General features: G+C 36.4%; 303 protein-coding genes, 2 tRNA genes, 1 other RNA gene, 1 pseudogene and 1 riboswitch (1 of these 308 cut by a window edge). Of the genes and pseudogenes, 139 read left to right on the top strand and 168 right to left on the bottom strand.

Annotated features, from left to right (window positions below; translation table 11 throughout):
- From ABS768_RS02065 to ABS768_RS02010, 12 genes are all read right to left on the bottom strand, one after another.
- Positions 1-2582, bottom strand: a 2582-nt coding sequence (locus tag ABS768_RS02065; RefSeq protein ID WP_408073292.1) for a beta strand repeat-containing protein, incomplete at its 3' end; no start/stop codon positions are given.
- Between the two features lie 36 nt (positions 2583-2618).
- The gene (locus tag ABS768_RS02060) at positions 2619-3560 is read right to left on the bottom strand and encodes a methionyl-tRNA formyltransferase (RefSeq protein WP_408073291.1); all 942 of its coding nucleotides are present in this window, start codon (positions 3558-3560) and stop codon (positions 2619-2621) included.
- Positions 3557-4687 carry an ABC transporter substrate-binding protein gene (locus ABS768_RS02055; RefSeq protein WP_408073290.1) on the bottom strand — a complete coding sequence of 377 codons (1131 nt, stop codon included), beginning with the start codon at positions 4685-4687 and terminating at the stop codon, positions 3557-3559. Before ABS768_RS02055 ends, ABS768_RS02060 begins: the two co-directional genes overlap by 4 nt.
- 53 nt (positions 4688-4740) lie before the next feature.
- Positions 4741-5283 (bottom strand): phage tail protein, encoded by a 543-nt coding sequence (locus ABS768_RS02050; RefSeq protein WP_408073289.1) that lies wholly within the window; start codon positions 5281-5283, stop codon positions 4741-4743.
- Positions 5284-5311: 28 nt separating this feature from the next.
- Positions 5312-5854, bottom strand: a complete 543-nt coding sequence (locus ABS768_RS02045; RefSeq protein WP_408073287.1) for a phage tail protein — start codon at positions 5852-5854, stop codon at positions 5312-5314.
- A 44-nt stretch (positions 5855-5898) separates the two neighbouring features.
- Positions 5899-6438: a phage tail protein gene (locus ABS768_RS02040; protein ID WP_408073286.1), complete on the bottom strand. Its 540-nt coding sequence runs from the start codon at positions 6436-6438 to the stop codon at positions 5899-5901.
- A 47-nt stretch (positions 6439-6485) separates the two neighbouring features.
- Positions 6486-7163 (bottom strand): Fe2+-dependent dioxygenase, encoded by a 678-nt coding sequence (locus ABS768_RS02035; protein ID WP_408073285.1) that lies wholly within the window; start codon positions 7161-7163, stop codon positions 6486-6488.
- A 199-nt stretch (positions 7164-7362) separates the two neighbouring features.
- Complete coding sequence (locus ABS768_RS02030; RefSeq protein ID WP_408073284.1) at positions 7363-11136, bottom strand: FAD-dependent oxidoreductase; 3774 nt, start codon at positions 11134-11136, stop codon at positions 7363-7365.
- Between the two features lie 117 nt (positions 11137-11253).
- Positions 11254-11925, bottom strand: coding sequence for a response regulator (locus ABS768_RS02025; RefSeq protein WP_408073283.1), 672 nt, complete (start codon positions 11923-11925; stop codon positions 11254-11256).
- Complete coding sequence (locus ABS768_RS02020; protein WP_408073282.1) at positions 11918-12688, bottom strand: sensor histidine kinase; 771 nt, start codon at positions 12686-12688, stop codon at positions 11918-11920. The genes ABS768_RS02025 and ABS768_RS02020 overlap by 8 nt, the downstream gene beginning before the upstream one ends.
- Positions 12643-13308: a hypothetical protein gene (locus tag ABS768_RS02015; protein ID WP_408073281.1), complete on the bottom strand. Its 666-nt coding sequence runs from the start codon at positions 13306-13308 to the stop codon at positions 12643-12645. The genes ABS768_RS02020 and ABS768_RS02015 overlap by 46 nt, the downstream gene beginning before the upstream one ends.
- Before the next feature lie 15 nt (positions 13309-13323).
- Positions 13324-13932, bottom strand: coding sequence for a hypothetical protein (locus tag ABS768_RS02010; protein ID WP_408073280.1), 609 nt, complete (start codon positions 13930-13932; stop codon positions 13324-13326).
- A gap of 262 nt (positions 13933-14194) precedes the next feature.
- Between ABS768_RS02010 and ABS768_RS02005 the strand changes: the two genes are divergently transcribed.
- The 15 genes from ABS768_RS02005 (at position 14195) to ABS768_RS01935 (ending at position 30945) form a co-directional block, all read left to right on the top strand.
- Positions 14195-15283 carry a formylglycine-generating enzyme family protein gene (locus tag ABS768_RS02005; protein ID WP_408073279.1) on the top strand — a complete coding sequence of 363 codons (1089 nt, stop codon included), beginning with the start codon at positions 14195-14197 and terminating at the stop codon, positions 15281-15283.
- A gap of 56 nt (positions 15284-15339) precedes the next feature.
- Positions 15340-16104: an alpha/beta fold hydrolase gene (locus ABS768_RS02000; RefSeq protein WP_408073278.1), complete on the top strand. Its 765-nt coding sequence runs from the start codon at positions 15340-15342 to the stop codon at positions 16102-16104.
- A gap of 112 nt (positions 16105-16216) precedes the next feature.
- On the top strand, positions 16217-16543 hold the full coding sequence (locus ABS768_RS01995; RefSeq protein ID WP_408073277.1) for a DUF6660 family protein: 327 nt from the start codon (positions 16217-16219) through the stop codon (positions 16541-16543).
- Between the two features lie 91 nt (positions 16544-16634).
- Positions 16635-20975, top strand: coding sequence for a CusA/CzcA family heavy metal efflux RND transporter (locus ABS768_RS01990; RefSeq protein WP_408073276.1), 4341 nt, complete (start codon positions 16635-16637; stop codon positions 20973-20975).
- 6 nt (positions 20976-20981) lie between these two features.
- Positions 20982-22301 carry an efflux RND transporter periplasmic adaptor subunit gene (locus ABS768_RS01985; RefSeq protein WP_408073275.1) on the top strand — a complete coding sequence of 440 codons (1320 nt, stop codon included), beginning with the start codon at positions 20982-20984 and terminating at the stop codon, positions 22299-22301.
- Between the two features lie 101 nt (positions 22302-22402).
- Positions 22403-22500: riboswitch (TPP riboswitch) on the top strand.
- 70 nt (positions 22501-22570) lie between these two features.
- The gene (gene thiS / locus ABS768_RS01980; RefSeq protein ID WP_408073274.1) at positions 22571-22777 is read left to right on the top strand and encodes a sulfur carrier protein ThiS; all 207 of its coding nucleotides are present in this window, start codon (positions 22571-22573) and stop codon (positions 22775-22777) included.
- A 31-nt stretch (positions 22778-22808) separates the two neighbouring features.
- On the top strand, positions 22809-24629 hold the full coding sequence (gene thiC / locus ABS768_RS01975; RefSeq protein ID WP_408073273.1) for a phosphomethylpyrimidine synthase ThiC: 1821 nt from the start codon (positions 22809-22811) through the stop codon (positions 24627-24629).
- Positions 24630-24633: 4 nt separating this feature from the next.
- Positions 24634-25239 carry a thiamine phosphate synthase gene (locus ABS768_RS01970; protein WP_408073272.1) on the top strand — a complete coding sequence of 202 codons (606 nt, stop codon included), beginning with the start codon at positions 24634-24636 and terminating at the stop codon, positions 25237-25239.
- Entirely contained in the window at positions 25229-25855 is a 627-nt protein-coding gene (locus ABS768_RS01965; RefSeq protein WP_408073270.1) for a thiamine phosphate synthase, read from the top strand. The genes ABS768_RS01970 and ABS768_RS01965 overlap by 11 nt, the downstream gene beginning before the upstream one ends.
- On the top strand, positions 25843-26613 hold the full coding sequence (locus ABS768_RS01960; RefSeq protein WP_408073269.1) for a thiazole synthase: 771 nt from the start codon (positions 25843-25845) through the stop codon (positions 26611-26613). The genes ABS768_RS01965 and ABS768_RS01960 overlap by 13 nt, the downstream gene beginning before the upstream one ends.
- A gap of 8 nt (positions 26614-26621) precedes the next feature.
- On the top strand, positions 26622-27740 hold the full coding sequence (gene thiH / locus ABS768_RS01955) for a 2-iminoacetate synthase ThiH (protein WP_408073268.1): 1119 nt from the start codon (positions 26622-26624) through the stop codon (positions 27738-27740).
- Between the two features lie 9 nt (positions 27741-27749).
- Positions 27750-28460, top strand: coding sequence for a HesA/MoeB/ThiF family protein (locus ABS768_RS01950; protein WP_408073267.1), 711 nt, complete (start codon positions 27750-27752; stop codon positions 28458-28460).
- Between the two features lie 80 nt (positions 28461-28540).
- The gene (locus ABS768_RS01945) at positions 28541-29446 is read left to right on the top strand and encodes a hypothetical protein (protein ID WP_408073266.1); all 906 of its coding nucleotides are present in this window, start codon (positions 28541-28543) and stop codon (positions 29444-29446) included.
- Between the two features lie 103 nt (positions 29447-29549).
- Positions 29550-30131, top strand: coding sequence for a PhnA domain-containing protein (locus tag ABS768_RS01940; protein ID WP_408073265.1), 582 nt, complete (start codon positions 29550-29552; stop codon positions 30129-30131).
- A 121-nt stretch (positions 30132-30252) separates the two neighbouring features.
- Positions 30253-30945, top strand: a complete 693-nt coding sequence (locus tag ABS768_RS01935) for an aspartyl/asparaginyl beta-hydroxylase domain-containing protein (protein ID WP_408073264.1) — start codon at positions 30253-30255, stop codon at positions 30943-30945.
- A 5-nt stretch (positions 30946-30950) separates the two neighbouring features.
- On the opposite strand, the gene ABS768_RS01930 is transcribed toward ABS768_RS01935, so the two are convergent.
- Both ABS768_RS01930 and ABS768_RS01925 read right to left on the bottom strand, forming a co-directional pair.
- Positions 30951-32642, bottom strand: coding sequence for a carbamoyltransferase family protein (locus tag ABS768_RS01930; protein ID WP_408073262.1), 1692 nt, complete (start codon positions 32640-32642; stop codon positions 30951-30953).
- Between the two features lie 227 nt (positions 32643-32869).
- Complete coding sequence (locus tag ABS768_RS01925; protein ID WP_408073261.1) at positions 32870-34141, bottom strand: MATE family efflux transporter; 1272 nt, start codon at positions 34139-34141, stop codon at positions 32870-32872.
- Positions 34142-34384: 243 nt separating this feature from the next.
- On the opposite strand from ABS768_RS01925, the gene ABS768_RS01920 reads away from it, so the two are divergent.
- Complete coding sequence (locus tag ABS768_RS01920; protein WP_408073260.1) at positions 34385-37471, top strand: LodA/GoxA family CTQ-dependent oxidase; 3087 nt, start codon at positions 34385-34387, stop codon at positions 37469-37471.
- Positions 37471-38577, top strand: a complete 1107-nt coding sequence (locus tag ABS768_RS01915; RefSeq protein WP_408073259.1) for an NAD(P)/FAD-dependent oxidoreductase — start codon at positions 37471-37473, stop codon at positions 38575-38577. The genes ABS768_RS01920 and ABS768_RS01915 overlap by 1 nt, the downstream gene beginning before the upstream one ends.
- Here the strand turns inward: ABS768_RS01915 and ABS768_RS01910 are convergent.
- From ABS768_RS01910 to ABS768_RS01895, 4 genes are read right to left on the bottom strand one after another with little or no spacing between them, the layout of a single operon-like run.
- Positions 38574-39965, bottom strand: a complete 1392-nt coding sequence (locus tag ABS768_RS01910) for a TolC family protein (protein ID WP_408073258.1) — start codon at positions 39963-39965, stop codon at positions 38574-38576. The two genes, ABS768_RS01915 and ABS768_RS01910, sit on opposite strands and share 4 nt — an antisense overlap.
- 2 nt (positions 39966-39967) lie before the next feature.
- Positions 39968-41335 carry an HlyD family secretion protein gene (locus tag ABS768_RS01905; protein WP_408073257.1) on the bottom strand — a complete coding sequence of 456 codons (1368 nt, stop codon included), beginning with the start codon at positions 41333-41335 and terminating at the stop codon, positions 39968-39970.
- Positions 41328-43001 carry a peptidase domain-containing ABC transporter gene (locus ABS768_RS01900; RefSeq protein WP_408073256.1) on the bottom strand — a complete coding sequence of 558 codons (1674 nt, stop codon included), beginning with the start codon at positions 42999-43001 and terminating at the stop codon, positions 41328-41330. Before ABS768_RS01900 ends, ABS768_RS01905 begins: the two co-directional genes overlap by 8 nt.
- Before the next feature lie 7 nt (positions 43002-43008).
- Entirely contained in the window at positions 43009-43680 is a 672-nt protein-coding gene (locus ABS768_RS01895) for a TetR/AcrR family transcriptional regulator (protein ID WP_408073255.1), read from the bottom strand.
- A 228-nt stretch (positions 43681-43908) separates the two neighbouring features.
- Between ABS768_RS01895 and ABS768_RS01890 the strand changes: the two genes are divergently transcribed.
- Positions 43909-44775, top strand: coding sequence for a DUF808 family protein (locus ABS768_RS01890; protein WP_408073254.1), 867 nt, complete (start codon positions 43909-43911; stop codon positions 44773-44775).
- Between the two features lie 94 nt (positions 44776-44869).
- Here the strand turns inward: ABS768_RS01890 and ABS768_RS01885 are convergent, their stop codons facing one another.
- From ABS768_RS01885 to ABS768_RS01845, 9 genes are all read right to left on the bottom strand, one after another.
- Positions 44870-45868 carry a bifunctional 3-deoxy-7-phosphoheptulonate synthase/chorismate mutase gene (locus tag ABS768_RS01885; protein WP_408073253.1) on the bottom strand — a complete coding sequence of 333 codons (999 nt, stop codon included), beginning with the start codon at positions 45866-45868 and terminating at the stop codon, positions 44870-44872.
- Complete coding sequence (gene trpA, locus ABS768_RS01880) at positions 45846-46637, bottom strand: tryptophan synthase subunit alpha (RefSeq protein WP_408073252.1); 792 nt, start codon at positions 46635-46637, stop codon at positions 45846-45848. The genes ABS768_RS01885 and trpA overlap by 23 nt, the downstream gene beginning before the upstream one ends.
- The gene (trpB, locus tag ABS768_RS01875; RefSeq protein ID WP_408073251.1) at positions 46621-47820 is read right to left on the bottom strand and encodes a tryptophan synthase subunit beta; all 1200 of its coding nucleotides are present in this window, start codon (positions 47818-47820) and stop codon (positions 46621-46623) included. The genes trpA and trpB overlap by 17 nt, the downstream gene beginning before the upstream one ends.
- Positions 47817-48434, bottom strand: coding sequence for a phosphoribosylanthranilate isomerase (locus ABS768_RS01870; RefSeq protein ID WP_408073250.1), 618 nt, complete (start codon positions 48432-48434; stop codon positions 47817-47819). Before ABS768_RS01870 ends, trpB begins: the two co-directional genes overlap by 4 nt.
- Positions 48424-49242 (bottom strand): indole-3-glycerol phosphate synthase TrpC, encoded by an 819-nt coding sequence (gene trpC, locus ABS768_RS01865; protein ID WP_408073249.1) that lies wholly within the window; start codon positions 49240-49242, stop codon positions 48424-48426. Before trpC ends, ABS768_RS01870 begins: the two co-directional genes overlap by 11 nt.
- A gap of 1 nt (position 49243) precedes the next feature.
- A complete protein-coding gene (gene trpD, locus ABS768_RS01860; RefSeq protein ID WP_408073248.1) occupies positions 49244-50230 on the bottom strand; it encodes an anthranilate phosphoribosyltransferase in 987 nt (328 codons plus the stop codon).
- A gap of 95 nt (positions 50231-50325) precedes the next feature.
- A complete protein-coding gene (locus ABS768_RS01855) occupies positions 50326-50895 on the bottom strand; it encodes an anthranilate synthase component II (protein WP_408073246.1) in 570 nt (189 codons plus the stop codon).
- Positions 50870-52306, bottom strand: coding sequence for an anthranilate synthase component I family protein (locus ABS768_RS01850; protein ID WP_408073244.1), 1437 nt, complete (start codon positions 52304-52306; stop codon positions 50870-50872). Before ABS768_RS01850 ends, ABS768_RS01855 begins: the two co-directional genes overlap by 26 nt.
- Positions 52307-52572: 266 nt before the next feature.
- Positions 52573-52824, bottom strand: a complete 252-nt coding sequence (locus tag ABS768_RS01845) for a hypothetical protein (RefSeq protein WP_408073243.1) — start codon at positions 52822-52824, stop codon at positions 52573-52575.
- 182 nt (positions 52825-53006) lie between these two features.
- On the opposite strand from ABS768_RS01845, the gene ABS768_RS01840 reads away from it, so the two are divergent.
- From ABS768_RS01840 to ABS768_RS01810, 7 genes are all read left to right on the top strand, one after another.
- A complete protein-coding gene (locus tag ABS768_RS01840; RefSeq protein WP_408073242.1) occupies positions 53007-53780 on the top strand; it encodes a M90 family metallopeptidase in 774 nt (257 codons plus the stop codon).
- A 389-nt stretch (positions 53781-54169) separates the two neighbouring features.
- The gene (locus ABS768_RS01835; protein WP_408073241.1) at positions 54170-55792 is read left to right on the top strand and encodes a DUF6377 domain-containing protein; all 1623 of its coding nucleotides are present in this window, start codon (positions 54170-54172) and stop codon (positions 55790-55792) included.
- 259 nt (positions 55793-56051) lie between these two features.
- Positions 56052-58331, top strand: coding sequence for a beta-glucosidase BglX (gene bglX / locus ABS768_RS01830; protein ID WP_408073240.1), 2280 nt, complete (start codon positions 56052-56054; stop codon positions 58329-58331).
- A 14-nt stretch (positions 58332-58345) separates the two neighbouring features.
- A complete protein-coding gene (locus ABS768_RS01825) occupies positions 58346-60556 on the top strand; it encodes a glycoside hydrolase family 3 C-terminal domain-containing protein (RefSeq protein ID WP_408073238.1) in 2211 nt (736 codons plus the stop codon).
- A gap of 663 nt (positions 60557-61219) precedes the next feature.
- Positions 61220-73609, top strand: coding sequence for a PKD domain-containing protein (locus ABS768_RS01820; protein WP_408073236.1), 12390 nt, complete (start codon positions 61220-61222; stop codon positions 73607-73609).
- Positions 73610-73646: 37 nt separating this feature from the next.
- Positions 73647-74567 carry a PorP/SprF family type IX secretion system membrane protein gene (locus ABS768_RS01815; protein ID WP_408073235.1) on the top strand — a complete coding sequence of 307 codons (921 nt, stop codon included), beginning with the start codon at positions 73647-73649 and terminating at the stop codon, positions 74565-74567.
- A 12-nt stretch (positions 74568-74579) separates the two neighbouring features.
- Complete coding sequence (locus ABS768_RS01810) at positions 74580-76511, top strand: OmpA family protein (RefSeq protein ID WP_408073234.1); 1932 nt, start codon at positions 74580-74582, stop codon at positions 76509-76511.
- A 311-nt stretch (positions 76512-76822) separates the two neighbouring features.
- Here the strand turns inward: ABS768_RS01810 and ABS768_RS01805 are convergent, their stop codons facing one another.
- Positions 76823-77038: a hypothetical protein gene (locus ABS768_RS01805; protein ID WP_408073233.1), complete on the bottom strand. Its 216-nt coding sequence runs from the start codon at positions 77036-77038 to the stop codon at positions 76823-76825.
- 41 nt (positions 77039-77079) lie between these two features.
- Here ABS768_RS01805 and ABS768_RS01800 point away from each other — a divergent pair.
- The 11 genes and pseudogenes from ABS768_RS01800 to ABS768_RS01750 all read left to right on the top strand — a co-directional run bounded on the left by ABS768_RS01800 (position 77080) and on the right by ABS768_RS01750 (position 83622).
- Positions 77080-77745, top strand: a pseudogene (locus ABS768_RS01800) (IS6 family transposase).
- A 384-nt stretch (positions 77746-78129) separates the two neighbouring features.
- The gene (locus ABS768_RS01795) at positions 78130-78489 is read left to right on the top strand and encodes a hypothetical protein (RefSeq protein WP_408073232.1); all 360 of its coding nucleotides are present in this window, start codon (positions 78130-78132) and stop codon (positions 78487-78489) included.
- An 86-nt stretch (positions 78490-78575) separates the two neighbouring features.
- Positions 78576-78929: a hypothetical protein gene (locus tag ABS768_RS01790; RefSeq protein ID WP_408073231.1), complete on the top strand. Its 354-nt coding sequence runs from the start codon at positions 78576-78578 to the stop codon at positions 78927-78929.
- Positions 78930-79052: 123 nt separating this feature from the next.
- Positions 79053-79439, top strand: a complete 387-nt coding sequence (locus ABS768_RS01785; RefSeq protein ID WP_408073230.1) for a hypothetical protein — start codon at positions 79053-79055, stop codon at positions 79437-79439.
- A 101-nt stretch (positions 79440-79540) separates the two neighbouring features.
- Positions 79541-79720 (top strand): hypothetical protein, encoded by a 180-nt coding sequence (locus ABS768_RS01780; RefSeq protein WP_408073229.1) that lies wholly within the window; start codon positions 79541-79543, stop codon positions 79718-79720.
- Positions 79721-80060: 340 nt separating this feature from the next.
- Positions 80061-80282: a hypothetical protein gene (locus ABS768_RS01775; protein WP_408073227.1), complete on the top strand. Its 222-nt coding sequence runs from the start codon at positions 80061-80063 to the stop codon at positions 80280-80282.
- A complete protein-coding gene (locus ABS768_RS01770) occupies positions 80239-81165 on the top strand; it encodes a hypothetical protein (protein WP_408073226.1) in 927 nt (308 codons plus the stop codon). Before ABS768_RS01775 ends, ABS768_RS01770 begins: the two co-directional genes overlap by 44 nt.
- A gap of 37 nt (positions 81166-81202) precedes the next feature.
- Entirely contained in the window at positions 81203-81574 is a 372-nt protein-coding gene (locus ABS768_RS01765; protein WP_408073224.1) for a DCC1-like thiol-disulfide oxidoreductase family protein, read from the top strand.
- A gap of 200 nt (positions 81575-81774) precedes the next feature.
- Positions 81775-82401 carry a serine hydrolase domain-containing protein gene (locus ABS768_RS01760; RefSeq protein ID WP_408073223.1) on the top strand — a complete coding sequence of 209 codons (627 nt, stop codon included), beginning with the start codon at positions 81775-81777 and terminating at the stop codon, positions 82399-82401.
- 65 nt (positions 82402-82466) lie between these two features.
- Positions 82467-83123 carry a hypothetical protein gene (locus ABS768_RS01755; protein WP_408073222.1) on the top strand — a complete coding sequence of 219 codons (657 nt, stop codon included), beginning with the start codon at positions 82467-82469 and terminating at the stop codon, positions 83121-83123.
- Positions 83124-83265: 142 nt separating this feature from the next.
- Complete coding sequence (locus tag ABS768_RS01750; RefSeq protein WP_408073221.1) at positions 83266-83622, top strand: hypothetical protein; 357 nt, start codon at positions 83266-83268, stop codon at positions 83620-83622.
- Positions 83623-83789: 167 nt separating this feature from the next.
- Here ABS768_RS01750 and ABS768_RS01745 read toward each other — a convergent pair whose 3' ends face one another.
- Together ABS768_RS01745 and ABS768_RS01740 are read right to left on the bottom strand one after the other, a co-directional pair.
- A complete protein-coding gene (locus ABS768_RS01745) occupies positions 83790-86534 on the bottom strand; it encodes an outer membrane beta-barrel protein (protein WP_408073220.1) in 2745 nt (914 codons plus the stop codon).
- Between the two features lie 758 nt (positions 86535-87292).
- Positions 87293-88579, bottom strand: coding sequence for a YWFCY domain-containing protein (locus ABS768_RS01740; protein ID WP_408073218.1), 1287 nt, complete (start codon positions 88577-88579; stop codon positions 87293-87295).
- A gap of 177 nt (positions 88580-88756) precedes the next feature.
- Here ABS768_RS01740 and ABS768_RS01735 point away from each other — a divergent pair, with 177 nt between their 5' ends.
- Positions 88757-89974: a hypothetical protein gene (locus ABS768_RS01735; protein ID WP_408073217.1), complete on the top strand. Its 1218-nt coding sequence runs from the start codon at positions 88757-88759 to the stop codon at positions 89972-89974.
- A gap of 258 nt (positions 89975-90232) precedes the next feature.
- Positions 90233-90631, top strand: coding sequence for a hypothetical protein (locus tag ABS768_RS01730; RefSeq protein ID WP_408073216.1), 399 nt, complete (start codon positions 90233-90235; stop codon positions 90629-90631).
- 238 nt (positions 90632-90869) lie between these two features.
- On the opposite strand, the gene ABS768_RS01725 is transcribed toward ABS768_RS01730, so the two are convergent.
- From ABS768_RS01725 to ABS768_RS01695, 7 genes are all read right to left on the bottom strand, one after another.
- Complete coding sequence (locus ABS768_RS01725) at positions 90870-91310, bottom strand: hypothetical protein (RefSeq protein WP_408073215.1); 441 nt, start codon at positions 91308-91310, stop codon at positions 90870-90872.
- 11 nt (positions 91311-91321) lie between these two features.
- Positions 91322-92200 carry a diacylglycerol/lipid kinase family protein gene (locus tag ABS768_RS01720; protein ID WP_408073214.1) on the bottom strand — a complete coding sequence of 293 codons (879 nt, stop codon included), beginning with the start codon at positions 92198-92200 and terminating at the stop codon, positions 91322-91324.
- Positions 92201-92203: 3 nt separating this feature from the next.
- The gene (locus ABS768_RS01715; protein ID WP_408073212.1) at positions 92204-94162 is read right to left on the bottom strand and encodes an LTA synthase family protein; all 1959 of its coding nucleotides are present in this window, start codon (positions 94160-94162) and stop codon (positions 92204-92206) included.
- A 68-nt stretch (positions 94163-94230) separates the two neighbouring features.
- Positions 94231-96654: a TonB-dependent receptor domain-containing protein gene (locus tag ABS768_RS01710; RefSeq protein WP_408073211.1), complete on the bottom strand. Its 2424-nt coding sequence runs from the start codon at positions 96652-96654 to the stop codon at positions 94231-94233.
- 59 nt (positions 96655-96713) lie between these two features.
- Positions 96714-97985, bottom strand: coding sequence for a sensor histidine kinase (locus ABS768_RS01705; RefSeq protein WP_408073210.1), 1272 nt, complete (start codon positions 97983-97985; stop codon positions 96714-96716).
- Positions 97978-98655, bottom strand: coding sequence for a response regulator (locus tag ABS768_RS01700; RefSeq protein WP_408073209.1), 678 nt, complete (start codon positions 98653-98655; stop codon positions 97978-97980). The genes ABS768_RS01705 and ABS768_RS01700 overlap by 8 nt, the downstream gene beginning before the upstream one ends.
- A gap of 82 nt (positions 98656-98737) precedes the next feature.
- The gene (locus tag ABS768_RS01695) at positions 98738-98962 is read right to left on the bottom strand and encodes an IS3 family transposase (protein WP_408073208.1); all 225 of its coding nucleotides are present in this window, start codon (positions 98960-98962) and stop codon (positions 98738-98740) included.
- Positions 98963-99444: 482 nt separating this feature from the next.
- Between ABS768_RS01695 and ABS768_RS01690 the strand changes: the two genes are divergently transcribed.
- The 15 genes from ABS768_RS01690 (at position 99445) to ABS768_RS01620 (ending at position 116408) form a co-directional block, all read left to right on the top strand.
- Positions 99445-100008: an RNA polymerase sigma factor gene (locus ABS768_RS01690; RefSeq protein WP_408073207.1), complete on the top strand. Its 564-nt coding sequence runs from the start codon at positions 99445-99447 to the stop codon at positions 100006-100008.
- A gap of 214 nt (positions 100009-100222) precedes the next feature.
- Positions 100223-101065 (top strand): FecR family protein, encoded by an 843-nt coding sequence (locus ABS768_RS01685; protein ID WP_408073206.1) that lies wholly within the window; start codon positions 100223-100225, stop codon positions 101063-101065.
- Positions 101066-101111: 46 nt separating this feature from the next.
- Positions 101112-104375: a TonB-dependent receptor gene (locus ABS768_RS01680; RefSeq protein WP_408073205.1), complete on the top strand. Its 3264-nt coding sequence runs from the start codon at positions 101112-101114 to the stop codon at positions 104373-104375.
- 411 nt (positions 104376-104786) lie between these two features.
- Entirely contained in the window at positions 104787-106079 is a 1293-nt protein-coding gene (locus tag ABS768_RS01675; protein ID WP_408073204.1) for a hypothetical protein, read from the top strand.
- An 85-nt stretch (positions 106080-106164) separates the two neighbouring features.
- Positions 106165-107013, top strand: a complete 849-nt coding sequence (locus tag ABS768_RS01670; RefSeq protein WP_408073203.1) for a T9SS type A sorting domain-containing protein — start codon at positions 106165-106167, stop codon at positions 107011-107013.
- Positions 107014-107107: 94 nt separating this feature from the next.
- The gene (locus tag ABS768_RS01665) at positions 107108-107872 is read left to right on the top strand and encodes a hypothetical protein (protein ID WP_408073202.1); all 765 of its coding nucleotides are present in this window, start codon (positions 107108-107110) and stop codon (positions 107870-107872) included.
- Positions 107873-107893: 21 nt separating this feature from the next.
- Positions 107894-109246, top strand: a complete 1353-nt coding sequence (locus tag ABS768_RS01660; protein ID WP_408073201.1) for a S41 family peptidase — start codon at positions 107894-107896, stop codon at positions 109244-109246.
- Positions 109247-109283: 37 nt separating this feature from the next.
- Positions 109284-109580 (top strand): hypothetical protein, encoded by a 297-nt coding sequence (locus ABS768_RS01655; protein WP_408073200.1) that lies wholly within the window; start codon positions 109284-109286, stop codon positions 109578-109580.
- An 800-nt stretch (positions 109581-110380) separates the two neighbouring features.
- Positions 110381-111355 carry a sterol desaturase family protein gene (locus ABS768_RS01650; protein ID WP_408073199.1) on the top strand — a complete coding sequence of 325 codons (975 nt, stop codon included), beginning with the start codon at positions 110381-110383 and terminating at the stop codon, positions 111353-111355.
- A 430-nt stretch (positions 111356-111785) separates the two neighbouring features.
- Complete coding sequence (locus ABS768_RS01645; protein WP_408073198.1) at positions 111786-112625, top strand: alpha/beta fold hydrolase; 840 nt, start codon at positions 111786-111788, stop codon at positions 112623-112625.
- On the top strand, positions 112618-113097 hold the full coding sequence (locus ABS768_RS01640; protein WP_408073197.1) for an RNA polymerase sigma factor: 480 nt from the start codon (positions 112618-112620) through the stop codon (positions 113095-113097). The genes ABS768_RS01645 and ABS768_RS01640 overlap by 8 nt, the downstream gene beginning before the upstream one ends.
- On the top strand, positions 113090-113644 hold the full coding sequence (locus ABS768_RS01635; RefSeq protein WP_408073196.1) for a hypothetical protein: 555 nt from the start codon (positions 113090-113092) through the stop codon (positions 113642-113644). Before ABS768_RS01640 ends, ABS768_RS01635 begins: the two co-directional genes overlap by 8 nt.
- Positions 113641-114132, top strand: a complete 492-nt coding sequence (locus ABS768_RS01630; RefSeq protein ID WP_408073195.1) for a hypothetical protein — start codon at positions 113641-113643, stop codon at positions 114130-114132. Before ABS768_RS01635 ends, ABS768_RS01630 begins: the two co-directional genes overlap by 4 nt.
- A complete protein-coding gene (locus tag ABS768_RS01625; protein WP_408073194.1) occupies positions 114047-115108 on the top strand; it encodes a WD40 repeat domain-containing protein in 1062 nt (353 codons plus the stop codon). Before ABS768_RS01630 ends, ABS768_RS01625 begins: the two co-directional genes overlap by 86 nt.
- A 127-nt stretch (positions 115109-115235) precedes the next feature.
- Positions 115236-116408, top strand: a complete 1173-nt coding sequence (locus tag ABS768_RS01620; protein WP_408073193.1) for a thioredoxin family protein — start codon at positions 115236-115238, stop codon at positions 116406-116408.
- A 187-nt stretch (positions 116409-116595) separates the two neighbouring features.
- Here the strand turns inward: ABS768_RS01620 and ABS768_RS01615 are convergent, their stop codons facing one another.
- The 24 genes from ABS768_RS01615 to ABS768_RS01500 all read right to left on the bottom strand — a co-directional run bounded on the left by ABS768_RS01615 (position 116596) and on the right by ABS768_RS01500 (position 144025).
- The gene (locus tag ABS768_RS01615) at positions 116596-118314 is read right to left on the bottom strand and encodes an ATP-binding protein (RefSeq protein WP_408073192.1); all 1719 of its coding nucleotides are present in this window, start codon (positions 118312-118314) and stop codon (positions 116596-116598) included.
- 3 nt (positions 118315-118317) lie between these two features.
- Positions 118318-119439, bottom strand: a complete 1122-nt coding sequence (locus tag ABS768_RS01610) for a sensor protein KdpD (protein WP_408073191.1) — start codon at positions 119437-119439, stop codon at positions 118318-118320.
- The gene (locus ABS768_RS01605; protein ID WP_408073190.1) at positions 119439-120542 is read right to left on the bottom strand and encodes a porin; all 1104 of its coding nucleotides are present in this window, start codon (positions 120540-120542) and stop codon (positions 119439-119441) included. The genes ABS768_RS01610 and ABS768_RS01605 overlap by 1 nt, the downstream gene beginning before the upstream one ends.
- Positions 120542-121099: a K(+)-transporting ATPase subunit C gene (locus tag ABS768_RS01600; RefSeq protein ID WP_408073189.1), complete on the bottom strand. Its 558-nt coding sequence runs from the start codon at positions 121097-121099 to the stop codon at positions 120542-120544. Before ABS768_RS01600 ends, ABS768_RS01605 begins: the two co-directional genes overlap by 1 nt.
- Positions 121100-121112: 13 nt before the next feature.
- The gene (kdpB, locus tag ABS768_RS01595; protein WP_408073188.1) at positions 121113-123152 is read right to left on the bottom strand and encodes a potassium-transporting ATPase subunit KdpB; all 2040 of its coding nucleotides are present in this window, start codon (positions 123150-123152) and stop codon (positions 121113-121115) included.
- Positions 123153-123170: 18 nt separating this feature from the next.
- Positions 123171-124868: a potassium-transporting ATPase subunit KdpA gene (gene kdpA / locus ABS768_RS01590; RefSeq protein WP_408073187.1), complete on the bottom strand. Its 1698-nt coding sequence runs from the start codon at positions 124866-124868 to the stop codon at positions 123171-123173.
- A gap of 3 nt (positions 124869-124871) precedes the next feature.
- Positions 124872-124949: a potassium-transporting ATPase subunit F gene (locus ABS768_RS01585; protein ID WP_408073297.1), complete on the bottom strand. Its 78-nt coding sequence runs from the start codon at positions 124947-124949 to the stop codon at positions 124872-124874.
- 1 nt (position 124950) lies between these two features.
- Positions 124951-125286 carry a DUF7674 family protein gene (locus tag ABS768_RS01580; protein WP_408073186.1) on the bottom strand — a complete coding sequence of 112 codons (336 nt, stop codon included), beginning with the start codon at positions 125284-125286 and terminating at the stop codon, positions 124951-124953.
- Positions 125287-125450: 164 nt separating this feature from the next.
- The gene (locus ABS768_RS01575; RefSeq protein WP_408073185.1) at positions 125451-126803 is read right to left on the bottom strand and encodes a sigma-54-dependent transcriptional regulator; all 1353 of its coding nucleotides are present in this window, start codon (positions 126801-126803) and stop codon (positions 125451-125453) included.
- 807 nt (positions 126804-127610) lie between these two features.
- Positions 127611-128687, bottom strand: coding sequence for an alpha/beta hydrolase (locus ABS768_RS01570; RefSeq protein WP_408073184.1), 1077 nt, complete (start codon positions 128685-128687; stop codon positions 127611-127613).
- A 35-nt stretch (positions 128688-128722) separates the two neighbouring features.
- Positions 128723-130078, bottom strand: a complete 1356-nt coding sequence (locus ABS768_RS01565) for an alginate export family protein (protein ID WP_408073183.1) — start codon at positions 130076-130078, stop codon at positions 128723-128725.
- An 11-nt stretch (positions 130079-130089) separates the two neighbouring features.
- A complete protein-coding gene (locus tag ABS768_RS01560; protein ID WP_408073182.1) occupies positions 130090-130515 on the bottom strand; it encodes a DoxX family protein in 426 nt (141 codons plus the stop codon).
- Between the two features lie 2 nt (positions 130516-130517).
- The gene (locus ABS768_RS01555) at positions 130518-132317 is read right to left on the bottom strand and encodes an amidohydrolase (protein WP_408073181.1); all 1800 of its coding nucleotides are present in this window, start codon (positions 132315-132317) and stop codon (positions 130518-130520) included.
- A 109-nt stretch (positions 132318-132426) separates the two neighbouring features.
- Positions 132427-133116, bottom strand: coding sequence for a hydrolase (locus tag ABS768_RS01550; protein ID WP_408073180.1), 690 nt, complete (start codon positions 133114-133116; stop codon positions 132427-132429).
- 536 nt (positions 133117-133652) lie between these two features.
- Positions 133653-134822 carry an MFS transporter gene (locus ABS768_RS01545; protein WP_408073179.1) on the bottom strand — a complete coding sequence of 390 codons (1170 nt, stop codon included), beginning with the start codon at positions 134820-134822 and terminating at the stop codon, positions 133653-133655.
- A gap of 36 nt (positions 134823-134858) precedes the next feature.
- Positions 134859-135173: a phosphoribosylpyrophosphate synthetase gene (locus ABS768_RS01540; protein WP_408073177.1), complete on the bottom strand. Its 315-nt coding sequence runs from the start codon at positions 135171-135173 to the stop codon at positions 134859-134861.
- A 56-nt stretch (positions 135174-135229) separates the two neighbouring features.
- Positions 135230-136153 carry an alpha/beta fold hydrolase gene (locus ABS768_RS01535; protein ID WP_408073176.1) on the bottom strand — a complete coding sequence of 308 codons (924 nt, stop codon included), beginning with the start codon at positions 136151-136153 and terminating at the stop codon, positions 135230-135232.
- A gap of 21 nt (positions 136154-136174) precedes the next feature.
- Complete coding sequence (locus ABS768_RS01530; protein ID WP_408073174.1) at positions 136175-137170, bottom strand: alpha/beta hydrolase; 996 nt, start codon at positions 137168-137170, stop codon at positions 136175-136177.
- Between the two features lie 171 nt (positions 137171-137341).
- Complete coding sequence (locus ABS768_RS01525; RefSeq protein WP_408073173.1) at positions 137342-138901, bottom strand: sigma-54 interaction domain-containing protein; 1560 nt, start codon at positions 138899-138901, stop codon at positions 137342-137344.
- A gap of 52 nt (positions 138902-138953) precedes the next feature.
- Entirely contained in the window at positions 138954-139253 is a 300-nt protein-coding gene (locus ABS768_RS01520) for a GNAT family N-acetyltransferase (RefSeq protein ID WP_408073171.1), read from the bottom strand.
- Between the two features lie 19 nt (positions 139254-139272).
- Positions 139273-140643 carry a sigma-54-dependent transcriptional regulator gene (locus ABS768_RS01515; RefSeq protein ID WP_408073169.1) on the bottom strand — a complete coding sequence of 457 codons (1371 nt, stop codon included), beginning with the start codon at positions 140641-140643 and terminating at the stop codon, positions 139273-139275.
- 8 nt (positions 140644-140651) lie between these two features.
- Complete coding sequence (locus tag ABS768_RS01510; protein ID WP_408073167.1) at positions 140652-142871, bottom strand: tetratricopeptide repeat-containing sensor histidine kinase; 2220 nt, start codon at positions 142869-142871, stop codon at positions 140652-140654.
- 13 nt (positions 142872-142884) lie between these two features.
- Positions 142885-143547, bottom strand: a complete 663-nt coding sequence (locus tag ABS768_RS01505; protein ID WP_408073165.1) for a YoaK family protein — start codon at positions 143545-143547, stop codon at positions 142885-142887.
- A 4-nt stretch (positions 143548-143551) separates the two neighbouring features.
- Complete coding sequence (locus ABS768_RS01500) at positions 143552-144025, bottom strand: Dps family protein (protein ID WP_408073163.1); 474 nt, start codon at positions 144023-144025, stop codon at positions 143552-143554.
- A 399-nt stretch (positions 144026-144424) separates the two neighbouring features.
- Here ABS768_RS01500 and ABS768_RS01495 point away from each other — a divergent pair, with 399 nt between their 5' ends.
- Positions 144425-144625 carry a hypothetical protein gene (locus tag ABS768_RS01495; RefSeq protein ID WP_408073161.1) on the top strand — a complete coding sequence of 67 codons (201 nt, stop codon included), beginning with the start codon at positions 144425-144427 and terminating at the stop codon, positions 144623-144625.
- Positions 144626-144634: 9 nt separating this feature from the next.
- Positions 144635-144949 carry a T9SS type A sorting domain-containing protein gene (locus ABS768_RS01490; protein ID WP_408073296.1) on the top strand — a complete coding sequence of 105 codons (315 nt, stop codon included), beginning with the start codon at positions 144635-144637 and terminating at the stop codon, positions 144947-144949.
- Positions 144950-145263: 314 nt separating this feature from the next.
- On the opposite strand, the gene ABS768_RS01485 is transcribed toward ABS768_RS01490, so the two are convergent.
- Both ABS768_RS01485 and mnmE read right to left on the bottom strand, forming a co-directional pair.
- Positions 145264-146259 carry an IS3 family transposase gene (locus ABS768_RS01485; protein ID WP_408073159.1) on the bottom strand — a complete coding sequence of 332 codons (996 nt, stop codon included), beginning with the start codon at positions 146257-146259 and terminating at the stop codon, positions 145264-145266.
- 259 nt (positions 146260-146518) lie between these two features.
- Complete coding sequence (gene mnmE / locus ABS768_RS01480) at positions 146519-147916, bottom strand: tRNA uridine-5-carboxymethylaminomethyl(34) synthesis GTPase MnmE (RefSeq protein ID WP_408073157.1); 1398 nt, start codon at positions 147914-147916, stop codon at positions 146519-146521.
- Between the two features lie 204 nt (positions 147917-148120).
- On the opposite strand from mnmE, the gene ABS768_RS01475 reads away from it, so the two are divergent.
- From ABS768_RS01475 to ABS768_RS01460, 4 genes are all read left to right on the top strand, one after another.
- Positions 148121-149764, top strand: a complete 1644-nt coding sequence (locus ABS768_RS01475) for an LVIVD repeat-containing protein (protein WP_408073155.1) — start codon at positions 148121-148123, stop codon at positions 149762-149764.
- Positions 149765-149912: 148 nt separating this feature from the next.
- Positions 149913-150752, top strand: coding sequence for a universal stress protein (locus ABS768_RS01470; protein ID WP_408073153.1), 840 nt, complete (start codon positions 149913-149915; stop codon positions 150750-150752).
- 74 nt (positions 150753-150826) lie between these two features.
- Positions 150827-152599 (top strand): MutS-related protein, encoded by a 1773-nt coding sequence (locus ABS768_RS01465; RefSeq protein WP_408073151.1) that lies wholly within the window; start codon positions 150827-150829, stop codon positions 152597-152599.
- Between the two features lie 109 nt (positions 152600-152708).
- Positions 152709-153557, top strand: coding sequence for an alpha/beta fold hydrolase (locus ABS768_RS01460; protein WP_408073149.1), 849 nt, complete (start codon positions 152709-152711; stop codon positions 153555-153557).
- 161 nt (positions 153558-153718) lie between these two features.
- On the opposite strand, the gene dnaN is transcribed toward ABS768_RS01460, so the two are convergent.
- The 5 genes from dnaN to ABS768_RS01435 all read right to left on the bottom strand — a co-directional run bounded on the left by dnaN (position 153719) and on the right by ABS768_RS01435 (position 158559).
- Positions 153719-154837: a DNA polymerase III subunit beta gene (dnaN, locus tag ABS768_RS01455; RefSeq protein ID WP_035130739.1), complete on the bottom strand. Its 1119-nt coding sequence runs from the start codon at positions 154835-154837 to the stop codon at positions 153719-153721.
- Between the two features lie 83 nt (positions 154838-154920).
- The gene (gene gldG / locus ABS768_RS01450) at positions 154921-156606 is read right to left on the bottom strand and encodes a gliding motility-associated ABC transporter substrate-binding protein GldG (RefSeq protein WP_408073147.1); all 1686 of its coding nucleotides are present in this window, start codon (positions 156604-156606) and stop codon (positions 154921-154923) included.
- The gene (gene gldF / locus ABS768_RS01445) at positions 156606-157331 is read right to left on the bottom strand and encodes a gliding motility-associated ABC transporter permease subunit GldF (protein ID WP_408073146.1); all 726 of its coding nucleotides are present in this window, start codon (positions 157329-157331) and stop codon (positions 156606-156608) included. The genes gldG and gldF overlap by 1 nt, the downstream gene beginning before the upstream one ends.
- A 46-nt stretch (positions 157332-157377) precedes the next feature.
- The gene (locus ABS768_RS01440) at positions 157378-157674 is read right to left on the bottom strand and encodes a putative quinol monooxygenase (protein ID WP_408073144.1); all 297 of its coding nucleotides are present in this window, start codon (positions 157672-157674) and stop codon (positions 157378-157380) included.
- A 57-nt stretch (positions 157675-157731) separates the two neighbouring features.
- Positions 157732-158559 carry an SAM hydrolase/SAM-dependent halogenase family protein gene (locus ABS768_RS01435; RefSeq protein WP_408073143.1) on the bottom strand — a complete coding sequence of 276 codons (828 nt, stop codon included), beginning with the start codon at positions 158557-158559 and terminating at the stop codon, positions 157732-157734.
- Between the two features lie 104 nt (positions 158560-158663).
- Between ABS768_RS01435 and ABS768_RS01430 the strand changes: the two genes are divergently transcribed.
- From ABS768_RS01430 to ABS768_RS01405, 6 genes are all read left to right on the top strand, one after another.
- Positions 158664-159611 (top strand): PhoH family protein, encoded by a 948-nt coding sequence (locus ABS768_RS01430; protein WP_330441534.1) that lies wholly within the window; start codon positions 158664-158666, stop codon positions 159609-159611.
- 12 nt (positions 159612-159623) lie between these two features.
- A complete protein-coding gene (locus tag ABS768_RS01425) occupies positions 159624-160139 on the top strand; it encodes a hypothetical protein (protein ID WP_408073141.1) in 516 nt (171 codons plus the stop codon).
- 2 nt (positions 160140-160141) lie between these two features.
- Positions 160142-160573 carry a hypothetical protein gene (locus tag ABS768_RS01420; RefSeq protein ID WP_408073139.1) on the top strand — a complete coding sequence of 144 codons (432 nt, stop codon included), beginning with the start codon at positions 160142-160144 and terminating at the stop codon, positions 160571-160573.
- Between the two features lie 47 nt (positions 160574-160620).
- Positions 160621-161019 (top strand): hypothetical protein, encoded by a 399-nt coding sequence (locus tag ABS768_RS01415; protein WP_408073137.1) that lies wholly within the window; start codon positions 160621-160623, stop codon positions 161017-161019.
- A 51-nt stretch (positions 161020-161070) separates the two neighbouring features.
- Positions 161071-162018, top strand: a complete 948-nt coding sequence (locus tag ABS768_RS01410) for a phosphoribosylaminoimidazolesuccinocarboxamide synthase (protein WP_408073135.1) — start codon at positions 161071-161073, stop codon at positions 162016-162018.
- A 182-nt stretch (positions 162019-162200) separates the two neighbouring features.
- Complete coding sequence (locus ABS768_RS01405; protein WP_408073133.1) at positions 162201-162584, top strand: ankyrin repeat domain-containing protein; 384 nt, start codon at positions 162201-162203, stop codon at positions 162582-162584.
- A 52-nt stretch (positions 162585-162636) separates the two neighbouring features.
- Here ABS768_RS01405 and ABS768_RS01400 read toward each other — a convergent pair whose 3' ends face one another.
- Complete coding sequence (locus ABS768_RS01400; RefSeq protein WP_408073131.1) at positions 162637-163725, bottom strand: M42 family metallopeptidase; 1089 nt, start codon at positions 163723-163725, stop codon at positions 162637-162639.
- A 79-nt stretch (positions 163726-163804) separates the two neighbouring features.
- Here ABS768_RS01400 and ABS768_RS01395 point away from each other — a divergent pair, with 79 nt between their 5' ends.
- Positions 163805-164485: a DUF4294 domain-containing protein gene (locus ABS768_RS01395; RefSeq protein WP_408073129.1), complete on the top strand. Its 681-nt coding sequence runs from the start codon at positions 163805-163807 to the stop codon at positions 164483-164485.
- Between the two features lie 310 nt (positions 164486-164795).
- Here ABS768_RS01395 and ABS768_RS01390 read toward each other — a convergent pair whose 3' ends face one another.
- Positions 164796-165191: a hypothetical protein gene (locus ABS768_RS01390; RefSeq protein WP_408073127.1), complete on the bottom strand. Its 396-nt coding sequence runs from the start codon at positions 165189-165191 to the stop codon at positions 164796-164798.
- A gap of 70 nt (positions 165192-165261) precedes the next feature.
- On the opposite strand from ABS768_RS01390, the gene ABS768_RS01385 reads away from it, so the two are divergent.
- A complete protein-coding gene (locus ABS768_RS01385) occupies positions 165262-165396 on the top strand; it encodes a hypothetical protein (protein WP_408073126.1) in 135 nt (44 codons plus the stop codon).
- Between the two features lie 82 nt (positions 165397-165478).
- Here the strand turns inward: ABS768_RS01385 and dnaX are convergent, their stop codons facing one another.
- From dnaX to ABS768_RS01370, 3 genes are all read right to left on the bottom strand, one after another.
- Positions 165479-166564 (bottom strand): DNA polymerase III subunit gamma/tau, encoded by a 1086-nt coding sequence (dnaX, locus tag ABS768_RS01380; RefSeq protein WP_408073124.1) that lies wholly within the window; start codon positions 166562-166564, stop codon positions 165479-165481.
- An 84-nt stretch (positions 166565-166648) separates the two neighbouring features.
- A complete protein-coding gene (locus tag ABS768_RS01375; RefSeq protein ID WP_408073123.1) occupies positions 166649-167743 on the bottom strand; it encodes a DNA topoisomerase IB in 1095 nt (364 codons plus the stop codon).
- Positions 167709-168038 (bottom strand): hypothetical protein, encoded by a 330-nt coding sequence (locus ABS768_RS01370; protein ID WP_408073122.1) that lies wholly within the window; start codon positions 168036-168038, stop codon positions 167709-167711. Before ABS768_RS01370 ends, ABS768_RS01375 begins: the two co-directional genes overlap by 35 nt.
- Before the next feature lie 175 nt (positions 168039-168213).
- Here ABS768_RS01370 and rnpB point away from each other — a divergent pair.
- Positions 168214-168523: RNase P RNA component class A (rnpB, locus tag ABS768_RS01365), an RNA gene on the top strand.
- Between the two features lie 3 nt (positions 168524-168526).
- Here the strand turns inward: rnpB and ABS768_RS01360 are convergent.
- Genes ABS768_RS01360 through ABS768_RS01350 form a run of 3 tightly spaced genes read right to left on the bottom strand, consistent with a single transcriptional unit; the run spans position 168527 to position 170518 of the window.
- Positions 168527-169075 (bottom strand): DUF3575 domain-containing protein, encoded by a 549-nt coding sequence (locus ABS768_RS01360; protein ID WP_408073120.1) that lies wholly within the window; start codon positions 169073-169075, stop codon positions 168527-168529.
- Between the two features lie 55 nt (positions 169076-169130).
- Entirely contained in the window at positions 169131-169718 is a 588-nt protein-coding gene (rsmD, locus tag ABS768_RS01355) for a 16S rRNA (guanine(966)-N(2))-methyltransferase RsmD (RefSeq protein WP_408073119.1), read from the bottom strand.
- Complete coding sequence (locus ABS768_RS01350) at positions 169715-170518, bottom strand: DUF3822 family protein (RefSeq protein WP_408073118.1); 804 nt, start codon at positions 170516-170518, stop codon at positions 169715-169717. The genes rsmD and ABS768_RS01350 overlap by 4 nt, the downstream gene beginning before the upstream one ends.
- 114 nt (positions 170519-170632) lie before the next feature.
- On the opposite strand from ABS768_RS01350, the gene ABS768_RS01345 reads away from it, so the two are divergent.
- Positions 170633-172054: an ATP-dependent DNA helicase gene (locus ABS768_RS01345; RefSeq protein WP_408073117.1), complete on the top strand. Its 1422-nt coding sequence runs from the start codon at positions 170633-170635 to the stop codon at positions 172052-172054.
- Positions 172055-172074: 20 nt separating this feature from the next.
- Positions 172075-172803, top strand: a complete 729-nt coding sequence (kdsB, locus tag ABS768_RS01340) for a 3-deoxy-manno-octulosonate cytidylyltransferase (RefSeq protein ID WP_408073116.1) — start codon at positions 172075-172077, stop codon at positions 172801-172803.
- Here kdsB and ABS768_RS01335 read toward each other — a convergent pair.
- Together ABS768_RS01335 and ABS768_RS01330 are read right to left on the bottom strand one after the other, a co-directional pair.
- A complete protein-coding gene (locus ABS768_RS01335) occupies positions 172800-173519 on the bottom strand; it encodes a phytanoyl-CoA dioxygenase family protein (protein ID WP_408073115.1) in 720 nt (239 codons plus the stop codon). The two genes, kdsB and ABS768_RS01335, sit on opposite strands and share 4 nt — an antisense overlap.
- A 1-nt stretch (position 173520) precedes the next feature.
- On the bottom strand, positions 173521-174186 hold the full coding sequence (locus tag ABS768_RS01330; protein WP_408073114.1) for a spermidine synthase: 666 nt from the start codon (positions 174184-174186) through the stop codon (positions 173521-173523).
- Between the two features lie 60 nt (positions 174187-174246).
- On the opposite strand from ABS768_RS01330, the gene ABS768_RS01325 reads away from it, so the two are divergent.
- On the top strand, positions 174247-174798 hold the full coding sequence (locus ABS768_RS01325) for a 1-acyl-sn-glycerol-3-phosphate acyltransferase (protein ID WP_408073113.1): 552 nt from the start codon (positions 174247-174249) through the stop codon (positions 174796-174798).
- Positions 174799-174982: 184 nt separating this feature from the next.
- Here ABS768_RS01325 and ABS768_RS01320 read toward each other — a convergent pair whose 3' ends face one another.
- On the bottom strand, positions 174983-175528 hold the full coding sequence (locus ABS768_RS01320) for a helix-turn-helix domain-containing protein (RefSeq protein WP_408073112.1): 546 nt from the start codon (positions 175526-175528) through the stop codon (positions 174983-174985).
- Between the two features lie 277 nt (positions 175529-175805).
- On the opposite strand from ABS768_RS01320, the gene ABS768_RS01315 reads away from it, so the two are divergent.
- The 4 genes from ABS768_RS01315 to ABS768_RS01300 all read left to right on the top strand — a co-directional run bounded on the left by ABS768_RS01315 (position 175806) and on the right by ABS768_RS01300 (position 180737).
- On the top strand, positions 175806-176972 hold the full coding sequence (locus tag ABS768_RS01315; RefSeq protein ID WP_408073110.1) for a M14 family metallopeptidase: 1167 nt from the start codon (positions 175806-175808) through the stop codon (positions 176970-176972).
- A 91-nt stretch (positions 176973-177063) separates the two neighbouring features.
- A complete protein-coding gene (locus ABS768_RS01310; protein ID WP_035130789.1) occupies positions 177064-177543 on the top strand; it encodes an Lrp/AsnC family transcriptional regulator in 480 nt (159 codons plus the stop codon).
- An 80-nt stretch (positions 177544-177623) separates the two neighbouring features.
- Positions 177624-180206 carry a phosphoenolpyruvate carboxylase gene (locus ABS768_RS01305; protein ID WP_408073109.1) on the top strand — a complete coding sequence of 861 codons (2583 nt, stop codon included), beginning with the start codon at positions 177624-177626 and terminating at the stop codon, positions 180204-180206.
- Between the two features lie 9 nt (positions 180207-180215).
- The gene (locus ABS768_RS01300; protein ID WP_408073108.1) at positions 180216-180737 is read left to right on the top strand and encodes a DinB family protein; all 522 of its coding nucleotides are present in this window, start codon (positions 180216-180218) and stop codon (positions 180735-180737) included.
- 22 nt (positions 180738-180759) lie between these two features.
- Here ABS768_RS01300 and ABS768_RS01295 read toward each other — a convergent pair whose 3' ends face one another.
- The 5 genes from ABS768_RS01295 to aroB form a co-directional block, all read right to left on the bottom strand.
- The gene (locus ABS768_RS01295; RefSeq protein ID WP_408073106.1) at positions 180760-181260 is read right to left on the bottom strand and encodes a hypothetical protein; all 501 of its coding nucleotides are present in this window, start codon (positions 181258-181260) and stop codon (positions 180760-180762) included.
- Between the two features lie 91 nt (positions 181261-181351).
- Positions 181352-181702: a DNA primase gene (locus tag ABS768_RS01290; protein ID WP_408073104.1), complete on the bottom strand. Its 351-nt coding sequence runs from the start codon at positions 181700-181702 to the stop codon at positions 181352-181354.
- A 9-nt stretch (positions 181703-181711) separates the two neighbouring features.
- Positions 181712-182683 (bottom strand): deoxyhypusine synthase family protein, encoded by a 972-nt coding sequence (locus ABS768_RS01285; protein WP_408073102.1) that lies wholly within the window; start codon positions 182681-182683, stop codon positions 181712-181714.
- 44 nt (positions 182684-182727) lie between these two features.
- Positions 182728-184128 (bottom strand): arginine decarboxylase, encoded by a 1401-nt coding sequence (locus ABS768_RS01280; protein WP_408073100.1) that lies wholly within the window; start codon positions 184126-184128, stop codon positions 182728-182730.
- Positions 184129-184417: 289 nt separating this feature from the next.
- Positions 184418-185485 (bottom strand): 3-dehydroquinate synthase, encoded by a 1068-nt coding sequence (gene aroB / locus ABS768_RS01275; protein WP_408073098.1) that lies wholly within the window; start codon positions 185483-185485, stop codon positions 184418-184420.
- A 94-nt stretch (positions 185486-185579) separates the two neighbouring features.
- On the opposite strand from aroB, the gene ABS768_RS01270 reads away from it, so the two are divergent.
- The 4 genes from ABS768_RS01270 to ABS768_RS01255 all read left to right on the top strand — a co-directional run bounded on the left by ABS768_RS01270 (position 185580) and on the right by ABS768_RS01255 (position 188671).
- Positions 185580-186755 carry a proline dehydrogenase family protein gene (locus tag ABS768_RS01270; RefSeq protein ID WP_408073097.1) on the top strand — a complete coding sequence of 392 codons (1176 nt, stop codon included), beginning with the start codon at positions 185580-185582 and terminating at the stop codon, positions 186753-186755.
- A 37-nt stretch (positions 186756-186792) separates the two neighbouring features.
- Positions 186793-187167: a DUF4258 domain-containing protein gene (locus tag ABS768_RS01265; protein ID WP_408073095.1), complete on the top strand. Its 375-nt coding sequence runs from the start codon at positions 186793-186795 to the stop codon at positions 187165-187167.
- Between the two features lie 93 nt (positions 187168-187260).
- Positions 187261-187335 (top strand) — tRNA-Val (locus tag ABS768_RS01260).
- Positions 187336-187525: 190 nt separating this feature from the next.
- The gene (locus tag ABS768_RS01255; RefSeq protein ID WP_408073094.1) at positions 187526-188671 is read left to right on the top strand and encodes a PDDEXK-like family protein; all 1146 of its coding nucleotides are present in this window, start codon (positions 187526-187528) and stop codon (positions 188669-188671) included.
- Between the two features lie 109 nt (positions 188672-188780).
- Here ABS768_RS01255 and ABS768_RS01250 read toward each other — a convergent pair whose 3' ends face one another.
- Positions 188781-190469, bottom strand: coding sequence for an RluA family pseudouridine synthase (locus ABS768_RS01250; protein ID WP_408073092.1), 1689 nt, complete (start codon positions 190467-190469; stop codon positions 188781-188783).
- Between the two features lie 157 nt (positions 190470-190626).
- On the opposite strand from ABS768_RS01250, the gene ABS768_RS01245 reads away from it, so the two are divergent.
- Both ABS768_RS01245 and ABS768_RS01240 read left to right on the top strand, forming a co-directional pair.
- Positions 190627-191184, top strand: coding sequence for a DUF6642 family protein (locus ABS768_RS01245; RefSeq protein WP_408073091.1), 558 nt, complete (start codon positions 190627-190629; stop codon positions 191182-191184).
- Between the two features lie 141 nt (positions 191185-191325).
- Positions 191326-192870, top strand: a complete 1545-nt coding sequence (locus tag ABS768_RS01240) for a hypothetical protein (protein WP_408073090.1) — start codon at positions 191326-191328, stop codon at positions 192868-192870.
- Between the two features lie 47 nt (positions 192871-192917).
- Here ABS768_RS01240 and ABS768_RS01235 read toward each other — a convergent pair whose 3' ends face one another.
- From ABS768_RS01235 to rlmD, 7 genes are all read right to left on the bottom strand, one after another.
- A complete protein-coding gene (locus ABS768_RS01235) occupies positions 192918-193739 on the bottom strand; it encodes a sulfite exporter TauE/SafE family protein (protein WP_408073089.1) in 822 nt (273 codons plus the stop codon).
- 35 nt (positions 193740-193774) lie between these two features.
- Entirely contained in the window at positions 193775-194968 is a 1194-nt protein-coding gene (locus tag ABS768_RS01230; protein ID WP_408073087.1) for an alanine dehydrogenase, read from the bottom strand.
- 57 nt (positions 194969-195025) lie between these two features.
- On the bottom strand, positions 195026-195433 hold the full coding sequence (gene tsaE / locus ABS768_RS01225; protein WP_408073086.1) for a tRNA (adenosine(37)-N6)-threonylcarbamoyltransferase complex ATPase subunit type 1 TsaE: 408 nt from the start codon (positions 195431-195433) through the stop codon (positions 195026-195028).
- Between the two features lie 11 nt (positions 195434-195444).
- Positions 195445-196998, bottom strand: a complete 1554-nt coding sequence (gene porX, locus ABS768_RS01220) for a T9SS response regulator signal transducer PorX (protein WP_408073085.1) — start codon at positions 196996-196998, stop codon at positions 195445-195447.
- A 150-nt stretch (positions 196999-197148) separates the two neighbouring features.
- Positions 197149-197802, bottom strand: coding sequence for a DUF6048 family protein (locus ABS768_RS01215; protein WP_408073084.1), 654 nt, complete (start codon positions 197800-197802; stop codon positions 197149-197151).
- Between the two features lie 22 nt (positions 197803-197824).
- Positions 197825-198355 (bottom strand): DUF6452 family protein, encoded by a 531-nt coding sequence (locus ABS768_RS01210; protein WP_408073083.1) that lies wholly within the window; start codon positions 198353-198355, stop codon positions 197825-197827.
- 21 nt (positions 198356-198376) lie between these two features.
- Entirely contained in the window at positions 198377-199789 is a 1413-nt protein-coding gene (rlmD, locus tag ABS768_RS01205) for a 23S rRNA (uracil(1939)-C(5))-methyltransferase RlmD (RefSeq protein ID WP_408073081.1), read from the bottom strand.
- A gap of 68 nt (positions 199790-199857) precedes the next feature.
- Between rlmD and ABS768_RS01200 the strand changes: the two genes are divergently transcribed.
- From ABS768_RS01200 to ABS768_RS01165, 8 genes are all read left to right on the top strand, one after another.
- The gene (locus ABS768_RS01200) at positions 199858-200415 is read left to right on the top strand and encodes a DUF1697 domain-containing protein (RefSeq protein ID WP_408073079.1); all 558 of its coding nucleotides are present in this window, start codon (positions 199858-199860) and stop codon (positions 200413-200415) included.
- 102 nt (positions 200416-200517) lie between these two features.
- Complete coding sequence (locus tag ABS768_RS01195; RefSeq protein WP_408073078.1) at positions 200518-200934, top strand: OsmC family protein; 417 nt, start codon at positions 200518-200520, stop codon at positions 200932-200934.
- An 85-nt stretch (positions 200935-201019) separates the two neighbouring features.
- Positions 201020-201973: a helix-turn-helix transcriptional regulator gene (locus tag ABS768_RS01190; RefSeq protein ID WP_408073077.1), complete on the top strand. Its 954-nt coding sequence runs from the start codon at positions 201020-201022 to the stop codon at positions 201971-201973.
- A 72-nt stretch (positions 201974-202045) separates the two neighbouring features.
- Positions 202046-202543 carry a DinB family protein gene (locus ABS768_RS01185; protein WP_408073076.1) on the top strand — a complete coding sequence of 166 codons (498 nt, stop codon included), beginning with the start codon at positions 202046-202048 and terminating at the stop codon, positions 202541-202543.
- 176 nt (positions 202544-202719) lie between these two features.
- Positions 202720-203964: an ornithine--oxo-acid transaminase gene (gene rocD / locus ABS768_RS01180; RefSeq protein ID WP_408073075.1), complete on the top strand. Its 1245-nt coding sequence runs from the start codon at positions 202720-202722 to the stop codon at positions 203962-203964.
- A 47-nt stretch (positions 203965-204011) separates the two neighbouring features.
- A complete protein-coding gene (locus ABS768_RS01175) occupies positions 204012-204473 on the top strand; it encodes a DUF5362 family protein (protein ID WP_408073074.1) in 462 nt (153 codons plus the stop codon).
- A gap of 96 nt (positions 204474-204569) precedes the next feature.
- Complete coding sequence (locus tag ABS768_RS01170) at positions 204570-204764, top strand: hypothetical protein (RefSeq protein WP_157484258.1); 195 nt, start codon at positions 204570-204572, stop codon at positions 204762-204764.
- Complete coding sequence (locus ABS768_RS01165; protein ID WP_408073073.1) at positions 204751-205311, top strand: Smr/MutS family protein; 561 nt, start codon at positions 204751-204753, stop codon at positions 205309-205311. The genes ABS768_RS01170 and ABS768_RS01165 overlap by 14 nt, the downstream gene beginning before the upstream one ends.
- 31 nt (positions 205312-205342) lie before the next feature.
- Here ABS768_RS01165 and ABS768_RS01160 read toward each other — a convergent pair whose 3' ends face one another.
- Positions 205343-206326 carry a hypothetical protein gene (locus tag ABS768_RS01160; RefSeq protein WP_408073072.1) on the bottom strand — a complete coding sequence of 328 codons (984 nt, stop codon included), beginning with the start codon at positions 206324-206326 and terminating at the stop codon, positions 205343-205345.
- Between the two features lie 111 nt (positions 206327-206437).
- On the opposite strand from ABS768_RS01160, the gene ABS768_RS01155 reads away from it, so the two are divergent.
- Positions 206438-207565, top strand: coding sequence for a cysteine desulfurase family protein (locus ABS768_RS01155; RefSeq protein ID WP_408073071.1), 1128 nt, complete (start codon positions 206438-206440; stop codon positions 207563-207565).
- A 129-nt stretch (positions 207566-207694) separates the two neighbouring features.
- On the opposite strand, the gene ABS768_RS01150 is transcribed toward ABS768_RS01155, so the two are convergent.
- From ABS768_RS01150 to ABS768_RS01130, 5 genes are all read right to left on the bottom strand, one after another.
- On the bottom strand, positions 207695-207871 hold the full coding sequence (locus ABS768_RS01150; RefSeq protein ID WP_408073070.1) for a hypothetical protein: 177 nt from the start codon (positions 207869-207871) through the stop codon (positions 207695-207697).
- 107 nt (positions 207872-207978) lie between these two features.
- Positions 207979-208407, bottom strand: coding sequence for a hypothetical protein (locus ABS768_RS01145; RefSeq protein WP_408073069.1), 429 nt, complete (start codon positions 208405-208407; stop codon positions 207979-207981).
- On the bottom strand, positions 208404-208742 hold the full coding sequence (locus ABS768_RS01140; protein ID WP_408073068.1) for a PadR family transcriptional regulator: 339 nt from the start codon (positions 208740-208742) through the stop codon (positions 208404-208406). The genes ABS768_RS01145 and ABS768_RS01140 overlap by 4 nt, the downstream gene beginning before the upstream one ends.
- A 99-nt stretch (positions 208743-208841) precedes the next feature.
- Positions 208842-211016 (bottom strand): S9 family peptidase, encoded by a 2175-nt coding sequence (locus tag ABS768_RS01135; RefSeq protein WP_408073067.1) that lies wholly within the window; start codon positions 211014-211016, stop codon positions 208842-208844.
- Positions 211017-211205: 189 nt separating this feature from the next.
- Positions 211206-212405: an aminotransferase class I/II-fold pyridoxal phosphate-dependent enzyme gene (locus ABS768_RS01130; protein WP_408073066.1), complete on the bottom strand. Its 1200-nt coding sequence runs from the start codon at positions 212403-212405 to the stop codon at positions 211206-211208.
- Between the two features lie 165 nt (positions 212406-212570).
- On the opposite strand from ABS768_RS01130, the gene ABS768_RS01125 reads away from it, so the two are divergent.
- Both ABS768_RS01125 and ABS768_RS01120 read left to right on the top strand, forming a co-directional pair.
- Positions 212571-213029 (top strand): Lrp/AsnC family transcriptional regulator, encoded by a 459-nt coding sequence (locus tag ABS768_RS01125; protein ID WP_408073065.1) that lies wholly within the window; start codon positions 212571-212573, stop codon positions 213027-213029.
- Positions 213030-213060: 31 nt separating this feature from the next.
- Positions 213061-214695 carry a carboxylesterase/lipase family protein gene (locus ABS768_RS01120; protein WP_408073064.1) on the top strand — a complete coding sequence of 545 codons (1635 nt, stop codon included), beginning with the start codon at positions 213061-213063 and terminating at the stop codon, positions 214693-214695.
- 77 nt (positions 214696-214772) lie between these two features.
- On the opposite strand, the gene ABS768_RS01115 is transcribed toward ABS768_RS01120, so the two are convergent.
- A complete protein-coding gene (locus ABS768_RS01115; RefSeq protein ID WP_408073063.1) occupies positions 214773-215459 on the bottom strand; it encodes an OmpW/AlkL family protein in 687 nt (228 codons plus the stop codon).
- Between the two features lie 315 nt (positions 215460-215774).
- On the opposite strand from ABS768_RS01115, the gene lpdA (ABS768_RS01110) reads away from it, so the two are divergent.
- On the top strand, positions 215775-217181 hold the full coding sequence (lpdA, locus tag ABS768_RS01110) for a dihydrolipoyl dehydrogenase (RefSeq protein ID WP_408073062.1): 1407 nt from the start codon (positions 215775-215777) through the stop codon (positions 217179-217181).
- Positions 217182-217402: 221 nt separating this feature from the next.
- Here lpdA (ABS768_RS01110) and ABS768_RS01105 read toward each other — a convergent pair whose 3' ends face one another.
- Complete coding sequence (locus ABS768_RS01105) at positions 217403-217825, bottom strand: DUF4293 domain-containing protein (RefSeq protein WP_408073061.1); 423 nt, start codon at positions 217823-217825, stop codon at positions 217403-217405.
- A gap of 200 nt (positions 217826-218025) precedes the next feature.
- Here ABS768_RS01105 and rho point away from each other — a divergent pair, with 200 nt between their 5' ends.
- On the top strand, positions 218026-219807 hold the full coding sequence (gene rho / locus ABS768_RS01100) for a transcription termination factor Rho (RefSeq protein ID WP_408073060.1): 1782 nt from the start codon (positions 218026-218028) through the stop codon (positions 219805-219807).
- A gap of 50 nt (positions 219808-219857) precedes the next feature.
- On the opposite strand, the gene ABS768_RS01095 is transcribed toward rho, so the two are convergent.
- The gene (locus ABS768_RS01095; protein WP_408073059.1) at positions 219858-220025 is read right to left on the bottom strand and encodes a hypothetical protein; all 168 of its coding nucleotides are present in this window, start codon (positions 220023-220025) and stop codon (positions 219858-219860) included.
- 172 nt (positions 220026-220197) lie between these two features.
- On the opposite strand from ABS768_RS01095, the gene pyrR reads away from it, so the two are divergent.
- The 9 genes from pyrR (at position 220198) to ABS768_RS01050 (ending at position 227966) form a co-directional block, all read left to right on the top strand.
- Positions 220198-220731, top strand: coding sequence for a bifunctional pyr operon transcriptional regulator/uracil phosphoribosyltransferase PyrR (pyrR, locus tag ABS768_RS01090; RefSeq protein WP_408073058.1), 534 nt, complete (start codon positions 220198-220200; stop codon positions 220729-220731).
- A 21-nt stretch (positions 220732-220752) separates the two neighbouring features.
- Positions 220753-221682 (top strand): aspartate carbamoyltransferase catalytic subunit, encoded by a 930-nt coding sequence (locus ABS768_RS01085; protein WP_408073057.1) that lies wholly within the window; start codon positions 220753-220755, stop codon positions 221680-221682.
- Between the two features lie 72 nt (positions 221683-221754).
- Complete coding sequence (locus tag ABS768_RS01080; RefSeq protein WP_408073056.1) at positions 221755-222087, top strand: ribonuclease Z; 333 nt, start codon at positions 221755-221757, stop codon at positions 222085-222087.
- Between the two features lie 90 nt (positions 222088-222177).
- Entirely contained in the window at positions 222178-223083 is a 906-nt protein-coding gene (locus tag ABS768_RS01075) for a ribonuclease Z (protein WP_408073055.1), read from the top strand.
- A gap of 79 nt (positions 223084-223162) precedes the next feature.
- Positions 223163-223807 carry a pyridoxamine 5'-phosphate oxidase gene (gene pdxH, locus ABS768_RS01070; RefSeq protein ID WP_408073054.1) on the top strand — a complete coding sequence of 215 codons (645 nt, stop codon included), beginning with the start codon at positions 223163-223165 and terminating at the stop codon, positions 223805-223807.
- Between the two features lie 82 nt (positions 223808-223889).
- Positions 223890-224414 (top strand): SixA phosphatase family protein, encoded by a 525-nt coding sequence (locus ABS768_RS01065; RefSeq protein ID WP_408073053.1) that lies wholly within the window; start codon positions 223890-223892, stop codon positions 224412-224414.
- Positions 224377-226512: a polyphosphate kinase 1 gene (ppk1, locus tag ABS768_RS01060; RefSeq protein WP_408073052.1), complete on the top strand. Its 2136-nt coding sequence runs from the start codon at positions 224377-224379 to the stop codon at positions 226510-226512. Before ABS768_RS01065 ends, ppk1 begins: the two co-directional genes overlap by 38 nt.
- Positions 226513-226552: 40 nt before the next feature.
- Positions 226553-227443 (top strand): Ppx/GppA phosphatase family protein, encoded by an 891-nt coding sequence (locus tag ABS768_RS01055; RefSeq protein ID WP_408073051.1) that lies wholly within the window; start codon positions 226553-226555, stop codon positions 227441-227443.
- Between the two features lie 82 nt (positions 227444-227525).
- On the top strand, positions 227526-227966 hold the full coding sequence (locus ABS768_RS01050; protein WP_408073050.1) for a macro domain-containing protein: 441 nt from the start codon (positions 227526-227528) through the stop codon (positions 227964-227966).
- Positions 227967-228189: 223 nt separating this feature from the next.
- Here the strand turns inward: ABS768_RS01050 and ABS768_RS01045 are convergent, their stop codons facing one another.
- The 3 genes from ABS768_RS01045 to ABS768_RS01035 are packed head-to-tail and all read right to left on the bottom strand — an operon-like array spanning position 228190 to position 230231.
- The gene (locus ABS768_RS01045; protein WP_408073049.1) at positions 228190-228732 is read right to left on the bottom strand and encodes a hypothetical protein; all 543 of its coding nucleotides are present in this window, start codon (positions 228730-228732) and stop codon (positions 228190-228192) included.
- Positions 228733-228767: 35 nt separating this feature from the next.
- Positions 228768-229532 (bottom strand): TIGR02757 family protein, encoded by a 765-nt coding sequence (locus tag ABS768_RS01040; protein ID WP_408073295.1) that lies wholly within the window; start codon positions 229530-229532, stop codon positions 228768-228770.
- Positions 229533-229562: 30 nt separating this feature from the next.
- Complete coding sequence (locus ABS768_RS01035; RefSeq protein WP_408073048.1) at positions 229563-230231, bottom strand: ABC transporter ATP-binding protein; 669 nt, start codon at positions 230229-230231, stop codon at positions 229563-229565.
- 142 nt (positions 230232-230373) lie between these two features.
- On the opposite strand from ABS768_RS01035, the gene msrA reads away from it, so the two are divergent.
- Entirely contained in the window at positions 230374-231036 is a 663-nt protein-coding gene (msrA, locus tag ABS768_RS01030) for a peptide-methionine (S)-S-oxide reductase MsrA (protein WP_408073047.1), read from the top strand.
- Positions 231037-231067: 31 nt separating this feature from the next.
- Here msrA and ABS768_RS01025 read toward each other — a convergent pair whose 3' ends face one another.
- The 5 genes from ABS768_RS01025 to ABS768_RS01005 all read right to left on the bottom strand — a co-directional run bounded on the left by ABS768_RS01025 (position 231068) and on the right by ABS768_RS01005 (position 235173).
- On the bottom strand, positions 231068-231385 hold the full coding sequence (locus tag ABS768_RS01025) for a DUF6787 family protein (protein WP_408073046.1): 318 nt from the start codon (positions 231383-231385) through the stop codon (positions 231068-231070).
- A 30-nt stretch (positions 231386-231415) separates the two neighbouring features.
- Positions 231416-231862, bottom strand: a complete 447-nt coding sequence (locus ABS768_RS01020; RefSeq protein ID WP_408073044.1) for a DUF6146 family protein — start codon at positions 231860-231862, stop codon at positions 231416-231418.
- 89 nt (positions 231863-231951) lie between these two features.
- Positions 231952-232914, bottom strand: a complete 963-nt coding sequence (locus ABS768_RS01015) for a D-2-hydroxyacid dehydrogenase (RefSeq protein ID WP_408073043.1) — start codon at positions 232912-232914, stop codon at positions 231952-231954.
- A gap of 29 nt (positions 232915-232943) precedes the next feature.
- The gene (gene serC / locus ABS768_RS01010; RefSeq protein ID WP_408073041.1) at positions 232944-234014 is read right to left on the bottom strand and encodes a 3-phosphoserine/phosphohydroxythreonine transaminase; all 1071 of its coding nucleotides are present in this window, start codon (positions 234012-234014) and stop codon (positions 232944-232946) included.
- Between the two features lie 97 nt (positions 234015-234111).
- The gene (locus ABS768_RS01005) at positions 234112-235173 is read right to left on the bottom strand and encodes an acyl-CoA reductase (protein ID WP_408073040.1); all 1062 of its coding nucleotides are present in this window, start codon (positions 235171-235173) and stop codon (positions 234112-234114) included.
- Positions 235174-235243: 70 nt separating this feature from the next.
- Between ABS768_RS01005 and ABS768_RS01000 the strand changes: the two genes are divergently transcribed.
- Positions 235244-235597 (top strand): 4Fe-4S dicluster domain-containing protein, encoded by a 354-nt coding sequence (locus ABS768_RS01000; RefSeq protein WP_035130898.1) that lies wholly within the window; start codon positions 235244-235246, stop codon positions 235595-235597.
- A gap of 48 nt (positions 235598-235645) precedes the next feature.
- Here ABS768_RS01000 and ABS768_RS00995 read toward each other — a convergent pair whose 3' ends face one another.
- A complete protein-coding gene (locus tag ABS768_RS00995; RefSeq protein ID WP_408073037.1) occupies positions 235646-236380 on the bottom strand; it encodes a DUF434 domain-containing protein in 735 nt (244 codons plus the stop codon).
- Between the two features lie 118 nt (positions 236381-236498).
- Between ABS768_RS00995 and ABS768_RS00990 the strand changes: the two genes are divergently transcribed.
- Positions 236499-237239 carry a hypothetical protein gene (locus tag ABS768_RS00990; RefSeq protein WP_408073035.1) on the top strand — a complete coding sequence of 247 codons (741 nt, stop codon included), beginning with the start codon at positions 236499-236501 and terminating at the stop codon, positions 237237-237239.
- 126 nt (positions 237240-237365) lie between these two features.
- The gene (locus tag ABS768_RS00985; protein WP_408073293.1) at positions 237366-237572 is read left to right on the top strand and encodes a (4Fe-4S)-binding protein; all 207 of its coding nucleotides are present in this window, start codon (positions 237366-237368) and stop codon (positions 237570-237572) included.
- 48 nt (positions 237573-237620) lie between these two features.
- Here the strand turns inward: ABS768_RS00985 and ABS768_RS00980 are convergent, their stop codons facing one another.
- The 3 genes from ABS768_RS00980 to ABS768_RS00970 all read right to left on the bottom strand — a co-directional run bounded on the left by ABS768_RS00980 (position 237621) and on the right by ABS768_RS00970 (position 241427).
- Complete coding sequence (locus ABS768_RS00980; protein ID WP_330441613.1) at positions 237621-238403, bottom strand: glucose 1-dehydrogenase; 783 nt, start codon at positions 238401-238403, stop codon at positions 237621-237623.
- A gap of 88 nt (positions 238404-238491) precedes the next feature.
- Positions 238492-240072: a phage tail sheath family protein gene (locus ABS768_RS00975; protein WP_408073033.1), complete on the bottom strand. Its 1581-nt coding sequence runs from the start codon at positions 240070-240072 to the stop codon at positions 238492-238494.
- Positions 240073-240176: 104 nt separating this feature from the next.
- The gene (locus ABS768_RS00970; RefSeq protein ID WP_408073032.1) at positions 240177-241427 is read right to left on the bottom strand and encodes a pyridoxal phosphate-dependent decarboxylase family protein; all 1251 of its coding nucleotides are present in this window, start codon (positions 241425-241427) and stop codon (positions 240177-240179) included.
- Positions 241428-241646: 219 nt separating this feature from the next.
- On the opposite strand from ABS768_RS00970, the gene ABS768_RS00965 reads away from it, so the two are divergent.
- On the top strand, positions 241647-242297 hold the full coding sequence (locus ABS768_RS00965) for a hypothetical protein (RefSeq protein ID WP_408073030.1): 651 nt from the start codon (positions 241647-241649) through the stop codon (positions 242295-242297).
- Positions 242298-242323: 26 nt separating this feature from the next.
- The gene (locus tag ABS768_RS00960) at positions 242324-242830 is read left to right on the top strand and encodes a hypothetical protein (RefSeq protein WP_408073029.1); all 507 of its coding nucleotides are present in this window, start codon (positions 242324-242326) and stop codon (positions 242828-242830) included.
- Positions 242831-243030: 200 nt separating this feature from the next.
- On the opposite strand, the gene ABS768_RS00955 is transcribed toward ABS768_RS00960, so the two are convergent.
- From ABS768_RS00955 to lpdA (ABS768_RS00870), 18 genes are all read right to left on the bottom strand, one after another.
- Positions 243031-243912 (bottom strand): aldo/keto reductase, encoded by an 882-nt coding sequence (locus ABS768_RS00955; RefSeq protein WP_408073027.1) that lies wholly within the window; start codon positions 243910-243912, stop codon positions 243031-243033.
- Positions 243913-243988: 76 nt separating this feature from the next.
- Positions 243989-244549, bottom strand: a complete 561-nt coding sequence (locus ABS768_RS00950) for a Crp/Fnr family transcriptional regulator (RefSeq protein ID WP_408073026.1) — start codon at positions 244547-244549, stop codon at positions 243989-243991.
- Between the two features lie 175 nt (positions 244550-244724).
- Positions 244725-246740, bottom strand: a complete 2016-nt coding sequence (locus ABS768_RS00945) for a BCCT family transporter (protein WP_408073025.1) — start codon at positions 246738-246740, stop codon at positions 244725-244727.
- A gap of 184 nt (positions 246741-246924) precedes the next feature.
- A tRNA-Ser gene (locus tag ABS768_RS00940) sits at positions 246925-247012 on the bottom strand.
- A gap of 146 nt (positions 247013-247158) precedes the next feature.
- The gene (gene ribB / locus ABS768_RS00935; RefSeq protein WP_035130921.1) at positions 247159-248292 is read right to left on the bottom strand and encodes a 3,4-dihydroxy-2-butanone-4-phosphate synthase; all 1134 of its coding nucleotides are present in this window, start codon (positions 248290-248292) and stop codon (positions 247159-247161) included.
- 1 nt (position 248293) lies between these two features.
- Entirely contained in the window at positions 248294-249769 is a 1476-nt protein-coding gene (locus tag ABS768_RS00930) for an LptF/LptG family permease (protein ID WP_408073023.1), read from the bottom strand.
- Between the two features lie 8 nt (positions 249770-249777).
- Positions 249778-250422 (bottom strand): LolA family protein, encoded by a 645-nt coding sequence (locus ABS768_RS00925; RefSeq protein ID WP_408073022.1) that lies wholly within the window; start codon positions 250420-250422, stop codon positions 249778-249780.
- A gap of 1 nt (position 250423) precedes the next feature.
- Positions 250424-252925, bottom strand: coding sequence for a DNA translocase FtsK (locus ABS768_RS00920; protein WP_408073020.1), 2502 nt, complete (start codon positions 252923-252925; stop codon positions 250424-250426).
- A 43-nt stretch (positions 252926-252968) separates the two neighbouring features.
- On the bottom strand, positions 252969-253337 hold the full coding sequence (locus tag ABS768_RS00915; protein ID WP_408073018.1) for a diacylglycerol kinase family protein: 369 nt from the start codon (positions 253335-253337) through the stop codon (positions 252969-252971).
- Between the two features lie 12 nt (positions 253338-253349).
- Positions 253350-253847 carry a thiol peroxidase gene (gene tpx, locus ABS768_RS00910; RefSeq protein WP_408073016.1) on the bottom strand — a complete coding sequence of 166 codons (498 nt, stop codon included), beginning with the start codon at positions 253845-253847 and terminating at the stop codon, positions 253350-253352.
- Between the two features lie 121 nt (positions 253848-253968).
- Positions 253969-254487 (bottom strand): helix-turn-helix domain-containing protein, encoded by a 519-nt coding sequence (locus ABS768_RS00905; RefSeq protein ID WP_408073014.1) that lies wholly within the window; start codon positions 254485-254487, stop codon positions 253969-253971.
- A gap of 126 nt (positions 254488-254613) precedes the next feature.
- Positions 254614-254874, bottom strand: coding sequence for a DUF6952 family protein (locus ABS768_RS00900; protein ID WP_330123191.1), 261 nt, complete (start codon positions 254872-254874; stop codon positions 254614-254616).
- Entirely contained in the window at positions 254855-255169 is a 315-nt protein-coding gene (locus tag ABS768_RS00895; protein WP_408073012.1) for a thioredoxin family protein, read from the bottom strand. The genes ABS768_RS00900 and ABS768_RS00895 overlap by 20 nt, the downstream gene beginning before the upstream one ends.
- Positions 255170-255187: 18 nt before the next feature.
- Positions 255188-255826: a peroxiredoxin gene (locus tag ABS768_RS00890; protein ID WP_035130936.1), complete on the bottom strand. Its 639-nt coding sequence runs from the start codon at positions 255824-255826 to the stop codon at positions 255188-255190.
- Positions 255827-255939: 113 nt separating this feature from the next.
- Entirely contained in the window at positions 255940-257406 is a 1467-nt protein-coding gene (gene nhaC / locus ABS768_RS00885) for a Na+/H+ antiporter NhaC (protein ID WP_408073010.1), read from the bottom strand.
- An 88-nt stretch (positions 257407-257494) separates the two neighbouring features.
- Complete coding sequence (locus tag ABS768_RS00880) at positions 257495-257959, bottom strand: DUF305 domain-containing protein (protein ID WP_408073008.1); 465 nt, start codon at positions 257957-257959, stop codon at positions 257495-257497.
- 90 nt (positions 257960-258049) lie between these two features.
- On the bottom strand, positions 258050-258544 hold the full coding sequence (locus tag ABS768_RS00875) for a TPM domain-containing protein (protein ID WP_408073007.1): 495 nt from the start codon (positions 258542-258544) through the stop codon (positions 258050-258052).
- Between the two features lie 83 nt (positions 258545-258627).
- A complete protein-coding gene (gene lpdA, locus ABS768_RS00870) occupies positions 258628-260016 on the bottom strand; it encodes a dihydrolipoyl dehydrogenase (RefSeq protein WP_408073005.1) in 1389 nt (462 codons plus the stop codon).
- Positions 260017-260315: 299 nt separating this feature from the next.
- Between lpdA (ABS768_RS00870) and ABS768_RS00865 the strand changes: the two genes are divergently transcribed.
- Complete coding sequence (locus ABS768_RS00865) at positions 260316-260573, top strand: hypothetical protein (protein ID WP_408073003.1); 258 nt, start codon at positions 260316-260318, stop codon at positions 260571-260573.
- Between the two features lie 74 nt (positions 260574-260647).
- Here ABS768_RS00865 and ABS768_RS00860 read toward each other — a convergent pair whose 3' ends face one another.
- The 3 genes from ABS768_RS00860 to ABS768_RS00850 form a co-directional block, all read right to left on the bottom strand.
- Positions 260648-261469 (bottom strand): OmpA/MotB family protein, encoded by an 822-nt coding sequence (locus tag ABS768_RS00860; protein ID WP_408073002.1) that lies wholly within the window; start codon positions 261467-261469, stop codon positions 260648-260650.
- A gap of 65 nt (positions 261470-261534) precedes the next feature.
- Entirely contained in the window at positions 261535-262530 is a 996-nt protein-coding gene (locus ABS768_RS00855) for a glycosyltransferase family 2 protein (protein WP_408073000.1), read from the bottom strand.
- Positions 262527-262979, bottom strand: coding sequence for a type I restriction enzyme HsdR N-terminal domain-containing protein (locus ABS768_RS00850; protein WP_408072998.1), 453 nt, complete (start codon positions 262977-262979; stop codon positions 262527-262529). Before ABS768_RS00850 ends, ABS768_RS00855 begins: the two co-directional genes overlap by 4 nt.
- A 50-nt stretch (positions 262980-263029) precedes the next feature.
- Here ABS768_RS00850 and holA point away from each other — a divergent pair, with 50 nt between their 5' ends.
- The 4 genes from holA to ettA all read left to right on the top strand — a co-directional run bounded on the left by holA (position 263030) and on the right by ettA (position 268264).
- Positions 263030-264034, top strand: a complete 1005-nt coding sequence (gene holA / locus ABS768_RS00845) for a DNA polymerase III subunit delta (RefSeq protein WP_408072997.1) — start codon at positions 263030-263032, stop codon at positions 264032-264034.
- 51 nt (positions 264035-264085) lie between these two features.
- Complete coding sequence (locus ABS768_RS00840; protein WP_035130957.1) at positions 264086-264265, top strand: CAL67264 family membrane protein; 180 nt, start codon at positions 264086-264088, stop codon at positions 264263-264265.
- A 133-nt stretch (positions 264266-264398) separates the two neighbouring features.
- The gene (locus ABS768_RS00835) at positions 264399-266474 is read left to right on the top strand and encodes an ATP-binding protein (protein WP_408072995.1); all 2076 of its coding nucleotides are present in this window, start codon (positions 264399-264401) and stop codon (positions 266472-266474) included.
- A 98-nt stretch (positions 266475-266572) separates the two neighbouring features.
- Positions 266573-268264, top strand: a complete 1692-nt coding sequence (ettA, locus tag ABS768_RS00830) for an energy-dependent translational throttle protein EttA (protein WP_408072994.1) — start codon at positions 266573-266575, stop codon at positions 268262-268264.
- A gap of 33 nt (positions 268265-268297) precedes the next feature.
- Here the strand turns inward: ettA and ABS768_RS00825 are convergent, their stop codons facing one another.
- From ABS768_RS00825 to ABS768_RS00810, 4 genes are all read right to left on the bottom strand, one after another.
- On the bottom strand, positions 268298-269014 hold the full coding sequence (locus tag ABS768_RS00825) for a hypothetical protein (protein ID WP_408072993.1): 717 nt from the start codon (positions 269012-269014) through the stop codon (positions 268298-268300).
- Positions 269015-269115: 101 nt separating this feature from the next.
- Positions 269116-269616: a hypothetical protein gene (locus tag ABS768_RS00820; RefSeq protein ID WP_408072991.1), complete on the bottom strand. Its 501-nt coding sequence runs from the start codon at positions 269614-269616 to the stop codon at positions 269116-269118.
- Between the two features lie 102 nt (positions 269617-269718).
- Positions 269719-270501 (bottom strand): hypothetical protein, encoded by a 783-nt coding sequence (locus ABS768_RS00815; protein ID WP_408072990.1) that lies wholly within the window; start codon positions 270499-270501, stop codon positions 269719-269721.
- A 54-nt stretch (positions 270502-270555) separates the two neighbouring features.
- Positions 270556-271386 (bottom strand): UDP-2,3-diacylglucosamine diphosphatase, encoded by an 831-nt coding sequence (locus ABS768_RS00810; RefSeq protein WP_408072989.1) that lies wholly within the window; start codon positions 271384-271386, stop codon positions 270556-270558.
- 139 nt (positions 271387-271525) lie between these two features.
- On the opposite strand from ABS768_RS00810, the gene aroC reads away from it, so the two are divergent.
- Both aroC and ABS768_RS00800 read left to right on the top strand, forming a co-directional pair.
- Positions 271526-272587, top strand: coding sequence for a chorismate synthase (gene aroC / locus ABS768_RS00805; RefSeq protein WP_408072988.1), 1062 nt, complete (start codon positions 271526-271528; stop codon positions 272585-272587).
- A 128-nt stretch (positions 272588-272715) separates the two neighbouring features.
- Positions 272716-274251 carry a T9SS type A sorting domain-containing protein gene (locus ABS768_RS00800; RefSeq protein ID WP_408072987.1) on the top strand — a complete coding sequence of 512 codons (1536 nt, stop codon included), beginning with the start codon at positions 272716-272718 and terminating at the stop codon, positions 274249-274251.
- Positions 274252-274343: 92 nt separating this feature from the next.
- Here the strand turns inward: ABS768_RS00800 and ABS768_RS00795 are convergent, their stop codons facing one another.
- Positions 274344-274757: a thiol-disulfide oxidoreductase DCC family protein gene (locus ABS768_RS00795; protein WP_408072986.1), complete on the bottom strand. Its 414-nt coding sequence runs from the start codon at positions 274755-274757 to the stop codon at positions 274344-274346.
- 1 nt (position 274758) lies between these two features.
- On the bottom strand, positions 274759-276930 hold the full coding sequence (locus ABS768_RS00790) for an endonuclease MutS2 (RefSeq protein ID WP_408072985.1): 2172 nt from the start codon (positions 276928-276930) through the stop codon (positions 274759-274761).
- A gap of 125 nt (positions 276931-277055) precedes the next feature.
- On the opposite strand from ABS768_RS00790, the gene ung reads away from it, so the two are divergent.
- Complete coding sequence (gene ung / locus ABS768_RS00785; RefSeq protein WP_408072983.1) at positions 277056-277721, top strand: uracil-DNA glycosylase; 666 nt, start codon at positions 277056-277058, stop codon at positions 277719-277721.
- Here ung and ABS768_RS00780 read toward each other — a convergent pair whose 3' ends face one another.
- The 3 genes from ABS768_RS00780 to ABS768_RS00770 form a co-directional block, all read right to left on the bottom strand.
- Positions 277722-278654: a transglutaminase domain-containing protein gene (locus ABS768_RS00780; RefSeq protein ID WP_408072981.1), complete on the bottom strand. Its 933-nt coding sequence runs from the start codon at positions 278652-278654 to the stop codon at positions 277722-277724.
- Positions 278655-278679: 25 nt separating this feature from the next.
- Positions 278680-279525: a substrate-binding domain-containing protein gene (locus ABS768_RS00775; protein WP_408072980.1), complete on the bottom strand. Its 846-nt coding sequence runs from the start codon at positions 279523-279525 to the stop codon at positions 278680-278682.
- A gap of 128 nt (positions 279526-279653) precedes the next feature.
- On the bottom strand, positions 279654-281168 hold the full coding sequence (locus tag ABS768_RS00770; protein ID WP_408072978.1) for a succinate CoA transferase: 1515 nt from the start codon (positions 281166-281168) through the stop codon (positions 279654-279656).
- A 155-nt stretch (positions 281169-281323) separates the two neighbouring features.
- On the opposite strand from ABS768_RS00770, the gene ABS768_RS00765 reads away from it, so the two are divergent.
- Complete coding sequence (locus tag ABS768_RS00765; protein WP_408072976.1) at positions 281324-282124, top strand: helix-turn-helix domain-containing protein; 801 nt, start codon at positions 281324-281326, stop codon at positions 282122-282124.
- A gap of 24 nt (positions 282125-282148) precedes the next feature.
- Here ABS768_RS00765 and ABS768_RS00760 read toward each other — a convergent pair whose 3' ends face one another.
- Positions 282149-282496: a translation initiation factor gene (locus tag ABS768_RS00760; RefSeq protein ID WP_408072974.1), complete on the bottom strand. Its 348-nt coding sequence runs from the start codon at positions 282494-282496 to the stop codon at positions 282149-282151.
- Positions 282497-282506: 10 nt separating this feature from the next.
- Positions 282507-283454, bottom strand: a complete 948-nt coding sequence (locus ABS768_RS00755; protein WP_408072972.1) for an isopenicillin N synthase family dioxygenase — start codon at positions 283452-283454, stop codon at positions 282507-282509.
- Between the two features lie 152 nt (positions 283455-283606).
- Here ABS768_RS00755 and ABS768_RS00750 point away from each other — a divergent pair, with 152 nt between their 5' ends.
- Positions 283607-285220 carry a Na+/H+ antiporter gene (locus tag ABS768_RS00750; protein ID WP_408072970.1) on the top strand — a complete coding sequence of 538 codons (1614 nt, stop codon included), beginning with the start codon at positions 283607-283609 and terminating at the stop codon, positions 285218-285220.
- Positions 285221-285312: 92 nt separating this feature from the next.
- Complete coding sequence (locus tag ABS768_RS00745) at positions 285313-287304, top strand: alpha-ketoacid dehydrogenase subunit alpha/beta (protein ID WP_408072969.1); 1992 nt, start codon at positions 285313-285315, stop codon at positions 287302-287304.
- A 336-nt stretch (positions 287305-287640) separates the two neighbouring features.
- On the opposite strand, the gene ABS768_RS00740 is transcribed toward ABS768_RS00745, so the two are convergent.
- The gene (locus tag ABS768_RS00740) at positions 287641-288147 is read right to left on the bottom strand and encodes a DUF2911 domain-containing protein (RefSeq protein WP_330123214.1); all 507 of its coding nucleotides are present in this window, start codon (positions 288145-288147) and stop codon (positions 287641-287643) included.
- Positions 288148-288328: 181 nt separating this feature from the next.
- Between ABS768_RS00740 and ABS768_RS00735 the strand changes: the two genes are divergently transcribed.
- Together ABS768_RS00735 and ABS768_RS00730 are read left to right on the top strand one after the other, a co-directional pair.
- Positions 288329-290248, top strand: coding sequence for a DUF294 nucleotidyltransferase-like domain-containing protein (locus ABS768_RS00735; protein WP_408072967.1), 1920 nt, complete (start codon positions 288329-288331; stop codon positions 290246-290248).
- 6 nt (positions 290249-290254) lie between these two features.
- Positions 290255-290860 (top strand): 3'-5' exonuclease, encoded by a 606-nt coding sequence (locus ABS768_RS00730; RefSeq protein ID WP_408072965.1) that lies wholly within the window; start codon positions 290255-290257, stop codon positions 290858-290860.
- On the opposite strand, the gene ABS768_RS00725 is transcribed toward ABS768_RS00730, so the two are convergent.
- From ABS768_RS00725 to acs, 5 genes are all read right to left on the bottom strand, one after another.
- The gene (locus ABS768_RS00725; protein ID WP_408072964.1) at positions 290861-291304 is read right to left on the bottom strand and encodes a DinB family protein; all 444 of its coding nucleotides are present in this window, start codon (positions 291302-291304) and stop codon (positions 290861-290863) included. It abuts the gene before it with no gap.
- 2 nt (positions 291305-291306) lie between these two features.
- Positions 291307-292554, bottom strand: a complete 1248-nt coding sequence (locus tag ABS768_RS00720) for a tetratricopeptide repeat protein (protein WP_408072962.1) — start codon at positions 292552-292554, stop codon at positions 291307-291309.
- Positions 292551-293864 carry an AAA family ATPase gene (locus tag ABS768_RS00715; protein WP_408072960.1) on the bottom strand — a complete coding sequence of 438 codons (1314 nt, stop codon included), beginning with the start codon at positions 293862-293864 and terminating at the stop codon, positions 292551-292553. Before ABS768_RS00715 ends, ABS768_RS00720 begins: the two co-directional genes overlap by 4 nt.
- Before the next feature lie 82 nt (positions 293865-293946).
- A complete protein-coding gene (locus ABS768_RS00710; protein WP_408072958.1) occupies positions 293947-294603 on the bottom strand; it encodes a hypothetical protein in 657 nt (218 codons plus the stop codon).
- 47 nt (positions 294604-294650) lie between these two features.
- On the bottom strand, positions 294651-296558 hold the full coding sequence (acs, locus tag ABS768_RS00705; RefSeq protein ID WP_408072956.1) for an acetate--CoA ligase: 1908 nt from the start codon (positions 296556-296558) through the stop codon (positions 294651-294653).
- A gap of 331 nt (positions 296559-296889) precedes the next feature.
- On the opposite strand from acs, the gene ABS768_RS00700 reads away from it, so the two are divergent.
- The 10 genes from ABS768_RS00700 (at position 296890) to ABS768_RS00655 (ending at position 307659) form a co-directional block, all read left to right on the top strand.
- The gene (locus ABS768_RS00700) at positions 296890-297498 is read left to right on the top strand and encodes a flavin reductase family protein (RefSeq protein WP_408072954.1); all 609 of its coding nucleotides are present in this window, start codon (positions 296890-296892) and stop codon (positions 297496-297498) included.
- Positions 297498-299810 carry an oxidoreductase gene (locus tag ABS768_RS00695; protein WP_408072952.1) on the top strand — a complete coding sequence of 771 codons (2313 nt, stop codon included), beginning with the start codon at positions 297498-297500 and terminating at the stop codon, positions 299808-299810. The genes ABS768_RS00700 and ABS768_RS00695 overlap by 1 nt, the downstream gene beginning before the upstream one ends.
- A 15-nt stretch (positions 299811-299825) precedes the next feature.
- Positions 299826-301442 carry an AMP-binding protein gene (locus ABS768_RS00690; RefSeq protein WP_408072951.1) on the top strand — a complete coding sequence of 539 codons (1617 nt, stop codon included), beginning with the start codon at positions 299826-299828 and terminating at the stop codon, positions 301440-301442.
- Positions 301443-301871, top strand: coding sequence for an acyl-CoA thioesterase (locus ABS768_RS00685; protein WP_408072949.1), 429 nt, complete (start codon positions 301443-301445; stop codon positions 301869-301871).
- A 14-nt stretch (positions 301872-301885) separates the two neighbouring features.
- The gene (locus ABS768_RS00680; RefSeq protein WP_408072947.1) at positions 301886-302857 is read left to right on the top strand and encodes a carbon-nitrogen hydrolase family protein; all 972 of its coding nucleotides are present in this window, start codon (positions 301886-301888) and stop codon (positions 302855-302857) included.
- A 26-nt stretch (positions 302858-302883) separates the two neighbouring features.
- Complete coding sequence (locus ABS768_RS00675; RefSeq protein WP_408072946.1) at positions 302884-303987, top strand: cupin domain-containing protein; 1104 nt, start codon at positions 302884-302886, stop codon at positions 303985-303987.
- 21 nt (positions 303988-304008) lie between these two features.
- Positions 304009-304926 carry a fumarylacetoacetate hydrolase family protein gene (locus ABS768_RS00670; protein ID WP_408072945.1) on the top strand — a complete coding sequence of 306 codons (918 nt, stop codon included), beginning with the start codon at positions 304009-304011 and terminating at the stop codon, positions 304924-304926.
- Positions 304927-304953: 27 nt separating this feature from the next.
- Entirely contained in the window at positions 304954-305709 is a 756-nt protein-coding gene (locus tag ABS768_RS00665) for a maleate cis-trans isomerase family protein (RefSeq protein ID WP_408072943.1), read from the top strand.
- A gap of 63 nt (positions 305710-305772) precedes the next feature.
- Positions 305773-306354: a GDP-mannose pyrophosphatase NudK gene (nudK, locus tag ABS768_RS00660; RefSeq protein WP_408072941.1), complete on the top strand. Its 582-nt coding sequence runs from the start codon at positions 305773-305775 to the stop codon at positions 306352-306354.
- 84 nt (positions 306355-306438) lie between these two features.
- Positions 306439-307659, top strand: a complete 1221-nt coding sequence (locus ABS768_RS00655; protein WP_408072940.1) for a DUF763 domain-containing protein — start codon at positions 306439-306441, stop codon at positions 307657-307659.
- On the opposite strand, the gene ABS768_RS00650 is transcribed toward ABS768_RS00655, so the two are convergent.
- Entirely contained in the window at positions 307656-309182 is a 1527-nt protein-coding gene (locus ABS768_RS00650) for a DEAD/DEAH box helicase (RefSeq protein ID WP_408072938.1), read from the bottom strand. The two genes, ABS768_RS00655 and ABS768_RS00650, sit on opposite strands and share 4 nt — an antisense overlap.
- A gap of 162 nt (positions 309183-309344) precedes the next feature.
- On the opposite strand from ABS768_RS00650, the gene nfi reads away from it, so the two are divergent.
- Positions 309345-310055: a deoxyribonuclease V gene (nfi, locus tag ABS768_RS00645; RefSeq protein ID WP_408072936.1), complete on the top strand. Its 711-nt coding sequence runs from the start codon at positions 309345-309347 to the stop codon at positions 310053-310055.
- Here the strand turns inward: nfi and ABS768_RS00640 are convergent, their stop codons facing one another.
- Positions 310056-310568, bottom strand: coding sequence for a DUF6155 family protein (locus ABS768_RS00640; protein ID WP_408072934.1), 513 nt, complete (start codon positions 310566-310568; stop codon positions 310056-310058).
- Between the two features lie 135 nt (positions 310569-310703).
- Between ABS768_RS00640 and ABS768_RS00635 the strand changes: the two genes are divergently transcribed.
- From ABS768_RS00635 to ABS768_RS00625, 3 genes are all read left to right on the top strand, one after another.
- Complete coding sequence (locus tag ABS768_RS00635; protein WP_408072932.1) at positions 310704-311078, top strand: hypothetical protein; 375 nt, start codon at positions 310704-310706, stop codon at positions 311076-311078.
- Between the two features lie 128 nt (positions 311079-311206).
- Complete coding sequence (locus ABS768_RS00630; protein ID WP_035131018.1) at positions 311207-311494, top strand: DUF3817 domain-containing protein; 288 nt, start codon at positions 311207-311209, stop codon at positions 311492-311494.
- Positions 311495-312757, top strand: a complete 1263-nt coding sequence (locus ABS768_RS00625; protein WP_408072929.1) for a mechanosensitive ion channel family protein — start codon at positions 311495-311497, stop codon at positions 312755-312757. It abuts the gene before it with no gap.
- Here the strand turns inward: ABS768_RS00625 and ABS768_RS00620 are convergent.
- The 4 genes from ABS768_RS00620 to ABS768_RS00605 all read right to left on the bottom strand — a co-directional run bounded on the left by ABS768_RS00620 (position 312754) and on the right by ABS768_RS00605 (position 315060).
- Positions 312754-313146 (bottom strand): acyl-CoA thioesterase, encoded by a 393-nt coding sequence (locus tag ABS768_RS00620; RefSeq protein ID WP_035131030.1) that lies wholly within the window; start codon positions 313144-313146, stop codon positions 312754-312756. The two genes, ABS768_RS00625 and ABS768_RS00620, sit on opposite strands and share 4 nt — an antisense overlap.
- Positions 313147-313483: 337 nt before the next feature.
- Positions 313484-314425: a cation diffusion facilitator family transporter gene (locus tag ABS768_RS00615; RefSeq protein ID WP_408072927.1), complete on the bottom strand. Its 942-nt coding sequence runs from the start codon at positions 314423-314425 to the stop codon at positions 313484-313486.
- Between the two features lie 81 nt (positions 314426-314506).
- Complete coding sequence (locus ABS768_RS00610; RefSeq protein ID WP_408072925.1) at positions 314507-314851, bottom strand: hypothetical protein; 345 nt, start codon at positions 314849-314851, stop codon at positions 314507-314509.
- Between the two features lie 11 nt (positions 314852-314862).
- Complete coding sequence (locus ABS768_RS00605) at positions 314863-315060, bottom strand: hypothetical protein (protein WP_157481461.1); 198 nt, start codon at positions 315058-315060, stop codon at positions 314863-314865.
- 291 nt (positions 315061-315351) lie between these two features.
- Between ABS768_RS00605 and ABS768_RS00600 the strand changes: the two genes are divergently transcribed.
- Positions 315352-317652, top strand: a complete 2301-nt coding sequence (locus tag ABS768_RS00600) for an acyl-CoA dehydrogenase family protein (protein WP_408072923.1) — start codon at positions 315352-315354, stop codon at positions 317650-317652.
- Positions 317653-317677: 25 nt separating this feature from the next.
- On the opposite strand, the gene ABS768_RS00595 is transcribed toward ABS768_RS00600, so the two are convergent.
- The 6 genes from ABS768_RS00595 to ABS768_RS00570 are packed head-to-tail and all read right to left on the bottom strand — an operon-like array spanning position 317678 to position 323230.
- Positions 317678-318712: an o-succinylbenzoate synthase gene (locus ABS768_RS00595; RefSeq protein WP_408072921.1), complete on the bottom strand. Its 1035-nt coding sequence runs from the start codon at positions 318710-318712 to the stop codon at positions 317678-317680.
- Positions 318712-319389 (bottom strand): metal-dependent hydrolase, encoded by a 678-nt coding sequence (locus tag ABS768_RS00590; RefSeq protein ID WP_408072919.1) that lies wholly within the window; start codon positions 319387-319389, stop codon positions 318712-318714. The genes ABS768_RS00595 and ABS768_RS00590 overlap by 1 nt, the downstream gene beginning before the upstream one ends.
- A 27-nt stretch (positions 319390-319416) precedes the next feature.
- Positions 319417-320319 (bottom strand): 1,4-dihydroxy-2-naphthoate polyprenyltransferase, encoded by a 903-nt coding sequence (locus ABS768_RS00585; RefSeq protein ID WP_408072917.1) that lies wholly within the window; start codon positions 320317-320319, stop codon positions 319417-319419.
- Positions 320320-320350: 31 nt separating this feature from the next.
- Entirely contained in the window at positions 320351-321868 is a 1518-nt protein-coding gene (locus ABS768_RS00580; protein WP_408072915.1) for a PH domain-containing protein, read from the bottom strand.
- On the bottom strand, positions 321858-322400 hold the full coding sequence (locus tag ABS768_RS00575; RefSeq protein ID WP_408072913.1) for a PH domain-containing protein: 543 nt from the start codon (positions 322398-322400) through the stop codon (positions 321858-321860). The genes ABS768_RS00580 and ABS768_RS00575 overlap by 11 nt, the downstream gene beginning before the upstream one ends.
- Positions 322388-323230, bottom strand: coding sequence for a 1,4-dihydroxy-2-naphthoyl-CoA synthase (locus ABS768_RS00570; protein ID WP_408072911.1), 843 nt, complete (start codon positions 323228-323230; stop codon positions 322388-322390). Before ABS768_RS00570 ends, ABS768_RS00575 begins: the two co-directional genes overlap by 13 nt.
- A gap of 249 nt (positions 323231-323479) precedes the next feature.
- Here ABS768_RS00570 and ABS768_RS00565 point away from each other — a divergent pair, with 249 nt between their 5' ends.
- Positions 323480-324676, top strand: a complete 1197-nt coding sequence (locus tag ABS768_RS00565) for a serine hydrolase domain-containing protein (RefSeq protein ID WP_408072909.1) — start codon at positions 323480-323482, stop codon at positions 324674-324676.
- A gap of 4 nt (positions 324677-324680) precedes the next feature.
- Here ABS768_RS00565 and ygiD read toward each other — a convergent pair whose 3' ends face one another.
- Genes ygiD through ABS768_RS00545 form a run of 4 tightly spaced genes read right to left on the bottom strand, consistent with a single transcriptional unit; the run spans position 324681 to position 328708 of the window.
- Positions 324681-325511: a 4,5-DOPA-extradiol-dioxygenase gene (gene ygiD, locus ABS768_RS00560; protein WP_408072907.1), complete on the bottom strand. Its 831-nt coding sequence runs from the start codon at positions 325509-325511 to the stop codon at positions 324681-324683.
- A 12-nt stretch (positions 325512-325523) separates the two neighbouring features.
- Positions 325524-326357, bottom strand: a complete 834-nt coding sequence (locus ABS768_RS00555) for a CvfB family protein (RefSeq protein ID WP_408072905.1) — start codon at positions 326355-326357, stop codon at positions 325524-325526.
- A 38-nt stretch (positions 326358-326395) separates the two neighbouring features.
- Positions 326396-328051 (bottom strand): 2-succinyl-5-enolpyruvyl-6-hydroxy-3-cyclohexene-1-carboxylic-acid synthase, encoded by a 1656-nt coding sequence (menD, locus tag ABS768_RS00550; RefSeq protein ID WP_408072903.1) that lies wholly within the window; start codon positions 328049-328051, stop codon positions 326396-326398.
- Between the two features lie 51 nt (positions 328052-328102).
- Entirely contained in the window at positions 328103-328708 is a 606-nt protein-coding gene (locus ABS768_RS00545; RefSeq protein ID WP_408072901.1) for a glutathione peroxidase, read from the bottom strand.
- A gap of 87 nt (positions 328709-328795) precedes the next feature.
- On the opposite strand from ABS768_RS00545, the gene ABS768_RS00540 reads away from it, so the two are divergent.
- A complete protein-coding gene (locus tag ABS768_RS00540; RefSeq protein ID WP_408072899.1) occupies positions 328796-329119 on the top strand; it encodes a potassium channel family protein in 324 nt (107 codons plus the stop codon).
- Between the two features lie 36 nt (positions 329120-329155).
- On the opposite strand, the gene ccsA is transcribed toward ABS768_RS00540, so the two are convergent.
- Positions 329156-330792 carry the 3' portion of a cytochrome c biogenesis protein CcsA gene (ccsA, locus tag ABS768_RS00535; RefSeq protein WP_408072897.1) on the bottom strand. The gene runs 1585 nt beyond the window's last position, so only the last 1637 of its 3222 coding nucleotides appear in the window; the start codon falls outside the window, past its right edge; its stop codon occupies positions 329156-329158.

Below are 330792 nucleotides of genomic sequence, written 5' to 3'. Positions count from 1 at the left end.
GTAATTGTTCCTGCAGTTACCTCACATTGTGCTGTTATAGTTGGAAGTGTTGCTACATCAGCCACAGGAGCAGTAGTGTCATCTACTATTACATTTTGTGTTTGCGTAGTTGTGTTACCGTTACCGTCATCATACGTCCATGTTATAGTATAGCCATTCTGAGCAGAATAGGTAAGCGGATCAGTAGTTGTCGCGGTTATTGTTCCTGCACAGTTATCAGTAGCAGTAGGCGCTGTAATTGTTCCTGCAGTTACCTCACATTGTGCTGTTATAGTTGGAAGTGTTGCTACATCAGCCACAGGAGCAGTAGTGTCATCTACTATTACATTTTGTGTTTGCGTAGTTGTGTTACCGTTACCGTCATCATACGTCCATGTTATAGTATAGCCATTCTGAGCAGAATAGGTAAGCGGATCAGTAGTTGTCGCGGTTATTGTTCCTGCACAGTTATCAGTAGCAGTAGGCGCTGTAATTGTTCCTGCAGTTACCTCACATTGTGCTGTTATAGTTGGAAGTGTTGCTACATCAGCCACAGGCGCAGTAGTATCATCTATTATTACATTTTGTGTTTGCGTAGTTGTGTTACCGTTATCGTCATCATAGGTCCATGTTATAGTATGAGTACCCTGAGTGGAGTAAGTAAGCGGATCAGTAGTTGTAGCAGTTACCGTTCCTGCACAGTTATCTGTAGCTGTCGGCGCAGTAATTGTACCTGCAGTAACCTCGCATTGTGCTGTTATAGTTGGAAGTGTTGCTACATCAGCCACAGGCGCAGTAGTATCATCTACTATTACTGTTTGTGTTTGTGTAGTTGTGTTACCGTTACCGTCATCATAGGTCCATGTTATAGTATACGTACCCTGAGTGGAGTAAGTAAGCGGATCAGTAGTTGTAGCAGTTACCGTTCCTGCACAGTTATCAGTAGCTGTAGGCGCAGTAATTGTTCCTGCAGTTACCTCACATTGTGCTGTTATAGTAGGTAGTGTTGCTACATTAGCCACAGGAGCAGTAGTGTCATTAGCTGTTATGGTAACAGTATCAGTAAATGAACAATTGTTGCTGTCGTATACAATTACAGTATGAGTACCTGCCGGAAGGGAGTAATTTATGGCACCAGTACCTCCGTCAGACCATTCATAATGATAGGGAGGGTTACCTCCTGTTGGTGTTGTAGTTGCCTGTCCGTTATATGAACCACAGGTTGCGTTTGAATTTACAACTGTAGTAGTTGAAACGGCTGTAGTAGGCTGTGTAAGTGTTGTCGAAGCAGTAGCAGTACAACCATTACCATCTGTTATTGTAACAGAATATGTCCCTGCAGGAAGCCCGCCTAATGTATTTGAATTGGAATAAGAATTAATTGTTGTAGGACCAGTACTCCATACAAAAGTGTATGGTGGAACACCACTACTTCCATATACTTGGATACCTCCGTCTGAACCACCATAACAGGAAACATCACTTTGATGAGTAATATTAGCGGTGAATACACTAACTGTTGTAAATGATGAGGTGGCTGTCCCTGAAGTATTACTCACAACACAACGATAAAAATATTGATTTACAGAACTAGTGAGCCCGGTTAGGTTTAGTGTAGCGGTAGTAGCACCTGAGTAAATACCACCGTTTGATATATCTGAAAAAGTTGTAGCGTTAGTAGATATCTGCCACTGGTATGTATCGGCATCTGTGGCGGTAACAGAAAGAGAAGTATTACCATTAAGACAACCATATACGTTAACAGGATTAGTAACTGTTGGAGGTGGGGGTGGTGGTGTTCCGCCAAAAGTACATGTATTTGGTAATGTTACTGTAGTTGCGCTAAGAACCCAGTTTGCAGGATTCATAACAGCGGTTCTTATCTGGCTAGCTGTACTAAGTGATCCTCCGGTACAACTAAAATACGCTGCATCTGGAGTATCATTGCCTGATATAGCTCCTGTAAAATAAGCATCAAAACCTCCGGTAAGTCCGGGAGGCATTTGTGAAGCGTTTACAAAGCCATCACAACCAATATTCCAAACGGCAGTAGAGTTTGTTCCTCCTACACAATAATAATAATTAATACCGGCTATAATTGTAACACCACTACCGGTAACCGATCCGCTACCTCCCTGATAAGCGATAATCTCATCACCAACAGCTGAAAGATTTAAACCGTTAGAAGATGTGCCGTTAGTTAATAAAACTGTACCGTTTGGGGTATATGTTCCCCCTGAAGGGTCAAACACACTTGCTGTTAATCCTTTTATATAAATTTGGGTTCCCAAACTTAGTGCACTACTTGAAGTCCAGGTTATGTCTGATTCAGAGCTGATTGTACTTACGCTTTGCCAGCTACTACCTCCAAAATATCCCCTGTCAGTAAAACTTATCACTGTGCCGGATGTAATATCTTTAAGTAATACAAATGAGAATGCATCCCCATTAGAAGGGGAATAGGTTGCATCAAAACCGGTGAACAATATGTCCCCGGGGCTAAGGGTGGTTTGCGAATTAGCCTTTTCTCCCGCTAATAAAAACAACCCTATCATAAAAAATCCTGTTAAGCAGAATTTTAATTTAGAGTAAAAATACTTCATATAATATTTATTTATAAATGAACTGGTTAGATTTGATTATAAACTGACAAAATGTTCGCCTTTTTTCACACCAAAAGCAAGCAAACGATGCCCGCTCATGTATCCTTCGTCTGTATAAATAATATCAGCCCTTAGCTGGGTGTTATTATTACATTGTATAATGAGTCCGTCATTTTCATCAATACTTAGTATTGTTCCCGGATTATTTTCTGTTTCTGTAGGTAAATCAATAGCAGAAGCCTCTATTATCCTTATATTCCATCCTTTCCATTGTGTATAAGCCCCTTTATTCCAGGGGTTGCATGCTCTTATTAACGATTGTGCCGATTTTGCATCCTGATTATGCCAGTTAAGGCATACATCTTTTATACCCGGCCTTTTGTAATAGTTTACCTTATTGCTATCCTGTGGAATACCGTTAACACCTGATTGTAGTAGAGAAATTACTTCCGGCAGTATATGTGCTCCCAGATAAGAAAGACTGGTACATAAAAAGCCATGAGTTGTAGTCGCCTCTACAGGAATTTGTTTTTTGAGTAGTATAGACCCTGTATCTATATCTTTTTCAATTTTATGAATGGTGATTCCGGTTTCCTTTACGCCCTGTCTTAAACACTCAAACACAGGATCGGCTCCCCTCATTTCAGGAAGTAGTCCGTAATGAAAGTTGTAAAATGTATTAGGGAAATCAGCAATCATTTTTTGGGATATTTTCCAGGGGAATGTCATCGTAAAAACATAATTGGCTTTTGTATTGCCAATAAGTTCACTTAAGCTTTTATCTAAAATATCTTTACTTAAAAGCAGAAGAGGTATTTTTAATGCTGTTGCAATAGCAGAGCATATTTCAATAACCTCCTGATTATTTTTTGGAACACCAATAGCACATAACATATTAAGGCTACCCAAGCTTTGCAGTGCCGGTATAGCCATACGGTTGTTACATAATACTATTATTTTTGGAGCTGTTGCTATCATGAATCTAAGCAGGCATAAGAGTTAAGCCATGAATTGGAGATGTTATTTTTTATATACTCAATATCTTTTAATAAGCCATTACGATCTTCGGTAAGGTCGCTTACTTCAGTAATATTGGTTAGAACACAGGTATTAGTATCACTTTTTTTAGTAACTGTGGCATAATACACAGGTGCTTCAGAGTGTTTTGTTGATGGGTTCATGAATACACTTCCTCTCGGTGAATCTATAATAAGTCCGTCAAAATTAAAGTTGTTTGATTTACTTATATACAATGCAGCTTCCCAACCCAGTAGTGAAAAAACGTTTATTTTTTCGGGACGGATGCTCCCCATTATATTTTTGAATTCGTTATTTGCAGGAGTATCTATATTCTTTGACCACGGCACAGCACTATACCAGTCATACCCCGGATAGGTAATTTTATCAAGCCAGTTTTCTTCTGCAGTAAAGCTACTTGCGTAAGTATTATTTTTTGAAAGACTTTCAAGTTTCGCACTTTCATTTAAGTAATCTTCGGTCATGTCACCACAAAAAGAGACAAAAATGGCTGTGTCTTTATTTTCGTTCAAGTAGTTAATAAGGGGATCAAGTGTAAAGTCTGCTTTTCGTAAAGGGGTTACATAATTAAATGTTACGGCTCCGCCTTTTTCTTCACTGGCAGCAGAATATATGTATGGTGAACGATATCCGGCATCAAAGAAAGAGCATGCTACCGCAAAATTTTTATTACCATCACTAAAAGCTTTATTAACAATTGCTCTTGAACATAAATTACCCTGAAGTGAAATGAAGTAAGTATTTGGTAATACAGATTCATAAACTGGCAAATGGTAACCACTGTCTAATACCAGTAATGTTTTACCGGAATTCTCAAATAGGGGAGAGATAGCCTCTGCCGCGTGCGGGTTTATATAGCCAATAACAATATCAGCCCCTTCCAGTAGCAATTGCTCTGCACACGAATATATTTCATCGTTATTACCTCCTACACCAATATTTTTTGATAGTATTTGATATTCACTTTCACAGCCCTGATTTTTTAGGGAAGCTTTAAGTCCGTCAACAATATCAAAGCCAATTGAAGGGTATATTACTGATTTTGTGAGTAGTAAACCTAATTTCATAGTAGGGTTTTTATAACCCCCGGATTTATAACCGGGGGAGTTATTATTAAAATTTAGTTTCTGCTAGGGAATATCCCCTGAACACAAATAATGTAGTTTATACTTAGATAAGGTTGCATAATACTAAAAGGTGCGCCTCCACCTTTATTTCCAATTGTTATGTGTGCATCAGCCGGGTGTAAAGAAGTATTAGGTGGATTTGTAGAGAAAAGCCCACTTGCAGACGCTAAGCCGGCTCCTGTAGGTATTGCGGTATCTCCCTCATCTGAATATGCCGGCAGGGCATAATTTAGCATGCCAGAGTGAATATGTGCCGGTAAGTTTGCAACAGTTGCTGTTACCGTAGCTGTACCACTAACTTCGCCCATAGTGTATGCAGTAATCCCTGTATTTGAGGGGCCTGCTCCTACAGGTACCCTACTTCTAAAATCAGGTAGTTTAAATGTGGTTCTTCCATCACCGCCATAAATGGTGCCAATAAGACTAAAAAGAGCGGTATTACTTGATATTGCTAATGTTTGACCTTCACAAAACGACCAAAATTTTGGAGCAAAGTTTGGGGCAAACAAACGTATTTCTGCCATGGTTCCTTCCATAATTCTAATTTTATAAATTAATTAAAAGTTAGTTTCTGCTTGGATAAATTCCTTCCAGGCAAATAATATAGTTTAAACAGGTATAAGGCTGAATAATTTGAAAAGGAACTGATAATCCTGAATTACCAACCTGAGCAGCAGCACTAGTTGCTGTAATTGTCGTATCCTGAGGTTCGGACGAATAGGTACCTGCTAGTGAAGCAAGAACATGTCCTGTAGGTGTAGCTGTATTACCCGGGGCTGTATTTGCAGGTATTATAGCTGTTCCTGTAGCAGTATGTGTATGTGAAGGCATTTCGCCAACAATCATAGTATGTGTTTCTGCACCTCCTTTTTGTCCTAGTACAGTATTTATGGTATTGCCATCTGCCTGTCCCGGATTTATAGCGACCCTTCCCTGTAAATCAGGTAGTTGAAATGTAGTTCTCCCATCACCTCCATAAATAGTACCTATAAGGCTAAAAAGAGCATCATATGTTGAAATTGATAAAGTTTGTCCTTGGCAAAAAGCCCAGCCTCTTGGGGCAAAATTTCCTCCAAATAAGCGAACCTCTCCTATATATCCTTCCATAATTTTAAATTTTAAAAGTTTTACTTTATTAAGTTTTTAATCCTTTAGTTACGAGACGGAAAAATTCCATACATACAAATAATATAATTTGTAGCCTGTAATGGTTGGGTAATGTTTATGGGATAATTTGATCCTGTAACATTAGTCATAAATGTATTTTGGTATGAACTTAGACTTGTATCAGGGGCTTCAGTACTATACATACCTGATTTTGCGGCAAGAACATGATTTGTAGGAGAATCGGTATCTCCTTCATCCGAATAAGCAGGAGCAGCTACTGTAGCAGTAGCATCATGTGAGTGTACCGGTAAATTATTACTTAATAATGTTCTGGTATTTGTACCTGCCATTTCTCCTGCGTCGTAATAGCTAAGTCCTGCTCCATGACCGGCACCTATTGCAGTTCTTCCTATAAGGTTTGGTAGTGCAAAAGTCTGTATTCCGTTACCACCATAAGTAGTGCCTAATATTGCAAATAAAGCAGTATTGCTACTTATCGCTATAAGGCCTCCGTTGCAATAAGCCCAATTTCTTGGTGAAAAATTGGCAGCAAAGAGTCTTATTTCTCCAATGTAACCTTCCATAATTTTAAAGTTTTTAAGTGAAACATATATTTGATTTTAAGATTTGGTTATTCACTCCATTTTCGCAGCAGGTTACTGTGACTTTGTTGTAAAACAAGATGTTCCCTGCTGTTTGAAGCCGATTTTTTTAGAGTGTTTAAAACCTGTTGCATATCATACAATATGCCTCTCTCTTCATTTTCTTTTACCAGGCTTTGTATCCAGGTAACTGCAACATGTCTTTCGCCCGATGTTAATTGTTTTACCCTGTGTAAATACATACACGGATAACATATAGCATCTCCCTTTTTAAGCTTATAAAGCAGTGTGCCGGTTGGGGTTTCCAGTTCCAGTTCACCACCCTCATACTCCTCTGGGTCGTTTAAAAATATTGTCATTGCAACATCTGTACGCATCATGTTACCCATTAAAGGATTGTCAACATGCCAGCCGTATTCGTTTCCGGCGGTATATTTACTGATAAGAAATGGGTATATGTTTTTGGGGTAAAGAGCGTTTCTAAAGGTTTCGCTTTGGTTTAAAGCACCAAGTAAAATTTGCTGTATCATTCCGTATTGCTGACTTTGCATATTTATTTGGAGATTGCTTTTTACTTCACGGGCAGAATCAGTAGCTGTATTTTTTCCGTCATCATAAGGAGCAGAAGCTAATAGATTTTTTATATTACTTAACTGATCATTGTTTAGTAATTCTTTAATATGTATAAATGTTGACGAAATGCTCATTCCCAATAGTGTTTTATATTACTTTGTGTATAAGCATGATAGGTTTATATATCATGGTTTGTAACGAAATCTAATAAACTGGATTTCATTATATAAAGGTCTGTATATATACTAAATTACAACAGGTAGGAATTACCCGTTTTAAGAAAACAGGTAATTCTACGTGTTGTACATATTTATCTGCGAAATGCAGCTATTTTTAATTCTTAGTATTGATATTGCCTTGTATTGACCATGCAAAATCTACCTGAACCTCATTTTTATAAAGACTCATATCATCCATGCTAATGTACTGATCTGCAGTATATCCTACATCTCCTTTAACTGTTGCCAAGGCATGGCAGCTCATACAGTTTGTTTGAACTCCATACTCTAAACCAAGTTTATTAGGATATGTTGAGTTATTATTTTGAAAAGTATTAGGTGCAAAACCAGCTTCCAGATATGGGTTAAAGGCTATAATAGGAGTAACATTTTTATTTGTACCACCGTTTATAGGCTGGTTAGGCCATACCATTGCATAAGCTGTTGCAACAGCATAGTGCGCAGCCGCACCTTTTATTTGTGAAGGGCGTGCGTTTGCTTCTGCAGTTGAGCTTGGTAACGCAGGGCTGTCCGGCTGGTAGCTCCAGTAAAATGTTTGCCATGTCCAGTTACTGATTTCTTTTGTTCCTACGTGCATAGCCACAAGTAAAATAAGATCACCGGCTTTAAAGTTTGAGTTACCATCTATATCTTCAGTTTTGTTAAGATAAGCTGCAGCCTCTTCATCAAGTTTGTAGTTTATAAAATCGCTAACATTACAGGTAGCGGCTTTAATTTCGTCAGCAGTAGGATTTTCTGATGTTACAGGAACCAGTTTTTTATTAGCTGGCTGGCTATTGCTTAAATCAGCATATACATATGTATTCCATGCGTCAGGACCAAAGGTTTTTGCAGGGTTTGGCGTGCCAGGCCATGCAGGTACACGTATAAGTCCGTTTTCATCAGGGATACCGGCATAATAAGTTGGTTTTAGGGTGATACCATTATTTGGGAATTGAGGTATTCTTCCAATACCATCCTTTACTTCGTACTTATTTAAAACCGATTGATTGAAAATTTTGTGATCTAAAGCATATTTAGCCGCACCCGGATTATAAGAAACAGTTTCAAAAATTTGGAAACTGGTATCTATTACAGCCTGTTTAGCAAATATCTGTGCGTGTACAAACTGTCTAGGTACACTAAGTGCAGTACGGCCTTTTTTAACCTGTTGTGCTTCTTTACCTTTTGTTAAAGGAGTTCTGCAAATAGCAGCCAGTTCTTTAACTCCCATCCATGTTTCAAATACACACAGAGAGTCACCTTTGTAAATTTGGTTTGATTTTTTAGTAAGTCCTGCCCAAATACCCCATGCGTGTTCTGTAATACTGTTAGTATCCTGATTGTTTAACCATGTGTAGATTTTAGTTGAATCTTCAGGGAAGCTAAAGTTTGCTATTCCTAAGTCATTAGGGAATTCCTGAGGTATAATAATACCTTTTTCAATATTTTCTGCTTCAGGTTTGTTTTCCTCTTCATGTTTTTCTTTACAAGAAGACATTGAAAGTACCATTCCGCCTGCTATCAATACTGATAGTGCCGATTTTTTAAGAGCCGAAGCTACATTTTGCAAAGAGCGCTTTGCAGATAATTGCGGATGTACTATCTCTTCAAAAGAGAAGCCTATCCTGTCGATTGCGTCGCCGTGTAATCCCATAATTTGTGTGATTTTAGAAGGGTTATCTAAAGGCAAACTGTATTTCATATCATCGGTATGAGGTACAGCGCCATAAGTTGTTCCATTAATTTTAAAGCATCTTACTACAGTAGCCCTGTAATAATCAGAATAGCCGGCATAAATTTCAAACTGGTCTATTGGTTCGTTAAGATTAACTACTTTTGGGGTAGAATCAGGAGAACCATATGTTTTACCGTTTACAGTAATAGCACTTATGCAGTCGCCACCTCTTGTATATATGGCAAATGAAGAACCCGACTGGATTTGCTCCTGATAGTAAATGGTTTTTACTGAAGCTCCGCCATAAGGTCCAAAAGACATAACAGTACCTATTGAACTTGGGTTATTGTAAACAATAGATTTTGTATTATGATGTTCAAGAGGATTTAATGAAGGGCTTGTAAAGGTTCCGTTCAGGTTTTTCACGATAGATGAAAATGCATTAAGACCTGTTTGAAGAGCACCTTCTACCCATCCGCCAACCCATGAGTAACTGTCGCCGGCAAAGTAAATTTTTGCTACATTATTATTAAGATTGGTGAAGTTGTAGTATAGCTGACTCAAATAGTCTTCCTGAGTAGGCTGAGTTAAGGCAAAAGCACCATTGTAGTATTTTTGCAGTTGCCAGTCTATCATTACGGCATTTGTTTCGTCTACATTTTTAGGCATGGCTTCCAGTATATAATCTATACCTTCAATTTTACCTAAGTCTCTCAAAAAGCGCTGGTATCTTTCATCCAGTTCGCCCAGTGCTTCTGCTTTTTCCGAAAGATCTTCCCAAACGTAATTCATAAGGCAAACAGCCTCTGTATCGTTAGGGTTGTAATCAAGAGTGTAAAAGTTTGCCATAGCCGTATCAGTAGTGATACATCTTACCTTATCTTTATTTGCATCGCCTATCCACCATGGTTTTACCTTTAGGAAAAACTTACTTGACTGTGCCACATGAACATTTGTTACCGCTTCGCGCTTGTTCATATCAATAAGATCATTAGCCACAGCTTTTTGATTAGCCTGCCACAGTGAATCAATACCTAGTTCTATTTCGGCAGCACGTGTAGTAGTACAAACCACCAGGTGGTTTATGTCGCTTTCAATTATACTACCTTTATTATCGGTAAGGCTTATATTACCACCGTTATTTTCTGGGTTTATAACTTTTACCGGAGTATTGGTAACAATAAAATCTCTTACTTTTTTATCGTCAATATCAAAATCAGCCAATGCATTTGCTACAGAGTCGGTTCCGGTAACGATTAGTGCATGGTTTTCTTCCAGTTTGTTAAGGGTAAAACGCATCATGCATACAAAACTGATTGGGAATAGGGGAGACTGCCCGCCTATACCTGTACCTACTGTTCCGAATTTCTCTATGTCGTCAGGATATTGCCACTGGTAGCGGTCACCCCATTGTTTAGTAATGGCATTGTATTTTTTTGGAGCATTAGGCTGACAGAAAATTTCTATGATTCCCTCTATAAACGACTTATCTTTAAAGTAGTTTATATAACCCTGCCATGCGTTTTGTGCCTTTGCCGGATTGTAGGTTTGAGGATTAGAAATGTCTAACCATTCCATAATTTGTGCAGGAGCATCAAGTTGTACACCATTAGGTAGTAAAATAGGCTCCATAGTGGTAACAAATCCTGCCCAGCTTTCATTTATATCCCTAAAAATTTCAGGTACAGGCTGGTTTGGCATTATGTTGTACTGTTCCCCTTTGTAGCAAACAAGTGTAGGTACCAGTCCCGGATCCGGGAAATCACCATTAAGTTCAATGTTGTGTTTGTTTCTTTCAGGATTGTCCTGCATGTATTTTATATACCAATACAAGCAGTTTTCTGAAGGAGGGAACCTCATGGCTCCCAGTTCTGCAAAGTTGGTCTCATCATTTGGAAACTCATAAGAGTAAAAGCGTCCGCCCACTCTATCTGTAGCTTCATAAATTTTAAAATTGGTGAAACCTGCTCTTAGCAGTTCGAAACCTGTAATAAGCCCACTCATACCGGCACCAATAATTGCTATTTTAGCATTTTTTGGCGCATTGGATAAATCGGCAAGCCTGTTGTTAGAAGCCTCAAGCCATTTTTGGTAGTCCATCGCTGGTGTGTCTACCATTGCAGTTGGAATGAGCTCCTTAATTTTACCGTTTACAATGCCGTTTTGGCTTTGCTCATCGGTAGTTCTCAAGACTTTAAGAAAAGGATGCATATGTAAAATATTTAGTTGGTTAAGCTGCTTATTTTCAGCTACCAAAGTACTTTACATATACTTGTTAAGTTAGGATGATTTTACCTGTTTTAACAAAACAGGTATTTTTACCTATATTTATAAAACCAGGTTGTTTACGTCGATAACATTATGTTTTATGGCAAAAATTACCAGTCCCGCAATATTTTTTGCACCGGTTTTGGTAAACAGGTTATTTCGGTGTCCTTCAACTGTTCTGGTGGTGATAAAAAGTGTTTCACCTATTTCTTTTGCTGTTTTTTGCATGCAAATAAGTTTAAGTACTTCCATTTCACGTTCAGAAAGATCGGTATCGTCACCAAGTTCCGGTTTAGGTGCTTTTGAAGAGATTTGTTCCCTAACACTTTCAATCTGGTCTTCCATAAAGTATACACCAGAATCATATACCTTATCTATTACCTGTTTTAATACTACAGGAGAAATACCTTTAGGTACAAATGCCGAAGCACCTGTTTTAAACATAAATCCTAAAAATGAGCTTTGATAGTGTGAGGATATTATAATGATTTTTATGGTTGGGAAATGATTTTTAAGATATTCTGTAGTTTCCACACCATCCATTTCTTTCATTTTAAGATCAAGAAGCAAAATGTCGGGAAGTATGTCTGATGCATTAAGTTTTTCAATAAGATCAAGACCGTTAGAAGCTGTAAGGAGTACTTTATAGTTTTCTATGCTGTCTAAATAGTCTTTAAGAAGAGTAGTGATAAGGTTATCGTCGTCGGTAATGGCAATCAGTTTTTTACTCATTGGATATAAAGTTTGTAAGGTTTAGAGCAATAATGGTTGTTGTTCCTTTATTTCCCGATTTGATTTTATATTTTCCTTTAAGGTAAAGCATGCGCAATTCGATATTTTTAAGGCCAATACCTTTTTTACCTTCATTAATATCAAACCCTTTACCATTGTCTCTTACTAATACTGCAAGATGTTTTTTTGAAACCCTTAAATTAATAAATATATCTGTGGCTTCGGCATGCTTATGGGTGTTGATTATTATTTCCTGTACAATACGTATTATCTGTATCTTTAAATCAACGTGAACTTCTGTTTCCTGATTAATGCTTTTATGGAAATGAACCTTAAACTGTTCTTTCCATGGTGCAATGGTGTTTTTTAAAAGTTCGTATAATGTGGCATGATCCAGCATTGGCGGACTCAAATCGTGCGATATTCTTCTTGCTTCAGCTATACTTTCTCCCAGTAAGTGGTCTATATCCTGAATATCACATTGGGTTTGGTTCTTTAAGCGTAGTACGGTTAACTTACCTATAAGTGAATCATGCAAATCGGCAGCAATGCGGGTTCTTTCCTGTTCCTGTGCTACCACACTGGTTTCAAGTAACTGTTTTTGATGTTCTAACTGCATGCGTGATTCTTTCAGGCGTTGTTCTACCATACGCCTAAAATTAATTCTTACAAGTCTGATAAATGAAACTGCCAAAAGGGATATAACTGCAAGAACAATTATAATCCAGAGTGCAATCGTTTTTGGGTCAAGCCATTTCTCCATATCTCTCTGCCTAAATATACATAAAATGTTAGTGTTAACAATAAGTTAGCTAACCAGAAATAATATTTTATTGATGAAGGAACATTAATTAAAAAGTTGATTGGCAGAAAAAATATAAGGTGTAGTGAGTAAAAAATAATAAAAGCATAATTTAATTTAATTAAAGTGCTTTGTTTTTGTTTTTCCTCAATTTTTTCAAAAAGGTAATTAATTGCTATTGCTATTATAAAAAATCCACTAATTACCCTGGAATAGGATTGAAACTCGCTTGGTGGTACATTCCAAAGATTTACTATTTCCCAGGCAATAAACATAAGGGCTATAGAGCTTATTATAGTGTATACCCAAATTCTCCGTTTAAAAAAAGCAAGCTGATAGTATATTGAGAAAAACAACAATTCAAGAAAACTAAAAATAACAATAAATATTAGATTGTTACCATAAATTACTCCTAGTATACGGCTTATAATATCTGTAATAAGACAAATGCCTAAATATAGTAGGAGTAATTGATATTCTCTTTTTATGAACTTGTAATAATATATCCCTATCCCTAATCCAAATATTAAAATAATTGGTACACTAAAGGTTATATTAGCTAATAAGGTGGAAATGTTCATAAAATATGTATGAGTTTACTGTAAAAAATAGAAACCGCCAGGAGTAAGTGGTGGAACAGGCATTGAAGTATCATAATATACATTAGCATACTTTGTATCTGTAGTAATAAGATCAGCAGTTAAGCCAGTAGCTGCGCTTGCATCTGTTTGTAAACCTAAGTAAGTTATGTATCTGTCTCCCTGAATCATGTATGAAGCCGGCATACGGAAAGCCTGGAACATACCTCCTGTAAGAGATTTTTTCTCAATTTGATTTTTTGTCCAGGTACTATAATCTTTTTTCCAAGTATCAATTCTTAAAATAGCCTCTTGTGCAGGTATTTGGTTAGAGTCACCAAGGTTAGGTTGTACGTGGCATACTGTGAAAGAGCTAAATGCGACACTGCTTGTGTTTGGCACATCAAGCGCAGCCGGTAGTAAAAACATGTAAAATGTTCCGTCAGTATCTACACCAGGATATACGTGTATATTAGTATTTCCAAGTTGTGCTAAGTTGTACTGGTTTTCGTAAATAATAGCATTTCCCTGACTGAAACAGTTCATTACCTGTGTTTCATCTGTTAAAATTGATTGCCAGTTTTTGATGCATCTTTGTACATCACCTAATGAGCTAATTGTTGCCATAATGTGGTTTTGGTTGTGGTTATACAATGGACCAAAATTACTTTTTTGTTGTATAGGAACCAAGTCCAGTACTAAAGTAATTAAAAATATTTTTAACAATCTCTTTCTTAAAAAAAGTAAGTTGTGAAATAAAATGCTGTTAAGCTCTCATGAAAGTAAAAAAATAATCTTAACTTTAGTTGAAATAGGTAATTAATATTATTCAAATACAATTAAATAATATTTGCTTTACTTCTTGTAAACCAACCAAATCACCAAATAAATGAAAACAAAGTATTTAATAGTGGCTTTAAGTTTAGTACTGTTTTCCTGTAAGGAAACCGTAAAACAGAGCGAAGATTTATCTGAAGTCAGTACTACAGCAAATAGTAGTGATAATTTAACTGAAACCGTACCTACAGAAAATCCTACAGGTATGGTGTGGATAAAAGGAGGCCGTTTTATGTTAGGAAACAACAATACAGATTCCCGACAGACTGAAGGGCCCGCAGTACTTACTGAGGTTAAAGGCTTTTGGATTGATGAAACCGAAGTTACCAATGCCCAGTTTGAAGCTTTTGTAAAAGCTACCGGATATAAAACAATTGCCGAGAGGGAAATTGACTGGGAAGACTTTAAAAAGCAATTACCACCGGGAACACCAAAACCGCACGATTCGTTACTCGTACCCGGTTCACTGGTTTTTACACCGCCATCTAAGCCGGTATCATTACATGATTATTCTGCATGGTGGTCGTGGGTACCGGGAGCAAGCTGGAGGCATCCTGAAGGGCCTGACACCAATATTGAGGGAAAAGGTAATTATCCGGTTGTGCAGATAGCTTACAGCGATGCTGTGGCTTATGCTGAATGGGCGGGTAAAAGACTACCTACCGAAGCTGAGTGGGAATATGCAGCACAGGCAGGTAATAACGATGCTGATTATGCGTGGGGTAGTGAACTTAACCCAGGAGGTGTATATATGGCTAATTTCTTTCAGGGAGATTTTCCTTATAATAACACTAATGCCGATGGTTTTAATAGTCTGGCTCCGGTAAAGAGTTTCCCTGCTAATGCTTACGGATTGTATGATATGATTGGTAACGTATGGGAATTGACCAGTGACTGGTATAGGCCTGATACTTATTCGGCATACAAAAAAGGAGATGACAGCTGTTGCCGAAACCCTACGGGCCCAAAAGACAGTTACGATCCTAATGAGCCTTATACTCCGAAAAGGGTTATTAAAGGAGGATCGTTTTTGTGTAGTGAACAATATTGCTCCAGCTATAGGCCCGATGCCCGTATGGCAAACTCTGAAGACAGCGGGCAGGAGCATGTAGGGTTCCGTTGTGTAAAAGACAGGAAATAAATAAAGAAATATAACTATTTTTAGGCCTGTAGTACTATTACAGGCTTTTTTATTATATGTATAGAGATATAACTGTTAACAGTCAGGAATTAAAAATTTATCATACTCAGCACCGGGAAGGCAGGCCTACTATTATTTTCCTTCATGATTCATTGGGGTGTATTAAGCTTTGGAGGGATTTTCCTGAAAAGTTGGGTGAACTTACCAATTGCAATATACTGGTTTATGACAGGCTGGGATATGGTGAGTCAGCCCCTTTTATAATGATAGAAAGGGATAATAACTATTTGGAAAAGGAAGCCGATATTCTAAACGGATTGATTACAACACTGCAATTAAAAGAGGTTATATTTTTCGGGAATAGTGACGGAGCCTCCATTTCATTGATTTCTGCAGCTAAACATCCTGAATTTATTAAAGGAGTAATAGTAGAAGGTGCCCATATTTTTGTGGAAGATATCACCCTTAAAGGTATTAGGGAAGCAGCAATAGCTTATAAAAAAGCTGATTTGAAAGAACGCTTACAAAAATACCATGGTAATAAAACCGATGCTGTTTTTATGGTCTGGAATAACGTTTGGTTAAGTGATGCCTTCCATGAGTGGAATATTGAGCATTTTTTGTCAAAAATAACTTGCCCTGTAATGGTTATACAGGGAGAGAACGATGAGTTTGGAAGTATGGCGCAGCTTGAAGGGATTGTAAATCAGGTGTCGGGCAAGGCAGAAAAACTTATTATCCCTAATATAGGGCATACACCTCATAAAGAAGCTCCTGATGAGGTGCTGGAAAAATCAATGTTTTTTATAAACAAACTATAGAACCAGCTAAATCATTACTTTTAATTGGCTCCTGCGCAGTAAGAATTTTTATTAATCGACTCTTAAGAATAATTAATTCAGTCGAAAAAAAATATTTATTACTTTTACGCCAATGCAACATACAAGGCACATAGCAACAAAAGTTTTGTCGGTATATCTTCTTATACTGATGTTCATACCGTGTAGTGATGAGCATGCCAGCCTATACAATAAACAGAGTACAGAGATTACTCAGGCTACAGATGATTACCATGTGGGTATAGAAGTTTGTACTCCTTTTTGTATCTGCGGGAGTTGTGTTGCTGCTGTAATCATACATCAGGTTACAGAATTTTCCTTTTTTATCCCTAAGCAGGGAAATAAACCTATTTCTAATTTCTACCAGTCACTTAAACACGATTTTTATGGCTCCATATGGCAGCCGCCCCAATTAGTATAATGATGTGCCGGTGATGAACCGGCTATAACAGCATGGCCTTATCCCAACCTTTAAGGCTGTTTTATGATCATTATAGTAATAAAGTAAATCGATGTTAGATAAGATTATTCATTTTAGCATCAACAATAAGTTTATTGTTGGTCTCTTTACATTGGTATTGATAGTGGTAGGTGTTTTTTCGCTTAAAAACCTTTCTATTGATGCCCTGCCTGATATTACCAATAATCAGGTACAAATAATAACCACTTCGCCATCACTTGCCACGCAGGATGTAGAGCAGTTTATAACCTATCCTATAGAACTTTCGGTAAAAACCATTCCTAACATAGTGGAGTTACGTTCAATAAGCCGTTTCGGTTTAAGTGTTGTAACTGTTGTATTTGAGGAAGATGTGGATTTATACTGGGCACGTGCACAAATCTCCGAAAGGATACGCGAGGCAGAGGATGTTATCCCTAAAAGCCTTGGTACCCCAAGCATGGCTCCCATAAGTACGGGACTTGGTGAGATATATCAATATGTGGTGTTTCCTGAAAAAGGATATGAAGATAAATATGATGCTACCGAACTCCGTACCATACAGGACTGGATCATCAAACCACAATTAACCGGAACGGCTGGTGTAGCAGAGGTTAATACACTTGGAGGCTTTTTAAAGCAGTATGAAATTGCTGTAGAGCCCGACAGATTAAAAAGTATGGATGTTACCCTTTCGGAAATTTTTGCTGCATTGGAGTCCAATAATGAAAATACGGGAGGAGCCTATATCGATAAAAAGCCTTATGCCTATTTTATTAGGGGTATAGGTATGGTTAGCGGTATAGAGGACATCAAAAAAATAGTTATAAAAAACAAGAACGGTATTCCTATACTGGTACGTGATGTTGCCGAAGTGAAAATTGGAAGCAGTATTCGCTATGGTGCTGTTACCAAAGACGGTAACGGGGAAGAGGTAAGCGGTATGGTAATGATGCTTAAAGGTGAGAACAGCGGAGAAGTAGTTACCCGCGTGAAGGAGAAGATGGAGCAGATTAAAAAATCGCTTCCTGAAGGTGTAGCTGTCGAAGCTTTTTTAGACAGGGCGAAACTGGTAGACAATGCCATAGGTACTGTGCGTACCAACCTTATAGAAGGGGCATTGATTGTAATTTTTGTACTGGTTTTACTTTTAGGTAACTGGCGTGCAGGACTTGTAGTAGCATCGGTTATACCGTTGTCATTACTTTTTGCCATAACCATGATGCGTATTTTCGGGGTAAGTGGTAACCTGATGAGTTTAGGGGCTATAGACTTTGGTATCATAGTAGACGGAGCCGTAATTATAGTAGAAGCTATTATCCACAGGCTGGAAGCCAGGAAAAAAGCAGTACTTACTGCAGATGAGATGAATGCAGAGGTGTATGAGGCTTCCTCAAAAATAAGAAGCAGTGCCGCTTTCGGTGAGATTATTATCCTTATTGTATACCTGCCTATACTTGCTCTTGTGGGGACAGAAGGGAAAATGTTCGGGCCAATGGCACAAACCGTATCATTTGCCATATTAGGAGCATTTTTACTGTCGCTAACCTATGTGCCAATGATGAGTTCGCTGGTGCTTAAAAAAGTAACGGGGCATACTCCTAACTTTAGTGATAAAATTGTAAATGCCATATACAGTTTTTACTGTCCTGTTTTAAATAAGGCATTGAAAATAAAAGGAATTATAATAGGTGCAGCAGTTGCCCTGTTTGCAGTTACACTGTTTATTTTCAATTCTCTTGGAGGGGAGTTTATCCCTACGCTGGACGAAGGAGATATAGCCACCCACCTTATAATAGCTTCAGGTAGTTCACTATCACAGGAAGTGGAAGCAACTACTAAAGCAGAGAAACTGCTTAAAGCAAATTTCCCCGAGATTAAAATGATTGTCACCAAAATTGGTAGTGCCGAAATCCCTACCGACCCAATGCCTATTGAAGCGGGTGATATGATGATAATACTTAAAGATAGGGACGAATGGACTTCGGCAGATACCAAAGAGGAACTGATGGAAAAAATGGAAAAAGTTCTTGAAAATTTACCGGGAGCCATTACCGAGTTTTCCCAACCGGTTCAAATGCGTATGAACGAACTTATGACAGGGGTTAGAAGCGATGTTGCCATCAAAATATTTGGTGAGGATATCGATATGCTTGTCAGCAAGGGAGAAGATGTAATGCAGCTTATACAGGGAGTTGAAGGTGTTACCGATGCCAGGGCTGAAAGAGTTGCAGGACTGCCTCAAATAACCGTTAGGTACAACAAAGACAGACTTGCACTATACGGACTAAACATAGGAGACCTAAACAGGGCTATTAGAATGGGATTTGCCGGAGAAGCCGCAGGCAGAGTGTATGAAGGAGAGAAACGTTTTGATCTTGTAGTTCGTCTTTCTGAAGAGAGCAGACAGGATATAGACAATATCAAATCACTGTATATTCCGCTACCGTCAGGTAACCAGATACCTTTAGGACAGGTGGCAGAAATTAAATATGAGGAAGGACCAATGCAGATAAGCCGTGAAGACGGCAGGAGACGTATTGTGGTTGGATTTAATGTTCGCGGTGCCGATGTGGAATCTGTTGTTAACCGAATTCAGGAGAAACTGGATGCTAACCTACAACTTCCGGCAGGGTATTATGTTACTTATGGCGGACAGTTTGAAAACCTTGTTGAGGCTAATAAACGTCTTATGGTAGCTGTGCCAATAGCATTGGGACTAATATTTATTTTACTGTATTTCACTTTTAGGTCCGTTAAACAGTCGGTATTAATATTTACTGCCATACCGCTTTCGGCAATAGGTGGAGTGTTTGCACTTTGGCTTCGTGATATGCCTTTCAGTATATCGGCAGGTGTTGGATTTATAGCCTTATTTGGTGTAGCGGTATTAAACGGAATTGTATTGATCGCTTACTTTAACCAGTTAAAAGAACAGGGTATGGATGATATTTACGAACGAATTAAAGAAGGTACTAAAGTAAGATTACGCCCGGTAATACTTACGGCTTCGGTAGCTTCAATGGGATTCCTTCCTATGGCTTTAAGTACGGGAGCCGGTGCCGAAGTACAAAAACCACTGGCAACCGTTGTTATTGGCGGACTTATAACCGCTACTTTACTTACGCTTATAGTGCTGCCAATATTATATTACTACTTTGAGAAAGGTTTTACATCAAAGTATAAAGGTACTGCTATAACGGTTTTAGTAGTATTACTTTCGGTTACGGGTGCTAATGCACAAACCCAGCCAATGGACCTGAACAAGGCTATAGCAATAGGATTGGAAAACAATAAGGGAATACAGGCTTCGGCTTTGGATAGTGAAATGCAGGTACAGTTAAGAGGTACGGCTTACGACCTGCCTAAAACACAGGTTACAGGTACATTCGGGCAGGTAAATACCAATGAAAAAGACAAGTATTTTAGCATCTCTCAAACGTTTAGTCCGTTTCAGTATGGTGCTAAGCGTAAGCTGTTAAATGAAAATGCTACAGCAGGAGAGATGAGGCTTGGTATAACTAAACAGGAAGTGATATATAATATCCGTCAGTCCTGGAATGCCCTGTTGTGTTATAACGAGCTGAATAAGGTATTACAGGAGCATAACAAGTACATGCAGCGTTTTGTAAAGGCATCTGATTTAAAGTTCAGGGTGGGTGAAACCGGTTCGCTTGAAAGTACTACTGCATTAGCCAAACAGCAGGAGCTTGAACAACAGATACTGCAATATGAGGCGATGTTTAAAGTAGAGAAGTCCAAGCTAAAGGTATTGCTTAACCTTAAAGAAGATTTTATGATAGCTGATACTACATTCACTGCTTTACCTGCCTTTAAGGTGACCGACTCGGCACGTATAAAAGATAATGCCAATATCAAACTGGCACTGCAACAGGTAGAGATTGCTAAAGCCAATAAGCGTGTGGAGAGTTCGGTATTATGGCCTGATTTTACAGCAGGTTATTTTATCCAATCCATGAGAGGAGTGCAGGATGTAAACGGTACTGAGGTTAATTATGACGGAGCCCTTAGGTTTCAGGGATTCTCTGTAGGTGTGGGTATCCCTATTTTTGCGGGTAATAATATCTCTAAGATAAAAGCGGCAAAAACAAATGCCGAAATGCAGCAACTGCAGGCCGATTACCTGCAGGAACAAATAAGTAGCCAGTATGCCCAGCAAATGGATCAGTTGGAAACATTCCAATCACTTGTAAATTATTATATTACTACGGCATTGCCTAATGCAGAGGTGATTTCTAACAATTCATCTAAGGCATACCTTAACGGAGATATTTCTTATGTAGAATATGTACAGGGACTGGAAACGGCCCTTAACATCAGGATAAACTACATTAATGCCATTAATAACCACAACAACGCAGTAATTAACCTGCAATACCTATTAAATCAGTAACATAAGATGAAAAAGATACAACTTAATATAGCCCTTTATACTCTTACGGCCGCTTTTTTGTTTACAGGCTGTGGTAAGAAAACAAATGATGAGCATACTAACGAAGCTCAGACAGAAGAGGCACACAATCATGACGAGGAAGCAGCAGGTGTTAAGGAAGTAGAACTTAATGAGGCGCAGTTTAAGGCTGCCGACATAGAGTTAGGGACTTACTCGATGAAAAACCTAAGTGAAGTAATAAACGCTAACGGATATACAAAATTACCACCACAAAATCAGGCCGATGTATCGGTACACATGACGGGAATTGTTACGGCAATCAAAGTGATAGAAGGCGAGGAGGTTAAAAAGGGTCAGGTACTGGCAGTGCTGGAAAGTCCGGAGTTTGCCCGTTTGCAGGAGGCCTACCTTACGTCAAAAAATAATCTGCAGTTCCTGGAACTGGAATACGAAAGACAAAAAATATTAAGCGAAGAGAATGTAAATTCCAAAAAGGTATTTCAGCGTACCAAATCGGATTACGAAATCGAAAAGGCAAAATTCAATTCGCTTGATAAGCAGCTTAGTATGCTTAACCTGAGTAAAAGCTCTGTAAATTCCATCATGGCAATCACGGCACCTATTTCGGGGCACGTTACCGAAATCAACATTACACTTGGTGCTAATGCCGAAGTAGGTAAGCCATTACTTACCATAGTAGATAATTCAAAACTGCATGTCGATCTTTTGGTTTATGAAAAAGATTTGTATAAAATTAAACCGGGACAAAATGTTCGTTTTGTACTTACTAACCAGAGCAATACCGAGATTACGGGTAAAATATTCAATATAGGAAAATCATTTGAAAACGATACTAAGTCAGTTGCAGTTCATGCCGATATTGTAAATAAGGAAGAGAAACTGATTGCGGGTATGTATGTAAATGCACTAATAGATGTTGGAGAAATAGAAGTACAGGCCTTACCTAATGATGCTATTATAAAAGCAGACGGAAGGGAGTACATTTTTGTTTTGGAAGAAGAACACCATCATGATGAGCAGGGAGGTCATTCACATGACGACGGGCATAATCACGATGATAAGGATATACATAATCATGACGCTGCCGAAGGGCATTCTCACGATGATGGTCATGAGCATGATGAAGAGGGAGAAATGTACCATTTTCAGCGTATAGAGGTAAAAACAGGTACATCTCAGTTGGGGTATACACAGGTTACCGTACTTCAAAAAATAGACGACCATGCCAAAATAGTGCTTAAAGGTGCTTATTATATTCAGAGTCATCTTATTAAGAGTGATGGCGGCGGTGGTCATCACCATTAAAATAAAATACTATGTAGTTAAAATAAGGCCTCCTGTTTAGGGAGGCTTTATTTTTTTAACAGGGCTAACTGTAGGTTTTAATAAAAAAACTATAGATTTGTAATCTACTTTAGGGGTGTCTGCACATATGCAGGCTGAGATTTTACCCTCTGAACCTGATACAGTTCATACTGGCGTAGGGAAAAGTAAGATGACTTCTTATAGTGCTGTTATGCACTTTTTGCAGCCATTCCTAAAGTATATTATTTAACCTAATATACTGTTAGCGAATGGAATTACTCATTAACAATCAAAAAAAACAGTTTGCACAGGAAACGCTTACTATTCAGGCATTGCTTGATATTGAGTCGCCACAAAAGCAAAAAGGTATTGCTGTTGCCATAAACAATACCGTAATCCCTAAAACCAACTGGGATTCCTTTCTGTTAAACCCCTCACATCAAATCCTAATTATTTCTGCCACTCAGGGCGGCTAATCTTTTATACCCAATTCTTAAAACTATCATTATGGAAAACAAAGAGCATCAAATATCAAGAACCCCGTTTCCCAATTCAAAAAAAATATATGTAGACGGGCAAATTCACCCTATAAAAGTAGCCATGAGGGAAATTACCCTTAACGATACCAGAATGGCAAATGGTGGTTTGGAAAAAAATCCTCCGGTTACGGTATACGATACATCAGGGCCTTATACAGATGAAAATGTAGCAATTGATGTAAGGAAAGGACTGCCACGAATAAGAGAACAGTGGATAATGGAAAGGGGAGACGTGGAGGAACTTACCGATATTTCTTCAGACTATGGTAAAGAACGCCTTAATGACTCCGGTTTAGATCACCTGCGTTTTGAGTACCTGCACAAACCATTAAAAGCAAAACAGGGAGCAAATGTTTCTCAGTTATATTATGCCAAAAAAGGTATAATAACACCAGAAATGGAATATATAGCAATAAGGGAAAACCAAAAACTGGAAGCTTTTGAACAGGAAAATAAGAACCTGTGCCAGCAGCATCCCGGTAATAGTTTTGGTGCCAATACCCCAAAAAATAAAATAACCCCCGAATTTATTCGTAGTGAAGTAGCTGCCGGACGAGCCGTAATTCCAAATAATATTAACCACCCTGAAAGTGAGCCTATGATTATAGGACGTAACTTTCTTGTAAAAATCAATGCCAATATAGGTAACAGTGCTGTTACATCGAGCATTGAAGAAGAGGTAGAAAAAGCCGTATGGGCCTGCCGCTGGGGTGCCGATACTATAATGGATCTTTCTACAGGGAAAAACATTCATGAAACTAGAGAATGGATTATACGTAACTCCCCTGTGCCTATCGGTACGGTGCCTATTTATCAGGCGTTAGAGAAAGTAAAAGGAAAGGCTGAAGACCTTACCTGGGAAATTTTCAGGGATACCCTTATCGAACAGGCAGAACAGGGAGTATCTTACTTTACTATCCATGCGGGAGTACTTTTACGCTATATACACCTAACAGCAAGTCGTGTTACGGGTATAGTATCAAGGGGAGGTTCCATAATGGCTAAGTGGTGTTTATTCCATCATAAGGAAAACTTTTTATATACCCACTTTGAGGAAATTTGTGAGATTATGAAAGCGTATGATGTGGCTTTCTCTCTTGGTGACGGATTACGCCCGGGATCTCTTGCCGATGCTAACGATGCTGCCCAGTTTGCCGAACTGGAAACACTGGGAGAACTTACCAAAATAGCATGGAAACACGATGTGCAGGTATTTATAGAAGGACCAGGGCACGTACCAATGCACATGATTAAAGAGAATATGGACAAGCAGTTGGCTCATTGTGGTGAGGCTCCGTTTTACACGCTTGGACCATTAACTACAGATATTGCTCCGGGGTATGACCATATTACATCTGCCATTGGTGCAGCTATGATAGGGTGGTACGGTACGGCTATGTTATGCTATGTTACACCAAAAGAACACTTAGGATTACCTAACAAAAAAGATGTTAAGGACGGAGTGATTACTTATAAAATTGCTGCCCATGCTGCCGATTTAGCCAAAGGGCACCCCGGGGCACAATACAGGGATAATGCTTTGAGTAAGGCACGTTTTGAATTTAGATGGGAAGATCAGTTTAACCTAGCTCTTGACCCTGATACTGCTCGTGAGTTCCACGATGAGACCCTGCCTGCAGATGGTGCTAAGGTGGCACACTTTTGCTCTATGTGCGGACCTAAATTCTGCTCCATGAAAATATCTCAGGAGATAAGGGAAGTAGCAGAAAAAGGGATGAAAGAGAAGTCAGACGAGTTTGTGGAAACAGGCAAGGAAATTTATCTGTAAAACCATGATTATAATCACACCTCCACATAGTATAGCCAATGAGGGCGAAACCATTAATAACCTGTTTGAAGAAGGATTACCGCTTTTACACATCAGAAAGCCGGAAATATATACTTCAAGACTAAGAAGGCTTATTGAAAGTGTAGACAGTAAATTTCATTCCAAACTGGTATTACACCATAACTATGAAATTGCAGCAGATTACAATATAAACAGGCTGCATTTCACAGAAAGGAATAGGGAAGGTTTTGATAGTATTTTGAAAGAATTAAAAACCGGTGTCGAATATATTATTTCGGCATCGGTACATACTATGCCTGATTTTAATCAATTATCATCACGATTTGATTATGCCTTTTTCAGTCCGGTGTATAACAGTATATCCAAGCCGGGACATAAGTCTAAAAATGATTTAGTAGAAGAGTTAAATCAACGTATTTTTTTTGATACAAAACTGATAGCATTGGGCGGAATTACAGCTAACAACTGTGCTTCCCTGCTTACTAAAGGGTTTGATGATTTTGCTTTGCTGGGAGGTTTTTGGCAGGCAGAAAATCCAATGGAGGAGTTTAGAAAATGTTTAAAAATAAGTAATGATCATGTACGATAAAATTCAGTATATATCTCAGGGAAATTCGATAACAGAACAGCTTACCAATATAAAGCAGGTTCTTGATGCGGGCTGTACCTGGTTACAGTTACGCTATAAAAACGGTACACAGGCAGAAACGAGTGAATTGGCAATTGCCACCAAAAGCCTTATCGAAAGCTACAACTGTACTTTTATAATAAACGATTATCCTGAACTTGTAGTAGCAACAGGAGCCGACGGAGTGCATTTAGGCTTAGCCGATATGCCAATTGAAAAGGCAAGAACAATTGTTGGAGACGATAAGATAATAGGTGGTACAGCCAATACTCTGGAAGATGTTTTGCAAAGGCATAGGGAACAATGTGACTATGTAGGACTGGGGCCATTTCGTTTTACCCAAACCAAGGAGAAACTAAGTCCGGTACTGGGGCTGTCGGGGTATAAAAGTATAATGACCCAACTACAGGAGAGGGATATAAATATTCCGGTTTTTGCCATTGGCGGAATACAGCGGGAAGATGTTCAATCCATACTCGATACCGGAATTTATGGGGTAGCCCTATCAGGGTATATTACCCAACATGAAAATAAAAAACAACTATTAAATCAACTATACACACTATGCAGCCACTAACCATAGCAGATAAAACCTTTACGTCAAGACTGTTTTTAGGAACGGGGAAATTCGGTTCCAATATTCAGATGGAGGAAGCTGTACTGGCATCTCAAAGTGAACTGGTAACTGTTGCACTAAAACGTATTGACAGGGAAACCGATACCGATGCTTTATTATCCTGCCTAAACCATGACAGCATTAATTTACTGCCTAACACATCGGGTGCCAGAAATGCCAAGGAAGCGGTATTTGCAGCTCAGCTGGCAAGGGAAGCCCTCGAAACCAACTGGCTGAAACTGGAAATACATCCGGATCCCAAATATTTATTACCCGATCCTATTGAAACCCTAAAAGCTACTGAAGAACTGGCTAAATTGGGGTTTGTGATACTTCCTTACATTCATGCCGACCCCGTTTTATGTAAGCGCCTGGAAGATGCAGGGACATCGGCTTTAATGCCGTTAGGAGCGCCTATTGGTACCAATAAAGGACTAAAAACACTCGATTTTCTGGAAATAATACTGGAACAAAGTAATGTCCCGGTTATTGTAGATGCCGGTATAGGTACGCCTTCACATGCCGCACAGGCTATGGAAATGGGAGCCGATGCCGTTTTGGTAAATACAGCCATAGCAGTAGCGGGAAATCCTAAACAGATGGCAGAGGCTTTTAAGGAGGCTGTAAGTGCAGGAAGAAAGGCTTATGAAGCCCAACTGGCAGGCACTTTACAAAATGCACAGGCTTCGAGCCCGCTAACTTCATTTTTATACGAATAACATTGCTGATGACAACATTTAAGGAAGTTTTTGAAAACTACGACTGGAATATCATAAGCAGTAGGCTAAATCAGGTCATGGCAAGAGATGTTGAGCGGGTATTGGCAAAATCCAAAAAGGATATTAATGATTTTTTGGTTATGATTTCTCCGGCTGCCACTCCATATCTGGAGCAAATGGCACAATTAAGCAGGCAGCTAACCCAAAAACGTTTCGGAAAAACCATACAGATGTATGCCCCAATGTACCTGAGTAACGAGTGCCAGAATATATGTACCTATTGCGGGTTTAGTTTTGATAACAGGCTAAAAAGAAAAACACTTACCGATAAGGAGATATTAATTGAAGCAGAAGCTCTTAAAAAACAGGGATTTGAGCATGTTTTACTGGTAACCGGGGAGGCCAACTATACCGTAAACATAAACTATTTTTTAAATGCTGTAAATCTGCTCAAAAATGAGTTTGCCAATATCTCGGTTGAGGTACAGCCACTGAGTACTGAAGAGTATAAAGCTCTGCATGAAAGCGGAGTGCATACGGTATTGGTATATCAGGAAACCTATCATAAGGAGGTATATAAACAATACCATCCAAAAGGTAAGAAATCCAATTTTGATTTCAGGCTGGAAACGCCCGACAGGGTTGGTACAGCAGGTATCCATAAAATAGGACTTGGTGTGTTACTGGGGCTGGAAGACTGGCGCATTGACAGTTTTTTCACGGCACTGCATTTGGATTATCTTCAAAAAAAATACTGGCAAAGCAAGTATTCGGTTTCTTTCCCGAGATTACGTCCGGCTGAGGGTATTATAGAACCTAATTTCATTATGGATGACAGGGATATGGTTCAGCTTATTTGTGCCTATAGGCTTTGGAATGAAGATCTTGAAATATCAGTGTCTACAAGGGAGAATGAAAAGTTTAGGGATAATATAATCGCTTTGGGCGCTACGAGCATGAGCGCGGGTTCTAAAACCAATCCGGGTGGGTATGTTGTAGACCAGCAGTCGTTAGAGCAGTTTGAAACCAGTGATGAGCGAACACCTGCACAAATTGCAGCCATAATAAAGTCGGTAGGTTATGAACCTGTTTGGAAAGACTGGGACAGGGTTTACACATCTGTTTAAAAAATAGGGATGATATCAATACAAAATATTTTACGTTACGGCAGGCAAATGCAGTTGCCGGAAATAGGGGAGGCAGGTCAGGAAAAACTACTTAACGCCAAAGTACTGGTTATTGGTGCCGGCGGACTGGGTTGTCCTGTATTACAATATTTGTGTGCGGCAGGAGTAGGAACTCTTGGGATTGTTGATTTTGACAGAGTAGAGTTACACAATCTGCACAGGCAGATTTTATATAACGAAAGCCATGTGGGTGGTTTTAAGTCGGAAACTGCTAAAGCTGTTTTGCAGCAGTTGAATCCTGCAACAAACCTGATTGTTCATAATGAAAAACTTACTGGTGAAAACTGTGAAAGCTTATTAGCTGATTTTGATGTGATTGTTGACGGATGTGATAATTTTACTACCCGCTATATAGTGAATGATACCTGTGTTAAAATGGATAAGCCGCTGGTATATGGCAGTATTTTTAAAAATGAAGGTCAACTGGCTTTGTTTAACCATAAGGGCAGTAAAAATCTAAGAGATATTTTCCCTGAACCTCCTAACCCTGAAGACGTGCCAAATTGTAGTTTGAATGGGGTTATTGGTACGTTACCGGGGATAATCGGTACTATGATGGGGCATGAAACCATTAAGGTAATTGCCGGATTACCTACTCTTAATAATGAACTTGTACTTTTTAATACCCTGCACTGGAATTTCACTAAGCTTACTTTTTAAGAATATATTTTTGTTTTTTAACCTGTTGGTTTACTGTTTTTTATGTAACTTTAATAGTACTAACCAACACGATTGTAAAAATGAAAAGAACTTTATTATTTTTTATGTGCTGTGTTTGGTTTTCTTTATCAGCGCAGATTGACAGTGAAATTTCCCTTGACACTATAGCAGTACAAACAGAGAAAGAACTGCCTCAGTTCTATCAGGATGGCTTACCCATATGGTATGCACGCCGTTTCAGGCTTAATCTGGGAGTTTTTTTTCCTTTAAATAATACTCAGGTGAGGGTTGGTAATAATAAAGGAAATTTGGGTACTACTATAGATTTGGAGGACGATTTGGGCTTTACTAAAACGAGTACTTCATTTATGGGAGACTTTCAATGGCGTATTTCCCGAAGATCAAGACTGGTACTGGAATATTTTTATTTGAGAAGGGAGTCGACTTATGTTCTGGACAGGGAAATAGAGTTTGGCGATAACACCTATCCTGTTGATGCTGCTGTTACGGCTTATTTTGATACTAATATTGCCCGTTTGGCATATAGTTATGCTATTTTAAGCAAGCCTAAATATGAAGCAGGGTTACTTATTGGTGCTCACGTTGTACTTGGAGATATGGGGCTTCAGTTGGATACCAACATAGGATCGGTAGGAGTTGAAGATGATTTCAGTTTCACAGCTCCGCTGCCTGATATTGGTGCATGGGGGGAATTTGTACTTTCTCCTAAATTCGGATTATATACCAACATAAATTATCTGGCACTGAAAATAGATAATATCAGGGGGCGTATTATAAGTTATAACCTTTCGGTACTTTACAATGTATATCGCAATTTGAGCCTTACAGCCGGATATACCGGATTAAACATACGTGTGGATGTAGAAAGGGAAAGGCTCAACGGCTTTTTTAAATGGGGTTACAATGGACCTTCATTAACAGCGACTTACACCTTTGGCAACCAAATTCGTTTTTCTAAAAAGTAGTTTAGGTATTCATAACAAATTTTTAAACTTTTAATAATTAATCTTTCAAAAACTTCAAAATCGTTTAGAATTTCTATTTTTGCAGTCCTAAACAATAAGAATAATGAAAATAGAAGAACAGCTTCAGCAACGAAGCGGCAATCAATGTGAATTAAGTGGTGCTACAAACGACCTTGTAACGTATGAGGTTCAGTCTATACATAAAAAAGGAATTGAGAATACGATTTTAATTACTCAAAAATGCCTTGACCAGATTGAAAGAAGGGAAGAACCGGATGGATCTTTCTGGGAAAATATACTTCCTACCTCAATGTGGAGCGAAGTACCAGCTGTACAGGTTATGTCGTGGAGAATGCTTAATCGTTTTAGAAATGAAAGCTGGGCTGCCGATGCTCTTGATATGATTTATCTTGAGGACGATAATCTTGAATGGGCTAAAGAAACCGGAGATCATTTAAGTGATGTTAATGCGCAACTTCATAAGGACAGTAACGGAAACATTCTACAAAATGGTGATACGGTAACTCTTATTAAGGATCTTGATGTTAAGGGATCATCCTTAAACGCTAAAATTGGTACTGCTGTTAGAAATATTAGGCTTGTACACGATAATCATGAACAGATTGAAGGTAAGGTAGAAGGACAAATGATTGTGATACTTACCAAATACGTAAAAAAACAATAATACATTTTAAAGAGTCGGTTTATCCGGCTCTTTTTTTGTTTATTAAGACTATAGTGTAAGTATATAACAGGTATAATTTGATTATCTTAGCAGTGATAACCAACCTAACCTTACGTATACCATGGATAAACTGGTACGCCATATAAAATTCCCACTTACTTTTGATTCAAAACGACTGAAGGAAGACCTTGAAAAGGTTTTGTCTAAGAAATGGATAGCTCATTATAATACGGGTAATTATTCGGGAAACTGGACATCGGTTGCATTGATGTCACAAAACGGAAAGTCAGATTCCATTTATGCAGTTCCGTCAGATGACGGTAAGCTCATAGCTACTGATGCTCTTGAAATATGTGATTATTTTAAAGAAGTCTTAGATGGTTTTACTTTTGAGAAAACTGCTGTACGCCTTTTACAACTTGAAGCCGGAGCAGCAATAAAACCACATACCGATAATGATCTTGGCTATGAGGACGGTAGTTTCAGACTGCATATACCTATTGTTACCAATAGTGAGGTTGAGTTTATTTTAGACGGAGAAAGGCTTGAAATGAAAGAAGGTGAATGTTGGTATATCAATGCTAATTTTACTCATTCTGTAGCGAACAGAGGGGCTGTAAGCCGTGTACATTTGGTTATTGACGGACTTAAAAATGAATGGACCGATAATATGTTTTACAAAGAGGCTCCTAAAGAAAGCTTTGATAAGCCAAAACCGATTATGAGTGACGAACAGAAACAACTTATGATAGCCGAACTGAAAAGAATGAACTCTCCTGCTGCAGAGCAGCTACTTAAGGAATTGGAGCAATAATAAAGCTATTTTTCTATCACATAATTTTCCATTACCATAATATCAAGGGCGGTAATGTCAAATAGGTTAAGGGCTTCCTGTGGAGTTTCTACTATTGGCATACCTCTCTTATTAAGGCTGGTATTAAGCAGTACTGCAATTCCGCTTTGTTTGTAGAATTCTTCCAGTAATGCACCAAATACCGGGTTCCAGCTTTCTTCTACAGTTTGTACCCTTGCCGAGCCGTTTTTATGAGTAACGTTTTTCAGCAACTCCATATATTTCGGTTTGGTCTGGTCTACCAAAATCATATAGGGACTGTATCTTCCTTTAGTGAAATACTCATTTACCTTGTCTTTGAGTACGGCAGGGGCAAAGGGGCGAAAATCTTCCCTGAATTTTATATTTCTGTTAATATGATTTTTCATACCGTTTATACCCGGATGTGCAAGTATGCTTCGTCTTCCCAGTGAACGTGGCCCAAACTCTGAACCCGACTGAAACCAGCCTACGGTTTTACCTTCGTTAAGTTTACCTGCTACATAGCTAATCATCTTATTATGGTTACTAAACTTTTTATAAGGATACCGAGTATAACCTTCTAAAGTTGATTCTATTTCAGTATCAGTATACCGTTTTCCAAAACAGGTACTACCGTTGTGTTTTTGTTTTGGCATTTTGAGGTACTCAAGCCAGCCGTAAAAAGCACAACCCAATGCTAGTCCGTTATCAGCAGCAGCCGGTTCAAAATAGATGTTTTCGGTAATAGCACTATCCTCCAGTTTTGCATTAGCTACAGCATTAAGAGCTACTCCGCCACTATAGCACAGGTTTTTGTGAGGAAACTTCTCTAGCCTGTTTGTAATACATTGTACTACTGCTTTTTCAACCTGTTGTTGTGCCCATAGTGCCACATTGGCATAATAGTCAAAATTCTGTTTAAAATAGTTGTATCCCTGTGACGGATTGGTAAACCTGTTTTTCCAATCGTCTCTTACATATAATCTTCCCGACTTAAATTCAAAAGCTTTAAAATCAAAAACTCCACTTTCTCCAAAAGGCGCTAACCCCATTAATTTGCCTACATCGTCCATATCGCCAAAAACATATTCACTTATTGCCGAATAAAATCCGCCTATAGAGTGTTGTGTTGTTGGTAATGTAAAAGCAGTTTCCTGTTGTTGCGACATAGGGCTAAAGTCCTTTACCAAAGGGATGAGTTTGGTACCATTGTAGTGATAAAAGCTGTCCTTTTCACAAAACATTTCCATTGAATTAAATATTTCTTCAGGAATATGTTTTCGCTGTTCAGGGTGCAGTTCCAGGAATTGATTCAGCGGACTGCCACAGCCATCAATGACCATAACGGCACATTCATCAAAAGGCGAAGTGCCAACAGCGCTGTAAGCATGTGCCAAATGATGGGATATATTTACTATTTTGGGTTTATCGGTTTCGGCAAATACTCTTTTTCCTTTATAAGTATCTCTTTCAGGAATCTCGAAGTTAGCACATTGTACTACAAGCGTAATATCTTTAAGAGTTATGCCTTCGGCATCAAGACAGTACTGAATAGCCTCAGTATCATTGCCACCATCATGTTTTATACGGGTTAACCTTTCCTTTTCTATAGCGACACATATATGTCCGTCTTTTAATAAAACTGCCGATCCGTTGTGCGAAAGTCCGGTGCCTAAAACATAAACAGGTGTATTCATTAGTAAGCGTGTATTAATGGGAGATTATCTGGTTGTAAATATACCCGGAACGTAAGTTTTTTTTGCAGGTATAATTACCTGAAAAGTAAAAACAGGTGTTTCCTACCAGTGTGAAAATCCCATTAAATAAACGAAAAACACCCATAATTCTACATTATGGGTGTTATCATAAAAACCAAATCAACATTATGAAAAAATTTACTGCTATTTTGTTTAGTGTGTTAGAATTAAGCTTTTAGTGATCTGTTTTTTAGCTTATGATAAGAAAAGTAAACTAGCTGGAAACTAAACAGACATAACATGGCAATTATCTGTACATTAACAACCTGCTCTAAAGAATTATGGTATAATACAATTAGTAATATTTGTGTACAGCCTAATAAGGCAGATATGGCAACCGGAAGATACTTACCTATCGAAAGAAAATAGTAAGCAAAAATATTTGCTATGGCAAATATGGAGGTAGCAATAGCATATTTCCATAATAACGGAGCCACACTAATGTACTCATTGCCAAAAAGTAGCTTAACTGCTGTTACAGGGAATAGGAAGGTAGCAAAAACGATTAGAGCCGAAAGAGATGTTACATAGCTTACATATTTAAAAAGTATACGCGTAGTATCTCCTCCTTCTTTATGCATTTTGATTACCTTAGGTAAAAGCATAATTACAAACATCCAGGCTACAAAGTAAACCATACGGCCTATAAGTGCCAGTGATGCATACAGTCCTGCTTCTACATCATTAAAATAATGTTTAACTAATAATATATCGCTGTTATTAATTATAATTTGTGAAAGCTCATAAAAGCCCGTTAACATAAAAAATGTCATTATAGGTTTGGCATCGGCCTTATCTTCTTCAGATGTAAATGTAAAAGCATCATGAACCAGGTTATTTTTAAAAGGTATTAGTCCGAATAAAAGTGAAATGGCAATACCCATAGCAATAAAAACCGAAGATGCTCCAAAAGGAATAAGTAATACAAGAGCTAACGTAATAACCAGCCTGCTCAACATTTCTGTTTGATAGGTAACCGATAATCTTTTTAGATCATTCTGCCCCTGATACAACCCTCTGTTTATACTCATTATGAAATATAACGGAAGTCCCATTCCAAAAATGGTAAACATTACAGATGTTTGCGTATTAAAAATTTGCTGTAACGTATCGGCCATCATAATAACTGTAATGCCTAAAAGCAATCCTGTAGCAAAAGCCAGCCTGACTATAAACCGTTTAAAGGAAAATAATTTATTGTACTTGAGTACTACAGCATATTTTGCGGTAACAATTTGAAATGTCATTCCGGCAAATGAGAGCACTAAAAGTAGCGTAATAAGAATTGCGGCATCAGAAAATGCTGCAGGCCCCAAAACGCGTCCCAGTATAAGATTATAAAAGTAGTTTCCGGCATTTACCAAAAGTACAGATAACATAAATACCTGCTCCTGGCTAAGCCTTCTTACAATTGCTGAATGAGTAGTTATAGCTTTCATAATGCATTGGTTTAATTAGAATGATACTCGCAAAACATTCCGTGGTTTTGTATATACAAATTTCATTTTACTATTTGTTTTTTGGCAGGTATTTCGATTAACGGTGTTTTTGCATAGTTAAAGTAAGAGTAGCTTTCTTTTAATTGTAGTTTTTACGGGCTGCCTAAACAGGTAGTTTTACGTATAGTCAGGTTTATTTTTTGGAATATATTTGAGAACAAACCAATTTATAAATTACTTATTATGAAAAGTATTATTGAGAACAGGAGTGAGGATAATACATCCTGCGGTTGCGAAAACCCTATAGAGGGGCTTAGGCATATGTTCTGTGACCTTGTACAAAAGAAAAGGGTAGAACAGGGACAATGCCCTGTGCGCAGGCCTGTATTTTTGCGTACACACGGTATCATAAAAGGAAATATAACCATACAGGAAGATCTTCCGGAGGATTATAAGCACGGTATGTTTAAAAAAGGAGGTGATTTCCCTGTATATGTACGCTATTCGTCAGATCTTGCAGATGGCAGACCTGACTGGATGAGTACCATTGGAATAGGAATTAAGGTTTTTGGAATTCCCGGAGAGAAAAAGGTAAGTGACGATGGAGCAGATACTGCGGATTTGTTACTACAAAATGTACCTTTCTTTTTTGTGGATAACGCTTCCGATATGTGCAATTTCACTAAAGCCAGCCTTGAAGGTTGGGGTGACGACTGGGTACAGCAACATGCACCAAAAACAAATGAACTACTGGATAAAATGGCAAAACCGATACATTCGGTACTGGAAACACAACTTTGGAGTGTGGTTCCGTTTATGTTGGGGCCGGATAATTACTGTAAATACATACTTCGCCCGGGAACATCAACTTTTGCGGGAGAGGTAGATATAAACGACCCTGATTTTATGGGTAAAGATCTTGCAGCCCGATTGGCAGCAGGGCCTGTTACACTGGATATTCTTATCCAAAAAAGACCGGATGCATCCCAATATGGCGAAGCTTATATTGAACAGCATTTCCCGCTGGACAGGGCTACTGTAGTTTGGGACGAAACAGTTGCTGTTCCCCTAAAAGTGGCTACCATACACCTGCCGCAACAGGATATTACTATTGATGAGCAGGAAATTTATGGCGACTGGCTGTCATTTAACATAGGGCGTGTGCCGTTAGAGAATCAGCCTGTAGGCAGTGTTGCCGAAGCTAGGATGAGCGTATATCAAACCAGTGCCAATTACCGCAGGGAAATGAACAAACAGCCGGTAACCGAGCCTAAAAAACCGGGGAAGCCTGTTATTAAAAACCCTAAATGTCCTTTTTCGGGACATAGTCCGTCAGAAAAGGAAAATCTAAAAGAACTGACTGACGACCAGATAAAAAGAATAACCCATGTAAGGATTCACCCTGGTATTGGCATTGCCCGTGTAGGTGATAGCCCTGACGGATATTATATTGGTCCGGAAGTATTTAAACCGGAACCAACAAAGTTTGGAAGTACCAGAGATGCCGGAGGTGCTATTAAGCGACAGGCAGCCCGTTTCCGTATATATGCCTACGATAAGTATGGCAATGTGGTGGGCGAAGTACAGCAAACCAAAAAATCAAGTGTTCAATGGTCAGTACACCTTGCTAATAAAAAAGCTGCCTGGTACCAGTTTAATGCGGCGCTGGATATACCTGCAACTGTGAGCCTTAGCGTGCCTTTAAGAAATGCAGATGTTAAAGGGGACGACAGGAGTGCCCTATGTATTGATACAGGTAAAAAATCGATAATGGGTATCGAGATGAAAGATTCCAGCTATGTAATGTCGGGTGATTTTGAAGGAACACCGGTTACTTTAGGGGAATTAAGGACAGATGCTGTAGGACGCCTTTTGGTTTTACCGGGCTTTGGGGTTTCTGCAAGTCCTTCTAACCAACCCGTATACAGGCCTGCCGACCCAGATAGTTTTAATAATGCTAACGGATGGTATGATGATATCGCTGACGGACCTGTTTATGCGAAAGTAACCATAGGAGGCGTTGATTATGAAGCCGACCCGGCATGGGTAGCTTCTGCACCGCCTAACTTTGCTCCTGACTTGGTAGGATGGAGAACTATGGACGACCTGCTGCAAAACCTATATATGGAAGTAGGTATGCTAAAAGTTCCTCAGCAAATATCATTTAATGATCATGTGCGACCTATACTGGAACGACTTAGCGAACTACAATGGGTAAATAAAGGATTCCTTTCCATGTTTGGTGCGGGAGGCCCTCTAAACTTCAAGGATCCTGAGTTTATGAAAAAACTGTCTTACGCTCCTTTGGATAACTCCATGTATCCTGATCCATACGCTGAGCTGCGCAGAGGTATTTACAACAGTTTCAGGCCAACGAATACCAAAATAGCCGAGGTAGCTGCATGGCCGCCTATTTATGGCGATGCCTTTGGATATACTAATCCTGATCCTAACCTGCCGCCGGCTCCGTCTACATACCTTCAACTTCCGCCATTTTATACCTATGTACTTACTAACTGGGTAAACGGACTGTTTATTAACGATTATAACCCTGACCATAAAGAGCCTCATAAAATTGAAGATGTAGATTTGCAAAAACAACCGGAAATGCTGGACAGGACAGCAATGCACTATTGCCTTGCCGATGCTTTCCACCCGGGAGCAGAACTTACATGGCCTATGAGAAATGCTTCAATGTACAGGGCACCATACAGAATAAGGGAACGAGAGGAAGGCCTGGCAGAACCTAATTATGGGGCTACGCTGGATAATAATTCGGTAATGAAAGTCAACGGGCCTTTATACGGTCAGGCGGCTGGGGACCTTACCCGCTGGATGGCACTTCCGTGGCAGGGAGATACTGCTTTCTGCCGTTCGGGTTATGATTTTGAGTATGATCCTTATTTGCCAACATTCTGGCCGGCAAGGGTACCAAATCAGGTTTTAACTGAGGTGGATTACAATACCCTTTGTGATACGAAACAGCCAATGGAAATACGTATTGCTGCTTTCCAAAACAGGCCGCAATGGTTAAGGCAGTTACCGTTACAAAATCCTGCTCCCGAACAAATGATGTACATGATTGCACACTTTGGTAGTATGGGTATACTGGAGGCAAAACCAAGACCCGAGGATATGGACTGGCTACCGGAAAACATATATGTTGAGAATCTTACCAAAGCACAGCAGGCTAATCTTAAATCAGATCACAGTATGTATGAAAAAGCCTTTGATGAGCTTGGACTATACAACCGCCAGTTGGCTGAAGCAGGCTGGATAAGTGAAGAACAGCGTAATGAATTTGTAAACATAAAACGCAGAGGTAACTAATGAATACCAATCGTTTTGAAATAATTGTAGCAGGTGGCGGCCCTTCGGGCTGCGCTGCTGCAATTGTATTAAAACAGGCAGGGCTTAATGTATGCCTGATAAATAAAGAATATGATATGCTTTATAAGGCAGGGGAATCCATTCCCGGGGCTACAATGCGCCTTTTTAAACGATTAGGTATAGATACTATTACCGATCTTCTTGACGATACTGAATATAAACGTTGCAGTGCCAATGTTTCATCTTGGGGTAGTGACGATTGGGTACACAGTAGTGGTATGTTAAACCCCGAAGGGGGAGGTTTCCATGTAGACAGGGTAAGGTTTGATAAAGCATTATTAATGAAAGTTAAGGCCTTAGGTATACCGGTATATTCCGCCACAATTGATGATGTTGTTTTAAATAGCAACAGTGATGTAAGGTTTAAAGTAAGCCTGAGAGAAGGGGGGATAAATGAAGTTTCTGCCAACTGGCTTATAGATGCTACAGGCCGTAAAGCGGTTATAGGGAAAAAACTAGGCTATAAGCGTACAAAAGTAGATAATCAGATGGCGGTAGTTAACTGGGTGTCTACTCCAAAAAATGATAATGACAATACTACCCGAATAAAATCAGTACAGGAAGGCTGGTGGTATACCTCACTTTTACCGGGAGGAAAAAGAGTTGTAAGCTTTCAGGGACTTTCAGATGAAATAGGAACGTTGTACAAGAATCCCGAACTGTTACTGGAAAAATTCAATAAAGAAGTTATATTACCTTATAAACTGACTATAAAATCATTACTTCACAGTAATGCGGTGGAGGCAGGTGTTTCTAAACCTGAATCAGTTATTTACAACGGAGTTTTATGTGTAGGTGATGCAGCTTTGTCATTTGATCCGCTTTCTTCGCAGGGAATATTTTTTGCCCTGTATAGCGGTATAAAAGCTGCCGAGTCTGTTATTGGTTGTTTGGATACCCCTTTACAAAAAGATAATATCCTTAATCATTATCAGCAGCTTATAGACCGAGTATTTATGGAAAACCAAAAATCCAGAAAGTATTTCTATTCAACAGAGGTGAGGTATTTTAATAAACCGTACTGGAAAGCCAGACGTGTTTTTTAATTATCAGAATTAGCCATTACCCTAAAGAGTGCTACATTACTCATCAATAAACTATTTTCCATGTTTATTTGCTGTATTTTTGCCGATATAAGGTTAGTTTCACGCGAATTTATAATGAAGATGGAGCTTTCCCCAAAGGAGAAAAGTCGGTCTTCTGCATCAAGCATGGTTTGATAATCCTGTACGAGACCGTTTAGTAAATCAGACTGTTTTTTAAGCGACTGTATTTCGGTCAGTTGTGCATCAATTTTGTTTTTAATTTGAAGCTGTTCCTGCTGTAGCTCAAATTTAGTATCCTGTAATTTAATTTTAGCCATATTAAGTGCACCTCTTTCTTTCCTTAAAAATATAGGGAAAGAGAAGTTAATCCCGATTTTATAATCTTCCGTACGGAAATTATCAATATAAGAAGGCTCTGAAAGATAATAATAACCCAAGTCTATTTTAGGAAGCAGGTAGTTAGCCTTTAACTTTCTTTCAATATCGAGCATTTCAACTTTAGTTTCGAGCATTTTAAGCTTAGGGTGTCCAGCAATTATAGCTTCAGTATCATTAATTCCTCCTGTATTTAATATATCCTCAATCTCTGTAAGAAGACCTACTTCAGGTTTTAAATCTTCAGATGGCTCTACAGGAGTTTCATTTATCCATAAATAATTAGCCAGTTCCAACCTCGCCTTATTTAGTTTAAGTATTGAATTTTCCAGACTCAGCTTACGGTTCTTAACCGAAATACCTGTTTCTACACTGTCAATAGCCGGTTTATCTCCCTGTTCAATAAGCCTTAACACTCCAGTATAACGTTTTTCCGCAGCGGTTAGATACTCCTTATACATTACCATTTCGTTGTAGTGCTTAAGCCATGAGAAATAAGCTGCCGATGCATCATACAAAACATCTAAGGCAGCAAGTCTTTGCTGTGATTTACTAAGGTTTATTTGTAGTTTGGCTTTTCTTAAATCGGCCATACGCTGATTGATAAAAAGCCCCTGACCAACAGGTACGGTAATACCAAGCGATGTTAATCCCTGATTAGGAGTAGTGTTTTGCGGGTTAAGATAATAACCCTCACTATTGTCAAAAGCAGCTTTTATTTCAATACCATACCATGTAGGTATTTTGAAACTGCTGTTCAGTAAAGAGTAATATTCGGTATCCTTGAATTGTTTTTTATCAAAATCAACTTCTATTTTAGGGTCAAAACCGCCGCGAGCCTGCATTAACTGTGCTTCGGCTCTGTCTATTTCAAGATTGGCCCGGCTAACCAAAGGGTGGAATTTTTTTACATATCCCAAATACTCCCTGTAGCTTAGTGTTTCTTCGTTAAATTCCTGCGAAAAAACACAAACCGGAATTAAAATTAGTAGTATATAGAATAAATGCCTCATTACTATTTCTTTTCGTTGTCCTTTGCTGTCATGGCTTTATCTGTATTTTTTGTACTGTAATAGTTAGGGGGGAACCCGTTAAGGTTTCGCCATATTTCATACCATACTGGTACATTATCAAGCAATGCTATGGTTTGTGCTCCCGCGCCTATACTTAACTGTTCAGGCCATGCCTGTTCATCGGCATCCGGCGATACAAGTATCCTGTATTTTCCGTTAGGGCTAATAAAGTTCTCTATGGCAACAACGCGTCCGCCAAAAGTACCGTATGATATACCCGGCCAACCCGAAAATACAATTGTAGGCCAACCGTCAAACCACACCCTTATTTTAGAACCTCTTTTAATTAACGGAAGATCAATAGGGTCTACATAGGTTTCTACCGCAATGTCATAACCTGCCGGCATGATGCTCACAACAGAAGTACCTTCCTTAATGGTTTCTCCAATACCGCTAAGTAAAGCCTTGTTTATATAACCGTCCTGAGGAGCTTTTATATAATATAATCCGTTACGGATGCTGTAATTAACATACTGGTTTTCCAGTTTTGTAACCTGGGCATCGGTATCATAAAGGCTACTCATTGCAGTATATTTGTCGCTGTTCGCTTTTGCAATTTTTTCAGTATACTCGGCTTTAATACGGTTTATTTCAACTCGTGAATTGATGAGCTCATTTCGTGAACCTAAAAGTTTGTTTTCCTGTGTAATGATTTTTGCCTGTGCTTCCTGTAGCTTAAGGCGTTTTTCCTCTACATCGGTTAGCGGTTTCAGTCCGTCTTTATTTAGGGTAACAGCCCTGTCAAACTGGGTTTGTGCAATGGTTAACTGAGTGTTTACCGCTGCAAGATCCATACTGTCACTTTTTACTTTTAGCTGAGCCTGTTTTATTTTATTACGTCCCTGCTCCAGTTTAAGGTTAAGTTCGTTGTTTAGGGAAACTATTTGGTTTTCCAGTGCCAATACTTTTCCGTCATATGACTTACGTGCCATTTTTTTTGCATCTACCTGTTGCTTTGTATTCTCTACAAGATTAGGATCAAAGTAGTTCTCCTTAACCTCAGATATAAATACAATTGTGTCACCCTTCTTTACAAAATCACCTTCCTGTACATACCATTTTTCAACCCTTCCGGCGATGGCTGAATGAATGGTTTGCGGACGCTGATCGGGCTTTAATGTGGTAACTGATCCTGTACCCCTAATATTTTGTGTCCAGGGTAAAAACAGGCCAATAAAACATAAAAGGCATACAAGTACTATTATCCTGTTCAGGATTTTATAGTGAGGCCTGCTGTTAAGCACCTTAATGGTTTCATATCCGGTTGGGTTTTCAACACGTACCGGATTATTGTTAGATATATTAAGCATTGCCGTTTATGTTTATGTCGTTAATCACTTGTCCGTTTTCCATTTCAATTTGTCTCTTACAGGCTTTTTTCCAGTATTCATCAACCGAAGAAATTACTATTGTCCAGTTATGGTCGGGGCTTACTAAAAAGTCGATTATTTTTTTAGCCGATTTTGGATCCATACTGATAGTAGGTTCTTCAAGGAAAAGAATTTTAGGGCGTTTTACAATGGCTCTTGCAATCATTATTTTTTGAATGATTGATTGGGTTAATTGTCTTCCGTCTGGGTTAACAGGGGTATCCAGTCCCATAGGCAGCCTTTTTGTAGCAGTTGTTAAACCTACTGCACTGAGAGCCCATTTTACATCTTCACCGCTTATATCAGGATTATTGAAGGTAATATTTTCCAGCAGAGTCCCTTCAAATGGAGTATCCTCCTGCATTACAACACCTATATGGCTTTTGTAACACTCGCTTTCAGACCTCTTTACGATATTATCATTAATGTATAATACTCCCGAGCTTGGAGAAAGGAATCCTGATAACAACCTTACCAAAGTGGTTTTCCCTGAATTATTGGCTCCTGTAATAAATACCTTTTCTCCCTGAATTATTTTCAGGTTTACCTTTTTAATGATGTCCTTATCATTGTCAGGGTACCTGTAAGTCATGTCCTCAGTTTCTAAGGTATAGTCGGTTTCTATGCAATCGATGTTTGTATTTTTTATACTTTTTTCAATTTCAAGATCAGTTACTAAACCTATTTTCTCAACTGCTGTAAGTACATCATAAAGGGTTTCAAATCCTAAAATAAGTTTTTCTACCGAGTTGATAATAAGTAAAATTATAATCTCTGCAGCAACAAACTGACCGATATTCATTTGTTGGTTAAGCACAAGAAAACCTCCTACCGAAAGGAGCCCGGCGGTTATAAATACCTTATAGGCGATAAGTTGTGAAAACTGCCTTTTAATCACATTAAAGTGCTTTTCCCTGAATGAAATGTAATTATTTACTAGCTTATCGTTTTTGTTCAGTGCGTACTCAAAGTTGTTTTTACGTGAAAAGCTGTTTTTGTTTCGTGCTATCTCCTGTAACCAGTAAGCCACCTTATATTTAAAGGTAGACTCTTTTATGCTGGTGTTTAAACCATCCTGAAATGAAAATTTGAATATGATGTAAAGCAGTATAAGTAGCAGTACACCAAATATTATAAAAAAGGAATGGTAAAGTGACAGTAGTACCAAACCAAGTCCAACCTGTAATATAGCCGTTGTAAAATCAAGCAATAGTTTTGATGTACCCTTTTGTATGGTTAGCGTATCAAAAAAGCGATTGGCTACTTCGGGCGGGTATTTATCATACAGGGAATCAAAAGTAAGTTTTGGTAAACGATGGGCAAACTCAAAAGAAGACCTGATGAATATTTTTTGCTGAAGGTTCTCTGTTATCCTTAACTGCATTAAGGTAAGTATACCTACCAGTGCCACACCCAGAGTTACAATAATTATAAGTACAATCCAGGAAACACTTATTTGTCCTCCCTGTATAAAATTAACTATGGCTTGTATACCAAGAGGTAATGACATACTTATTAGTCCTGAGAAAGCTGCATAAAAAACAATCTGGTATATATCTTTCTTATCCAGCTTTAAAAGGTTATAGAAGCGTTTTAATGGGGTCATATATTTTTTAGTTTAAAACTTTATTAATCAAATCGAGGTAAAAATCGCTTGGTGAAATCTCATCACTACAATTGGTTAGTGATGTTAGGTGCTGTTTTAAAAAATGCTGATGCAAAGCCCCTTCAACTATAGTACTTGCAAGCGAATCAGGGTAGGGGTAGCTACTATTCACTTCTTTAATTATTCCTGAAATACGATGTATTACTCTTTTATAAATTACAAAAAAGCCATTTCTGTTTTCTTCATCAACCTCTTTGGTAAGCAAGGTTTTAGTAAAGTCAGATATTATTATCTGCTGTAACAGGGCTTCATTAATATGTTCGGTAGATTCATCATCTTTAGTTTCTTCTGTAAATAATGAAACGGTTTTATTAAGGCGGTCTTTAGGGTTGGTTAGGTTAGCTGTTTCAAAAACCAACCTATATTCCATCCAGCTCCAGTACCATGAGGTAAGGTAAACCAACAGTTTATGTTTGTTCTCAAAATACCTGTATATGGAACTTTCGTTACTTTCAATACGCTGTCCCAGCTTTTTAAAGGTAAATGCCTCAAAGCCTATCTCTTTAATAAGTTGTATACTTTCATTCAATATTTTCTTTCCCAGTGCCGAGCTTTCAGGGTCTTTCAGATAAACATTTTCGTTTATCATAAGCTTTACATTGGATAGTACTATTCTCATTTTTGAAATATTTACATGCAAAAATAATAGTAATACTTTTAAAAATAAATTTTAAATCTAATTTTAACGTTTGTTTAGTTTGGTTTTGCAGTAGTTAAATTATTGAATTTGTTTTTAATAACATGATTTAAGTTACTCATTTTGATTTAAATTTCTTTATTGTTCCATTAAAATAATTAAGTAATGCACTACTAAATTTATATTTTTGCACCTCTTAAAATATAAATTATGGCTTCAGGTATTTTTGCAGTTTTAGATGATATAGCTGCCCTTATGGATGATGTTGCTGTTGCAAGTAAAGTAGCGACAGAAAAAACGGCGGGTATATTAGGTGATGACCTTGCAGTTAATGCCGAGAAGGCAACAGGTTTTGTATCGTCAAGAGAGTTGCCTGTACTTTGGGCTATCACTAAAGGATCGTTTATAAATAAGCTGATAATAATTCCTATCGCTTTACTTTTAAATGCTTTTTTCCCGATAGCTATTAAAGCAATTTTGATAATGGGCGGATTTTATCTTGCTTATGAAGGGGTAGAAAAAATAATTGAATATTTTTTCCATCATCCTGAACATATAGAAACTGCTGACCTAAAAGAAGGTATTGCTGATGATGTGGAAAAAAATAAAATCAAGTCGGCTATTACTACCGATTTTATACTCTCTATAGAAATTGTGATAATTGCATTGGGTACTGTTTTAGATAAGAGTCTTACCATACAAATTGTAACAGTAACTATTGTAGCGTTTTTGGCAACAGTTGGTGTATATGGACTTGTGGCAGTTATTGTAAGGATGGACGATACAGGTTATAAGCTGATAAAATACTCTAAAGGGAGTAGTTTTTTTACAGCTATTGGTCAAACCCTAATTAAGCTTTTACCGTTAACCATAAGGTTTCTTGCTGTAATAGGTACTATAGCGCTTGTTTTAGTTGCCGGAGGTATATTTGTTCATAATATAGAATACTTACACCATATTTTCCCCGACTTACCGTCGGTTGTGAAAGAAACAGCGGCAGGGTTGATAGGCGGTTTGGTAACTGTAGCAATTATTACCGGTATTAAAAAAGTAGTTTCCCTTTTTAAAAAGAAATAATTATCTGTTTTTAATTTCTAAGGATTAAACATAAAAAACATCTAAAGCACTATGGGTTTTAGATGTTTTTTTATTTAATATAACTTTTAGCCTATTACAGCCTTTCTAATACTTTAATTTTTTGAATTAAAGCTTCCGATTCCTGAAAATTGAGGGTTTGCTGTCCGTCAGACAGTGCTTTTTCCGGAGTAGGATGTACTTCATATATCACACCGTCTGCTCCGGAAACAATTGCAGCCAGTGCAATCCCCGGGACATAGTCCCTTATCCCTACACCATGAGAAGGGTCGGCAAGTACAGGTAAATGGGTTTTGTCTTTTAAAACCTGTATGGCGTTAATATCAAAAGTATTCCTGTAGCTGGTTTCAAAAGTCCTTATGCCTCTTTCGCATAAAATAATATCTTCATTACCGGCACTAAATACATATTCGGCAGAATATAACAGCTCATCAATACTGCCGCTGATTCCCCTTTTTATCATAACAGGCTTGTCACTTTTTCCCAATGCATCCAACAGGTTATAGTTTTGGGAATTTCGTGCACCAACCTGAAAGATGTCTATATATGGATAGAGTTCTTCTATTTGTGAGGCCTGCATCACTTCGGTAATGATTTTGATACCTCTTTTTTTACAGGCGTTGTGAAATAGTTTCATCCCTTCAATACCTAAGCCTCTAAAAGCATAAGGGGAACTTCGGGGCTTAAATACACCACCACGCATTATTTTAATACCCTGTTGAGAGAGGTGTTCTGCAATGCTTTCAGCCTGTTTTTCACTTTCAATAGAGCAGGGACCTGCTATTATCGTTTTTTCTTTGCCACCAATATATACGTCATTTCCTAAGTTTATTGATGTATAGTTGGTTTTCCATTTACGGGAAACCAGTTTGTATTGGTCGGAAACACGATGTATATCTTTCACAAGCGGTAGATGCCCCAGTTGCCTTATGTCTATTTCTTTGTTACCAATGCATATAAGGTAATTTTTCCGTTGTGTTTTAACATGGGTTGATTTATACCCTAGTCCTGCTATGGTTTCGGTTAAGGAGAGTATATCTTTTGTTTCTGTATTATGTTCTAACTGTAGTATCATGACTTACTGTTTTAATGAAATTTTTAATTTGTTGTTTGAGCTCTCCCTGTGCTATAGCTCTAATAAATGCGGTTCCTATAATTGCTCCCTCAGCATATTTACCTACCTGTTTTACATCTTTCCTGTTTTGAATACCAAAGCCCACAATACAGGGGTTATCCAATTTCATGGAGCTGATTTTACTGAGATAAGCTTCACGTTTTTCTGAAAAACCTGTATGCTCTCCCGTTGTTGAAGATGATGACACCACATAGATAAAACCTCCCGAAACAGAGTCTATGTACCTGATTCGGTCATCAGAAGTTTGTGGAGTAATAAGCAGAATGTTTTTTAGATTTAACTGTTTAAAATCAGTTTCATAATTTTCCTGATATTCCTCTATGGGCATATCGGGTATTATGAGTCCGTCAATACCAATAGCAGCTATTTTTTCTAAGAAAGAAGTAACACCGTATTGTAGTATGGGGTTGTAATATCCCATAAGCAGTAAAGGGATAGAGATATATTCCCTTAATGTAATTAGTTGTTCCAACAACAGTTCAATACACATTCCGTTTTCTATAGCTGTTTTACTGCTGTTTTGTATAACGGGACCATCTGCCAACGGATCACTAAACGGGATGCCAATTTCAAGCATATCTACACCATTAGCTTCCAGTTCTTTTGCTATTGTAAGGGTGTCGTTCAGGTTGGGGTAACCTGCCGTAAAGTATACCGACAGCACGGTTCCCGACTTATTTTTAAATAATGAATCAATTCTGTTTTCCATGAGGTAAGTGTTTTGTATAGGTTTCTAAATCTTTATCGCCTCGACCTGATAGGTTTATGACTACAACATCATCTTTTTTAAAAGAGATGTGGTTAAGGCAGGCAAGGGCATGAGCACTTTCAAGCGCAGGGATAATTCCTTCCAGTTTACACAGTTCATATCCTGCTGAGAGCGCATCGCTGTCGGTTATAGCAATAACTTTAGCTCTGCCTGTTTGTGCTAAATGAGCATGCATAGGGCCCACACCGGGGTAATCCAGCCCTGCTGATATACTGTATGGTTCGATTATTTGTCCGTCGCAGGTTTGTATCATAAGGGTTTTACTCCCGTGGATGATTCCGGGAGTACCAATAGAGATAGAAGCGGCCGTATGGTTAGTATCTATGCCTTTTCCTGCGGCTTCGGCAGCAATTAGTTTTACATCAGGTTCATCAATAAAGTGATAGAAAGCCCCCGCGGCATTACTACCACCGCCAATACAGGCTATTATATAATCAGGATTTTCATTTCCTGTTTTTTCCTTTAGTTGCTGTTTGATTTCCTCGCTTATTACCGACTGGAATTGGGTTACCATATCAGGATAGGGGTGTGGCCCCACTACCGATCCTATGATGTAATAAGTATCTTCGGGGTTATTTATCCAGTCCCTAATAGCTTCGTTTGTGGCATCCTTAAGAGTTTTACTCCCGCTAAGGGCAGGACGGACTTCTGCGCCCAGTAAACGCATTTTTTCAACGTTAGGAGCTTGTCTTCTAATGTCTGTTTCTCCCATATACACGATACACGGAAGTCCCAGTAAAGCACATACCGTAGCAGTGGCAACACCATGCTGACCCGCACCGGTTTCGGCAATAATGCGTTTTTTGTTAAGGTGTTTTGCCAGTAATATCTGCCCTATGGTATTGTTTATTTTATGGGCCCCGGTATGGTTAAGATCCTCTCGTTTCAGATAAATTTGTACACCGTATTTTTGTGAGAGCCTATTGGAATAATAAAGCGGACTTGGTCTGCCTACATAATCTCTTAATAGTGTTTTAAGCTCCTCTTTAAATTTATCATCATTTAGTACCGCTTTGTAATTTTGAAGAAGCTCTTCAATATTACTATGAAGTAATTCGGGGATGTAGGCACCGCCAAAATCACCGTAAAATCCTTTGTCGTTTATATGATATTGTGTTTTCATACTCTGCTGAATAATTGTTTTAAAAGTGTTATATCCTTTAAGCCATTAGGCTGTTCAAACCTACTGTTTACATCTATGCCTGTACATTTGGTATGAATAAGGTTTTCAATAAGTGCAGTAGCTGTTTTGAGGTCGAGTCCGCCACTTATTAAAAAAGGTGTTTCTAAATCATACCCCTTGAGCAGGGTATGGTCAAATAGTTTTCCGCTGCCGCCATAACTTTCTGTAGAAGTATCGAACAGAAATAAGTCAGTTACTCCCTCATAGTCCTTGCATCTATTAAAATCAAATGAGCTGTTTACTCCAAAGACCTTTATTACAGGAACATGCTTTTGGATTTTGTCACACAGCTCTACTGATTCATCACCATGTAACTGAACGCTATTCAAATCATACTTATTAACTAGGTTAATAATATTTTCTTCCGTTTCATCTACAAAGACTCCCACTTTATTTATGGTTTTTGGGATTTTGGCTATTACTTCTTCATTAATGGTTGGGACAGCATATCTTTTTGATTCTTTGTAAAAGATAAACCCCATATAGTCTGGTTCCAAACCTGCAACCTGTATTATGTTAGCCGGGTCTTTTAACCCACATACTTTAATTTTCATAACTAACAGTTTTAAGATTTAAAGCATGTTGTACATTAGAGATAAGTTCGTAGCAGGCTTTTTCGGGTTTGGAATGTTTCATAAACTGTTCTCCCATAAGGAAACCATGAAATCCGTTTTCTTTGAGCAGCAGTATGTCATCGACTGTTTTAATTCCGCTTTCAGATACTTTTACAACACTATCAGGTAGATGAGACGCAAGTTTTAAGGAACGCTCAATATCAACCGTAAAGGTTTTCAAATCCCGGTTGTTTATTCCCAAAACATCTGTTTCTGGTAAGTAATATTCCAGTTCGTTAAGGGTGTGGGTTTCCAATAGTACCTCTAAACCAAGCTGATGGGCAAGGTTTGTAAACGCTTTACACTCTTCTATAGTAAGCACATTTGCCAGTAGGAGTATGGCATCTGCTCCAATGGACTTAGCTTCAATAATCTGGTATTCATCAACTATAAAGTCTTTCCTTAAAATAGGACAGTAGTTATACTCACGTGCAGTTGTCAAATCATTGTTTGTTCCGCCGAAAAAAGTATTATCTGTAAGTATGGATAGAGCACTGGCGCCTGCCTGCATATAGCCAATGGATGTCCTCTCCACATCTACATAAGGGTTTATATTGCCTTTAGAAGGGGATTTACGTTTAATCTCGGCTATAATACCAACTCTGTCCTTACACTGTAAATAGTGTTTTAACGATACTGTGGGGCTGTCAAAGTAAATACTGCTTTCCAGTAGTTTTATTGGATAGAGTTCTTTTCTCTCGGCTACTTCTTTCTTTTTATTTTCAATTATCTTATTCAAAATATCCATGTTAATTGCTGTTTATAAGTTGTTTAAATGTGTGGTATGCCTTACCGCTTTCTATAATTTCTCTGGCTTGGGCAATACTTGTAAGCCTGTCTTTCCCTGTAGCCGATTCAATCGCTATACCCGCATTTACCGCAATGGCATTGTTTTGTGCAGATGTGCCTTCACCCTTAATGATATTGATGAAAATATCGGCAGCGTCCTTTACACTATGTCCTCCAAATAATGCTTCTGGCGAAGCGGTAGGAATGGTAAGGTCGCGCATACTGATTTGCTCTTCACCTTTACGGCTAAACAGTTTAAAATCGCCCGTGGTAGAGATTTCATCATAACCGTCAATAGAGTGTACTATGGCATATTTGCATTCCTGTTGTTGTAACAGATAGTGGTAGTTACGGCCTATTTCGGCATGGTATACACCAATCATCCTGTTCTTGGGAAATGCAGGGTTAATTAAAGGACCCAGCATATTGAAAAAGGTTTTTATACCCAGTTCTTTCCTTACCGGAGCTGCGTGTTTTAGTGTTGGGTGAAACAATGGGGCATGTAAAAAACAGATGTTATAGTTGTCCATTTGTTTTTTAAGGACATCAATATCATTGGTGAACGTGTACCCTAAATGCTCCAATACATTTGACGAACCGCTTACGGATGAAACTCCGTAGTTACCGTGTTTTGCGACAGGTACTCCATAGGTAGCTACTATAAATGCTGTAATGGTAGAGATATTAAAAGTGTTTTTACCATCGCCACCTGTACCGCAAACATCCATAACTTCCTGATTAAAGGAAACAGGGATGCATAATTGTAAAAGGGCATTGCTAAACCCGTTAAGCTCTTCGGTTGTCATACTTCTCATTAGGTATACTGTGATGAACGATGCAATCTGGCTGGAATTTACCTTTCCGGTGGCAATCTGCTCCAGTGCATTGTAAGCTTCGTTACTGCTAAGTGTTTGATACTGATATAGTTTTTCCAAATATGTTTTCATGTTAGTGAATTTAAGTTTAGACAATAGTTATCCGGGGTGAGTAAATCACCTTTATTTTTTTGGCTAGAGCCGATTAGTTATATAGAAAGGAAGAGTTAGGCGCTAAGCCAGCTGTGAAGTATCTGTTTACCGTATTGAGAAAGTACAGATTCAGGATGGAACTGAACACCGCGAACATCCAGTGTTTTGTGTTTTATGGCCATAATGTTTCCGTTATCATCTGTAGCTGTGACTTCAAGAGTATCGGGTAAAAAGTTATTGTCTACGGTCCATGAGTGGTAACGTCCGGCTAAAAAGTTATTAGGGCAGTCGTCAAAAATAATATCAGGATTAGTGATGGTAATGGTTGTAGCAATGCCATGAAATACCTGTTCCTGATTTTTAAGTTTGCCTCCGTAAGCTTCACCAATAGCTTGTAGCCCAAGGCAAACACCAAAAATACTTTTGGTTTCACCGTAGGTTTTGATAATATCGGGCAGTAAACCTGCTTCGCGGGGAATACCGGGGCCGGGAGACAGAAGTATTTTGTCAAAACGATTTATTTCCGCGAGGGCAATCTTATCGTTTCGATGTACTTCAAACTCTATATCACTTACCTGTTCTACAAGCTGAACCAGATTGTAAGTGAAGCTGTCATAATTATCTAAAATTAGCAACCGTTTCATCTTCTGTTTTATTAATCATTTTTAAATTAGTATCTGAATTGGCATTTCGGATAGCTTTCCTTAATGCATTTATCTTATTGTTTACTTCCTGCAGTTCGTTTTCTTCATTGGATGAATGTACTATACCTGCACCTGCCTGATAGTGCAGTATGTTGTTTTTACTTAAAAACGAACGGATGATAATAGCGTGCTGGGTTTGATTATTAAAGTCAATGTATCCCACACTGCCACCATAAAAACTACGTCCTGATATTTCATACTCATGAATGAGCTGCATGGCCTTGTGTTTAGGGGCTCCGCTTAGTGTACCGGCTGGGAAAGCATTCAGTAAAGCGTTATAAGCCTGATGGTTTTCTCTCAGTTCTCCCGAAACTTCAGATACCATATGGATAACATGGGAATAGGAGTGAAGTTCTTTATAGTAGTTTACGGTAACACCGGTAGCATTTTTACCAAGGTCGTTACGGGCAAGATCTACGAGCATAACATGTTCGGCATTTTCTTTAGGGTCGTTTTTCAGTCTTTCAGCAGCTAGGATGTCTTCGGTTTCGTTACCACTTCGTTTTACAGTTCCGGCTATAGGGTGCACTGTAAGCCTCTTATCTTTTAAAATAATCTGAGATTCGGGAGATGACCCAAACAGTTTAAAACTGCCGTAATCCAGGTAAAAGAGATAAGGTGAAGGATTAATACTGCGCAAAGCCCGGTATACGTTAAATTCGTCTCCGTTAAAGTGCTGGGTAAATTTTCTGGAAAGTGCCATTTGGAAAACATCTCCGCGCAGACAATGCTTTTTTGCAGTACTTACCATGTTTTTGAAACTATTGTCATCAATTTCGGTTTCTTCACTATCTATGGTATAAAAGTCGTAAACGTTAGCGGGCTTGTTTACTACTTGTGAGCTTATATTATCAAGATTGCTTTCAGCTGTTTCCTGTTCTGTGTGATGGGAGAAGATGTAGAGTTCGTCATATTGATGATCAAAAACCAAAACATACTGATAAACAGCATAGAAAAGGGTAGGTATACTTTCGCCTGATTTACTCAGTTTAGTGTCTTCTGCATATTGTATAGTATCATATCCGGTGTATCCAAAGAGTCCGTTTGAGGTGAAAGGGAAATTGAATTTTTTTACAGAGAAGGATTTGATGTAACCGGAAATGAAATCGGTAATACTTTGATTACAGTCAACCTTTTCATTATCTATATAAAAGCCTTTATCTTCAATATGGATACTGGAAAGCGGATTAAGGCAAATGTAGGAGTAACCGTGTTTCCTGTTGAGTATCTCTGAATTTTCAAGTAGTAACGGTTTTTCAAAACTATCCCGTACCTTTAGGTATACCTGTATGGGTGTCAGCGTATCTGACGAGATTTTTTTATAGGATGAATACATCTTTTTTGTGTTCATATTTTAGGATTTAAAAGTGAATTAAAAACAAAAAGCCCGCTGTTAGTGAACAGCGGGCCCGTGTATATTGGTATCCTTTGAGTATATATAATAACTTAGCTGTTCACAATATTTATTGTAAACCACCACCAGTTATTATTTAGGATATTTGTTGTCATATTTAATGCAACATTAAAACAAATAAATTACATATCAAAAGACTTTAATATTTTTTTGATATAAAAAAAGAATACCTGCCTTTAAATAAGTTGTTTGTAACACGTTTATTATGAGTTTATTAAAGCTTCTCTTATTTCAGGTATTTTTACTTCAAAAACTTCAAACAAGCCTATTTTTTCTAAAAGGAGTGCCTGTTCTTTAATGTTACTCATAGCTGTTTTGTACTCATTTGAGTTTTTATCCAGGTTGATTACAGTCTTACAGTTTAGGAGAAAAGCTCCTATACTTCCTTTTCTTATTTCCTGTCCGTTAATGGTTACCTGGTTTTGATTATCCGGTAAAAGTTCTTCTGCTTTCATTTTTATCTTTTTTAGTTATAAAGCAAAATTCGGCATCTATTCTTTTTTAGACGATAACAATTGTTAAGAAGTGTAAAGTGAGTTTAATGTAGATAGAAACGTATTTTTTTACTTAATGGCATATTGATAAATTTAATTCTATATAAAATCTTAATATTATCTTTATGGACAAATAGAAATTCATGAACTACATCATATCTGTTGCGGTAATTATAATCGTCGCACTTTTCTTTATTCTGAAAAAGCCTAAAAAGGCCGTTGCAAAACCTTTTCCGTCACATTGGCACCAATTATTGTTGGATAATGTATTGTTTTACCGAAACCTTACACCTGAGAGGCAAACCGAATTTCAAAAACGTATTATGCAGTTTCTTAGTGAGGTGTATATAGAAGGGGTTCAGTTTGAAGTAACTGATTTAGACAAAATATTAGTAGCCTGTAGTGCTGTTATTCCTGTATTTGGTTTTACCGAATGGCATTATTATAACCTTAGTGGTGTATTGTTGTATCCTGATTATTTTAACGAAGATCTTGATTTTGCCGATACGGCCAAGTCACGTAACATAGGCGGACTGGTAGGTACAGGTAGGTTTGAAAACCAGATGATTTTGTCCCGAAAAGCTTTATATCACGGTTTTTTTAATACTACAGATAAAGGGAATACAGGTATACATGAGTTTGTACACTTAATTGATAAAATGGACGGACTTGTAGACGGGGTTCCCGAGAAATTGCTGGGGCACCAATATGCAATACCGTGGTTGGATTTGATACATAAAAAGATGGAAGCTATTAATGATGATAAGTCAGACATACGCGAATATGGAGGTACAAATCAGGCTGAATTTTTTGCTGTAGCGTCAGAGTATTTTTTTGAACGACCTGATTTATTAAAACGTAAACATCCTGAGTTATATAAAATGATGGAAATGTGTTTTAATACAAATAAGCAATAAAAACTCCGGCGAAAATTTTCTTGTTTTAAATAAGTTATTGTGTGGTTTAGCAATAAATGCACCTAATAACCTAAAAAATCAATCTCACTCCCGAAGAGACTAGTTTTAGATTAATGTTATTGCCCTTAAGGCAGAACAAAACAACAGGAAGTTTTATTAAATATTCTACGATATGTATATACAGATATGGTAAGGTCATACTAAATACCAACTAACCTATTATTTTAGACAGGGTGAACCATAATAGAAACTTATCTTTTAAAATAGTATCAAAAAAATATTATTAACATTGTAAAAAGAAGAGAGCAGGTTTTTTAATTGGGAAATTCAAGTAACAAAATTTTACCTATTTCCATATATTTGCCTTAATTCATTAAATACCTTTCTTTTTGAAATCACTTATTATCTTTTTTGTTGCCATATTATCATTTCTTGGATTAAGCGGGCAGGACTTATCTTCTGCAAGGCAGGAACTGGATAATGCCTTAATGCAAAAAGAGCATTTTGCAGAAATTAAAAGAAAAAAAATCGCAGGTTACAAAAAAGAAATTACTCCCGGTTTGGATTTAAAAGAGGAGTATGGGATTAATGAAAAGCTCTATAAGCAGTACAGGAAATTTAATCTTGATAGTGCTATTTACTACATAAACAGGAACATCTCTATAGGGAAAAAACTTAATAGTAAATACCACAGAGACCGTTCATCAATACAACTGGCAAACCTATATTCTTCAAAAGGAAATTTTCTGGAATCGCAGTCGTTACTGGACGGTGTTAATATTACCAAACAATCAAATGATCTTAAAGCTTTATATTATGAGTTTTACAGTCAGTTTTACGAGCATTATACAACCAATAATCCAAGTGAGCATTATGCAAAACAAATAGAGGTATATAGAGATTCCCTGTTGCAGGTACTTAATAGAGACTCTAATAAGTACAAAATAAATTTGGCCCAGCAATTAATGTACAAAAAGGATTATTCAAAGGCTCATGAACTGCTTGAGAAAATGGAACGTAACAGCACGGTAAGAGATCCCGATTATGCCATGTACGTTTACCTTTTAGGGGATATTTATATGCGGGAAGATGAGCAGGAGGAAGGTATAAGGTATTATTGCCTTGCAGCAGTTACTGATATTGAAAATGGTATTAGGGATCATGGTGCTATACAAAACCTTGCGATATATTATTACTATCAGGGTAAAATTGATTTAGCCTATAAATATGCACAGTCGGCACTTGAAGATGCTGTGGCTTGTAATGTAAAATTCAGAACCCTTATGATGTCTGAATTTTATTCAATTATAAACGCTTCGTATCGGGAAAAAGAAAATGCAGCCAAAAGTACTTTACGAACCTACCTTACTTTAATAAGCATTCTCAGCTTCTTTTTGATTTTAGCTGTAGTCTATGTTTATAGCCAGATGAGACGAATTTCAAAAGTCAAGGAAGAGCTTCTTATATCAGGTGAAAGGCAAAAGAATCTTAACATGGAGCTTAAAACTGCCAATGAACAACTTAAGGTGTTTAATTCGCAGCTTCATGAGTCCAATAGGGTGAAAGAGGAGTATATAGCGCAATTTTTTGATATCTGTTCTTCCTACATAGCCAAGCTTGATGATTATAGAAAGAAGCTGAACAAAAAGGCTATGAACAAACAGTTTGATGAGCTGTCTAAAATATTAAAATCAAGTAGTGTGACCAATGAGGAACTTCATGAGTTATATGAACGATTTGATACAATTTTCATAAATCTGTATCCTAATTTCGTAAGTGAGTTTAATGACATGTTATTGCCGCAGGAAAAAATTGAACTCAAGCCCGGTGAATTACTGAATGCCGAATTACGAATTTTTGCACTGGAGAGACTCGGGATTAGTGATGCAGTTAAGATAGCTTCCTTTTTACGATATTCTTTGAGTACCATTTATAATTACCGTACTAAGGTGCGAAATAAAGTAGCAATATCACGTGAAGAATTTGAAGAAAGACTTAAAATTATAGGTTAAGTCAATTGTTAAATTTCTCGTTTTTATTATATGCTGTGGTAATGATGAGGCTATAATTACCCCATTTCCTTCTACATAAACACTGCAAAACAACTACAATTTATAATTAATTATTTTATGTAGTTAGTTGATTATTAGTGTTTAATGGTTTTATGTGTTCTACATTATGACCTATAGTATTTCGTATTGCTACTATAACGTTTTAGTTTTACCCTCAATAAAATCTGTCGGTAATTAACGGCGCTTAATACGAAATACAATGAAAAAAATTATTACAGTAGTACTTGCTCTACTTGCAGGTCTGCCATCAGTAGCCCAGCAGAGGAATACTGAAATGGATAATTTCATAGATAACCTTATGGACAAAATGACCTTAGATGAAAAGATAGGTCAGTTAAACCTTCCAAGCGAAGGCGATATTATTACCGGACTTGGCAGTAACAGTAATATAGCAGAGAAAATTCGTAAAGGACAGGTAGGGGGAATGTTCAATATTAAAGGAGCAGATAAGATACGCGAAATACAAAAAATAGTGGTTGAAGAAAGCAGGATGAAAATCCCTATGCTTTTCGGGATGGATGTTATACATGGTTATGAAACGGTTTTCCCTATACCACTGGGGCTTGCCTGTACCTGGGATATGGATGCCATAGAGCAGTCGGCAAGAATTGGTGCAATTGAAGCCAGTGCAAACGGAATTAACTGGACTTTTAGCCCTATGGTAGATATTGCCAGAGATCCAAGATGGGGACGTGTTTCCGAAGGAAGTGGTGAAGATCCCTTTTTAGGCGGTGCTATTGCTAAGGCGATGGTAAAAGGTTACCAGGGAAAGGATAATTCATTTTCTGAAAACTCAAATATACTGGCATGTGTAAAACACTTTGCACTTTATGGTGCAGGAGAGGCAGGACGTGATTATAACACGGCAGATATGAGCCACATTCGTATGTATAATGACTATTTCTATCCTTACAAAGCTGCTGTAGAGCAGGGTGTAGGTAGTGTTATGGCATCATTTAATGTTGTCGATATGGTACCTGCTCACGCTAATAAATGGCTGCTTACAGAAGTATTACGCAATCAGTGGAATTTTACAGGTTTTATCGTTGCCGATTATAATGGTGTAGGAGAAATTCCTAGTCATGGCCTAGGCGATATGAAAAATGCCAGTAAACTGGCCCTTAATGCCGGACTGGATATGGATATGGTATCTGAAGGATATTTAAATAACCTTTCAGGACTGATTAAAGAAGGAAAAGTAGATTTAGAACAAGTTGATAAGGCATGTCGCCGTATACTGGAAGCTAAATATAAACTGGGGCTTTTTAAAGACCCCTATAAGTTTTGCGACAGCAAGAGAGCCAAAAAGGATATTTATACCAAAGAGCATAGGGCAATAGCAAGAAAAACAGCATCAGAGAGTTTTGTACTCTTAAAAAATGAAGATAATGTTTTACCGTTAGATAAAACTAAAACCATTGCAGTTATAGGTCCTTTGGCAAATACTGCATCTAATATGGTAGGAACATGGAGTGTAGCAGCAAAACTGGATAAACCACTAACACTTTTAGAAGGTTTAAAAGATGTGGCAGGAAAAAAATCAAATATACTTTATGCTGTAGGTTCAAATCTTTTAAGTGATCCTAAAATGCAGCAGGCAGCCACTATGTTTGGCAGAGATATACCCCGTGAAAACAGAAGCGAAGAAGAACTAACTGCAGAAGCATTGGCTATAGCAGCAAAGGCAGATGTAATTATTGCAGCTATGGGTGAAGCATCTGAAATGAGTGGAGAGTCAAGCAGCCGTACCGATATAGGTATTCCGGCAGTTCAAAAGAGATTGTTAGAAAAACTGGTGGCAACAGGTAAGCCTGTGGTATTGGTATTGTTTGCAGGACGCCCTATGACATTGGTTTGGGAGCAGGAAAATGTACCAGCAATTCTTAATGTGTGGTTTGGCGGAAGTGAAGCTGCACAGGCTATAGGTGATGTGGTATTTGGTGATGTTAACCCTAGTGGTAAACTGGTTTCTACTTTCCCAAGGAGTGTTGCACAAATTCCGTTGTATTACAATCATTTAATGACAGGAAGACCGGCTTCAGATAAAGGTTTTGAGAAGTTCAGGAGCAACTATATGGATGAGAAAAATGCACCTTTATATCCTTTTGGTTACGGGTTAAGTTATACTACATTTGAGTACACAGATATTACACTTAGTAGTACAGAGATGACTGCCAAAGGTAGTATTCAGGCTAGTGTTACAGTTACAAACACAGGTAACAGAACAGGTAAGGAAACGGTACAGTTATACATAAGGGATATGGAAGCCAGTATTTCAAGACCTGTTAAAGAGTTAAAAGGGTTTGAGAAAATAAGCCTTAAAGCAGGCGAATCAAAAACAATCACTTTCACTATTACAGAAGATCTTCTGAAATTTTATAATAGCCAGCTACAGTATGCCAGTGAACCGGGTGCTTTCCGTGTTATGATAGGAAGTAGCAGCGATGCCGTTAAAACAGCCTCATTCAATCTTAAATAATAAAGAAACAGTATATGATACGTAAAATCACCTTAGCCTGTTTATTCCTTTTGGCTTTCAATGCCAAAGCACAACAGGCACTACCAGTCTATCTTGATGATACAATACCTATGGAAGAGCGTGTTGAAGATGCACTTTCCAAAATGACTACAAGGGAAAAAATAGCCATGATACATGCACAGTCAAAATTCAGTTCACCGGGTGTACCAAGACTCGGTATCCCTGAAAACTGGATGACCGACGGGCCTCACGGTATTCGTCCGGAAGTACTGTGGGATGAGTGGGAACAGGCTAGTTGGACCAATGATTCGTGTATTGCGTTTCCGGCTCTTACAGCACTTTCTGCAACATGGAATAGGGAAATGGCACTTCTTTACGGTAAAAGCCTTGGAGAGGAAGCCCGTTATCGTAATAAGAATGTACTACTGGGCCCCGGAGTAAATATTTACCGTAGCCCGCTAAATGGTAGGAATTTTGAGTATATGGGAGAAGATCCCTTCCTTGCCGGAGAAATGGTTGTGCCTTATATAAAAGGGGTTCAGTCTAACGGTGTGGCAACCTGTGTAAAGCATTTTGCTCTTAATAATCAGGAAACCAACAGGCATGGTGTAAATGTGATTGTAGACGACCGTGCCCTTTATGAAATTTACCTTCCGGCTTTTAAAGCTGCGGTACAAAAGGGAGGTACATGGGCTATTATGGGAGCTTATAATAAGTATAAAGGTCAGCAGGCCTGCCATAATGAATACCTACTTCAGGATATTTTACGTGGTGAATGGGGTTTTGACGGTGTTGTTGTGGCCGATTGGGGTGGTGTTCATGATACCAAAGAAGCGATTTATAACGGACTTGATATTGAGTTTGGTACCTGGACCGACGGACTTACGTGGGGCAAGAGTAATGCTTATGATAATTACTACATGGCAGCACCATATCTTGAGTTGATAGAATCGGGTGAGGTAGGAACAAAAGAACTGGATGATAAGGTAAGGAACATATTACGCCTTTCTTTCAGGACTACAATGAATAGGAACAGGCCATTTGGCTCTTTCGGTACAGATGCACATGCAAAAGCGAGCCGTACTATAGCAGAAGAAGGTATTGTACTTCTAAAAAATAAAAACTCACTATTACCACTGGATGTAAAAAAGCATAAAAAAATTGCTGTTATAGGGGAAAATGCTATTAAGATGATGACCGTAGGAGGGGGTAGCTCTTCACTAAAGGTGCGCTATGAAGTCTCTCCGCTTGACGGAATAAAGAGTAGGGCTGGAAATGATTTTGAGGTCGTTTATGCCCGAGGTTATGTAGGTGATGCCAGCGGAGACTATAACGGAGTAGTTTCCGGTCAAAATCTTAAAGATGACCGTAGTGCTGCAGAGCTTAGAGAAGAAGCTTTACGTGTTGCTAAAGAGGCTGACATCGTTGTATTTGTGGGCGGACTGAATAAAAGTGATTTTCAGGATAGTGAAGGCAATGACCGTAAAGAGCTTGAGTTACCTTATGGGCAAAATGAACTAATAAGTGACTTGGCAAAAGCTAATAGTAATTTTGTATATGTAAATATTTCCGGTAACGCAGTAGCGATGCCATGGGAAAAAGAAGTACCGGCAATTGTACAGGGGTGGTTTTTAGGTACAGAAGCAGGAAATGCCATTGCTTCGGTACTGTTTGGTGATGTAAACCCTTCAGGAAAACTAACTTTTACTTTCCCTGTCAAGTTACAGGATAATGCAGCACATGCTTTAAATGCATTTCCGGGTGATGATGAGGTAACTTATAAGGAAAGTATTTTTGTAGGGTACAGATGGCATGAAAAACAAAACATAAAACCATTGTTTCCGTTTGGATACGGATTAAGCTATACCACATTTAAATATAGTGATATAAAGGCTGATAAAACAACCGTAAATGATGATGAACCACTTACTGTATCTGTAAAAGTAAAAAATACAGGTAAGCGTGACGGAGCAGAGGTAGTACAGCTTTATATTTCTGATACCGAATCGTCACTTCCAAGACCAATTAAGGAGCTGAAAGGGTTTGAAAAAGTGTATCTAAAGGCTGGTGAAGAGAAGACCATAACATTTAGCATTGCTAAAGAGGATCTTAGTTATTTTGATGATAAGAAACATCAATGGGTTGCCGAGCCAGGTAGCTTCAGGGCAATAATAGGCGCTTCTTCTCGGGATATACAGGGAGATGTTAGATTTACCCTGAAATAAATACAAACATGTAAATGGCTAACCAAAAAATAATCAGTAAGAAAGTATAATATAAAAATTTAGTTAGAGTCGTTTGGTTGACGCAGGTTCTGTAAAGGGTAGTATTGAGCTCAATATACTACCCTGAAGCGGAACTGTTAAAACATTAATGAATGTACAGGTTTGAATCAAACGTCGCCAAATATAAAGTGGCTAAAAATGAAACAAAGCTCGTTAAGTTACTGTAAAAAAGGAATTTAACGGGCTTTGTTTGTGTTGTTTTGCACCTGTTCAGAAATCAGCAAAATATTTTTTACAGGCTTTTACAAGATTCAAGGTGCAATAGAGGTGTAATTTCTATCTAAAGATCGATAAATATTACAAAAAACTATTTGTCTATATCAGAGATGTATAGGAACAAAGATGACTTGTTAGAGTCCAAATATAAAATCTTTATAAATAGTCATTTTAGATAACCTAGTGATAATTAGTTTTAAAGAGTTAAAATATAAGTTGTGTCTTTAGTTTAAAAGTTAAAGTGGTTTTTGTTATTAATGTATTGGTATTCAGGTTGTTTTATGATTTTTTTAAGAAGATAGAATTCTGTAATTCTTAACTTTAGTTAAATATCGGTTATAATTCTTAAAAAAAACATATAACAACAATCATTTAACCAACCAATACATGAAGCAATACTACCCTGAAGAAAGTTTTTCTTCCAAAAGGGACTTTGCTGCTAAGTTGTTTTGTCTAGCATTTGTCTTTTTATTTGGAACATTAACCTTAAAAGCCCAAAACTGTACTGTCAACGCAGGTGTTTTGAATGAAACTATCTGTGAGAATGATGTATTGTTTTTGAGTGGTAATATACCATCTCCTATAATTGGGCCTGCTGAATGGTCTCAGGTGTCGGGACCGTCAGTAATAATAGTATCGCCTAATTCTCCTAATACTGAGGTAACGGGATACACAGGAGGTAATACCTATGTGTTTAGGTATTCGGCAACTTGTGGCGACGGTGTTTATACCTATCAGGATAAAACTGTTGTTGTACAACCCATAACTACTGCAAATGCCGGGACCGATATTGCCAGTTGCCCCAATTCGTCGGGAAGTTTGGTGATAACAGGTAACGTTCCTGAAAATAGCGGGGAAACCGGGCAATGGCAAATTGTAGGCAACAATGGTGCAGGGGTTGTAATTAATTTTCCTAATTCGCCCACATCTACCATTACACTTCCGCAAAATAGTTGTGGTACAAGCACATTACGCTGGACTATTACAGGCCCAGAATATGCACCGGGTCAGTTTTGTCAATCCTCATCAGATATAACAGTTACCAATTATGGAGGACAAACTCCCGTATATGCGGGACCTGACCAAACGTTGGGTAACTGCTATACAGTAAGTCAGTCGGCCGATTTAAGCGGGTCTTTTGGAGGGTGTAACCTTAACGGACAAAGCGGGACATGGGAATTTGTTAGCGGACCTAATACTCCTGTAATTACCAGCCCTAATGGCAATTTAACTTCTGTAAATAATCTGATTGAAGGGACATACATTTTTCGATGGACTGTTACTGGTCCTTGTGTTTCAGGCAGTGATGATGTAAGTATTACTGTGCCTGCTGCTACTCAGGATGTAACAACACTATCAGGAGGGAATGAAAATATTTATTTTTGTGACAATACAATAACACAGGTAACCTTAGAGGCGCAAACCCCTTTATATTCCGGTGAAACGGTAGAATGGACACAAATTGAAGGAGACCCCGGTGCTGTGATTGAATCACCTAATAATCCAACTACTTTAGTAACTAATATTTCAAATTCCGGTGATCCCTATACTTTTCGGTATACACTAACCAACTCGGTAACAGGTTGTGTTTTTACAAAGGATTATATTGTACATTTTAGCGGACCAACACGTACAATAGAAGCAAATGGAGGAAATAATATACATGGGGGGTGTAATGAAAACCAATTTTCAATTCCGCTTGTAACAACGGGTAATGGAGTAAACAGATATCGTATAGTAAGTGGCCCGGCAGCATCTCCGCTCGGTCCGTTTCCTACCTCTCCTTCAAATGTGGGGAGTACTTTAAATATAAATTTAACTGTTGCGGGTACCTATATAATACAATTTGCACGTGTTCCTAATGGTGATTTGCCTATTGGGTGTGATTTTGGGTTTGATTCAATGACTATAGTTGTATCTGGTAACCCAACCCCTTCTAATGCAGGTTCTAACATTAGTCTTGATTGTGGTATTACAACTACTCAGCTTGCCGGTGTTCCTCCTGCTGTTGGTATTTCAGCATGGACACAGGTTAGCGGTCCTAATCAGGCAACTATTACCAATAATTTTGATCCTGAAACTACGGTAACAGGTCTCGTATCGGGAACCTATGTTTTTCAATACATAACTAAAGGAGAAGGTGCACGGTGTGGATTTTCTACGGCTAATGTAGAGGTATATGTGTCTTCTTCAACCTTAACACCTCCTGATGCGGGTGCTGACGATACGATTTGTGTTGAGGGAACAGTAACCCTGTCTGCCAATGCGCCACAGGCAGGAGAATATGGCGAATGGAGTCAGGTTTCAGGACCTGATATAATAACATTTTCTGATGTTAATGATCCTAATGCAGTTGCCTCAGGTTTTCTTTCTGACTCTTCTGCTTATGTATTGCGATGGACAATAGGATATTCAAATCCGGGGTCTTCAGGTTGTAGTGCGCCTGTGTTTGATGATGTAGAGATTACAACAAATACCAATCTGGCTCCCACAACAGCTATTGCAGGACCGGATGCCTGTTATCCATCAGGGACTACAGATGTTACTTTAAGTGCTAATGATCCAACAATATTCGGAATAGCGGTCGAAGAAGGGACATGGTCAGTAAGTCCTGTGGCAGGAATAACATTTGATGATGTAAATGACCCTAATACCACAGCTCATAATATACCGTCTGATGGCACCTATACATTTACATGGAGTATACAAAGGATAATCCCTATATGTGATGCTTCTACCGATGATATGGTAGTAACAGTGGCAGATACTCCTCTTGCCGATGCAGGTCCTGATCAGCAAGTATGTGATGAAACTATTATAATGGCTGCTACTTTATCTAACGGAGCACAGGGTACTTGGACAAGAATTTCAGGACCGGGAAGCTATACGATAAGTGATGAACACGACCCTAATGCAACATTTACGTTTACTTTTAGTGGGTTTTATACATTTAGATGGACAGTTGACGCAGGTATATGCTCAACAAATTTTGATGATGTAAATTTAACCATTAATGTGCCTGTAGGCACTGTAGATGCAGGCCCGGATCAGGATATTTGTGCAGGAGACTCTACAATATTAGCTGGTAGTTCGTATGATTCTTTTTTTGAAACAGGAGAGTGGTCACTTTCAGCAGGGGCACCTAATGTACCAATACTGGCAGATGCCAGTGATCCAAACACCACGGTATCTGGCTTGGTCGCAGGGACCTATATTTTTACATGGACCATATCGAGTAAAGATTATTTTTTATGTCCGCCCGTATCAGATACTATGGTTATAGAAGTATCTCCTCCTGCTAATGCAGGAGATGATGCCACCTATTGTGATGTAACTAGTATACAGCTTATAGGTAACGATAATTCCACAGGTACCTGGACACAGGTTTCGGGACCAGCCTCAACAATAACACAAAGTCCTGCTAACAGTTATGTGGCCAATGCAACAGTTATACCGGGCAATACATACGTGTTTCAGTATGAAACCGATACTTTTAATTTCACTTCGGGAGGTACATGTCCGGGATCTACAGATACTGTACAGGTTGAAATATTTTCGGGAGCAAGTGTAGATCCCGATGCAGGATCTGATCAAAAATTATGTATAGACGATGTTGGCGGAACAGTAACTATGGCAGGAAATTCTCCACCGGGAGATGTTACTTTAGCCGAATGGCGATGGTTATATCAGCCAGCAGGAAGTGTTGCCACTATTGATAACCCTACAGATGAGAATACTACGATTTCCAACTTAACGGTTGAAGGATTGTATGTTTTGGAATGGGTTTTTGAGAGTGCTTCATGCCGTAGCCTTTCAGATGTTGTTCGTGTCAACATGTATGCTGCTCCAAGTATTGCCAATGCCGGTCCCGATGACACTGTAGCCTGCCAGCAAACCTATCAGACAAATGCAGTTGCTCCAACGGTGGGTATAGGTACATGGTCGTTCGCTAACCCTGCTGATGATCCGTCGGGAGGAGATGTGGTTATAGATAATCCTAATAATCCTGTTACAACTTTATCTAATGTTACTACATTAGGTACCTATACACTTACATGGACAGTTACTAACGGTCCTTTTACAAATCCATCGTTATGTGAGCCTTCTGTAGATACGGTTTCGATAACATTTAATGATGACCCGCCTACTCAGGCTGATGCAGGTGCAGATCAGAAATTATGTGCCGTAACACAAACCAATATGGCTGCAGTACCTTTAACATCAGGTTTAGGTACATGGACACAGACCTCTGGTCCAAATACGGCAAATATAGCATCACTAAATGATCCGGCTACACTTATTTTTGATATGGTAGCCGGGACTTATGAATTTACCTGGACAGCGACTACTGTTAATAATGACGGATGTTCTTCACAGGATACAATGCAGGTTATTATATATGAGGCTCCATCTTCTGCAAATGCAGGTCCGGATCAGCAGATAGCACAGTTCTCCCCTGTAATTATGGCTGCTACAGCACCTACTGTAGGTTCCGGAAGATGGACGCAAATTTCAGGACCTACAACAGTTGGTTTTACACTTAATACATCGCCTACAACAACGGTTACAGGCACCATTGCTGGCACTTATGTCTTACAGTGGAATGTGGATAATGGTACATGTGATGCATCTACAGATCAGGTTACGGTTGAAATAGTGGCCTTAGCCGATTTGGAATTAAGTAAGTCGGTTTCACCAACCACAGGTAACGAAGGAGATATAGTAACTTTTACAATAGAAGTGTTTAATAATGATGCTTTAGGCGGAAGTGTAGATGCTACGGGTGTTGCGGTTAAAGACATCATCCCGGCAGGTTATACACTTGTACCGGGTACCGTAAGTAATAGTGGAGTATATAATTTGGGAGACAATTCTGTTACATGGTCGGGGTTAGCAATAGCAAACGGAAATATTGTAACTTTAACTTTCAATGCTACAATAAACGGCATAGGGCCTTATGTTAATACTGCCCAGATAACGGCATCTGATCAAATAGACCCCGATAGTACCCCGAATAATAATATTGCGAGTGAAGATGATCAGGATGATACCACAATAACAGTAGATCAAATAGATCTTTCATTGCAAAAATCAGTAACTCCGGGTATTATTAGTATTGGTGAAAGTGTAGTGTTTACAATTCAGGTAGATAATGCGGGTCCTGATAATGCCACCGGGGTCACAGTTTCAGACCAGCTTCCTGACGGCTATGTCTATATAAGTGATAACGGAGGAGGGGCATACAACCCGACTACCGGAATATGGACAATAGGCAGTATTACTACCGGAAGTTCTGCCACTCTTGAAATAACAGCTTCGGTAACAGTTTCAGGTAATTATGAAAACATAGCTGAAGTGGCTACAGCTGATCAAAATGATGTTGACAGTACACCGGGTAATGGTCTTATTGAAGATGATCTTGATTCGGCAACTGTAAATTTACAACAAGCCGATTTGGAACTGGTTAAAAATGTGTCAGACGTATTGGTTAACGAAGGTGATACAGTTACTTTTACCCTTACCCTTTCTAATAACGGGCCGGGAGATGCTACAGGTGTTGAAGTGCAAGATTATCTGCCAAATGGCTATACTTTGGTACCGGGGTCAGTTTCAAGCGGAGGATTGTACCAAATAGCCAATAGTACAATTAACTGGTCAGGATTATCATTAGCCAGCGGAGCTACATTAAACCTTACTTTTGATGCCATTGCTGTTGCCGGAGGTAGTCATTTTAATACGGCTCAGGTAACTGCGAGCGATTTGCCGGACCCTGATAGTACACCAAATAATGATGATGGTGACCAAAGTGAAGATGACGAATCAGGAATTGATGTTAGTATAATTGTAACAACCCCATCGGCCGATTTGTCTTTAACAAAAAGTGTAATTGCGGGGAATACAACTCCATTAGTTGGTACACAAATATCTTTTGAACTTATTATAACTAATGACGGTCCTGATAATGCCACTGGTGTGCAGGTAACAGACTTATTACCTTCAGGATACGATTTTGTCAATTTCAGTTCGTCGGCCGGTTTATATGACGAGAATACAGGTTTATGGAATGTAGGAACTGTGGATAGTGGTACTTCAGAGTCTTTGATAATTGATGTTATAGTTTTATCTACAGGTAATTATGAAAACATAGCCGAGGTGACAGCCAGTGATTTACCTGATCCCGACAGTACACCTAATAACGATGATGGGGATCAAAGTGAGGATGATGAGGATAATGCAATTGTAACGCCTGTAACCCCAACAGCCGACTTATCATTAACCAAAACGGTTAACAATGCCACTCCTCTTGTGGGGTCACAGATTACTTTTGAGATTGTGGTTACTAATAGCGGTCCACAGGATGCTACAGGTGTTGAGGTGACAGACTTACTCCCTGATGGGTATACCTATAATGTATTCACAGCTTCTTCCGGCACTTATAGCGGTACAACCGGAATTTGGAATATAGGTACCTTAGCAAGTGGTGATTCTGAAACATTAATAATAGCTGCGACAGTAAATGATTCCGGTAATTATGAAAACATAGCTGAGGTGACAGCCAGTGATTTACCCGATCCAGACAGTACTCCGAATAACGCAATTGATACCGAGGATGATTATGCCAGTGTAACAATTATACCAATCGCCACAGCTGCCGATTTATCCTTAACCAAAACGGTTAACAATACCACTCCGCTTGTGGGTTCTCAGGTAATTTTTGAAGTGGTTGTTGCTAATGATGGTCCGCAGGATGCCACAGGAGTACAGGTAACTGATTTATTACCTGACGGATATACTTATAACAGTTTTACAGCTACTACAGGAACCTATAACAGTACTACAGGTTTATGGAATATCGGATTATTAACTACCGGACAATCGGTAAGCCTGCAGGTAATAGCAACAGTAACTACATCAGGTAATTATGAAAACATAGCCGAGGTGACAGCCAGTGACTTGCCTGATCCTGATTCCACCCCGAATAACGCAGTAGATACCGAGGATGATTACGCCAGTGCGACTACTGTACCAATCGCCACAGCCGCAGATTTATCGTTAACCAAAACAGTAAATAATGCCACTCCGCTTGTAGGTTCTCAGGTAATTTTTGAAGTTATGGTTACTAATAGCGGTCCTCAGGATGCTACAGGAGTACAGGTGACCGATTTATTGCCTGATGGGTATACCTATAATAATTTTACAGCTACAACAGGAACCTATAACAGCACTACAGGTTTGTGGAATATCGGATTATTAACTACCGGACAATCGGTAAGCCTGCAGGTAATAGCAACAGTAACTACATCAGGTAATTATGAAAACATAGCCGAGGTGACAGCCAGTGACTTGCCTGATCCTGATTCCACCCCGAATAACGCAGTAGATACCGAGGATGATTACGCCAGTGCGACTACTGTACCAATCGCCACAGCCGCAGATTTATCATTAACCAAAACAGTAAACAATGCCACTCCGCTTGTGGGATCACAGGTGATTTTTGAAGTTGTGGTTACTAATAGCGGTCCGCAGGATGCTACAGGGGTAGAGGTAACTGATTTATTACCTGACGGATATACTTATAACAGTTTTACAGCTACAACAGGAACCTATAATAGCACTACAGGTTTGTGGAATATCGGATTATTAACTACCGGACAATCGGTAAGCCTGCAGGTAATAGCAACAGTAACTACATCAGGTAATTATGAAAACATAGCCGAGGTGACAGCCAGTGACTTGCCTGATCCTGATTCCACCCCGAATAACGCAGTAGATACCGAGGATGATTACGCCAGTGCGACTACTGTACCAATCGCCACAGCCGCAGATTTATCGTTAACCAAAACAGTAAATAATGCCACTCCGCTTGTAGGTTCTCAGGTAATTTTTGAAGTTATGGTTACTAATAGCGGTCCTCAGGATGCTACAGGAGTACAGGTGACCGATTTATTGCCTGATGGGTATACCTATAATAATTTTACAGCTACAACAGGAACCTATAACAGTACTACAGGTTTATGGACAGTTGGGACACTTACTACCGGACAATCGGTAAGCCTACAGATAATTGCGACAGTAAATGGTTTAGGTAATTATGAAAACATAGCCGAAGTAACGGCCAGTGACTTGCCTGATCCTGACAGTACACCAAATAATGCTATTGATACTGAAGATGATTACGCTAGTGTAATAACTGTGCCTATACCTATATCTGCAGATTTATCAATCACTAAAACAGTTAACCATCCTACGCCATTGGTAGGCTCTGGAGTAGTATTTACAATTACCGTAACAAATGCTGGTCCGCAGGATGCCACAGGAGTACAGGTAACTGATTTATTACCTGATGGGTATTCATTTATCGTTGCAACAACAACTTCCGGAATTTATAATAATCAAACAGGTATTTGGGAAGTTGGTACTGTTGCTTCAGGAATATCGGAGACTTTATTAATAAACGCAAGTGTATTACCAACCGGAAATTATTTGAATATAGCTGAAGTAACAGGAAGCGATACTCCCGATCCCGATAGTATACCCGGAAACGGATTAGATACTGAGGATGATTATGCCAGCGTTACTACAATCCCAATTGCGGTTTCTGCAGATTTATCTTTAACCAAAACGGTAAACAATCCAACCCCTCTTGTGGGGAATGGAGTTATATTTACAATTACCATAACAAATGACGGACCGCAAACTGCTACAGGAGTTGCGGTTACCGATTTGCTTCCTTCAGGTTATTCGTATGTGGTTGCTACTACAACAGCTGGTATTTATAATAATACCACTGGGGAATGGGTAATAGGTACGTTGCCGTCAGGAATGCCTGAAACTCTTTTAATCAATGGTATAGTACAACCTATGGGAGATTATCTTAATGTGGCAGAAATTACCTCAAGCAATGAACCTGATCCTGACAGTACACCTGACAATGGATTAGATACTGAGGATGATTATGCTAGTGTTACTACAATCCCAATTGCGGTTTCTGCAGATTTATCTTTAACTAAAACGGTAAACAATCCTTTACCTCTTGTAGGCAGTGGGGTTATATTTGAAATAATAGTTACAAACGATGGTCCTCAAACAGCAACAGGAGTTGTGGTTACCGATTTGCTTCCTTCAGGATACTCTTATGTGGTAGCTACTACAACGGGAGGTATTTATAACAGCACTATTGGTGAATGGTCAGTAGGTACATTACCGGCAGGTACATCGGAAAGCCTTCTGATTAATGCTATAGTACAGCCGTCAGGAGACTACCTCAATATTGCAGAAGTTACTTCAAGCAATGAACCTGATCCTGACAGTACACCGGATAATGGAGTAGATACCGAGGACGATTATGCGAGTGCTATAACAATGCCAATTGAAGTTTTTGCCGATTTATCACTAACTAAAACAGTTAATAATACTACTCCGATAATTGGTAATGGAGTTACTTTTGAAATAATAGTTACAAACGATGGACCTCAAACAGCAACGGGGGTTGTAGTGACAGATCTGCTACCATCCGGATATTCTTATGTAATTGCCAGTTCAACAGATGGTATTTATAACAGTAATACGGGGCAATGGTTAATTAGCGCATTACCTTCCGGGACCTCTCAAACTCTTTTGATAAATGGTATAGTACAGGCAACTGGAGATTATCTGAATGTGGCAGAGGTAACTTCCAGTAATGAACCCGATCCTGACAGTACACCAGGTAACGCTGTTGATACCGAGGACGATTATGCAACTGCTATAACCAACCCTATTATACCTACTGCTGATTTGTCGTTAACCAAAACGATTGTTGGAGGTAATGATACGCCACTGGTTGGAAGTCAGGTAATATTTAATATAGAGGTTAGTAATGAAGGCCCGGCAGCAGCAACAGGAGTTGTAATAGAAGATATTCTTCCCTCCGGTTATACATTTGTATCCTATAATGCGACTGGGGGTATATATAATGATTCGACAGGATTATGGACAATCGGTAATCCGTTATTATCAGGAACTTCTATATCTCTTCAAATAACAGCAGTTGTTAATAGTATGGGTGATTATACAAATACAGCAGAAGTTTTCTCCAGTGATGTATTGGATCCTGATAGTACTCCGAATAACGCAATTGATACTGAGGATGACTACGCATCAGTTACAACTATTCCTATTCCTTTAGTAGCCGATTTATCGTTAACCAAAACGGTTAACAATACCACTCCTCTTGTGGGGTCACAGGTTATTTTTGAGGTGGTTGTTGCTAATGATGGTCCTCAGGATGCTACAGGAGTACAGGTAACTGACTTATTACCTGACGGATATACTTATAACAGTTTTACAGCTACTACAGGAACCTATAACGGTACTACAGGTTTATGGAATATCGGATTATTAACTAACGGACAATCGGTAAGTCTGCAGGTAACCGCTATGGTTAATGCATCAGGTAATTATGAAAACATAGCCGAGGTAACTGCCAGTGATTTACCCGATCCTGATAGTACACCAAATAACGCTGTTGATACCGAGGATGATTACGCCAGTGTAATTACTGTACCAATCACCACAGCCGCTGATTTATCTTTAACTAAAACGGTTAATAATGCCACTCCGCTTGTTGGGTCACAGATAATTTTTGAAGTGGTTGTTGCTAATGATGGTCCACAGGATGCCACAGGAGTACAGGTAACTGATTTATTACCTGATGGATATACTTATAACAGTTTTACAGCTACTACAGGAACCTATAACGGTACTACAGGTTTATGGAATATCGGATTATTAACTAACGGGCAATCGGTAAGCCTGCAGGTAATAGCAACGGTTAATGCTTCAGGTAATTATGAAAACATAGCCGAGGTAACAGCCAGTGACTTGCCCGATCCTGACAGTACTCCGAATAACGCTGTTGATACCGAGGATGATTACGCATCAGTTATAACTACACCAATCGCCACAGCCGCTGATTTATCTTTAACTAAAACGGTAAACAATACCACTCCTCTTGTGGGCTCACAGGTTATTTTTGAAGTTGTGGTTACTAATAGCGGTCCGCAGGATGCTACAGGTGTTGAGGTAACTGATTTATTACCTGATGGATATACTTATAATAGTTTTACTGCTACAACAGGAACCTATAACAGCACTACAGGTTTATGGACAGTTGGAACACTTATTAACGGGCAATCGTCAAGCTTACAGATAATTGCGACAGTAAATGCATCAGGTAATTATGAAAACATAACCGAGGTAACTGCCAGTGATTTACCCGATCCTGATAGTACACCAAATAATGATGACGGAGATCAGAGTGAAGATGATGAAGATAGTATATCGGTAATTCCTCAGGTTGTATTTGCGGATCTTTCTATTACCAAAAATACAATTAGCGGAAACTCATCGTATAATGTAGGTGATATAGTAGCATTTGAAGTGACTGTAACTAATGACGGACCGGGAATCGCAACTGGAGTGATTGTACAGGATGCGTTACCATCAGGTTTTAATTATATATCCTATACTGCCACAAGCGGGACCTATAACAATACAACCGGTTTATGGACAACAGCCGCTGTGCAACCACTTGGTACACAAACTTTACTGGTTTATGCCACCGTTAATGCCCCTGTTGGCAATACTGGTGAATACTTAAACATTGCCGAAATTATGGAAAGTAATCTTCCTGATCTTGATAGTACTCCGGGTAATGGAATAGTGAGTGAAGATGATTATGCCAGCCTTGAAATAATTGTACAGGTAGCCGATTTAAGTCTGAATAAATCGGTAAGTAATAGTAATGCTAATGTGGGAGAAGTACTAGTATTCACATTACAGATAAATAATGATGGTCCGGTTACAGCAACCGGTGTTGCGGTTGAGGATATAATTCCTGTTGGTTATGATAATGTGACTAACATAAGCGATGGCGGAATGTTTAATGGCTATACGATAACATGGTCTGGCCTTAATGTACCTCTATCGGGAATTACGCTAACCTATGAAGCTATAGTATATGACCCTACAGGACTGACTGATGAGGATTATAAAAATATTGCCCAGATAACGGATAGTGATCAGTTTGATCCTGATAGTACACCAAACAATGATGACGGAGATCAGAGTGAAGATGATGAAGATGCCGCGTCTATTGAAGTTCCTAGAGTAGATATCGCCATAACAAAAACGGTTGATGAGACTGAGCCGGCAATGAATACCTTGGTAAACTTTACTATAACAGCAGAGAATCTAAGCTCTCTTGATGCTACTGCTGTTATTGTTAGTGATGAATTACCAAATGGATATGAATTTGATTCATACACGGCAAGTTTAGGTAATTATAATCCGCTTACAAGTATATGGTCAATACCGCAAATTAGTGCAAACGGTATGGAAACCCTTGTTTTATCTGTAAAAGTTATAGATAATAGTAATTATCTCAATATAGCAAGGTTGGAATCATTAGATCAGGAAGATAATAATCCTGATAATAATGAAGATAGTGCTTCTGTAAGTCCGAAATGTCTTAATATTTATAGTGAATTTTCTCCTAACGGGGATGGGGATAATGATACATTCTATATTGACTGTATTATCAATTATCCAAATAATGTACTCAGGATTTATAACAGATGGGGTGATGAGGTATTTAGCGCCAAAGGTTATGATAATAGCTGGACAGGAACTTCAGACGGTCCTGAGAAAACACTTCCTGTGGGGACCTATTTCTATGTACTTGATTTGGGAGACGGTTCTGAAAAGGTAGAGGGCTGGTTATATTTAAAACGATAATGTATTAACAGTATATATAACTAAATAATAGTAGATTATGATTTACAAAATAAGACAAATACTCATACTATTTATACTGTTTATTGCTGCACAGGCTTTTGGCCAGCAGGATCCTCAGTATACCCAATACATGTATAATACATTAAGCGTCAATCCTGCTTATGCAGGTTCTTTAGGGCATTTTAACGTTACGGGGATATATAGATCACAATGGGTTGGTATTGACGGAGCTCCGGTAACCCAAACATTAAGTATGGACTCTCCTGTTGGTAAGAATGTAGGATTAGGGTTGTCTTTCCTTAATGAAAGTATAGGGCCTTCGGAAGAGCAATGGTTAAATGCAAATTTCTCCTATACCATACAGACTTCCGAAACAATGAGATTATCATTTGGTGTAAATGGCGGGGGACGCATATTGAATATTGACTGGACAAAAGGAACAAGGCAAAGTGATAATGATGTGCAGTATCAGGCTAATGTGGTTAACCGTTTTTTACCTTCAATAGGAGCGGGTGTATATTTTCATGGAGACAAAAGTTACTTAGGATTATCGGTGCCAAACTTTTTGGTAGATGAAAGGTATGATGGGGTAAAAGAAGGACTGGCAGACGAGCGTATACATTTTTATCTTATAGGAGGGCTTGTTTTTGATCTTTCACCAAATACAAGGTTTAAGCCGGCGTTTTTACTCAAATATGTATCAGGAGCTCCAGTTGTGGCCGACTTATCGGCAAACTTTATGTTTTATGACAGGTTCAGAATAGGAGCATCTTATAGAACGGGCGATTCGGTAAGCGGCCTTGTAGGTTTTCAGTTAACAAGATCTCTATTAATTGGCTATGCCTATGATTATACTACTACCGAGCTTAGGGATTTTACCTCGGGGAGTCACGAAATTATGATACGATTTGAACTTAAGTCGCGAGAGGAAGGATTGAAATCACCAAGATTTTTTTAATAGGATTTTATCATGAAAAAAATAGTTACACTAATCATTATTTTAGGAGCCTTTACAAGCATGGCACAAACAGGTAATAAAAATGCTGATGCATTGTTTGATAAAATGTGGTATGTAGAAGCAGGTAAAGGTTATGAAAATGCTATTAAAAAAGGAGATACCTCACGTATGACACTTGAAAGGGCAGGAGATTCCTATTACTTTAACACCCAAATGCAGGAAGCTAATAAATGGTATGCGCAATTAGTGGCTGAATATCCTAATGAGGTTTCTCCTAAATACCTGTTTCGATATGCACAAACATTAGAAGGAATACAAAATTATCCTTTGGCAAAAAAATGGATGAAAAAGTTTGCCGAACAGGGTACAAATGACACAAGAGCAAAGCATTTTTTACAAAGTGATGTTACAATTGATGACCTATTAGCCCTTGAGCCTCAGTTTACCCTTCAAAATCTTTCTATAAATTCTGTATATTCTGATTTTGCCCCTATGTATTATATGGACAGGCTTATTTATGCCACTGCTACAGATTCTTCTTATTTTCACACAAGGAAGTATGGCTGGAACAATCAGCCTTTTCTTAACCTGCATATAGGCAGAATTAATCCGGTTCAGACCGATGTGACTTTTCTGGAAAAATTTTCAAAAGATATCAATACCAAATATCATGAAGCCTGTGTGGCTTTTTCACCTGATGAGAAAACAATTTATTTTACCCGTAATAATTATGAAGGTAAACTGAAAAAAGACGGAAATGGTGTAAATCATTTAAAATTATACTCGGCTACAGCTGAAGAAAAAGACGGAAAAATAAAATGGGGCGATATAAAAGAACTACCGTTTAATAGTGATAATTATTCAGTAGGGCAGCCGGCAGTGAGTAAAGATGGTACTAAGCTATACTTTGTTTCAGATATGCCGGGAACAATAGGAGAAACCGATATTTTTGTTGTAGATATTTTAGAGGATGGAAATTATGGTCAGCCTAAAAATCTTGGAGAAACCATTAATACTACAGGTAGGGAAATGTTTCCTTATGTTACAGACAGGGCATTATATTTTGCTACAGACGGTTACTTAGGCCTGGGAGGGCTTGATGTGTTTGAAACCATTATTACAGATGGTGTTTTTCAAAAACCAATTAATTTAGGAGCTCCGCTTAACAGTAGTATGGACGATTTTGCCTATATAGTGAATGAAGAAACTAATAAAGGTTTTGTTTGCAGTAACAGGAAATCAGGTAAAGGGGATGATGATATTTATTCGTTTGAAAGAACTCCAATAGTTTGCAAACAGGTTATTAAAGGAACAGTTTCCGAAGAACTTACAGATGAAAGGATAGCAGGCGCAACCGTAGTTCTTTACGATGATAATGGTGTTGAAAAAGACCGTGCAGTTACCAAAATGAACGGTGAATATATATTTTCTACTGTAATAGGCTGTAGTACAGGTTATTTTGTTGAAGCCGCTAAGCAAGGATATAAAACAACTAATAAATCTGTAATTACGGGCAGTACCACAGGTGAAACCGTAGTTCCGTTAGGTATTAGCCATGAATTAATAGTAAAGGAAAACGGATTGCTTAAAATCAAGATCGGTATTATATATTTTGATCTTGACAATTCGTATATAAGGAATGATGCAACCATAGAGCTAAATAAGGTTGTGCTGTTGATGAATGAATATCCGGATATGGTGATTAAAATTGAATCACATACAGATTCCCGAGGTAGGGATGAATATAACCTTCAACTCTCAGACCGAAGGGCTAAAGCAACCAGAGATTATATAATCTCACAAGGTATAACTCCCGAGCGTATTGAGAGCGCCATTGGTTATGGAGAAACTCAGCTAATCAATGGCTGTTCCAATGGAGTGCCTTGTACTGCTGTTCAGCATGAAATGAACAGGAGGTCTGAGTTTATCATATTAAAGATGTAGTATAGTAAAATATTTAAGTGCTAATTAACTGATGCTATTCAGAAAACACATCATTTTCCGATACAGAAATTAGTAAGTCTTTGTATCATTGATTTTCAAGGTAATAAGGTACAATAGGGATACAGTTTTAATCCAAATATCGACAAACATCACAAATAAACCATTTGTTAGATTAACAGATATATATCAGTACAAGGTGGCTGGTTAGATTGCAAATGTAAAATATTTTTTTACATAAAAGAGGCGGTTTTTCTAATTGTTATAAGTAATTAGAAACTAGAAAATTACTGATTTAATAATTTGTATTCCAGTTATGTACGAAACAAAACTATTCTGGATGGATGCTCTGTATCTTCATTTATAAGTTCAATCCTTTCTTTGGTACGGTTTAAAATATGGTAGTTATGTCCCAGTTGTTCCAGTTTATGTGGGGCATACGCTGTGAATAGTAAATCAAGGTCTATATCGGTAGCAGGTGAGTCGTCTGTACCATTATCACTAATCACATTCCATTGGTTCTGTCGCATCTACATATTTGTCTTACCTTAGTTTTTAAAATCTTTATTTCATGAATACCAAAGGTCACTGCTATCCAAAATCGATTATTCTTCAGGCTGTATATTTTAAGCTTAGGTTTACCCTGAGCTATCGTGATGTTTAAGAGATAATGAAGATGCGTGGTGTTCAGGTTGACCATGCAACAATTCAGCGTTGGGTGTATAAGTTTACACCATTTATCGAGTTGCAAATGAATAAGAGAAAATGTAGAGTAGAAACTAGTTGGAGAATGGATGAAACATATATTAAAGTCAAAGGTGTTTGGTGTTACCTGTATAGAGCAGTTGACAAATCAGGTAATACAGTTGATTTTCTTTTGACTAGGAGAAGACAAAGAATGAATGCACAATCTTTTTTAATTAAAGCAATTACTAATAATTGTAAACCAAGAGTAATCAACATTGATAAAAGTGGCTCAAATACTGGAGCAATCAAAGTGTACAACAAACGATCGCTCTCGAAGATCAGGATTCGAAAATGTAAGTATTTAAATAATATTGTGGAGCAGGATCATCGTTTCATCAAATGGAGAGTAGCAAATAGTTTAGACTTCAAGAGTTTTGAATCAGCAAAACGAACATTGAGTGGAATTGAGGTTATACATATGTTGAGAAAAAATCAGATGATTAATCCTGGGATAACTATGTTCAAATCATTCTGTAAACTGGCAACATAAAGTTATAGAGCTCAAATTTCTTTGATTTTAAAAACAAATGCGACAAAACCCTTTAATCATAGTATTATTTTATTTTTCTCAAACCTGAAATTGTCTCATTTACAAGTCCGCTTTTTGGTATGAAGATCTTTTAAAAACAATTGAGTATTTATTTATTAGATTTTTATAAATTATTCGTTAAATATATTGTTAAAAATTTCTTAAAAAAAATGTAAATATATCTAGTTGTTTTGGTTTTAAATTAGATTTGTACATGAAGATCACACCTTACATGCTCTTTATTAATATTAAAGATTTTTCAAAATCATAGTGCGGCGTGCGCTGTAGTTATGACTGTAATGGTGTGTATTTAAGATTGTACCTGAAAAAGAAAAATCAAATATTATGAAAAAGATGCTACTTCCTTCTATGTGTGCCCTCGCGGTTACTTTATTAGCATTTACAAATAAAACAGAAACTATTTTTGAGCTTCAGCCCAATGGCAATTATCTTATTTTGGATGATTCCAAAATTTCATTTGAAGATGCCAAGCTGATTCTGGAGACGACTGCTGCCTATAATGAGCAGACCAGCTGGTGTAAGGTGAAAATAAATATAGTTTTTAAGAATAAAATTAACACTCTAGGACCAATTGTTGACCCTGCTAAGCACGAACTTCATGAAGATGTAGGTCTTAGTGATTGTGATAAAAAAGATTCTTCCCCCTTACCATCAAGTGAAGAGGTTATGAATTACCTCCTTTAGAAGTACAACTAATCATGGATACTTCTTTCTCAATTGAATTCTAGAATTATATATACTATTTATTAATCATTAAATTAATTTTTTTTATGAAAAAATTCATTATTCCTGCAGTTTGTGTTTTAAGCGTGACGCTTTTTTCATTTACTGAAAAAACAGACAGTTTTAACTCGGGTATTTTAGAAAAGCAACCTGACGGTAATTACCTTATTATTGACGGTTCGAAATTTACCGTTGAAGATATTGATCTTATGCAGTCAGTTACATCCAAAGATAAGAAATCAGGGTGGAACTTTATAAAATTTTGGAAATCAAAAATTTCAAAGGATACTGTAGATTCACTTCTAAATAAAGAAACACAACCATGTGATTGTGACAAGGATACAACTCCATCTCCGGCTCCGGAAGAAGCTCTTGATTACATATTAGCTAAGTACTACTAGAGTCTATAGGGTGCAGGTAACTTAACTGCACCCTTGTTTATATAAGTATAAATTGAGATTCATAGACTTAAATTCAATCATTATGACTGTGGTTAGATTAATAATCAGAAAAAAATATTGCTAATGAAATATTTAAAAAGTAAACTTGGAATAGGCAAACGAATTGTAATGCCTTTGGTTGTTATTATATCACTTACATTATTTTCGTTTCAATCCAAGAGAAGTGAAGATACAGTTCTTAAGCTTATGCCCGATGGTAATTACCTGATTATTGACGGCAGTAAAATAGCAGTTGAAGATCAGGATTTTTTAATCGCCTCGACTCAGGAGTTTAAGGGACAGAGTTCCTGGATAACGATTAGAGTCATAAAGTCTTCCTTCGTAAAAAATGTCTTTGAATCAGTAATATATAAGATTGAGCACGATTGCGGTTGTGACAAGAAGGACAGCGGTAATCCTGAACCAGAAATGGATGAAACCCTTCAGGAAATAATTTCAAAATATAACTAAGACCTATGTTAACTAAAAAAAAACTATTGTTATTAAGTTTTATTCCTACTGTACTTTTTGGTTGTAATTCTGGCAACATCGGACTGTCTAAAATTATGAATATGAATGAAGATGAGTTCAGGGAGCTCAGTTCAGTTTCAGTTGAGGATGAGACTGGATTTAAGTATGTAAAGACAACCCTAGGTGAGAATAAGTTTAAACAAGTAACAACAACTACTAAAAATCAAGTAATTACAAAAGAAGATGAAGAGAAGATTAAAGCCATACTTAAAAAATATTAAAGATATTATAAAAGCAGCGATGATTTTTATAATATTGTTTGCCTGTGTATGTACTTCATTTAGTACCTCTTATAGTAGTCACACCAGCTTTTATGATAAAGAGCCCAATCCCACAATTTTAAAAACCTTAAGTTATATAGATAACATACCCGGTTATAGATTAATCTTAGAATATACCGGACTCAACACAGGTTATGGCTTTTTTTCCCCGAATGTGTCCAGTGACTGTATAGTAACACACCAGATTTATAGTAATAACGAACGAAAAGTGGTGTTACCTACTACAAGGTTTAAGACTCGGGAGGGATCTCTTAGATATACGCACCTAAATAATGTGTTTATGGAAAAAATAACTGCTGCACAGGATAGTGCAAAAGTTAGTGAGACCCGGTCTAAATTTATGACGATGATACTGAGACGAATGACAGACAACGAGGCCAGATTAACCAATGCGGATTCCGTTGTAACTAACCTTTACCTTTTTCATTATCCATACCTAGAACAATATCCTAATACCAATGCTGAAATTATTAAACTTGAAAGCTACACCAAGAAGCTTTAATATATCAAACTTTTTTTTCGGAAATTCTGTTACAAATCACGAATTCCTTGTATTTTTTAGAGTCACCATAGGGTTTATAATACTGGGCCATTTTTTAGCGGTTCTTGGAGATTTTGACCTGCTTTTCGGAATGAATTCCCTAATACCTGCCGATATTCATAGTGTGCAGATGTATAGTAAAATAGTTTTCTATAATGAAATTATTGATTTCATTACACTATACACTAAATCAGAAGGATTGAGCGTTACCATTTTTCAAGTTACCTATATTTTGCTATGCATCTTAATCATAGTAGGCTTTTTTTCCAGAATAGCGGCAATTTTATTAGTATTCTTACAGGTTTCGCTAATGAAGTCAAGTTTTTATTTCTGTTATGGAGCTGACTTTTTTACGAGCATGTCCCTTATGTATATAGCTCTTTTTCCCTCTGATGACTATTTTTCTATTAGAAATTATTTCTGGAAAATTAAAGAGAAATCTAACCTGACTCCATTCAGGAGATTATTCCAAATACATATCTGTATTGCTTACTTTGTATCAGGATTCGAGAAGATTACTGGTTATAACTGGCGAAACGGTGAATCTGTATGGAAAGCAATCCACCTTCCGGGTTTTCCGAATGATTTTCACCTTAATTTTGATTCCTTGGGGAATTATCCGTGGATATTTGTTTTAGCCGGATGGTTTACCATATTGGTGGAAATGTTATATCCGCTGTTTATTAACATAAGAAGAACCAGAATGATCTGGCTATGTCTTACCATATCACTGCATTTGGGTATAGCCTTGGTTTTAAATCTCTATTTCTTTTCAGCAATATTGATAACCTGGAATATAGCTAATTACTATTTCAATGATGAAAAAAAAGTAGCATTGGCTTAGGTTCTTAGCTATAGTCTTTCTTAATTATTCTTTATGTATGAAAAGTAATGATAAATTAATAATTCTTTATGACAACTGGTGTCCTAATTGTAAGCGATTTACCAAGATTGTAAAAATTTTTGACTGGTTTTCGCTAATACGATGTTTACCCTTACGGAATGGTTATCAGGATATTACGCTTGATAAAGACAGGGCGTTTAAGCAAATGGCTTCGAAGACTAAAGGGAAATGGCGCTATGGATTCAGTACTATCTACAGAGTTATTTTTCGATTGCCTTTGTTTTGGACGGTACTGCCTGTTTTTTGGCTTCTGAAGATATCCGGAGCCGGCGAATACCTTTACAATGAACTGGCGCTTAAAAGAAATATACTTCCTATTCATTGTGACGATAATTGTAGTATAAGGTAGCAGTATAGTGACTGGTTTTATTTTCTCTATTAATATTTAAGTTATTAGCCGGCTTACGCCGGCTTGATTTCTTTAATTTATTCAATAATTAACAGTATAGTTAGGCTTAAGTTTATTTACTATGTTAAATTGATTCATAATTACTATGTAATTTAGGAGAATTTGATTTATGTTTAACCTGTTCACAAAACAATGTTATTATGTACAAACTTATTGTCGCTATTGTTTTTTTTATTCCACTATCAGCTGTTGCACAACATTTTGACGTGAATAAGCTTGATACGTATTTCGATACTATAGTTTCTACTAATAAGGGGCTTGGTGAGATCAGCATAGCAGTGAAAGATAGTGTCTACTATTACAGGAAGTTTGGAACCAGCGGAGCATATATTGAAAAGGAACCTAACATTTATCAGATAGGTTCGGTGACCAAGGTTTTAACTTCAATTTTGGTATTGCAACTAATAGAAGAGCAGCAAATTAGTCTTGAGGATAAAATAGAAAAATATTTTCCGAAAATCCCAAATGCGTCGAATATATCGATTGATAATCTTTTGAGCCATACAAGCGGGTTGAATGATTTTGTTGTAAAGAATGATACATCTTTTTATTGGCTAAGAGAACCTGTTTCCGATAATGAAATAATGCAAGAGATTCAGCGGCAGGGAACTCTTTTTGAATCGGGAGAAGATGTCCTGTATTCTAATTCCGGTTATTATTTACTTGCAAAAATAGTAGAACAGGAAAGAAAAATGAGTTATAAAGAGGCTCTGTCTGATTATATCACTGAGCCACTTGGGTTAGACAAACAAGATCTATTGATGTAGCAGACGATAGGTGTGATGTTTTCCAGGCCTATCAGTATTACGGTTTCTGGGAAGAAATCATTGACATGTACTTTCCTAATATGACTGGTGTTGGCGATGTAGTCTCTGACAGCGGAGACTTAAATAAAATTATGAATGCGCTCTTCGAGATGAAACTAATTAATAGCAACGGTGTAGAACTTATGAAACCATCCGAAGGTACACAGGGGAGATGGTTGGAGAAATTTTATTTTTATGATAAGACCTTTTATGGCCATAGCGGTGCTACAGTAGGAACAAAAACTATAACAGCAATCAACCCTATTGATGGTTTGACCGTTACAATAATATTGAATGTTGCCGTCTTGCCAACGAGTGAATACCTTGGTGCAGTACTCAGCACAATCTATATTAAAAGTTATGAAATCCCGGACTATGTAAATTACTATGCTGCTCCTGAGGATCTAAAGCCCTATGAGGGGCTATACAGTGCAGATGATTTTCCAATGGACATCCATATTTTTGTCGAAGACGGGAGACTATTTGCCCAAGCCACCGATCAGATGGCCTTTCCGCTTGCTCAGTATACCAGTAATGAATTTGGATTTGCCTCAGACGGGATTAGAATAAAATTTAACTCCGGAAGGGAGCTTTTAATAATTCAGGGAGGGCAGGAGCTAATCTTCATAAAAGATAAAAGAGGAGGAAACAGAAGAAAAGCCTTAATGAAGTTATTGTTATGATAAAAAAGATTCTTCCCCTTCACGAACAAGTGAAAAGGTGATGAGTCATCTCTTTCAGAAGTATAATTAATCATATATACTCCTTTTATTACTGAATTCTAGAATTATTATATAATATTTATTAACCATTAAATTAATTTTTATGAAAAAATTCATTGTTCCTGCAGTTTGCGTTTTAAGTGTGACACTTTTTTCATTTGCAGGTAAAACAGACAGTTTTAACTCGGGTGTTTTAGAAAAGCAGCCAGACGGTAATTACCTTATTATTGACGGTTCAAAGTTCACTCTTGAGGATGTTGACCTAATGATGGCAGCTACCTCAAGAGATTTGAAAACGTACTACCACACTGTAAAGCTCGCAATAGCAATACCTTCTGTAAAGCGTTTTGAAACAACGATTACCAGTGAAACACAACCATGTGACTGTGATAAGAAGGATGCAACTCCATCTCCATCTCCGGAAGAAACGCTTGATTACATACTAGCCAAGTATTACTAGACTCAAATGGGTGCAGGTAAATTGTCTTGCACCCTTGCTTATGTAAATATAAAGATCAGATTTATTACTGTAAATACATTAATTATGACCTGGATTAAGCTAATGCACCTTAAATAAACTTAATCAGGCAAAATCAAATGCTGGAAAAATACCAGGGAAGTATAATGCTATTTGTTATTTTCAAGCCCGAACTTCTCGATATTAATGACTAAGCTGAACAGGAAAAACCGCTTTAGGATAGTGTTGCTTTGGTCGGTTATTTCAGTTGCTGTAATTGTTCTTTGTGTTCCTATATTCTGATTTAGAAGATCATAAGCTTTCATTTTAAGTAAAACCTTTCCATTAAAGAGTTGGTAGCCGATACTTGTATTCCATAGATAAAATCCCTTTTGAAATCTTTGCGATACCCTGGTGGTGTAGCTATATGCTATATCATTTCCTATAATGAGGTTTCGCGGCCAGTAGGAAGTTGTTTGTAAAAAAATCCTTTGATTGATATTTGCATTACTACTGAATTCAGGTAAGTTGTAGTTTTGCCACTGGAAATTAGGTTTGTAACCTGCTGTAAAAGAAGCTTTTGTTCCAATGTCATAAATCAATATCATACTTGGTGAAATATTATTATTATACGATTCCAGTAGTTTTCCGTTGGTAAAACTCTTTTGTCTTCCGAAACTGTAGTTTAAACCAAAATCAAACTTGTAACTATGAAAGCCCGCTTTTATATATTTATTCCAGTTGAAATTTATGGATGTATGGTAAGAGCCTGAAACATTTTTGTAAGTAGTGGTTTGTCTACCGTTTAGGTCTATTTCGGTATAGTTAATTATCTGATTTTTATTAAAGTATGCTGTCGTATATAGACTGTATCCTGTTTTTCGGACAAAGTCATAATTTCTATAAGCCAAATTTACAGTATTGGTTTGCGTGGGATCTAGATTAGGGTTGCCAATTACTGTATATAATGTATTTCCGAAATCGGGAATAGGAAGAAGTTGCAATGTGTTTGGGAATACGGTGTTAAGTCGGTAGCGTAGGGAAAGACTCTTGGAGTCAGAAATACGTTGTACGAAATTAAATTGTATTATGGGAAGTACATACTTTTTAATTAAGCTGTGAGTCTCCCCTACAGATGTAACTTTATTATTCAGCGTAACGAATGAACTGCCGAGCTCCAGACTTCCCGAAGTTTTTTTCTGTTTAAGTTCTGCACCTATAATAGGTGATAGGGTATTTATTATAGATTTAAGGCTATTTGAAAGGCTGTCATTTAAAACGGTGTAATTGTTCTGAGCGGTATTATAGTCATATACTTGCTTGCTGTTTCGTGATATTTTTGAACTGTAATCTATAGTTATTTTTAGGTTTAGAGAATCACCTATAGGTTGAAAATAGTTTATATTACTATGGTACTGATTGTTAGTTGTTTGGTTTTCTCTCTTCTGATTTCTTGTCTCATATCCGGTTCCATTTCCGTCCATGGCATATATGATGGCAGTTGATTCATACAAAGTGTTGTTTTCATCAGACCTATTATCATTATTCAGTGTGCCACTGATTGCTCTTCCCTTATTGTCTAATTTCTTGTAGTAGTAGCTGCGATTGCTAAAAAAAAAGTTTTTTCCTGTATTCACCTGAAAGGAATTACTTTCATTTATAAGCTCGTTATGCTCCTTATTGAAGGTCTTTTGTCTTTTAATGGAACTGTTGGTATCAGATCCAATGCCAATATTAGGAGACAGTGATAGCAAAGCGTTATCACCCGGACGTATTTTAATAATAGCGCTCAAATTATGATTTTTATTTATATAATCAGTGTTTCCAGAGGATTCGCTTATGTAGCTGTTGTTTTGGAGGTCATTATTCGTATTGTTCTGTCCCGGGATAAGAGTAGTTTTACGACTTTCTGTTTTATTGGTTGAAGAGTTATCTGAGGTCTGGTAATTTAATGTTAAATCATCATTCTTATTCAAGGAATCCATATAGCTTATTCCAAAAGATTTGTTTTCAGTTATTCCCGAATTTGTTCCTGTTGAATATATGCTGCGTCCCATCGTGTCAAAAATGGGATCTGAGTGATACCCAGAGTTAATATTGTTAAACGATCCGAAAAGGCTTATTTTTTGCTTTTCTCTAAAGTAGTTTATTGCGCCGTTACTCTCATATCGTTTTTCCGAACCATATCCGCCAAGGAGTTTTCCGAAATAGCCGTTGTTTTTATTTTTTTTTATGGTCAGGTTAATACTTATATTTTCTCCAGATCCTCTTTCTCCGGATATTTTTTCCGCTTCTGTCTTCGTATCACTGAGCTGTATTTTATCAATAATATCAGCTGGTAGATTCTGTAGGGCGATTGTTCCATCGCTGTCAAAAAAAGTTTTGCCGTCGACAAGAATTTCATTCACTTTCTTACCGTTGAAAATGATAGTGTTTTGATTATCAATTTCAATCCCTGGAAGCTTTTTTAATAGTGCCGTTAGATTTTCATTTTTATTACCTTTGAAAGAGGAGGCGTTAAACTCAATGGTGTCATTTTTCACTGTGATAGGTGATATGCTTGATGTAATAACAACCTCGTCAAGGAAGAATGACCTGTTCTTAAGTTGAATTGTACCCAAATTTACGTTATCGGTTAGACTATCAATATTTTGAGTATAATTATCATAAAGATCGTGTGAAATACTTAGAGATAATGGCAATTTAACAGGTTGAATTGCAAGATTCCATTCGCCTCTTAAGTTGCTTTTTGCTGATTCTATGAGCATTGAGTCCTTTGCGTATGATAGTGTTATTTTTGCTGATTCTATTGCCACACCGCTACTGTCCTTTATTGTGCCTCTTACGAGAATACGTTGCCCATACACATAACCGGAAAAAAATAGGAATGTCAGAATATAAAAATAAAACTTCATTGAGCTCTTATTCGTTTTAGGAGGATTAATACTTTAATTGTTGAATTCATTCGGGTTAATAAAGCTTAGTGCTTATTATTAAACTCAGTAAAGCTGATTTGCACTATTTGTAGTAGTATATTCTTTAGACTATTTTAGGGGAGGTTCACATTTTAACAGGTAAACTAAATTTAATTCATTTATGATTACAGATTTAAAGTACGGAATGAACCCTGCCAAGACAGTTTACTGCAGATTTAAAGACTAGAGATTATTCAAGTACTATTATATTTTACCAAAAATAAACTCCTTCCTTCATGAGTTTTGGGAGTATAAATATTGTATTTCGTATCAGTAGAAAACTTCGTTTTTTTGCCCACCATTTTTTTATGTATTCGTGCTTTCTCGATTTATACGTATCAAAAATAAGATCATTATCCTCCGGCAGGACGTGTAAAATATGTAAACCTTTCATTATAAATAGAAAAAGCAAAGGGCTAAAAATGCAAAGTAGCGGGAAAAAAAACTTTATCATAATATTTAAATTTTCTAATAACCGATAAATTTAACATGTGCACGATCACTTAAATTACATCCAATCCACAGGGAGAACCTATGAATTTTGGTTAGAAATGTTTAAATACTATTTTAAAGATAAATGTAAGGTGTGCAAACAAGTGCTAAAATTATGGTTTGTATTCCAGCAATAATGTTATAATCGCTAATATATGTCCATATTTTCAATTGCCAAAAATAATTTTGCAAATTTTATTTTTATTTTAAAAACTAACTAATAGATTCTTGGGATCGTCGGGATTGTTGATGTCCAGCAGAAAATCATTGCCCGACAGCACATAATACAATTGTGGGGAGGACAGCCGTGCCAGAGCAATCTTGGCCGAGGCAATCTGCCCCTCCAACTGCTCCATGACATCGTTTAGGTAGGCGTTGACAAAAGGGTTGATCAGCACCTCAATTTCCTTTTCTGTACGCAGCAGGGTAAATAGGCTGTTGTAGTCCACCTGCATCAGCTCGATGACATGGGGCAGAGTACAGAACTGCCCGTCCCTGTATTTGCGCAGGTACCAGATCACGGCGGTAAGGAAATTGATCGGCGACTCCACAAAGAAATCGCCCTGCTTTTTGATCCACTCCCGGTTCAGCCCCATCAGTATGGTACGTGCCGATTCCGCCGCATCGGTAATATCGGTCATGTAAGAGGGGTCCAGCGGATTGCAGCGGTGGGAGCGGCTCAGGTCATCGAAATTGATCACATAAAACCGTGAGGGTACCGGGTATTTGTCCCTGTTCCTGAGCCGGGCATTATAAGCAATACGCGAGAGGTCATCAAATTTAAAATCATATACGAACATGGTAAACCCCTTGGCGATATGCTGGGTAATGACATGGCGGATGACAAAATACGATTTGCCTGAGCCGGGTGTCCCCAGCAACATAAGTGCACGAAAGGGGTTGATGATGTTGATCCAACTGCTGCGTACCTTGTCCCTGAGGCGGTAGCGGGAGGGAAGGTTGATAGAATATTCGTTTTCCAATAGCCGCTCTTCCTGCGGGAAGGTCTCGTTCAGGGCATTAAAAATGTCCCTGCCATCCAGTTTACTGGTAATGATGCGCGCGAGCCGCATGCCCCCCGATAACACCAGCAGAAAATCAAGAGTACAAACCGTCATGTATACCAAAGCCTTAGCCATATTGCCAAAGCTCAAAACTATCACTGCCACGGCCCCGAAATACAGTACCAATCCGATACTGATATGCCAGAGTGCCTGCTTCGCTTTCAGTTTTTCGTCCTTGCGGCCTTTGACCCCCAAAAGGGATATGCATAAAAAGCCCAGGGCAATGAGTTTTGGCTTATGAAACCACCCGTACAATCCTGTTGCTTGAATATTGCCCAGTATCCTGTTGGTGAATTCACTGTACAGCCAGCAGTGACTGAAAAAACCATAGCATTCGTAGTAGAAATGCAAAAAAAGCAGCAGAAGGCCGATCAGCCGGGTCATGTCCAGAATCTTGCGCAATGCCTGCTCGTTTTCTCCCGTGTTCATACTAATCAGAGAATTACTTTGATAAACGAAGGTAGGGATAGCAGCAGATTTGGGCAATCATAGGGAAATTTGCCCCCTGATTTCCAGGATGACTGAAAAGGGTAAAATAGATAAAAATAAAAAAGTAAATGATAAATGTATTAAATTTACATGGAACAGTCTTAAAATTAGCAGCTTATGAAAATAGGTGTCTATTTATCGGGTTTAGGTGATGCCTTTACAAAGGAATCTGCCGAGAAATATGTTCGACGTTTTGCCCGTGAGTATGATTTTGACAATCCTGAGCATATTGCTTCCTATCAGCTGCATCTCGAAAGGTTCGAATTTGATACTGAGCTCCACCTTTCCTGCAATAGAATAGTGGTCACGGAGTTAAAGGGAGAAAAGACTAAAGTGATATACAAGTTTTATGAATACTCTTATGCCGGTCTGCTGACACGCAATTTCAGGACAAAAAATACCCTTAAAAAAACGCTGTTACTTTTTCTGGGTGTATGTTCAAAATTTCCATTGATGCTCTTCCGGCTGTTTTATGTTGGAAAAAACGTAGGGTATCGCCATCGCTTTCGTGGACAGGTGCTCTATCTGTTTTTATTATTTTTTATAGTATCCCTTGGTATACTGATCCTCCTGCCTATAGCTATTGCAGTTGTACTTACCTTATTAGAAAAGAACTACTTTTTAAAATCCCTAGCAGATGAATTGTGCTTGAATTTAGAAATTTTGAAATACTGGCTCACACTGTTTACTAACCTTACAGCCCTGCTGATTTTACTGATGCCAGGGGTTAATGAAAAGATAGTATCCCTGGCTTGTGAATTTGTAAGTGCCTCTGATTACCTGGAGAAAGGCGCTACAAAACAGGCAATTCACGGACAGTTGGATCTGCTTATCGAACAAATCATAAATGAAGAAGGTAGCAAGACTGAACTTTATTTCCATAGTTACAGTTTCGGCACACTGATTTGTCTGGACTATATTTTCCCTTACGGTGTTAAACCTTCAGTTCGTCTTAAACAGCATCTCAAAGGGCTTATAACTATAGGGAGTCCGATAGACTTTATTAAAGTTTACTTTCCTAAATTCTTTAAAGGGAGAAACCTGATGTTGAACGAGCAGCTGGAATGGATCAATGTCTATTCAATGGCCGATGCACTGGCGTCTAATTTCAGATCCAGGGCTAATGAAGGCCCTGCACAATACTCTTTTGAAGAAAATGCCCTCAAACCTATAAATGTGCGGTATGAGGTGGCCAATACCCGGATGAATCTTATATCACAGTTTTTCACACTTTACGCCCTGAAAGCCCATAGTAATTATTGGGAGGCTAATGATTTCAGTCAAAGCTGTTTTCGGGAACTAATACCTGTAATGAAAGAAAGAAACTTTTTGTAGATCAGTAATTGATTCAGGCACCCCATCTTTAAATCAGCCTTAACCTGAAGAAGGAGAGATCGGGATGATGAGGGATTCGAACTTTTATATCTAAACCTTCGTCATCACTATGTTTTTAAAAGTTCATTTTGGTTGAGCCACGAACTTACCTTTAATCTACGCAAATCACGGCAAACCTGCCTATTTTTATAGAACTATAATTCACTATAAATATAAAGATTTTTATGACATACAAATATATCCTATGACACCATATACTTGAACTTTTCAAAAACTTCAGCAGTAGGTATGCCGCACATAACATTAGAAAATGATGCCAATTATGTAGGGTGTTATCCTGTTAATGGATTAATATTAAATGGTGGAAAACAAATTAAAAATGGTCAGAGTATAACCCAGTATTTTCAACGAAAGGATATTAATGAGACAGTTTCAATCAGTTTAGATTTCAAAGAAGGAATTACCGTGGATCCTATTACTATTGGTGCTAGTAGTGGTAGCAATAATAATATTCCAATAGGTACAATTGTAGCATCTCCCTTAGAACCGTCAAAGTTTTTAATACAGAATGGTACAGCTAATATTTCTGATATCTCAAAAAATATTTGGGCTCCATGTGATGGCACTTCGGTAAGTAATTCACGATGCAGAAATTAGCAAGCCTTACCATTGCTGAATTTCGGACTTTTGAGGTACAATAGAGGTACAACTTCTATCCAAATATCGACAAACATCACAAACAAAACATTTGTTTGACTATCAAAGACATACCAGCGAAGGGTTGCTGGTTAGATCACAAATGTAAAATATTTTTTTACATAAAAGAGGCAGTTTTTCTAATTGTTATAAGTAATTAGATATTAGAAAATTACTGATGTAATAATTTGTATTCCAGTTATGTACGAAACAAAACTATTCTGGATGGATGCTCTGTATCTTCATTTATAAGTTCAATCCTTTCTTTGGTACGGTTTAAAATATGGTAGTTATGTCCCAGTTGTTCCAGTTTATGTGGGGCATACGCTGTGAATAGTAAATCAAGGTCTATATCGGTAGCAGGTGAGTCGTCTGTACCATTATCACTAATCACATTCCATTTACCTTTATAACTTTTCACATTATTATCTACAGTGAATGATAAGTCCTTATTGAAATGAAAGGTATAATCAGTATAGTCGTTATTAAGTTTGCTGTCTATTATTTCAAAATGCCATACCCCCATGGTAAAGCTCTTGGTAAGATTAGGATATGTAATAAATGAATGACATTGTGTTTTCTTAGCACACGAAATATTAAAGAGAAATAATATAAAAAGAAAACGAATTATATTTTTCATGATAAAATAGTTTAGCAAATTACTTTTAGGGACGCAGGAATTATTTCAATATGTATATAATTGGTTTTTAGGCTATGGTATTCTCCGTCAATTTGTATATCAGTGTAAATCCTTTCCGGCTGATAAATGGTAAGTGATTGCGCTAGGTTATGCTGAGCAGCTTTAAATTTTAAAAAATTACGGTTTAGTACATGGAAGCCCAGTTTTATTTTTTGCAGGGAAGACATTTTGGGAGCCGTTACCAGATTAAGGTATCCGTCATTAAGTTTTGCCTGTGGCGTTAGGCTCATATCATATCCCATTTGGTTACTGTTTGATATAAACAGCAGAAACGGATTAATGTTCAGTTCCTTATTCCCAAACTTAATGGTTGTGTTATAATGCTTAAAGGATAAAGTAGCTTCCAGCGAGGCTACTATATATGCCGACAGTTTTCTTTTCCCCTTTTGCTCATATTTTTTAATAACTTCGGCATCTATACCCAACCCAGCATTACTAAAGAAATAATTATCGTTAACACAACCACTGTCTATAACAGTAATGTTTTGTTTTTTTATGATAGAAATTACCTCTTGTAAGCTTCCCCTAATACCTAAATTAGAAGCCAGTCCGTTGCCCGAACCTACAGGAATTATACCTAAAGGCACCTGGCTGTTTATAAGTACAGAGGCTACTTCGTTAACTGTTCCGTCACCTCCGCAGGCAATTACACAGTCGGCACTATCTTTTACCGCTTTTACGGCTAAAGTTTTTGCATGGTCTTTACCTTCAGTATAGCTTATTTCAATCCTGTATTCATTTTCAGGAAAGGTATCAAGAAGCAGATTTCGATCTATTACATGATTTCCCTTTCCGGAAATAGGGTTAACAATAAAATGCAGGTATTTCATGGGTTACTGTAATAATTTGTTATTATAAAGATAATCAGCGGTTTCATACCAGGAAATGGTTTCGTCAAGAAAACTCTTATCCATGGGTTTTAGTGTTAACTCATTCTTATCTTTTTGCCATTGATAGAAATCCTGTCCTTTTTGATCGGATAATATCATCACTTCATCCTGTTTCATAAGTACAAGCTTCCTGTAGGTACCCAGTAACGAACGCTCTTCAAAATCTTTACACAGTACATCCTTACCGAAGAAGTCTGACTCATAACTCCAGTGGAAAAGCGAGAAAAGGGTGGGAAAAAGGTCTATTTGAGAACATTGTTGTTCTATTTTCCTGTTAGGTTCCCCTTCAAAATTTACAATAAATGCAGGGATATGGTAGTTAGCCACATCAATAGCATCTTTCCCCGCACTACTTGCACAATGGTCTGCCACAATTACAAATACGGTGTTTTTAAACCATGGTTTTGTCGAGGCTTTTTTGAATAACTCGCGTAAAGCATAGTCAGTATACTTAACCGCTCCGGCTCTTCCTGTACCCGACGGAATATCAACTTTCCCTTCCGGATAAGTATATGGTCTGTGGTTTGAGGTTGTCATTATGTAATTAAAAAACGGCTTATTGTTTTTGTACTGTTCATCTGCAACCGATAGCATTTTATTAAAAATATCCTCATCACAAATTCCCCAGGCATTTTCAAAAGTAACTTCATCATCCGTTATATTATGACGAACGGTTTGTATCTTATCGCTCAATACACTTCCTCTGCCACGATCGTAAATAGAGAAGCCATTTCCGCCAAAGTAGGCATTCATATTATCAAAATATCCGTCACCGCCATAAAAGAAATTACAGTCATATCCTTTGTCCCCAAACACATTTCTTATAGTATACAGGTTAGTATTTTCAGGACGTTTCACAATACTTCTTCCCGGTGTTGGAGGGATGCATAGTGTCACGGCTTCCATGCCTCTTACAGTTCTTGTCCCTGTAGCATAAAGGTTTTCAAAAAATATACTTTTCTGTGCCAGGCTGTCAAGAAACGGCGTAAGGTTCTCTTCGTTACCAAATTCTTTCATAAAACTACCGCTAAGGCTTTCCACCATTATGAATACCAGATTTTTTTTGGATGATGAATCAAGTGTATCAATAATAGTACGGTGAATAGATTTGCTTTTATCGGTAAATACTGAATTACTGCTTTTAAGTTTGTTTTCTACTATTTGCAATGCTTTTTCCTGGTCGATAGAGGTATAAAAATCATTATACTTCATTTGATTGTTTCTAAAGGCTGCAAAAAAGGAATATATCCCGTTTTTAGAAATTTCAGAATTATATCGGTTAGCAGACCATTCTGCTGAAGTATTGTTTATAGAGAAGCCGTATAACAGTGCTGTAATCACTATTGTTATTATTACACCAATACGTTGTTTAGTTGTGGCTGTACTTTTAAAAGTAATATTAAAAGCTTTCCTTTTGTAAAATATAAATAGGATTAAGGCTGTGATTAAAACAATCCCGCTAATGAGAAAGGGAAGAGGATATGATTCATTTATATTAGCTATCACCTCGTGTGTATAGATAAGATAATCTACTGCTATGAAATTGAAGCGTCTTGAGAATTCTTCCCAAAAGGTAATTTCCGCAAAAAAAGAAAACGTAAATATAAATACATTTAAGGCGGTGAAAACCCAAATAATGACCTTATCTACAAAACTGCCAACCCATTTGTTGGGTATTAAAACAAAATACAGGGCAGGTAGCAAACAAATAAATGCCGCTGCACCAATATCAAAAAACAATCCGGTAATAAGTGTACGTAGCAGGTTTGCTATATTCCATGATACTTCGTTGTGTTCCCATATAAAAAAGGTAAAACGAAGCAGTAACGATACGATTAGTAACCAAAGTACAAAATTAGCAAGTAGTGTAAATCGTCCGGTATTGCGAAATATCTTGAACATGTTTGTGTGTTTTTTGAGACAATGTTCGGGACCAATTTTGAAGAAAATTAGAATTTTTACATCCGGAGCTAGAATTTATAATTATAACCCACACGTATTACCTGTGTTTCATAGTAATTATTGCTGGTATAGTTAAACCCGTTTGCCTGAACTTTTTGCCTGATTACAAGCGTACCGAAAAGATCTGTTGCGTTGGCGTAAATTTCGCCTTTGCCTTTTTGGATTGTTTTTTTAATTCCTGCATCTACCGAAAATCTTGAGCCTGTACGTCCCTGAGGTACAATATCAGGTGCGAGGTAAACCATATTTACCTGTACGGTAAGATTATTATTAAACTTAAGGTTACTGTTCCATTTTGCATTACCCGATGTAATTTGCTGTTTTGTACTTGTATAAGCAGTAGGCACAGGGTATAATATATTTGTAGTAAAAGGATCTATAGTATTTTGATACAGGTTTCCGTTAAGGTTGAAGCTATACCATGATGATACTTTTTTAGAAAATATAAGTTGGGTACCTATGGCACGGCTTTTACCTGCATTTTCAAATACGTTGTAAATAATCGTATTGTCGGGTACTGTGGTGGCTATTCTTGTTATGGTGCCATTTATAAACTTACTGTATAGTGATGCAAAAAAGTATCCACCATTAATATGGGTTTTATATCCTAGTTCTACTGAGTTGGTGTATTGCGGACGTAGCCCCGGATTACCTACTTTAATAATTTCGGCATCATCATATTTCGGAAAAATCCTAATATCCACTTCATTTGGCCTGTCTACCCTTCGATTATAGAAAAGGGAAAGTTTATGATTATTATTTATTTTATATCCGAATCTTAAGGAAGGGAAGGGCTGAAAGTAGTGGTAACCATCGCTTTTATAGACAGGATGATTAGGATTTACCTCATATTCCAAATCCAGATACTCCATTCTTAAACCGGCTTCGGCCTCAATCTTATCACTTTCATACACATAGTTTCCATAAACTGCAGGGATAGTTTCCTCATAGTCGGCTTTACCACCGGCATTCGCATCTATAACAGAATTGGTGCCCGGATAAAACTGCATATCTGTAGGGATTACCCTGTTTCTAAATTTGAATCCGGTTTCAAGGCGTCCCTGTTTTAATGGTTTTATATAATCGATATTCAGGTCAACTACATTTTCGTCTGATAGTAATTTGAAAGCATCAGTTCCGGTATAATCAGGCATAATATTATTGAAGTTGTATTTCTCGTCTTCCCTGTGGAATGTATAGTTCAGTCCGGCATTTAATACGTGTCCCGGCTGACTGAACCTGTGCTGATAACTGGCCGAACCCATTACTGTGGTTTTTACCTCATCTTCAAGGAATTTCCAAAATCGTAAACGCTCACTATAATCTCCGTTAAAAAAGGGCTCTTCACCATGATCAAGTATTTTTTCACGCCCATATATTACAGATAATGATAGGGTATTATTAGGGTTATATTCCCAATCAAGCCCGCTTTTAAATGTACTGAAACGAGTATCCCTGTTACGTTTTGTCTGTTGGTTGATAATAGTACCATCATCGTAGGTACGGGTAATAAATTCGTTTTTATTTAATGCTTCGGTATACAGGTAATCTCCCTGTACATAAAAGTTAACTTTGTTCTTCCTGTAATTTAGAGATAGGGAAGGGTTTATTTTTGGAGTGAAGTTGTATTGCGGACTCATATGAGGTAGGTTAGCTTTTCGTTCCCATAATGCACCATAACCACCTGCAAGCCCTGCTTTGCCCGTTAAGCCTTCACTTTTCTCCTTTTTGTAAACTATATTAATTATACCGGCATTACCATTTGCATCATATTTAGCCGATGGGTTTTCAATAATCTCAATCTTATCGATAGCCGAAGCCGGAATATTGTCAAGCCCATACTGGGTATTAAATCCGGTAAGGGCTGTTTGTTTTCCGTCAACGAGTACCATTACCTTGTTGTTACCTCTAAGTTCCAGCTTTCCGTTATTAACGGTAACTCCCGGAAGGTTTTGCATAGCCTGCAATACAGAGCCACCTGCTTGGGTAAAGTTATCGGATACAGAGAATACCTTTTTATCCATTTTGTCTGATACGGCATCCTGCTGTTTGTTTATAACAACTTCATTAAGAGTAGTGGTTTCTTCCCCTAATATGGTTTCCCCTAAATCCTGATAATCACTTAATGAACCCACATATAGGGGAATAACTGATTTTGCATAGCCTAAACCGCTTATTTCAATAGTATATTTACCTGTAGGAATATCTTTTAAGGTATATGTGCCTGTTTCTGTAGTAATAGTGCCGGCAATAACTTTATTGTCTTTTTCTGTAGCTATTATAACATTTACAAAAGGAACCGGACCCTGAGCATCTATAACAGTTCCCGAAAGTGTTACCTTCTTATCCTGCGCAAAGCAGGTAATACTTATTAAGAAAATTACCAGTAGCAAAATATATTTTAAAGACAGAGATATTTTTTCTTTTTTCACAGTAGTATAGTTTGATTTTTGGGTAAAACTATATTGTGATTTAGAAGGAAATCTGAATTTTAAAACATTATGGTAAAACTATGACTGTTATTATTAAACTGATATTCTATATCCCAGTTATTTACCTCGATAATCCTTTTAATAATGGCTAACCCAAGTCCGTTTCCGGGAGAAGAAGGGTCTGATTTAGAGAAACGGTTAAACAGTTTTTCCTCGTTGAGTGGAGTGCCGTTTCCTGTATTATTGAAAGTGAGGCTGTTTATATCTGTAGTTACTGTAATAGTACCGTTTTTTACATTATGTCTTATGGCGTTAAGGAAAAGGTTATTAATCAATACCTCAGTAAGTATTGGGTTTGCCATTAAGGTAAGCTCATGGGAGAGCTTTGTGTTTACTGAGATATGTTTTGAGTTTGCCTGTTCGATAAAAAAGTCAAGATGTTTATTGATATAATTATTTACTGAAACCGATTCTTTTTCAAAGTAAGCTTCATTATCAATTTTTGATAACAGTAGCAGGTTTTTGTTTAGTCGGTTTAGTCTGGATACATCACTATTAAGTGATTCCAGTATTTCAAACTGATCTTTGGTAAGGTTTTCAGCTTGTGACAGGTTGTCCAGTTTGGTTTGGAAAAGAGCTAAAGGTGTTTGTAGCTCGTGGGCAGCATTTTCCACAAACTCCCTTTGGTTTTTATAAATGGCAGTATTTTTTTCTATAAGGCGATCCAGGCTTGTGTTTAACTGGTTGAACTCTTCAATACCCGTATTTTGGAAATGGGGCTTGGTACCCTTATCAATTTCAAAACTGCGTATTTGTGAAAGGGTATCATAAAACGGACCCCACAGGTTTTTAGCCAGTCTGTTTGAAAGGTATATAATTCCAAGCATTAAAATCAAAATTATGATCAGGAACATTAGGGCTACAGTATAAACCATGTCTTCCATTTCAACTAGATTATTTTTCTCTATATAAGTATAGCGCTTACCGTTTATTTCTATGGGAGCCCAAAGTTCCCTGAAAGGTTCTGACTCATTAGCAAAGGGATCAAAGTATATAGTACCAAAAATAGAATCTTTTTGTACTCCGGTATCAGGAACAATTTCTACATCACGGTTGTATTTGTTCCAGGCTTCAATATCTTTTTCAGAGAAGTTGCCATTATGGATTTCATTTTCCACAAAAGCTTTTTTATGAAAGGAAAGTATTTCATCGGTTTCATATACATATAGCCAATGGCTCATAAAGTAGAATAAAGGAGCGCATATTATTAATATGATTACCGAATAGCGCAGGAAACTGCGGGTTGTTATATTGAGTAGTTTTTTATTCATCGCTCCATTTATAACCTAGTCCGTATACGGTTTTTATGTAATCAGCGCTTCCGGCTTTTGCCAGTTTCTTTTTAAGGTTTTTGATATGGGCATAAACAAAATCGTGATTATCCAGCATATCTGCCATATCACCCGAAAGGTGTTCGGCAATTGCACCTTTAGAGAGTACTTTTCCCTGATTTCCTATTAGAAACAACAGTAAGTCTATTTCTTTTTTGGTTACCTCTAATTTAGTATTATTTACGGATACTGATTTAGATAGAATATCTACCGATATTTCTTGGAAGGAAACGATGTTATTGCCACTAAAGTTTTTCCTACGGATAAGAGCCTGCATTCTTACCAGTAGTTCTGATAAGTGAAATGGCTTGGTTAGGTAATCATCGGCACCAAGCTGTAAGCCTTCAATACGGGTGTCAAGCGTTTCTTTGGCAGAAATGATGATAACGCCATCTGTTTTTTGTTGCGTCCTTAACTGACGGAGTATTTCAAAGCCATCACCATCGGGCAACATTAGGTCCAATAGTATACAGTCGTAGCTATATAGGTCTATTTTTCTCATGGCTTCTTTTGCTGTTGCTGCCGACTCACATATAATAGCGTTGGGAGTCATGTATTCAATAATACTGTTAGCAATTGCAGGCTCGTCTTCTATAATAAGGATTTTCATACTGCAATTTAAACAAATAGATTTTGAATTAATTTTGAATATTTAATAATTAGGTTTTATGGATTGTTAATGACAGAAATCACTACTTATGATTGTAATGTTTCTGACATTCTAAAATTGTTTCATTCCCTAAGTGCTTATGTCTCCTTTTTGAATTGTAATATACCTCAATATATTCTTTTATTGTGGATTCCGCTTCATATCTATTTTGATAACTATTTTGAGTCCCAACTGTCACCTTTTCGTGACATGCTTCGGGTAACTGATTTATATTGACTGAGGTATTCAACGAATTCTTGACACGCATACTGTATGCCCCTGTCGGAATGAAAAATCAATGGTGAGTTATCTTTAATAGGTCTGTTTGTAAAGGCTTTTTTAAAAGCCTTTACAGTTGTATAGTTTGTTTTTAGTGAGGTTGATACAGACCAGCTACTACCTTTGGGTCATAGAGGTCAACTATAACAGTGAGATAAAGCCATCTTTTTATCGCCCATATATAAGTGATATCCAATACCCAAACTGCATTTTTATTTTTTACGGTAAACTCTCTGTTCAATATGTTTTCTGCTATAGGATGTTTATGTGATGAATTAGTAGTGAACCTATACTTGCTTTTAAAGATACTTTTAAGCGAGACACCTTTCATTATTGCTTATTAGCTTTTCTGAAGTATGAACTCTATATATACTAATACTCAATAAATATTATTAAATCTTTAAATGTCCTGATAATTTCACGATGTAGTGTCTATTGTTTTAATTTTGTTACAAACCTCACCACTATATTATGGATACTGATTTTATAATAAGATTGAACAATGGAGATGAATCTTGTTTTCAGGAAATTTATGAACTGTATTCCTTTAAAGTTTACTGTTTTGTAAAGAAGTATACAAAGCAGGTGGCAGATGCAGAAGATGTAACCCAAAACGTTTTTATCCATTTATGGAAATATAAGGAGAAACTTAATCCTGAAGTTTCTCTTGAATCCGTTTTATTTAAAAGTTCAAAACAGGAAATTTCCAAATGGTATAAAAAGCAAAACCAAATTTTTACTTTAAGCGAGAAGGAAATAATCGCTGAGTTAAATGAACCTAATAATGAAGAAGATATAACTGAAAAAATGGAAAAAATAGAATATCTTCTTAATCAGATTCCGCAGAGGAGAAAAAAGATTTTTATACTGCATAAACTTGAAGAATTAAGCTATAAGGAAATAGCGCTTCAAATGAATATGACTACCAGCGCAGTGGCAAATCAAATATCTAAAACCCTACAATACCTAAAAAAAAATTCTGTTAACAGCAACGAGCTTTACTGGTTTATATTATTTTTTATTGACCAGTTATAATGTTAATTAATTGTAATCAATACTTGTTAATGTATCAAATGTAATATGATGTTTAGTTGCTTGTTTCTGGCTTGTTTATTGTGTTTTTATCATTTTTAGCTCCTAATGTTTTATTAATAAATCTTTAAGGATACTTCTTCCCCGTGACATTTTATTCCTGTATTGGCTAATGCTGTTATAAATAGTATAACCCCAAAAAACTACTTACAGGACAATGAAATCAGAAATGAAAAAACAATGGGATGATATTCCTCTAAAAGGAATGCTGCCTCAGGATCTTAAATCAAGAATGTGGAAAAACATTCGAAGAGCAACAATAGCTAAAACCAAAAATGTTTACAGATGGATGACTGCTGCGTCAGTAATATTGGTAATGACAGCTATGGGTTATCAATTTTTTAATAGGACTGTTAATGCGGAGCGAATAGTAGTTACGCAAACATTCGATAATGATATTCGTCTTGTAAGATTACCTGACGGAAGCCGTGTGTGGCTAAATGAAGGCTCAAAGATTGAATATCCGGAAAATTTTGACGGAAGTGCAAGAAATGTTATTCTTATCGGCGAAGCCTTTTTTGAAGTGGAGAAAGACTCCTTAAAACCCTTTATAATATCTTCAGGCTTAATTAAAACGACTGTTTTAGGTACTTCCTTTAATGTTAAGGCTTATGAAGGAGCAGTGCCTCTTGTAGAGGTTAGAACAGGAAAGGTAAAGGTCGAAAATAAAAACGGTAAGGTGTTCCTGGTAAAGGGAGATGCTGCGGTATATATGCCGACAAGCGAAACTTTAGTTAAGAAAAAGGCTTTAAAATTGGAGCCTGATTATAAAAAAGAACTTCTTGATGTAGATGGTTTAACTCTTGAAGAAGTTGTTTTAATACTTCACAAAGATTATAATTTTTCTGTAGAATATGGTGCTCCCGATTTAAAGATGCTTAAGATAAAAGGAACGCTGGCAACAAAACAGGGTATCACAGAAATGCTTAATACTCTGGCTTTTGCTTTAGATCTAAAAGTTACAGAAAAAGAAAATCATCTGTATATACTGAGCAGATAACACTTTTATATAAAACCAAACATTCCAAACACAAATTATTAAAATTATGAACAACCCACAATCTGGGCAATATTTTCTTGCCTTTTGGATTTTATTTATTGGCTTATTCTTTACGTCGGTTTCCTCAGCACAAACAGGAACAGTTACGGTAGATTTTAAAAACGCATCTCCTAAAGAAATTATTGAGAACCTTGAGTCAAGAACACCCTACCGTTTTATTTATCAGGATAATATTGATCTTGATTCTCCTAAGGTTACTTTAAAAAAAGATAATGTTTCAATAGATGGTCTACTAGATGAATTACAGGAACTTACCGGATTAAATTTCAGGAGAAATGAAAATAATATTGCCATTAATAAACCAGGTACTGAGGCTAAAAAAAAAAGATTACAGGGAATATCAGGAAAGATAGTAGATAATTACGGAATCGCTGTTTTTGACGCTATAGTTACTGCCTCTCCCGGAAATGTTACAGTTTTTACAGATGTTAACGGTGATTTTATCCTTGAGCTCGAACCAGGGTTTTATGATGTGGAAATAACAGCTCAGAGTTTTGCCTCAAGATTTATTCAGAACATACCTGTAGATGCAGGAAATTTAACACCACTGAATTTAGCATTGGAACTAAATCAAAACATCACGCTGGAGGAAGTTACCATTACAGGACAACAATACAAATCGACAGAGTCTACAGAAGGGCTGTTACTTCAGCAAAAAAGGGCAGCCCAGATGTCTGACGGTATATCTGCCGAACAAATTGCAAGAACACCCGATAATAATGTGGGTAGTACTCTTAAACGAATAACAGGAGTAACTACAATAGATGACAAGTATGTAGTAGTGCGTTCTATGGGTGAACGCTGGAACCAGGCTATGATGGACGGAATTAATTTGCCAAGTACAGAAGTTACTCAACAAAGCTTTTCCTTTGATATTATACCTACTGCTATGGTACAAAGTATTGTGGTTAATAAAACGGCAACTCCAGACATGTATGCTAATTTTGCAGGTGGTAATATTGAAGTGAAGACAAAAGATATACCTAAAGAAAATTTTACAAGTATATCGATAAGTAATTCCTATAACAGCAGAAGTACTTTTAAAGATTTCCTGACTAAGCAAAGGGGAGAGTACGATTATTTTGGTTTTGATGACGGTACAAGAGGTTATCCTGATTTTCAGAGCTACCCTGTACCTGTAAATGAAGCAGAATCAGGTCCGTTTTTTGAAGAATCTAAAAAATTTACTCAGGATAATTTTACAACCTATAAGGATAAGGCAATGCCTAATACCTCTTTTCAGCTTGCATTGGGACGGGTATATAACCTTAATGAAGGTAGCAAATGGGGTTTTTCCGGTTCATTGTTGTTTAGGAACACACAAAGTAAACAAGTTATAGATCATACCTCAAGAGGGGTATTTAAACCTAATGCCGAATTTTTTCATGAAGGAATAGACTACGATTTTGGTGATTATCAGGCACCGCTTGAATATCCTGTTTTAAAAAAGTATGGCTATAAGAATTCCGGAGGAATTTATACCTATAATTCCACACTTGCCGGGATGCTTAATGGAGGTGTAAAGTTTGGTAACAATAAAATCACCATTAGAAACACTCTTATTCATATATATGATAATCAGTTAACTCAAATAACAGGATGGGACGGTTATGGTGTTTCATATAATGAAATATTGGATGGCAGTACCCTGCCGATTACAAAAGAAACGGATTATCCAATCTATACTGATTTTTTCCAGACTAAAGTAGAGGGAAGTCATCGTTTTAACGGATATGAACTAAATTGGTTTACGGCACTAAATTCCACAGCAAAAAAAACCAAAGATGCCACTTTTTTAACAAATCAACGAGAGAGGATAGGGGATGACGTACTTGTTTATACAGAAGTTTATAATTCAGCAAACAATGTTCAAAGAAGAAACTTTGATAATAATCAATCCGACTACAATATAGCATTCAATATTAACAAGTCATTTGATTTTAATCGAATAAAAAACAATATTAAAATTGGCTATTTCGGGACTTTTAAAACAGCTACAAATAAACAGGAGAGTGCCAACTTACAGGTAGTAGGCCTAAGTACAGACAGAGTTAGGGTATACGATCTTCATGAAATCCTTTCGGGTTCCTATTACGACTATGGAGGTTTCGGTTGGTTAAAGCCTGTAACATATGGAAATCGTTATGAAGGTGAAGTTACAACACATTCTCCATTTATAATGCTGGATAACAGAATAGGTGATTTTTTAAGAATAGTTTGGGGTGTAAGGGCAGAGAGTTATAATTATACAGAAATATCTAATCAGAGAGAAGGGGCGGCGGATACTGAGGTATCAGAGCCACTTGACAAACTGTGGCAATATTTACCCTCTGTTAACATAACTTATAGCCCTACGGAGAAGACTAATATCAGGTTTGGATATTACAAGTCGGCATTAAGACCACAGTTTTCGGAAAGGATACAAATACCATATTATGACCCTGTCTATGAGGCTAACATCATTAATTTTACTGCCAGGGGAGGTATACTTTCTTCCGTTGCAAATAATTATGATTTAAAATTGGAGTGGTTTCCTTCTTTGGGACAAATACTTTCTGCCGGAGTTTATTATAAAAAAATCGATAATCCTATAGAGAAAATTTCGAGCTCACCATACGATAGTGCTACAAGATTTATTTACACGACTAACTCTTATAAAGCGGAGCTTTGGGGGGTTGAAGCGGAGATTTTAAAGAACCTTACTTTTTTAGGAGAAGGCAAAGCCCTTGAAAACACTTATTTATATGCTAACGGTACAATTAATGAAACTACCGTTACCTCTTATGTTAATACAGACGGTACAGGAGGCTTATATGAAGCAAACAGGCCCATGTACGGGCAGTCTCCATATAGCTATAATTTAGGATTAGATTATATAGGTGACAGGCTATCATTTAATATAAGGTATAACGGTACCGGAGACCAGTATCTGTTGGTTGGGTTTGATTATAAGGATGAAGAGATACGCAGGCCCTATGCCGTTGCCGATGCCCAAATAAGCTACAGGTTTTTTAAAGAAAAAAACCTTGAGTTAAAATGCAGTGCTCAAAATATTTTTGACAGGGTTTTGGAAACCTATAATAATCAAAACAGCTATTCGTCACTTAACCAGGAACCTGGAGAAAATCCAAGAGATCAGTTTCAGTTGGGTATGGGGGCTACAAAAAAATATGATGAAGATATAGACCGTGTACTTTTCAGGGCTTATACAGGAAGGACAATAAAACTTTCTTTAACCTACAATTTTTAGGATAATGTTGCTTTAATGTAACCGCTTTATACTAATGATTAACAAACCGTTAAGTTGTAAAACAGGCCGTGATAATTTAAGCGGTTAATGTCTAATGTAAATAAATAAGATAACGATTTAGCTGTAATGTCTCTTAAACTATTCCTGAAGAGCAGATGTAAAATCAAGATTTAAATTAGTAAGAACTAATAGATAAGTGCTGCCAACTAAAGCAAAAGCTTAAAAAATATTACAGCAAGAGATTCGACAACCTTTCACAAAATAAAACCTATTGTGAAAGACGGAAGGTAATATAATCAGGCATGGATGCAGAATGCCTTAATAAAAAAGGCCTGAGGAAAGTAAATTTGCTGCCTTTCCAAAGGCCTGAGAAATAGTGTAGCAGCAAATATACCAACTAATTATATTATTATGAAAAAATTTTTAATGCTGGCAGCTTCAACCTTACTGCTGTTCTCTTGTCAAAATGATGACGTTGCAGATTCTTCATTTACCCTACAGTCTGCAGGTGCAGATTACAGTGGTTATCCGGCAACAGTTCAAACTGTAAGTGGTAGCATCACAACTAATACTACCTGGACAAATGACAAAGTTTGGGAGATAGAAGGTGTTGTTCGTGTAAAAAACGGAGCTACTTTAACTATCCAGGCGGGTACATTTGTAAAAGCTAAGCCACTTGGTGCAGGTGTTGCTACCGGAGTACTTGTTATCACTAAGAGCGGTAAGATAAATGCTCAGGGTACTGTGGACAGCCCGGTTATCTTTACAAGTTATAACCTTCTTGATGGTAGCGCTGCTACTACAGCTTCACCTGGTGATTTTGGAGGAGTAGTACTTCTTGGAAATGCTCAGGTAAATAACGGTTCTACAACAAATGTTGTTGAAGGGTTAGGAGACCAGGCTACAGTTTCAGACTTTTATTTTGGAGGTACAAACAATTCGCATGATGCAGGAGATATGGCATATGTGCGTATTGAATTTGCAGGACGTATTCTTGATGCAGATGCAGGTATTGAAATTAACGGTTTAACTTTTGGAGGTGTTGGTAATGGTACAAACATCAACCACATACAGGTTTCTTACGGTAGAGACGATTCTTATGAGTTCTTTGGTGGGACTGTAAGTCCAACTCACCTTGTTTCTTTTGCTGCTGATGATGATAACTTTGATTTTGATTTAGGTTATACAGGATCTCTTACAAAAGCTATCGCTATTGCAGATAAAAATTCTACACACAGCCAAAGCGGCGGTAATCCGGATTCTAACGGTATTGAGCTTGATAACAATTCAGGTGGTACTTCTACAACAATCATTACAAGACCGGTAATTTCAGATCTTTCTATTGTTGGTGTAAGTGCTGCTTCAGATGGTGGACTTTATGAAAATGCTATCCACGTACGTAGACTTGGTGAAATAGAGTTATATAATGCAACTGTAACGGGGTATAATACTGGTATAAGATGGGAAAACCCTTCAGTATCTTCTAATTCAGCTTGGTCTGGTCTTTCAGTTCATGCTTTTGTAACTCCGGCTACTTCATCATTAGGTTTTGGTAATCCAACTTCAACATCAAACCCTGCGCAGGCTTGGGGGCTTACTCAACCATTCTTTAATAATACAAGCTTTAACCTTTCAGGAAATACAGGGGCTTTTGCTACTGAGTCTGGATGGACAGCCGGATGGACAAAGTTTAGTGGTTTTTAATAGTTTATAGTTTTTGTTAATTAATATATAGTAACCAACCCGGCATGGGTAGTTTTCTGCCCATGCCTTTTTAAACACAAATACAATGAAAAAAAATTTACTTCTGGCAATTTTTACTTTTATTACTTTTGGTGTATCGGCACAAATTACAGTTTGGGAAGACGATTTTAATGATGCTGATGTTTCAGACTGGACACTTATTGATGTAGATGAAAACTCCAGTAACTGGATGGCAAGAAAAGATTTACAGATAAGTAATGAAGGACTGCCTGCTGACGGGGAAAAGGATATTTTTGGTACGTATAATATCGATATGTCTACAGGAGGAGAACTTACTCCAGAGGAGAATAACTGGGCCATCAGCCCAGCTATAGACCTTTCTTTTTACGAAGGGAGCGGTGAACTGATATTAAATGCACAATCGGCTATTTATGGAGGAATTCCTGCATTAAAGGTTTATATATCTGAGTCTTCAAATCTTGAAGAAATCATGCTGGAAGAGCCTGTTTTGGTAAATTTACAACGAGAAACTAATGAGGGTGACTATTTTCAGGATTATACTATTGATATTTCAGACTACATAGGGCTGGAAGAAGTATATATTGTTTTTGCGACCCCGCTTACTATGGGTACAGGAATAGAAATTGATAAGGTAACTCTTACTGCAGAGAACATTCTTAATACAAAAGATGTTGCTGTAAAGAGATTTAGTTTACAGCAAAATCCTGTAGAAGATTATCTTATTCTGTCTGCCGGTAATCAGTTAGACAATGCAAATACTTCAGTTTTAATATATAATACTACAGGATCACTTGTTAAACAATCAGGTTTCATGGCAGAAGGAATATATATGGGAGATGTGCCTGCAGGTGTTTACTTTATGGTTCTCACTGATGGAACAGCCACTGAAAAGCTTAAGTTCATTAAAAAATAAAATTATTGTTTCTTCTTTTAGCATCTAACTAAAACACTACCGATAAACTTTTATCGGTAGTATTTTTAACTTTCATTTCTATATGTTTAATTTATTGAAAAAATTTCTTGTAAGCATTTCTATATTATTGTTATTGTTATCATGCGATGATAATTTGCTTCCTTATTATGATACGCAGGAACCTGGTGAGATAGTAATAAAAGGATATTCAGTATCAGATTCCCTACAGATAATTATTGATGAAGCCCCTATTATTATTAACGAAAAATCAGTTTTCCTTAAATATATGGATAAGGATTATGAGTTTGTTTATTATAATGATAAGGTAAAAAATGTTGATATTGTAATTAATGACACCCGGCAGAGTCTTAAATCGTACAGCTTTACAAACAACAAACCCTTTGATACACTTTCCTTTTTTTATAATAACGGAACATATATCGATAATGTACTAAGGTTTAAAAAAAGTGTTTTAAATGAGCAGGGCAGTACAGGTTATAAGTTTATATTTCCTTCCCTAAACCGTTATTCTAACACAGATTATACCGGTCCATTAGACGGCATAATACGAAACACAAGTGGTACTGTACTTGGAACAGTAGAAAATATTACATCAGATAATTTTAGTTCTTTTACAGCATTTCCATTTTCATCTCCTCCAATAATTAAAATGGAGTTGGTAAAACATGGTACAACAGAATCTTATATACCGGGCACACAGATTATGTTGACAATGGTTATGCAGGCAAATAAGTCAAGAATGATTGTTTTGGAGGAAAAGCAGGATGAATCAGGAAGTTTTTCCGGAGTTGAAGGAGTAGTTGACCTAAGTGATTATTTTGAATTTGAGACAGAATAATAATTAAGACCAAAACTTGTAATGAATCATTTTAAAAATAAGATAATTGCAATTTTAATTTTACCTCTGTTTTATATTTCCTGTCAAAAAGATGATGCCCTTGTTATTTATAGTGCAGGAACTAATGAGTATAACAATCAATGGATTTATGAACAGATGAGAAGATATTATTACTGGAATAATGAAATTCCTGATAATATCGATTTGTCCCTTTTATCTAACGATTATTTTTCTTCATTGTTATTTCATCAGGATAGGTTCTCATATGCATATCATCCGTCAATACCAGAAAGCATGACTTCTACATTACGTTCTTCTTTTGGGATGGATATTGGATTTATTTCATATGAAGGAAATGTTTATGGAGTGATTTTGTATGTGCTATCCGGTTCTCCGGCACAGAATAACGGACTAAAAAGAGGTCAGTTAATTACTGCTATAAATGATATTCCTATTTCACAAACCAATTACAATTCCCTGTATGAAATTACAGGTAAGGCTGATGATTTAAGTTTTACAATTGTTGAGTATACTTATGAAACCGGTTTTTCTCAATCTGTAACAAAAGGACTTACGAGTTATTATACTTTTTTACAGGCTCCATTATATAATATCCTCTTAACAGGAAATAAAAGGATTGGCTATTTGCAAGTAAGCCATTTTGATGAAGGGTTAGCTCAATCATTACTAAATATTTTCAATGAGTTTAAATCTCAAAATGTTAATGAGGTCGTTTTGGATTTAAGGTATAACGGAGGGGGAGATGTTTCTTCGGCGGCAGCTTTAAGTATTCTATTGGCACCTACTATCGTAGAGGATGATTTGTTCATCACTTTTAAAGGTAACGAAAATGGAGGTGTTATAAACCAGTCTTTTAAAGAAGCTTTGGAGATGAATGAATCTGTTGTTAGTTATTATGAGTTACGTCAATCTTCCATACCCTTAAACAGGGTATTTATTTTATGCGGAAATAATACAGCATCAGCATCAGAGATAATTATTAATAACCTGAAACCTTATATTTCTGTTATTGCAATAGGAGAAAAAACACTTGGGAAAGATATGGCAGGTTTTTCGATTTCTGATAACAGAAACGAAAGCCAGCCGGGTTGGATCTTATACCCGGTAATATATAAGCTTTATAATGCCAACGGCGAAGGGGATTATAGTAATGGAGTTTTACCCGATATAGAGCTTAATGAGCTTACAGATATTCAGTTATTTCCCTTAGGAGATGAAAATGAAGTTCTTTTAAACAAAGCAATAAATATTATATCAGGAAATGGAGGAAGAGAGCAAAATAATACCGTCAAAGTGTTATCTAAGACTGTACAGGATAACCGTGAATTTATAATTTTACCAAATTCAGATTAAAGTTAAATCATAACATATACAATAAGTAACGATTAAAATGCAGGGAATAAACGCAAAAGAGCATCAGAATTTTTTGGACGCTTATAAAAAGTTTGAGAAGTTATTGGAAGCAGTTGAAAATAAATTACCTGAAGAAGAAAATAAGAGAACAAAAGAAGGGATTGAAGAGCTCCGTAACCTGTACTTCAAATTTCATTCACTCCTGAATGATTTAAGTAACTGTACGCAGCACTACGAAAAAAGAAAAAAGATAGTTCAGAGCGGAATGTTTAAAAGCATTCGGAAAATGAAATCTGAATTAAGGAACAAAGGAGAAAACATTAATTATTTATAATATTCTAAAATAGTTTGGCTGCATAAGTATGAGTGTCATATTTGTATGGAATTGCCTTTTTAAAAGCCTCTAAAGTGTATATCTTGTATTCAGGCTTGTTTTGATATAGACCAACTAACTACCTTTCAATCATAGAGGTCAATTATCACGTTGAGATATAACCATCTTTTTCTCGCCCATATATAAGTGATATCAAATACTCATAATTTATTTTCCTTATAGTTATTAAAATTTCGTTGAAGTTTATTTTCAAAGGTTGAGTATTTATGGGAGGAGTTGCTAGTTTTCCTGAACTTTCTTTTGACAGTGTTCTCACCAGTCATTTGTAATAACCACTTTTACTAACGCATAAAATTCTGCACATTTCTTTAACTGGGGAGCAATCTAAATATTGCTTTGTGATATTTTGCGCCTGCTATTTAGGGATACAGAAATTAGCAAGCCTTTATATTGCTGAATTTCAGGGTTGTGAGGTACAATAGGGATACAGTTTTTATCCAAATATCAACAAACATCACAAACAAATCATTTGTTTGATTTTCAAAGATATACTGGCAAAGGGTTGCTGGTTAAACTACAAATAAAAATATTTTGGATTGAAAAATGGCAAATTTGCTAATTCTTGGAAGCGTTTTAAAACCAATATTTTATTGAGCTACAACTACGTAAAAAAACATGGTTTGAGCTCTAATGGTAAAATTTTTGTGAAAGTTAAAGATATAATAAACTAAGCTAAGATATTTTGCTTTCCGTTCTCATATAGGTAGCTTTAAGAAATACGAACTTAACCTACTTAATTAATGAATTTTACCAATCCACTTGTGTATGGTGTACCTTTTTTTCTGGGTATAATGTTGCTTGAGCTAAGCCATAGTAAAATTACGGGAAGAAAAGACCTTTATAACTGGAAAGACCTCGCTTGTAGTATAACGATAGGTGTTGGATCAGCTGCAATAGCAGCACTACTAAAAACCGTTACAGCCATACTGTTGTTTAATTTAGTCTATAATTACTTCAATCCTCTTACAGAGAGTGGGATCCGGACAAATATATTTGGATGGAATGCATTCGGATATGCATGGTACATATGGTTACTTTGCATGCTTGCTGACGATTTCAGCTATTATTGGTTCCATCGACAGAATCATATGGTTCGCTTCTTTTGGGCAGCCCATTTCGTACATCATTCATCAGAAAAGTTCAATCTAGGAACAGCAGTACGGAATGGTTGGTTTACTCTTATATACAAACCGTTATTTTATTTATGGATTCCCGCTTTGGGTTTTCCTCCGGCAATGCTTCTGGTATGTTTGGGCATTGAATCACTCTGGCAGTTTCAGCTGCATTCCACTTATGTTCCCAAACTGGGTTTTCTGGAAAAAATACTCAATACACACACCATGCATCAGGTGCATCATGCCCGAAATTTAGAATATATGGACAAAAATCACGGTGGTATCTTAAATGTATTTGACAGAATTTTTGGTACGTGGAAGGAACTGGATGATAAGGTAGAAATACAATTTGGTGTAACCAGCCCACCGGACTCTTATAACCCTTGTATCATCCTGATCCATGAATACAGAAATATGATTAAGGATACCCAAAAAACATCAAATTGGCGAGATAAGTTTATGTATATATTCGGTCCGCCGGGCTGGAGTCATGACGGAAGCACCAAAACAGTAAGGCAGATGCGTGAAGAAAAAAAGAAAAACAATAATGTTTTAAAAGGTAAAACCTTTGTACGTAAGGGGTTTACCGAAACATTATAAATTAATTTTTCTCTTCTATTTAGCATATTAAATCAAGGATATTACAAACATTAAACTCCCATCAGGTATATTTCTGAGTATATTGATATAATAATTGAAAAGATATAGTTGTAAGAGAGAGGACTGATATTGTCTTTAAAATTCTGTTTTCTCTTTATTGTTTTGTTGTGAAATCTATGTTTCAATTTTTTTGAAAGTGTTTAGTAGTATTGGACCTTGATTTTACTTAGATTTTGTTTTTTTCCAAAATTTTTAATTCTCATAATTTTCTGTATCACAAGATGTGTTTAATGATTGAAAGATAGTTTATTAGAGTGTGTTTTTTTGATTGGAATTAAAATTAAATTTCTGTTTTTTCTACCTGAGAACAAATCTTTAATGTAACATTTTTGAACAAATGCATCTAAAGGATAAACAAAACCTTTTAGATATGAAAAAGATATTAACTTGCTTTGTCTTCCTATTCATCAGCATCAGTTTATATTCCCAAAAAAGTTTTCAGGTTGAAATAAAAGGAGAGGGGCAGCCTGTTTTGGTATTTCCCGGTTTTGCCTGTACACCTAAAGTATTTTCAGAAATCACTAATACCCTATCAGAAAGCTACGAAATTCATGCGTTTACTTTTGCAGGTTTCGGGGGCGTACCACCGATAGATTTTCCCTGGTTGCCAAAAATAAAAGAGGAAGTCCTGCATTATATTAAAACAAATAATTTAGAGGAATCTATTGTCTTGGGGCACAGTATGGGAGGTGCACTGGCCTTGTGGCTTGCTACAGAAAATCATCAATTTAAACGCTTAATTTTAATTGATGCCCTGCCTGCTATGGGGGCCTTAATGATTCCGGAGTATGACAGTAACAATATTCAATATGATACTCCTTCTAATCAATATGTTTTACATATGGACAATGTTGCTTTCCGGGAGATGGCTGGACAAATGGCCCTAGGAATGTGTAGTGATAAGGAAAAGCAGCAACAAATCGTTGATTGGATGGTAGCAAGCGACCGTAAAACTTTTGTATACGGATATACAGATCTTTTAAAATTAGATTTGAGGGATGAACTGGAAAAAATTGTCACCCCAGTCACCTTATTTGCAGCTACAGAACCTTACGGAAAAGAAGTAGTCACAGCAACCTACAACAAACAATATAAAAACCTAAAAAAGCATACTCTTATTTTTGCAGAAGGAGCAGGCCATTTTATTATGTTTGATAAACCAAAATGGTTATTGGAACAAATCAGGACAGCATTGGAGGCAAATGAATAAGAAGAAAGACTTTACCGCTATTTTCAAAACAAACTACCCTAAGGTAATCAGATTGTGCCTTGGTTATACAGAGGGCAGGGAAGATCAGGCCAAAGATCTCGCTCAGGAAGTATTTTTAAAAGTATGGCAAAGCCTGGAAAGTTTTCGGGGTGATGCCTCTATAGGTACCTGGATTTACCGTATTACTGTTAATGTATGTTTACAGGAGGTACGTAGAAGGGAGGTCACTCACCTTAAGCTAGATATAGTTGCCGATCAGATTATTAGTTCCAATGAAAAGGAACAGCAATTTACAGCAATGTATCGCTGTATTGATAGGCTTTCTCCAGAAAACAAAACAATCATTTTATTAGAACTGGAAAGTGTACCTCAATCCGAAATTGCCGAAATTACAGGTATTAGCCACCAGGCAGTACGAACACGTATTCATAGAATTAAAGAACAACTTTCAAAATGTGTAAGAAATGAATAGTTATGATGAAATAAAAAATCAATGGGACAAACGGAATGTTCCTCCCACACCTGAAAAGGGCGTGGAAGAAATTATAAAAAAGTTTGCAGTAATATTAAAAAAACAGCGTATTAGCCAAATGGTTCTGGGCTGTACAATAGTTGTATTGATAGGATTCTTTTTTTATATTTCGGCCTATAGCCATATACAATTACTTTTGGGATTGAGTGTGATGATAGGAAGTTTACTCATAAGAGTTCTATTAGAATATGGCACCACCATCAAAAAGGCAAAGCTGCCTTTTGGTAGCAGTATGGCGGCTTATAATGAAAAGTTAATTGCCTACTACAGTGCCAGAAGACGGATTCATTATTATATTACTCCTATTCTTTTTGTAAGCTATGTGCTGGGTTTTGTTTGGCTGTTACCACTGTTCAGGCAAAACCTGTCATCGGGGATGTATAGCTATATCCTTTGGTCTTCCATCTTTATATTTGCAGTACTGGCAGTACTTATTGGTGTACAAATAAAAAGAGAACTATCTGTTTTAAAAAAACTAAAACAATGAAAAATAAATTTTTACAAATTATATTAATAGCAAACGTTTTTGTAACTCTCGGGTTGCTTATATATATCATTAATAGCCATCATGTTGAACTTGACTTATCAAATGAGATTTTAAAAGTAAAGGGTTTAGTGGTTACCGATTCTACGGATACAGAGCGAATCATAATAGGTGCACACCTTCCTCCGGCACAATCATTTGGCTATCGATTTTACCGGGGAGACAATTCCGGAGTTTCCGGCGTTATGCTTTATGACCACGAAGGACAGGAGAGGGGAGGATATGTGACTGATGATTCTTATGGGAATATATTTTTTACTCTTGATTCTAAAGTTTCCCAGCGTGTTTTATTTATGGCAGAACCCCAAGGTGCGGCTACACTAAAAATGTGGGGAAAAAACGGCAATGAAGTTAATCTTGGAGCTTCCGATGAAGGATCGTGGTTGGATGTTTCAGAAAATGGAAAAAAGAAAAATGTATTACAACAATAGGAAAATAAATTTATACAGCCTAGCAGGAATACTATTCTTGTCAATTATACTATGGAGCTGTAAACAGGAAGTTTCAATTAAGAAAGGAAGATTTACTGCAGTCAATCCGGTTTCTTATACCGATGTGATTTATAAAGCAGACAGAGATACCGTTTTTGTTTCCGGTTTTGACGGTAAAATACATGAGGTAATTAAGAGTGAAACAAAAAAACAACAAATAGCAGCCATAGGTGATGAAATATATGCAATGGCTTATGATAAGCGAAAAAGCAGGCTATATGCGGCGACTTTAAATTCAGGAATAGTAGTTATCAATATAAAAGATGGTAGTGTTTTAAAGCAGTTACCTCTAAAAAATACTTGGGCAAAACAGCTTACTTATAATTCACATAACGGGATTTTAGCTACCTATGACTTTAAGGGCTATCATTATGTGTGGAATACAAATGAAGATTTTAATGCCATTGAAACTCCAAAAGTATTACAAGGTACACACCCCAGATACATAAGGGATAACGGAGATATCTTTTTTGATGGAAAACAGGGAGTTATAGTTTGGAACTATAAAACTAAAACCATAATACAAAAAAATAAAACATCCGGGCATCTAATAGATGTAGACAACCAGAATAATTATTTAATGCTCAGTGGGAAAGAATTCAGTTTTTTTGACACAAAGGCAGATAGTATAGTGTATAGTCAGAAACATCCGGACTGGCCTATCTATGTTGCAGACAAGGACACTACAGTAAAGGTTCCGTTACATTTAGAAATCATTTCAGGAATTATCACTACCAATACTATTTATACCTGCGGTTTGGATAAGTCCTTACGAAAATGGGACAAACAATCCGGTGAACTGATGAATACCTACTTATTATCCAAAAATACCCCCAGCGCAATGGACATTGCTAAAGATGGAGGGCAATTAGTTATTGTAGATTTAGGCGGGAATATTCAATTTCAGGAATTGTAAAAGCTTATAAAATAGAGTAGGATAACAGGTTTTTAGATACATACTTCGATAGTAAATTTAGCATACCAATTCTAATTGAGTGTAACAGATTCAATTTAAAGCAGTCTTTTAAAATAAAGATTATATTATGAGAAAAAATTTTACAATTGTATCTCTACTACTGTTTTATTTTGTTAACGCCCAAAATTTAGATGTTATTGAACAGGATTATTTAAAAGCTGTAGCAATTGCCAAAGAGAAAAATAAAATGATTTTTATCGATTTTTATACCACATGGTGTGCTCCCTGCAAAAAGTTGGATAAACTGGTCTTTCAAAATGATTCCATTCAGGCTATATTGTCGAAAGAGTTTGTTTTACTTCGCTATAATGCCGAAGAGGATAAAATATATCATCTCTCCAAAAAACACCATGTATCAAGCTATCCTACTGCCGTCGTTCTCAATCGTGATGGGTATATAGTTAATCGCAAATATGGATTTTCGGGAGACGATTTTCTCAGTTTAAGTACGAGTGTTTTAAAATTCACTAATGAAACAATAGTATTAAATTCAGAAAATAGTACAATTAAAGGATATTCAAACCAAATTGATTTGTCAGGCTACCCACAATTTTATATTGATTACATCAATAGAGATAACACAAAGGTGATTAATACACAGGCTTTCAACGATTATTGGGAAGCGGTGGAAAAACCTCTTTCTGAAGAATTTTTCTCAACGATGTTATATTTTGCCGGAGATACCCCCGCTTCTATATCTAATTTAGCTTTGAAGTATAAGCAGAAGTATCTCGAACTTTATGGAAAGTTAGATACTGAAATTCTATTTTATTTTTTGTGTGCCGGAAAATTTAATAACGCTATTTTGCATAATAGTCAAAAAGAATTTAATGAGGCAAAAAAATACGCTTATCAAACTTTGACCAAAGAATGGACAGATGATATTATTCCTAATTATGAAGTCAAATTTTTAAAAGCGCAAAACAAGTGGGCTGAAGTGTATGATTTTTATAATGACCTAAAAGAAAAGGGGAAGTTAAGTAACTATGCTATCAATCAGTTTTGTTGGGAAATTTACGAAAAGTGTGATGATAGAAAAGTTTTAAGTAATTGTATCAGTTGGATGGAAGAATTGACCCAAAAAGATGTAAACTATACCTATTTGGATACCTATGCTTATCTATGTGCGAAATCAGGAGAGAAGCAGAAAGCAAAAGAAATAGCAGAATTAGCCATAAGAGTAGGTAAAGAAAAGAACGAAAAAACGAAGAGTATGGAAGATTTATTGAAAACGCTTTAATAAATATGATAAAAAAATAAACGTAACTTTTTTTTAATTTGTATTAAAGATTAAAATAGGATCTACTAAAGTTGCCGGACTTAGATTGATTAAATTTTAAACAATTTTATATAGGATTTGAAAAAAATGGTGGCCTTTATTTAAATTAATCTTTATTGTAATAGTTTGGATGTTAGTGTGGAAATAATCACGATATAATCAAAGAAATTATAAATTCACTTCCTTCGCCCAGTTCACTTTTTACATCAATCCTACCTCCCATAGCTTCTATAAATTCTTTACTTATAGCGAGCCCGAGTCCTGTACCTTCTTTTTCAGTTCCGGGAACCCTGAAATATTTGTCGAATATTCGGGGGAGGTACTTCGGATCGATTCCTATACCGCCGTCCTTTACGGAAATTATTAATTTATTATCCATTTCCAAGACGTTTACATCAATTGTCGTATTATCATAAGAGTAGCGAATGGCATTTGAAATCAGGTTAGAAACTATCCAGGTTGCTTTTTCCTTATCTGCTGAAACCAGTGGTAAATTTTCTAAAGGCTCAAAGTTGATAATAATTGATTTTTGTTCCGCCAGTTTTTTATTATTGTCAATAGCACTATTTACTATACTCTTTACATCTACAGCTTCTATTTTAAGTTTAGTATTACCTGTTTCCACCTGAGATATGTTGAGAAGTTCACCTGTGGTTCTCAATAACCTCTCAGTATCTTCTTTAATGCTTTCCACTAAGCTTTTCTGCTCATCGTTAAGATTCCCTGTTTGCTCATTATTAAGGAGCTGGAGGCTCATTTTCATTGAGGCTATTGGGGTTTTAAACTCGTGAGATACGGTGGCTATAAAATTGGTTTTTGCAAAATCCAGTTCTTTGTAAGGGGTTATATTTCTGAGAATGATAAAAGAGCCTATTTCCTTCTGATTTTCTTCGCCTGTAGGGATAATACTGATTGGCACCAGCTGCTTTTCAAAATAACTTTCTTTATTATCAGCATAAATTTTTAAAGAGTTATCCTTATTTTCATTCGTGGCCATTTTTTGGAGAAGAGAACGAATAAGATCATTTGTTACAGCAATTTCTTCAGCTTGCTTTCCAATAACATTCTCCCTTTTAAGTCCGGATATTTTTAAAGCCTGTTCGTTGATAAAAAGTATTATATTTTTCTCGTCAAGCCCTAATACAGGGTCAAACAGGTTGTTGATAAGGGTTTCAATTCTCTTTTTTTCCATCATTAGCTTTGCCAGGTTGCTATCGCTGTATTCCTGTAGTTTTTCTGCCATGGTATTAAATGACCTTGCCAATGATGAAAATTCGTCATGTCCTTTAAAATAAAGCCGTTGAGAATAATTTTTTGAAGCAATCTGCCTAATACTATCTGTAAGGTTTTTGATTGGGTTTGCTATATATCCCGGTAAGTTAATGAGTAAGGTAAAACCAATAATGAAACAAAATGCACTTGTGATGGAAATCCATAATATGGAATTATCAGCAGTTTGGCCGGCTGTATCACTTTTTCTGAGTATAGCATCCATATTTAATTTCATAATATCATTTAAATCATTCCGAATATTGGAAATAAAAACAGGGCTATCAGGCTGTGATCTTAGCTGAACAAAATGCGCTTGTAAATCTTGGGTTAGTTCCTTTTCACCAATTTCGGTAATATTAGTGTTTTGTTTTGCCAGAAGTTTTTCAAATTCAATTAGATCCTCATCAGCAATTACCGACTTATCTATTAACTTATGCATGTTACGGGTATAATCAAGGGAAATATAATTTGCTTCAAGGATATTCTTGGTATCCTGAGAAAGTAAATATACCTGTCTTATTGCCAAGGCTGATAACAGTGCAATGAAAAAGAAAAGGACTCCAACCGCAAGGGTTAATTTTGTTTTTATTTTCATGGATTATGAAAGTATGATAAGGTCAATACTACTCGAAGTTAACTTATTTAATAATGACTTGAATATATTGGTAGATAAAATTACTTTGAATAGGGTAATATGTGGCTTCCCTATACAAATGGTGGTTATTTTTCTGGCTTCAGCCTGCTCTGTAATAGCTGTAGCTACTTTGCAGTTTTTTATCCTGATGATTTCAGCCCCCAGTTCAGTTGCCAACCTGAAATTATTGATAAGGTGCCGTTGTTTATCCAAAGCAATTTTATCGCCTCTTTCCCTGGGTGTCTCCACATAAAGCACATACCACTTACTGTGGTAATAATTAGCGAGTCGTGCAGTTTTGCGTATTACCGTTTTTGCCGTAGCATGGTTGCTGCTTATACAGGCCAGAAAACGTTCCTGACGTAGGCCGCCTCCTGTCACTTCTGTTTCTACTTTACGCTCTACCTGGCTGGCTACTTCCTTAAGTGTCAACTCCCGTAGCTGTAAAATATGTTGCGGCTTAAAAAAATTACCGAGGGCCGACTGGATTTTATCGGCTGTATATATCTTTCCTTCTTTAAGGCGGGTAATCAGCTCATCGGCAGTTAAGTCAATATTTACCACCTCGTCGGTAGCTTTAAGAACACTGTCGGGAATCCTTTCCTTAACCTCAATCCCGGTTATTTCCTTAATATCATCGTTAAGGCTCTCTATATGCTGAATGTTTACTGCGCTTATTACATTAATTCCGGCATCAAGTATATCCATCACATCCTGCCAGCGCTTTTCATTTTTACTGCCTTCTATGTTGGTATGTGCAAGTTCATCTACTATAACCACCTCAGGCCGGAGGTTTATTATGGCCTGCACGTCCATTTCTTCAAGGTATTTTCCTTTATAATAAATCGAACGCTTAGGGACTATGGGCAAGCCCTCCAGAAGTTCGTGTGTTTCCTTACGGTTATGTGTTTCAATAAAGCCTATTTTAACGTCTATGCCATTGCGAAGCAGTGTGTGGGCTTCCTGAAGCATACGAAAAGTTTTGCCTACACCGGCACTCATGCCGATGTAGACCTTAAACTTTCCTTTTCTCGATTTTTGTATAAGATCAAGAAAACGCTTTGCATTTATATCTTTTTCTGTCATTAAAATGAAATTGCAAGTGCCGTAGTAACAAAAGTATTCGTATTAACCGCCTCACCTCCTTTCAGGAAAATATCATCTTTACTGCTTAAGCTTCTTGCCTCAAGCCTCCATACCACATTATCATAAATATTATAATCGAAGTTGGCAGAGTATCCAAAGGTTTTAAACCCGTTTGCTGTATATGTGGAAACAATAACCCCGTTTTCATCGCAGTAATATTCGCCACGCAAGCCAATTGCCATTTTATCATTTAAACGGTATTGTGCAATAAGAACAGGGGAGTACCAGGCATTATAGCTTTCACTCCCTTTTGATTTTTGCTCTGCACCAATATCAAAACCACCTATCAAACCAAAGCTTTCGGTAAGCTGAAACTGCCCGTACAGGTTATGGAAATAACGCATACGCTTATATGCCTCAGGTTTGTCATTTCCTATGAATGAGCTGCTGTTTAAAGTTACTTTACTGTTTGGCCTGTAGGTTAACTGATGGCCGAAAGCAATCGTCTTATTGCCATCCGGCCTTTGTATACGCTGCCAACCATTAAGTATAAGTCCGCTAACGAACCATTCCCCTGAAGGCGATGTATACGATATTTTAGCTCCGCTTTCATAGTAAGGGGAGTTATCAGCAAGCATGCTTCGCGTTAGCGTCCAGCAATCTTTTCCAACCGCACTTTCAAAACCAATATGGGCAGCAAATATTCCGGCATCTACCCATAGGTTTGCTTTTTTAGACAGTTTGACTCCGGCATTGGCTTCATAAACATTTTTAAGTACACCTTCTTCAGCCGCAAGGTTAGCATTTGCATATGTACCTGCCATAAGAGCCAGATTAGCTCTTACGGATCCATTATCGTATCCGACTTTTATAAAACCAAGGTTAAGGGCTACTTCGTTATGACGGTTGTGGGAGTAGAAAAAGGAAGGGCGGGTATTGTTTTCAGGTTCGTTAAAATCGTAAGCATAATAGGTTTCCACATATCCGCTTATTGTAAGGTTTGGATTAATCTGAACAGGTATTATTTTAAGTGAATCTTCCTGCGCAAAAGCACTTAATCCTATTACAGATAAAAAAGCTGTTATTTTGTGTTTAGTTGTCATTACAAATTATTTAATGCTAAGTTAAGTTTTAATACGTTTATTTTTTCAGTTCCCAATAGGCCTAACAAAGGCTTTTCGATGTTAGCGGTTATAACTGCTAAAATCTTTTCTTCCGGCAGGTTTCGTGCTGTAGCAATCCGTTTTGCCTGAATTTTTGCAGCAGCTACCGAAATATCAGGGTCAAGCCCACTACCGGAAGCGGTGACCATCTCTGATGGAATAGCCGATCTTTCTATTCCCGGATTTTTTAGCATAAAGGTATCGATACGAGCCTGCACTTCCGCCAGATAATCAGGATTAGAAGGACCTTTATTGCTTCCTCCTGAACCGGCCCCGTTATAATCCACAGCCGAAGGGCGTGGCCAGAAATACTTGTCTTCCGTAAAATTTTGGGCCACATTCACATGGTATGTTTTTCCGTTAGCTGTTATTACCTCGCCTTTTCCATTATTAGGAGCAAGTTGTGCAATACAAAGGATGCCAAGAGTATAAAATCCGCAGAAAAACACTGCGCAAAACAAGGTTAGCCTAATGGCCGGTATAATATGAGTTTTCATCTTTTTCTATTTTTTAGATAAACAATGCAACAAGTAAGTCGATTAATTTGATACCAATAAACGGTACAATAATGCCTCCCAAACCATAAATAAGGAGATTCCTTCGTAACAGGGCAGAAGCTCCTATTGGCTTATAGGCTACTCCTTTTAATGCTAACGGGATTAGCAGGGGTATAATAATGGCATTAAATATTACAGCCGAAAGTATCGCACTTTCCGGGCTATGCAGGTTCATTATGTTTAAACCCTGAAGGGCAGGTATGGCAGCAATAAACAATGCAGGTATTATCGCAAAATATTTGGCTACATCATTAGCTATACTAAAAGTGGTAAGTGTTCCTCTTGTCATTAAAAGCTGTTTGCCTATTTCCACTATTTCAATAAGTTTGGTAGGGTCATTATCAAGGTCTACCATATTACCGGCCTCTTTAGCAGCTTGTGTTCCGCTGTTCATGGCAACTCCCACATCTGCCTGAGCAAGGGCAGGAGCATCATTAGTACCATCACCCATCATGGCAACGAGTTTGCCCTGTTGCTGCTCATTTTTTATGTAGTTCATTTTATCTTCAGGCTTTGCCTCTGCAATAAAATCATCTACTCCCGCTTTTTCAGCTATGTATTTTGCAGTTAACGGGTTATCCCCTGTAACCATAACGGTTTTAACCCCCATTTTTCGCAGCCTTTCAAAACGTTCTTTTATTCCGGTCTTAATAATATCCTGCAGTTCTATAACACCCAATACCTTTTCATTTTCGCAAACTACAAGGGGTGTACCACCATTTGACGATATTTTATGTACTACCTGAGTAATGTACTCGGGGAAAGTATTGCCTGCTTTCTCTACTAAGTTTTTAATGGAATCATAAGCCCCTTTTCTTATTCTCGTACCTCCAAAATCAATACCCGAGCTTCTGGTTTCAGCTGTAAATTTGATAAATCTTGGATTTTCAATCTTAACCGAATGTGGGTCGGTACCCGATAATTCAATGATGGACTTTCCTTCCGGTGTTTCATCAGCAAGCGAACTTAATACAGAAGCTTTTACAAATAGTTTTTCGTCAACTCCCTGTGCGGCATGAAAGTGAGTTGCTTTACGGTTACCTATTGTTATGGTACCTGTTTTATCCAAAAGCAGAACGTCTATATCACCTGCTGTTTCAACTGCTTTACCTGATTTGGTTATTACATTGGCTCTTAACGCCCTGTCCATACCTGCAATGCCGATGGCAGAAAGCAATCCTCCGATAGTAGTGGGGATAAGGCATATAAATAGTGATATAAATGCCGCAATAGTTATAGGGACATTAGCATAATCGGCAAATGGCTTAAGGGTGACACAAACGATTATAAAAACCAGTGTAAACCCGGCCAAAAGTATGGTAAGTGCAATTTCGTTTGGTGTTTTTTGTCGGGAGGCCCCTTCTACCAGTGCAATCATCTTATCAAGAAAACTTTCTCCGGGTTGAGTAGTTACCTGTACTGTAATTTTATCAGACAGTACTTTTGTACCTCCCGTAACCGAACTTTTATCACCTCCTGCCTCACGAATTACAGGGGCGCTTTCTCCTGTAATCGCACTTTCGTCAATAGTTGCAAGTCCTTCAATGATTTCACCGTCGGCAGGTATTACATCGCCTGCTTCACAGATAAAAAGATCACCTTTTTTAAGACTGGAGGAAGATACTATATTCACTTCATTTACATATAGTTCCCCCACTGCTTCTATTTTTTTTGCGGGAGTTTCTTCCCTTGTTTTTCTAAGGCTGTCGGCCTGCGATTTACCACGTGCCTCGGCTATAGCCTCGGCAAAGTTGGCAAACAAAAGGGTAAATAGCAGTATTATAAATACTGTAAAGTTATAGGCAAAACTCCCTTGAGACTGCTCGCCAACTAAAATCCAGAGGCAAACGCATAGCATTACTGCTGTACCTATTTCTACGGTAAACATTACCGGATTTTTTATAAGTGTAGCAGGATTAAGCTTTATAAAAGATTGCTTAAAGGCCTGTTTAACCAGATCTCCCTGAAACAATGATGTATTTTGAGATTTCATTTCTAGTCTATTTTAATTTTACATTGAAAAGTATTCAGATATAGGACCAAGGGTTAGAGCAGGGAAGAAGGATAGTGCAGCAACGATAAATATTACCGCAAATACCATAAACCCAAATGTACCTGTGTCGGTTTTTAGTGTGCCCGAACTTTCAGGGACATATTTTTTGGATGCTAAAATTCCGGCTATGGCAACAGGTCCTATAATTGGCAGGTATCTTGCCAAGAGCATTACAATACCGCAGGCATAGTTCCAGAATGGCGTATTGTCGCCCAAACCTTCAAACCCGCTACCGTTATTAGCAGAGGAAGAGCTGAACTCATAAAGCATTTCACTAAAGCCATGATATCCCGGATTATTTAGCCATGCAGCATATTCCTGAGGATTACCCGCATACAGATGGCTGGCCAAAGCAGCACCTGCTAAAATTAAAAAAGGGTGCAGCAATGCTACCATCATGGCAATCTTCATTTCACGGGCTTCTATCTTTTTACCAAGAAACTCTGGTGTTCGACCCACCATAAGCCCGCTTATAAATACAGCCAGTATAATAAAAATGTAAAAGTTAAGGAAGCCTACACCCACACCGCCGTAAAAGCAGTTTACCATCATACCCAGTAAGGTAGTTGCACCGGTTACAGGTGTCATACTATCATGCATGGCATTAACCGATCCGTTGCTGGTACAGGTAGTATAAGTTGCCCAGTTAGCCGAAGCTGCCGAGCCAAAGCGTACTTCTTTACCTTCCATACTGCCCATTTGCTGTGAGATCCCCATATCACTAATAGCAGGGTTACCATTCATCTCACTGATTACAGAGGGAATAAGCAACAATAAAAAACCTAATGTCATTACTCCGTAAATGGTCCAGGCCATTTTTTTACGTTTGAGTACATAACCTAAAGCAAAAACAAGGGCTATAGGAATCAGGAATATTGAAACTGTTTCGATTATATTCGTTAGATAGTTAGGATTTTCCATAGGGTTAGAGGAGTTAGGGCCATAAAATCCGCCTCCGTTTGTACCTAACTGTTTAATTGCTACAAAAGCGGCTACCGGGCCACGGCTTATTTCCTGCTGTTGGCCTTCAACGGTTGTAATGGTATCTTTTCCGTCAAAAGTCATTGGAGTACCGTTCAAAACTAACAGTATAGCAACAACTACTGCTAATGGCAACAGTATTCTGGTAGCAGAACGTACAAAATAGCTGTAAAAATTTCCTAAAGTGGTAGCTGTCTTTTCTTTCATTGCTTTAAACACCGCTGTACAAATGGCTATACCCGTTGCTGCACTTATAAATTGCCACAGCATTAGCGTAAGCTGACCCAAGTAGGATAAAGCCGTTTCACCGGAATAGTGCTGAAGGTTGGTGTTGGTTACAAAGCTAATAGATGTGTTAAAGGCCAGATCAAGGCTCATGGATGGATTTTGATCCGGATTTAAAGGCAGCCATGCCATATTAGTTAGCACCAGAATTGATAATACAAACCATACTAAGTTAATGGTAAGTAAAGCCACAAGATGTTGTTTCCAGGTCATATCTTTATTAGGATCGATTCCTCCGATTTTAAAGAATAGCCTGTCTAAAGGATTAAAAATCTTGTCGAGCCAGGTATTTTCATAATTAAACACTTTGCCAATATACCTGCCCAGAGGAATGGCAAGTAATAAAACCAGCCCGTAAGTGACTATTATGCCTATAATTTCACTGTTCATAATTTAAAATTTTTCAGGTTTAATTAATACATAGGCGATGTAGGCAAAAACGGCCAGCGCCAGGATAAATAATGCAGTCATGCTATAATTTTATTAGGGTTTTTATAAATGCTTCTTTTAGAGGAGAAGGCATATCATATAGATATTCCTTTAGCTTTAGGGCAGGAGAGTTCTCTATAAAGTTGCAGATGAACTCATTCTTTATACAATGTTTTGTATATGCATGCTCTTCCTGATACACCATATTGATGATTTTAAAGACATCAATTACTTTTTGCCTATTGTCCTTTTGTAATAATGAGAGGGAGTACTCTGATACTGATCGTATGACTTCATAATCAGTAGCGGTTGTCCTGTCTAAGTTGACAATGGCCTCGGGGAGCCATTCATAAATTGTTTTTCTGATTTTGGTTTCCATTATCGGATGATTTTATTTATCCTGTTAATGCCAAAACCTGTACCTGAAATTTTTTTTAATTTATAAGTTATTGTATTTTAGTTTTTTATATTCTTTTTGAGCGAATAGCAAAAACAAAAACCCTATCAAAATGATAGGGTCTGTACTTTTAAAACGCTAGGGTTTTATTCTATTTTGTATTCTTCAAGCTTACGATAAAGTGTAGTAAGCGCAATATTCAGGAGTCGTGCTGTTTCGGTTTTGTTACCGTTGGTATAATTAAATACTTTCTGTATATGTATTTTTTCTGCCGATGCCAGCGAGAATGCAGATAAAGTTTTTGTTCCGTTCTCGTGTGGCTTGGTTTTAAGCTGTTGCAATTCATAAGGAAGACTTTGTGGTGTAAGAGTATTACTGTTCTCCAGTATTATACTCCTTTCCATGATGTTTTTGAGCTCCCTGATATTACCCGGCCAGTTATGCAGCTTAAGCAGTTGTAGGAATTCTTTGGAAATCCTTGTTATCCTTTTGTTTATTTTCAGATTAAAGCTTTTAAGGAAGTTATGAGCCAGTAATTCGATATCGGTAACCCTCTCCCTAAGTGAAGGAAGTTTAATGCTAAAGATAGATAATCGGTAGTATAAATCTTCCCTGAAATGTCCGGCTTCAATCTCTTTGAGTAAATTCCTATTGGTGGCCGTAATAATCCTTACATCTACTTTGGTAATTTTGCTTTCTCCTACTTTAATAAATTCTCCATTTTCTATTACACGTAATAATTTGGCCTGTAGGTCTAAAGGCATTTCACCTATCTCGTCCAGAAATATGGTTCCTTTATCTGCTTCTTCAAAAAGCCCTTTTTTATCTTTTACAGCTCCCGTAAAAGCACCGGCTTTATGTCCAAACATTTCGCTTTCCAAAAGATCATGACCAAAGGCTGCACAGTTAATAGCAACAAAACTTTTATCTTTCCTATTACCAGACTGGTGTATGGCATTGGCAAAAACCTCTTTACCGGTACCGGTTTCACCAGTAAGCAGTACTGTTGTATCTACAGCAGCCACTTTTTGAGCCAGGTCAATCGCTTTTTTTAATTTAACTGAGTCACCAATGATGTTGTCAAAGGAATATTTACGCTCAACACGGTTTTCAAGATCAATAATGCGCTTGGTGAGCTTGCCTTTGTCTATTGCTTTATGAATTAGAGGAATAATTTTATTATTGTCATCGCCTTTTACAATATAATCAAATGCCCCATTTTTAATTGCCTGCACACCATCGGGTATATTACCATAAGCGGTAAGTAGTATGATTTCTGTCGCGGGATATTTTTCTTTGAGTATTGACGTTAATTCGACTCCGTTGCCATCAGGCAGCTTAACATCGCATAAAATCACATCAAAATCATTTTGTTCTGCCTTTTTCACCCCTGATTTACAATCTGAAGCTTCAACTACCTCAAAGCCTTCAAGACTTATGATACGTGCCATAAGTGATCTAAGCTTTTCTTCGTCGTCTACAATAAGGATTTTGTTCATTGAGGATAGGTATATAAATTTTACCTCTATCTTAGAGATAAGAACAAAATTAAATTTTAATGTAGTACAGGAAGAATATTTTTTACATTATTTATAAGTATGCTTGTGATACTCTTTCATATTTAAATTATCTAAATAAATGTGCCTCCTTATGGCAATATAACCATCTTTTTCCAGATCATATATAAGTTATGTCCGATACCCAAACTGCATTTTCCTTATAGCGATTAAAATTTCGTTGAAGTTTATTTTCAACGGCTGGGTATTTATGGGGGGAATTGGTTGTTATCCTGAATTTCTTTTTGACGGGGTTCTCACCAGTCATTTCTAATAACCACTTTTACTAATGCATAAATCCTGCACATTTCTTTAACTGTGAAGTAATCTGAATGTTGTTTTGCTATATTTTGCGCCTCTTATTTACCGATGAAGAAGTTAGCAAGCCTTACCATTGCTGAATTTCGGACTTTTGAGGTACAATAGGGATACAGCTTTTATCCAAATATCGACAAACATCACAAACAAACCATTTGTTTGACTTTCAAAGACATACCAGCGAAGGGGTGCTGGTTATACTGCAAATGTAAAATATTTTGGATTGAAAAGGGCGAATTTGCTAATTTTTGGATGTATATAAGATGATAGAATAATAAATTAACTTTCACTTCACTTTTACCTTTTATAAATTCAACTAATTACATAAAAGGTTTATAAACATTTCTATATGAAACATCAAATTTTGAAAAATGTAAAAGAAGGCGAGAAACCACATCCCTCTTTTACATTAAAACTGATATATAGAGAAAGTTACTTTAAGTATTTTTTAAGTTCGGTTGCACTGTTTTCAAACATAGAGCGTGTAGCAGGCAGTTCTGCCAAAGCGTTTAATAGTCCGAAATCGTGAATCATACCATTGTATCTCATAGTAGCAACAGGTACTCCGGCTTCATCCAGTTTACGCCCGAAAAGCTCTCCTTCATCACGAAGAATATCATTTTCTGCCACATGAATAAAAGTAGGAGGTAGTCCCTGTAACTGCTCTTTAGTAGCATTGATTAAGGATATGTGGTAGTCTTTACGTTGTTCCAAATCGGTAGTGTACTGGTCGTACATCCATTTCATAACTGATGTGGTAAGAAAACGATCTTCACCAAATTCTTCATATGATTTTTCACTGAAAGTAGCATCGGCAACAGGCCAAAGCAATATCTGTACCTTAATTTCAGGACCACCTTTTTCTTTAGCTAATAATGATGTTGCAGCACTCATATTACCGCCCACACTGTTACCTACTATTGCAAGTTTAGTACCGTCTACATTGATTTCATCTCCGTTTTCGGCTACCCATTTTGTTGCGGCATAAATTTCGTTTAGAGCTACAGGATAATGAGCTTCAGGAGACGGAGTATAATTTACAAATATTGCCGCAGCACCACTAAGTACCACTAAATCCCTAACCATACGTTTATGGGTAGGGTAGTCGCCTAAAATCCATCCGCCACCATGTACATAAATAAAAACGGGTAGCTTACCTGTAACACCTTCAGGGCGTACAATATTCAGCTTTATTTCATGACCGTCTACAGTGATGGTTTTTTCAGATTCCTCAATGCCCGACATATCTACCTCTATTGATGCCTGTGCGTTTACAAGTACAGCACGTGCGTCTTCTTTAGAAAGAGACTCTAATGGTGCGCCATCACCGGAGTTTAGAGCTGTAAGGAATTTTTTTGTACCTGTATCCAGTCTTTCGTCTGTTTTATAATCGGCTATACCGCTTTTACTTACCTCGGTACTTATAGATACTCCGTTTTCCTCTCCACAGGAAATTAGTAATAACGGAAACAGGATTCCGGCTACCGCATAGTTTAAAATTGTTTTCATAATCGTTATGGTTTTATATTAATAAATGGTTCTGTTTAAAATTTAAATTGTGCGGTTACTGCACTGTAGTAATAATCTTTTCCTGTACCGGCTTCTTTTAAAAAAGGTCCTGCATTAAACCATGCAGCCTCAGCTGTTAGGGATAAAAAAGAATTGACATCAAAATTCAGATTGGCAGCCAGTTGGGTTCCTATAAACTTTTCATCGAGATTTTGTCCACTATATACAAGTTGTACATTTGGGGCATAAATACCATCGTTTATACTCCATCTCCAAAAAAAGTCGTAATCTATCCCTGCTGAAACCCTGTTACTTAAATTAAAGTCCAGTGAGGGATGAATATCAAAAAGGTTAGAAGGACCTATTAATGCCACTAACCCAAAGTAGGCTCCCCGTGGATATAATGGATTAAAAGTTTCAAGCCTGTTATCATTAGCCTGCCTGTCGCCCGATATAATTTCGGTTTTTAACCCAACAGTAGGGCTAAATTTTATATTGGTAAATTGGTAATTAGTTTGAGAAGATACTGTCCAGGCACTGATTGTTTTACCTGCCATTTTTCCAAACTGATATACGGTTTCAAAATTGTATGTAAGATCACCTTTGTTTTTCCAGATGCGGGTACCTACCGAATGGCGTATTTCCTTACCTGAAGCATCGTCAAAAGAGGCATTACTTTTATATAACCCTAAATAATACAGGTCAATATTTTGGATTAAGGGAACATTGTTTACTACTGTGTAGTTACCCCACAGCTTTGCATTACGGTTAAAGTTATCGTCAAAAACTTGAGGCCTGTTGGCTACCGGATGAACATAAAATAACTGATTGCTATTGTTTTCGGATTTAAAAATTATCGATCCGCCATCAAAAGCAAGCCTGCTGTTAGGTCCTTCACGTACACCTACAAGCCTTCTTGAACCAAACAATATTTCCTGACGCCCTGCCCTTAAAAACAAATGCTTTGTAAATACCACATCAGCAAAAAACTGATGTACATCCAAAGGATTTTCATCTACCGGGCTAACATCTGCCTTACTGTATGCAAAGCTGCTTTGTAACTGAAAAAATAACCTTATATATTTAGTATGTAAATGAACATGAGCTAAGTATCTTGACATGAAGTAGCCATCACTTCCGTTTGAATCGTCTCCCCATTTTTCATTAATAGTATTGATGTACTGATACCTTATTTCACCCCCTGTTGACAAGTAGTTATCGTTGTTTTTACCTATAGGGATATATTTCACTTTGTAATAAAGGCCTTCATGCTTTTCGGTTGCCAGATAACTAAGGTCATCATTATACCTCAGGAAACTAAAGCGGGGAGGGGTTTGTGCATGGATGCCCGTTAGTACAAACAGAAATAATATGATAAGGCGGATTCTCATAAGGGAAAAGTTTATACCGAAGTTTTTTTGAATAACAGAGAGTCTATTGAGTATTTTCCGGGGCCTGTAATAAGTAACAGTAAAAAGGATATGCTGTACATAAACGGGATATCTCTTTCCGGTAGAGGAGAGCCACCATGTACCACAAAGTAGCCTGTTAGGGTAACAGCCAATATAGGTAATACAGCCACCCTTGTTAGTATTCCAAAAATGACAAACAACGGGAGAATAACATTAGCTGTAGTGGCAAATACCTGATTTAGGGCTTCCGGCAGGTGTAAAGGGTTTGGTACTATCTCGGCAGTACTAACCCCAACGCCCAGTTTTTTAAGTCCGTGAACCAAAATGAGTTCGATAGACACGGCTACCCTGAAAAACAAAAGCCCAAGGCTTATAGTATCCCAACTTCGATTATTATTTTGCCAAAAGGTTTTCATGGTTACTGATTTTGATAGCCTCCGTAATAATTAACCGGACTCCACTGCGGAATTGCTTTTACTTTTTGTGGTGCATAATGCTCAAACTCCTGAGAGCCATATACTACTTTACCGTTTACTATAGTTAGTACTGATTGCATGTTTAGAATCTGTTCCTCTGTAGCAGTAAAGTAATCATCAGATAATAGGATAAAATCGGCCAGATAGTTTTCCTTAAGCATACCCCTGTCGGCATCCAGCCTTACCAGCGCGGCACTTCCCTGAGTAAATAGCTTTATTGCAGCGTTTTTATCCAGTATGTTTTCTTCAGCCATATATTTTAATCCTCCCAGTGTTTTACCAGAAGTAAGCCAATACAATCCAACCCACGGGTTAAAGCTGGCTACACGGGTGCCATCTGTCCCCATTCCGACTTTTATTCCCATATCCATCATTTTTTTGATAGGTACGGTTCCGGCAGCTGCTGTTTTACCATAACGTTTTATAAAGTTTTCGCCCTGATAGGCCATTCTGTGCTGTATGGCAATACCGCCGCCTAAAGCTTTTACCCTTTGCAGGTTTTTGTCAGATATGGTTTCGGCATGGTCAAAAAACCAAAGTAATCCGTCAAGAGGAGTTTCTTCATTAATTTCCTCAATAACGTTAAGGAATCGGGAAATACTCTCGTTATAGGTAGCATGTAACCTAAAAGGCCATCTGTTCTTAATAAGCAGGGAAAGCACCGCTTTTAACTGACCTTCCATAGCAGGATTTAAATCAGGTCTTGGTTCGTCAAAATTTTCAAAATCACCTGCACTCATTACAAGGTTTTCACCCCCTCCCTGAACGTGATATTCTATTTGAGGCATTTTACCAAAGCGTTTTACGGCATCGTTAGGTACATCACATCCCTGCCCAATTTCTACCGAGCTTATCCAACGGGTATAATCACTTAACTCGCTTCCTGCTTTTTGAGCAAACAGATAGTAAGGCATCCTTATGGTTAGTTCATTGCTTTCGCAAAGTTTTGTGGTAATACCATAATCATCAGGGTAGTTTTGAAACCCTCCACCGGCATCCATAATAGCCGTAACACCAAGTCGATTCATTTCTGTCATGAACAGTTTAGTGGAGTTTACTTTTTCTTCTTCAGTCAGTTCAGGTAGTTTTGACAGGGTAGAGTATAATATAAAAGCATTAGGTTCTGCAACCAGTAATCCGGTAGGGTTACCGTACATGTCTTTTTGTATAAGTCCGCCAAAAGGATTTGGGGTGTCTGCTGTAATGTTAAGTGCTTTTAATCCCGCTTTATTTAAATAGGCATGTCCGTATAGGTGTAGTATGAAGGTAGGTACATTACCCGTAGCATCATTAATTTCCTGAAGTGTAGGCAGCCTTTTTTCTTCAAACTGATAAGCATTCCATCCGCCCACTACACGAACCCATTGTCCGTTTGGAGTTCTTTGTGCCTGTTCCTTTAACATGGTAAGCGCACGTTTTAGGGAGCGCACACCATCCCAACGGAGTTCGGTATTATAAAACCTACCGCCACGAATAATATGCATATGCGAGTCAAAAAGTCCTGGTATTATAGTTTTGCCTTTTGCATCAATAACCTGAGTTTTTTTGCCTTTTAGTTTTAAAACCTGTTTATCTGTTCCTGTTTTAATAATTTTTCCGTTTGCTACAGCTATAGCTTCGTTAATGTTATTACTGTTGTCCAGCGTGTGTACTTTGGCATTAAACACAATAAGATCGGGAGTTTGTGCTTTAACCGATATTACACAGAATAACAGAGCGAGGAGTGTAATATGTAGTTTCATAATATTATTTTTTAGTTGATTAATACTGAAAGAAAAAGGCTGTGCCATGTGCAATTGTGAAGTGTATATTTATTTTATGCACAGCCTTTTTACATAATGGTGTTATGAATTAGTGTTTAAGCATTTCATGAGCATATTGTACACCTACGCCATAAGCACCACCGTATTTTTTAACCAAATCAGTTACTGCTTTGTAGGTTTCCTGGCGAGCCCAGTCACGTTGTAGTTCTAATAAGTACTGTAATGAAGTCATTGGTTTAACACCTGCAGCTATCATTCGTTGTATAGCCATATCATGAGCTTCTTTAGATACATCTCCACAGGCATCGGTAATTACATATACCTCATATCCGTCATTAATTGCCGAAAGAGCTGGTCCTACAATACATACGCCTGTCCATAGTCCGGCAAGAACAAGTCTTTTCTTTCCTTTTCCGGTAATGGCTTTATAGGCATTTACATCTTCCCATGTATTCATGGTAGTACGATCTATATAGTTAGATGTTGCCTGTGGGTAAAACTCTTCTATCTCGCGGAAAACAGGTCCGCTAAACGATTTTTCCGCAACAGTGGTCACTACAGTAGATACACTAAAAATTTTAGATGCTCCGGCTACCAGGGCGGTATTGTTACGAAGCTGATCTATAGCTATACTTTGTGTAGCAAAAGCCATTTGGCTTTCATGATCAATTAATACTAAAGTGTGGTTTGAAGGGCTTAATAATGCCGGGCTTGGCTTTTGTGCAAATGCAGTTAGAGATGTAAGTAATACAACTGCTGTTAAAACTAGGTTTTTCATGGTTAAAGTGTTTAAAATTGTTGATAATTAAATGTTTATTTTTGGTATAGCAATCCCTGTCCGGGTATGTGCATACCGGTTAATGTTTTGATTTTAATAAGGTGTGGAAGAGCTAGGTTTTGAAACCTGTTTTGATGTAAATTTCTGTTTTCATGACTTAAGGTGGTTTAATTGTTTTATTACACAGAACTAATTCTGTTACTGTACATTACAAATTTGGTATTATAAAAACCATTGTACATTGAACTGTGACAAGAAAAATTTTAATCTGTTTATCTTATTCCTGATAACTATAAAACAAATCAGAAGCCATTTTGGATAAGTGTCTGTTTTTTAGTTGTTTATGTTTTTTTATGGTTTTTAAAATGACGATATATAGTGGTTTGGAGACTGTTTACTACGAAATAAAGTAGTAAATCATACTATACGAACTAATAATTACTGCCGCTAAAGAGTTGGTTATTAGTTTTTAAACTTAATTGAGCATAAAAAAAGCGCTTAACAGCGCTTTTTTTATTAAAGTAGAATTAATTATGCTATTTATTTTTCGAAATTCTTAGAGAGACAAAAAATGCTATTGCTATAAAAACAGCCATTTGCAGTAAAACCATATTCCACCCTCCATGCTTCCATGCAAGGATACCGGCAAAAGCCCCAACGGAACCTCCTATGAAAAATGAGGTCATATAAACTGTATTTATCCTACTGTTGGCTTGTGTGTCTAAGGTATAGATAAGGGCTATGTTTGTAGTTTGTATCGCCTGAACCCCCACATCAATTAAAAGTACCGTTAGTATAAGTGCTATATTTGATTGCGGGAAAATAAACAGTAATACAATACTCAGCATGATAAGTACCAATGAGAAAATATACACTTTTCTCGGGCTTTCGCTTTTATCAGATATTTTCCCTACTAGCGGAGCCATTAATGCACCACCAGCAGCCAGAAGTCCGAACAAACCTATTATATCAGCCGGATAGTTAAAAGGTTCACCACTTAGATAAAAAGTGAGTGTTACCCAAAACGAACTTAAAGTACCAAATACCAATGCACCTAAAAGTGCAACCATCCTTAAGGTATGGAAACGTTTTAACTGATGTATAACCGATGAGAGTAGCTTAAGGTATGAACCTTCAAAACGATCTTCAACAGAAGGGAAATCGGTTTGCATTAATATTGTAGTTATACCTACCATTCCGGCAGAAATAAAGTAAACATATTTCCAGCTAAACCATTCGGTAATAAAACCGCTAAATACCCTGGCGGTTAATATACCTATCAATATACCTGTAAATATAACGCCTACTACTTTACCGCGATTTTCGGTAACTAAACTGGCGGCCATAGGTAATATAACCTGTGCCGTTACAGCAAATAATCCTAAGGCCAAACTGGCAGCATACAGGCTTAAAAGCCCCATAGACAGAGACATGCCTATTAACGATGCTATAAGTAAAAGCTGTAGGTAGAGTATAAGTTTTTTACGGTCTACCTTATCACCCAGTGGGGTAAGAAAAAGTAAGCCAATACCATAACCTGCCTGTGATAACGGAGCGATAATCCCCACATCATCCCCATTGAGGTTAAGGGATTTGGCAATTTCGTTAAGTATAGGCTGGCAATAATAAATATTAGCAACACATACTCCGGCTGTAATAGCCATTATAAGTATTTGAACAGTTGACAGTTGTTTTGAGGTACTCATAGCTAAAAAGGATGCAATAAGAAGTTAAAAATGATATTAGTGTACAGACAGTTTTTTAATCATCTCGGTTGAAAGGGAGTCGGCATAGATACCAAAGGCGCTGGTAAGCACCCCCTTAATACCGTGTTTACCGGATGATATGCCATAAATGATGTCTTCATCACCCGGATCGGTTTCACCTTCAAAGCGGAAAACATACTCAATGGTAAACTCTTCAGGAGACATAGACTGACTGTTGTTATTAAAGCGTATGCAGTTTTCGTCGAGATTAAAATTATAATTAAATCCCTGTGTATTAAGCCATGTAAGGGCTTCGGTTACTGTATCAAAAGATGGTTGTGATGTATTCATGATATAAAAAAAGAAGCCCGCAACAGTAATACTGCGGGCATTAAAAATTATGTGGATTATTTTGCGATGAAATTAGTCAATTCTTCATTAAACTTATCCTTTTCTTCAAAGAAAATGGCATGCCCACTATTTTCAAAAGTTACCAGTTTTGAATTGGCTATCCTTTTATTCATCTGCTCTGCAAGTTCGTAAGCTACAACCTGGTCTTTTAAGGCATGTACAATAAGGGTAGGTATACTTATTTTTGGCAGGTCGTCACGTAAATCTTCATCTCGCAGGGCTATAAGAGCCTGTTCCATAGCATAAGGCGACGATTGCATCTCAATAGTGCCTAACCAGTTTACAATCCCCGGAGATACAGGACTCGACGCGAAACGTTCACCGATGGCGGCAAGTAGGGCAGGCCTGTCATTATTGTTAAGGTTGACCCATTGGGTAATATCCTCTTTGGTAAAAAACGGATAAGACCAGTCGGGTCTTTTGGTATGGCATGGAGCAGCAGCTGATATTAATGCTAGTTTGCTTAAGTGTGCACCATTATATTTTGCTGTGTAATGGAGTGCTATGGCGCCACCCATAGAGTGTCCTCCCAAAACAGCATTTTCTATATTAAGATGATCCAGTACGGCTTTTATATCATCGGCAAACTGATCATAATCGTATTTACCATATGGTTTCGATGATTCGCCAAAACCTCTGAGCGTTATCCCGATTACCCTGTATCCGGCTTTTACCAGCGGATGATACTGATATTCCCACATGGCGTCGCTTAACGGATAACCGTGTATCAAAACCACAGGATTTCCTTCGCCCAGATCGGTTACATGAAGCTTTACATTAGGCTCAACTTCAATAAATTCTTCTCTCGCTTTTACTGTAATATCGTTTATTACTTCCTTTTTTTCAGGGACATCACTACAGGAGGTTACTACAACAAATATTCCCATAATCATTGTATTTAAATGTCTTTTTGATTTCATAAGTAGGTTTGGTATTTATAATTATACAAAAAGATACTTTTTAAGTTCGGCAGCAGCCTGTCTGAAAAGCGCTTTGGTTTGAGGTATATCTGCAAGGGCATTCAGTAAACCGAAATCGTGTATCATTCCGTTATAACGAATGGTAGCTACCTCTACACCTGCCTGGTCCAGTTTACGGCCAAAAGCTTCGCCTTCTTCTCTTAAAACATCTGCTTCTGCTACAGGGATAAAGGTAGGAGGGAAGTGTTTAAGGATGTCTTCGGAGGCGTTAAGCGGAGAAGCATAGACTTCTTCCCTTTGATTAAGATCTTTGGTGTATTGGTCATACATCCATTTCATTAACGGAGTGGTAAGGAAACGGTTTTCACCGAATCTTTGATAAGTTGAGGTTTCAAAATCAGCCGCTACAATAGGCCAAAACATAACAAGGTTGGTAAGTTTTGGTCCGTTATTCTGGATTGCTCTTATTGCTGTTACAGCAGTCATGTTCCCGCCAACGCTGTTACCAACGACAGCTAGTTTAGAACCGTCTACGTTGATTTCGTTACCGTTTTCGGCTACCCATTTAACAACTGCATAAATTTCTTCTGTAGCCTGCGGGTATTGTGCTTCGGGAGATGGAGTATAATTTACAAAAACACCTGCTGCCCCGCTAAGTACCACAAGGTCCCTTACCATTCTTTTATGGGTAGGGTAGTCACCCAATACCCATCCGCCACCATGTATAAATACAAAAGCCGGTAGTTTTTGTGAGGTACCTTCAGGTTTTACAATGTTTAGGGTAACAGTATAACCATCCTGTGTAATTGTTTTTTCAGATTCTTCAATACCCGAATAATCTACAGGTACTCCTGCCTGTGCATTTACCAATACTTTGCGGGCTTCTTCGGGTGAAAGAGTTTCTAACGGTACACCACCGGAGTTAAGCACTTTTAGGAATTCTTTTGTTGCTGTAGAAATAGCAGGATCCTTAGAGAAAGCAGGAATTTCTTTTTCAGTTGTAAGTTCACTTTTCATAATATATGATTTTTAAGTTAAATGATATATTATGTTTTTCAAACAATATTCCTCTTTAGGTAATGTGTTGCTTTGTAGTTGTTTACGTTTTTTTAATAATTTACCCTTTACGATATTTCGTGAAATTACCTAAGGGGTTAGTAACTATAATGTTGAAAACGAATTGTTTATTTAAGAGAGATAATGCCTTTTTTTGATTCCCAGCCTTTCCATTCTTGATTTTAAGGTAGTAGGAGGAAGGTCGAGCAGGGCAGCAGCGCCATTATCGCCTGATATACGCCCGTTACAAAATTTAAGCACACTAAGCAGATAGTCTTTTTCAAACTCACGCCATGATTTTATAACAGTATTATCGGCAGTAGTATATGTTTTATCATTATAAGATGATACCGCTATTTCCTTAATTGTTTTTTCGTGAGATAAAAGTACGGCTCGCTCTATGGCATGTTCCAGTTCGCGAACATTACCCGGCCAGCTATGCATTTCAAGGGTTCGCATTGCTTTTGCCGATATGGTTTTTATCTTTTGTTTGTTTTTTACACAAAAGCGCTGTACAAAAAACTGTGCTAAGCCTTTTACATCTTCAATGCGCTCTTTTAGGGAGGGAATATAAATAGGGAAAATATTAAGTCTGTAATAAAGGTCGGCTCTAAAATTTCCTTTAGTGATTTCTTGTTGTAAATCCCTGTTTGTAGCAGCAATTATACGTACATTTACTGCTATGGTTTTATGCCCGCCTATACGTTCAATTTCTTTTTCCTGTAATGCCCTTAATAGTTTTACCTGTAGTTCTAAAGGTAGTTCCCCAATCTCATCAAGAAAAAGTGTACCGTTATGGGCCAATTCAAATTTTCCTTTTTTTTGGGAAACAGCACCGGTAAAACTGCCTTTCTCATGACCAAACAGCTCACTTTCCAATAAATTTTCGGGGATAGCAGCACAGTTTATTTTGATAAGTTTTTTATTTCTTCTACCCGAATTTTCGTGTATGGCCTTTGCCACGAGTTCTTTACCTGTACCGCTTTCGCCCAGTATTATAACTCCGGTATCACTTTCGCTAACCATGCTTATAAGGTTACGTACCTGCTGTATGGGTTCACTACTGCCCACAATGCCCATATTATGAGCCGGGATGTGGATTTTTTCATCTTGTGTGACCTGATTGCTTTGACCATGAAGCGGAATATATTTTTCCAGCAAAAGAATATTGGTCAGGGTTATATTAAGCTGACTGCAAAGTTGCTTTATAAGCCTTAAATTTTCTCTTTCAGGTTTACCGTCTTTACTGTAACCCAGGCATAGAACAGCCTGAAATCTTTTTGAAGGGACATTGCAAAACAATGTTTTTTTGATAGTGCTTTTATAACTTTCGTCAACAATAGATTGTAACCCTGTTTTAATTATTTCCGGTTTTGGTATTAACACGGGATCAGGAGAATTTAAAACCCTGTCAAAAAAATCGGTTTTAATTACGTCATCTTTAAACTGAAGCAATTTAGAATTTTCACTGCTGTAAAAAAGAACATATCCTTCTTTAGCTTCCTGATACAGAAATATACAGAAATGTTCAAATTCCAGTTTTGATTTTAGCTCACTGTTTACTAACTGATGAAACTCGGCCCTGTTTTCGGTCATAGCAAGGCTTTCGCATATTGACAGCAAAATTAACTGTTCCTGCTCACGTTGCATGATTCTTTTCAGAATCTCGTTATTTTCGGGGCTTTGGGTCATAGTGTTAAACCGTTTGTTATGTAAAAATAAGTAATTACAGGGTTAGTTTGTATTACTTATTTTCCTTAAACCATATATCCTGATAAGTATCAGGATGTCTTTTAAACTGCCCGTGTACATAAGGGCACAGCGGTACCACCATAAGGTTATTGTCTCTTACATACTTTACCATGTCTGCTAATAGTAATCCGGCAAAACCTTTACCACTAGCCGCAGGGTCCACCTCAGTATGATATACCGTTAATTTGTTATCACGGATGCTTATTACCATTTCGCCCATTTTTTTACCGCCTTCATGAAGGTAAAAGGCTCCGTGTTTTTTGTCGTCCAGTTCCAGTTTAATATCTGTCATGATTATTTTGTTTTAAAGGTTAGTAATGTTCCTGCTGTATGCCAAGCTTTTTCATCTTTGAATAGAGTGTAGTAGGGGGGATTTTGAGCATTTCGGCAGCACCTCCGGGACCAAATACTTTGCCGCTACTTGCCTGTAATGCCTGCATAATATGTTTACGCTCCATATCTTCCAGTGACTGTAATTCACCCGAAGCGGTTTCTGTAAAGCTTTCGGTTTGCTTAGGAAGTTCAATAAAGTCTATTTCATGGGTAGTGGCTAATAGTGAACTACGCTCAATAAGGTGTTCCAGCTCACGAATGTTACCCGGCCAGTTGTATTGTAATAACTGTTGCTGTGCTTTATTGCTAAATCCTGTAATGCCTTTGCTGTTTGCCTTGTTGAATTTTATAAGAAAATGATTGGCAAGTAGCAGCATATCGTCTTTTCTGTTTCGTAACGGAGGAAGCTCAATAGGAAAAACATTAAGCCTGTAATATAAATCGAGCCTGAATCGTCCGTCTGCTATCTCTTTTTCAAGGTTACGGTTTGTTGCAGCTATAATACGCACATCCACTTTAAAGGTATGGTTTCCGCCAATACGTTCAATTTCCTTTTCCTGTAGTACGCGTAATAGTTTTACCTGAGCATCAAGCGGAAGTTCACCAATTTCATCAAGAAATAACGTTCCGCCATTTGCCTGTTCAAACTTGCCGGTACGCATAGTGTTGGCTCCTGTAAAGGCTCCTTTTTCATGCCCGAAAAGTTCTGACTCTACCAGTGATAAAGGTAAAGCAGCACAGTTAACCACAACTAACGGTTTGTCTTTTCTGCAGGAGTTGTTATGTATGGCATGGGCAATACGTTCTTTTCCGGTACCGCTTTCTCCGGTTATAAGTACTGAGGTATCTGTAGGGGCAACAATGCTTACTTTATTAAGTACTTCCTTTATAGCCGGGGTTTTCCCTACAATCGCTCCAAAAAACGGAGTTCCCTGTTCTGCCTGCTCAGGTTTTAGTTCTTCCTGATTTTCAATACTATACCTGTATCGGGCTATATCCAGCATTACCAATAGATCTTTTTCCCTAAAGGGTTTTACCATAAAGCCATAAGGCTGAGTTTTTTTTACGGCCTCCAGTATGCTTTGGTTGGTATTGGCAGATATGAAAAGGAACGGTATTTTAACCTCTGCCAGTTCTTTGGCAAGGTCTATTCCTGTTTCATTACCTTTAAGGATTATATCCAGCAGGACCCAATCGGGCTTTTTTGCCTCAATCATAGTTCTTGCCTGTGAGGCAGAAGAGGCTATTCCCACCACATTGTAGTTACCTTTTTTTAATATCATTTTAAGGTCGTTGGCAACTATAAATTCATCTTCAACAATAAGTATTTTTTCCTTCGTGTTCATCATTATACGGCTTAAATATCAGCCACTCTTTTTATAAATGTTATTGTAATGGTTACACCGTTATTAGTAGTAATATTAAATGTTCCGTCAAGCTGTTCTGCCAGTCCGGTCATAAGATTCATACCAAGTGAATCCAGTTCTGTAGGTTCAAAACCTTCCGGTAGCCCAATACCATTATCGGTAATTTGTAACAGGAAAGTGTTTTCCTGAATTTCTTTAAAGGTAATACTAATAATTCCCTTTTGTTGCGGGAAGGCATATTTTATAGCATTACTGATGGCTTCGTTTAGAATAAGACCAAGGGGTACGGCTTGGGCTACATCAAGCTCTACAGACTGAGTGTTTAGCTCAAACCGTATTTTGTTTTCATCATCAAAACTGTCTTTAAGATAACTGGCCAGTTCCTGTATATACCATGATATATTGATACTGGAAAGATTATCTGTTTGATATAATTTTTGGTGGATAAGCGACATAGCATGCATTCTGTGCTGACTGTTTTGTATTGCCAGCAGCGCGTCTTTATTTTCAAGATAGGCCGATTGTGTATTTAGCAGACTGATAACAATTTGCAGGTTGTTTTTAACCCTGTGGTGGATTTCCTTTAGCAGCCATTCTTTTTCCTCAACCAGGTTACGAAGCTTTTTGTTCTGGCGGTTTATTTCTTCCTGTTTGGCTTCCAGCACAGCATTACTTTTTCGTTTAATACAGTACCTGCTGTACACTAGCCCAAGAATTATGAAAGAAGTAACCAAACTCGCAATAAAAATATAACGAATGATCAATTCCTTTTGAAGTTTGGTTTGTTGCAGCTGGCTCTTTTGTGTTAATAGTTTAATGTTTTTATCTTTTTTCTCTGTTTCATATTTTAACTGCAAATCAGCAAATTGCTTGGAATTGTTGATATTGAAAAGGGAGTCATTAAGAGTTTTATAATTTTTAAGATGCTGTATGGCTCCCAGATAATTGCCCGTGGCAGAATCTGACTCAAAGTGGGTCCGCTCTAATTGAGAGAGGTTAAAAAGATCGTTGTTTATTGTGGCCAGTTCTCTCAGCTTGTCAATGTATACATAAGTTTTCTTTGCCTGTCCGGTTTTAGTGAGGTACCTGATTATGGCATAATACATTTTTTCCTGTTCAATATGATCTCTATTGCCTACGGTAGTACTGCATTTCAGCAATTGTTCATAGTATGGTTTGGCCTTATAGTACTGTTTTAACCTGCAGTAGATCAGTATGTATAATGATGAATATTCCACGTCGCAATCATTACTGTGGTAAAATTTAAAACCACTGTCCAGTATTTCCAGTGCCTCTGTTATCTTACCTCTATAGTACAGGCTTCGGGCAGTATTTATTGTTATGGCAGTTACCCCTTCGGTATCATTACTCTCTTTTGATACGGCTATAGCTTTTTTATAGTATTCAACCGATTTGTCATAAAAATTAAGTTCAGAATATATAGTCCCTAAAAGGTCATATAAAAGACTTACCCACAAACCGTTAATCTCCATATTATCCATGGTTTTTTCGGCCTTAAGAGCATAAGATAACGCTTCTTCATAATTCCCCTGAACCCTATAGTCCATACCAAGTATTGTATATTCCTGATAAAGATTATTGTCCTTTAGTTTCTTTTTGATTTCAATGGACTGTAGGGCATATTTTATAGATGTTGCCGGTTTATCCATACTATTAAACAGAATAGATAATTCACAATACATTTCTGTCTCATTGTGAAAATCGCCTGCCTGTTTGTATGATGATGCAGCATTGATAAAATGTTTAATTTTATTAGGGTCGCCAGTATTTGCAGCAAAATAGCCAAGAGAGGCATAAATGTTTCCGGCTTCTTTATTGAGATTGTGTTTTTTAGTAAAATTAAGTGCTTTGTTTTTTAATTCGTTTCCTTTAACGGTATCTCCTTTTGTAATTGTGATTTCACCATCGAATAAAATACTTTGGGCTATACTGTTTTTTAGGTCTAGTTCCTTGCTAATATGCATAGCTTTGAGATTAAGTAAAGCAGCGCTGTCTATGTCTGATAGGGTAGTGTTTTCTTTGCTTAGGTAATACTTTACTGCCTTCAGTAAATTATGAGCCTTCTCTTCATTATCTTCACCATAATGCAGATTTTTTATAAGTACACGCATTTCCTCATCATCTGTTTGCTGGCAAACTGATTTGAGCGGAAACAATAAAGCGAGTATAAGTACTATTTTATATACCATTTTCAAGTTTAAATTATTTATTGCTCCTCCTTTCGGTAAAGTAACATAATAGCAGAGCCCCTGCTGCTGCAAGTATAGCTTTAAGACCAAATTCCTTTCCGCATAAAGCACCTAATACACAGCCTGTAAGAAATCCTGTTATTGCTATAGCCTGTTTTTTCAGACTGATAAGGCTAACCTGATCAATAGTTTTATGTATTAGCAAATTACGTATATCCAATGATGCCTGGGTAACATTACCTGTCATAACCGTTGTAGGACCATAAGTAGCTTTACTAAACAGTTTACCAAATGCATTTTGTAATCCAAGAGCAAAAACAACAATCATTACATAAAGGTACATTATTCCCTTATTGTTACTTTCAGGGTAAAAATAAGCCAGTATACCAACAGTAAGTAAAAGTAGCGCCTCGGTTAAAATTAGCCGTTCTTTTTCTGCCGATTTTTTAGACAACCATCCGCCACACATAATTGCAATAATAAAAACAGGAAAGGTAATTAATTTTATCCATGCCTGTATATCACCTCCTTTAATAACCTGATAGGCAAAAACAATAAAGTTACCCGTTACATGGGCTGAGAATATATCATCACCGGCTACAAAGGTAACAGTGTCGCAATAGCCTGCAACTAGCGATAGTAACAGTGTAGCATAGTGTATACTGTGGAGTCTCATGGCTTTATTTTAAATGAGATCGTAACATCCAGGCCATTTTTTCGTGGGTTTCCATTAACCCGGTAATAAAGTCACTGGTGCCATAGTCTTTCAACTCTGAGGCAAAATGCTCAATATTTTCACGCAGGAAAATAATAATACTCTCATGGTCCTCTAAAAGTTCTTTAATAAACCCCAAACTGTCGTTATGTGACCTTGATGCTTCGGTTAAATGTGTTAGTTCCAAAAAACTTTTTAATGTAGCCGGAGCATAATGTCCTAAAGTTCTTATCCTTTCGGCTACACTGTCCATAATTTCATCCAGTTGATTATACTGGGCTTCAAAAAACAGATGTTTATTATAAAAGTCGTTCCCTTCTATATTCCAGTGAGCGTTTCGGGTTTTTGTATACAACACAAACTCATCTGCAAGTAGCTTGCTTAGAGAGTCGGTTATTTGTATAATATTTTCATTTTTAATACCAATAAATGCTTCCATAAGTTTTTTAATTAATGTTACTATTTAGGTTTAGCTGAACTAAATATTTTTAGTTGTTGTTATGTTAGCTATTTTATTGCCATTTGTATTAAGTTGTTGGTTTTTAATTTTTTATGGTTTAAAGGTGTTATTTTATTTAACGATATATCGTAAAATTATGAGGAGTATAATAAGTTTGAGCAATCAGTTAACAATTAATCGATTAACTTATCTTTAAGTTCTCATATAGGTAGCTTTAAGAAGTACGAACTTAACCTGCTTAATTAATGAATTTTACCAATCCACTTGTGTATGGTGTACCTTTTTTTCTGGGTATAATGTTGCTTGAATTAAACCATAACAAAATTACGGGAAGAAAAAGACCTTTATAACTGGAAAGACCTAGCCTGTAGCATAACGATGGGTGTTGAGGTAGTTTTATTTACAGAAAACCTAACTAATTGGGAAAACAGGTTGACCTATCAGTTGCCTGTTCATGGTCAGGGTACCGGAATTAACATCCCTTTATCAGCTTTTCAGAATTCGCAGGGAGAGTCGTTTAACGGAGGGAAGGTAAGGAGTATTGTATTTTATGTAATAAGCTTGTATACAGCTACATAGTATTTTTACATAACCGTAAGAGATATAAATTTTGGAGCTCAGAGCCTTTCGGTTACCGAATTTGAAACACTACACACAAATATATTTAATTACCCCAATCCTTTTAAAGGATCTACTATTGTAGTATTGCCGGAAGATACTGAGGTGAAACACATAACATTTACAGATATGTTAGGAAGAACTATAGTAAGCAGCGGGTATAAAAAACAAACTTCCGGAAAAGAACTGCTTTTAGCTAACATAAATCTTCCTGAAGGGATTTACATGATCAATGTGGCAACTGTTGACGGTAAAGTTTGCCAAACACGTTGTGTTGTGAAGTAAAGCAGCTTATTAGCTCGATTTCTATAAGTCGTCATATAATTTATACGGACTTTTTTATTAAATGGAATCTTATTCGTTTAACACAGCTTCGCGCTCCCAAATACGGTGTTGCCCTAAAAGGCTTGTAAAAAAATACAGATTATAAAGTACCCGCTTAATATAGCGCATTGGCTTGGGGTCACAGCAAGCAAGTCGATGACATATATTCCCAGGTACCAATATAAATATCAGCAATACTTTATGGCTATAGCCTGTAACAGAGGAAGAATATAATTTGAAATATGATCATCATTTAACACAATACATTACCTTATTCATTGGTATTCTAAAATAGTTTGATTATCTAAGTACGAGTGTCGTCTTTGTTTGTTGTAGAATGATTTAATGTAAGCAGAAATCGATTGTTCGGTTTCTTTCTTTGTTTGATAATTATTTTGATAAATAAGTTCTGTTTTTAGTGTTTTGAAAAAACTTTCCGAAACCGCATTGTCCCAACAGTCGCCTTTTCGTGACATGCTTCGTATTATTTCTTTGTACTGACTGAGTTCTTCAACAAATTCTTTGCATGCATACTGTATACCTCTGTCTGAATGAAAAATCAAAGGTGAGCTTTCTCTAATTAGTTTCTTTGTAATAGCTTTTTTAAAAGCCTCTATAGTTGTATATTTAGGTTTAAGGCTGGTTGACAAAGACCAGCCGACCACTTTTCGATTATAAAGATCAATTACGACAGTAAGATAAAGCCATCTTTTTCCCGCCCATATATAAGTTATATCAGATACCCATACTTCATTTTTCTTATTTGCGTTAAAATTTCGTTGAAGTTTATTTTCAACGGTTGGGTATTTATGGGAGGAGTTGGTTGTTTTCCTGAACTTCTTTTTATAAACATTCTCGAGAGATGCACTTTTCATTAATTTTCGGATCAATTTTTCCGAAGCATGAAAACCTAATGCTTGAAGTTCTTTTGCAATTCTAGGACTACCGTACCTTTTTTTATTTCGATAGTGTACTTTCTTTATTTCCTCAAGCAATACTAAATTGTGTTGAGCTCTTTTTGATGGTGTCCTGCTTCTCCATTTATAGTAGCCGCTGCTACTTACACTAACAATTCTACACATATCTTTTACTGCAAAATTGGACAATTGACGGTCGATAAATTCGAATTTTACCTTTGTGCTGGCTTGAAGGCAACCAGCACATTTTTCTAATATTGCTTTTTCATTTTTTATTTTTCTTAATTCTTTTCTCAGTTGCTTAAGCTCTGCCTGTATTTTTATTTTGCTATTACTCTTGATACTCTTTCTCATTTAAAATTTACAACGCCACAAAACTCCGTTATTTTGTGTCCACTTTTTGGTATGAACTCCAGTGTCTCTGTGTGCCATTATTTCGCCAAAAAAAGGTCCCGGAGGACAACTTTAAGGGCGAGGTACAAATGGGGTACAAATTTGAGCCAAACATCACCAAATAAAGATAAAGTGGCTAAAAATGAAAAACCAGTTAAATTGCTGTTTTATAACAATTTAAATGGTTTTGTTTGTGTTGTCTTGCGATATTTTGCGCCTGCTATTTACCGATACAAAAATTAGCAAAAATGTTACCTAAAAGTTCGTCATTAGTAACCTGCCCTGTGATTTCTCCAAAGTAGTATAACGCCTGTCTTATATCAATAGCCATAAGGTCGGCAGGAAGGTTTGAATTTAGTCCAAACTGTACCTTTTGAATTTCCTCTAAAGCTTTTAATAATGAATCATAATGCCTTGTATTGGTTACTATGGTCTCGTTATTACGTAATGCTCCCGTATTAACGAAAGAAAGCAGTTTGTTTTTAAGTTCATCAACACCGGTATTTTCCTTGGCAGAAATAAGCATCAGTTCTTCAATAGCTGAAGTGATTTCGGTTTTCTGAGCCTCGGTAATTTTATCGGCTTTATTTCCTAAAACGATAAGAGGTTTTAAAGGAAACTGGTTTTTTATTTTTTCAATCTCAATTTTAAGTCTGTTAAGGTATTCGCTATCATTTGCCAGAGCCGAACTATCTATCAGGTAAATAACAACCTGGGCCTGTTCTATTTTTTCAAAAGTCTTTTTGATACCAATGTTTTCAACCACATCTACGGTTTCCCTAATTCCGGCAGTATCAATAAATCGGAAACCTATACCGTTTATAACCAGTTCATCTTCAATGGTATCTCTTGTTGTACCTGCGATGTCAGAAACAATAGCCCTTTCCTCGTTTAGTAATGCATTAAGCAGGGTAGACTTACCTACGTTAGGTTCTCCTACAATAGCAACCGGAATACCGTTTTTAATAACATTACCTACAGCAAATGAATCAATGAGTCTTTTAAGTACAAATTCAATTCGGTTCAGTAGGTCATGAAACTGGGTACGGTCGGCAAATTCAACATCCTCTTCAGCAAAGTCAAGCTCAAGCTCTATAAGAGAAGCAAAATTTAGTAGTTCATCACGCAGTTTAGCAATTTCGTTAGAGAAACCACCTCTCATTTGTTGCATGGCAATTTGGTGTGAAGCTTCATTATCGCTGGCAATTAGGTCGGCTACCGCTTCAGCCTGAGATAAGTCTAACTTGCCGTTAAGAAAGGCCCTTAATGTAAACTCTCCCGCATTAGCCATACGACACCCACTGCGCAACATTAGTTGAATGATTTGTTGTTGTATGAAGGTAGAACCATGGCAGGAAATCTCTATGGTATTTTCACCTGTATAGGAGTTAGGTCCTTTAAAAAGGGATAATAGTACCTGGTCATAAACTTTATCACCATCGGCAATATGACCTAGGTGTATAGTATGTGTTTTTTGTTTAGTGATGTCCTTACCGGAAACCGAACGGAAAACCTTAGATGCTATAGTAATGGCATCTTTACCTGATAAGCGTATAATGGCTATGGCTCCGGCTCCCGAAGGTGTTGCAAGTGCTACTATGGTGTCCTGTAAAATCATAAACAAAAGTTTTTGCAAAGATAGTTATTAAACACACAACGCAAACATTTGTTCATTCGTCGTATAATTACTACCATTCATCTATTAATGAGTTACTTGTTGAAAATCTTTTAGTTACATTTGTATTATAATTTGAATGATGAAATTTAAAAAATAAATATTACAGTCAATTAAATGAAAATTTTTCACCCCACAAAATCGATTATGAATAAGAATTTTACCCGCTTTGGAGCTCTTGTAGGAGCACTAGTATTAATGGTTTCCTGTAACAACGACGACAGTTCGGTAAACACACCGGATGTACAGGAGAAAATTATTTTAAACACCGACTCTCAATCCCTAAACCAAAGAATTAAATTTGACAATTCGGGAGTACTTAATATAGATCTTCCTATAGCAGGTAGGGATGGTGAAGATGTTGCCGGAAATTTTCCACTTGAGCTGGTTGCCGAAGTACAACCACCTGTATATGGTAATTTAACATTGAAAGCTACTCACGTTGCGATTAACGGTAACTACGCTTATGTATCATATAATACAGAAGGTGAGGCTTACTCGGGAGCTATTGATGTAATTGATATTTCAAACCCTGCTGTTCCTCAGTTGGTAATGCAGGCTGTTTTACCGGATACCGATATTAGTTCAGTTAGTTACGATAACGGAGTTTTATATGTTGCCGGGGCAGCGAGTATTGATGCTTTCCCTGAGCTTGATTCTCCGGCATTTACAGCAGCTATGACGCTTTCAAACGGACTTTTAAGCACTAATTATACTCAAACTACTATTCCTGGTAATGTGGGTACATCTGTAACATCGTCTGGTAATAATTATTTTGCTGTGTCTGGTGATAACGGAGAGCTTGTAAAAATAAACAAGTCGAACAATCAGGTTGAAGCTACTATCCCTGTAAATGATTTAAGAGCTGTAGGATACAACAGTAATAAAGTTGTGGTTCTAAGCGGAACTCAGGGAGTAAAAGTATATAATACAAATAACATGAACCAGCAAACAACTTTTGCTACTTCACAGGATGTTGCTTCTGCAAAAAGAACTATAGATTTTTTAGGGAACAATACTCTTTTAGTTGCCGAAGGTTATAACGGACTGGGTGTTTACAACTATAACTCAGGTAATAAAACACAAACGATAAACGTACCAACATTTGTTGAAGGTGTAGATTCGTCAGACATTACAACAAACGCGGTATCGGTAAACGATGATAAGGTATACATTGCCAATGGTGGCGCCGGACTTTACATTTATGAGAACGGAAACGGAAACCAGGGACTTAATATTATGGGGTCTATTAACCTTAACGGATCTTGTAATTACGTGGTGAGTAAAGACAAATATATTTTTGCTGCCATGGGTAATGGAGGTCTTAAAATAGCCCGTATTATGACTAATGTTCAAACTATTGACTGTACAGATTTCCCTACATACAACGGATCATCTTGGTTAAATGTAAACTCTAACCAAACTAAAGAGTATCAGGGATCGGCTTCGTTACAGGGTGTGAATGTAAATGCTAATTCAAGCCTTACTTTCTGTGGTTCGTTATCAGTTTCTCAGGGGCTAAACGTAAACAGTAACGGTACTTTTTACATGAAAGGTTCACTGGCTCAGGGACAGGCAAACAACCCTTGGTTATCACTTAATGTAAACAGTAATGCGGTATTACGAATTGAAGGTAGTGTAGTTGTATATGGTAACCTTGTACTAAACAGTAACTCTACACTGGAGTTTGTAGGTTCGGGTTCAACAATTACAGTATACGGTAACGTAACTAAAGGAAATAATGTAACCATTGCCGGAGAGTATACAGATACCTTTAACAACGTGAATTAAGAAACATAAACAAACACAATTATAGGAAAGGCCGGCTTTTTGCCGGTCTTTTTTTTTAACAAAAACCTTACAAACAAGAGTGATAAATGTCATAATTTTAAGACGATAATTTTTGTAACTTTACAATACATCAACATCGTACTTATTTATGAAACATATCCTTTTTCCAACGGATTTTTCTCAGGCTGCAAAAGCCGCTTTTGTTTATGCCCTGCGCTTTGCCGATAGCTTTGACGCTGAGCTTATTCTTTTACATGTATATGACTTGCCTATAGTAGATACTCCGCCAATGCCCGAAATGACTAAGGAGATTTTTGATATTGTAGAGATGAACCAATTTGAGAGCTTTAGGGATGAACTACCGGAGCTTCATAAAATTGCAGAAAAAAAGGGGCTGGGGCATGTAAGAATCAAGAATATGCTACTATATGGCGATTTGGTATACAATATAAACAAAGTGACTAAAGATGAGGATGTAGATTTTATAGTGATGGGAACTAAAGGGGCTTCAGGACTAAGGGAAACATTTATAGGTTCTACAACTGCTTCTGTAATTTCTAATTCAGATGTTCCGGTACTGGCAATACCTGAGGAAGCCGAATTTCATCACAGGATAAAAAATATAGCCTTTACAACCCAATACAGGGAAAAAGATAACGATGCCTTAAAAAGTGCTTTGGAGATAGCCGATAAGTTTAAGGCAACTGTACAGTGCCTGTATATTAAAAACCCTGATGATCCGTCTGATATTGATGAAAGGATTGCCGAATGGAGAATGTATTACAGGGAAAAGAATATTGATTTCTTTAATATAGCCGGAGATCATATTGAGCAAACTATTCTTGACTTTATAGAAAGTCAGCATGTGGATATGCTTGTTATGCGTAAACACAAGCGAGGGTTTTTTGAAGGACTTTTCCATAGGAGTCTTACCAAAAAAATGGCTTATCACACTAAAGTACCATTATTGGTATTCCACGAAAATTAAAAATACTATCCCGCTAAAAGGCGGGATTTTTTATAAGTCAATACCTATATTTGTGCTTTAACAACCTCTTACCTATGAACTTTTACTCTTCAAGACTTACCCATTTTACCCAGCAGCTGGAACAACTCAAAAAACAGTATAATACCATTAGTCTTTTAAGACTTGTAGCAGTATTGGGAATTTTATTCTTTGGCTGGCAATTACTTAAAACAGAAGGTGATTCTGTTTATCTAATAGGTATTATAATTGGGATAATTGCCTTTATTTTTCTTATGAGAAAACACGGAACGATTTCTAAGGCAAGAACCAGGGCAAGAGCGTTAAAGGATATCAATATAGATGAGATGACCTTTTTGAAAAAAGAAGGTATTCCGTTTGAAAACGGGGAGGAGTTTATTGATTTTCACCATACCTATTCGTATGATCTTGATATTTTTGGTAACAGGTCGTTATTCCATAATATGAACCGCACACAAACCTTTAAAGGGAAGGAAAAATTAGCGTCACTGCTACTAAATGTGTTGCCTCAGGATGAGATACTTAAAAATCAGGAGGCTATTAAGGAACTGAGTACTAAACCCGAATGGAGACAGGAAATAATGGCTATGGGGAAAATGAATAAGGACAATGCCACCATATATAAAAAGCTTATAGAGTGGAGTAAAAGCAACCTTAAAGGTATGTCTAAAGCCGTATTGATGGCTGCTTATGTTTTTCCGGCACTATTTATTATTACATTGATAGCTTATTTTGTAACGAAAAACAGGAGTTTTTTAGATATTTCAGGATATCTGTTTGTATTTAATCTTGGTTTTCTTTCTACACAGTTTAAACTGATAAAGTCTGAAATTGCCGATACAACCGAAATCCATGAGATAATATATAATTACGGACTCATAATAGAGCAGATTGAAAAAGAATCGTTTACAAGTGAAAAGCTAAAAGAATTGCAGCAAGACCTTGTATTGAAAAACCATAAAGCAGGCGAGCAGATAAGAAGATTGTCAGATCTTTTGTCAAGGATGGATACGGTAAACAACCTGTTTGCCATGATACTGTTTAACGGAGCTTTTTTATTCCATGTACATACGCTTAATACGCTTTTAAAATGGAAAAAAGAGCATGCTGAGGCCATATCACACTGGCTTGATATAATAGCCGAGGTAGAGGCTTTAAACAGTTTGGCTAACCTTTATTACAATAATCCCGAATTTACTTTCCCAAGCCTTAATAACGAGTATAAAGTAAGTTTTACAGATGTTGCCCATCCGTTACTAAATGCTACGACAAGGATAGGGAATGATGTTGATTTCAATCCTCAATTCATAATACTTACAGGTTCTAACATGTCAGGCAAGAGTACTTTTTTACGCAGTTTAGGTGTAAATATGGTACTGGCAGGAGTGGGAGCTCCCATTTGTGCGGTACAGGCTAATATACATCCATTACCTGTTTTGGTTTCTATGAGGCTTTCTGATTCCCTGTCAGATAGTGAATCCTATTTTTATGCCGAAATCAAGCGTTTAAAGCAAATTATGGATAGTTTAGAACACAAAAGGGCATTTGTATTACTTGATGAGATTTTACGCGGTACAAACTCTGATGATAAGCAAACAGGAACTATTGAGGTAGTTAAGAAAATGGTAGCGCGTAAAGCCATAGGCGCTATAGCAACCCACGATATTGAGGTGTGTAATACTACTGCGCAATATCCTGCTGATTTACGTAACAGTTGTTTTGAGGCCCAAATTGTAGATAACGATCTTTACTTTGATTATAAGTTAAGAGATGGTATTTGTAAAAATAAAAGTGCGACTTTCCTTATGGAAAAAATGGGTGTTATATAACAGTTTCAGGTTTAACGTTTATTAACAGCTAAATATTTCTTAATCAGGTTAGTGTTGTTTTTTAGGGTTAGTAACTTTAGGTATTATTAATTCAAAACAAAAAACAGCTATGCCATTTATTAAAACAAATTCTGTTAGCCTATCCGGAAGCTCAGAAGAAGTCAATATTTTTTATCAGGACACAGGCAGGGGCAAACCGGTAATACTTATTCACGGTTGGCCGCTAAGCCACGCTATGTGGGAATACCAGTTAAACGAACTTCCTAAACATAATATAAGAGTTATAGCTTACGACAGGCGTGGTTTCGGGATGTCGTCACGACCGTGGGAAGGATATGACTATGATACTTTTGCATCCGACCTGAAAGCACTTATTGAAGAGCTGGAACTTATAGATGTTACCCTTGTAGGGTTCTCAATGGGAGGTGGGGAAGTAGCCCGTTATCTTTCCAAATTTAATGAGGATGGCAGGGTAAGTAAAGCCATACTGGTAAGTGCTGTGACTCCTTTTTTACTGGAAACAAATGATAACCCTACAGGTATGCCACAGGATGTGTTTGAAAATATTAAAGTACAACTGGAGCAGGACAGGGCTCATTTCCTGGCTAATTTCGGGAAAACATTTTTCGGTGTAAATATATTTAACCATCCCGTAAGTGATGAACATTTACAGCACACGCTTAACATGGCGATGAATTCGGCCGGATATGCAGCCATAAAATCAATGCAGGCATGGTCTACAACCGATTTTAGGAAGGATTTACCCGCTATAAAAATACCAACGCTGGTAATACACGGTAAGGATGATGAAACGGTGCCTATTGATATTTCTGCCGAAGAAACGGTTAAATATATACCACAAAGTGAGTACTTGATTTATGACGATGCCCCGCACGGACTTTTCTATACCCACATGCAAAAGTTTAATGAAGATATTATACGTTTTATCAATTCATAATTGCTAATTATATTAGCAACATAAAAAAAACCGCAATACAGTTAAGTGTTGCGGTTTTTAAATATAAAAAGGGTTGGATAAATAGCGTAGCTATGACACAGTTATATCACTCCCAGTAAAAAAAACTATTGGGATTTACTGTGTTTGTAAAAGATTAAGGCTTAGTTATTAAGCATAACCGGCATTACCAGCATGGTAACAGTTTCACCCTCATCAAGTCCGTCAATAGGAGTAAGGATACCTGCACGGTTAGGTAACGACATTTCAAGCATAATTTCGTCGCTTTGCAGGTTGGTAAGCATTTCTGTAAGGAAACGCGAGTTGAAACCTATTTGCATGTCGTCTCCCTGGTAATCACAGGTAAGTCTTTCTTCTGCTTTGTTTGAGTAATCAATATCCTCGGCAGAGATGTTAAGTTCGGTACCTGCAATCTTAAGGCGTATTTGGTGTGTTGTCTTGTTAGAGAAGATAGCCACACGACGTACAGAGCTTAAGAAAGAAGTCCTGTTTATTAAAAGCTTATTAGGGTTCTCTTTAGGTATAACCGCTTCGTAGTTAGGGTATTTACCGTCAATTAATCTACAGGTTAGTATATAGTTGTCAAAAGAGAACGTAGCGTTAGAGTCGTTGTATTCAATTTTTACCTCTGCGTCAGACGTTGCTAATATACCTTTAAGGATATTAAGCGGTTTTCTTGGCATGATAAAATCAGCAACCTGAGATGCTTTTACATCGGTTCTTGCATATTTAACCAGTTTGTGAGCATCTGTAGCTACAAACGTAAGTCCTTCCGGAGAGAACTGGAAAAATACACCCGACATTACCGGACGAAGATCATCGTTACCGGCAGCAAAAATAGTTTTGCTAACCGCAGTAGCAAGTACTTCTGCAGGAACAAGGGTAGAAGAAGGATCCTCAAGCGATACTGCTTTAGGGAACTCTTCACCAGATGCATAAGCAAGTGCATATTTACCTGAGTTAGAGCTTATCTCTATAGTATTGTTATCCTCTACAGTGAAAGTAAGCGGCTGCTCAGGAAATGTTTTAAGGGTTTCCAGTAACAGTTTTGCCGGAACGGCAACGCTACCCTGGCTTTCCGAATCAATTTCAAGAGAGGCAGACATGGTAGTTTCAAGATCTGAAGCAGAAACCGTAAGCTGGTTATTATCTAATTCAAAAAGGAAGTTATCTAATATGGGCAGTGTGTTACTGCTGTTGATAACGCTCCCTAGTACCTGAAGCTGTTTTAGCAAATATGAACTGGATACAATAAATTTCATTTCTTTGGTCTTTGATTTTCGTAAAAATTACGTTTCACAAATATATCGTAATCAAACCGAATGTGAAATATTTTTTATTAACACTATCGGGAATATTTCCTTTTTCTTAAAAATGTAAACAGTAATCCGAATACAAGTAAAATTATGATTGGTAATCCGACAGTTATAAACTGTACGGTAGTGTACTGTTCATAAACTTTTTCCTTATCAAGCATTGGCAGTTGCACTTCCTTACTCCTTATGTTAATAAGTCCTGTATCATCTAACAGGTAGTTTACGCAGTTCATCAGGAAAAGTTTGTTGTCATAAAGCTGATTGGTCCATTTGTCATATCCCAGCTCAAGAGGCTGGTAACTTTGGTCCAATTGATTCTTTATAATATCACCATCGGCAATAACAATCATCTTATTATCAACGCCAACAGGCTTAAACGAAGGATCTTTAAAAGGAAGCACCCTGTTCTCATACATAGAGTGGAACTGACCTTCCAATAATACAGAAAGCGTTAAATAACCCTGACCTTCGTAATCCTCAGGTTTAGTCTGTTCGTTTACCATATCAAGGCTTACAGGTGTTGGTGTGCCTATGGCTTTTGAGTAGGGAGACGATTGTAGTAATATGGTTTTACTTATATTGTTTTTAAGTGTATCAATACTGTTGGCAAAGTCAAATTTAATCCCATCCATATTTTTCACAATAGGATTGTCTGACTCGGCATATACAAACGGAGCAAAGCGCCACAGGTATTGCTGGTATTGTGTTTCACTACCCATTTGACCTACAGCCAGTGATATTGGGGTTGCCCTTTCATCTTTAACCAGTGCAGGGTTAATTCTGACCCCATATTTAAAGAACATGTCGTCCAGATTAAGCTTACGCGGGAAAGCCAGTGTTCTGCCGCTTTCATTATATAAGCTATCCATTTCGGCCTGTACGGCATCTACCATCCACAGGGTTTTACCACCACTAATAATATACTGATCCAGTACTTCTTTTTCCTCTTCGGTAAATTCCTGTGTTGGTTTTGCTATAATGGCTAGATCATAATCTTTAAGTGATTTAAGCGTATTCATAGGGCTTTTTGCAACCGAATCAAGCGTAAAAGGAGCTATGAAATAGTTTTCGCGCACCTGTTTAAGGAAATCGGCCATAAGCAACTCATGAAGCTCTCCGTTTCCTTTTATAACAGCGATTTTCTTTTCTTTCTCTTTGGTAACTTTATTGATAGCATCGGCAAAAGCATACTCAAGGTGCTGCACCGAACTCACTACCTTTTCGGCAGTAGAGGCACCCATCATGTTTTTAAGAAGCTGTACTTTTGTTGTTTTATCACCATAACTTACAATAGCCCACGGGAATACCACTTCCTGACTCTGTTTACCCTTATCGTCTACAGTAACGCTAATAGGGGTTAAGCCTCTGCTGTAAAGCATACGCATATCCTGCTGTCTTGTTTCCTCTTCAGCAAGCGGATTTTCAAAGTGGAATTCGATATTTGGGTTATAAGCCTTAAACTCTTCCAGTAACTGACGTGTTTCAGTTTGCAGGCGTTTAAACTCTCCAGGGAAATTACCTTCAAGCAATACATCTATATAAACAGGTTCGTCTACGTTTTTTATAAGGGTTAGTGTTGCTTCAGACAGCGTATAGCGTTTGTCCTGCGTAAGGTCAAAGCGTTTAAAAATAAAGTTACCTAAAAAGTTAACGGCAAGTAAAAGTAAAACTGTTATAAGCAGTTGTTTCGTTATATATTGTTTTCCTTTTTTCATTACCATTTAAGTGTTTTAAGTTTATAAACAGTAAGCGATAAGAAAAGCAAGGTGATGCTTACAAAGTAAATAATGTCCCTTGTATCTATAACACCACGGCTAATGCTTTTAAAATGGTAATCCATACCTAAAGCCGAAACAAAATCACTAAAGCCTACTGCTACGGCAGAAATACCTTCAAAACCATAGTAGAATACAAAACAAAGGAAAACAGCCATTATAAAGGCTACAATCTGGTTATCTGAAAGGGCAGAGGTAAATATACCTATTGCCGAATATCCGGAGATAAGGAATAGTAATCCGAAGTAGGATCCTATTATACTGCCGGTATCTATATTACCGGATGGGTCTCCCAGTGATGACAGTACAAAAACATAAACTATGGTAGGTAGTATTGCTAATATAATTAGCAAAAGTGCCCCAAAGAATTTTCCGTTAACCATTTCCCAAACAGTGATAGGTTTGGTAAACAATAGTTCAATGGTGCCCTGTTTCTTTTCGTCAGAAAAACTACGCATGGTTACGGCCGGGATAAGGAAAATAAGTATCCACGGTGCAAGCGTAAAGAAGGGGCTTAAATCGGCAAATCCGCTGTTAAGTATATTAAAGTCGCCTTCAAATACCCAAAGGAACAACCCGTTAAGCAAAAGGAAAATAGCAATAACCAAATACCCTATAGGTGACCCGAAAAAGGATTTGATTTCTCGTAGCAGCAATGCTTTCATTAGTAATGCCTGGTTTTTAGTTTATGGTTAACAGTTATTAATGTTTTTATGGTAAACTAACTATTTTGTCTACACTCCAGGCCTCAGGCCTGTCTTTAAACAGTTTTTTGGTAAACGACCATACCTCTTCAAACAAATCAGAGTGGCGGTAGTTTTCCAAATCCTCTTCGGTTTCCCAATAACTGTAGGTAAAAAATACCGAAGGATCTTTTTTATCCCTGTATAGTTCTAAAAAACGGTTTCCGGGATAATTTCGTATGTGTTGTTTGAATTCATGGAAGTTATTTAGAAATATATCCACTTTATCTTCCTGAAAGCTCATTTTTACAATCCGTACAAACATACTGTTTTTTAAATTTTATTATTGTTTATAGTATAATTATTATTGATTCGCACAAAGCTATTTAAAAACCACATTAACCACGTCCCTAAACTTAAGTCCAAGCAGTGTGCGGGCGGTACCTACGGTTAACGGATTACTCCTGTATATGGCTATTTCAAGGTAACCGGCCTCATTGAAAATAGCCAGTTTTTCCCCTTCATAATCCTTTAGGGAAAACTTCTCGTTTACAGCAAAATCAGAATATCCAGATTTGACCGATTTAATGGTTTTGGTACTAAAGGTTATTTCAAAGTTCCTGCCTTTGGCAACCTCCTTAACTAGTTTTTGGGAAATGTTAGTGACACAGTTACCAAAATGGTCTATGTATACCACATAGCCCTTAATAGAATTTTTATCGCTTGCTACTACAGCCTTAAGTTCGTTGGTTTCCTTTAGTGACTGTATCTCCCTGCCAATAACACTTAGTGATCCGCCTTTTGCCAAATGGCAGGCTACGGTTACAAATACATCCATAGCTGTAGAGCCACTGGGCAGACGGTCGTGAATGTTTATTTCTACAATGCGCTGCGGCACCACTTTTCGTGTAAGTATGCTTAAAATCCCGTTATCGGCACAAATAAAGTAATGGTCGTTCCATTGCATGGCGATGTGCTTGTTTTCTTTAGTAAGTTCGGCATCTACACCAATAAGGTGAACCGTACCTTTAGGAAAACTGTTGTAAGCAGCACCAATTACATAACTGGCTTCCGAAACATTAAACAGGTCTATATGGTGGGAAATGTCTACAATGCGGGCTTCTGCAAAATCAGATATAATTTTCCCTTTCAAAGCGCCCACAAAATGGTCTTTGATGCCAAAGTCGGTAGTAAGGGTAATTATTGACATAAAATTGTGCAAAAGTTTTAAATAAGCGATTTCAAAAATTCACTAAATTTGATTGCAAAGCTAATAATTATATAGCTATCATTCTTAATTAAAAATAACTGCTTTTGAACGAAAGAATAATTGAACTTGTAGACATCGCTCCAAAAGATTTTTGGGGCGCACAGGACTCCCACCTGGAAACTATTAAAAAATACTACCCCAAATTAAAGATCGTAGCAAGGGGTACTACACTTAAAGCCTTTGGAGAAAAGGAAATACTAGATGAGTTTGAAAAGCGGTTTAAAAGGCTAATGCTGCATTTTACGCGTTATAATAACATAGATGATAATGTTATTGAAAGGGTAATACAAAGCGACTCCCAAACCGAAATGATGGATCCCAGTGATAAAATACTGGTACATGGTATAGGAGGGAAGCTTATTAAAGCCATTACCCCAAACCAGCAAAAGCTGGTAGATTCCATGTATAAAAATGATATGGTGTTTGCTGTAGGGCCAGCCGGTACAGGTAAAACCTATACAGGTGTTGCTCTTGCCGTAAAAGCACTTAAAGAAAAACAGGTTAAGCGTATTATACTAACACGCCCGGCAGTAGAGGCGGGTGAAAACCTTGGTTTCCTGCCGGGGGATATGAAGGAAAAACTTGACCCTTACATGCAACCATTATATGATGCTTTGCGTGATATGATTCCGCATGAAAAGCTGGAAGATTATATCCTTAAAGGTATTATCCAGATAGCGCCACTGGCATTTATGAGGGGACGCACGCTTGATAATGCTTTTGTGATACTGGATGAGGCGCAAAACACAACCCATTCGCAAATGAAGATGTTTCTTACCCGTATGGGACGTAACGCTAAGTTTATGATTACGGGTGACCCAGGACAGGTAGATTTACCGCGCAGAACTACATCCGGGCTTAAAGAGGCGCTTTTAATTCTTAAAAATGTGGATGGTGTGGGTATTTTATACCTTGATGATAAAGATATTGTTCGCCACAAACTGGTTAAGAAAATTATTGATGCTTATAAAAGCATAGAAAACCACGATTAATACAAAAAAACTATGACAGAATTAACACACCTTACCAAAATAGAATCTGAATTATTAAATATTCTCAGTCAGGTTAGAAAAGAATGGTATATTGATAAAACTTTAAAAGGAGATAAAAACTGGACTTATAGAATTAAGCAATTAATATCTGGCTTAGGAGAAACATACGGTTATCAGGTATGTACCAGTGGCTTTGATGGATACAGTAGAGAATGGTTGTATGATTTAGTTTGGTTTAAAAGCAATGCTGAAAATTCTTTACAAACTGTACCATTAGTTATGGAATGTGAGTGGAATAGAAATTTTAAAGAGATAAAGTATGACTTTGAAAAACTTTTACTTTCTAACTCAGATTACAGACTTATGATTTGTCAAACCAATACAAATAATCTTTTTGAATTAAAATCTTATTTTAAAAATGCAGTTCAGGGATATGAATTACTAAAACAAGGTGATAGATTTCTTGTAGCAATATTAGACGATTTAATATCTGGAGATTTTCATTTTGAATTAATTGTTAAGGAATAATAATGGATTTTACCAAGCCAAAAACATTTGTATTAAGTATAGTTATAATTCTAATTATATCGCTTTTAGTATCATTGTCTTTATTTTTATTATATACCACAGGTTCTGATTCAGTAGGGACTTATGGAGTAAACAAAACAGTTGGATGGGCTTGGGATATTACAAATTATGCTCCTTATATAGGAGCATTCGTTATGGTTTTATGTCTGTTGGGCTATAGCGTTATGTGGGTATTAAAATTTAAAGTAAGTAAATCAATTAGTCTTATTAATCTTGTTAGTCTTATAGCTGCTTTATTATTGGGTTCAACCAGTATGATTATAATGTCGCGTTTTCCTGAGCTTGTTTTATCTTTCACTGCTTTTGTAATGCTTATTATTAATTTGGCTATTGGAAAAAGGTTAAAAACAGATATTAACGAAAAAAAATTATAATATTTAAATGTGCTTTTTTTTGCACAATTTTAATTTTCAAATATTAAATGATTGATTTTAAAAAGCCAAGAAACCCGTTTATTTTTACATTTATATTAATAATACTTACTATTACTTATGTGATTTCAGATGACAGATGGGGAAATTTTGGCATGAATAAAACTGTTGGGAATGCATGGGATTTTAATTTTACCAGCATAACACCTGTTTTATCTGTATTAGTGTTGTTTATTTCTTTTTTCAGTTATGGTATAATGTGGTTTTTTGATTTGAAATTGAATAAAACATTTGCTCTTTTTAATTTAGCCTTTCTTATTCCTTCTGTCGGAATGATGAGTTCCGGTGTTCAATTTGGTTATAGTCTATTTGCATTATTAATGCTGGCTGTTAACATAGCTTATGCTATTGGATTTAAAAAGTACGATAAAAAGCAAAATTTGCAATAATAAGTTTCTTATTTTTGCAGCTTATTAAACATGAAATAACTCTATAAGGTAATGAACACCATCACGACCACTGATTTCAATTTTCCGGGACAAAAATCGGTTTACCGCGGTAAGGTAAGGGAAGTATATAATATTAACGACGAACTGCTTGTTATGGTTGCGACCGACAGGCTTTCGGCTTTTGATGTGGTTATGCCGAAAGGTATACCATACAAAGGACAGATACTTAACCAGATTGCCACTAAATTTATGCGTCTTACAGAGGATATCGTTCCTAACTGGTTAATTGATACACCCGATCCAAATGTGGCTGTAGGTCATTTATGTGATCCGTTTAAGGTTGAAATGGTTATTCGTGGTTACCTTTCAGGTCACGCTGCCCGTGAATATGCTGTAGGTAAAAGAGTACTTTGCGGAGTTGAACTTCCTGAAGGACTTAAAGAGAATGATAAATTCCCTTCACCAATTATCACGCCTACAACAAAGGCAGATAATGGAGAGCACGATATGGATATTTCCCGCGAAGCTATTCTTGCAAACGGTATTGTAAGCGAGGAAGATTACCTTGTACTTGAAAAATATACAAGAGATCTTTTCCAGAGAGGTACTGAGATTGCTGCTTCAAGAGGACTTATTTTAGTAGATACCAAGTATGAGTTTGGTAAAACTAAAGACGGTAAAATTGTATTGATTGATGAGATACATACACCTGATTCTTCCCGTTATTTTTATGCCGATGGTTACCAGGAGCGTCAAAATAAAGACGAAGCTCAAAAACAACTTTCTAAAGAGTTTGTAAGGCAGTGGCTAATCGCTAATGGTTTTCAGGGTAAAGATGGTCAGCAAATACCTGAAATGACAGAAGAGTACATTGAAAGTGTTTCTGAAAGATACATTGAACTTTATGAAAATATATTAGGAGAGAAGTTTGCTAAAGCTGATATTTCTGATATTAACAGTCGAATAGAGAAAAATGTTCTGGCATTTTTAAATAAATAATTTTACGATAAATAATCGTTGAAAGCGTCCTGCCTGTGCGGGACGCTTTTGTTTTTATATGCCTGCATAGTAAGATGAATATTGTTAAATAAATGTTAAAATAAAAGTAAAGCTGTAACGTTTAATTGTTTGTGGTCGTCTATTAAAGCAAATCAAATCATCAATTTTAAAAATCAATCATCATGAAAAAAACGATCATTTATTTAGGCTTAGCCATATTTGCATTTAGTAATGTTACAATGGCATCAACAACTGTTCAACCTGCATCAGCCGGATTTGAGTTAGTAAAGGAGTATTACTCTGTTACACCACTTTGCAACGCTATTTGTAAAGGAGATGTAGAGACTGTAAAAAAATTCATTGAATACGGTGCAGATGTTAATGAGACATCTAACGGTAAAACACCTTTAATGCTGGCTGCGCGTTATAACAATGTTGAAATTATGAAGTTATTAATCGATAACGGTGCTTATGTAGACGCTAAAGACGAAAGAGGTCATACAGCTGAAAAATATGCTGAGGCATCTAAAGCCAAAGAAGCACTGGAGTTTCTTAAAAACGCATAATTAATACTTTATGTCCTAAATTAAAAAGCACCTCATTGAGGTGCTTTTTTTATTATTTGAAGTAAGAGAAAGTCTCTTCGTTTTCAATTTTAAGGAGCGATTCGTAAATCAGTTTAATTACGTTTTCCACATCATCACGGTGTACCATTTCAACTGTAGTATGCATGTAACGTAAAGGAAGTGAAATTAAAGCAGAAGCCACACCACCGTTGCTATAAGCAAAAGCATCGGTATCAGTACCGGTAACTCTTGATGAAGCTAATCTTTGGAAAGGTATACTGTTATTCTCAGCAGCATTAATTATAAGCTCCCTTAGGTTGTTTTGTACAGCAGGTGCATAAGTAATAACCGGACCTTTACCTATTTGGGTTTCACCTTCAATACGCTTATCTATCATAGGGGTTGTACTGTCATGGCAAACATCGGTTACAATAGCTACATTAGGGCGAATGGTTTTAGTAATCATCTCGGCACCTCTTAAGCCAACCTCTTCCTGTACAGAGTTTGTTATATATAACCCAAACGGAAGTTTTTTCTTATTTTCATGTAGTAATCTTGCAACTTCGGCAATCATAAAACCACCTATACGATTATCAATAGCCCTACAAACAAATTTATCTTCATTAAGAACCATGAAATCGTCCGGGTAAGTAACCACACAACCTACATGTACCCCAAGTTTTTCAACTTCTTCTTTATTAGAACATCCAAGGTCTATAAATATGTTTTCTATTTTAGGCTGCTCTTCCTTGTCGCGAAGGCGGGTATGTATGGCAGGCCAACCAAAAACACCTTTTACGATTCCGTTTTTGGTATGAATGTTAACACGTTTAGAGGGAGCAATCATGTGATCAGATCCTCCGTTTCTTATAACATAAATTAGTCCGTTGTCCGTTATATAATTTACATACCATGATATTTCGTCACTGTGGCCTTCAATTACAACTTTGTATTTGGCATCAGGATTGATAATACCTACTGCAGATCCGTATGTGTCTGTAATAAAAGTATCAACATAAGGCTTTAGGTATTCCATCCATATTTTTTGGCCACCGGCTTCATATCCGGTAGGGGATGGGTTGTTTAAATATTGTTCTAAAAAGTCTAGCGATTTAGCGTTTAATATAGATTTTTCTGACATACAAATAAATTTTGGCTAAATTACTAATTACATTACAGAGTAACATATAAATGTCTAAATTTGGGATAAATTTTTAAGAATGAGAGCACAATTTTCAATCATATTAGTACTTTTTTCACTTCTTTCATGCTTTAGTCAGGAGGTTGTTCAGGATACCATTAAAAAAGGCGTTGTGAACCAAGTGGAGAATGATAGTATAGCCTTTGAATACGATTTGGAGGAAATGGTTATATCTAATGTGGATGATACTGTTAGTGCTGAACAGAAAAAACGCCTGCTCATACTTAAACGAAGGGTTTTAAAGGTGTACCCTTACGCAAAAATAGCTGCCGACAGGCTTACCATGCTTAATGCTAATATGGAGAAGCTTAAAACGGATAAGGAACGTAAAAAATACGCCAAAATAGTCGAGAATTATCTTGAGAATGAATTTGAAGACCAGTTAAAAAAGCTTTCAAGGAAAGACGGACAAATACTTGTAAAATTAATACACAGGCAAACAGGGGAGTCTACCTTTAATCTTATTAAAGAACATAAAAGTGGATGGAAGGCCTTTTGGTCCAGTCGTATTGCCAAGATGTTTGATATTGACCTGAAGCGTGAATACAGCCCGGCTACAGTTGCCGAAGATTACTACATTGAAGGCTATTTGCTACAGGCTTTTGACTCCCATAGGTTGGCAAGGCAGGAACCTGCTTTTGAAATTGATTATGATACTATTACGCAGCTTTGGAAAAATAAAAACAAAGTCAATAATTAAAAATTAATTAATATTGGGTTTTCTTTTTTAGACCTGTAGTGTAACCTTTGCTCCAAGAAAATTAAAGAGAAGGTAAATACGGTAATAATTAAAAGCTCACAGGACTTAACACTTTCTTAAAAGTAAGAAGTATTAATATCTCCGTATTGGAACCTATAGGGGCAGGTTTTACCATCAGTATGAATACTTTGTGTTCCGTAGTTCCGTAAAAAGTTTGAAGTAATTATAAATCCCGGGTATAGAAACTATACTACAACGTTAATATAGCTGAAGTGTTATTACAGACCCAGTTAAGTTGCTGGCTAAATTATTAAATATCTAAATCAAATGTTTTGCGTAATAAATCTAAGGCCGGATTTATGTTTTTAAGCCTTTCGTATCGGTCTTCAGGAGTAAACGCATATTTCTTCTCTACGGTCTCGTTTACATGCGTTTCGATAACTATGTCATGGTTGTGAAGTTTCCCTCTTAAATAGCCTAAAAGTTCTATTTTATTGTTGTCAAAGTCTACTTTAGAGCCTTCATTAGGTAATTCCAGTTTAATGGTAAATCCGTCATCCTGTAATTCGGGATCATTAATCTGCATATAAGTAGACATAATCTTCTGACCGGTATCACTAAGACGCTGGGCAAACTTATTCCATAACAGGCGCATATCGGTTTCATTGAAAGCTTCGGTAGGAAGCTCATCATGATGCCTTTGCATAGCTTTCTGGCTTTCTGCAAGTGCACGTTTTTGCCTTATACTGTTTAGAGATAATGCCGATACTTTTTCGGTGTTATCAGGTTCAGGCTTAGGCGGAGCCTTAATGACTACAGGGGCTTCTACCTCGAGTTCTTTTGCCGGAAGGGGAGATATACCTCCTGTTGTTTTAGATGGTTCCTGTTCGGGTTGTGAGGCTGTATTCTGAGTACTGGTCTGTTGACTTTCGGGTGCAGTATTTTGAACAGGGGAATTACCCTTGGCTAAATCTTTAAAATAATGGGGAGGAATTATAAATTTGTCAGCTTTTTTTTTTCTCCATCAAAAGTGATAGAGGCAAGCTGCATCAGGCATAATTCAACCAATAACCTTTGGTTTTGGCTTGTTTTGTATTTAAGGTCACAATCGTTAGCTATATCAATAGCCTGTAAAAGGAAGTGTTGTGAAGCTTTTTTTGCCTGCTCGCCATACATTTGCTGGGCAACCTCTCCGGCTTCCAGTAATACCAGTGTAGCCGGGTTTTGGCATACTAATAAGTCTCGGAAGTGAGATGCTAATCCGGCAACAAAATGGTGTCCGTCAAAACCTTTAGCCAGTATATCATTATAAGCTAATAACAGTTCAGGTATTTTGTTTTCAAGAATAAGGTCGGTTACCTTAATGTAGTACTCATAGTCAAGTACATTAAGATTTTCGGTAACAGCCTGTCGCGTAAGGTTAGTACCACAGTAACTCACCACACGGTCAAAAATAGACAGGGCATCACGCATTGCACCATCAGCTTTTTGAGCTATGATATGTAATGCATCATCCTCAAATGTAATACCTTGATTTTTAGCAACCTCTGCAAGGTGTTCTTTAGCGTCTTTTACAGTGATTCGTTTAAAATCAAATATCTGACAACGGGAAAGTATCGTTGGGATAATTTTATGCTTCTCGGTAGTTGCAAGTATAAAAATAGCATGCTTTGGTGGTTCTTCCAGTGTTTTAAGGAAGGCGTTAAACGCCGCCTGAGACAGCATGTGAACCTCGTCAATAATATATACTTTGTACTTACCTGTTTGTGGTGGTATCCTAACCTGATCGATAAGGTTACGTATGTCGTCTACCGAATTGTTTGATGCCGCATCGAGCTCAAAAACATTGAAAGCGAAATCTTCGTTAGGATCGTCATACCCTTCCTGATTTATTTTACGGGCAAGTATACGGGCACAGGTAGTTTTACCTACTCCCCTTGGTCCTGTAAATAGTAAGGCCTGAGCTAAGTGATTGTTATCTATAGCATTTAGCAGCGTATTGGTAATAGCCAGCTGACCTACAACATCCTTAAAGGTTTGCGGGCGGTATTTTCGGGCTGATACTATAAACTGTTCCATAGAAAAATCTGTGCAACAAATATACTAATTGCACGGGCAATGGCAAGTTTGTTTGAGCTGTAAATAATTAAAAGTTACTAACATTTAAGCTATCACTTCGGCAATATTTTCATTAGAAAGAAGTTCCAGCAGGGCTTTTTCTTCTGTATTAAAAGGCATTTCCTTATCGCTTACAGGTTTATAGCGCCAAATACTTCCGTTTTCGTAAGAGGCTATAACGGTAGGGTGTACATAATATTTTTTGCAAACCGACCGTGTATTTCCCAGTTTTGAAGCAACACTGTCTAACACCGATACAATTTTCTTTTTACAGTCGGTTATACTGGTATGTTCGCCTATTTCATGAAAACAACATAGTGCATTGAGGCTTCCTGCCCAGGCCCTGAAATCTTTTGCGGTAAAATCTTCGCCTGTAATTTCCTTTAAGTAGGCGTTTACATCTGCCGACCCAATGCTATGGTGCTTTCCGTCATCATCATAGTATTGAAACAATTCATATCCCGGAATATCCCTGCATTTTTTTACAAGGTTAGCAAGCCTTCGGCTTTGCAGCTTTATTTTGTGTTTTACTCCTTTTTTACCCGTAAAATCAAAATAAACAGTGGTTTTTTCAAACTTTACATGTTTGTCTCTTAGTGTAGTAAGTCCAAAGGAACCGTATAGTTTTTTATAAGCTTCATTTCCTATCCTTATATTGGTTAGTTCCAATAGCTTTACCACCAAGGCGACTATTTTTTCATAGGGCATACCTTTTTTGTTTAGGTCGGTCTCTACCTGTTGGCGTATATCCGGTAGGGCAAGTGCAAACCTTCGCAGGCGGTAAAACTTTGACTGGTTTCTAATTTTAGTCCACTCCGGGTGGTAGCGGTATTGTTTTCTCCCTTTTTTATCATAGCCGGTAACCTGTAAATGACCGTTTTCATAAGGAGAAATCCATACGTTTTCCCAGGCAGGGGGAATAACAAGTTTTTTAATCCTTTGCAGTACATCTTTGTCGGATAGTATATTTCCGTTGTTATCGGTATAAAAAAAGCCGTTGGTTTTACGTTTTCTGTAATAGCCTTTTTCACTAGTAAGCGAATAGCGTAAACCAACAGCTTTTGCGGTAACCTTTGGATCGTTACCTATTTTTTCCAGTTTGTTTTTAAGCCTTGGCCCCATTTTCTGCACAGCCTTCATCTCTGCCTTTAATACTTAGGTTATGTAGCATTTTAGCGGCACTTTTTTCAGTATAAGCTCCCTGTGCTGCTACAAAAACCCCTTTTTCTCCATCTTTAGACATGATTCCGTAAACGGTAGCCTCATCGGCAGGATCTGTTTCTCCTTCGTAACGGTATATGTGTTCTATGGTAAAATCCTCACAGTGTTGTTTTATGCGGTCTTCATCAAGATTGTAATCAGTTGTAAATCCTTTTTGATATAATTCTTCTAACGCTTTTGATACTGTTGCGTAATGATACATTTGCCTGTCCATAATTTTTCTTTTTATAGTTAATGCTTGTTTTACTACAATAAAAGTACAGATTTACTAACTGCTTTGCTGCCAACGAAGTGTTAAACAAAAACGCTGTATTTATAAAAAATCTTAAATATTGGGTTGAGTAAATGCGTTTTATTGAAAGGTTTAAAAAGTTTAAATGTATCTTTGCGCCGCAGGCCGCCTTATCGCTGCGCTTAGGCGTGGAGGAAAGTCCGGACACCGTAGGGCAGCATAGCGGGTAACGCCCGTCATTCTGCTTAGGCAGGAGAGGACAAGTGCAACAGAAAGGATGTACAGGTAATGCTGTAGTGAAATCAGGTAAACTCTATGCGGTGAAATGCCATGTATACCGGCAATTAAGGGCTGCCCGCCCAATGCCGGGGGGTAGGCAGATAGACCCCTGTAGTAATACAGGGGCCAGATAAATGATAAGGGTCCCGCAAGGGATACAGAATCCGGCTTACAGGCCTGCTTTTCTTTTTTTAAAGTTGATAACTAAACATTATACCACCACGGTAGGGTAGCCATTCGCCACTTTTGTTATAGTTTCTAACATGCTCATAACGGGTATCGGTGCCAAGGTAATAGCCTTTGTAACCTGCCTGCTGGTTACCACCTCCCATAAACATATCTACCATCCATTTGTCATTTATTTTAATTTGGTATCCAATAGTGAAACCAAAAAATAGGGCGTATCCCTTTTGGTACTTGTTTGAATTGAGATAGTTCCATTTTTGAAGTTCAAATTTACTGGCACCAAAGTGTCCCCCTACATATATACCTTTATAATTTTCATTAAAATGGTAACGGAATTCTGATATTCCCATTATGGTTTTAAAGGGAGCACCGTTTAATGAGTTCCAATGAGAACCCAATACATCAAACTGATAGGTTACTTTTTTAGCCAAACTGGTTTCAATACCAATTTGTGGTATTCCTAAAAGGGTTGTTGGGGCATTAAACTTAAAATAAGTTTGTGAAAATGAATGACTAGCAGTAAGTAAAAGAGCGGATAATAAAATCTTTTTCATTAGCAAAAACGGCCTCTAACGGAGGCCAAAAATTATAGTGAATATTAAAATTGGATTATTCAATTTCATCGTCGTCTGATATTCCTGTATCCTCAAATTCTTCATTATCAAATTCAAAAAATGTAAATTGTGATGCACCATATTTCTTTTGGAAAGAAAAGTTCATCAAATGATCCATTTTAGTGTGTTTTGAATGCTCAATTATCATCATTCCGTCTTCCTCAAGTAAATCATTCTCAAAAACAAGGGATACGATTTCCTCAAATAGTTTTTGATCCATATCATATGGAGGATCAGCAAAAATCATGTCATACGAAGACTTATTAGTCTTTAAAAACTTAATTACATCGCTTTTTATTGCGGTAATAGGAAAATCAAATTCGGCAGCGGTTTGCTTTATGAACTTAACACAGCCAAAATCACCGTCAATAGCAATAGCACTGTCGGCACCACGCGAACAAAATTCATAACTTATATTTCCGGTACCCGAAAAAAGGTCAAGTGTTCTAAGTCCTTCAAAATCAAAACGATTGTTAAGGATGTTGAATAGTGATTCTTTAGACATATCGGTAGTTGGTCTTACCGGAAGGTTTTTAGGAGCTGTTATTCTGCGTCCTTTGTATTTACCTGAAATTATTCTCATGAGTTAAACAGTATAAAATGCTTTAGACTTTCTTCTGTGCTTTTGTTCCATCGGTCAGCCAGCATATAAGGGTCAAAAAGAGACAGGTTCCTTATATATTTATAAGCAAGGCTATAACAGGGATTATCTTCACTTACCCTACCAAGTAAACAAACTTTTATAAACTCAGGGTTAAGTTGTAGTTGTTCTAATGTAAACAATAGGTAGTATAAAAAGTCTTCGGGTGTATTGTATTCAAACGAGTTGAAAAGCAGTAGTTTTTGGTTTTTTACAACAACAATTTCAAAATGGGTTGACTGTAAGTGCACAAAAACCTGCTTATCGTCTATATTTTTTGAGGCGTCCAGTAGTTTTGATACCAGTATGCTGTTTATGTTTTTGTACTCAAAAGAACCATAACGGTCTATTAGGAAGTTGTTTACATCCATAAACGGGACGTAAACGTTATTCATGTCGTAGTTCTCTATTGTGTCAAACGCAAAAAAATCGGTATCAAAAACTTTTGTATTGTATTGTAAATAGCTGCCTAAAAATTCTTCGTCAAAAAGTGCATTAGGAACAAAGGTGTTTAGGCTGTTGTCATGAAGCACCACAATCTCATCATAGTCATACATTAACTCAGGGTGGTTAACAAATGTTTTCCAGAGCTGATCTTCCAGTGGTTTTAATACAGAGAAGGCAATGCTGTGGTAATCAGTTATTTCCTGGTTTAAGGTGTCAAAACAACAAAAAGACATTTCGCTTTGCGCAATTTGCATGGAAAGTTTTTTATAGTTTTTTGTTGTGATGGTCTCGTTCATTGAGTAATTTTTGATGAGTTACAAATTTACATTCTTTTTTGGTTTAGCACCGGTTACTCGTAAAAATCACCTTATCTTTGAACTTCATTTTTCAAAAAAGAATTTATTCCATTAATGACTTCAGCCAATTTTTATAAAATACTCCGTCGCCAGTTCCCTTTTAACCCAACTGTGAAGCAGGATGTTTTTTTACAAAAAATAGCAGAATTTATAACCAATGATGATAACGACGAGCTTTTTGTATTAAAAGGTTATGCCGGTACAGGTAAAACAACCATTATAAGTACACTGGTAAATCATTTGCAGGAAGCTAACAAAAAATATGTGCTGCTTGCACCTACCGGTAGGGCGGCTAAAGTTATAGCCAACTATTCCCAAAAACCGGCCTATACTATACATAAGCGTATTTATTTCCCTAAAAAAGCGAGTGGTGGTGCAATGGGGTTTACCATGCAGCAAAATAAATTTAAGAATGCTATTTTTATTGTAGATGAGGCTTCGATGATATCTGACGTGGCTGCCGAGTCAAAAATGTATGAAAACGGCTCTCTGCTGGACGATCTTATCTCGTATGTATACTCGGGTCAAAATTGCAAAATGATCTTAATAGGCGATACGGCACAACTTCCTCCGGTAAATTTGGATATTAGTCCGGCATTAAATATCGATACACTTTCTTTAAACTATCAAAAAGAAGTAGGGCAGATAGAACTGGACGAGGTTATGCGTCAGGAAACCGACTCAGGTATTCTATACAATGCCACAGAATTAAGGGAAATACTTAAATCGGCCTTTTTTGATACTTTTCAGTTTAAAGTGCGTGGATTTAAGGATATTGTACGCCTTGTAGACGGGTATGATATTCAGGATGCGATAGAGAGTGCCTACAGTAACTATAGTATTGAAGATACAGCTTTCATTGTGCGTTCCAACAAAAGGGCGAACCTGTACAACCAGCAAATAAGGGCTAAAATACTTTCGAGGGAAAGCGAACTTTCCACAGGGGATTTCCTGATGGTAGTAAAGAATAATTATTTTTGGTTAAACGAAAAATCAGAAGCCGGGTTTATAGCCAATGGTGATATTATTGAAATTCTGGAAATTTTCAGGATTGAAGAGCTGTATGGTTTTAAATTTGCCAGAGTAAAGGTACGAATGGTTGATTATGCCAACCAGCCGCCATTTGAAACGGTGTTGTTACTGGATACCATTACCAGCGAATCGCCATCGCTTACTTATGAGGAGTCTAACAGACTGTACCAGGAAGTGCAAAAAGATTATGAAGGAGAGAGTAATTATCGTAATTTCATGAAAACAAAAACCAACCCTCATTTTAATGCACTACAGGTAAAGTTTTCGTATGCCATAACCTGTCATAAATCACAGGGAGGGCAATGGAATACAGTATTTATAGAACAGCCTTACCTGCCTGAAGGTATAGACAGGGATTATATAAGATGGTTGTATACAGCTGTAACCAGAGCAAAAGACAAACTCTACCTTATAGGTTTTAAGGATGATTATTTTGAAGATTAATAGTATATAATATTTTGATTATGAAAATTATAGCGGTAATACCGGCACGATATGCTTCTACACGTTTTCCGGCAAAATTAATGCAGGATCTTGGAGGTAAAACAGTTATTTCACGCACCTATGAGGCAGCTGTAAAAACAGAACTGTTTGATGATGTTTTTGTGGTGACGGATTCTGATATAATTTTTAAAGAAATTGCAAATAATGGTGGTAAAGCCATTATGAGCATCAAAGAACATGAGAGTGGGAGTGATCGTATTGCCGAAGCTGTTGAGAATCTTGATGTTGACATTGTTGTTAATGTGCAGGGAGATGAGCCTTTTATCAATAAAGAACCGCTTGCCGATGTGCTTGAAGTTTTTAAGAGTGACGCTGCCCGCGAAATAGACCTCGCTTCATTAATGATTGAAATAAATAATTGGGAGGATATAGAAAATCCTAACAATGTGAAGGTTATAGTAGATCAAAAGCAGTTTGCTTTGTATTTTTCACGTTCGGTTATACCATACCCAAGAGATAAAGAGACAGGAGCAAGATACTATAAGCATATTGGTATTTATGCTTTTAGGAAACATGCTCTAATGGATTTTTACAAACTGCCTATGCAAAGCCTTGAGGCTACCGAAAAATTGGAACAGCTTCGTTACCTTGAATACGGTAAAAAAATACGTATGGTAGAAACCACACATGTGGGTATAGGTATTGATACTGCCGAAGATTTAGAGAAAGCAAGGAAAATGCTGGATTAGTTAATAGTCTGTTTTTCAGCCCATTTTATTTGAGTTGGTAATTGTAAATTACTGAACTCTATATGGATAACTCTTCTGTTACTGTTGTTTACAGTTCTGGCAGAACTGTGGAGCAGTAGCGGTTTCATTATCATAACACCTCCTTTTGGTACATTGCAGGTAGCTTCGGTTTCTGTGTTCCAGTCAATAGTTTCCGGACGGTAAATCTTTTTAAGATGTGATTTTGGGATTACTTTTAAGGCTCCGTTATTTTCATCAGTATCGTCAAGATGGATACGGATGGTAAAAATATTTTCCAGAACTTCCACAGGAGGCTGTACGGCAAACTGATTTTGCTTGACAGTCCACGGTCCGTAATTTTCAATTTCTGCCTTTTGGTTTACCGATATAGTTAAATCCTGATGATAGGCTACAAACCAGTTTGAGTTACCCGGTTTATCAAAGTAAATGGACTTGATAGGGAAGTAGTCTTCTCCAAAAACAGTATTGACTATATCCTTTAACTTTTGGTTGAATACCAATTCGGTTACATTTGGCACCACCTTTAAAAACTGTCTTATAGCAAAAAGATCTTTTGACCTGCGGAAGGTAGCACTGTCGCTATGGGCACTGTCAATAATTTTTATGATACGATCTATTTCATCCTGTGAGTAAATAGCATCAATTACGGCAAATCCTTCGTTATTTATTTCTGATTTATATTGTGAAAAATTCATGTTACTGTCCCAGTTTTTTTATGGTAAAGAGTTCGTTGTGGTCTTCAACTTTTGGGTACATTCTAACCGAGTAATTATCATTAAAACAGGAACGGTACACTTCGTTTCGCTCTTTATCTTTTTTTGATAATGTCATGGTATTAAATAGTATAAATCCATTTACATTAAGTAAAAAATTAATTCTGTTTATAAAGAATTCTTCAAATAAAAAGTTAGGCATAAACGTGTCCTGAAAGATGTCGATTATTATCAAATCGTACTTTTCTTTTGTCTTCAGCACAAACTCAAAAGCATCATCATTTACAATAGTTACACCAGGAGTATCGGCAAGGCCAAAGTAGTTATTTGCTATTTCAATTACTTCAGGGTCCAGTTCAACTCCCGTTATTTTTCCTTTAAACTGTATCTCATTTACCAAAGTTTTTATTACACTGCCACCTGCAACACCAAGCACTAAAATATTCTCAAATCTCCTTATCCTTTCAAAACCTATATAGTGCAGTCCTTTCCTTAAAATACGCTGCAGGCTGCCGTATGAGTAATTGGTTCTTTTAGAGTCGAGTACAAGCTGCCCGTTATTCCAGGTCACTTCGAGAGTCTTGCTTATACCGGAGTTTCGTTTGTAAATATTTATGGGGATAAAGTAACTAAGTAATCTCTTAAACATAGCAATGTGTTTCGTAATTGTAAATATATAGTATTTTTACCCCGGCATTTTTAAATAATTATGAAAAAAATATACCAATTTATATTTTTCAGGCTAATGGGATGGCGCTTAAACGGTTCTATTTCACCCGAGCTTAAAAAGTGTGTTATGATAGTGGTACCCCATACCAGCTGGATGGATTTTGTTATTGGAGTGTTTGCCAGGGGGAGTATAGGCTTGGAAATGCACTATGTTGCTAAAAAGGAGCTCTTTGTTTTTCCTTTTGGAGCATGGTTTAAATGGATGGGAGGCGCTCCGCTTGACAGGAAAAAAAATGAAAATAAGGTAGAGGCCATAGCAAGCATATTTAAAAATCGTAAAGTGTTCAGGCTGGCAATAGCTCCCGAAGGCACCAGAAAGAAAGTAGATAAATGGAAAACAGGGTTTTATTATATAGCACTACAGGCAGACGTACCTATAGTACCTATTGCCTTTGATTATGGTAAGAAAGAAGTAAAAATAACCGAACCGTTTTATCCAACAGGTAACAAGGAAGAAGACTTTAAAATATTGGAGTTGCATTACAAAGATGTAACAGGATATGTTGCTGAAAACAGCTATAAAAATGATTAAGAATAGTTTAACTTAAAATTATACCTGTTTAACATTTAATAGATGTAATTTTATAATACACCAATAAAAATAATATTAAATAATTTCAAGTAGCCGGAAAGAGGCTGCTTAATGGGAGAAAATAAATTTGTGTTTGTTTTATTGGTTAATGGACCCCGTAATTTTTTAAAATTGCGGGGTTTCTTTATTTTCTGGGTTTGTAGTTTTTAAATGTACCGTCTTTATAAAAAATTACTACCTGTTCTACATCACTATTATAATTTACAATTGTATCAATAGGAGGAGCAGGGTTAGTTGAAGGTTCAGCCTTTTCCGGAACCTTGTTTATAGCTTCCGTATTTTCCTCAAAATTATTTTTTTCTTCAAATTCTTTACTTTCTGACTCAGGTACATCCGTCTCTGTTTTTTCAGAAAACAAATCACCAACATCACTGTTTTCAGATTTTGATTCAATATAAACCGAAGGAGGGGACGGTATGTTCACTTCCGGTGCCGAATTTTCACTTTTAGGAAATGTACCTTTTCCGTTGAGTAACCAATACAAATCTACATCAGGAAAATTGTCGGTAACCCTTAATACAAAATCAAGACTGGGTTTGTTTCTGCCGGAAAGGAGATGTGATAAACTGGATCGCTGTACCCCGATTTTATCGGCAAATACAGAAGCCGATATATTGTAATAATCAAGTATGTTTTCCAGCCTTTTTATGAAATCATCGGTGTTTATCATTGTAAACAAGTGTTGGTTTTGTAATGTTTTACAAATGTAAACAATAGTTTTGAGATATACAAATGGTATGTAATTGTAGTGCGTAAATGTAAATTATTAGTTCAAATGATACACGTAAAGTGACTGATTTACAATAAATTACAACGTTAAACAACTGTATTGTTAAACCTAATTAACATTATGAAACAAATATGTTTACAATTGTAGCTTACAAGATTGCTTCTTTGTTTACAATTGTAAAAATTAAGATGTTTACTTTTGTAATCTTAAATAGTTAATGATGGATTTTGAAGAAATTTACAATAGTTACTTAAACAGCAAACTGCACGGCAGGTATATTACAAACGAGGATATAGAACCAATACTTAATGACTTAAAAACCTATTTTGAAATTGGTACAGCAGGTACCTCTGTAATGGGTAAGCCTATATATAGTATAAAAGCCGGTAGCGGTAAAACTAAGGTGTTTATATGGTCACAAATGCACGGAAACGAGTCAACGACCACAAAGGCAGTGTTCGACTTCTTAAACTTCCTTAAAAGTGGTAATGAGATTGCACTTAATTTCAGGGAGCACTTTACCTATTATATACTACCTATAGTTAATCCTGACGGAGCTGCCTTGTATACGCGTGCCAATGCTAATGATGTTGACCTGAATAGAGACTCAGTTAACCTTACGCAGCCCGAAAGCAAGGTGCTTAGGCAGGCTTTTAAGGACTTTAAGCCTGATTTCGCTTATAATATGCACGATCAGCGTACTATTTTCGGTTTAGGGGAGGATGGAGATGTAAAACCGGCTACGGTTTCGTTCCTTGCGCCTTCTTATAACGAAGAAAGAGAGATAAACGAACCAAGACAAACGGCTATTAATGTAATAGCAGTAATGAATGACACGTTGCAGCAGTTTATACCGGGACAGGTGGGGCGTTTTGATGACGGATTTAATATTAACTGTATTGGTGATATGTTTATGTCGTTGGGAGTGCCTACAATTCTCTTCGAAGCAGGTCATTATCCTAATGATTATTTAAGAGAAAAAACACGAAAATTTATATTTTTCGCAATATTATCAGGATTTTATGCTATTTACGAAAACGTTATAGCTATTAACAAAAGCGAAGATTATTTTAGAATTCCTCAAAATAGAGTAATATTTTTTGATATGATGTATAAAAATGTCAAAATAAATTATGAAAATAAAGAAATAATCACGAATTTTGCATCTCATTACAAAGAAGTACTTATTGATAAATCTGTAATTTTCGAAGCTTTTGTTAAGGAAATAGGGGAACTTGATAATTTTTATGGTCATATAGAGTATGATTGCAAGGGTGAACTTTTCTATAATAACAGTGGTAGTGATTTGCTAAAAAATGAGCAAAAAGCAGATTTTATGATAGGTAAAAACAGAGAATTTGTTAATGGAGTAGAAAAAAAATAACAATATTCTTTTTTTATTGAAAATAAATTAATTTTTTTGTAATGCATTTTTAATAAATATATATACCTAAATAATAAAAAAAGTTACGCTTATGAGTAAGTTTCGTTTAGATGAAGTTGATCACCAGATATTAGATATGCTGATTGACAATACAAGGGTTCCTTTTACAGATATTGCTAAAAAATTGCTTATATCTGCCGGTACCGTTCACGTAAGGGTTAAAAAAATGGAAGATGCAGGAATCATCCAGGGTTCTTCTCTTACTTTAGATTACGAAAAACTTGGATATTCATTCATTGCTTATGTTGGTGTTTTCCTTCATAACACTTCTCAAACTAAATTTGTTCTTGAGAGAATTAATGAAATACCTTTTGTAACTGTTGCACATGTTACTACTGGTAAGTTTAACATCTTTTGTAAAATAAGAGCAAGAGATACTAAGCATGCAAAAGAAGTAATCTTCATGATTGATGATATTGAAGGAGTTTACAGAACAGAAACTATGATATCACTTGAAGAAAGTATTAACGACAAGAAAAGGTTAATGCATACTATCTTCAAAGATCTGTAAGATTTTTTATAAAAAGTTTATAACCCTTATGTGAATAGCATAAGGGTTTTTTTATTAAATTCAGTATAAAAATAATAAGCATGTACCCAGCCACAAAAATTGAACGTTTTAAGGAAAATGTGGAACTAAAATACCAGTTGTTCAACAGTATTTTTATGACACTCCCTTTTGACGACATAGACAATACCGGGGTGTTACTGCCGCTTTTTACAGATGTGTGTGAAGAGGGGTATGCCCAAAATAAGAGTCCGCAACAAATATTTGACAGTTTTATTGAAAAATACCAGCAGGATAGTACCGAGAAGGAAAAAATTGACCTGATGTTCCGTTTTATACAGTATGTAGAGCGACAGGTAGTACTTTTTGATGCTATTGAAGATGCCGCTTTTGTATCGTTACACAATATGGAAGGTACAGGGTCTTTAAGGGATATAAGGCATAAGGCCGATAATCAGGGTATAATTGACGAATTGAGGAAGTTTTTAGATGATTTCCAGATTAGAACCGTGCTTACTGCACACCCTACACAATTTTATCCGGGAAATGTACTTGGTATAATAACCGATTTGACCGGAGCCATTAAAAGAAATGATTTACCGGAGATTAAAACACTGTTGGCACAGTTAGGTAAAACACCTTTTATTAAAAAAGAAAAACCAACTCCGTTTGATGAGGCTGTTAGTTTAATATGGTACCTTGAAAATGTATTTTACAAAACAGCAGGTGAGATGGCTTTCTATATTCAGGATACTATATATAATGGTGAGCATCCGGCACATCCGGTTATGTCTTTCGGTTTCTGGCCCGGAGGTGACAGGGATGGTAATCCGTTTGTAACTACCGATATTACCCTTGACGTAGCAGGAAGGCTTCGTACCTCTATCCTTAAATGTTACTATAATGATATAAGGAGAATGAGACGTAAGCTAACATTCCCCGGGGTTGAACCTTTGGTTATGGAAATTGAACAGAAACTATACCGTTCGGTTTTCTACTCACAAGGAGAACTGTACATTGAGTTAGAAGAATTAAAAACGCTTTTAAATGAAATTAAGAATAGGGTTGTTGAGCACCATCAGTCCTTGTATCTTGATGAGATTGAAAAGCTAATCAATAAGGTTAATCTTTTCGGGTTCCATTTTGCTACGTTAGATATAAGACAAAACAGCCGTATACATGATAAAGTAGTACAGGCGGTATTATCAAATCTGGATAGCCAGAATAATACGGCTCTTGCTAATAAATATGGAGATTTAGACGAAAAAGCCAAACTTAATACTTTACTCAGTTTAAAAGGAAATATTAATACCGAAGATTTTAATGACGATAATACAAGGTTAACGCTGGAGTCCATACTGGCAATGCGTACCATACAGGAAAGAAACGGGGAGCAGGGAGCAAACCGCTACATTATCAGTAATAACGAAAATGCACATAATGTACTGGAACTGCTTACTTTGTTTGAGCTTTTAGGATGGGATAAGCCATCAGTAGATATTGTTCCGCTTTTTGAAACGGTAGATGATTTGAAGGAAGCAGGAGAGGCGATGCGTAAACTCTATGAAAACGAAAGGTATGCCGCTCATCTTAAAGCCCGAGGTAACAGGCAAACCATTATGCTTGGTTTTTCTGACGGAACTAAAGACGGCGGTTACCTAATGGCTAACTGGAGTATTTACACAGCAAAAGAAAATCTTACCGCTGTTGCTCGTGAATACGGAATCAAAGTTATATTTTTTGATGGTCGTGGCGGACCTCCGGCAAGGGGTGGAGGAAAAACCCATAAGTTTTATGCTTCACTGGGAGGATCAATAGAAAATAATGAAATACAGATAACGATCCAGGGACAAACCATAAGTTCAAACTTCGGTACGCTTGATTCGTGTAGGTTTAATTTGGAAAACCTATTGAGTGCCGGTGTTACTAATGGTGTGTTTAACAAGGATAAAAAGCAGCTTACAGCACAGCAAAGAGAAATGTTTGATGAACTGGCGAAGCTGAGTTTTGAGAAATATTCCGAATTTAAAGCGCACCCTAAGTTTTTGCCTTATCTGGAAAAAATGAGTACGCTTAACTATTATGCCAAAACCAATATAGGCAGTAGGCCTTCAAAAAGGAATAAAACTGCCGAGCTGGACTTTAATGATTTAAGGGCTATTCCGTTTGTGGGGTCATGGAGCCAGTTAAAGCAAAACGTACCCGGATTTTATGGTGTAGGTTATGCACTTAGTAAAATGGAAAAACATGGGAAATGGAATGAGGTGGAAGACCTGTATGAGAACTCCTTGTTTTTCAGAACACTTATTGAAAATAGTATGATGTCACTATCCAAATCATTTTTCCCGTTAACGGCCTATATGAGAGAGGATAAAGAATTTGGTTCGTTTTGGGATATTATTCACAACGAGTTTTTGGAAACCAACAGGCTATTACTTAAAATTTCAGGATTTAATGAATTAATGGAAAATTATCCTGATAGCAAGGCTTCCATTAAAATGAGAGAACATATTGTGTTACCTTTGCTAACCATTCAGCAATATGCATTACATAAAATCAGATTAATGAAAAACGGAGATGAGAAAGGTGATTTGCTGGATGTTTATGAAAAAATTGTAACCCGTTCCCTTTTTGGAAATATTAATGCCAGCAGGAACTCTGCCTAAATTTTAAATATGAAAGTAACAGAATTATCTAATACTGAGTATGCTCCGTATTACGAAACCTATCTGCCTAATATTGATGATACCTATACTTTAACCGAATGGCTTGAAGTAAGTGTTCATGAATTTGTTCATTTTATACAGGATATACCTATGGATAAACACGGTTACAGGTATGCAGAAGGTAAATGGACTATTAAGGAAATTATTCAGCATGTTATTGATACCGAACGTGTTTTTGCTTACAGGGCATTACGAATTTCCAGAAATGACAAGACTCCGTTACCGGGTTTTGATGAAAATGATTATGTAAGTAATACCGATGCAGAAAACAGAAGCCTACAGGATATACTTACCGAGTTAGCTTTAGTAAGGCAATCTTCATTGGTGATGTTCAAGTCTTTTTCTCAGGACCAGTTATTAAGAAGGGGAGAAGCTTCCGGTCATGAGGTATCGGTTAGGGCATTAGCTTTTTTAATAACAGCACACCAATATCATCATATGAAAATATTTAAAGAAAGATATTTAGAATAAAAAAAGCCCGAAAGGGCTTTTTTTATTTGCAGTCAACTTTAGATAATTTTTGGGTAGAAGCCGCTTCCTTACTTTTATATTTCCAAATACCGTCATCTCCCTGAACCATCTCTCCATATATTATAGAAACCTGATCTTCGCCAAGGGTAAATACCAGTTCTTCTTTATAATTCATGCCTTCAGCAGAGTAATTAGCAATGGCATTTCCGGTTTTTCCGGAGAGAACACCTTTAAAAGTACTTAGCTTTTTATCTTTTTCGGCAGGAAGCCAGTTGAAAATTCCGCTGACACTATCACCCTTTCTTTCAATTTCAAATACTATACTATCCCTTATAACTTTATTAGGCGCATATTCAGGTTTGCTTTCGGTTACCTGTAAAAAGCACATTTTTTCGTAAGCAGGAGTTTCGGCTACATTTTTTTCTGCTTTTTCTTCAGGAACAATAACTTCTTCCTTTGTTTCTTCTTTACAGGAAACAAATAAAGATATAACGGATATAAATACTAAAGCTGTTTTTTTCATGGTCGTCTAATTTCTACTAAAATAGAATATTAGACAAAAAAAAAGAACTCTGTTAAGAGTTCTTTAATATTTTTATATGATTACCGGATTACTATTCTTCTTCTTCCTCCTCATCATTAGTATCATTATCGCTGTCATCATCATCGTCGTCATCGTCATTATTATTAGCGATTTCAAGATCTTTTAATGCATCAAGATCATCACCACCGTCAGAATCCATATCGTCATCTTCGTAGTTTTCAATCCTATCAGCAAGCTTAGTACTAACCTTTACAAGATAAATAGTATCTTCAGTACGTACTTCTACAGCTTCGATAGTTTCATTTTTTGCATTTTTAAAACGGATGATATCAGAATCGTCATATCCGTCAGGAAATTTATCCACCAAAAGGGTTAAAATTTCATTAGTTAATTTGGCGTAATCAACAATAACTCTTTTCATAAAATGATATTATAAATCTAACAGGTAAGCAAAAATTAGAGGGGCAACAATTGTTGCGTCTGATTCTATAATAAACTTAGGTGTGTTTATATCCAGTTTACCCCAGGTAATCTTTTCGTTTGGAACAGCTCCAGAGTACGAACCGTAACTTGTTGTAGAGTCTGATATCTGACAGAAGTAGCTCCAGAAAGGAACATCGTGCATTTCCATATCCTGGTAAAGCATCGGTACAACACAAATAGGGAAGTCACCGGCAATACCACCACCAATTTGGAAGAAACCTACGCCATTATCACTGTTTTTAGTATACCAGTCTGCAAGGAAAGTCATGTACTCAATACCTGATTTCATAGTGGTAGCTTTAAGCTCACCTTTAATTACGTAAGAAGCAAAGATGTTCCCCATTGTACTGTCTTCCCATCCCGGTACCACTATTGGTAAATTCTTTTCTGCAGCAGCATACATCCAGCTGTCTTTAAGGTCTATTTCATAGTATTCCTCAAGAACTCCGGAAAGAAGCAATTTATACATAAACTCATGAGGGAAATATCTTTCTCCCTTATCATCAGCATCTTTCCAAATTTGATATATGTGTTTCTGTAATCTTCTAAAAGCCTCATGCTCAGGGATACAAGTATCTGTAACACGGTTAAGTCCGCGCTCCAGTAAATCCCATTCCTGTTGCGGAGTAAGATCTCTATAGTTAGGTACTCTCTCATAGTGAGAGTGTGCTACAAGATTCATAATATCTTCTTCAAGGTTAGCCCCCGTACAAGAAATGATTTGTACTTTATCTTTACGAATCATTTCGGCGAAAATTTTTCCAAGTTCCGCTGTACTCATAGCGCCTGCAAGTGTCACCATCATTTTAGCACCACCGTTAAGTTGCTCTTCATAAGCTTTGGCAGCGTCTACTAATGCAGCCGAATTGAAGTGCAGGTAGTACTTTTCAATAAACTGGCTAATTGGTCCTTTGTTCATTTTAAATCTGTTTATGTATGTTTTTTAAAAAACTCAAAAATAAATTATTTTTTATCGTAACCTAATATTTTTAAAACATCTTCTGCATCCTGTTGCTCAGAAAATACTTCGGTCGCTAAAATTCCATTTTCATCCCTGTCTATCAGTATATGTTTTGGCTGTGGGATAAGGCAGTGATGTAACCCGCCGTAGCCGCCAATTGTTTCCTGATATGCACCTGTATTAAAGAAACCAATATACAAAGGTTTTTCTTTATTATACTTAGGCAGGTAAATGGCATTCATGTTTTGTTCAGAATTGTAGTAATCATCACTGTCACATGTCATACCTCCTAAAAGTACTCTTTCATACTGGTCGTTCCAACGGTTAACAGCAAGCATAATGAAACGCTTGTTTATGGCCCATGTATCCGGAAGGGTAGTGATGAAAGATGAATCAATCATATTCCATTTTTCCCTGTCGTTTTGTTGTTTTTGGTAAAGTACCTGGTAAATTGCACCGGCGCTTTCACCTACAGTAAACGAACCGAATTCTGTAAAAATGTTAGGTACATCAACATCAGCTTCCTCACAGGCAATTTTAATCTGGTTAAGTATTTCGTCTATCATGTACTGGTAGTCGTACTCAAACGCCAATGAGTTTTTGATAGGGAAACCACCACCAATATTAAGGCTGTCAAGGCTTGGGCACTCTTTTTTAAGGCTTATGTATACTTTTAGACATTTTAAAAGCTCATTCCAGTAGTAAGAAGTATCCCTTATACCTGTGTTGATAAAGAAGTGAAGCATTTTAAGCTCCAAATTCTTGTTCTCCTGAATTTGTTTTCTGTAAAAAGGTACAATATTCCTGTAGCCTATACCTAAGCGTGAGGTATAGAATTCAAATTTAGGTTCTTCCTCGGCAGCAATACGTATACCTATTTTAAACTTACCGTTAATTTTTTCCTGTAACAGGTCAAGTTCCTCGTAGTTGTCTATAATAGGTATAGTTTTATTATGGCCGCTATTAATAAGCCTTGCTATATTGTCTATGTACTGGTCTCTTTTAAAACCGTTACATATTACAAAGGTATTCTTGTTTATTTTTCCGCTTTCCAATAGTTTCTCAACTATGTTAATGTCAAAAGCAGATGATGTCTCTACATGAATATTGTTTTTAAAAGCCTCATTCATTACATATTCGAAGTGAGAGCTTTTTGTACAATAACAATAATAGTATTTACCTTCATACTTATGTTTTTCCATCGCATTTCTAAACCATCCTTTAGCTTTCTGGATGTTGTTGGAAATTTGTGGTAAGTAGGTAAACTTTAATGGCGAGCCATACTGCTCCACAAGCTTCATCAAATCGATGTTGTGGAATAAAAGGTTGTCTTTATTTAGAGTAAATTCTTCCTGAGGAAAATAAAAAGTCTGATTTATTAAATCGAAATATTTTGTGTTCATGCTATTAGTGAGTTTGACTGATTATAAAATTAAGAAAAACTTAAAGTGATAATCTGTTTTCAAACTCTTAAATTAGCGTACATTATCTCTAAACTTTTGTGAATATTTTTGTTAAAGTATATTGGCATACCTGCACTTTTTTTGGTTAAAAGCCATAAAAAACGCATAGTAGATAACACCTTGTTATCCCTTATGGTTACTGCTTTAAAAACTATGTGTAGGTATTTTTTCATCGGCGCAAATGTAAAAAATAATCATTCGTATTTAAAAACAATTTCTTAAAAAAATGTTATGCTAAATAGTCATGAAAAGCTTCGGTTATCAGCTCATTGTTTACAGGCTCATTAAACGACGCTTTTCCAATACCGTTTAGCACTACAAACAGTACTTCTCCAAATTCACTTTTTTTGTCATGAGACAACAGTTTCATGATGTTTTCAATGTCGGTTTGGCTAAATTCTGTTTTCCCGAATATTGAAGTTATAACTTCTTTTATTTGGGTATAGTCATTTAAAGTTAATAAATCTTTTTTAAATGATATATAACTTTCCAGGACCATACCTATAGCAATGGCTTCACCGTGTAATAATGTTGTTTTTTCTTCGGTATCCAGATGATAGGATTCTATAGCATGCCCCAGCGTGTGACCAAAGTTCAATATCTTGCGTAACCCTTTCTCGGTAGGGTCTTGTGTTACCACATTATTTTTTATGATTACCGACTCGTATATAAGCTGCAAAAGATCGTCTGTTGTCAGTTCGTTAAGGTCAAGAAACTTTTCCCAGTAGTTTTTGTCGCAAATAAGTCCGTGTTTTAGCATCTCTGCCAGTCCGGCGCGCATTTCGTTTTGCGGTAGTGTACCAAGGTAGTTAATATCCATAAGTACAGCTATGGGATTATTAATAACACCTACCTGATTTTTAATAGGGCCAAGGTCTACTCCGGTTTTTCCGCCTACAGAAGCATCAACCATAGCTAGTAAGGAGGTAGGCACATTAATAAAATCTATACCTCTTTTAAATGTAGCAGAAACAAATCCGCCTAAATCGCTAATCATACCGCCACCTACGTTTATCATAATGCTTTTCCGGTCGCCACCCATTTCGGTAAGGGCATACCATAATTGTGTACAGGTTTCAATAGTTTTATTTATTTCGCCGGCATCAATTTCCAGTATTTCAATTTCAACTTCGGTAGCCAGTTGTGCTAAAAAGTTAGGTAAGCAAAGCTGAGAGGTGTTACTGTCGGCCACCACAAATACCTTCGAATATTTATCGGGGGTTATAGTTTCCTGTAAAAAGGAGTAACAATCGTTATTAAAAAGTATAGGATAATATGGGGTTTGAATAGCCTGCATAACGAACAATTTTAAATATATCGCAAAATAAAGTATTTTATATTATTAAATATTGATTGTAGTGTATTTATATTTGCACAAATTTTTTAACGCAATGGAAAAAATCTTCAACAACACAGCAGTTGCATTTTCCCTGAAAAGTGATACAGAACTTGACAGGGCTTATTTCCTTTTTAAAATGATAGCTTCTGAGCCTCTTGTAAAGATAGGGACAGCAGTAACAAATTTTGCATTAAAAGTGCATTTACCTGTAGAAGGCCTTATAAGGGCTACGGTATTTGATCATTTTTGCGGAGGTACAAATGAGGAAGATTGTCTGCCTGTGGTAGATAAGATGTTTACTAAAGGAGTAACATCGGTGCTTGACTATTCGGTAGAGGCAAAAGAAGATGAGTCGGAATTTGATAACGCACTCAACAAAACCTTAAAAACCATTGTTTTTGCAAAAGAAAGAGCAGCGATACCTTTTGCGGTATTTAAGCCAACAGGTTTCGGGCGTTTTGAACTTTACCAGAAACTGGGAGAGGGCAAATCACTTAATGAAACCGAGACAGCCGAATGGAACAGAGTTATAGAGCGTTTTGAAAAAGTTTGTAAAACGGCTCACGAAACGGATGTGGCATTGCTTATTGATGCTGAAGAAAGCTGGATGCAGGATGCAGCCGATGATCTTGTTGCCGAGATGATGCGTAAATACAACAAAGAGAAAGCTATAGTTTACAACACGTTACAAATGTATCGTTGGGACAGGCTGGAGTATCTTCAAAAGTTACATGCACAGGCTAAGGAAGAAGGATTCCATATTGGGATGAAAGTAGTAAGGGGAGCCTACATGGAAAAAGAAAACAGAAGGGCAGAGGAGAGAGGTTATCAAACACCTATTTGTCCGTCTAAAAAAGCTACAGATGAAAACTATGATGCTGCTATACAGTACATGATAGACCATATAGATACTATGGCAATTTTTGCCGGAACTCATAACGAAGACAGCTCTTATAAGCTTATGCAGCTTATGGAAGAGAAGGGAATTGCTAAAAACGACAGTAAAGTGTTTTTCGGTCAGTTATATGGTATGAGTGATAATATAAGTTTTAACCTAGCGGCTAATGATTATAACGTTACTAAATACCTTCCGTTTGGACCTGTGAGGGATGTTATGCCATACCTTATAAGAAGGGCCGAGGAAAATACATCGGTAGCCGGACAAACCACGCGTGAACTTAACCTGATAGGTGCCGAAAGAAAAAGAAGAAAGCTGGAGGAGATTTAAGCCACCGTTTTTAATTACTTTTACAAAAAATTAAAAAATGAAATTTAAATACCGTTTAGCATACTTTTTATTTGGTGCCCTTTTAGGTTGTATATTTTTAGTATTCTTTTTAAAGAAAAAAGATGCCGATTTTTGTTACCTGCCTAACTGTAGGGTTCTAAAAGATATTAGGAGTAAAAGCTTTAATGTGTCTGACGAAGCTCAGGAAAAATTAGACCAAAACTGGGTCACTATGGAGGATGTAGAGAAAACTACCGAGTTTGGTGATGTAGATTTTTCAAGAAGTAAAACTCCGTATAAAGGAGGTAAAATTTATATTATTGAGGGGAAAAATGCTAATAATGAGCCTATTGAAATTGAGGTAGTGAATTTTGAAAATAAGGTGCTTTTGAAAGACATAAAAAAACTTTAAAATATTTTTCAAAAACACTTGCAAATACAAATACTAAGCGTATATTTGCACTCGCAATAAGGAACTAATAACGGTTGCAATTGCAGATATAGCGGGCGATTAGCTCAGTTGGTTCAGAGCACCTCGTTTACACCGAGGGGGTCGGGGGTTCGAATCCCTCATCGCCCACAACCTTTAAAAAGCTTCAGTGAAAACTGAAGCTTTTTTTGTTTTTATATCTTTCCTAATTTAACTACGGTTACTTAAAACCATAATCAAGATTTTATTTTTTTGTTTAGTATTGTAAGAAGCTTACAATAACTAAATATCTAGCTAAAAAAAATAGAATTAAATAATTATCCTTTTAGATACCAAGTAAATGCAACAAATTAAAAATCTCCTCAACCAAATTTCGATTATTAATAAAAAAAATACTGAAATACTTGATGCTACTGGTGGTAGATTTAATATGTTTCGTATTTGCGGTGTCAATCATTATGAAAATACACATTCTGCAATTCTTGCAGAGCTCTTAAATCCAAATGGAACTCATGGTTTAAAACATATATTACTGGAAAGTTTTATTGAAAATTTAGGCGAATATTTTACGATTGAAAAGTTTAATAGCAAAACAGCAAGAGTTAAAATAGAGCATTCTAGTGAAGAAGGTAGAGTGGATATATTAATTGATGATAATGAAAAAAGAGCAATTATTATAGAAAATAAAATTTATGCAAAAGACCAGCCCGAACAATTAATAAGGTATAACAGGTTTGCTCAAATGTATGAAAATGGTTATCAGTTATTGTATTTAACTCTTTTTGGAGATAATGCTTCAGAACAAAGTAGTGGAAATGTACCTTATTTATCTATTTCATATAGAGAACATATTATTAATTGGCTGGAAAAATGTGTATTAATCGCTTCTCGTTCACCTATTGTGAGGGAAACTCTCATACAATATATAAATCATTTAAAACAATTAACCAATCAGGATATGGACAGTAAAAATAAAGAAGAAATAACTGAAGTTCTGTCAAAGATTGAAAATTTAAGAGCTGCTCAAGCTATATATCAAAATTATTCTGCAACTTATAATTATCTTGCTGAAAAGTATTTCAATCCTAAGATGGAAGAATTTATTAGTCAAAAAGGATTATTTTATCACTATGAATGGAGTGAAGAGAAATATATAAAATTTTACATAACCAGCCCAAAATGGCAAGGAAAATATTGGATAGGATTTACTTTTGAGAGTAATCGTTTTCATTATGGTTTATGTAATAATCCTAATGAATTTAGAATATCAGATGAAAACAGAATAAAACTTCATGAAAACCTAAATAATTTATCTGTTTTTTCCAGAAAAGAAAGTAATTGGTGGCCTTTCTATGCATTTCTTCCAAATTTGACTATTGATAATTGGGAACATGATATAATAAAAAGTGATAATTTTTTTAATGATTGTAAGGACAAGATTGAAAAGTTGCTAAAAGCATTAGAAGGCATTAAAGCATTTGTTTAAAAAACAGTCATACAAGTGGTACTTATTGTGTTCCGAAACTTCCTAACCTACTAAACTTGCTTTTGGAGAAGGTTAGCCATGTTTCTTTCTGAGGGAATTAGTTTTTTCACTAAAACTCTTCGGGAGCTTCAAAACTCATTTTTTTCTGAGTTGCAGGGTGTATAAATTCTAAATGGGCAGCATGCAGGTGTAGTCTCTCGGCAGAAGTACCATATAAGTCATCGCCTACAATAGGAGCGTTTAATCCCTGTTCGTGTGCCGAATGCATACGTAACTGATGCGTACGACCAGTAAGTGGCCAAAAATGAACTTTGGTAGTCGTTTCATTTTTCGCTACAGTTTTCCATTTGGTCACGGCTTTTTTACCGTGCTCAAAGCAAACTAATTGTCTAGGCCTGTTATCAAGGTCACCACGTAACGGCAGGTTTATTTCGCCCTCGTTTTCAGTAAATGTACCCGATACTAATGCTGTATAGCGTTTGTTTACAGTGCGTCTTAAAAACTGTTTTTGTATGTCTTTGTGAGTTTCTTTGGTCTTTGCTACTACCAGTAATCCTGAAGTAGCCATGTCCAACCTGTGTATAATTAACGGTTCGATATTACCCCACATTGCCTGAAGCCTTGTGTAAACCGAATCCTGGATTACAATACCGGGAACCGAAAGTAGCTCGGCAGGTTTGTTTACCACGATAAGATAATCATCCTCAAAAATAATTTCCAGTTTTTTGTCTTCTCCCTGATTGATTAATAACGGATTATCATCAACAGGAGTACCTTCCAGCATGTGTTCCAGTATGGGTTTGCATTTACCGGTACAGGCAGGGTAGTATTGTTTGTGTTGCCTTATTTCCGATTTTGGAGGCATTCCCCACCAAAATTCGGCCATAGCTATTGGTTGGAAGCCGTGTTTAAAGGCATATTGTAATAGCTTTGGAGTCGCACATTCTCCGGCTGCGGCGGGTGGTTTTCCAAAAACCGTATCCCTGAATATAGCATGGAGGCTTTTGTTTTTTCTATCTTTATTTAAAAACACATATTGCTCAAAAAGCTGTTGTTGCAGTGCAGCCGATTTTTCCCTTCGCTCTTTCTTTAAACTTTCAATAGTGTTTTCGTATTCGGCAAGTTGCTGTTCAACTTCATCAATGCTTTCCTGCCACTTGTTTATTAATACATTAAGCTGATGCTTGTCGTGCAGACTGTGCTTTATCATGTAAGCCTCAAACTTGCCGTAATCGTCACTGTTCAGTATGTTTTTTTGTTCCTGACGCTGTTTTTTACGATCCTGCTTATTGGCTTTTACAATTTGTTTAAAGTCGTTTATTTCTTTGTCAGAAGCTAAGTTGTATTCCTTTAGTTTTTGTTTTAGGGAGATATAATTACTATCACTTTCAATTTCTTTAACCCTGTCGTTAATGCTGTTAAGAATATACTGCTCCTTTAGGAAAAAGCTATTTTCCATAAGCATATCAAAAACAGGAGGGACAAATTTAGGATGTTCGTTAGATCCGGCAAGTTTACCTGAAAAAGCTGACAGATAGCCCAGTTTTCCATTTTTATCCTTTACAACCAATACTCCAAACATTTTCCCGATAACAGTTCCCTCTTGATTTTCATCCAAACCAAAGTTGTGATCCAGTTCGGTTTGAGTTTCTAAATAGTGTTGCAGTTCCTCTGCTGCTATTTTGGTTAACTCGTGTGGCTCGTAGTAAAAAGGAAAGGTGAAGCGTTCCGGTAAATTAATTGAATTTATCAGGCTTTCAGGGAAATAGGTAATTCTGTCTGTAGGATTGCTTGCCACCGGGTAATATAATTTTTTGCGCGAAAGTAATGGTTTTCTGTTTATTGATAAACAATTGGTGTCTATTTTATAATTACGAACACAATATAAGAGCATCAAAAATGTGATTTTAAAACACAAATATTACATTTGCCATGCATTATTTAGAATAGATTATATGGATTATGAAAACTTCATTTTCTGCCTTGAGGCTGTTGCCGATGTAGATAGGGCAGGGAATACCGAAGTGGTTAGGAATTTGGAACAGCTTGCTTTTGAAGGGATTTCCAGTATTTATAAAAACTGTGATACTATAGAAGGAATGGAGGAGAGCTTGCAGGCTTTACTGTATGATGATCACAATTTTAAAAACTATGAGATTATTTACCTTGTAATGCAGGGACAGGCCAACAATATTTGTCTAAACGGATACTATTACAGCATAGAGGAGATTGCCGAACTTTTTGAAGGAAGGATGAAAGGGAAGGTAATACATTTTGCCAATTCAAAAGTATTGGATCTTGATGAAGAGGAGGCTCAGTATTTTCTTGATATTACAGGAGCTAAGGCAATATCGGGTTACGGATTGCCTTTTAATGGTATAAGCAGTGTTAATCTTGATAAATTATTTTTCAGCCTTTTTGAAGATAGTGACGACGTAGTAGATATAGTAGAAGTATTGCACGAAAAACATTATGCACTTTGTAAAAGACTGGATTTTAGATTATATTATTAGAATTTTTCATTAAATACCCAGTGTTGGGTATTTTTTTTTGTTTTAAATAAAAATACATTTACCATCAAAGTTCAGTCCCACATATACTAAAATTAAATTAATACTCATACTGTTTTTGTAACCATTAAATAAATTAATACTATGGCAGTTAAACTTTTTACAATAGGAGACAGTATATCTCAGGGATTTATGTCTGGGGCAGCTGCAAAAACAAATCAGTGTTATTCTACAATTTTAGCGTCAATCCTTGAGGCAGAAAATTATCATTTTCCAAGTTGGGAAAAAGGGGGAATCCCTATTGATTTGGAAACAGTTTTTAGAAAACTGGAGGATAAATTAGATACAGATATTAAAGGCCCTATAGAATGGGTTAGGGCTACATCTATAATAAGTAAATATCTTGATGATGTAGAAGATTATTACGAAAGGGGAGATGGGGCGCTCCATAAATCTATTGAAAGCAAACCTTTCCATAATGTTGCCATAAGAGGCTTTGATATATCAAATTCATGGCAACTCACCCCTAATTTATGTAAGCAAATTATAGATGAATCAAAAGATAATAATGATGACCGACTTGGTTTGGTTAATGAATCTTTTCATAGAACAGCATTCAAAGTATTAGCTTCAGGTAATCAACAGAATTTTACTCAACTGGACTGGTTAGAACATCATCATAAAAATGAAGGTGTTGAAAATCTTGTTTTATGGCTAGGAGCAAATAATGCTCTTGGAACTGTTTTGGACTTAAAAATACGTCAAACATCTATAGATGGGACAGCCTTTCCTTTAGGTCCCGATAAAGTTTCTTACAGGGAAAGGTTAAGTAAGGAATGGAATTTATGGCATCCTGAAGATTTTAGAAAAGAGTATTCCTTTATGTTAGATAAGGTTATTGATATAATGACTGAAAACCCAAATAGCACTGATTATAAAGTGTTTATAGCAACAGTTCCATTGGTAACAATTTGTCCTCTCATAAAAGCCGTTGATAAGTATGAAAGAACAGATAAATATGTTGAAAATTGGCCGGTAAACGAGTCTAATCCTGCTCCAATGGGGATTGAGGAATTACCTGCCCCTGTATCAAACGATCCAGTGTCTTATGCAAAATATTATCCTTATTTCCTATTTGAGGATAATTTTGATATGACATTAAACCATTTAAATCAAAATGAAGTTGTCCATATAGATAATTGTATAAGACGTTACAATAGGATTATTCAGGAGCTGGTAGCTTTAGCAAATGAGAGAATCGGGGAAAAACGTTTTTATTTAGTTGATATAGCAACATCATTATCAAGAATAGCATTAAAGAGGAATAATTATAATCCAAACTATGTTTATCCTGAGTATTTTAGATTTTGCTACCCGAGAATAGATTCCAAATATTATGGTGTCAATAGGAATAAAGAAATAAAATCGGGAGGACTTTTTAGTCTTGATGGGGTACACCCAACAGCAATTGGGCAGGGAATAATCGCATATGAATTTTTAAAGGTTATGTCAAAAGCCGGTGTTTATTCAGGTGATATAGAAAAAGCGATTGACTGGGCAGATATATTCAGGAATGATACACTCTATTCTAAACCAATTGGTTTATTAGGAGAGATTTATGATAATCCTAATTTAAAAAAATGGCTTTTTAAAATGTTTTCAAAAACATGGGAACATAAAAAATACTAGTATTGGAGTTACAATTACAGTGCTCTTTCATACCATCTTGTTTAGTTTTAGGTTAGAAAGATTCTGATTCCTACTATAATCAGGCATATGGCTAGTGCTCTTATAATTATATGGCTTTTTATTTTATGGGAAAAATAAGCACCAAGCTGTGCTCCGGGTATTACGCCAAGTGATAAGTATACTATGGTCAAAACAATATCAGTATTATTGTATGTGCCGTTTACAGCATGGGTAATTACACTAACGGTGGCCATAATAGCCAGTATGAAATGTGACGTTGCCGTAGCGATATGTACGGGGAATTTTAGCCAGTTTACCATGGCAGGTACATGTATTATCCCACCGCCGATGCCTAAAAGAGGGGAGATGTAACCCACCACAATACTTATAAGCGAACCTAGTGACTGTTTATAACTGTATTCGTATGTCGTTCCGTTTTTGTCAGTAAGTACAGTATGTTTGTATCCTTTTTTTTCTGAACTGATAACCAAATTGGAAATAATGGTCTTGTTTTTAAAGAACAGGTAAACCGAAAGCCCAATAAGCATAATACCGAATATGATTTTAAATACATTTTGTGGAATGTATTTAACGGTATAAACTCCCAGTATTGACCCAGGAATAGTGAATACTGCAAAAACTAATCCTGCCTTATAATCAATCCTACCAGATTTAGCATAGGCCATAGATCCTGAAATAGAATTTACAGCCACTACAGCTATTGAGATTGCCGTAACGATTTCGGGAGGAAATTCAGTATAGAAAAGAAGTAAAAAGGGAACAAGTATAAAACCACCTCCGGCTCCAATAAGTGTTCCTAATGTTCCAATTATTAATCCGGTGATAATTAAGGTAATGGGAGTATGCAAAATTGTATTGTTTGTTTGACAGAGTATTAGTCTCTTTAAAAAATTAATAAGTTAATGTCCCTAAAAGGTATATTAAACCATTCGGCAACAGGGCGATTGGTTAACAGCCCGTGATAAAAGTAAATACCGTTTTTAAGTCCGTAGTTACATCTTATAGAGCTTTCTATACCGCCATCTTCCGCGATTTGCAGTAAAAACGGAGTAATAATGTTACTGATTGACATAGAAGCCGTTTTGGAGTAACGTGAAGGAATATTCGGTACACAATAGTGTATCACGTTGTTCTTTATAAAAGTAGGTTTTTCGTGTGTCGTAACTTCTGATGTTTCAAAGCAGCCTCCGGTATCGATACATACATCTATAATAACGGCTCCTTTTTTCATGCGCTCTACCATGGTTTCGGTAACTACAATTGGCGTACGGTTTTTACCTCTCATGGCACCAATAGCAACATCACAACGCATCAAAGCTTTTAGTAATACCTTTTCCTGTATGGTAGAGGTAAATATCCTTTGGTTAAGATTGTTTTGAAGTCTGCGAAGTTTGGTGATCGAATTATCAAACACTTTTACATTAGCACCAAGTCCCAGTGCTGTTCTGGCAGCATATTCGGCTACAGTACCGGCGCCTACAATAACAACTTCTGTTGGTGGTACTCCTGTTATATTACCTAAAAGAAGACCTTTGCCAATCTTTTGGTTTATCATCAGTTCTGAAGCAATGAGTACCGAAGCAGTACCAGCTATTTCACTTAATGATTTTACGGCAGGGTAGGACCCGTCCTCATCTTTTATGAATTCAAAAGCAAGTCCGGTTATTTTCTTCGAGGCTAAGGCTTCAAAATATTCTTTCTTTTGTGTTTTTATCTGTATGGCAGAAATAAGTAACCCCTGATGGGCCATCATTTCTATTTCCTGTATCGTTGGTGGTTCAACTTTCAGGATTACAGGGCAACTGAATACTTTTCTTGTATCGCTGGTTATTTCTGCTCCGGCATCGCTAAACTCCTTATCGCTGTAGCTGGAACTAACTCCGGCCCCGGCTTCAATCATAACACGGTGCCCGTGTGCCACAAGTGATGCAACGGCATCAGGTATAAGACATATTCTTCGTTCCTGATAAGATGTTTCTTTTGGGATTCCTATAAACAGGTCACTTCGCTGCTTTCCTACTTCAAGTTTCTCCTCCTGCGGAAGCAATTGCTGTTTTGTAAAGGGTGTTAACGACATGGTGGCTGGGCTGAAATATTTTGATACAATTTACAAAAATAATGTTAAGTTAAATAACTATTTTACAACTACATGCCTTTTACCGTCGGGCAGTTGTTTAATGGTAATTGCTGTGTGATCTAAAGGAATAAGGTTAGGTGTTTTTTCGGGCCATTCTATAAGGCATAGATTACCCGAATAGAAGTATTCGTCTATTCCCATATCATAAGCTTCCTCTTCTGTATTTAAACGATACAGGTCAAAATGATAAAGGATGTTACCATTTTCGGTTTCATATTCGTTTACCAGTGAAAAAGTAGGGCTGGAAGTCATATCCTGAACTCCAAGCTGTTTCGCCAATGCTTTTATAAGGGTAGTTTTGCCCACGCCCATACCGGCATGGAACAAAACTATATTTTTTATGTTGGCAGACAGTATTTGCTGTGCAACGCTGTCTATTTCCTCTAAGGAAAACGTAATTTCCATAAGCACTTCACCTATTTTGGGTTGAACACTAAAAACGGTATAATCATTTCTTCCAGAGAAATACCACCATGCTGATAGGTATTCCTGTAATAGCTTACATAATGGTTAAAATTGTTTACATAAGCAAGAAAAAGATCGTTTTTAGCAAAAATAAACGAACTGCTCATATTTACAGCCGGTAAGTGTATACTTTTTGGATCTTTTACATGGTAAACGTCTTTTTCCTCATAAGTAAGGCTTCGTCCTGTTTTGTAACGAAGGTTAAGGCTGGTGTTTCTGTCACCAATAACCTTAGATGGGTTCTTAACGTTTATAGTACCGTGATCTGTAGTAAGTATAAGCTTAAAGCCCATTTGCTGAGCCTGTTGTATCATTTCCAATAGAGGAGAGTTCTTAAACCAGCTAAGGGTTAGTGATCTGTAAGCCTTGTCATTACTGGCAAGCTCTTTTACCACATCCATTTCGGTTTTGGCATGAGAAAGCATATCAACAAAGTTATATACTATCGTAGTAAGGTCGTTGTTTTTAAGTCCCTTAAAGTTATCTACCAGTTTTTTACCATCTTTAAAGTTGGTAATTTTATAGTACTCCTGCTTTATGTTAAGACCTAAACGTTTTATTTGTTCGGTAAGGAACTCGGCCTCAAAAAGGTTTTTTCCACCTTCATCCACATCATTTTTCCAGTACTGCGGATATTTCTTTTCCATTTCTAAAGGCATAAGGCCAGAGAAGATGGCATTACGCGCATACTGGGTAGCGGTAGGGAGAATAGAGAAGTAAGTGTTTTCTTTTTCCAGTTTGTAATGGTTGTTTACAACACTTTCAAAAGCTTTCCACTGGTCATATCTAAGGTTATCTATAACCACAAACAGTATAGGTTGTTTCTTTTTGATTTCAGGAACAACAAGTTCTTTAAAAAGGGTATGAGAGAGTACAGGTTTATCATCTTCTTTTGGGTCAAACCAGTCTTCATAGTTTTTCTCTATGAATTTACCAAACTGAGAGTTGGCTTCAAGTTTTTGTGACTCCAGTATTTCAATCATACTGTGGTCTTCAATATTTTCAAGCTCAATTTCCCAAAATACCAGTTTTTTGTAAAGGTCAATCCAGTCTTCATAACTGTTTACCATAGACATATCCATGGCAATTTTCCTAAATTCCTTTTGGTAGTCAAGCGTTGTTTTTTCAGATACCAGCCTTGAGTTGTCAAGATTCTTTTTCAGGCTAAGTAGAATCTGGTTAGGGTTTACGGGTTTTATAAGGTAATCAGCAATTTTAGACCCGATAGCCTCTTCCATAATATATTCCTCTTCACTCTTGGTAATCATGATTACCGGTACAGATGATTTTTTCTCCTTAATCTCGGCCAGGGTTTCCAGTCCGCTAAGTCCCGGCATGTTCTCATCCAGGAAAACAATATCAAAACTTTCGTTATCAAAAAGGTCTAAGGCATCCTGCCCGTTATTTGCTGTAGTAACTTTATAGTTTTTCTTTTCAAGAAACAGTATATGCGGTTTTAACAGGTCGATTTCATCATCAACCCATAATATCTTTATTTCATTCATGTCAAAGTGGTTTTCCCTTCATTAAATTGATTATGCAATTTAACGCTAATTGCTCATTTTAGTATTAATTTTTTTATAAAAATATTAAGAATCCAAACAAAAAAAGCGCAAGTAGAAACTCACGCTTTTCCTATTATTGTATAATAAATATTATTTGGCTCTTTTGTATAACGGAATAGTGTATGAAAGTGTGTAATTAAACCCTGCACCAAAGCTTCCGTCATAAGTACGTTTAAACCCGGGTATGTAAAGGTTGTCAAAATTATCAGGTTTTTTATCTGTGATAAGAGCTTTTAATCTTACGCTAAAGCCTAAATACAGGTTATTGAATAATTCGGCTTTAATTCCACCTACAAACTCCAGCCAGTGTGCACTTAAACCACTATACTCTTGGTTAGGGTAAACTACAGTTTGTTCAAAATAACCCGAATCATCATATATTTTATAACTGTTAAGTGTTTGACTATAACTACTGAAACCGTAACGGAAACCAACATATATCATGTTTTCCATATCCAGCCAGTTCTCGTAGGCGTTATAATCGAAACCAATTTTAATGTAGCTACCGTTTGTTGTAAAGTTTAACTGGTCGTCATCTACTGTGATTTTGGTATTACCTATTTCTCCCGCAGCATATATCTTTTTAGTTAATCTATAGTCGGCAACAATTTCAAAGCCCTGAAAGTCGTCATCATAAAAAGAGCGGGCAAACCTGTACAAATCGGCACCTACGCGTATACCATACTTTTGTGTTTTGGGCTTTTGTACGGTATCAGTTTTTTGTTCCTGCGAAAATGCCGGCATAATGGCCAACATTAAAACGACACTAAAAATAAATTTTAACATGTACTTCATCTTCGTTTTCAATGTTTGACTCTTCTATAGTATAATCCTGCATCCAAAGATCATCATCACCTTCAGGATTTTCAATAACAACAGGTTGTGGGGTAGATCCGCTTTGTGAGTTTAATGTAAAATAACTTTTAAAACCACATGCACGGGAAATATATAACTCCTTAGTCTCATAATTAAAGGTAATGACATCGGTATTGTAAGTTATTTCACCAAGCTGGGATGAACCTAATCTAAAATTCCATGTTGTAGCGGTAGTATCGGTGCGTAAAGGCACTTCAATACGGTTTTCGTTATTAAGTGGGCCTATGGTATCAAGATTTGCAGAAAAGTAACTGAAATAGGTTACATTTTTTGGATCTGTACGGTTATCACGATTATAAAATTCAATAATAAGGCTAGGTGTTGTTGCTGTACCTTCGGCACATATATCATCTTTTTCACAACTCCAAAAGCTAACAGCTGTAAGGAGTGCCAGAATAAAGACTGTTATTATTTTTTTCATAGTGATAAATTATAGAAATTATTATCGTTTTTCCAAAAGTACAACATTTTCAACGTGATGTGTTTGTGGGAACATATCAACAGGGCGAACGCGTGTTACTTTGTATTTTTCGTCCATTAATGCTAAATCACGTGCCTGTGTAGCCGAATTACAGCTTACATAAACCACCTTCTCAGGAGCAATTTTTAATATCTGCTCAACAACATCTTTGTGCATACCGTCGCGTGGCGGGTCGGTTATAATTACATCCGGTGTACCGTGTGTATTTATAAACTCTTCATTAAACACTACTTTCATATCACCCACAAAAAAGTCACAGTTGGTTATTTCGTTGCGTTTTGCATTTTCTTTCGCATCAGCAATAGCTTCGGGTACTGCCTCAACACCAATAACTTTTTTCGCTTTTTTAGAAACAAATTGTGCAATGGTACCCGTACCTGTATACAAATCGTATACCAATTCGTTTCCGGTAAGTCCTGCAAATTCACGGGTTATTTTATAAAGCTCATAGGCCTGGTCAGAATTGGTTTGGTAAAACGACTTAGCATTAATGCTAAATTTCAAACCTTCCATTTCTTCCAGGATATAATCACGCCCTTTGTAAAGTATAATGTCCTGATCGTAAAGCGTATCGTTAGCCTTACTGTTAACTACATATTGTAGTGAAGTTATTTGAGGGAAACGATCGGCAAGAAAATCAAGAATAAGTTCTCTGTTTTCTTGATCGTCTTCAAAAAACTGTATAAGCACCATGATCTCTCCTGTAGAGGCAGTACGTATCATGAGTGTACGTAGTAACCCTTCGTGATTACGAGGATTAAAGAACGTTAGTCCGTTTTTATTGGCAAAATCCCTTATTTCGTTCCTGATGGAATTACTAGGGTCTTCCTGTAAACTACAGTGGGTAATATCAAGAATCTTGTCCCACATTTTAGGGATGTGGAATCCAAGTGCATTAGCATTGTCAATCTCTTCACCGCTTTGTATTTCCTCTTCTGTCATCCAGCGGGAATTAGAGAAAGAGAATTCCATTTTATTACGGTAAAAGAATTGTTTTTCAGAACCAAGTATAGGTTCAAATTCAGGCAGTTCTATTTTACCTATACGCTTAAGGTTATTGAATACCTCCTGATTTTTATAGAACAACTGCTGACTGTATTTCATGTTTTGCCATTTACAGCCTCCGCAGGAACCAAAATGACTACACACAGGTTCTGTTCTGTGTTCAGAAAATTCATGAATGTTAATAGCCCTACCTTCATAGTACGCTTTCCTTTTCTTAAAGGTTTGCACGTCTACTACATCTCCTGGTACCACATTTGGTATAAATATAACCTTACCATCGGGAGCCTTAGCCACCGATACTCCTTTTGCGCCTGCATCAAGAACCTTGACATTGTCAAATACGATCTTGTCTGATCTTTTTCTTCCCATGCGGCAAAAATAAACTATTGCCCATAAAATTTAAATAAATTTGTAATTAAACTAATCAAACAAAAATAATGGCATTATATCTGGCACTTTTCAGGGGGATAAACGTAAGCGGTAAAAACATAATAAAAATGGAAAGTTTGCGAAAGCAAATGGAACATACAGGCTACACTAATGTTCAGACATATATACAAAGCGGGAATGTAGTTTTTGAGGCAAAGCAAACATCTAAAGCTGAAATATCGGCTGCTATTGAATCACTAATAAAAAAAGAATACGCTTATGATATTACCGTTTTTGTGCTGGATATGGCAGATATGAACAAAGTAGCAGTGAAGAGTCCTTATGCCACAAGAGAAGAACTGGAAGAGGGGAGTAAAAAACTATATGTTACATTCCTGTCTCAGGTACCGCAAAAAGAGAATATACAAAAGCTTTATGACGCACCAATAGGTGATGATCTTATCGAGCTTAAAGATGATATATTATACTTTAAACTTGCATCAAAAGCATCTGATTCTAAACTGAGTAATAATCTTATCGAGTCGAAACTTAAGTTAAAGGCTACAACCCGTAACTGGAATACTACCATAAAGTTACTGGCAATGTTAGAGAAATCTAAAAAATAGGACTTCAGTTTTAATGTTATGTTAAATTTAAATCGTTGATTATTTGGTGTTTATCTATTGAGTAACTTTATAAGGAATAAAGAAACCAAATAAAAAAGATTTATGAAAAGACATGCAACTGCCCATTGGGAAGGATCTCTAAAAGAAGGAGCCGGAAAATTAACTACACAAAGTACTGTTCTAAATAACACACAATATTCTTTTAAAACCCGTTTTGAAGACGGAAACGGAACCAATCCTGAAGAACTGGTGGCAGCCGCCCATTCCGGATGTTTTACCATGCAGCTTACAGCTTATATTAATGAGGCAGGGTATGAAGTAGCGTCTATTGAAACCAAATGTGATATTGATTTTCAAAACGGAAGTATAGTTGAGTCTCATCTGTCGGTTGTAGCTAAAGTGGCCGAAATAAATACAGATAAGTTTCAGGAACTGGTAAAGAAAGCAGAGAGTAATTGTCCTATATCACGATTGCTTAATACAAAAATAACCTCGAATGCAACGCTTGTGCAGCAATAATTAAATTACAAAGGTTACTTAGTAAAGCCCCTTTTTGGGGCTTTTTTATTTGTAGTATATTTGGCTAATCAATCATCTTAATCAAATGAATCGTTTTGACCGTATTACTGCAATATTAATACAACTACAGTCTAAAAGGGTAGTTAAAGCACAAGACCTGGCCGACAGGTTTGACATCAGCCTTCGTACCGTATACCGCGACATACGTACACTAGAAGAAGCCGGAGTACCTTTATATGGTGAAGCCGGGGTGGGATACTCTCTGGTAGAAGGGTACAGGCTTCCGCCCGTAATGTTTAGCAGGGAAGAGGCTATAGCTTTTTTAACTGCCGAAAAACTTATGGAAAAGTTTACCGATGATTCCCTCCAAAGCCATTTTTCTTCGGCTATGTTTAAAGTTAAGGCGGTTTTAAGGGGAACAGAAAAAGACCTTGTAGAAAATCTGGAAAGCCAAATAATGGTGACCCAAAGAAAAACCAATGCTTCTCCGTCGGGTAATATACTTGATACATTACTTAAAGCAATATCGGATAAAAAGGTCATAAAAATGGAATATAAGGCTTTTGGAAATGAGGAGAGCCTGGAAAGAAAAATAGAATCTATAGGAGTATTTCATGAATATGAAAACTGGTATACCATAGGCTACTGTCATTTAAGGGACAGTTACAGGCAGTTCAGGTTAGACAGAGTGGTATGTATGGAACTTACAGATGAGCAGCAACAGGAACGTACTTCACTTAAGGAATTTAATGAGATGCGTGAAAGAGCAAAGGCCAGCCTTACTTTGCAAAAAGTAATTATTAAAGTAGATAAAACCATGGCTTTATATATACAGGAACATAAACATTATTATGGTTTTGTTTCTGAGAAAGTTTCTGATAATTATATAGAAATGACTTTTTTAACCCAGTCACCCCAACAGGGTTTTGTAAGATGGCTTGCTATGTTTGGTGATCATGTAGAACTGGTTGAGCCTTTATCGCTTAAAGCAGAGATGAAGAAGCTTTTGAATCGAATTTCAGAAAAAATGAATCTTTAAAATCCTACTGACATACTGTTGTCACAACATGGGGTTTACTTTGTAATGTCAAACAAATAAACCACAACAGTTATGGAATTAATCACATTATTAAAACAGGAATTGAATGAAGAGTCCAGAACAACCCGTAAAATGCTTAGCAGGGTACCGCCGGAAAAATTTGACTGGCAACCACACCCTAAAAGCATGACACTGGGCAGGCTTGCTTCACACGTGGCAGAACTACCGGGATGGGTAGCTATGGCTGTCGATACTCATGAGCTTGACTTTGCTGATAACCCTTATGAGCCTAAGGATGTTAAAAACACAGGTGAATTACTGGATTATTTTGAAGAGTCGCTTAAAAATGCGAAAGAAGGCCTTGAAAAAATCGATGTGAAAGATTTTAATGAGCCGTGGACACTGAGAAACGGAGAACAAATTCTTAATTCTTATACTAAATACAGTGTAATAAGGATGGCTTATTCTCAGGTTGTGCATCACAGGGCGCAGTTAGGTGTTTATTTAAGGTTACTTAATATACCTATACCGGGTAGTTATGGTCCAAGTGCCGACGAAGTGGCTTTCTAGTTTAAAAACACTAAAGTTTACTAATCCCTCACTGCAATACTGCATGGGGGATTTTTAATTACATTTTACTCAAAATAAATAATAAATCGTTTTAATTTTATTAATTTGCAACAAAGGATGATTTCTCTCCTAACTAAGCAGGAATTGTAAAGTGAAAATTAAAAATTTAGATTACAATGTCAGTTTTAGAAAAATTGAGTTCGGCAGATGCCATTGCTTTAGAAGACAAATACGGAGCGCATAACTATCACCCGCTTCCGGTAGTTTTAAGCAAAGGGGAAGGAGTTTATGTATGGGATGTTGAAGGGAAAAAGTATTATGATTTCCTATCGGCTTATTCGGCAGTAAACCAAGGACATTGCCATCCTAAAATTGTAGGTGCAATGATGGAGCAGGCTCAAACCCTAACATTAACATCAAGAGCTTTTTATAATGATAAGCTGGGCAGGTACGAAGAGTTTATAACCAAATATTTTGGGTTTGATAAGGTACTGCCAATGAATACAGGAGCAGAGGCTGTGGAAACTGCAATTAAACTTTGCCGTAAGTGGGCTTATGAGAAAAAAGGAATTGCAGAGCAGCAGGCTAAAATAGTAGTTTGTAAAAACAATTTCCACGGTAGGACAACAACAATAATTTCGTTCTCTAATGATGAGGATGCAAGGAAAAATTTCGGTCCGTATACAGAAGGCTTTATCAAAATAGAATACGATAACCTACAGGAACTTGAAGAAACTTTAAAAAATAACAATGATATAGCGGGATTTCTGGTAGAACCTATTCAGGGAGAAGCAGGGGTTTACGTACCTTCAGAAGGTTATTTAGCTAAAGCAAAAGCGCTTTGTGAAAAACATAATGTACTATTTATTGCAGATGAGGTTCAAACCGGTATAGCAAGAACCGGTAAATTACTTGCTGTAAACCACGAAAATGTAACTCCGGATATTCTTATTTTAGGAAAAGCACTTTCAGGAGGTGCTTATCCTGTATCAGCAGTATTAGCCAATAACACTATTATGGATGTTATTAAGCCGGGGCAGCACGGTTCTACTTTTGGAGGTAACCCGGTTGCTGCAGTTGTAGCAATAGCTGCATTAGAAGTAATTGAAGAGGAAAAACTTGCTGAAAATGCAGAAAAACTGGGAGTTATTTTCCGTAATAAAATAAATGAATATATTAGCGAAAGTAATATAGTTACTTTAGTAAGAGGTAAAGGTTTACTTAATGCTATAGTAATCAATGATACAGAAGACAGTTCTACAGCATGGGATATTTGTGTTAAGCTAAAAGAGCACGGATTATTAGCAAAACCAACCCATGGTAATATAATTCGTTTTGCACCGCCATTAGTTATGAATGAGGAGCAATTGTTAGACTGTGTTAGCATCATTACATCGACGCTTAAAGAATTTGAAAAATAATAAACACAATAAATAACCAATTAATTATTAACTAACATTTTTATTTTATGGAAAATAATTCCGCATTTGATTCTTTTGAATTACAAATTACTAATGAGTCTAAAGAGTATTTAAGAATTGCTGCTAAATGGTCGGGTTTCTTAGCAATTGTAGGTTTCATTTTTTTAGGTTTGGGAGCTCTTGGAGGATTTTCAATGCTGGCTTTAGGTAGTGCTATGGGATCTGCCATGGGAGGTGCTATGGGAGGTTTATCAGGTTCTGTTTTTGGAATTTTCTATCTTTTAGTAGTGGCTTTGGCTTTCATACCTACATTATACCTGTATAAATTTTCTTCAAGAACAAAACAGGCTTTATTAAGTAACAGAACAGAAGATCTTACTGAGTCTATGAAAAACCTAAAATCTTATTTTAGATTCATGGGAATTTTTACTCTAATAGTAATTGTTCTTTATATACTTTTAATTGTTATAGGTATAGGTGCTGCAGCCAGTATGGGAGGTAGAATGTAATTCATGTATACTCAATGTTAGAAATATAAAAATCCCGCTCTGTGCGGGATTTTTTATTTAAAAACTTATAGTAAATTTGGAGTCTTAATAAACACTATGAGAACAATTTTTATAATATTAATGTTTTTGGCCGCTTTTTGGGCTTTTTATGAGCAGTCTAAAGATCAGCCTAACAAAATATTAATGATTCTTGCTTTTGCAGTTTTTGCTTTTGGTTTAATGCGCCTTATGGCAAAAGTGCCAAGTAAGGAAGAAAGAGATGAAAGGGAAAACAGAGATGAAGACATTTAATATAGGTGATGAGGTAACGGTTTTAGATGACTCTTTTTCCGGTAAGGTAAAAGGGTTTAAAAAAGACAGAGTTATTATTGAAACTCCCGAAGGATTTGAGCTTGATTTTGAAGCACATGAATTGGTGAAAATTGCCGATACTGGTGATATGAAGTCATTATTTTCGTCTCAAAGCCTGTCTTCTGTATTGAAAGATAAGGAAGAGCCTAAAAAAAGAAGCTTTGTGAAAGAAAAGCGTTCTAAAAAAGATGAGTTTGTACTTGAGGTCGACTTGCATATAGAGAAACTAGTGCCTAACAAAAAGGGTATGTCCAACTATGATATACTTACTTTACAGACTGAAACAGCAAAGCGTCAAATAGATTTTGCAATCAAAAACAGAATGCCTAAAGTTGTATTAATACACGGAGTGGGAGAAGGGATACTTAAAGCAGAATTAGACTTCCTGTTAGGTAGATATGATAATATTAGTTTTCAGGATGCCAATTACAGAAAATACGGACTTGGTGCTACAGAGGTTTATATAAAACAAAACCCTGATAAATAAGAATAAAAAAAGCAGCCATTGGCTGCTTTTTTTATTCTGTACCAAATTGGCCAAAAATATAGTTGCCGTTTTCGTCTTCTGTTGGCTTAAAAGTTTCTTCATCGTTGGTAGAATTAAAAAAGGTAACATCGTGAAATATTACAGTGTGCTGAAATTCTCCCACAACAACTTCTTCGGTTATTACCCAAATCTCTCCGGTAGCTATCCATCGCTGTTCTACAACTGGTGTAATAGGAGGGGTGTTGCTACAAATTAATGTACCTGAAACAGTACTGGAGTACACATCAAAAATTACCCTGTTATCCGTTTCGTCAAGTTCAAGAATCCTTGGAGCATCAATACCGGTAACTTCATCAACAAATAAAGTATTGAAATTAGTGGAAGTAAGAACCATTTTTAATACTTCGTCAGAATTTATTTCGTAAAGTAATTTAGGAGCACTTTCATCTCCATTTACACATTGTGTAGGGTTTATAGGATCTCCGTTTGAATATTCTAAGAATTCAAAATCAAATCCTTGTGATGTAGTATATGTACCATAGTTTTGGTTTTCAATTACTATAGTCTCATCATCCTTAACAAATTCAAGTCTAACAATACTGATGCTGTGTTCAAAAGATACATCGCCATCATCACTTACAAGCTTAGTAGTAGTAACAGTAAGTTCACCACCCTGTGAGGCATTCCACTCTTCAACAACGGTAGGGGTTGCAGGAGGTAATGAGGTACAAATAGAAGAGGAAGTTACTGTACCACTGTAATTTCTGTAAATAACTTTATTGGCGCTATTCACAGTAATAGTATCAATAGCTCCGTCTATATTTGAAAAGTATTCATTAATATTTACATCAAGTATAAGTACTTCTGTTCCGTTTACCTTGTATAAAAACTCATTTGCAGTACATAACTGCGCTGTGGTCACATCACCAAAGTTAAAATCTTTAAACGTCATATCACCATCGTCACAGGCAAATACCAATATTACAATAGCAAACAGAGCAGATAGCTTTTTCATAAATTATATTTTTCAACAAAAATAACGTTTTTACCGAGTTGATAAAACGTTTTTATGAAGCTGTATATTATATATAATACATATTACTGCTTTTTAAGTAATTTTGCAGGTATGAAAAAAGTATATCTGGATAATGCATCTACCACAGCTATAAGGCCTGAAGTAATGAAGGAAATGATGGCTGTAATGTCACAAAACTTTGGGAACCCGTCTTCAGCACATAGTTACGGTAGGGGAGCTAAAGTACTTTTAGAAACAGCAAGAAAAACCATAGCATCACTAATAGGGGCTGAAGCTAGGGAAATTATATTTACATCGGGAGGTACTGAGGCTGATAATTGGATAATACGTAGTGCGGTTAAAGATTTAAAAGTTAAGCGTATAATAACCTCTAAAATTGAACATCATGCTGTATTGAATACGGTTAAAGTGTTGGAAACCGAATTTGATATTAATGTTGAGTATATTGCAGTTTCCCAAAATGGTATGGTCGATTTAGATCAGCTTAAAACACTTTTAGCAGATAAAATTCCTACACTGGTTAGCCTTATGCATGTTAATAACGAGACAGGGGTGATACTTGATATTGATAAAGTAGGGAAGATGTGTAAGGAATATGGAGCTTTGTTCCATTCAGACACTGTACAGTCAATAGGTAAAACGGAGATTGATTTAAAAAACCTTCCGATAGATTTTATCGCTGCAAGTGCACATAAATTTCATGGTCCAAAAGGTATAGGTTTTGCTTTTATAAGGAAGAATACTCCGCTACATGCTATGATATACGGTGGCGAACAGGAAAAAGGGATGAGAGCCGGAACCGAAGCTATCCACCAAATAGTTGGTATGGCAAAGGCCTTGGAATTGTCTTATAAACACTTAAATGGAGAAAGAGACCAAATAACAATATTAAAGCAGTATTTGTTTAAAAAACTTGATTCTGAATTCTCTGGTTATACTATAAATGGTGAAGGAGCTGAATTGTTTTACAATCTGGCAAATGTGATGCTGCCATTACCTGATGAGAAAACAGGGATGATTCTGTTCCATTTGGATATGAAAGGAATAGCGGTGTCAAGAGGAAGTGCCTGCCAAAGTGGTAGTATAAAACCTTCGCATGTTTTAAAGGAAATGCTTACCGAAGAGGATGTAAAAAAGCCTTCACTTCGTGTTTCATTAAGTCACTACAATACTAAAGAAGATATTGATTTACTTATCGATGCTCTTAAAACAGTATAATATATAAAATCCGCTGATGTTGCTGTACAGCGGATTTTATTACTAACTCAAATCTTAAAAGATCTTCAAAGTTATCAGCTTAGATAAAACTGTTCAATACCCATAACTAGGTATTATTTAACTTTAAAATTAGGCCTTATTTTTGTATTTGTTATAAAAATAACCAGGCAGAAAGCCTAAATTTAGAATTACAACGCCACAGAACAAAAGGATACCTGCTGCAGGCCAGTGCATAATTTTAAATAATATTGCTGTACTGATTAAAAAACTGGCGATGAAGCCAAATACATAAATTGATTTTTTCATGATTAATGGTTTTAAGTTAATAATTAAAGATTAAAATGCATTTTATTAAAATGTATAATGATTAAAAAATGAGGCAATATGCCTCTAATTTTTATTATTGATCTTTGCTAAATATTCCTCGTGAAACTTAGTTTGTATTTTTGATAGAAAAATAACGGTAAAAAGCCAAAAATAAGGAAGAAGAACCCTATTACTAAAGAAATACTTGCCCATGGCCAATGCATAACTTTAAATAGTATACCAATACAAATAAATAATGTACTGATTAACCCAAATGCGGAAACAAATTTTTCTCTTCTCATATTTTTCCTAAAGGTGATTAGTAAATAAGTATCACGCTCTATGGCTCTCATTTCATTGTAGCCGCCAAAGTTCTTTATGGCTTCTTTATAAGCAGTATCAAAATCGTTATGCTTACTGTTTTCAATTAGGGAACATATATGGTCCAGTACATCACTGTGAAGCTCTTCGGTCGTAAGGCCGTAAAACTTAAGGTTATCTGAGATATATTCTATTTGCTGTTCACTTAGTATCATTTGGCAACTTCTTTTTCTTTAAAAATAATAGACAATGTACTGATAAAGTTATTTAGCTCATCAGTAACCTGCTGTGCAGCTTTAATACCGTTACTGGTTACCTGATAGTATTTGCGTACCCTTTTGCCTATATATACTTTCTCTGTTTCCAGTATGCCTTCGGCTTCCAGTTTATGGAGTATAGGGTATAGCGCTCCTTCAGATATGTCGATCTTTCCTCTGGTTATATCCTTAACCGTTTGTGTAATTTCATAACCATACATTTTACCCTTATCATGAAGCAGTTTCAGGATAATAGGTTGTAGTGTTCCTTTGGTGAGTTCTTTACTATACATAATACAAATATACATTTTATTTAAATGTATACAATTAAAACGTATTATTTTTGGTTTTAGTATAAAAAGAAAGGAGCCCTAAGGCTCCTTTATAATATTTTATTTTAAATGTGTGTCAAAATAGTCGGCTATTTTGTGATTCAGGTGAATCCTGTCTTTACCGCGAACATTGTGTTCGTGAGTAGGGTATAGGAAGTAATCAACCTGTTTTCCTGCTGTGATACACGCATTAATAAACTCCATGCTGTGTTGTTGTACAACCACGTTATCCTGAGCACCGTGTATCATAAGTAGTCTTCCTGTTAGTTTAGAAGCTTTGTTTACTACGCTCGCTTTCTCATAACCTTCAGGGTTTTCCTGTGGCATATCCATGTAACGCTCTCCATACATCACTTCATAATACTGCCAGTCACAAACAGGACCTCCTGCAACACCCACTTTAAAAGTATCTCCGTGATTAAGCATTAGGGAAGTAGACATGAATCCGCCAAAACTCCATCCGTAAACACCAATTTTATCCTGATTTACAAATGATTTTGATTTAAGGAACTCAATGCCTTTCATTTGGTCTGCCATTTCATTCTGACCAAGGTTTCTGTGAATTACGTGTTCAAAATCACGTCCTCGTGCATCACTACCTCTGTTATCAAGTGTAAATACAACATATCCCTGCTGCGCCATGTAGTAGTCAAATAATGAAGCACCACCTAACCAGTCGTTAGTCACTAACTGTGCGTGAGGACCACCATAAACATAAACCATTACCGGATATTGTTTGTTAGCGTCAAAGTTACCTGGGTAAATAAGTCGTCCGTTAAGCGGAGTTTTACCATCGGCAGCAGTTATAGTAACCAGTTCCATTTTAGTTAGTTCGGTTACACCAGTGTATGGGTTACCTGATTTGAATAAAGGTGTAGTTTTTTTAGAAGCTATAGCAATAATGCTTACATCATTTGGAGTTGTAGTATTGCTAAAGCTGTCAAGTGCTAAAGATCCGTCACTGTTAACCATTACAGAGTGTGTACCCGAACCGTTAGTAATTTGTGTGGTTTTACCTGATTTAAGGTTTACCTGATATAATTGCCTGTCTAAACCATTGTTAGCAGTACCAACATAGAATACAGTTTTTCCTTTAGCGTCAAAGTTTAAAAGCTCCATTACAACAACGTCGTTGTAACCAAGTTTTTTAATCAGTTTGCCATCGGTATTATAAACATAAAGCTGTTCGTAGCCGTCTTTCTCTGTTCTGTAAAGGAACTTATCATTACTGTTAGGAAGGAAAGTAAGGTCGTGTAAAGGTTCTACATAAGTAGAAGACTGCTCTTCAAAAAGAGTATTTACAAGATTACCGGTAGCAGCTTCATACCTATTAAGTTTTAAATGATTTTGCTCACGGTTAAGTACACCAACAAATACATATTTGTTGTCCGGACTCCAGGTTACACAGGTTAAGAACTGCTCTTTAGGACCTTCGGTTTTAAGTGTGGTTTTAGTGTTAGAAGCAACATTGTAAACCACCAGGGTTACTTCTTCACTTTTCATTCCTGCCATAGGGTATTTGATATCGTTTTCTTTAGCTATGCGCTGGCCGAAGTCAACAAGCGGATAGTTAGCGACCATAGTTTCATCCTTACGGTAGTATAAAAGCATATTACTATCCGGTGACCACCACATACCTTTATTAATACCAAATTCCTGACGGTGAACGTAGTCACTGCCGTTTACAATACTTTTATCAGTATCGTTTGTAACGTTAGTGTTGTTTCCGTTTTCATCAGTAATAACAATGTTGTTTTCGTTTAACCATGCAGCTTTGGTTCCGTTTGGAGCCATAGTTTGCTGTGCAGCATCTGTAGAGAAAGAAACAGCATGTTTAACCTCTTTTTTCTCTACATCAAAAAGTACAAGATAGGTACTGTTTGTTCCTGTAGCATTAAAGGAAATAGTATTTTTTTCTTTCCACTCATATTGGTAAGGGAATATCTGAAAACTGAAATAATCAGAAGGGAATTTAGCTTTAAGAGCCGATGTCAGGTCTTGTTTGGTAAGGAATGTAGTTTCTTCCCAGTTAGACTCTTCACTTCTTGACATAAGTTTTGAGTAAGTATTGTCAAGATAAGTAATGGTTTTGGTATCGGTTCTCCATTGTGGAGCAGTTAAGCTTTTAGGAGCATAGGCTTGATATTGCCCATAGGTAGCCTGCTCTATGGTAAGGTTTTGTTGTGCTGTTGCAACCATTCCCGTTAAAAGGAACAGCAGTAAAAGTTTTTTCATGTTTTTATATTTTATGGCGAATTTAATTAAACTCAATCTTATTCAGAAATATAATAATGCCAATTAGTAGTGTTTATTACTGATTAGTTACAAAAAAACCGAATTAATTGAGTTTCTTTTTTTGAGTTTTAATAAAAAAATCCGTTTCAGTAGAAACGGATTTTCGGTTGTTTATGTTTGAATACACACTTATAATACTCCAAGCTCCTGCATGCAGCTTTTCATCATATTATATGTTCTTTCAATATCGTTGTCAAGTCCTATTGAGAAACGGATAAGACCATCGGTTAATCCCATTTCAACCTGCTCATCCATTGGTATTTCACTTGATGTTGAACTACCCGGAGCACTAAATAAGGTTTTGTAGAAACCTAAACTCACGGCAAGGTAACCAAGGTTTTTATGCTGCATAAGTTCCATTAATTCGTTAGCCTTGTCAAGAGAACCAACATCAACAGTCATCATACCTCCAAAACCATATTCAGGATTAATCATCCCTTTGTATAATTTGTGGCTAGGGTGACTTTCAAGCCCCGGATATACTACTTTTAATCCGTCCTGTTCGAAACGCTCAGCCAAATACATAGCATTATGGCTGTGTTGTTTCATTCGTATGTGCAAAGTCCTTAAATTTTTAAGTATACTTGCCGCTCTAAGGCTGTCCATTGTAGGGCCTAAAAGCATGCTGGCACCATCGTTAACGTTGCGAAGCGCATCAATAAACTCCTGAGTACCACAAACCACACCACCTACAGTGTCGCTACTTCCGTTAATAAACTTAGTAAGACTGTGTATTACCACATCGGCACCCATTTTAGCAGGCGCTACAGATAGTGGAGAGAAAGTATTATCTACAACCAGTTTAAGGTTGTGTTTTTTAGCAATTTTAGCAAGGCTTTCGATATCAGCAACCTCAAGTAACGGATTACTTACTGTCTCACAGTAAAGAATTTTAGTATTTGGGGTAATTGCTGCTTCTACCACATCAAGCTTAGTAATATCAACAAAAGAAGTGGTGATATTCAGCTTAGGTAAAAAGTTTTTCATAAAAGCATAAGTACCGCCATATATAGTACGACTTGATACAATATGATCTCCGGCTCCGCAAAGTTGTAATAATACAGGTGTAATAGCCCCCATACCAGATGCTGCAACATTAGCAGTTTCTGTACCTTCCATAGCGGCAAGTGCCTGACCTAAGTATAGGTTACTTGGAGATGAGTGACGGGAGTACAGGTAGCATCCCTCAGCATTTCCTTCAAATGTATCAAACATTGTTTTTGCAGAAAGGAATGTATAAGTAGATGAATCTGAAATAGAAGGGTTTACACCTCCAAATTCACCAAAGTACTGTAAGTCCTGTATATTATCGGCCGGATTGAATTTCATAAATGTTTTGTTTTTAATAGTTTATGTTTTCAAAGAGAATAAAAACTGCTATAAAAATCAATGATAATCTATATATTTGGTTTTTATCTCTGTATAATTGTTATTATGTAGATTTAAAATTTATAAAATATTCTAAATTATAGTTTTTAACCGAAAATTTTTCACATGACTTTTGATGCAACCGACAGGAAAATATTGATGCTGCTTCAGCAGGACAGTACCCGAACCACAAAAGAGCTTTCTTTAAAATTAAACCTATCTGTTACAGCTGTTTATGAGCGTGTAAAAAAACTGGAACGTGAAGGAGTGGTAGACAGGTATGTGGCGGTACTGAACCAAAAAAAGGTGAACAGGGCATTTGTGGTATTTTGTCATTTGAAACTTACCCAGCATGCTAAAGAGTATCTTACTCATTTTGAGCAGGAAGTGGTAAGGCTGGACGAGGTGATTGAGTGTTATCACGTAAGCGGTGACTATGATTATATCCTTAAGATTTTTGTAGCCGATATGGAAGAATACCGTGAGTTTATGGTGACTAAGCTTACTACTTTAAAACACATAGGTAGTACGCATAGTACTTTTATGATTAGCGAAGTGAAAAATACTAATGTTATAACTTTATAGCTATCTTTACGTTTCAACCGAATCTATTATTATGAAAAAATACTTCTTGCTGCTTTTTGGCAGCGTTATTTTTACGTCCTGTACTCAGGAAAAAAAGCTAAACGATTTACAGGTACAAGTGGAACAGGGAATCCTAGAAGGTATTGTCCTGCCAAGCGGAATACATAGTTTTAAAGGTATACCTTTTGCTCAACCACCTGTTGGCGAACTACGATGGAAAGCACCACAACCGCCTCTAAAATGGGAGGGTATTTTAAAAGCTGATGCATTTAAGGACAATGCCATGCAAAAGGATGTTTTTGGCGATATGAAATTCAGATCGTCGGGCATGAGTGAAGATTGTCTTTATCTTAATGTATGGGTTCCTGCAAATGCTAATGAGGAAAAGCTGCCTGTATTGGTTTATTTTTATGGCGGAGGCTTTGTAGCCGGAGACGGATCTGAAGGGAGGTATGACGGAGAAACACTTGCTAAAGAAGGTATCATTACTGTAACGCTAAACTACAGGCTAGGGATATTCGGGTTCTTTTCACACCCTGAACTTACTAAAGAATCACCTAATAACGCATCGGGCAACTATGGTTTACTGGATCAGAATGCTGCTTTGGTTTGGGTTAAAAATAATATTGCTCCTTTTGGTGGCGATCCAAATAAAATTACCATAGCGGGAGAGTCAGCCGGATCAATATCGGTATCAGCACAAATGGCTTCGCCGTTATCAAAGGATTTAATAAACGGGGCTATAGGGGAGAGCGGTGCCATGATAAAACCTACTCTTGATGCTGTTCCTTTAAATGAGGCAGAACAAAACGGACTTGATTTTGCAAAACGCATTAATGCACAATCCTTGGCAGACTTGAGAAAATTACCAGCTGATTCATTGTTAGATGAAGCTTCAAAATGGGGTGCCTTTAATACCAGAGCTACTGTAGATGGTTATTTTTTACCAAAGTTACCATCTGCTTTTTTTGCTGATGGGGAACAGTCAAAAGTACCTTTACTGGCAGGATGGACATCGGCAGAAATGCCTTATATGGCTTTTATGCAGGGGCAATATCCTAATCCGGAAAATTATGCTGAAAGGGTGAAACAGATGTTTGGTGATAATGCAGAAGAAGTTTTAAAATTGTATCCGGGTACTACCCAGGAGGAAGTAATACAATCGGCTACTGCACTGGCAAGTGATAATTTTATAGTTTTCAGTACCTGGAAGTGGGCTGAACTTCATAAAAACACGACAGGGCAACCAACATATGTTTATAGGTTTGCACAGCAACGCCCTCCGTTAAAGTCAGAACTGGGGAATGTGAAAGAAGGTCTTGCAGGAGGAATAATTAAGGAAGAAGGAGAAAAGAAAGAAAATGAAATGCCTGCAGCACTGCCGGGAGCATCACATGCTTCCGATATAGAATATCTGTTGGGTAATCTTAACAACAATGAACTTTATAACTGGACAGATGAGGATCACAAAGTATCTCAAACAGGAGTGAAGTATCTGGCTAATTTTATTAAAACAGGAAATCCAAACGGAGAAAACCTGCCTCAATGGCCTGTTAGCAAAGCTAATGAGGCTATGAATGTACTTACTATAGGTCCTGAAACATCTGCCACACCTGAGCAGCACAGGGAAAGGTATTTGTTCCTTAATACCTATTATGGATTTTAACTAAAAACCATAAAAATCAAAAAGGCTGTCTCTTGTTTAAAGTGACAGCCTTTTTTACATCTAAAAAAAACTATGAATTAAAATGTGTAGCCTATACCCACACCTAATAAAAGAGGGTTAATGTCTACATCGGCTGGTATGCTAAGTCCCGGTGCAAGGTTGGAACCGTCTACTGTTACATCGGTATTAAGAAACAGCTGTTTGGCATCGGCATTAATGTAAAATTTATCACTTATTTTGATGTCAAAGCCCAGTTGTAACGCAAAGCCTACACTGTTATCATAATTTACATCCTTCACGGTATTTCCCGGTTTTACATCATAAAAAATAGTGTAGTTGATACCGGCACCTACATAAGGTTTAAACATTCCGTCAAAAGTGTAAAAATGGTATTGTACAGTAAGGGTAGGAGGTAGTAATCTTACACTACCCAAATCAACATCGGCACTTGTTGGCCCTCCAATAGCTGAAATGTCAGAGCCTGTAGTTTTTACATCATGTTTTGAAGTGCCTAAAATAAGTTCGGCAGCTATGTTTTTGGTAAAAAAGTAAGTAAAGTCCAGTTCAGGGATAAACGTACTGCTTATATCTGCATCTCCGCCAATAATCCCTATATCAGCACTTTCGTTAGGTAATACACCTACGCCGCGTACGCGAACCATCCATCGGTCAAAGTCTGCAGAATCGTTATTGTTTTCCTGAGCAGTTGCAGTTGTGGCACAAAATAGTGAAGCTGCCATTGCTGCAAATAATATTTTTTTCATGGTTTTGTGTTTTTAAATTATACACCAAAAGTAGGGTGTACTACAGAGGAAAAAACTGACATTAATCATGGTTTGACAATTACTTTATCTGCATACTATAAGGGATGCTTCAAGAGGTGAGTTTTGTGGCTGTAATGTATTTTTAACACCTTTTTAAGCTTTTTTGTTTCAACTTTTATGATTTGAGGCTGCCGACATCACAAATTAACATTGAGGATAGAAAATTAAACTCATGTTTTTGACATTTGTACTACCCAAAAGAAAAAACTTCGCTAAATTTGCCTTACAAAATTAAAACACACAAAAAGTTATATTATGAGTTCATTTGACGTAGTCGTTATAGGCTCTGGACCCGGCGGATATGTTGCCGCTATCCGTTGTGCACAACTAGGTTTTAACACAGCAATCATAGAAAAATATCCAACCCTTGGAGGTACTTGCCTTAACGTAGGCTGTATTCCGTCTAAAGCACTTCTTGATTCATCTCACCACTATCATGATGCAATCTCTCACTTTAAAGAGCACGGTATTGATATTCCGGGAGAGATAAAAGTAAACTTTGAGCAAATGATTGCCCGTAAGCAGGGTGTTGTAGATCAAAATGTAAGCGGAATTAAATACCTTATGGATAAAAACAAGATTACTGTTTTTGAAGGTGTTGGTTCATTTGAAGATGCTACTCATATTAAAGTAACTAAAAACGACGGTTCTGAAGAGACTATCGAAGCTAAAAACACTATTTTGGCTACAGGTTCTAAACCATCTTCATTACCATTTATTAAAATTGACAAGGAAAAAATAATCACTTCTACAGAAGCACTTAAGCTTAAAGAGGTTCCTAAACACCTTATCGTTATTGGTGGTGGTGTTATCGGTCTTGAGCTTGGTCAGGTGTACCTTCGTTTAGGTGCTCAGGTATCTGTAGTTGAATATCTTGACAGAATCATTCCTGGTATGGATGCAGGCTTATCTAAAGAGCTTACTAAAGTACTTAAAAAACAGGGAATGAAATTCTATACTTCTCACAAAGTAAAATCTGTAGAAAGAAACGGAGAAGGAGTGCAGGTACAGGCAGAAAATGCTAAAGGAGAAACGATTACTCTTGATGGTGATTACTCATTAGTTTCTGTAGGTCGCCGTCCGTTTACAGATGGTCTTAATCTTGATAAAGCAGGTATCAAAGTGTCTGACAGAGGACAAATTGAAGTAAACGATCATTTACAAACTAATGTGTCTAACATTTACGCTATTGGTGATGTTATTCGTGGTGCTATGTTAGCGCACAAAGCAGAGGAAGAAGGTGTATTTGTTGCTGAAACTCTTGCCGGACAAAAACCTCATATCGATTATAACCTAATTCCGGGAGTTGTTTATACATGGCCTGAAGTTGCTGCAGTTGGTAAAACAGAAGAGCAATTAAAAGAAGAAGGTGTAAAATACAAATCAGGAAGTTTCCCGTTCAAAGCTTTAGGACGTTCACGTGCAAGTATGGATACTGACGGGTTTGTGAAAATCCTTGCTGATGCAGAGACTGACGAAGTTCTTGGTGTTCACATGATTGGTGCTCGTGTTGCCGATCTTATTGCTGAGGCTGTAACAGCAATGGAATTCAGGGCATCTGCAGAAGATATTTCAAGAATGTCTCACGCTCACCCTACGTATGCAGAGGCTGTAAAAGAAGCTGCTCTTGCTGCTACTGACAACAGAGCATTACACGTATAATTAAAGTAATTCAATTATATATACAAAACCCCGCTAATAGTGGGGTTTTCTTTTATATTTTTTTCAGAGTATCTTTTAATAATAAATGATTTGTATTGAGTGTCGTTATTCGTGACAGGGAGTTTGTAGATTTATATTAAGAAAAGTAGGAGTGGTGTAAACAAAAAATCCCCGCTTAAAAAAGCAGGGATTTGACGCACTAATAAACTAAGTTAAAAGGTTTATCTCAATCGGTCTACCGATTTTACAAGATCTTCGTCCTTTTTGATAGCCTTATTGGCAAGGCTTAAAAAAACGATAGAAACAATAGGAAGAAGCATCCCAATACCCTTCTCTGAGATAACAAGATCCTTGTTAGTCTCTCCGGATAAGTTTAGCGACCTGAAAATGAATAATCCTAATAAAATTAAATTTAATATTATATTAAGCCTGCCCATTACAAACTGGCTTTTTCTTTTCTTAAATGATACAATACTTACTAAAGATAACGTAGCGCTTAACCCAAATAGTACAATGTATCCTAAATTTTCCATAAACATGAAACCGTTTCCGGAAGCAGTAGTCCACAAAGGAAAAATAAATGGCAATACGCCTGCAGACACAAGGGCTATTAATAGGTATATAGTTTGTATTCTTTGTAACATTATCTCTTGTTTGCTGCACAAAAATATGGTTTCTTTTTTAAAAAATACTATTGCACAGTAAAAATAAATTCGTATTATTGCATGACATAACCATAAGTGCTTCATTCTCCGAAGCATTAGATTTCAAATAAAAAATTACACCCTTCACTTTTTATTTATTAAATTGAATACACTCTCAATAATTTAATTAACATTGATGCATGTTTGATATTTCCGAACTAAAAGAAATGAAGCTAACCGAGCTTCAGGAAATTGCTAAAAAAGCTAAAATCAGTAAATACAGAGGCTTAAAAAAAGACGAACTTGTTTACCAGATTTTAGATCACCAGGCTGCAAATCCAACCCAAATCAAACCTTTGTTTGATGAAACGGGTGCAGCTAACGAAGCACTACCACAAGATAAAGCTGAAAAGCCTAAAAGGGCAAGGATAGCTAAAGAAAAGCCTGCAGCCAGGGCTAAAACCGAAACGGCTCCACAGGCAAAGGCTGAAAACAACCCTGTTGTAAAAGAAACAAAAACTCCTGAAGCTAAACCTGCAGAGCAGGAACAAAAAGCACAGGATAAAAATTTTGTAAAAAAGAAACCTGAGCCTAAAAATCAGCAACGTCCTGTAAAAGAACAGCCTGCTACAGAAGTCAAAAGCGATGCTCAGGTAAACAATACACCTCCGGCTAAAGACGATAATAAAAAAAGAAATCCTACTCAGGATAACAGGCAGAAAAATCAAAAACCTGCCGATAATAAGCTTACTAAAGCTCAAATATCAGAGGAAGAGAGGCTGGCTCAAATCGAAAGGGCTAACGCTAACAATCCAAATCATCCAAGTTATAAAAAGAAACAAAATTTCAGAGAACCTGATTATGAGTTTGACGGAATTATTGAAAGTGAAGGTGTACTTGAAATGATGCCTGATGGTTACGGTTTCCTTCGCTCTTCTGATTATAACTACTTAGCGTCTCCTGATGATATTTACTTGTCTAACTCACAAATCCGTTTATTCGGTTTAAAAACAGGAGATACAGTAAAAGGTGTTGTTCGTCCGCCAAAAGAAGGAGAGAAATACTTTCCCCTTGTTAGGGTTTTAAAAATAAACGGACACGATCCGCAGGTTGTAAGAGACAGGGTTTCTTTTGAACACTTAACCCCGCTTTTCCCTGAAGAAAGATTTAACCTTGCTAATAAGCAAAGTACCATTTCTACAAGAATTATCGATTTGTTTTCACCTATAGGTAAAGGGCAGCGTGGTATGATCGTTGCACAGCCTAAAACGGGTAAAACAATGTTGCTAAAAGATATAGCCAATTCTATCGCGGCTAACCACCCTGAAGTTTACCTTATAGTATTGCTTATTGATGAGCGACCTGAAGAGGTTACCGATATGCAGCGTAGTGTAAGGGGAGAGGTTATTGCTTCTACCTTTGATGAGCCTGCAGAGCGTCACGTAAAAGTTGCTAATATAGTGCTTGAAAAAGCAAAACGTTTGGTAGAGTGTGGTCATGATGTAGTGATACTGCTTGACTCTATTACACGTTTGGCAAGGGCTTACAATACGGTTCAGCCGGCATCCGGTAAAGTATTGAGTGGTGGTGTAGATGCTAATGCGCTTCAAAAACCAAAACGTTTCTTTGGTGCTGCCCGTAATATTGAAGGCGGAGGTTCTTTAAGTATTATCGCTACTGCACTTACTGATACCGGCTCTAAAATGGACGAGGTTATCTTTGAAGAGTTTAAAGGTACAGGTAATATGGAGCTTCAGCTAGACCGTAAAATTGCTAACAGACGTATATTCCCGGCTATTGATCTTACTTCGTCAAGTACGCGTAGGGATGATCTTCTTCTTGATGAAAAAACCATACAGCGTATGTGGATTATGAGGAAGTATCTGGCCGATATGAACCCTGTAGAAGCAATGGACTTTATAAATGAGCGTTTCAAGAAAACAAGAAACAACGAAGAGTTTCTGCTTTCCATGAATGATTAATATAAAAAAGCCTCTGTATCACAGAGGCTTTTTTATTACTTGTTGGCCGGCTATTTTTTCATTTTAAAAATGAGCCAAACAATAAGTATCAGTACTGCTATTACAATAAAAACGCCTACACTTACACCTGCCTGAAATATATCTCCGGCTAATTCACATCCGGTAAGGGATACTAACATCAGTAATAATAAAGCAGGTTTTAAAATACTCTTTTTCATAGCTTTTTGCTTTTAGATTGTTACTATAAAGTTAAAGTACTTAAAATCGTATTTCGTTAAAATTGAATTAATGTTGAAGTGCAGGGTGTAGATACTAAAATTAAATATGTGGTGTTATTTTTTCTAATTCTGTTTTTTCATTACTTTTACACTCCAAACTTAACACAGCACTATGAGCCATAAAATATTGCTAACTTCAAAAGAAGTCAATATCATCCTTAACCGTTTGGCCTGCCAGTTAATTGAAAAACATCTTGATTTTTCTGATACTATACTTATTGGATTACAGCCCAGAGGCCGTTATCTGGCAGAACGTATAAAACAATTGCTGGAACAGGATTATAATGTGAAAGATGTACCACTTGGATTTTTGGATATTACATTTTTCAGGGACGACTTCCGTAGGTCTGATAAGCCATTAGAGGCAAACAAAACCCAAATTGACTTTTTAGTAGAAAATAAAAAGGTAGTTTTTATTGACGATGTATTGTATACCGGGCGAAGCATAAGGTCTGCACTTACGGCAATACAGTCGTTCGGAAGGCCTTCTGAGATAGAATTACTGGTACTTATAGACCGTCGTTTCAGCAGGCATTTGCCTATACAGCCTGATTACAGAGGACGTCAGGTAGATGCAATCAATAACGAGAAGGTAAAAGTAACCTGGGAACAGAACGAGGGAGAGGATAGTGTTTATTTAATTTAGGCGTAACAGCAACAGTAAGTAATGAAAGAATTAAGCGTTAATCATTTATTAGGAATAAAATATATCAACAAAGCTGATATTGACCTTATTTTTGAAACGGCCGACCATTTTAAAGAAGTAATAAACCGACCTATTAAAAAAGTCCCTTCACTTAGGGATATTACCATAGCCAATATATTTTTTGAAAACAGTACGCGTACTAAGCTTTCTTTTGAGCTGGCACAAAAGCGACTTTCGGCAGATGTTATAAGCTTTTCGGCTGCACAATCATCAGTAAAGAAAGGAGAAACGCTTATAGATACTGTGAATAATATCCTTTCTATGAAGGTGGATATGGTAGTAATGAGACACTCACATCCGGGGGCGGCCCACTTCCTTTCGCAAAATGTAAGTGCAAGTATAGTTAATGCCGGGGATGGTGCTCACGAGCACCCTACACAGGGCTTACTGGATTCATATACTATAAGGGAAAGACTTGGTGATGTAGGCGGTAAGAAAGTTGTTATTGTAGGTGATATTCTTCACTCAAGGGTAGCGCTTTCCAATATTTTTGCATTACAGCTTCAGGGAGCCGAAGTTATGGTTTGCGGACCAAAAACCTTAATTCCTAGGTATGTTGAATCTCTTGGTGTGAAAGTAGAGTCTAATCTTCGTAAAGCACTGGAGTGGTGTGATGTTGCCAATATGCTTAGGGTACAAAATGAACGCCTTGATGTAAACTATTTCCCATCTACAAGGGAATATAGCCAGCAATATGGAGTTGATAAGGAGTTACTGAACTCACTTAACAAGGAAATTGTTATAATGCACCCGGGACCAATAAACAGAGGGGTAGAGATTACCAGTGATGTTGCCGACTCACAACAGTCTGTTATTTTAAACCAGGTCGAAAACGGTGTTGCTGTAAGAATGGCGGTTATTTATCTGTTAGCCTCTAAAATAAAGCAATAAGCATAAAATTATTTTAAAAACAGTATTTTTTAGCTATCTGTTTGTAAATTAGCTATAACAGCACAGTAACTTATGAAAGTAGACGAAAAAGGACATACCGTTACTTTAAAAAACACTCAGGGAGATATCAATGCCTTCAGGGAGAAAATAGAAGGGGAATATAACTCCTTTAAAAATCTAAACATCATACTTGATGTTACTCAGGATACCGGACTGGGATTAAATGATGTTTTATCATTTTTGTCACTATCCAATAAGCACAGAAAATCTAAAAAATCGTTTGTTATGGTAGTTAGCGATTTTGATTTTAATGAAGTTCCCGATGAGATGATTGTAGTACCTACAGTTTTAGAGGCAAACGATATCATTGAGATGGAAGAGATAGAAAGAGACCTGGGCTTTTAATTTTTATTTATAAATACTGTTACTTTAAGTAGCAGCAAACAAAAAGGCATTTATAATGACCCTGCTTTTTTGTTTTCAAAATTCAAGCAGATGAATCTCACCATACTTGGCTGTTATGCCGCTACTCCAAGAACATTAACTAATCCTACCTCACAGGTTTTAGAGATAAAAAACAGGATGTTTTTGATAGACTGTGGCGAAGGCACACAGGTACAGCTCAGGAAAAATAAAATACGTTTTTCTAAAATCAATCACGTTTTTATTTCACACCTTCATGGGGATCATGTTTACGGACTTATAGGTTTGATTTCTACGTTCTCATTATTGGGAAGGAAAAATGACCTTCATATTCATGGACCTAAGGGTATTAAGGAAATGATATTGGTACAGTTAAAACTTTCAGCATCATGGACAACCTATAATCTTTACTTTCATGAGTTGCAGGGAAATGATTCTCAGGTTGTTTTTGAAGATGAAAAAGTAATAGTACGAACGATTCCTTTGAAACATAGGGTATATACTAACGGTTACCTGTTTGAGGAAAAACCTGCCGAACGTAAACTGCATATCGGAAAAGTAGAGGATTACGGAATTGATACCTGCTATTATCAAAAGATAAAAAACGGTAGTGATATTACACTTGATGACGGAAGAGTGATACCCAATATCGAATTGACATTTGATCCGCCAGCTCCAAAAAGTTATGCTTTCTGTTCAGATACTTTGTATAATGAAAATATATTACCGGTTATTAATAATGTAGATGTTTTGTATCATGAAAGTACTTTTTTAGATACTGAAGAATATTTGTGTGAAAAAACTATGCACAGTACGGCTAAGCAGGCTGCGACTATAGCTAAGAAAGCTAATGCTAAACACTTAGTATTAGGCCATTTCTCTACACGCTATGACTCTATAGGGTTGTTTAAAGAAGAAGCTCAATCTGTTTTTGAAAATGTTGAACTGGCTGATGACGGTAAGTTTTTTGAGTTCTGATTATTATAATAACTAAAACTAATTATTTAAAAAATAAATAAATTTAAACCGTTATTTATACAGGTTAAAAAGATATAAAATGGAAGATTTAAGTAATTACAGACGTTCGTATGAAAAAGGTGAATTAACCGAACAGAATTTACCTGAAGATCCTATATCGCTTTTTAAAAAGTGGTTTCATGAGGTTGAAGATTTTGATGCTGTTGCAGAGGTAAATGCCATGACGGTTTCTACTATAGGTAAAGACGGTTTTCCAAAAGCTAGGGTTGTATTGCTTAAACAGTTTACTTATGAAGGTTTTATATTCTATACCAATTATAATTCGGAAAAAGGGAAGGCAATAGAAGCTAACCCGAATGTTTGTCTTTCCTTTTTTTGGAATGAACTTGAACGTCAGGTTATTATAAAAGGTGTTGCCGAAAAAGTTTCAGAAAACATATCAGACGGTTATTTTGAAAGCCGTCCGGAAGGAAGCAGGCTTGGTGCTATTGTTTCACCTCAAAGTGAAGTTATTCCATCGCGTGATTATCTTGAAAATAAACTGCATGACCTTGAAAACGAATATAAAGGAAAAGAAATTCCGCGTCCAAAAAACTGGGGGGGCTTTATCGTAAAACCCGTGGAGGTTGAATTTTGGCAGGGAAGGCCAAACAGACTTCATGACAGGATACGTTATAAGCTACAGGAAGATTTCAGTTGGTTAACCGACAGGCTTGCACCGTAATAAAAATTAACATATATTTTTGATTTTATTAAGCTATTTTTTCTGATATTTAATATATAGATATTTTAAAAAATGCAGGCCCATGAAAAACTTAATATTAATCCGTCACGCAAAATCAAGCTGGGACGCCCCATTGATTGATAAAGACAGGCCGTTGTCTAAACGAGGAATAGATGATGCGCATCTGGTTGCTTCTGCGGTTTCAGGATACCTACCAAAAACTTTTATGGTTTGGTCCAGCACAGCACAGCGCGCTAAAAATACAGCCTACATTTTTGCTGAAACTCTTTTAATACCTATAGAAAATATAGTGTTTAAAGACGATCTTTATACTTTTGAAGTAAAGAAGCTTGAGAATATCATAAAAAGTTGTGATAACAAATATGATAACCTAATTCTTTTTGGACATAACGAGGCGATTACTAATTTTGTTAATATCTTTGGGAGCGTTACCTTAGATAATGTACCTACTTCGGGCTTTGTTTCAATATCTTTTGATCAGGACGACTGGGGTGCAATACAAAAAGGTAAAACCAAAAAAACAGTTTTTCCAAGAGAGTTAAAAAAATATGATTCACCATCACACACCGGTAAACCGGTATATTGACAGGGAAAAAAGCTGGCTGGCCTTTAATGCGAGAGTATTACAGGAAGCGGCTGATGAAAAAGTCCCATTATTAGACCGACTTAGATTTTTAGGTATATTTTCCAATAATTTAGACGAATTCTTCAGGGTTCGGTATGCTGCAGTTAGGCGATTAAGCTTAGCAGGGCAAACCGGAGAGAAGCTTCTTGGTGGTATATCCTCACAGCAGTTGCTTAAGGATATTACTGAGATTGTTATTGAGCAGCAGTCAGAAAGCTTAAGGATATTAAGCGTTATTGAACAGGAGCTTCAGCAGGAGAACATCTATATTATTAACGAGACCGAAATCTCCAAGGAGCAGGAAAACTTTATAAAAGATTTCTTTATCCAAAAGGTTAGTCCGGAGTTAGTGACCATTATCCTTAATGATCTTGACGAATTTCCGTTACTTAAAGACGCGGCAGGTTATCTTGCCGTTAAACTTGTTATTAAGCCTAAGCAAATTAAAGGGCCAGACGGAACTTTAATTGATGATGACAGTAACAAGAAAAGGGAAGTACGTTATGCGGTTGTAGAAATGCCTAAAACAGTAAACCGTTTTGTGGTATTGCCTACTAATAATGATAAGCACTATGTTATTCTTTTAGATGACGTTATCCGTTATAACCTTCATAATATCTTCAGTATTTTTAATTATGAGAGTGTATCTGCACATATGATTAAAATTACTCGTGATGCCCAGCTGGAAATAGACAGTGACCAGAGTAAGAGTTTGATGGAAAAGATTTCCAAAGGGGTAAAAGAAAGAAGGATTGGTGAGCCGGTACGTTTTGTTTACGATCAGTCGATAGAGAAAGATACACTTAGCTTTTTCCTTACCCGAATGGGTATTGATGCTACCGATAGTATTATTCCCGGTGGTCGTTATCACAACAGGAGGGATTACATGAGCTTCCCCAACCTTGGTAGGTTTGATTTGCTTTACAAGCAAAATCCGCCATTACCTATACCAGGGTTAAGCCTTGACGGTAGTATTCTTGATAAAATAAAAGAGAAAGATTATCTTTTAAATGCTCCATACCAATCGTTCTCTTATATCATTCGTTTTTTAAGGGAAGCAGCTTTAGATCCAAAAGTAATTTCAATAAAAATTACCTTATACAGGCTTTCTAAAAATTCACAAATTATCAGTTCCCTTATTAATGCGGCTAAAAATGGTAAAAAGGTTACAGTGCAAATTGAGCTGCAGGCACGTTTTGATGAGGCAAGTAATATTTCCTATTCAGAGCAGATGCAAAGGGAGGGTATCAACCTCATTTTTGGTGTAAAAGGACTTAAGGTACACAGTAAAATATGTGTGGTTGAGCGTGTTGAAAAAGGAAAAATTAAACGTTATGGATTTATCTCTACAGGTAACTTTAACGAGTCGACTGCCAAGATTTATACCGATGTAACTTTGTTTACCTATCATCAGCAAATATTAAAGGATGTAAACAAAATATTTGACTTTTTTGATGTAAATTACCGAATACATCGCTACAAGCATTTGTTTGTATCGCCGCATTATACAAGGTCTAAGTTCTATAAACTGATAGACAGGGAGATACTTAATGCCATAGCAGGGAAAGAGGCCTATATCAAACTGAAAATGAATAGCCTTACCGACTATAAAATGATCGACAAATTGTATGAAGCCAGCAGGGAAGGAGTAAAAATACAGCTTGTGATAAGAGGTATTTGCTGTCTTATTCCGGGTGTGGAAGGTATGAGCGAGAATATTGAGGCCATAAGTATTGTAGATAATTACCTGGAACATTCAAGGGTTTATATTTTCGGGAATAACGGACAGCCGGAAGTGTTTATCTCTTCTGCCGATTTTATGACACGTAACCTTGATGAAAGGGTAGAGGTTACCTGTCCTATTTATGATGAAGATATAAAGAAGGAGCTTATAGACACTTTTGAGATTGGCTGGAAAGGTAATGTAAAAGCAAGGCTGCATTCTGAAAATCTTGAAAACAGGTACAGAAAACGTCCTGAAGAGAAAGTGTTCAGGGCACAGCTTGAGACCTATAACTATTACAGGGATAAGCTGGAAGTGGTTTACGATAATTTTTAAATTATAAAGCTCTGGGTATAACCCAGGGTTCTTGTTACGAATGATTAACATAAAAAAATATGCAGCGATAGATATTGGATCAAATGCCATGAGGCTTTTGGTGTGTAATATTGTAGAGCAGGAAGGAAAAGCACCACAATTTAATAAAAGTTCATTAGTACGCGTCCCTATACGTTTAGGGCAGGATGCCTTTACGGTTGGAGAAATAAGTGACGATAATATAGAACGTATGGTAGACGCCATGAAAGCCTATAAGTTACTTATGAAGGTACACAAGGTTGAAAGATATATGGCATGTGCTACATCGGCAATGCGTGAAGCTTTTAACGGTAATGAAGTGGCCGACCTGATTCAACAGGAAGCTGAAATTAAAATAGATATTATAGACGGTAAAAAGGAAGCTGCCATTATAGCATCGACCGATTTACATACTTTTATAAAACCCGATCAAACTTATCTTTTTGTAGATGTAGGTGGTGGTAGTACCGAATTTTCTCTTTTTGATAATGGTAAAATTATAGCCTCAAAATCCTTTAAAAACGGTACGGTACGTTTACTTAATAACATGGTAAACGATTTGGTTTGGGTAGAAATAGAAAAGTGGATTAAAACTGTAACCGAACCGTTTGATAATGTTACCCTTATAGGCTCCGGAGGTAATATCAATAAGCTGTTTAAACTATCGGGTAAAAAACAGGATTTACCATTATCCTATTTTTATATTAATTCGCAGTATCAGTTCTTAAATACGCTTACTTATGAGCAGCGTATTTCCGAATTAGGGCTTAATCCCGATAGGGCAGACGTTATTATATATGCAACCCGTATTTACCTTAATGCTATGAAATGGAGTGGAGCCCGTAATATTTATGTTCCAAAAATAGGTCTGTCAGACGGTATTGTAAAGGCAATGTATTACGGAAAAATATAATCATGAGTAGTATAGAACTTATTAAAGGTGATATAACAAAAATCACTGCCGATGCGATTGTTAATGCTGCTAATTCTCTTTATTGGGTGGTGGTGGAGTAGATGGTGCCATACACCGTGCAGGCGGATCGGCAATATTGGATGCCTGTGTAGCTATAAGGAATAAGCAGGGCAAGTGTAAAACAGGAGAAGCAGTTATTACCACAGCGGGTAATTTACCGGCTAATTATGTTATTCATACAGTAGGCCCGGTTTGGAACGGTGGTGCTAAAAAAGAAGAAGAGCTTATTAAAAATTGTTATATCAACAGCTTAAATCTTGCAGTAGAGCATAATGTAAAAACTATAGCCTTTCCTAATATTAGTACAGGTATTTATCACTTTCCAAAGGATAAAGCAGCTGGTATAGCTATAGCTTCTGTCAAGGAATTTTTAAAAAATAATAATCAGGCAATCGATAAAGTAATATTCGTTTGCTTTGATGACGAAAACTACACTCTTTACAAATCAATCTTAGAGCAATAAATTAAATAATAGAAACAAGAGTGAGTGATTTTTCTTTTGGTATAGGTATGTGGCAGTTATTTTGCATATTGTTACTCCTGCTTTTTGTAGTAGGCATATTCTTTTTAGTGAGATTTGTTGCGAAAGAATCTTCATCTAAATGAAAATAAATTACCAGTCTCCTTTTATTTTGTCGATTATTTCATCTTGCCTGTGTTCGCCAAGTCGTCTCAAATAATGCCCGTTAGGTTTTATTATAATGTAAATTACCATAAGAGGCTTCATAATTTAAAAATAGTTTTTTAAGCAGATAATTGTTTTTATCTTCTATAAATCCATCAGGTGTATAATCTTTTTGTGAAACGAAAAAATGTATATAACCGTCATTCTTTTTAAAAAATCTTAAATAAGAACGGTTTTTCGTGTATCTATTGAAGAAGCCATCATAACTCGTCTGTTTTTTTACCGGATATGAGAAAAAATCAATTACTATAGTCTGGTTGTCTTTAATTTTTTGTCTACTTAATAGTTCAAGTTCTTTTATTAGAGATTTTCGGTCTTCCTGTGTAATTACGTTTATCTCCTCTCTCAAAAATAAACTGCCTAATACGGCGGTATCATTTTCAATAAGCTTATAAGTATATTTATGATTCGGAACTTTTAAGCTATCTAAAAAAGTTTGTTTATCAATAGATTCTCCTTTGTGATTATAAAAATATACGTTTGGTTCCTGTGAATAGGAGTGAAAACTGAAAAGCAGGAATAGTAGTGCAGTAAGTAATCTCATATAGGTAAGGATTTGTTTGATATACTGCAATTTAACTAAAATCCTTCAAACACACCAAGCCCAAATAAAGCAAAATCATACTTTACGGGGTCGTTAGGGTCTAACTGGCGTAACTGTGTGTCTAATTCTTTTAAAGCTTTGGCATCGTTTTGTTTTCGGTTTAGTAAACCCAGTTTTCGTGCTACGTTACCAGAGTGGACATCTAACGGGCAGGATAGGAGTGAAGGTGATATCTTGTTCCATATACCTAAATCTACTCCTGCATTATCATTACGAACCATCCAGCGTAAAAACATGTTAATTCTTTTTGCTGCCGAACCGTTTAAGGGATCAGATACGTGTTTTTGAGTGCGCGACTGATGAGCTATTTCGAAGAAAACTTTTTTAAACTCGCTTATACTTTGTTGCATTCCCTCAGGGTTTTGGTGTTTGGCAAAAAGCATTTCGAGTCCGCCATGATTTTTATAGATATTCTGTAATGCCTGAATAAAAGTGGCTAAATCTACCGAATTGAAAGTGCGATGCACAAAGCCCTCAAGGTTATCCAAATGGTCTTCATTATGGTTCATAATAAAGTCATACGGACTGTTCCCCATTAAATCCATTATTTTATTGGCGCTGTTAATAATCATTTTACGATTACCCCAGGCAATGGTAGAGGCTAGGAATCCGGCAATTTCCTTATCTTCTTTTAACGTATACCGATGCGGAATCTGTATCGGGTCGGTATCAATAAAATTAGGATTGTTGTATAAAATAACCTTTTCATCAAGGAACGATTTAAGTTCCTCCATATTCATTTTTTCATTCATCAGAGAAATCTCCATTATTTAGTGTCCCGAAATTATTTGTCCGTCACTCATAACCAGTTTCCTGTCGGCCATATTTGCCAGTTCTTCATTATGGGTAACAATAACAAAAGTCTGTCCCATTTCATCACGTAATTTAAAGAATAGGTTGTGTAGGTTTTCTGCAGAATGGGTATCAAGATTTCCCGAAGGTTCATCTGCAAAAATTACGGCAGGCTTATTAATAAGTGCTCTTGCTACAGCAACACGCTGCTGTTCACCACCGGATAGCTCTCCCGGTTTGTGATTTATTCGGTGTGAAAGGCCTAAATATTCAAGTAATTTTTTTGCTTCTGTTTCTGTTTCTGTTTTTTGTTTTCCTGCTATAAATGCAGGGATACATACGTTTTCAAGAGCTGTAAATTCAGGAAACAATTGGTGAAACTGGAAAATGAAACCAAGTTTAAGATTTCGGAACTTAGATAAGGCTTTGTCTTTCATATTCAGCACATCTTCACCGTCTATTAAAAGGGAGGTTCCGTTTTCTGATTTAGGTTTGTCCAGTGTTCCTAATATTTGCAGCAGGGTTGTTTTTCCGGCCCCTGATGCTCCTACGATAGAAACGACTTCACCTCTTTTAATATGTAAATCCACTCCTTTAAGTACATGAAGGGAATCGTAATATTTATGAATATTTTTTGCCTGTATCATTAATTCGGGTTTTCACAAAGAAACAAACAATTTAAATAAAAATAAATCTTTTTTGGCACAATATTTCGTATATAAATAGTGTAAAGTCTGTATAAAAACAGATTGTAACAAAATGATTGTATAACTTTGAAAACTACATACAATGAAAAGAATTATGATGCTAGCACTGGCTGTTTTTACGATTTCCTGCCAGGGGAAACCAGAGACAGTAGTAACAGATAACAACAAAGAAGAATTAAAGAAAGGAGATTTAAAACAGATGGATAACAGCAAGTTAGAGACTGCCATATTTGCAGGAGGCTGCTTTTGGTGTACAGAGGCATTTTTTACCGATTTAAAAGGGGTGGATAAAGTAGTTTCCGGTTATATAGGAGGTACTACAAAGAACCCAACATACAAAGAGGTTTGCAGTGGTACTACAGGGCATGCCGAAGCTATTAAGATTATTTACAACCCTGATGAAATTGCTTATGAGGATTTACTTGAAATCTTTTTTGCGACTCACGACCCTACTACGCTAAACAGGCAAGGTGCGGATATAGGTACGCAATACAGGAGTGAGGTATTTTATACTACCCCTGAGCAGAAGACTAAAGCAGAGAACTTTATTAAACTATTGGAAGATCAAAAAATATTTGATAAGAAGATAGTTACTAAGGTTAGCGAGGCTAAAGAGTTTTATCCGGCAGAAGATTATCATCAGGATTATTATGCCTTAAACCCTAATCAACCGTATTGTAAAGCAGTGATTGAACCTAAGCTTAGTAAGCTTAAAAAGAACTATAAGTCCAAGCTTAAAGAATAATTAATGTAATTAATAAAAGAAAAGCTCCTGTTTAGGAGCTTTTTTTATTTTTAAAGAGAAATCCCAGCCCCATACTACGGAGCATTTTTTTCTCGAAATTCCAAAAGAATTTAAACTGACCGGATATAAAGCCAAAAAATACCAGTAATACCTGATAAACAGGAAATATAATAAGTAGTCGTAGTGGTATATATAACCAAGCCGACATGGCATCTTTAGAGATACCTATCCATTCTATTACAGGTTTTGATAAATAAGCCGATGTTGAGCCCGTTATGGCAAAAACAATGAATATTACTATTAGTTGGAAATTGCTGGTAATACCCCAGCGCTTTTTTAATTTTTCCATGAAAAAGGTTAAAAGACAAATATACTGGATTTAAGTTTTAGGTACAATACCCCCAAGGCGTTGTCCTGTTGTTAACTGAAAATATACCAAATAATTATATAGCATATAGTTTACTTCATATCCGTAGTCTATTCGGGGTTCATAATCTATTTGCATAAGGTATAGGTCTCCGTAACGTTGTGGTTGCATTGCTCTTATATTCCATTGTACTACCCAGAGCCTGTTTTTGTTTTCCAGATATTGTTGCGAATAATATCCTCTTGGTTTTGCCCTGGAGTATAGCCAGGAGTTAAATCCGGGATCTATAATGGTAATTTCATACTCCAGTTCATCGTTTGCAATACGTACAGTGTCATTAGCGATGGCGGTAGTATCTGTAGTGACAGACATAGGCTCAATAGCTTCAGTATCATTTTGTGTTTTACAGCTTAATACAAGCAGTAAAAACATTCCGAAAAGTGCAATGTAGTTTTTCATAGCTATATGACTTTTGATCATACAGCTATAAAGTTAAAAAATAAAAAGCACCCGATAGGGTGCTTTTCTGTTAATTAAGATTTTTAATCTTAGCTATTTGCTGTTTTCAAAATGCTTATAATCTGTTCGGCAAGTTCTGTACCAATACGGTCCTGAGCCTCAAGGGTAGCAGCCCCTATATGTGGTGTTAATGAGACTTTAGGATTCATTAACACCTGTATAGCCGGTTTTGGCTCTTCTTCAAATACGTCAAGTCCTGCAAAGGCAACTTTACCACTGTCCAGAGCATCAACAAGGGCAACCTCATCAATAATACCACCACGAGATGCGTTAATGATACCAACACCGTCTTTCATAGATTCAAGTTCAGTCTTACCAATAAGGTGACCATCCTGTGCAGGTACGTGTAGGGTAATAAAGTCGGCATGTTTAAAGATATCCTCAATAGGCTCTGTACTTATTTCAACATTTATAAACTGACCGTTATAAAAATCTACCCTGATTTCAGCATTGCCAATAAATTTATCTGAAGCAATTACTCGCATACCTAATCCAAGAGCGATACGTGCTACAGACTTACCTATTTTACCAAACCCGATAATACCTAGTGTTTTACCTTTAAGTTCGGTACCTGCTGCATAGCTCTTTTTAAGGCTGTTAAAGTTACTGTCGCCCTCAAGCGGCATAAGCCTGTTAGAATCATATAGGAAACGTACGCCTGAGAAAAGGTGAGCAAAAACAAGTTCTGCTACCGAGTCAGACGAAGCTGCAGGGGTATTTATTACATGGATACCTTTTTCACGGGCATATTCCACATCAATATTATCCATACCAACACCACCGCGACCTATTATTTTAAGGCTTGGGCAATTGTCAATAATATCTTTTCTTACCTGTGTTGCACTCCTTACCAAAATAACGCTAATCTCATTTTTATTAATGTAATTAGCTACCTGTTCCTGTGCTACTTTTGTTGTTATTACTTCAAATCCGGCATCTTCAAGAGTTATAATACCACTTTTGGAAATTCCGTCGTTTGCTAAAATTTTCATTTCTTATATTGAGATTTGATGATTAAAATTTATACAGTTCTCTCAAACTCCTGCATTACATCTACAAGCACCTTAACACTTTTTATTGGCATGGCATTATAAATGGAAGCCCTGTATCCGCCAACAGATCTGTGTCCGTTAATACCGCTAATGTTAGCTTCTTTCCAAAGTTTGTCAAACTGTTCTGTATGTGCTTCATCCTTTAAAAGGAAGGTTACGTTCATTTTAGAGCGGTCTTCTGTTTTTGCAGTCCCTATAAACAATGGATTACGGTCTATCTCATTGTAAAGCAATTCAGCTTTTTCATTGTTTTTCTTTTCTAAAGCTGTAACACCACCATTTTTTTTAACCCATTGCAGGGTTAAAAGCGAAGTATATACAGGGAATACCGCCGGAGTATTATACATACTGTCTTTGGCGATATGCTGACTATAATCTAAAATTCCCGGGATGTTCCTTCCTGTATTACCAAGTATATCTTCTTTCACTACTACAAGGGTAGTACCTGCTGGCCCCATATTTTTTTGAGCACCGGCATATATGATTCCGAATTTAGTGAAATCCAGTTCCCTCGAGAAAATATCAGAACTCATATCACAAACCAAAGGTACATTGGTTTCAGGGAAACTGTGCATTTGTGTCCCGAAGATGGTATTATTACTTGTACAGTGTAAATAATCGGCATCTGTCGGTAAGGTAAAGCCTTTTGGTATATAGTTGTAGTTTTCGTCTTTGGATGATGCGATGACTTCGGTAGTACCAAAGCGTTTAGCTTCCTTAATAGCTCCTGAAGCCCATGTTCCCGTATCAAGATAAGCAGCTTTGCCATTTTCTTTTAACAGGTTGTACGGAACCCTTACAAACTCCATACTGGCACCACCGGTTAGGAAAAGTGCTTTGTAGCCTTTGTTTTCCAACCCTAAAAGCTCAAGCGCAGTTGCTCTGGCTTCTTCCATAACGGCAACAAAATCTTTACTTCTGTGTGAGATTTCGAGGATAGAAAGCCCTGAATTATTAAAATCAAGGACTGCTTGGGCAGATTTTTCAAATACTTCTTGTGGCAGGATTGAGGGACCTGCACTGAAATTGTGTTTTTTCATGGGACAAATTAAAAATAGATAGAATGCGTGCTACAAATTTCCAAAATATCCCTTAGATAAATGCAAAAAATATTCGGAAATATTTTGAATTATTCCGCTATATTTTTGATAAAAATGCAATTGTATCCACACCATCTGCATAATCCCAAAGCTGTGGTTTTTGTGTATCTCCAAAAGCAACTTTTCCGTTAATACCATCTATGTTAGTAACAATGCACTGAATCAGTTCTTTGTCGGTTTCAATACGCTGTTTAATAGCATCTGTACTTTCATAAAACTCATAAAAAACACTCGAGATAGGAGAGGGGTAGCCAGAGTCCTCTTTTATAGTTAAAAAACCATTATCCAGAATTTTAAAGTTACTCATTAGGAAAACGGCTTTGTTATAATCGTAGTTGTTGGCATATTTTTCATACTGTATAATATCCCTGTATTCATATATGGCCTCCCAAAACGGAGTGAAGTCATAATCCTTAGGCACAAAAAGTTTTGATACGTTACGGCACCCTAAACCAAAATACCTGAAGATATCTTCTCCAAGTCTTACCAATTCTTCTTTACTTTCGTTACCTGTAAGTATAGCGGCAGAGTTACGGTTCTTACGGATTATAGATGGTTTATTTTTAAAATAGTATTCAAAATAACGTGCAGTGTTATTACTACCTGTGGCAATAACGGCATCAAAGCCTTCCAGTTTTTGCTCGATGAAAGTAACAGTATTTTCAAAACGGGGTTCAACCGCAATAAGGTATTTGGCTAAAAACGGCAGTAAGTGCTGATCGTTTGATGATGTTTTAATCAAAGCTGAGTGTCCCGTAATTAATACCGAAATTAAATCATGAAACCCAACAAGCGGAATGTTACCTGCTAAAACAAGGCCTATGGTTTTAGGTTCTATATTATCCAGATTATAATTATTTAACCATTTATCCAAATTATCAGGGGTTAGGGCATCAGTCCAGGATTGTAATGCAAAATAAACCTCATCCTTAGTAAACCAGTTATTGTGTGATTGTGATAGCTCTATCAGGTTAGAAAAGTTATCAAAAAATAAGTCGTTGTTCTTTACACCCTCTTTTGGAGTAGTGCTTTCGGCAGAAAACTGACCTAAAAATTTACCTAATTCAACAAAGGCTGTTTTTCTTTCGGCTAAAGTCATTAGATTTGCTTATGAATAGTTTTGGACGTAATTTTGTGCAAATTTACATTATTAAAAAATAAAACAAGCTATGGCAATCATAATAACAGACGAATGTATAAACTGTGGGGCATGTGAACCCGAGTGTCCTAATACGGCAATATATGAAGGTGCCGATGACTGGAGATATAAAGATGGTACCAGTTTAAGTGGTAAAATTGTATTACCAAGCGGGGAAGAGGTAGATGCCGATGAGGCTCAAACACCTATTTCAGACGACTTGTATTACATTGTACCCGGTAAATGTACAGAGTGTAAAGGTTTCCACGAGGAGCCTCAATGTGCTGCTGTATGTCCGGTAGACTGCTGTGTACCTGATGATGACCATGTTGAAAGTGAAGAAACACTATTAAACAGGCAGGCATTTTTACATGGAGATGAATAAGTAAACCTTATTTTAAATATAAAATCCTCTGCAATGCAGGGGATTTTTTTATGGTTCTATTATGTAAGGTGGTTTTGTATTTGGAAACAGGTTATTAATTACATAGCTTCCTAAATTAAACCATTGCTTACATTCGTTTAGTATCCAAGCGTCTGACGAGCAAACCAGTTTATCACCTTTACATAAAAACTTATCGGGAGAATTATCCAGAAGCACTTCCCAGTTAAAATTATGCTGTTGTGCCAGTTCATAACAAAAGCTTTTCATTTTCCCGCTGTTTGATACCGGAGCATCAAATACCCATATCACTTTTTCCAGTTCCAGTTTACTGAATATTTTTCCTATTGTAACGAGTACTTCCTGTGTTTGGCTAACTCTTTTGTATGTACCATGTACAGAAGATATATCCCTGTAACAACCATCCAGACCTTTAAAAACAAATCCTTGGGAAAGTAAGGTTTCCAGTAGTATTATTACATTAAAACCATCAAGGTAAATGGTTTTTCCTTTTAATTCTTCAGGAGTAAACTCTTTACTTTTTCTCAGCGAAATATCCTGACTGGAGGCAGACATTCCCTGTAATGCTTTTATTTGCCTTGTTTTCAGGCGGTATCGGTTACCTACTAGTCCTACAGATGCTTTTGCCGGGAAATTCCTGCTTAACAGGTAATACATGTCTTTAAGGGCTTCAATAATTTTTATTTGCTCTTTTTCGTTACCAAAAAGTTTATCGTCTTCAGAGCTTTTACCTCTGTTTTTAAGTGGTTCGGTTTTGCCTTCCAAAGTTGCAGGTGTTTGGTTTATAATTAAATAGTGAAAACCCTTATATAAAATAGGTAGTTTTACCTATAGATAGGTTTCAATATATTGATAATTTTACAGAAACCAAATCTAATCAATTATGGAAACGCCAAAAACAGAAATACCGGTTTTTGATATTTATTCTTACCGAAGGATAAGAAGGGCTATAGGTTATTTAGGAATATTTTTACCTATAGTTTTGGTTATTCTCTCATTTATAGATTTTTTCAAAACCAGTGTACAACCATCAATCAGTCATTATTACTACACTAACTTCAGGGAAATTTTTACCGGTACCCTGTGTGCTGTTGGTCTGTTTTTAATACGCTATAAAGGCCATGGTAACCCATCAATTTGGAAAAATGATAATTTGCTTACCAATATTGCAGGGGTAATGGCTATTGGTGTAGCTATGGTGCCTACTAATCCTGAGATTATTATCCAAAAGGTATATACTCTTATCCCGTATCCTGATGCGTGGTTGGGAACATTACATTACGGTTTTGCCGGAATGTTATTTCTTATCTTTTCACTTTTGTCAATTAATGTATTTACCATAGGTCATAAACATGAAGCAGATGTTCCTGAAAGTGTGATGAATGAAAATAATATTTACCGTTTTTGTGGCTATTCCATATTAGTGTTTATCATTATGGTACCTATATCGGCAAAGTTTAAACTATTTCCTTATTCAACATTAACCTTTGAGGCTTTATCACTATTAGTTTTTGGTATTGCCTGGCTTATTAAAGGACGTGCTTTAGGAGACAAAGGTAATTGGGGACAAAAGGTATATGGTGAGTGTAATAAGGTTAATACCGAAAGTTCTTTTAATAAATAAAGTCAACCATACATAATTAATTTCATATCTTTTTTTTCATGATAATATCAGCTTGAATCACCACATTGAAATTTTGTTTTATTACCTGAAAAGAAGTATCTTGTAATGAATAAAAACTATGAAATTATGGATGTTCGTGAATATTCTAACGGAGAGGTTACTGTACTATGGAAGCAGGAATTGTGTATACATTCGGGCATTTGTGTAAAAACATTACCTAAGGTATATAACCCAAAAGAGAGGCCTTGGATTAAACCCGAGAACGCCTCGTCTAAAGAACTGATTGATCAGGTAGCCAAATGTCCGTCAGGGGCATTGAGTATTAAGAAATAAAAAGCCTTCCTGCTGGGGAAGGCTTTTATATTTTAGACTTGTTTTGGTTTATGAATTACCATACAGGTTAGATTCACCACCGTCAATAGCAATGGTTTGCCCGTTAACATAACCATTTTCATCACTGATCAAAAATGATACTAACTTCCCTACGTCTTTAGGATCACCTAGTGCTCTGGTAGGGTTACGCTGTGCATATTCTGCTTCAGCGGCTTTTGGATCATCCGGATTTACCTGTTTAAAAGCTTCGGCTACCATTGGTGTTAATATGGCACCAGGGGCTATGGCATTGGTTAAAATTCCGTCTTTACCATATTCTATAGCTGCATTTTTAGTCATACCTGACACTGCATGTTTACTAGCCACATATGGAGTTTGGTTTAATACCCCTCGTATACCGCCTACAGATGCTACATTTACAATACGTCCGTACTTTTGTTTTTGCATCACAGGTATTACATATCGCATACCATAATAAACTCCCATAAGGTTAATGTCTATAACTTTTTTAAAGATATCTACATCATATTCGGTTAAGGGAGCCTGTCGTCCTTCTATACCGGCATTATTATAAAAACCATCTATTCGACCGTATTTTTCTACAGCTTTGTTTACATAGTTTTTAACCTGTTCTTCGTTTGAAACATCAGCTTTTATTGAAATAGCATCTAGTCCGTTATTATCAGAATCCAGCTTTTCAAAAGCTTCTTTGAGGGCATCCTCATTATAATCAACTAAAACTAATTTTGCTCCTTTTGAAGCTAATTCTTCGGCGGCTGCAAAGCCTAATCCCATAGCGGCACCAGTAATAATGATAACTTTATTTTTCATAGTGATAATTAAAAAATTAAATATTATCCTATAAAATTACTCAATCCCTCAGAGAAACTATTTTAATAAAGTATTAATGTTTTTGTATTTAACTACTCACAGTCATTTGCTGCTGTAGTGTAATAAAAATAAATTCTGCCGGATGCGTAACTGCCACTTTAATTGTAACATTCATGAATCCGTTAAGTATATCATCGGGAGTCATTGTAGTACCTAAACCACATTCTACTGAAAAAGCATCAGATGCCTTTGCGCCCTGTAATCCCCCTTCTTTCCATAAAGAGGTTAGAAAACTACTAATACACGATTTTACTGCCGACCAGGTATTTACTGTATTAGGTTCAAAAACATAACCCTCCATAGCCAGCTTACAGGATTGCTGTATATAGGATACTGTTCTTCTTACAGAGATATACCTCCAGTCATTACTGTTGCCATCAAGTGTTCTTGCTCCCCAAATTAAAATTCCCTGTCCGTTAAAAAAACGTATTGCATTTACTGATTTACCACTAACGGCATCTACGTTTAAATTGGCCTGCTGTGTATCGTTAATTTTAATAGGAAGCGAACTAGCTCCTACAATAGATGTATTGGCGGGTGCGTTCCAAACTCCAACTGTATTATCTGTCACTGTTATTACTCCTGCCATTCCACCACTTGGAGGTAACATGTTAACATTAGCAAGTATATGCTTTATAATTTGGGAATACGTTTTACTTGCGTTTAAAAGAGCGTTGTTGTATTGTGAAACGGTTAAAGGATTTTTCTTGGGGCTTTGAATATCATCTATTATCTGATTCAGGGTATTGTTGTCTTCGTCAGCTTCTGTTAGTATAGCTGCCAGTTGTTTTATATCTCCGCCAAAAAGATTAGTATAGTCAATCTCATCACTTTGCATTATCGTTGTGCCTATAAAAGGATAGTAGGCAGCCCCATAGCTCAGTCCGTTATTACCTGTATTGTTTCTAAAGGTTTCAATGTCATTAGTATAAAGTATAGGATCAGGACTATCACCGCCTATAATATCAAATATCGATATAGGGTTTTCTTTTTGTGTACATTGAAACAACATCTTTTGCATAAGCGTTCCGTTATCAGCTACTGATAATAATGTAGCTTCAGGGCAGATGTACATGGTAGGTTCCTCTTCATTTTGAAGTAATTCCAAACCTTTTAAAAGTTCGCTTAGCTTTACATTAGGGTTTACAATGCTTTTACCAATAGCAACAGGTGCTCCTGAAGGCTTACCATATCCTCCTACAGAAACAATATAAGCATCACCACCACCATTTTCATAAAATAGCCTGATACTATTGTATAAATAGTAAATAGTATTGGGATCAGGAACAATAGAATAAAAAGTACCGTTTATTTGTAAATAGTCGCCACTTGTAGGTTCTGTATCCTGTTTTACCAGATAATACTGTGGATTATACTGTTTTGACGGGTCTGCCGTTGGTGCAGCATCGGGTATACAATATATGGCTTTAAATTCAGCGAACGATGTTATTTTTTGTGCTTTATTGGTATATGATTTTCCTTCATATTCAGCCTGTGGTGTATATCCTATAAAGGCAGGTACGGCAGTTGCTGCCGGTAGAACCGAATTAGGAAACGCATTTAGCTCATTTATGTATACTCCAGGGGTTTTAATATTTAATTCCAGCATAGATATGGTTTATAAAATGTGTCTCAAATTTATAAACTGATAAGATATTATTATAGCGTAATACTACCTGTTTGTAACCTTTAGGTATAAATGCCTGATTATATTTAGCTAATAACAGAAACGTTTCTAACTGCTTTTAGTTCATTTATAAACTGTAAAAGATCTTCTACCTCAACATGTCCCATTACTATAATTTTATACCACTGATTTGTTTCATCATGCTTTTGGGGTACTAAATCAAATTTATGAGCCAGTTCTTCAGGGATTCCTTCTGCCTTAATGGTGACGATATTCATATATGGATTCCTGAAGTATTTTATACCCAACTCATCTAACTGATTGCATAACCATGTTGTTCGCATTTGCAGTATACTTATTTTTTCAAACCACGCATGCGGACCATAAGTAGCAAGTATTGCCCAAACCGCAACAGCGTTGGTTCCAGATCGGCTTCCACACAGGGTTAGGTCCATTCCCTCAACATATTCGGCTTCTTTGGTAAGTACGTTTTCAATAAGTCCTTTACGGCAAATAAAAATCCCCGTACCATAAGGTGCCTGCAACATTTTATGGGCATCTATTGTTATTGAACTGATGTTTGGATTATTAAAGTTCATATTACTGCCTGTATTACTAAACGGATATATAAAGCCTCCGTAAGCAGCATCAATATGTAATTTGAATGGCAAATTGTATTCCTCCATTACAGCTACATAAGTATTCACACTGTCTACAGATCCAAACATGGTAGTCCCCATGTTGGCTACTATAATGAAGTATTTCTTACCGTTAGCCAATGCTTTTTCAATACTGCTTTCTAAAGCTGGTTTGTTAACCGACCTGTTTTCAAAATCAACAGGTATTTTAATGAAATCAATCATCAACAGATTTGAGCCTTTTGGAATAGAGTAGTGGGTGTCTTCAGATGCTAAAATAGCTATTTCATTAGGAGAAGCATTTAATTCGTTTATAAAATAGTTTCTGTACACCCATAGTGCCTGTATGTTAGCTTCGGTACCTCCTGGGGCTATATAGCCGTCAAATGAATCAGGCTGAGCCTTAAAAATATCAACAGCTACTATATTGAGAACTTCCCTTTCAATATCCTGAGTGCCTTTAAAAGCTTTTTCAGATGTGCCAAAGGTATGGCAGCCTATATGGTTTGGGTTTGCTACAAACGATTGCAGTACGGGACTGTCTTTTAAAAACGGCGCCTCATCGTTAAAAACCTTTTCATCCAGCTTTGATGCTGGATACCCCAACGAAGGATCTTCAGAGAAGTTTACGTTGTTGTGTAATGCTTTTTTAATATGCTTTAAGCGCTCGCTGTGTGTAATTTTTTTCCAGTATTCCATCTTAATTTGTTTTAGGCAAATTAAGATGTTAGTGTGAACTTAAAATATGATATATGTCATAAGTCAATTGTACATGCAAAAACCCGAATCATAAAATATAAGTCCTCAGTAATTTGAAGATAAAATACTTAAAACCCTTTATTTGAGTTTATTCTTATAAAAAAGAACTAATTTTAAATATTTATAAAAAAAGAGTTTATAGAGAATACAAAAATTGATATGGTTATAGTCACAAAATATTTAAGTGAAACGTTATATCCCATTACAGAGGGTCAACGATTAATGTCTGATATATATCATGAAGAGATTTATATTGATGGTTTTTTAAAAAAAAGAATTCTACATGGAAATTCACATAAAGGTAAATATTGGATTACGAGATATTTTCTTAGTGATGGTGAAGATATTAATGCCATACTTAATGAGTTTTGTGATGTTAATTTAAGAAAAAGATGTGTTATATATTATAATATGCAAACTGATGGTAATTATACTTTGTGGGACTGGACAGAGTATTCATTAGAGAAAATTATAATTTTTAAAGGGAAAACTGTTTTTGATTCAAATAATAGAACCTTTGTAAATATATATTATGATATAAATACGAACACTATAAAAGAGGCATATAAGTATTTCTATGAAAATGTTTATGAAGGAGAATTATCAGACATATTACTTGAATTTGAATATTTTGAAAATGGAGAATTAGAATATATATCTGATATAAAGAACAGGTTTGATTATGTAAAACCTATTAATTTAACTCAGTTTTTAGCAGATACAAAGTTTTCACAGGTTGATTTTCCCTGGGATCAGCATACCTACTACCATAACTTATACCCATTATTTCCTGAAGGGAATACCGTTTAAACTTAATATGTTAATTCAATTAGTAAATGAGAAAATGTGTTTTATGTCTTTTAATTGTAACTTCATTGCAGGGATGCATTGAAAGGGGAGATAAAGAATATCCTCAAATAGATAAGGATAAAAAAAGCTATAATGTAATTGATACGATTAGAGTTCTTAAATTAGAAAACCCTAAAGGCGAATATACAGTTATAGATATAAGGGATTCTAATAGAAGAACAAGACTATTACAGTTAGCCGATGAGTATGGTAATAAAAGTAGTATTAGTATAAACTATGAAGATTACAGTGGTTTTTCTGTTGACGAATTAAAAGAAACTCACGAAGGATTTTTAGTCTCAATAGAATACGGATCGATAATTTATAACCGTAAAACGTTTTATTTTATTTTTAAAGATAACACATTCTATTTACAGAAGATACATTCCTCATGGTTTGACAAACATCAGCCAAATGATTTTTTTGAAAGTGATTCAGTTTTAAACACTCCTGTTAAGTGGAGTTCGGTATCATTTGAAGACTTTATGAGGTAAAAACAGATTATGATTTACTTAAAAAGAATACATAAAGTACTTTTTAAACTATTATTACTAAAGGGTTATAGAAGAACCTTCGTTAATTACCTTTTTCTTATTGTACACTTTGTTATAACCTACATTAAATTCTTTCCATGTTCCTTTGGGTTAAAACCAAAAGGCACAGCTAAACTGTACCTTTTTTGTTTTATGACAGATTATCCTAAAAACGCCATATCTTCATCGGTAAGTCTTATGTCAAAAGCTTTAATGTTTTCATTTAAGTGATTCAGTTTTGAAGTACCAGGAATAGGTAAAATCAAATCATTATAATGTAACAGCCACGCCAGATTTATTTGTGCCGATGATACATTATATTTTTTTGCAATCACAGCGATTTTATTTTCTTTGTTTGGTAAAGAGCTCTGTAGTGAGAAAAACGGAACCATAGGTATATTATTTTCTATACAAATGTCCATTACTTCCTGCATTCCTCTTATTTCCTGTCCGTATGCCGAAAAACTTGTGCGTTGTTCATAACCAAATGCATTTTCAACACTGGCTACATTTCCCATAGCTAAAGCCTTGGATAATTCTTCCGGAGTTACATTGCTCAAACCTACGTGCATAATTTTTCCTTCCCTTTGCATCTCGAACATGGCATTCAATGATTCTTCAAAAGGTGTAGTTGAGCCAGGCATTACACGGAAATGTACCAGTTGTATCTGTTCTGTTTTTAGGGTTCTCAAATTATTTTCAATACTGGCTCTTAAATCCTCAGGTTTATCATAAATCCCCCAGCTTTTATCTTCACTTCTGTTTGCACCTACTTTTGTACATATTACCAAATCATCTTTGTATGGATATAAAGCTTCTTTAATAAGTCGGTTAGTTACATCCTGTCCGTAGTAATCGGCTGTGTCTAAAAAGTTAATTTCTTGTTTAGAAGTTTCTTTTAAAATCTGTAGGGCTTCATCTCTGTTTTTTGGTTCTCCCCATACCTGTTCTCCGGGTAACTGCATAGTGCCATAACCTAATCGTTTTACAGTTAATGGGTTGTTTGTATTGGCACCAATTGTAATTGTTTCTTTAAAACTCATTTTTTACTTTTTTGATTAACAATACAAAGTTCTATTAACTGGAATTTAAAACATTTGCCATTTGGCAAAAAGTAACTTAACGGATATTTTTTCGAATCCTGCTTAGTGACGATTGCGTAACTCCAAGATAAGAAGCGATATAGGAGAGAGGAATACGATTTACAAGTGTTGGAAATTTTTCTAAAAACATAAGGTAGCGTGTTGTGGCATCTTCAGAAACCAGCGAACTCATCCTGTCTACTTTTTTTATTAAAGCATTATGAAATATTTTACTTGTAATGGTGTCCCAGTCTAAAATTGTATTAGAGAGTTCTTTCCATTGCTGTTGGGAAAAAACAATCAGTTTACTATCTGTAGCAGCCTGTATGTATTCAGTAAAAGGTTCAGCACCGTAAGGATTTGCTATAAAGTGCTTTTCCTCAATAAAATACTTAGTAATTTCTTCCCCTTTTCTATTGTAGTAACAAATACGAAAAACCCCTTCTAAAACAAAAGCATAGTAGTCAAACTTTTTACCGGCTTCAGCAAAATATTCATCTTTATGCAATTCCTTCTCAGTTGAATTTTTTAAAATAAGTTCAATTTGTTGTGCATTTAAATTGCTAAACTGTAAAATATATTCAATAAGCTCTTTCATCTGGTAAATTTAGCAATCATTATGCAGGAAGTTTTTGTCATTTGGCAAAAATAAATAGTGATTATAAGATTAATACAACTGCGTTTTCAGTAAAGTATATAAAAATCATAATCCCGACTATTAAAGGTACTCGGGATTATTATATTAATTGTCAACCTATTTTAGTACGACTCATTTATTTCATTTTTCTGTTGTTATTGCTACTAATAAACATTTCGTTTTTTTGTTCGGTTATAATTTCAATAAACCTTTCGTAATGCTTTAATACATCAGATATCAATTCGTTTTTTGTAAACAGTCGAACATCATATCCTTCGCGGGCATCTCCAAAGTATGCATAAGGGTAAAAGGTTTTGTTTTCATCTATATCGGGTAAGTTATCTTCATTAATAAGATATTCAGAAACACTTCTCGACTTATTTTCTACGCCATAAATAAAGTTGTTTACTATATCATAATGAATTTCAATTTCAACTCTTTTTGGATTTTCGTATTCATTTATTTTGGTCTCTATTTCATTGCTGTTAAATTCTTCCTGAAGCTCAATAAAAGCGCGTTTTACTTTTGTTTCTATAAAATCATCAACAGTATTTTTATCATTAAAAGAGATAATTTGTTTTAAACGTTCTTTCCAGAACTCTCCCGACCAGGAAACGGTTGATACCGAAAACTCTCTGTCATAATAATTTTGATCTATTGTTAGAGCTTTAGTAAGGCTTATCATAAACAGTATTATAATGACCGAAAAGGGTAATGCAGTTATTAACGTCATGCTTTGTAAAGCTTTTAGACCTCCGGCATTTAAAAGGAAAAGTGATAATACTGCAAGTAGGCATCCCCATAATACAGTTTGCCATTTTGGTGAAACTTTTGCATTTTTTGTAGCGATACTGTTCATTACAAATATCCCGGAATCGGCAGAGGTTACAAAAAATATAATTATAATGGCAATTACCAAAAAGCTCACAATGGCAGGGAAGGGTAGGTATTCTAAAAAGCGAAACATTAGCGCATCGGGATTATCGGAAAGCCTGCTAAGTGCTCCTTTCGCTTCATGCAAATCAAACCATATAGCGCTATTACCAAAAACTGACATCCAGATAAAATTGAATAGGGTAGGAAGTATAAGTACAGCCGAAATAAACTCCCTTATTGTTCTCCCTTTTGAGATTTTAGCTATAAACAAACCTACATAAGGTGACCATGATATCCACCATGCCCAGTATAAAATAGTCCAGTTGTAAAACCAGGGTAATGTTTCCTCGTCATAAACATGGGTGCTGAAGGTAAGATTAAAGAAATTGTTGATGTAGTTACCTATACCTTCGGTAAAGCTTCCAAGTAAGTATACTGTTGGTCCTAGTAATAAAACAAAAAGTAATAGAATAATTACACTGATTATATTGATATTACTTAATAGCTTCACTCCTTTGTTAACCCCGGCAACAGCTGATATAATTGAGATAGTGACTAATATGCTTACAATTAGGATTTGATTGATAAAACTATTATCTGAGACTATATTTAATGTTTGTAGCCCTGAATTGATTTGTACCACACCAAATCCCAGAGTTGTTGTGATACCAAAAAAAGTACTGCATAAAGCAAAAATATCAATGGCATTACCCAGTTTTCCGTTTATCTTGTTTTTTAGTAATGGATAAAAACAACTTCTAAGAGATAATGGTAACCTATACCTGTAAGCGAAATAGGAGAGGGATAAGCCAACTATTCCATATATAGCCCATGCATGTATGCCCCAGTGGAAAAAAGTGTAAAGCTGAGCATTTTTTGCCCTATTAATGTAATGGCTTCCTGAAAATATTTCGTTAGAATAATGCTGCATTGGCTCGGCGACACTAAAATACATTAATCCTATTCCCATTCCTGCAGCAAATAACATTGAAATCCATGAGAAAAAAGAATATTCAGGTTTACTGTCGTTTTTCCCCAGTTTTATGTTACCATATTTGCTAAACATTAAATAAACAAGGAAGATTACAAATATGGTAACTGCCCAAACGTATACCCAGTTGAGATTAATGAATATGAAGCCTTTTATTGAGTTTAAGGCGTTTTCAGTTAGTTTAGGGTAAACTGCAGAAAGCAACGTTATAAAAATTATAAAAAGTAAACTGGGGAGAGTGACACCTTTGTTAAATGTGGTTCTTAACCTGGGAAACTTTATCATTGAGTATTTTTGTTTTGTGGAGTGAGAAAAATAACAATTCTAAATTTAATAATCAAGAATAAAAATTTACCGTTTCTTATCAGGAGAATTACGATGGAATTTTTGGATAGAATAGATGCTAAAAACAAAAAACCTCAAAGTTTAACTTTGAGGTTTTGATTTAAGTTTCTTTTGAAACTTCCTTTGGCGGAGAAAGAGGGATTCGAACCCCCGGACCTGTTACAGTCAACGGTTTTCAAGACCGCCGCATTCGACCGCTCTGCCATTTCTCCAGTATGTCGCTCTCATACCCTGATTGCGGTGCAAATATAGAAAGCTTTTCCGGTTTTCAAAAACATTTCAGGTAAAAAAAATAAAATATTTTCGTGTTATTTTTTAAGCCTTTCATTTCCTTTGAGTTAAGAAAAAAATATTTTTCTTAATATTCAACATACTCGCTTATTTCTAAGCCATAGCCTATCATACCTACACGTTTCGTTTGTGCAGAGTTAGTCAGTAAACGTATTTTTGAGATATCAATATCGTGTAAAATTTGTGCACCGATACCAAAATCCTTTACGTCCATCTTAACCTGAGGAGCCTTATTTACACCTTGTGACTGTAATTCTTTTAACTCTTTAATACGATTTAAAAGTTCAGAAGGCTGGATTTCCTGGTTAATAAACAAAATAGCGCCTTTTCCTTCCTTATTAATACGTTTAAACATATTATCAAGCTTTCTGTCGGCATCGTTCGTTAGAGTGCCTAAAATGTCATTATTTACCTGTGTAGAGTTAATTCTTGTAAGCACAGGTTCACCTTTATTCCAGCTACCTTTAGTTAAAGCAATATGTACTTGCTTATTTGTGGTTTGTAGATAAGCTCTTAATCTATAGGTTCCAAAACGGGTTTCAACCTCAAAATCCTCTTTTTTCTGGATAAGGCTGTCATGTTGCATCCTGTAAGCTACAAGATCTTCAATAGAAACCAGTTTAAGGTCGAATTTTTGAGCTACTTCATATAATTCAGGTAGTCGGGCCATTGAGCCGTCTTCCTTCATTATTTCGCAAATTACACCAGCCGGGCTAAATCCTGCCAGTCTTGCAAAATCAATAGCTGCTTCTGTATGACCTGTTCTTCTTAAAACACCACCTTCTTTTGCTATAAGAGGGAAAATGTGTCCGGGGCGCCCTAAATCGTATGGTTTTGTCTCAGGCTTTATTAATGCTTCAACAGTCTTAGCTCTGTCATGTGCAGATATGCCTGTTGTAACACCATTTCCTTTTAGGTCAATTGATACTGTAAAAGCGGTTTCCATACTATCGGTATTATTGGTTACCATAGCATGAAGATTAAGCTCCTTACAACGTTTTTCGGTTAGGGGAGTACATATAAGACCTCTACCGTGTGTTGCCATAAAGTTTATCATTTCGGGAGTAACTTTATCGGCAGCAGCTAAGAAATCGCCTTCATTTTCTCTGTCTTCATCATCTACAACAATAATTACTTTACCGTTGCGGATATCTTCTATAGCTTCTTCTATGGTGTTTAGTTTTATATTTTCGGCAGACATTTTATTCTTCGTTTGATTTTAACTTAAATAATTTTTGAAAAGGTTTAAATATTTGATGGATTATAGAATCCATATTAATCATACCAATATCATTGGTAGCTCTGTAAGTAAGTAATACGGCTAGGGGAGTCAATACAAAAGATGACATCCAGGAACCTAAAAACGGAGGTATACCATTTTCCTGAGCGAGTTTTTTACCAAATGTATTTATAAAGTGGAAAATTATAAATATGATAACGGCAAAAACAATAGGAAGGCCAATTCCTCCTTTACGGATAATTGCACCAAGTGGAGCACCAATAAAAAACATTAATATACAGGCGTAGGCAATAACAAACTTTTCGAAGAAAGCCAGCCAGTGATTATTTATGTTTTTCATTCTCTCATTTTGAGCTGCTTTACTATTCTTTATTATAGTAATATTACTGGTAGTGTTATTTGTAGCAATATCCAGTATTCTTTGTTTTTTTGAGGTTGTAAGTAAGCTCAATAAATTGTTTTTATCTTTTTTAAGCGTATCTCCCTCTTTTTCAAGGTTACTCAAATCTCTTTCTGAAGTGCTTATTTCGCGGGAAAGCGTATTTGTAGTACGTTTTACTATATTATCGTGAATTGATTGTGTTTCTTTAGTGTAGCTGTTTTGAAGAGAGTCCAGAGTGTAGTTTAGCTCATTGATATTAAGCATGCTGTTTGTTTGTGAAATTTGCTCTTCATCCATGTTATTTTTATTAAGCATGGAAAGATCAATATTCATTATCTGCTTGCTAAAGGTACTTTTGGCAAAAGGCATTTTTTTCTCGTCCTTAATATTTTTGGTTTTAAGCTCTTCATAATAGTAACCATCAAACAACTCTAATTGAAGTAGGTTGGAAGATTCACTACTTGTAAGTAATCCTCTTTCTGCCTTTATAATTGTGGCATATTCTTCACCTTTTTTTCTCTTATGGATAGTAACACCTGTTAGCTGTTCGCCTTTTTCACCATCTTTTTTATTAACTTTAATATTAAAGTCATCACCAATAGCATTAAACTGACCGGCTGCAATAGCCATTGCAGGTTGTCTTTGAATGATATTTTTTCTCAGGTTAACAAACTTGTATTCAGCTTTGGGAATAACATTATTAGCAAAAACAAAAGCTACAATACTAAGAGAAATGATAAAAATGGTAAGTCCTCTCATAGCTCGTCCTAATGAAATTCCGGACGACTTCATGGCTGCAAACTCGTAATTCTCGGCAAAACTACCGAAAGTCATTATACTTGCCAGCAATATTGAAAGTGGGAGTACAAGCGGAATCATTTTTGGTGAATAAAATAAAAGAAATTTTATTACCAGCCAGACACCAAGGTCTTTTCCTGCTAATTCGGCAATGAATAGCCAAACACCCTGTAGTATAAATATAAAGAACAGGATTATAAATACAGTTGCAAATGTCGTTATAAACGATTTGAGGATATAGCGGTCTAATATTTTCACCGGAAAAACTAGTCTAATCTATTAATGTAATAATTAGGATATTTACTCTCGGTAAAGGTAAAATGATTTTTTGACAAAGGCTGATTTGTTTTAAAAGAATTTATGGTAAATGTAGTTTTACCGCTATCGTCATCTACCTGAATAAGGTTGTATATATGTTTTGTTTGGATATCAATACCTATAAGAATCTCTTTAACATTGTCTTTCCCGTCGGTGGGTTTTAGTTTAACGTACTGTATTTTACGCCCTTTTACGTTTTGAAGTATATCCCATGAGTACTTATATCCCGATGTGAAAAATGTAAGCATTTTTGAAGGAGTAAGATCATCCTTTTTCTCACTGTCATAGCTTGAAATAGTTATTTCCTCATCTTCGGGAACAATATTGTATATTTTTTTTCCGTCAAAAATACGAGTGATTCCCATAAAGTTTAAAATATACAAGTCTCCCTTCATACAAACATTTCCTTTTGTTTCCTGATTAAGGTTACTGTTCGGGTTGGCGTAACTATACTTAAAATCAAAAACGATATTCTCGTATCCTTTAATTTTAGACGATACATCATCCAGCAATTGTTTTGCTTTTTGAGAGTTTTGTGCGCTAAGTGAAAAGGTGATAAAAAATACTATTATTACCCTGATTAATTTGTACATTTTAAAAGTTGTTTTCTTCATTCTTAAAAAATTGCTCCAAAGCCATTAGGTCAGGTATTAAAACATTACGGGCCTTACTACCTTCAAACGGACCTACAATACCTGCTGCTTCCAGCTGATCTATAAGGCGCCCGGCGCGATTGTATCCCAGTTTTAATTTACGTTGAAGCAATGATGCCGAACCCTGTTGTGCTGTAACAATAACTTCGGCCGCTTCCCTGAACATAGCATCTCTTTCTGAGATATCATTATCAAGATTAGTGCCACTTTCTTCACCTACATACTCAGGCAGGAGATAAGCATCAGGGTAAGCTTTTTGAGAACCAATAAACTCGGTTATTTTTTCTACTTCAGGAGTGTCTACAAATGCACACTGTACACGGGTTAGGTCGTTACCCTGTGTGTAAAGCATATCACCTCGGCCAATAAGCTGATCGGCACCCTGATTATCTAAAATAGTACGTGAGTCAATTTTTGAGGTTACCCTAAAGGCAATCCTCGCCGGGAAGTTAGCTTTAATAATACCAGTAATAACGTTAACCGATGGCCTTTGTGTAGCAATAATTAGGTGGATACCAATAGCACGGGCCAGCTGAGCTAAACGGGCTATAGGGGTTTCAACCTCTTTACCGGCAGTCATAATAAGGTCGGCAAATTCATCAACAACCAGTACAATATAAGGCAGAAAACGGTGACCGTTTTCAGGATTAAGTTTACGTTGCCTAAACTTGTCGTTATATTCTTTAATATTTCTAACCATTGCATCTTTTAAAAGGCTGTAACGGTTATCCATCTCAATACATAAAGAGTTTAATGTATTGATTACTTTAGTATTATCGGTTATTATAGCTTCTTCTGTATCAGGAAGTTTAGCAAGATAATGTCTTTCTATTTTATTGAAAAGCGTAAGTTCAACCTTTTTAGGGTCAACCAATACAAATTTAACTTCTGCCGGATGTTTTTTGTATAGTAGGGAGGTAAGTAATGCATTTAAACCAACCGATTTACCCTGACCAGTAGCACCTGCCATTAAAAGGTGGGGCATTTTTGCAAGGTCTACCACAAATGTTTCATTTGAAATAGTTTTACCTAATGCTACGGGTAATTCCATTTCGGCATTTTGGAATTTAGGAGAAGCAATAACACTTTTCATAGACACCATAGTAGGGTTTTTATTAGGTACTTCTATACCAATGGTGCCTTTACCGGGAATAGGTGCAATAATACGTATACCTAAAGCTGATAATGATAATGCAATATCATCTTCAAGATTTTTGATTTTAGAGATTCGTATCCCTGCTTCAGGGACAATTTCATATAGGGTAACAGTAGGACCAACTGTAGCTTTAATTTGAGCTATGTCAATTTTGTAGTTTTTAAGAGTATCTACAATCCTATTCTTGTTTTCTTCTAATTCCTCTTGGTTAATGGTTATACCGCCCGAAGAATATTCCTTTAACAGCTCGATGGAGGGTACCTGATAATTTGAAAGTTCAAGGGTAGGATCAAACTCACCAAAATCGGCTACCAGTTTTGATGCAAGGTTTTCTTCTACAACGTCTTCCTCTGCCGATTTTTCTATAACAAAATTATCGTCATCTGTTTTAATGGTATCATCATTAGCGGCTTCAGATTCTTTTTCCTTTACGGCAGGATTAAGGTTAATTTCTGAAGAGTGACTGATAGTAGGTTTTAGTGATTCTTTGTCAATCTCGAAAGCCGACTTAGTTTCATTAGTTTTTAATTCTATGTTTTCAAGCTCAGGGTCATTTTCTTCGTCATAATCAGGTTCTGTAGGAGATGTACTATTATTAGTTTGGATTGGAGCTGCGGTAAAATTACTGTCAGCCTGTTGGGTAGCCATTTCCTGAAGTTTTCTTTCTTCTTCGGCTGCTTCTCTTTCCTGCTGTCTTTTTTCAAAGTAAGCTTTAATAGCATCAGGTGATATTTTAATTCTAAGAATAAGAAATACAACTAATCCGAAAATCAATACTAATAATGTGCCTGTTTTGGCAAGATAATCCTGCATGTAAAGGTTTATCTCATAACCTATAACACCTCCTAATTGAGGGAGATAGCTGTTAAAGAAACCGAATAGTACAGATAGTATGATTGCCAGGTATAAATCCCAGAAAAGTGTTTTTTTAAGTTTGCTTACAGGTAAATCTAATACAAGGTAGGAGCCAAGTAAAAAGAAAAAACGAATAAAAATAAACGATGCTACCCCAAAGCCACGGTATAAAAATAGGTCTGCAAGGTAAGCACCAAACTTACCAAGCCAATTGTAAACTTTTTCCTGTCTGTCTCCTAAAACCGTAAGTCCGCTTTGGTCAAAATCACCATAGAGGAAATAGGAAACAAACGAAAGTAACAATGCTATCGAAAAAAGTAAAAACAATGCTCCCAGCAAGACCTTTTGGGATCTTGATAGTTGAAATTTCTTTTTTTCTGAAGCAGGTTTAGCTTCTTTTTTGTCGGTATTTTTTTTATTGCTTTTTGCCATTTATAAACTTGATCTATTTGTAAAAATAGAATAAAACCTTAAATCAGCAGAAAAATTTAGGGTAATAAATTATTATGCCGACAATAACAGCACAAAGTGCCGCAAAAAATACGGCACCGGCTGCAATGTCTTTTATAAATCCTATCTTTTCGTGATATTGCGGATGAATGAAGTCGGCTATTTTTTCGACAGCAGTATTAAGTCCCTCTATACTTAAAACCATTCCTATAGCCAGTGTTTGAAAAAGCCATTCGGTAGCAGATATTTCAAAATAAAATCCTGCTATGGTTACCAGTACACCAATTGATGCCTGTACCATTATACTGTGTTCGGTGGCTATAAGTTTACAGGCACCTTTAAAAGCATAGGTAAAGCTTTTAATCCTGCCGATAATAAACCTGTTATCCTTCATTAAAGAGAATTATTAAAGTGCTGCAAGAGCATTTTCATAATTAGGCTCGTCTGCAATTTCAGAAACCTGCTCTGTATATTTTACGTTACCGTTTTCATCTAATACTACAACAGCACGAGAATGTAATCCTGCAAGAGGTCCGTCTGCAATAGTAAGCCCGTAATTATTACCAAAAGCACCATCTTTAAAGTCAGAAAGTGTAATAACATTATCAAGACCTTCCGCACCACAAAAACGTTTTTGAGCAAATGGTAAGTCGCGCGATATACAAAGTACTTTCGTATTTTCAAGAGAAACGGCCTGCTCGTTGAATTTTCTTACAGATGTAGCACATGTTCCTGTATCTATACTAGGGAAGATGTTAAGCACTAATTTAGAACCTTTAAAATCAGCAAGTGATGCTGGTGAAAGATCTGCTTTTATAAGTGTAAATTCTGGTGCTGCTGTACCGTTTTGAGGCAGCTCGCCCGATGTTTTTATCGGATTTCCTCCTAAAGTTATATTAGCCATTTTAATAGATTTGATTAGCTAACAAAAGTAAGAAAATATATTATAAGACGGAGGTAGTACCTCTAGTTTTATAAATACATTAAGAGTATAAAAAATCTATTTTCAGCTAAATGTTTAAAGGTTAAAGCTCATCTATTTTTTTACGTTTGGTTTCTTTTATCGATTTATAATGGGTAGGTGTGAAGCCTGTTATTTTTTTAAACTGACTCGATAAGTAAGCGGCACTGCTATATCCCATTTTATCGGCAATCTCACTAAGGGACATTTCATCATAAACCAAAAGTTCCTTTACTTTTTCTATGCGTTGTGCTATATAGTATTTTTCGATAGTTGTCCCCTCAACATCAGAGAACAGGTTACTAAGGTAAGTATAATCGTAATGCATCTTTTCGGCGAGCCAAAACGAAAGATTTTGATTAAGTACTTCTCCCGAATGATGTACAAGGGCTATAATCTCATTTTTAATCTGTTCTATAAGTCTGATCCTCTTATCGTTGATTATCTCAAAACCTAAACGGGTAAGTGATTCTTTCAGTTGATGTAATTGTGAGACAGATAAATCTCCTTCTATATTAACTTCTCCCAGTTCTATTGATTTTATTGATGCTTTTATGGCTTCGAGTTCGGTTCTAACCGCCATAATACAGCGATTGCAAACCATATTTTTTATGTAGAGTTGCATAGTGTAGTTTAATATTTAAACAAATGTAAATAAAAAACGCTCCCTGTTTCCAGGAAGCGTTTATTTATCGAAATTATGATAAACCTAATTTTTGTCAATCGCACCGAGAACACGCGACATAAATGTGTTAAGTGCCTCTTTACGATCCATACCGTCTTTAACTAATTTATTTACCTCAAGGGCTCCATACATATTCGAGATAAGCTCTCCAATTACATCAAGTTCTTCGTCTTTAAGAGAAGGAACTTCGGTTAATGCCTCAAGTACGTCCAGAGTTTCAATTATGTAATCCTGGTCGTTATCTTCTATAAACTGAGTTAAATGCTTAATTACTGGTAACTTCATTGACTAAATCGGTTAATACGTCTAATTTGTTTGTTTGTACCTGATTTACAAGGTTTCCGTTTTTGAAGGTAGCAAACGTAGGTAGGTTATCTACTTTAGCCAGCTTTCTGGATTCCGGATAGTTTTCGGCATCAGCTAATACAAACGTTATGTTTTCATTTTCTGAAGCCATTTTTTTGAATTTCGGCTTCATGATTCTGCAGTTTCCGCACCATCCTGCTGAATATTGTACTACTACAATTGGTTCAGCTGATACGATTTCTGCAAGATTATCTTTTTCCAGTTCCTGTAACATGGCTTCGTCAAATATTTATTAGTTTACACTTAGGTAAGATGCAACACCATTACGGTCTGCAGTCATAGCTTCTTTACCTTCTTCCCAGTTTGCAGGACAAACTTCACCTTTAGTTTGTACGTGAGTATAAGCATCAATTAGTCTGATGTACTCGTTTACGTTACGACCAAGAGGCATATCGTTTACACTTTCATGGAAAATTTTTCCTGTTTCATCGATTAGGTAAGTAGCTCTGTAAGTTACGTTAGAACCTTCAAGTAAAACTGAATCAGTTTCTTCATTGTAACCTGCCGTTTCAACATCAAGAATACCAAGAATGCTTGAAAGGTTTCTGTTAGTATCTGCGATAAGCGGGTAAGTAACACCTTCTATACCACCGTTTGCTTTTGGAGTGTTTAACCAAGCGAAGTGAACTTCGTTAGTATCACAAGAAGCACCAATTACGATAGTGTTTCTCTTTTCAAACTCACCAAGGGCAGCCTGGAAAGCGTGAAGTTCTGTAGGGCATACAAAAGTGAAATCTTTAGGGTACCAGAATAAAAGTACTTTTTTGTTATTGTTTACAGCTTCTTCAAATACATTGATTTTAAGGTTGTCACCCATTTCTGAGATAGCATCAACTGTAATGTTTGGGAATTTTTTTCCTACTAAAGACATACTATTAATTAATTTTTATGGTTTATAATTTTTATTTGTTGCAAAGATAGATTTTAATAGCTTTTGGTTATATCTACCATCATCATTTATCCCTATTGAAATATAGAAATTCCTTATGTTGAACGTAGTTTTCCGGCTAACGTTCTGATTTTTATACCAAGAGCAGCAAAGGTAAGCGTCATTATAGGGCTTAGTATATTAAAAAAGGCGTACGGTAAATAGGTAAGGGTGGGTACACCAAGAACTCCCGACTGGTAGGCACCACAGGTATTCCATGGTACGAGTACTGAAGTAACAGTACCCGAATCTTCCAAGGTACGGCTCAGATTTTCAGGAGCAAGTCCTTTTTCACGATAAGCTTCGGCAAACATTTTACCCGGAACTACAATTGCCAGATATTGGTCTGAAGCTGTAACATTTAAAACAATACAGCTTCCTACAGTACTTGCAAAAAGACCAAAGATGCCATTGGCTACTTTAAGCATTGCATTACTTATAACTTTAAGCGCACCAATAGCTTCCATTATACCTCCAAATACCATAGCACATATTATAAGCCATATGGTAGAGAGCATTCCTACCATGCCTTTTGACTGAAACAAGTCCTGAAGGGTTTCATTTGAGGTTTCTACTGTACTGCTAATGGTAATGGAATTCATAATTCCTTTATATCCTGAAATGAAATCCAGTTTTTCACTTCCGCCAATTTTAGCTACTAGTTCAGGTTGGAATATTAATGCGAATAGTCCGCCTAATAATGTACCTATTAACAAAGCAATAAGCGGTTCGGTTTTTTTAACAATAAGTGCAATTACTATTACCGGTACTACAAATAACCACGGACTTATAGTGAAACTTTCCTTAATAGCAATAAGTGTAGCCTGAGTATTTTCAGCACTATTATCTATTGACTGGGTAAGTCCTAATATAATAAACAGTATTAGTGTTATTATGTATGTAGGGACTGTGGTGTAAGCCATATATTTTATATGGGTAAACAAGTCAGTCCCTGCCATAGCAGGCGCAAGGTTTGTAGTATCTGAAAGAGGAGACATCTTATCACCAAAATATGCTCCTGAGATAACTGCTCCGGCAACCATTCCTGCATTAATATGCATGGTGTTTCCAATTCCTATTAATGCAACACCAATTGTAGCTGAAGTAGTCCATGAACTACCAGTGGCTATTGATATTATAGAACAGATAATTACGCAGGCAGGAAGGAATATCTCGGGATGTAAAATTTTAAGCCCGTAATAAATCATTGCAGGTACAATACCGCTTACAAGCCACGTGCCCGAAAGAGATCCTACCAGTAAAAGTATCAATATAGCCCCTGATGTAGATTTAATGTTTTTAGATACTTTATTGAGCATCTTATTGTATGGTACCTTATTGATAAAACCAACAATAGCAGCAAAAGCTCCACCCATCAATAAAACGAACTGATTGGAACCACCAATAGCATCACTTTTAAAAATGTAAACGTTGATAGCTAAAAAGCCGACAAGTAGTATGATTGGAATTAAAGCCTGGGTAAGACTTATTTGTTTGGTGTTTTTATCCGGTATATTATTCATGAAGTGCCTTGCGAATTAAAAGAACGCAATATAGTAAAAATCTGATATTTAGTAAGGAGGGGAGTGGTAGTATTTTTAATAACCTGAGTTATTCTTCGTTACTGTTTTTTAATCGTTGTATCATCTCCTTCATCTGTTCGATTTCTTTTTGTTGGGACTCGATTATTTTTTTAGATAGTTCCTGTACTTCAGGATCTTTTAAATCGGCATGCTGACTTGATAATATAGCTGATGAATGATGCGGAATCATAGCCTCCATATATCGTACATCGTTTATATAAGTTTGTGTTCTCAGCATAACAAAAGTGGCTGTAAAAAGCAGTACACCTGTTATAATTAACACATTGTTCTTTTTACGGTTTTTATACATTCGCTGCATAAATAAAAGCATAATAAAGCCCATAGGGACTACCATTAATATTGTCATATAAAAACGGTTGAGGCTAAAATAAATATGCTCTTCACTAGCTATATTGGTATACATTATGGCGTACATCACTATAAACGAAACCAGTAGCATGAGTAAAAACTTTCCGTAGTTTCCTTTTTCCATTACATTGCAATTTATAGTTTAACAAAGGTAAAATTACAAATTAACTATAGGTAACTATGTTATAGATAAGTGAAAGTATTAGCAAACAACTTATTTCCATGCTTCAAATAAAATAAGTAATGCCGTTTTTGTGCCTTCAAAATATTTACCTTCTATAAAATTAGGGACGAAATAATCATTAATTAATTTTAGACAGAATTCATCACTAATAACTTCCTGTGTGCCTATCCCTGTGTTTATCCTTATTTTACGCAGAGTTTTGCTAAAAACTATAGATAGTCCATTGTTTTTATCGGCTTTCCCAATACCCCATTTAGAGGATAAATCTAACGAATATTGAGCGAAATCAGTATAATTCCCTATGTTATCAATAGTTATCACAGCGATTTCGTTACCGGTTTCATTTTCAAAGTCAGTAATTAATTTTTCAAGCTCTTCAATCTGTTCTGTAGTAAAAACACCTTCAAAATCATTTACATAACCAACAGGGGAAGGAAAAGAAGTTTCCTGTTCTTTTTCCTGAGCAGTAATAAAGGTTAATGGTATAAGTATAAGGAATACTAAATAAGCGATTTTTGATTTCATTTCTAGTTGGTGTTTGTTCTTATAAATATAAATAAAAAAGGCTATCCCAAACAAGGATAGCCTTTTTGTTATTTAGTAAGTTCTTATAAGTGAATCACTTCACCATAAGCATCTGCAACAGCTTCCATTACCGCTTCACTCATAGTAGGGTGAGGGTGAACTGCTTTTAGTATTTCGTGACCTGTAGTTTCAAGTTTACGCGCTACTACTGCCTCAGCAATCATATCGGTAACGCCGGCACCAATCATGTGGCAACCTAACCATTCTCCATACTTAGCATCAAAAATAACTTTCACAAAACCATCAGGAGTACCTGCGGCTTTTGCTTTACCTGATGCTGTAAACGGGAATTTACCTACTTTAAGCTCATATCCTTTTTCTTTAGCCTGTTTTTCTGTAAGACCTACAGAAGCAATTTCAGGAGTAGCATAAGTACATCCGGGGATATTACCGTAATCAAGAGGTTCTACATGCATACCTGCTATTTTCTCAACACAAAGAATACCTTCTGCTGAAGCAACGTGTGCAAGTGCCTGACCGGGAACAACATCACCAATAGCGTAGTAACCAGGGATGTTTGTTTGATAGTAGCTGTTTACTAATATTTTATCTCTGTCTGTAGCGATACCAACTTCTTCAAGACCGATGTTCTCGATGTTTGATTTGATACCTACTGCAGAAAGAACGATATCTGCTTCAAGAATTTCCTCTCCTTTAGCTGTTTTTACAGTAGCTTTAACTCCGTTACCGGTAGTGTCTACTTTTTCAACAGAAGAGTTAGTCATAATTTTGATACCTGCTTTTTTAAGCGAACGCTCAAATTGTTTTGATACGTCTTCATCTTCAACAGGAACAATGTTCGGCATAAATTCAACGATAGTTACCTGAGTTCCCATCGCATTGTAAAAATGAGCAAACTCAACACCAATAGCTCCAGATCCAACAACAATCATAGATTTTGGTTGTTCAGGTAATGTCATTGCCTGACGGTATCCTATAACTTTTTTACCATCCTGAGGAAGGTTAGGAAGTTCTCTTGAACGAGCTCCTGTAGCTATAATGATATGATCGGCGCTAATTTCGCTTGTTTTACCATCTTTATCGGTTACATCTACTTTTTTACCTGCTTTTACTTTACCGGTACCATAGATAACCTCAATTTTATTTTTTTTCATAAGGAACTGAACACCTTTGCTCATACCATCGGCAACACCACGGCTACGTTCAATTACCTTATCAAAGTCTTTATCAAACTCTTTTACTGTTAATCCGTAATCAGAAGCATGCTTAAGGTAGTCAAAAACCTGAGCACTTTTTAAAAGCGCTTTGGTAGGGATACACCCCCAGTTAAGGCATATACCTCCAAGGTTTTCCTTTTCTACAACAGCTACTTTAAATCCTAGCTGAGAAGCCCTGATAGCAGTTACATAACCACCAGGACCGCTTCCTAAAACAATAATATCGTATTTCATCAGTATGTATTTTACCGGTTATTTTTACGCGTACGAAAATAAGTATTTATTTGCTTATTATAAAATGTTTGGATTTATTTCGTTTTATCTAAAAAATAAATATTAAACATACTTTTTTTGTTAAAAAGCACATTAAGTAATAAATAATTTAGCTATACTTAACATGTGTTAACAATTTATTTGTAATTTTACTAGTATTAAATCAAACCACGACCTATAAAAGACTATCAATCTTTTTTATGTTTTTGTGATATTTAATTTATAACTAATTGTTACAAAAATAATGTAGTGAAGGAATCATGAAGAACAATCCTTTTCCAGTTAACCAATTTTACCCACAAAACAAATTAAGGATTATGAGGATTTTAAGTTTAATTTTGTCAACAATCGCTTTTTTCTCTACTGCCTTTTATGCTGTAGCAGAATTTCCCGACCTTACAACAGCAGGGGGAGTGTTATATTTTCTTATGCTGGTTATTTTGCTTTTAATATTTATTACCGCTATTGTGCTGAGCTTACCGTCAGGTATAGTAAGGTTTGGTAATAAATTTAAATAATACCACAACGAAACAATCACCAAAAACAAAAGGCTGCCATTTGGCAGCCTTTCTTATTTCTTTAACCTTGAATATTATTTCTGGTTTTTCATTTCTTTTTCAATCATGTCGTAGAACTGATCGATTTTAGGAAGAATAAGTATTCTTGTTCTTCTGTTTCTTGCACGTCCTTCGGCAGTGTCGTTAGACTCTAAAGGAACATACTCACCACGACCTGAAGCTACAAGTCTGCCCGGCTCAATACCAAAGTCCTGTTGTAGTATTCTTACGATTGAAGTAGCACGCTTAACACTTAAATCCCAGTTATCCTGTAGTACAGGGTTTTTAATTGGCACATTATCAGTGTGGCCTTCAACCATACATTCAAAGTTTGATTTATCTTTTACAATAGCTGCAACTTTACCTAAAATTTCTTTAGCTCTATCGCTTACCTGATAGCTACCGCTTTTGAATAAAAGTTTATCGGCAATAGAGATGTATACAACGCCTTTTTCAACATTAACTTCAATATCCGGATCATCTATACCAACAGCTCTTTTAACACTGGTAACTAAAGCTAAGGTAACAGAATCTTTACGGGTAATTGCGTCCTGTAATCTTGAAATTTTAAGGTCTTTCTCCTTAATCATTTCAAGTGATTTCTCTACGTTAGCAGCGTCTTTAGATGATAGGGTTGCCATTGTGTTATGAAGATCGGAGTTGTTCTTTTTAAGATAGTCAACCTGATCGGTCAAAACATTTTTTTCAGCTAAACAAGTATTCAACTTGATAGTAGCCGTATTAAGCAGATCCTGGATCTCTTTGTTCTTTGCTTCTAACTCGGCAATCTTCTTTTTGGATCCACACGATGTCAGCGTCATTGCTGCCAATGATAGTAATAGAACGGTTCTTTTCATAAGATTTGAAAAATTAATATTTGAAACAAAATTATGTATATTCCTGCAAATATTAACGTACTGTGCTATAAACTATTGTTAAAATTTTTCTTACCCGAAATGAAATAATCGTAAACAATACTCTTTGTTTTATAGTAGTTTTTGTATTGTTTTGATTTTCTTTTGTTTAAAAATTTAAACAATCGGGTATAAAAATAAAAATGTGCTTTTAGTACAGCCCATAAATGTGCAAATTTTCCCTGAGAGACGAATCGAAGTCCGGCAATACCGTCAAAACATAAACGTATAAAAAACACCGGTATCAGTTTGCTTTTTGGCAGATTTTTAGTCATCATCCAGAGGGAATTCCTAAAATTAAGGAAAGTCTTTTTAGGATTGGTATTTTTTAGGGTAGCTCCGCCTACATGATATACATATGAACTTCCGCAAACTTTTATTTTGTGGTTTTTATTAAAAGCCCTCCAACATAAGTCAATCTCTTCCTGATGTGCAAAGAAATCCTCATCAAGTCCGCCAAGTTCCCAAAACACATTTTTACGGATAAAAAAACACGCTCCCGAAGCCCAGAATATTTCAATATTATCATTATACTGCCCGTTATCCTTTTCAAGAGTTTCAAAAATACGACCACGACAGTAGGGGAAACCATATTTATCTAAAAAACCTCCGGCAGCACCTGCATATTCAAAAGTATCTCTTTTGTAATAATCAAGTATTTTAGGTTGTACTATAGCTGTTTCGGGGTCTTTTTCAAACAATTCGGCAATCGGTAATAACCAGTTTTCGGTTACTTCAATGTCCGAATTTATTAGCGCATAAATATCCTCATCAACTTGCTTTAAGGCTTCATTATATCCTTTAGCGTAACCGTAATTTCCTTTATTTTCAATAATTTTTATTTGAGGGAAAGTAGATTTTACATAAGAAACAGATTCATCTGTAGAGGCGTTATCGGCTACATATATGGCAGCGTTCCCGGAATATTTGATTATAAATGGTAGAAACTCTTCTAAAAGTTTCTTTCCGTTCCAGTTTAAAATTACTACAGCTATATTATTCATTGGTTAATTGTAAAATCAGGCAGGTTGCGCAGGAACTGATATCGCTCCTTTTCATAATCCATTTGGCAAAAGTAATGATTTAAGCCGTTTGTAACCATCATATAGTTGGCTTTTAAAACCATATTGTAACGAGCAATCTGGTCAAAAACATTTTGGGTTATTTTTACTTCGGGAGCTTTACATTCCACAAGAAGGAAAATACTGCCATCAGGATTAAAAACTACAGCATCATATCGTTTTGTTAGTCCGTTAACCTTAAGTACTTTCTCTACATTAATATACGATTTTGGGTATTTCTGTTCAAGCAGTAAATACTGTACTACATGCTGTCTTACCCATTCTTCAGGAGTAAGGAGAATGAATTTTTTACGTACTTCATCAAAAATGGCGATTTTATTTTCACTATTTTTGAATCGGAAAGTATAGTTAGGAAAATTAAGCTTTTGCATATGGCAAATGTATAGTTTTTTTAATTTTTAACTTATTAAACAATTATCCGGTGGACGAAGTAATTAAAATTGTTAACGATATTAAGCAGGGCAATATTAAGCCCATTTATTTTTTTATGGGGGAAGAGCCTTATTACATTGACAGGCTTACCGATTATATTGAAGACAATATTCTTACTGAAGAAGAGAAAGGGTTTAACCAAACGGTTTTATATGGTAAGGATGTTAGTATAGAAGATGTTATGTCCAGTGCCCGCAGGTACCCAATGATGGCCGAAAGACAGGTTGTTATTGTAAAAGAAGCTCAGGAACTGTCCAGAACTATCGATAAGCTGGAAGCTTATGCCCAAAATCCGCAGCCTACCACCGTGTTGGTATTTGCTTATAAATATAAAACACTGGATAAACGTAAAAAAGTTACCAAAACACTGGAAAAAGCCGGACTGGTATTTGAAAGCAAAAAACTTTATGAAAATCAAGTAGGAGAGTGGATAAAAAGAGTGCTTTCAGGGAAAGGGTATACTATTGAACCTAAAGCGGCTGCAATGCTTGTTGAGTTTTTAGGTAACGATTTGAGTAAAATAAACAATGAGCTTGAAAAGCTGATTATAATACTGCCTAAAGGTACTGCTATATCTCCTAAACATGTTGAGGAAAACATAGGTATAAGTAAGGACTATAATGTTTTTGAATTACGTAAAGCAATAGGAGAGAGAGATCAGTTAAAGGCTTACAGAATTGCCGACCACTTTTCTCAAAACCCAAAAGATAACCCGCTTGTAATGACAACGGGATTGGTTTTCGGTTTCTTTTCTCAGTTACTGCAATATCACGGACTTAAAGATAAAAGCGCTGCTAATGCAGCAAGGGTGTTAAAGGTTAATCCGTACTTTATGAAAGACTACGATATCGCATTACGTAATTATCCTATGAAAAAAGTGAGTGCTATTGTAGCTGCATTAAGAGATATTGATGTGAAGAGTAAAGGGGTGGGAGCAAATGCTATATCACAGGCCGATTTGTTAAAAGAGATGCTTGTTAAAATATTTAATTGATAAAAATGTACGATATTTGCAGGCTTAATCCTGTAATAAAGAATATACAAAATGGGAATGAATAAAAACACCATCTTCGGATGGGCTTCTTTTATATTGTTTTTAATTGGCGCGGCGCTTGTTTTACTTGGGGTTTTAAAATATCCTGATTATGCTATTGGTTTTTCGGTAGTTGGGATAGGTTTCTTTGCTATATCCTGGGCTTTTAATGCTTTAAAAGGCAGAGTTTAGTTTATTAGTTTTCTTTCCTTTAAAAAGCTATAATAAAATTAATGTTTTAACATTTTATGTTAGAATGTATTTTTTATTACCTTTACTTTGTTATATCCTATTTGTTTAAGTAAAATACCCCATTGCTTTACTAATGGAAAAAAATAATTTTCCTATACCACCTAACGAAAAAGAAAGGCTATATGCCCTTGCCAGCTATAACATACTAGACACTCTTTCGGAAAAAGAATTTGATGATATAGTTCATCTTGCTTCTTATATTTATAAAGCTCCTATAGCTTTAGTTTCTTTCATCGATAAAGACCGACAATGGTATAAAGCTAAAATTGGCATGGAAGTTCCTGAAATGCCAAGACAGGATACTTTTTGCCAGCATGTAATTATGCAGGATGAATGTGTTGTAGTGCCTGATGCTACAAAACATCCTGTTTTTAAGGATAATCCAAATGTACAGGGTGAATTTGGAGTACGTTTTTATGCCGGAGTTCCCTTAAGGACAGATGATGGTTTAAATATAGGTACCATATGTGTTGTAGATACTGTTGCCAGGGACATTGATGAAGATCAGCAAAAGGCTCTTACTACTTTGGCACATCATGTAATGAATCAGTTGGAGATACGAAAAAGGAATATAAACCTTAGGGAAGAAGTAGCCCGGCTGGCTAAAAAAGAGCTGGAGTCTGTCAGTAGGGAACTGGAAAGTTATAAAACAGCGCTGGACGAAACCTCGGGTATATTAATATTTGATAAAGAAGGTATAATCACTTTTGTTAATGAAACAACCTGTAGCTATAGCGGGTATACTAAAGATGAATTAATAGGTACTCATATTAAAGACACTAATACGGGTTATAATAAAGAGAGTATTTATACCAGTTTATGGAATACTGTTAGTGCCGGTTATGTATGGAAAAATGAAATTCAAAGCATAACTAAAGAGGGAAAATCATACTGGATGGAAGTAGTAGTTGTGCCTTTTCTTAATAAATCAGGACATCCGTTTAAGTATGTAGAAATAGCAAATGATATAACCGACAGAAAGGCTGTAGAGGCCGAACTTATAAAAGCAAAAGAGGTTGCCGAAAAAGCAATTTTTGTAAAAGATAGTTTTATGGCAAATATGAGCCATGAAATTCGTACCCCGATGAATGCTATTATAGGGTTTACAGATTTGCTTGCCCGTACCGATCTTAATGATAAACAACGTGAGTTTGTTACTAATGTTCAAACTGCAGGAGATAATCTTTTACTTATTATCAATGACATACTTGATCTTTCTAAAATAGAATCAGGTAAATTGGTTATTGAACATTCTAAATTTAATTTAAAGTCGGCTTTAAAGCATGTTTATGATTTGCTTAAAGTAAAGGCCATGCAATCAGAACTTGAATTTAATCTTTTCCTCGATGCTAATATGCCTGAAACTGTGGTAGGGGATAAAGGACGTATTAATCAGATTTTGATGAATCTTGCCGGTAATGCCATAAAATTCACTGAAGAAGGTGATGTTACCATATCGGTTAAAAAGATAGATGAAACTGAAAAGAGCTGCAAACTCAAATTCTCTATTAAAGATACCGGTATTGGTATAGAAAAAGGTAAGCTTGAAGCTATTTTTGATCGTTTTACTCAGGCAGAAGAAAGTACAACACGTCGTTTTGGAGGTACCGGACTTGGCCTGAATATCGTAAAACAGCTTGTTGAACTAATGAACGGTGAAATAAGCGTGAATAGTAAACCGGGTAAGGGATCTGAATTCTACTTTGTTCTTGATTTTGAAAAAGCCGGTGTTGATGAAGAAATCAAAGAACAGCAAGAAGAAAATAAACCAAGCGATTCTTTAGGTAAACTTTCAGTATTGCTATGTGAGGATAATTTTCTTAATCAGCATTTAGCGAAAAATATTGTAAAAGGCTTTGGCTTTGATATTGATATTGCTAATAATGGTCAGGAAGGTTTGGATATGCTTGAAAAAAACAAATATGACCTTATCTTAATGGATTTGCAAATGCCGGTTAAAGACGGTTATCAAACTACAACTTATATAAGAAACGAGTTAAAAAGCACTATTCCTATTATTGCTATTACAGCACATTCCTTAATTGGCGAACAGCAAAAGTGTTTTGACCTTGGTATGAATGCTTATGTTTCTAAGCCTTTCAAGCAGGAAGAACTTCTGGATAAGATTAGAGAAGTAATCGTAAAATAACGAATTGACAAATAAGCTCCACAGGTAATTTGAAATTTTTACATTTCAAACTATCTTTGTTGTTTACAAATACAGAATAATTAATCTAATTACATATAATGTCAGACGATAAGAAAGTAATATTTTCAATGTCCCGAGTAAGTAAAACTTACCAGGGAGCAAACAAACAGGTATTGAAGGATATATACCTTAGCTTTTTTTACGGGGCTAAAATTGGTATCCTTGGTCTAAACGGTTCCGGTAAATCATCGTTATTAAAAATCATTGCCGGTGTAGATAAAAGTTATCAGGGAGACGTAGTTTTTGCTCCGGGATATACTGTAGGCTATTTAGAGCAGGAACCACAGTTAGATGAAAATAAAACGGTTATTGAGATTGTTCGTGAAGGTGTGGCCGAAACTGTTGCTTTACTTGACGAATTCAATAAAATTAACGATATGTTCGGTTTACCTGAAGTATATGAGGATGCCGACAAAATGCAGAAGCTTATGGACCGCCAGGCTGAGCTTCAGGATAAAATTGATGCTGCTGGAGCGTGGGAGCTTGATAACAAGCTTGAAGTAGCTATGGATGCACTTCGTACTCCGGATCCAGATACTCCTATAAAAGTACTTTCAGGTGGTGAGAAAAGAAGGGTGGCCTTATGCCGTTTATTGCTTCAACAGCCAGATGTACTTCTTTTAGATGAGCCCACCAACCACCTTGATGCCGAAAGCGTATTGTGGTTAGAGCAGCACTTACAGCGTTATGCAGGTACTGTAATTGCGGTAACACACGACCGTTATTTTCTTGATAATGTTGCCGGATGGATTCTTGAACTTGACAGAGGAGAAGGTATTCCGTGGAAAGGAAACTACTCTTCATGGCTTGATCAAAAGGCTAAAAGACTGGAGCAGGAGGAAAAAACTGCATCTAAACGCAGAAAAACACTTGAACGAGAGTTAGACTGGGTTAGACAGGGTGCTAAAGGCCGTCAAACAAAACAAAAAGCCCGTTTACAAAACTACGACAGGCTATTAAATGAAGATCAAAAACAACTTGAAGAAAAGCTTGAAATTTATATTCCTAACGGACCTCGTTTAGGTACTAATGTTATTGAAGCTAAAGGTGTTTCAAAGGCTTTTGGTGACAAGCTTTTATATGAAAACCTAAACTTTACCTTGCCGCAGGCGGGTATAGTAGGGATTATTGGTCCAAACGGTGCTGGTAAAACTACTATCTTTAAGATGATAATGGACGAACAAACTCCAGATAAAGGAGAGTTTGAAGTTGGGGATACTGTTAAGATTGCTTATGTAGACCAAAGTCACTCAAATATTGATCCTGAAAAATCAATTTGGGAAAACTTCTGTGACGGTCAGGAATTAATTATGATGGGAGGCCGTCAGGTTAATTCAAGAGCTTACTTAAGCCGATTTAATTTTAGTGGTAGTGAGCAAAACAAAAAAGTATCTGCTCTTTCGGGAGGTGAAAGAAACAGACTTCACTTGGCTATGACCCTTAAGGAGGAAGGTAACGTACTTTTACTGGATGAGCCAACAAACGACTTAGATATTAATACACTAAGGGCTCTAGAGGAAGGTTTGGAGAACTTTGCCGGATGTGCGGTTATTATTTCTCACGATCGTTGGTTCCTTGACAGGGTTTGTACCCATATTCTGGCTTTTGAAGGCGATTCGGAAGTTTACTTCTTTGAAGGAAGCTTCTCTGAATATGAAGAGAACAGGAAAAAACGCTTAGGTACTGATTTAACACCTACTCGTATTAAGTATAAAAAACTTATCAGATAAATAAAAAAGGGAGCTTAAAAGCTCCCTTTTTTATTATAGTAATTTTAATAAAACTATTAATACTATTATGTTTAACGGGATGTACCATAGCACCCAGTTAAATTTATTTTTATTAAATACTTTATTATTAGCATAACCACTTAATTTTCCGTAAACCACATCAGTAGCTTTTTCATTATCTCCGGAGTTTATTACTTCCCATGCCTCGTTTATAATGCTGGAAAAAGGTATTCGGTTAAATAGAAAAATAAGGATCTTTTTTACCAAATATGGCAGATTGTTTATTCTGTTTACTATTTCAGTAGCACTTACATGAGCTTTAGCCAGTTTAGTGTCGCCATTCTTAGCTTGATTACTTGCAGTATCTACAGCAATACCACATACTTTTTTTAAGATAGGGGCTAAGCCTTTAAAAGCTTCTCTCGTAACATTTAAGTAAATATAATTATAGGCTTTATAAGCATACCAAAAAGTAAAAACCAGTCCCAAGAGCAATACTAAAATAGGGGTGTAAGTTTTACTGTCTCCAAGGTTAAATAATGAGTATATAAAAAAAGACAGGTTGATTATAGCAATTACTATTAGAGCAAGTATTGACTTAAAAAGCCCCTTTCCGCCATGTTTTATTACTGTTAATGGACTACTCAAAAGAGCTTGTAACTTTTGCAATGCACTATTGTCTACTTCAAAGTTATACTCTTTTGATTTACCATTAGGTGTTTCCAGTTGTAAGGTGATTTCTTCTTTCATTTTATTTGGGTTGTTTTTGACAAGCCAAATATATAATAATAAATAAAAAAAGCGCTCTGTAATTTGCTACAGAGCGCTTTTTTATATACTTAGGTTCTATATTAGAATCTGAATCTAACCCCTAATGCGATATCCGGTCCAAAATCATCCTCACGGAAATCATCAGCAAAATAAAGTTCTGGTCTAAAGTCTAGTGATAACTGTAATGGAATATCAAAGTTATATTCAATACCTATATCACCTGCTAAAAGAGCAAAAACACCACTGTCTTTACTACCATCATAATAACCAGGTTTATCATTGCCAAAACTCCAGGTACCTAAACCACCACCTACACCGGCATACCAGTTAAATCCACCTTCAATGTTCCATACCCATTGGTATAAAGCAACAATTTTAAAAGCATCATAGTTGCTTGAATCTCTCCATCCTAAATCAGCCTCAAGCCTATTGTTACTGGATAGGTATCTTTGGTAAGAGATTTCACCCCCAAAACCGTCATTATCTCCAAGTCTTAATCCAAGTGCATTTTGCCTGTCCTGTGCGTTGCTGCTAATTACTAAACCAAGTAGTAAAAAAGCTGATAAAAATAGTTTCTTCATAATGTTGTTTTAGTTATTTATTTAACAAATATAAGGTGTTGATTTTTGTAAGAATAGTTTCTTTTCAAATATTTAACATCTTTATTTAAGCGGCTTCAGGGCTTATTCCACATTATAAACAGATAAAATTTCTTCCTGATGTTCTTCAAGAGATTGAGGTAAAGGAAGTTCTATTCCAAAGGTGTCGGCCAGTTCATATTGCATATCGGTCACAGTATGAACCATGCCAATTCCGTTAGCGTAATATTGAGTTGAAATCAGGACATCTTGTGTAGGTAAAATAGTATAAGGGATTGGTATATCGGGTATGGAAACAACTACTTTAAGGCTAAGTTTAACTGCTACAGCTTTTACATTATTATAAGATTGTCCATCGGGAGTTGTATATGAAGCATAGCTTTCACCTGCCTCTGTTGTAAGAGAATAGCTAACACTTATCTCAAATCCTTCAATTTCCTGTTGGTTTTGCCCGTTAAAAGTTGAAAGTACTGTTCCCGTAGCTGCATTAGGATCAAAAACAACAAAATCGCTAACTGTTAAGTCAATTGGTATTTCAGGTATACCAGTATCTATGCCGCCGCTTAGTAAAAGTTTACCATCTGCGTTTCTTATGGCATTGTTGTTTAAAGCCATGGAATAGAAACCAATAGGGAAGCTTTCGGTCTTAAATCTTTTATAAGTAAGGTTGTTTATTATAGTGTCATCTGCAATATACAAAGAGTCTCTTCCTGTAGTTCCTGCAACGCTTACATCATATACCCAATAATTACCTATCGTTAAAGGGATGGCATTGTTAATTTCAGATGGAGTATTACTGTCATCATCATTTGAACAGGAAATAACAAATAAGCTAAATAGTAGTAATAGGTAATGATTTTTTCTCATTATAGTTTAATTAAGTTAGTTTGAGGCTAAGATAATTAAATTTATTAATGAGGATTATTTCCTGTTAAAAAGTAGTGCAGTCATTAATTCATTTTCCAGCTTTACATCATGATTAGAGATTTCTTCCTCAGTGTCAACTTCAACTTCATTCATATATCTATATAATTTCCATTCTTGGTCGTTATACTCCAAAGCTGTGAGGTTTTCAATCCAGTCGCCCGAATTTAAATAGTTGACGCTCCCTTTCTTATTTTCTTTAACTACCATTTTAGGTTCATGTATATGTCCGCAAACTACATAATCATAATTATTTTCGATAGCTAAATCGGATGCAATGGTTTCAAAGTCAGAAATAAATTTCACTGCTTTTTTTACACTCGACTTTATCTTTTTAGACAGAGAGTAAGGTTCACGCCCCATTTTTACCAGACACCAGTTTATAAAACGATTAAGTAATATTAGATAATCATATCCAATTCCTCCAAGTTTAGCTATCCACTTTGCATGATTAACAGAGTTATCAAATACATCACCGTGAAAAAACCAGGCTTTTTTGCCGTCAATCTCTAAAACAACTTTATCTACAATAGAGAAATTTCCCATAGTGGTGTCGCTAAATTTTCGCAGCATTTCGTCATGGTTACCGGTAATATAATATACATTGGTACCCTTTGCAGCAAAATCAAGTATCCGTTTAACTACCTTCATATGTGATTTTGGGAAATATGATTTTCTAAATTGCCATATATCTATTATATCACCATTCAGGATGAGTGTTTTTGGCTTTATTGTAGAAAGATAAGCCACTAGTTCTTTAGCATGACACCCGTAGGTTCCTAAGTGCACATCTGAAAGAACAACAATGTCAACAATTCTTTTTTTCATTCAGAATGTTTTATTGCAAAATAGACTGATTAACATAAACTGGCGGTTAATTAAACATTAACTTTAGGTTTTGTATGAAATAGGTTATAAAAAGAGATAAAATCTTAAATTTGTATATCAACTTAGACTATAAGATAAAATGGCAGGAAATACATACGGTAATATATATAAACTTACCACTTTTGGGGAATCTCACGGAGCGGCAATAGGGGGCGTTATTGATGGTTGCCCCCCTGGTATATCGCTAGATTTTGATGCCATACAAAAAGAACTTACAAGAAGAAAGCCGGGACAGTCTGCTATTGTGACGCAAAGAAAAGAGGATGATGAAGTTCAGTTCCTTTCGGGAATTTTTGAAGGTAAGACAACAGGTACACCAATTGGTTTTATAATACCGAATACAAATCAGAAATCGTCCGACTACTCACATATAAAAGATGTATATCGTCCATCGCATGCTGATTATGTTTATGAGCAGAAATATGGTATTAGGGATTATAGAGGTGGGGGTAGAAGTTCTGCAAGAGAAACCGCCAGTAGGGTAGTGGCAGGAGCTATTGCTAAACAAATTTTACCTGATATAAAAATTAATGCATTTGTTTCTTCGGTAGGTGATATCTTTATAGATAAACCATATCAGGCATTAGATTTTTCATTAATAGAGAATAATCCGGTACGTTGTCCTGATGAAGCTACTGCCTCAAAAATGGAAGAATATATAAGACAAATTAGAAAGGAAGGTGATACAGTAGGAGGTACTATTACATGTGTTATACAAAATGTTCCTATAGGCCTTGGTGAGCCGGTATTTGACAAACTCCATGCTGAGCTGGGAAAGGCCATGCTTTCTATTAATGCTGTAAAAGGGTTTGAATATGGCAGCGGTTTTTGTGGAGCTAAAATGAAAGGAAGTGAGCATAATGATGCTTTTAACCCCGATGGTACTACAAGATCAAATCTTTCGGGGGGAATTCAGGGAGGGATAAGTAACGGAATGGATATTTATTTCAGGGTTGCTTTTAAACCGGTAGCTACTTTAATTCAGAAGTATGATGCTCTGGATAATACCGGAAATATAGTAAAAATGCAGGGAAAGGGAAGGCATGATCCATGTGTTGTACCAAGAGCAGTACCTATAGTTGAATCTATGGCGGCTATGGTTATAACCGACTTCTACTTTCTTAACAATATGTTTAAATAGGTGTCTATTTATTAAATACTTGTGAAGTAAACTGAATAATACCCTTTATTTTATTAAGAAATGTTAAAATTAAATTGTTTGTCATTTTTTTTTTATTATTTTTGAGTTTAAATTATAAAACTATCATCATGAAGAAAAAATTACTTGCTCTAGCAATGTTTGCTACATCAATTTATTCATTTGGTCAGGTAGCGCTAAATGAAGGTTTTGAAGGTGAAACGCTACCAGACGGTTGGACTACGGTAGACACTAATCCTACTAACAACTGGATTATAATCAATGATCCTGACTATGTAATATCTGGAAACTACAGCGCAGCTGTAAACTGGATTGCAGCAGATCAGGATGAGTCATTAATCAGTCCTTCTTTTAGTCTTGAAGGTTTTACAAGTGCCTATTTTAACTTTAATGCTATTGTAGGTTATGATTATATGGTTTCTCCTGACAATAACGGTGATTTATTTGCTAAAATTTCAACTGACGGAGGTACTACATGGACTGAACTTTGGGTTGAAGAAGATGAAGGTGTTTTTGAAAATTACGTTGTAATTACTAAAAATATTGATATATCTGAATATGTAGGTGAGACTGATGTAATGATTAAATTTCAATATGTAGCTAATGATGCTGATTTAGTTGTTGTTGATAATGTAAGCGTTACAGGTTGTCCAGGTGTTGACGTGGCTAACCTTTCTCTAGCTGATTTAACAGCTGATACAGCTTCATTCACATTTGATGGTTCTTCAGCTTCTTACGATATCGAGTGGGGTGAAGCAGGTTTTGAACTTGGTAGTGGTAATTCTCTAAATGTTACCGAAGGTGCATTTGATTTAACTCCATTAACTCTTAATACAACTTATGAGTTTTACTTAAGATCTAACTGTACAGAAACTGCATATAGCCAATGGGCTGGTCCTTACTCATTCTCTGCATTATTTGATGCTGCAGATCTTCCATATGAATATGGTTTTGAAGCTAACGGAGGATGGAGTTCTCCTGGAGGTTGGACTATAACTACAAATGCTGCTGTAGGAGCTGATGTTGCTTATGAAGGCGAAGGTTTTACTTTCTCTAATACAAGTGCTACTGCTGCTGCTGATGCATGGTTATATTCAAGATCTGTAACTGTTGATGCTGGCGAAACTGTAAACTTTGGTTTCTTTGCTGGTTATGTTGCTTCTGCTGCAGGTCAAACAGCTAATTTTGATTTAACTGTTGGTACTACTTCTGAAGATCAAACAGTAATTCAGTCATTCGCTGTTAACGCTACAACAACAGCTACTTATGCTGGTAAAACTGCTAGTTGGACTGCTACTGAAGCTGGTACTTATGTATTTGCTTTCCACAACAACTCTGCTGCTGTAGGTGCAGGTTCTATTATTTTAGATAATTTTATAGCTACTACAGAACTTAGTACAGAGGATTTCTTAGCTACTCAGCTTTCAATCTATCCTAACCCTGCTACAGATGTAATTAATGTAGCTAACGCACAAAATATTAATGATATTAATATTGTTGACCTTAACGGACGTATTGTTAAGTCTGCTAAATTCAACGGTGTATCTGAAGCTCAGGTTAACATTTCTGATCTTTCAGCTGGTATGTACTTAATGAATGTATCTTCTGATCAAGGTACTACTACTAAGAAAATCGTTAAAAAATAATTATTGATATAATAATTATAAATAACATATAAGAAAGCCCCGCAAACTGCGGGGCTTTTCTTTTTCTTATCTTTTTAATTTGGATTCAGAGACTATAAAAACTTTGCCTTCATTTCAGGTGTCGGAATCATACACTCGTCTTTTTTTCCATACCACTTGTATCTATTTCTTGCTATATAATCATAAATAGAGTTTGATAGTGATTTAGGTAAAATGCTAAATACATTCATTAAAGTATATATTCCTCCTAAAACTGATGCTATTTTTATGGCAGCTTCAGATTTATAATAATAAGCTATGCCAGGTTCGTATAGTATTATAGAATCTGTTTTAGAGCGATCAACGCCAATATGTTTTATAATTTCTTCTCCCAGTTCAGATTGTAACGCGACAAACCGGAATATATCTTTTTTGTCACGCTTAATAATAAACTGAACGGTAGAGTCGCATAAGTTACATACTCCGTCAAACAATATTATTTTTTTATTATCAGGTAAATTTTCCACTTTATTTCTTTTTAATGGCTTCAACCAACTCTAAAGAATCAAGGTCTACTTTAGAGGTGAAAATACCATAATTTACGGTAGCCTTATTTTTTTCAATACTATCAAGAGTGCCTACTGCTTTACCGTCAATCATTCTAACTCTGTCACCAATTCGTATAATAGCTTTTGGCTTGATTACAGTTTGTTCCTTTATCTTTTTTTCTTTCTTTTCTTTGCGTATTTCTTCTATCTTTTCTTTTACTTCAGCAACTACCTTTTTCTGTACCACTTCAATAGCTTTCTTTTCCTTAGCGGTAAGTTTTTTTCGTTTAGAGTTTTCTATCTCTACCATTTTAAGGAATTCGCCTATAAGCTCTTTCTTATTTTTGTTATTAAAGTATTTCTCACTTATGTCGTCCAGTTTTTGTCCCATATAAATAAGACGCTGGTTAGAGTCATATAGTTCCTGATAGCTTTCCAGCTTCTGCTGAATTTTACTGTTTATACTCTCCATTTTCTTGCTCTCTTCTCGGGCTTTTCCTTCTTCTTCTTTAAGGGTTTGTGAGGTTTTTTCAAGTTTAGAGCGTTCCTTTTGTAGGTTAGCTATTGTTTTATCAAAACGAACTTTTCCTTTTTCAATCTTCTTTTTAGCTCTGTTTATTAGCCCAAAAGGTATGCCGTTTTTCTGAGCTACCTCAAAGGTAAACGAACTACCTGCCTGCCCTAGTATAAGTTTGTACATGGGTTCAAGTGACTTTTCGTCAAAAAGCATGTTAGCATTTGTAGCAAAAGGCAATTCGTTAGCTAACATTTTGAGATTGGTATAGTGAGTGGTAATGATACCAAAGGCTTCACGGTTATAAAACTCTTCAAGGAAAGTTTCTGCTAGTGCTCCTCCAAGTTCAGGGTCTGATCCTGTACCGAATTCATCAATAAGAAAAAGTGTTTTATCATTACATTTCCTTAAAAAGTAGTTCATATTTTTAAGGCGATAGCTATAAGTACTTAAATGATTCTCTATAGACTGGTTATCACCAATATCTGTAAGTATTCTGTCAAAAAGGAATGTTTCGCTACGTTCATGTACCGGGATTAGTAAACCGCATTGTAGCATTAGTTGTAACAAACCTATAGTTTTTAGTGTAATACTCTTACCACCGGCATTTGGCCCCGATATAACAATAATCCTGTTGTCGGGTGTAAGCTCAATAGTTTGCGGGTAGGTTTCCTTCTTCTTTTGTTTATTATTAAGATAAAGAATAGGGTGGAAGGCTTCCCTAAAAAACATTCTTTTTTCAGTGGTAATTTTCGGTAATAGTCCATTAATCCTACGGGCATATTTAGCCTTACCTGAAACTACATCAATATCGGTTAAAAATTCCTGATATTCCTGCAAAAGCGGAACGAAAGGGCGTATAATATCGCTTAGCTGTTTTAAAATACGCTTTATTTCCTCTTTTTCCTCATATTCGTAGTTATTCAGTTCGCGAGAATATCTTAGTGTGGCTTCAGGCTCTATATAAGTTATACTTCCTGTTTTAGAACTACCTAAAATAGTACCTTTTACTTTACGCCTGTACATAGCTAAAACGGCAAGTACTCTACGGTTTTCAACAACACTTTCCTTTATGTCGTCAAGGTACCCTAAACCGTTATACTGACTTAAAGCCATGGCAAAACTTTGGTTAATTTTGGTTTTTACCACATTCATTTCCTTGCGTATAATCTCTAGTTCGGGAGAAGCATTGTCTTTAATCTCTCCGTACTTATCTATAACCTTATCAATATTCTTTACAATCTCTTTAGTATATTCAACATCAAGAGCTCTTTTGTAAAGTGAAGGGTAGTATTCCTCAAATTTCTCAAGGAATTTTATAAGAGTATTAGCAGTGTCTGATATATTGGAAATTTTCCTGAAAGCAGGAGCTTCAAGGTAACTGTCCTCAATCGAAAGGAATTTTATTTCGTTTGTAATAGACTCAAATCCATGGTTGGGTAATGCATTATTATTGTCAAAAGACGAAACATACTCTGATGTCTGTTTTAAAGCCAGCATAAGCTCCGTGTCATTTTTAAAGGGAGCGATATTCATTGCTTTTTCCTTACCGTTCTCTGTAGTGCAGCTGGCGGCAACAGTTTCAAGTATGGTGTTAAATTCTAAATCTTTAAGGGTCTTATCTGTGATAGTAATCATTTTTATTCTTCAGCAAATTTTATACAAAAATACTACATATTTATGCTTTTTGTGCAACTTTAAAAAAGCTTTATAGAGCCTTTTATCCGTAATGGTTATATTTGTGCAAAATCCAAACTAAAATAATGCAGGTTAAAATACATTCTTCCTGGAATGAGGTTTTATCAGATGAGTTTGAAAAACCCTATTTCAATTCCCTAATAGATTTTGTAAAGCAGGAATATACTCAGGCAATATGTTACCCTAAAGGCAGCCAGATATTCTCAGCATTTGACCATTGTCCTTTTGATAAAGTGGAAGTGGTAATAATAGGTCAGGATCCTTACCACGGACCGGGACAGGCAAACGGCTTGTGTTTTTCAGTTAATGACGGTATTCCCATGCCACCGTCATTAATCAATATTTTTAAGGAAATTGAGGCCGATTTAGGGAAGCCTTTTCCACAAACAGGAAATCTGGAACGTTGGGCTGATCAGGGTGTATTATTACTTAACGCGGTGCTTACTGTAAGACAGAGTGAGGCAGGAAGTCACCAGGGTAAAGGTTGGGAAACATTTACTGATGCTGTTATCCAGAAAATATCGGAGGAAAAGAAAGATGTTGTTTTTCTTCTTTGGGGTGGATTTGCCAAAAAGAAAGGCGCACGTATTGACAGGCAAAGGCATTTGGTACTGGAAACAGGGCACCCATCTCCCTTAAGTGCTAACAGGGGGCTTTGGTTTGGTAACAAACACTTTAGTAAAACCAATAATTTTTTAAGAGAAAAGGGTAAAAAGGAAATTAACTGGTAGTTATTCAAGAGTCAATGCTCCCAGTATTTCTTCCGACATAAAAGGGCCACCGGGATACATTGCCGTATAATCCAAATTAAGCCATATCTGGCCACGTTCGTCTATATGGTAATGTATTTCCTTGCCACGGCTTTCGTTTACAAAAAGCACTTCTTTTATAAGGTAATTGGCTGTTTCTAAATCGGCTTTGTTACCTACCAGCATTTCAGGGTATAAATGCCCTCCCGTATGTATTAGGCGTGGAGTTCCTCCGATAGCTCTTATACAGGCAGCCATTAGTATGGCGTGATCATCACAATCGCCCGAAAAATGCTGTAAAGACTCCGATGCATAGGCTATATATTCACGTCCTTTAGGGTCATTAACATAATTCCACTTATTTCGTATTTCCTTAAATACAGCAAAACACTGGATTAACAATCTGTCTTTCCTGTTACTTTTTACCTCATTAAAGTATTTTCGGGTTGCAGAAAGCGCAAAATTCCTCACCTTAGGGTTGTTAAAGTCTATAGCATCAAGCGTTTTGGATTTATTAGGAAAGGGTAAAAGTTTAGATACTATAACATCCTGTGGATTAGGGCTGTCAGCCATTGCATATACCATGGCTCTGTAATCTTCAAAAACGGCATTAAAACCATATTTTCCAAAAATAGAGCCATATATAAGCGCAATGAGGTAAAAGAATATGCAAATAATAAGAACTGTTTTTAAAAGTCTTAAAATAAGCTGTATGATGACAACCAAAACAACAAATATCAAAATCCTGTCCAGATGAAGTGGCCAGTTAGGGTCAATCAGGTTTTGGTGAAGTATTATAAAAAGCGGAATGGCAATAAGTACATTTAATACAAAAATGATAATAGAATCCCAGGGCTTCTTTACCTGAAGCTTACTTTTAAATTTTTTAATGGATTCGGAATTTATTTTTGCCATTTCTTTTTCAACAAAACGCCGGGTTTTATCCGGTTACTGCTTCAAACGATGTTTTGTTCTCAATAATATTCAGGCGTAGCAGCTGATCCTGTACTTTATCAAACGTAGTTTTATCCAGTTTCGTTTGCGACCATTCGGTAAGTTTTAACCACTCCCTTATGTCTTCAACTTTTTGGTTGTATCTATCGGACAAAACTATATCAATGTTTTCAATTCCCTTAAAACCTGCAGTTTTATTATTGATTACCTCAAGAACCGTACCTATAGCCTCAGGATCGCTTTGTAATACTTCGTTTCTTACTGCTATTACAAAACATGGCCATGGAGTAGGGCAGTCCCCCACACGCCTGAATATTCCATTGTCTACCAAAGGCTTTGTCATAAAACGTTCCCACATAAAGTAATCGGCCTTTCCTTCAGTCAATGCATCAACAGCGCCATCTATGGTATTTACGATTTCAAAATCAAGTTTTGAGGTTTCCCATCCCTGATTTTCTGCATTTACAAAAGCCATTAAATGAGAGCCTGAACCATAACGGCTTATGGCTATTTTACCTTGCTTAATATCATTAATGCTTTGATAAGACGAACCTGAAGCTACGTGTATTCCCCATATAAGCGGAGAATCTACATAAAGCTGTACGATTTTTGCTTCGTTACCGGCAGCAATATCTTTAATGATACCTTCCGTTAAAATAACAGCAATATCAGTATCGCCATTGCGAAGCATCTGGCATAGTTTACCTGTACCTTCGGGTACGTCGGTCCATTGTAAGTCAATGCTATGATTGGTGAATTCGTTATTCTGGATACATAAATGCCAGGGCAGATTAAAGTGTTCCGGTACACCTGCTATTTTTAATGTGGTCATTATTACTTTTATTAAAAAGATAAAGGTAATAATAGAATAATATGCCTCAAAACTTTTACAGGCATAAAAAATCCCTAAAATGCATAAAGCCTCTTAGGGATACTGAAACAAATTGCAACATTTGGAAATTAAGAATTTTCTGCTGTACTAAGCGTTTTCATAGTACCGTTATTTACATAATTTAAATGCCATGAAAAGGCTTCTTCCAGTAAATGAGGAGTATGTCCGCCTCGCTCACAGGCCCTGTCATAGTAACTTTGTATCGCTTCACGGTAATCCGGGTGAACACAATTATTAATTATTTGTAATGCTCGTTCACGAGGTGCAAGCCCTCTCAAATCGGCCAGTCCGTTTTCGGTTACCAGTATGTCAACATCATGTTCTGTATGGTCTACGTGTGAAACCATAGGTAGTACATGAGAGATTGCGTTATCTGTTTTTGATACAGAAGGGCATACAAAAATACTTAGGTAGGCATTTCGGGCAAAGTCGCCTGAACCACCTATACCATTCATCATTTTAGAACCTGTAATATGGGTAGAATTTACATTGCCATAAATATCAAACTCAATAGCGGTATTGATAGCTATAACTCCAAGCCTGCGAATAACTTCTGGGGCATTGCTTATGTTTTGCGGCCTAAGGATGATCTTATCCTTATAATTCTCAAAATTAGCCATAAGATGGTCGTAACATGATTTTGAAACAGTTATGGAAGAGGCTGATGCAAAATCCATTATACCCGAATCAATAAGTTCAAAAGTACTGTCCTGCAACACTTCTGAATACATTGTTAAATGCTTAAAATTACCTTTGGTAAAACTTGAAAGTACTGCATTTGCTATTTTACCTATACCAGCCTGCAATGGTAATAATGATTCGGTTAACCTACCCGATTTTACTTCACTTTCAAAAAAGGTTATCAAATGGTTGGCTATGGCCTCAGTTTTATCGTCTGAAGAGGTTTCCTGTGCAGGACTATCAGGGAGCTCGGTAAATACAATTCCTGCAACTTTTTTCGGGTCTATACGTATGTATTCTTTTCCAATTCTCGTATTAACACTGGTAATAGGCAATATATCCCTAACAGGGTATTCTCCGGGTATAACTATATCATGTATTTCTTTGAAATTAATAGGTATAGAAACATTTATTTCAATAATAATTTTATGAGCCAGTTTTGCAAATGTTGCTGAGTTACCAATTGATGTAGTAGGGATTATATTACCGTTACTGTCTATTTGGGAAGCTTCAATAATAGCAATATCAAGAGGAGGGAGGTGTTTATTATTTAATAATTCGGCAGTTTCACTTAAATGCTGGTCAATAAAAAATACCGAACCATTGTTTATTTTTTCTCTTAAAACCGAATCTACCTGAAAAGGCATTCTTTTATATAAAGCATCGGCACGAGCCAAATCACTATCTGTAGTGTGTCCTAATGACGCCCCTGTAATCAGTGTAATCGCTATGTCTTCATTTGCAGCTCTGGTGGCAAAGGCAGGTAAAACTGCTTTACTGTCGCCAGCTTTTGTAAAACCACTTGTACCTACAGTCATTTTATCTTTAAACATAGCAGCTGCCTGTTGTGCTGTTATAATCTTGCTTTTGTAGCCTTGATATTTTATTCTGTCAATTTGCATAAACGGATTTATTTAGACGAAAAATTGATTATAATTAAAAATTTATAGTGCTATAATTCTATTTTCGTAATTGTATATGGCAATTTTACGAAAACGATTTAATGACCGTATATTTGTAAAAGACAAATATTTATTCATTTAAGACACGGCTATTTATGACTACTGAGAAGTATTATATAGTTGAAGTAGATAAGGATAATACCAGTATATATTGCCATCATGATTTGATGGGAGAATTGCTTATTCCGCCTCATACTCATTTCAAGGCTCAGTTTTTATATGTGGAGGGCGGTATAGCTTATGTAAAAACCGAAAAAAACACCTACTTTTTACCCGCCAGGCATTATATGTGGATACCTCCCGGTGTAGAACATAGTATACACCCTAATTCTGAAGATGTGATAATGCGTAATCTTTATTTTCCTGTAGAGAAAAATGATCCGGACTTTTATGATGAAGAAGGGATATATCCTGTAAACGACTTGTTGTTAAATCTTTTACTTTTTACTAACAGATGGAAAGGAAACCTACAACCAGATAACAGAAATTATATTATAGCAAAAGCATTAAAGGTTTTATTACCTGAAGTATCGGGGACTAACCTGTCATTATCATTACCAATTGCAAAAGACAGCCGACTTATTAAGGTTACTGATTATATAATAAATAATTTAAGTGACAATATAACTTTTTCAGGACTGGCAAAGCAATTCGGATTAAGTACAAGAACGTTACATCGTATTTTTGTAAAAGATATAGGTATGTCATTCATTCAGTTTTTTACCATATCCCGTATGCTAAAAGCTGTAGAACTTTTACAGAATAAAGAGATGCAGATAAGTGATGTGGCTCTTGCGGTAGGATATAACAGCCTACCAACATTTAGTAATACCTTTTACAAAATATTAAAACAACGCCCGTCAGAATATGCTAACGGGCGTAATATATTAGAGTAATTTAAAGTGATAAGGAAAAGGTTATCATCCACCCACTCTTTTTACTTTATAGCCTTCTTTTGTTAGGTAATCCATTATTTTATCTCTAAAGTTCCCCTGTATTATAATTTCTCCGTCTTTAGCGGTACCACCCACACCACAAAGTGTTTTTAGCTTTTTGGCAAGACTTTTAAGATCGTCATCATTACCTTCAAATCCCTTTATAACAGTAGCTATTTTACCGCCACGGTTCTTTTTATCAAGATGAGCTTCTAGTCTTTGTTGGCTGTTATCGGGAGTTTCGGTTGTTTCTTCGTTTTCAAATTCAAAATCCTTATTGGTTGAAAAAACAAAACCACCAAGATCTTCTAAACTATTTAATTTCTTTCCCATAATCGTCTTTTTATTTTATAAGTCCCAGTTCTACAAGCCTTTCATGTAAAAATTCACCGGCTGTAATATCATCAAACTGTTTAGGATTATTCTCGTCAATACAGTTCTCCAAACAATTAAGTTTCATATCGGCTACAGGATGCATAAAAAACGGAATAGAGTAACGTGAAGTACCCCATAACTCTTTTGGAGGGTTAACCACCTGATGTATAGTTGATTTTAGTTTGTTGTTTGTGTGTCTTGAAAGCATATCACCTACATTAATTACAAGTTCATCAGGTTGAGCTATAGCATCAATCCATTCACCATTATGGTTTTGCACCTGTAATCCGCGACCCTGAGCTCCCATAAGCAGGGTAATAAGGTTGATATCTCCATGAGCTGCAGCTCTTACCGCATTTTTAGGCTCATCGGTAATAGGAGGGTAGTGTATTGGCCTTAATATACTGTTACCTTCAGATACGTATTTATCAAAGTAAAATTCATCAATACCTAAATAAACAGATAATGCTCTTAAAACATAAATACCTGTTTTTTCAAGCATTTTATATGTTTCTTTTCCGGCAGCATTAAAGTCAGCCAGTTCTTTAACTTCAACATTTGGAGGGTAAATATCATTGTATTTTGAACCTGAATCCAAATACTGACCAAAATGCCAAAATTCTTTTAAATCTCCTTCTTTACGCCCTTTAGCATGTTCCTTTCCAAAAGACACATAACCCCGCTGCCCGCCAATTCCTGGAATTTCATATTGCTCTTTAGTTTCCAGGGGAAGATTGAAAAAATCCTTTACAGAATCATAAAGCCTGTCTACAAGTTCCTGGTCAAGAAAATGACCTTTAAGTGCCACAAAGCCTATGTCTTCATATGCCTTACCGATTTCATTTACAAATTTTTGCTTGCGTTCCGGGTTGTCCGAAAGGAAATCACGCAAATCTACACTGGGGATGTTATGCATAAACTCAGTTAATTGATATTTTATATTGTCGCTTTTCTAAGCATATAACAAAGGTAAAATAATTATTTCTGTAAAAGTTAAAAATATAAAAGCAGTAATAAACACTATTGTTTTTTGTGGTAAATAATAAAACAGTTACTAATTTTGGTAGCATGATACATGAAAACCTACTGCTCATCCTGGTACTTTTTTTTACCATGGCAATTTTATATCTGTTAAGCCAGAAATTAAAAATTTCATATCCTATCTTTCTTGTAATTGGCGGCTTGGCAATCAGCTTTATACCTGCTATGCCCGATATAAAAATAGAACCTGAAATGGTATTTCTGTTATTCCTTCCGCCATTACTTTTTGAGGCAGCCTGGTATACCTCATGGCAGCAGTTTTGGAAATGGCGACGCTCTATAATGATTATGGGGTTTGGACTTGTATTGGCAACATCGCTTGGAGTAGCATTGGTATCTGTAGCTATAATTCCGTTTTTTACTCCAGCATTAGGGTTTTTACTTGGCGGAATTATTTCTCCGCCCGATGCTGTTGCGGCCAATTCGGTTTTAAAGGGAATGAGCGTACCTAAAAGAGGATTGTCTATACTGGAAGGGGAGAGTTTAGTTAATGATGCAGCATCACTTACGGTATTTAGGTTTGCACTGGCTGCAGTACTTACAGGACAGTTTGTACTTAAAGAAGCTGCTATAGATTTCTTTTCGCTTGCTGTAATGGGGGTATTTGTAGGATTAGTTATTGCGCATATACTATATCTTATATTACGTTACTGGGTAAAATCATCAAGCATTACAACACCAATAACACTCATAGCTCCTTATTTAATGTATATAGTTGCCGAACAGTTTGAATGGAGTGGTGTACTTGCTGTGGTAAGCGGCGGGTTATTCCTTTCGTTTAGGTCGCACGATTTTCTTAATTACCATACACGAATACAGGCTACAGAGGTTTGGGCTACTGTTGGTTTCCTGTTAAACGGATTTGTATTTATACTCATTGGGTTACAGTTACCATCAATTGTAGACGGTATTAAAGACCAATATACTCTACAAGATGCTATTTACTATTCACTTATAATTACCTTATTGGTTATTGTATTGCGAATTGTTTTGGTATACGGCTCGGCATTTATACCAAGGTTATTATCTAAAAGAATACGCCAGAAAGAAAAACCTCCCGGACTCAAATTGCCTTTCATGGTAGGATGGGCAGGGATGAGAGGCGTAGTTTCCCTAGCTTCAGCCTTAGCGATACCTTTAACCTTAGATAATGGTGAACCTTTCCCACACAGAAACCTTATATTATTTATCACTTTTGTAGTAATACTGATTACTCTGGTTTTCCAGGGACTAACATTACCTTTTATTATTAAGCTACTTAAGTTAAAAGTAGAAGAAGTTGATGATTTTATACCACTGGATGATCAGATTGAAGAGATTAGATTACGACTGGCAAAGGATTCGGTAGCTTATTTGGATGACAGATATGCCGAAGAAATGGATGAGTTTGAAACCATATTAAGGATTAAAGAACAGCTTTTACGAAGTATTGAAGCTACTGAAAAAACTATGGAAGAGGAGGGGAAAAGAGAAGCGTTATCATCTGTAAGGAAATTGTATCGTAATATAATGATAGAGCTTATTGCGTTAAGAAGAGAAGGTTTGCATAAACTGAAACTTGAAAAAAAATATGATGATGAAGTGTTACGCATATTGGAACACAATCTTGATTTGGAAGAAGCACGTTTAAACAGACATTGATTAAACTAAAACGTTTGAAATTTTCAAATTATAACATTTGACTCTTGTATTGTTATTTTTTATACATTTGAAGAGTCAATTCAAAACCACTTATGATTACCAGTACACTACAATTCGACAGGAAAAATTTATCCGATCAAATATTACTTGATTTATATAAAAAGTTATTAAAGCCCAGAATGATAGAGGAGAAGATGCTTATTCTTATCCGTCAGGGCAAAGTATCAAAATGGTTTTCCGGTATAGGGCAGGAAGCAATTTCTGTTGGGGTAACCGCCGTACTTCATAAAGATGAGTATATTCTTCCTATGCACCGTAACCTAGGTGTATTTACAGGAAGGGATATACCCTTATACAGACTGTTTTCACAATGGCAGGGTAAAGCTAATGGTTTTACCAAAGGTCGTGACAGGTCGTTTCATTTTGGTACACAGGAATATAAAATTATTGGAATGATATCACATTTAGGTCCGCAATTGGGTGTGGCCGACGGTATAGCCCTTGCCAATAAACTTAAAGACAATGGTAAAGTAACTGCCGTATTTACAGGGGAAGGAGCTACTAGTGAAGGAGATTTTCATGAGGCGCTTAATATAGCTGCTGTATGGGATTTACCGGTACTTTTTGTTGTTGAAAATAACGGTTACGGATTATCTACACCAACCAATGAGCAGTACAGATGTGAGAATATTGCCGATAAGGGTGTTGGGTATGGTATAGAATCTCACATTATTGACGGTAACAACATACTTGAGGTTTATAATAAATTAAACGAAATAGTTGATTCTGTTAGAGAAAATCCACGTCCGGTTTTACTGGAGTTCAAAACATTCAGAATGCGTGGGCATGAAGAGGCGAGTGGTACAAAGTATGTCCCTCAGGAATTGATGGACATGTGGGCTATTAAAGATCCGGTAGATAATTATAAAAATTACCTTAAAGAAGAAGGTCTTCTTAATGATGAGGAAGATGAAGCTATAAGAGCCGAACTTAAAAAAGAAATTGATGAAAATTATCAGTTAGCCTCTAATGAAGAACCTATAGAAGCTCTATTAAGTGAAGAATTAAATGATGTTTACAAAGAATTTATATATCAAGAAGTTAACTCAAATAATGAAGTTGACAATGTAAGGATGATTGACGCAATTTCGCAGGGATTAAAACAGTCTTTAGTACGTCATGAAAACCTTGTGATAATGGGGCAGGATATTGCTGAATATGGTGGAGCATTCAAAATTACAGATGGCTTTGTAAACGAGTTTGGTAAAGACAGAGTCAGGAATACACCTATATGTGAATCGGCTATTGTTTCTGCTGGTATGGGACTTTCCATTAACGGATACAAGTCGGTTATTGAAATGCAGTTTGCCGATTTTGTTTCTACAGGATTCAACCCAATTGTAAACTATTTAGCAAAAGTACATTACAGATGGCAGGAAAATGCCGATGTTGTAGTACGAATGCCTTGTGGAGCAGGTGTACAGGCAGGACCATTTCACTCACAAACAAATGAGGCTTGGTTTACCAAAACACCAGGATTAAAAGTGGTTTATCCGGCATTCCCTTATGATGCTAAAGGTTTACTGGCTACTGCTATAAATGACCCTAATCCGGTTATGTTCTTTGAGCATAAAGCCTTATACAGAAGTATTTATCAGGATGTTCCTAAAGATTATTATACATTACCGTTTGGTAAAGCGTCATTACTTAAAGAAGGAAATGATGTTACGATTATATCTTTTGGTAGTGGTGTTCACTGGGCTTTAGAAGTTTTAGAAAAGAACACTGATATAAAAGCCGATTTGCTGGATTTAAGAACGTTACAACCATTAGACACCGAAGCTATTTATAATTCGGTTAAAAAAACAGGTAAAGCAATTATACTTCAGGAGGATACAATTTTTGGAGGAATTGCCAGTGATATATCAGCAATGATAATGGAAAACTGTTTTGAACATCTTGATGCACCGGTTAAACGTGTTGGTAGTATTGAAACAGCAATTCCGTTTACAAAAGCACTTGAAGATCAATATTTACCAAAAAACAGATTTGAGTCTGAATTACTACAGTTGGTAAATTATTAAAAATAAAAAAACCTCTGCCAATTTATTTTCCCTAAAATACGGCAGAGGTAAAATTTAACTAATGCTATATTTTAAATTAGTACTACAAATCAAATATGATTTTAAAAAAGACTAGTTACGGCTATTAGATAAGAGATTTTATAATTGCTTTACAACAAGTTTTTATATAGTATTTAAAGGAATGAAATCGACTAACTGTTCGTTTTTTTAAAAACAACATATTTGAAATATAATATACATTATGTAAAATAATAACTAAGTCTAGCCTATTAAAAGCTCTTTAAATAAAAAACTCCGCCTGTATTAAGCGGAGTTTTGATGAAGTAAAATTCTGTATTATTTTACACTGATTGGAATTTCAAGATATTCCCAAGTTAAAGTTACATTGTTACTGTTAACACTGTACTCTAAGCTTTCAGTTAAATTTGTTTTCTTTTTAGGCTTAACTGTTACACGGAGCTGATCTTGTGAAGAATCATATTTTGAAGCAGCCATGCTTCTGTCTTTACCAAAAATGATTGTAAAGTTTCCTTCTTCAGGAATTATGTAAAAAGAATATTTACCTGCAGGAAGTTTTTTTCCTTCAACAGTAACTTCTCTGTCAACAGCAAATACTGTTGGAGCATTTGCACCTGCTCTCCATACCTGACCGTAAGGAACAAGTCCGCCCCATATTTCTCTTCCTCTTACAGACGGGCTGCTGTAAATAATATTGATGTTAGCCTCATTTATTTTCCCGTATGCTGATGCTGCCGGACTTAATGGTTTTTTATCCTGAGCACTGGCTAAAACTGTAAAAAATACAGTAAACAATACGGTTGCAATTTTTTTAGAAATTTTCATGTTCACTAGTTTTGAAAGTTAATCCTGTAAATTTAATAACATTAATTAAATGATGAATTTTATTTTTAGTTTATTTTAAGGTTTTTGCGTATTTTTTTAACAAACAATTGATTTATAAGATTGTAATTTCTTTGCAACGAATGTTAAAAAGTAGTATTTTTAATTACTAAATCGCCTTTTTATGAAAAATCCTGTTGCTGAGAATGTTGCTAAATTTTTAAAGCACTTCCCCCCTTTCAGTAGTATGACTTTTGAGGAATTGTTTAGTATAGCTAATCTATCTAAAATAATTTATCTCGAAAAGAATCAGATACTATTTAAAGGTGGTGAGGAAACGCATGAAAATTTTTATGTAGTTAAGAGTGGTGCTGTTGGTTTATCATTAACCTCAGACGCTGAAGAGACTTTAGTGGATAAATGCGACGAAGGCGATATATTGGGATTAAGACCTTTTTTTGCTAAAAATCATTATTTAATGACGGCAAAAGCACGGGAAGACTCAATTATATGCTCTGTACCTATAGCAGTATTTGAGCCTTACATCACAGAAAATAAGGAGGTTTTAAAATTTCTTCTTCAAAGTTTTGCTTCTCATACACGTAATCCTTATGATAAGGAACACAGCGGAAAACTGATTTCGGAAAACATGATATTTGCTGAACATACTACAGATATACAGTATTTTCAGCCTATAAAATATACTAAAAACCCAATAACAGCTAATCTGGATGATGTTGTTATGTATATAGCTAAAACCATGTCAACCAGCTCTATAGGTAGCGTTATCATACAAAAAGACCAATTACCTATAGGTATAGTGACCGACAGGGATTTACGTTCTAAAATAGCTACAGGACTTTTCCCTATAACAATTACAGCCGATAAGATAATGACAGCCCCCGTTATCACTGTACCGGAAAATATTTCTGTAGCTGAAGCACAAATGCTTATGCTCAAGTATAATGTTGGTCATTTGTGTGTTACAAAAGACGGTACAGATAAATCTCAGGTAACAGGTATCATATCAGAACATGATGTAGTTGCTGCACAGGCCAATACTCCAGGGATGTTATTAAAACAAACCCGTCGTGCTTTTGATGCCAAAGAGCTAAAAGTTGTTCGTGACAGAATGACTGAACTGATACAAAATTCCATAGATAAAAATATACCGGTATCTCATATAACTAATATAGTCGCCGAAATAAATATTGCAATTACCAGAAGAGCTATTGAACTTGCTATTGAAGAGATGGGAGTCCCTGCTCCTGCCCGTTTTGTTTGGTTAAACATAGGTAGCCAGGGACGTAAAGAGCAGCTATTATTAACAGATCAGGATAACGCTCTTATTTTTGAAGACATAGATTCTAATGAATATGAAACGGTTAAGAGTTATTTTCTTGTTCTTGCCGATAAGGTTGTACGAATGCTTAGCAATGTAGGGTATGAAATGTCTCCCGATGATGTTATGGCCAATAATCCAAAATGGTGTAAATCAGTAACCGACTGGATTAAACAGTACAATATTTGGATCAATTCACCTGAAGAGAAAACCGTTCAGTTGAGCTCACTATTTTTTGATATGGACTTTTTATACGGAACCCCTGAAATAGAACAGGTTATTACAAATAATATTGAGAAAAGCATGCAACAGAATAAGAAGTTTTTTGCTTATCTTGCGGCTGATGCATTAAAAAATCCGGCACCTCTGGGCTTCTTTAGGCAGTTTTTGGTGGAAAATGACGGAGAGCACAAGGATACTTTTGATATTAAAAATAGGGCTTTGGAGCCTCTAGGTGATGCAGCCAGGGTATTAGCTCTTAGTCATAACCTTGTAGATTTTACCGGAACGTATCAGCGATTTAAAAAACTGGCCGAACTGGAACCTGAAAATGAGGAGCTATATACTAATTGTGCTGACGCTTTTAATGTATTAATGCGCTTTAGGACGGAAGAAGGTTTAATAAGTAATTCTGACGGAAGGTATCTTAACCTAAAAGAGTTATCAAAGTCCGATAGACTTAAGCTTAAAAATTGCTTTCAGCCTATAAATGAAATACATGATCTTTTAAAAAACCGTTTTTCTCTTACATATATCAACTAATATAATATGGCATTAGACTGGCTGATAGGAACTAATTTACCTCAATTTTGGAAAAACTACCTTGCTCATTTTGAGAAGGATGAAAATCAGGAAGTACATAAACGTTATGTGGTTTTTGATATGGAAACCAGCGGACTCAACTGGAAAGATGATGTTATTCTCTCCATTGGTGCTATTGGTATAAACGATAATGCCATTGAGATTGGTGATTTTTTTGAGATTTTTATAAAACAGGAAAAATTCAATTCACATTCGGTAGCGTTTAGCAGTGTTGTTAAGGATGATGATGAAAAGTTTGTAGAAGCTGAGGCTATTATACAATTCCTTAATTTTATAAAAGATGCCACACTTGTTAGTCATAATATAAACCTTGATTTAGAAATGATTAATCAGGCATTAAAAAGACTTGAATTAGGCCGACTTAAAAATACATTTATGGATACCAACGCTCTTTTTCAAAGATGGCAGCACCATGTACAGGATACTCAGGTAAGTCTTGATGAAGTATGTGATGCCCTAAAAATAAAAAAGAGCGATAGGTTAACAGCATCAGGTAATGCGTATACTACCGCTCTGGTATTTTTAAAGCTAAAGTCTAAGCTTGGAATTTAATTATCTTTTATAAAAAATATAATCGGTAACTAATGGAGTAATGCCATACTCTTTACAATCGGTAGCTATTTGTCCTCTGTGATAAGTGGAGTGGTTAACTATATGAAACAACATATCTTTAACAGTGTTGGTATATCTATCCCCTTTTGAATTTTTATAGGTTAACATTTTTGAAAAGTCATATGACTCAAGTATTTCAATTGAGGTATTGTAATTGGTTTTGTTTATATGCTTGAGTTCATTTAAATCTCTCATTGCCCAAACAGTAGTTTTACATGGCTTTTCCTCTATCCGGTGATTCCAAATTTCATGAGCATTAATGGTATGATTTATAAGCTTTAATGACTTTTCTGGTAAAGTAACATCAGAAGACAAAAGAGCATTTATTACCATTTCATTAAAATGAAAAGTATATTCAAACATCTCTTTAAAAAAATCTTTCATAATCAGTTTTTACGATTGATAGAAAAATAGTTTCCAAGAAACTGAAAAGCAAGAAAACCGAAAAAGTATATTATAGCTATATTATCGGGCACTATGTGATTTACAAAAGTTTGGAATACAACATAACCTCCCAGTAAGAACATTATAATATTGTAGCCAACAAATATATTTCTGGGTTGATTGAATATTTTACCAACCGGAATCATCATGGTAAAAGTAAATATGGCGAGTATTAAAAAAGCCTGATCTTTACTTATAAAATAACCTATAACACTTAGTATTGACGTTCCTAAAAATATACCAACAAGTGACGATGACATTTTTTCCTCCCTGCTAAGAAGATGTTTACCATAATAATTAAGACGTAGAAATAAATTACTTACAGGCCCTATTATCCAGGTAGAAAAAGCAAATAAAGCCAATAGTACTATTATTGGTATAAGGAATGGTCTTAATGTTTCGTTATTTGACGCTATACGTTGTAGAAATTTTGTCCCAAAATAAAAACCTAAAATAACACCCCATTGATATTTAGAGGTAAGATTTGACATCCAGAAAGAATACTTTAAAAACAATCTGTAAAAAACAAATCTTGCTTTAAGCGCTTCAACCATACCGGCTTGGGCAAAACTGTTGTCAGGATCATTTTTTAAAGCTTCACTAAAATGCTCTAATGCCTTTTTCTTATCTCCTTTTTCCAGCAATCCCCATCCGTAATTTGCATGTGTGTGTGGGTTGTTAGGATTTTCGTGTAAAGCCTCTTCAATAGTTCTGAAAGACTCATCTTTATTATTTAATTTTAGCAAGGCAGTACTCCTCATGTTTAATGCAAATACATTATCGGGAGCTAAACTTAAAGCCCTGTCGGCTGCATCAAGTGCATCCTGAAATTTCTTTTGAGCCAATAATATATTCGACAGTATAACATAATTATTCTCATCTTCAGGAAGTAAGCTTATAGCTGTATTAGCATATTTCTCGGCTTCCCTGTATTCATCTTTATAAAGATAAATCCTTGATTTTAGATAAAAAAGTGAACTCTCATCAGGACTTAAAGCAATAGCATTATTAACTAACTCTTCTGCTTTATCATATTTTTTTTGCTGAAAATTTGCTTCACTTAACAGCGTAAGCGTATCAATATCGTTAGGATTTTGAGTAAGTAATTGTCCTAAAATATTTTCTGCTTCACTATACCTTCCCTGCTGTAATAATAGCGCTGCTTTTTGAATTAAACCGTCGGTTATCATTTTTTAATTTTTAAGTAAGATAAAACATCATCATACAGCCCTGATTCATTAGCATATAAAGCAAAGTTTCTGGCAGATACAAACCACTCTTTAGTACTGGCTTTATGGACTTTAATAGCCTTACTTATATCTTTATCTTTAATAGGTTCGGGGATTCCTGTTTTAAAAGACTCCTCCAGTTTACTTTCAATAGATATATCTATAACAGCCTCAATATCTGCCCCCGAATAATCGGGAGTTGATTTTGCGAGTTTTTTATAACTAATATTTTCTTTAGGTTTATCCTTCAGTTTAATTTCAAAAATAGATTCTCTGGCTTCCTCATCCGGAGGAGGTATAAAAATTATTCTGTCAAACCTACCCGGTCTTCTAAAAGCCGGATCCAGGTGCCACGGTGCATTTGTAGCTCCAAGTACAAGTATCCCATCGTTATCAGACTCTATACCGTCTAATTCCTGTAAAAACTGATTTATTAAGTGCCTTGAACCCGAGTTTTTCATATCACTCCTACTGGCTCCAAGAGCATCTATTTCATCAAAAAATAGCACACAGGGTTTATTTTGTCGGGCAACTTGAAAAATTTCATGCAGATTTTTCTCACTGTTACCAATCCACATATCTAATATATCATTAAGCCCTACACTAATAAAATTAGCCTTAATTTCACCTGCGGTAGCCTTTGCTATATAGGTTTTACCACACCCGGGAGGACCATATAACAAAATTCCTCCACCTGTTTTTTTACCATAAGCCTTATACAAATCGGCGTGGTTAAGCGGATGAATGATTTTAAGTTCAATTTCCTTCTTTATTTTATCCATCCCTCCTACATCCTTAAAGCTTATAGTAGGTTTAGTTAAAAATTTATGGAAGTCAGACTCTTCATCAATTTCATCTTCAGTAATCTGTATGTTCCCTGCACGCAGTTCGGCATCAAGTTCTTCATCTCTAAAAGCAGGCACAAGTTCCAGTACATGCTTATAGGTTTCTCTTGCCTGTGCATGCATGTCTTCTTTTAAAAGTGTTTTGGCATACAATACAAGTAGGTTAACGTTATCTGGGTATAACCTTAATGAATCTTCAAGTATAACACTACAGGTAGCATATTGTTTTTGCTTGTAATAGGTAGTAGCAAGACCCAAACGTATTACCGAATTGTCCTGCATTCCTAAAAGTTCTTTATACTCCTTCTCGGCTTCTTCAAAACGGTTAAGCGCCAAAAGGCTTTCGGCTAAATGTATTTTTAAAGGGATATTATCGGGTGAATATTTTAAGGCCTCCCTTAAATTATTTATAGTGGAATCATCCATACTTATTACTCTATCTTTTTACTCTATTCTATGTAGCTTAAAAGTAAGCTAAAAAGAATAACACAAATCAATTATTTTAAATTTAATATTGGCATCCCCGTTCTAAAACAAGAATCTTTCTAAATTTCTCATATTTAACGAGAACCATTTTTTCGATAGATTCACTGTTTTTAACAATATAGGTTTGCCTGAATAAACCGCTTGGTAAATCTTTACCCGATGCCCAACAAAAATACGGAATGGTACCCGGTGTTATATTAGGCAGGTGGAAATCGGTACTTTTTTGAATTATAAAGTGCCTCTCTCCTATTTCCTCTTCGGCTTTTTTATCTACAGTCCTTATTACATAATGCTGCAGCGTATCTTTTTTTATTATAGTATCGTTAAGCTTTTGAAAATCAAAGCTCACTACGGCATTTTTAGCCGATGTCAAATCCTGTTTCTCTGTAGAAGAACAATTTACAATAAGGTCTTCCTCATCAAAAAAATGGGTTTTATCCATTTTCAAAACGGCTTTTTGTCCGGAAGCATGCAGGAATGTTAATGTTACCTGTTTGCCTTTATCCAGTACCGAGAGTATGTAACTATTATCTTTTGAGTTGGAAAATTCAAAAGTTTTCTCGGCATCAGCCTTTTCAGTTTTAATGAATTGATACTCTGTAAAGGTATCAAACTCATATCGCTGCCCAAATCCGTTGAAGGATATAAGCAGCAATAGCAATAAAAAGTGTTTGTTCATTAGTTTGGTTGGTGGTTGTTTAGTTTTTTAGTTGGATTTGTGTTATTCTATATTCTTTCTTTTTTTATTTCATCTACAATTTCAGGGTTTAGTAATGTGGTAGTATCGCCGAAGTTAGTGAAGTCACCTTCAGCAATTTTTCTTAGTATACGTCTCATAATCTTACCAGATCGCGTTTTAGGTAAACCTGAAACGAATTGGATTTTATCCAGTTTAGCAATTGGACCAATGTGGCTTGATATATGTTCGTTAATCTCTTTTCGCAGGTTATCCCTGTTTCTGTCTTCACCTGATTCTTTAAGGGTAATAAAGCCATAAAGAGCATTACCTTTAACATCGTGAGGGAATCCAACAATAGCCGATTCTGCCACTGCAGGATGTTCGTTAATAGCATCCTCAATAGGTGCTGTACCAAGATTGTGACCTGAAACGATAACAACATCATCTACCCTACCTGTAATTCGGTAATACCCCACTTCGTCACGAAGAGCACCATCTCCCGTAAAGTATTTACCTGGGAAAGCTGTAAAATAAGTTTCTTTAAATCGCTGATGATCTCCCCAAATGGTTCTTGCCATACCCGGCCAGGGGAATTTAATACATAGACTACCCACTACCTGATTATCTTCAATCTCATTACGTCTTTCATCCATAAGTACGGGTTGTACTCCTGGCAACGGTAATGTGGCATAGGTAGGTTTTGTTGGGGTTACAAAAGGTATAGGTGAAATCATGATACCACCTGTTTCTGTTTGCCACCATGTATCTACTATAGGAGATTTTTTCTTTCCTACATGGTCATTATACCAGTGCCAGGCTTCTTCATTTATAGGTTCTCCTACAGAACCGATAACCTTAAGGGATGACAAATTATATTTATTTACCCATTCCCAATTCTCTTTTGCCAATGAACGGATAGCTGTTGGCGCTGTATAGAACTGTGTTACTTTATGCTTGTCTATAATCTCCCAAAAGCGTCCGAAATCAGGATATGAAGGTACTCCTTCAAATATAACAGTAGTAGCTCCATTTAATAACGGACCGTATACTATATATGAGTGTCCGGTAATCCAACCAATATCGGCAGTACACCAGTACACATCATTTTCTTCATAATTAAATATATTCTTGAAAGTATAAGCAGAATAAACCATATACCCTGCAGTAGTATGCATCATACCTTTTGGCTTACCGGTAGAACCCGATGTATACAGGATAAATAAAGGATCTTCTGCATCCATTATTTCTGCAACATTATTTGCAGGGGCATTGTCAAGAAGAGGCTGTAACCAGTAATCCCTACCCTCTTTCATGTTAATCTTACTATTAGTACGTTTAACAACCAATGTTTTTTCTACACAAGGACATTTTTCAAGAGCTTCATCAATAATACCTTTTAAATCGATGGTTTTGTTTCCTCTAAAACCACCATCTGAGGTTACTACCAGTTTACATTGTAAATCAAGTACTCTTGATGTTACTGCCGAAGCAGAGAAACCTGCAAAAATTACAGAGTGAACAGCACCAATACGTGCACAGGCCAGTATTGTAATAGCAAGTTCAGGAATCATAGGTAGATATACACATACTCTATCCCCTTTTTTGACCCCCTGCTCACGCAGTACATTTGCCATTTTTGTAACCCTTTCATAAAGTTCATTATAGGTTATATGCTGTGCTTCCTCATCAGGATTGTTAGGCTCAAATATAATGGCTGTTTTGGTGCCTCTTTTGGCTAAATGCCTGTCTATACAGTTTTTAGTAATGTTAACCTTTGCATTAAGAAACCATTTAACTTCCGCTTCCTGCATATCAAACTCTACAACCTTATCCCATTTTTGGTACCATGTAAAGTTTTCGTCGGCAATTTTATCCCAAAATTTTCGTGGTTCTCTTATAGACTTGTTATAGTGTTTAAAGTATTGTTCCAGACTTTTTATCTGATAGTAACTCATTTTTCTTGCGGTTTAGGTTAATAAGTGTCATATCGACACTAACAAAAATACAATAATAAGATTATTGCCCTATGGCTTTTTAAATATTTTCCTTCATTTTTTTGATAAAGCAAAAAATATATTTTTAAGTTGATATTTTTATATACTATATAATTTTAAATATATTTTTTTAAGAAATATGTAAATTATAAATTTGCTGTTAATCAGTAAAATAATAACCTAATAAAACGTAAATATTAGATATTTTTATATAAAATATGTTTTTATAACACAAATCTGTAAAATTTGATAATAATTTTTTCTTTTATTTGCAGTAAATATTACACTTCTAATGATAATTGATCCTTTAAATATAACCCAAAGCGAAGTTTATAAAATACTAAGCGGATCGGTAATACCAAGACCTATCGGCTGGGTTTCCACAATAAGTGAAAACGGTGTTCCAAATCTGGCGCCTTTCTCCTTTTTTAATGTTGTAGGTGAAGATCCGCCACATGTGATGTTTTCTACAGTAAGACCCGGAAACTCTAATAAGGACACCTTAAATAATGTATTGACTACAAAACAGTTTGTGGTTAATATGGCTACAGAAGACCTGGCAGAAGCTGTAAACAACAGTTCGGCTACGCTACCGCCTGATGTAAATGAATTTGATTATGCAGGAGTGACACAGGCTCACTGTTCTAAAGTTAAAGCTCCTAGGGTACTGGAAAGCCCTATAAGTTTTGAATGCGAACTAGTGCATCATTACTCACTTGAAGACCACAAACATGGTGGTGCTACCATTATGATAGGTCGTGTAGTGATGTTTCATATAGATGAAAGCGTAATGCTTGATAATTACAAGATTAACCAGGAGATATACAGGCCTATTGCCCGACTGGCAGGCTCTAACTATGCAAAACTGGGAGAGATATTCTCAATAAAAAGACCTCAATAATGAAAATAACAGTTGTAGGCGGTGGCCCCGGAGGCTTATATTTTTCGATACTTACAAAAAAGGCAATCCCTGATTGTGATATAACAGTATATGAACGTAACAAGGCAGATGATGCTTTTGGTTTTGGAGTGGTATTTTCGGACGAAACCCTTAGTGAATTCCTTACCCGCGATCCAAAATCGTATGATTTGATCAGAAACCGTTTTGCTTACTGGGACGAACTTGATGTAGCCAGAAACGGAGAAAAAGTACGTATTACAGGAAACGGTTTTTGTGGTTGTTCCCGTAAAACATTATTACAGCTTTTACAGCAACGATGCCTTGAAGAAGGTGTTAACCTTAAATTTGAAGCCAATGTGGATGATATATCCCAGTTTAAGGATTCAGATATTATAGTGGCTGCCGATGGTATTAACAGTGCAATACGTGAGCAGTTTGCTGATGATTTCGGAACTGATATAGAACTGCAAAGCAATCGCTTTATATGGATGGGGTCTACAAAACCACTGGATGCTTTTACTTACTTCTTTAGAGAAACACCTCATGGTACTTTTGTAGCACATACCTATCAGTATGAAGAAGGAATGAGTACCTGGATTTTTGAAACGACTGATGAAACATGGAATAAAGCTGGTTTTAGTGTTACAGATGAGCAGGATACCATTAATAAAATATCAGAGATTTTTAAGGAAGAACTAGATGGTCATCCGCTAATAACTAACAGGTCACACTGGAGGCAGTTCCCTGTTATTACCAATAAAAAATGGAGCGCCGCTAATATTGTTTTACTCGGGGATTCAAAAGCTACGGCCCACTACTCTATCGGGTCGGGTACTAAACTGGCAATGGAGTGTGCTATAGCACTTGCCGATTCGGTAATAAAACATAAAACTGACATCAAAGCTGTTTTTGAGAACTATGAGAAATTACGCCGCAATCGTGTTGAAGTGATTCAGCATGCTGCTAATGTATCTCTGGAATGGTTCCAAAATATGGACAGGCATATACAGCATGACTTTATGCAGTTTGCCTTTAGTGTAATGACAAGGGCTAAAAAGGTAACTTTTGAAAATCTTGCACTACGTGATCCGTCTTTTCCTAAAAAAGTATTAGCAGAATTCAATACTAATGCAGGAAACGAAAACCTACTAACCTCTCCGGCTTTTACACCCTACAAATTAAGGAATGTAAAACTGGAAAACAGGATAGTTATGAGCCCAATGGAACAGTATTCTGCTGTTGACGGACTTGTTAACGACTGGCATCTTATGCACTATGGTTCAAGGGCTGTGGGTGGTATAGGACTTATTTTAACCGAAGCTACAGCTATTTCACCAACAGGTAGAATTACCCTTGGTTGTCCGGGTATATGGAACAATGAGCAGGTTGAAGCATGGGAGAGGGTAACTGATTTTATTCATTTAAACAGTTCTGCTAAAATTGGAATTCAAATAGGACATTCAGGAAGAAAAGGAGCTGTTAAGTTCCCTTGGGAAGGCAATAACGAACCCCTTGATAATGCATGGGGGCTCATGTCGGCCTCCCCTGTTCCATTTAATGATAAAATGGCTGTTCCGGCAGAAATGACTCAGGAGGATATGGACATCATAACTTCAGAGTTTGTTACAGCTACCCAAAATGCTGATAAGGCAGGGTTTGATATGATTGAGCTACAGGCACATCATGGTTTCCTTTTGGCTTCTTTCCTTTCACCTTTAACCAATACTCGTACAGATGAATTTGGCGGCAGTGTTGAAAACAGACTTAAGTTCCCTATAAAGGTATTTACAGAAATGAGAGCTGCTTTTAATAGTGGTAAACCTATGAGTGTACGTATTTCGGCCTGTGACTGGGCTGAAAACGGTATAACCGAAGCCGATGTAATCGCTGTTTCAAAAGCATTTAAAGATGCCGGAGCCGATATAATAAATGTATCTACAGGGTTAACAGTTGCAAATCAAAAACCGGTTGTGGGCAGGATGTGGCAAACACCATTCTCTGATCTGGTTAGGAATACAGTACATATACCTACCATTACAGCCGGATACATTCAGGATATAGACCAAATCAACACAATACTTTTAAACGGGCGAGCCGATTTGGTTGCTCTGGGTAAAACATTACTGTTAGACCCTTCTTTTGTAAGGAATGCACAGGCATACGAACAGCATAAAGCTGATAATCTGGAAGATTTAGGTATACCTAAACCCTACTCTTTTGCAACATCACACCTATATCCATACCGTGGAGGAGAACGTAAAATGCTCGAGGGTATGAAAAAGGCATTAAAACCATTAACGCATAAAAAGTAATTAAGCATTACAGCAATGAAACATTACGAAGATAATTTTGCACACGACCATTTACCTGTTGTCGAACTACAGGCACAATGCTTTACAGGACATCCTGATTTTGAGTTTCCTGAAGATTTGAATTGTGTAGAAAGACTGCTTGACAGACATATTACCGAAGGTAATGGCGATAAAATAGCTATTAGGACTTTTGATATGCAATGGACTTACAGGGACCTGTATGAAAAGTCAAACCAGATTGCGCATGTTTTGGTTGAAAATATGGGATTGGTTCCGGGTAACAGAGTACTTATAAGATCGGCAAATAATCCTATGTATGTTGCCTGCTGGTTTGCTGTGCTTAAAGCGGGTGGTATTGTGGTTGCGACTATGCCTTTACTTCGTGAAAAGGAACTCAGTGTAATGATTGAAAGTGCCGAAATATCTCATGCTTTTTGTGATTACCGCCTTGAAGATGAAATGATGGCAGTTAAGAGTCCGTTTCTGAAACAGGTTATTACTTTTGATGGTTCGGGACAAGGAGTTTCCAAGTTGGAAACACTAATGGCTCAACAACCAAAGGAATTTAGCAATTACAAATCAAAAGCTGACTCTCTTTCTATCATAGGTTTCACTTCGGGTACTACCGGAAAGCCAAAAATGACTTCACATTACCATAAGGATATATTACTGATATGTGAGGCATTCCCTAAATACTCTTTACAACCTACTCCAAATGATGTTTTTACGGGTAGCCCGCCACTTGGATTTACCTTTGGTTTGGGTGGTTTGGTTCTATTCCCTTTTTACTTTGGTGCATCTACATTTTTAATAGAGAAACCATCTCCTGACCTGCTTCTACAGGCTATTCAGGATTATAAGATAACAGTATGCTTTACAGCTCCTACTGCTTGGAGAATACTTACACAAAAGGCAAACGAATATGATATCTCGTCACTTAGAAAATGTGTTTCTGCCGGAGAAACCCTTCCTGCAAAGGTTTGGGAAGACTGGTATAACACAACCGGACTGAAAATTATAGATGGTATAGGTTCTACAGAAATACTTCATATCTTTATTTCATCTAATGAGGAGAACATGCGTGTCGGCGCTACGGGATTACCTATAAGAGGTTATGAAGCTATGATTGTAGATGAAGATGGAAATGAAGCTCCAAATGGTACTCCGGGAAGGCTTGCCGTGCGTGGTATAACCGGATGTAAATACCTTAATAACCCAGAGAAACAGCAGCAATATGTGCAAAACGGCTGGAATATTACCGGAGACATTTTTAAAAAGGATGATGACGGATATTTTTGGTTTGTGGCTCGTGGAGATGATATGATTATCTCTTCAGGGTATAATATATCGGCTATTGAGGTTGAAAACGTACTTATTACACACAGTGATGTGGCGGAGTGTGCCGTAGTGGGGTTACCGGATGAAAACAGAGGTATGCTGGTTTGTGCCTACCTTGTGTTAAAAGATAAAAATAAAGCCTGTAACGAACTTACCAAAGCCATACAGGATTGGTTTAAGGAAGTTGCAGCCCCTTATAAATACCCAAGAGAAATAAAATATGTCGATGTATTACCTAAAACAGAAACAGGAAAAATACAACGATTCAAATTAAAAAATACAGTTCAGGCATAAATGGAAAAAGCATTTATAAAGAAAGAGAAAGTACGTTTTCAGCATGTGGATTATGCAGGTATCGTTTTTTACCCGCGTTTTCTGGAAATGCTAAACTGCCTTGTGGAAGATTTTTATGAAGAGGCATTAGAGCTTCCCTTTAAAAACATACATAAAACAGGCGGCATACCTACTGTTGACCTAAAAATACAGTTTAAAAAAGCTGCACGTCTTGGCGATGAGCTTACTAAATACCTTTGGCTAAAAAATATTGGCGGGTCATCTATGGTCTGTGGATTTAAGTTTGAGCATGAAGATGGTTCTACCTGTCTTGAAGGTGAAGTTACACTTGTAAAAGTTGATTTCCTGAACGACAGAGGTGATATAAAAGCGAGTCCGTTTACAGATACTATGCGAACTGTATTGGAGAGATATAAATCAGAGAATTAATAATTCGGAATATAATGTTAGAATTACCAAAATTTAAAGCTGCTGCCGTACAGGCCGCTCCTGTTTTTCTTAATGTGGAAGCTACGGTAGACAAGGCTTGTTCTATTATTGCGGAAGCATCGGGTAACGGAGCGTCACTGGTTGCTTTTCCGGAAGTATTTGTTGCCGGCTACCCCTATTGGAACTGGATAATGACTCCTGTGCAGGGAAGTAAATGGTATGAAGTTTTATATAAAAACTCTATAGCTGTACCCGGACCTGAAGTAGCCAGAATTTGTGAAGCTGCAAAAGAACATAATTGCCACGTAGTTATTGGTGTAAATGAGCGCGGGCAAAGCCTTGGTGAATTATATAATACTAATCTTATAATAGATAACAAAGGTAATTTGGTAGGTAAACACAGGAAACTTGTCCCTACCTGGGCTGAAAAGCTTACCTGGACAGGAGGAGACGGCTCGTCTCTTAAAGTGTATAATACAGAAATAGGACCTATAGGTACATTGGCCTGTGGAGAAAATACCAATACATTAGCACGTTTTACACTGCTTACTCAGGGAGAACTTATACATATAGCCAATTATATTTCGCTACCTGTTGCCCCGCCTGATTATAATATGGCAGAAGCTATTAAGATAAGGGCAGCGGCACACTCATTTGAAGGGAAGCTGTTTACAATTGTATCCTGTTCTACCATTACTCAGGAAATAATGGACGTAATGAAAGAGGATGTTCCTAATGTGGAAGAACTCTTAACCAGAAAAAACAGTGCGTTCTCGGGTATCATTGGTCCTAATGGTGCGGTAATAGGAGAACCGCTTATTGATGATGAAGGTATTGTTTATGCTGATATTGATTTATCAAAGTGTATACAGCCGAAACAAATGCACGATATATTAGGACACTATAATCGCTTTGACATATTTGATCTAAAAGTAAATACTGCTCCTAAAAAGAATATAACTTTTACTGATAATCAGGAAGAATAAACATTCAACTTAAAAACTATATTAGTATGGATACAAAATACGATGACAGTGTACTGGGCCGTGCAAGAGTACAGGACACTCCGGAATTAGAAGCCTACTATGCCGAACTAAACAAACTTGGCGCCGGTGCTTTATGGACCGTAGCAAACGATATTGAACCATGGGAACCAAAACCTTCGTCGGTACCTATGTTATGGCGCTATGAGGATTTAAGAGAATTGGTTTTAAAATCATCTGAACTCGTAACTCCCGAACAGGCCGGAAGACGCGTGGTTTACCTTGTAAATGATAAACGTAGAGATGTAAGTGCTGCCGTAGGTTGGCTTTACACCGGTATTCAGGTAACAAGACCGGGAGAAAGTACCTCTGCTCACCGCCATAAGGCCTCTGCCCTTCGTTTTATTATGGAAGGTGAAGGTGGTTATACAGTTGTAGATGGTAATAAGATAATGCTGGAAGTTAACGATTTTGTTATCACCCCAAACAGTACGTGGCATGAGCACGGTGTTGAAGAAGGCGGAAAAACCTGTATTTGGCAGGACGGACTTGATATTCCGCTTGTAAATGCACTCGAAGCTAACGACTATGCCGTTCTTGATGGTAAACAACCACTTGAAAAACCGGTTAACTTCTCTCCGCTAACTTATGGAGGTGCAGGACTTGTACCAGCCGATCAGGAATGGAATAAGCCTTACTCTCCCCTTTTTAAATATTCATGGAAACAGGTATACCCTGCGCTACAGGAAGCTGCAAAAGTTAATGAGGGTTCACCTTATGATGGTGTACTGATGCATTATAGCAACCCTGTAACCGGAGGACATGTAATGCAGACAATGGGAGCATCTATACAAATGCTTTGCCCGGGAGAGCATACTAAAGCCCACAAACACACAGGCTCATTTGTATATCAGTGTGCTAAAGGAAAAGGTTACTCTATTATAGGCGGTAAGCGTTATGACTGGAAAGAAAGAGATATTTTCTGCGTACCTTCGTGGGTATATCACGAGCATGTAAACCTTTCTGAAACAGAAGATGCATGCCTGTTCTCGTTTAATGATTTACCTGTGATAGAATCACTGGGGTTATATCAGGAAAAAGCACATCCGGACGGTTTCCAGACAGTTGAATAATAATATTACAAACAAACAATAATGAAATTAGTTACTTACAGAATAAACCATACGGCATCAAGCCTTGGATTTATTGAAGATAATATGATAATTGATGCCGAAAAACTGGGGCATTTAAAACAGAGTCCGCTTCCTAACAATATGCTTGATTTTATTGATTTAGGTGAAAACGGAATAAAGCAGGCAGTTCGGTTATTAAATACTGCAACTAAAGAGGAACTGGAAGAATGTTCTATACCAATGGCAAACGCTACACTCCTTGCCCCTATACCAAGACCAAGGAAAAACATTTTTGGTATCGGGCTTAACTATACGGAACACGTGGCAGAATCGGCTCGTTCACTGGATACTTCAAAAGAACTTCCGCAACAACCTGTTATATTTACTAAGCCTACGACAGCCGTAACCGGACCTGAAACAGATATTATCCATAACCAGAAAGTAACCCAACAGCTGGATTATGAAGTAGAACTTGCTGTGATTTTAGGTAAAGGCGGAAAAAACATTGCTAAAGAAAATGCTCTTGATTGCGTTTATGGCTATACTATTATCAACGATATTAGTGCAAGAGACTGTCGTCGTGCAGGACAATGGATTGTATCTAAAGGTCAGGATACCTTTGCTCCTATGGGGCCTGTACTGGTAACTAAGGACGAGATAAAGGATCCGCACAATCTTAATCTTTCCCTTAAACTTAACGGAGTTGAAAAGCAAAACTCAAATACTAAATTCATGTTGTTTAATATAAACGATCTGATTCATGATTTGAGTACCGTGTTTACACTTGAAACCGGAGATATAATCGCTACGGGTACACCAGCTGGTGTTGGTGCAGGTAGAACTCCGCAGGAGTTTATGTGGCCAGGTGATGTGGTTGAGGCTACCGTTGAAGGAATTGGTACGCTTAAGAATACCATTGTAGACTCTGAAAGCTTATAATTAAAACTTAAAGTATAACTTTAAATAATGAGTAATAAAGTATATAGAATAGGTCAGATAGTTCCAAGTTCAAATGTAACTATGGAAACAGAAATACCTGCACTGTTACGTTCTCGTGAAACCATAGCGCCAGAACGTTTTACATTCCATTCCAGCAGAATGAGAATGAAAAAAGTAACAAAAGAAGAACTGGAAGCAATGGATGCCCAGAGCCTAAAATGTGCTCAGGAGCTATCTGATGCACGTGTAGATGTTATGGGATATGCCTGCCTTGTTGCTATTATGAGCATGGGGCGTGGTTACCACTGTGTTTCGGAAACCAACTTACACGAGGAAACCGTTAAAAATGATGCTCCTGCCCCCGTTGTTACAAGTGCCGGTGCCCTAATAAACGGACTAAAAGTATTAGGCGCTAAAAAAGTAGCGGTTATTACTCCTTATATGAAACGACTTACCGAAATGGTTGTTGATTATATTGAACACCAAGGGTTTGAAGTGGTTGATTACATAGCTCTTGAAATTCCGGATAACCTTGAGGTGGCTGCACAAAACCCTAAGAATCTTTTAGATATCTATAAAAGGCTTAATCTTGAAGGTGTAGATGTTATTGTAGCCTCTGCCTGTGTGCAAATGCCTTCTCTTGAGGCTATAGATGCTATTGAGAAAGAAAGCGGAATCCCTGTAACATCGGCAGCTGTATGCACTACATACGAAATGCTTAAAAAATTGGGATTAGATACCAAAGTACCTATGGGTGGTGCTTTATTAAGCGGGAAGTACTAAATTTTATCAGTATATTTGAAATTGATTCTCCCCTCCTAGTGAGGGGAATTTATTTTTAGGTATATGGAAGAAAAAAATATAAAAGTAATAACCTCGGAGATTTTATCTGATAACTGGGGAGAACTACGCAAAGTAAAATACGATTTTAAGCTACAGGATGGCAGTTGGCAGCAACAGGAGCGCGAAGTGTATAATCGCGGTAACGGGGCTGTAATACTTCTTTATAACAAAGAAAAAGGTACTGTGATACTTACACGCCAGTTACGTATACCTACCTGGTTTAACGGTAATGCAGACGGGATGATGATTGAAGCCTGTGCCGGGCTTTTGGATGAGAATGATCCGGAGGAATGCATTAAACGTGAAACGCAGGAAGAGACAGGTTATAAGATTACCGAAGTTAAAAAGATAATGGAGGTATATATGTCTCCGGGATCAGTAACCGAAATAATATATTTCTTCACAGGAGCCTATTCAGAAGATATGAAAATCAGTGAGGGAGGTGGTGTTGAAGGCGAACATGAAAATATTGAAGTACTTGAAATGCCGTTTTCAGAAGCTATTGAAATGATACAAAAAGGGGAAATAAAAGACGCTAAAACCATAATGTTGCTACAGTACGCACAAATTAACAGTTTGATGTAAAACATAATAACTTTAAACAAACAGCCGTGTTTAACATTTTTAAGCACGGCTGTTTTGTATTTTTACATATTCTTAATTTATACCATGAAACACTCCGGGTCAGCAGATTTACCATTACATAACGGACATGTACCCCTTTGGCTTTCCGAAAGGATGTCAAAACTGGGGCTATCCATTATGGAAACTATTGTGATGGAATTTTCAGCAGCCGAGGCTATAAATAAACTCTCTAATCCGTTTTGGTTTCAAAGCTTTGGTGCTGTTATGGGAATGGACTCGCATTCATCAGGAATAACAACTTCAGTTTTAGGCGCTTTAAAGCGTTCGGTAAATCCGCATGCTAAAGAGTTAGGAATTTATATTTGTGGCGGTAAAGGTAAGCGCTCCACTAAAACTCCGGAAGAATTGCTAGCTGTAGGCTACAAAACCGGACTGAACGGTTCTCAACTGGCCAATTTCAGTAAACTTGCTGCTAAGGTAGATAATACAGCTATACAGGACGGGTATCAGTTATACCAACATAACTTTATAGTGACTAATAAAGGAGACTGGTGCGTTATACAACAAGGAATGAACGACAGTAATGCTATGGCGCGTAGGTACCATTGGCATTCAAAAGACCTGCAATCATTTATTGATGAACCCCATACATTCATATATGGTAAAAATAAAGGAGAAATTTTAAACCTTACAGCCCATAATGCAGCTTCGGCAAGAGAAAAGTCATTAGTTATTGCAAATGAAAACCCTGAAAGAATACTAAAGGAAATAAATTATTTAGTTATGCCTAACCATCATGATGTGCGTATGAAAGACGTAAACATGAAACGTTTAGGCGCTATGCTTTGGGTAGCTAATGAAAATAAGCCTGAAGATTTTGAAAGCCTCCTTATGTTAAAAGGAATGGGGCCACGGTCATTACAATCATTAGCATTGGTAAGTGAAGTTATTTATGGTACCCCTACCCGATTTGAAGACCCTGCGCGTTTCTCTTTTGCTCATGGCGGAAAAGACGGACATCCGTTTCCCGTGCCTGTAAATACCTTTGATGAAACGATTAGCATCCTACAGACAGCTATTCAAAAAGCAAAAATAGGTAATAGTGATAAAATGCATGCTATTAGGAAGCTTTCTGAAATATCATGGGAGGCCGAGAAAGGCTTTAGTCCTAATAATAATTTTGACGCTTTAATTAAGAAAGAAAGGGATGAATCGTATAAATATGGAGGACGGACAGTTTTTGGAGAAGCACAGCCTCCTAAAAAAGATAAACCTTCTTCAGGAGGACAGCTGTCGTTATTTTAATCTTCTTCCATAGCATATTTCCTAAATAGCTTACCTATGTTGGCACTAAGGCGGGTTCTGTAATCCTCCATCAGCCATTCACGGTAATTTTTTGTAGTTCTTGTAAGTAGGTTGGAATATTGTTTAACCCTGTATTCAATATCAGGTTCAAGTAATTTGGCCAGTTTACGGGCTTCGGGTATAGTTTCACTATTTTCAACACACATTTGTGCATGCTGCATTATCGATTTATCAATAACCGATTTTGGCTTCATCTTTAACTCGGCTGCAACTTTAAACTCATCCTCCACATCAAATTCAACATCGTCAGAGTTAGGAAATTTATTCCTTATCTCCTCAGGCATAGTATAAACGTGAAGACTTTCTATTTCAGCATCGGTACGAATACTATCCAGGAATAATTCGGGATTTTTAAAAATATAATGCCAGTCTACAGGATCACTCCATAAACCGAATCGCTGTGCATTATTACCTAAATCGATTACAGTGAATGTATCTTTCCCCGGAAGTTTACGCGAACCACGCCCTATCATCTGGAAATACAATGTTAATGATCGTGTTGCCCTGTTAAGTATAATGGTTTCTACCGTAGGTTCGTCAAAACCGGTAGTTAGTATAGAAACCGATGTTAATATGGCATCAGGAGTATTTTTAAACCAACTTAATATCTTTTTACGTTCCAATTCTGGCGTCCTGTTATCAAGGTGTTTAATAGGTAATCCTGCAGCTTTAAAGGTTTCATATACATACAGAGATGTGTATATACCATTATTGAATATCAGTGTTTTTTTTCCTCTTGAACGATAATCATAAGCCTGAAGCAATAAGTCCTGCATAACGGCGCGAGAATACAATTCATCTGACGAAGCAACAGTATAATCACCATTAATACCCAGCTTTAAAGATGTAAGCTCAACATCATAATCATACATTGCTGCCTTAGCCAGATAACCTTTATCTATAAGTGACTGAATAGGTTCTCCCGTTATCAGTTCACTATAGGTTTCATACATAGGTAAATCGATGTTTGAACTTAGCGGAGTAGCTGTTACTCCCAAAAACAAAGACTTTTTGAAAAAAGAGAACAGTTTCCTAAACGAGTTATAGTGTGCCTCATCGACAATTACAAGGCCAACATCGTTCATGTGAAATTTTTTATCCTTAAGCCTGTTGTTTAAGGTTTCTACCATGGCTACATAGCACGAGTATTCGTTGTCATAAGGCAGTTCTTTTACGCTACTGTCTATAACGGTGTTTTTAACCCCAAAACTTTTAAGCATTTTTGAGGTTTGTTTACTAAGCTCAATTCTGTGCGTAAGTACTAATACCTTACGGTTATATTTTTCTAAGTATCTGCGTGCTATCTCAGAAAAGATTACAGTTTTCCCTCCACCTGTAGGTAACTGGTACAACAGATGGTAGTTATCAGGTTTACCTTCAAACTTTTCGAAAATCGTATCTATATCGTTTTTCTGATATTGGTACAGCTCTTTCCTGTCTACTTCCTTAACTTCTCTTTCCATACAGTTCGATAAATACCAAAAATAAGGTGGTTGGAGCCTTATTTTGTGTTTAAAAAATCTTAAACTTTTGCAATCCCTTAATTTAAGGAAACATTAGCAATATACACTATTAAACGGGGAATTTTAATTTGTATTTTAGAAGTTCTTCTTTAAAGGTGTGATATGCTAAATTATAATGCCATTTCGATTGCAGAAGCTACTGCTGTTCAAAATGAACTAAGGCAAAAGTTGATTTTGCAAACATACAATAAAAATATTACTACTATAGCAGGTGGCGATATTTCGCATAATAAAGATAGTGATACTGTTTATGCGGGTATAGTAATACTTAGTTATCCGCAAATGGTTTTGCAATCCTATTCATTAATCGAAACGAAAACAAAATTTCCTTATGTACCACAGTATTTAGGTTTTAGGGAGGTGCCGGCATTAATGGAGGCCTGGGAACAAATTCCGGCAAAGCCCGATATACTGGTTTTAGATGGGCAGGGAATTACCCATCCTAGACGCATGGGAATTGCTTCTCACTTTGGTGTTTTAAAAAATATTCAGACAATAGGTTGTGCCAAAAGTATGCTTTATGGCAGTTATGATCCGTTAGCAGATGAAAAATTTAGCACCAGCCCTATTTACAGTGGGAGTGAATTATTAGGTTACGCACTGCGCACAAAAACAAATGTAAAACCTGTTTATATTGCTCCGGGTCACAAAGTATCTGTAGAAGATTCTTTACGAATAATGAAACAATGTACTATTAAACACCGCATCCCCGAGCCTACACGCCTGGCACATGAAAAAGTCAACCTTTTCAGGGTAGGAAAACTTAAAGCGGGGTATCATTTAGCAGATATACAAACTAACCTGTTTACATAATTATTCAAAATTATCGTAAATGCGTTCAAATTCCTTTCGGTTTTCCCATTTCTGTTCAAAAGCTTCGTCATGTATGCTTTTTAGACGGGTTTTAAAGTCGGGAGCCATTCCGTTAGCTACTATATAATCGGCAGCCTGTTTATAGGAATTAAGCATACTTTTATAAAAGGTAGCCTGTTTTATAAACTTCTCTGCAGAATAGCTTTGTGCTATTTCGATATTAAACAACATAACATCGGCTACCATAAAAGGGTCTGCTCCAAGCGTAATAAAATGCTTAATGTATTTTTGAGCAACCGATCTTCTCATCTTTGATTTTTTCCCTTTTACAGGAAAATATTCGTTAGATATTTTCAGTTTAGCCTCCTGCTCCAGCTTATCTTCCTTGGGGTTAAAAACAAAATCGTAGTAGGTTTTAACATCACTAAACTTGTCGTAAATTTCTAAAAACTGTTCTTCAAGCTGATTTTTAGTGAGTTGAGAGAGGTATTTTTTAAGGTCGCGTTTGCTCATATATAGGTTTATATCGCTCAAAAATAAGGTTTAATAAGGCTTTTGGCAATTATTTAAAAAAAAGATATGGAAAAATTAGATAAAATAGTATTTTTGCAATCCTTAAACAAGTTCAAAACTAAATCACTTTAAGCTGTGGAGAATCCGAGTGCACAAAAACTGATCAAGAAAATTCAGGTTGATTTGTTTAAAAACGGTTTTGTTGCTGAGACGCTAATAACCGACCTGAAAAAACTGCGTGAATATGCGCTTGAAGAACAAGTACCTGTATTAGTAAAGGCAATACGTTTAACGTATGAACACCTTGAAGCAAACGGTGCCTTTTTAATACCAATACCTGATGATGAGCCTGTAGATGAAGAAACAGAACTTATTACAGACGGTAACACCGTAAGTACTGAAAACAACATGGAAAGCTTGGAGTACCTTATTTCCCTATTTACTGATTTAAGTAATAAAAATAACATGCTTGACTTAAGGGAATATAATAAAGCATTACAGGAATTTTAATAATTTACATCGGTTATATAATTAGGGCTGTTTGGAAACAAACAGCTTTTTTTATTTTACCCATAATTAACTTTTTCGGCTTTTTAGAACAATTCTTAATTACTACCTTTGCGGGAAAATTAAGCATTATGATCAAATTCTTTAAAACTATAGCTACCCTTGAGGGTATTTCATTTTTAGCGCTTTTATTTATTGGTGTTCCGTTAAAGTATACAATGGAAATGGAACAGGTTGTAAAAATAATGGGACCAATACACGGCTTCCTTTTTATTGCTTACATAGTTCTTGCTATTATGCTTAATAGTGAACACAAATGGCCTACAAAGAAATTTGTTATAATATGTTTGGCTTCTGTTATACCTTTTGGTACCTTTTACATTGAAAACAAATATTTTAAAGAATCGGCTAATTCATAAATGGAAATATTTAACTGGGCATACAAATTATTCAGGGATTTGGATTTTAGTCGTACATCGGCTACTTATGCCAATCTGGTTATTAATATTATTGTTATAATAATAGTAGCACTTATTCTTGATTTTATATCTAAAAGAATACTTGTTGCTGCTTTTACCGTTTTTGCAAAGCGTACTAAAACTGCCTTTGATGATATTTTAGTAGAAAATAAAGCTACAAAGTATGTCGCTCATTTAGTACCTACTTATTTCGTTTATGTAACCATTCCAATTGTGCTAAAGAGTTTTACCTACTGGGAAAATTTCTTTGAAAAAGGAATGAATATATTCATAATTTTCCTTTTCCTGTGGATTATACGTAGTGTATTACATTCATTAAAGGACTACCTTAAAACTAAGCCTGCTTATAGCGACAAACCAATTGACAGCTATATACAGGTATTAATGATTATCTTATGGCTATTTGCCAGTATTTCAATTATACTTACCCTGTTTGGTCTTAAAGTAGAGACTCTTCTAGGTGCTTTAGGAGCTATTTCAGCAATTATATTATTGATATTCAGGGATACGATACTTGGGTTTGTTGCCAGTATACAGGTTAGTGTGAATGATATGGTTCGTATTGGTGACTGGATTACTATTGATAAGTATGGAGCAGATGGTGACGTAATTGAAATTAACCTTGCTACTGTTAAGGTTAGAAATTTTGATAATACCACTACTACCCTACCTACTTACAGCCTGATATCTGATTCATTTAAGAACTGGAGAGGGATGGTAACTTCAGGAGGTCGAAGAATAAAAAGGCATATTCTTATAAAGACCAATTCGGTTAGGTTTGTTACTGAAAATGAAATTGAAGAGCTTAAAAAGATTCAGCTTATAAAATCATATATAGATCACCGTCAGGCTGATATTGATAAGTTTAACAGTCAGAATTCTGTTGATAAAAGCATACAGATAAATGGTCGTAATATGACTAATTTAGGCTTATTCAGAAAATATATTAACCAGTATATTGAAAATCACCCTGCTATCAATAAGGATATGACTATGATGTGCAGGCATTTACAGCCAACAGAAAAAGGTATACCTATTGAAATTTATGCTTTTACGACTGATAAACGTTGGGTGAATTATGAATATATCATGGCCGATATATTTGACCATGTTATTGCTGCCGTTAAATACTTTGATTTGGAAATATTTGAACTTCCGTCAAATAATAATACTGTATTTGTAGAGACAGATGGCGACCATTAACGGTTCGCTATCCTGTCTTTTACATATTCTATTTTGGTTTTACCGTGTGGGCTTGGCCTTCCAAAGCTATCCAGATTAACCATAGTAATATTATCTACCGTAATAATCTTTTCATGAGTCATTTTATTACGCACCTCACATTTTAGTACTATTGATGAATTTCCAAACCGAACTACATCAATACCTATTTCTACAATATCTCCCTGTTTTGCAGAGCTCATAAAGTTAATTTCCGACATATGCTTGGTTACTACGCGCTGATTTTCAAGCTGTACTATAGAATACAAGGCAGCTTCTTCATCAATCCAAGCCAATAGTTTTCCTCCAAATAAAGTTCCGTTTGGATTTAGATCTTCGGGTTTCACCCATTTTCTTGTGTGGAATCTCATTGTAGTAAGTTTTTACTTAAACAAATCTAAATTTTATACTGTTTTGATACTAATTAAAAACAATATTTAACCTAAAAGGTTTTCGTTAAAATTAACCTTGTTTAAGTAGTTAATTTTATATTGCAAAGGTACGTATATATAGACTTTTACCTCTCGTTTTACTAAAGGTTCTTCTTATAGTATTATAAATTAAAAGCATAGTTTAAACACTCCTAAAACCATAGTTATTTGTAAATTAAAATTCTATCTTTTAGATAAAACAATATTTACTTTAAAATTAGTTATAGAGAATATATTTAGTGAAGTATATAAGAAGGAAAATGTATATTTTGATTTTTTAATCCATAGTATCAATTATCCATGGTCTATCCTGTCCACCAAAGTTCTTGGCTTCTATATATATTTTCTTGACTGTAGGGAACTTTTCCTTTATTTCATCTTCAAGCTCTTTTATAGTAATAAATAGATTATCTACCGTCATATCACTTTGAAATTCCACATCAAGGGCCAGTAAAATTTCGTCGGGGGCAAGATGCATCGTTAAAGGAAAATATAATGTTTTTACCCTTTTGTCATTACTAACCAGGTCATAAATCCCTTTTACAATAGTACTATTAGCACTCTCCCCTACTAGTAGCCCTTTACTTTCCCTTACCATAATAATTGCTACTACAATAAGTACAGCACCAATAAGCATGGATGCCAATGCATCAAAAAACGGATTATTATAATAATGTCCTAAAAATACTCCAAGTAGTGCAATAAGCAACCCTATAATAGCAGCACTTTCTTCATATATTACAGCAAACAGTCCGGGGTCTTTGCTAAGGCTTAGTTCTTTCCAAAAACCTCTTTTTCCGCTATTCTTATTAAACTGCCTTATAGCATAAATTAAAGAAGTGCCTTCAAAGCCAATTGAAGCAAATAATACAATGTAGTTCCAAAACGGATCTTTTAACTCTGCAGGATGCTGTAAGTGAGTTATTCCTTCATAAACCGACATACCGCCTCCTAGCGAAAACACCAATATGGCAACTATTAGTGTCCAGAAATAAATTTCTTTACCATGCCCAAAAGGGTGTGTTTCATCTGCCGGTTTCTGGCTTCGTTTTATTCCTAAAAGCAGTAATAATGAATTACCGCTATCTACTGTACTGTGTATTCCTTCAGACACCATTGCCGAACTTCCTGTAAAGGAAGCTGCTATAAACTTTACAACTGCAATAGCCAAGTTTGCGGCCAAAGCACCATAAATAGCTATTTTAGAATTTCCTGTCATTTATTGGTTTGGTTTATTATGAAAAAAATCCCCAATATTATTGCAATATAGGGGATTGATATAAAAGAAATACTTGGATTCTTAATTGGTATAGCGTTCGTTAGACTCTTCAAAATCGTCATCATCACTTGATACCGACTTGTTTTGATCTTCATCCAAATCGATATTATCGCTTAAAACGGAATCATCCTGATTAAAGGCCTCAGAGTATATGCTGTTTCCTCCTTCTTCGTCCCATTCATCCCTACCGTTAAAATCGTCGGGATTGATATTGTCAGAATCAGTTTCAGCATGCTCATTAGTATAAGAAACTCCCGGCTGTTCCATAGCCAGGTACTTATCAGGGTTTCTTATAGTTTCAGATTCTTTTTGTTTGTTTTCTTCAGGTTTACCGTTTTCATTATGTTTTCTCTCTTCATTTCCCATAGCAACATTTTTTAGAAAAGTAAAATAGCTGTTATATCATTAATTTTTAAAAGTCTCAAATTCGTTTTAATAAGGTTTTTGAGTAGCAGATTACAAGACAGAACTTCATTTACCTGTGCTTCTTTCTCCTGTTGTGCGGCAGCCTCTTCATAAGAAACAGTTCTCATGGCTCCAACACCTCCCGACTGTGTCATAATTATGCGTTCCATGGCAATTTAATTTAATAGATGATTACTCTTTTATTGTTTGTTTTATGTACTCCTAAGTTATTAACTTATTTTCTAATTATTGTTCAATTCAGCATTAAATAATTGCCAATTGGCAAACTTTAACTTTAATATCGTCATTCACAAAAAGTTATAAAAAAACTTTAACATAATCCCTTTGTTTTTAATGAGTTAAATAATAAGTTTTAATCTGTTTGTTGAGTATACAATTAACACTATTTTAAAAGTAAAAAGTAAGGAATTGCCTATTTTTAATATTCTAATCCAATTAAAATGAATATCACATTTCTTAACGATCCTAAACTCACCATATTACTACCTGTTATTTATTTAGCATGGCAGGATGATATATTAACAAAAGAGGAATATACAGCCCTGAATGATTTTATAAATAACCAGGATAATTTCTCTAAAGCCGAAAAGGATTTCCTTAAATCTAAAATTGATTTGAATAATCCGCCGGGACGATCAGAGCTTTTCTTTTGGAAAGACCTTATTAATAAAGCACTTAATAGCAACAAGCCTAAAAACCTTACTGAACTGGGTTTTTTTATAGCTAATACTGACAGGCCTGCCTATAGTAAAGAAGATATAAAGGTGATAGAGCCCCAACTATTAAAACTTGAAAAGCGACTTGGTATTATCAGTAATGAGGCTATTTCTTCGCTGTGTGAAACTCATGATACTATTACAAATAAGCTTAAAACGGTGGAAAGCTTCAGTAAAGAAAAAATGACTGCCCTTCTTGACGGAAATCAGGCAGTAATAATAAACCGAGTTAAAAAAGTGATAAGCCAACCTGAGTTTGCTTTTGAAACTTCAACAGATATAACTGTATACAGGGAAAAAGTACTTGAATGGTGTAAAATACTGGCTAAAGAAGGTTTTGGCAGCCATGCTTACCCTAAGCAGTATGGAGGTGCCGGTGATATTGAAGGATACTTTACCATAATGGAAACCCTGAGCTATCACGACCTGAGTCTTGTAATTAAATTTGGAGTTCAGTTTGGATTATGGGGAATGAGTGTTATGTTTTTAGGAACTGAAAAACATTTTGAAAAATACCTTAAAGATATTGGTACTTTAGATATACCCGGAGGTTTTGCTATGACCGAAACCCATCATGGATCTAACGTTAAAGGACTTGAAACTACTGCTACTTACAACAATAAAGACAGAAGTTTTATCATAAACACACCTGTACCATTTGCCCGTAAGGAATATATAGGAAACACAGCTTTACATGGTGAAATGGTTACCGTATTTGCCAAGCTAATTATTGATGATAAAGATTATGGTGTAAATGCTTTTATCGTTCCTATACGAGATAAAGATAAAAATGTATTAAAAGGTGTTCGTATTGAAGACTGCGGACATAAAATGGGTTTAAACGGGGTTGATAACGGAGTTATTTATTTTGATAACGTAGTTATTCCTTATGATAACATGTTGGACCGTTTTGCTCAGGTTAATGATAAAGGTGAATTTGAAACCTCTATACCTAGTGATAATAGAAGGTTCTTTACGATGTTAGGAACATTAGTTGGCGGACGTATAGGTATACCGCGTTCGGCACTGGCAGCAGCCAAAACCGGACTAACCATTGCTATAAAATATGGAGATAACCGCAGGCAGTTTGGTCCTAATGGCGGACTGGAAGTTCCTGTATTAAACTACAGGATACATCAGCAAAGGCTTATGCCCTATCTGGCTAATACTTTTGCCATACATTTCGGGCTACAGTATCTTACCAAGCGTTTTATGAACCGTACAGAAGATGACATGCAGGAAATAGAAGCTCTTGCTGCGGGTATGAAATCATATTCCACATGGAATACACGCGATGCTTTACAGGAATGTCGTGAAGCCTGTGGAGGTAAAGGCTATCTTTCTGAAAACCGTATTGATGATTTAAAAAACGATACTGAAATATATACCACCTTTGAAGGTGATAATACCGTACTGATGCAGCTAGTAGCTAAAAATCGTTTAGGGGAATTCCGTAAACAATTTAGCGAGATGAATATAGCTACTATTTTTAGTTATGTGTTGGATCAGGCAAAAACGGCAGTTGCCGAAAAGAATCCGTTTGCAACAAGAAACACGGATGATAGTCATTTAAAAGATTCGGAATTCCATTTACATGCTTTTCAATACAGGGAAAAAGAACTGGTAAGCTCTGCAGCGCGCCGTTTTAAACGTTTGGTTGATGATGGACTTGATACTTTTGATGCAGCAAATATAATGCACCCACACATGCTGCAAATAGCGTTTGCTTATCTGGACAGGGTATTTTTAGAGCAGTTTCAGTTACAGTTAAAATCGGCTGATGAGTCTTTAAAAGAAGTGCTAACAAGACTGTACAATCTCTTTGCTATTAACAAACTACAGGAAAATAAAGCATGGTACCTGGAACAAGGTTATATGGAAGGCGCAAAAACAAAGGCAATACGAAAACTTTTTAGTCAGTTGTGCTGGGAAATACGACGTGATGCTGTGCCAATAGTAGAGTCATTTAATATTCCTGAAAACTGCCTAGCTCCTATTATAACGACAGAATCAGAACAAGCATAAAAAAAGAGCCTTTAGGCTCTTTTTTCTATAGATTTACATTCCATTCAAGATCATTTCTATAAGTTAGTTTCCCTTGCTTAACCTCAAGTGGACAATCAAAATTGTTGGTATATAATCCACCGGTTCCTAACCCCTGTGGCATAGGATTGCCAAGTGTATAAGTCCATTGTGCTATAGCATTTAAACCTACATTACTTTCCAGTGCTGATGTTACCCACCAACCAATACTTAATTCTTCAGCGATTTCAATCCATTCGGATGAACCCTTAAAACCTCCTACAAGACTTGGTTTTAAAATAATGTATTGAGGTTTTATTTTTTGGAGTAATTTCCGTTTGTTTTCATACCCAAAAACCCCTATTAATTCTTCATCAAGTGCTATAGGCAGCGGAGTAATTTTACACAAAACAACCATTGCATCTTCCTGTTTTTGTTTAATAGGTTGTTCAATACTATGTAATTGATATTTTGAAAGTTGAATTAATTTATCTAAAGCTTCAGTTTTATTAAAAGCTCCGTTAGCATCTACTCTGATTTCTATTTGTTCAGGAGCAAAATTCTCACGTATAAAAGATAATAATGATAATTCCTTATCAAAATCAATAGCTCCTATTTTTAGCTTAATACAATTAAAACCCTGTTCCAGTTTGGTATCAATCTGTTCTTTCATGTATGCCTCATCACCCATCCAAACCAGTCCGTTAATGGCTATATTTTTCTCACCATGTGTAAATTCTGAAGGATATAAGACAAAAGGATTATCGGCTTCCAAAGACTTAAAGGCCATTTCTACACCAAACTGTATGGAAGGAAATTCGATTAATGCATTCCAAAGCTTTTCTACACCCAAATGAATGTTCTTACAAGTCCATTTTAACTTTTCTTCGTAATCATCTCTGTCATCAATACTAAGGCTCCTTAATATCCCGCACTCACCTATCCCCTTTTTACCACTATCTTCAATAATAATAAACCAGGTTTCCTTTTCAGTAAGAACGCCCCGCGAAGTTCCGCTGGGGCGTTTAAAATTTAGTATGTATTTTTTATAAGTAGCTTTCATTATAGCTCTAAAGATCCTCCAATTTCTAATAGCATCAAATCCTTATCCTTATCATAGAATTTCTTTTTAGCCTCCTCATGATTGATTTTAATGTATCCGAAAGTATCATAGTGATATCCTAATACTTTATCGCACTCAAGGAAATCAGAAGCTATAATAGCATCTTCCACATCCATAGTGAAGTTACTTCCTATCGGAAGTATAGCAAGATCAAGTTTTGTACGAAGTGGAATAAGCTTCATATCATACGTTAAGGCCGTATCTCCGGCAATGTATATGTTTTTGTGTTCGCCTTCAATCACAAAACCACCCTGGTTACCTCCATAGGAACCATCTGGGAAAGAGCTGGAATGAATAGCAGTTACATATTTCACTTTACCAAAGTCAAAGTTCCAGCTACCACCGTGATTCATAGGGTGAGTATTGAAACCTTTTTTCTCATAGTATCCAGCAATTTCTGCATTAGAAACTATAGTTGCTCCTGTATTGTTAGCAATAGCTTCAACATCAAGAATGTGGTCACCGTGTGCATGAGTAATCAGGATGTAATCAGCTTTAAGCTGAGTGATGTCAATGTGTTTAGCCAGTTCGTTTGCGGTAATAAACGGATCTACAATTATATTTTTTCCGCCTACCTCTATTCCAAGGCTGGCATGTCCGTAATAGGTTATTTTCATAATTTTAAAGTTGTGAGGTTATTATAATTAAAACTGTAATACGATACTTAACAGTACTGATAACAAGAATGTTCCTAATGCTACTTTTTTAAGCTCTGGGTCCAGTTCTCTAGGTACAGTGTTTTTACTAACGGTTTTTATATGCAGTAAAAATGGTATGTAAGCCAATAGGAATAGGTATTGCACAGGCTTAAAGTTATACAAGATAGCAAATAGCAGTGTTAAAAACAATGCTGTTAGGATTATGAAATAATGATATATTTTAGCGCGTTTAGGTCCAAGTTTTACTACCAATGTGTTTTTACCCGACATAGCATCTGAAACCTGATCTCTCATATTATTAAGGTTAAGTACAGCTACACTAAGCAGTCCTATAGATATGGCAGGAAGTAAAATAAGTATATCCAGTTCTTTTGAGAACAGGAAGTAGCAACCTAACACACTAACAAGCCCAAAGAAGATGAATACAAATAAATCGCCTAACCCTCTGTAACCATAAGCCGATTTACCTACAGTATATTTAATCGCAGCAGCTATGGCAGCTAAGCCTAAAAAGAAAAAGAATAATGAGTAGACAAGATTCTCTTTGCCAAAAGAAAGGTATATAAGAGTTATTGCGGCAGCAAGGGTTAACAATGAAGTTACTATTATCCCTTTTTTCATTGCTTTTACGGTAATTGCACCACTTTGTATGGCTCGTTGCGGACCAATACGGTTTTCGTTATCGGTGCCTTTTACACCGTCACCATAATCATTTGCAAAATTTGAGAGTATTTGCAGTCCTAATGTGGTTAATAATGCAAAACCAAAAATACTCCAGTTAACCATTCCCTGAGAAAAAGCATAAAAACTACCTACCAGTATTCCCGATACAGATAAAGGTAAGGTTCTTAATCTTGCGGCCTCAAACCACGCTTTAGCATTTGCCATTTATATAAAACTTAATTTTAATCGTTAATTATTACATCCAGTTCTTATCGGTTGTTTCAACCTGATACAACCAGTGGTTAGTAAGCTCTTTTAGTCTTGTATAATCGGTAAGTCCGAAAACCAAATTACCTCCAGCCGTATGCAGGGTTACAATACCTATATCAGAACTTTTGTGCCAAAAATACTGAGTAAGGCTAATTCCCTGAATTTTATGAGGTGCCAGTATTTGTGTGTCCACATCCCATGCTCCCCCTTTTTTGATAATAAAATTATTATTCACAAAAAGCCTGTAATTCCTAAAAGAGAAAAATACAATTGTGCCTACAAAAATAATATATATAGGCAGGAATATTATATAGTCTCTCATTTCGGGAGATAAATATGAAACAAAGAAAAATATTCCTAGAGGTATTATAAGTGATTTTATTATCATAAATATCAGCTTCCTGATACTTGGTTTAAGTGCTACGCCTTTTTCCGGAATTTTATTAAGCAGGAATTTTAGTAGTGTATCTCTTTCTTTATCATCACATCCGGGAATTTCTATGGCCGACTGCAATTGCTTTTTATTGGTACTCTGATTAAATGCCTGACTTATCCTTATATCCTGTATACCTAATTTTTTTTGGAAAAAATTCCTACCAATAACCAATAACTGTACTTTTTCCGGACGAAGTATGGTACTCTTTGTACTTAACAGCCCATGAGACAAAAGTAAAGAGTTTTGTTTTCGGGTTATTTTAAAATCGAAATAACGTATTATAGTACGCCCAAGATTAATAAACAAGGTAAGGAATAATATACCTACAATAATAAAGGTAATAAACCTAAGCAGAAGTTCAGGATCAAAATAACTGTCTAATGTATCTTCTTCATATCCTGCTGCCTCAATAAAATCTTCTATATACTGATAGGTTGTTATTACAAAGGCAAAAAGAAGCGCAAAACTACGAGTATAGTTTGATGTGATTCCGGTTTTAAAAAGTGTAAGAAGACTAATTTGTATAAACGGATGCTCTTTTTCTGTAGTTCTCGTTTTTACTCTTACATCACTTTCTTCGGCTGTAATATCACCATCAGTTTCATATTCATTTTCAAGTAGCCGTTCTTTGAGCAGTAAAGCCAAATCATGATTTATAGCTCTTATGGAAACCTCTTTTTTACTACTCCCGGCAGTATCAACCTCAAGAGCATGAACATTAATTATACGTTGTATAAGTGACTGATTTATATTTACCTGCTGTATCTTATCTAAAGGAATAGCTAATCTGCTTTTGTTGAGTATTCCGTGGCGTATAACAAATTCCTGATTTTTTTCGTCGAGAAAAAAAGTGAAGTTGAGATATTTGAGATAGGCTATAACCGCTACCAAAACAATTATAGCAACTGCCCCTACTATAACAGAGAATTTATCATAATCCTTTAACCTGAAAATCCAAACAATAAGTAAAGGCCATAATCCTTTGATTACTCCTCTAAGAGTGTCGGCAAACATTACTACAACACCTATAAGTGACTGTCGTTGTGGTTTACTGAAATCACTCTTCATTAGACGTACTCTGTTTTAATATTTTTCCAACCAAAAGCTGTTTGATGTTTTCGGCCTGCTCTTTTTCGATACCTGCTATTTTTACATCACTACTATCTCCTCCTGCTGTAAAAACCTCTACAGCAGCTAGCCCGAACTTACGAGAAAAAATACCTTCATGCAGTGCAACATGCTGTACACGGTTGTAAGGTATAATAGTAGTTGTAGTGGCTAAGACACCTTTTTTATAAATAACATCATGTGTTCTAAAAACATACCCCCTGTTTTTAAAACTAAGATTTACAAACACAATAGTGATTAATAACAATAAAAGGTAAACAATAACTGCCGGAACTATATAGGGATGTACTTCTTCGTTAAAATAATATAATGCTCCAATAGCAATAGCCAGTATTAAATAAACAATACCAACATTAAAGTACATTATCTTTTTATAGTCAGAGTGTAATGCAGTAAGTACTGCTTCCTCAAACTTAGGTAGGGAAGCAGTATCTATTACATCATTTGTAAAGCCGTTATTTATGGTATCCATTTAATATCCCTAAAGTTAGGTTTTCTTTTTTCAAGGAAAGCGTCACGACCTTCTTTTGCCTCTTCTGTCATATAAGTTAAGCGTGTAGCTTCTCCGGCAAATACCTGTTGTCCAACCATTCCGTCATCAGTTAGGTTAAAGGCAAACTTAAGCATTTTGATAGATGTAGGTGATTTGTCCAGTATTTCCTGGGCCCACTCATAGGCAGTATCTTCAAGTTCAGCGTGAGGGATAACAGCATTAACCATTCCCATTTCATAAGCGTCCTGAGCAGAGTAGTTTCTTCCTAAAAAGAATATCTCACGGGCACGTTTCTGTCCTACCATTTTAGCAAGGTAAGCAGACCCATATCCACCATCAAAACTGGTAACATCAGCGTCAGTTTGTTTGAATATAGCATGTTCTTTACTGGCAAGTGTAAGGTCACAAACCACGTGAAGGCTGTGTCCACCTCCTACTGCCCATCCCGGTACTACAGCAATTACCACTTTTGGCATAAAGCGGATTAATCGCTGTACCTCAAGAATGTTTAGCCTGTGCATACCATCATCACCTACATAACCCTGATGCCCACGTGCTTTCTGGTCACCACCACTGCAAAAAGAGTATACTCCGTCTTTAGAAGAAGGACCTTCAGCAGAAAGTAATACAACTCCTATCGAGGTGTCTTCTCTTGCATCGAGAAAAGCTTCAAAAAGTTCGCTGGTTGTTTTTGGCCTAAAGGCATTACGTACATCCGGCCTGTTAAAGGCTATACGGGCAACACCATTACATTTTTTATAGGTAATATCTTCAAATTCCTTTACGGTTTTCCAGTCTATAGTACTCATGTGTCTTTAATATTTCCCGTAAAAATACGGGATTTTTTGGCATTTGCCAATACATTTGAATATGGTAAAAAAATACAGATAAAATAACTGTTATAAATTACTTTTATTCAGTTTTTTATGTGAAATACATACAATAACACATTGTTTTAAGTGTTAACCTTTAAAGAAAACAGGGGCAATAATCTAATCTTTATTTATATTTGCGTTTCCACCCCTATTTAAACAGTTTAGAATACACAGATTAGCATAATGAAGTTTTTAAAATTTATCCCTCTAATAGTATTAATAACTCTAGCCTCCTGTAAAAAGGAAAAACATACACTGGCACATCATGAAGTTAAGAAAGAAATAAAAGATACGATTTTAAGAATAAAGCCACTTGATATTACACTTAACAGGGTTCCGAAGGCTTTTGTAGATTCAAAATACAAGAGTATTGATAATTTTTACAATCATATTTGGCCAAAACATAACCTAAGCGGAGGATTTCTTGTTGCCAAAAACGGACAGGTACTTTATGAAACCTATGGAGGAATAGCCAACAGAAGTACTAAAGAAGAAATTAATTCCCATACTGCACTACACCTGGCTTCAGTTAGTAAAGTACTTACGGCGGCTGTAGTATTAAAACTAATTGATTTTAAGAAGCTGGAACTTGATCAAAAAGTAAATTCAATATTACCGGAATTTCCTTATGATGATATTACTATAAAAATGCTTTTAAATCATCGAAGCGGACTCCCAAACTACGCCTATTTTTGTGATAATGCTGAAATTTGGGACAGAAGCATGCTTAAAAACCAGGATATACTGGATTTAATGGCTAAACATAAATTTGACTTATATTTCAAACCCGATAAGAAATTTGGTTACTGCAATACCAATTATGCTATGCTGGCTCTTGTTATTGAAAAAGTAACCCACATGAATTACAGGGATGCCATGAAGAAGATAATATTTGAACCTTTGGGGATGAACGATACTTATGTTTTTGATTATGAAAAGCATAAAGATACAGCAAGCCTTTCCTACAAAGGGAATAATGTTTTATATAAGTTTGATTTCCTTGATGATATATACGGAGATAAAAATATCTACTCTACTCCAAGGGATTTACTGAAATTTGATATGGCAACCTATTCAGGTGATTTTTTAAATCCCAACCTTGTAAAAAAAGTATTTAAGGGTTACAGCTACGAGCATAAAGGTGTGAAAAATTATGGACTGGGTATTAGGTTACGTGAGTGGAAAACAGGCGAAAAGCTGTTTTACCATAACGGTTGGTGGCATGGTAACACATCGTCTTATGTTACCTTAAAGAAAGATACTGTAACTATTATTGCACTTTCAAATAAGTTTAGCTACAAACCTTATAAAGTATCAAAGCTGGCACCTTTATTTGGTACCTACCCAATGAAAGATGCCGACGAAGATTTATTTGATTAAGGACTTACCCTATTTTTACCGAAGTCATATTTAGTGAACCTCCCACTAGCTTATCATTAAAAAAGCTTAGTTCATCTTTCCTATCCTGTAGTCCCAGTATATACATCAAGGGGTAATAATGATCTGGCGTTGGTATTGCCAGTTTAGCCGACTTACTAAGCTTTTCATACTCCATAAGTGCTTTGTGGTTACCGTCCTGTATTTTCTGTTTGAAAATATTATTCATCTCAATAGCCCAGTCAAAACCATAGTTTGGTTCGTTTAGTTTGCGCCAGTCAATTAAACGAAGGTTATGTACCATATTACCGCTACCTATAATCAATACACCTTTCTTTCTTAATGCAGAAAGTTGTTTTGCCAGATTATAATGATATTCAGCAGGTTTACCATAATCAATGCTTAACTGTAGTACAGGGATATCAGCATCAGGATACATGTGTCTTACAACCGTCCATGTACCGTGGTCTAGCCCCCAATCGTGATCTAACCCTACATCAGTACTTGTGATTAGCTTAGCAGTTTCTTTTGCCAGTTCCGGGCTGCCTTTAGCCGGATATTCCACATCAAACAAAGCCTGAGGAAAACCTCCAAAATCATGAATAGTTTTTGGTTCTTCCATAGCTGTAACATGAGTACCGCGTGTTAACCAATGAGCAGATATTACTATTACAGCTTTCGGTCTTGTTACCTCTTTCCCCATTTTGGCCCAGGCTTGCGAAAACTCATTATCCTCAATACCATTCATAGGAGAACCGTGCCCTATGAACAATACGGGCAGATTTATATCTTTTTCTCTTAAGCTATTAGTCCAGTTTTCAAAGCCGTGTAATGACATGGCAGTATTTTTTTATTCGTTTATAAGATGGATACCATCTTCTTTAATTTCAATAAGTCTTTGCTTGTATAAAGAACCTATTGCTTTTTTAAATGCTTTTTTACTCATTTTGAATACTGTTTTTATATCCTCAGGATGACTGTTGTCATTTAGCCTAATAAAACCACGACTCTCACGAAGCTCGTCAAGTATAAACTGAGCATTTGGTTCAATACTGTCGGCTCCTCCTTTTTGTAAGGTAACATCAATTTTATTGTCAGGGCGAATGAGTTTCACATAACCTGTTACCCTGTCACCTGTGCGCAAGTCCTGATATACTTCATCTTTATATAAAAGTCCTTTATGCTTTCCGTTAATGATGACGTTTATCCCCATATCGGTAATATGAGAAACAATCAAATCCACTTCCTCACCTTCTTCAACAGTAAGCACTTCATTATCTAAAAATTTGTTTGTCCTGCTGGAACCTACCAAGCGGCCTGTTTTGTCATCAATATACATATGAACAAGGTATCGCTTGCTTTTTTCCATTGGTCTTGCCTGTTCCTTAAACGGAACAAACAAATCTTTTTCAAGACCCCAGTCAACAAAAGCCCCAAATTTATTGATATAACTTACCCTTAAATAAGCGAAATCATTTAAGGTAATGTATGGCTTTAATGTAGTAGCTACAAGTCTTTCCTCATGATCGAGATATACAAAAACAGCCAGCTCATCCCCTACTTCAAATTTACGGGGTACATACTTATTTGGTAATAAAACATCCTTACTACCATCGGTTAAGTATAAACCAACACTGGTATCTCTTTGTATTTTTAATGTATTATATTGTCCTATCTCAATCATCCTATGTGGTTTAGTATATAAATGTACGAAGTTTTAGCTTAGGCTAATTCTTTAAAATATTGTTTTAATATCTGGTCGTTCTCTTTTACGGGGGTAAATACTTCAAGTATTTTTGGACTATCAGTTGCGTTGAAAAATACTTCAAGATTAGTGTTCAGTTCTTCAAGACTATGTGCCTGGGAATACTCAAAACCAAACATTTTAGCCAGATGCTCCCCCGTTAAATTATGTTCTGTCTCAAAATAGGTGTTAAATACAGGGGTTTCCTTATGTCCCGGTAATATCCTGAAAATCCCTCCTCCACCGTTATTGATAAGAAGAATTTTGAAATCTTTCGGAATATAACTGTTCCAAAGAGCATTACTGTCATAAAAGAAACTTACATCGCCGGTAATTAGTATATTTTCTTTACCACTGGCAACCGCGGCACCAATAGCGGTAGATGTGCAGCCATCTATACCACTGGTTCCCCTGTTACAAAATACTTCTACCGATGGTTTTACATCAAAAAGCTGCATGTATCGCACAGCAGAACTATTGCTTATCTGTACCTGTGAATTTTGGGGTAATGAAGTAAGAACTGATTCAAACACTTTGAAATCACTAAACGGAATCTGAGCCATATATTCATCATGCTTTAGTTTCCTGTATGCTTTTATTTCCTGAGCCCTGTGACTGTAACTACTTTCTACAAAATGTGTAGCCGGTAAAAAACGGTTTAAAAACGTATTTGGTTCGGCTAAAAAATGCTTGGTAAGAACTCCAAAGGTATCATAAGCCCTTAGTGTATCAATATGCCAGTGATCGTGAGGTTTATACTTCCTCAAAAAGGCTTTAATCCTTTTAGACACCACCATTCCGCCAAAGGTAAGTAGTATATCAGGACAAAATGCCTTAAAATCTTCTTCCTTAAACGGAGTGATTATAACATCAATATTATTTAAAAACTTTTTATGATGAATATTTGAAGTTGTTTCCGTCATCACCACTACCGAAGGGTCTTCAGCAAGGCGCTCCAGTACCTCCTTATCTATAGTATTTGGTTGATTTACACCTACTAAAATCAATTTCTTTTTAGCAAGATTCCATTTTTCCACAAACGGACTCAAATCCTCACTAAAAGAATTTTCAAAAGAAACATCAAGTATTTTAGGCTCAACCGTAAGCTCATCTGTAGTATCATACAGAGGCTCTTCAAACGGAGCATTTATATGTACAGGGCCTTTTTCACTTATGGCTTTTTCTATAGCCACATTGATTTTATTATCATTTTCGGCAGAAGCCTCTTCTTGTAAGTTAGCAGAATAAACGATATGGTTGGCATATACATTTTCCTGACGGATGGTTTGTCCGTCGCCAATATCAATCTTGTCATGCGGCCTGTCGGCAGATATTACAACAAGTGGAATCTGGCTATAGAAAGCCTCTGCCACTGCAGGATAATAATTAAGTAATGCCGAACCCGAAGTGCATAGTATAGCTACCGGTTTTTTTAATTGCTGGGCCATACCGGCGGCAAAAAAAGCAGCACAGCGTTCATCGGCAATACTATAACACTTAAATGCAGGATTACTTGCAAAACCTATAGTTAGAGGCGCATTACGCGACCCTGGAGATATTACAATATCGGTTATTCCTTTAGCACGGCATATTTCAATAATGCTTTGTGCTAAAGGTATTGTTGGGTACATCATTATGTGTATATTCTGGATTATAAATGCGGGAGTAAACTAAAATAACCCTCTTTATGAGTTAATCCAGTTTACAATCTCAGGATCTTTTGGAGTTGTACGTGGGCTAACCACTTTTTCCAATTCTCCGTTAGTGTTTATTAAGTATTTTTGGAAATTCCATTCTACCTCACTATCCTGAAGTCCGTTTTTATCCTTTTGTGTAAGGAACTGGTATATTGGTGCCATATCGTCCCCTTTTACAGATATTTTAGACATCATAGGGAAACTAACACCATAGTTTTGCTTACAAAAAGCAGCAATCTCCTCATTAGTACCCGGTTCCTGGCTTGCAAAGTTATTTGCAGGGAAGCCTACAATAACAAGGCCTTTATCCTGATATTCCTTATAAAGAGCTTCAAGTTCTTCATACTGCGGAGTCAATCCACATTTTGAAGCGGTATTTACTACAATTACTTTTTTACCTTTAAGTGTAGAGAAATCAAACTCTTTACCATAAAGATCCTGTACTTTAAACTGGTATATGTTTTCTTTAGACATGTTTGTTGGATTTTCAACTGCCTGTGCAGTTTCGTTTTTTTCAGTTGTTGTATCCTGTGTGTTGTTTTTGCAGGAAGCAAAAAGCATAATTGAACAGGCTAATATTGCTATTTTTTTCATGATTTTATTTTACTGTAAAATTAAATAAAAATTCGCTTAAGCTAAAGAATTGAGTATATTTAAAGTCTATATATAAATATACTAAATATGTTGTTTTTTAATACCATTACCAGTTTTTTAAAAAACAGGGAGTATAGGGATTTACTGTATACCACAACCATAATACTTATAATTGGGACAATTTCTTACCATTTTATAGAAGGCTGGAGTCTTGTTAACTCCCTTTATTTTTCGGTAATTACCCTAACTACCATAGGTTATGGTGATTTTTCGCCACAAACCGATTTAGGTAAAATGTTCACTATTGTTTATATACTTATGGGGCTTGGTATAATACTTCAGTTTATAAATACTGTAAAAAACCATTATAGTGAAACCCGAAGTAAACATCATCATAAAAAAGACCGATAAAAAAAGCCTCTTTTTAAAGAGGCTTTTTGTTATTAATTATTTCTTAGAATAATGTTTTTTGTACTGTACAAACGATATTGCTCCTATTATTAATGCTCCAAGAGCCATCCAGAAGAAATATGCTGGTGTTCTCACCTCTCCACTTGCATAGGAATGTAAACCGGTAAGATAGAAGTTAACACCAAAGTAAGTCATTAATACAGAAGCATAAGCTAATATACTAAAGAAGTTAAAAATCCATTTCCCTCTAAGTTTTGGCACAAAACGCATGTGTATTACAAAAGCGTAAACCATAATACTGACCATTGCCCATGTTTCTTTAGGATCCCATCCCCAGTAACGCCCCCAACTCTCGTTAGCCCATTGACCACCCAGGAAGTTACCTATGGCAAGCATTACTAAACCTACTGTTAAAACCATCTCGTTTACATAGGTAATCTCTTTTATGTTTAAGTCCATTTTTTGCTTATTCTTAGAGTTTGTGAAAATTATAAGCAATAATGAAATAAGTCCTAAAATCATACCCAAAGTAAACGGCCCGTAACTACCCACAATAACAGCTACGTGAATCATTAACCAGTAAGAATTAAGCACCGGAACAAGGTTGCCTATTTGTGGATCTGTCCAGCTTTGGTGTGCTACCCAAAGCACCATTGAAGCCACAAATGCTGATGCAGCTACAGTAAGTTCTGATTTATTTTCTTCAGATATAGTAAACATACCTTTAAACGACTTGTTTACTACTAGCGGACGGAATCCAAAACCAAAAGCTAAACCAAAGAACATGGTAGACCACCCTACAAAAATTATAGACTCGTAAGCATTACTCCACGGTGCGTGGCCTGATATGTACCAACGCGCAATAAGCCCTGCAGTATGTAGTAAAAATAAAATTGCTATAATAACATTAAGTACTTTAAGAGACTTAACAGCCCATTTATAAGGGTTAAATATTTTAACAACAGCCAGTAACATCATTAATAAACCGGCAAGCAGATAATAGCTATATAGTTTTTTGAAAATATCGTACTTGTTGTAAAAAATCTCAGCTTCAACTTTCTTATCCGTAGGCATAACCTCACCCCCAAATTTATGTTGATAGTTAGTTAGCCCTTCAACAATACTATTTAGCATGGTATAGTCATTATTTTTGGATGCTGCCTCAATTGACTGGGCATAATAAGGAAGTACATTCTTTATTTTTTGAAGATCTTCATTTTGTATTTCTGAAGCTTCTGAATAAGAAACCCATTTATTATTTGGATCGTTAGGTATTGGGAAAACCCTAAGTATACTTCCGCTAAGTGCAGAATATAAAAGATTGATTTTTTTATCAATCTCCATATAATCGGTATCAAACTGGTTTGGAACAGGCTCTCTATATGATCTTTCAAGTATATGAGATAGTTTGTAATTTCCCTGTTCGTCAAAGAAATCAGCAAGTGCTGCATATTCAGCCTTTTTGTCAATACCTGCAACTATACGTAAACTGTCATTTCCTCTTCTAAGGTAGATAATAGGTACATTGTACCATACCTCAGGTAAATGTGTGATTGATATAAAAACCTGATCGGCATTCATATCCTTATACTTATCACTTTTACTTACCTTTCTTAAAAGCTCTGATGAAAATGTATTTACAGGCTTCATTCTACCTCCGGCATCCTGAATAA

Origin of the sequence: Flavobacterium rhizophilum, from assembly GCF_046000485.1 — a bacterium.
Lineage (GTDB): Bacteria > Bacteroidota > Bacteroidia > Flavobacteriales > Flavobacteriaceae > Flavobacterium > Flavobacterium rhizophilum.
This window is presented reverse-complemented; position numbering and strand designations above follow the sequence as displayed.

What these genes read in the sequence shown, in the direction of transcription:
- ABS768_RS01750 (WP_408073221.1), top strand. Translation starts at nt 83,266, where the DNA reads ATGAAAAAATTCATTGTTCCTGCAGTTTGCGTTTTAAGTGTGACACTT.
- ABS768_RS00955 (WP_408073027.1), bottom strand. Translation starts at nt 243,912, where the DNA reads ATGAGTTTTAAAGAAACAATTACAATTGGTGCCAATACAAACAACCCA.
- ABS768_RS00565 (WP_408072909.1), top strand. Translation starts at nt 323,480, where the DNA reads ATGAAGTTTTTAAAATTTATCCCTCTAATAGTATTAATAACTCTAGCC.
- ABS768_RS00920 (WP_408073020.1), bottom strand. Translation starts at nt 252,925, where the DNA reads ATGGCAAAAAGCAATAAAAAAAATACCGACAAAAAAGAAGCTAAACCT.
- ABS768_RS01930 (WP_408073262.1), bottom strand. Translation starts at nt 32,642, where the DNA reads ATGAATACACCTGTTTATGTTTTAGGCACCGGACTTTCGCACAACGGA.
- ABS768_RS01910 (WP_408073258.1), bottom strand. Translation starts at nt 39,965, where the DNA reads ATGAGGCATTTATTCTATATACTACTAATTTTAATTCCGGTTTGTGTT.
- msrA (WP_408073047.1), top strand. Translation starts at nt 230,374, where the DNA reads ATGAAAAGAATTATGATGCTAGCACTGGCTGTTTTTACGATTTCCTGC.
- ABS768_RS01195 (WP_408073078.1), top strand. Translation starts at nt 200,518, where the DNA reads ATGAAAAGACATGCAACTGCCCATTGGGAAGGATCTCTAAAAGAAGGA.
- ABS768_RS01040 (WP_408073295.1), bottom strand. Translation starts at nt 229,532, where the DNA reads ATGAATATGGAGGAACTTAAATCGTTCCTTGATGAAAAGGTTATTTTA.
- ABS768_RS01420 (WP_408073139.1), top strand. Translation starts at nt 160,142, where the DNA reads ATGGATTTTACCAAGCCAAAAACATTTGTATTAAGTATAGTTATAATT.
- ABS768_RS01210 (WP_408073083.1), bottom strand. Translation starts at nt 198,355, where the DNA reads ATGAAAAAAATAATAACAGTCTTTATTCTGGCACTCCTTACAGCTGTT.
- ABS768_RS00815 (WP_408072990.1), bottom strand. Translation starts at nt 270,501, where the DNA reads ATGAGAAAAAATCATTACCTATTACTACTATTTAGCTTATTTGTTATT.
- ABS768_RS01440 (WP_408073144.1), bottom strand. Translation starts at nt 157,674, where the DNA reads ATGTTTGTACGGATTGTAAAAATGAGCTTTCAGGAAGATAAAGTGGAT.
- ABS768_RS00765 (WP_408072976.1), top strand. Translation starts at nt 281,324, where the DNA reads ATGACTACTGAGAAGTATTATATAGTTGAAGTAGATAAGGATAATACC.
- ribB (WP_035130921.1), bottom strand. Translation starts at nt 248,292, where the DNA reads ATGTCTGCCGAAAATATAAAACTAAACACCATAGAAGAAGCTATAGAA.
- ABS768_RS01375 (WP_408073123.1), bottom strand. Translation starts at nt 167,743, where the DNA reads ATGAAGGCTGTGCAGAAAATGGGGCCAAGGCTTAAAAACAAACTGGAA.
- ABS768_RS01395 (WP_408073129.1), top strand. Translation starts at nt 163,805, where the DNA reads ATGAGAGCACAATTTTCAATCATATTAGTACTTTTTTCACTTCTTTCA.
- ABS768_RS00860 (WP_408073002.1), bottom strand. Translation starts at nt 261,469, where the DNA reads ATGAAAAGAACCGTTCTATTACTATCATTGGCAGCAATGACGCTGACA.
- ABS768_RS01435 (WP_408073143.1), bottom strand. Translation starts at nt 158,559, where the DNA reads ATGTCAATAATTACCCTTACTACCGACTTTGGCATCAAAGACCATTTT.
- ABS768_RS01485 (WP_408073159.1), bottom strand. Translation starts at nt 146,259, where the DNA reads ATGAGAAAGAGTATCAAGAGTAATAGCAAAATAAAAATACAGGCAGAG.
- ABS768_RS00735 (WP_408072967.1), top strand. Translation starts at nt 288,329, where the DNA reads ATGAAAAATCCTGTTGCTGAGAATGTTGCTAAATTTTTAAAGCACTTC.
- ABS768_RS01315 (WP_408073110.1), top strand. Translation starts at nt 175,806, where the DNA reads ATGATGGATTTTGAAGAAATTTACAATAGTTACTTAAACAGCAAACTG.
- ABS768_RS01995 (WP_408073277.1), top strand. Translation starts at nt 16,217, where the DNA reads ATGCAACATACAAGGCACATAGCAACAAAAGTTTTGTCGGTATATCTT.
- ABS768_RS01190 (WP_408073077.1), top strand. Translation starts at nt 201,020, where the DNA reads ATGAATCGTTTTGACCGTATTACTGCAATATTAATACAACTACAGTCT.
- ABS768_RS01035 (WP_408073048.1), bottom strand. Translation starts at nt 230,231, where the DNA reads ATGATACAGGCAAAAAATATTCATAAATATTACGATTCCCTTCATGTA.
- ABS768_RS00665 (WP_408072943.1), top strand. Translation starts at nt 304,954, where the DNA reads ATGAGTAATAAAGTATATAGAATAGGTCAGATAGTTCCAAGTTCAAAT.
- ABS768_RS01680 (WP_408073205.1), top strand. Translation starts at nt 101,112, where the DNA reads ATGAACAACCCACAATCTGGGCAATATTTTCTTGCCTTTTGGATTTTA.
- trpB (WP_408073251.1), bottom strand. Translation starts at nt 47,820, where the DNA reads ATGAAAACACAATATCATATAAACGACAAAGGATTTTACGGTGATTTT.
- kdsB (WP_408073116.1), top strand. Translation starts at nt 172,075, where the DNA reads ATGAAAATTATAGCGGTAATACCGGCACGATATGCTTCTACACGTTTT.
- ABS768_RS01495 (WP_408073161.1), top strand. Translation starts at nt 144,425, where the DNA reads ATGGGTGTTGAGGTAGTTTTATTTACAGAAAACCTAACTAATTGGGAA.
- ABS768_RS00655 (WP_408072940.1), top strand. Translation starts at nt 306,439, where the DNA reads ATGAAACACTCCGGGTCAGCAGATTTACCATTACATAACGGACATGTA.
- ABS768_RS01310 (WP_035130789.1), top strand. Translation starts at nt 177,064, where the DNA reads ATGAGTAAGTTTCGTTTAGATGAAGTTGATCACCAGATATTAGATATG.
- ABS768_RS00980 (WP_330441613.1), bottom strand. Translation starts at nt 238,403, where the DNA reads ATGAAAAATAAAGTTATCATTATTACTGGTGCCGCTATGGGATTAGGC.
- ABS768_RS00615 (WP_408072927.1), bottom strand. Translation starts at nt 314,425, where the DNA reads ATGACAGGAAATTCTAAAATAGCTATTTATGGTGCTTTGGCCGCAAAC.
- ABS768_RS01560 (WP_408073182.1), bottom strand. Translation starts at nt 130,515, where the DNA reads ATGAAAACCTTTTGGCAAAATAATAATCGAAGTTGGGATACTATAAGC.
- ABS768_RS00775 (WP_408072980.1), bottom strand. Translation starts at nt 279,525, where the DNA reads ATGACCACATTAAAAATAGCAGGTGTACCGGAACACTTTAATCTGCCC.
- ABS768_RS00905 (WP_408073014.1), bottom strand. Translation starts at nt 254,487, where the DNA reads ATGGCGGTTAGAACCGAACTCGAAGCCATAAAAGCATCAATAAAATCA.
- ABS768_RS00555 (WP_408072905.1), bottom strand. Translation starts at nt 326,357, where the DNA reads ATGATTGAGATAGGACAATATAATACATTAAAAATACAAAGAGATACC.
- ABS768_RS01825 (WP_408073238.1), top strand. Translation starts at nt 58,346, where the DNA reads ATGATACGTAAAATCACCTTAGCCTGTTTATTCCTTTTGGCTTTCAAT.
- ABS768_RS00695 (WP_408072952.1), top strand. Translation starts at nt 297,498, where the DNA reads ATGAAAATAACAGTTGTAGGCGGTGGCCCCGGAGGCTTATATTTTTCG.
- ABS768_RS00590 (WP_408072919.1), bottom strand. Translation starts at nt 319,389, where the DNA reads ATGAAAATAACCTATTACGGACATGCCAGCCTTGGAATAGAGGTAGGC.
- ABS768_RS00985 (WP_408073293.1), top strand. Translation starts at nt 237,366, where the DNA reads ATGGATGTTCGTGAATATTCTAACGGAGAGGTTACTGTACTATGGAAG.
- ABS768_RS01760 (WP_408073223.1), top strand. Translation starts at nt 81,775, where the DNA reads ATGTACAAACTTATTGTCGCTATTGTTTTTTTTATTCCACTATCAGCT.
- ABS768_RS00790 (WP_408072985.1), bottom strand. Translation starts at nt 276,930, where the DNA reads ATGATTACTATCACAGATAAGACCCTTAAAGATTTAGAATTTAACACC.
- ABS768_RS01600 (WP_408073189.1), bottom strand. Translation starts at nt 121,099, where the DNA reads ATGAAAACTCATATTATACCGGCCATTAGGCTAACCTTGTTTTGCGCA.
- ABS768_RS01115 (WP_408073063.1), bottom strand. Translation starts at nt 215,459, where the DNA reads ATGAAAAAAATATTATTTGCAGCAATGGCAGCTTCACTATTTTGTGCC.
- ABS768_RS01530 (WP_408073174.1), bottom strand. Translation starts at nt 137,170, where the DNA reads ATGAAAAGTGAACTTACAACTGAAAAAGAAATTCCTGCTTTCTCTAAG.
- ABS768_RS00780 (WP_408072981.1), bottom strand. Translation starts at nt 278,654, where the DNA reads ATGGCAAAAATAAATTCCGAATCCATTAAAAAATTTAAAAGTAAGCTT.
- ABS768_RS01400 (WP_408073131.1), bottom strand. Translation starts at nt 163,725, where the DNA reads ATGTCAGAAAAATCTATATTAAACGCTAAATCGCTAGACTTTTTAGAA.
- ABS768_RS01285 (WP_408073102.1), bottom strand. Translation starts at nt 182,683, where the DNA reads ATGAACAAAGGACCAATTAGCCAGTTTATTGAAAAGTACTACCTGCAC.
- ABS768_RS01300 (WP_408073108.1), top strand. Translation starts at nt 180,216, where the DNA reads ATGAAAGTAACAGAATTATCTAATACTGAGTATGCTCCGTATTACGAA.
- nhaC (WP_408073010.1), bottom strand. Translation starts at nt 257,406, where the DNA reads ATGAATAATATACCGGATAAAAACACCAAACAAATAAGTCTTACCCAG.
- ABS768_RS01900 (WP_408073256.1), bottom strand. Translation starts at nt 43,001, where the DNA reads ATGACCCCATTAAAACGCTTCTATAACCTTTTAAAGCTGGATAAGAAA.
- ABS768_RS00880 (WP_408073008.1), bottom strand. Translation starts at nt 257,959, where the DNA reads ATGGAAAAAGGAAACTACGGAAAGTTTTTACTCATGCTACTGGTTTCG.
- ABS768_RS00715 (WP_408072960.1), bottom strand. Translation starts at nt 293,864, where the DNA reads ATGGATGATTCCACTATAAATAATTTAAGGGAGGCCTTAAAATATTCA.
- thiC (WP_408073273.1), top strand. Translation starts at nt 22,809, where the DNA reads ATGGAAAACAAAGAGCATCAAATATCAAGAACCCCGTTTCCCAATTCA.
- ABS768_RS01970 (WP_408073272.1), top strand. Translation starts at nt 24,634, where the DNA reads ATGATTATAATCACACCTCCACATAGTATAGCCAATGAGGGCGAAACC.
- ABS768_RS01795 (WP_408073232.1), top strand. Translation starts at nt 78,130, where the DNA reads ATGAAAAAGATGCTACTTCCTTCTATGTGTGCCCTCGCGGTTACTTTA.
- ABS768_RS01425 (WP_408073141.1), top strand. Translation starts at nt 159,624, where the DNA reads ATGACAGAATTAACACACCTTACCAAAATAGAATCTGAATTATTAAAT.
- ABS768_RS00835 (WP_408072995.1), top strand. Translation starts at nt 264,399, where the DNA reads ATGGAAAAAAATAATTTTCCTATACCACCTAACGAAAAAGAAAGGCTA.
- ABS768_RS01805 (WP_408073233.1), bottom strand. Translation starts at nt 77,038, where the DNA reads ATGCGACAGAACCAATGGAATGTGATTAGTGATAATGGTACAGACGAC.
- ABS768_RS02030 (WP_408073284.1), bottom strand. Translation starts at nt 11,136, where the DNA reads ATGCATCCTTTTCTTAAAGTCTTGAGAACTACCGATGAGCAAAGCCAA.
- ABS768_RS01925 (WP_408073261.1), bottom strand. Translation starts at nt 34,141, where the DNA reads ATGAAAGCTATAACTACTCATTCAGCAATTGTAAGAAGGCTTAGCCAG.
- ABS768_RS00950 (WP_408073026.1), bottom strand. Translation starts at nt 244,549, where the DNA reads ATGAAAGAGCTTATTGAATATATTTTACAGTTTAGCAATTTAAATGCA.
- ABS768_RS01550 (WP_408073180.1), bottom strand. Translation starts at nt 133,116, where the DNA reads ATGAAAAACCTAGTTTTAACAGCAGTTGTATTACTTACATCTCTAACT.
- ABS768_RS01915 (WP_408073259.1), top strand. Translation starts at nt 37,471, where the DNA reads ATGAATACCAATCGTTTTGAAATAATTGTAGCAGGTGGCGGCCCTTCG.
- ung (WP_408072983.1), top strand. Translation starts at nt 277,056, where the DNA reads ATGCAGGTTAAAATACATTCTTCCTGGAATGAGGTTTTATCAGATGAG.
- ABS768_RS00915 (WP_408073018.1), bottom strand. Translation starts at nt 253,337, where the DNA reads ATGAAGGATAACAGGTTTATTATCGGCAGGATTAAAAGCTTTACCTAT.
- ABS768_RS00620 (WP_035131030.1), bottom strand. Translation starts at nt 313,146, where the DNA reads ATGAGATTCCACACAAGAAAATGGGTGAAACCCGAAGATCTAAATCCA.
- aroB (WP_408073098.1), bottom strand. Translation starts at nt 185,485, where the DNA reads ATGCAGGCTATTCAAACCCCATATTATCCTATACTTTTTAATAACGAT.
- ABS768_RS00710 (WP_408072958.1), bottom strand. Translation starts at nt 294,603, where the DNA reads ATGAACAAACACTTTTTATTGCTATTGCTGCTTATATCCTTCAACGGA.
- dnaX (WP_408073124.1), bottom strand. Translation starts at nt 166,564, where the DNA reads ATGGAACAGTTTATAGTATCAGCCCGAAAATACCGCCCGCAAACCTTT.
- ABS768_RS00650 (WP_408072938.1), bottom strand. Translation starts at nt 309,182, where the DNA reads ATGGAAAGAGAAGTTAAGGAAGTAGACAGGAAAGAGCTGTACCAATAT.
- ABS768_RS00890 (WP_035130936.1), bottom strand. Translation starts at nt 255,826, where the DNA reads ATGTCTTTAGTAGGAAAAAAATTCCCAAACATTACAGTTGATGCTATC.
- ABS768_RS01405 (WP_408073133.1), top strand. Translation starts at nt 162,201, where the DNA reads ATGAAAAAAACGATCATTTATTTAGGCTTAGCCATATTTGCATTTAGT.
- ABS768_RS01130 (WP_408073066.1), bottom strand. Translation starts at nt 212,405, where the DNA reads ATGAAATTCAATCCGGCCGATAATATACAGGACTTACAGTACTTTGGT.
- ABS768_RS01465 (WP_408073151.1), top strand. Translation starts at nt 150,827, where the DNA reads ATGAACTTTTACTCTTCAAGACTTACCCATTTTACCCAGCAGCTGGAA.
- ABS768_RS00625 (WP_408072929.1), top strand. Translation starts at nt 311,495, where the DNA reads ATGGAAATATTTAACTGGGCATACAAATTATTCAGGGATTTGGATTTT.
- ABS768_RS01940 (WP_408073265.1), top strand. Translation starts at nt 29,550, where the DNA reads ATGAAAATAGAAGAACAGCTTCAGCAACGAAGCGGCAATCAATGTGAA.
- ABS768_RS01350 (WP_408073118.1), bottom strand. Translation starts at nt 170,518, where the DNA reads ATGAACGAGACCATCACAACAAAAAACTATAAAAAACTTTCCATGCAA.
- ABS768_RS00810 (WP_408072989.1), bottom strand. Translation starts at nt 271,386, where the DNA reads ATGAAAAAAAGAATTGTTGACATTGTTGTTCTTTCAGATGTGCACTTA.
- ABS768_RS01935 (WP_408073264.1), top strand. Translation starts at nt 30,253, where the DNA reads ATGGATAAACTGGTACGCCATATAAAATTCCCACTTACTTTTGATTCA.
- ABS768_RS00605 (WP_157481461.1), bottom strand. Translation starts at nt 315,060, where the DNA reads ATGGAACGCATAATTATGACACAGTCGGGAGGTGTTGGAGCCATGAGA.
- ABS768_RS01565 (WP_408073183.1), bottom strand. Translation starts at nt 130,078, where the DNA reads ATGAGAATCCGCCTTATCATATTATTTCTGTTTGTACTAACGGGCATC.
- ABS768_RS01160 (WP_408073072.1), bottom strand. Translation starts at nt 206,326, where the DNA reads ATGAAAAAGCTATCTGCTCTGTTTGCTATTGTAATATTGGTATTTGCC.
- ABS768_RS00575 (WP_408072913.1), bottom strand. Translation starts at nt 322,400, where the DNA reads ATGGATACCATAAATAACGGCTTTACAAATGATGTAATAGATACTGCT.
- ABS768_RS00730 (WP_408072965.1), top strand. Translation starts at nt 290,255, where the DNA reads ATGGCATTAGACTGGCTGATAGGAACTAATTTACCTCAATTTTGGAAA.
- ettA (WP_408072994.1), top strand. Translation starts at nt 266,573, where the DNA reads ATGTCAGACGATAAGAAAGTAATATTTTCAATGTCCCGAGTAAGTAAA.
- ABS768_RS01245 (WP_408073091.1), top strand. Translation starts at nt 190,627, where the DNA reads ATGGATTATGAAAACTTCATTTTCTGCCTTGAGGCTGTTGCCGATGTA.
- ABS768_RS02020 (WP_408073282.1), bottom strand. Translation starts at nt 12,688, where the DNA reads ATGGAGAAATGGCTTGACCCAAAAACGATTGCACTCTGGATTATAATT.
- ABS768_RS01650 (WP_408073199.1), top strand. Translation starts at nt 110,381, where the DNA reads ATGAATTTTACCAATCCACTTGTGTATGGTGTACCTTTTTTTCTGGGT.
- ABS768_RS01500 (WP_408073163.1), bottom strand. Translation starts at nt 144,025, where the DNA reads ATGGAAGCATTTATTGGTATTAAAAATGAAAATATTATACAAATAACC.
- ABS768_RS01330 (WP_408073114.1), bottom strand. Translation starts at nt 174,186, where the DNA reads ATGTTTAAGAGATTACTTAGTTACTTTATCCCCATAAATATTTACAAA.
- ABS768_RS00545 (WP_408072901.1), bottom strand. Translation starts at nt 328,708, where the DNA reads ATGAAAAAAATAGCAATATTAGCCTGTTCAATTATGCTTTTTGCTTCC.
- ABS768_RS01230 (WP_408073087.1), bottom strand. Translation starts at nt 194,968, where the DNA reads ATGTCGTTAACACCCTTTACAAAACAGCAATTGCTTCCGCAGGAGGAG.
- ABS768_RS01175 (WP_408073074.1), top strand. Translation starts at nt 204,012, where the DNA reads ATGGAAAATAATTCCGCATTTGATTCTTTTGAATTACAAATTACTAAT.
- ABS768_RS01645 (WP_408073198.1), top strand. Translation starts at nt 111,786, where the DNA reads ATGAAAAAGATATTAACTTGCTTTGTCTTCCTATTCATCAGCATCAGT.
- tsaE (WP_408073086.1), bottom strand. Translation starts at nt 195,433, where the DNA reads ATGGAAATTACGTTTTCCTTAGAGGAAATAGACAGCGTTGCACAGCAA.
- ABS768_RS01755 (WP_408073222.1), top strand. Translation starts at nt 82,467, where the DNA reads ATGTACTTTCCTAATATGACTGGTGTTGGCGATGTAGTCTCTGACAGC.
- ABS768_RS01895 (WP_408073255.1), bottom strand. Translation starts at nt 43,680, where the DNA reads ATGAGAATAGTACTATCCAATGTAAAGCTTATGATAAACGAAAATGTT.
- ABS768_RS01295 (WP_408073106.1), bottom strand. Translation starts at nt 181,260, where the DNA reads ATGAAAAAAACAGCTTTAGTATTTATATCCGTTATATCTTTATTTGTT.
- dnaN (WP_035130739.1), bottom strand. Translation starts at nt 154,837, where the DNA reads ATGAAATTTATTGTATCCAGTTCATATTTGCTAAAACAGCTTCAGGTA.
- ppk1 (WP_408073052.1), top strand. Translation starts at nt 224,377, where the DNA reads ATGATTCACCATCACACACCGGTAAACCGGTATATTGACAGGGAAAAA.
- ABS768_RS01080 (WP_408073056.1), top strand. Translation starts at nt 221,755, where the DNA reads ATGAAAGTAGACGAAAAAGGACATACCGTTACTTTAAAAAACACTCAG.
- ABS768_RS00595 (WP_408072921.1), bottom strand. Translation starts at nt 318,712, where the DNA reads ATGAAAGCTACTTATAAAAAATACATACTAAATTTTAAACGCCCCAGC.
- ABS768_RS00675 (WP_408072946.1), top strand. Translation starts at nt 302,884, where the DNA reads ATGGATACAAAATACGATGACAGTGTACTGGGCCGTGCAAGAGTACAG.
- ABS768_RS00895 (WP_408073012.1), bottom strand. Translation starts at nt 255,169, where the DNA reads ATGTTACAGGAACTGGAAAAAGATAATCTTGCAGAAATCGTATCAGCT.
- ABS768_RS01885 (WP_408073253.1), bottom strand. Translation starts at nt 45,868, where the DNA reads ATGATACTACAGTTAGAACATAATACAGAAACAAAAGATATACTCTCC.
- ABS768_RS00700 (WP_408072954.1), top strand. Translation starts at nt 296,890, where the DNA reads ATGATAATTGATCCTTTAAATATAACCCAAAGCGAAGTTTATAAAATA.
- ABS768_RS00865 (WP_408073003.1), top strand. Translation starts at nt 260,316, where the DNA reads ATGAAGAACAATCCTTTTCCAGTTAACCAATTTTACCCACAAAACAAA.
- ABS768_RS01870 (WP_408073250.1), bottom strand. Translation starts at nt 48,434, where the DNA reads ATGAAAATTAAAGTATGTGGGTTAAAAGACCCGGCTAACATAATACAG.
- ABS768_RS01140 (WP_408073068.1), bottom strand. Translation starts at nt 208,742, where the DNA reads ATGTATAGTAAAGAACTCACCAAAGGAACACTACAACCTATTATCCTG.
- ABS768_RS01640 (WP_408073197.1), top strand. Translation starts at nt 112,618, where the DNA reads ATGAATAAGAAGAAAGACTTTACCGCTATTTTCAAAACAAACTACCCT.
- kdpB (WP_408073188.1), bottom strand. Translation starts at nt 123,152, where the DNA reads ATGAAATCTCAAAATACATCATTGTTTCAGGGAGATCTGGTTAAACAG.
- ABS768_RS01705 (WP_408073210.1), bottom strand. Translation starts at nt 97,985, where the DNA reads ATGAATAAAAAACTACTCAATATAACAACCCGCAGTTTCCTGCGCTAT.
- ABS768_RS01620 (WP_408073193.1), top strand. Translation starts at nt 115,236, where the DNA reads ATGAGAAAAAATTTTACAATTGTATCTCTACTACTGTTTTATTTTGTT.
- ABS768_RS01780 (WP_408073229.1), top strand. Translation starts at nt 79,541, where the DNA reads ATGAATGAAGATGAGTTCAGGGAGCTCAGTTCAGTTTCAGTTGAGGAT.
- ABS768_RS01810 (WP_408073234.1), top strand. Translation starts at nt 74,580, where the DNA reads ATGAAAAAAATAGTTACACTAATCATTATTTTAGGAGCCTTTACAAGC.
- ABS768_RS01670 (WP_408073203.1), top strand. Translation starts at nt 106,165, where the DNA reads ATGAAAAAAAATTTACTTCTGGCAATTTTTACTTTTATTACTTTTGGT.
- ABS768_RS00720 (WP_408072962.1), bottom strand. Translation starts at nt 292,554, where the DNA reads ATGATAACCGACGGTTTAATTCAAAAAGCAGCGCTATTATTACAGCAG.
- ABS768_RS01290 (WP_408073104.1), bottom strand. Translation starts at nt 181,702, where the DNA reads ATGAAAAGAGTTATTGTTGATTACGCCAAATTAACTAATGAAATTTTA.
- ABS768_RS01460 (WP_408073149.1), top strand. Translation starts at nt 152,709, where the DNA reads ATGCCATTTATTAAAACAAATTCTGTTAGCCTATCCGGAAGCTCAGAA.
- ABS768_RS01370 (WP_408073122.1), bottom strand. Translation starts at nt 168,038, where the DNA reads ATGGACAGGCAAATGTATCATTACGCAACAGTATCAAAAGCGTTAGAA.
- ABS768_RS01845 (WP_408073243.1), bottom strand. Translation starts at nt 52,824, where the DNA reads ATGAAAGCAGAAGAACTTTTACCGGATAATCAAAACCAGGTAACCATT.
- ABS768_RS01690 (WP_408073207.1), top strand. Translation starts at nt 99,445, where the DNA reads ATGGATACTGATTTTATAATAAGATTGAACAATGGAGATGAATCTTGT.
- menD (WP_408072903.1), bottom strand. Translation starts at nt 328,051, where the DNA reads ATGATGTACCCAACAATACCTTTAGCACAAAGCATTATTGAAATATGC.
- ABS768_RS01025 (WP_408073046.1), bottom strand. Translation starts at nt 231,385, where the DNA reads ATGGAAAAATTAAAAAAGCGCTGGGGTATTACCAGCAATTTCCAACTA.
- aroC (WP_408072988.1), top strand. Translation starts at nt 271,526, where the DNA reads ATGGCAGGAAATACATACGGTAATATATATAAACTTACCACTTTTGGG.
- ABS768_RS01255 (WP_408073094.1), top strand. Translation starts at nt 187,526, where the DNA reads ATGCAACAAATTAAAAATCTCCTCAACCAAATTTCGATTATTAATAAA.
- ABS768_RS01145 (WP_408073069.1), bottom strand. Translation starts at nt 208,407, where the DNA reads ATGATACTAAGTGAACAGCAAATAGAATATATCTCAGATAACCTTAAG.
- ABS768_RS01185 (WP_408073076.1), top strand. Translation starts at nt 202,046, where the DNA reads ATGGAATTAATCACATTATTAAAACAGGAATTGAATGAAGAGTCCAGA.
- ABS768_RS01625 (WP_408073194.1), top strand. Translation starts at nt 114,047, where the DNA reads ATGAAGTTAATCTTGGAGCTTCCGATGAAGGATCGTGGTTGGATGTTT.
- bglX (WP_408073240.1), top strand. Translation starts at nt 56,052, where the DNA reads ATGAAAAAAATTATTACAGTAGTACTTGCTCTACTTGCAGGTCTGCCA.
- lpdA (WP_408073062.1), top strand. Translation starts at nt 215,775, where the DNA reads ATGAGTTCATTTGACGTAGTCGTTATAGGCTCTGGACCCGGCGGATAT.
- ABS768_RS01200 (WP_408073079.1), top strand. Translation starts at nt 199,858, where the DNA reads ATGGCATTATATCTGGCACTTTTCAGGGGGATAAACGTAAGCGGTAAA.
- ABS768_RS00855 (WP_408073000.1), bottom strand. Translation starts at nt 262,530, where the DNA reads ATGAATAATATAGCTGTAGTAATTTTAAACTGGAACGGAAAGAAACTT.
- pdxH (WP_408073054.1), top strand. Translation starts at nt 223,163, where the DNA reads ATGGAAGATTTAAGTAATTACAGACGTTCGTATGAAAAAGGTGAATTA.
- ABS768_RS02045 (WP_408073287.1), bottom strand. Translation starts at nt 5,854, where the DNA reads ATGGAAGGATATATAGGAGAGGTTCGCTTATTTGGAGGAAATTTTGCC.
- ABS768_RS00875 (WP_408073007.1), bottom strand. Translation starts at nt 258,544, where the DNA reads ATGAAATCAAAAATCGCTTATTTAGTATTCCTTATACTTATACCATTA.
- ABS768_RS02040 (WP_408073286.1), bottom strand. Translation starts at nt 6,438, where the DNA reads ATGGAAGGTTACATTGGAGAAATAAGACTCTTTGCTGCCAATTTTTCA.
- ABS768_RS01410 (WP_408073135.1), top strand. Translation starts at nt 161,071, where the DNA reads ATGAACACCATCACGACCACTGATTTCAATTTTCCGGGACAAAAATCG.
- ABS768_RS00900 (WP_330123191.1), bottom strand. Translation starts at nt 254,874, where the DNA reads ATGAAGTTACCAGTAATTAAGCATTTAACTCAGTTTATAGAAGATAAC.
- ABS768_RS00690 (WP_408072951.1), top strand. Translation starts at nt 299,826, where the DNA reads ATGAAACATTACGAAGATAATTTTGCACACGACCATTTACCTGTTGTC.
- ABS768_RS01695 (WP_408073208.1), bottom strand. Translation starts at nt 98,962, where the DNA reads ATGCGTGTCAAGAATTCGTTGAATACCTCAGTCAATATAAATCAGTTA.
- ABS768_RS01700 (WP_408073209.1), bottom strand. Translation starts at nt 98,655, where the DNA reads ATGAAAATCCTTATTATAGAAGACGAGCCTGCAATTGCTAACAGTATT.
- ABS768_RS00945 (WP_408073025.1), bottom strand. Translation starts at nt 246,740, where the DNA reads ATGATAAAGTTTCCCAGGTTAAGAACCACATTTAACAAAGGTGTCACT.
- ABS768_RS01000 (WP_035130898.1), top strand. Translation starts at nt 235,244, where the DNA reads ATGGCAATCATAATAACAGACGAATGTATAAACTGTGGGGCATGTGAA.
- ABS768_RS01785 (WP_408073230.1), top strand. Translation starts at nt 79,053, where the DNA reads ATGAAATATTTAAAAAGTAAACTTGGAATAGGCAAACGAATTGTAATG.
- ABS768_RS01985 (WP_408073275.1), top strand. Translation starts at nt 20,982, where the DNA reads ATGAAAAAGATACAACTTAATATAGCCCTTTATACTCTTACGGCCGCT.
- ABS768_RS01165 (WP_408073073.1), top strand. Translation starts at nt 204,751, where the DNA reads ATGAAGACATTTAATATAGGTGATGAGGTAACGGTTTTAGATGACTCT.
- ABS768_RS00750 (WP_408072970.1), top strand. Translation starts at nt 283,607, where the DNA reads ATGATACATGAAAACCTACTGCTCATCCTGGTACTTTTTTTTACCATG.
- trpA (WP_408073252.1), bottom strand. Translation starts at nt 46,637, where the DNA reads ATGGAAAACAGAATTGATTCATTATTTAAAAATAAGTCGGGAACCGTG.
- ABS768_RS01725 (WP_408073215.1), bottom strand. Translation starts at nt 91,310, where the DNA reads ATGAAAAATATAATTCGTTTTCTTTTTATATTATTTCTCTTTAATATT.
- ABS768_RS01170 (WP_157484258.1), top strand. Translation starts at nt 204,570, where the DNA reads ATGAGAACAATTTTTATAATATTAATGTTTTTGGCCGCTTTTTGGGCT.
- ABS768_RS00740 (WP_330123214.1), bottom strand. Translation starts at nt 288,147, where the DNA reads ATGAAAATTTCTAAAAAAATTGCAACCGTATTGTTTACTGTATTTTTT.
- ABS768_RS01135 (WP_408073067.1), bottom strand. Translation starts at nt 211,016, where the DNA reads ATGAAAAAACTTTTACTGCTGTTCCTTTTAACGGGAATGGTTGCAACA.
- ABS768_RS01470 (WP_408073153.1), top strand. Translation starts at nt 149,913, where the DNA reads ATGAAACATATCCTTTTTCCAACGGATTTTTCTCAGGCTGCAAAAGCC.
- ABS768_RS00640 (WP_408072934.1), bottom strand. Translation starts at nt 310,568, where the DNA reads ATGAGCAAACGCGACCTTAAAAAATACCTCTCTCAACTCACTAAAAAT.
- ABS768_RS02015 (WP_408073281.1), bottom strand. Translation starts at nt 13,308, where the DNA reads ATGAACATTTCCACCTTATTAGCTAATATAACCTTTAGTGTACCAATT.
- ABS768_RS01890 (WP_408073254.1), top strand. Translation starts at nt 43,909, where the DNA reads ATGGCTTCAGGTATTTTTGCAGTTTTAGATGATATAGCTGCCCTTATG.
- ABS768_RS01855 (WP_408073246.1), bottom strand. Translation starts at nt 50,895, where the DNA reads ATGAAACGGTTGCTAATTTTAGATAATTATGACAGCTTCACTTACAAT.
- nfi (WP_408072936.1), top strand. Translation starts at nt 309,345, where the DNA reads ATGCTAAATTATAATGCCATTTCGATTGCAGAAGCTACTGCTGTTCAA.
- ABS768_RS00685 (WP_408072949.1), top strand. Translation starts at nt 301,443, where the DNA reads ATGGAAAAAGCATTTATAAAGAAAGAGAAAGTACGTTTTCAGCATGTG.
- pyrR (WP_408073058.1), top strand. Translation starts at nt 220,198, where the DNA reads ATGAGCCATAAAATATTGCTAACTTCAAAAGAAGTCAATATCATCCTT.
- ABS768_RS01545 (WP_408073179.1), bottom strand. Translation starts at nt 134,822, where the DNA reads ATGAGTACCTCAAAACAACTGTCAACTGTTCAAATACTTATAATGGCT.
- ABS768_RS01015 (WP_408073043.1), bottom strand. Translation starts at nt 232,914, where the DNA reads ATGAAAATTTTAGCAAACGACGGAATTTCCAAAAGTGGTATTATAACT.
- ABS768_RS01155 (WP_408073071.1), top strand. Translation starts at nt 206,438, where the DNA reads ATGAAAAAAGTATATCTGGATAATGCATCTACCACAGCTATAAGGCCT.
- ABS768_RS02060 (WP_408073291.1), bottom strand. Translation starts at nt 3,560, where the DNA reads ATGATAGCAACAGCTCCAAAAATAATAGTATTATGTAACAACCGTATG.
- ABS768_RS01320 (WP_408073112.1), bottom strand. Translation starts at nt 175,528, where the DNA reads ATGATAAACACCGATGATTTCATAAAAAGGCTGGAAAACATACTTGAT.
- ABS768_RS00820 (WP_408072991.1), bottom strand. Translation starts at nt 269,616, where the DNA reads ATGAAGAAACTATTTTTATCAGCTTTTTTACTACTTGGTTTAGTAATT.
- ABS768_RS01685 (WP_408073206.1), top strand. Translation starts at nt 100,223, where the DNA reads ATGAAATCAGAAATGAAAAAACAATGGGATGATATTCCTCTAAAAGGA.
- ABS768_RS00725 (WP_408072964.1), bottom strand. Translation starts at nt 291,304, where the DNA reads ATGAAAGATTTTTTTAAAGAGATGTTTGAATATACTTTTCATTTTAAT.
- acs (WP_408072956.1), bottom strand. Translation starts at nt 296,558, where the DNA reads ATGAGTTACTATCAGATAAAAAGTCTGGAACAATACTTTAAACACTAT.
- ABS768_RS00630 (WP_035131018.1), top strand. Translation starts at nt 311,207, where the DNA reads ATGATCAAATTCTTTAAAACTATAGCTACCCTTGAGGGTATTTCATTT.
- ABS768_RS01515 (WP_408073169.1), bottom strand. Translation starts at nt 140,643, where the DNA reads ATGATGAACACGAAGGAAAAAATACTTATTGTTGAAGATGAATTTATA.
- ABS768_RS01535 (WP_408073176.1), bottom strand. Translation starts at nt 136,153, where the DNA reads ATGAAATCAAAAAGACATTTAAATACAATGATTATGGGAATATTTGTT.
- mnmE (WP_408073157.1), bottom strand. Translation starts at nt 147,916, where the DNA reads ATGATTTTACAGGACACCATAGTAGCACTTGCAACACCTTCGGGAGCC.
- ABS768_RS00925 (WP_408073022.1), bottom strand. Translation starts at nt 250,422, where the DNA reads ATGTACAAATTAATCAGGGTAATAATAGTATTTTTTATCACCTTTTCA.
- rlmD (WP_408073081.1), bottom strand. Translation starts at nt 199,789, where the DNA reads ATGGGAAGAAAAAGATCAGACAAGATCGTATTTGACAATGTCAAGGTT.
- trpC (WP_408073249.1), bottom strand. Translation starts at nt 49,242, where the DNA reads ATGGATATTTTGAATAAGATAATTGAAAATAAAAAGAAAGAAGTAGCC.
- ABS768_RS01720 (WP_408073214.1), bottom strand. Translation starts at nt 92,200, where the DNA reads ATGAAATACCTGCATTTTATTGTTAACCCTATTTCCGGAAAGGGAAAT.
- ABS768_RS01280 (WP_408073100.1), bottom strand. Translation starts at nt 184,128, where the DNA reads ATGAACACAAAATATTTCGATTTAATAAATCAGACTTTTTATTTTCCT.
- gldF (WP_408073146.1), bottom strand. Translation starts at nt 157,331, where the DNA reads ATGAAAGCATTGCTGCTACGAGAAATCAAATCCTTTTTCGGGTCACCT.
- porX (WP_408073085.1), bottom strand. Translation starts at nt 196,998, where the DNA reads ATGAATGAAATAAAGATATTATGGGTTGATGATGAAATCGACCTGTTA.
- ABS768_RS01790 (WP_408073231.1), top strand. Translation starts at nt 78,576, where the DNA reads ATGAAAAAATTCATTATTCCTGCAGTTTGTGTTTTAAGCGTGACGCTT.
- ABS768_RS01215 (WP_408073084.1), bottom strand. Translation starts at nt 197,802, where the DNA reads ATGCCGGCATTTTCGCAGGAACAAAAAACTGATACCGTACAAAAGCCC.
- ABS768_RS01065 (WP_408073053.1), top strand. Translation starts at nt 223,890, where the DNA reads ATGAAAAACTTAATATTAATCCGTCACGCAAAATCAAGCTGGGACGCC.
- ABS768_RS01630 (WP_408073195.1), top strand. Translation starts at nt 113,641, where the DNA reads ATGAAAAATAAATTTTTACAAATTATATTAATAGCAAACGTTTTTGTA.
- thiH (WP_408073268.1), top strand. Translation starts at nt 26,622, where the DNA reads ATGACAACATTTAAGGAAGTTTTTGAAAACTACGACTGGAATATCATA.
- ABS768_RS01475 (WP_408073155.1), top strand. Translation starts at nt 148,121, where the DNA reads ATGAATAAGAATTTTACCCGCTTTGGAGCTCTTGTAGGAGCACTAGTA.
- ABS768_RS01075 (WP_408073055.1), top strand. Translation starts at nt 222,178, where the DNA reads ATGAATCTCACCATACTTGGCTGTTATGCCGCTACTCCAAGAACATTA.
- ABS768_RS01055 (WP_408073051.1), top strand. Translation starts at nt 226,553, where the DNA reads ATGATTAACATAAAAAAATATGCAGCGATAGATATTGGATCAAATGCC.
- ABS768_RS01510 (WP_408073167.1), bottom strand. Translation starts at nt 142,871, where the DNA reads ATGGTATATAAAATAGTACTTATACTCGCTTTATTGTTTCCGCTCAAA.
- kdpA (WP_408073187.1), bottom strand. Translation starts at nt 124,868, where the DNA reads ATGAACAGTGAAATTATAGGCATAATAGTCACTTACGGGCTGGTTTTA.
- ABS768_RS01765 (WP_408073224.1), top strand. Translation starts at nt 81,203, where the DNA reads ATGAAAAGTAATGATAAATTAATAATTCTTTATGACAACTGGTGTCCT.
- ABS768_RS01610 (WP_408073191.1), bottom strand. Translation starts at nt 119,439, where the DNA reads ATGACAGAAAAAGATATAAATGCAAAGCGTTTTCTTGATCTTATACAA.
- ABS768_RS00990 (WP_408073035.1), top strand. Translation starts at nt 236,499, where the DNA reads ATGGAAACGCCAAAAACAGAAATACCGGTTTTTGATATTTATTCTTAC.
- ABS768_RS01990 (WP_408073276.1), top strand. Translation starts at nt 16,635, where the DNA reads ATGTTAGATAAGATTATTCATTTTAGCATCAACAATAAGTTTATTGTT.
- ABS768_RS01660 (WP_408073201.1), top strand. Translation starts at nt 107,894, where the DNA reads ATGAATCATTTTAAAAATAAGATAATTGCAATTTTAATTTTACCTCTG.
- ABS768_RS01085 (WP_408073057.1), top strand. Translation starts at nt 220,753, where the DNA reads ATGAAAGAATTAAGCGTTAATCATTTATTAGGAATAAAATATATCAAC.
- ABS768_RS01525 (WP_408073173.1), bottom strand. Translation starts at nt 138,901, where the DNA reads ATGACCCAAAGCCCCGAAAATAACGAGATTCTGAAAAGAATCATGCAA.
- ABS768_RS00840 (WP_035130957.1), top strand. Translation starts at nt 264,086, where the DNA reads ATGGGAATGAATAAAAACACCATCTTCGGATGGGCTTCTTTTATATTG.
- ABS768_RS01735 (WP_408073217.1), top strand. Translation starts at nt 88,757, where the DNA reads ATGAAAATAGGTGTCTATTTATCGGGTTTAGGTGATGCCTTTACAAAG.
- ABS768_RS01105 (WP_408073061.1), bottom strand. Translation starts at nt 217,825, where the DNA reads ATGTTACAAAGAATACAAACTATATACCTATTAATAGCCCTTGTGTCT.
- ABS768_RS00960 (WP_408073029.1), top strand. Translation starts at nt 242,324, where the DNA reads ATGAGAAAATGTGTTTTATGTCTTTTAATTGTAACTTCATTGCAGGGA.
- ABS768_RS01325 (WP_408073113.1), top strand. Translation starts at nt 174,247, where the DNA reads ATGAAAAAAATATACCAATTTATATTTTTCAGGCTAATGGGATGGCGC.
- ABS768_RS01020 (WP_408073044.1), bottom strand. Translation starts at nt 231,862, where the DNA reads ATGAAAAACTACATTGCACTTTTCGGAATGTTTTTACTGCTTGTATTA.
- lpdA (WP_408073005.1), bottom strand. Translation starts at nt 260,016, where the DNA reads ATGAAATACGATATTATTGTTTTAGGAAGCGGTCCTGGTGGTTATGTA.
- ABS768_RS00755 (WP_408072972.1), bottom strand. Translation starts at nt 283,454, where the DNA reads ATGCATAACATCCCCAGTGTAGATTTGCGTGATTTCCTTTCGGACAAC.
- ABS768_RS01120 (WP_408073064.1), top strand. Translation starts at nt 213,061, where the DNA reads ATGAAAAAATACTTCTTGCTGCTTTTTGGCAGCGTTATTTTTACGTCC.
- ABS768_RS00580 (WP_408072915.1), bottom strand. Translation starts at nt 321,868, where the DNA reads ATGAAGAGTGATTTCAGTAAACCACAACGACAGTCACTTATAGGTGTT.
- ABS768_RS01335 (WP_408073115.1), bottom strand. Translation starts at nt 173,519, where the DNA reads ATGAATTTTTCACAATATAAATCAGAAATAAATAACGAAGGATTTGCC.
- ABS768_RS00540 (WP_408072899.1), top strand. Translation starts at nt 328,796, where the DNA reads ATGTTGTTTTTTAATACCATTACCAGTTTTTTAAAAAACAGGGAGTAT.
- ABS768_RS00965 (WP_408073030.1), top strand. Translation starts at nt 241,647, where the DNA reads ATGGTTATAGTCACAAAATATTTAAGTGAAACGTTATATCCCATTACA.
- ABS768_RS00600 (WP_408072923.1), top strand. Translation starts at nt 315,352, where the DNA reads ATGAATATCACATTTCTTAACGATCCTAAACTCACCATATTACTACCT.
- ABS768_RS01580 (WP_408073186.1), bottom strand. Translation starts at nt 125,286, where the DNA reads ATGGAAACCAAAATCAGAAAAACAATTTATGAATGGCTCCCCGAGGCC.
- ABS768_RS01150 (WP_408073070.1), bottom strand. Translation starts at nt 207,871, where the DNA reads ATGAAAAAATCAATTTATGTATTTGGCTTCATCGCCAGTTTTTTAATC.
- ABS768_RS01360 (WP_408073120.1), bottom strand. Translation starts at nt 169,075, where the DNA reads ATGAAAAAGATTTTATTATCCGCTCTTTTACTTACTGCTAGTCATTCA.
- ABS768_RS01950 (WP_408073267.1), top strand. Translation starts at nt 27,750, where the DNA reads ATGATATCAATACAAAATATTTTACGTTACGGCAGGCAAATGCAGTTG.
- ABS768_RS00770 (WP_408072978.1), bottom strand. Translation starts at nt 281,168, where the DNA reads ATGCAAATTGACAGAATAAAATATCAAGGCTACAAAAGCAAGATTATA.
- tpx (WP_408073016.1), bottom strand. Translation starts at nt 253,847, where the DNA reads ATGGCTAATATAACTTTAGGAGGAAATCCGATAAAAACATCGGGCGAG.
- ABS768_RS01850 (WP_408073244.1), bottom strand. Translation starts at nt 52,306, where the DNA reads ATGAACACAAAAAAGATGTATTCATCCTATAAAAAAATCTCGTCAGAT.
- ABS768_RS02000 (WP_408073278.1), top strand. Translation starts at nt 15,340, where the DNA reads ATGTATAGAGATATAACTGTTAACAGTCAGGAATTAAAAATTTATCAT.
- ABS768_RS00825 (WP_408072993.1), bottom strand. Translation starts at nt 269,014, where the DNA reads ATGAAAGAAGAAATCACCTTACAACTGGAAACACCTAATGGTAAATCA.
- ABS768_RS01715 (WP_408073212.1), bottom strand. Translation starts at nt 94,162, where the DNA reads ATGTTCAAGATATTTCGCAATACCGGACGATTTACACTACTTGCTAAT.
- ABS768_RS00585 (WP_408072917.1), bottom strand. Translation starts at nt 320,319, where the DNA reads ATGGCAAATGCTAAAGCGTGGTTTGAGGCCGCAAGATTAAGAACCTTA.
- rsmD (WP_408073119.1), bottom strand. Translation starts at nt 169,718, where the DNA reads ATGAGAATAATTTCAGGTAAATACAAAGGACGCAGAATAACAGCTCCT.
- ABS768_RS01965 (WP_408073270.1), top strand. Translation starts at nt 25,229, where the DNA reads ATGTACGATAAAATTCAGTATATATCTCAGGGAAATTCGATAACAGAA.
- ABS768_RS00975 (WP_408073033.1), bottom strand. Translation starts at nt 240,072, where the DNA reads ATGCTGGAATTAAATATTAAAACCCCTGGAGTATACATAAATGAGCTA.
- ABS768_RS00760 (WP_408072974.1), bottom strand. Translation starts at nt 282,496, where the DNA reads ATGGGAAAGAAATTAAATAGTTTAGAAGATCTTGGTGGTTTTGTTTTT.
- ABS768_RS00680 (WP_408072947.1), top strand. Translation starts at nt 301,886, where the DNA reads ATGTTAGAATTACCAAAATTTAAAGCTGCTGCCGTACAGGCCGCTCCT.
- ABS768_RS01905 (WP_408073257.1), bottom strand. Translation starts at nt 41,335, where the DNA reads ATGCTTAATATATCTAACAATAATCCGGTACGTGTTGAAAACCCAACC.
- ABS768_RS00800 (WP_408072987.1), top strand. Translation starts at nt 272,716, where the DNA reads ATGAAGAAAAAATTACTTGCTCTAGCAATGTTTGCTACATCAATTTAT.
- rho (WP_408073060.1), top strand. Translation starts at nt 218,026, where the DNA reads ATGTTTGATATTTCCGAACTAAAAGAAATGAAGCTAACCGAGCTTCAG.
- ABS768_RS01740 (WP_408073218.1), bottom strand. Translation starts at nt 88,579, where the DNA reads ATGAACACGGGAGAAAACGAGCAGGCATTGCGCAAGATTCTGGACATG.
- ABS768_RS02005 (WP_408073279.1), top strand. Translation starts at nt 14,195, where the DNA reads ATGAAAACAAAGTATTTAATAGTGGCTTTAAGTTTAGTACTGTTTTCC.
- ABS768_RS01960 (WP_408073269.1), top strand. Translation starts at nt 25,843, where the DNA reads ATGCAGCCACTAACCATAGCAGATAAAACCTTTACGTCAAGACTGTTT.
- ABS768_RS00570 (WP_408072911.1), bottom strand. Translation starts at nt 323,230, where the DNA reads ATGAGTACTATAGACTGGAAAACCGTAAAGGAATTTGAAGATATTACC.
- gldG (WP_408073147.1), bottom strand. Translation starts at nt 156,606, where the DNA reads ATGAAAAAAGGAAAACAATATATAACGAAACAACTGCTTATAACAGTT.
- ABS768_RS01635 (WP_408073196.1), top strand. Translation starts at nt 113,090, where the DNA reads ATGAATAGTTATGATGAAATAAAAAATCAATGGGACAAACGGAATGTT.
- ABS768_RS00670 (WP_408072945.1), top strand. Translation starts at nt 304,009, where the DNA reads ATGAAATTAGTTACTTACAGAATAAACCATACGGCATCAAGCCTTGGA.
- ABS768_RS01415 (WP_408073137.1), top strand. Translation starts at nt 160,621, where the DNA reads ATGATTGATTTTAAAAAGCCAAGAAACCCGTTTATTTTTACATTTATA.
- ABS768_RS01390 (WP_408073127.1), bottom strand. Translation starts at nt 165,191, where the DNA reads ATGCAAAGGCATCATGATGAGCTTCCTACCGAAGCTTTCAATGAAACC.
- ABS768_RS00970 (WP_408073032.1), bottom strand. Translation starts at nt 241,427, where the DNA reads ATGGAATACTGGAAAAAAATTACACACAGCGAGCGCTTAAAGCATATT.
- ABS768_RS01305 (WP_408073109.1), top strand. Translation starts at nt 177,624, where the DNA reads ATGTACCCAGCCACAAAAATTGAACGTTTTAAGGAAAATGTGGAACTA.
- ABS768_RS01575 (WP_408073185.1), bottom strand. Translation starts at nt 126,803, where the DNA reads ATGAACAAAATCCTTATTGTAGACGACGAAGAAAAGCTTAGATCACTT.
- ABS768_RS02010 (WP_408073280.1), bottom strand. Translation starts at nt 13,932, where the DNA reads ATGGCAACAATTAGCTCATTAGGTGATGTACAAAGATGCATCAAAAAC.
- ABS768_RS01345 (WP_408073117.1), top strand. Translation starts at nt 170,633, where the DNA reads ATGACTTCAGCCAATTTTTATAAAATACTCCGTCGCCAGTTCCCTTTT.
- ABS768_RS01005 (WP_408073040.1), bottom strand. Translation starts at nt 235,173, where the DNA reads ATGACTTTAGCCGAAAGAAAAACAGCCTTTGTTGAATTAGGTAAATTT.
- ABS768_RS01265 (WP_408073095.1), top strand. Translation starts at nt 186,793, where the DNA reads ATGAAATTTAAATACCGTTTAGCATACTTTTTATTTGGTGCCCTTTTA.
- ABS768_RS01240 (WP_408073090.1), top strand. Translation starts at nt 191,326, where the DNA reads ATGGCAGTTAAACTTTTTACAATAGGAGACAGTATATCTCAGGGATTT.
- ABS768_RS01270 (WP_408073097.1), top strand. Translation starts at nt 185,580, where the DNA reads ATGGAAAAAATCTTCAACAACACAGCAGTTGCATTTTCCCTGAAAAGT.
- ABS768_RS01555 (WP_408073181.1), bottom strand. Translation starts at nt 132,317, where the DNA reads ATGAAACTACATATTACACTCCTCGCTCTGTTATTCTGTGTAATATCG.
- ABS768_RS01745 (WP_408073220.1), bottom strand. Translation starts at nt 86,534, where the DNA reads ATGAAGTTTTATTTTTATATTCTGACATTCCTATTTTTTTCCGGTTAT.
- ABS768_RS01045 (WP_408073049.1), bottom strand. Translation starts at nt 228,732, where the DNA reads ATGAGATTACTTACTGCACTACTATTCCTGCTTTTCAGTTTTCACTCC.
- ABS768_RS01520 (WP_408073171.1), bottom strand. Translation starts at nt 139,253, where the DNA reads ATGACAGATATTAAACTGGAACTGGACGACAAAAAACACGGAGCCTTT.
- ABS768_RS02050 (WP_408073289.1), bottom strand. Translation starts at nt 5,283, where the DNA reads ATGGAAGGAACCATGGCAGAAATACGTTTGTTTGCCCCAAACTTTGCT.
- ABS768_RS02055 (WP_408073290.1), bottom strand. Translation starts at nt 4,687, where the DNA reads ATGAAATTAGGTTTACTACTCACAAAATCAGTAATATACCCTTCAATT.
- ABS768_RS01820 (WP_408073236.1), top strand. Translation starts at nt 61,220, where the DNA reads ATGAAGCAATACTACCCTGAAGAAAGTTTTTCTTCCAAAAGGGACTTT.
- ABS768_RS01125 (WP_408073065.1), top strand. Translation starts at nt 212,571, where the DNA reads ATGACTTTTGATGCAACCGACAGGAAAATATTGATGCTGCTTCAGCAG.
- ABS768_RS01655 (WP_408073200.1), top strand. Translation starts at nt 109,284, where the DNA reads ATGCAGGGAATAAACGCAAAAGAGCATCAGAATTTTTTGGACGCTTAT.
- ABS768_RS02035 (WP_408073285.1), bottom strand. Translation starts at nt 7,163, where the DNA reads ATGAGCATTTCGTCAACATTTATACATATTAAAGAATTACTAAACAAT.
- ABS768_RS01920 (WP_408073260.1), top strand. Translation starts at nt 34,385, where the DNA reads ATGAAAAGTATTATTGAGAACAGGAGTGAGGATAATACATCCTGCGGT.
- ABS768_RS00745 (WP_408072969.1), top strand. Translation starts at nt 285,313, where the DNA reads ATGATTACCAGTACACTACAATTCGACAGGAAAAATTTATCCGATCAA.
- serC (WP_408073041.1), bottom strand. Translation starts at nt 234,014, where the DNA reads ATGAAAAAACACAATTTCAGTGCAGGTCCCTCAATCCTGCCACAAGAA.
- ABS768_RS01945 (WP_408073266.1), top strand. Translation starts at nt 28,541, where the DNA reads ATGAAAAGAACTTTATTATTTTTTATGTGCTGTGTTTGGTTTTCTTTA.
- nudK (WP_408072941.1), top strand. Translation starts at nt 305,773, where the DNA reads ATGGAAGAAAAAAATATAAAAGTAATAACCTCGGAGATTTTATCTGAT.
- ABS768_RS01585 (WP_408073297.1), bottom strand. Translation starts at nt 124,949, where the DNA reads ATGACTGCATTATTTATCCTGGCGCTGGCCGTTTTTGCCTACATCGCC.
- ABS768_RS01615 (WP_408073192.1), bottom strand. Translation starts at nt 118,314, where the DNA reads ATGAAAATAAAAACAAAATTAACCCTTGCGGTTGGAGTCCTTTTCTTT.
- ABS768_RS01770 (WP_408073226.1), top strand. Translation starts at nt 80,239, where the DNA reads ATGCTGAAATTATTAAACTTGAAAGCTACACCAAGAAGCTTTAATATA.
- ABS768_RS00850 (WP_408072998.1), bottom strand. Translation starts at nt 262,979, where the DNA reads ATGCAAAAGCTTAATTTTCCTAACTATACTTTCCGATTCAAAAATAGT.
- thiS (WP_408073274.1), top strand. Translation starts at nt 22,571, where the DNA reads ATGGAATTACTCATTAACAATCAAAAAAAACAGTTTGCACAGGAAACG.
- ABS768_RS00610 (WP_408072925.1), bottom strand. Translation starts at nt 314,851, where the DNA reads ATGGGAAATGAAGAGAGAAAACATAATGAAAACGGTAAACCTGAAGAA.
- ABS768_RS01840 (WP_408073242.1), top strand. Translation starts at nt 53,007, where the DNA reads ATGAACTACATCATATCTGTTGCGGTAATTATAATCGTCGCACTTTTC.
- ABS768_RS01095 (WP_408073059.1), bottom strand. Translation starts at nt 220,025, where the DNA reads ATGAAAAAGAGTATTTTAAAACCTGCTTTATTATTACTGATGTTAGTA.
- ABS768_RS01815 (WP_408073235.1), top strand. Translation starts at nt 73,647, where the DNA reads ATGATTTACAAAATAAGACAAATACTCATACTATTTATACTGTTTATT.
- ABS768_RS01675 (WP_408073204.1), top strand. Translation starts at nt 104,787, where the DNA reads ATGAAAAAATTTTTAATGCTGGCAGCTTCAACCTTACTGCTGTTCTCT.
- trpD (WP_408073248.1), bottom strand. Translation starts at nt 50,230, where the DNA reads ATGAAAACATATTTGGAAAAACTATATCAGTATCAAACACTTAGCAGT.
- ABS768_RS01775 (WP_408073227.1), top strand. Translation starts at nt 80,061, where the DNA reads ATGGAAAAAATAACTGCTGCACAGGATAGTGCAAAAGTTAGTGAGACC.
- ABS768_RS02025 (WP_408073283.1), bottom strand. Translation starts at nt 11,925, where the DNA reads ATGAGTAAAAAACTGATTGCCATTACCGACGACGATAACCTTATCACT.
- ygiD (WP_408072907.1), bottom strand. Translation starts at nt 325,511, where the DNA reads ATGTCATTACACGGCTTTGAAAACTGGACTAATAGCTTAAGAGAAAAA.
- ABS768_RS01570 (WP_408073184.1), bottom strand. Translation starts at nt 128,687, where the DNA reads ATGAAAACAATTTTAAACTATGCGGTAGCCGGAATCCTGTTTCCGTTA.
- rocD (WP_408073075.1), top strand. Translation starts at nt 202,720, where the DNA reads ATGTCAGTTTTAGAAAAATTGAGTTCGGCAGATGCCATTGCTTTAGAA.
- ABS768_RS01540 (WP_408073177.1), bottom strand. Translation starts at nt 135,173, where the DNA reads ATGAATACATCACAACCATCTTTTGATACAGTAACCGAAGCCCTTACA.
- ABS768_RS01605 (WP_408073190.1), bottom strand. Translation starts at nt 120,542, where the DNA reads ATGACAACTAAACACAAAATAACAGCTTTTTTATCTGTAATAGGATTA.
- ABS768_RS01505 (WP_408073165.1), bottom strand. Translation starts at nt 143,547, where the DNA reads ATGAGACTCCACAGTATACACTATGCTACACTGTTACTATCGCTAGTT.